Here is a 450453-nt window from a genome sequence, read left to right as displayed (position 1 = left end):
CGTTCAGATAGGGTTCGATGGCGGCGAAACTGTCCCAGCCGCCGACAGCCATCACGACGCGCGGGTTCATTTGCTGGTCGACCAGGAGGCGCTGGGCGAACCGACGGCGGAGATCGTGCGTGCTCACCTTCTCGAAGTCCTCGTCACCAGTCTCCCGAGCTGCCCGTTGGGCAGTCCGGCGGATCACGGCGCGGACACCTGGTTGGGACAGATCGATAAAGGGGTCTTTCGGAGCGATGTTGCGCTCGTTCTGGAACCGTTGAAGGTCGCGCTCGACGCTGTCGGGGAGGTAGGCGTCGCGTGGCTTTCCACCCTTCCCGCTGGTGTCCTTGCCGGCTTCGACGCGGAGGCGGTACTGGCCGCTCTCGGTTTGCTTCACGTCGACGGGGCGGACCTGGGGCATCTCGAAGGCGCGGAGGCCGACGAACGCGCCCAGCTGGATGACGAGGTCGTCGCGCTGACTGTTGGTGGCGCGTCGGAGGTCTTCGATCTCGCTGTCGGTGAGCCAGACCTTGTGTTCGTTCCCGTCTGTCGCTTCGATTCGCATACCGATTCCTTGAGGAACCGTTACTAAAGCATCTGCGGACGGCGTGATCGGGGCGAAGGCACACCGGGTTTCGAGTGAAAAACGCGGAGTCTGTTACGACTTGTTTTACAAGTCGTTACTACACGTTATCGGCCAAGACTTACCGAAGCAGTCGTCGGATTAGGTAGAATGGTGACCGCGAGATTTGTATCAGTTCCGGTCAGTGTTCTAAGGTGCGTGCTGAATACAGAGGGTGTATGCAGCAGAACCACTGGTGGTTTTACCACTCTGAGTACTATATTCATGGGGCGGTCCCACAGATTTTGATGCCTATTTTCACAGAGTCTCTCGGTTCGTGACTGCCAGTTGAATTCCAGAGCCACCTCGATGATATCGCACCCAAGCGATAGTCGTGAGGATACCGAGAAGAATAGCGCCCACACCGAGGAGACCAGCCTCGGGGCCAAACGCACCGCCGGTCATGACGTCTGGGCCATGCTGCTCGATTGCGAGGATGCTCGTCGTCGTCGAGCCACTGATGGGGAATCCGTAGAGGTTCCCCTCGAAGAAGTTCCACGCGACGTGGACACCGATCGGGAGCGCGAGTTCCCCAGTCAAGGCGTACCCGAGCCCGAGGAACACACCCGCGAGCGCAATCGACGCCGTACTGATAGCCGTCGCGTTCGGTGCCGTAGCATGTGCGAACGCAAAGACACCGCTCGTCAGTAGTATCCCCACCACCACGGCCCCGCGGGCGTCGACTGGCCCGACCTGGAACCCCTCGGCGAAGTTCGTCAGCAGGAAACCTCGGTGAAGGAGTTCTTCGATCACGGATCCGATGAGGTAGGACCCCACCGAGAGCAGGAACCAGTACGGAAACGTCCAGTGGGGGACGCCACCGACGACGAAAACGCCGCGTATTGTGACCCAGCCGAGTGCCAACTGGACCACGAAGATGGCCGTCATCAACGCGCCTCCCAGGACGAACCCGAACGTGAGGTCGGCCCACCACGCGCGATTGACGCGGAAACCGAAATCGCGGAACCGCCGGCGATCCACGTACCGACCGGCCAGGTAGATGGCCACAGGCGTGGAGATGGCGCCGACTACAAGGTCGATCGCGGTCACGGCGATACTGCCAACCGGAGTCCCTCGGAGTTCAAAGAAGGGTGACCGGCCGGTAACGACCGTTCCCAGGAGGCCGGACATCATGATTCCGAGGAGCCACCAGAGGGCGAGTCCGGCGAAGATTCGGAGCGGCATCCGGGGTCGGTCTTCGACGTCGTTCCAGATCAGCCCTCGAGGCTGTGTCTCCGGACGCAGCAGCCACCGCACGTTCACGGCGACTCACACCGTTGCGATGGGACGACGTGCCTGATGCCGTTCTGGTTGGTCAGCCGGAGTTCGAACACCAGCGAGGGACAAGCCGCCAGATTCGACCACCGAGTAGCCTGCTTCCAGGCGGGAAGGCCCTCCCGATCGTCTTCGACTGCGACCTGGTAGGTGTCATCGGGATACCCTGCACTGGTGAACGTCCGCGCGATACCAGGTTCGATAGCCTCGCCAGCGAGCGATTCGACGACGTCACCAGCCTGGTTCGTGACGGTCACTGCGATAGTGTGCGTGACCTCGTCCACGTTGGTGACGATCACCGTGAGGTCGCCGATGCCGTCCTCCGAGCCGACGCAGCCAGCCAGCGCCACGAGCGTCCCGGCAGCCGTGGTTCCAGCCACAGTATTGAGAAAGCCCCGTCGGTTCATCGCGCCTCTCTAGTCTCCGACCGTTCTATTTGTATGGTCACCTGTGAGGTCGTGCTCTTCCAAGTCACATCCTGGATGGAGCGGGAGCGGCTCAACTGTGAATATCGCTTTAGCTTCGACATGTTCGGTTACTTCCCTCCAGCCGAGGTGACTCCTGTTTTCTGTGGGCGCGTAAAGGACGCAGTGCCATACAGCGCGAGGATGATGACGGCAAATGTGACGTTCACCCCAGCGAGAACGTATGCCGAGAGTGGATTCCCCGTCACGCTCGGGTGTAGCGCGATGAACGGTCCGAGCGTATTGAACAGTCCGTGGAAGAGCGTGACTGCGAGCACACTCCCCCCGGTGTTGTTGAACAGCCAAGTGTAGACGAACGCCGTTGCGACGATCGACAGTCCCCAGAGCGGGAGTGGGAACCCACTATTGGCGTCCCCAGGAACGAACTGGAGCGGAATGTGCCAGGCGAACCAGCACACGCCAAGAACGAAACTCGCGATAGCCGCGCCGAACCGCGTCTGTAAGAGGGGAAGGAGATAGCCACGCCAACCGAGTTCTTCGCCCATCGAGAGGAAGAGTGTCACCAGCAGTGCAATCGGTACGATGGCGAGACCGAGTGGTCCATCAAGTTGTGCTAGTGCTGGTGCAGGCTTAAGGGCTCCTCCGAGAGAGAGATACGCTGCGTAGCTCAGACCAAGCATGACTGGTGCGAGCCCCAGTACGACGGTCCACCAACGGAGCCCGAACCGCCACGTAATGAGTGGACGGAACGCGGTCCGAAGACCGCCGATACCGTTATCATAGACGTGCAACACGATCGCGACCACTGCAGGCGTGAAAATCGCGAGTGCCGATAGTCCCGGAGGCACTGCCACCCCGATCCACCCGTGGGCCGAGGCGATAACGGGAATGTAGATGGCCAACGAGAGCACGAGCGTCAACCCAACGAACCAGCCAGCTCGCACAAGCGCGTCGGGCTCAGAGAGGTCCGACACGATCCGACTGTCTCTTGAAATCAGTTGCATTTTCTGATCACCCCCCGAGAGCGGCGAGAATCGCCGGTCGCTGGCAATCGTCAGTTCGGGGCTGCATATCCGGCTGATTGTAGGTTGAAGTCGACATGGTAAACACCGCGACGAAGCACGACGCTTCGGTTTAGCTTGCGTCTGTTTACGGGAGCATGACGCTTGGAGATGCAGGCCGTATCAATCCGCGTTTTAAATACTTCTCCAGCCAGCTAGCGCCACGAGAGACCTGGAAGCCGTAGCTCCAGCCACGGCGCCGAGGAACCGTCGGCGATTCAGGGCTATATCCTGTTCCCAGTGGGCTGAGTGGGTGTATCGGCCTGCATCTCATCGTCAGCGACTCTGACGTTGCGATCCGTCCAGAGGAGCCACGTCCCGAGGATGGCGACCCCGAGGACGACGGCGACATTGACGGGAACGAACACCGCCATCGCCTCGGGGGTGAGGAACGCCGGAAAGGAGTTCTGGAGGAAGTGCCACCCGACCAGGGGCCACAGCGTCCCCAGTCTGAACGCGACCGCCGCGAGCCCGATACCAGAGACGGCACTCAACACGCTGACGAGTAACACTTCACTCAGAGGCACGCCAACTGCGAGCAGCGAGAGGTGGGAGGCGCCGAAGAGGACACTGGCCGCGAGCGCCGCGGGAATCCGCCCCCGCGACTCGAAACTCCGGAGGACGACACCACGGTACAGGAGTTCCTCCGAGACGGCCGCCCCGAGGGCGAACCCGACGACGACGAGCACGACGACGCCGGCCGTCGAGAGGGTCTGTCCATCGAGGATCGTAAACTCTGGGACCGCGAATGGCGCCGGGGTGAGCGCGAGGGTTACTCCCAGCGGGACGACCAACAGTGCGGCCAGCACGAGCAGATACCGGCGGCCGCCCGATGCTATCGGTGCGGTCAGCCGGACCTTCCGCCACCAGCCCAGCCAGGAAACCAGGCCGACGACGAGCGCGACGAACACCCAGTTGAGGACGACCCGGATACCGATGACCGAGAGGTCTGGGGCGAGTGTCTCGACTATAGGGCGAGCGACCACGCCGAACACCAGCATCGCCGCAAGAATACTGACGTACAATTGTACCGGACGGGATTGGAGATACCGCAGTTGCATCCCCGATCACGCTCCGAGAACGGCGACCAGTGCTAAGCTGACGCTGATTGCGTTGAACAGGCTGTGGATCACGATGACCACGACGAGGTTTTGGGTACGCTCGTAGATCGCACCGAGGATGACCGACCCGACGGCGATGCTCAGAAGGGCGAAGAAGACGCCCAGCGAGAGTAGATCCGATCCGCCGATCAAGTAGCTCGGAACGTGTCCCAGCGCGAAGCCGACTGAAACGATGGCGATGGCCGGCACTGCTCCCATCTGTTCGCGGAGGCGACCCTGGACGATACCTCGGAAAAAGTACTCCTCGACGGGGCCGACGATGAACAGCACACCGAAGAGTGCAAATCCGTACACCAACACCGGTCGTTCGGCGGCCGCAGCGGTGATAAAGTTCGTTGGCGGTATCGCGTCGAGCAACTGCATCCCGACCGCGATCAGAATTGCGGCGACAAACGAAACGACGACACCCGCGACGATCCAGCCACCCTCGCGCACCGTCGGGAGCCATCGAGGCACGTGGACAGTGACCGGTCGGACGCGGTTGTACGCGACGCCAATCAGGCCGATGGCTATGGTTGCGAGGAGGCCACCGCCGATGTAGGTGACCGCGAGGTCGCCACCGTACCCGAACTGTGCCTGCACGAGCTTGAAGCCCTCGACGATTGCCAGTGGGGGAATGGCTGCGGCAAATAGCAGCCCGAGAGCGACGAGAAGCGCCCGCCGCGGGCTATCGGCAGTTCGGGGCTGTACATCCGGCTGGTTGTAAGTTGAAGTCGACATAGTGAACACCGCGACGAAGCACGATTATTTGCACTTATATACGGGAGGACGACTCCTGAAGACGCAGGCCGTATCAGTACGACTTTTAAATACTCCTGCTCGATTCAGTTACGATCCTCACCTAACACGAGAGAGTCGCCAGTCTGGTAGAAAATCCGTCGTCGGTCAGCGCCCGGACGAGCAAATCGCGGCGACAAAAAATCACCGTCCTCAATGGTGGTCACGAGGCGGCCCGCGAACATGCGGGCGAAGTTCCGATTCGGAGTCCTGTCTTCGTAGTCTGTCGGGACATGGTTTGGGCGGTGGGATCAGAGGTCGGCGGCGGCAAAGCGCCGGTATCCAAGTGCCAGCGGAACGACGAGCCAGAGTACGAGGATTACGATGCTGGCCCAGCCCGTGAGGTAGAACGGGACCGGACCGTCCAGCATCCCGCCGAGGCTCAGGGCTGCCGTCGTGCCGTCACCGAGGAACCACCCGAGGGCGTTCTGGTAGGCAGCCGACGGTGTGACGACGTTGAGGAAGGCATACCATCCCGGGACTGTCGTGACCCCGCCGAAAGAGAACCCGTTCACGACGAACATGACCGCCGGCGCGAGGAGGTCGCCGAGGAATTCGAGCAGGACGAACACGCCGACGCCAAACGCCATCGCCCGTCCACCGCTCCCGGTCGTCGCGGAGACGGCGACCATGATGCCCACGTACACGAGGGCAAACAGGAGCGTGACCACAGCGAAGACCGCGTAGTCGACCGGCGAGAACGACTGGAACAACACGAGGATCACCGCTAGCGTGACGGCGAGGCCGACGAGAATGGCGACCGCGAGTACCGCGGTACGTCCGAGGAGTTTTCCGAGAACCACGTCCGCGCGGCTGTGGGGAAAGCCAAGCAGGAGCTTGCTCGAGCCGCGGTCACGCTCACCGGCGATCGCTCCCGCTCCGATGACGATGGCCGCGATGGAGACGAACAGCGTCATCGCGGCCAGCAGTAGCGTCAGATAGCCCAGCGTACTCACTGCTCCGATATCTCGGCTGAGTTCCGGGACGGTGGCGTAGATGACGGCCATCCCTGCCGACAGGAGGACGAATGCACCAGTGATGGCCCAGAGCGCCTTCGAGAGTCGAGCATCCTGGAAGTCTTTTCGAGCAACGACGGCCCAGCTCATGCGCGCACCTCCTCGCCGCCAGCCGAGGGAGTCGCGGACTCGGGCTCCTTGCTTTCACTGCCAGTAGCCGTGTCGTCGTCCGTCGTGTAGGCCGCGAACATCTCCTCGAGGGAGATCTCCTCGAGTTCGAAGTCGGTGACAGTCCCCCCAGCCGCCTCGACAGCGTACATGACGGCCGTCTTCGTCTCTGGCGCGCACGTCACGATCAGTTGCGTCTCGCTGGCAGCGTGGACGTCGGTCACTCCCGGGAGGGCAGTGACCGCGTCTAGCACGTCGTCTGTCACCGACTCGACGGTGAGGACTAGTCGGGCATCGGCCCCGACCGCATCTCGCAGCGCATCGATCGTGTCGACGGCGACCAGTTCGCCGTTCCGGAGGATGCCGACGCGGTCACAGACGGCTTCGACCTGTTCGAGGATGTGCGAGGAGAAGAACACCGTCGCCCCGCGGTCACGCTCCGCCCGAATGATATCGCGCATCTCGCGAGCGCCATTCGGGTCGAGTCCCGTCGACGGCTCGTCGAGGATGAGAACTTCCGGAGAGCCAGCGAGCGCCATCGCGAGGACGAGCCGCTGTTTCATCCCTTTTGAGAAGCCCCCGGCCTTCCGGTCGGCCGCGTCGCCGATACCGACCCGATCCAGCAGTTCGGCTGGATCGTCGTCACTGCCCTTCGAAGCGATTGCGAACTCGAGATGCTGTCGGGCCGTCAGACGGTCGTAGAGGTGGTACCCGTCAGGGAGCACTCCGACCGCTTGCCGGACCGCCAGTGAATCCTCCTGTGCATCGTAGCCGAGGACGGTCGCCGTCCCTGCCGTCGGGCGAACGAAGTCGAGGAGAATGTCGATCGTCGTGGACTTCCCGGCGCCGTTCGGGCCGAGGAAGCCAAAGATCTCTCCCCTTCGAACCGTCAGAGAGACGGTATTGAGGGCAGTGACGTCACCGTACTGCTTGCTCAGTCCGGTTAGTTCGATGGCTATCCCATCAGAAAGCGGGTCTGTGGACGGATCAAGCTGACTCATACGACTTCTGTACGAGCGATTCCAACAAGGGTTCGCTCGCCGTATCAGTCCGTGTTTTAAGTACTCGCCCGTCAGTGACGATCGATCTTTGTCCGGAGGGTCACGATCGGATCAACACCTCCCGCCGGAACAGGACGACGAACACAGCGATCAGAGCGAGACCGACAACCGCCCCGAGAATCCCTTCGCCAGTGACGAGGAGGACCTCGCCAGCGATGAAACCCGGCTCGTTCGCGTAGATGCTTCCCAGAACCCACGGATTGAGGATATTCCAGACGAGGTGGAGAATCGCAACGGGCAGGACACTTCCGTTCGAGAGGAAGTAACAGTACGCGAACGGGAACGAGACGGCGAACACGGCGACGGCCTGGACGACAGCAACAGTCAAGGGGTCACCGACACCAGTGACTGCGGCCGCCCGGTAGAGGAATGCGGAGTGAAATAGCGCCCAGACGACACCCACGGCCGCCGTAGCACCCGCTCGGCCCCACTTTTCGGTCAGTGCCGGGAGTAGGTATCCCCGCCAGCCCAACTCCTCGCCGTACATTCTGACGAGCTGCTCGAACAGGACAATCGCCAGGACGGCGAACCCGAACTGTTCGATCACCATGACCACGAAGTTCTGCGGGCCCGGCTGGTAGACGCCGAGGCCACTCGCAAGGGCGATGGTACCGACGGTGCCGATAAACAGAACCGGGTAGAGGAACGCGAATCCGAGCGACGGGGTGGTCGCACCGCGAATCGAGGACACGATCGTTCCCACGATGGATTGACCCTGGATCCGGCGGAGGGCGAGAACGACGACAGCGGGCGTGAGCATCAGTACGGTCGTCGTGTAACCAGGAATCGAATCGGTGACGATCAGTAGCGATATCGACCAGCCAACGACTAATGTGATCACCACGAATGCGCCGAGATACACGTCCGGCGGCAGCTCGAATTTGGGGGCAGCCCGTTCAATGGCCATCCGGGGCCCTCCAGCCAGTCCCAGTATCACGTCGCGCGAATTCTACTGCCCCAGCGTGGAGTACAGGTCGTGAATCGAATTGACTCATAGACGTCTGATACGGGTCAAATTTCCAAGATTGTACTCGCCGTATCTATCCGTGTTTTATATACTCCTCTACCCGGCCCTATTCGACTAGTACAGACTTGGACCGGGGCTATTTTTCGGGAGCGACGCTCCCGTCGTGGCCAACGTCGATATTAGATTCGGCGTACACGTCTTCAACGCGGCGGTCGTCACGTATCGCAGCGCTCTCTTCGTCAGTTCGGCCTCGAAGGGTTGGAACGAGTAGGCTGGGATGTATGCGGAGATGTCCCTCGACGACGTAGACGTACGCAATGACGCCGACGAGTCCGACAAAGCCTGCAACCACACCCAAAATTCCGGCTTCGAAACCAAAGGACCCGCCAGTCCAGCTGGTCGGTCCCGTCACTTCGAGGGCGAGAATGTGGGCCGGAAGTTCGATGCCACTCACGGGCTGGCCGAACAGGACTCCCATCGCGATGTTCCAACTGGTGTGGAACCCGATCGCAAGCCCGAGTCGACCAGTCAACACGTAGCTCGCTGCGACCGTAATCGCAATAACGGCAATCACGACCACGGAGACGAGTGAGGCGCCAGCGTTCGCCAGGTGAACGATACCGAACACGACGCTGGAGATGATGACGGCAGCGATGACAGCCGGAGCCGTCCCGTATCTCGCAAACCCTTCGGCAACGTTCTTCAAAATGAATCCACGAGCCACGAGTTCTTCGTAGAAGCCGACGACTGTAAAGAGGACCAGCGCACCGACTAGTCCGAGAATGAGCCCTTCGGATCCAGCGACAACTGTATCGGTCACGACAACCCAACCGGCGGATAGCGCGACGCCGACTGCGACAGTTTGCGCCATGAGAGCTAACCCGGCACCAACCACGAGATCTCGCCCCCATACCGTTCGGTCTCGGAACCCGTAATCAGAGAACGGTCGCCGATCGACGTAGCGAGCAACTATCACGATACCAATGAGGGTCCCGAGACCGAGTCCGAGTGTGGTAAGGACTGGTAGCCGAACGAGAGTGGTTGCACGAATGCAACCGCTATCAGATCCATAACGATCGTTCCGATGACGGCGAATGTCGCAATCACGAAGAACCCGACAAGGAGTCGGATCAACGCTCGTGGCCGCCGCTCGTCACTGTTCCACATGAGGCTTCGAAAGTCCATACATTATGAGTATTCTGGGGAGAAAGAATGGTTCTGTCTTATCTATCCGGTCTTTATATAGCCCGATGTAATCCACACGCTGCAGAAGGGAGGTTAGTTCTACAGTCACTCAACGACCCACGGGCGTGAGCGTACCGGTACGGTACGGTCGTGTACTGTCGAAGCCGAAATCCAACGTCCCGACGACGTATTCCTCGGCACCTGCAAACTGTTGCTCCGGGCACGCGTGTCGGTTGGAAGACGAGTGCCAAGGCGTTGGCTCAATTGGCTGGGGAACTGTCCTGCTCCACTGGCATAGACATACGTAGCGTATCTCCGATGAGTGTGTTCTGGGCCCGTCGAAGCCGATCTGAGAGTGACTGGGGCGTGATGTCAAGTTCTTCAGCCACGGCTTCCATCGACGTCTGCCTCGGGAGGTCGAAGTAGCCCATCTGCCAGGCAGTCACCAGCGCGTCCTGTTGTTTCGGGGTGAGCCCGAACTGACTCCCCGTCTGGGAGTAGGTCATCTCGTGGAGACGCACGAGATCGAACGCGAAGCCGTGGTCGCGGAGATGACTCGCGAACTCGCCGATCTGTGTGCGGCCATCGAACCTGACGCGGAGGACCCACCCGTTCACGTCACCTCTGGCCTTCAGGATCGACGTTCCTTCACTCGTGTACTCCCGGGCGAGAGATTCGACGTGGTCTGCCCATCTCCCGCGGTACATCGTGCCAGTCTCGCCGTCTAGAATCTGCTGGAGTGTCTTGATCGACTCATCTGAACTGGCTGCGGCTTCGAAGGCCGCGTTCGGCACGCCAGAAACGATGAAGTACGGGGCCAAGGCGTTCATATCCGAGGCGACGACTCGGTCGATCTGGACGACGGTCTCCGGTTCGGCCTCGAACGTCTCGGAGAGCGCGAGGGCTCTTGGAGGGACATGGAACTCTCCGAAGATGCTCATAAAGTTGAATTTCTGATGTGAACCACAAAGTTGTTTGGGAGTGAGAAAAAGTGGAATGACGATTCGGTGAAGACGGAGCCCAAATATCGACTCTCAGTCTCGTGTCTCGGGGCTCCACAGCCAGCCAGAAAATCCCGGATACGGTCCGTCACACGATTCTGTCCGGTAGTCGAAAGGAAGTGCCGTTCGCCAGCCAGTGTGAGACACGGCACGAGCGATGGCAGCGTCTGTTCGGCCTTCGGGCGAATGCAACTCGCGGAGAGGAACGGATCCCGGTCGCCTAAGACAACCAGGGTCGGCGTGTCGAATCCAGCTAATGCCCCCAGGTCATCTGGGCCGGGAAAGGCAGCCTGAAGGTCCCCTGCCCGGAGCGCTTGACCGATATGCGCCCTGTATGCAGCACGACTGCTGAAATCTACTCGGATACTGTCAGAAGCGATGTGCGAGATATAGAGGATGAGTCCAGCAAGCGAGCCTCGTTTCTTTCAGGCTTAACTCAACGAACCAACTGTTCAGTTTGTCTGCATATTGTCCATTAAACATATCTGTCGACTCGTTAAAAAGAGCATATGAGCATTCTGTGGCAAGTCGGATACGTCATAGCTGTAGTCCTTGGTCTTGCCTACGTTATCCTTCCGAAGAGAGTTCACACGTTTGGATTTGAGTTCCTTCGGCGTTCATCATCTGACCAATCTGAAGAGTCCGGCACCCCTATCTGGCTTTATCGCGGATTGGGTGTGCTATTTTTATTCATCGGCGTAACAGGATTCCTCTAAGAGGAAGGTCACCTTTACTGACCGAACTGAACTGCATCGAGCGGACCGATAAATCGTGCAAGACTCGCGCGCTGTATTCAGCAGAACATCAACAACCTCTCAGCAACTGAGAGATTAATCTGGGCCAACCCCTCCGTTTCTACTGGTTCACCTGGAGTCTGCGGTGGCGGAGGCTGGGGCGGTGTGTATTTTTGGCCAGATGTCCCCTTAGGGACACGGCCTAAGGGGTGCTGCCCGCTGGGCTGGCACGGAACCCGGCCGGACCAGCGACCGACGCCGTCGCTGGCCGGTCAGTGAGTCCACCAGAAACAGGGGTTGCGGGCCTCGCCCGCAGGATTACTTATAAAGAACCAGACTGAAGAACAGTGTTGCCACTCGGCTGTCGGGCGTCAGTGGAGGGTCCTGACCGGCCGCTGCTGCCGCGCGCCGTCGATCGTGACCTCGAGGACTGCGTCCAGGAGCGTCGCCGGATCGCGCCCGTCCTTTCGCCACGCCTGGAGCATCTCGACGATGACGTCCTCGACGAGCGGCGAGCTCGTGGACTTGAGCGTCGAGAGGGCGGTATCGATGCGGACGACCGGCCGCTCACCTTCGCGCTCCGGCGCCTCGAACTCGGCGCCGTACTTCGCGAGCCACAGGTCGAACGCCGACGAGGCGGATTGTCGAACCTCCAGGTCCAGAACGCGAGCCGCACGCTCGCCGGCCGAATCGATTGTGGACTCGACGGAGTCGACAAGGGCTCGCATCTCCTGCCTGAGTTTCTCGCTCACGAACTGGACGTGGCCGTTGTCACTCTCAAGCACCTCGGGGATGCGCTGGAGAGCTCGGTACACGGTCGAGAGCGATGTGCCGGTCGCCTCGGCGAGTCGATCGGCGTCCATCCCACCATCGGTTGCGAGCGTCTCCGCGATCGCCTCGTCGGCGGGCGTCATGTCTCGCAGGCAGGTCAGCAGCAGATGCTCTTGGTCGGCCTCGAGCAGGGGAGCGGGTCGGCGTGCAGTGGGACTGTCTCCTCTGCTGCACTCGCGTCGAAGTGGTCGTCGGCGACGTACGTCGTCCCACCGGGCTCGGTCGGGATACCTGCCCAAGAGAGGACCGAGAGCAGCCTTTCGTCGAGTTCGCGAACGGCATCATGGAGGTCGGCCCAGTCGACCGAACCGCCATCAGTCCGCCCACCGACGAACTTCGCACCGACCTTCGGGTGGTAAAGCGGGTCGTCGGGCTCGAAGTGGTCGGGGTGCTCAGGCAGATAGCTCTTCAGCTGCCCGCCGAGACAGTGATGCGAGACCAGCTCCCTCGCACTGGTCGTGCCGTGCCGGACGACGACGTGATGCCCGCGTTCCTCCTCGTTGTCCCACTTGTGCATACCCTTCGTGCCGGAGATATCGGACAGCATCATGGCGAGGCGGTCGATCACACCACCGGTCCCGATGAGTCTCTCGTTCATCGACCGGGTGATGCGGACGTAGCGCTCGAGGGCAGTGATGCGACCATCGAACGGCGCGTCGAAGTAGCCGTGATACATCCCGACACCAGCGTCATCTGCCAGTTCGAACACGGCTCGAGCGAGGAACTGAGGAACCTCGTCGAGTCGCATGTTCGACGGCTGGCAGTGAATTGCGAGACCCTCGTCGGGATCGGTGTGATCGAACGCGGTCGTCGTCGGCTCGCCGTCCGAATCGAGCATATTCGGGTACCGCGGCGAGATGTTGTAGTTGACCTTCCGGCGGTCACGCCCCTGGACGTTGATATCGAATTCGTAGAGCCGATCGCCACCGACGTCATCAGACGGTCGCGGCGTGAATCCAGATGGGGAGTAGTTGAATCGGATCGTGACCGACTCACCGTTGATCTCAGTCTCGAGTTCGTGGTAGCCATCGAACTCATTGATGAGGAGATTCGATAGCGCCCAGTACGGGTCGAGCCCGTCGTAGTCGACAAACTCGCTCTCGCCGGCATCGGTCGGAGCGTAGTACAGCCAGCACTCGGCTTCGTGGTTCTGAGGCGCGACTTGCGTCACGCGTCCTCACCCCCGTCGGTCGCGAATGCGCCGAGCGTCGCGGGTTCGGTCGCCGGACTCGTCTCGCTGGTGTCGACGCCGCCGGACTCATGCGAGTCGACCAGTCGCGCAGCCGCCGTCTCGTCGCGTTCGCGAAGGTCGGCGGGCGAGACACCCTCCTCCGAGTCGCAACAGTCACAAGGACGTCGTGGGCCGTCCGGGAGCCGGTCAGGACGCTCGCCGTGCAGCGTCAACCACTCCTCGCGCTGGTCGAGGCGCTGCATGATCGGGCCGCGCGGCTGGTCGATGTCGATGTGGGCCTCATCCTCGGCCCGGTCGTTCGCGATCTTTCGCTCGACGCCCTTCCAGATACGCACACGCTCGAGAGAGTCCATTCCGTCGATGAGCGACCAGACCAGGTCCTTTCGGGCCGAATCCCGAAGGAAATCCCAGTCGAGCCACCGAGCCGGATCTTCGCCGAGGCGTTCCTGGGCGTTCGGACAGTGCAGCCGCTCGCGGCGGTCGCTGGACTGATGCGTCGACGGCATCAGTCATCAGCACCCCGTACGAGCCGCACCGCGAAGCGGACCTGAGACGGCAGGTCAGTGGCATCCAGGACGGTCACCAAGCTGGTGTTCTTCCGGACGAGCACGGTTCGCGTGTGCTCGTGGTAGCGAACCTCGTCGCCCTCGAGGCCGTGGCCGCGAAGGCGGACGGCATGGGCCCAGGCATCGACCGGGTCCATGACGGGGTCGTCCGAGCGCTGGAGCCAGCGGCGACTGTCGACGTGGTCGGTGACGTGGAGGTCACTCGACACGCTCTTCACCCCCACAGGAAGCCAGGAATTTGAGGACTGCTTGGAGGTCTCGCTGCAAGGCGACTTTCTGAGACTGACGTTGACCAGTCCGTATTTTTATAATACTTCGGTGATAGTTATTCTCGTGACACCCAGCCAGGTGGTTTGTGAGTGCGGGAACTGCTACGTGATGCTTTCCAGTAGCAACAACCGCAGGGAAATGACGTGCCCTGATTGTGGGATTAGTGGGACGATAGATACCGGAGAAACACGATGACTTGACTGGCAATCCAGTTGCAATGCCAACCATCTATCGCTCACCTCCGTCGGCACGAGCGAGCGAATCACTGTTCGCCTGTGCCCGGACTCGATTCGCCTGCCGGGGCTGTCGTTCACAGAAGAACCGCCAGATGAGCAGCCACTGTCGGGTGCACTCGTGACACATCCCCCAGCGCGAGCCATCGGCGAAACGGGTCATCGTCGCCCGACAGACCGTCCCGCAGGACTCGCAGACATCGCCGCGGGCGACCATCAGGCCACCTCCTGGCCGACGTCGAGTTGGTCACGCTCTGAGACGTAACCACCACCCTTCGGGAGATCGTCTGGGCGCTGGGGGCACCCAGTTAGATGACCGTACTCGAGGTTACTCGTGGGCGACCTGGTGCAGCGAGCGTTGCAGTACTCACAGCGGAACTCGCCGTCGCCGTCAGTGGACAGGTCGCCGGCTCTGTTCAGGTTCGTCAGCGAGGTCGTCACGCCTCACCACCTCGATCGACGACGGTCCGCCCCTCAGCGTCTGTCCGCACCTTGTAATCTGCCTCGAGGCCAGCTGCCTCTCGCTGGCGCGTCGCCGGCGACGTGCATGACGGGCAGCCGTGAAGGACGCCATCGTTGCCCGAGCGGACGCGGTGGTACTCCGCGGAGACGTGCGCGCCGCAGTTCTCGCACTGCGGGCTCATGGCCGGCACCTCCCGTCGTCGAGCGCTGGGCAGCGCTGGTCGTTCTGGTTGATCGGAAACCCACAGAATTCACAGATGAGTGGGGTTGATTCCGACTCAGAAAGGTCGGTAATCAAGCCGACCACCTCCCACTTAAACGAGGGGGTTTAGTCCACTCTATTTCTGAAAGGAATTTGGATTCAGCGGCTCTGTACGTCTGATAATTTCCATCCGGGTAGAATTGAAGTGGGACCGCCGAGATTCGAACTCAGGTCCGACGCACCCCATGCGCCGAGGATACCGCTACCCCACGGTCCCGCACTCGGGAGGAGGGTGGTCCTCGACTTATGGGTGTCGTTTCTCCGACGCTGCGGGGACACGTTCCACGCGGGGGAGGGTAACCTCGAACGTCGACCCGCGGGGCACGTTGTCGGAGAGTTCGACGCCGCCGCCGTAGCGCTCGACGAGGGTTCGAACGATGTAGAGGCCGAAGCCAGTCCCGTCGCTGGCGGGCCCCTTCTCGCCCCGGCCGAAGACGATGTCTTTCTTGTCGTCGGGGATGCCCGGGCCGTTGTCGGAGACCGTCGCCGTGACCGACTCGTCATCCGTCGCGACGCTGATTGTCACCTCGGGAGTGTCGGTGTCGTTGTGCCTGATGGCGTTGGTGACCAGGTTCTCGAACACCTCCTCGAGCATCGTGTCGGCGTCGACGACGACGTCGGGAAGCGGCTCGGGCAGCGAGACCTCGGCCTCGGGGAAGGAGACCCTGGCCGACTGAGTGACCGTTCCGAGCAATCGGTCGAGTTCGACCTGTTCGAGCTGGTGCCCGCTCTGCATGGTCGTGTTGAGCCGGTTCACCCGACTCACGAGGTCGGCGATGTTCTCGCCACGGTCACCGATGGCGTCGACGTGCTCGCGGTCGGTGTCAGAGACGCGTTCGGACAGCAGCTCGGCCCGTGCGAGGATGACGTGGACGCCGTTGAGGACGTTGTGCCGGAGCACCTGATTCAGGAACGAGAGGGTCTCTTGCTGGTGTTCGATTCCCTGTTCGTACATCACCCGGTCGGTGACGTCCCGGAGCGCCGAGAGATGGTGGCCGGGGTAGATGTCGCTCGTCGCCGCGAACTCGACGATACGCTTGGTGCCGTTGGGGCGGACGAGCGGGAACTGTCCGCGACCCCGTTTATCCTGACGGAAGTCCGACCACTCGCGGTCGAAGTCGAAGTCCGAGGCGGCGAAATCCTGTATCGACATCCCGATGAGTTCGGACCGCTCGACGCCGAAGAGGGCCGCAGCGGCGGGGTTGGCGTCGACGTACGTCCCGGTGTCGTCGGCGACGACGAGCGCGTCGTGGGTCCCCTCGAAGACGGCCTGGAACTTGGCGATGTTCTGCTCGAGGTGGGCCGCCTTCCGCATCCCCTGTGACTCGAAGTACCCGACCAGCAGGCCGCCGACGGCACCGGCGATGCCGATGTTCGAGACGATGAAGGGGCCTTCGGCTATCCTGTAGTCGAGCAGCGAGAGGTGAGCGACGATGCCGGCGCCGACGAGCGCGCCGACGGCCGTGCCCACGACCACCCATCGGGAGATGCGGTCGATGTTCTTTGCCGGGTAGTCGAGCGCGTAGAGCCACGGCCCCGCGGCTACGAGGACGCCGACGAACGCCGCCGGAACGACGATTCCGACCGTCGTTGCCAGCAGCCCCTGTGGATGCCGGAGCTGATGGACGACGAGGACGGTCAACAAGACGAGCCCGAGCAGACTGACCCGTGCGGCCATCGCCCGCCTCCGGTCACCCGCGTGTGTGCCACCCATTCACAATTCTGGCCACACTTTGCCGGCAGGCGCTATATGAGCATCGGTGACAGACTTACACCAATACTCGTTCGAGTGATACCACGACGCCGGACTCCGCGTCGGGGTCCCCCACGAGCGTCCCCAGGCAGACCGCCGCCTCGTCCGGGGTGTAACAGGCGACCAGCGCGTCCGTGTCGGCTGCCTGGCCGCCGACTTCGGCGGCTTCGACGTCGAGGACGCCCGGGGCGTACACCGGCGCCCCGTTCGCGACTTCGCGGGCGGCGCTCGGTGCGATGGTCACGCGGGGAAGGTGGATCAGCGCGCGCTCTGCCGGGTGCACCACCTCGCGGAGCGGCACGTCGTCGCCCTCGTCGGCGAACGCCAGGGCGTCGACCAGGTCGTGCATCGTCACGAGGTCGCTGTCGTCGAAGGTCCCTGTCGCCGTCCGCCGGAGGTCGCCCATGTGTGCGCCGGTCCCCAGCGCCAGGCCGATGTCGTGACACAGTTTGCGGATATAGGTGCCCGACTCGCAGCGAACCCGCAGCAGCGCCCGCCGCTCGCTGCGTTCCAAGACGTCCAGCGCGTGGATCCGGCGGCTCCGCAGTTGTCGCTTGACCGCGCTCTTGCGGGGCGGTTTCTGGTATATCTCGGTCTCGAACTCGGCCACGACGCGGTCGAAGTCCGACGGTGCGGTCTCGTGGAGCTCGAGGACGGCGACGTACTCCTTGTCAGCGTCGTCGAAGATTCGGGCCATCCGGGCGGCGTCGCCGAGCAGCATCGGGAGACAGCCCGTGACCTTCGGGTCGAGCGTCCCGCCGTGGGCGACCCGCTCCTGGTCGGTGGCGTCCCGGACCCAGCCGGCGACCTGGTGGGCGGAGGGACCGGGCGGCTTGTCGAGGTTGACGACGCCGAAGGAGAGCAGGTCGTCGGGCGAGCGGTCGTCCGGTGGGCCACGGAGGGACATCGGTTCAGAACTCGTAGCGGATGTTCTCGATGGGTGCCTTCCCCTCGTCTCCGCCGGGGCTGTATGATTCGACAGCGTGGAGGGTGACGCTGAGGACGCCCTGGGGGTCCCAGCGGGCCGTGTTCACCGAGAGGTCGTAGATAGAGAGGTCGTCGAAGTCGATGTCGTAGTAGTCGCTGTAGCGCTGGGCCTCGCTCTTGCCGCGTTCGCGGGTCTCCGTGCGGGCCTGCTCGAAGGGCTTGTTCTCGCGGGTGGCGATGCGGTCGGCGCGGACGTCCAGTGGCGCGGTGAGCCAGAGCTTCATGTCGGCGTACTCGCCGGCCATCCAGCCAGCGAGGCGGGACTCGAGCACCAGGTCGTCACGTTCCCTGGCGATGTTCCGCAGGCGCTGGTCCAGGTCCCGGTCGATCTGGTCGTCCTCCTCGGCGGCCTTGTTCAGTTCCAGGGGCGTCATCCCCCGGTCCTCGGCCAGCGAGCGGAAGATGTCCCCGCCGCTGACGTGGTCGTAGTCCAGCGCGTCGGCCAGGCTCCTCGCGAGCGTGCTCTTGCCGCTGCCGGCCGGGCCGGAGACGGTGATCAACATATCGGAGTTCGCGTGACCCGCATAAAAGAGGCTGTCTGTTCCTACCCGGTCGGGGTGGTCTTGACGTTGAGCGCCTTCCGGATGATCTGGGTGAAGGAGAGCGAGCACAGGAAGTACCAGACAATCCAGGCCTGCATCGGGCCGATGACGCCGGCCTGCCACGTGCTGACCTCACCGACGATGGGCAGGACCGCGACCGGTTGCTGGAGGCCAGAGAGCCCCGGACCGAACACCATCCAGTAGATCCACAGGAAGATGGGGATGTTGATGAGCATGATCCAGACCATCGGGCGGAACTGCTTTTTGAACATACCCATCTGGTCGGACATGAGCTCCATCTGCTCTTTCTCGAGCTCGTCGAGGGTGTCCTGGTCGTCGCGCTCCTTCGCTTTCTTGCGGCGCTCCTTGAGGTCCTCCATCTTCGCCTGGTGGTCGCCCATGCCGGACATGTCCATCAGGTTGTCCTGGAGGAGGGTGGAGTTCGCCCCGGTGATGACCGCCAGGACCAGGATGACGAGATAGAACGGGAGGATGTTCGCCAGCGGGCCCAGCGCGATGTCCAGCACGCCGCCGATGGCGTCCCGGACGGAGTTGATCGAGTACCCGGCAAAGAGGCCGATCGTCGCCAGCCCGGCCAGCTTGTCCCACTTGGACCAGCCCCCGTCGTCGTCTTCGTCTTCGCTGGGTTCCGCATCGGACTCCGAGAGTGCCTCGCGGACACCCTCGGGGTCCTCGATGACGAACCCCTCGCCGTCGGCGTCGACGAGCAGTCCCGACTCGATGAGTCGGCCCCACTCGCCGCTCGTGAGGTCGTCGCTGACGTCGGCCCAGGTGACTGTGCCGCTTTCATCTGCGACCGAGAGCGCCGTCTCGAGCGCATCGGTCATGGCCTCGCCGTCGTCGGCGAGCCGTTCTACCTTCGGCGCGGTGCTTGCCATTACGGTGTATTGAGCGACGACGGCTTATGAAGGTTTTACTGTTCGCTCGACGGCGGAATCAGGCCGTCTCCGCTTCGATAGCGTCCCGAATATCTCCCCAGACGCCGTCTGGGGCCTGTTCGCCGTCGATAGCGACGAAGCCCGCGTGGCCCTCGTAGTGGTCGATGACCGGTGCGGTGTTCTCGTCGAAGACGTCCAGGCGGTTGCGCACGGACGCCTCGTTGTCGTCGTCGCGCTGGATGAGGTCGCCGCCACACTCGTCACAGACGCCCGCCTCCTCGGGCGGGCTGAACTCGACGTGGAAGTTCGCGCCACAGTCGTCACAGACGCGGCGGCCGGTGAGCCGGTCGACCAGCTCCTCGCGGGAGACGTCGAGCGAGAGGACCACGTCCAGGTCGGTCATGCCCTCCAGTTCCTCTGCCTGCTCTATGTTCCGCGGGTAGCCGTCCAGCACGAAGCCGTCGGCCGAGTTCAGCGCCTCGTCGACGATGGCGTTGACAACGGCGTCCGGGACGAGGTCGCCCGCCTCCATGTACTCGCGGGGCGTGTCGTACTCCGTGTCCATGTCGCTGATGTCCATGTCCTTGTTCGCACGGAGCGCGTCGCCGGTCGTGACGTGCTCGACGCCGTACTCCTCAGCGATGTTCGCGCTCTGTGTCCCCTTGCCGGCCCCCGGCGGGCCCAGAATCAGGATTCGCGGATTCGACATAGTCGGCGGTTCTCGGGCGCCCGTTAAATGGTTGTCCAAACCGTGCTGTGGGCCGGGTCACGTTTGGGTTGCGGCCAGATTTTGTTCAGTCAAAAAGAATATCCGTGCTGTCTACAACTCTACGTGTGATGGGGTCCTCGCTGCTTCGACAGATGCTGGCGTTCGTCAACGGGTCCGAGGAGGAGACCGACGGCGCCGACGACGTCCCGGAACCGACAACGACTATCCTACGGACGTGTCCCGACTGTGAGAAGACGTTCATCGTCGAAGAGCGGGACGTCTGTCCCGACTGCGATACGGCGATGGACATCACGCCGAGCGAGCGCGACCTGGGCTTCTGGTAGCGCGCCCGCTCAGAAGATTTCCGCGCCGGGGCCGATGCGTGTCTGGTAGACGCGTGCGTCGACGCCGCGGTCGCCGAAGGCGTCGAGCATCGCGCTCGCGATGGGGCGCTGGGCGTCGTCGTGACACGCCGCGATGACTGCCGGCCCCGCGCCCGAGATGGTGACGCCGGTCGCGCCCGCCGCGAGCGCGGCCTCACGGACCTGCTCGTAGCCGTCGATGAGCTTCGCGCGGGCCGGGGTCACCACGCTGTCGTGCATCCCCCGGCCGACGAGCTCCGGGTCGTCGCGGTGCATCCCGGTCGTCAGCGTCGCCGCGTTCCCCACGGTCTCGACCAGTTGCTCGACGCGGGCGTGTTCGGGCACGACGCGCCGGGCGTCCCGCGTCGAGACGACGATGTCCGGCAGACAGGCCACCAGCGGGATGTCGGCGTCGACGTGCGTGACGCCCTCGGGCGTCGCGACGGTGAACCCGCCCATGATGGAGGGCGCGACGTTGTCGTCGTGGGCGTCGCCCGAGACGACGGCCTCGCCCTTCGCGGCGATGGGGACGAGTTCCTCGCGGGTGTGTCCGCGGTCGTACAGTTCGTTGAGACCGACGGCGGCCGCGGCGGCACTGGCGGCCGACGACCCGAGGCCCGAGGCCGGCCGGACGCCCTTGTCGATCTGGATGTGTGCGGGCGCCTCGAGCGCCTCCGCGACGGCCCCGACGGTGTTCTTCTCGGGGTCCTCCGGGATGAACTGGCTCCCCGCGCCCGTCACGTCGATAGTCGTCCGGTCTGCCTTCGTGAGGCGGACGACGTCCGCCGGCCGCTCCAGCGCGACGCCGAAGACGTCGAAGCCACTCCCGAGGTTCGCGCTGGTCGCAGGCGCCCGGACGGTCAGCATGCCTGCGAATTTTCCCAGTGAAGCCAAAAAGGTAGCGAACCGTCGAAGCGAGTCGTCGGCCCGGAAAGCACAAGGTAAATCCCCCGACGGGCGGTACGCCGTGGTATGATTGGCGTCGTCGGCGGCGGCATCGCCGGCCTCTCGGCGGCCTACCGGCTCCAGCAACACGGGCACGAGGTCCGCGTCTTCGAGGCCGGCGAGGACCTGGGCGGGCTGGCGGCCGTCTACGAGACGGCCGGTGACCCCGTCGAGAAGTTCTACCACCACCTCTCGAAATCAGAGGAGACCATCGTCGAACTGGCCGACGAGCTGGGCCTGGGCGGGGACGTCGAGTGGCGCGTCGGCGAGAACGCCTACTACGTCGACGGCGTCGTCCACCCGATGGACACCCCCTGGGAGATTCTGGCCTATCCGCATCTCTCGCTGTACGACACGTTCCGGCTGGGGATGCTCGTCCTCGACGTCGACGTGCGCGGTGGGGTCCCCTCCTTCGACAGCTACGAGCGCCTCGAGGACTACGAGGACGTACCCATCGAGGCGTTCGTCGTCGAGCACACCACGCGGCGGGTCTACGACAACTTCTTCGAACCGCTGCTCGACGCGAAGTTCGGCGACCGGAAGGACGACGTGAGCGCCGCCTGGCTGCTCGGCCGCGTGAAGTTCCGCGGCGAGCGCGACGTCCTGAACGGCGAGATTCTGGGCTACCTCGACGGCGGTTTCGGTCGCCTGCTCGACGCCTTGGTCGACGCTGTCGGGCGCGAGCACGTCGAGACGGGGACGCGGGTCACCGACCTCTCACTTGCGGACGGGCGAGTGACCGGCCTGACCGCCGCGGGGCCCGACGGGGCGACGACCCACGACGTCGACGGCGTCGTCGTCGCGGCGATGCCGAACGTTCTAGAGGACCTGACGGGCTATCCCTGTGACATCGACTTCCAGGGGACGGTGTGTTCGGTAGTCAGTATGGACGAGTCGCTGCTCGACACCTACTGGCTCAACATCGCCGACGAGGCACCATTCGGCGCGCTCATCGAGCACACGAACTTCGTCCCGCCCGAGCGCTACGGCGGCGAGCACCTGCTGTACGTCGCCCGCTACGTCCAGGACCCCTCGGAGGACGTCTGGCAGCAGGACGACGACGAAGTCCGCGAGACGTGGCTCTCGGGCATCGAGGACCTCTTCCCCGACTTCGACCGCGACGCTGTCAACTGGGTCCGGACGGCACGGAACCCCCGGACGGCCCCGGTGTACGAACGTGGGTACCTCGACATGGTGGTCCCCTACGACCTGCGTGACGAGGTGGCCGAGGGCGTCTACTACGCCGGGATGGCCTCCCGGGCCCAGTACCCCGAGCGGAGCCTCAACGGCGGTATCGTCGCGGGCTACGAGTGTGCCGACCGCATCGCCGAGCGAGCCTCCACGGACCGTGTCGCGGAGCAAGCGACCGGACCGCGCGAGTAGCGTCGAACTCCCACATTCTTTGTGCTGGCAGCCCACGTATCGCCAGATGCGTCGCCGGCCGTTCCTCGCCGTGGCCGCGGGTCTGTTCGCCGGGTGCGGGAGCATCGGGTCCCCAGCCAGCGAGCGCGACGGCGCGACGGTGACCCCGGCGCCGGTCCCGACCGACGAAGCGACGCCGGACGTCGGCCGGCAGCGCTTCGCCGACGAAGGCTGTCTCACCTTCGACCACCGGACCCACCGGACGGTCTGTTCACACACCCAGCCCCCCGACGCGAGTCTCCGGCTCACGCCGGACCGCGCGGTCGCGGCACTCGCCGGCGACCGGCTGGCCGAGCCGGTCCGGTTCACCCTCCAGTGGAGCGCGACGGGGTCGCTCTCGGTGTTCGCCGACAGCTGGTATCTCCTGCGGAAGACGGACGACGGGTGGGACAGCGTCGCGACGGCCACCGGGCAGACCCCGGGTCACCAGCTCCAACCCGGCGAGCGGTACTACTGGCTCCTGGATACGGTCGATCGTGCCACGAACGACCGAACGGAGCCTGTCGTCACAGACCTCGTTCCGGGGCGGTACGCGCTGGGCGTCCAGACGGTCGGGGCAGCCTCGGCCACCTACTCCGAGTGCCTCGCGCTGTTCGACGTCGTGGCGAGCGGCTGAACGCGGCGTCGGACCCATACCCCTGGAGTGCGTGGGCTGTCGTATGCGACGACGGGCCCTGCTCGCCTCGGTCGGTGCGACGCTCGGAGCGCTGGCCGGGTGTCCCGGTCGAACGACGCCCGAGCGTGCGCCCCCAGTCACGCCTGCACCGGTCCCCACGGACGACGACAGGGTGACACCACCGACGGCCTCGCCGACGCCCGCGCCGGTCTTCCAGTTCCCCTCGTCGCTCGGCTGTCCGTTGCTCCCCCGAGGAGCCGATGCGTACGTCTGCTCGCCGCGGGCCTACCCCGGCGATGTCGGCCTGTTCCCCGACCGGAGCCCCTTCGTGCTCGGGCCCGTCCGACGGCCCGACGACGCGCTCTCCTTCACGCTCAGGAACCGCTCGGCGACGCCCTTCGAGACGCGAACGGGCCGGTGGCTACTCGCCCGGAACGACGCCGACGGGTGGAACGTTCTCCTGGCGGGGCGGAGCGACACGAGACTGACGATCGGCGCCGACGAGGCGGTCACCTGGACGCTCGGCCTCGGTACGGAGGAGGGGACGCCACGACGGACGGTGACCGAAGAGGACGGGACCCGCGAGCAAGCCGGGACGGGTAGCGAGGCGGTGAACGGGACCGGTGGCGGCGCGGTCGACGGGACGGACGGCGACACCGCGAACGGGACCAGTGCCGACACCGCGACCGCGACCCCTGCTGGGCGGTCCGTCCGGCGTGCCGTCACCTTCGATACCGTGGAGGGGCGCTACTCGTTCGGCGTCCACGGTTTCCACGAGCGGGGGCGCCTCGTCGCGTTACAGGCTCCCTTCGTGCTGGACGTCCGTGGTGCAGAACGCTCCCGGTGACCCGGTCGGGACTCAGTCGCCGCGTGCGCTCTCGACGTCGTCGTCGACGACCGGCGACTCCGTGACGCTGACGTCCTCGGGCTCCTCGCCGCCGCCGACGACGACCTCCCCGTCCTCCGTCTCGACGTAGACGTCGTCGGCGAATCCGCCCTCGGCGTGCGGGTGCTCGGGGTCGTCGAGCTTCTCGGGCGTCGAGGGGGCCTCGGTGACGCCGTCGGCCGGCGCGAACGAGCCGAGCGGGGCGTCGATGGTGATGTCGTGGGTCTCGAAGAAGTCCGCGTAGCGCTCGAAGTGTGTCGCCAGTTCGTCCGTGGGAATCTCCATCATCTCCGTCCAGCCGTGGTTGTAGAAGTCGAAGTTGGCCTGGAGGTGGGTTATCTCGCGGGCCTCGGCCTCCGAGTAGTCGGCCTGGAGCGCCGCGACGTAGGTGTCCATCGTCGCGTCGAAGAAGTCGTCCAGGTGCTCGCGCCGCTCTTCCCGGCGGTCTTCGTCGGCCTTCCCGAGGAATATCTTGGTGTGGAGTTTCACGAGCCCGTAGTTGGCGACCGACCGGATGCCGGGGGTGGTCAGCGCCTTCTTGCTCGCCCAGTGGCGCGGGTTCTGGTGGAGCTTCATCTCGGACCGGTCAAGGGACTAGGTGGTCTTGAAATCCCCGACTCTCGACGCTGTCGGCCGCTGGCGGCCCACTATCGCAAACAATACACAGATAGCAATCCACATTAGGCCCTATCCACTACCGTCGTGCATGAGCACGTCGCACGTGATAATCGGAGATGGCATCGCGGGAGCGTCCGCGGCCGAGACAATCCGGGAGAAAGACCCGGATGCGTCGGTGACCGTCCTCACCGACGAGGGCGAGGCGCTGTACAACCGCATCCTCATCAAGGAGTTCGCGAAGGGCAAGCTCCCCGAGGCCCCCATCTCCATCCACGACCCCGAGTGGTACACCGACCGCGACATCGACCTGGAGCTCAACACGCACGTCACCGACATCGACGTCGACGCTCACGAGGTCAACACGCACACGGGCGACACCTACGAGTACGACAAGCTCCTCGTCGCCACCGGCGGCACGCCCGCCCAGCTCCCCGTCGAGAACTCCGACGCCGACGGCCTCCACCACTTCTGGACCTTCCAGGACGCCCGCGGTATCGCCGAGCACGCCGCCGACGCCGACCAGGGAATCATCGTCGGGGCCGGCCTGCTCGGCATCGACCTCGCGGCGGTCTGTGCCGCCCAGGGCATCGACGCGAAGTACCTGATGCGTGGCAACCGCTGGTGGCGCTACGCGCTCTCGGAGGACGGCGCCGAGATCATCCACGACGCCCTGCGCGAGAACGGCGTCGAACCGGTGTTCGACTCGGGCGTCGACCACTTCGAGGTCGACGACGACGGCCACGTCACCGGCGCGGTCGACCCCAACGGCGAGCAGTACGACGGCGAGTGGGCCGGCGTCGCCATCGGCCTCGACTTCAACACGGAGTTCCTGGCCGGGACCGACATCGAGCTCGACGACGGCGTCGTCGTCGACGAGTACATGCAGACCGGCGCCGAGGACGTCTACGCGGCCGGCGACATCACGCAGTTCTACGACACCATCCTGAACTCCCGCGCCCAGAACGGGGCCTGGGGGTCGGCGAAGGAGCAGGGCTCGGTCGCCGGCCAGAACATGGTCGCCGACGACGAGGCGAAGGAGTTCCGCTGGGTCTCCTCGTACTCGATTACGCACTTCGACTTCCCCTTCCTCTCCTTTGGCCACCCCGCCCGGGGCGACGACGAGGCCCAGCGCAAGTACTCCGACAGCGAGTGGCGCCGACTCGCCTTCGAGAACGGCCAGCTCATCGGCGGCGTCCTCATCGGCGACCTCTCCCAGCAGTCGAAGTTCAAGAAGCTCATCCGCGAGGAGCGCCTCGTGGCCGAGAAGAAGGAGATGCTCCTGGAGAAGGATGTCGACCTCGAGGCCGTGAAGGAAGCCGCGCCCGCGACCGCGGAGTAACCGCCCGGACCGTCGCCACTGTTTTTCCCCTCCCGCCCGTAGCTCACGTATGCTCCGTTCGCTCCTCGAACGCCTGCGGGGTCGCCGTCCCGACGAGGGCGACGATCCGGACGCCGACGACGAAGACGACGGCGGCTTCGTTCGGTCCGTTCTCGACGCCTCGGTCCTGACCGGCCACGGCGGCGGCAATCCAGAGGCAGAGCGGGAACTGGCCGCCGTCCAGCGGGAGGCGGCGATGCTCGAGCGAGAAGACCGCGACCGCGACTGACACGCACCCGAGAACGACGCCCTTTTTTCTACCGGTCCCGCTCTCCGTCATATGGACGGCGGCAGCGGCGACATGACCCTCGCGTTCGACTTAGACGCCCTCAAGCAGCTGGCCTATCCCGACAGCGTGTTCACCGACGCGCGCCAGTGGTCCGAGTACGTCGGCGTCATCTCCGAACAGCCCACCTACGTGGTGACGAACTTCACGCGCAAACACCGCATCCGTCAGGACTTCTTCTCGGGCCCGCGGGGCCGCGAGGAGAGTCTGACCAACGTCAAAGAGCAGTTCGACACCGACCGACACGTGTTCGTCGGCACCGACGACGAGGACGCCGACCTCGCGGCGGCCGTCGACTGGGAGTTCCTGTCCGTCACCGACGCGGCCGAGGCCGCTGGATGGGAACTGGGCGAACCCGAGGCGCCCGCGGCGACGGACAACGAAGACGAACAGCGCGACGACTGGCCCTGACCGTCGCGGAACGGTTCAGCCAGATTTATCTCGGTGACCTGCGGCAACTGGGGTATGGCTCTCCGAGTCGGCGCCGCGCTCGCGGACGGCCTTGACGCCCTCCTGAGCGAGCGGGGCGCACTCGTTCTCGCCGCGTTCCTCGTCTACAGTCTCCTCAACACTGTCCTGCTACAGTCGGCGTCGACCGCTATCGATCGGTCGCTCGCGACCGTGGTTCCCGACGCGGCACAGACGCCACAGTCCGTGGCCGGGCAGTCACCGCTCGCGCTCGACGTGTCGCTCGGCGTCGTCCTCGCGTTGCTCCTCGTCATGTTCGCAGTCGGCGAGGCTCTCAGAATCCTCGCCATCCGGACGTTCGCGAGCGACTCCGACGCACTGCTCGGAGCCGAGGTCACCGCCGACCTGGGGCCGACGGTGGTAACGGGGGTGGCCGCCGCAGTACTGACGACGGTCGCCATCGCGCTCGGGTCGCTGCTCTTTGTCGTCCCCGGCCTCGTCCTCTCGCTGCTCTTTTTCTTCGTCCGGCAGGAGGTCGCGCTGAACGACAGCGGCGTCATGGAGGCGGTTCGCGGGAGCATCGATCTGGTCTTCGAGAACGCCGTCCCGATACTCGCGCTCGCCGTGGTCCTGTTCGTCCTGGGGGTGGTCGTGACGCTCCCGCTGCAGGTCGTTGGGATTCCATGGCCGCCGGTCTTCACCACGCTGGTGACGACGGCGTTCTCGCAGGTCGTGACCGTCTTCGGTATCGCCGTCGTGACGAGCGCCTACCAGCGGGTCGCGTCGGGGCGTAGCGTCGCCGTCACCAGGTCAATCGAGGAGACGTTCTGACCCGCGCCGGACGGTATCGCGGCCTTTAACCACGCGACGGCCCAACCCTCGCCAATGGCAGAACCGCGCGTGCCCGGCGGCCGCGAGTCCGAACTCGAACTGCCGTGTGGCGAGGTCATCGACACCCACGACGACCTCCACATGGGTATCCGCGAGTTCGACTGCGACTGTGGGGGGACCCACGCCGTCGTGCTGGACGCCCATCCGCTGGCCCGTTTCGTCCCCGAGTTCTTAGAGGACGTGCTCACGGAGACCATCGAACCGGCCGACGACCACGAGCAGTTCACGATGGCCCACCTGATGGGCGTCGTCATCGAGGAGTTCCCCGACCAGGTCGCCGTGGCCGACGCGGCCGAGGACGGCGCCGTGGGCTTCGCGCTGGCCTGGGTGACCGACTTCGACTCCAGGCGACTCCACGAGGTCGTCGTCGAGCTCCTGGTCGAACTGATGGAACACGCCGTCAGCCACGCCGAGGACGACGCGGTGATGAGCGAGTTCGAGAAGCAGATGCTCCAGTTCGACGTCGCGGCGTTCGTCGACCAGTACCGCCGCGAGCGGAACTTCGACGACCGCCACGACACCGCCGTCTGACCGCCGACGGTTTCAGACGCTTGTCATATTCGTATGACACGGCGTAGCAGGTCGCCGTCTGGTGATTTGGCCGAAACCGCCGTACGACGGTTGTCTGACGGTGTTATATGGTGGATGAGGTCCTGAACACGTGTATGGCCATACGTCACGGCGAGTTCGAGCGCATCCGGTCAGTGCTCGAAGACGCCGACGCGGATGAGCCCATGACCGCCCGGGAGATCCTCGAAGTGCTCGCGGAACACGACGTGGAGTTCGACAGCGCACACCGGGTGGCGACCGTCCTCGGTCGCCGGGCACAGACCGACGAGGTGGAGGTCATCCAGGGGCAACCCTATCGCTACCGGTTCACCGACACCTGATCGGGTGGCAGGACCGGGTGTGAGTGGCACCCGTGTGACGGAGCCACATTACGATATTCGAAATCGGGCTTCGAGACTCGTATCATTTCGCCGGGCTTATTACGATGTGTAGACTCCGGTCGGGTAATGACAGCCGAGGAAGACCGCACAATCCTGCTCATCGGCAGTGGCCCCATCAAGATCGGACAGGCAGCCGAGTTCGACTACTCCGGTGCGCAGGCCTGCCGGGCGCTCCAGGAGGAAGGCGCTCGCGTCGTCCTGGTGAACTCGAACCCGGCGACCATCATGACAGACCCGGAGATGGCCGACAAGGTGTACCTCGAACCCATCAACACCGAGGCCATCAGCGAAATCATCCGCAAGGAACAGCCCGACGGCGTCATCGCCGGCCTGGGCGGCCAGACCGGCCTCAACGTCACCGCCGAACTCGCCGAGGAGGGCGTCTTAGAGGAACACGACGTCGAGGTGATGGGCACGCCGCTCGACACCATCTACGCGACGGAGGACCGCGACCTGTTCCGCCAGCGCATGGAGTCCATCGGCGAGCCCGTCCCCGCGTCGACGACCATCTCGCTCGACGAGGGCGAGTCGGTCACGGACTTCGACGAGGACGCGTTCCGCCAGCGCGTCGAGGACGCCGTCGACGAGGTCGGCGGCCTCCCCGTCATCGCCCGGACGACCTACACGCTCGGTGGCTCCGGGTCGGGCGTCGTCCACGAGTTCGAGAAGCTCGTCGACCGCGTGCGCAAGGGGCTTCGCCTCTCGCGTAACAGCGAGGTCCTCATCACCGAATCAATCGAGGGCTGGGTCGAACTCGAGTACGAGGTGATGCGCGACGCCGACGACTCGTGTATCATCATCTGCAACATGGAGAACATCGACCCGATGGGCATCCACACCGGGGAGTCGACGGTCGTCACGCCCTCGCAGGTCATCCCCGACGAGGCCCACCAGGAGATGCGCAACTCCGCGCTGAAGGTCATCCGCGAGCTCGGCATCCAGGGCGGCTGTAACATCCAGCACGCCTGGCGCGACGACGGCACGCCCGGCGGCGAGTACCGCGTCGTCGAGGTCAACCCCCGCGTCTCCCGCTCCTCGGCGCTGGCCTCGAAGGCGACCGGCTACCCCATCGCCCGCGTGACCGCGAAGGTCGCGATGGGCAAGCGCCTCCACGAGATCGAGAACGAGATTACCGGCGAGACCACCGCCGCGTTCGAGCCGGCCATCGACTACGTCGTCACGAAGGTCCCGCGCTGGCCCAAGGACAAGTTCCGCGACGTCGACTTCGAGCTCACGACGGCGATGAAGTCGACGGGCGAGGCGATGGCCATCGGGCGGACCTTCCCCGAGAGCCTGCTGAAGGCGCTCCGCTCCTCCGAGTACGGCCCAGCCGTCGACTGGAACGAGGTCGACGACGACGAACTCGAGACGGAGTATCTCGTCAAGCCGACGCCGGACCGTCCGTACGCTATCTTCGAGGCGTTCGCCCGCGGCTACACCGTCGAGGAGGTCGTCGAACTCACCGACATCGAGGAGTGGTACATCGAGCGGTTCGAGCAAGTCGCCGACGCCGCCGAGGCCGCACAGCACGGCGACTTCGAGACGGCCGCGCAGGCCGGCTTCACCGACCAGGAGATAACCGCGCTCGCGGGCGGCGAGTTCAACGACACGCACGCCTCCTGGCTCCCCGCCGTCGACGGTTCCGACGACGAGGCCGTCGAGGCAGCGACTGACGGCGCCGGGGTGACCGTCGACGCAGTCGAGACGGACACCACCGACCGCGACTTCAAACTGGTCGACACCTGCGCCGGCGAGTTCAGGGCGACGACGCCGTACTACTACTCGACGCGCGACCCGGTCTCGGGTATCGACCGTGACGAGCTGATGGTCGACCGCGACCTGGAGAGCGTCGTCGTCGTCGGCGGCGGCCCCATCCGCATCGGGCAAGGCGTCGAGTTCGACTACTGTTCCGTTCACGCGGTGCAGGCACTGGAGGAGGTCGGCATCGACGCCCACGTCGTCAACAACAACCCCGAGACGGTGTCGACGGACTACGACACCTCCGACGGGCTGTTCTTCGAACCCGTCACCGCCGAGGAGGTCGCCGACGTCATCGAGGCGACGGAGGCCGACGGCGTGATGGTCCAGTTCGGCGGCCAGACGTCCGTCGACATCGGTCACCCGTTAGAGCAGGAACTCCAGCGTCGCGGCCTCGACTGTGCAGTCATGGGGACCTCCGTCGACGCGATGGACCTCGCCGAAGACCGCGACCGCTTCAACAAGCTGATGGACGAGCTCGGCATCGCCCAGGCCGAGGGTGGCACCGCCACCTCCGAGGATGAAGCGCTCGAACTCGCTCACGACATCGGCTACCCGGTGCTCGTCCGCCCCTCCTACGTGCTGGGCGGTCGCGCGATGGACGTCGTCTACAACGACGACGACCTGCAGACCTACATCGAGGAAGCCGTCCGCGTCTCGCCGGACAAGCCCATCCTCGTCGACGAGTTCCTGGCCGACGCCGTGGAACTGGACGTCGACGCAGTGGCCGACGAGGACGACGTCCTCATCGGCGGCGTGATGGAGCACGTCGAGACGGCCGGGGTCCACTCCGGCGACTCGGCCTGCATGATTCCGCCACGTTCACAGGAGATCAAGGACGTCATGCCGCGCATCCGCGAGGTCACCGAGGACATCGCCGACGCGCTGGACACGGTCGGCCTGCTGAACGTCCAGCTGGCGGTGCGCGACGGCGAGGTGTACGTCCTCGAAGCGAACCCGCGCTCCTCACGGACCGTCCCGTTCATCTCGAAGACCACCGGCGTCCCGATTGCGAAACTCGCAGCGAAGGTGATGGCCGGTGCGACCCTCGAAGAGCTGGACGTCGAGGAGCAGATTCCCGAACAGGTCTCGGTCAAGGAGGTCGTGCTCCCGTTCGACCGTCTGCCGGGCTCCGACCCGCGTCTCGGGCCGGAGATGAAGTCGACTGGTGAGGTCATGGGCACCGCCGGCTCCTTCGGCAAGGCCTACCAGAAAGCACAGATGTGCGTCGGCAAACCCATCCCACTCGACGGGACGGCGCTGGTCGACCTCCCCGTGCTGGGCTACGAGGAGCACTTCGAGGTCCAGGACCTCGAGGACTACGCGGACGTCGACGCCGTCGTCGACGCCATCGAGAACGACGAGATCGACCTCGTCGCCTCGCGCAACCGCGACGTGCTCGAGGCCTGCGTCGAGAACACGGTGACGTACTTCTCGACCATCGAGAGCGCCGAGGCCGCGCTGGAGGCCATCAACTCCAACGACCAGCCCCTCGCGGTCCAGGCCATCAGCGAGCGCCCGAAGACCACCCGTCAGTGGGGCGCCGACTGAGAGCGGCTCCCGTCGCGGCCGCGGACTGCCCACGGCGAGAAATACCAGAAGACCTTTTGTATTCAAGTCCTCCGTTGTAAACCAATCATTGCCAGGGGTCCAACTCGGCACGCTGGCCGTCGGAAGCGGGATGGTCGCGGGCGTGGGGGCGCTCGGCCTCGCCGGCTACCTCTATCGCCACCGCAGTAGCCCTGGTGTTCGCTGGTTCCTGCTGTCGTTTCTCGGTGTTGCACTCTGGTGTCTCGCCTACAGCTCGGGACTGCTCGTTTTCGACCGCTCCCTGCGCGTCCACCTAGAGGCGCTGTGGCTCGTCGGGTCCGTGTGGACCGGACCGCTGTTCCTCCTGTTCGCGCTGCGGTACACCGGCCGAGCCGTGACCGCCGAGACCTGGCAGCCGGCGGTACTGCTCTCGGTCCCCGCGGCCGCCAGTGAGCTCCTGTTGACCCACCCGTACCACGACCTGCTCTGGGCGAACGCTCGGGTCGTTCCGACGTGGGGGCTGGCCGGCCTGGCCTACGAACCGACGGCCGTGCTGTACGTCCCGATGGTCTTCGGACTGGTCGCTGCCGGCGTCGGCGTCCTCCTGCTCGTCGAGACAGTCGTGAACTACGGCCGCCTCTACCAGAGCGAGGCGACCGCCGTCGCGCTCAGCACGGTCCCGCCGTCGGTCGGGTTCGTCGCCTGGCTCCTCGGCCTCGGTCCGGTCCCCTAGCTCAACCTCGCCCCGGCACTGTTCGTGTTCCACGTCGTCCTCGACGCCTACGCGTTCGTCGGGAGCAACATGTTCGTGACGAGTCCGACGACGAAGCGTGCGGCCGAGCGCTCCGTCATCGACGACATCGGGAACCCGGTCATCGTCCTCGACACCACGGACCGCGTCGTGAGCATCAACACCGCCGCCGCAGACGCATTCGAGCTCGACCCCGACTCGGGACTGTGGGTGCCCCTGGCCGACCTCTTCGAGGACGACATCGATACCGACGCCGACCGCCAGCACGTCACGGTCACCGTCGACGGCCGCGACCGGGAGTTCGTCGTGGTCGTCTCCGCGCTGACCGACCCGGCCGACGTCACTGTCGGCCGCACGCTTGTGTTCAACGACGTCACCCGGGAACGCGAACGCGAGCAGCGCCTGGACGTCCTCAACCGCGTCATCCGACACAACCTCCGCAACGAGATGACCGTCATCCAGGGCCACGCGGAGGTCATCGCCGACCGGAGCGACGACGAGCAGATCACGTCGTCGGCGGCGTCGGTTCTGGACAGCGGCGACCGCCTGCTCGCCACCGGTGAGAAGGCCCGGGAGTTCGAACGCCTGCGGGAGCGGGAGGTCCGTGTGGACCGGGTCGACATCACCCGACTGCTCACCCGGCTCGTCGAGGACTTCGAGGTGGAGCACCCCGACGCGACCATCGACCTCGACGTACCGACCGACCCGGTCACCGTCGAGACGGACGACCGCATCCTCTCACTCGTCGTCTCCGGCCTGCTCGAGAACGCGCTCGTTCACGCCGACCCGGAGCCACACGTGCGCGTCTCGCTGAGCGCCGTGACCGACGGGTCGGCGACCGGCGAAATCAGGATCAGGGACGACGGCCCGGGTATCTCGGCCTCGGAACTCCAGCCGATTCTCAACGGCCGTGAGACCGCACTGGAGCACGGCACCGGTATCGGGCTCTGGATCGTCAGCTGGGGGCTGTCGATACTGGGCGGGGACATCGAGCTGACCTCCGACGACGAGGGGACCGAAGCGCGGGTACGACTGTGACCGGCCACCGGGGCCCTCGAATCGCCCTCGGTTCGCGCTCGGTCCCCCCGTCGGTGCCTTCGTAGTCCTCGGCTAGTCCGGGGAGCGCCAGGGCCAAACAATTACCCGGCGTACCGGCGTAGCCCGAGTATGAAGTTCGCAGTGTTCGGTGCCGGTGGCATCGGCGGCTATCTGGGGGCCCGCCTCGCCGACGCGGGCCACGAGGTCCACCTGATTGCGCGCGGCGACCACCTGTCGGCGCTCAAGGTCGACGGCCTGCGACTCGAGAGCGGTCTCGGCGACACTACAGTGGATTGCCCAGCGACCGACGACCCCGCCGACGTTGGAGTCTGTGACTACGTCCTCGTCTGCGTGAAGGCTCAGGACACCCGCGAGGCCGCGACGCAGCTCGACCCGTTGCTTGGCGCGGACACCGCCGTCGTCTCCCTGCAGAACGGCGTCGACAACGAGCAGTGGCTCGCCGAGGCGATCGGCGAATCACACGTCGTCGGCGGCGTCTCGTACATCTTCTCGACTATCGGCTCGCCCGGCGTCATCGAGCACACCGGCGGCCCGGCCCGGTTCGTCTACGGCGAACTCGACGGCGCACGGACCGACCGAATCCAGGCGCTGGACACGGCCCTCGGCGAGTGCGAGGGGGTCGACGCCGTCCTCGCTGACGACATCACCGTCGAGCTGTGGCGCAAGTTCGCGTTCATCTGCGCACACTCCGGGATGACGGCCGCAACTCGCCTCCCCCTGGGAGACATCCGCGAGACAGATGCTTCGTGGACGATGTACCGTCGCATCGTCGAAGAGGTCTGTGCGGTCGCGCGCGCCGAGGGCGTCGACCTGCCCGAGGCAACCACAGAGGAGTGGATGAGATTCGCCCAGGACCTGGATTCGGACGCCTACTCGTCGCTGCACTACGACCTGACTCACGAGAAGCCCCTGGAACTCGAAGCGCTCAACGCGGCAGTGGTCGACCACGCCGAGGCGGTCGACGTCGAGGTGCCGATGAACGAGGCCGTCACCGCAGTACTCGCTCCGTGGGCCGAGCGCTTCGACGACGGCTGACGGTTCCGCTCGCCCGTGGTCGAGGCGACCGTCAGCCGCTGTCGACGTCGCTGCTGGACCCTACGAAGCCGAACACTGATTTAAGACGTTTACAATTACTCCCGATTTGGAACTATATCCTCGCTTTAGCGGCGGTTTTTCTGATAATCATCGTACACAAGCGACGAAAAACGTTCCATCTCCGAAATAATGATGATGGCGGAGCGAGTTCCAGCGGCATGGACCGTGTCACGGACGGACGCACTATCGGGTTCGAGGGACGATGACCGACCGACGGGTCGTCGATAGGGCGTTCACGCTGGCCGAGATGGCGCCGCATCGCTCGGTGACGATGGACCTTCTCGCCGGGCGGGAGGGGCGGTTCTCCGAATCGCCGCCGCTGAACGAACCGCCGATTACGTACCTCGAACAGACCGAGGCGCCGGCCTACATTCTGACGAACCGCAAGCGAGGTATCGGGCTCGGAACCAAGCGAAATACGGTGTCGCCCGACGGCGAGTACCACACGCTCGTTCTCGTTACGGGTCGGCGCACGCTCTGTCTCGTCGGACAGGACTCGGGCGACGAGGTGATCGAGGTGCCACACGACACGGTCGCCGCGACCGAGTACAAGACCGGCCTCCGCGCGAACCGGCTGGTCCTCCGGACGCCGCGAAAGGAGTACCACTGCTGGGTCCACCGCAAGACGGACGCGACGCTCCTCGACCAGACGACGTCGTTCATCGAAGCCCGACAGCAGGACACGCCCCGAACCAACGACGGGGACGACGGTGCCAGCCGCGTGATGTATCGCGGGAATCCCGTGGCGACGGCTGCGAGTGCGGACAGCGACGCGACGGACGACGACGAAGCGACGGACGGGGCCGCAGACGAAGAGTTCACGGTGATGTACCGGGGGAATCCGGTCGACAAGTCCGACTGACCGCTGGGTCACCCGTCGGTCGCATCACTCGCTGCTCGCGGGTCGCTTTGCTCCCCGCTCGCGACCGCCGAGGCCTCTCACTACGTTCGAGTCCTCGCTATTCCTCCACGGCTCGTTTCACTCGCAGTTCCGGTTCGAGGACCCCCGGTCGCTTCGCTCCCTCGGCTCCTCGCTACTGCCCTGTCATCCCGAGCACGTCGTCGAAGAAGCCCAGCGAGTCGTGCGGGCCGGGATGTGCCTCGGGGTGGTACTGACGCGTGATGATGTTCAGGTCGTCGTTCTCCAGCCCCTCGGGCGTGTCGTCGTTGACGTTGACCTGCGTCACGTCGAGTTTGTCGCCGGGGTCGGCGACGGTGTAGCCGTGGTTCTGGGTCGTCATCACGACCTTGTTCGAGCGGAGGTCGCGCACCGGCTGGTTGACGCCGCGGTGGCCGAATTCCATCTTCTCGGTCTGGCCACCCAGCGCGTTCGCGACGACCTGCTGGCCCAGACAGATGCCGGCCAGCGGAACCTCGCCGACGTACTTCTCGACGAGCTCGCCGGCTTCCTCGAAGTTCTTCGGGTCGCCGGGGCCGTTCGAGACGAACAGGAGGTCGGGGTCGATGGCCTCGACGTCGGCCTCGGTCGCGTCGTGGGGGAGGACGTGGACGACGGCGTCGCGCTCGACCAGCGACTCGATGATAGAGCCCTTCGCGCCGCAGTCGACGAGCGCGACGGTCGCGCCGTCGCCGTCCTCGTTCTTGACTTCGACGTCCTGCACGGAGACCTGCGCGCCGATCTCGGTGTGGTCGGACATGTGCTTGCACTCGCGCAGTTCCGCGAGCGCGTCTTCAGGGGTCGCGTCCGGACCGGCCGCGATACCACACTTCATCGCCCCCTCGTCGCGAATCTCGGTGACGATGTCGCGCGTGTCGAGATGGTCGACGGCGGGGACGCCCTCGCTCTCGAGCCACTCGGCGACGTCGTCCGTGAACTCGCGTGCGACCGCGCCGCGCGGGTGGACGCGGTCGGACTCGAAGCGTTCCTCTCGGACGCCGTAGTTCCCGATGAGCGGGTACGAGAACGTGAGGATCTGCTCCTCGTAGGAGGGGTCGGTCAGACTCTCCTCGTAGCCGGTGTAGGCGGTCGTGAACACCACTTCGCCGCGGGCCGTCCCTGGCGAGCGAGCACGGGCCTCGATGACGCGCTCACCCTCCAGTGCTACGTATGCGTCAGCCATTACGAGAAGCGTATACTATGTTGACTCATAAGGGTTGCTTTCGAAGTCGAGTTACGAATTTCGTAATCCTCAAGTCGGGGGGCTGGGTAGGTTCCAATCTCGATGGACGACCTCGATAGCCAGATACTCTCGATACTCCGCCGGGACGCCCGAACCCCCTACACGGAGATCGCCGACGAGGTGGGGACCTCGGAGGGGACCGTGCGCAACCGCGTCGAGAGTCTCGTCGACGACGGCGTCATCGAACGGTTCACCGTGGCGACGAGCACGGGCAACGTCAAGGCGATGATAGAGGTCGGCGTCGACGTCGACGTCGACACGGCTGCCGTCACCGACCACATCGCCGAGTGGCCCGCCGTCGACTTCGTCTGGCAGGTCTCGGGCGAGCAGGACATCGTCGTCGTCGTCGACGCCGCCGACACGGGCGCGGTCAACGACCTCATCACGCAGGCGCGGGAGCTGGAGGAGGTCGTGAGTACGAAGACGAGGCTCATTCTGGACGAGCGAGTCGGCTGAGCGGCAGCGAAGCGACTCGCGGATTCGGGGATTGAGATAATCTTAGACGAGTGCGTCGGACGACTGCGGCGGCACTGCCGCCCAGCCGTTATCGCAACTTCCAGAGCAGCGACCGGAGCTTGTAGGTCAGCGACCCCGTCTGGTAGCCGTTCCACCCGCTCATCCCGCCACGGAGCGTCGCCGCGTCGTACCCGTGCTCGTCGAGCAGTGCCGTCGCTCGTTTCGCGACGACGCCCATCTTACACACGACGACGACGTCCCTGTCGGCCGGGACCTCGTCCAGGCGCTCACGGAGTGCCGCTTCGTCCCCACGTCGCAGGTCGCCGTAGACCGGAATATTGTGGCTCCCCTCGATCGCTCGCTCGCTGAAGGCCGTCGACGGTCTGATGTCGAGGACGAACGGCTCCTCCCCCGACGACGGCCCGAGCCGGCGCTCCAGTTCGTCTGGATGGACGAAGCTCATTGGTCGAATATTGGCTTCGAAGAACAAAACTGCGGTGTTTCGTGTGCACGTGCCACCAGTACGTTGCCGAGTCAGGGTCGTGGTTAATTGATGGACTCGGGGCTTTCTGGCTGTGTACTCCCGACAACTCACACCTAAACACTGTCGAGCCAAAGGGCCGAAAATATATACCCACAGTACTGAACATCGAGTATGACCGTCCGCTTTCGGCGACTGCTGGCGGCGACGACGGCGCTGACGTTCGCGCTCATCCTGCTGGGCGTCTACACCGGCGCCGTCGGTGCTGGACTGACCTGCGCGGGTCGGTGGCCGTTCTGTGACGGGTGGCTCGGCCTCTTTCCCGCCAACTGGATGAGCTTCATCGAGTGGTTCCACCGATTCGTGGCGATGATCACCGGCTTCCTCATCCTCGGGTCGACTGTCGGGGCCTGGCGCGGGTCGTACTCCAAGCGGGTGAAGTACGCCACGGGCATCGCACTGGCCGTCCTGCCGGTCCAGGTGCTGCTCGGTGCGAACACCATCTTCAACTTCGGCGCGGTCGCACAGGTCCTGCACCACGCCGCGGCACTGACGATTCTGACGGCCCTCGTCGCCGGGACGGCCTGGGCCTACACCGACACGGGGACCGACGCCGAGAGCGTCCGGACCGAGACGAGCGCGCCCGCCAGCGCCGACGACTGAGGCGCGGTCGCCAATTCGGCCAGGTTCGTAACACATATTCGGGCCCTCGCCATCATTGGGAGTATGTCAGAGTCCAACCTTTCACGTAGGAAGTACCTCGCCTCCGTCGGCGGGACGGCAGTAGCGCTCTCTGTCGCTGGCTGTTCCGGCGGCGGTGGGGGTAGTTCACAGACCATCACGGCCGGTACCGCACCCGGCTTCCCGCCGTTCGAGATGAAGGAGGGCGGCGAACTCGTCGGCTTCGACATCGACCTGCTGGAGGCCGTGGTCAACGAGACGGACTACGAGTTCGAGGGCTGGGAGGAGTTCGAGTTCGACTCGCTCATCCCCGCGCTCACGAACAACAACATCGACGTCATCGCCGCCGGGATGACCATCAACGACGAGCGCGACCAGACCATCGACTTCAGCGACCCGTACTACTCCTCCGACCAGGCCATCGTCGTCCGGGCGGACGGCGACTTCTCGCCCGGCGCGCTCGGGGACCTGAGCGACCGACCCATCGGTGCCCAGAAGGGGACGACCGGCGAGGGCGTCGTCCAGGACGAGCTCGTCGGCGACGTGATTACCGAGAACCAGTACAACGCGTACGACAACTACGTGCTGGCCATCCAGGACTTAGAGAACGGCAACGTCGACGCCGTCGTCATCGACGTCCCGGTCGCCGAGACGTTCGCCGCCAACCGCCCCGTCGAGGTGGCGTTCACCTACGAGACCGGCGAACAGTTCGGCTTCGGCGTCCGCACGGACGACGACGCCCGTCAGTCCGCCCTCAACGACGGGCTGGCGGCGGTCCGCGAGAGCGGGACGTACCAGGAACTGACCGGCGAGTGGTTCGGCCAGTAACGCCATGCTCCAGGCTGGTGACTGGGCGTTCGTCTTCGGGAACTTCGACTACCTGCTTGCAGGTGCGGGCATCACCGTCGGCCTGACCCTGACCAGTCTGTTGCTTGGCTTCCTCGCTGGATTCCCGGCGGGAGCGCTCGAAGTGTACGGCGATGGCATCTTAGAGCGGGTGGTCAGCACGAGTGGCGTTATCCTTCGCGGGACGCCTATTGTCGTCATCATGCTCGTCCTCTTCTTCGTCGTCTCAATCTCGCAGTCGGCGTTCGTCACGGCCACGGTCGGGCTGGGCCTCCGGAGCGCGGCCTACCAGTCACAGATCTTCCGCGGCGCGCTCCAGAGCGTCGACGAGGGGCAGATGGAGGCGGCCCGGTCGGTGGGTCTGAGCCGGTTCGAGTCCATCCGCTACGTCGTCGTCCCACAGGCGCTTCGCCGGAGCATGCCGGGTTTTCAAAACGAGTTCACCATCGTCCTGAAAGACACCAGCATCGCGTTCGCCATCGGCCTCGCCGAGCTGCTGACCCGGGGGAACGACCTGTTCACTCAGAGCGGTCGGTCGACGGCCGTCCTGGAGGTGTTCCTGACCATCAGCGCCATCTACTTCGTGCTGACCTTCGCCACGAACCGCGGGCTGGACCGGCTGTCGGACTACTACGCGATTCCCTCCGGTGATTCCGCATGACACTGCTACGAGTCGAGGACGTCTACAAGTCCTACGGCGACGAGGAGGTACTGAAAGGCGTCAGCTTCGGGATGGACCAGGGGGACGTCGACGTCCTTATGGGCCCCAGCGGCAGCGGGAAGTCGACGATGCTGCGCTGTATCAACCGGCTGACCGAGATCGACAGCGGCGACATCTGGCTCGACGACCGGCCGGTGTACGGCCCCGAGACGGACGTCAACGAGCTCCGGCAGGACGTCGGGATGGTGTTCCAGGACTTCAACCTCTTTGCCCACCTCACGGCCGCCGAGAACATCACGCTCGGGCTGAAACGGGTGCTCGGCGTCCCGAAGGCCGAAGCCGAGGCGCGGGCGATGGAACATCTAGAACAGGTCGGCCTCGCCGCGCAAGCGGAATCGTACCCGGCCGAGCTCTCCGGCGGGCAACAGCAGCGCGTCGGCATCGCTCGCGCGCTCGCGATGGAACCCAAACTGATGCTGTTCGACGAACCGACCAGCGCGCTGGACCCGGAACTCGTCGGCGAGGTGGTCGCGGTGATGCGTGACCTCGCCGAACGGGGGATGACGATGCTCGTCGTCAGCCACGAGATGGGCTTCGCCCGCTCGGCCGCCGACGACATCCACTTCCTCGACAACGGCACCGTCGTCGAGTCCGGGCCGCCGGAACAGCTGTTCGAGAACCCCGAACACGACCGGACCGAGGCGTTCCTCACCGGACTACAGGCAGAACACGACCGATGAGCACCGACGAGCCGTCTGTCGCCGACGAGGTCCGGACGACCGTCACCGTCGACACCGACCAGCCGTGGGCTCTCATCGGTATTGCGGCGTTCTGGGGCTGGCTCGTCGCACGCTGGGTCAACGACTTCTTCCTCCCCGAGCGCCTGGCCGTGCCCAGAGACCAGTCGTTCTTCCCCGTCGCACCGTTCGAGGCCATCAGGGAGTCGCTGCTCTCGACGGCCGCGTCGCTGGGGCTGCTGGGCGCGCCCCTCGAGTTCGCCGCCGGCCTCGTCTCCTTCGTCGTCGGGTCGATTCCGTCGCTGCCGGCGCTCGCCCGTGGCGCGTGGCTCACTATCGTCCTCACCGTCGGCGGTATCGCGCTCGGCTTCGTCCTCGCGGTGCCGCTGTCGGTGGCCCGGGTCTACGGCGGCCGGGGCCTCCGCTGGCTCTCGCTTTCCTACACCGAGCTCATCCGCGGGACGCCGCTGCTCGCGCAGCTGTTCGTACTCTACTTCGGGCTGCCGCTGACCCAGATCATCCGGGAGGTGCCCGGCGTCGGCGTCGGCTACGTCCCGGGGACGGCCGCCTGGGTGGCCATCATCGGCTTCACGCTCAACAGCGCCGCCTACCAGGCCGAGTACATCCGCTCGGCGCTGGAGTCGGTCGACGTCGGCCAGCTGACCGCCGCGCGGGCCATCGGGCTCTCGAAGGTCGACGGCATCCGCTACGTTGTCCTCCCGCAGGGCCTTCGCTACGCCATCCCCGGCTGGTCGAACGAGCTGGTCTACCTCATCAAGTACTCCTCGCTCGCGGCGTTCATCACGGTCCGCGAGCTGTTCTTCCAGGCCGAATCCATCGCCAACGACACGTTCCGCTACACCGAGCTGTACATCCTCGCAGCGCTGTTCTACCTGGCGCTGGTCATCTCCGCGTCCGTCCTGATGAACGGGGTGGAGACGCGGACCGCGCTCCCCGGGCTCGGCGGGAAGCGACAGGCCTGAGACGGGGCGCCGCGGTCACATGAAATCGGAGAGGCCGGACTGCTGGTCGTCGTCCTCGGCTTTCGCTTCTTTCGACGGCTCCTCGTCTGTGGCGTCCGCGTCCTCGCTGTCCTCTCCGATCAGCGTCGCCTGCTGGTCGCCCGTCGACTCGCTGCCTTCGGGTTCGTCGGCCGCGCTGTCGTCCTCGTCCGGTCCCGTCGCGCTCGCGCCCTCGAACGCGCCGCCGGAGTGTTCGACGGCCGCGTCCGCCGTTCGTGCCTCGGCGTCCTCGACGATGGACTGGACCTTGTTGGTGTCCTTGCCCGACCCGGTGACGTAGGCGACGTGGTCTGCGTCCAGGTCGTATGCGGCGGCCATCGCCACCGTCAGCTCGCGGTTCCGGCAGTGGTGCGTCATCGTCGAGAGGAAGGGCATAATCTCGCGACGCGCGGTTCGCATCGAGACGCCGTCGACGACGGCGATCTGCTGAGCGATGTAATCGCGGGTGTTCCGCGCCCCCTTCGAGCGCCCGAGCTTCGACCAGTAACTCGGCGGGCCGTAGCGGGTCCAGCCACCCTTGGTCCCATCGCGGGCGGCGGCGACGCCGGCCGTCATCGCGTCGCCCGCGTAACGCCAGAACGAGTAGTTCTGCGTCTCGCGGACCCGCCCGAGCCACTGGTCGGCGTTCGAGAGGGCGGCGTAGGCGCGGGCGAGTTCGGCCCCCTCGTAGTCCTTGGGCATGTTGTCCTCGATCCAGTTGATGAGGTCGTCAGGTGTCTCGTCGACGTCGTAACTGGCCTTCAGCGCCGTCTCTGCGTCGGCCTCTTTCAGTACGACGTCGAGGTACTCGAAGATGCCCTCGGTCGTGTCGCGCTCGCCGGTCACCACGTCCTCGACGGTGAGCCGCTCGGTCGTCTCTGCCAGCGCCTGGAGGTCCTTGACCGCGCCCCGGAGGTCGCCGGCGTTCTGGTCGGCGATTTTCTGCAGCGCGTCGGATTGGTACTCGATGTCCTCCTTCCGGCAGATATCCCTGAGGACGGGGACGATAGAGCGCGGCGAGACGTCGCGGAACTCGATGTCGCGGCAGGCGTTCCGGAGGCCGTTGGACATGTCGTAGAACTCGTTGGCGATGAGCACCATCGGCTGGCTGGCCTCCTTGACCAGTGCCGTCACGGCACGCGCCCCGCCGCGGTCGGCGTTGCCGTGGATGTTGTCGGCCTCGTCCATGATGACCAGGCGCCGTCCTTTCCCCCCGCCGGTGAGCGTCCCGGACTTCGCCGCCTCGCCGGCGACCCGCTCGATGACGTCCTTCGTCCGCGAGTCGCTCGCGTTGAGCTCGATTGTCGGCCAGCCCAGGTCCGACGCCAGCGCGTGGGCGGCAGAGGTCTTACCCACACCCGGCGAGCCGTGGAGGATGACCGCCTTCCGGTGGTCGTCCCACGTCCGGGCCCACTCCTCGAAGGCGTCCCGGGCCTTGTCGTTGCCCCGGACCTCCGAGAGGGTTGTCGGGCGGTACTTCTCCGTCCAGTCGGTCATTGGCGTGGGTTGGTCGGGGGTGCGTTTAGGGGTTGTGGAGGGACACGCCACGAGCGCGGTCGCGGGTTCAGCAGTCGGTCGGCCAGAAGGCACTTTCCACCGGAGCGACTCGACGGACTTGCCAATGAACGATACACGCCGTCGCCTCGCAGCCGGCGCTGTCGCCGGCCTCGTGGCGTTCGTCCTCGCGTACGTGTTCGTCTACGCCCTCACCATCTCGACCGTCCAGGAATCGCTGTTGACCGGGCTCGTGGAGGCCTTCGGCGACGAGAACGCGGCCTGGAAGGTCGTCGGCTGGATATTCTTCAACGCACAGTTCGTCACGACGACGGTCACCGTCGACGTGCCGCTGCTGGGCGGTACCGAGGCGGTGAACTTCATCACCGAGTCCGATTCGCTGTCGGCGGTGCTGTACGTGATCCCACCGGCGCTCCTGACCGCGGCGGGACTGGCCATCGCGCGCCTGAGCGGTGTGACCGACGTCGGCGACGCGCTCAGAGCCGGTCCTGCCGTCGCGCTGGGCTATCTCCCGGCCACCGTGATTGGCGCGCTCCTGTTCACCGTCAGCGTCGGCCAGAACAGCGGCGGGTCGCCGACGCTCCTGACGGCCGTTGTGCTGGCCGGTCTCGTCTACCCGCTGGTGTTCGGTAGCCTCGGTGCAGTCGTCGGGGCCGCGCTGGTCGAGTGACTGACGGGCGACCGTTTTTGTACCAGGACGGGACCAGCGCGTCGTGTGCCCGACAGAGCGCGACTAGAGAGCAGCCAGCGGGCGACGACGGCCGTCGTCGGCGTCGTCCTCCTCACCGGACTCACGGTTGCACTCGTCGCGGTGGTCGCCGGGGCTGTGGGCGGCATCGACACAGGACGGCTCACCCCTACTCCGTCGGTCGCTCACTCGACGGCGACGTTCGAGACCGGCCCCTCAGTCGGATGTGGGGAGAACGTGGTCCGGGTGACACACGAGGGCGGTGACCCCATCGAACCCGAGACCCTCGCTATCGTCGTCAGCCTACCGGCCAGGGATGCGAGCGCACGAATCCGTGGGTTGCCAGTGGCCGGCACGCAGTTGGCCGACGAGAACGTCGTGGACGACGACCACAACGCCGTCTACGACAACTGCGTCGGTGGCGTCGTCGCGGACGGGGGCCGACGCTGGAGCGCCGGCACGGCCGTCGCCATCCAGCTGAACGCCGGCGGCGGGACGATACGTCCGGGTGACTCCATCGAGGTGACCATCGTCCACGAACCGACCGGGAGCGTCGTCGTCAGAGAGACGATAACGGCGGCCTGAACGCCCGAACGACTCGCGTTCCGATACGCTTTAGTCCCAGTCTGCCAACCCTGTGACTCAATGGTCCGGGGAACACGAGCCCAGCTCGCCGAGAAGATGGCCGGTGAGGTCGCGCTGAGCGACGACCCCGGCGCGACGCTCAGGAAGTGGCGCACGGACTTCGAGGTGCCACAGACGGAACTGGCCGACCACATCGGGGTCTCACCGTCGGTCATCTCCGACTACGAGAGCGGCCGGCGCGACAACCCCGGCATCGGCATCGTCCGGCGGCTGATCGACGGACTCCTCGACGTCGACGAACAGCGGGGCGGGGAACACATCCGCCAGCACGCGCGCGTCCTCTCGGCCGGGTTCGACAGCGATGTCGTCCACGACCTGCGGGAGTACTCGGCCAACGTCGGCGTCGACCGGGTGTACGAGGCCATCGGGGCCGAGGAGCTCACCCGTGGGGGGCAGGATTCGGTCGCGGGCCACACCGTCATCAACTCCATCGCGGCCATCACCCGACTCTCCTCCGACGAGTTCTACCAGCTCTACGGCCAGTCGACCAACCGGGCGCTCGTGTTCACGAACGTCACCCGGGGCGAGTCACCGCTGGTCGCCCTCCGGGTCGTCTCGCCGACGCCCAACGCGGTCATCCTGCACGGACTCGACAGCGACTCGGTGTGGGAACACGCCGAGGACCTCGCCCGCATCGACGACTTCTCGCTTGCGGTCACGAACGTGGACCTCGACGAGCTGCTCGCCGGCTTGCGGTCGCTCCCCTGAGTCTCCTGACGCGGACGGGGTCTGGACCCGTCTCCTGTGTATTCTCCGTGCCGTTGCCTCGCAAAACTCGGCGACGAACGACACGCCGCGGCGTTACTCGACGTAGCGGTACTTGCGCTCGCCCATGCGGCCCCACCCGTCGAAGACGAACTCCTGTTCGGGCGCGGTGAACTCCTCGGCGTCGGACTCCTGGTCGTGGTTGTGGACGTCGTGAACCTGCTCGTACTCCGCGAACGTGAGCTCGTGGCGGTTCCGAATCTGTTCGTCGATGTTCAGCTGGGCGATCTCCGCCTCCCAGCCGGGGACCACGCGCTCGGCGTGGACTTCGGCCTGTGCGCCCGACCCGTAGGAGGCCACCAGGAGCTGCTGGCCGGCTAACTCACGGCCGTGTTCGCGGGCGTGTTTCAGTCCCGAGGCGCGCGCGAGGTGGACCGACCCGGTGTACCAGTTGCCCACGTGCCGGGCGATGTCGAGCGTCGGTTCGATGGTGTCGGCGTACCAGTCCTGATAGCGCTCGGTCTCGGTCAGCGCGTCGGTGTACTCCTTGATGGCGGCGTGCCACTCGTCGTCGGTCTCGAAGTCCTCGGGCATCGGCTGGTGGCCGATCTCCTCGGCGAGCAGGTCCTCGACGTCCGTCCCGCGGACGATGTGGCGGTAGCCCAGCGCCGCGGCCTTCCGGACCATCCCCGGGAACGGCGTGTGGAACGGTACCAGCGGGTAGTCCTCGGGGTGGATGTCGCCGGCCACCGATGCGTAGTCGTCGAGCGCCTCGCGCATCCGCGCCAGGTAGACGTTCACCGAGCGCTTCCCGTCGACGGAGGGGAACTGCTGGTTTGGTTTGAGGAAATCCGTCTCGTCGGCGCTCCCGAAGCCCTGCTCGGCCGAGAGCTCGACGAGGCTCGGCTCCTCGCTGACGAGCATCGCCACGGCACCGGCTCCCTGGGTCGCCTCGCCTGGGTCGTCCCGAGCATAGAGCGCCGTATCGGTGGCGATGACGATGGCCGACCGACCCCGGTTGCGCCCGGCGCGAATCCAGTTGTAGGCGTCGTCGAGGCTCTGGGTGCCGGAGATACAAGCGAACTTCCGCTCGCCCTTGTTGGCGTGGTGGAAGTCGCCGTCGTACACCTGCTCGAGACAGCCGGCGATGTACGTCGAGACGGGCTTGGAGTTGTCGAAGGCGCTCTCTGTGGCCACGTCGATGCGCCCGATGTCCTGGGGCGAGAGACCCTTGCGCTCCATCAGGCGATGGGCGGCGTTGGCCCCCATCGTCACGATGTCCTCGTAGACGTCCGGGAACGAGGAGGCGTGCAGCCCCAGCCCCTTCGTGTACTTCCCCGGGTCGTCGCCCTGTGCCGGGGCGAACGTCTCCGCGAGGTCGAGTTTGAGTTTTCCTGTTCGGATTTCTATCGCGTCGATGCCGACTGCAGTCATGTCTGGAGAGTGCGCATGTGCCTACAAGAGACTGTCGACCAGCGTTTCGACGATTGTGGAATTCGACCGTTATGCTCGGCAGTCGAGTGCTCGCCTATCCACCTATCAGGAGCATGTGAACCCACCACCACTCTCGCTCCTGGTCTGTCCCTTGTCAGTAATCGTCGCGGTACAGGTGAGGGTATTGCCGACTGTATCTTCGATCTCTACGGTTACTGATATATCGGACTGGGTATTACCGAACGTCAGGGATGGCGTGTTCGCATACGGCGAGCTCCCACCAGCATTCTGTGTATCGCTAACAGTTTCGATGTCGCTGTTCGAAGCCGTCGTGGTGACAGTACTGATACCGCTTTCATCGGTGAATTCGTAATCGAAGTCGAGTCCATTGACGTTCTGACTCGAACCCATACCAGTACCAGTGCTCTCCACGGTCAGACTCGAGACGGACGGCGGGGACGATTCGCTGTCTTCGATGGTGACCGTCACCGTCGCGCTCGCAGTGTTCTCGTTACCGTCAGTTCCGGTCACAGTGATGGTGTGGTCACCAGCGTCCCACCCGGTTGTGTCGATACCCGTGTCGCTCACTGATTCGGTCGGCTGGTCAAACTCGCCGTCGTCAGCGGTGAACGTCCCACTGTTTCCTTGCCCATCGCTCCAGGACGTACCGGTGATATCCGTCCCACCGTTCCCGACGTCATCCAGTGTCGCGGTGAGGTCGAAGTTGGTTCCCGCTGTGACGGTCGACGGGCTTGCAGTGGGACCGGAACTGAACGCGGGTGCCGTGCCGTCACCACCACCCGAGCCAGATGTCACGTCCACCGTCATCGAGACGTCCTGTGGCGTCGTCGCGTCGAAATCGCTGTCGATACCGACGTAGCTGAACCGGATTTCCTGGTCGCCCGTCGTCCCGGTTGCCTCGTAGACGAACGTCACTTGGCCGTCCTCGTCGGGTGTCTGTGTCGTCGACTGAAGCGAACCGCTACCGGCCACCTCGGCGGTCACCTGCATCGTGGTCGCGTTGTCCGGCGGATTGTTGAACCGGTCACGGACTTCGAGCGTCAGTGCGATGCTCTCACCCTGCGAAACCGGCCGTCCGTCCCCCGAGATGTCGGTCAGGTACGCCGTGTCCTCGTCGGTGACACCCGTTCCGACACCCACCTTGGTCAACTGCACCTGGTAGGACTGGCTGTCGTCGAGTTCGACCGTCACGAGGGAGAGCCCGTTCACGCTTCCGGCCGGACGGACGTCGGTGACGCTGGACTGCGTGTTTTCGAGAAACGTCCAGTAGTCCGCCGAGCGAGTCGAAGCGAACGTAATCGTTATGGGCGAGCCGTCGTCGTCGAGCGTTACCGTCTGTGTCGAGCTACTCTCCGCCCGAACGTCGACGGTTGCACTCCGTGTGGAGGTCTCCGAGAGCGTGCCGTTGAGCAACACGAGCGAGATCTCGGTCCCGTCGATGAACGTCTGATTGGCGAGCGTGAGGTCGCCGCTGGGAAAGCGGTTGTACAGAACCGTGTTCTCGTACACTGTATCCGGGGGACTCGTGTAGAGGTTGTACGAGGGGGTGTATCTGACCACGCCGGTGTTGTACGTCTGGTCCTCGTCCCAGAAATCGCCCGTCTCGCCGGAGGCCTGCGCGTTCGCTATCCGCAGATTGACTGCCGGCTCGGTCGTGCCGACAGTCCGTAACGACCCGGACGGTGGGCCGGGATTGCGCGCGATCACTCTGGAGGGGTAGCGCGTACCAAGCTGTACCGAGACAGCCTGTGACCCCCTAATTCCGCCGACCGAGACGACAGCGTTTCGGAGGTCCTGCATCTGTGACTGGACCTCCTGATTGTGCGAGAACTCTATGCCCCGATTCTGGTCGGGGACAACGAACGCCTGGTAGGTCGAAAAGGAGATTATCAGCACGCCAAAGAGCAGGACTGCGCCTATCTGAATCGCCTGCCCACGCTCGTCACCCACCAGCGACATGCTCTCGCCTTACAGAGTCGGCGGTAAAAATGTAGCTGCCCCAGTATCAGTCGTTACTCGTCGTCTTCCTCGACGACTTCCGGGTCCGAGAGCGCCGTCTGGAGGCTGTCGAGTCCGTTGACCCACTCGGAGACGAGGCCGTACTCGATGTCCTCGGCGACGTCGATCGCGAGTTCGTCGCCGTCGATGATGCGGGTGCCGGCCTGGACGCAGTAGCCCAGCGCGGCGTCGAGGTCCTCTTCGGCCTCGGCGTCGGCGGCGGCCTCGACGTACTCGGCGACGCTCGCGTCGTCGGCGACGCCTTCGGCGACGTACTCCTCGGCGGCGTAGAAGACACAGACGAGCGACGTCTGGACGCCGTCGATGAGCATCAGTTTCTCCTCGTCGTCGATGTTGATCTCCGAGAGCACGACCTCGCGGACACCGGCCAGCTCGCCGAGGGTCGTCTCTTCGTCTATCGTCCCGTCCTCGTAGTCAGTGAGTATCTTCGCGACGGCGATGGCTGTGTCGTCCTGGAGGTTCAACAGGAGTCGCGCCGAGTCCTCGTCCTCGGGGTCGACGTCCTCCTCGTCGATACGGTCAATCCAGTTCTGCCAGCGTTCGTCGGTGTAATACTCCCCCGGCGGAGTGCTCATACCTCCCCGTACGTCCGACCGGGGATAGTAGTTTCGACAGTGGTATGGAGTTGGTTGACAGGCCTCGTGTGGGGCGATTCTGGCGTTGTCGTCCAGGCGTCTGCGGTCGCCACACACCGGGTCGGGGGTTTATGCTGCCGAAGTGTGTAATGGTTTATCATGGCACAGCGGCAGTCCACGTACAGTCGGGACCGCCCCGCCGGTCCCGCACGGCTCGGCGCGGCCGCCCAACGAGCCGGGCTGCTCGTCGTCGTCGTGAGCCTGCCGCTCGTCGTCGGGACCGCAGCCAGCCTGTTCGCGTCTGCGGGCGCGCCACTGGCCGGTGTCGAAGCGGCCACCGCGGCCGTCACCGCCGCACCGACGCTCGGGACCGACCACGCGACCCTCTTCCACCTCGGAACGCTCGCGCTGCTCGCGGGGTGCTGGGTAGTCGGATTCGGACTCGTTCTCGACGGGCTGTTCGATTAATCGTCGCCACCGTCTCCGTCGCCGTCCGCGACCACACGTTCTCCCTCGGTCGTGACCCGTGCATCGAACCCGTCCTCGCGACCGGAGAGCGTGCGCTGCGGGAAGGGAATCTCGATACCCTCGCTGTCGAACGCCGTCTTGATCTCGCGAACGACGGCCGAGATGGCGCGCCACTTCCGGGGCGGCGTCGGGTGGTCGATCCAGAACCGGAGCTCCATCACGACGGCGGAGTCGCCGAAGTTCTTGAGGACGACGTGCGGGGGCGGCGAGTCGATGACGTGTTTCACGTCGGTCATCGCCGACCGGGCGACGTCTTGTGCCCACTCGATGTCCGTCTCGTAGTCGACGCCGACGTCCAGCGTCAGGCGCAAGAGCCCCTTCTGGCTCCGGTTGGTGATGGCCTGGTCCGCGACGCGGTCGTTCGGGATGACGACGAACTCGCCGTCGAAGTTCTCGACGCGCGTGTTGAAGATGGTGATGTCGGTGACGATGCCCTCGTTGTCGCCGATCTCGACCCAGTCACCGATGGTGAAGGGGCGGGAGAACATCAGGACGAAGCCGGCGATGAGCGCTCCGAGGGTCTGCCGGGCGGCCATCCCGACGACGATGCCGAGGAAGCCAGCCCCGACGAGCAGGCCGCTGAGGTTGACGCCCCACAGGGTCAACGCGCTGGCCAGGACCGTGACGACGATGACGACCTGCCCGACCCGGAGGATGATCTCCTCTTGATGTTGGGTGATGCGGTCGGACCCATCGCCGAGGCGCGCGACGGTCTTCTTCAGCTGTTCGGAGGCCGCGAAGCCGAGGACGACGAGGAACAGCGAGAGCCCGCCCTTGAACAGGTCCGGGACCGCCGAGAGGAAGAAGTCCGTGAGCGTCACGGCCCACTCGAAGAGGCCCCAGACGACCAGCATCCCGAGGCCGGCGACCGCCAGGACGCTCAGTTGCGCGAGCCGGAGGAGCAAGCCGGAGAACGACGTCGGGACGTACTCGCCGATGGCGTCGGCCGTCTCGGCGACGTGCCCGGTCATGTAGCGGGAGCTGACGAGCCGCTGGACCTGTCGCACCGCCAGGGGCAAGAAGAGCAGCGCGACGATGGCCGTCACGAGGAGGAGGCCGACGGTGACGACGAGCCGACCCTCGGTCGTCGTCAGCCGCTCCAGCAGGTCGAGGGCCTGCTGGGTGAGTCTGGCCACCTGTGACTGCTGCATGTTCTGTCGCTAGGGGTCACTCGTCTTGTGTGTTGTCTTCTCGGGAGACAGGTCGGGCATCGGCCGTTCGGTCCCGTCGCCAGTCAGTCGAAGGTCCGGTTCGCGAACCGCTCGCGAAGCTCGGGTTCCGGGACGGGACAGGCGTCTTTCTTGCCGAAGACGCGGTAGCGGTTCTCGGCGACGAGGTCGTACACGCTATCGCTGATTCCGGTCGGGACGGCCGACAGGGGAGTCAGGAGGGGCCAGGGACCGTCCAGACGGCGACAGACGCGCAACACGGCCGTCGACTTCGTGTACACCTCGCCGTCCTCGACGAGGACCACCGAGTCGAAGTCCTCGGTCTTGAGGTTGTGTCGCCGCGACAGCTCCTGGCCGACGTCGGACTGCAGCGGGGCGAACAGGAATTCGCCGGCCGCGTCGAACTGCACGACGAAGCGGACGAATCCGTTACAGAGGTTGCAGACGCCGTCGAACAGCAGAATCGGCTGGTCGAGCTCGTCCACGATGGTCGCCGCGTCCCGGTCTGACTCTGACGGCGTCGCCATGGCGCTCAGACGCCGCGGCCCTGCATCTTCTCTTCTTCGGGCAGGTCGACGTTGGCGTCGCCCTTCATGCCCTTGCCGACGTTCTTGCTGATCTCTGTCAGGGCCTCGGCGTCGTCCCAGTTGTTGACGGCCTCGACGATGGCGGTGCCCATCGCCTCGGGGTCCTCGGCACCGAAGATGCCCGAACCGACGAAGATGCCGTCACAGCCGTGGTGCATCATCAGCGCGGCGTCGGCCGGCGTCGCGATGCCGCCGGCGGCGAAGTTGACGACGGGCAGTCGGCCCATGTCGGCCGTCTCGTGGACGAGTTCGGCAGGTGCCTCGTGCTCGCGGGCCCACTTCTCGCGTTCCTCGTAGTTCATCCCCTCGAGCTTGCGGATGGCGCCCTTGATGTTGCGCTGGTGGTGGACGGCCTGGTTGACGTCGCCCGTGCCGGCCTCGCCCTTCGTCCGAATCATCGCTGCGCCCTCGTCGATGCGGCGCAGGGCCTCCTGGAGGTTCCGGGCGCCACAGACGAACGGGGCGGTGAACTCCCGCTTGTCGATGTGGTAGCGGTCGTCCGCCGGCGTCAGGACCTCGCTCTCGTCGAGCATGTCGGCGCCGGCGGCCTCCAGAATCTCGGCCTCCTTCACGTGGCCGATTCGGGCCTTGCCCATCACCGGGATGGAGACCTCGTCGATGACCGCCTGGAGCGAGGCCGGGTCGGCCATCCGGGCGACGCCGCCGCGCTTGCGGATGTCGGCCGGGACGGCCTCGAGGTTCATCACCGCGACGGCGCCGACGTCCTCGGCGATGCGGGCCTGCTCGGCGGTGACGACGTCCATGATGACGCCGCCCTTCTGCATCTTCGCGAAGCCGCGTTTGACCAGTTCGGTGCCGCGGCGGAGCTCCTCTAGATCGGTTGCTTCAGCCATTGCCTGCGGCTTAGGACTGGATTTACTTAACCCGTGTCCTTGCCGGATTCGCGCCGACCGCTACCGTTTTTATCGCCCCTCCCCACGGCACGGGTATGGCTACCGAAGAGGGCGTGGGCAGCCGTATCGAGGGCGTGGTCGCCCGCTTTTTCGACGCCCCGCTGCCCGACCCACAGGGGTTGCCCCGCTACGTCGCGCCGCTGCCGGAGTGGCTGGAGAACGTCGGCCTGCGACTGGCCTGGCCCATCGCCATCGTCAATCTCCTGGGGACGCTCTTCGGGTTCTGGTACTACGCCGGCCGACCGTTCGACCTCGCGGCACCGCTGGTCGAGGGGCAGCTGGGTGCCGCCCCAGTGGCGGCCTATCCCCTGATTCCGGACTCGCCGGTGGCGACGATGTTCATCGGGCTCTCCTTCGCCGCCTGGAAGCTCGGCCGGGACGCCGAGTGGATGCACACGCTCGCCTTCTTCGGCTGTATCAAGCTCGGCCTCTGGACGCCGTTCGTCCAGCTGGTCGTCAACGGTCCCGGGGGCATCGCCGCGTGGCTCTACTGGTTTCTCATCCTCTCGCACATGGCGATGGCCGTCGAGGCGTTCATCATCCACCGCTACGCCCGCTTCAGCGTGCCTGCGGTCGCCGTCGCCGTCTTCTGGTACGGGTTCAACGATGTCGTGGATTACTTCGTCCCGGTGCTGGGCGGTCCCCACCACACCTGGCTCCGCGGCGAACCCCTGATTGCGGCCGGCCAGTTCGACCACACCGTGCTGGCGCACGACCTGGCCGCCGGGTGGGCCGTCGTCCTTACGATTCTGGCGACCTTCTTCGCGCTGGCGACGCGTATCGAGAAGGTGAAGCGTCGGTCCGACGGGGCCTGAACGGACCGAATCGTCTCCTAGCTAGGGCTCACCGGTCGTCGACGGTTATCGTCAGCCCGGCCTCGCGGAGCCGCTCGACCAGCGGCATCCCGATGCCCGACGCGGGCGTCAGCACGCCACCGTCCAGCGGCGAGTCGACGTCGCCGTTCGCCAGACACCGGGCGGCTTCGCCCACCAGCACCCCGCTGGTGCCGTAGGCGTCCTGGTCGGACGAGATACGTCCCTCGACGGTGAACACGTCGCCCCCCTCGGCCGCTGCGCCGGTTCCCCGGAGACGGACCTCGAAGCCGCCATCCTCGATGGCCTGCCTGCTCGGCCCCTCTCCCGGGTCCGGGAGGACGTACCGGTCTAGTCGCTGCCGGAGCGGGTCGACCGACATGACCTGGTCGACCAGCGCCAGTCCGCCGGTGACAGCGCCGGCAAGGGCTGCGCCGATTGGTCCCCCGCCGGTCGCCATGCTCTCGTGGTACGCGAAACTCCGGCCGTAGGGGTACCCGCGGAGGGCGTTCGAGCGGTGGACCACCTTCTCGTTGACTTCGGCCATGAAGAAGGGCGCCGTCCACGTACCGGCCTCGTGGTCGTACTGCGGGAGAGACCCACGGACGGCTGCGCTGCCGTCCGGGTGGCCCTCCGGAACGAGCGCGTGGGGGTCGTCGAGCGCCCGCGCGAGGGCTGGGTCGTCTTCCAGCGCCTCGTAGAGCCCCACCATCGAAGTCGCTGTCCCGCCGCTGAATCCGCCCCCGTCCAGCGAGACGTTGGCTCGTACGGTCGAACACGGCGCGCCGAACGTCTCCATCGCGTGGGTCTGGACGAGGAGCGTCCCGAGGTCGCTGGGGACGGAGTCGAACCCGCAGGCGTGGACGATGCGGACCCCCTCGTCTGTGGCCCGCTCGTGGTAGCTCTCGACGGTCTCGCGCATCCACTGGAGTTCGCCGGTGAGGTCGCAGTAGTCGGTCCCCGCGTCCAGACACGCCTCGACCATCGGCGTACCGTAGTCGGCGTAGGGGCCGACGGCCGCGCAGACGACGTCGGTCTGGTCGGCGATGGCGTCCAGGCTCTCGCGGTCTGTGGCGTCGCCGGTGATGTACTCCATCTCCGCGAGCGCCGGGTCGACATCGGCGAGGTCCTCACGCAGGGCCTCGAGCTTCGCGGGTGTCCGGCCGGCGATTGTCCACTCGAGGTCCGGTCCGGCGGCCGCCGCGAGGTGCTCGGCGGTGAGTCGACCGGTGAACCCTGTCGCGCCCCAGACGACCACGTCGTACGGAGAATCAGCTCCTGGCATCGAGAATCGTGTCCGAGTGAAGGGGCCAGCGACAGTTAACGTTGGTCCGACAGCGGTCGTGGAGCGCTCAACGTGTGGCCGCCGGTGAGCGGTCGGTCCCGCCGCTATCGAACGACGACGACGGCGCTCTCGGTCTCGGTCATCTCGCCGTCACCGGAGTAGGTCCGGGACTCCTCGACGGCGAACATCTCCGCGTCGAGTTCGAACTCGCCGCCGGCGACGACGAGTGTGTCGCCGTCGATGTCGTAGTCGCCCGACTCGATGGCGGCGTCGATGTCGCCCACCGAACTCCCGAACTCGGGACCGACGATGGAGTAGTCGAGGTCGATATCGCTGACCTCGGTGGTGATGTCCGGGGCGTCCTCGAAGACGTCGAGCGTCGCGACGTGCATCGCCTCAGCGATGGCCTGCTCGAAGCCCGCGACGTGGCCGTACACCTCGACGTGCTCGAGGTCGGCGTTCAGCGGCAGGCCGTTCTCGGTCTTGTAGCGACGGAGTGCAGAGACGACCTCCATCGCCGTCTCGCCGGCGTCCAGGTCGGCCTCGTAACCGCCGGGCGTGGGCCAGTCGGTCGTGTGGACCGAGTTGTCCTCAGCATAGATTTGTTCCCACAGTTCCTCGGTGACGTGCGGGAGGAACGGAGCGAAGAGCTTGAGGAAGGTCCGGTGGGCGTGGACCAGCGTGTACTCAGTCGAAGTGTCGCCGCCATCGGAGAGGCGCTGTTTGGCGATTTCGAGGTAGTCGTCGCAGTAGGTGTTCCAGAAGAACGACCGCAGTTCGTTGCGGGCCTTCGAGAACGCGTAGTCCTCGAACTTCGCGGTGACGGAGTCGATGGTCTCGTCGAGCTCCGCCAGCAGCCAGCGGTCGACCGCCGAGAGGTCGTCCGGTTCGGCCGGCACCTCGGCGGGCGTCAGCTGGTCGACCAGCCGCGAGGCGTTCCAGAGCTTCTGGAGGAGGCGCTCGCCGGCTTCGAGGTCGCCCTCCTTGTACGGGAAGTCGTCGCCGATGGAGGTGCCGGCGGCCCAGTAGCGAGCAGCGTCGACCGGGAACTCTTCGAGGACTTCGCTGGGCGGAATGACGTTGCCCTTGGACTTGGACATCGCCTCGCGGTTCTCGTCTAAGACCATCCCGTTTATCATCACGTTCTCGAAGGGGACCTGGTCGGTGTGCTCGTAGCACTTGACGACGGTGTGGAACAGCCAGAAGGAGATGATGTCGTGACCCTGCGGGCGCAGGTCGAACGGGTAGAGTTCCGGCATCGACATCTCGAACGCCTCGGTGTCCGCATTGTAGTCCCATCCGGCGTTGACCAGCGGCGTCAGCGACGAGGTGGCCCAGGTGTCGAAGACGTCCTCCTCGGGCGTGAACGCGCTGTGGCCACACTCGGAGCAGGCGTCGACCGGTGGGTCGTCCGAGAGGGGGTCGGCGGGCAGTTGCTCGGGTTCCGCGAGGACGGGGTCGCCACAGTCCTCGCAGTACCAGACCGGAATCGGGATGCCCGAATCGCGCTGGCGGGAGATACACCAGTCCCACTCCAGGCCCTCGATCCAGTGCTGGTACCGGGAGTACATCTTCTCGGGGAACCACTCCATCTCGCGGCCCGCTTCGAGGTACTCCTCCTTCTTGTCGAGCAGTTTGATGTACCACTGCTCGGTGACGAGGTACTCGACCTCGACGCCGCAGCGCTCGTGGACCTGCACGGTGTGTTCGTGGTCACGCGATTCGAGCAGGTAGCCCTCGACGTCCAGGTCCTCGATGATGGCCGCGCGGGCCTGCGTCGTGCTCATGCCCTCGTAGTCGCCGGCCAGGTCGGTCATCGTCGCCGACTCGTCGATGGCCAGGCGGAGGTCCAGGTCGTGGGCCTGGTACCACTCGATGTCGTTCTGGTCGCCGAAGGTACAGCACATGACGATGCCGCTGCCGGTCTCCATGTCGACGCGCTCGTCGGCGATGATGGGGACTTCCTGGCCGAACAGGGGGACCTTCGCCGTGCCGCCGACGAGGTGCTCGTTGTCCTCGTCGTCGGGATGGACGAACACCGAGACACACGCCGGCAGGAGTTCGGGCCGCGTCGTCGAGATGGTGAACGTCTCGTCCTCGACCGGTCCGTCGCCGTCCGCCAGCAGGTCGAACGCGATGTCGTTGAACTTGGTGTGCTTGTCCTCGTCCTCCTGTTCGACCTGCGAGATGGCCGTCTCGCAGTCGGGACACCAGATGGTCGGCGCGCGCTGGCGGTACTCCCGGCCCTGCTCGTAGAGGTCGAGGAAAGAGAGCTGGGAGATGCGCTGGACGCGCGGCTCGATGGTCTTGTAGGTGTTGTCCCAGTCGACCGAGATGGCCAGCGACTGGACGTCCTGCGTGAACTCGTCCTCGTAGGTGGCACAGACCTCGCGGCACTTCTCCTGGAACTCCCGGCGTGGGTAGTCCTGGTGGCGGATGTCGAGTTCGCGCTCGGTCAACCGCTCCGAGGCGATGCCGTTGTCGTCGTAGCCGAAGGGGAAGTAGACGGTGTCGTCGGCCATCCGGTGGTAGCGGGCCACGAAGTCCTGCAGGGTGAACTGGTAGAGGTGGCCCATGTGGAGGTTGCCCGACACCGTGGGCGGTGGCGTGTCGATGGTGAAGCGGGTGTCGGCGTCCCCGTCGTAGGCGTACGTGTCGGCGTTGACCCAGTGGTCCTGCCACTTGGGTTCGACCTCGCGGGGGTCGTACTCCCCGTCGAGGCCCTGCTGGTCGGCGGTCGATTCCTCGGTCGGTGGGTCCTGTGTGTCACTCATGTCTGATGGCTGTGTGTGGTCGAAAACGGTGCGGGCGTCGAGCGGGTGGTGTTAGTGGGGCGAGGGGGCCCCTACTACGGGTACGAGAACGGGCGGCGTGGATGCTCGACGCGTCATCTACCTCTATATGAACCAACCGGGGGCTAAACGACTTCGGTTTCTAGGTGGAGTAGTCTGTGCGACAACCACCACTGACTCAGGAACTGCCAACAGCCAGAAAGCCCCGGCAGGCTACGCTCCCGCGCCTCGCTGCGCGCTTCCCTCGCTCACTGCGTTCGCTCGGTCCAGTGCTTGCGTCGTCGGGGTTCGCGTAGCCTGCCGCCCCTTTCAGTCCCGACCCATTGATCAACCGTCCGGGCGGGACTGAAAGGGGCCGACCGCTCGATGAGCGAGACGACGTAAGGACCGCAGGGAGCGAAGCGACCGAGGACCGCAGCGAGTCGCAGCCATCGAGCGGGAGGGGGCTTTCTGGCTGTCAGCAGTGAGCAATCACGTGTTGAAGACAGTAAAACGAACAGATGCTAGAGCAGGTCGTGGTCGCGGTCCTCCGCCGAATGCGCGCGGACCCACAGCTCCCCAATCCTCGAGAGGCGCGTCCGGTAGGACTTCCCGTGTTCCTCCTGTTCGATGTAGCCCTTGCCGCCGGGGCCCAGCCGGTCGACGTTGTAGATGACCTTCGAGCGGAAAGAGTCGGTGTACTCCTCGCCCAGGTCGCGGGCGAGTTGCTGGGCGAGCTCGGAGACCGACTCGAACTCGTCGTGTTCGCCCAGGGTGAAGAGGATGACCTCCTCGAACGGTTTGACGTTCGAGAAGGAGGCGACCGGGAGTTCGACGATGTGTGACCCGTCTATCTCCTTCGCGCCGATGGTCGTCCCGCGCTCGTCGAACTCCGCGAGGAGGTCCCGGGCGGTTTCGAGGCGGTCGGTGGCGCGGTCCGAGACGTCGCTGTCGCCGGACTCCTGGAGGTCTTCCAGCAGGTCGATTTGCTTGTGCAGTTCCTCTGCGAGCTCGGTCTCCAGGTACTTCTCCGGGACGGTGTAGTAGGTGTGGATGCGGTCGCGGTCGCCCTCGCGTTCGACCATGATGGAGTGGGCGGCCGTCGCGAACGCGAAGGAGACCGTGCGGGGCATCGCCGAGACGTTGACCCAGACCTCGCTGCCGGCGTCGAGCTCCGCGTTGATGAGCTCGAACGCCTGCTCGAAGGCGTCGTCGTAGTCGTAGACGTCGCCGATGACGAACCGTTCGGTCTCTGCGCCCAGCAGGTTCTGGAAGTCCTGCTCCAGTTTCTCCGCGAGGTTGCGCGAGTACTCGACGTTGGCCTCGGACCCGACCGCGCCCTCGAGCAGGATGACGCGGTCGACGCCGAGTCGCTCGCGGACCAGCGGCGCGATGAGCCGGTCGTAGTCGAACCCGACCGGCACGATGTGGGTCTGCATACGCGGTATGGTCGCCCAGCAGGGATAAAAACCACCAGATTCGGGAGCGGGACCGCGCGCGAGACTGTGCGAAGCATTGACAATAGCGGGGCGGGTACGGTCAGGGGACGATGCCACCCATCGACGAACTGACCATTCTCGTCCCGGTCGACATCTCGGTGGCCGACCCACCGGGACTCGACATCATCGACCACCTCGAACCGCTGGAGGTCGTCCTGCTCGGGTACTTTCCGGTGCCCGACCAGGCAGAGCCCGCGCTCATCAAAGACGAGTACGAGGACGAGGCCGAGTCGCGGCTGGTCGCCATCGCGGAGGGACGACCCGACCTGACGGAGGTCCTCGTCTTCACGCACGACCGTGAGGCGACCATCGACCGGGTGGCAGACCAGTACGGCTGTGACGCCGTGCTGGCACCGGGTGCGGTGACGGACATCGGCCGCGTCCTGGTGCCGATTCGCGGCGACGTGAACCTCGACCGCATCATCTCGGTCACCGCACGCCTGATCGAAGCCAGCGACGCGACGGTGACGCTCTTCCACTCGGTCTCGGCGGACGCCGACGAGAGCTACGGCGAGTTCCTCCTGCGGGGCGCGACCGAGCGACTGGAGGAGTTCGGCATCGACGAGGACCGGGTCGACTGGGAGCTCTCGGAGGGCGGCAATCCGTCCCAGGAGATAATCGACCTGGGCAACGAGTTCGACATCGTCGTCCTCGGCGAGTCCGAACCCTCGCTCGTCGACCGCATCATCGGCGACGTCCTTTCCCGCATCGTCGACGACCTCGAGAGCCCGGCACTCATCGTGAGGGACACCGAATGAACGCGGCCGGGGTCGACCCGCGAGGCCGCCGATGAGCGTCGACGGGGGCGAGCTCGAACGGACACTGGGCTTCTTCGAGGCGATGACGCTCGGCGGCGGGACGATGATCGGTGCGGGCATCTTCATCCTCCCGGGCATCGCCGCCCGGAACGCCGGGCCAGCGAGTTCCATCTCCTACGCCATCGCCGGCTTCGTCGCCCTGCTCGCGGCGCTCTCGCTCTCGGAACTCGCCACCGGGATGCCCATCGCCGGCGGGAGCTACCACTACGTCAACCGGGCGCTCGGGAGCCTCTTCGGGAGCGTCGTCGGCTGGGGGATGTGGAGCGGGCTGATGTTCGCGAGCGCGTTCTACATGGTCGGGTTCGGCCAGTACGTCGTCGAGCCCGTCCCCTTCCTCGACGGTCGTGGGTACATCATCCTCCTGGGACTGACCGGCCTCGCCTTGCTCACCGGGGTCAACTACTACGGGACCGAGGAGTCGAGTTCGCTCCAGAACGTGATGATAAGCGCCGAGACGCTGGTCATCATCGTGTTCGTCGTCCTCGGCGTCTTCTTCATCGTCCCCACGAACCTCGAGCCGTTCGCGCCATCCGGGGCCGAGGGCGTGATGGCGACGACCGGCATCGTCTTCATCTCCTTCCTGGGCTTCGAGATTATCGCGACGGTGGCCGGCGAGATAAAGAACCCGAGCAAGATTATCCCGCTGTCGATGATTCTCTCGGTCGTCCTGGTGACTATCCTCTACGTGCTCGTGATGCTCGTCAGTACCGGCGTCATCCCCTACGACCGGCTGGGTGACTCGCCCATCCCCGTCGCCGACGTCGCGACGTCGTACATGGGCCCCATCGGCGCGGTGTCCATCGTCTTCGCGGCCATCATCGCCGCCATCTCGAGTTCGAACTCGTCGGTGCTCGCGGCCTCCCGCGTCATCTACGCGATGGGGCGGGACGGCGTCGCCTCGGAGTGGCTGAACGTCAGCCACCCGCGGTTCTACACGCCCCACCGGGCGATTCTCACCACCAGCGCGCTCACGGCGGCGCTCATCCTCGTCGGCCTGCGCGTCGACGCTATCGTCTCGTTGCTGGCCGAGGCGGCGAGTTTCAGCTTCCTGGTCGCCTACTCGCTGGTCCACGTCTCGCTCGTCGTCTTCCGTCGGGCCGACCCGGACGAGTACGACCCCTCGTTCAGCCTCCCGTCCCCGCTGTATCCGGCGGTCCCGATACTGGGTGTCGTCCTCTCGGTCGTCGTCGTCTCGCAGATGGCCCCGGTCATCGTCACTATCGGGACGGGTATCATCGTCGTCGGTGTCGTGTGGTACGCAGTCTACGCGAGAAGCCGAGTCGTGGGCGAGGGCCTCCTCCGCGAGGCGCTCCGTGGCCCACCGACCGAGGTCTACCGGGTGGTCGTGCCGGTCGCGAACCCGGAGACACAACACGGGTTGCTGCGGCTGGCTGCGGCCAGTGCGCGAGCCAACGCGGACGCCGGCGAGCCTGAACTCGTCGCGGTCAACGTCGTCCACGTCGAACACGAGTCGCCCCTCCAGAACGTCGAGGCCGAGCGGGCCGACCACCAGCGCGAGTTGCTCGAGAACGCACAGGCCTTCGCCGACGAGATGGACGTCACCCTCCGGACGCGGGCGCTCAACGCATCGGACGCTGGTGCGGCACTCCTCGACGTCATCGAGGAAGAGGCCGCCGACGAGGTCCTGCTGGGGTGGCGCGCCGAGGCGAGTCAGGACGGCGGCGTGGCGAGTCCGACGGTCGCGACGGTCCTCGAGAACGCGCCCTGTGACGTCGCACTCGTGGCCCTCCGCGGCGGGGTCGGAACCCCGGTCGGCCTCGTCACCCCCGGGCGGGACGCCACGAGCGTCGCCCGACGGGTCGCCGAGTTCGCGACCGTCGACGGCACCGTGCCGACCCTCCTCGCCGTCGTTCCCGCCGACGGCGACGAGGCAGTGGCTCGCAGGCGCGCGGCCGACCGGCTCGCCGAGGCCGCAGCGGCCGCCGGACTCGACCCGGACGAGTACAACACCGAGGTGGTCGTCGACGACGACGTCGAGGCTGGGATTCGGGCAGCGCTCGGCGAGTATCAGACCGTCTGCGTGAGCCGCTCGGCGGCGTCCGAGTCCAGCGACAACCCCGTCGCACACGTGGTCGCAGCGCTCACGGGGACCTCGAAGAACGTGGCCCTGGTCCGTGGCTCGGGGCGGCCGACGCCCCAGAGCGTAGACTGACGCCCGACCCGACGCCGGCTCACTCGCAGGTGTCGTGGACGATGTCGCCCTGGGCGTTGGGCCCGCGCCGCTGACCGGGGACGATGGGCTCGCCACAGAAAGCGCAGGTCAGCTGCCCTCGCTGCGGGGCCGTCTCGGTGGTCCCGCCGACCGCGACGTTCACGCGCTCCGCGTCCTCGGCGTCCGCAGTGGCGTCCGTGTCGGCAACTAGGTCGCTCCGGTCCTCGATGTCGATGTCCGCGACGCCGCCGGTCGTGTCGATACCTAGCTGTTCGTTTGCCGGGCAGTACTTCGTCGTGGCGGTGAACCCGGCGACGAGCGCGCCGACGGCGACGAGGAGGCCGCGTTTTCGCTTCCCGTTTCGGAACGCACGAATCGCGGCGATAGTGAGGACGCCCGCGAGCACGGCGCGGGTGCGACGGTCGTTCCCACCGACGTTCTCAGAGAGTTCCATACACTCCCGTAGGGCGCGAACGGACTTGTATATTCACCTCCCGGCGAGGTCAGATAGCTACGCGTCGAACGGGTCCTCGAACCCATTGCGGATGTAGTACCGGACGAAGTTGCCGTACGTGCGGTCGGCCGGGTGGTCGGCGACCTGCTCGTACTGGACCGTCCCCTCCTCGTCGAGGACGTAGGTGGCGGCGATGCCGGTGAGGCCGTGGCTCGTCTGCTCGGTGCCGCTGTAGCGCTCGGCCACCTCGCCGTCGGGGTCGGCCAGCAGCTGGATGTCCAGGTCGAACCGGTCGCGCATCTCGGTGACCTTCGAGAGCCGGTCGGTGACGACCGGGAGGATGTCGACGTCCTCGTTGAACCAGAGGTCGTACGAGACCTCGCTGAACGTCTGGAGCTGTTCGGCACAGAAGCTGCACCAGTGACCGCGGTTGATGAGGACGATGGTCGGGCCGTCGCCGAGGTGGTCGGCGAGCGAGACGTCGTCGCCGGCGGTGCTCTCGAGTGTGAACTCGGGTGCGTCGGTCTGTTCGAGACTCATACTGGTCCCTGGGATGGGGCGGTAATAACTGGGTGGTGGTACGTGTGTAACCGCACGCACAACCGCGGCAGACGGCGTCTCGGCGGCGGGCAGTCAGTCGGCCTCGACGCCCTCGACCACGTACGCCGAGCGGTTCTCGTCGGGGGCCGCGTTGGTGACGAGCGAGACGCCGACCGTCAGGACCAGCCCGAGCAGGATGCCGACGACGCCGGGCGTCCAGCCCATGTAGGTGCCCGGAAGCGCCACCGTGAGGCCGAGGAGGCCGGCGACGGTCTCGACGACGGGGAAGACGTGGAGCACGTAGAACACCTGCGTGCCCACGACGCCGGCGTACATCCCGTAGCGGGTCGTCCCGCTCCAGTACAGCGCCAGCGCGACGGGGACGGTGAGCTGGGCGAACCCGCTGAAGGCGGTGTCACCGATCTGGACCAGGGTCCCCGGCGAGTAGAGGCTCGCGACGAACGAGAGCGTCGCGAAGACGACGACGCCCACGCGGGCGACGAGCGCCTCGCGTCGGTCCTCGTCGGCGGTGCCGCGCTCGGAGCCGAAGACGCGCTTCAGCGGCCGGTAGACGTCGCGGGTCAGGTACGACGACCCGGACAGCAGCATCGAGTCGCTGGAGGACATCATCGCGGCCATCGCGCCGGCGATGACCAGCGCGGCGAACCACGTCGGAGCGAACTCGCCGAGCAGCACGGGAACGACGTTGCTCCCCTGGGGGACCTCGATACCGAGGCCGACCGCCCACGCACCAAGCATGAACGCGGGGACGAAGAGGAGGAGGACGAGCACGGGCCACAGCGCGAAGGTCCGCTTGAGGACTTTCTTCGACCCGGCCGCGAAGAACCGCTGGTTTATCTGGGGGAACATCGTCACGCCGAAAGCGATGCTCACCGCGCTGGAGATGATGAACTGCGGGGTGTAGAGCCCGCCGCCCAGCGCGAGGAACTCGCCGTTGGCCGCCCCCATCTGCTCGGTGGCGAGGCCGGCCCCGCCGATGTCGGTGAGCAACCAGGCGACGGCGAGCCACACGAGCGAGAGCATGAACAGGCCCTGAATGGTGTCGGTCCAGGCGACCCCGCGCATCCCGGAGATCGCGACGTAGGCGATCATAAAGAGGGTGATACCGCCGGCGCCGACCCAGAACGGCACCGCGCCGTTGGTCAGCCCGACGATGGCCTGGCCGGCGCCCTTCTGCTGAAGCATCACGTACGGGAACAGCCAGACGAGGCTCACGCCGGCCACGAGCACCCGCAGCGGCGTCGAGCCGAAGCGGTCGCCCAGCATCTCGCCCAGCGTCACGTAGCCGTGGCGCTTGCCGACCAGCCACTGCTTGTAGCCGATGACGTACCAGAGGACGGCGAAGATGATGCCGTCCATCAGGCCCATCACCAGAATCCACTCGGGCCCGGCGGCGAAGGCGAGGTTCGGGCCACCGAAGAACGTGAAGGCCGACAGGAGCGTCGCGAAGGTGGTAAACAGCAGGACGACCGTCCCCAGGGTTCGGCTCGCGAGGTAGTAGTCCTCGGCGCTGCGGTCGGTCAGGCGGTAGGCGACGACGCCCACCGCGAGCGCGACGAGCATGTACGCGCCGACGATACCCAGCTGGAGGGCGGTGTCGCCCATTCCCAGCTGGAGGGCAGCGTCGACCATCTCAGTGCACCTCCTCGACGCCGAGGCCCCAGTCGGTTCGCGCGAAGACGGCGAAGACGATACTCGCGAGCACCATCCAGCCGATATGCCACCAGAGCCACACCGGCAGGCCGAACGCGACGGTCGCGTCACGCCACATGAACCACGGCACGGCGAGTGCCATCAACAGGAGTGCAACGACGGTCCAACCGGCGGTCCGCACGGGTCTCATATTGGGATTGTCTAAACAGTCCGGATATATAGCAGTAACGATTCTTCACCTGGGAACCGTGAAGGAGAATTTTCTTCAATACGCCCGTGTGCCAGAATTCCCTCTCGTTCGAGCGTGCGGCTGGCCACACCCCGGAGACGGGACGTCCGGCGGCAGGTCGAGTGGGGTGGGACCGCGTCGACGACGGGTCGCTCAGTTCTTGTCGAGTGCGCAAGGTTATTTTGGCGTCACCATCTACGTTCGTGCAGTGATAGCGGTCCGTCGAGACGCTGTGCGGTGGCGGGCCGGTTTCGGAGTCTCACGATGAACGATACAACCAAATATCTGATACACGCGAACATCACCGCCGCCGGCGTCGTGGAACGAAACGACGTCGTCGGCGCCGTGTTCGGCCAGACCGAGGGATTGTTGGGCGAAGAGATGGACCTGCGGACGCTGCAGGACTCGAAGAAAGTCGGGCGCATCGACGTCGAAATCGAGTCGGAGGGGGGTCGGACCTTCGGGGAGATAACCATCGCGAGCGGGCTCGACCGGGTCGAGACGGCCACGCTCGCGGCGGCCTTAGAGACCATCGAGCAGGTCGGGCCCTGCCGCGCGGAGATCGAGGTCGCGAACATCGAGGACGTCCGGAGCGCGAAGCGCCGGGAGGTCGTCGAACGGGCGACGGAGATTCTGGCGGAGTTCGAGGCCGAGTCGATGGGCATCGAGGACGTCGTCGAGACGGTCCGGCAGAAGGCCCGCGTCGCCGACATCAGCGAGTACGAAGGGCTGCCCGCGGGGCCGCGTGTGGCCGACTCGGATGCTATCGTCGTCGTCGAGGGACGCGCCGACGTCCTGCAGCTCCTGAAGTACGGCGTGAAGAACGCCATCGCCGTCGAGGGGACCGACATCCCCGAGAGCGTCGCGGACCTGACCGGCCAACGCACCGTGACGGCGTTCCTCGACGGCGACCGCGGCGGTGACCTCATCCTCAAGGAGCTGAGTCAGGTCGGCGACGTGGACTTCGTCGCCATCGCGCCCCGGGACCGCTCCGTCGAGGACCTGTCGCGCGGCGAGGTGATGACCGCACTGCGCGACAAGGTCCCATTCGAGACGGTTCAGGCGGCCGAATCGCCCGCCCACGCGCTCGCTGACCAGGCGAAGGCCGCGCGGACCGACGGCGCGACGACCGTCGAGAGCAGTCCAAGTCCCGAGACCGAGACGGCGGAGGCGGCCGCGCTGGCCGGCGGCGAGGGCGGTACGGAGACGGCAGTCACCGAGGCCGACCCCGAGACGGACACCGAGGAAGTGACAGCGCCGACGACGCTGTCCGACCACGTCGAGGCGGTCATCGGGGGGGACAGCGGCACGGTGCGCCTGCTGGACGACGACGGCGAGGTCATCGCCGACGGGCCCGCCTCGGACGCCCTCTCGCTGGTCGAGGAGAGCGAACAGCGCCCGCGGACAATCGTTCTCGACGGCGAGTGCACGCAGAAGGTCGTCGACGTCGCCGCACAGCGCGGCGTCGAAGTCGTGGTCGCCGCGAGCGACGGCGAGTACGTGAAACAGCCCACGTCCGTCCAGGTCCGTATCGCCGGCTGACTCAGAGGTCGAGCGCGAGCAACACGCCGGCCCCGTCGTCGTAGTGGTCCGGCAGGTCGCTGATTTTCTCGAACCCGAAGCCGCCGTAGAACGACCGGACCCGCTCGTCGTCGGCCCGGGCGGTGAGCCGGAGTGTCTCGAACCCCGCGTCGCGGAGTCGCTCCAGCAGCGCGCCGAGGAGGGTACTCCCGTACCCACGGCCCTGGAACGAGGGGTCGACCGCGAGCTCAGCGAGGTAGGCCATCGGGTGGTCGGGGACGACCAGCGCGTATCCGACCGGGACGCCGTCGGTAATCACCAGTAGCGTCGGCGGCCCCTCGACGGCCACGTCGAGCAGCCCCGGCCAGGGCTCGTCGAGCGCGGCCGTCTGGATGTGTCTGAGTCGGGCGCGGTCCCCGTCGGTCGCTTCGCGAATCATACGAGGCCGAGGGCGAGGACGATACCGACGCCGGTGAGTGCGGCCGCGAGCGTCGCCAGCATGTTGACGGCCTGGTTCCCCACGAGGCCGCCCTCGACGGTGGCGCCCAGGATGCTGTCGACGAACATCCCCACCAGGCCGCAGGCGAGCACGACCGTTGCGCCGACCGACCCGACCTCGTCGAGCAAGAGCGCGCCGATGCCGGCGATGATGGCCGCGCCGACGAGTCCCGCGAGGACGCCCTGCCAGGTGACCCCGCCGTCCGTGCCGGGATCGACCGGCCGGAGGGTGGTGATGAGCCGCGGGTTGTCGTAGAGGCCACCGAACTCGCTGGAGAAGGTGTCGGTCATCGCCGCCGACACCGCCCCCGCGAACGCGTAGAGGAACAGGGCCGGGTCGACGGTGAGGTGGCTGGGGCTCGCGGCCGCCGCGAGCACCGCGAAGAGCGCGACGATGGAGTTCGCGAGCACGTTCCCGCTGCCGCGGGCCCCTTCGTTCTCCTCGGCGATACCCCGGTCCTGTTTCTCCTCGTAGCGGTACTTCGTCGAGAGCCCGCCCAGACCGAAGAAGGCGATGAGCATGGCGAACCAGCCGAAGCCGCCCAGGACGATGGTCAGGAGCGACAGCAGGACGCCCGTGAGCATCCCCGGGAGCGACGCCGTGTCCAGCGCGTAGGAGATGTAGCCGAGCGCGGCGGTCACGGCGAGCGCGACGCCGATGCGGACCGGGGCGACTGTCGGGTCGAGTTCGAAGAAGAGCCAGGAGAGCAGTCCCACCGAGAGCAAGACGAGCGGATAGTCGCGCTCGAACAGCACCGCACGGAGCAGGGCGGCCACGAGCGCACCGGTCGCCGCGAGGAAGACGACCTGCGAGAGCTGGGCGGTCCCGGCCTGGAGCTGTGTCGCGACGACGTAGCCACCGCTCCCGGCCGCCGAACCGAGGACGACGAACCCCGCAGTGGCGACGACGCCGTCGCTGCCGTAGTAGTACGAGAGTCGCTGACCGAGGTTGCCGTAGGCGACGATGAGCACCGTCCCGACGAACACGGGGACCGGCAGGCCGAACTGGACGGCGAGCAGCGCGAGACCGGCGACGGCCAGCGCGAACGCCGCCAACCCGTAGAGCTTGCCGTCCTGGTAGTCGCCCGGCAGCGCGAACAGCTCGAAGAACGGCGAGTCCTGGTCGACGGCGGTCAACGAGAGCAGTGCGACGAGGACGAACGGCCCCGTCGCGGCGACAGTCGCGAGTGCGGGCGACCGAAGGTCGGTCGCGAACGGGACGACGAACGCTAGCGTCGCGATGACTGCGAAGGCCCCCGCTCGTCGGACTGTCGATGTCACGTCCCACCGGTATCCCCGAGAGGCACTTACCCTTTCCGAACTGCGCGGCGGCCACTGTCAGCCCGGTCCCAGTCGCCGCGGACGCTCCCGTGCGTTTATTGACGCCGGTCTCGCAGTAGCCGCCGTGGGCCTGTACGAACGGTACCTCGCGGTCCGTCTCCGTCGGAGCGACGCGACCCTCCCCGAGACGGTCGCGCTGGTCATCACGGAGCGCGACCTCCTCACCGAGGGCGCGTATGCGACCCTCGAACAGTTCTTCGAATGGGCGGTCCAGTATGGGGCCGAGACAGTCGTCGTCTACGTGAGCGTCCTCGACGAGGAGGTCGTCTCGACGCTCCGCCGCGAACTCGACGGCCTCAGGGCCCCGCGGCCCGTCGCCGTCCGGGGGCCGGGCGACGAGGCCGCCGCAGACGCGCCGGTCCAGATATCTATCGGCCTCGGCGGACAGGCCGAGTTCGCGACGGCGGTGGGGAAACTGGTCGCGGACGTCGATGCGGGCACTCTGGCCCCCGAGGACATCGACGAGGCGGCCGTCGAGGAGCACCTCGTGTTCCCGACGGCGCCGGACCTCGTCGTCAAGACCGGCGCCGAGCGGCTCTCCGACTTCATGATATGGCAGTCGGTGTACTCGGAGCTGTACTTCACCGACGTGAACTGGCAGAACTTCCGCAAGCGCGACTATCTGCGGGCGCTGCGGGACTACCAGGAGCGCCAGCGGCGGTTCGGGCGCTGAGTACGCGGCGGTCGTGTCGTTCGAGCGAACGTGCCTTCAGTCGGCCGTCTCGGCGTCTTCGTCGAAGTCCACGTCGCCGCGCTCGCCGCTCGGCAGTGCGTCGCGGAACCGGGCGAGGATTCGTCGGGCGTCCGGGACGTCACTGTGCTCCAACGCGCGGACGAGCGCCAGCGCGCGGCGGGCGCGCGTCGTCCGCCAGGACTGTTCCCGGTTCTCGTAGGTCCGGATGGCCCGCAGGAAGTCGATCTTCCGGAACTCGGGCCAGTAGGGCGTACAGAAGAACGTCGCCGCCTCGTTGCCGTTGGCGTGCCACGGGAGGAAGTTCGAGGTGCGCTCGTCGCCGCCCGTACGCACGATGAGGTCCACGTCGCTGGTCGGCCCCTCGTAGAGGTACTCCTCGACGACGTCCGCGTCGACGGCCTCGGGGTCCAGGTCGCCGGCTTCGACGGCGCGAGCCACGTCACGGGCGGCCCCCAGGAGTTCCGCGCGGCCGCCGTACGCCAGCGCGACGTTGAGGTTGAGGCGGTCGTACTCCGCCGTCCGGCTCTCGGCGTAGTCGATGGCGTCCTGTACCCGTTCGGGGAGCAGCTCCGTCTCGCCGATGGCGCGGATACGGACGCCCGCGTCGTGGATGCGGTCGGAGTCGGCGAACTCCCGCAGCCGCGACTCCACCAGGTCGAAGATGTGTTCGCGCTCGTCCTCGGGACGGTTGAAGTTCTCCGTCGAGAAGGCGTACAGCGTCACCTCCTCGATGCCCAGCTCGTCACACCAGTTCAGCAGCGCCTCGGTCGTCTCGGCCCCCTGTCGGTGGCCCTCGGTCGTGTCCGCACCGCGTTCGCGGGCGTACCGCCGGTTGCCGTCCTGGATGACGGCGACGTGACTGGGCGTCCCGGACAGCTCCCAGCGAAGCAATCGCTCGTAGAGCGCGTATCCCACCTCGCGGACCCGCGTTCCCATTGTCCGAAGTATATCAACGAGCCGATAAGGATTTTGTGGCTTCCGTCCGCCACAGTTTTCACGGTGTGAACGCCGAAAAATGGCCACATAATTTTAATACTCCGACGTCGTACAGGTAGCTGCAATGGCGACCGGCACGGTAGACTTCTTCAACGACACGGGCGGCTACGGCTTTATCGACTCAGAAGACTCCGACGAGGACGTCTTCTTCCACATGGAAGACGTCGGCGGACCTGACCTCGAAGAGGGCCAGGAAGTCGAGTTCGACATCGAGCAGGCCGACAAGGGCCCACGCGCAAAGAACCTCAAACGACTGTAAGGGAGCGACCCGCTTCCGACGGCGTGTCGCTGTCCCGACGTGGCCCGTGACACGCTCGACCCATCCATCCGCGAGCCGCAGGCACGGATTTCGAAGTGCATTAGAGCGCCCGCGGCCGAGCGTTTGGTATGACCGACGCGGACGCGCTCGACGACGACCTGTACCGCCGGACCAAGCAGTTGCTCGAACCCGGCGAGATACAGCTCAACGGGGCCATCGTCCACACGGAGTACGACGGGAGCGACGAGATCGAGATGATGGAGGCTACCATCGAGGTCGGCGAGATTATCGCCGCGGGCGCCGGCCTCGACCCGACGGACACGTTCGTCTACTCGGGCAGCGACGACCCGGAGTTCGCGTCGAACCAGCACCAGGGCCTGACGCTTGACGGCGAGGAGTTCGTCTGGGAGTGCCAGCAGCTGCTCCGCGAGGGGTCGTTCGACCTCGTCTTCTACTACGAGGCCAGCGGGGACCACGAGGGCATTCTGGCGGACATCGAGGCCGCCGGCTACGCGGTCACCGGCGTCGAGGGCGAGTAACGCAACGCCGCGCGCCGTCCGCCCCGGGTCGTGACAGCAGGTGTCATCTCGTCCCGCGTCGCTTATACCCACAGAAACCCGAGAACGGCGTATGAGTGAGGACCTCGGAACCGTGGACCGAGCCATCCTGAACGCGTTCCAGGGCGGGTTTCCGGTCGTCGAACGGCCCTTCGAACCGGCGGCGGCCGCGCTGCGCGAGGCGGGCGTCGACATCGACGCCGACGAGCTGCTCGAACGGGTCCAGCGGCTGGACGAGGCCGGCGTGCTGAGCCGCTTCGGTGCGCTCATCAACGCCGAGGCCATCGGCGGGACCGCGACGCTCGTCGCGACCCACGCCCCCGAGGACCGCTACGACGAGCACGTCGAACTGGTCAACGCCCACCCGGAGGTCGCCCACAACTACGAGCGCGAGCACCCGCACCTGAACATGTGGTTCGTGCTCTCGGTGGCCGACGAGGACCGGGTCGACGAAGTGCTGACGGAAATAGAAGCCGAGACCGGCGAACGGACGTACAACCTCCCGAAACAACAGGAGTTCCACGTCGGCGCGAAGTTCCCCGTCGAGGGGCCACAGACCCAGGCTACCGACGTCTCGGACGCTGGGCCGGACGTGACACCGACCGACCGCCGGTCGCTGACACCCGAGGAACTAGACCTCGTCCTGGAGATTCAGGGCGGTCTCCCGATAACGGCGACGCCCTTCGCCGACGTGGCTGTCGCCATCGGTGCCGACACCGAGTGGGTCGTCGAGACCATCAAGCGGTTCAACGCGGAGGGGAAGGTGCGGCGCGTCGGCGTCATCCCGAACCACTACGCGCTGGGGTACAGCGAGAACGGGATGACCGTCTGGAACGTCCCCGACGACGTCGTCGACGAGGTTGGCCCCGCCATCGCCGAGTTCGACTTCGTCACGCACTGCTACGAGCGCCCGCGCCACGAGGGGGTCTGGCCGTACAACTTCTTCGCGATGACACACGGCCGCAGCGAGGCGGAGAGCGACGAGCGCATCCAGCAGGTCCACGCCCGGATGAGCGACTACTGGGACGTCGGGGACGACGACTGGGATACGCTGTTCTCGACGCGCATCCTGAAGAAGACGGGTATCCGCTTAGACGAGCGCGCCGAGGCGAACGTCGAGCGCCGGTGAGGACCGAGCGTTTATATCCGATGACACACCAAAAATCGACGATGGAACGGACGCCGGGAGAGGTGCCCGGATGATACCGCTGTTGCACGATTTCGAGGGCGAGACGGTGCTCGTCCTCGGCGGGGGCCCGGTCGGGGCGCGGAAGGCCCGCCGGTTCGCGGCCGAGGCCGACGTCGTCGTCGTGAGTCCCGACTTCGGCGACCGCGACTTCGGCGACGCCGAACTGGTCCGGGACGCCCCGGACGCCGAGGCCGTCGCGGCGTACGTCGAGCGACTCGACCCCGCGCTCGTGGTCGCCGCGACGGACGACGAGGCCCTGAACGACGCCGCGGCGACGGCGGCGCGAGCCCACGGTGCGCTGGTCAACCGGGCCGACGACCACGGCGAGCAGGACTTCGGGACCGTCGTCGTCCCGGCGACGGTGCGCGACGACCCCGTGACCCTGGCGATAGCGACGGGCGGCACCGCGCCGGCCCTCTCGAAGTACCTCCGCGAGCGGTTCGAGGCGGACTTTGCCGGCGTCGGGGAGATGGCGCGACTGGTCGGTAACCTGCGCGAGGAACTCCAGGACGGGGGCGTGCCCCCCGGTGAGCGCCGCGAGGCCGTCAGGGCTGTCGTCAGGTCAGGCGACGTTTGGAAGGCTTTAGATAGGGGCAGGTCCAAGGCCAGACAAGTAGTGGACGACGAAATTGTGGACGTCCCCGGTGATCTGTCGTGAAACACGAGACTGGTGTCATCGTCGGCGCGAGCGTCTCCCACGGGAACGCGAGCGTCGACCAGCTGGAGGCCGCCGCGACCGATAGCCAGCGGCACACCGTCGAGTCGCTGCTCTCGCAGCCCGGCGTCGACGAGGCCATCGCCCTCCAGACGTGTAACCGGACGGAGGCCTACGTGGTCGCGTCCAGCCACGAGGTCGGCCTCGACGCTCTGGAGACAGTCACGTACGCCGTCGACGACGACGCGCTGGTCGAGATGGACCACGAGGCGAGCCTCAGACACCTCCTCCGGGTGGCGGCGGGCCTCGAGTCCATCGTCCTCGGCGAGGACCAGATTCTCGGCCAGCTGCGCGACGCCTACGAGGACGCCCGGGCCGTCGGCGGCATCGGGTCGGTCCTCGAAGACGGCGTCACCAAGGCCATCCACGTCGGCGAGCGCGCTCGCACGGAGACCGAAATCAACGAGGGCGTCGTCTCGCTGGCCTCCGCCGCCGTCAGACTCGTCGAGGCGGAACAGCCGCTCGACGGCAAGACGGCGCTGGTCGTGGGCGCGGGCGAGATGGGGCGACTCGCGGCGAAGGCGCTCTCGGAGCGCGTCGACCGCGTCATCGTCGCCAACCGGACGGTCCCACACGCCGAGCACATCGCCGAGACCATCGAGACGGACGCGAGCGCCGTCGCAATCGGTGCCGCCGAAGCCGCGCTCGCGGAAGCCAGCGTCGTCGTTACGGCGACCGGGAGCCCGGACCACGTCTTCGACGCCGAGTCCTTCGCCGGGACGGGCGAGACGTACGTCGTCGACCTCGCCCAGCCGCGGGACGTGCCCGCGGACGCGGCCGACGTCCCGTCGGTGACGGTGTACGACCTCGACGCGCTGGAGTCGGTGACCGCGGAGACCCGCCAGCAGCGACAGCGGGCCGCCGCGGAGGTCGAACAGCTGGTCGACGAGGAGTTCGACCACCTGCTGACCCAGTACAAGCGCAAGCGCGCCGACCGGGTCATCTCGACGATGTACGAGAGCGCGGAGCAGGTCAAGGCCGCCGAGCTCAACACGGCGCTGTCGGCCGCGGAGTTCGACGAGGACCAGCAGGAAGTGCTCGAGTCGATGGCCGACGCCATCGTCTCGCAACTGCTGGCCGCGCCGACCCGGAGCCTCCGGGACGCCGCCGAGGCGGACGACTGGTCGACCATCCACACGGCGCTGGAACTGTTCGACCCCGAGTTCGGACCGGAGGACGTGGCGGCCCTGACGGCGGCGGACGGGACCGCCGTCGAGGACGTCCCGGCCGAGATGCGCGACCAGATGCCACCGGCGGTGCTCGACCAGCTCACCGACGACTGACATGGTCAGTACGGTCCCGGTCGTCGTCGGGGTTGGTCTCGTCGTCGTCGCCACGAGCGGCCTCCTGGACGTGAGAAACTACACCGAGCAGCAGCGTCGGGACCACCGCCGTCGGGTGCAGGCGTTCACCTACGCGAGCCTCGCGGTGGTTGCGCTCGGCCTCGCCGCGCTCTGGTACGGCCTCCGGGACGCCTCGGTGCCGACCTGGCTGTTCGTCGCCATCAACGGCACCGTCCTCGCGACCATCGGCGCGAAGTGGCGGCTCAGGAAGGCGCTCTCGGACGACGGGTGAGCCGACCGCGTGTCGCGGTGGGACAGCCGTAGCGACGCGGTCGAAGTGGCAGGACCGACCGGTCCGACACAACTGTTTTGCGGCTGGCAACCGACTGAGAGAACATGGCTGACGTACTTCCCGACGCCGAGATTGCAGACCGGATGCCCGACGGCTGGGCGCGCGAGGAGAACGAAATCGTCCGCGCGTTCGACTTCGACGGCTATCTGGACGCGTCCGGGTTCCTGAGCGCCGCGGCGGGCCTCGCGGAGGACGCCTGGCACCACCCCGAGATGACCATCACTTGGGGCGAGGTTGAGGTCCGACTCACCACCCACGACGCCGGCGGCATCACCGAGAAGGACATCGACCTGGCCGAGCGCCTGAACGGCATCTACGACTGAGATGCCGCCGACGGACGGGACGGGGACGCCGCCGGACCCCCGAGACGCGCCCGCCAGATACGTGTTCAAACTCACGTTCCGACTCCGGCCGTCGACGCCGGACCTCGCGGCCGACCCGGACGCCTTCGAGACGACCCTGTACCGCAGCGCGGACCCGCCGGGCGAGGACGGGTGGCTCTTCTTCCGGGACAACTGCTGGCGCGGGAACCTCGCCGACGAGGCCCACTTCCGCCGGCTCGCCACGGAGGCGCTCGACGTCGACGTCGAAGCGGCGTCGTTCCGGGAGCTGCAGACGACTGAGTCCTATCTGGAGGCACTCAAAACAGCCATCGCAGCGGACCTAGACCTGTTCAACGCCGACAGCGTTACCGAGGTCCTCTCGAAGTATCTCGGGAGCTCGATTCGGGTCGAATCACCTGAGTGAAGCCACGCGGGGGCGGCCACACTTTGTAAGCCATTCTCTACCACGATAGTGGGGGCAGAAAGATTTTATCAGGCTCGCGCCTAGAACCACAGTCCCCTGATGACCGACCAGTACGACTTCTGGCTGTTCGATCTCGACGGCACGCTCGTCGACATCGAACCCTGGTACCCCCGGCGCGTCCTGACGCGAGTCGGCGACCGACTCGGCGTCGGCTTCAGCGACCGGGAGGTGGAGCGGCTCTGGTACGGCTTCGGTGGCGCGCGAGACGACGTACTCGCCGCCGAGCGTATCGACCCCGAGCGGTTCTGGGCGGTCTTCCACGAGGAGGAGAACCCGCTGGCACGCGCCGAAGCGACCTACCTCTACGACGACGCCGAACGGTTCCTCACCGAGCGCGACGAACCGGTCGGGCTGGTGACCCACTGCCAGACGTACCTCACCGAGCCCGTGCTCGACCACCTGAACATCGGTGACTGGTTCGAGACGGTCGTCTGCTGTGACGAGGATATCGGCTGGAAACCGGACCCGACCCCCGTTCAGCTGGCGATGCGGAACATGGGGGTCGCCCACAACGGACACAGCGGCGTCCTGGCGGGTGACAACCCGGCCGACATCGGCGCGGCCTGGAACGCCGGCCTCGACGGGGTCCACGTCCAGCGACGGTCCGACGAGACGGACGGCTACTGCGTGATGGGCGACCACCGGGTCGAGTCGCTGCTCGACCTGCGCTAGGGCAGGTAGTCCCAGTCTTCGACGGTCACGGACTCGCCAGCGTCGCGTCCCTCGTGGCCCGGCGGCACCGTGACCCAGCCGTCGGCCCGGCTCGCCGTCTCGAGGTCCGTCCCCCGGAGCGGTGTCGCCTCGTCGCCGGCGACGGAGACCGGCGCGAACGTCCGCACCGAGGCCTCCGCCTCGAGTGGCTCGGTCAGCGTCGCCGTTTGCGTGGGGTGGGGGGCGAGCGGGCACCCGGCGAAGCTCTTGAGCAACGGCCTGAGCAGTTGCACGGCCGCGACGCGAGCCCCGACGGCCGACTCCGGCAGGAGGAGCACCGGTCGGTCCTCGACGACGGCTAGTCCCGTGTCGCCGCCGGGGTCGATGGCGATACCGTCGCCGGAGACCTCGCCGAGTTCGGCGACGACCGAGCGGAGCGTATCGCCCGGTTCGGTCCCCGTCACGACGACGAGGTCGCGTGTCAGGTCCCGCTGGACGGCCATCCGGAGCGCGGGCGCGTCGTCGGCCACGGCGTTCCGGTAGGTCACCTTGCCGCCCCAGCGGTCGACGTACTGCGCGAGCGTGAATCCGGCCGTCTCGACGCCGCCGTCGCCGCCCGCCTCGGGGGCAGCGAACTCATCACCCGTCGGGACGATGCCGACCTGGGGGCGCTGTCGGACGAGCAGGTCTCCGACGCCGGCGGCCTTCAGGAGGCCGACGTCGCCCGGTCTGACCTGTCTCCCGGTCTCGAACACCGCGTCGTCGGGCCCGATGCCGGCTCCAGGGACCGGTGCGTTCGCCGTCGCGTCCGCGGCGAGTACGCGGCCCACGGCGACGGAAAGCGGAACCCGGTCGGTCCGGTCGACCGGCATCGCGTAGCCCCCGAGGTTCCGGCGGGCGGTCTCGAGCGAGAGCGGTCCCCCGTCGGCGGACGGTGGCGTAGTCATACCCACACCTCGGCCCGATGGGCCAAAAACGCCGCGCCTGCGACTCGCAGCGCGGGTGCGACCAGGATTTATCTCCCGTCGGCGTCCTCGTGGGAGCATGGTCCTCCCGCAGTTGCTCACGCTCGTCTTCGCCGGCGTCGGCCTCTATCTCCTCGGCACCGGCCTCAGGCAGCTCCGACCGGTCTATCATATCTTGCGGAACGACCCGACCCCGGTCCGCTCGCTGTCCGGCCACTCCGGCCCCGTCGAGATTCAGGGGACGGCCGTTGCCGGAGACGACGGGACCGTTACCGCGCCGTTCACCGGGAGCGAGTGTCTGGCCTACACGTACGAGGTCGAGGAGCTGCGCTCCTCGGGGAAGAACTCCCACTGGGAGACCCTCGACTCGGGGCAGGCCGGTGTGGACTTCGTCGTCGACGACGGCACCGACCGTGTCCGGGTCGACCCGACCGGCGCGGACGTCCACTTCGAGGCCCACAGCGTCACCGTCGCGCCGGGGACGGAGCTGCCCGACAGGCTGGCGCGATACGTCGAGTCGACGGACAGCGTCGAGGCACAGGACCGGACGGTGAACCTGCTCGTGACGGAACTACACGTCGGCAACAAACAGCGCTTCATCGAGCGGCGCCTCGACGTCGGCGAGCAGGTCTACGTCTACGGCGAGGCCCGTCGCGGGCCCGCGCCGGAGTGGGGGAGCAACCTCGTCGACGCCGTCGTCGGTGCGGGCGACGCGACGCCGGCCTTCGTAATCTCCGATACGAGCGAGCGAGGGACGGCCTGGCGAATCGCCCGTGAGAGCCTGGTCCGGCTCGTCCTCGGGGCCGTCTTCACGGCGGTCGTGCTAGTGTTTCTCTTACCGGTGTTCGGCTGAAAGATTCCGATGTGGGCCTCGTGGCCTGGTCACATGGCACACGGCGTCGACCGCCGGGTTTAACGCATCGCCCCCCTAAAGACCGGGTATGTCAGCGCTGCGAGATGCGTTACGGGACCTCCCTGATGCCGTGTTTGCGGACGTGCTCGAATCCGAAGAGGCGTACCTGTTCGTCCTCGACCTGCCGGGCGTCGACGCGGGGACGCTCGACATCAGCGTCGAAGGCGGCCGGCTCATCATCGAGGGGCAGCGCACCAAGGACGTCCCCCGCGAGTTCCGCTTCGTCCGCGAGGACCGGTCGGTGTTCCTCGACGTGGAGCTCCCGCTCCCGCCGGACGCCACTGGCCGCGGAGCCGAGGGGTCCGTCGAACACGGCGTCCTCGAACTCCACCTCCCGAAGGCCTCGGCTGCACCGAGCACGACGATACCCATCGACGAGGCCTGATTTCGGGGTGCCCTGTTGGTGAACTATCGCGCCTACTGGCGGTTCTTCGTCGTCGCCCGCCAGTTTCTCCCGCTATTGCTCGCGTACGCCCGTGACCGGAAGCGGTTCCTCCTGTTCGGGTCGTCCCGTAAGGTCACGCCCGACCAGCGCCGCGCCCGCGCCCAGGCGCTGCTGGACTCGATGCTCACGCTGGGGCCGACGTTCATCAAGCTCGGGCAGCTGCTCTCGACGCGTCCGGACATCCTCCCCCCGGAGTACGTCGAGGAGTTCTCGGCGCTCCAGGACCGGGTCCCGCCCGCCGAGTGGGCACAGGCGAAGACCGTCCTCGAGGAAGACCTCGGGCCACTCGAGGAGCGCTTCGACGAGTTCGAGACGGAGGCCATCAGCGGGGCGTCGCTCGGCCAGGTCTACCGCGCCGAAGTCGACGGCGAACCGGTCGCGGTGAAGATTCGCCGACCGGGCATCGAGGACTTAGTCGAGGCCGACCTCCGGGTCATCCGCTGGTCGCTCCCGCTCATCATGTACTTCGTCGGGGACGCGCGGTCGTTCTCGCTGGAGACGCTGGCCGACGAGTTCTCGAAGACGATTCGCGAGGAGATGGACTACGAGCGCGAGGCACGCATGCTCACCGAAATCCGGGGGAACTTCCTCGAGAACGATCGCATCCGCATCCCCACAGTGCGGGAGTCACACTCGACGCGGCGGGTCCTGACGATGGAGTACCTCCCCGGGACGAAGATAAACGACATCGACGACCTGGACGACCGCGGCATCGACCGGACCGAGCTCGCAGAGACGCTCCAGCGGGCCTACCTTCAGATGATAATCGACGACGGCGTCTTCCACGCCGACCCGCACCCGGGGAACCTCGCGGTCCAGGCCGACGGGACACTCGTCTTCTACGACTTCGGGATGTCGGGCCGCGTCGACCCGTTCGTCCAGGACAAGATCGTCGACTTCTACGCGGCGGTGGCCGACCAGGACATCGACGGCATCCTCGATGCGCTCATCGAGATGGGGACGCTCAGCCCGGAGGCCGACCGCCAGGTGATGGGCGACGTGATGGAACTGGCCATCGCCGACGCCCGCGGGGAGGACATCGAGCAGTACCGTGTCCAACAGATCGTCCAGCAGGTCGAGGACACTATCTACGAGTTCCCGTTGCGCCTGCCGTCGAACCTGGCGCTCGTCCTCCGCGTCGCGACGGTCGTCGAGGGCGTCTGCGTGACGCTCGACCCCGACTTCGACTTCATCTCCGTGGCGACGAGTTACCTCCAGTCCCAGGGGTTCATCGCCGCCGGCGCCCGGACGTTCATCGAGGACCGTGCCCAGGAGGTCCAGGACGCCACGCGGTCGGCGGTCCGCATCCCGCCGAAGCTCGAGTCGGTGCTCGACCGCGTCGAGCGCAAGGACCTGGTCGTCCGGGCCGACATCGAGGACTCCGACAGACTGTTAGCGCGGATGACCAAGCGGCTCATCCTCGGGATGTTGCTCGCGAGTACGCTGTTCTCGACGGCGTTCCTCTACGCGGAGTCGACGCAGCTCGTCGCCGCCATCGCCGGCGGCGTCGTACTGGTCCTCCTCGCGGGCCTGTGGTGGTCGTTCCGGACCAAGTCGGGCGTCCGGGCGAAGCCGCAGTTCACCCGCCAGAGCATGCGCGAACGCGAGATGGAGAGTTCGAGCGGGCTGGGGCCCTCCTTCGACGACGAGGGGAGCGACGGGCCCTGAGTCAGTCGAGACCACCCGGACTGGCGCCTTGCGCCATTCCAAACCGTTTATACCGGCACAGGAGCAATCCGGCCGTATGGCAAAAGAGCAGACCGAGGTCCGCGAACTCGACGAAGGCAGTTACGTGATGATCGAGGCCACGCCGTGTAAGATCGACTCCTACAGCACGGCAAAGCCCGGCAAGCACGGCAGCGCGAAGGCCCGAATCGACGCTCGCGGCGTCTTCGACAAGAAGAAGCGCTCGCTCTCCCAGCCGGTCGACGCGAAGGTCTGGGTCCCCATCATCACCCGGAAGCAGGGCCAGGTCGTCTCGACGGACGGCGACGACGCCCAGGTGATGGACTTAGACACCTACGAGACGTTCACGATGCGCCAGCCCGACGACGTCAACCTCGAGCCGGACGACGAGATCGAGTACCTCGAGTACGAGGACCAGCGCCTCATCACGCGCTCGTAAGATGTTCCCCGGCGCGGGCGCCGACCGAGAGGCCGCCGACTACGCCCTCGTGGGCGCCCCGCTCGACGCCTCGACCTCGTTTCGTCCCGGTGCGCGGTTCGGTCCCCGTCGCGTCCGCCAGTTCGCCACGGGATTCGACGACTACGACCACCACACCGACCAGCACTTCACGGCGCTCTCCGTCTACGACCACGGCGACGTCGGCCCGACGGCCGACACCGCCGAGTACCTCACCTTCTTGGAGAGCACCGTCGCCGAGTTCGACCGCGAGGGCGCCACGCCGCTCCTCGTCGGGGGCGAACACACCGTCTCGATAGCCGCCGTCCGCGCGCTCGACCCGGACGTGTTCGTCTGTCTCGACGCCCACCTCGACCTGCGCGAGTCGTACGCCGGCGACGAGTACTCGCACGCGACGGTGACCCACCATGCGCTGGACGTGGCAGACCGCGCCGTCGTGCTGGGTGCACGGACTGGGTCCGAAGTCGAGTGGGACCGGGCCGCCGAAGCGGACGTCACCGTCGTCCCGCCCGAGGACGTGGCCGACTGGATGCCCGACTTCGATGGTGAGCGGGCGTACCTCTCTGTGGACGTCGACGCGGCCGACCCCGGGTTCGCACCCGGAACTGGGACTCCCGAACCGTTCGGCCTCGAACCCCGGGAGATGCGTGACACCGTTCGGGCGGTGGCACCCTACGCCGTCGGTTTCGATGTCGTGGAGGTCAACGACCGCGACGACGGCCAGGCGGCGACGCTGGCCGCGAAACTCCTCCGGGCGTTCGTCTTCTCGCACGCGACGGAGTGAGTTCGGGGTCCTGACTCTGCCCCGACCTGGGGGCGAGAACTCCCGAGGTTTCCCCAGGCCCCGTTTTATTAGGAGCGACACGATAGGTGGTCTATGGACCGCCTCTCGTCGTGCTACTTCTGTGGCGTCGCCCATGACGAATCGCTGTCGGAGTACCCGGTCGTGCCCAAACAGCTGCACCCGAGCGAGGACACCCAGCGGACGGCGGTCCTCTGTTCGACCTGCCGGCGGAAGCTCGCCACCGTCGTCGAGACGGTGGTCGCCGCTGCAGAGGCGTCCGGGACCGAGGATGACGGGCCCGTGACCGATGCCGAGGCGGTGACTGAGACGGCGGACGACCAGAGCGACGTCGTCGACGAGTCGGGACTGGACGCGGGGCCCGACCCGATGGACATCAGCGACGCGAACGAGACGGTGGCCGAGGACTATCCCGAGATGGACCTGCCGGGCGAGGAGGCGGCGGCTGACGAGACTGCCGAGTCTGCGGCGGAAGAGCGTAGCTCACCCGAGAGCCCGACCGAAGCCGCGGCGGCCGACGCCGGCGAGGATGACGTCGATGCCAGCGAGCCGGACGACGCGACCGGCGAGGGAGCCGACGAGTCAGACGAGCAGGGCGCGCTCACCAGACTGGAGTACAGCAAGGTGATGCGACTGCTCCAGAACCGGGAGTTCCCGGTCGACCGGGGCGAGATCCGCGACGTGGCGGTCAACGCCTACGACATCGACCCAGAGCAGTTCGACGCCATCACCGACCTGGCCGTCGAGCGCGACCTCATCGGCGAGGAGGACGGGCAGTTCGTCAGCCCCGAGTGAGAAAGGCACATCTACGGGGCCAAAGAAGGGTGAGGTATGGACGCAGGTGACATCGCGAGCCGACTCGACGACCGACTCGACGTCCCGGCCTACGCGGACCTCGACGCCAGTCCGAACGGCCTCCAGGTCGGGCCGGCGAGCCAGCCGGTGGAGACGATCGCCGTCGCCGTCGACGCTGCCGTCGAGACCATCGAACAGGCCGACGAAGCCGGTGCGGACCTGCTGGTGGCACACCACGGCCTCGTCTGGGGGAGCATCGAGCGAGTCACCGGCCGGAACTTCGAGCGCATCGCGCCGCTCGTCGACGGCGACACGGCGCTCTACGTCGCGCACCTCCCGCTCGACGGGCACCAGGAACTGGGGAACGCCGCTGGCCTCGGTGACCTGCTGGGGCTCGTCGACCGAGAGCCGTTCGGGCAGGTCGGACCGGAGTACATCGGGCAGCGGGGCCAGTTCGACGACCCCCGTGCGCTCACAGACATCGCGGCGACGCTCGAAGAGATCCTGGATACCGGCGGACAGGACGTCCAGACGCTCGATTTCGGTCCCGAAACCGTCGAGGACGTCGCCATCGTCACCGGCAGCGGTGTCGACTGGCTGGACGAGGCCGTCGACGCCGGCGCGGACCTCCTCGTGACCGGTGAGGGGAAACAGCAGGTGTACCATGAGGCCCGCGAGGCGGGTATCAACGTGGCGCTCGCTGGCCACTACGCGACGGAGACGCTCGGTGTGCGCTCGCTGCAGCGGCTCCTCGAAGATTGGGGTCTCGAGACGACGTTCGTCGACTGCCCGACAGGGCTTTAGTCCGCGCGAGCGAGGAGTCGCCCGTGAGCGAGTCGCCGGCCTACGCCGCCGTCGAGAGCCACGAGGACCTCGTCGCGTGGTCGCGGGCCTACTGCCGCGACGTCCGCCGCGGGTGGGGCGTCGACGTCCGGTTCGACCTCGTCGACTGGGCGGTCTCGACCCGGGCGAAGCGCCGTGCGGCCGCGGTCAAGCGCCCCAAACTCCCCGACGCGACGGTCGGCGAGCCCTACGACTGGGCGTCGGTCGAGGGGGCCGAGGGCCGCCCACTTCCGTGCACGGTGTCCCTGACGTGGGCCGCTTTCGAGTCCTTCGACCGCGACGAGTGGGCGGCCACGCTGCGCCACGAGCTCGTCCACGTCGAGCAGTACCAGCGCGACGGGACGACGGACCACGGGGCGGCGTTCCGCGAGCGGGCGGCCGACTTGGAGACCGAGGTCCACTGTCCGGCCTTCTCGGACCCGAAGTACGTCCTCACCTGCGAGTCGTGTGGCGACCTGGTCGCGCGGCGCTACCGGGACTGCAAACTCGTCGCGCAGCGCGAACGCTACCGGTCTGACTGCTGTGGCGCGGCGCTGGACCTCTCCTGAGGCGTCAGCCGCGTTCGAACGGGTCGAGCCGTCGGAGTCGCCGGAGCGCACGGACGCCCCAGGTGGCAGCGGCCGCGGCGACGTCGTTCGGGAGGGCGTCGACCGGCACGAGCGGATGGACCCGTTGCGTCGTCACCGTCTGGGCGTGCGTGTACTTCTCGATGCCGTGGCGCGCGTGCCGCCGGCCGATGCCGGAGTCGCCCACGCCGCCCATCGGCGCGTCCGTCGACGCCCACATCGAGAGGTAGGCGTCGTTGACCGAGACCGACCCGGCCTCGATGCGCCGCGCCACCGCCTCACCGCGCGCTCTGTCGTCGGTCCAGACGCTGGCGTGGAGGCCGTAGTCGGTGGCGTTGGCCCGCTCGACGGCCGCGTCGGGGTCGTCGAAGGGGGCGATAGTGACGACCGGCCCGAACGTCTCCTCGCGAGCGACGCTGGCGTCGTCGGGGACGTCGGTGAGCACCGTCGGCTCGTAGCACAGCGGTCCCACGTCCGCACGGCGTCGGCCGCCGGTGTGGACGGTGGCGCCGCGCTCGCGGGCGTCCGCGACATGGGTTTCGACCGTCTCCAGCTGGTGCTCGGCGATGAGCGACCCCACGTCGTAGTCGAACGAGAGGTCCGCCCCGAGGGCGAGCGACTCGGTCGCGTCGACGAACCGCGTCAGGAACTCGTCGTAAACAGACCGCTCCACGAAGATCCGCTCGAAGGCGATACAGAGCTGCCCGGCGTTGGCGAAACTCCCGTGGACCAGGCCCCGCACCGCGTCGCCGAGGTCGGCGTCCGCGAAGACGAGCGCCGGGTTCTTCCCGCCGAGTTCGAGCGAGGTGTCCACGAGGTGCTCGCCGGCCGTCGCGGCGACCGCCCGCCCCGTCGCCGTGCTCCCAGTGAACGTGAGGAAGTCGACCGAGGCGACCAGGCGCTCGCCGACGGTGTCGCCGTAGCCGGTGACGACCTGGACCAGGCCCTCGGGGACGCCGGCCTCCTCGAGCAGTTCGACGGCCCGGAGCGCACAGAACGGCGTCGCCTCGGCCGGTTTGAGCACCGCCGCGTTGCCCGCCAGGAGCGCGGGGAGCATGTCGGAGATGGCGAGCGTCAGCGGGTAGTTCCAGGGCTCGATGAGCCCGACCACGCCGACGGGGTCGTAGTGTTCGACCGCCTTGGTGAGCAGCGGGACGCCCGCGCTCTTCCGGGTCGGCGCGAGGTGGGTCGGCCCCGTTCGCGCGTAGTAGTCGGCCGTGAGGACGACGTCGAGGACCTCGACGTGGGCGTCGAATCTGGACTTGCCGGCCTCCAGCTGGACGATGTCGAGGAGCTCCGAGCGGTTCGCCAGGACGCTGTCGGCGAACCGCTGGAGAACCGCGGCGCGGTCCTCGATGGGGCGGTCGGCCCACGACGCCTGTACGTCCCTCGCGTTCGCGACGGCCTCATCGACGTCGGCCGGCTGGCAGGCCGGAACGGCCCCAAGAGTGTCCTTTGTGAACGGCGTCCGGACCCACAGCGGGTCGCGGTCGCCGACGGTCGTGACGCTCCCCGCGAGGCGGTCGCCGATCGCGTCGGGGAACGTCGACGAGACGTTCGGCGCGCTCATTGTCGGGTCCAAGGGAGCGGGCATGAATGGTCTTTCGCCGCGAGGGACCGGCTTCGGACCGCTGTCACAGCGCTCCGCCCAGTCCAGTAACCGAAACCACGGCGTTCAAGCACACGGGCCGACCACGGACGGACAATGAGCGATCACGAGGACCGCGAGACGTTCAGTCACGACCCCATCGGGCACGCCGAGGCCCGCGCCGGGATGACCGTCGGCGAACTGGCCGAGAGCTACGGCGAGGCCGGTATCGGCGCGAACGACCTCCACGAGGCCGTCGACGTCTACAGCGAGATACTTTCTGACGACGTGACGACGTTCTTCGGTCTGGCTGGCGCGATGGTGCCGACGGGGATGCGCGCCATCGTCAGCGAGCTCATCCGCGACGGCCACATCGACGTCTTGGTGACGACGGGCGCGAACCTGACCCACGACACCATCGAGGCCATCGGTGGGAAGCACCACCACGGCGAGGTCACTCCAGAAGGCCGGACCGAGCGCGAACACGACGAGACGCTGCGCGACGAGGGCGTCGACCGCATCTACAACGTCTACCTGCCACAGGAGCACTTCGCGCTGTTCGAGAACCACCTCCGCGACGAGGTGTTCTCGGCCCTCGAATCGGAGGGAACGGTCTCCATCCAGCGGATGACCGAGGCGATGGGGCGAGCCAACAGCGAGGTCAACGACCGCGAGGACGTCGCCGAGGACGCCGGCGTGCTGGCAGCGGCCTACGAACACGACGTCCCGGTCTACTGCCCGGCGTTCCAGGACTCGGTGCTGGGACTCCAGGCCTGGATGTACTCCCAGACCAGCGAGTTCACCGTCGACGCGCTGGCCGACATGACTGACATCACCGACATCGCTTACGAGGCCGACAGCGCGGGCGCGATGCTCGTCGGCGGCGGCGTCCCGAAGAACTACGTCCTCCAGACGATGCTGGTGTCGCCGGACGCCTACGACTACGCCGTCCAGCTGACGATGGACCCCTCGAACACCGGCGGGCTCTCTGGCGCGACGCTGGAGGAGGCCCGCTCGTGGGGGAAACTGGAGAAAGACGCCCGGAACGTCTCGGTGTACGCCGACGCGACCATCACCCTCCCGCTGGTCGTCGCCGCCGCCCGCGAACGGGTCGGGGAGTAGATCGACCGGCAGACTGCAACGGCCCACTCCGGTCCGTGTGTTTGCTACGCATACCCGCTCTCGCTCCGTTTGACAACGTTTTAGCCGCCGATTCCGCTCTAGACGCGCAATGAGCTACAAGATCGGACTCGTCGGCAAGCCCTCCGTCGGCAAGTCCACCTTCTTCAACGCCGCGACGATGAACGACGTGCCGGAGGGGGCCTACCCCTTCACGACCATCGACCCCTCGATGGGCGAGGCGTACGTCCGCGTCGACTGTGCCGCCCCGGAGTTCGAACACGCCTGTACCCCAAACCACGGCTACTGCGCCGAGGGCGTCCGCTTCGTCCCGACGAAACTCGTCGACGTCGCAGGCCTGGTCCCCGGGGCCCACGAAGGCAAAGGCCTGGGTAACCAGTTCCTGACCGACCTCAACGAGGCCGACGTGCTCGTCCACGTCGTCGACTTCACAGGGGAGACGAACCTGGAAGGCGAGCCAACTGAAGGCCACGACCCCCGCGACGACATCGACTTCCTCGAAGAAGAACTGGACATGTGGTACCTCGACATCTTAGAGAAGGGTATCGAGCGCTACCACTCGGGCTACCACGGCGAGGAGAAAGCCATCGAGGACGACCTCGCGGAACAGATGTCCGCGTTCAAGATCACCGAGGACGAGATAAAGCAGGTCGTCCTCGCGCTGGACCTCGAACTCGACCCCGACACGTGGGACGAGGCCGACCGCGAGGCGCTGGCCCGCGAGATCCGTATCCGGACCAAGCCGATGCTCGTCGCGGCCAACAAGATGGACACCCCGGCCGCGCAGACGAACTGGGCCGAGATAACCGAGGACCCCGAGTACGAGCACCTGACGTTCGTCCCGGTCTCGGCCCACGCCGAGAAGGCGCTGAAGAACGGCGACGAGCAGGGGGTGCTCGACTACCGCCCCGGCGACGACGACTTCGCGGTGACGGCCGACCTCCCAGAGGAGAAGGCCGAGGGACTGGAGCAGATTCGCGAGTTCGTCGGCGAGTTCGGCGGCACCGGCGTCCAGCAGGCCCTCGAGACGGCGCTGTTCGAGGAACTCGAGGCTATCGCCGTCTTCCCCGGCGCCCGCAAACCACAGGACGACGGCACCTTCCTGCAGGACTGTTTCGTCCTTCCCGACGGGTCGACCGCCGAGGACTTCGCGTACTTCCTGCACTCCGACATCGGCGACGGGTTCCTGCACGCGCACAACGTCCGGTCGGGTCGACAGGTGGGTGCCGATACGGAACTGGACCACTGCGACGTCATCGAGATCACGACGACGAACTGACGGCCGGCGGGTCGCTCAGTCGTCGACCGACGGGAGCGCCCGGCCGGCGAGGATGACGACGAGGCCGCCGACGGCGAGGAGCGCCAGGCCCGGGACGAACGACGCCGTCAGGTCGCGAAACGTGCCGATGAGCAGCGGGCCCAGGAACCCGCCGACCTCGCCGACGGCGAAGACGAGCGCGACGGCGGTCCCCGTACGAGCGCTCCCGATGCCGTCGAGCTCCGGCGGGATGACGCGCACGAGCGGGGCGAGCCCACCGACACCGAGGCCGGTCGCGACGACGCCTGCGGTCAGCACGGCACCGATACCGGTGAGGGCCACCGTGGCGACGCCGGTGGCGATGGCGACGCCACAGACGCCGATAGCCACGCGGAGATGCCCCACGCGGTCCGTGACCGCGGGGACGAGCAGGACGCCCGCGGCGTTCGCCGCGACCAGGAGGCCGGTCGCGCGACCCGCACGCCCGGGTGCGGCGCCACGACTCTCCAGGACGGTCGGCAACCAGCCCTGCATCCCGTGGAGGACGAGCAGGTACATCGTCCCGATGGCGACGACGAGCAACAGGTCCCGGTGCCGGACGATGGCCGACAGGTCCCGGCGCATCGAGTCGAGACTGAACTCGGACGCGCTCGCGGCCCGACCCGCGGCGGGTCGGAGCAGCGCCCCAACGCCCAGCACGACTGCGTAGCCCAGTGCGAACAGGCCCGTGTAGTAGAACAGCGGTCGCCAGCCGCCGAGTACCGGGCCGAGGATGGGGCGCCCGACGGCGAACGCGCCGGCGGTGCCGGCGGACGCTCCCAGCAGGTACACCGACGAGGGGAATCCGGTCCGCCCACTCGGGAACAGGTTCGAGACGAGCTTGGGGAGCCCGAAGGTGATGCCGGTCCCGCCGATGCCGAGGACGAACGTGAACGCGAGCAGTGACGGATAGCCCGTCGCGGCGCTCCGGCCGACCTGTGCGACGCCGACGAGGCCGACGCTGACCGCCAGGCTGTTGAACGGGCCGAAGCGGTCGACGACGACGCCCGAGAACAGCGCGATGGGGATGTACGTCAGCGGCACGGCCCCGGCGAGCAACCCCGCCTGCGACCCGGTCAACCCGAACTCCTCGATGAGCAAGGAGAGGTACGCCGGCAGCGAGAACCAGGAGAACATCAGGCAGGTGTAGCTCACCGTTCCGGCGAGCAGCAGGGCGTAGGTCAGCGGCGTGACGGACTGGTCGTCGCCCATTAGTAGCCACACCCCACGCCGGACATAAGCGTCTATCTGTTCGACTGCCGGCCGTCAGATATCCACCGGACAGCCGTTGATCTCGCCGCCGCGCATCCCCTCGGCGAGCCAGTAGACCGACAGCGTCAGGACGACCAGCGCCAGGAGGGCGAACTCGAGGCCGTCCAGCGGGAGGAAGAGCAGCGAGGTCGTGACGCCCAGCAGCGACAGTAGCCCCAGCAGGACCGCCGAGCCACAGGCCGCACAGCCGGCGCCGAGCGTCCCGAGGACCAGTCCGGCCGCCCCGGCACCGCCCTGCCGGAGGTTCAGCCCGTGCTCCCGGAAGTGGTACACCGCCAGTGCGACGTCGACGCCCGAGAGGAGGGCGACGACCAGCAGCAGGACGCCCTGCGACCAGTGGAACGAGGTCCCGACGAACGGGTACAGCTCGGTCAGCACGACCAGGCGGCTGGCGAGGGGCAGCGACCCTCCGACGACGAGGTCCAGGACGAGCGTGACGTTCAGCGAGACGACGAACACGGTCAGCGCGACGACGGCCGCGAGGGCCGCCACGACGGCGTACGTCGGCAGCGTCAGGACGAGCCGCGCCGTCCGGGCCATCAGCCGCCAGTCGGCACGCCGGGTCGGCAGCCGGACCGACCGCCGAACGGCGCCCATCACTCCGCCTCCCCGAGTGCCTCCGCGATGACGTCGTAGCTGACGCTCCCGTTGACCTTCGTCACGAAGTTGCCATCCCGGAAGAGCAACACGACGGGCGTCGTCTGCCCGAGGCCGGCGTCCTCGGCGGCCTGGATGTCGGCCTGAACCTGCTCCTCGTAGGTCCGGTTCTCGGCGTCAGCGGCAATCTGGCCTCCGTCGAGGCCCGTTTCGCTGTCCAGGTACTCGGCGGTCAGACGCAACACGTTGTCCTGATTGAACTGCCCGCGCCTCGCGAAGTAGTGCTCCAGCAGCGACCAGAACGCGTCCTCGTCGCGGTCGAACGTCGCCTCCAGCGCGTAGGTGGCCGGCTCGCCCCACGGGAAGATGACCGGGTAGGTCCGGACGACGTACGCGCCCAGCCCCGGGTCGACGAGGGCCGACCGCATCTCGGGCACCGTGTTCTCGTGGAACGCTGCACAGCGCTCACAGGACGGGTCCTCGAACGTGAGGACGACGTGGCCGCCCAGGTCGCCCTGCCGCGGCTGGGCCTCGAGGTCCGTCGCTGCCGGGTGGTCCTCGATGGACTCGCCCGTCGACTCGTTGCCGCCACAGCCCGCGAGTCCGGCGACGGCACTCGCGCCCGCGAGTCCCAGGAACCGTCGTCGCTTCATAGTCGTCCGGAGGGTCCCCGGCCGTTTATCGTTTGTTCCCCTGTGCGCGAGTGATAACCGTCTTGCCGGAGGGGCGTCTACCCTGGTCTGGCCGATGACGACGCTTCGGGGCCGAGTCCGGGTGACTCCCGGACGGTGACGAGCCCTATGAGTGCCGAGGCCGCCACTTTTGAGGGGAGACGGCGTCTCTAAGGGCATCTATAGTAACAATTGAGACGGTTTACACACCGACCGCACTGCTGTCGTGCGGTCGGATGTGCACTGACTTTCAATGGCTACTATAGTCGTGGCCACAGTAGACAGCTGCCCCGGTCAGATCTACGCCAAGCAGGCAGACACGGATTTAAGAACGCTGCCGAGCAATGATACGCCATGGCCGCCGAAATCTCCGACCGGGTTCGAGAAATCGCCGAAGCTCGTGGGCTTCCGGAGTCCGAGGTGTTCGAGCAAGCCCTCGAACGCGGTCTCGAAGACCTGTGGGAGGACCTCGTACTCGCACAGTACCTTGACGGGGAACTTGACCGCGAGGAAGCGATAGAGCGCGTCGGTCGGACGAAAGTCGAGCGAGTGGACCGAGAGCGCGAGGTCGTCGAGGAAGACGTCGACTGGGGCCTGAACGCGTGACGCTTGTGGCTGTCTCGGACGCGGGACCGCTCATTCACCTCGCCGAAATCGATTCGCTCGAACTGCTCGAGGCGTTCGACACACTTCTGGTTCCAGAGACGGTTTACAAGGAGATCGACGCCGGTGGTGTTCCGGACGGGTTGGCCGACCTCTCGTACGAACTCGTCGAAGCCGATGACAGTCGAGCCGGAGCTGAGAAACTGGACGCCGGAGAACGCGCCGCGATTGCGGTCGCTATCGAACGGGGCGTCGTTCTCCTAACGGACGACCTCGCTGCCCGGCAGGCAGCGTCCGATGTGGGCGTCGAAGTACACGGTTCCATCGGCGTCATCGCGCTGGGTCACGGTCGCGGATTGCTCAACAGGGACGAGGCGACATCGCGTATGCGAACACTCCAGCGTGAGACGAGTCTTTTCGTGACCGAGGCGGTCGTCGAGTGCGGTATCCAGATGCTGGACGAACAGTAACGGCACGAGCGGGCTCTATAGCCGCGCTAATCACAGTCTCTATGGGTAGATTGTCGGTTGTGAGTGCCGAGGCCAGCTTTCTCTCCATACATTTGCGAGGAGAAGTGAACGAATGTCGGAGAATCGCGTCTGCTACCCGCTGAGAGAGGACAGACGAAAGTGGCTACTCGACTGGAAGCCGCTCAGCTGTGTCTGACCGGAGGGGTGAGACTGTATAAAAACATATGTTTCGAAAATAGCCAAAACACTCCATTTGTAATCCCTTATTGGGAAAAGTTGTGTGAGGATATAAGGTATATTGGGGGTTATACGCAGAAGATTTTTATTGCGGCGGCTATCCCGAACACACGTGACTGTGACAACTGTTATCATGCACGATTCGAGCGGGTGTCGCGACGGCAGCCAGCGCCGGGCGGCTCGGCCGACCTGACGGGTCCTTTACCGTGTCCGACACCACGCAACCCATTCGGCGGAGCATCGAGGTCGAGTACTGGGTGGTCGACGAGCGGGGCGAACTGGTCGAGCCGGGTGAACTGGCATCGGCGTCGGCCGGCGCCGAACGGGAGTTCGTCCGCCCGCTGCTCGAGATAAAGACGACGCCCTGCGAGACGACGGCTCAACTGCGCGAGGAGCTGTTCGACCGGCTCGAAGCGGTGCTCGACATGGCCGAGGCGTCGGGCAAGCGGCTCGTCCCGCTGGCGACGCCGCTGGCCGGTGCGGACGTCGACGAGATACCCAGCGACCGAACGCGCATCCAGAACGAGGTGATCGGCGACGAGTTCAGGCACGTCCGTCACTGCGCCGGGACACATATCCACGTCGAACAGCAGCCCGGCCACGAGGTCGACCAGCTGAACGCCTTCGTCGCGCTCGACCCGGCCCTGGCGCTGCTCAACTCCTCGCCGTACTACCGGGGGGAACGGCTGGCAGCGGGCGCACGCTCGATGCTGTACCGCCGGGAAGCGTACGACAGCATGCCCCACCAGGGACGGCTCTGGTCGTACATCGACGACGAGCGGGAGTGGACGCGCCGCCTGGAGCGTCGCTACGAGGAGTTCGTCACGGCGACGCTGGACGCGGGCGTCGACCGGGCGACCCTGGAGGCGAACTTCGGCCCGGAGAGCGCCGTCTGGACGCCGGTGCAGTTCCGCGAGCGGTTCGATACCGTCGAGTGGCGCTCCGCGGACGCGGCGCTGCCGGACCAGGTTGTCCGGCTGGCCGACCGGCTGGCCGAGGTGACCGCCAGCGTCCGTGACGGCACGGTGCGCATCGAGGGCGAGACCGGCCACCGGACCGACGAGGGGATGGTCCTCCCGTCGTTCGACGCCGTCCTCGAGTACGGCGACGCCGCCATCCGGGAGGGCCTCGACGACGGCGTCCGTGGCTACCTCGAACGGATGGGGTTCGACGTCGCGGCGTACGACCCGCTCACCGCCCACGTCGACAGCGGCGAGACTATCACGGCCGAGGCGGCCCGGGACCGGCGCCTGGAGTACGCCGAGGTGCTCGAACAGGCGGTCCGCAACCGTCGTTCCATCAATGCCGACTGACGGTGTCGGGCAGTCCCCCCTTCGCTCGCCGGGCCCCGCTAGCGTGGTAAACCGTCTTCCGTCCGCAACCCGGACCGTCTGCTCATGAGACCGCTTCGCATCGCGTTGCTGAACGCCGCCCACGAGCGGGTCGACACCCGCGAGAACTTCCAGCGGGAACTCGACGCCGACCTCGTCGAGTTCCACGCGCCGTCGGGCGACCTGCCCGAGGACCTCCGCTGGGACGCGTTCGTCGTAACCGGGTCCGCCGCGTCGGTCTACTGGGACCGGGAGTGGATCGGCCGCCTGAAGACCTGGGTCGGCGATGCCGTCGAGGCTGGCCTGCCGGCGCTCGGCGTCTGCTACGGCCACCAGCTGCTCGCGGACGTCATGGGTGGGCGCGTCGAGTCAATGGACGAGTACGAGATCGGCTACCGGACCGTCCGACAGGACGGCGACAACCGGCTGCTCGCTGGCGTCGACCGCGAGTTCACGGTCTTTACCACCCACTCCGACCGCGTCGTCGAAGCACCGCCCGGCGCGACCGTCTTCGCCCGCAACGACTACGGGATCCACGGGTTCCGGGCCGGCCGTGCCTTCGCCGTCCAGTTCCACCCCGAGTACGACACGGCGACCGCCCGGTCGGTCACCGAGAACAAGGACCTCCCCGACGAGCGTATCGAGCGGGTGCTCGACGGCATCGACGCCGAGACCTACGAGGCCGCCTGCGAGGCCAAGCGGCTGTTCGGGAACTTCCTCGACTTCGTTCGCGACGTCCAGCGAACGCGCGCCAGCGTCGACTGACGACCGGTCGAGCGGGATAGCAGAGCGCCCCCAGTCGGCGATTGTACGCCTCAGGGCACGTACCAGATACCGCGCTCTTCGTCCAGCACGGACCCGACGACGACGTGCGGGAGCGCGACGATGCTGATGAATATGCTCCAGAACGCCACCGCACCGGGCAGCAGACCGACGCCCGCAAGCGGGTTCGGGACGGCCCAGTAGACGGCCGCCAGCACGCCGAACGTCGCCAGCGCACCGGCGATGAGCACCCCCCAGGCCCGCAGGGCCACGGTCGAGGCGTCGGCCCCGCCGAGCAGGTCCCAGTCGCCGTCGCCGACGGGGTCGGCGTCGACGGCCTGCGTCCGGGCGACCTGCCGCGCGGAGTACCAGCACGGGAAGTACAGGCCCACCGCCACGAGGACGGGCACGGCGGCGAAGAATCCGGCCAGGAGCGTCGACTCCCCGGCGTCGACGAGCCAGGAGCGGCCGCCGCCGCGGACGTACCCAAGCGCAACGTGGACCACCAGCGCCCCGCCGTAGCCGACGCCAGCGAGCAGGCGCGTGGTCTCGAAGTACTGGGTGTACGGCGCCAGCGCCCCCGGCTCGACCAGCCCCACCATCAGCGCGCTGAACGTGTGGAACGTCCCTGGCCAGAAGACGATGGGGACGAGCATGACTGCCCCGCCCCGGACCGTCGCCGCGAGGTACCGCTGGGGCCGGGTGCGGAGGTGGTCGGTCCCGCTCGTGGCTTCCAGGACCTTCAGGTCGCCGAGGCCACCCTTGGCCATCGCGACGACCAGCGCCAGCGCCAGGCCGGCGACGGGCGCGACCAGCAACAGCCCTACGAACGCCGCGATGGCGCCCAGATACAGACCGACGTACCGCCAGCGGAAGGTCGGCCGGCGCCGGCGGAGGTTCTCGAAGTGCTCGTACCCCCCGTGGGGGAGGTTCAGCGCCACCATCCCGACCAGGTAGACGACCATCTGGGCGCGCAGGGGGACTGTGATGCCGGCGGCCCGGGCCACGAGGAACCCGGCCGCGAGGGCTACGAGGGCCGCCCGCGAGAGTATCAGCGACGGATGTGCGTCCGCGCGTCGGTGCCATCGGTCGAGGAACCCCTGAGTGAGCGCGCTCATCAGCCGTGGGCTATGGACACACGCCTCATAAACGCCCCTCCGAATCCCGGACACTGAAAACGCGGGTTACCCTCTCATGACCCCGGTCCTGACAGCACGCGTATGGCGAACGGGCTCTCCGCGGACCGGACGGTGACCGTCGTCGGGGGTGGCTTCGGCGGCCTCTCGGCGGCCGTGTACCTCGCACGGGCCGGCGCCGACGTGACCCTGCTCGAACAGCACGACCGGGTGGGCGGCCACGCGGGCGTCCTCGAACGCGACGACTTTCGCTTCGACACGGGTCCGTCCTGGTATCTGATGCCGGACGTCTTCGAGCGCTTCTTCTCGCACTTCGACCACGACCCCGGCGACTACTACGAGCTGGAGCGACTGGACCCGCAGTACCGGGTCCACTGGAAGGACGGCGACTCGGTGACCATCCGGCCGGACCGGCGACAGGTCGGCGAGGTGTTCGAGTCCTACGAAGACGGCGCCGAGGCGGCGCTCGACCGGTACCTCGCGGCCGCCGAGCGCAACTACCAGCTGGCGATGGACCGCGTGGTCTACGAGGGCCGCGAGCGACTGGTCGACTACGTCGACACCGACCTCCTGCCGCTTGCGCCCCGCCTGCGCCTGTTCGGGAACATGGACGACTACGTCTCACGATACGTCGACCACCCGAAGCTCCGTCAGCTGCTGGAGTACACGCTGGTGTTCCTGGGCGGGTCGCCGCACAACACCCCGGCGCTGTACAGCATCATGAGCCACGTCGACCTGGACCTGAACGTCTTCTACCCGACGGGGGGTATCGCCGGTGTCGCCGACGCACTCGCGACGCTCTGCCGGGAGCAGGGCGTGACCATCGAGACCGACGTCACGGTCGAACACATCGACGGCTCGGCCGGCGAGTTCACGCTCTCGACCGACGCCGGCGAGCGGGCGACCGACCTCGTGGTCAGCAACGCCAACCCCGCCTACACCGAACGTGAGCTGCTTGACCCGGCGGCCCGCGACCACGACCCCGGATACTGGGACGGGCAGACCTACGCACCCTCCGCGTTCATGCTCTACCTCGGCGTCGAGGGGGACTTAGACTCCCTTGCGCACCACACGCTGGTGCTCCCGACGGACTGGGACGCACACTTCGAGTCTATCTTCGAGACGACGCGCTGGCCCGACGACCCGGCGTACTACCTCTCGGTCACGTCGAAGACCGACGACACCGTCGCGCCCGACGGCCATCACGCCGTCGTCGTCCTCGTTCCCATCGCGCCCGGCCTTGACGACGGTCCGGACGTGCGGGCGCGCTTCCGCGAGAAGGTCCTCGACGACCTCGCGGCCCACGCCGGCGTCGACCTGCGCGACCGCATCGTCGTCGAGGAGTCGGCCTGCGTCAGCGAGTTCGCGGAGCGCTACAGCGACCCCGACGGGACCGCCCTCGGGCTGGCCCACACCCTCTTCCAGACTGGCCCGCTCCGGCCGGGCCACCGCGCGGGCCTGGACGGCCTCTACTACACCGGCGCGTACACCACCCCGGGCATCGGGATGCCGATGTGTCTCATCAGCGGCGAGCACACCGCCGGCGCCGTCCTCGAGGACTACCCGGGCCTCGTCGCGGGTCCCGCCGTCCTCCCCGGCCACTGACCGGACGGGCCCGCGGGCAGGCGGGGTCACGGGGGGACTGTTAACTGCCGCCCGGCCGAATCGACGGTGTGGCACAGCGACTCATCATCGACACGGACACCGCCGCCGACGACGCACAGGCCATCCTGCTGGCCGCACTCGCCCAACCCGTCGACGTCGAGGCACTGACCGTCGTCGCCGGCAACGTCGAGTTCGAGTACCAGGTCGAGAACGCGAAGTACGCGCTCGAGCTCGCCGGCTCCGAGGGCGTCCCGGTGTACGAAGGCGCCCGCCGGCCGCTACTCAAGGAGTTCGACCACGTCGACCACGTCCACGGCGCGGGTGGGCTGGGCGGCGACCTCTTCCCGGACACCGGTATCCCGTCGGCCGACGGCCACGCCGTCGACGCTATCGTCGATGTCGCCCGCGAGTCGCCCGGTGAGGTGAGCCTCGCCTGTCTCGGCCCGTTGACGAACGTCGCACTGGCACTCCGCCGTGAACCCGACCTGAACGACCTCCTGGACGAGGTCTGGGTGATGGGCGGCGCGGTGAACACGCTCGGCAACGAGACGCCGGCCGCGGAGTTCAACTTCTGGGTCGACCCCGACGCCGCGAAGGTCGCACTCGATGAACTGGACGTGACGCTGGTCGACTGGGGCGTGACGGTCCGCGACGGGGCGCTCGCCGGCGAGACGGTCGACGAACTCGCCGATGCCGAGACGCCCTACGCCGACTTCTTCGCGACGGTCACCGACCACGCACGTGAGTTCTCGAAGGAGCGCCGCGGCGTCGACAGCGTCACCGTCCCGGATGCGCTCGCCGTGGCGTGTCTGCTCGACCCCGACATCGTCACGGAATCCGGGACCTACTTCGTCGACGTCGACGAGCGCGAGGGACTGACCCGGGGGTACAGCCTCGTGGACGAGCACGGCGTCACCGACGGCGAGCCGCGAACGCGTGTGGTCGAATCCATCGACGGGGCGGCGTTCGAGCGGATGCTCCGCGACATGCTGCATCACGGCGACCCGATGCGGTCGCTGTCTGAGTCCCCTCAGTAGTCGAGTTGCCCCGGCCCGACGCCGAGCTGTTCGAGCAGCTCGAGCCGGTCGTAGGCGTTCCACCGCTCGTCGATTCGCCCGTCGACGACGTGGTAGACGACGGTTCCGTCGACCTCGACCTGCTCGCGGGTGGGCTCGATGCCCCAGAAGGTACCGACGTGGGTGCCGGTGACGGTGTACCGGACCGAGACGTAGTCGCCGTCACAGATGACGAGTTCGGTCGACCCCGCGAAGTCGGGCATGCCCGAGAGGAGGTCACGGACGTAGTCCTTGTAGGCCGGCCGACCCTCGATGGTCCGTCCCGGCTCGTGGTCGACGAAATCGATCGTAAAGTAGTCGTCGATAGCATCCGGGCCGCCGTCAGGACCCCAGACTGCGTCGAACACGTTCCTGACCAGCGCCTCGTTGACCGTCGGATATTGACTTTGTGAAACCATACCTCCTCCCGTCCGAACGTACAGCTGACCGGAGCATAAGCGCTGTGATGAACCGTGATGTTTATGCCCTGAACTGTCCGGGTCGGAGCGCGGAAAACGGGTATCTCAGGCCGTCGGGTTCTCGGGGACGACCCCGAGCTGCTGCATCATGCCCAGCCGGTCGTACTCGTGCCAGCACGCGGCGACCTTGCCGTCCTCGGCGACGACGGAGTCGATCGAGCCTTCGAGGTCGGGCATCGCACGCCGGAGCTCGGCTTCGAACTCCCGATACGCCGCACAGCCCTCGATGGTCTGTCCGGGTTCGTGGCTGACGAAATCCTCGGTACAATACGCCTCGACCGCGTCGGGGCTGTTCGCCGAGCGGCCGGATGTGGTACCGGCCGTCGGTTCGGGCGAGCCACTTCCGGTCCGCCATGGTGCCCAGCGACCGTCCAAGCGTGATCCGTGAGACGCCCGTTCGGTCCACGAGGTCACCACGGGTCTGTGGCGCCTCTCGGAGCGCCTCGAGGATCTGGATGCGGTGCGGCGAGCGCACGAGGAACGAGGCCTCCTCGAGGGTGTCCGTCCCGTCCATGAGAGACGTACGCACGGATGCGGCATCGGCGTTCTCACCACCGCTTTCGCGTCCGACCGGAATCCGAAGGACCACAGAAGTACCGCACGGATGTGACGAATCGGACAGCGAACCGGCGTATCGCGGCCGAAGAAAAACAAATATTCAGATAGAGTCCTGTTTCACAGACGTTCGTCTGAGAAAAACCCGGTTCTCGAAACAATGTCGGAACCCTTATCCGTACGACCGGACTCGTACTATATGTAATGGCAAACGGTAAGGTTGATTTCTTCAACGACACAGGCGGCTACGGTTTCATCGCGACTGAGGACTCTGACGACGACGTGTTCTTCCACATGGAAGACGTTGGCGGCGAGGACCTAGCAGAAGGCACCGACATCGAATTCGACATCGAGCAGGCCCCGAAGGGCCCGCGCGCGAAGAACGTCGTTCGACAGTAACTCCGGGATTTCACTGTCGCCTCGCGGCGACACCTATCTCTCGACAACTTCTTTCAGACCACTCCACCGAGCGTAGCGGCGGGACCCGAGCGGCGAACAGTCTGACCGCCAGCCGTGTTTATAGTGTCGGGCGACCAAGCTGTTCGCATGGATTTCGTGAAGTATCTCGACGAGGTCGAACCGGTCACGATGTTCCTGGTCGGGCTCGTGCTGTTCGTGATTCCGGAACCGGCGACGTCCGCGCTCGGACTCGGACTGATGGCGCTTGGCGGAGCGTGGTGGTTCTACGAGTGGAACCGCTGACCGGCTACCAGTCGAACGCCTCGTGGATTGCCCGGCCCTCCTCGTTCAGCACCGGGCCGACGACCTCCGTGGTCCCCTCGAGGATGTCGCCGGAGCGCACCGGCGCGCCCTGGTCCGTGAACGCGCCGATCTCGTCGCCGCCGACGCTGTAGACGACCCGTCCCAGCCCCGCGTGACGGATGCCGCCGGCACACATCGGGCACGGTTCCGTGCTCGTGTACAACACGGTCTCGGCGCGCTCATCGGGCGTGCATTCGCGGAGTGCCTGTGCCGCCAGCGTCAGTTCCGGGTGGGCCCGCACGTCGTCGTCGGTGAGAACCCGATTCGACGCTTCCATCACGATTTCGTCGTCACGGACGAGCACAGACCCGAAGGGGCGGTCGCCACGCTCGACGGCCGTCCGAGCGAGGGCGAACGCGCGACGCATGTGGGATTCGTGGCCGAATCCCTCGAACGCGCTATCCATACCGCGGGGAAGAGCCGAGCCCAAGTATACTCTGGGGCTGAACGTGACCGGAGGCGCTCAGCAGCGCTCGAGGGTGCCCTTGGCCCCAGGCGGTAACTCGGCCAGTTCGTACAGCTTCCCGTCCTTCCGGAAGGCGAGTACCAGCGCGTCGACGTCGTCGCCTTCGTCGACGCAGAGATACACGTAGTCGGGTGCGGTGGCCTGATCCATGGTGGAGTTGCGTCGGGAATGATGTTAGTTAGATATCGTTTACTCCCATCGCCGGGCCGCCCGTGTGGCCCCGCTCAAAGCGAGACGGTGGCGAGGTCGGCTTCCAGGTCCTCGACGTGGTCGTTGTACGCCGCCACGAAATCGTGGAACCGGGGTGCGTACTCCCGGATGTCTGCCGCCGCGGGCTGGTCGTACTGGGAGATGAGATACACGCCGTTCGACCCGCCGGCCCGGAGGTACGAGACGCCGTCGCGGTCCCACTTCAGCTCCCACCGGGTCCCGTCGACCCTGGTGGTGAACGTCCCGTAGTCGCCGCCTTCGTAGCGGTGCAGCTGGCCGGCGATGTGGTCACAGACCTCCCGCACGCGGTCCAGCACCCGGTCGCGCTCGGCGACGACGCCGTCGGTCGACGTGACCGCGGGGAACTCCGTCGGGACGTCGTCGAGGACCCCCTCAAGCGAGCGGACGTACTCGTTGAACCCCGTCACGAAGGCGTCGTAGTCCGTGAGTGCGTCGGCAAGCGCCGCCGGCTCCGCTGGTTGCTTCGTCGAGACGACGTACGTCTCCGCGCCGCGGTTCGGGTCGAACCGGAGGTACTCCAGGTCGCCGGCCTCGTACTTCACCGTCCACTCGCCCCGGTCGGTCTCGACGGTCTTCTGGCCGTAGTCACCGCCTTCCAGCCGCGCGAGTTCGTAGGCCAGGCGGCCGGCGTGGTCGCGGACCGCGGCCAGGACGTCGTCGCGGTGCTCGGCGATGTCGGTGGTCTCCGTCGGGTCGACTGGTGGCCACTCGGTCACGACTCCCCGGAGCACCGCGACGGGCATAATCCATCCGGTGTCGGCCTCGACGACTCACCAGTCGTCGAGCAGCGCGTCGTCCCCGTGACGGTCGCGGAGCGCCTCGAAGTACTCCTGCTGGGCGTCGACGTTCGGCGTCGACTCGGCGTAGACGTCGGCGAAGAGGTCGGTCGGGTCTGGCGCGTACTCCTCGGCGCGGTCGACGATAGCAGAGAGCGTGTCCGCTATCTCCGCGTCCATCGCGTCGAGCCGGTCGTCGTCCAGCAGGCCACGGTCCCGAAGGAACGCTTCGAACCTGGTGAGCGGGTCACGCTCGCGCCACCGTTCGACCTCGTCCTCGTCGCGATAGACGTCCGGGTCGTCGGCAGTCGTGTGTGCGCCGAAGCGGTACTGGACGGCTTCGAGGAGTACTGGACGCGGTGTCCCGTCCGGCGGGTCGACCGCCCGCTCGCGGGCGGCCTTCGTGACGACGTAGGTCGCGAGCGGGTCCATTCCGTCGACCTGGACGCCGTCGAAGCCGTAGGCGGCGGCCTTCTGGGCGATGGTCTCGCTCGCCGTCTGACGCTCGCGGGGTACCGAGATGGCCCACTGGTTGTTGTTGCAGACGAACAGCGTCGGCGTGTCGAACACCCCGGCGAAGTTCATCGCCTCGTGGAAGTCGCCCTCGCTGGTCGCGCCGTCGCCGAAGTGGACGACGCCGACCCGGTCGTCGCCCTTCCGTTTTGCCGCCCAGGACCACCCGACTGCGTGGGGGATGTGCCCGCCGATGGAGATGTTCAGCGGGAAGACGTTGATGTCCGCGAGCGCGGCGTTGCCCGCCTCGTGGCCCATCCAGTAGAGCACGTACTCCCAGGGGAGGCCCCGGGCGACGAGCGCCCCGTGTTCGCGGTACTGGAAGAACAGCGTGTCGTCGTCGGCCAGCGCGTACGTCGACCCTATCTGTGACCCCTCCTGCCCGGCGAGCGAGGCGTACGTACCGAGTCGACCCTGGCGCTGGAGGCTGATCATCCGCTCGTCGAAGCGCCGGGCGAAGCGCATGTCCCGGAGCATCCCCACCAGCGTCTCGTCGGCCAGGTCGGGGACGAGGTCGGGTGCCGTGACCTGTCCCTCCGCGTCGAGGACCTGCACGCGGTCGTCCGGCGCCCTGTCGAGCACGTCGTCTGTCATCGGATGACGTGACACTGGACCGGACGCCTCAAAAAGGTGTGTCTGGGTGCGAGCCCGTTCGCTCACTCGAGCCAGTCGAGGATCGTCTGCCGGCCGGCTCGCTGGTCGTCGGGCATCACTTCGAGGACGACCAGGCCGTCGTACTGCCGCTCTAACAGGTCGACCGTCGTCTCGAGGTCGATGTCCCCTCGGCCGATGGTGAGCCCGTCTGTCGTTCGGGTCCCGTCGGTCAGGTGAGCGACCGATATCCGGTCGCCGTAGGTCGTCAACAGATGCTCCAGTGACTCCAGATAGGCAGCTTCGGCCGCGTAGAGGTGTGCTGTGTCGAGGACGAGCTCGTAGTCGCGGTCGAACAACTGGCGCTCCAGATGGAAGACGCTCGCGCCGGGGTTATTCTCGTAGCCGTACGGGGCCTCGAAGCCGTAGCTGTCGAGCAGCTGGGTGTGGGTGTGCAGTGCGTACTGGCTGTGGACGACCAGGTAGGCGTCGAGCCGGCAGGCCAGGTCGTCGGCGCGGCGGAACGTCTCGCCGTCCTCGGGCACCGCGTGGGGCGTATGGACCGAAGCGGCGTCGACCGCCGACCGTGCGACGGTCACAGCGGTCGCCTCGATGTCGTCGAGGTCGGCGGGGGTCAGATACAGCTCGACCCGGTCGAATCCACGGGCCGCTGCCGCTTCGAGCGAATCGGCGTCCGGCGGGCACTTGCCGATGAGGTCCATGTGCGTGCTCACTGCGCACGGGAGGGGTGTAAACCTCTGGGCCTCCCCTCGACCACGGGATTCTTTGCCGTCGCTCCCCTGGCTACGCCGATGACAGACGGGGCAGGTGGGGACGGTGAGCCGCTGTTCACGCCGCGGCTCGAACGACGGATGACGCGAGCGCACGCCGTCCTCTGGACGGTCATCGTCCTCGCAACGGTGGCCGACATCCTGCTGACGATGACGGGACTCGCCAACGGGTTCCGGGAGGGGAACGCCGTCGTCGCAGCGTCGCTGTCGACCCTCGGGCTGGGCGGGCTCTTCCTCGTGAAGTTCGCGGCGATGGTGTGGCTGGTGGCCGGGTGGACGCTGCTCTCGGACCGGAACGCGTCGATATTCCTCGCGCTGTTCGCCGTCGTGACCCTCGCCGTCGTCGCCAACAACGTCCTCGTGTTGACCGGCGTGACACTCCCCTGGTGAGGCGGCGCCGCGTAACGGTTCGTTTATGTACCACCGAGTGAAATCACCGAGTAATGAAACGCCGGACCTTCCTGACGGCGGCGGGTGCGACGGTCGCGACGACCGTCGCCGGTTGCAGTGGCATCGCGGGAGAATCCGAGCCGGACGACGAGCGGACGCTCGTGGTCGGGACCTACAGCGCGTTCATCGACGCGCCCTCGACGAGCCCCGGCGCCTGGCTCAAAGAGCAGTTCGAGTCCGAGTTCGACGCGCGCCTGATCTGGCAGACGCCCGAGAACGAGGTGAACCACTACATCGAACGCAAGAACGCCGGCGTCGACACCGAGACGGACGTCTACGTCGGACTGAACGTCGACGACCTGGTGCGCATCGACGACCAGCTCGACGACGGGCTGTTCGCCGAGGCCGGCGACGTCGAGGGTGCCGACAGCGTCAAGTCACAGCTGTCGTTCGACCCCGATAACCGGGCCGTGCCCTTCGACACGGGCTACGTGAGTCTCGTCTACGACGGCACCTCGATGACAGCCCCCGAGACGTTCGAGGGACTGCTCGCCGAGGACGTCGCCGGCGACCTCATCGCGCAGAACCCCGCGAGTTCGGCGACCGGGCGGGCGTTCCTGCTCCACACCGTCGCGGCGTTCGGTCCCGACGGCTACCTGGATTATTGGGCGGACCTGCAGGCGAACGACGTGCGCGTGCTCGGGTCGTGGAGCGACGCCTACAGCGCGTGGTCGGCCGGCGAGGCCCCGATGGTCGTCTCCTACTCCACCGACCAGGTGTTCGCCGATCGGAACGACGCCAATCTGGAGAAACACCAGATCCGCTTCCTCAACGACCAGGGCTACGCCAACCCCGAGGGGATGGCCGTCTTCGCGGACGCCAACGAACCCGAGCTGGCCCGCGAGTTCATGTCGTTCCTGCTGCGCCCCGAGGTGCAGGGCGAGATCGCCGTGCGGAACGTCGCCTTCCCGGCGACCACTGACGCGGCACTGCCCGAGGACTACGCCGAGCTCGCGAAGGAACCGCCGGAACCGGTGACGTTTACCTACGACGAACTCCAGGGGTCGGTCAGTGGCTGGATCGAAGCCTGGGAACGACAGTTCGCCGAGAACTGAACGCGTGGCCCGCAGCACCGAGACGGGCGCGTCGGACGGTCGGGCGCACGACGAGCGACGGCACCGCTGGCGCGCGCTACTCCGTGGGACACTCGACCGCCGTGCCCTGCCGGTCCTCGCGACCGGGACGGTCCTCGTGTTGCTCGGCATCTTCTACTACCCGGTGGCGACGGTGTTCGTCGAGAGCGTCGTGGTCGACGGTCGGGTGACACTGTCGGTGTTCTGGGCCGTCCTCTCGGACCCGTTCTACTTCGGCGAGCCCGCGCGGTTGCTCACGGGCACCCCGCCCACAGCCGTCCTCGACAGCGTGCTCTCCGGCGACCCGCGACTGGGCGTCGTCGGCTTCACGGCCTACCAGGCGGCGCTCTCCTCGGTCGCGAGCGTCGCCCTCGGCCTCCCCGCCGCGTACCTGCTGGCCCGTTACGAGTTCCCCGGCCGACGGACGCTGCGCTCGCTGACCATCCTTCCCTTCGTCCTCCCCTCCATCATGGTCGCGGTGGGCTTCGTCGCGACGTTCGGTCGGAACGGGACGCTGAACACCGTGCTCGGCGCGGTCGGGCTCGGCCAGGTCGACCTGCTGTTCACCCTCGAAGCAGTCATTATCGCCCACGCGTTCTACAACGCGCCGCTGGTCGCGCGGGTGACGACGGCCGCCTGGGAGTCCGTCGACGCGAGCGCCGTCGAGACGGCCCGCAGCCTGGGGGCGTCGCCGACCCGGGCCTTCCGTGACGTGGTCGCTCCGCAGCTGTACCCCTCGGTGGTGCTGGGTGCGGTCCTGACCTTCGTGTTCACGTTCGGGACCTTCCCAATCGTCCTCGCGCTCGGCGGGTTCGAACTCGCCACCGTCGAGGTGTTCGTCTACCGCCTGGTCCGGGACCTGGAGTACGCCGAGGCGGCCGCGCTGGCGCTGGTCGAACTGGCCATCTCGCTGTCGCTGCTGTACGGCTACCTCCGCTACGAGGCGCGCCACAGCATCTCGTCGGACGGGATTCGCCCGCTGCCGCGCCGCCCCATCGTCCCGCCGTCGCTGTCGCTCCGCGAACTCCTCCCCCGTGCGGGACTGGCGGCGTACAGCGTGGTCGCGCTGGCGGTGTTCGTCGCGCCCATCGCGAGCATGGTGTACGCGAGCCTCACCGGACCGAACGGCGCGACGCTGGCCCACTACGAGTTCCTCCTCGAACGGCAGGCATCGGGGGCCTCGTTCCAGGTCCAGCCCTGGGACGCGGTCAGGAACTCGCTGCTGTTCGCGGCCGCGGCCCTGGCGGTTGCGCTCCCGATGGGCGTCGTCGTCGCCGTTCTCACGACCCGCCGCTACCGTGGGCGGAAAGTCCTCGACGTCGTGGCGATGGCCCCCCTGGCGGTGTCGGGCATCATCGTCGGCCTGGGGCTCCTGCGTGGTCTGGTCTTCGGGGTCGAAGTGGGCGGGACGCGACTCGCCGTCGGCGGCGCACTGGCTATCGTCGCCGCCCACGCCGTCGCGGGCTACCCCTTCGTCGTTCGCACCGTCGCGCCCGGCCTGGAGGGGCTGGACCGCTCGCTGGTCGAGTCCGCGCGGGCGCTCGGGGCCTCGCGGGCTCGGGTGCTCGCTGACATCGAGCTCCCACTGGTCTGGCCGGCCGTCGTCGCCGGTGCGGCCTTCGCCGTCGCCATCTCCATCGGCGAGTTCTCGGCGACCATCGTGCTGGCCTCGGGCACCAGCCAGTTCACCATGCCCATCGCCATCGAGCGGTTCATCGGCCGCCGGCTCGGGCCCGCGACGGCGATGGGCGTCGTTCTGCTGGTGGTCACCAGCGCGAGTTTCCTCGTCATCGACCGGCTGGGGGGTGAGACGGATGCCCTCTGAGGACGACGCGCCCGCAGTCGAACTCGACGGCGTCACCAGGCGGTACGGCGAGACGACGGCCGTCGACGACGTCTCGCTGGCCGTCGAGGAGGGCGAGTTCTTCACCCTCGTCGGGCCCTCTGGCTGTGGCAAGACGACGACGCTCCGGCTGCTCGCGGGGTTCGAAGCACCGACGGCGGGGACGGTGCGCTTCGGCGGCGAGAGCGTCGCCGGCGTCCCCCCGGAGGACCGCGACGTCGGTGTCGTCTTCCAGAGCTACGCCCTGTTCCCGCACATGACCGTCGGCGAGAACGTCGCCTACGGCCTCAACTTCGCCGACCCGCCTGGCCGGGTCAGCACGGCGCAGCGCGTCGCCGACCTGCTGGACCTGGTCGACCTCGCCGGGATGACCGACCGGGACCCAGAGACGCTCTCCGGCGGCCAGCAGCAGCGCGTCGCCATCGCGCGGGCGCTCGCGCCCGGTCCGGACGTGCTCCTCCTCGACGAGCCGATGAGCGCGCTCGACGCGAAACTACGCGAGCGGCTCCGGGTCCAGGTGCGGGAGATTCAGGCGGAACTTGGCATCACCACGGTCTACGTCACTCACGACCAGGAGGAGGCGCTGGCCATCTCCGACCGGGTAGCGGTGATGCGCGCCGGCGCGCCCGAACAGGTCGGGTCGCCGCGGACCATCTACCGCGAGCCAGCCACCGAGTTCGTCGCCGAGTTCGTCGGCGACAACAACGTGTTCACGGGGGAGGTCCGAGCGGTGCGCGACGGCATCGCGTCGGTCGCCGTCGGCGGCGAACGTCTCTCGGTCGCCGTGGCTGACACCGTCTCCCCGGGTGACCGCTGTACGTTCTGCGTGCGCCCGGAGACGCTGACGCTCGGCGGTGGCGAGAACACGCTCACCGGCACGGTCCGGAGCGCGGAGTTCCTGGGCGACGTGACACGGGTCCACCTCGGCTGGGGAGACAGGGAGATACTCGTTCGGACGGCCACACAGCCGTCGGGGGAGATACGCGTCGGGTTCGAGCCGGGCGACGCACACGTCTTGCAGGGGTAAACGCCGTCCGTGGACGGCTCCGTCCGGGGCTATCGAACGCTGGTCGCGTCGGACTCGGAAACGATGAAGGCGTCCCCGCCGTCGAGGGTGACGTCGTAGCCCTCGTACTCGAAGTAGAGCTGCGTTCCGTCGTTCCTCGCGACGCTGTTCAGCGCGTCGGCCGGAACGGACTCTTCGAGCGGTTCGAGTTCGCTCACGTTCACACCGGCGACGTCGGCGACAGTTCTGACGATGGAGACGGCGGGCGGCACTCCGTCGTCGTTCAGCGACTTTCGCACCCCGCGTTTCGGGGACTGATTCATGTGGAGATGTGTGAACTATATTGTAATAAATATTGTCATCACTTCGAATCACAGACTAGATACCTGAACCGTCGTGAAGTGGCTATCTGAGGTCTCTGGGCCCAATTTCCGTCGTGATACCCGAATAGCGTCTGGTAACCAACTGAACAGTGTTCGGAGGCCAGCACGGCGCGGGTGGCGGCGACAGGGAATTAAAGACCGGTGCGCACGTCGACCCGGACGTCCGTGTCTCCGACGCGCCGAACCGTTCTCGCGACAGGCCTCGCCGGCCTCGGCGGATGCCTGGGTACCGCCAGCGAGTCGCAGGCCGACTGTCCGCTCTCGGTCGACACGACAGCACGCCATCGGCTCGGCTTCGTCGGCGACGTGATGCTGGGTCGCGGCGTAGACGCACGGTGGGACGACCGCGTCCCGACCGGGGTGTGGGGTGACGTGACCGAGCGGTTGCGGGCCCTCGACGGCCTCTTTCTGAACCTCGAGTGCTGTGTCTCGGCCCGTGGTCAGCGCCATCCTGGACGGGGCTACTACTTCCGCGCCGGGCCAGCGTGGGCCGTCCCGGCGCTGACCGGCGTCGGGACCAGCTGGGCCGGGCTCGCGAACAACCACCTCCTCGACTTCGGTCCCGTCGCGCTGGCGGATACCCTCGACCACCTCGCCGACGGGGAGATACCGACCGCCGGCGCGGGCCCGACCCGGCAGGCCGCTTTCGAGCCGGCGCTCGTCACGGTCGGCGACCTCGAGGTCGCCGTCGTCGCGCTCACCGACCAGGCGCCGCTCTACGCCGCCCGCGCCAACAGTCCCGGGGCCGCCTACGTCCCCCTGGACCCCGACAACCCGCTGACCCGCCAGTGGGTCGGCGGCGCACTGGAGCGGGCCCGCGAGACCGACCCGGACCTGGTGGTCGCCTCGCTGCACTGGGGACCGAACTGGGACGTCGACCCGTCGGCGACCCAGCAGGCGTTCGCCCACTGGCTGGTCGACCACGGCGTCGACGTCGTCCACGGCCACAGCGCCCACGTCATCCAGGGCGTCGAGGTGTATCGGGGCCGCCCCATCGTCTACGACGCCGGCGACTTCGTCGACGACTACCTCGTGAAGCCGGACCTGCACAACGACCGGAGTCTCCTGTTCGAGCTGGTCGTCGACGACGGGACGCTGCGCGTGCTGGAACTGGTTCCAGTCGAGATCGTCGACTCGAGCGTGACCCTGGCCGACGACGAGGCAGCGGCGTGGCTCCGCGACCGGATGCGGCAGATCTCGGCGCCGTTCGACTCGACGTTCACCCGCGCGGGCGCCGGCCTCAGACTCGCGCTCTCTTGTTGAGGCCGGTGGGTGCGACTATCACGGAACCCATTTAGGGTCCACCCTCCTTCTTCCTCTATGAACTACGACGACGCGCTCGACAGAGCATACGACGTACTGCCGGACCAACCGCGGGAGAGCGGCGAACGGCTCAAGATTCCCGACCCGGAGGGACAGACGGACGGGGCCTTCACACGTCTGACGAACCTCGGGGCCATCGCCGACGCGCTCTCGCGTGACCCCCAGCACCTCCACCGCAGCATCCAGCGCGAGTTCGGGACCAACGGCCAGTTCGACGGGCGTGAGGCCCGCTACAACGGGTCGTTCGACACGTCGGACTTCCAGGCGGCCGTCGACGCCTACGTCGCCGAGTACGTCACCTGCTCGGAGTGTGGCCTCCCCGACACGGTCCTCAAGACCGAGGACGGCGTGGACATGCTCCGCTGTCAGGCCTGTGGGGCCTTCCGTCCGGTCTCGAAGGGCGCGAGCAAGACCCAACAGCAGGACCGACCCACCCTCGAAGAGGGCGAGACCTACGAGGTCAAGATCACCGGCACCGGCCGCGAGGGCGACGGCGTCGCCGAGAAGGGCAAGTACACCATCTTCGTCTCCGGCGCCCAGGAGGGCCAGGTCGTCAACGCCTACATCGAGAGCATCAGCGGCACGCTGGCGTTCGGTCGCGTCCAGTAACGAAGCCCGGATTCCCCGCGGCTCGCCACCAGACACTTATTCGATCCGTCCACAGCACGACCAATGACTAGCGACAGCGGTGTGGGTCTGACAGTCGTCGCAGTCCTGGCGCTCGGGTATGGCGTCGTGAACACCGCGTCGGGTGTCCTCGCGCTCCTCTCTGCTGTCGGCGTGGCTTCCCTCGTCCTCGCCTTCGCACAGGCGGCGCTTGGCGTTTTGCTGGTTCCCGCCGGAGTCGGCGTCGCCCTCCGAGCGCCGTGGGGTCGGCGCCTCGGAATCGTCGCGTTGGGCGGCCTCGCCGTCGTCCAACTGCTCCCGCTGCTCTCCGGAGCGACGTTCGCGGTGCCACTGGCCGGTATCCTGCTCTCGGCGACCTGCGCGCTGTATCTGCTGCTCGCGGGCGAGGCGTTCGGGACCGATGACGGACGCGTGCTCACCGAAGAGACGAACCCACACGAGTTCGTTCGGTGAGCATGCAGTGTTTCGCTTAGCAGCTGTCGCTTCAGAGAGTCAGAAAGCCCCGGCTGGCTGTTTGCACTCGTTTTCTTGACTAAACACCACCGTGAGCGCCGGCGAAAGGGTTAACTCGCTTCCGAGTATCAATAAGTTTACATATTTTCCCGGAGTTAATACGGCTGATGCCCGAGATTACCGTATCAGACGGCCTGTACCGCCAACTCCAAGCGGCCTCGATGGGGAAATCCCAAGAGGAGACGCTGTGGGCCATGGTGTACCAGTTCAACCGCCGCAACAGCCCGAGCGAGTAGGCGTCACGTCGCAGTTCTCTCTCCGAGCGTCGCCGAGTGGACCGATTTCTGAGCGGAGCCGAACCCGCAGAGTGGGGACCCGGTTCGCGAGTCGTCGGCGGTCGCTGGTCCGAAGTTCGTCGCAAAGCGGCGGAACGTAGCCAGGTCCTACGGTTCGACCGCCTCGATAACCGCCGGGGAGTCGTTGCTGGGGCTGTTGACCGCCGTCGACACCGGATAGGTCCGCATCGGGCCGTCGTAGGGGTCGAGCAGGGCAGCCGCGTCCTCGGTCGAGCCGTGCAGCCACGTGGCCTCCTCGTCGGGAGCGAGTACGACAGCCATCCGGTGGTGGAGGTCGGCGACCGTCTCGTTTGGCTCGGTGGTGACGATAGTGAACGTCTCGACGACGTCGTCTTCTCCCCCACCGCTACCGCTCGACCCGAACTCGCCCAGGCCGGTCTGGCGCTGTGGGGGGTCCCACCGTTCGTAGAGGCCGGCCATCGCGAAGACGGCATCGTCGGGGAGACAGACCCGGTAGGGCTGTTTCTCGCCGTCGTCTCGCGGCGTCCACTCGTAGAACCCGTCGGCGGGAACGAGACAGCGACGCGATTCGTAGGCGTCGGCGAACGAGCGCTTGCGCGACAGTGTCTCGGCGCGGGCGTTGATGTAGCCGTGGTCCGAGCGGTCGTCGGCCCACGAGGGGACCAGTCCCCACTCCATCCGCTGGATGGTGTCGTCGGCATCGCTGGCGACGACCGGGAGCGACTGGCTCGGTGCGGCGTTGTACCGGGGCTCGAACTCGAAGTCGAACGTCGCGCCGAACCGCTCCTTGATGTCGGCGGGCGGGGCGAACAGACTGTAACGACCACACATACCACGAGTGAGAGCGTCGAAGAGCAAAAACCCACCCCGCACCAACAGTTTTGCGCGTCCGGTGTGATCCCCCGATATGGAGACCCGCACACTAGGTGCGACCGGACACGAGAGCACCGTGCTGACGTTCGGCACAATCGCCCTCAAGTGGCTGGAACAAGAGGGCGCGAACCAGATGGTCGAACACGTGCTGGACTACGGTGTCAACCACTTCGACGTGGCGCCGATGTACGGCGACGCCGAGCTGAAGCTCGGCCCGAAGCTCCGCCAGTACCGCGAGGACATCTTCCTCGGGTGTAAGACCCAGGAGCGCGGCTACGAAGGAGCCCGGCGGAAACTCGCCCTGTCGCTGAACCGGATGGGCATCGAGACGATCGACCTCTACCAGGTCCACGGCCTCGAGTACGAACACGAACTCGACGAGATAACCGCCGACGACGGTGCGCTGTCGGCCTTCCGCGAGGCGAAGGACGAGGGTCTGGTCGACCACCTGGGGCTGACGAGCCACGGCGACCCGGCCCTCATCAAGGCCGCCATCGAGCGTATCGACGACCTGGAGACGGTGATGTTCCCGCTGAACCCGGTCGTCGCCGCGAAGGACGACGCAGAACACGACTACGAGGGCGTCCTGGAACTGGCCGAGGAGCACGACGTCGGCACGCTCGGTATCAAGGCGTTCGCGAAGGGGTCCTGGCCGCCTGCGTCGGAGCGCTACGAGGAGGACCGCCCGTTCGCGAACTGGTACGAACCCGTCTCACGACCCGACGAGATACGCGAGCGCTTCGACTTCGCGGCTGCGCAGGGGCTGACGACCGTCGTCTCGTCCGGCGACCCGAAGCTGGTCTCCATGATGCTGGACGCCGCCGACCGCTACGACGGGATGGACGAGGCGACCCAGCGGTCCGTCGTCGAGGCGGCCCGGCACGACGACAGCCCGGTCCCCGAGCAGCTCCACCACTGAACGTGGGCTGGGAGGACCCAGGGACGGGCGTCCCCGAGACGGTCAGAACCGCGCTGGCCGACCAGCCGGTGGCAGGACGAACCTGTCTGGAGGCGGGCGCCGGCGTCGGGAACACGACGGCCGGCCTCCTCGAAGCGGGCGCCCGGCGGGTCTACGCCGTCACCGACGACGCCGACCACGCGGCGACCGTTCGCGAGCGCTGCGGGGACGACGACCGCCTCGTCGTCCTCAGGGGCGACCTGAGACAGACGCCCCTTGCGACCGATTCTGTGGACCTCGTCACGGCCCACGCGCTGTGTACCGTCCTCGACCCGCCGGCACTCGCCGACGTTGTCGGGGAACTCACTCGTGTCGCCGCACCCGACTGCCACCTCGTCGTGGACGACTACGCCCCGCTGCCGGTCGACGCCGCGATGCGCCGATTGGTCGCCGTCGTGAACGCCGCGAGCGAACTCGCCGACGGTCGACCGGCCCTCTCGTTCTACCCGTCGACGCTCCTCCGCCGTCTCTTCGAGGGACACGGCTGGCGCTTCGACCGGGAGACGACACTGCTCGACCCGGTTCCGTGGACGGCGAAGCATCTGCGGGCGCATCTGGTCCTGGTCAAGCAGTCGACGGAGCGACTGCCGCCCGACCTCGGGGACCCGCTCGAACAGCGCGCCGACCGCCTCGTCGACGAGGTGGCGGCCACGTCGGTCGGGACGATGTACAGCCTCGCGTTCCACCAGGGGACGTGAGAGCGGGCCGCTGACGGCCGTCGGACCCCAGGACTGCCCGCGAGTTTAAATCGCATGGCGACCAAGCGTGGCACAGAGCGCCATGACGTCGGAGCCGTCGTTCTCGATTCCACGCCGCCCGGAGCGGCGCTTCCCCCACGGCAGCGGCGTCGAGTACGAGGGCGGGACGACGTTCGAACTCGTCCCCGACAGCGAGCGGACCACGCCCGACCTCGTGTCCGTCGTTGTCGACATCCTCACAGACGGCCCCTACCGCTACGGCGACTTCCACGACCTGCCCATGCCCCTGTGGCTGGTCCGCGACGAGGGGACGGCGGACGTCTTCCGCGTCTCGGTGCGGGACGGGACCGTCAGACTGCATGTGCTTCCCACGACGGAATCAGACGGCCTCAGGCGGTTCTACGACCGGCTCCGGGCCGCCGACGAGACGCTCTCGTGGGCCGTCGACCGGTCGGTACAGGACGCGTGACGGCAGTCGCGACGTCCCGTTGCGGCCCCAAACCGTCTTACCCGGCGGTCGCCTCGCTGTACGTATGACCGTCTCACGCGAGGTCGAGCTCGAGGGACACATCATCGACTCGGGAATGATGGGGGCCTGTTTCGGCATCATCATGGACCTCGGCGGGTCGTTCACCGTCGAGGCGTTCGACATCGGCCGGCACAAAGACGAGGAGTCCTACGCCCGCCTGCTCGTCGAAGCCGACGACGAGGCGGCGCTCCAGACTATCGTCCACGAACTCCACCAGAACGGGGCCAATCCGGCGGACCCGAAGGACGTCAGCCTCCAGCCGGCGCCGGCCGACCAGGTCGTCCCCGAGGGGTTCTACTCGACGACCAACCACCCGACGTTCGTCCGCTACGAGGGCGAGTGGCTCGACGTCGAGCACATGGAGATGGACTGTGCGGTGGTCGTCGAGGACGGGCCCGACGGACCGCGAGCGTACACGAAGGTCCTCAACGCCGTCGAGGAAGGCGACCGCATCGTCACCGGCGACACGGGCATCAAGGTCGAGCCGCCGTCGCGACCACGCGACACTGGCGGCGCGTTCGGGTTCATGCGGGGCGGTGTCTCCTCTGAGCGCCCGTCGGAGACGACCATCGAGAACATCGCGACGGCCATCCGTGAGACCAAGCGGGAGGGCGGGACGGTACTGGCCGTCTGTGGCCCCGCGGTCATCCACACGGGCGCCCGGGAGGACCTGGCGCGTCTGGTCCGGGAGGGGTACGTCGACATGCTCTCGGCCGGCAACGGCTTCGCCGTCCACGACATCGAGCGCGACCTCTACGGCACCTCGCTGGGCATGGACACCGAGAGCCTCGACCACCCCCGCCACGGCCACAAGCACCATATCTACGCCATCAGCGAGGTCATCCGCGAGGGCTCCATCGCAGCCGCTGTCGAGGCGGGCACCGTCGAATCAGGTGTGATGTACGAGTGCGTGGTCAACGACCGTCCGTTCGTCCTCGCGGGGTCGATTCGCGACGACGGCCCGTTGCCTGACACCATCACCGACGCCGTCGAGGCCCAGAACGCCATCCGCGAGCAGGCCCACGAGGCCGACATGGTCCTGATGCTCTCGACGCTGTTGCACTCCGTCGCGGTGGGGAACTGCCTGCCCTCGACGACGCGGGTCGTCTGCGTCGACATCAACCCCGCGACGGTGACGCAACTGCTCGACCGCGGGTCGGCACAGGCGGTGGGGATGGTCACCGACGTCGGCACGTTCGTTCCGATGCTGGCGGACAAACTCATCGAGGGCGCGCCTGGGACGTAGCATCGGCCGACGACGACACGCTCGACGCGCGATTCGGCGGCCGACACGACGCCGAAAACGGTGGTGGGTATCCGGGAGATTAAGAGGGTGGGCCGTCTCCGTCCAGCTATGACCCGGAACATCCTCTCGGAGGACCTCGCCGATAGCATTGTCACGACGGCCCGGACGGCCACTGGCGACTCGCTACGCTCGGTGACGTACTTCACCCGGGCGAACTTCGAGCAGCTGTATCTGCGGGAGGACCTCGAACGCGACGCCGACCTGAACGAGTTCGTCGGCCACGAGTGGCAGGGCTACAAGCAGACCAAGAACGCCTACCAGGACTCCGAACTCGGGGAGTACAAGTTCACAGTGCGCGCGTTCGAGAACGGGTATCTGCTGCGGGTGACCACAGAGCGCCAGGGCGTGCTCATCACCACGGATGGACTCTCGATGAGTTCCTACGAGGAGATCGCCGAGGCTATCGAGCGCCTCCTGCGCGAGAAGTCCGGCAAGGAGTAATCACAGCAGACTCAGCGCCCAGTTGACGCCGTTGAGCGCGACCAGTAGGCCGCCCTCGAGTCGCGAGAGCGTCTCGTCGGTGTAGAACAGCACCGTCACCAGCACCACTATCCCGAGTAGCCACGCCGTCGACTCGACGGCGACGGGGCCGACCGAGAGCGGCGTGACCAGCGCCGCCAGCCCCAGCACGCCCAGGATGTTGAACAGCGAACTGCCGACGAGATTGCCGGCCGAGAGTCCCATCCGGCCCTGTCTGGCCGCCGCTAACGAGGTGGCGAACTCCGGGAGCGACGTCCCGGTGGCGACGACGGTGATGCCGATGACCCACTGGGAGACGCCGACGGCCTGGGCGATGTCCACCGCCGAGAGCACGAGGAGGTGGCCGCCACCGACGACCAGGGCCAGGCCGCCGACGAGCCGGCCCGCGTCCAGCCATCCGAACGAGTCGTCGACCGCCGCCGTGACCCGGTCGCTACCCAATCGCACTAGGACGACGAGGTAGCCCACGAGCAGGACGAAGAGCAGCGCGCCCTCGAGGCGACCCAGACGACCGTCGAGGACGAGCCCCAGTAGGAGCGCCGTCGAGACGACGAGTAAGAGCCCGTCGCGGCGGACGAGCGTCTGGGACGTCGCCAGCGCCTGGACCAGCGCGACGCCACCGAGGATGAACCCGAGGTTGATGACGTTCGACCCGACGACGTTCGCGACGGAGATGTCGGGCTGCCCGGAGAACGCGGCGTCGAGCGTCACCGCGAACTCGGGCGCGGAGGTCCCGAAGGCGACGACGGTGAGGCCGATGACCAGCCCCGGGATCCCGAGCCGTTTCGCGACCCGTGAGGCACCGGTGACGAACTGGTCGGCACCGAACCACAGCGCCACGATGGCCACGCCGACGAACAGGACGTCGAACAGGACCATCTCAGTAGCACTCCGGTGCGTGGACGAAGGGGAAGGGAGTCCGATAGGACGACACGTGGGGTGCTACCCCCAGCAGTCCCCTAACTGTTGTGCCCCACCAGAGTTATGCTCCGCCCACCGAATCCACGGACATGACACTCGACCCGGTCCACGTCGACGGCATCGCGCAGCTGGCCGGCCAGGTCGGCAAGACCGTCGAGACGAGCGACCAGGGGGCAGTCGCCGAAGACGTCTGGGAGCACTTCTTGGACCCACTGTGGCAGGACGGGACGAAGATTCTGGCACCGCTCGACGAGCAGCGGCGCCGGAGAGTCACCATCGAGGACGTCGCACTGGAGTCCCCACCGTTCCCCACCCAACACGGCCTGGACTCGGGGACCATCAACCCGACGACGTTCAAGAACGGCCTCGTCCTGGACGTGGCACAGGCCGCGATGAGCGCCGTCCCCTCGGACGTCGACCTGCACCGGGGCCGGACCATCATCATGGCAGTCCACACGAACGACTCGACGGTGCAGTTCGACGGCGACTGGCGGGCCGACGACCGGGGGTTCGCCCGCCGGCGCGTGCTGGAGGTCCCCCAGGTCGACCGGTACGAACAGCGGGTCGTCCACGCGCTGGCGCTCTACCTGGCCGAGAGCAGACACGCCTTGAGCAACGCCGACATGGTCGAGGACCTGTTCGTCCTCGACGGGCCGATATACCCAACCGGGCTCCTGCGCTGGGCCGAGCGCGACTCGGAACTCGCGGACCTGTTGGCCGAGGACGACCGCCCGAAAACCGTCGTAGGAAACTACATCGAGCTCGTCGAGCGGTTCGTCGAACGAGACGTCCCGCTGGTCGGATTCGTCAAGAACTCGGCATCGAAGGCTCTCACGCGAGCCGTACGACGAAAGACTACGGCCCCCTGGGTGAACGATACGGCGTTTTTCCGTCGTGTGTTGGAACGCCGGGGCGAGGACGGCAGCCTGGCCCGCGACTGTCTGACCTTCACCAACTGGTTCGTCTCGCGGGGCGGGACGGACGGCGTGATGGCTGCCGGTGGCGACGCACTGGGGCTGGAGCGGTCGCTGGACTCCGAGGCATACGAGGTGACGTTCTTCGTCCTCTACGACCCCCGTACCGACCTCGTGTTCCGGGTCGAGGCACCTTACGCGTTCACGAGGGACGCCGAGCGCCGGGAACGACTGACCCGGCAGGTGCTCCACGACGTGGCGGCGGAGCGGGGTCCGCCGCTTGCCGTGGCGAAGGCCGACGAACTGGCCCGAATCGACCGTCAGGGGAGCGAGGAGCTCACGCGGCGTATCGAGCGCGAGTTCGACACCGACCGGGAGAAGGAGTACGACGACGAGCGGTGGGGTGCAGTCTCCGAGGCGTTCTGACTCAGTGGGCTTCCTCTGCCTGGAGGACGGTTATCTCGACGTCCTCGGCGGCGACGCCGACGCGAGCGAACTGCGTTCTGACGTGTTCTTTGGCCGCGTCGATGGCCGCTTCGCGAGTCTCGAACCCACGGGGCATCGGCGATTCGAAGGCGACTCTGAGTTCGCGGTCGCCGATTTGCTGAGTGCTCCCGCCGCTCTCGACCTCGTAGAAGGCGTCGCAGACCCAGACGTAGGGCGCCCCTTCGTCGGGCGCACCCTTGAACGACGGGGGCTCCTCGCCCGGTTCGAACAACGTTCCGGTGAGGCCCGTCCCACCGGCGTTTCCTCGGATGAGCAACATACCACGGAGTAGACGCTCCAGCAGCAAAAGGCTCCCTCCGAAACCGTTTTGACCGTTCGAGTCGTGCGCCACGAGACCACACCACACGAACGGGGCTCAACGGGTACTACGGCGTGCAGTCGACGACGACCGGGAAGTGGTCGGACGCGTAGTGCTCGTCGTCCCGGTCGGTGCAGACGGCGTGCGACGAGACGTCGACCCCTTCGGTCACGAAGACGTGGTCGATACCCATGTCCGGGAGGAGGTCGTGGAAGTCAGACCGGCTCGTCGTCGGCCCGTGTCGATAGTTCGCGAGGCCGCGGGTGTCGAAGAGGTGCCGCCCGTCGGGGAGGACGTGGTCGACGGCGTACTCGTGGGCCGGGTCGCCGACGACGCAGTTGAAGTCGCCCATCACCATCCCCGGGGCGTCGCCGACGACGTCGTCGAACCGGTCGAGGACGAGCTCGATGCCCTCCCGGCGGGCCCGCTCGCCCTTGTGGTCGAGGTGGGTGTTCAGGACGACCACCTGGTCGCCCGCGTGTCGGTCCTGAAGCCGGGCGTGGGTCGCGACTCGGGGGTAGCGGGCGTCCCAGCCGACGCTGCCGGGCGTCTCGGGCGTCTCCGAGAGCCAGAACGTCTCGGTCGCGGCGCACTCGAACCGGTCGGTCCGGAAGCCGACCGCCGTGTGCTCGCCGCCCGCGGCGACGGTGTCACGCGGGTCACCGACCCAGTCGTAGGCCGGCAGCAACTTCTCCAGCTCGCGCATCTGGTGGGCCATCGCCTCCTGGATGCCGACGACGTCCGGCTCGTGATACCGGACGGTACTGGCGACGAGACGCCGCCGGTGGGACCAGCTGTCCCGGCCGTCGGAGGCCGCGTCGTAGCGCACGTTGAACGTCATCACCCGCAACCCGTCCATACAGGGCGGTCGGCACCCAGGTGGGTAAGGTTTCACTTCCGCTCCGGTGGGGAAAGGCGTTTGTCGCTCGCCGCCGTCCGGCCGGATATGTCCGACCTCGGGGATTTCACCGAATTCAGCGCCGACGCCGACGGAGACAGTGGGGACGACCCGACCGAACGCGCCGACGCCGGCGAGGAATCCACCACCACACCGACAGGCGAGGCGGCCGACGACACCTTCGAGCAGATGGACGCGGAGCCGGCGGCCCCCGACACCGGCCTGGGCGTCCTCTCTGCAGCCAACGGCCTGCGCATCAGTGAGGAGGCCGACGAGACATGTCTGCGTGCCTACGTCACCGCCGCGAACCGCTCGGCGGTCCGCATCGGCAAGTACCTCCTGGTCCCGTATCCGGGGGGCGAACGCCTCTTCTGTCGCATCACCGCCCTCGAGTACGCCCAGGAGTTCCGGGCCGACGACGCGACGGAGATCCACGCCCGCCGGGCGATGCGCGAGCAGGGCATCGACGAACAGGACTTCAAGTTCATGGCCGAGCTCGACCCCGTCGCGGTCCTGTACAGCGACGACGGGGAACTCAAGCGCCGGATGACCGACCGCGTCCCCAAGCCCGAGACGGTCATCCGGGAGGCCACCGACAAGACCGAGATCAAGACCGGCCTGAAGATACCCGAAGACGGCGTCTTCCTCGGCCACCTCTCGGTCGGCGGCGAGAAGGTCCGCACCGCCGCCGAACCGCCGACCATCGATTACCGCCTGAAAGACGACTACGAGGCCGGCGACCCGCTCGTGTTCCGCCACACGCTCGTCGCCGGCGGGACGGGGTCGGGCAAGACCCACAGCTCGAAGAACGTCCTCCGCCAGTACCTGGGCCGGACCTACGGGATGGGCGACGGCCGCACGCCCGAGCTCGCCGTCGTCCAGTTCGACCCGCAGGACGAGTACGCCCAGATGCACGACGACAACCCCGCGATGACCGACGAGTTCGCCCGCCGGTGTGCGCGCGAGGGCATCTCCCACGGGGGCTACGACGACACCATCGCGTTCGTCCCGAAGGTCGCCGGCGCGGAGTACAGTGCCAGCCACCACCACGCCGAGCAGGTGGAGTTCACCATCCCCTTCTCGCTGGTCTACGAGAACCCGTGGCTCATCGCCGGGTCGAGCCTCAACGACAACCAGTACGGCGCGCTGCTCAACACCTTACTCCCGCGATTCAAGCGCCAGTACGGCTCGAACGGGACCTACAGCGAGTTCAAGACCTTCCTCTCGGACCCGGCGATGAAAGAGGAGCTCGACGAGGCCGGCGACGTCCACGAGGCCACCTTCGACGCCATCAAGCGCCGCGTCCAGGGGTTCGACGCCGTCTTCGACCAGGACGCCCGGCCCATCACCGACCAGGTGCCCCAGCTGGTCCGTGATGGCGGCCTCACGGTCATCCCGACGTACCACATCACCGACTCCCGGACGGCGTCGACCATCGTGCTCGCGGTGTCGAGCCTGCTCATCGACCAGAAGCTCTCGAACGACCCGACCTACGATCGCATCAAGGAGACTCCACTGGTGCTCGGGATGGACGAGGCCCACAACTTCCTCACCGACGCCGACAGCGTCCAGGCCCGGAAGGTCATCGGGAAGTTCACCGAGGCCGCGAAACAGGGGCGCAAGGAGCGCCTGGGGCTCTACCTCATCACGCAGGACCCACAGGACATCGCCGACCCGGTGTTCAAGCAGATAAACACCAAGATGGTCCTCAACCTCGGGGACGAGGACGCCATCTCGGCGGTGAACATCCCCAGCAACCTGGAGTCGAAGGTCCCCTACATGGAGAAAGGGCAACGCGTGGTCTACTCGCCGGACAACTCAGAACCCGTCGAGCTCATCGGGCTCTCGACCTGTGTCACCCGCCACGGCCGGGACTGACGGTCACTGCAGTGCGTCGAGGAGTCGGTCGCGGAACGCCGTCGCGCTGGTGAACCGGTCCCGCGGCTCGGGGTCCATCGCGCGCAACAGCACGTCGTCGACGGCCGCAGGGGCGTCCCGAACCCGGCTTGGCCGCGAGAGGTCGCCCTGCCGGATGGCGTCGGCGAGGTCGACCTGGTCCTCGAAGGGGTCCCGGTCGACCAGCAGCCGGTACGTGAGCGCGCCCAGCTGGTAGGTTCCGGTCGTCGGCGTCGTCTCGCCGTCCAGCTGCTCGGGGGCCGTGTACGGCGTGACCCGGCGCTCGTCGAGCGCATCGGCCACCGCCCGCCGCAGCCCCCAGCCCGACAGCGTGGCGCGTGTCGCCTCGCCTCGCGTCTCGAGGCGGACGGTCTCCGGCCGGATGCCCCGGCGCGGGACGTCGTAGCGGGTCGCGATGTCGAGCGCCGACGCGACGTCACAGACGGTACGGAGACGCTCCCGGACCGACAGCCCGTCGACGTGCTCCGCCAGCGGCCCGTCACCGATGGGATAGGCGACCCACGGGGCCGGACCGATACCGACGTCGTGGACCGTCGTGACGTGGGCCGCGTCGGCCACCTCCTCCCACTTGGTGACCACGGACATGAACGCGGTCATCACCGACCGGTCGCTGGTGAACGCCGGCGATAGCGTGGCGATCTCTACAGGGTCGTCGTCCGCACCGGTCGCCCGGTAGCGGTGGACCGGCCCCGACGTCTCGACCTCGGTGATGGCGGTCAGGTCCGAGACGGCCGCGTCGAGTACCTGTGCCGGCGTCGACTGGCGGTCAGGGACCGGGGCGTCGTCGTCGGCAGCGTCGTCGGTCGCCGCTGGCGTCTCGGTGTCAACCGATGGCACCGTCCGGCCCGGTGTGGTGGGCGGGTCCTCGACGAACCGATGGTCGACGACCTGCTGGCGCTCGTCGTTCGGTGCGAACACGTCCAGGTGCTTGAAGTGGTAGTCGTGCTGGACCGACCGTGCCAGCGAGCAGGCGCGCTGCTTCTCCGGGGCCGTCTCGAAGAGGACGTAGCCCGAGGCCGGGACGACGGCCCACGCCGCGAGCAGGTCGTCGTATCGGACTTCGAGTCGCTCGAACAGCGGGTTCCAGTAGACGTTGCCCAGCCGGTCGGTCGAATCCCAGTGGAGCACGCACGGGTGGCCGTCCTCGTCCATCGTGGCCCTGGCCGTCCGCATCGCGCCGATTCGAGCCTCGTGGGTCGAGAGGAGCGTCGTCTCGCCCTCGCTCTCGCCGTAGACACAGAGCACCCACTCGTCGCCATCCTCCAGGAGTTCCAGCGGTCGCTTGCGCTCTAAGGCGTTCCCCGGCTCGCGGCCGACCGGGCTCCCACCACTCGTCTCTGTCCGCATCGGGTCCCCACCCGCCATAATCCTGAGAGAGAATTGTCACGGCGTTTGAAATAGGTTCCGTACATACGGAGACTGTCATATTCGTCCCCAGTTCCGTCCGCGGGCCCGGACCGGCGACAGTCGCTCTTTGTTACACGACTCCCCCCGAGCACGGCCGGACGGCTCCGACCCTCACTGGCTGTTCTGCGGGCCAGTGATCTCTGGCTCCCTGAGTCAATACCGGCTAAACTAAACACTGCCACCGGGGCCGGGCGAACATTCAAGCCCCACGGGGTGTCCACCTACACCATGAGCAAGCGGATACTGGTGCCAGTCGACGGGTCGGACCAGGCGGCCGACGCCCTGGCCTACGTTCTCGAGGAGTTCGCAGACGCCACAGTCGTACTGCTCCACGTCATCAACCCGGCCGAGGCCGGCTACAGTGCACAGGCGTCGGTGCCCTCCTTCTCGGAGGAGTGGTACGAGGACCAGAAAGAGAGCGCAAAGGCGCTGTTCGACGAGTTCGAGGAAGACGCCTACGAGGCGGGCGTCACGGACGTCGAGCGCGTCCTCGAAGTGGGCCGACCGACCCAGACCATCGTCGACTACGCCGCGGAACACGACATCGACCAGATCGTGATGGGGAGCCACGGCCGGTCGGGTGTCTCGCGCATCCTGCTCGGGAGCGTCGCGGAACTCGTCGTCCGGCGTGCGACGGTCCCGGTGACCGTCGTCAGGTAGGGCTACGCGTGCCGGATGATGTGGACGTCGTACTGTGGGTCCTCGGAGACCGGTGCGCCGACGCTGGTCACCGGCGTCGAGACGCGGCCGGCGTTCTCGCTGCCGATGAAGATGATAGAGGCGTCCTCCTCGTTGGCGACCGTCCGGATGGTCCGGACCACGTCGGTGGTGTTCGACGCCATCGAGCTCACGTCGTCCGGAATCTCGTAGCGGAACCGGGCATCGGGGGCGATGTCGGCAGCCTGCTCCGCCAGCTTCTCGGCGATCTTCTCGATGTTGAACGTCTCTTCGGGGTCGAGCCAATCGCGGTCGAGGGCGTTTTCGACGGAGTCCGGGATGACGCTCAGTACGACGACTTCCTCGCCGCGGTACTCGCTGAACTCCGCCGCGCGTTCGAGGGCCGTCTTCGAGAGGGACGACCCGTCGAAGGGGACAAGCAGAACCATACGAACGCCTGTTCGGGTAGTCAGATAAGTGTTGACGAAACGGTCGTGGCGGCCTCAGAAGATGTTGGCCTGCTGGTAGACGGAGATGCCGTCCATCGTTATCTCGTAGGGCTTCGTCTCCCGCGAGTGGTTGGCGTTCCGTATCTTCTGAATCTCGACGGCCAGTCGCGTCTCCTGGGTCGACCCGCGGACGTACTGGAGGATGAACACGGCGTCGGTGAGGTACTCGATGATGCCGTGTCGCGAGGCGTAGGGGTTGTCCTCGCTGGCCTCGGAGGTGAGCATCGTCGTGACCCCGGCGGCTTTCAGCGAGCGCGTGAAGTCGAACACCTCGGTCCGGCGCTTGGCCGGTTGGTCGTACATCATCTCGAGTAAGGACACCGAGTCGAGCACCAGCCGGTCGGCGTCGAAGTCCTCGATGAGCTCGGGGAGCTCGTTGCGGATGTTGTCGAGGCTGTTCGCCATCTCCACCGGGTCGAGGTCGATGACCGCCAGCTTGTCCGCTTCCTCGTACTCGTGGAACCCCCACCCGCGGTCCGCGGCGGTGTCCATGATGCTCCGGTAGGACTGCTCGAGCGTGATGAAGATGCACGTCTCCCCAATCTCCAGCCCGTGGTGGAGGAACTGGAGGCCGAACGTCGTCTTCCCCGTCCCGGCCGACCCGATGGCGACGATGAGGTGGCGCTCGGGAATCCCGCCCTGAATCATCCCGTCGAGCCCCTCGATACCGACGTCGATTCGGGGGATGTCCGAGTCGAAGTCCTCGTCCTGGAAGCCGTCGTCGCCCCCGCCGGCCGAACCGAACTCGCTCGCGAAGTCGTCGTCGAACAGGCTGCCGTCACCGCCAGTATCGGTGTCGGGCTCGGCGTCTGCGAACGGGCCATCGTCGCCAGTGTCGTCGAACGGACTCTCACCGCCGGTATCCTCGAACGGACTCTCGTCAGCGGTGTCGTCGAACGGACTCTCGTCAGCGGTGTCGTCGAACGGACTGTCTCCACCGGCGTCGCCGAACGGACTCTCGCCGTCCGATCCCCCCTCGAAGGGGTTCGTCTCGTCGGCGTCGTCCGCGCCGTCGAACGGCCCGCTGTCGGTGCTGCCGCCCGACGTGTCGTCGTCCGAGGACGCCGCTGACCGGTCCTGAGACTCGTCGTCGTCCTCTCTGAATGCGCGCTCGAACCAGTCGTCGTCGGAGTCCTCCTCGCTCATCCGCCCGACCACCGGCCACGCCAGCGACCCATAGCAACGAGTTCACGTCCCGACCAACATAAGCCCGTCGTAGAGGGTTTATAACTGGCGAGACGGAACGGTGATGTAATGAGTGTCGGTATCGTCGCCCAGCGCGACAACGACAGAGCGGTGTCGCTCGCCGCGACACTGGCAGAGCGCCTCGGCGAGGCGTCAGCGTCGGTCGTCGTCGACGAGACGACCGGCGAGGCCCTCCGCGAACACGACGAGCGGCCGTCCGTGGCGACCGCCCCCGTGGCGTCGATGGACACCTGTGACCTGGTGGTGAGCATCGGCGGCGACGGGACCTTTCTCTTCGCGGCGCGCGGCGCCGGGTCGACGCCGCTGATGGGCGTGAACCTGGGCGAGGTGGGCTTCCTCAACGCCATCGCGCCGGAGGAGGCGGTCGAGACGGTGGTCGCCGAGGTCGAGCACATCCAGAAGACCGGGAGTGCCCGAACCCGAGCGATGCCGCGCCTGCGCGCCAGCGGCCCGGACTGGGACTTATCGCCCGCGCTCAACGAGGTGGTGGTCCAGGCGGGTCACCGCGGGAACGGCGGCGGCGCGACGTTCGAAATAACTGTCGACGGCTCGCGATACAACTGGGGTCACGCCGACGGGGTCCTGGTCTCGACGCCCACCGGGTCGACCGCGTACAACCTCAGCGAGGGCGGGCCGCTGGTCCACCCCGACGTCGCCGCCCTCGTCGTGACGGAGATGGCCGGTGAGGCGTCGATGCCGCCGCTGATCGTCGGCTCGGACAGCGACGTGAGCGTCAGCGTCAGCGACGCGGACCGCGCCGTGGTCGTCAGTGACGGCCGCATCAGGAAGGAGATAACACCGCCAGAACGGGTCACGCTCTCACGCGGGAGCGAACCGGTCAGGCTGGCCGGGCCGCCGCTCGACTTCTTCACCGCGCTCAACAAACTGGGCTAGCGCCGGCCGACGGCGAACAGCACCGGCGCGAGGACGAGCAACACGAGGCCGAACAGCTTGTACTGGAAGGAGGACGCGAGGATGCTCCCGGCGTTCGGCTCCATCGCCGACGCGGGCGTCAACAGCAGAATCACGCCGATAGCGATGGTGTGCAGGCCCAGCGTCCGGAGCGAGCGCGTCGGCAGGATGCCGACGGCACCGAGCACGAACCCGAGCAGGAGGAAATCACCGATGGTAAATCTCAGCAGAAAGCTGTCGATGACCTGGAGCGGTAGCGCGAGCATTCTTTGGTCAGAATTCACCCTGACGCAATCTTTAAAGTTCCGTTACGCGCCTACCGTGGCGGGTGCACAGAGCCACCGCCGAGGTGGGAGCGGCCAGCAAGTGCCCCAATCGGCGAACTGTTATATACGCACGTAGTGATAGACGCAAGCGTGTCAGAGCCAGCAAGTGACGCGACGGTGCTCGTAGCGGACGACGAGAAGGACGTCGCCGACGTGTACGCACTGCGTCTTCGAAGCGAGTACCAGACGGAGACGGCCTACGGTGGGGCCGAAGCCCTCGAGAAGGTCGGTGACGGCGTCGACGTCATCCTGCTCGACCGGCGGATGCCGGACATCTCGGGCGACGAGGTGCTCGCGGAGATCCGCGACCGCGACCTCGACACGCGCGTCATCATGATCACGGCGGTCGACCCGGACTTCGATATCCTCGACATGCCGTTCGACGACTACCTCTGCAAGCCCATCGACAAGGACGACCTCGTCGCCGCCATCGACCAGCAACTGGCCGCTCGCCGGTACGACGACCGCCTGGCGGAGTATCTCGAAGTGACCTCCAAACTGGCGCTGCTCGAGGCCGAGAAGACGGCCCAGTCGCTCGACGAGCACGAGGACATCGCCTCGCTCAAAGAGCGCGCCGAGACGCTGAAACGGGAGATGGACGACGCGCTCTCGGAGTTCCGGGACATGGACGCCGCGTTCAAGGAAATCGACCGCCACCCGAACTGACGCACCGACACGACCGGGGACTGCACCACCCGGGACCGCTTCTCGTCCGCAGCACCGTCACGAATCCGCTTCGCTCGCCGTATCCATCGACAGTTTAGACGCTTCCTGACAGACCGCTCTCCGGGCCGGAACCGGCGAGTCGCGAGACTCGGCTCTGGGCGCGACGTGCAAATCGTGCGTTCCATCGCGACAACAGCGAAAACTCGAGAGAACCCTCGATAAAACGTATAACGCCGTCTAAAAACGTCTCGGTGAACCGTGAAACGAGTAATGAACCACCTGACCGCACGAAAAAGAACCCAAACAGCGCGAATTATCCGGAACGGTCTGCTGCTTATATTGGGGTATGGGGCGTACTGAGTGCCGAGGAGGATACCAATGTCAAGCGCCACGCCCTTCGAATCACCCACTGAACCGGTCCCCACCGAGAACCTGTCGCTCCGCTCGCTCGTCCACTCCGTCGCACTGCGCCCGCTGCGGTTCGTCGGCTTCTGGACAGGCGTCCTCGCGCCGCTCGCGTATCCGCTGCTCCTCTACGGCGGACTCGACGCGCAGTCGCTGTTCGTCCTCCTCGGCGTCGTCGTCCTCAACATCGCCGGCCTCCTCCTGGGCCGGGGGTACAGTCGACACGCCTGACGCCTCCGCCCGACGGCCCTTCTCGGTTTTCGGCTCGGCCGGTCACGCACGCCGGTCGACCATGACTTCGCGTTCGATGTACTGCTCGAAAGCATCGGTGAGCGACGGGCCCGGGTCGTCCGTCCGGGTCACCTTCTGGAAGTTGATGCCCTGCGCGATGGTCAGGAGTAGCTTCGCGGTCTGGTCGGGGTCCTCGTCGGCGAACACACCCTGCTCGATGCCGGTCGCCAGGATCTCGGCGAGCTGTGACGTGAACTGCTCGTCCATCTCGGTGAACTTCGCGCGGAAGTTCGGGTCCCGAATCGCCTGCGCACGCAGCTCCAGGAACGCCGAGCGCACTTCGACGGCCTCCGGAACCTCGGCCATCACCGGGTGGTTGCCCAGCAACAGGGCGACGTAGGTCCGGAGGTCTTCGACGGGGTCGCCAGTGGACTCGAGTTGGAAAATTTCGTGGAACTCCCGGAGCATGAACTCGACGAACGACAACAGCAGGTCCTCCTTGCCGTCGAAGTGGTGATAGAACGTCGACTTGCTGAGGTCGGTCTGGTCGGCGATGCGCTGGATGGAGAGCCCGGCGTAGCCGTGTTCCTGCAGCGCACAGAACGTGGCGTACATGATCGCCTCGTTCGAGTCGACCGGTTCGCCGGTGAAAGGGGACCCGTCTCTCATCCCGAACGAATATTCGGTCGGGGTGTAAAAGTTCTTTCCGATTCCCCCGCCGTATCGCGTCCGGTGGGCTAGCCAAGCTGCCTGACCGTCGGCGGGTCGAACCACAACGTTGATACTTGAACCGAACGTTCGTTCGATAGAAATGGTTGAACGGTTGTTCGCGCCTCGCAACCGACGAGGAGTGTCGGCGTGGTCGCCCTGGACCCCCCTACTGAGGACTGAGGCATCGACGAGAGCTGTACCGATTGACGGAGTGTGTGTATGAGGACACGAACGGTCGCCCTGACGCTGACCGTGGCAGCGCTGGTCGTCCTCTCCGGGACGGCGTTAGCTGCCGTCACAGGGAGCCCCGACATCGACGCGACGCTGGTCGACAACACCGTCGCACCCGGTGAGGAGACGACCCTCGACGTCGTCCTGGTCAACAGCGGGACTGTCAACTCCGGGTCGACCAACGACAACCTGAACAACGAAGTGACGACCGCCCGTGGGTTGACGGTCAACATGAACACCGGGGGTGCGCCCATCACGGTCCAGACGAACAAGCAGGCTATCGGCACGTTCCCCGAGGGGACGACCGAAGTGCCGTTCGACATCTCGGTCGACGACGATGCCAAGCCGGGCACCTACACCATCCCGGTCCGTCTGGAGTACGAGTACACGGACTTCATCTCAGAGGAAGACGGCGGCCGTGACGAACAGAGCACCACGGAGACCATCGACGTCAGGCTCAAGATTTCCGAGCAGGCGACGTTCGACGTCGTCAGCGTCGACTCCAACGCCCGCGTCGACTCGACCGGTGCGGTCGCCGTGACCGTCGAGAACACCGGGAAGGAGGCCGCCACCGACGCGTCGGTGACGCTGACCTCGCGGAGCCAGGATATCACGGTCGGTGGCGCCGAGACCGGCTCGCGGTTCGTCGAATCGTGGGACACGGGCGAACAGCGCACGTTCCGCTACCGCGTCGGCGCGGCCAATGACGCCGAACCCGACGCCTACGAGTTCGGCCTGGCAGTCGAGTTCGACGACGAGGAGGGCGTGCGACAGACCTCGCCCGAGTCGTCTGTCGGCATCACCGTCGACCGGGCCCAGGCGTTCACCGTCACGGACATCCAGAGCGACGCGCCCATCGGGTCGAGTGGCACCTACGAGGTGACGTTCCGTAACGAGGGACCGGTCGTGGCGAACCTCGCCACGGTGAACATCGTCTCCGAGAGCAGCGACGTCTCCTTCGGCCGGTCGTCTTCGGCCAACCAGTTCATCGGGACCTGGGAACCCGGCGAAGAGCGAACGGTCAGCGTCGAGGCCAACGTCAGTAGCGACGCCAGAGAGACCGTCTACGCCCTCTCGGCGACTATCGGCTACCAGGACAGCGAGGGTGACTCGGCCGCCAGCGACCCGATTCCGCTCGGGCTGCAGCCGGCACCCGAACAGGCCTTCGAGCTCAGCGACGTCGACGCCTCGCTCCAGGCCGGTACCGACGGCCGCATCCGGGGCACGCTGACGAACGTCGGCGACCGCCCCGTCCAGAACGTCGTGTTGCACTGGGAGAGCGACCACAGCAACCTCTCCCCACAGGAGACCCAGTACGCCGTGGGTGACCTCGACCCCGGCGAGTCCGCGACCGTCGAGTTCGGCGTGGACGTCTCGGATAACGCCGACGCCGGTCCCCGGCAGTTCGACTTCAGCACGTCCTACCGCGCGCCGGACGGCGAGCGTGAACAGGGCGACACCATCGAGCTCCGCGCGGCCGTCGAGTCCAGCACTGACGAGTTCGACGTCGACGTGGGTAACACGACAGTCGGGGCCGGTCAGTCGACCACCATCGAACTGACCATCACCAACACCCGCAACGAGCGCCTGACCGACATCTCGGCGAAGCTGTTCGCCGACTCGCCAATCTCGGTGTCCGACGACGAGGCGTTCGTCCAAGGCCTCGACCCCGGCCAGTCCGCGACCATCAGGTTCGGTATCAGCGCCAGCGGCGGGGCGATGGCCAAGTCCTACCCCGTCTCGCTGGACTTCCAGTACGAGGAACCCGACGGTGATACGCCCATCTCCGACACCTACCGCGTCCCCATCGAGGTGACCGAGCGCGACGGTGGCGGCGGGCTCCCGCTCGGGACCATCGCGGTTGTCGGACTGGTCGCAGTGGTGGCCATCGGCGGGTACGTCAGGTTCAGATAAGATGGATTACCAGCGGTACATCGACTGGGCGGACGACCGAATCGTCAACGATTCGCGGAAGGTCGTCCTCACCTTCCTCGTCGTGACGGTCCTGTTCGGCGCGGGCCTCGGCGCCGTCTCGACGGAAGCCGGGACCTCGCAGTTCACGACCGGTCTCCCGGCCGAGGAGGCGTTCGAACGCGTCAACACGGAGTTCTCGCCCGCGTTCTCACCCGACACCGGTGCCACCCAGCTCATCCAGGAGGGGAACAACGTCCTCGCGAAGGACCACGTACTGCGGATGCTGGAAGCCCAGCACCGCCTCGAACAGCACCAGGACCTCCGGGTGACGTCGACGTCGAGCGCCGCGGGCATCGTCGCCCGGCAGCTCGACCCGTCGGCGACGACGACCGAAGCCCAGATTCGAGCCGTCGAGTCGGCGACCGAGCGCGAGATAGACGCCGCCGTCCGCGAGGCCGCCGACACCAACCCGCAGTTCACCTCGCTCGTGAGCAACGACTTCAACCGCGGGTCGGCGTCCGCCTCGGCGACCATCGGGCTGGTGACCCACGAGATACCAGCCGGCATCTCAAGCGGGTCCGGCCAGGGCGGATCGAGCCCGCTGACGAGCATCCAGCGCCAGGCCGAGTTCACGGTGTCGTCGGTCGACCAGGGGACCGTCAGGGTCTTCGGGTCGGGCATCATCGCCGAGGAGTTCTCGAACGTCGTCGGCGACTCGCTCATCCTCACGGTGCCGGCCGCCGTCCTGTTCATCCTCATCTTCCTCTCGCTCGCCTACCGCGACCTGGCCGACATGGCGCTGGGCCTGCTGTCGCTGTTCATGACCATCGTCTGGACGTTCGGGTTCATGGGGCTGGCCGGCATCGCCTTCTCGCAGATGCTCATCGCCGTCCCGCCGCTGTTGCTTGCGGTGGGTATCGACTTCGGCATCCACGCGGTCAACCGGTACCGCGAAGAACGGGAGGAGGGGGCCGACATCGCTCAGTCGATGCGCATCACGACCGACCAGCTGCTGGTCGCCTTCTTCATCGTCACCGGAACGACGGTCATCGGCTTCCTCGCGAACGTCACAAGCGACCTCCCGCCGATCCAGGACTTCGGCTACGTGGCCGCCATCGGCATCATGTTCACCTTCTTCATCTTCGGGGTGTTCCTGCCCGCCGCGAAGGTCGAGCTCGACCGGCTGCGCGAACGGTACCCGATACCGACCTTCAGCCAGTCGGCGCTCGGTTCCAACGAGTCGTCGGCGCTCGGCGGAGTCCTCCGTGGCGGGGTCGTCATCGCCGACCGGGCACCGGTGCTGTTCCTGCTCGGCATCGTCGTCGTCTCGGCCGGGGCAGGCGCCTACGCGACCGGCGTCTCGACGTCGTTCAGCCAGGAGGACTTCCTGCCGCCCGAGGAGAACCCCGAGTTCATCGACTCGCTACCGGAGCCGTTCCGACCCAACGACTACACCGTCACGGGGAACCTGAACTTCCTCGAGGACAAGTTCGCGACGACACAGGACAGCCAGGCGACTGTCTACGTCCAGGGGCCGATGAAGAAGGACTACGCCCTCGAACAGCTGTATCGCGCGGGCGACGACCCGCCCGACTCCTTCGTCCGCGAGGACGGGCGCGCCTCGGCGACGTCCATCGTCACCGTCATCCAGGACCAGGCGGCGCGTGACCCTGAGTTCCGCGCGCTCGTCGAGGCCAACGACCGGAACGACAACGGCGTCCCCGACGACAACCTCGGCGAGATATACGCCTATCTGCTGGACTCGCCGGCCCGGGGCCAGACGCTCAACTACCTCAACGACGACTTCCGGAGCGCCCGCGTCGTCTACACCGTCGAGTCCGACGCGACCGACGCGGAGGTGGCCGCCGATGCCCGTGAGGTGGCCGAGGACTTCCGCTACGAGGCGACCGCTACCGGCTCTATCGTCGTGTTCCAGGCCGTCTCCGACGTCATCTTCGAGTCGGCCATCCAGTCGCTGGCAATCGCCCTGGCCGGCGCGTCGGTGTTCCTCGTGTTCATCTACTGGGTGCTCGAGGGCCAGCCCTCGCTGGGCATCGCCAACATCGTGCCCGTCATCGTCACCGTCGCGCTGCTCGCGGGGACGATGCGACTGCTCGAGATTCCGTTCAACGCGCTGACGGCGACGATGCTCGCCATCACCATCGGACTGGGCGTCGACTACTCCGTCCACGTCACCCACCGCTTTGCCGACGAGCGACACGACAAGGACCTGGTGACGGCGCTCGACCGCACCGTCCGGGGGACCGGGGGCGCGTTGCTGGGCAGCATGCTCACCACCGTCTTCGGCATCGGCGTGCTCGCGTTGGCGGTGTTCCCGGCCATCGGCCAGTTCGGCATCCTCACCGCGACCTCCGTCGCCTACGCGTTCCTCACGTCGCTGCTGGTGCTCCCCTCCGTGCTTGTGGTCCGCGACCGCATCCTCAAACGCCGCGGGCTGGTCGGGTCGCTGCTCGACGCCGATCGCCCACAGGGACCGCGGCCCGTCGAGAGCAACGACGACTGAGGCGGTCCGCGGCGACTCGCGATTCGGGGATACGCACGCACTGAAGCCTTTATCCCGGCGCACCACTTTGCCCCGGACATGACTCACGTCGTTATCATCGGTGCCTACGGGAGTGCCGGTGCCGCAGTCGCCGGTGACCTCGTCGACGAGGACGGTATCGAACTCACGCTCATCGACAACGGCGACCCGGGCGGTGGCCTCTGCATCCTCGAAGGGTGTATGCCCTCGAAGGAAGTTCTCTCCGCGGCAGCCCACCGCTTCCAGGCGCGTCACGACCACCGCCTGACGGGCGACCCGCCCGACGTCGACCTGGAGGCCGTCGTCGAGCAGAAGGACGACCACACGCTCGGGTGGGCCGGCCACCGCAGGGACTCCATCCACTCGATGGCCGAGCGCGAGGACGTCGAGTTCGTCCACGACACCGCGACGTTCGTCGACGACCACACCGTCCGGGCCGGCGGCGAGGAGTACGACGCCGACTACGTCGTTATCGCCACCGGGTCGTCGGTCGACGTCCCGGACATCCCGGGCATCGAGGATGTCGGCTTCATGACCAGCGCGGACATGCTCGACGCGACCGAGCTCCCCGACTCGGGCATCGTGATGGGCTTTGGCTACATCGGGATGGAGATGGCCCCGTACCTCGCCGAGGCCGGCGGGATGGAACTGACTGTCATCGAACACGACGAGCGCCCCATCGACGAGGCCGACCCCGCGTTCGGCGACGAGGCGCGGCGAATCTACGAGGACAACTGGGACATCGAGATTCCGACCAACTGCTACGAGTGCGGGCTGGAGGAGACCGACGACGGCAGCGTGCGCCTGCACGTCGAGTTCGAGGACGGGAGCGAGACGACCTACGAGGCCGACCAGCTGTTCTGTTTCACCGGCCGCCGGCCCACGGTCGAGGGCCTCGGCCTGGAGAACACCTCGATATCGGTCGAGGGTGACTGGGTGCGAGACACCATGCAGACGGAGGACGCTGACCACGTCTACGCCGTCGGCGACGTCAACGGCAAGGAGCCCATCCTCCACGTCGCGAAGGAACAGGGCTTCACCGCTGCCGAGAACATCGTCCGACAGGAAGCGGGCGGCGACCCTCAGCCCTACGAGAACGTCCACCACCACGTCATCTTCTCCGGACTGGGCGTCTACCCCTTCGCTCGCGTCGGCCACACGGAGGCGTCGGCCGACGCGGCGGGCTACGACGTGGTCGCGGCGACCCGCCAGGCCAGCGACGACGGCGTGTTCAAGTCGAAGGACGTCCCAGAAGGCCTCTCGAAGCTCGTCGTCGACGCCGCCGACGGGACCGTGCTCGGCTGGCAGGGCCTGCACTACCACGCCGACTCGTTCGCGAAGATGCTCCAGATAGTCGTCGAGAACGGGATGGACGTCCGGGACATCCCCGACCGGGCGTACCACCCGACGCTGCCGGAGAACTTCGACGGGCTGGTGCGGGACTGCGTCGCGCAGTTCGAACCCTAGTCAGCGGACCGCGACCCCACTCACTTCCAGCCGTACCCCGCCGGACGCGCTCTCCGTGATTCTGAATTCACCGCCGTGGGCATCGACGATCTCGTCGATGATGCTGAGGCCGAACCCGGTACCCGTCTCGCTGGTCGTGTAGCCGCTCTCTACGACCTGCTCGCGCTCGTCGGCCGGGATGCCGGGGCCGTCGTCGGCGACGTAGAACCCGTCGTGCTCCGCGAGCGGGCCGACTCGGACCCGCACGTCGGGTCGCCCGTGCTCGACGCTGTTCCGGAAGCAGTTCTCGAACAGCTGTTGCAGTCGGTCGCTGTCGCCCTCGATGGTGGCGATATCGTCGTCGACGGACACCCTTCCCGCGTCGCTCCCGGCCATCTCCCAGGCGGCCGTCACGACCGTCCCGACGTCGACGCGGGTCGCATCGACGACGTGGTCGCCGGAGCGAGCCAGCACGAGGAGGTCGTCGATGAGCGTCTCCATCCGTTCGAGCGCTCCCTCGATGGCTTCGAGGTGCACCGAGTCGCCGTCGTACTCCTCGCTGGCCAGCTCGAGGCGGCCGACCGCGAGGTTCAGCGGGTTGCGCAGGTCGTGGGAGACGAGGCTCGCGAAGTCGTCCAGTCGGTTTCGCTCGCGGGTCAACTCCGCCTCGCGCCGCTGGCGCTCGCGCTCGTAGCTGACCCAGTTGCCCATGAGTTCGACCAGCGTCACGTCCCAGTCAGAGAACGGCTCCGTGCGAGCGTCGCGGTCGTAGAAGCAGAACGTCCCGGTCACCGACCCGTCGACGTAGACGGGCGTCCCGAGATAGCAGGCGATGCCCTGCTCGGTGAACCCGCCTCGCTCGGTGAGGTCGGGGGCCTCCGTGGCGATGTCTGCCAGGACGAGCGTCTCCTCGGTGACGATAGCTCGCTCGCAGTTGGTCGACTCCAGTGGGACGACGTCCCCCGGTTCCGTGTCGCCATCCGGGTCGTAGACGACGTCGAAGATGTAGTCGTCCCCCTCGACAGACGAGAGCGCCGCACAGTCCGTCCCGAGGACGTCCCGCCCGACCTGGAGCATGTGTTCGACCTTCTGTTCGAACGACGTCTCCTTCTCCGAGACGACCCGGTACATCTCCTCGAGCACGCGCTCGCGCTCGGCCATCGCTGCCTCCCGTTCGTGGCGGCCGGTGACGTCGTGGAGGTACACCGAGAGGCCGGAGGGCGACGGATAGGCCCGGACCTCGAACCACGTCGCCATCGGTTCGTAGTGGGCTTCGAACGACCGCGGTGTCTGGTCGGCCATCGCCTGCCTGTACTCCGCTTCGAACTGTGTCCCGACGGCGTCGGGGACGACCGTCCAGATGTTCGCCCCCAGCAGTTCGTCCACAGACCGGTCCCCGTCCGCTGCGCGGTTGATAACATCGCGGCCGCGCTCGTTGAGGTAGGTGAACCGCCAGTCCTCGTCGAGCGCGAAGAACGCGTCGGTCATCCGGTCGAGAACCCCCCGGCGCTCTGTCCGTGTCGAGACGGCGTCGACGACGCGTGTGACGAGTTCGGCCGTCTGCTCCGGGAGTGGTGCTTTCGGGAGGTAGTCGGTCGCGCCTGCCCCGAGTGCTTCGCTGGCGAGTGCTTCGCTCCCTCCGTCGGTGAACAGCACGAACGGGAGGTCAAGCCACCGACCCCTGACCGTCCGCAGGAGGTCGACACCGGAGCGGTCGGGGAGCGTGTCTTCGCTGACGATACAGTCTACTGCCGTCGATTCGAGCGTTTCGAGCGCCGCCGTGGCTGACGAGCCCTCGACGACGGTCACGTCCGCATTCGACTCCAGGAACACCGTCCGGATGCGGGACCGGACGTCCGCGTCGGCATCGACGACCAGGACTCGGAAGCCGTCCAGTTCGGCCTCGGTCTCCTGTGCGACGCGCTCGTCGACGGCGTCATCCATTGACTGTAATAACAAGTTAGCATATAAAGAGCTGACGCGTGAGGGGCTCAGCGTGGGGCCCGCTCGGCCAACACCGGCATGGCCTCGATGCGCTCGTCGGAGAGCGCGGTCCAGTCGACGCCCGTGGGACGGTCGTACGGCGTCGCCGTCTCGATGCGGCGGTCGGGCGTCACTATCAGGTCCATCGGGACGTCGTGGGCGTCCACCGGCACGTCGTCTGTCGTGACCGCACCTTCGGGCCCGCCGACGACCTGGCGCTCGTGGACTGTCGTCGCGACGGTCGTCTGCTCGTCGACGAGGTCCAGTTCCCGGAGCACGGCGAACTCGAGGTCGCTGTACCCTTCGCCTTTGCCGACGCGTGCGCCGGCCTCTGTGACCGCGACCGATCCCGAGACGACGAGGTCGACCGTGTCGACCGCCGCCGGCCCGACCTGCCTGGCGTGGTCGGCGACGTGCGAGACGGTCGGCGCGGCATCGAGGTCGGTCAGTCGCTCGGGGTCGAGTTCGTAGAAGCACTCCGCGTCACGGAGCCTGGGGACGGCCATGTAGAGGGTCTTGTCGGCCCGGAGCGCCGCACGACGGACCGGAAGCTGCGGCGCGTCCGGGTTGGCCTTCACCGTCTCGGCTGCCCGCCAGGCGTCGGTGTCGGCGAGTCGGGCCCCCGCGTCGTCGGCCCCGGCGAAGTTCGGGATGCGGCCGTGGGGCGGGAACGGGAACCGGGCCTCGCCAGACGCCTCCAGCGCGTCCCACACCCGTTCGCGAATCGCCTGCTTGTCCATCGATACCGGGCTGTTCGGTCCGGAGCCTCTTCAGCGGGATGGTGCCGGCGTGACGAGCACGCGCTCAGGGCCGGCGCAGTGCCAGCACCGAGGCCGCGAGCGCCGCGACGAGCGCAGCCAGCGACGTGAAGCCGGGCCCGCTCTGCCCGGCCGTGGTCGTCGGCTCCGTCGTCGGTTCGGGGGGCGCCGGCGTCACTTCTTCCGTCCGTGTCGCCGTCTGCGTCTCGGTGGCGACCGCCACGTCCGACCGCGAGACGTATCTGTCCGGGTCGTACTGCTCGGGGTAGAGCTGACGCGTCAGGTTGTGCGTGGCGAACACCACGCTCCGGGGGGCCGGCTGGTTGAGCCACCGGCGTTCGACGACGACCGTACTGTTCGTCTCGCCGGCCGTCGTGCTCGCGTATGGCTCCTGGGTCACGAACCCTTCGTCGCCGGCCGCCAGGACGAGCACCTCGGGGTCGAGCTGGAGGAGGACCTCGTCGCTCAGTTGCGGATAGCCCGTGAGGTTGCGCGCGGCGACGTTGTCCGCGCCCGCGAGGTCGAACAGGTCGTTGATGAACGTCGCGCCCCCGACGACGTAGCCGCTGCCGAGCGGGTAGAGGACTCGCTTCCGGTCTTCGATGTCGGCGGTCTGTCCGCGGACCGCCTCGACGTTCGCGTCCATCCACGCGTTGGCCTCCGTGGCGCCGTCGCAGTTGCCGGTGATGCGACCGATGGTATCGGTCTTCGAGCGGACGTCGGCGACAGTCGCCGAGGACCGCAGGTGATACACCGTCAGCCCGACCTCACGGAGCGCCTCGACGTCGCCCGCGCTCGCGTTGGGTGCGACGACGAGGTCCGGGTTCGCCCCGACGACCGTCTCGACGCTCACGCCGAACCCTGCAGAGACGTTGGTCCGGCTGTCTGCGCCCGCCAGATACGAAGCGTACTGGGTGAGCCCGACGACCTGGTCGCGGCCACCGATCTCCCACATCGTCTGGGCGGCCGAGGGGTTCGTGGTGACGATACGCTCGGGCCGTTCCTGGATAGTGACCTCGGTCCCCGTCGCGTCGGTCATCGTCACCGGGAACGAGCAGTGCTCGCTCGTCGCGGCCGTCGACGCGCCTGCAGCGGGCGCGACACCGACCAGCGACGTCACGAGAAGCAATCCGACCAGTAGCGTCGCGGACCGTCTCATCACCTACACCGCAGCCCAGGAACAATAAATATTTATCTACTCCAAGTGGCGTTTCAATAATGCGACCCAGCGGACGCCTGCTCACCTGGTCGGCCGGCCTCTTCACCCTGTTGAGTGCCGTCGTCACGGTGAGCGCGGGCATCGGGCCGGTGTGGATTCCGCCGGCTACCGTCGGGAAGGTGCTCCTGAACGCGCTCGTCGTCCCGACGGGCGTCGGCCTCACCGGTGGCACCCCACAGCTGGTCACGGAGTCGCTGTTCTCGTACCCCGTCGAAGACGTCCAGCGCCAGATTGTCATGCAGGTCCGGTTACCGCGCATCCTGCTCGGCGCCGTCGTCGGCTTCTCGCTGGCGGCGGCGGGCACCATCATGCAGGGCATCTTCCGGAACCCGATGGCCGACCCCTCCATCATCGGCGTCTCCTCCGGGGCGGCGGTCGGGGCCGTCGGGTTCATCGTCGCGCCCTTCGCCGTCCCGTTCGGCCTCGGACTTCGCGGCGCGGCGTTCGTCGGCGCCATCGTCGCCGCCTTCGCCGTCTACCTCATCGCGACCCAGAACGGCGAGACGCCGGTCGCGACGCTGCTGCTGGCCGGCGTGGCCGTCCAGACGTTCCTCGGGGCCGTCGTCTCCTTCCTCCTGCTCCAGGCCGGCGAGAGCATCCGCCGGGCCCTGTTCTGGCTGATGGGCCACCTCAAGAGCGCGACGTGGTTCGACGTCTCGACGAGCCTCCTGCTCGTCGCCGTTCCGTTCGTCGTCTTGCTGGTCTACACGCGGGACCTCAACGTGATGCTGCTCGGCGAGGAGGACGCACAGGGCCTGGGCATCGAAGTCGAGCGGACGAAACGCGTCCTGCTGGCCGTCTCGGCGGTCATCACGGCCGCCGGCGTCGCCGTCGCCGGCATCATCGGGTTCGTCGGCCTCATCGTCCCACACGTGATGCGGCTGCTCGTCGGCCCCGACCATCGGATTCTCCTGCCGACCGCTGCCCTCGCCGGGGCGTCGTTCCTCGTCGCCACGGACACGCTCGCACGCTCCGGCACCGCGGAGGTGCCGGTCGGTATCGTCACGGCCGCACTCGGTGCCCCCTTCTTCCTCTACTTGCTGCGCCAGCGGGAGGTGCACGAGCTGTGACCGGCGAGTCCCCGATGCTCGACGTGCGGAACCTGTCGGTGTCCTTCGGCGACGTGCAGGTCCTCTCGGACGTCGACTTCAGCGTCGAGCGCGGGACGCTCGTCGGCCTCGTCGGGCCGAACGGGGCCGGCAAGACGACGACGCTGCGGACGCTTCGGGCGACGCTGCCCCCCGAGGACGGACGGGTCCGCGTCGCGGGGAACCCGCTGTCCGACCGCTCGGCGAAGGCGGTGAGTCGCCTCGTCGCGAGCACGCCCCAGGCGACGACGCTCTCCTTCGACTTCACCGTCGAGAAGGTCGTCGAGATGGGGCGGACGCCCCACCTGAGCCGGTTCGAACGCCCGGGCCAGGCGGACCGCGACGCCGTCGAGGCGGCGATGGCGCGGACCGACGTGACCCAGTTCGCCGAGCGGCAGTTCACTTCGCTCTCCGGCGGTGAGCGCCAGCGGGTTCTGCTGGCTCGCGCGCTGGCCCAGGAGACGCCTGTCCTCCTGCTCGACGAACCGACGGCGAGTCTCGACATCAACCACGCCGTCCGGACGCTCGAGCTCGTCCGGGACCTCGTGGCAGACGGCAAGACGGTCGTCGCGGTCATCCACGACCTCAACCTCGCCGCCCGGTACTGCGACGAACTGCTCTTGCTCGCCGACGGGGGTGTCAGGGCCGCCGGCGACCCCGCTTCGGTCCTCACGACCGAGACGCTCGGTGACGCCTTCGACGCGGAGACGCTCGTGACGACGCAACCAGGCACCGACGCGCCGCTGGTCACGCCGCTCGCCGAGCGCGACCCGACGGACGTCCGGGTCCACGTCGTCGGGACCGGACGACAGGCGGCCGCGACCGTCGCCAAACTGGTCGCAGCGGGCTTCTCGGTGACTGTCGGCGTCGTCCCGGCCGGCGACGCAGCGGCCGAACGCGCCCGTGAACTCGACTGCGACGTCGTGACGGTCCCGCCGTTCGCCGGTGTCGATGCTGGAGCACGCGACCGGGCGACGGAGCTGTCGAGGACCGCAGACGCAGGGGTCATCGCCGGCGACGTCGGCGACGCCAACCAGTCCGTCGTCGAGGCCGCCCCGCGGCTCGTCGCCGTCGAGGGAGACGGCGTCCCGTCCGTCGAGTCGGCGCGGACGACCGTCGCCGCCGTCGAGGCCCTGCCGACCGTCGTCACCGACGTGGTCGGCCGGTCCGGGGGTCGTCTCGTCCCCCGTATCCAGCGCGAACGATAGCTCGGCGACGCGCCGTGCTACCCACCCGCGTCCCACGTAGTTACCAATCTAGTAAGGTAGTCCCTGTAGTTCCGTTGCGAACCACGGTGTGAATATGTCCAACGACACCATCCCCGAACCGCTCGACCTCGACCAGTACCGCGAGAACACGAAGCAGCTCGTCGAGTCCATAGACCGGACCGCCGGACTCATGACGGAGCTGTCCGACAACGTGACCCGGCTCGAAGACAGCGTCGCGACGTTCAACGAGAGCGAGACGGCGCTGCGCGACGCCCGTGACGAGATGGCGGCGACCGACTCGACGCCCGCGACGACAGGTCAGGCTGCGGACTGATTCCGGTCGTGTCCTGTGGGGCAGTCCTTTCTGCGATAGACCGTGCGCCGCGCCCCCTCGTGACAGTGGCACAAGAGCCGGTCGGAGGGGAAAAGCGATACCCGTCCCCGCCATAGCACGCCCGTGGACGACACCATCGCCTGGCTCCGGGAGCGGCCCTACTACGAGGGGCAGATTGTCGACCGCCGGACGGTCCCCGGTCGTGCCGCCGAGTTCGCCGACCTCGACGTCGACTCGCGACTCGCCAGCGTCCTCGACGCGGAAGGCATCACCGACTGTTACGCCCACCAGACGGCCGCCGTCGAAGCCGTCCGACGGGGAGAGAACGTCGTCCTCGCGACGGAGACGGCCAGTGGCAAGAGTCTGGCCTACACGATTCCAGCCTTCGAGCGGGCGCTCGACCGCCGGGCGACAGCGCTCTACGTCGCGCCGCAGGTCGCGCTCATCAACGACCAGACGGAGACGCTCTCCGAACTCGCACAGGGACTCGGGTTCGCCTCGGGCGTCTCGGTCGCCCAGTACACCGGCCGCCAGTCCAAATCGGAGAAGGAGGCCATCCGCGAGCGCCAGCCCACCGTCCTGCTGACGACGCCGGACATGCTCCACTACGGCATCCTGCCCCACGCCCACCGGCTGTGGGACTGGTTCTTCCAGCGCTTAGAGACCGTCGTCGTCGACGAGGTCCACGGCTACCGGGGTATCTTCGGCAGCCACGTCGCGCTCGTGATGCGCCGACTCCAGCGCATCGCCGAGCGGTTCGACGCCGACCCCGAGTGGGTCTGTTGCTCGGCGACCATCGGCAACCCCGTCGAGCACGCCGCCGGCGTCACCGGTCAGCGGGAGGCGTCGTTCGCGCTCGTCGACGAGGACACGAGCGCCAGCGGGCCGCGCCACTGGCTGCTGTGGAACCCACCTGAATACGAAGGGGGAGACGGCTGGGGCAGCGGCCGCCGGAAGTCCAGCCACGTCGAGACGAAGCAGCTGTTCGTGGACCTCGTCGAACGGGGTCTCCAGACCGTCGTCTTCGCCGGGTCGCGCCAGACCGCCGAGCGCTACGCGGGCGACAGCGCCGACGAACTGCGCAGCCGGGGCCGCCACGACCTCGCGGACGGCGTCGGCGCCTATCAGGCTGCGCTCACCGACGAGCGCCGCCGCGACCTCGAATCGCGCCTCCAGTCGGGCGACCTCCGTGGCGTGTGGTCGACCAGCGCGCTGGAACTGGGCGTCGACGTCGGCGGTCTCGACGCCGTGCTCATCGATGGCTATCCCGGCACGCGGATGCGCGCCTTCCAGCAGGCCGGCCGAGCGGGCCGTGGCACCGATCCCGCTCTCGTCGTACTCGTCGGCGGCGAGGACCAGCTCGACCAGTACGTCCTTCGCAACCCCGACGCGCTGTTCGAGACGGGCGCCGAGCGGGCCGTCACGAACCCCGAGAACGACCAGCTGCTCCCCGACCACGTGCTGGCGGCGGCCAGCGAGAACTGGCTCTCGCCCGACGACGACCGCCACTTCGGCGAGACGTTCCCCGACGTGGTCGCGGACCTCGAATCGGCCGGCAAACTCGACCGGCGGACGACCGACCAGGGCATCCGCTGGCTCTCGAACGGCCGGCCCCACCACGACATGAGCCTCCGGACGGTCGACGACCGCGAGGTGAAACTGGTCGCGAAGGGCGACGTCATCGCGCGCCTGCCCTTCGAGGACGCCCTGCGCGACGCCCACCCTGGCGCAGTCTACCACCACCAGGGCCGGCGTTACGAGGTGACCGACCTGGACCTATCGGCTGGCGTCGCCGACCTGTCTCGGACCTGGGCGGACTACTACACGCGCGTGCTCCACGACAAGACCATCACCGTCGAGACTGATCTCGACGAGCGACCGCTCCCGGCCCGCGAGGAGGTCCCGGTGCGCTTCGCGTCGGTGACGATGCGCAAGCAGATTACGGGCTACGAGCGCCGTGACGGCTCCTCGGGCGAGGTGCTGGGCCAGCGGACGCTCGACCTCCCCGAGACGACCCTGGAGACGAAGGCGCTGTACTACACTGTACCTGAAGACCTCGAAGGCCCGATTCGGCGGGGTGAGTACGAGCGGGCCGGTCCGGCTGAGACTGCCACCGACGGCGGCCTCGCGGGGGACTTCCCCGGGTCGATTCACGCCGCCGAACACGCGATGATATCGATGTTCCCCTTCGAGTACCTCTGTGACCGGAGCGACATCGGGGGCCTCTCGACGCCGCTGCATCCCCACACCGGCGAACCGACCATCTTCATCTATGACGGCTACCCCGGCGGCATCGGGCTGACACGGGCCGCGTACCACGAGGTGGCCGGGTTGATGGACACGACCCTGTCGATGCTCCGCTCGTGTGACTGCGCCGACGGCTGTCCGGCCTGCGTGCAGTCGCCCCACTGCGGGAACGCGAACGACCCGCTGGACAAGTATGGCGCGATACACCTCCTCGAGGGGCTGACTGGCGGCAGGTGAGTCACTCGGGCACGTCAGCCACCGGGTCGTGGACGGCCAGGTCGCCCGAGAGCGCGTGCTGGCTCGTCTCACTCAGGTCGATACCCTCCTTTCGACAGGCTTCGTGGACCCCGCGGATGAACGCCGACCGGACGGCCGGGACCCGGTTGCGCCGGTTGTTCGGCACCCAGACCCGGCCGATGACGACGACCGCGGTGGCCGCGAGGTCCTCTACCGCCACCATCGGCTTGGGGTCCTCGGTGACGTGGTCCAGGTCGCGGGCGACGTTTCTGACGATGGCCTCCAGGTCGTCCAGGTCGGTGTCGTAGCCGACGCCGAACTCGTAGGAGACGCCGATGGGGCCGGTCGAGGTCTCGTTGATGACCGCGCTGGTCGCCAGGTCGGTGTTCGGGACGATGATGCGCTCGTTGTCTGGCGTCCGTACCCGCGTGACCCGGAGGTCGATGTCGACGACGACGCCCCGATTGCCGTTCCACTGGATGGTGTCGCCGACGTTGACGTCCGGGTCGGTGACGATGAAGGCTCCGGAGACGAAGTTGCCCAACACGTCCTGTGCGGCGAGACCGACGGCGATGGTCACGCCGGCGGCCACGAGCGTCGATCCCGCGAGCGTCCCCTGGAACCCCGCGAGACTGGCCGCGACCACGACGGTGAGGACGACGACCAGGAGATGTGAGGAACTCACGAGGGCACTCTCGAGCGTCCGGTCGATGTTCGACCGCCCCAGCGTCCAGCGGACGGTCGGGACGACGACGAGCCGGCCGACGGCGTAGATGAGGGCCGCGGCGATGAGGAACTCCGCGCCGTCTTCGGCGAGTTGCCCGTAGGTCGAGGCGAGGTCACCCGAGAACGGGTCCGGAATCTGCATGGCGCTTCTTCAAACCGGGGCTACATGAATGTCAGGCGGCACGTCCCGACCGAGAACCGCGAAGCGACGCGAATCACACGACGGTACGTCGTCTGTCGAACTATCGACCGTCGTTTGACGCAAGGAGGGCATTTTTATTCGGTGGGTGTCACCTCCTGCTATGGGACTAGACGAAGACGCTCTCGACTATCACAGCCAGGACCCACCCGGCAAGATTGAGATTGCGACGACGAAACCGACCAACACACAGCGCGACCTCTCCCTGGCGTACTCGCCGGGCGTCGCCGCTCCCTGTTCGGAGATCGCGAAGAACACCGAAGACGCCTACACCTACACCGCGAAGGGGAACCTCGTGGCCGTCGTCTCGAACGGCAGCGCGGTCCTCGGCCTCGGCGACATCGGCCCCGAGGCGTCCAAGCCGGTGATGGAGGGCAAGGGCGTCCTGTTCAAGCGGTTCGCGGACATCGACGTCTTCGACATCGAACTCGACGCCGACGACGCCGACGGGATGGTCGATGCGGTGAAGGCGATCGAACCGACCTTCGGCGGCATCAACCTGGAGGACATCGCCGCCCCCGACTGCTTCGAGGTCGAACAGCGGCTCAGCGACGAACTCGATATCCCCGTCTTCCACGACGACCAGCACGGGACGGCCATCATCTCCGGGGCGGCGCTCATAAACGCCGCCGACATCGCCGGGAAGGACCTGGAGGACCTGAAGATCGTCTTCTCCGGGGCCGGCGCGTCGGCCATCGCGACCGCCCGCTTCTACGTCTCGCTCGGTGCCCAGAAGTCGAACATCATCATGTGTGACTCCACGGGCATCATCACCGAGGAACGGCAGCGCACCGAGGACCTGAACCGGTTCAAGGAGGAGTTCGCCCGGGACATCCCCGAGGGCGACCTCGCGGACGCACTGGAGGGCGCCGACGTGTTCGTCGGCCTCTCCATCGGCGGCATCGTCTCCCAGGAGATGGTCCAGTCGATGGCCAGCGACCCCATCGTCTTCGCGATGGCGAACCCCGACCCCGAGATCAGCTACGAGGACGCCAAGGCCGCCCGCGACGACTCGGTCATCATGGCGACGGGGCGCTCCGACTACCCGAACCAGGTCAACAACGTCCTCGGGTTCCCCTTCCTCTTCCGGGGCGCACTCGACGTCCGCGCGACCGAGATCAACGAGGACATGAAGGTCGCCGCTGCGGAGGCGCTCGCGACGCTCGCCCGGCAGGACGTCCCCGACGCCGTCGTGAAGGCCTACGGCGACACGCCGATGCAGTACGGGCCGGACTACATCATCCCGAAACCGCTCGACCAGCGCGTCCTCTTCGAAGTGACGCCGGCCGTCGCCCAGGCGGCCGTCGACTCCGGTGCGGCGCGAAAAGAGATCGACCTCGCGTCCTACGCCGAGCAACTGGAGGCCCGCCTCGGGAAGTCCCGCGAGATGATGCGGGTCGTCCTCAACAAGGCCAAGAGCGACCCCAAGCGGGTGGTCCTGGCGGAGGGCCACGACGAGAAGATGATTCGGGCCGCCTACCAGCTCGTCGACCAGGGTATCGCCGACCCCGTCCTGCTGGGCGACGCCGACCAAATTGAGGCCACGCGGCGTCGGTTCGGCCTCGAGTTCGAGCCCACCGTCGTCGACCCGGAGACGGCGGACGTCGAGGCGTACGCGGACCGACTGTACGAACTTCGACAGCGGAAGGGCATCACTCGCCGCGAGGCGGACGAACTGATCCGGAACGGGAACTACCTGGGGAGCGTGATGGTCGAGATGGGCGACGCCGACGCGATGCTGACCGGGCTCACCCACCACTACCCGTCGGCCCTGCGGCCGCCCCTCCAGGTCATCGGGACGGCCGAGGACGCTGACTACGCGGCCGGCGTCTACATGCTGACGTTCAAGAACCGGGTCATCTTCTGTGCGGACACGACGGTGAACCAGGACCCGAGCGCGGAGATTCTGGCCGAAGTGACGCGCCACACCGCCGACCTGGCTCGCCGGTTCAACGTCGAGCCGCGAGCGGCAATGCTCTCGTACTCGAACTTCGGCAGCGTCGACAACCCCGGAACCCGGAAACCCCGGCGGGCCGTCGACCGACTCCGAAACGACTCCCGTGTCGACTTCCCCGTCGACGGCGAGATGCAGGCCGACACGGCCGTCGTCGAGGATATCCTCACCGGCACCTACGAGTTCTCGGACCTCGACGACCCCGCGAACGTGCTCGTCTTCCCGAACCTCGAAGCGGGGAACATCGGCTACAAACTGCTCCAGCGACTCGGCGGCGCCGAGGCCACGGGTCCGATGCTCGTCGGGATGGACAAGCCGGTCCACGTCCTCCAGCGCGGCGACGAGGTCAAGGACATCGTGAACCTCGCCGGCGTGGCTGTCGTGGACGCACAGCAGGAGTAAGGCCGCCCTCGGAACCGGTCTTCGGACCACCGACGCCCCGATTACGTAGACCGCCGACCGCCAGTCGGCGGATTGAGGAAGAGCGCGTCGACGACACAGAGTACCCCGACGATGGCGCCACCGGTCAGCGCCGTCGGTAGCGGGACGTCGAACAGTCCTGACACGGCCACCGGCAGGACGAACGCGACCGGGATGAGCGCGAGGACGAGGTCGTATCTGCTCACCGACGCAAACGGGGACGGCTGTCCGCGATACTCGGTTCCGCGGTCGTATCGTCTGTCACCGGTACGCATCGGTCCACCTCCCGAACTCTGCTAGGGGTCGATTCGTTCTAAATTTTTCTCTCGTGACCACGAGGGAACCTTCCACGACTCTCCATCGAGTTGTTTCAGACTATTTCGATAACTTATCGACCGGATTATCGCTCACGGGCGGCTATCCTCCTCACTGGTACTGTGCCACGTACGCGTCTCGTGAATCGACGATAGCAGAACAGCGTGCCCGTCGAACGTCAGTGGCGAGGGTCCCCCAGCGGGGGGTCGCCGACGGCCGGCAACCGGGCGGTCAGTCTGAGGCGCCGCGTTCGGCCCTGGACGGAGGCGGGACCTGCTCGTCGGTGGCTCGCAGCCCAGGGCGGACACAGCGGTCCGCCTCGCCGTTGACGTGGGCGTACTGTTCGGGGGCGTTCGCGAGCGGGTGTGCCGGGTTCCGGTCGCCGGAGATGCGTGCGGCCCGAATCTCCCGGAACCCGTTGATACGCGCCTGGATGCCACGCCAGTGGAGTCCGGTCCCTCGCGGGACCGACACCGTGTGCGGCGGGTCGTACGCGGACCCGTGTGTCGCCAGGACCTCGGCGTTGACGTTCGCCGCGAGCTGGTCGTGGTCGATGAGCAGTCCGACCCGAGCGTCCGGCGGCGCACGCGCCGCGAGGACGTCGAGTCCGAGGTGGAGCGCGCGGTACTCCGCGACGTTGTTGTCCGGGGCGGTGTCGGGTACCGACAACCGGACGACGCGCTCTCCGTCTATCGTTTCGACGACGACACCGAGGCCCCCGGAGACGTCCTCCGTGCCTGTTGTCGAGACGCTCCCGTGCGGTCTGAACGACCCGTCGGTCGCGATGTAGAAGTCTCGGTGATGGCTGCGCGGCGGGTGCGCAATGTGAGGGGTGGGTGATTCGTCGAACAGGTCTCGAAGTGACGGCCGGCCGTATGCGGCCATACGGCTACTTACTCCACCGACATTATAAATATTCCCCGAGCGGGGGTCAGTTCCCGCGGTGGGCGTGACCGACCAGCAGCGCGACGGCATTACAGGCGACCAGGGCGACGAACGCCGTCCGCGTCGACGCTGACCCCAGTCCCGAGAGGAGGAGCGGGACGTAGAGGAAAGGGAGGGCGATGGCTGTCCAGAAGGCGATGCCACGGATGGGTACCAGGAGGGACTCGCTCGAGGCCGGGACCGACCGGTCGAGCAGGGCGAACAGCTCGTTTGCTGAGGAACTCGACATGAGGGCTCACTCAGGTGTTGCAGTGGGATTATCTTATAACGGTGTGAGAGTTCGATACGTTTCGCCTCGTTTCACGTTCGCGGAGTGGGGAACACGACCTTTCATCACCGATAGAGGCACGTCGAGACGTTTTACGAAGGTGTCTCAGGCGGTAATCTCGCTCCCACAGTCCACACGCTTGCCCCGTTCAGGGCCCGAGTATCGCGACCTCGACCTCGTGGCCGACCGCCGGAAGCTCGACGCTGTCGACCACGTGCTCGGACACGGCGTCGCGCCACTCGGCGACACGTTTCTCGTGGTAGGTGCGGTGGCGCTCGACGCTGTAGGACTCGTCTGCGTGCTGGCGCAGTTCGTCTTCGGTCACGTCCGGGTCCGGGTACGGCGGCGCCGACTCGCGGAGCAGCGCCTCGGGCTGGACGTGGAGCGTCCCGTCGTCGTCGGCACCCTCGTCGACCACGTGCAGGCGTGCTCGCATCCGCCCGCTGTACGGTGGCGTCGCCCGGAGGACGACTCGTTTCGTCTCGCGCTCGTTCGCCTCGACCGCCGCGACGAGGTCCTCGGCGTGAATCGCGAGCGCGCGAATCGCTGCGGGGTCCGTCATGGGTTGCCAGTACGGGCCCGGGGTACCAAAACTACGCGCTTCGCGCTACATCCGGTCGGTGTAATCCCACGAGTGGAGTCGGTCCGGCGAAATCGTGATGGCGACCTCCCGACGGTCCGGCGCGAGCAGTCGCTCGGCCAGCGGCGACTCGGTGTCGTCGAGGTAGCGTTCGATGAGCCCGCACAGTACCGTCTTCTCCCCGTCCACCGCGATACTCGCGGTCCCGTTACCCCTGACACCGCGGTACGGCGGCTCGTTCGTCGACACCTCGAAGGAGACGCGTGTGTCGGCCTCCAGGTACTGGACGACGTCCGCGTCTGCCGACGTCGCACACACGAAGCCGTCGTCGGTGTAGCGGTACCACAGCGACAACATCCACAGGTCTCCGGTCGGTCGCCGACAGCCGAGCCGGAGCGGCACGGTGGTCTCCTGGAGGAACGCCGTCACCGCCTCGGACGTCCACGGACCCGTAACGGTAACCATTATGCGTTCATTACGGACCGCCGCCACGTTAACCCCCGTGTTACCCCTGTTCGCCGTCTCCCGCTGACGGCTCTCGCTCACCGATACTCCCACCCGATAACCGGGACCGTAGTTCGATACGGTCCGCCGTGTGGTTTTCACCTCCGGGAGACGTTGGGTGCGTGTCCGCGCGCTGCCTGCCGACGGCGGTGGCCTGGGACCGAACAGTTGGTGTCCGTCCCGCCGCGGTCACTCCGCCACACTCGGGTCTTCTTGCCTCGTGCCGGCCTCCGTCGCGGGTCCGACGACCGTCTCACTGGGAATCTCCACCCGCTCCGTCGGCGCGCGGGTGAGCAGTCGCTGGAGGAGTGTCTCCTCCCGAGGGTCGGGCTTGTCGAGCACCTCGTACTCGACGAGCACACGCCCGTCGTCGGTCGGGTTGACGCGGACGTAGTTGAGTTCCGAAGTCGGGGATCCGGTTGTTCGGGTCCTCCTGCATGCCGTGTTCGACGTGGAGGACGTGCTTACCGACCGGTCGCTCGATAGAGACCGTCTGCTCTAAGGTCACGTTGTACTTCGCGAGCAGGTCGACGTACTCGTCGTAGGCCGCGAGTTCGTAGTCGTGGTTGCCGGGGATGAGCGTGACGGGGGCCCGCTCACCTGTCGACCGCAACTGTGCGAACAGCTCCGGGTACCGTTCCACCAGCGCGTCGAACTTCGCCGGGCCCTCGACTTCGGTGAACTCCCAGAGACCGAACGCGTCGCCGTTGATGATGAGCTCAGCGTCCTCGTCGCTCGCCTCCAGGTCGCCGAGCAACGCGAGCAGTTCGTCGAGACAGTCCACCTGTCCGAGCTGCTCATCGCCGCCGATGTGGAGGTCGCTGATGAGGTAGTACGTCGTCGCCATCTACGACCCACCGCCCGGGGGTGACTCGTCCTGTGCCACCGCCGTGATGGACGGCGCGGAGTCTGCCTGGCTGGTCTCGACCGACTCGGTGGACGTGGATTCTTCGGGCCGGGCGTCCTCCGCTGTAGACCCTGGATTCGCGAGCCATGGCGCGACGACTCGGCTGAACTCGAAGACCACCACGAGAATCGCCGGAGCCAGGAAGATCCCATACCAGCCAAACAGTATCGGGCCGATGGTGTACGCGAGCATGACGGCGCCGATGTGCAGCGTCCGGCCGCTGACGTACGGCCGGAGCAACTGGTCCGGGATGTAATCTACGACCACGAACGAGACGAGGAAGAAGACGACCGGAAACCAGACCGCGGTCGGGTCGAGGACCAGCGCTCGCACGAGCAGATAGCCGCCGATGGGCCACGTCACGAGTTTGATGCCGATGACCGGGACGAGACTCGCGGCGCCGACCAGGAGCCCCGCGAGTGCGGGTTCGGGGATTCTGACCGTCGCCGGGGCCATGGTGTTGAGAAGGAGGTACGTGAAGACGGCCAGGAACCCCGTGAGGAGCGCGTTCAGGATGTTGCCGAAGAAGACATTCTTGAGGTCGCGGTCGACGGCGACGAGGTAGTCTTCGACGACTCCGTCGGGAGTCAGGAAGGTCCCTCGTGCCCAGCCGGCGATGCGGTAGTCGTCTCTGAGCAGGTAGAACGTGATGATGAGTACGATGAACGCATGCAGGCCGATGGTGAACAGTTCGACGACGACTGCGCTCAGCAACGAGAACGAGCCAGCGAGCACCGATTCGAGTTCCATCTGGGTGAGCAGCAGCGGGTCGGCGATGACCGCCTCCACCGTCCGGGTGACGTCGGCCCCGATGGCCGTCAGATCACCGTACGGCTGGATGAGGCCCGCGACCTGGTCGCCGATGTCGCTATCGACGACGTTCGAGAGCGACCGGACCGCGACGTAGAGCGTCCACCCGATGAGGACGAGGACCGGCAAGGCGACCGTCACCAGCGCGACAGCCACTGCGAGGGTCCGCGACTCGATCCGGTCGTTGATGCGGGCGAAGACGGGACGGGTGACGTAGTAGGCGAACACACCGACGATGAGGGTGCCCACGTACCGCCACGCGACGTAGGCGACGGTGAGGGACAGCACGATAGCGGCCAGCCAGAGCACGATGCGGTCGCGGCGGACCGGTTGGCCGAGCAGGCCACCTGCGAGCACCTCGGCGGGACTCGACGGTGTCTGGCTGTCGCCCGGGTCGTCCCCGGTCTCCTGGCTGCCCGTGGTCGGTGCTGTTGCACTCTCGTCGTGGTCGCCACTCGACGCGTCGGGCGCATCATCCGCTGAATTGTTATCTTCCATCGTTGTCGGAAAACGGGTCGTGTCGCCGCACGTTACCCGGTCTCAGGCTCGCCAGTAGACATCTCTTCTATGCTCGGGGCCACGGGCTCCCGATCGCTAAGGGCGACAGCAATCAGCGTAATACCGGTACTCAGGAGGTTGATTCCGAAGAGGAGGCCGACGGCCCACACGGCGGTGCTGGGAAAGCCAACCCAGAGGAGCCCCGCCAGGACGAACGAGAGCACGCCGCTCCCGACGAACCAGGCCCACTGCGACTCCGGCCGGAGGCGCAGGCCCATGACGGCCTCGACGGCCCCTTCCATGGCAAAGTAGACGACCAGGAGCAGCGTCAGGGTCACCAGGCCGAGAACGGGATTGGTCAGCGTCACGATGCCGGTCCCCGCATAGAGCACCGCCAGGACGACCTGCCACAGCGAGCCGGTCCAGCCCGCAGCTCTGAACGCGTGGGCGATGTGGCCGAGTCCGCCGATGACGAGGAGCGTCCCGAGCAGGAGCGAGAGCCGGATGCCCGTGACGAAGGGTGCGAGTATCGCCACGAGACCGAGAACGGAGATGAGCACCCCCGCGCCCGCGAGGAGGCGCCAGTTCACGCGCTGGGCGTCCACCGCTGTTGACTGTTGCTGTATGTCAATACTCATTAGTTTTCGAGCAGTTCTTTTCATTGGCGAGATGATAGTTGTACTCGTGACACAACTGTATCATGTCCTCGACCTACTCGCCAGCTGCTCCCGGTTCTGTACAGACATAGTCACGTTGCCGATTCGCTGGGTGACCTACAACGATTCGCCATCACGGACCGACGGAACGGTTTGCGGGCTGCTACCGCAGATATAGTAACAAAGTGTAGAGAAATTGACTTGGCAAGGTAGCTCTCGCTTTCTATCACTCAGCCATCTAGTTGTGGAGAGGCCCTATGACGCAAAACGTAACTCCTGACTGGATATTTGGCACCGGGTGAACGAACGCGGTACTCTGGCTGCTCCTCACGGCGCCGCTCCTCCTCGTCAGAATCGGGAGCCTGCTCGCGGGCCGCCCGTTCGAAGCGATGCTCGCGAACGTGACAGTGCCGACACGGAACGTCCGGTTTCGTCGGGTACTCGGTGGCACCAGCACCGGACGGCCGGCGCGGTGCTGGCGCATCTCCCACCGGCCGAAGGCCACGAGCGTGGCCAGACCCACCCAGAGACACCATCTCGCGGGCGAGAGACCGAGTGGCTGGAACAGCATGCCGGGGAGTACGAAGGGGCGAAGCAGCCGAACCCAGCCGTATTGCCCGGCGAGTAAGGACCCGACGATTCCGAGGACTGAGAGGAGCATCCCGCCCACGTCCAGCGAGAGCGACTCGCTGCGGGACGGGGTTGGCAGATACCGAATCGTTAGATAGGCGACAATTACGACGAGGACGAACTCGCCGAGGAAGCCCCATGCCGTCGGTGGTGAGCGTCTCGCCGATCATGGGTCCGACGGCGACGCCGACAGCCGTCACGCCACTGAGCGCCCCGAAGGCCTTCGCGCGGTCGCACCCCGTGTCGTTCTCGACGATTATCGAGTAGGTTATCCGGAGCAACAGTGCAGTCGCTCACTGTCGCGAGTGAGATCGATTTCCAGGGAGGGCTCCGAACCACGGTCAGACTTCGTCTGACCTGCTCCACGCTCACTGGCGTTCGCGTGGACCCTACCGGGTTCTCCGCCTCCCGCGGCATTTTCGTGGCTGTCGCTCACACGAAGTTCGCGACGGATTGAAAATGCCCGGGGAGGGCTCCGAACCCTCGATCTCCGCATGGCCCAGGTCCGGGGTGTGACGAGCACCCCACGGGTCATGTCGGGTAGGTACCGCATGAGTCGTAAGACCCTATGAGTGCGGCGCTATGTCCAGCTAAGCCACCCGGGCGCGGGTGCAATCTGTCGTTGGCCGCTTTCCGTCTTGAAGGTTCTCATCTGCCTGCAGGCTGTGGCCCTCTCACACGGACACCGTCACCCGAGTGACCACCTGACCCCCGGATTTAAGCCATCGGGCAGAAATTTCCCCCCATGGACATTCCAGACCTCGTCCGACAGGAGCTCGGGGACGAGGCTGTCCGGGCCGGCGTGAAACTCGGGGACGAGGACGTCGTCTGTTTCACCCCGACCCGGACGCTCGTCTACCGTGGCGAGGGGTTGCTCAGCGACGAGAAGGTCTCGGCGTACCCGCTCGACTTCGAACGCCTCGCGGTCTCCGAGGGCCGGCGCAAGACAAAGTTCACGCTGTTCTACGTGGACGAGAAGCGCGAACTCACCGTGCCGCTCAACCGTGGTGAGGCGGTGCTCGAACGGGTGCTCGAGGGCAAACTCCAGACGTCGGGGGTCCTCGAGGCCGAGGAGAGCGTCACCGGCGTCTTCCGCTTCAGCGAACTCACCCTCGTTGTCACCGAACGACAGCTGCTCAAGCACATCGGGAACGCCACCTGGGACGCCGACTTCGAACAGTTCCACTTCGACGATATCACCAGCCTGCAGTTCGAGGAGGGGAGCGTCGCGACGGCCATCGTCGTCGCCTTCGGCGACCGACCGGAGCGGATCAAGGCGCCGAACGAACAGGCCCGCGCCGTTCGGAAGGCCCTCGAGGACTCCGTGTTCGCGTACCACGACGTCTCGTCGCTCGACGAACTCGCCGAGAAGGTCGGTCCCGACGAGGACGAGGACGCCGACGGGGCCGGCGGGCTGGGCCTGGAGAGCGGTATCGACCCGCTGGTCAGTTCGGACGATGAAGCCGACGCGGACGAGTCAGACGAAGTCGCCGTGTCGTCTCGCCCGTCAGGTGGTAGCGCGACCGAGTCCCAGGGGCCCGCGGCGGCGTCAGCGACGACAGAGACCTCGCCGGCCCGGTCGACGGACGACTCGGACGGCGACCACGACATCGCGGCCCTCGAGTCACAGGTCGCGGAACTGACCGAGGCGGTCGAGCGGCAGGGCGAGCAGATCCAGCAACAGGAGCAGACCATCAAGCAGCTCATCAAGGAACTCCGACAGGGCCGCTGACGCCCGGTCACTCCTCGTCGCGGCCGAGTACCTTCCTAATACAGGTCGAGCCGAAGGCACCCAGCTCGCCGCCGTCGAACTGCACGAAGTGGCCCGTCGAGATGTCGGCCCCGCAGCGCCGGCAGGTGAACGAGCCCTCGCGGACCACGACGTCGGCGTCGAAGTTCACGTAGGTCCCGCCCGAGCGTGGTCGGACCAGGCCGTCCTCGCGGTCGATGACGCCCCGCATCACGGCGGTGTCGAGAATCTCGCGCTGGAGCTGCGGGTTGGCCGTCACCGTCTCGATGCGGTCGATGGCGTCGGCGACCGACAGTTCGGCGTGTTCGAGATGGGCGAGCAGCTCCACCCCGAGTTCGACGGGGTCCCGGTCGGCGTCAGGCACGCCCACACCTTCACAGGCCGCCGGATTAACGCTTACCACAAGAGGTTTGTCGCTGTACCCCAGTCTCGGAGGTAGATGGACCGCCTCGCGAAACGGCAGGTCGTCGGCTCGGCGGCGCTGGTCGCGTTCGTCGCTGCCGCGACGGCGATTCTCTCCCCGGCGCGAGTCGTCGCGGAGGTCATGCACCTCGCCGACCACCCGGTGTATCTCGCGGGCGTCATCGTCTTCCTCTATCTCGTCCGGCCGCTGTTCGCGTGGCCGACGATGCCGCTCTCGGCGTTCGTCGGCTTCGTCCTCGGCTTCGAGTACGGGTTCCCGGTCGCGCTGATGGGCGCGCTCGTCACCTGCCTCATCCCCTACCGGTTCGCGCGCCGGGCGGGCGAGCAGGGCGGGATGTTCGGCTGGCTCGGTGACTCCGGTCGACAGATAATCGAGGTGACTGGCGAGACCCGCGGTGTCCTCGCCGCACGCCTCTCGCCGGTCCCGGCCGACCCAGTTTCTTACGGGGCCGGCTTCGCAGGGGTCTCGACGCGGCCGTTCGTGGTCGGGACCTTCGTGGGCGAGATTCCGTGGGTCCTCGTCGAGGTACTCGCCGGGGCTTCGATGCGCTCGCTGTCGCTGTCGGGGCTCTCTATCGACGCCCTCCCGCAGCTGGTCGCGCTCTTCGGGGCGATGGCCGTTCTGGTCATGGCCGGGCCGGCCTACCGACACGTCACTGGTCGTCCGGAGTCGTCCTGATCTCGAACCTCGCGCCACCGCCGGCGCTCGTTTCCACGTCGATAGCCCAGCCGTGTGCGTCGACGATATCCGAGACGATGGCGAGCCCGAAGCCCGTTCCGTCGGGGTTCGTCGTGTAGCCACGCTCGAAGACCTGGGCGCGCTCGTCGTCGGGGATTCCCGGGCCGTCGTCCGCGACGTAGAACCCGGTCGTCGCGCCATCACTCCCCTCGATGGTCCCTACCTGCACCGTGACCCTGTCACCGCCGTGCTCGATCGCGTTGAAAAACAGGTTCTCGAACACCTCGCCCAGCCGTGGCGCATCGGCGTCGACGATCGCGGTCGAGTGACACTGCAGCGTCGCCGCCGGCGCGTCGACGTTCCGCCACGCGTCCCGGGCGGCCTTTTCGATGTCGACCGGGACGGTCTCGCTGACGAGTTCCCCTTTCCGGGCGAGCGTCAGCAACTCGTCGATGAGGACCTCCATCCGGCTCGCGCCCTCGGCAGCGGTCTCGAGGTGGCTCAGGTCCTCGGTCGACCGGGCGAGGTCGATGCGCCCCTGGACCACGTTGAGCGGACTCCGCAGGTCGTGGCTGACGACCGACGCGAACTCCGCGAGTCGCCGCTCCCGCTCCTGTCGCTCGGTGATGTCGCGGACGACACCAGCAGAGCCGGTGAACTCGCCGTCTGACTGGGGGAGCAACGCGATGTGGTTCTCGCTGTGGACGTGGTCCCCGCGCTGTGTCACCACGTCCATCTCCAGTGTCGCGTGGTCGGCGCCGCCGTCCAGCAGGTCCCGGATGACCGCCTCACCGGCGCTGACGTCCTCGTCGGTCATGATGCGCCCGATGTGGCGGCCCACGAGCTCGTCGTGCTCGTAGCCCGTCATCTGACAGAGGGCCTCGTTGACGTAGGTGAACCGGCCGTCCGCGTCGAGCGCGTACACCGGGTCACCGACGGCCTCGACGATGGTCTCGTAGCGTTCGAGCTCCGTCTCGCGGGCCTTCCGGTCGCTGATGTCCCGGAGGACGCCGACGGAGCCCACGACCCGGCCCTCGTCGTCGAACAACGGCGTGACCTTGTTCTCGTTCACCGTCACCGTCCCCTCGGCGTCAACGGTGCGCATCTCGAAGCGGCTCCAGGTTCGTTCCTCTGCGGCCGCCAGACGCAGTAGCTGGTCGGCGGCGGTCCGGATGTCCGCCTCTGGCACGAACTCCCGCGCGTCGGCACCGACGATGTCGCGCTTCTCGTAGCCGAGGTGTGACGCCATCGCGTCGTTCGCGGCCTGGACGGTCCCGTCCCTGTCGAGGATGTACATCGCGTCGCCGACGTTCTCGACCAGCGTCTCGTACTGTTCGAGTTTGCGACGGGTCGCAGCCAGCGCCTCGTTCGCCCGTCGCTCGCCGACCACGCGCCGGATTCGATTGGCGAGGACGACGAACTGGTCGGTTCCGCTCTCCTTTGCCAGGAACTCGGTGACGCCGGCGGCGAGCGCGTCGCTCGCGACGCCCCGCTCCTCGGTGAAGAGGACGAAGGGGACGTCGGGCGACTCGGACCGGACGGCATCGAACAGCTCGAGACTCGGGTAGCCGGGCACGTCGTAGTCGCTGACCACGCAGTCGTACGATTCACGCGCCAGCCGGTCGAGCGCAGCGGCCGGGTCTGACTCCGTGGAGACCCTGATGTCGTCGGCCGTCCGCTGGAGGTGGGTCGCGACGAGCGCCCCGAAGTCTGGGTCGCCGTCGACGTGGAGTACACGGATGTCGCCCGTCTCGCCGCTCATTGGTTCAACTAGCGCCACCCGAGGTTATAAACCCGCCACTACCGCTCAGTAGAACGTGTCAGCGCAATCGTAGACCACGCCGTGTTCGGGGCAGACGTACTTGCAGTGGCGGTGGTACATCGGCCGGTCGCACATCGGACAGGGCCGACCGCCCGCGTCGTCGCTCATTGTCGGATTCTCGGACCGGCGGGGCTTCGCTCTTGTGGACTGTCGTCTACAGAGTGGGGTCGAACTGGGAGCAAACCATATTCGCACGGAGCCCTTTGATACACTATGGCAAACGACGTCCTCGAGACGCCCGTCGGACGGCTGCTCGTCAGCGTCGCGGCGGGTGTCGCGGGACTCGCGGGTTCCTACGCCGTTACGGGCTACGCACCGACGTTCGTCGCCTCGCCCGTCGAACGGGCCCTCGCTCGCTCGATGCCGGGCATCGTCGTCTCCTACGCCATCACGTACCTGGGGAGCCTCGGCCAGCGGCTCAACCTCGTGGCGGCGCTCGTCATCGTCGTCGCGTTCATCGCGCTCGCCGCCCGCGCGTCGCTGCTCACCGGGGCCGCGACGAACAACCGCCTCGTCCCCCTCGTCGGGACCGCCGTCCTCACGTGGCTCGTCGCGTTCGTCCTGACGAACGAACCCGTCCTCTCGGCCGGACCGGCGGTCGCGGCGGCGGCTATCGTCGGTCTCGCACAGCTGCTCGACGGGGCGAGCGACCGGCTCACGCCAGTCTCGGAGACGCGGCGCCGCGTGCTCACGACCATCGGCGCCGCGCTCGGCGTGAGCGCACTCGGCTACGCGCTCGGGAACCGTCGGCCGGCCACGGCCTTCGGGGCCGATGCGCCGACGCTCGAGGCCCCGGGTGCCGACCTCACCGACGTCCAGCGGCAACTCGCGACCGCCGATACCAGCTCGTTCCGGATCGACGGGCTCGAACCGCTCGTCAGCGACCGGTTCTACGAGGTCGACATCAACTCCATCAACCCCACCATCGACGCCGAGGAGTGGTCGCTCAGCATCACCGGCGCGGTCGAACAGGAGGTCACGCTCGACTACGACGACATCCTCGAGATGGACGCCGAGAACCGCTTCTCGACGCTGCGCTGCGTCGGCGAGGCGCTGAACGGCTGGAAGATGGACAACGCCCTGTGGACTGGCGTCCCGGTCGACCCGCTGCTGGAGCAAGCCGGCGTCCGGAGCGACTGCGAGTGCGTGATGCTCCGGGCCGACGACGGCTACTTCGAGGAGTTCCCGCTCCCGGCGCTGCGTGGCGGCCTGCTCGCCTACGGGATGAACGGGGCCGTCCTCCCACGGGGCCACGGCTACCCCGTCCGCGCGCTCGTGCCCGGGCACTGGGGCGAGGTCAACGTCAAGTGGCTCACCGAAATCGAACTCCTCGAGCGGGAGGCCGACGGCTACTGGGAGAATCGCGGGTGGCACGGCACCGGGCCGGTCAAGCCCATCGCGAAGCTCCACTACGACGCGGAGCTCGGGAACGGCCGTCGCCGCCTCGCTGGCCACGCCTACGCCGGCCTCCGGGGCGTCTCCCGCGTCGAGGTCTCGACCGACGACGGCGAGACCTGGGCCGAGGCGACGCTGTCGGACCCGCTGCCGGGCGAGGACGTCTGGCGCCAGTGGCAGTACACCTACGAGCGACCGGGACGCCCCCACACGGTCGTCGTCCGCATGGTCGACGGCGACGGAACGGTCCAGACCGACGAGCCCGCCAATCCCTTCCCCAGTGGCCCCTCTGGCTGGGTCTCGAAGCGGTTCTCGGGATAGAAACGCCCTGCTACCGCCGACGTACGGTCTTTCTACTCCGAGCTACTCCGTGAATAACGACATGGTTAGCCCGCAGAGTGGTCGGTCGAAAAGGCATGGACCAGACCGACCGCACCCACAGCGCCGCGCCGCCGGCCCGCCGACGGAGGGCCCGATGAGTCACGAGGAGTTCTTCGACCGGCAGGAGCCCGACCCGGACCCGCTCCCAGACGACGTCGAGATTACGGAGTTCGGCGGCATTCGGGTCGCGTACGTCCCTGGCGAGGGAGAGTCGTGGATCAGCGGTTGGGTGGACGTGCCGCGATAGAAACGCCGACGGCGAAAACGAAACGTAGACTCCGTATGTCACACAGGCCGCGTCACAGTGAGTACTGTGACTGTGTCCTGGGACGACCGCGCGACGGCGTGCGGTCGATACCGGACTGACTCACAGGCGTCACTATCAGCACTCGGACCAGCCACAGGACTCGCAGGTCTTGCAGCCTTCCGAGTAGTACAGCGACAGCGAGCCACAGTCCGGACACTCGGGGCTCTCGCCCGCGTCGATGAGCGCCTGCTGGTCACTGTCGGCAGCCGACCCACCGGCTTCGGCCTCCGGGCCGGTGTCGGACTGCGTCTGGCGCGCACCGGCGTCGACCGCCGTCGGGCCGCCGTCGGTGTGCGTCGAGGGCTCGGCTTCGGCGCGCCCCTCCTCTTCTTCGGCGGTCTCTTCGAGCGTGGTCTGTTGCGGGTAGGCCTTGTCGACCTCGCCGTCGAGGTAGCGACGCAGGGCCGTGCCGATGGCGTCTGGGATGGACTGGATCTGCTCGCCCTTGTCCCAGGCGACCTTCGGCGACCGGATACCCTGCAGCTCGTCGGCGATCTCTTCGGGGTCCACGCCCGAGCGCAGCGCCGTCGAGATGGTCTTGGCCAGCGCTTCGGTGAACGAAGCGGTGAAGCCGCCGGAGTTGCCGATGTTGGCGAACAGCTCGAACGGCCGCTCGGCCGACGGGTCCTCGTTGATGTTGACGTACAGTTTCCCGTAGCCGGTGTCGATGCGCTGGGTGACGCCGTGGAGGACGTCCGGGCGGGACTGCTTCTTGGCGAACTCCGTCTGCTCGCCGTCGGCGACGCTCAGGATGTCGTCGACGGACTCTGCGAGGGCGGCCTGGACGGCCTCGTCCTCGAGGAAGCCCTCGATGCCGCCGAACATCTCTTCGATCTGGGCGACGATCTCGTCGGCGTCCATGTCGGCGAACTCGGCGTTCTGGGCCCGCGTGGTCAGCACCTGCTTCGAGCGGGTGCCGTCGCGGTAGTAGGTGACGCCCTTCCCGCCGTGGTCGTAGATGTACTCGAACACTTCGGCGGCGTCCTCGATGGTCGAGTCGTTCGGGGCGTTGACCGTCTTGGAGATGGCGGAGTCGACGCCCTCCTGGCAGGCGACCTGGACGCCCGCGTGGTCGCGGGCCGAGAGGTCGCCGGTGGTGACGAACAGTTCGCCCAGCGCGTCGGGCACCGTCGAGAGGCCGGCGACGCCGTCGAACCGGTTCTCGGCCATCTGCTCCTGGGCCTCCTGCTTGACGGCCTCGACGTCGACGCCGTTCTCCTCCAGGGCCCGCAGGAAGTAGTCGTCGAATTCGACGAGCATCTCGTCGCCCTGGACGTCGTCGGAGACGTTCTTGTAGTAGGCGACGTTGTAGATTGGCTCACAGCCGCCGGTGGTGTTGCCGATCATCGACGTCGTGCCGGTCGGGGCGATGGTCGTCGTGTTGTGGTTGCGGATGGGGTAGCCGTCGGCCCAGTCGTCGGCGTCCTCGCCGGTCTGTTTCTCGAACCACTCGCGGTACTCCGTGGGGTTCGCGTACTTGGAGTTGTCCCACTCCTCGAAGACGCCACGGTCCTCGGCGAGTTCGTGACTGGCGGCCTTCGAGCCGTGGTTGATGTGGCGCATCAGCTGCCGGGCGACCTCGTTGGCCTCGGGCGAACCGTACTCGACGCCCAGCTGGATGTACAGTTGCGCGAGGCCCATGATGCCCAGGCCGATTTTGCGCATCTCTCGAACCTTTTTCTCGATCTTCTCGACCGGGAAGTCCGACATCGTGACGACGTTCTCCAGGAACCGGGTACCCAGTTCGATGCGCGTATCGAACTCGTCCCAGTCCATCGCGTCGTCGAGGAACGCGTCGATGGCGGCCTCCGTGGAGTCGTACTCGTCGGCGTGGTCCTCGGCCCAGACGCGGTAGTCCGGGGCGTCCTGGGCGGCGAGCGTCGAGAGGTTGATGTGCCCGAGGTTGCAGGCCTCGTACTCCTCTAAGGGCTGTTCGCCACAGGGGTTCGTCGCGAGAATCCGGTGGTCGGGGTGTTTCTCGACGTCGAAGGAGTGCTGTTTGTTGACGCGTTCGAGGTAGATGACGCCCGGTTCGCCGTTCTCGTGGGCGCCCTGGACGATGCGCTCCCAGAGTTTCTCGGCGGGGATCGAGAGCACCTCGCCGGCCTCGACGTACTCGCCGAGGTCGAACATCTCGTAGAGTTCGACGGTCTCGGGGGTGGCGACGTGTGGCTCCTCGGTCCGGGGGTTGGTGAAGGTGAAGTCCTCGCCGTTCTGCAGCGCCTCCATGAAGCCGTCGGTGATGCCCACCGAGATGTTGAAGTTCGAGAGGTGGCCCTCGACGGCGTTCCGGAGGTGCTTGGGGACCTTCCCCTCGTCGTCGATGAGTTCGCGGGCCTCCTCCAGGGCTTCGGCGAAGGAGTTGTGCGTGAAGTCGTCCGGGTCGTTCAGGCGCAGGGTCTCGGCCAGCGAGACGTCCTTGTTCTTGGCGTGGATGAACTGGATGACGTCCGGATGGGAGACGCGCATGACGCCCATCTGTGCACCGCGCCGGGCGCCGCCCTGGGCGATGGTCTCGCACATCTGGTCGTAGGTCCGCATGAACGTGATCGGGCCGCTGGCGATGCCCCCGGTCGACCCGACGGGGTCGCCGTACGGGCGGAGGCGCCAGAACGCGTAGCCCATGCCGCCGCCGGACTGGAAGACCTGTGCGGCCTCCTTGGCGGTCTGGTGGATGTCGTCGATGTCGTCGTCGGGCGAGTCGACGAAACACGCCGAGAGCTGCTGGAGCTCGTCGCCGGCGTTCATCAGCGTCGGCGAGTTGGGCATGAACGAGAGCTGCTCCATCTGCTCCTGGAAGGCGTCGGCTGTCTCCTCGACGTGGGTCCGAATCTCGCCGGGGAGTTCGGGCACGATGGTGTCGTACGCGAACTTGTTGACGTTGTACACGGAGAGCGATGTCTCGGCGTCGTCTTCCGTGCTCGTCCCCGTGCCGAACACCTCGGCGGCGAGCTCGTCGCGCCGCGGGTGGCCGGGCTTGAGCTGGGCCGGCGTGACCGTGATCTCGACGTCCTGTTTCTCGGCCTCGAAGACGGCCTCGGCGAGCGCGATGTTCTTCGCGACCCGCTCGAACAGCGCTTCGGGGCTCTCGACGAGGTCGCCGTTGGCGTCCTTGCGGAGGTAGCGAGCCGGGAGGATGTTGTTGTATGCGTTCCCGGTCAGGCGCTCTTCGAGCGTGTCCCCGTCGGTTCGTTTGATCGGGAGCGTGAGTTCGTCGGCGGAGAGGTCCGCGTTACTCATCTCGCTGTCCTCCCACCCACAGCGCCCCGCTGTCGGTCGATCCCTCGTGTGAATGCTGGCCGAATCCCTGTCATTTCTGGCGGCAGATACGTATTCATGGATGGCGTATAACCCTGTTGAACTGCAAATTCCTGGTTCGTCGTAGGGTACCCGGAGTGGTAACTACGATGGTTGTCTGTCGGTGCCCCTGCTGCGTCGCGCGAACGGACTCGCGTACGAACAATAGGAACGACGGCACGTTATTAATGCTGTGTAGACCGCAGTGAAAGTGAAATCGGGCCCGACAGAACCACCGGACGAGGTTCGAATATCCAGTAGAAATCAGAGGGGGTTTTCGGGTGGAGGTAACCCGGAACGCGTCCCCTTCCTGTTCCAGGGCCGATGTATGTCTGACGCGCCCCCGTCTTGCGGTTTTCGGGTTCAGCGTCCCGGTCGAAGCCGGCCTGTGCGTGCGCTGGCCCGCAGACCCGTTCCGGGTGCCGACGCCCGCCGACTGGCCACGAAGTACTTGTGTCACGGATGCGTCAGGCCACGTATGATTCCCTTACTCCAACTCGGGTCGTTCGCCTCTCCGCCGGCCCTGCTGGTCGGACTGGTCGCGCTGGCCGTGGTCCTGCTCGTCGGTCGCGTCGTGATGAAGGTGGCCTGGCGACTGGTCGTCCTCGCGATCCTCGCCGTGGCGGCGCTGTGGGTGCTCGGGATCTTCGGGTTCCAGATACTCTAGACGTCCGCGAGGAAGTTCCGGATGACGTCGTGCCCCACGGAGGTGAGGACCGATTCGGGGTGGAACTGGACCGCCTCGATGGGGTACTCGCGGTGACGGACACCCATCACCAGGTCTGTCTCGTCGTCGTGATCGCTGCTGGCCGCGGCGTTGGCCGGCGTCGTCGCGCTCACCTCGAAGACGTCCGGGACGTCGAGCGCGACCAGCGAGTGGTAGCGCCCGCCCTGGAACCCCTGTTCGAGGCCGCGGAAGACGCCCTTCCCGTCGTGGGTGATGGGGAACGCCTTCCCGTGGATGGGTTCCGGCGCGCGCCCGATGGTACCGCCGTAGGCGTAGACGGCCGCCTCGAGGCCGAGACAGACGCCGAGCGTCGGTATCTCGGTACTGCGCTCGGTCAGGACGTCCATCGTCACGCCGACGTCGCGCTCGTTTTTCGGGTGACCTGGCCCCGGCGAGATGACGATGGCGTCGGGGTCGTAGGCGTCGATGTCCTCGAGCGACGCGGTGTTCCGGACGACCTCGGTCTCGGCGTACTCGGAGACGTACTCGACGAGGTTGTAGGTGAAGGAGTCGAAGTTGTCGACGAACAGCACCCGGAGGTCCTCGCTTGCGACGTCGTCGGTCGTGGCGACGGAGGCGGAACTCATCGCTGGCCCTCCACACTAGCGTCTCCCTGAGTCTCCGGCGTCTCCTCGATTCGTTCGAGCGCCGTGAGCACGCCGTCCATCTTCTGCTCGGTCTCGACGTACTCGCTCTCCGGGTCGGAGTCGGCGACGATGCCGGCGCCGGCCTGCACCGTGATCCGGTCGCCGGAGTCGTCCCCGTCGGTCGCGCCGTCCTCGATGGTCGCCGAACGGATGACGATGGCGAGATCGGTGTCGCCGGCCCAGTCGAAGTAGCCGACCCCGCCGCCGTAGGGGCCGCGCGGCGAGCGTTCGAGTTCGTCGATTATCTCCATCGCCCGGATCTTCGGCGCGCCCGAGAGCGTCCCGGCGGGGAACGCCGCGCGTGCCGCGTCGAAGGCGTCACAGTCGGCGGCGAGCTGGCCCGTGACGGTGGATTCGATGTGCTGGACGTGGCTGTACTTCAGGACGTTCATGAACTCCTCGACGCGGACGGACCCGGCCTCTGAGACCCGGCGGACGTCGTTCCGTGCCAGGTCGACGAGCATCGTGTGTTCGGCCCGTTCCTTCCCGTCGGCGAGCATCTCGCCGGCCAGCCGTCGGTCCTCGACGGGCGAGTTCCCGCGCGGGCACGTGCCGGCGATGGGGTTCGAGACGACGTGGTCGCCGGCCACCGACACCAGCGTCTCGGGGCTGGCGCCGATGATAGTCAGGTCGTCGTAGCCAAGCAAGTACATGTACGGCGAGGGGTTCACCTCGCGGAGCGCCTCGTAGAACCCCAGCGGGTCGACCTCGCCGTACAGTTCGCGGGTCCGCGAGATGACGCCCTGGTAGATGTCCCCCGAGAGGACGTACTCCTTGGCGCGCTCGACGGCGTCCTCGTACTCGTCTTGCGGGCCCGCGACCTCGTCGGTCCGGGTGAAGCCGCCGGTCGACAGCGGGTCGAGGTCGGCGAGCACTGCTTCGACGCGCTCGGCCTCGACGACTAGTTCGTCGTAGCGCTCGCCGGCGTCCTCGTCCGCTCGGACGACGGGCGTGAACACCAGTTCGACCGAGTCTTCCGCGTGGTCGAAGCGGACCGTCGCCGTGGTGAGGACGAACTGCGCGTCGGGGAACCGCGAGTCGGGCCGGTCGAGTCCGACTTCGTCCAGCCAGAGGTCGTAGACGGCGTCGTACGAGAGGAACCCGACGAGGCCGCCTTCGAGGTGCTGGCGGTTCATCTCGGGGAAACCGCGCAACCCGACGTCGGGCATCGCCGACCGCAGGTCGTCGACGACGTCGCCGCCGTCGGTCGTCACCAGGTCGGCGTACCGGTCGTCGAACACCTCGACGTCGCTCTCCTCGCCGTGGACGGTGACGACTGCTCGCGGGTCGTACCCCACGAAGGAGAACCGCGCGTGGCGGTCGTCTGTCTCCGGGGCGAACGCGCCGTCGGGGTCGCTGGAGGCGACCTTCTCGGCGCTCTCCAAGAGGAACGTGTAGTCGCTCGCGTCCACGTCGCCGGTCCCCCCGGCCAGCGCGGCGTACGCGGCGAGCGGTTCGACGTCGACGTCGAGTTGGGCGGCCGCGCGCACGACGACCGGCCGGTCGGCCTCGGCGAACTCGGCGAACTCCTCGCGGGAGACGTCGAGGCTCACGCCGACACCTCCCGGTCGGCCGCGGCGACGTTCGAGACGAACGCCTCGATGGCGCCGTGGTCTTTCCGACCACCTGACTGCTCGACACCCGAGGCTGCGTCGACGGCGAACGGCCGCACCGTCTCGATGGCGTCACCGACGTTCTCGGGGGTGAGCCCGCCGGCCAGAATCACTGGCACGGAGAGCGACTCGACGACCTCGCGCGTGCGCTCCCAGTCGTGGGTCTCGCCCGTCCCGCCCGCGCCCGCGGCGTCCACCGAGTCGACGAGCAGGGCGTCGGCGTGGTCGGCATAGTCCTCGATATCGTCGCTCTCGGCGTCGACGACGGCGACGATAGACTGCGTGATTCGTCGGTCGAGCGCCCCTAGCTCGGCGGGTGTCAGCCCGTCGTGGACCTGCACGGCGTCGGGTTCGACCGTCTCGACGCGCTTGACGGCCTCCTGGACCGTCCGTGGCATCGTCACCAGCACACCCGTGACCAGCGGTGGGACACCCGCGACGAGGCTCCTGGCCGTTGCTTCGTCGACTTCGCGGGGCGTGTCGACGGGGACGCCGTGGACGACGCCGACGGCGTCGGCTCCGCTCGCGACGACGGCGTCGCGGTCGGGTTCGTTCGTCACGCCACAGAGCTTGACGCGCGTCATTCACCCACCAGGTCGTCGAGTTTGGCCGAAGCCGCCCCGGAGTCGATGGCCTCGCGGGCCAGCTCGACCCCCTCGGCGTGGGTCTCGGCGACGCCGGCGACGTAGATGGCCGCGCCGGCGTTCGCGAGGATGATGTCTCGTTTCGCCCCGGTGACCTCGCCCGAGACGATACCACGGAGGTCGGCCGCGTTCTCCTCCGGGCTCCCGCCGGCGATGTCCTCGATGGCCGCCGACTCGAGGCCGATGTCCTCGGGCGGGAGTGAATATTCCTCGATGTGTTCGCCCCGGACTTCGGCGACGGTCGTCGCACCGTGGATGGCGATCTCGTCGAGTCCTGCGCCGTGGACGACCATCGCGTGCTCGACGTTCAGTCGCGCCAGCGCCTCGGCGACCATCGGGACGAGGTCGGGGTCGTAGACGCCCAGCACCTGCGCGTTCGCGCCGGCGGGGTTCGTCAGCGGCCCGAGGATGTTGAAGACGGTCCGCATTCCGAGTTCCTGGCGCGGGCCGATGACGGCCTTCATCGCCGGGTGGAACACCGGCGCGAGCATGAAGCCGATGCCGTCGCGCTCGATGGCCTCTTCGACCGACGGCGGTTCGGCCTCGACGTTCACGCCGGCGACTTCGAGTACGTCGGCGCTCCCCGACGACGAGGACACCGAGTAGTTCCCGTGCTTGGCGATGGGGACGCCCGCGCCGGCGGCGACGATGGCGCTCGTCGTCGAGACGTTGATGGTGTCGTAGTCGTCGCCACCGGTCCCGCAGGTGTCGACGAGCGTCTCGCGCTGGGGCGAGATGGTCCGGGCGGCGTCGCGCATCCCCTGCGCGAACCCGGCTATCTCGGCCTCCGTCTCGCCTTTCGCCCGGAGCGCGGCCAGCAGCGCCCCGATCTGGGCTTCCGTCGCTTCTTCGAAGACGAGCCGTGCGACCTCGCGTGCCTCGTCCTGTGTCAGGTCCTCGCCGTCCGTGACGCGTTCGATGTACTCCTGCATTGTATCCACCAATGAACTCTTTCGTGTTGTGATGTACAAATCCGTACACTCACTTAACGCTGTCGGGCTGGCCGAGCCTCACCGCGGGTGTGGGCCGAATCAACAGACGCCGTGCGGGTCCGGAATTCGAAACCTTCAATTACACCCCCCGGTAACTGAAGAATGCACTCAGCAGTGAGGGTTCGTGGTCTAGGTCGGTTATGACACCTCCTTGACATGGAGGAGGCCGGCGGTTCAAATCCGCCCGAACCCACTCTTTCTGTCACGAACAACCCGTGAGCGACGAACGTGTCCGTGAGAGCGATTTGAACCAGGGAACGAGAGGTGAGCGAGCGGTGCGAGCGAACGGGAGTGACCGTGGTTCACAATCCGCCCGAACCCACTTCTGACGGCGCAACCGACGAGCGTAGCGAATCGATAGCGACAGCTGCGTGAGTGCGTACGTTCCGGGAGTCCTGCGGAGAACATCGCGAGCGCTCGATAGCAGAAACAGGCTGCGGCCGCCGCGGTCACGGACGCGTGGTGATGGGCGACCGCAGGCCCGAGTCACCGACGCGCGATACAGAAGTCCGGCCTCAGTGGTTCTCCTTGTAGAGGTTGACCAGTTCCTGCATCGACTCCTTGGCGTCGCCGAACAGCATCGAGGTCTTGTCGTCGGCGAACAGCGGGTTGGGGATGCCCGAGAAGCCGGGGCTGAGGCTGCGCTTGTTGACGATGACCGTCCGCGCCTCGGAGACGTTGAGCACGGGCATGCCCGCGATAGGGCTGGAGTCGTCGGTGTTGGCCTTCGGGTTGACGACGTCGTTGGCGCCGGTGACGATGACCACGTCCGTCTGGGAGAAGGTCGGGTTCACCTCTTCCAGTTCGCGCATCTTCTCGTAGGGGACGTCGGCCTCCGCCAGCAGGACGTTCATGTGGCCCGGCATCCGGCCGGCGACCGGGTGGATACCGAACTCCACGTCGACGTTGTTCTCGTCGAGCAGTTCCGCCAGTTCGGCGGCGGCGTGCTGTGCCTGCGCGACGGCCATCCCGTAGCCGGGGACGATGACGACCCGCTGGGCGGTGTCGAGCAGCATCTCGACTTCCTCGGGGGAGGTCTCGGTGATGTTCCCCTCGTAGGTCGCGTCCATCTCCTCGGAGGACGTCTCCTCGCCGAACCCGCCGAAGAGGACGTTCGCCAGCGACCGGTTCATCGATTCGCACATGATGACCGTCAGAATCAGGCCGGAGGCCCCGACGAGCGTCCCGGCGATGATGAGGACGGTGTTGCTCAGGACGAACCCGGTGGCCGCGGCCGCCAGCCCGGAGTAGGAGTTCAGCAGCGCGATGACCACGGGCATGTCCGCGCCCCCGATGGGCAGTACCAGGAGCACGCCCAGAATCGACGCAGCGGCGAACAGCAGCCAGTACGACGGCACCCACTGGGTCTCGAGCAGCATGGCGGCGAAGTCCGGCCGGACCACGATGTGGACGCCGAAGGCGACGGCGACCAGGAGGAAGACGACCTTGGCGGCCTGGTCACCGGTGAAGCGTATCTCGGAGGTGTCGAGCACGCCGTGGAGTTTGCCGGCGGCCACGAGGCTCCCCCACAGGGTCACGGCGCCGATGATGCCCGAGACGGCCCCGGCGGCGGTGACGTCGACCGAGACGGCGGCGATCGTCCGCGCGGTATCGAACTGGTCGACCAGCTCGGCGCCGGCGACCAGCGCCGAGGCCCCGCCGCCGAAGCCGTTGAACAGGCCGACGAGCTGGGGCATCTCCGTCCGCTCGACCGACACCGCAAGTCCCGTGCCGACGGCGCCGCCCACGACCAGGCCGGCCAGGAGCACTATCGGCGAGAGGATGTCGAGCCAGAGGACCGTGACGCCGACCGCCAGCAACATCCCACCCGAGGAGATCATGTTGCCACGCATCCCAGTCCGGGGGTGGGTCATGTCTCGAAGTCCCTGGATGAACAGGACCGCCGCGGCGAGATACGAGAGCGGGAGCACCCACTCCGGGAGGAACGAGACCACGTCAGTCCCCCCTCACGAAGTCCCGCAGCATGAAGTGACTCACGAGGTAGCCGCCGACGACGTTGATGGTCGCCATGACGACCGCGAGAAAGCCAAGTGCCGTCGCGAGCGTCGTCGACCCGGCCCCTGCCACCGCGACCGAGCCGATGAGGGTGATACCCGAGATGGCGTTGGCGCCGGACATCAGCGGCGTGTGGAGGTTCGTCGGAATCTTCGTGATTATCTCGTAGCCGACGAACGCCGCCAGCACGAACAGCGTGAGGTTCTGGATGAACGTCACGGCGACACCTCCTCGGGGCGGGCGGCGTCGCTGGCCCCGCTCCGACGCTGGCTCCTGCATCGCTCAGTCATCGGTCTCGCCCCCGTCGGGTTCGTCGTCGTTCGATTCGTCGCGCTCTGGTTCGCTTTCGTCTTCGTCTTCATCTTCGGCCTCAGCTTCGTCTCCGTCGTCTCTGTGTGGGTTTCGTACGGTTCCATCGTGGGTGAGTAGCGTCGAGTCGACGATCTCGTCGTCCGTGTCGATGGCGAGTTCGCCGTCCTCGAGCAGGTTCTCCAGGAAGTCCTGAACGTTGTTCGCGTAGAGCTCGCTGGCCGTGTGGGGCACCCGCGCGGCCAGGTTGGTCGGTCCGAATATCGTCACGCCCTCGCGGGTGACTGTCTCGCCCGGTTCGGTGAGTTCGCAGTTGCCGCCCGTCGGCGCCGAGACGTCGACGATGACCGAGCCGGGGTCCATCTCCTTGACCATGTCTTCGGTCACGAGCTCCGGTGCCGGCGCGCCCGGAATCGCCGCCGTCGTGATGACGACGTCGGACTCGCCGACGACCCGGGTGAGCTGCTTTCGCTGCTGTCGGTAGAACTCCTCGTCCATCTCCCGCGCGTAGCCCTCGTCGTCGCCCGACCCCTCGGTCTCCAGGTCGAGTTCGACGAACTCGGCCCCGAGGCTCTGGACCTGTTCTCTGACCTCCAGCCGGATGTCGTATCCCTTGACGTTCGCCCCCAGCCGGTCGGCCGTCGCGATGGCCTGCAGGCCCGCAACGCCGGCCCCGATGACGAACACGTCGGCCGGCTGGACCGTGCCAGCGGCGGTCATCATCAGGGGGAACAGCTTCGGCGACGCCTCGGCGCCGATAATCACCGACTTGTAACCCCCGATGTTGCCCATCGACGTCACCGCGTCCATGCTCTGAGCGCGGCTGATGCGGGGGATGAGTTCGAGCGAGAACGCCGAGATGTCGCGCTCCGCCAGCGGCTCCAGTTCCTCGTCGACGTCGTAGGGCCCGAGCAGCCCGACGACGACCTGTCCGTCGCTGTACGGGTCGGTCGGGACGTCCTCGGCGGCGCCCAGTCCACGGACCTGCAGGATGACGTCCGCTCGCTCGAAGACCTCGTTTCGGTCGGCAACGACCTCGCAGCCGGCCGACCGGTATTCGTCGTCGGTCCAGTCGGCACCGGCGCCGGCGCCGGCCGCGATCAGCACCTCGTGGCCGTCGTCGACGAGCTCCTCGGCGACGGGGGGAATCAACGCGACCCGCGTCTCGTCCGCGACGGTCTCAGTCGGTACCCCGACAATCATCGTTCACGAATCCCACCTGAGCGCTGTAAACTGGCCGTACAGGTCCGCTGTACGCGCTCGATCCACATTCTGTTACTGTGCATGTGCATGTCTGTTATGCCACTCTGTTTCATGGGTTAAATATCCTTACATCGAAGCATTACTGATTAAAATGGTAAATCGCTGCCTCTGCTGCCGTATCCCCTAAACCTATTTCAGTAGTTTCTTAGACCGGCCAACGAACCGACACCTATGGACGAGACAGTTCACTCGATGCAGCCGTTCGATCAGTTCGTCCTGCTGTCCGTGGTCGAACTGACAGCGGCGGATGCGACGCCGGCCCATTCCTTCGACGTCGCAGAGACTGCCAAGGACCACCTCGACGACATCGACCGGGACCCGTTCGGTGGCGTCCAGCGCCAGGAGGTCATCTCGGCACTGCAGACGCTCGCCGACGCTGGCCTGCTCGAGAAGTCGAAAGCCGAATCGCCCATCGGCAAGGGTCGACCGGGCTACGAACTGGCGGTCGACGCCGAGACCGTCCTCGACGAGCTAACGGGCGTCGAGGGACTCGGGTCCTACGCCGAGACGCTGCGGACGAGCGCGTAACTCACGGTCGCTGTCACGCTACCCGTCGTCGTCACTGGCCGCCCCGCCGTGCAGCGTCTCGTGGAGACCGACGACCAGCGCCGGAACGACGACCATGAAGATGTGCTCCTCGATGGGGATTCCCAGGAGATCGACGCCGGTCCGCAAGACGATGTCGAACACGCCGACCTTGAGCGTGTACCAGTCCCAGACGTAGGCGACGGGGTAGAGCACGACGATGGTCTTCGCGGCCCGCCTGAGAGCGCCAGCCCGCCACAGCAACGCGAATGCGACACTTCCCCAGAGCACCTCGGTGACGAGGTACGTGTAGGGACCGAAGACGCCGATATCGGGGAGCATACGTCGACGAGGTGGGCCACCATCTAAAGGCTAATCCGCTTCCCGTCCCCCAGGAATCGAACCAACCTTGATAACCCTTCACAGCGAAGGTCCGTCTGTGAAGTACTATGGATATTGCTGATATCGCTACGAGAGAGTTTGTCGAAGTCGACGCGGGCAAACGACTTGGGAAGGTCCGGTCTATCTTCGAGCGCGAGAACCCGAAAGGGATCATCGTCACTAAGGACGGCGCATACGCCGGCGTCATCACGCAGAAGCAGCTCGTCCAGTCTCACGTCGAGGACAACGCGAAGGCGGGCGCGATGACCAGCTCCGCGCCCAAGGTCGCACGCACCGACGACGTCCGTGAGGTCGCTCGCGTACTCGTCGAGGGCGGCACGAAGATCGCGCCCGTCTTCGAGGGCGACGAGCTCTGGGGCATCGTCACGGAGGACGATATCCTGGCGGCCGTCCTCGAGAACCTCGACGCGCTCACCGTGGACCAGATCTACACCGACGACGTCGTGACGGTCGCCGAGGACACCAACGTCGGTCAGGTCATCAATCTCCTCCGCGAGCACGGCATCTCTCGCCTCCCCGTGCTCGACGAGCAGGACGGGCTGACCGGGATGGTCACCCGGCACGACGTCGTCGACGTCGTCGTCCGTGACATGAACAAGGCGACCACCGGCGACCGCTCCGGCGAGATTCAGCGCATCCTCGACATCCCCGTCTACGACGTGATGAGCAGCCCCGTCGAGACGGTGACGCTCGACGCCTCCGTCCGCGACGCAGTGGCCCGGATGCTCGAGAACGACTTCGCCGGGCTGGTCGTGACGCCCAAGGACGACGACACCGCGGTCGAGGGCATCCTCACCAAGACCGACGTGCTCCGGGCGCTGACGTTCACCGAGGAGGACCACATGGACGTCCAGATCACCAATATCAAGCTCCTCGACACCATCTCCCGGGCCGACCTCCGCAGCGACATCGGCGAGGTGGCCGACAAGTACCAGGCCATGCAGGTCCAGCACGCCCACGTCCGGTTCCACGAACACAAAGAGAAACTCCGTGGCACCCCGCTCATCCAGTGCCAGATTCGCCTCCGGACCAACAAGGGCCAGGCCGCCGGTTCCGGCGAGGGCTACGGGGCCGAGATGGCGTTCAACGTCGCGCTGGACAAACTCGAACGGAACGTCCTCGAACTGAAAGGCGTCCAGGCCGACGAGGAGTACCGTGGCCAGGTGCTCCGGAAGCTCGGCGAACTCTAGAAACCACTTTTTGCTGCGTCGGGTTCGCGCTTCGCGCGAACCGCTCTCTGCTCACGGGCGCTGCGCACCCGTTCGCATGGTCGGCGGGACCTTCGGTCCCGCTCGACTTGCAAAAACCTGGGGAAAAAGGCGGGACCTCGCTTCGCTCGGTCCCGTAAAACGGCGGCTTCGCCGCCGTATGCTCGTTTCTGTAGACCTGCCTTTCCCCGGGTCGCGCGACGGAGCGCGCTCCCGGCCCAGAACGGAAATTCGCTTTCTCACGGTTGCATGCGGACGTCGAGCGAAGCGAGGCGGTTCACCGGAATCTCGGCCGTGGCCGAGATTCCGGCCTTTTCCCCAGGTTTTTGCAAGCGGGGTCGCCCCTGGCGACCCCCGAAGTAAAAGTGGGTGCCGTGCTACTGGAACCCGATGCGGCCGCTGCCGCCAGCCTGGCGCTTCGGGCTGGAGCCGCCCTTGAACTCCTCTTCCATCTGCTCGTAGTACTCCCGGATGTCGTCGTTGATGGTCGGACGGACGCTGTCCATCGCCTGGCGGAAGTGGCGCATCTCGACGACGTCGGCGTCGTCGGACTCACGCAGTGCCTCGATGGCGGCCTCGCGAGCGATGGACTCGAGGTCGGAGCCGACGAACCCGTCGCTGATCTCGGCCAGTTCCCGCAGGCTGACGTCGGGCGACAGCGGCGTGTCGTCCGTGTGGATCTTGAGGATCTGCTCGCGACCCTCGGTGCTGGGTTCGCCGATCATCACCAGTCGGTCGAAGCGGCCCGAGCGGATGAGCGCCGGGTCGATCATGTCCGGGCGGTTGGTCGCGCCGATGACCATCACGTCTTCCATCTCCTCGAGGCCGTCAAGTTCCGTCAGGAGCTGGTTGACGACGCGCTCGGAGACGTTCGACCCGACCTCGCCGCCACGGCCCGGCGCGAGCGAGTCGAGTTCGTCGAAGAAGATGACCGTCGGCGAGACCTGCCGGGCCTTCCGGAAGGTCTGGCGGATGGCCTTCTCGCTCTCGCCGACCCACTTGCTGAGCAGTTGCGGGCCACGCACCGAGATGAAGTTCGCGTCCGTCTCGTTGGCGACGGCTTTCGCCATCAGGGTCTTCCCCGTGCCGGGTGGACCGTAGAGCAGGACGCCCGAGGGCGGGGTCACACCCATCCGCTCGAACTTCTCGGGTGAGTTCATCGGCCACTCGACGGCCTCCTGGACCTGCTCTTTGGCCTCGTTGAGGCCGCCGACGCTGTCCCAGGACACCTTCGGGAGTTCGACCAGCACCTCCCGCATCGCGCTCGGCGAGACCTCGTTGAGCGCGCCCTTGAAGTCGTCGCGCTTGATGATCATCCGGTCGATGAGGCTCGGCGGGATGTCCTCCTGGTCTAAGTCGATCTCGGGGAGGTACCGGCGCAGCGCCTTCATCGCGGCCTCTTTGGTCAGGCTCTCGATGTCGGCGCCCACGAAGCCGTGCGTGTCGGTCGCCAGCTTCGAGAGCGTGACGTCGTCCGACAGCGGCATCCCGCGGGTGTGTATCTGGAGGATCTCCTCGCGCCCCACCTCGTCCGGGACGCCGATCTCGATCTCGCGGTCGAACCGGCCCGGGCGACGCAGTGCCGGGTCGACGCTGTCGACGCGGTTGGTCGCGGCGATGACGATGACCTGGCCCCGCGATTCGAGGCCGTCCATCATCGTCAGCAGCTGGGCGACGACGCGGCGTTCGACCTCGCCCGTGACGTCCTCGCGCTTGGGGGCGATGGAGTCCAGTTCGTCGATGAAGATGATGGAGGGCGCCTCTTCGCTGGCGTCTTCGAATATCTCGCGCAGCTGCTGTTCGGACTCGCCGTAGTACTTCGAGATGATCTCCGGCCCTGCGATAGAGAAGAAGCTGGCAGAGGTCTCGTTGGCGACGGCTTTCGCGAGCAGGGTCTTACCGGTGCCGGGCGGACCGTGCAGGAGGACCCCCTGGGGCGGCTCGATGCCCAGTTTCTTGAATATCTGGGGGTGTTTCATCGGCAGTTCGACCATCTCTCGCACCCGCTGAATCTCGCTCTGGAGGCCGCCGATGTCCTCGTAGGTGATGCCGCCGCCGGTCTTCTCGAAGCCCGAGATGGGCTCCTCGCGGAGCTCCACCTCGGTGTCCTCGGTGATGAGACAGACGCCTTCCGGATCGGTCTCCACGGCGATGAGCGGGATGGCTTGGCCGGGCGAGCGCATGAACGGGTGGTTCGTCGAGGACATCACGGGGACGATGTCGCGCTCGACGACCGGCCGCTTCAGAATCTGCCGTTTGACCATGCCAGCGGCGTCAGAGCCGAACTGGACGCTCGCTTCTTCGGGCGGTGCGAGCACCAGCTTGTCTGCTTTCTCGGCTTCTGCCTTGCGGATGGTGACGCGCTCGCCGATGCCCACGTCGGCGTTTTGGCGCGTGAAGCCGTCTATTCTGACCGTGTCGGTGTTCCAATCCTGTCGGTCGGCCCGCCAGACCTTCGCGGCCGTCGTGTCGCTGCCCTCGATCTCGATGATGTCACCCGGGGAGAGCTTGAGATGCAACAACGTATCGGGGTCCAGACGGGCGATGCCGCGACCCGAGTCGTTCGGGTACGCCTTCGCCACTTCTAGTTGCACTTCGTTCATAGTAGACTGGGTTACAGTACAGTCGGGTATCCCGGGAGATATGCTTTATGCTACCGGCGGTCAGCAGGGGTGGCGACGGATATATACGTGTCGTGGTATCACGTCACAGTCTGGCCCCACTGCGTAGCCCTCAGGCTCGACTCCCGTCACCCGCTCGGGTAGCCAACAGACCCTGCCGGCATCGCCGTGTTTGATAAGGGTGGCACCGATACGCCGGGTATGGTATTTCTCGTTCCGTTCGACGGCTCGCCACAGGCGGAAGCGGCGCTCGACCGCGCAGTCGCCTACGGTGCAGCGATGGACACCGACGTCGTCGCCGTCAGCCTGGTCCCGACCGGCTCCGACTACGCACAGCGTCGCCGCCGGGTCGACCCGACAGAGGACTTCGCGGCCGAGACGGCGGCCAGCGACCTCCGTCGGAAGATCGAGGAGGCGACCGACGACGCGGAACTCCGCTACGAGGACTTCAGCGCGTACTCGGCCTCCGAGCTGTCAGAGACCATCCAGCAGGTCGCCCGCGACGTCGACGCCGAAGTCGTCTTCCTCGGCAGCAACGACAGCGAGGACGTCGTCATTCCGAGGACCGACGCGGGCGACGTCTTCGACGTCCACATCGTCCGCCAGGGCTGACCGCCCGGCAAAGCGCGCCGACAGAGTGGGTTTTTCCCCACCGGGGTCGTCACGTCGCGTATGCGAACACTCGCCTTTGACGGCCGGATGGGTGCCGCCGGCGATATGATTCTCGGGGCACTTCTCGCGGCCGGCGCCGACCGTTCCGTCCTCGACCCCGTCGAGGACGCCCTCGACGTCACCTACGAGGTCTCGACGGTCGACCGGAGCGGCATCAGTGCGACCCGCGTCGAGGTACTACTGACCGGCGACCAGGACGAGGAGTCGGACCACGAGCACGAACACACGCATGACCACGGGCATTCCCATGACCACAGCCACGAGCACGCTCACGACCACGACCATCATCCGGCCGAGGGCCACGGCCCCGCTCGGACGTATCCCGAGGTCATCGACATCGTCGAGGACATGGACCTCCCGGACGCAGTCGAGGCGGACGCGCTCGCCATCTTCGAGCTTCTCGGCCGGGCCGAAGCCGCCGTCCACGGCACCGACCTGAAGGAGACGCACTTCCACGAGGTCGGTGCCGACGACGCCATCGCTGACGTCGTCGGTGCTGCGCTCTTGCTCGCAGACCTCGACGTCGAACAGGTCGTCACGACGCCGCTCTCGGCCGGCGGCGGCACCATCGAGATGAGCCACGGGACCTATCCGGTGCCGACGCCCGCCGTGGTCGAAATCGCCGAACGGGCCGACTGGTCGCTCGCCGGCGGCCCCGTCGAGACCGAACTGCTGACGCCGACCGGGGCGGCCATCCTGGTACACGTCGCCAAGGGGGTCGAGACGCTCCCCCCGCTCGACCTCGACGCCTCGGGCTACGGGGCCGGCGGCCGGTCGGTCCCGAACCGGCCGAACGTTTTGCGCGCGATGGTCGGCCAGACGAGCGGCCGCCTCCGACGCGACGACATCACGGTCCTGGAGACGAACGTCGACGACGTCTCGCCGGAGGTGCTCGGTGACCTCCAGCGCTCGCTGAGTGCCGTGGGTGCGCGCGACGTCACAATCGTGCCGACGACGATGAAGAAGTCCCGGCCGGGCCACCTGGTGAAGGTAGTCTGCAAGCCAGAGCGGGCCCAGCCGGTCGCCCGTCGGCTGGCTGAGGAGACCGGGACCCTGGGCATCAGGGAGCACGGCGCGGGCCACCGCTGGGTCGCCGACCGCGAGTTCGAGACGGTCGCGCTGTCTATCGACGGCGAGCGCCACGAGGTGCAGGTGAAGATCGCTTCCGACGAGACGGGCGCGGTGTACGACGTCAGCGCCGAGTACGACGACGCGGCGGCCGTCGCCGAGGCGACCGGCCTGACGATTCGCGACGTGATGCGCCGGGCCGAACGGACCGTCCAGTCCTAGCTCTCTTCGCCTTGCCCTTCGCGGGCGTCGCTGTCCTGCTCGTTCGGCTCTGCCTCGGCCTCTTCGCCCCTGTGCTCGGCCAGGGCCTCCGCGATGGTGAGGTCACCCACGGCGACCCGCCTTGCGAGCAGTTCGTCGATAGCCCGGTTGGTCTCGCTCGCCTCGCGCGAGCGGTCCTTGATGCGCTGGAGTTCGCCGGCCGTCGGTTCGATGGTCCGACTCGCTATCTCTTCGCCCTCCTGTCGGGCGATGTTCACCGCCGCCAGCACGTCGCCCATGCCGCGGGCGCCGGCTCCGAGATACGGGGTCGTCCCGGACTCGTCGACCAGTTCGACCGGAACGTCCTCCAGGTCGTCGATGATGCGCGCGCCGACCAGGCGAGCACCGTCGCCGACGCGGACCAGCGGGTCCGTGGCGTCCTCGACTTCCGCTCGCACGACGTCACCGGCCTGTGCCGCTGGGACCTGGAACGCGGCGACGACCATCTCGCCGTGGAGGACGGCGATACCGGGCCGCTCGCCGGGGTCGATGCCGACTACGGTCCGTCCATCGGTTCCACGCAGCGTCGCCACGGCCGACTCGACCGCGCCCCGGGGGTCGTCCGGGTCGGCCTCGACGACTGGGATGCCGTCGGGAACCTCGACGGACTCGTCGGCCGCGACGACGGCGACCTCGACGCGCTCGGGCCACTCGTCGCCCGGTTCGATGGTGGTGAAGGTGACGCCGCGGTCCCGCAGCTCGTTGACCACGCCGTGGTACACCTCGAAGTCCTCCGTGGCGACGACGATCACTGTCGCCCCTTGGTGAGAGGGGAACTTACGCCTTGCTGGACCCTGGTGCGCCGGTCCCGGAGCCCGGCGACGGGTGCGTTCGAGCCGTCACCTGGTCAACTGTTTTGTCGCTCTCGGGCGAAGGGTCGGTGATGGTTCCCGCTATCCGGTCGGGCGGCGAGCACGGCACCGACCCGCTGCTCGGCCTCGTCGTCGGCCTCTACGTCGCTCTGCTCGTGACCCCGGCCGTCGTCCTGGCCGTCGAACGAGCGTTCGCTCCCGGCGCCGGCGCGCTGTACGGGACCGTCCTCGTCACGCTCACCGCGGTGACGGGAGTCGGCTGGTGGGTCGTCGGTCGCCGTCGGGCCGCGCTCGTACGCGTCGGTGGGTCTCCAGGGAAGTGGGTCGCCGCCGTGGCGCCGGTCGGTCTCGTCGTGCTCGGGTTCGCCTCGCTCGCTCGCACCGGTGCGCTCGGCGTACTCGCCCTGTTTTTCGGCACGTTTGCGGCAATCGCTGGGGCCGCGCTCGCGGTCATGACCCGGACCCGGCACACCGACGCGGTCACCGACGGGCTCGACGAACTGGCCGAGTGGTCGGCGGGATGGCCGGCGTCGGCGCGCCGGCCACTGACGGTCGTCGCCGGGGTCGCCGTCCTCTGTGCGGTCGTGCTGTTCCTCGCCGGCCTCGTCACCGGGGCCGACGGCCTCCGGACGGTCGGCCACCTCCTCTTCCCGTTCGGCATCGTGGTCCTGGCAGTCGGTCAGGAACGGACGTACGTGGCGACCGACGCGGGCCTCGAACAGCGCCTCCCGGTCGCGCGCCGCCTCTACCGCTGGACGACCTTCACGTCCTGGTCGCGGACCGCTGACGCCATCGTCCTCCACAGGCGTCGCCGGGTCGACCTCCGGTTCGCCGTCGAGGACCTCGCGGACCCCGACGCGGTGGAGGCGGTCTGTTCCCGGCATCTCTCCGCGCGCTCTCCGCGAGCGGAGTGAGGTATCCCGTCCGCGCGACAGCAGCGGCCCCGTCCCGCGCTCTTCACTGTGACAGCAGGTACCCGCTCGCTGTAAGCAACGCCGCTCCGACGACGATCGGCGCGACGACGAACAGCGGGTGCCACGGCGCGCATCCGTCACACTGGCCAGCGCTCACCCGAGCGGCGATACTGAAATGAAGATAACTCCCGTATCCCGCGAGCGCGAGGCCCGGGGGGAGCAGGAGGCCGCCCAAAAGGTCGCGCTTCGTCAGCACTCGCTCGGTCACTGCTGGCGCCCGTACCATGCCAGGAACCTCGAGGGCCAGCACAAAGGTTCTCAGGGACGCTCAAACGCCGTTTACAGCGACCTGAAGGGATTCAGTATTCCCGCCTGCACACTCGACCACCGATGGGCTCCGGACGGCTCCTCCTCGCAGTAGTACTCGTGGCGGCGGTGGTACTCGGTAGCGTCGGCACCGTGACTAGTGCTCAGCAACGTGCCCTGAACGCCGAGGACGCACACGTCACCAGCCACCTCGAACGCGCTCCCTGTCTCGACGACTGGGGAACCCGTGAAGGGGCGGTCACGGAGCGAGCATCCATCACTGGGCTCGCCCCGCTCGGGGTCCGCGTGAGCGTCACGCTGCCGTACGCCTACCGGGTCGACGTCGACGGCGAGACGGTCTTCGCCGACACGAGTTCGGACGCGGTGTACGCGGTAACGGCGCTGGGCACCCGTCGGGTCGGCGGCGACGAGATAGCCCCCTGCTAAAGCGTCTCCGAGTTACGACCCTCCTGCCACGACGAGTGCGGCGTCGTCTCGCCACACCTGGACACCGCGCCAGACGACGCCACCGACCAGCGAGAGTATCCCGACGGCGGTGATGGCAAGCCACGTGAGTACCATCGCGCCAGGGTTCGAGAAGACGAGGCCGAACGCGACGAGCGGTCCCACCGCGCTCAGGAACGCTGCCAGTCCAGCGAGCAGGAAGAGTCCGCGCTGGGGACGGGTGAACCTGAGCCCGTAGCCACCAAGGGGCGGAATCGCCAGGCCAAGCGACAACACCAGGAAGCCGACCCACGCGACGATGTAGAGGAAGAAGACCGCGAGGCCGCCGACGAACCCGTCGCTGCCCGCCGGCGGTGGGTCCATGGTGGCGATCCCGACCAGCGCGACCAGGAGCAGTGCCAGGCCGAGCGTCGCGACCGGGAGCTGGAGGGTGCCGAGCGCCGACCGAACGTCCATGGTATAGACATCCGCCACGACGCCGAAGAGGGTTGGTAAGGCTACAAACACGGTCGAAGCCTCCGCCGACGGCCAGGTGCGAGCGTTTTTATCGGAACCTGCGTAACTCCCTACTGTGAGCGAGTACGTCTCGACCGGGTGTGGGCCCATCGACGACCTCCTGGGTGGGGGGCTGGAACGCGGCGCGGTCACGCAGGTGTACGGCCCGCCGGCGGCCGGCAAGACCAACCTCGGGCTTTCGGCGGCCCTCGACGTCGCTGCGGGGGGCGACGCCGCCCTCTATATCGACACCGAGGGCCTCTCGGCCGACCGGTTGCGCCAGGTCGCGGCCGGTCGCGCTGCCGGGACCGGCCAGACCGTCGACGACCTCGCGGGGCGGCTCATCGTCTCTGAGGTGCTCGACTACGACGAGCAGGCAGAAGCTGTCCAGGATGCCGCAGAGTTCGCCGCCGAGGTCGAGCTCGTCGTGCTGGACAGCGCGACCGGGTTCTACCGCCTGCGCCGGACCGACGATGACGGCGGCGAGACGCTCCGGGACGTCGCCCGGCAGATTACCCACCTCCTCTCGCTGGCCCGCAAACACGACATCGCGGTGCTGTTCACCAACCAGGTGTTCACCGATCCCGACAGCGACCGCTCGACGGCGCTGGGCGGGCACACGCTGAACCACTGGTCGGGAGCCATCATCCGACTGGACCGGTATCGCGGCGGCAACCGCCGCGCGACGCTGGAGAAACACCGCGCGAAGCCCGCCGGCGACACGGCCCAGTTCAGCATCACCGACGAGGGACTCGTCAGTGCGGACGGCCCCGACGCGCCACGATAACGGCGTCGCGACGCCAGTGGAAAACGGCGGCGCTCGCAGCGAGCGCGAGGAGCGGAGAAGCAGTGCTATGTGGTCAGTAGATGAGATCCGCGTCGTTCTCGACCATGTATAGCGTGCGCGCGGCGATGTTGACCGCGTGGTCGCCGACGCGCTCGATGTCCCGGATGGTCAACAACAACCGCGAGACGTCGGCCATCATCTGTTCGATCTCTGCTTCGCTCGACTCCGCGTCTATCTCGCGCTCGATGAGGTCGCGGACGACCGCCTCGGAGGCGGCCTCACAGCGCTCGTCGATTTCGTCGTCCATCTCGGCGATGGCGTAGCAGCGATCGGCGTCCTGTTCGGCGTAGGCCTGCATCGCTTCTTCGATCATCTCGACGACGCCGTCGGCGATGGCCTGGATGTCCACCTCGGGGAAGACGTCCTGTTCCGCCTCCAGCGAGTACTCGCCGAGGTTCGTCGCCAGGTCGGCGATGCGTTCGAGGTCGGTGATGACCTTGAACGAGGCGGCGATGAGCCGGAGGTCCGAGGCGACCGGTTGCTGCAGCGCGAGCAGGTCGATGCAGTCCTGTTCGAGCTCCAGATACAGCTGGTTGACCTCGTCGTCGCCCTCGATGACGTCCCAGGCGATCTCCTCGTCTTTCGATTCGAGGGCACTGAGCCCCATCTGCAACCGTTCGAGGACGATTTCCGACATGTAGAGGACGTCCTCGCGGAGCGATTCGAGCATCTCCTGATACGATTCTCGTGCCATTGGTGCCGAATCTATCCCTTTCGGATAAGTGCCTTTCCTTTGTCTCAATATCCCCACATAGCGCACAGTCGACGAGAGCCGAGACGGCGAACGGTTCCCGCCGTCGTCACGGGCCCGTACCCCGACTCGTCTCTGCCAGTTTTAAGGGGGTCCGCGGGGCACAGTGGGCTATACTCGCCTGCACGCTGTGACACGCGCCCGCACGGCACTCAACACCTCGACAATGAACCAGCCTGGTCGGCCCACCTGAGATGTCTGAACGCGTGACTACCGTCGTCGACTGGCGGACGAGCGTCGCGCTCACCGGAACCGTCGTGAAGTTCCTCGCCGTGGCGATGCTCGTGCCGCTCGTCGTCGCGCTCGCCTACGGGGAGGACGTCGGCGCGTTTGGTATCGCCATCGTCGTCACGGTCCTCTCTGGCATCGGGCTGGAGCAACTCGAGACGGGGGGCGACCTGCGCTCGCGCGAGGCGCTACTGTTCGTTGCCATCACGTGGTTCGCCGTCGCCGTCGTCGGTGCGGTTCCGTACATCCTCGCCGGGATGGGGACGGACTCGACGCTCGCCGACCCGACGAACGCACTGTTCGAGTCGATGTCGGGCTTCACCACGACGGGCGCGACGGTGATGGGGAACATCGGCGTCGAACACCACTCACACGCCCTGCTGCTGTGGCGCCAGCTCACCCAGTGGCTCGGCGGGATGGGGATCATCGTCCTGATGGTCGCCATCCTGCCGGAACTGTCGGTCAACGGCGCCCAGCTCGTCAGCGAGGAGGCCCCGGGCCCGCAACTGGAGAAGCTGACGCCACAGATCGCCGAGACGGCCCGCATCCTCTGGAAGGCGTACTTCGTGTTCACGGCCGCGCTCGCCGTCTTGCTGTACGGCCTCCACCTCGCCGGCCTCGCCCCGGACATGAACCTGTACAACGCTGTCGCTCACGCCTTCTCGACACTGCCGACGGGCGGGTTCTCCACGAAGGCCGACAGCATCGCCGCGTTCTCCGCGGCGGTCCAGTGGGTCATCATCCCCTTCGTCGTCGTCGCCGGGACCAACTTCGCGCTGTTCTGGCACCTGTTCGACGGGGAGTTCCGGCGCCCTTTCAGGGACCCGGAGTTCAGGCTGTACGCCGGCGCGACAGCCGTACTGACGGCCGTCGTCGCGGGACTGCTGTTCACTGGGGCGGCCCCGGCGCTCGCCCTCGGCGGGACCACCGCGGGCGTCCCGGAGAACGCGCTCCGACAGGCGGCGTTCCAGGTCACGTCGCTGCTGAACTCGACCGGCTACGCCAGCAGTGACTTCGCCCAGTGGGCGCCCCACGGCCAACTGGTCCTCCTGTTTACGATGTTCATCGGCGGCTCCGCCGGGTCGACCGGGGGCGGTATCAAGGTGGTCCGCTGGCTCATCGTCATGAAGGTGCTCCGCCGCGAGCTGTTCCACACCGCCCACCCCGAGGCCGTCCAGCCAATCCGCCTCGGTCGGCACGTCGTCGACGAGGAAGCCATCCGCGGCGTGACCGGCTTCACCCTCCTCTATCTCGTCCTGTTCGGCCTGGGCGCCCTGTTCATCTCGCTCGACGCCACCCGCGTCGGCATCACGCTGACGCCGCTGGAGGCCATCGGCGCGAGTCTGGCCGCCATCGGCAACATCGGGCCGGCCTTCGGTCGCCTCGGGCCCTTCGGCTCGTACCTGCTGCTGCCGGACACGACGAAGTTCGTGATGATTCTGCTGATGTGGGCCGGGCGACTGGAGATAATCACGGTGCTGGCCATCTTCACCGGCGCGTTCTGGCGCCGGTAGGCGTCACAGCGCCGCGCTGGCCTCGTCGAGGACGTCGGTATCGATGAACACGACGACGTGGTCGCCCTCGTGGACGACGGTGTCACCACGGGGGATGACGAGGTTGCCGTCACGTGTGATGGCGCCGATGACGACCCCCGCCGGCAGGTCGGCGACGGCCTCCTGGATTGTCCGGTCCGCGAGGACGCTGTCCGCGTCGACCTCTATCTCCAGTACCTCCGCTCGGTCGGACTCGATGATGGCGACGTTCTCGGCGCCGTGTTCGTGGGTGAACCGCGTTATCTCCTCGGCGGTCACCTCCCGGGGGTTGATGGCGACGTCGATGCCGACGGCCTCGAACAGCTGGACGTACTCGCCGGCGTCGACCACGGCGACAGCCCGGTCGGCGCCCAGGCGTTTCGCCAGCAGCGCAGCGAGCAGGTTCTTCTCGTCGCTATCCAGCGTCGCGACCACGGCGTCGACGGCCTCGATGTGCTCGCGCTCGAGGAATTCCCGGTCTGTCGCGTCGCTCTCGAGGACGGTGGTCCCCGGGAGTTCCTCCGCCAGCTCGCGGGCCCGTTCGGGATCGCGTTCGATGAGCCGCGGGCGGAGGCCCCGCTCCTGGAGCATCCGGGCGGTGTGGAAGCCGATGTCGCTGCCTCCCACCACCAAGACGTCCCGCGCGCTGTCGATGTCGGGCGCCACTTCGTGGGCGAATGTGTGGACGCTCTCACGGCTTCCGATGACGACCACCTTGGTCCCCGCTTCGAGGACCGTGTCCCCGCGCGGGATGATGACGTCGTCGTCGGTCAGGATAGCGGCGAAGGTCAACGACTCGTAGCGGTCGGCCTCGGCGACGGTCTGGTCGGCGACCGGGCTGGCCGCACCGATTTCGAACTCCGCCATCTGGACGACGCCGTCGGCGAACGTCTCGACGTCGCTGGCCGCCGGCAGGCCGATGACCCGCGTGATGGTCTCGGCGGTCATCAGGTTCGTCGCGACCATGTAGTCGACGCCGAAGGCGCCCTTCGAGTGCGACCACGTCTTGAGGAACTTCGCGTTCTTCACCCGCGAGATGGTGAAGGCGTCCGCGACGGTCTTGGCCGTCCCGCAGGTGACGATGTTCGTCTCGTCGTCGTCGGTGCTGGCGATGACCATGTCGGCCGTCTCGATACCGGCCTCGTGGAGCGTCTCCAGTTCGGCGCCGTCGCCCTGCACGCCCAGGACGTCGACCTCGTAGACCAGGCTCTCGACGCGTTCGCCGTCGATGTCGATGACGGCCACGTCGTGGCTATCCGCGAGGCTCTCGGCGATGGTCGACCCGACTTCGCCGGCCCCGACGACTATGACGTACATCGGCGCGCCACCTCGTCGTTCATGTCCACTTCGTTGCGGCGGCCGAGTGAAGTCGGTTTCCATCGGGGCAACCGGTCAGATTCCCGGAGTTTATTAGCGACGCGCCCGGGGAGGTGGGTATGTACCAGTCGCTTACGGCCGTCCGCACACTCGGGACGCCCATCCGGAGGTCACACCATGGCTGACCTGTTAGAGCGTGTCCTCCTGCCCGTCGCGAGCGAGGAGGACGCGGTCACGTCGGCGCGGGCGCTCGCTGCCCAGGCGTACGGCGAGGTCGTCCTCGTCAACGTCGTCGAGAAGGCCGGCGGCGCGATGGACAAGGCCGGCGTCGAACAGCGCGAACTCGCGGCCGAGGAGATGTTCGAGGCCGCGCGCGTCGTCCTCGGTGACGTCGACAGCGAGATATACTACGGGACGGACGTCGTCGACACGATATTCGAGGCGGCCGACGACATCGACGCGTCAGCCATCGTCGTGACCCCGCGTGGCGGGAACCGCTTCATCCGCCTCGTCACCGGCGACGTCGCGCTCGGACTGGTCACTGAGAACGACCGGCCCGTCGTGGTCCTGCCAGACACGGAGCACGCGTCGGACGGCGATGAGGAAGCGGGTACCGACGATGGGTGACGAGGAACTCGCGAAGGACCTCGGCCCGCTCGCCGCGCTGACCATCGGCGTCGGGACGATGATCGGCGCGGGCATCTTCGTCCTGCCGGGCGAGGCCATCCTCAACGCCGGGTCGCTCGCGGCCGTCGCGTTCGTCCTCGGCGGCGTCATCGCCATGTTCACGGCGCTGTCGGCCAGCGAACTCGGGACGGCGATGCCGAAGTCCGGCGGCGCGTACTACTACGTCAACCACGCGCTCGGGCCGCTCTTTGGCTCGGTCGCCGGGTGGGCAAACTGGCTCGGGCTGGCCTTCGCCAGCGCCTTCTACATGGTCGGGTTCGGCCGCTACATCGCACGTATCTTCGGTATCAGCGGGACGCTCGCGCTCGGGCCGGTGTCGTTCTCAATCGTCAAAATCGCCGCGCTCGTCGGCGCGGCGCTGTTCATCGTCGTCAACTACGTCGGCGCGAAGGAGACCGGGCGCCTGCAGAACGTCATCGTCGTCCTGCTGGTCGCCATCCTGGCGGTGTTCACGCTGCTCGGGACGCTCCGGGCCCAGCCGGGGAACCTCCCGGACCCCAGCAGCGTCGTCGCGACGCTGGAGACGACGGGCCTCATCTTCGTCTCCTACCTCGGCTTCGTCCAGATTACGAGCGTCGCCGAGGAGATCAAGGAGCCGGGGAAGAACCTCCCGCGGGCGGTCATCGGCAGCGTCGTCATCGTGACGGTCATCTACGCGCTGGTGCTCGTCATCATGAGCGCGGCCGTCCCGCAGGGCTTCATCGCCGACGTCATCACGAGCGGGCAGGAGAACCCCATCGCCGTCGTCGAGGTCGGTCAGTACCTCCAGGGTGCGCTGATGGGCGGCGCGCTGCTGTTCGGCGGCCTGCTCGCGACCGCGTCGAGCGCGAACGCCTCCATCCTGGCGTCCTCGCGCATCAACTTCGCGATGGGGCGTGACCGCATCGTCACGCCGGCGCTCAACGAGATTCACCCCCGCTTCGGGACGCCGTACCGCGCCATCGGCATCACCGGCGGGCTCATCCTGCTGTTCATCGTCATCGGCGACCTGACGCTGCTCTCGGGCGCCGCGTCCGGCCTCCACCTGGTTATCTACGGCCTGCTGAACTTCGCGCTCATCGTGATGCGCTACGTCGCGCCCGAGGAGTACGAACCGGAGTTCATCGTCCCGCTGTTCCCGCTGCTCCCCATCCTTGGTGCGATACTCTCCTTCGCTCTGCTCGCCTTCGTCGCCAGCGACGCCCTGTTGCTCACCTTCGGCATCAGCGCGGCAGCCGTTGTCTGGTACGTGCTCTACGCCCGCACCCGGACGGAGAAACAGGGTATCCTCTCGCAGTACGTCCTCTCGCGGGCCGACGACCTCCCCGACGTGGCGGTCAACACCGCTGCACAGGTCCAACCCGACGGCGGCGAGTACCGTGTGATGGTCCCGCTCGCCAACCCCGCCCACGAGAAGGACCTCATCACGCTCGCCAGTGCGGTCGCGAAACAGCGCGGGGGGACCGTGGTCGCGTCCCACATCATCACCGTCCCGGACCAGACGGCCCTGGCCAGCGCGGCCGAACGCGCCGACGAGATCGACGCGTCCTCGGCGCAGCTCCTCGAGACGGCCCGGGAGGACGCGGAGACGTTCGGCGTCGACGTCGAGACCCACACCATCCTCTCACATCGCTCCTTCGAGGAGATATTCGACGCCGCCAAGACCCACGACGCCGACCTCGTCGTGATGGGCTGGGGCCCCAACTCCCACGGGTCCCCCGGCCGCGCGGAGTCGGCGATGGACGAACTCACCCAGAGCGTCCCGTGTGACTTCCTCGTGTTGCGCGACCGCGGGTTCGACCCGTCGCGCATCCTCCTGCCGACCGCCGGCGGGCCGGACTCTGACCTCTCGGCCGGCATCGCGCGGATGCTCCAGACAGAGTACGACTCGGAGGTGACGCTCCTCAACGTCGCCGACGACGAGGACGATGCCCGCGAGTTCCTCGAATCGTGGGCGGCCGACCACGAGCTGACCGACGTGACGCTGCGGCCCGAGACGGGCGACGTCGAGACGGCCATCGAGCGCGCCGCCGAGGACGCGACCATGCTCATCATCGGTGCGACCGAGGAGGGGCTGTTGCGCCGGCTCGTCTCCGGCTCGCTCGTCCTCGACGTGGTCGACGACGTGGAGTGCTCGGTGCTGCTGGCCGAGAAACACCGCTCGCGCAGCCTGCTCGAACGGCTGTTCGGGTGAGCCGGCAGTCCCCGCTCCCCGCTTCGCCGTGCGCTGCCACCGGCGTCCCCGCTTTCCCATCGACTACCTTCGCGTGCTAAGTGCTGACGAACCTTTACGTCCCCCACGCCGCTAGTGGCCCCATGGGTATCGTCGACAGAGCAACGCCGGCGACCGTTGCCTCGTATATCGTCGTCATCACCGCCGCCATCGTCGTCGTCGCCACCGTCGCCCCGTTCGTCCTGAGCGCCGTCCAGGTCTCCGGGCCCGACCAGAAACAGGTCGCGGTCATCACGCTCCGCGGGTCGACGGACGACGGCAACGTCAACGCTGTGCGAGACTCGCTCCGGGAGGCGAGACAGAACGAATCAATCGCCGCCGTGGTCCTCCGTATCGACAGCTCCGGCGGCCCCGTGGATTCGAGCGAGGAGTTCTACCTCGCGGTCAACCGGACCGCCCGCGAGATGCCGGTCGTCGCCTACGTCCAGGGCGTCGCGGCCTCCGGCGGGTACTACGGCATCGTGCCGGCCGACGAGATAATCGTCAAGCCCAGCTCGACCGTCGGTAGCGTCGGCGTCATCGTCTCGGCCCCGCTGAGCGCAATCGAGGGCGCCGAGCAACAGGGCGAGACGTTCGTCCGGTCCGGGCCGGATAAGGCACAGGTGAGCCGTGACCAGATCCGCTCCGACATCGAGACGCTCCAGAGCGCCTTCGTCGGGACGGTGATGCGCCACCGGGGCGAGGACCTCTCGGTCCCACAGGAGGAGGTCGAGAACGCCGACGTGTATCTCGGTGCCACCGCCGTCGAGAACGGGTTCGCCGACCGTATCGGCGACAGCGGCACCGCCATCCAGCGCGCCGCGAGCCTCTCCGACGAGATTCAGGGCGACAACTACGGCGTCACCTACGACGATGCCGGCGCTGACGTGACGGTCATCGTCCTCCAGAACAAGGTCGAGCGCGTCGAGGGCGACTTCGTCTACGTCAACCGGACAGGAAAGGCAGAGAGCGAGTTCGTCCAGCCAGTGAAGTACTGGGCCGTCTGGGGCGTCCCGCGTGCCCAGACGAACGGCACGGAGGTGGTGACCGATGGCTGAGGGCCGTCTCGTGACCCTGATCGCGACGTTCATCGCCGTCGTCGTCGTCCTGCTCGCCGCCGTCGCGCTCATCGGGTTCCTCGGGTCCGGCGTGGTCGATACCGGCTCCGGCGACGCCGTCGAGGGTCAGTCGCCGTCGCACTACCAGCCCGACGCGCTCTCGGACCCCCAGGACCCCGAGGACGGCGAGATAACGGTCGAGACGGACGCCGAACCCAAGTCCATCCTCGTCGACACCCGCCACAGCAACGGGTTCTCCGAGGAGGACCTCGAACCGGTCGGCGACGCGCTGTTCGAGGCCGGCCACGAGCTCAACTTCTCGAAGGGGAAGGGCGGTGACCGGTACGACACCACGCTCGAGCGCCACGACGCCCTCCTGGTCATCAACCCGCGGGGCGCGTTCAAGCCGGCCGAACGCGAGGCCGTGAAGGACTTCATGGACGACGGCGGACGCGTGGTGGTCCTCGCCGAACCGACGCAGGCCAGCGTCGGCGGTGGCCTCTTCTCGTCGGTCCGCCAGGTGTCCTTCGGCCCGGAGGAGCTCGCGCGCGCCTACGGCTTCCGCGTCGGCTCCGAGCCGCTGTACAACATCGACGACGACGCCAACGACAACAACTTCAAGAGCATCTACGCGTCGCCACCGGGGAGTGGGGCCCTGCTCCGGGGTGTCGACACGGTCACGTTCGACACGGCCGGCCAGGTCATCGTCCGGAACCCTGGCGAGACGAAGACGCTCCTGACCGCGGCCGAGGGCACGCGGACGCTGGAGACCCGCCGTGAAGGGGCCTACGTCACGGCCGCCCGCAACGGCAGCATGGTGTTCGTCGCCGACTCGGACTTCATCGGCGCCAACGAGGTGTACGACGCCGACAACGAGGTGTTCGTCGGGAACCTGCTCGAGTTCCTCGTCGGCGGCCAGTCGACCTCGGGCGGGTCGGCCGATATGCCTGCTGAGGAGCCGACGAATGAGACTGCGGACAACGAGACGACGGACGACGGGACGACCGACAACGAGACGCCGGTGTCGGAGACACCGACGCCCAGCTGAACCGCCGTTCGCGCTGGTGCGGCGGCGCTGCGCAGTCTGTCTCGTTCCCGGCGTTCTCTCAGTGCGTCTCGCCTGGAGTCGGTATCGTGACCGAGACGACGGTCCCACCCGACGCCCGCTCCTCGAACGCCAGGTCGCCGCCCGAGTGCCGGACGACTAGGTACACCAGCCAGAGTCCCAGTCCGCGTCCGTGGTACACCGCCGACTCGGCGTCGGCGTCCCTGAGGACCTCGACCTCCATCTCCGGGATTCCGGGGCCGTCGTCGACGACGTCTACGCGGACGGCGTCGCCCTCGGTCTCGACCACGAGTTCGACCGTCGGCGTGGCCGCGTCGTTGTGCTCGATGGCGTTCCGGACGAGCTCCTCGAGTGCGAGCGTGAGCTCCGGAATCGCGGTCACGTCCACTGACTCCGGGCCTGACACCGAGACGTCCGCGTCGGGGTACTCCTCGGTCAACTCGGCGACCATCGACTGGAGCAAGTCCATCAGTTCGAACCGCGTCGAAGCCGGTTCCGCCCGGAGGACCTTGATGATCTGTCGCTCTTTCTCGACGTTTCCGAGGAGCGCGACGCTCGTCTGCTCGATGGTGTCGGCGTAGTCCGTCACTGGCGGGTGGCTGTTGTCCTGTATCAACTCCGCCTGCCCCATGATGACGTTCATCTTGTTCCGGATGTTGTGTCGCAGGTATCTATCGAGCAACTGGAGCTGTCGCTGTCGCTCGACGAGCGGGGTGACGTCCTGCTGGAACCCGATGAAGTTCACCACGGTCCCGTCGTCGTCGCGGACCGGTGCGACCTCGAGCCGGTTCCAGTACTGCGACCCGTCGGCGCGGTAGTTCCGGATGGTGACCGAGACCGGCTCCTCGGCGTCGATGGCCCGGCGGAGTTTCGCGACGGTCGCCTCGTCGGTGTCTTCGCCCTGCAGGAACCGACAGTTGCGTCCGAGTGCCTCCTCGCGAGAATAGCCCGTCTGGTTCACGAACCCCTCGTTGACGTAGGTCATCGGATTGTCAGCCTGGGACGGGTCACACAGCACGATTCCGATGGGGGCTTCCTCGACGGCGTTCGTCATCCGCTGGAGCTCCATCTCCCGCTCCTTCCGGTCGGTGACGTCTTGTATCGACCCGCGCAGACGAACGACTTTGCCGTTTTCGTACTGTGGTTCGACGACCGTTCGGACCCAGCGAGGGGGGCCGACCCCATCGCCGACCCGGAGCTCGAGGTCGAACGGTTCCCCCTGTTCCATGGCGCGTTCGAACGCGGTCTGCAGCACCTGGCGGTCCTCTGGCGCGAACTGCTCGAAGGTTGTCGCGAGCGTCGGCGTGACGGCACTGGGGACGTCCAGGATGTGGTACACCTTCCGCGTCCAGTCGAACTCCGCCGTCTGGAGGCTGTACTCCCACGCGCCGACGTCCGCGAGGTCCTGAGATTTCTTGAACAGGTCGACCTGCTGCTCCAGCGTCTTCGCCTGGATGTGCCGCAACGTGATATCTTCGAGAACCACGACGGCGTAGATGATGTCGCCCGACTCGTTTCGAATCGGGGCCACGTTCGCAGAGGCCCAGATGTCGTCGCGGTCGGCCCGCTCGAGGACGAACTCGTAGCCGTACACCGACTCACCGGTCTCGAAGACCGTCGTCAAGGGGCGCTCCGCCGGTGGAATCTCGGTCCCATCGGCCCGTACTGCCGTCCAGTCGCTGCTGTCGTACCGCTGCCCGACGAGTGCCGTGGGTTCGACGTTGAGCAGCGTTCCTGCACGTTCGTTCGCCCGGACGACCGTCCGGTTGGGTTCGACGACGAGCTTCGCGAGCGGACTCGACTCGAAGATCAACTCCGTCAACTGCTGTTCTTCGCTCAGTTCGCGTGAGAACTCCCGCATCCGGAGCAGGTTCTCGACGCGAACGCTGAGCTCCGCCTTCGACATCGGGACGCTGTATATCGAATCGACGTACTTCGACAGCGTTTCTTCCAACGCCTCCGGGGAGTTCGGGACCTCGCTCTCCGTGAGCAACGCGACGGGCGCGAACACCGGCGACTGCTCGCTGTGCCACGTGGCGAACCGCTCTGCTGACCGTTCCAGCGCGGACTCCCCGATGATACAGAGGTCCGTCCCGTCGGGCACCGCGCCCGAGAACTCGAACACGTCGTACTCGGTGAACAGTTTGCTGAGCAGTTCCCTGTCCTTGTCCCGCTCTACGTCGAGTCCGATCCGGACTGTCGTTCGGGGATGGTTCAGGGACATCTGTTGGACGTATTCTCCGTGTCGTCACCGTCCCCCCGGGCTCCCGATCCCGAACCGGCAGCACCCGGTCCGCGGTCGTAAACGAGCTGTTCGCCCGGCTGGAATCTGTCGTCTGTTTCGACACATCGCGTTCGCAGCAACCGCTCTGAACCACTGTGGTGCTCGCTCGGCCCGTCGCTCGCGGTTCCTCGCCGGTTCGCACGATTTCTGGGACCCGATCTGGCCCCTTCGAAGCCACTGCCCGCCGTCTCGCTATCTAGCACGCCGTTATCGAGGCCCTGTTCGAGCCACGGTAATCCAGATGGTACGTCTTCGGAACGAGACGACCCCATAACAACTGTTAGCGGGTTGAATTAGTTAAACTACCGGCCGGATACTCTCTACTACCGGTGCACTGATGTACTCTCTCGAAGACCCTCTTTGCGCTCGTTTCAACCGAATTAGCAGCCTCGTCGTCGGTTGGTGCGTGACTGAGTGACGTTTATCTCGACAACAATCCTCTAACTTACTAGAGTGGTAACTGGAAAACTGAATCTCTACCGGATGTGTAGGCCGATTTTTGATACTCGCTTCGATAGGTTGCTCGGCTAGGTGCATGTAGAATCGTTCCCGATGGCCGATCAAGTGGGCGTTGCCTCGTGGCACCTCCCATTCAACGACTGTGTGGACCTGGGCACAGATGAATCGCTGTTTGCCCTGGGGTCCTACACGGGGCCCCTGAATCGATTTGCGAATTAGGCATCTCTTCGGAAGTTAGCGCTCCGAACGGTCACAACTGGACTAGAACGGGCCGTCCGCGAAAATAGGGGGGAGGGGAATTCTGCGCTTGATTACCCGAACATCTGGCGCATCATAGTCATAATGTGATAATACTCTGAACATAGACCTAAGAATTGCTGGTATTGGCGAACTCTTGAAACCTGTTATGAGACCAGTCTGTGGCGCGTAACAATAAACCGTATGTTGAGAGCGACAGAGCCGATAACTCCGAATTATTACGGCACGGCAGTGGCCGTGTCGTCAGCCTCTGGATCGAACGGGAGGTTGATGACGAGTTTGTCGAACCAGACGACCGGGCGCTTACTTTGACCGTCTTCCTCGAAGAAGATGATATGCCTTGTTTTGCCACTGATTGACGGCAGCTTCAGACCCTCTCACAGAAAGATTCCGTCAGACTAACCGGGAAATGGACGCCGTCTGACGATATGGCATCGCTCAGACGGCTCGCACGGATGTGTCGAAATCTTGCCAAACAGCACGTTGACGATCCGGACGTACCCGCCGCGCCGGACGGCGCGGACGGGTACGCCAAGTGGGTACAGATCGCGTTAATTTTGTACCGTGTTGAACTGGGGAAGAGTCTCCGCGAGACGGGAGATTACCTCAACGAGATGCCCGGTGTTCTTGCTGTATTCGATCTCGACGAGGCACCCCACTACAGCTCGCTCTGCCGATGGGAACAAGAGTACCGGATACGTGAACTCCCTAGCGATCAAGGACGTTCACTACACGACGCAGAAGGCGTGGGACGGCCACATCGGGATACAGGTCTTACGCCGGAATGCGGAAGACCTGCGTGTGTTGTCTGCTGACGCGAACTACTCGTGGAGCGACCTCCGCGAGGAGTGTCGCTCCAACTCAACGCGACCGTTGATCAAGCACAGGGAGCAGACACCGTTGTAGAAGGCTCACAACGCCCGACTGAACGATGACTACAACCAGCGCTGGATGCGTGAAACCGGCTTCTCGCCGCTGAAGGAAGACGAAGGCGAGAAGCTCCGCTCCCGGAGCTGGCACGAAAGTGTATCGTCCATAACCTGACGCAGGCGGCGAGTTAGGGCTCGCCGCCTGCTCCCCTTCTCCGGACGTATCCGGGAGAGGCATCGCCGTCGTCCGAAACAATGGAGCAAGATGATATAGTTTTGACCCTTCAGCAGACACCGTGAGTGGCGGCTACTGCATCTTCTGAGTTCAAAAACTCGCCTCTGGCGCTGTGAAACTGTAGAAAATTGACCCTATCCCGACGCTGTCTTGCGTTCAACAAGGCATTCGGTGTTCTACGTTAGGAGAAGACAGTGGTCTTTGAGAAGGTGTTCAACGGATACAAGTCCCAGATATACTCAGAGATAGAGAATTGACACACTCCTGACACCCAAATGGCCTCTGCTGCTGCCGATACGCTAATAATCATCAAACAACTGGCTTCGGTATTCGTCGATAATCTGCCGCTCCTCCACTGAGGGGATGCTCGAGACGAAATACGCTATTAAGAACACAAGCAGGGCAAGGAGATAGACCGAGAGAATCAGTCCGAACCCGCCGAACACTGAACTAAGGGCAGTATATGATATACCAATAATAGGTAAGTATATGAAATATGTTAGCAAATTATCTATCGTAAGTGGGGTGATTCGATAGTCCCTGTACAACTGAATTGAGACTAACGAATTTCCGATGGCGTACGACACCGCTGTCGCAACCGCTGCCCCCACGATCCCTATTCGGGGGATGAGCCAGATATTGAGGCCGACATTAATCACGGCGTTCACCACCGTACTGAATAGGAAGAAATCGGATTGGCCGAGCATCTTCAGGGTCCCGCCATTAATACCGAGGCCGACGTGGAAAAAGAACCCGAGCGCCAGTATCACTAATGCTGTTGAGCCAGTGCTGTATTCGGTTCCAAATATAAAACGCAGGAAGATTTCGGGTTCGATTACCAGCAGAATCAATCCAGGTAATGTCAGGATGACGATCCATCTGGCGACGATCGCGTATATCTTGGGTATCTCCTGCACTTTATCGCTCGCTTGCAGGTCCGATATAACTGGTGTGAAAATCACGCCCATAATAGTTGGCGCAATAAATACGAGCCTGCCTAATGGATATGCCGCACCGTAGATACCCACTTGATCAGAGGTAAGGAACGCGCCAATCAGAATCGTGTCCAACGAACTGTTAATGAATGACATACTATTGGCGAAAAGCAGCGGAACCGAAAACCGCAACAGGTTCCTGTACTCAACATCGGACGCGTTGGGAATCCCGAAGACAAGATATACGTAGGACGCACCGAGGAGGGTCATAAATGCATACCCGCCAACATATGCCCACCCGATACCAATCGTTCCGAACCCAAGAACGATTGCACCACCAATAAACAGGACCCGTGAGACCGGAAAAGAAATGTTCTCGATGAGGTTTTTCGACCTCGCGTCTTTCATACCCCGGGCAATCGAGGCACCAAGCTGACCGAGAACAGCTAACGGTACGCCGACGGCAACTATCTTCAGAAGGGGTGCCATCTGGGGGTCGTTAAAAATACGCATGGCCAGAACATCGGAAAACAAAAACAAGAGTACGGCAAACACGGCACTGGCGACGCCAGTCAGACGGACTGACGCGGTAACGACCCTGAGCTGATCGCTCTTATTATCGTGTCGTGAAAGATATCGAACCACACCGGTTCGGAGCCCTAACGTTCCGACGACCGTAACCATACTCAGCAACGAAATCGCCAAGATAACCTGCCCATATCGACTTGGATCGAAGAATCGAGCAATCAGGACTTTCTCACTGAGCCCAGCAAGCCGCATTATGATAATTCCAAGGAAAGAGACTACTGCCCCCGTCAGAATATCGCGCAGCGGGGCCCTGATAGATCCAACCGTGGCGTCAAGTTTGTCAGGCATAATGGCTGAGAACTATGATAACGGTCACTGTTCTCTTCGCATAACCACTCTTACTTCAGGTAGTTTGAGGGTTAGCAGTACCAACGGGAGGAGAAGGATGAGTAGGTATTTAATCCTGTTGATAGGTGCGAGGAAGCCCTGAATCAAACTCCGGCCTAACAGGCCCGAAGACACTGCAAACAACACCACGGTCAGTGGTGTCTTCTGGATTCGAACGAACGCAATAAACACGGTTTGTAATAGAACACCCCAAATGAAGAGGCCAACTAGACTGAGGCCACCGAAGGAGAGATACAGTTTGCCAATAATTGTAGGCGGGAGAAATCCGCCATCCCCAGCAAACACCGTATCATACAATTTCCCGCCGAATGATTGGCTGTGTCCGTATCCGGGCAAGACTGAAACAAATCGATCCAGAACGAATTCTACACCGAAGTAGCTGTAGGTTCTCGGGAATGCAGTGAAAATGTAATTCACACCCGTTGCCTGCGACAAGAAAATACGATTTCGAAGGTGTTTCGCGCTCGCAATGAGCATACTTTCGAACGCACCGGGTCGCGGATTCCGAATAAGCGATATTCCAAGAAAGAACGGAATGACAACCAGTGCACTCACTAACAATATGCGCGTCATCTCGGAGTATTTCCTGAATTGCAAATAGGAGATCAGACAAATAGTCCAGATTCCAAAGTCAAGTACTGGAAATCGCCGAGACGTCAGTATCATAAACACCAAGGTAGCTCCGAGGGCGATGATTCCGGCACGCCAGATGAGCGATTCTTGCTGTGCGTACCCATAGACCAGCGTGAGAAGAGTGATAAACGGCAAGTAGAGCGTTATGCCGACCATCGGCCAGGAGTGAGCGGCAGCCCAAGCTTGGAATGAGATAGTAGACAGTAGCGGTGACCCGGAACGTAGATACACGACTGCGATCCACAGTATCAGTACACCGGCTATCGCCAGAACCCCTTTATGTACATTGCGGTTCATATAGGGCTCCGGTTTTTTGCTCGCATATTTCTTGGTCTCTTTGAATGATTCAAATTCCAATAGGTGATTTGGAATGACTGTCCCGAGTGCGAACGCGAAAATCGCGCCGCCCAGAATGAGGGGATGGCTCTCTACAGGAACCGCATACGATAATGTGACACCGTAGTGGATGAGAATAGTCCCAACATATATAAAAACGACAAACAATCCATAGAAGATCCCGGTGGGGGAAACGAAGCCAAAGAATCCACTGGAACTCAAGATCATCAGTCCGGAACCGATGACAAAGAGTATTCCAAGTACTAATTCCAGGGACGGTAGCATCTATTACTGGGCAAGGAATCAAGTGGCTGTAAACGTTGTCGTTTTTGATGCTATGAATCAGAGATACTTGCGAATCCTCAAGTAGCGTCGCAATAGATACCGTCGTATGACTGAGCGGATCGCGTTGATAGGGCTAGACGGCGCGACTTGGGATCTTCTCCGCGGCTGGCTTGAGGACGACACCCTCCCGAATCTCAAGCGTGTCTATGAGGACGGCTTCTCCGGAACGCTTAAAAGTACGATTCCGGCGAATACCAGCCCTGCTGTTCAGAGCCTCTACACTGGGTGTGACCCGGCGACACTGGGCTTGTTCGGATTCCAGAAACCGGATGGTACGACCATCTCACTGCAGGACGTGACCGTCCCGAAACTCTGGACGGTCCTAGGCGAGCACGACCGAGCGTCCTGCATCGTGAACGTCCGGACCACGTTCCCTCCCGACCCGGTCAACGGCGTCATGTTGAGTGGGGACCCGATGCCGGGAGAAGACTCCGACTACGCCTACCCGCCGGAGCTCAAACAGGAGGTTGCCGGCTTCCGCTGTCAGGAGAAGGACGACCGGATGCACAAGGACCTGGTCCCTCCTTATGAGCACAACGAAGAGGTGTTGCAACACGCCAAAGATATCTTTACCCATCGGTTCGGAACATTCCGAGAACTGGCAGCCGATGGTGACTACGACTTCCTGATGTACTGGATCGGCGAGACGGACTTCCTCCAGCACCGGCTCTGGAACAACACCGACGACCTCACAACATTCTACGAGGTACTCGACGAGAAGCTCGGCGAGTTCCTCGCGGAGTTCGACGGCACGGTCATCTTCCTGAGCGACCACGGGTTCGAAGGTCCTCCCACAACGGTCTTCTACCTTAATGAATGGCTCCGGCGGGAAGGCTATCTCACTGTCCCAGGCGGTCGCGTGGGAGCCCGACTGCTCGGCATCGGCCAAAACTTCGCGAAGCAGTATATAAACAAGGACCTGCTGATGCGGGTCCTGTACTTCCGCCAACAACGGATGGGTGATTCCGCCACCGATACCGACGCCGACGACCACACTCTCGGCATCAATAAGCCCCACCTCCAGATACCCGGCATTAGTTCACGGTCAACCGCACAGCTCGCGACGAATTGTGGTATCGAGATCCGTCCAGATGAGGACCAACGGTCCGTTGCAGATGACATCAAATCTAAACTCGTATCGCTCACCGACGACCAGGGGACCCCCGTTATGAAAGAAGTCTTCCACCGAAGTGAAATCTACGACGAGGGGCCGTACTTCGACGATATTCCGGACCTGTTGTTCCAAGCATCGGAGCATGTGACTGTCAATACGGAGTTATCGAGTACCGTCTTTGAGACGATTCCGTCCGGCAACCGGTCGGGACGTGGTCGTCACGTCTATGCACGCAACGGCGTGATATTTGGGTCGGGGCCAGCCGTTAAATCCGCACGGGGGATCGAGGCGGACATTACGGACGTAACGCCGACAATCCTCCACCTGTTCGGGCTCCCCGTTGCCGAGACGATGACCGGGTCCGTCATCACGGAAATTTGTCCGGACAATGGCGCGAACGTGCAATCGGACAGCTATATCAGCGAATCCGGAATGACACGGATCGACGAGGGGGAACAGGAAGAGATGGAAGAGTGGCTTGAGGACATGGGCTACATCTGAGCCCGCCGCGTGATGGTCGAGTCGTTACACCTCGGGATATTCAACGCGAACACGCTGTACCGCGAGGACAGTGGCTACACGACTGACGGCAGCGTGGTGAAGCTCTACCAACGGTGGGAGACCTATTTCGAGAATGTAGACCTCTGTTCACCGGTCGTCACGGGCAAGGGAAGCGGGAGTGTCGATGTCGGGTCGGCATTCCATATCGTCTCACTCACCCAGTGGCGGAACCCTTGGACGCTTCGGACACTCGAACTACCCATACTACTCCGTGACATCTGGCGGGCGTTCGACGATCGCCATCAGGAGTGGGATTTCGTCTTGATTCCGACGACAAACATTTTTGGGCAGGCCGTGTATGCAGTGGCCTCGGTGTTCGATGTTCCCGTGGTCGTGTACCTCCGTGGAAACGTGACCAACGAGGTCCTCGGTGGGCACGAAGGCGTCGCCAGAGTGGTCGCAACTTTGTGGATCCAGTACCTGGACTACGCAGTGAATCACATCGTTCGGGATAGTGCGGTACTCACTGCCGGCGACGAATTGAAACGGGAGTACGAAGCGCTGGCCGGGCGTATCGAGTCGATAGTCCCCTCTCTCGTCAATCGCGACGACATCGTTACCCCGGATACACGGATCTATCCGGATAATGACGACCCGATCAGATTACTCTATCTCGGTCGCCTCATTGAGTACAAACGCGTACAGGATGTGCTGGCGGCGATGGCCAAACTCCGCTCCCGTCCACGTGCGTACGAGTTAGAAATCGTCGGTGACGGGCCCTACCGGGAGGCACTTGAACGGACGGCCGATGACCTTGGTATCGCGGAGGACGTGACGTTCACGGGATACGTGAGCCACGAGAACGTGTACGATGCGTATGACCGCGCTGACATCTTCGTACTCCCGTCGAGCAGTGAAGGCTCTCCCAAGACCGTCCCCGAGGCGCTCGCTCGGGGCTGTCCGATCGTGGCGAGTGCGGTTGGGAATCTTCCGTCACTACTCGCCAACGAGACCGGAATCACCTACAACCCAGGAGATGTCGACGCATTGGTTGATGCACTAGACCGGCTAGGCACTGACGAGGAGTATTGGAAGACGTTAGTCAGACGTAGCGTGGCACGGGCGAGTCAGTTCAGAGCTGAAACGCATGTACAGGCGATCGAACACGTGCTCTCGGACACGTACCCCGAACTGGGCGATTTCTGAGAGGCGACGTGACCGTCACGTAATGTGACTGGACAGACTTCCCGAGAGCGGTGTTCTCAACAGATATTTATCTGGGTGGGGAACAAGGAAAAGTGAATGGAGCCAATCGACGTTGCCATCACTTTCGACATCGAGCGCGACACGTCGATCGAAGCCGTGATGCCGAAGATTATCCGGCTCTTCGAACGATACGACGCTGTCGGGACGTGGTTCCTGAAACACGACTATACCGACCAGTTCACCGAATACACTGGCGCCGTCGTCGAGGACTTCCCAGATATCGCTCGTGCCCTCGCCGATGTGGGGGAGATCGGGACGCACATTCACTTCCGTGACGTCGATGGAACCTTCTCGATGGCACCAAATCTGCAGCGAGACCTCCTCGAGCAGGCCACCGAATCCCTCCGCAGTCGGGGGTACGACGCCACGTCGTTCCGGGGTGGAAACCTGTGTGCAGATGCAACGACACTGGATATTCTTGAGGATCTGGACTATGCGGTCGATAGTTCCGTGCTCCCGGGCCACTACCGTGAACTTCCGGATGGCGTCGTGGTTGATCATCGTGGCGAAGTTGGCAATCGACCGTATAGGCCGGCTCGAGAGTCCCATACGACCCACGGCGACCGGGCCCTGCTGGAGGTTCCCGTCTCCGGTCTCTCCCCGCTTGACTCGATTTCAGTCGATCGGTCCCTCACAGGCGTATACAACCGGGCCGCCGACCACCGACCGCTGGACCGGTTGCTCCCCCCGATGTACCACCTCTGGGGGCGGATGAGCCGCGCACCCATTGTCCTGCTGTTCCATGATCACGAGTTCGGGACTGATGATGGGAGCCTTGTCGTACTTGAGCGATTCCTTCACTCGGTCGCTACATCCCCGTGGTTCCAGTTCGCTACGGTCGGTGATATCGCGGCCGGCCGGCGGTCTAGGAGCCAGTAATTGTCTATGCTGGCGCATCCTCGGAGAACTTCTGCTTAGTTAATAGCAATAATCTTGAAACTCCGACCGAGGAGAATGTCTTCAGAGTCGACACCGGTCTCCGCTCGAACTGTGTCAGTGACCTCGGCGTCCTCCCAGATGAATAGGTCGCGGTTCTCCGTCGGGAGGGTCAGATCCGCGTCGTACTTGACCAAGTGGTTGCTCCGGTCGGAGAGGTAGATGTGCACTTCATCGAACAGGGACGCGAACGTCTCAAAGATGGCCTCGTAGTCGTCCGGCCCAAATAAGCCGAGTTCCGCAGGATCCCAATCACGGAGGTGTGCCCACGGCCGGGGTACGCTGTCCTCGAAGGCAGGATGGGTACAATTGGGGGTATTGTAGCCGTGCAGCGACACCTCGTTCCGGAAATTCATGTTCACGTACCCATCCGAGGATACGACCCGGGCAATCTCTTCGATTATCTCCTCGTAGTTGTTGATGAGGTGGAATGCACCGTTTGAGTAGAAGGCATCGAACGAGTCGGCATCGTACGGAAATTGTTTCCCATCGTACGTGTCCGGCCGTGTGTATTCCGGGGTCGGCTCCTCGTAGGCGAACCAGTCAAGATATCGATAGTAAACCTTCGCACTCAAGTAGCGGAACAGCCCTCTGGGGACACCTGCATCCGTGACCTGCTTGGCGAGTGGGTCTGTGTAGAAGACATCGATGATATCAAGACCAGTGGCAGTATTGGCCCGACCGTCGAGAAGTGCGACAGTGGGATAGTGATAGCCACAGCCAAAGTCCAGCACACGACAGTCCGAGAGGTCGGCACCGCCGATTGCTTTATGTTCAGCTATGTATTTCCGATAGACTGAAAAGTAATCGTGATAAGCTGTGTAGCTCTGCCGTCCGATATTGTGTAGTGCTCGTTTAGTAGTTCCAATAGTATCGTTCATATCTGGATTCGTGGAAGACACGTCGCTTCGTTTAATCGCTTCAGCGGATAGACTCTAGTATCTCACTTCAGTTGTTCGGTTACTGATTTCGGTAGGGTGGGCTCTCTTAATCGCTTACCGTTAAGAGATTGTTGATGAAGTCATAGTGCGGTTTTGAGGGTGATTTTGAGTGCTTCGTCGTCGTGTTTGCGGCGAACGCGCTGGCATAATTGAAGTCCTCTTAGATACGGCGTGAGCTTGTCTTTGGAGACGCCTCTCGCATATGCTGACGTAAAAGTCGTCACCAGCGTATTCGCCTTCGCCGTGGATGAGTACTCCCGGTCGAAGGCATCGTCCTCATCGAGTGGGTCGTAGGCTCGAAAGCCGTCAGTGTAGACCGTTAGCGGCTCCTGTTGGCGGTTGCTAAGCAGGAGTCGAATCGTCAATTTGTCGGAGGTTTTTGCCGAGTGAATGTACGTCTCTCCAGTACCACGATCGGCGAGGATGAACACCGGCAGCTTGTCCTTGTGGTACGTTCCACGTCCACGCTTAGATAGGCCACGCGAGCACGATCGATCGTCGCGCTCGCGGCCTTTTTTTCTGAAGACACTTACAGTTCGTCGATCTCCACCGGGCCGTCGAGCTGTGATCGAGGCGCGTCCAGCGCTTCCTGCGGTCGCTGGACGCGCCGATAGACCGTTTTGTAGGTGACGGCGATTTCAGTGTCCAGTTGCCGAATACTGGCGTTCAGCCGGATGTGAGTGTAGACTGTGAGATACCGCTTCCTGAGCGGTATCGTCGAGTACCCGAAGACCGTGTCAGTCTTACCTTTGAACGTCTGGCCGCAATCCTTACACATATACCGTTGATAGAGCCGATTGCTGCCGTACCGAATCGGTGATTCGGCATAGCGGCGGGGGAAATAGACGCCGTCACCCCAGCGAATCTGTGCCAGCAGATTTGCGGACCGACGCTCCGAGGAACGTCTTCAATAGGAACATCGTTCGTCGGGTGGCGCGGCCGCGCTAACTTTGCCCGCTTTGAACTCCACCTACGCCTGAGAACTCACCGACAATCCTCTACACAAGAGCGTTCCTTTTTATTTTTGTAGACTCCACTCGTTTCGCGCTCCTCGGTTTGGTTCTGGAAATCTTCGGCAAATACAAGAGGCGTACGATTGGTTCGCCCCCATGCGTCTTTAGCTAAGCCTCACCCCTCGGTTGTGTAGCGTTAGCGAGCGTCTCCTGTAGTATCGGTCGGTGGCTGTGGATTTTCTGTGCATCTTCGATAAGGCGCTCCAACAGCGGCGGTGGCGAGTAGCCGAGGTAGTCACCCAGATCGTCGAGGATGAGCTGGGCGTGCGACCGGAAGGTCGCCGCCCAGCGCCCTGGTGGAAAGACAGCGTCATCATCGGCGCACTCTGTGACCAGCGACAGCAACTCACGGCTCACTAACAGCGACAACAGCGCTGCATACACCAGGATCTTCACAACGTGCTCTTTCGTTGTGTCGAACTCATCCAATCCGTACTGCGTCTTGAGCTCCCGAAACAACCGCTCGACAGCCCACCGACACTGATAGATCGTCGCTAAATCTTCCGGGAGAAACTCCTCACGCGGGAGATTCGTGATGTAGAGATGGTAGTCGTCGGCGTCCTCATCGCGGACGCCGACGACACGAAACCGCTTGGTGTCCAGCGACCGCGTTCCGTTGTACGGCCCGCGCTTGAATTCAGCCTCGACTTCTACATCGATGTACTTGCGATAGATATCGTCAACGACATCGTGGATCTTCTCGCCTTCTAAGGGAATGGCGTCGTACCACGCCATTCCCGTAACTCATCCGTTACAACCGGATTTGCGTCGGGTTTCAGCCGACTCACGAAGTAGCCATCGTTCTCGTCGATCAACGCGAACCGCTGGTACTTGAAGTACGCCTGGTCGAACAGTACCAGCCGCTGTTCGAGCCACGAGCCAGTGTTAAACTCCGTGCTGTCGTGGGCTTTCTCGTCGGTGATGCTGAACCGTTCCAGCATCTGTTCGGTTGGGTTATGGAGCAGGTGGAGCCGTGCTCCAGCCTGCTCCTCGTTGCGCGCTTCGAACTCATCAGAGAGGAACTGATGCAGGCGCAACACCGTCCCATCAGCAATCATCACGTCCCTGAATCGGTCGAACTCATCAGTTACCGTGTGTGGGACAGCGACCTCGTCGAGGCCGTACTCGACGAGGTCGCGGAGATACTCGGCCAACGACGGCGTCAATCGCTGGTAGTAGCCACCGGGAGACAGTGATTCGTCGGCTGTGGAGTTGTAGCTCCGTCGGAACGCTGCGAGCGTTCGGCTCTCGCCGGTGGCGAAGCCGAACGCAAACGACCACACGAGAGGCGGGATCTGGGCTTTCCTCTCGTTCGATCACGCCGACAGCCTCGGCGTGATCTTCCAGAACAGCAGAGGGAAAGAGGGTAGTGAGCCGACGTTCAATCTGATCTGAGGAGGGAGTGTTGGACACACTCGATCCCTCCTCAATCCTCTCGAAAAGATGCCTCGATAAGCCGCTACTGTCAGGCGGTTCTTCGCTTAGCTAAAGACGCATGGGTTCGCCCCATCCCGATTCAGCTGTCTGGCGGACTTTTATGACTTCAGCTCTGGGGATCCGACTTGCAGAGCGCTCTTGAAAGGATTTCCAGCAGTCGCTGTCTGTTCGCTTCAAAAGTCAATTGTGTCGCGGTTTTCTGCCCCTCCGTCGCGAGATGAAATCGAAGGTTAGCGTCCTCCCTTACCGTTTCGATGGTGTCCATAAGGACATCCACGTTTCTCGGGTCAACCAGCATACCATTTCGACCATGGTCGATCAGTTCAGGGAGTCCACCCACCGCCGTCGTGACGACTGGTAAGCCACGGGCCATCGCCTCCGCGACGACTCGAGGAAGCCCCTCCGTTTGTGAGGGCAACACAAAGATATCCGCGTCATCGAAGTATGCCCACAGGTCCGGGCCCTTCGGGACGAACCCGTGGAATGTTACCGCGTCGGTGATACCCAACTGGGCTGCTAACTGCTTGAGCTGGGTAGCACTCGGCCCGGACCCGACAACGTGGAGGTGGACTGTATCGTCTCTCGTATCGAGTCGCTGGAAGCCACGCAACAAGTCGTCTATTGCCTTCTCCTCGGAGAGCCGGCCAACGTAGAGCAGGTCTGTGGCATGATCGGAGACGGTTGGTTCATCAACAAGCAACTCCTCGGGGACGAGCGGTGTGATGACGTGGGCGCTGTCGGCGTCGTAGCCGTACCCCCCGATGGCGTCCGAGAGGTCACCGATCGTAAGTAACACGACATCATCGTTAAACGACATCTGCCCGAAGAGTTGGTCGTACGCTTTGATTGGCGTCCCGATCAGCAGACTACGCAGTAGTGCTCCATCGGTTCTAGCCGCGACCGTCTTGCGTTTGTCTCCTCGCATGAGCAGGAAATGGGGTTTCCCGTAGACGTAGTAGGAGATCGGCACAGTAATCGCGCCAAGTGTACTCGGTGCGACCGTTCCGATGATGTCGGCCTGACGAACCGGCTCGGACCGGACGATATGCAGGAGACGTGGCACCACACGATGGATCGATCGGAGCAGGTCGGTCGGGCCATGGTAGAACGGAAGATGGATGATGCGCACGTTCGCAGGTAGATCGAGCGTCGTTCTCCCGGTACCCTCCCCAACGGGCAAGCAGATGTGGAGTTCCTTGAAGATGCTGCTGGCCTTGAAGAGGAAATCGATAAGATTCGTGTAGTCCGAACTGTACTGGTCGGTCGCTGGGTCGTACTTGATTTGCTGATTCACGAACAAGACTGCCCGACACTCCGCGAGTGGCTTCACAAGCATCACGTGGCAACCTCATTATATCGGTTCTTTTCCTCAAGGAACGGGATAGCGCCAAGATTGCCGAGCATCGGTGAACGTCGTCGGCATCGGGGTGGAGCTCGGGCCCGCTGGTACCTCGTTTCCGCTGGGATTCCTGCGAACTCGTTCGTTATGAGGTAACACACTGACATTTTGTTTGGCTCACCGGTCCTTCGTCTCGTCCGACGAGACATCCGTCTCGTGGCCGACACTCACTGTGCTCGTCTCCGGGATGCCGACGGACGGCTCCGTGCGGAACAGCGTTTCGTAGACGTAAGCACGAATGGCGTTCGGCACGAAGCGAATTGGCACTCGGAATGCGACGTTACGAAGTGCCTGCAACGGCGAGATGAAGCCGAGCGCTACAAACTCTCGCTGGAGGCGTAGTTCTTCACGCGCATATTCCCAGCCGGCACGGCGCTCGTACATCTTCTCGCCCGTTCGTGCCTTGACCAAGACTTCGGGGATATTGGCAAACCGGGCGCCGTTGACGAGCATCCGAACCCAGAGGCCGTAGTCTTCCATGCGGTCGACGTCCCGATAGTTTCCGATATCAAGGGCCGCAGTCCGTTTGAATATCACCGTACTCTGGGAAACGGGCGAGCGGGTCTTCGCTAGGTCACGAATCTCCTCGTGATCCGTCGGAAGGGTACGCACACCGAGCTTCTCGCCATTCTCGGGGTCGAATTCAAGTAGCTGCGCTCCGACTACGTCAACCTCGGGATTGTTCTGCAGGTAGGTTTCCTGCCGCTCTAACCGTGTGGGGACACAGAGGTCGTCAGCGTCCATCATCGCCACGACGTCACCCTGGCAGCGTTCCACCCCGACTTTTCGTGCGAGGGCTCGTCCTTGGTTCTCTGCCAGTGGGACGTGCCGCACGAACGAATACTTAGACTCGAAGTTATCGATGATTGTTTGGTTGGTTTCCGGTACTGGCCCATCACGGACGATGACTAGTTCGTCGGGAACCCGTGTCTGGGAGACGATGCTTTCGATAGCTTCCCGCAGTGCATCCGGGTCATCACCACCGTACGTTGGTAGAACCACCGAGATATTGACCATCGCAGGTTGCCAGTCGATTTCCCGAGCAGGTGTATAAAACCGCGGATTTGTTTCCCCTGAGTCCGCCGGTGGTTTGCGGCGAACGTCTTGCTGCATATCGGACAATCCTCAAACGGCCATCGGTGTGTCCACTGCACTTATGGTCGGCGATAGGGATGTGTTGGGTGATGACTACTCCACAGACGGTGCTTCTTCGCCACCGAGAGTCGCGGTTCGACCGGGAGGTGGTCGGCCGCTGGCTTGCCGCGACGACCGATCTAGTCGGCGAGATTGTTATTGAATCGGACTGGACACGACAGGTGAACACCCTGAAACACGAGTTGCGGCGATCTGGAATTACTGGCCTCCTTGATGCTATCGCGTATCGGCTGTACTATCGTGCTGCTCTTAAAGACAAGGAAATGCCGAAGATTGACGCCCTCATCTCGGACGCGCAAGCGGAATATCCAGATTTTTCGGTACCGGAGTACAGCGTTGTAGACCCAAATAACGAAGAAACGGCGAACATCCTCCGAAATTTGACTCCAGATCTGATGCTTGCCCGGTGCAAGGTGTTACTCTCTAAATCGGTCTACACGATTCCTAACTACGGAACATTCGTCATTCATCCAGGAATCTGCCCAGAGTACCGCAACCAACACGGCTGCTTCTGGGCGCTTGCCAACGGCGAGGACGACAAGGTGGGATTCTCCCTCATCCGCATTAACGATGGTATCGATACGGGTGAGATCTTCGCTCAAGACGGGACCACTTTCAATCCTGTGGACGACGAACACGTCTACATCCAGCTGAAGGTGGTTGCGGACAACCTTCCCTCGCTCACGCCTGTGATTACCGCGGTTGCTGATGGAGAGGCGGAGCCGATTCCAGCAGACGACCGACAAGGAGCCCTATGGGGGATGCCAAAGCTGAGCGCGTGGCTGACTTGGAAGCGCCGTGTCCAACGGTTCGGTATCAATGCGTACAACTCAACACATGATTCGTGATCTCCTCGGCTCGCCCACCAGCGGCCTGGCGCTGTTGTATCATGATATCGTCCCACAAGAAGAGGCAGACACTTCCGGATTCGTCACGGATGGCTCGTGGCGATATAAACTCGCTCCCGAGATGTTCGACCGCCATCTCTCGGCCATTGCTGACTCGGCGTTCGAACCGGCATTAATCACTGACAATCCCCCAAACCGCCCTGTGTACCTCACGTTTGACGATGGAGGACGGACGGCGATGGAGGCGGCCCGTCAATTGGAGGCGTACGGGTATCGGGGCCATTTTTTTATAGTGATTGATCGGGTCGGAGAGGACGGCTTCCTGGACTGGAATCAGATTTATGACCTCGACCAGCGAGGTCACTGTATCGGTAGTCACACTATGACTCACGCCAATCTGCTCAAGGCGAATACACAGAGATGTCAGCAGGAACTAACGGAGTCAAAGGCTGCTATCGCGGCAGAACTCGGACAATGTCAGTCAATTTCCATTCCACTGGGGGCATACAATGAAGAGGTATTCAAGACTGTAAGTGAAGCGGGCTACAAGTATATATTCACTTCAGAACCTGTTCGGATTCCACGGAACCACCTGAACCACCGATTGGGGCGTTGGAACATCTGGTACGACACAGGCCCTGATGAACTTGTAGCAATCCTCAAGGCGTCGCCACCGATCGTTCTTCAAACTGCCATCCGCTGGTACGGTGTCAAATATATCAAACGGCTGCTCGGTTATGATCGGTTCATTCAGATCCGCGATGTGATTGGATGTTAATAATTCATATTTCATGGCACTGTCTAGTTGAGCGAGTTTGAGAAACGAGGAGGCCGTAGCGAGAAGTGCTCATGCAACTCGCAGACCTCCTCAGAGAGATGTTAGACGAGGACAGCCAAGACATTTGGGAGAACGAGCGCACTCCGACACCCGTCCGGCGGTTTGGGGTGCGTCTCCATACGGCGGGGCTGTTGATTAGGGAGACGGTGGCAATCTTAGACCTGCTGGGTGTCGACCGTTCTCACGGTGCGGTCTGGAACTGGGTGCATACGCTGTCTGAAGCCCAGAGCGACCCGCCGACGGCGGAGCCGTCGCGGGTCGCGGTCGACGAGAAACAAATCGAAGTTGACGGCGAAAAGAAGTGGCTGTACGCCGCCGTTGACGTCGATTCGAGGTTGTTGCTATGGGTCGATGTGTTCAGCCGCCGCGGGACTGACCCCGCGGCGGCGTTCCTGCATCGGCTCACGCAGAAACACGATGTCGCCGAGACAGAGTTTCTCGTCGATGCTGCAGGGTATCTGACTGCCCTCGCTCGTCACGATTTGAGCGGTCGGCTTGAGTACCGAATCCGGAACCACATCGAAAAATGGTTCCAGACCGTGACCATGCGAATCGACCGCTTTCATTCCTTCTGGAGGGGCAGTTAATCCAGCGCGAAACAGTTGTTACGACGCTTCAGACACCACTACAACCACGAACGACCGAACCAAGCGCTCGACGGACGAACGCCAGCTGAGGAGGTTCAGAACTAGACAGTGCCAGCAATCGTATAATTATTATCATTTGAATTTCCCTCCAATTAATTATAGACCTTATTCTCTACGCATTCCCATGACCAGACAGTCGGGGGATTTAATTGCGCTTCCCATTTGATGTTCGTTATGAATGGATTCCTTCGTATCAATTGGCAGCGGATTCTCGTCGCCCTCCCAGCTATACTATTCTTTCCGTTATTGAATACGCTCATACCAATGCACTTTCACAAATCGCGAGAAATCGCCGGGTATTTTCAGTCGCTGGCTTTCTCACGGATGCCGATTCGCTCGTTTTTCATTCTCACGCCATCAGAGAGCTATTCGGCACTACATTTGCACAGCACCCTTGCGTCTCCACTAGTCGCACTCGGCTACCACGAGGGCGGCCGATTGATTAGTCTCCTGTCTATACTTGCCGCATCCATCGTGATTTTCAAATTCGTTTCGTATCTCACAGACTATCGAGCAGGCCTATTAGCTGCCGGATTCTTCTGGCTATTTCCCCTTAGCCACCGTTTCGCGTACGCGTACCTCCCCGAATCGCTGAGTATCCTTCTGACCACCGCCGCCCTGTTCTTAGCGTACGCCGACGCAGAGCAAGAACGGGAACTGTATTTCTACGGCTCGATCATCCTCCTATTGCTGGCGATCACCAATCATCTATGGGAAGCCGTTATTCTGGCGCCGATCGGAGCCATCTACTGGGCCACCCAGAAACGACGCAAATTTGCCACTTTTGCCGCCATCGGCGTCACCTGGACTGGGGTGGTCCACCTCTTGACGAAGTTACAACCCTCAAATACCTCTCAGCTGACCAACTTCGGAACGCAGACCAACGGCGCTCTCTTCCTCCAAATTAATTGGTGGCTCACGTATCTCCCGTCCAACAACTGGTATCTGAGTGACAGTCTGACCACTTTTCAGATATTTATGAACGTCGTCCTGCCACTCACAGTGGCCAGCACCATTGGGTGGGGAATCTACTATCTGCGTTCGAAATCGAATCGGGCGCTGATGCTCAGCGCGTGGCATTTCAGCGGCATCGTCATCCCGCTCGCGCTTGTCGGTGGTTACCATTTAGAGTATTTCATGTGGGGGACACTCGCCCCACTAGCCGTCAGTTCTGGTCTCGTTCTGCACAAGGTTCTGGACACAGCGCTTGAATCGAGTTACGCCGATACGAAAACGGTAGTTCTCGTCTACTTACTGCTCGTATCAGCATCCGGAGCGCAAGTCTGGCACAACGAATACGGCCCGCTGGATGACGAAACGCCGCCCCAGGCATCTCTCGATGGTGTTGCCGAATACGAGGGGTACGCTGCGGGACGGCAGATGGCTGGCCATCAGATGACACCCGAAGACATCACGTTCGTGGGGTACGAATTCATCGACGGTTCATACAATAACTATGCCCACGATCACGGGCGAGTAGTAGTATATTCGGACCTACTGTTGAAAGAACGGTCGCGCGTCGCTACTGACAGGGGGCCGACCTACGTCAACGAGACCTCAATGGTGGATGACTGCGTATTCTTGGTTGAGCGGGTCAACGACGAGTTGTTCGTTCGTCGCTGCAACTGACAACCCAGCCCTGAGACTCAGGTGGTAATTGCTATTCATCGCTTCTATTGTAGACCAATATCGGATTTACTTCATTGGGCCGTGGTGAATCGCCAGACGTAGCTTGATTTCACTGTTTTTGAGATTGCCTGATGTTGTGAACCGTACACATCAGAAAGAGTTCACGAAATTCACCGTACCAAGTTCGCGCACGCACGGCGACGCCGAGCGTGCGCTTGATCGTCGAGAAGGCGGTTTCACACATCGCTCGTTGGCGGTATCCCATCGATCCGCGCGTTGTGCGCGTGATCGATGGGCCGGAACTCACGATGTTTGATCAGCGGCCTCACGCTCTCTTCACGGAGTTTTTCGCGCAACTCCATCAGTCGTAGCCTTTGTCGGCGACGAGGCTTGCGAGGTCGTCCGCGTTGCGGCGGGCGACCTGACAGCCGAGCTGTGTGTCGTGGCGTTTCTCGGTCGTACAGTGAACGTCCAGAATGGCTTGACTTTCTGTGCCGACGAGAGCTGTCGCTTTGAGCGTCTGAACCCGGTAATCCGTCCGACGACAGTAGTGCTTGCTAGCGTTTTCTCGGTCGAAGAACGTCGCGTCGATGGCGGCGTGACCGGATGGCTCGTGCTCCTGCGCCGAAAGGTGCAGCAGCACTCGCCAGAGCGCTGTCTTGATTCTATCAAACCACTTGACTAGCGTGGAGTGGTCAGGGAGATCGGCCTTAACGCGGCCGATCTTCCTGAGAATTTGTGGCATCTCGCTTAGCAAATCAAGTGTTTCCCGGTAGGATTTCTCCAGGTGAACCCGCAGACAGTGCAGCGACACCACCGCATACTCGGCGAAGCCGCCACCCCCTTCGGGGGCGGCGACTTCGTCTCGCTCACCAACAGCATTTTTAGCTAACTGGACGACTTTGCTCGTGAAGCGGGAAATTTTCGACATAAAACATCGGCGATTTTCCGCTTCATTCCACTAGTTCTAACGGTAGAAACCAGCGCAGTCCAGTGATTCACCAGAGCCAATTGAAGTAATTCCACGGTTGAGGTCGAGTCACCCGGGGACCATGCGTCGGATTTTTGTCTCCGGGAGAGAGCATACGCTTAATGAACCGAGAGTGGGAGTGTGGGATCGTTGATGAGACCGTCAGTCGCCTGATTGCGATGTTGCTGGCCGGCGTCATCGCGTTCATCTCGATATACAGGTACGTCGTGTTCCGGTTTTCAGGTCGGGAGTTTGTCCATGACGCACAAGTGTGGGCGCAGATCGGGGACGATGTGCTCGCGGGGATGGCTCTCTACGCCCAAGTCCCCGATAATAAGCCACCACTCTGGGAGGCCGTAGTCATCGTCGCCGCCGCGACGCCTGTCCCCTTCCTGGTGATGCTCGCTGTGGTCGGGGTGGGAGGCGCTGCCCTGGTATGGAACACGCACAGACTCGTCAAGGCGGAACTGCGTCCGGCAGCAACGGTCGTCGCCAGCTTCTCGCTTGCCCTTGGTATTGTGTGGATGACGAACGGCTTCATTAACAACAAGATAGTCGCACTGGCCCTGCTGACCGCGGGGCTCACTGCTAATCGTCCTTCTCGGAGCGGGCTGCTCTACGGACTGGGGTTCCTGATAGCCCAGCATCTACTTCTGGCAGCGCCGGCAGTAGCTTGGTGGGAGTGGCGCCGGCACGACTACCGCGCCGTCGTGACAATCGGGGGACTTGCACTGGGCACAGCGATTGCGGGGTACGTGATCGTCGGTCTGATTTGGGGGCTTAGCGCGTCAGTTGCGGCGGTCCGACAGACCATGTTCGCGACGCCAGCGTACGCTGTGGCGGAGTCGCAATTTCAGACCAGCGGCTCACTGCTGAAGGCTCCAGGGCGGTACGTACAGCTGTTGAACGAGCGGATCAGCGTCTATACGTTCCAACTTGTATTCGCGACAATCGGCGCGGCACATCTGCTATCGGCCCGCCGGGCGTCCCCTGCAGTCGGCTGGTTAGGGGTAGCCCTGACAACCACGCTGGGGAGCGCACTACTGGTACGGGTGTACCGGCACTACTGGCTGTTAATTCTCCCGGGTCTCGCGATTCTGGCTGGGCTCGGTGCAGAGTGGTTACTCCCCAAATACGGGACTGATGAATAATCACTAGCGATGTCATCTGCTATACACGGCACAATCACGAGAATCGCACGCCGGAGGGGAGTGATTGCCGTCGCGCTGTTCATCTTCGTATTGGTTGGTATCTATAGCGAGTACTGGCTGGCAATCGTCGCGAACAACTGGCCGCCCGGTCACGATTTCAGTCTCTACTACGATGCGTATCACGATGCGGTCAATGGGCAGAACCCGTACGAATCACCGGCGATAGGCCAGAGCTTCATCTACCATCCGTTCGCGTTGATACTGGTTGCGGGAGTCGCCTTGATGCCCTCAACGCCAGCTCTTATTTTCTGGAGCGTTGGCAGTGCCGCGGCGTGGGCCATGACGGTTGGACTCTCACTGCGTATCGTCGCACCGGATATGGATTCCAGCCGACTTGCGCTGAGTTGCATCCTGAGCCTCAGCTTTGGCCCGTTCCTCGAGACGATACACATCGGTCAGATAAACACATTTGCGGCCTTGGCGCTGGTGGTGACACTTTTTTTGGTTCTGCACGAACGGCCGTATCTCGCTGGTGCCTCGCTCGGAATTGCCGTGACGATGAAGACCTCCCCACTGCTGGTGATCGGTTATTTTCTCGTCATCCGCCGCTGGCGAGTCGTCACAAGTGCAATCGCCACCCTCGCGGTAACAACCGCCATCTCCATGCTTGTCTTCTTTCCGTCAATCATCGTCCAATTTGTCCAGCGACTCGGAGAGATCGGAGGAATCGGCGTTCATGTCAGTGTGTGGAATCAGAGTCTCCCGTCCATCCTAGGCTACCTCGATGCCGCAATCGGAACATCCCTCCAAGCTACACCCGAGTTTCAAACTGGGGCGCCCCTTCTACAGAAATCTATTGTCGTTGTCCCACTCCTCGCTATCGGCATCCAACGCCTCAGCAGAGGTCAGGAATCACGAGCGACTCTTGTCGTCACGTTCTCGACATTCGTCGTTGGGATGGCCATCTTCTCCCCTATCATCTGGTACCACCACAGCGTATTCTTCGCACTCCCACTACTGCTCCTGTTGGCCTCTGACCGAGGAATCGAACCCTTAGTTGGGATCGTAGCCCTTGCCGGGATTCAATTGTCCAGACCGCTTGAACACGCGATGATGATCATATTCGGAAACCACGTGGGAATCTCAGTACTGGTAGCGCAGTATCTTCTATTCCTCTATTTGATTAGGAATGTGGAGAAGGTCAGCACTACGGCAGTGAACTCAGCGTCTTAGTGAGCGCGTTGACGCCCCAAACGAGCGTGCCGGTGTTGACCTATGCGTAGCAGTCGGAGTCCGAGATATATTCCCTGGATGTCCTGATGGGCTGGCACGGCGTCGTAAAAGACCTCTTTCCGGAGTTCGCACGTGATTCTCAGCTCCGCAACATCGTTGGCGAGCCGGACCGCGATGATATGGTCACCAGCGAAGACAGCCACACAACTGCTGCTGTCTTCGACGGCGCCAGGAGTGATGCCCTGCGCGTCCTCCATCTCCCTGTCTGGCAGACAAATCCGCTGCTGGAATGGCCTCAGGTCGTAGACGTGGATATGGCTCCCCAACCGTCGGTCAAGATCGTGCGTACTCCCGAAGCCGACGAGTGTGCCGTCCTCGTGGGCGCTATATTAGATACTCCAGCAATTGTCTAAGTCGGAAGCCATCCGGGCGGGGGCGCTCCAGAACCTGACTTGACGGTCTTCGGAGCGCAGCGGTAGCTCGAAGACAGCGACTAATCCGGTGTCGTCTCGCCCACTGGCTTCTCTGAGTCTCCCATCTGTGTCTCAATACTTGTGTGTATCCGGCGTACGTGTTTGTCGTGACGGGCCGCAACCTCGTCCGCCGGGAGGCATTCGGCATCGGTATTCTTTACTCTGTCTCGTTCATATTCGAGAGTGATGCCGGCTTGGCGAAGAGGAACGCTCCAGATAATACCTGTCGTTGGTCTTGTTTTCGTTATCGGTGCCCACTGGTGGTACTCACCAACTGATTTCTTTGAGCACCTCGACAATTCCGGGTGGCTCCTTGTTGCCAGTGGTGTGAGCGTCTTCTATCTGGTTCGCCCGTTTGTCCTCTGGCCACTCAGTATTGCATCAGTATTCCTTGGGTATCTTGTGGGCTCCCCTTATGGGGTACCGCTTGTGTTACTCGGCACTTGGATGACGTGTGTGCCACCATTCCTGCTCGCAGACTATTTCAGCGAGAGAAACAGCTATATTGCTCGTCTCTCAAATGCGGGTGAGACAGTCGTGACTAGGACGGGTGAGCTTCGCGGGATGATCGCCGCCCGGTTGTCTCCGGCACCTGCGGATGGCATCTCTATCGGCGCGGGACTCGCCGGAGTCTCCGGATGGGCGTTTACGCTCGGTACACTGATTGGTGAGTTACCTTGGGCAATACTCTATGTCAATATTGGACAGTCACTCCGAAGTTTTTCTTCAGGGATGGCACAACCAATCAAGCTTGAGTTCCTGCTGCTCGTCAGTATTTGTACGGTTCTCCTGGTAGCTCGACCGCTTTACCAATTGATGACTGAGAGGCTGACCAAGAGCTAGTCCGTGGACTGGGTGGTCCCGACATGACCAGTCACAAACCGATAGATGACGAATACACACGTGCCGAGTATCGCACCATACCAGAGGGTGCCAACCCGGATAATCACCGTCGCACTCACAGCGATTGTCTGGGTGTAGCCCAAAACGACGAGCATCCCGACCATACTGGCTTCGGTGGCGCCCAAACCACCAGGAAGGAGACTGGCCGCCCCAACTACTGATCCCAAACCAAACACGAACAAAGCGGTGAGGAGTGTCGCCTGCGAACTAAACCCGCTCAATACCACCCACAGAGCGACTCCTTCCAAGCCCCACGCAATTAGGCTGATGATGAACGCGATACTGAGCGGTCGCAACTGAAACAGTGTGTACGTGTTTTCATAGAACGCCTCCAACTCGGTCGCATATGAGCTGACGACTGGAACCTTCTCTACCCATCCCAACACACGGAGACAAAATGACTGCCACTGAAGGACACTAATCCCGACCAGGAAGAGCAAGATCATACCAATAAGTACAATTGATGACCGCTGGTAAATCAAGAGACCAAGCAACGCGAACGCAGATAGAGCGATTAGATCAGTAACACGTTCACCTCCGACGACAGACACAGTCTGGCTAACTGGAACCCCATCAAGATCACGGAGGAACCACGCTTTCCATACCTCCCCAGCCTTGCCGGGGGTCACGATCATCATTAGACCACTAAAGAACACAATCAGACTCGTTTTCGGGGGAATGTCGATTCCCAAGTGACGGAAATAATAGTCCCATTTGAGAAACCGAATGCCGTAACTGAGCGTGACAAGGACAAACACAACAGCGATCCGCCATCGCTCAACCGCAAGCAGTGCCGACACGACCTTTGAACTATCCCCGATAATGAACAGCCCGAAGAATACGGCAACCGTTAGGAGCGCGGTTACCCAGAGACCGTGGCGGCGAACGGCGCGGTTAATCGTTGTGAGTACGCTCATCAGAGATTCACCGTCTTGAGCAAGTCGTTCAGTTTTGTCGCAGTATGGCCCGACAAGTAACCGCCTCGTCCCGCTGTTTGGGTTGATCGGGACTGGATCGCTTCCGGAAGGGGTTGGTCACATACTGTTGTAGACCGGCCGACTTCCATCGGGAAGTGTGCATCACTACCTCCCGTGATTGCCAAGTCGTGCTGGTTTGCGAACTCTCGGGCCCGGCGATTAAATCGCGGAAACAAACAGCGTGAGTTTTGGGTTTCAACGGCGTCAACTTGTGACGCAATCGTGTCAAGATCTGTCTCGTAGTATTCCCGGAAGCGATCGAATGGATGGGAGAGGATAGCGAGTCCATTCTGGTTATGGATTTTCTCAATAACGGTGAGCGGGTCGGACTGCGGTGGTTCCTCCTCAACGAATAATGCAAGGAGATGCCCCTGTGTCGTCGTTACCTCAACGCCAGGTATCACCGTGAGGTTGGGGGGCGCACAGTCGGCGACTTCGTCGTATCCCGCGAGCGTATCGTGGTTCGTAATGGCGATCCCATCCAGGGCCGCTTCAGTAGCCGCCTCTACAACATCGGCAGGTGCGGCGCGAGAACAGGGTGAGGCATCGGTATGCACCTGTAAGTCGTACTGTTTCACCGTATCACCTCGATAGCGATCTCAGGGACGTTGTACAGGATAGCGATAGCAACCACACCCCAGAGAATGAGGTTCACGACTGACGGCCGATCAGTGAACAGGTACTCTGGTTGACCGGCGATGTTGGTCGTATGGACGAGATGGTGGTAGCGAAACACGCCGAAGAACGCGAACGGAAGTGTCGCCAGCATCGCAGGACTCGTGCGAGAAAACGAGTATAGGGAGTACGCCATTAGTAACGTTGCCATTGTCATCACGAGAAGCTGATCCATATTCTGTTTCGAGTACTTGCCCAGCACATCGCGGGAGTCCTCAGGATTGGGTGAGACTTCCAGTTCGTTGCGTCGTTTTCCAAGCGCGAGAACTAACGCCAGAAGGAACGTAGTGACGATCAACCACGGGCTTAGGACGACATCGATAGCGATAACGCCCGCAATAGCGCGTAAAACGAATCCGATTGCGACGATGAGGACGTCGACGAATACGACATGTTTCAGGTAGAGCGAATAGAGCGCATTTTGACTGAGGTAGGCGAGCAACACCGCAAGGAACAGCGGGCCCAAACTATACGCGGCACTGAGGCCCACAAGCGCTAAGAAAGCACCGAAGACAACAGCAACCGGGACTGGAGTTTGGCCGCTCGCAATCGGCCTATGTTGTTTTTCAGGATGATTACGGTCCTCTTCGAGATCGTTGATGTCATTGAAGATATACGTAGTACCGCTGACAGAAGTAAATGCGACGACACCAAACAGGAGACTGATCCAAGCCTCAGCGTTGAGCAAATTCTTCGAGAAGATGATACCTAGAAACATCACGCTCTGCTTGTACCATTGCCAGGGTCGGATTTCCCGAAGCAGGCCGGTAGTTATCGAGACTGGATTAGCTGTCTGAGATGATTCGGCCATTCGTTCGCCTAATCGTGTGATTAACAGGAAAATAAAGATACTGTTACCCAGACTATCGGATATTCGATGCAACGATCATCATTTATTACGCTGGATATGCTAATTTCGGCTCTATTATATTCCTTCTAAACTGACACCGGGAGACGTCTCTACTGCCCGGTCGTGACCGACACCATAGAATCCGCTACAATACGAAACCGTACGACTGCAAGAGGGTTCAACAGAGCCTTATTTTTGGTTCGTATATCAGAGTAGAAATCGGTCAAGAGATGCGTGTAGACTGTGACTGTTGACACAAGCTCCCAGTACGTATTAACGGTGCAACAGGAGTGCGGCAAGTATGCCTCGATGAGATAGCTGAGCAGGCGTTTGTCTCGTCAGATATCCCTGCTCTCAAAAAGAGTGGCCTGCTTCACAGAAACACGTGACGGTTTTTGGAGATAATGTATAAGATTCGTCCGGTCACCGCGATCAATCTGTGCGATCACGAAATGATTGAGGTCGGATCCAACTCTGAAAGAGCATATATACCCAGAGTAGCAGAGGTGGCTTTGTTGAAGGAGCGACCCCGACAAGCGGAATATCGATGAGCCCAGCGATAACAGGTCGTTTGGAAATGCATTCGATGAGTATCACTCCCTGAGAGGACCGGTGTTTTCACCGGATCTCCAATTCAGATATCTTTGGGCCATACGGTGTAGTAAGGGAATGAAAAATATGAAGCCAGTACACTGATTTGTCCGATATAATGAGTGCAGCACAAACGGATCGACCTCAGGATAGACAGTATGATTCTGTACTGGTCACGGGTGGTACTGGTTTTTTAGGACTTCATACGTGCCAATATCTTTCAGATAACGGCTGGGACGTAACGGCACTTGATCTCAAACCGTTCAATAAAGAAGATGATACAAAAGGAATCAAGTACGTTGAAGGCGATGTTCGTGATGAAGAGAGGGTTTCTCAGGCAATTGTGGATGCTGACGCAGACGTAATCGTCCACAGTGCGGCGGCACTTCCATTATGGGATGACGACGATATCTGGGACGTAACGGTTGAAGGAACCCGGTCTGTCTTGTGGGCCGCCAAGGAACAAGATATCGAACGAGTTGTATACATTTCCTCTACGGCGGTCTATGGCACACACGATACGCACCCCATCACAGAGGATTCCCCGTTAGATGGGGTCGGGCCATACGGAGATGCCAAAATCGAGGCGGAAAAGATCTGCGAGGATTTTCGTCGGATGGGGATGTGTGTGCCGATTCTCCGCCCGAAAACATTTATAGGGCCACAACGGCTTGGCGTGTTCCAAGTTTTATTCGATTGGATTGAGAGTGGGGCCAATATCCCGATGGTTGGGTGGGGAAACAACAAGTACCAATTACTCCACGTTCACGATCTTGTTCGAGCAATCGATCTGATGTTTCTACTGGACGAAAGCGAGGTAAATGACACGTTTAATGTTGGGGCAACAGAGTATAATACCATGAAAGAGGACTTCCAAGCACCGATTGATGTAGCTGGCACGGGCAAGCGAGTAGTCGGCACGCCAGCAGCCCTAAGCAGATTTGCGCTCCGAGTGTTGAACCAACTCAACTTGTCACCGCTGTATCCGTGGGTTTACGAGACGGCTCACGAAGACTCGTATGTTTCTGTCGAGAAGCTCTGTGACCTCGGCTGGGAGCCAGAATACTCTAATCAGGAGGCGTTGGTAGACACTTATGAGTGGTATTTAGAGAACTACGAAGAGAGTGATGAGACGACCGGAAAAGATCATCGTGTGGCGTGGGATCAAGGTGCACTCACACTAGTAAAGAAGATGTTTAAGTTATTCTAAAATACGTCTGAATTTACAAAAATAACCTCATTAATAACAGATCATCCTTATCGATACGGCTCGAACTTGTACTCTCAAGTACCCAATCGTTGTTGGTATTGTTCTTGACTGCCTCGTGGACGAGCGCGCTAATGATAACAAGGGAGCTTGCCTCGATCGTTGTGATAACTAAATAAGAACAACCAACGCTTGATGCGCCAGGTATTTGATAGAGTTGTAGAATAATTATAGAACGAGAATCGGCCTTCAATCTGATTCTTTTAGGCCAATTCATTGGCCGTAACAATACCGTTATCAAAGTAATTGACGACCGTCACGTCGTCAGTGGCTGCGTCAATATTGTTGAGGGTGGCAGCTGTCTCGTCCCAGTTAACGTTGACCGGCAGGTTCAGTAGGGGGAGTAATTTCTCGATGACATTTTCACCAAGCGTGGCTTGGACAGAGTGGTACGAACGGTTATCATCTTGGCTGGGACACTTTGCGCCGTCGACAGCGACGGCGTCAGCGTCTGTGTCGCAGACTAGTTGAGAAGAAACTGCTTGAGTTTGCTGCCGTGTTCTCTAGCGCGGCGGTTAATGGTACTCGGCAGCGGTATTGGGACGAAGCTGTCGCGTGATCAGCGGTATCACGATAGCTAAGTAAAATATCGAGATCGACCTTTTGACTGAACTGTTCTGTTGATAGTGCTTTACCCGTCGAAGTGAGAGAATCTTCGACGAACCGGAAATAGCTGAGTTCGTCGTGGTCAGCACCGGTATCTTCGACGTAGTGACGGTGAGCTTGTGCCCTCCGCCGATCTTGACGGCTGTATGAGTATCGCTACAATCCGCGAAACCTGACGATCCGAAAGATATCGAGTACAGGGTCGAAGACCGCATCGAGGAACATAGTCGGGACGTTCAGTTGAAGCAATCATCTTGAACGAGACGTACAACCACCGGACAGGAGTCGAACGAACCAACGATGCGGTCAAGGACTGCGGCCTCGGGCACGTCCGCGCCTGAGGCCGCGTCCACGCACGAATAGAAGTGTTCGCCGCGTTTTGCCTACGGCTCGTCGTTGCCATCACCAACTACGAGAGAGGAAACGCTCCTTGACAGGAGAAGCTATGAGATGAATTCTATGACACGCTCGAAGAGCTAATTTGGGACACGACCACCTGTAGATCTGCTTCCTTACCTTCGAGCCCTAAGTATCGCCGCATCTGAACTGGTAGCGTCGCTCGACCTAACTCGTCGATGCTAATGATTCCCTGTGCAGTTGTTCCATTGTACCGTACCTCGATTTGCGCACGATCTTGCTCGATATCCAGCACCCGCCGTACGTCACGGGGTATTACAATTCGCCCATCTTTGTTGATATGAACGATAGTTTTCGACTCGGTTGGGATTTCACCTCCTGTCTGGGAGGAACTGTGCGATGTCACGCATAGCATTCTGTGGTTCATCGGTATAACTGTGAGCCAGCGAAATGTTTCTGGAACAAAAAATCAGCTAGAAGTGCCAGTTTCGGAATTATCCATATTTTAAAATAGCGAAAATAAATAATGCTTTGAACCCAATAGTGCCAAAATTACCGGATAGAGACGGTCTTGCCGATTTCCGATCTAAGTTATTTATTCAGTTCCGACCCGTTTTCGACGGAGCCCCAATTCCTCAAAGATAGATGGAAGGGATATGCCGAACGTACGGCTTCCGCACGCGCTCATCGTACTCTGCGATCAGGTCGTCGTAGTGAGCGAGCATATCCTCGGCGTCACCACGCAGATAACTCAGGAGGTCATCGGTTATCTTGCCTCGCAGTTTCCGATTGCTCCAGTGCCGGAAGTTATGGGGCGTGAACGGATCATCCCCTGACCGCCAGGACTCGGGTGCTAGTTCTGCAAACGCGATGCCCACCGACGACGGTGACAGCGGCTGCCCCCAGTTGTCACCGAGGGAAACGAACAGTGTCTGTGGGTCCGACAGCGACGCTTCGGTCGTCGGCCGTACCGCGAGCCACCGAATGAGCGCGGCTTTGAGTTCCGAGTCGATGGGGATCCGGGTGCTCGATCTCCGCTTGTTTCCCTCTCTATCGGATGGGATGTATATCGAATCCGGTGAATTGGCGACCGTCGAACAATACGTGATGTCGAGGTCATCGTAGAGCTGGTAGATGTCCGGGTCGTCGATATGGACTTCTGACAGACGGATGTTCGTCGCCTCGCCGTTTCGGACGAGGAGCTTGAGCAACGTGAGGAAGAACGCGTGCCAGAGGGGATCTCTGATCGACATGAAGAACTTCGACATGTCGGTTATGTCGATTTCCCGACCGTGTTTGTTGCTGTCCCTGACCTCCTGTGAGTCTGGGAGCCCGGCCTCGGGTCGTTTCCAGATACTGCCGTTAAGAGTCTCCACCACCTCGAACATGTTTTTGGTCGTGATGATACGAGAACGATACGTCGCGGCCGAGTAGTGAGATTCGGCCCACCTGGTGTATCTGATCGCATGTCTGTCGTTGAGATCATCGACAGGCGGTGTGTTGCCATGGTTGACGAGCCACTCGAAGAAGTCCGTGACTCGAACCAGATACGTTTGCACCGTCCCGGATTGCTTGCCCGTGTCGTTCTTGTACGTCTCGAACTCCCTGATCAGGTCGACATACTCCTGCGGGAGGGTGTCGAGTCGCTCTCTGTTGAACCCGGTCATTCGTCATCACTGTCGATGACGAGTCCGTCGTACACGCTCATGGTCACCTGCCCGGTATCGATCATCCCTTGAAGTTCCGCACGGACGTCGTCGGCGACGTCCTCCAACACGGCCTCAACGACGTCGTCCGTATCCCGCGCATCGCCTCGTATCGCTTCCTTGATCTCCGATCGATACGATCGCTTGTCGTCATCGTACGAATCACCGAACGAGGGTGGATCGATTTTCGAGACGCCGGCACTGACTGCACACCGCACAAACTTCGACCGAGTCATGCCGAGTTCGTTCTTCCAGTCCTCCCACTTGTCGAGTTCTTCGGGTGGGGCAGTGATACTCTTGACTCGGTCAACGCCCGCCGAGATTCTGATTCGGTTGTCGCGACCCATGGCTACCAATCCTTTCCCATTTTGTAAAAGTCCTTGCCACGTCTCGACGAATCTAATTATATTATTTCTGATTTTGTGTATTCTCTGGACCTCTCTCAAAACAAAAAGAAGAGAATCAAGATACGTGAGGATCTAATATATATGTAACTTCGAAAAAGACGTACATATGCCTAAAGAAACCACTAAATATTGTTCCGAAGAGTTCCGGAAGACTCCGCAAAAATCCGCTACTACCCACATTTCGGAGGGTTAGATACGCGCGGAGAAACACAATTGGGAAGTAGATTATCCTCTCAAAAGACAGTCTCCAATTCCACGATAACACGGGCAAGCGGAGATCTCTCGGCATATAGCCTGGTTCCAGCCACGGTGACGGCTCGTCAGGAGAACCCGGGATGTGAACTGGGAAACCAGTACGGGGAAACCGCCAGTTCCCCTTGCTCATCGTAAGCACATTTCGACGTAGTCTGAGTAGATATACAAACCTACTTTATAATCAACCAGCAAACACCAGTGGCCGCAAAACGGCCCCCGGTGCTGCAACACCGGGAACCAACGCTGCCAGTATGACAGCATCAGAGCCTAACCGGTCACGGAGTGATAACTCTGTCCGTCACCCCCGCTGCGGGGATGGTGGACACCTCACGCTTCGTGTCCCACGACCCAGTCGAACCGAGCGGCAGACGACCTCCCTCCGAACCAACAGTGGAGGCTGTAATTCTGGGGGGTCAAACTATGCCTGATGACCACCCGAGCTGGTGGGCTCCGCTCGGCGAGTTCGTCGCGGCCGGTGCTCGTCACGAAGAGGTCAGCACGGTCTGCTCGCTATTGAGGAACCGACGGCGTCAGCTCGTCGTTCTCTATATGCTCACACGCGAGCAGGACGAGTGGACTACGATGTCGGAAGTGGCCCGGTGGGTGACCGCAGTCACCCAGGGATACAGCATCGAAGAAGCGACCGGAGATGACTACCGGAACGTCCGTGAATCACTCCGCAACACGCACCTGAGCGCACTCGCGGATGCGGGAGTCATCAAGTACGATGCACAGCAGACGCGGGTCGCACCCGGTGAGCGGTTGGACGACGTCGCAGGTGTGTTCTTGCACCTGTTACTGCTCACCGGCTCCTGAGTACCTCTATCGGATTTACCGAGTTTATCAGCCAGTAGAGCCGCAATATTCTGGCCAGGAAGAAACGACAAATGGATAATTACGATTGCGGCAAATCCTCGGAGCCAGTGATGATGCTCGGGTTTCTTTTGTAACTTTATGAAGCTCTCGACAGTGTTCGTTGACTGCCCACGTCTCTTCGGGGAAGCCGCAATAGTACTGCTATTGCGCCGAAGATGTCCGAGGCGGTGAGGTCAAAGCAGTCCGTAACCGTCTACGCGTCGAGGCCGCGTACTTCGACCATCGTGTGGATGTGGCTCACCGTGATTCGTCAATTCCGAATGCGGGGCTCGTCGTGAATCACCAACTCGCCATCAGAAACGACGGCGCTCGTCTGCCTCAACATAGAATAGAATATCATTGCAGTGGCCTTCGGCCTTCCCTGTACAGGCAGTCCGACGCGATGCGTTGCGGGATACAGACGAGAGGTCTAACACCGACGGTCGAGTGTCACTTGTGAAGCCACTCGTACCACTCACCGAGATCAACGAGTTGGTTTTCGACTCCGTCTATACCATATTGAGTGAATACCTCGTCGACGGTTCGAGCAAGTCCTTCCGGGTCGGTGTCTGGTAGATTCTGCTCATGGTAGAGAAAGATGCCCGCGTGGTCGTACTTGTGATGTAGTGGTTCGAAATCCTTTGCATTGTTGGTCACAAGGATGGTCCCAGACTCACCACACCACGCCACCAGTTCGTCGTCATTTGTGTGTTCTCCAAACCGGTCTTTCGCCTGTTCGACATCGTGGCCGCGCTCACGGAGCAGTCGCTCGAAGACTCTACCGACGTGCTCGTCAAGGAGAATCTGAGCGCCCGTCACCTCACGGTCTCTTTCGGTTTGAGTGACGAATCCTGCACTCTTTCGAACGCTGCCTCGTTCTCCGCTTCGAACTCTTGCATCTCGTCGATGTGGGCGTAGTAGTAGGAGAGGGACTCGTACACGTCCGCAAGAGAGACATCCAGCTGATCCGCGACGTGAGCGGGAGATTGTCCGTTATCAATCACCCGTGCGGCGACGTGGCGAACGCCGATACGCGTGCCGTCGATTCGTGGTTCGCCACCGAGCACATCGTCATCATGGGCGATACTCATATGACTTAGTAGACACTCTCGTCGGTTATATCTTTCTGGCGGTCGATTTCACTATGCTCGATGTCTGTAGTTCTGCGGTTTGATTCGAACGAGTAGGAAGATTATCTTTCGCGGGAGTCGCGTTTCCGGAGACGTGATGTTAGGGCGTTTCTGGGAATCCTGTCCCAGATATTGATTGATGATCACGAAACTGCTGTCTTAACGTTCATCTGACATCCGATACTCGTTGAACCCTTGGAGTTCAACCCGTTTCGTTTCTGACTATCCACCCCTCCGAGCTTGTTAAATATATCATCAACGGGTCATTGCATCCGGTCATCGATGTGTTTCCACGTACGTACAGAGCAGGCTTCTGCTACCGGTTCGACTTACCCATCTGCAATCGCCTATTGTTGTTGTGTCCACACATCATTCGCCTACCTGTGACAGAGCAGAGTCGCGATACAGACCGACACAATAGAACAACGACGAGCCATTTGAAATCCGACAAGTCAGAGCTGGACGAGGAGACTCCGGTGGAACTGAGAACCGAATCGTTGAATGACGGCACAGATTCTGGAAGGCCGGAACTGACAGTTACTGGCCGCGTCGTCAGTTGGCTCCAGCGAAAAGAAAGTGGTGCGATATGGGTTGGTGACGTGTTCCCGCCTGGAGAGTACACACTCGTTGACCACACAGACATTGACCGGCATCCGACCCAACTGTACGAGAAAGGGGTTGAGGGGATTCACGCAGGGTGGTTACACGCGTCAGAAAATATGTCCCTCACCTACTCCATCCCTGAATCAGCAGGTGTCTATCTCATCGTTACGCCAACTTCCGAATAATGCCACTGGAAATTGCGGTCGATTGCCCTTACTGCGGCATCAAAGTCCGGTGGGTGTACGATCAGGAGGAAGAGCGTGTCCACCGGAACATGATGGGCTGTCCGGGCGCTCAGTGTACCTGGACGTATATCCTCAGTGTCAACGAGATCACCACCGAACGAGCGGAAGAGATCAAAAGCGAACAGTCACCCGGCATCGGCGACTGAGACACCGGTCGTACCTTCCAGAACCTGAACAGTCACCAGAGCCCGTGAAGACGGTTCGCGTCTCGGAGTAGCCGTCCCACCATCGGAGACGGTTTCCATGTACTGGAAATCGTCATAATCCGAGGCGAAAATGGACGTGTCGGGGTTCGACTCCCCGGACGGGCACTCAGCGAGAATGCTACGGGCGGTGTGGTCGTTTTCGAGACGGCGCATCGTAAACACGTGGAGTACTGTGTTAAGGACATCACCCTGGAGTATAGACAGAGTGGATATGATTTCACAGATACCGTTCGGCTGACCGTATGTCGAGTTTCGGTGGATTCGATAGGAGCCACCCGCGCCGCCAGGCTTATTCATACACACTCAATACACACAATTATGGAGCGAAAGAACGTCACAATTCGAGAAGACCAATCCAAGTGGGTTGATGAAACAGGGATCAATCTCTCTCAACTCGTTCAGGAAGCAATCGATGACCGAATGCAACCGACTGAAACGGAGCTTGCAGAGGCGTATCAAGACAATGCTGCCCAGGCAGCCGAGACGAATACCGAGTGGAGTGCCGTCTCAACTGAAGCGAATAAGCAACTTGGCGACCACCCGGACCACGAATGAGAGTCCGGAGAGGGGATATTGTCAGCGTCGATCTCGGTGGACCGGGCGATGATGACACCAGAGGTGGAGAGATTTACAAAACCCGTCCTGCAGTTGTTGTTCAGAACGATGTCGGAAACACACACTCAGCTACGACGATAATCGCGCCGATCTCGGGCGGACATACGAACTACCCGTTTCACGTCAATCTTCCGGGGTCGATGGACGAACTCAGCAAGGACTCGCACGTCCAGCTGGACCAGATCCGCACGGTCGATATCGAAGAGCGGATCGTAGAGAAGTACGGCACGGTTTCTCCGTCTCAGATCGAAGAGATTGAAGACGCTATTCGCGTTTCGTTGGGACTATAGCCTACGATACACGTCGTCGAACTCTCGTTCACGGCGTATGAGTTCCACGACGCCGTATTCGAGGATGTCGCGCCCCATCGCTGTCGGCCGATCGTACGTGTAGAAGTCTTGGCTGTCAGCGGTCCGTCGCTGGCGCTTGTCGACCAGTCCGACATCGACCAGTTCGTCGAGGTGGTAGTGGAAATTGTGGGATTCGACGTCGACCGCAGCCTTGAGATCGGCAGCACTCAATTCGTCGTTGACGACGAGCGTTCGCAGGATCCGAAACCGCGTCGGGTGACCGATTGCCTGTTGCATAGCGAGATACTCTTCGAGCGTCAGCCCGCTATCCTCGGGAAGCGGTGGCTCCGGCTGGCGAACTTCCTCTGTTGGATGGCGATCGGTATCGGACATCTGAGAGTGTCTCAGGTCATCGGTTGGGACGCCGCGTACTTAGTCATCCAGCGGTGCCGCTGACTGCTGTCGGCTCTGCGCGCAGTTCTGCACCCATATTCAGAACGAGGAGCTCTATGGCTCGCTCGACCGTCTATACTGAAGTGCCCGTAACCGTCCAAGAAGGCTGATTGAGAGGGGAGAGCCAGATCTGCTGTGAGAGTCACCCGATAGACGGCGCGACGCTTCGAGACGAGCGTCTTGAGTGGAATCATACTTTTGTCGGTGGCGCGAACGCCCCACCCGTGCCAGCAGACATTCGAAGCACTGTGTCTCAGGCTGATCTCTCTTGACGAGCAGTGAAGTCGGACGTGTCGGCGTCGATGGGAAACGTAATCGAGAGGTCGATTGCCTCGGTTCCATCGCGGAGAATCGGGCGTTTGCTATTGCCTTCTGTAGTGAATTCGATGACACCGAGTTCTTCGAGCTCCTCGAGATTCCGGTGAACCTCTTTGTAATCGCGGTCGACAAGTCGGGCCGTCTCACGGATACTTTCGGGGCGTTCACTGGCGACGATATCCAGAAGCTGGAGATTCAACCGACGCATGAGTCGTTCGACGTCGGCAAGATCATCGAGGTTAAGGATAAACGCTGCCTCTTGTTCATCGAACTCTTCGCCAGCCTCTGCCCGACGGAGTCGTTCGCGGGCGGCTCGCTGGTTATTCTCGCACTGTCCGTACGTGATTTTGAGTGTGTTCGTGGTCATGGAAGGTCCTGGATTTCGTTCAAGAATCGGTCACGGAGTTCTCTCATTCCGCGGAACTCGATTTCTTCGATGCCGTCGGATGTGTGGCGTTCGTGGCGCCCGGGGGTCTGGTTCTCGTTGTCGTACCGGAGAATGGTGCCCTGGCCATCGAGAAAGCCGTAATGTAGGGCGTATCGGTATCCGATTGGATACTGGGGATCATCAGTTCGTATATTTTTCGTCGGATGACCGTCTCACCTGTTCTGTCTTCGGTGTTCTCGATGACCTCGAACGTCATCCCTTGTTCTATGGTCTGTGGCCCATCAACAAGGGTTTATGGGGTATTGCCCATCAAAGACTGAGGACCACCTTACAATTCTGTGAGCCGTTCGTCAATTCACTAGTTGCCCGTTCCCGTCGCGTCTCTATACGCCTGTCGCGCTTCGCCCCAGTCTGGATTGACGTAATCGAGCGTTGTGTCCATACTCGCGTGGCCCGCCATCATCCGCACGAAGTTCAGGTCCATATCCGTCTTGTTCGCAAGGTGTGTAATTCGGCTGTGTCTGAGTCTGTGAGCGGTGTACAACCACTGTGCGACAGTTCCATCGGAATCCCGTACCAGCGGCTCCTGAATACCGGCGTCGTGTGCGGCTTCTTTGACGATGCGTGAGAGGTATGAAGAGCTGAGCTGATTCCCCTTGTCTCCGATGAACAGGTACGGCGACTCGTTCTTCGGGTCTTTCTCGGCGCGTTTGTCGATCCAGCGCTGCATGAGGTAGTCCAGATTCCCCTCGTAGAAGACGTGGCGGTGGTAGAGCTTCGGGTGGTCGTCAATGTTGAGCTTCGCACTCCGGACTCTGATGTCCCTGTCATCGAAATCGACGTTGTCGAGACGGACCCGGGACATCTCGTCGGAACGTAGCGCTGTCTGCCAGAAGAGCCGACAGACGAGTTCGTTTCGTATCTTCGAGAAGTCGGTCGCTCCGGGCGGATGGTCGAACAGGGGCTTCAGTTCCTCGTAGTCGGGGGCGATGATGTCCTCCCGACCTTCCCGATGCAGGATTCGCGTGTATGCGGCGTTGTTGCTGATGTCGTATTGATTGGGGAGCGTAATCTCGGCCGTGGGATTCTCGATGTCGTTCGGTCTGTCGGGGTCGGTCGAGATCCAGTGGTAGAACTTACTGACGGAGGCGAACCGGTTCGAGATCGTCGTCTCGGCGAGGCCGTCACCGACCATCGCGTGGACGAACGCGTCCACAGTGTCCTCGTCGGCGTCCAGCGGGTCGTAGCCTTCTTCCGCACACCAGTGCAGCCAAGCTTCGGCCCCCTTCTTCCGACGCGTGACGGTCGTGTCCTTGTCCACGAAGTCCGTGAGCCAGCCTGCGTAGTCATCGAACAGTTGCTTGTATTCCTCGAGTTCGCGTTTCGACCCGAATTTGCCGTCGTCCTGACGTTCCATCAGAAGTCACCCTCCTTGTCCGGTTCGGGAACTTTCGAGCCCTCGACGAATTCGAGGGCTTCGTCCACGTTGTCGACCTCGGACGATTCTTCCAGTGTCGCACGGAGGTCCATCTCGTCGGGAACGCTGCTTTCGGCGGTCGGATCGACTTCGTACCAGCGACGCGTCCCCTCGTCGATGACGCTTTCGACGTTCACCGTCGGCTGTCGCTCCAGGTAGATGAGCGCGCGTCGAACTGTCGAACTCGATTCGTCGATGTGGGCGCTGATGTCCTGAGCGGTACCAGTGAGCTTCGGGCGTTCGTGGGCTTCGAGCTTGATCTTGTACAGGGGGGTCAACGAGATGAGGTGTTCCTCGTCCTCGACGACCGGCAATACATCGTGGCAGCGATGGGCGATACGGAGGAGTTCCTGCTCGTCAATTTCCTCTGGCTCTGCGTCGCCAAGTGTCGCGTCGTCGAGTTGCGTCTCGACCGCCTCCAGTCGTTCGTGGATGGTGTCGAGCGACTCTGTGAGTTCGTCGGGGACCGACTGCTCGTCGTCCTCGTGGTCTCTGAGTACCCACTTTCCTTTGATCGTATTATCGACGGCAGTCTTGATAAGGTCAGTCATCGTCGAATGCCGGGATTCCTCGACGTATTCGAGCCACTCTCGCTTGTGTTCGGGCTCGATACGGATGCGGATGTGGGGAGAGGGTTCGTCGTCGTTCGAAGAACCGGAGGCCATACATCCCTGTTCAGGGAGGGGCCTGAAAGAATTACCGGGGGTAGAGAAGTGTGTTTACAGGGTGAACACACTCAGCCAAACATCTGGCGCATCATCGGATGCATCTCCATGAGCTGTTCTTCGGCGATCTCCTCGTACAGCTTGTACGTGATGGAGACCGTCAGCAGCAGGCCGGTTCCGGAGACGCCGCCGATGGTGCCCATCATGTTCGCGAGCACCGCGAGCAAGCCGACGAGCGCGCCGCCGATGATGGTCACCTGCGGGATGTAGCGTTCGAGGACCTTCTCGATGACACCGACGTTCTGCCGGAAGCCGGGAATCTGCATCCCGGAGTTGTGAATCTGCTGGGCCGTCGCCTCGGGGCCCATGTCAGTCGTCTCCACCCAGAAGACGGCGAAGATGGCGCCGCCGATGAGCATGAAGGTCAGGTCGACCCCAATGCGGACGAGAATCTGCCAGACGGGTTGACTCGCCGATTCGAGCCACCACATCCACTGCTGGGGGCTCTGGATGGGGGCCAGGAAGTAGAACAACCCACCGGTGGGTTGGCCGTTCGAGTAGGTCCCCAGCCAGGCCGGCATGCTGGCCAGCTGGGCGTCCAGGATGCGCCCCAGGAACTGGATGTTGGCCTGGAGCGCGCGGACGAGGATCATCGGCAGGACGCTGGCGTAGATGAGCTTCACGGGGAAGCGGCCACGCGCGCCCTTGACCCGGGCGTTCGAGAGGGGAATCTCGACGCGGACGGACTCGGCGTAGACGACCACCCCGAAGATGAGGACGGTCGTGATGAGCGCGAGGATGCGTCCCTGGCCGAGGATGATGGTCTGGAGCCCCTCCAGTGCGAGCACCGGGCCGGTGGACTGCTGGCCGGTGATGAAGAGGTACCAGGTGTGGATGATGCCGCTCTGGCCGCCGATGACGGGCGTCGTCACCAGCCCACCGAGCAGGCGCTGGCTCACGCCGGCGACGATGAACAGCCCGATACCGGAGCCGACGCCCCACTTGGAGATGACCTCGTCCATGAAGAGGATGAGGACACCACCGACGAATATCTGGGCGAAGATGAGCCACTGGACGCCGGCGGTGCCGATGCCCAGTGACTGGGCGACGGCGGGGTCCGCCGGCAGGAAGCTACCGGCGAAGACCATCGGCAGGCCGGTCAGACAGATCATCACCACCACGAGCAGCTTCTGTAAGCCCTGGTAGAGCACCTGGTCACGCGGGTCGTTCTGCGTGTCCAGGCCGAGCAGGTCGGCCCCACCGAGCAGCTGCAACACGATGGAGGCAGTGACGATCGGCCCGATACCCAGTTGCATGATGCTCCCCTGTCCGGACGCGAGAATCGACGCGAAGCGGCCGAAGATGGCCTGGCTCTGGTCGATGTCGAGCCCGAACAGCTGCACGTTCGTCAGGAAGAAGTACAGCAGGAGTACGCCCCCGGTCCACGTCAGCTTGCGCTTGAACGGGATGTGTTTCTCCGGGCGACGGACTGCTGGCATCCGGACGAGCAGTGGTTCGGCGGTGTCCTTCCAAGTCATGGGTCGTTAGTCCTGGTCTTCTGCGTCGGTTTCGTCCTCTTCGGCGGCGGCCTGGCGCTCCTGGCCCCGCGCTGTCAGCTCGGTACTGCCGCCAGCCGCTTCAATTTTCTCCGTCGCCTGCTCGGAGAAGTCGTCGGCGACCAGCGTGAGTTCGTTGCGAACCTGGCCGGACCCGAGGACCTTCACGACGTCGACTTCGCGGCCGTCGTCGACCACGTCGCGGGCGTCGATGCGGTAGCCGTCGCCGTCTTCTTCGGCGACGCCGTCGGCGGCCAGCAGCGCCGCGTCCTCGTCGAGCTCGCGGACGTCGACCGTCGCGACCTCTTCCTGGACCTTCTGCGGGCGCTTGAAGCCGCTCTTGCCGAGCGGCTCGTAGTTGTGCATCTCGTGCTTGTCGCGGCCGGCGGCCCCGCGGCCACCGCGGTGACCGGCACCGCGACGGTTCTTGTGCGAGCCGCCGCCGTGCGTGCGGGACCCGCGCTGCCGTCGTTTCTTACTCGTCATTATCGCATCGCCTCCAGGAGGTCGTCGATGCCCTCGGAGTCGTGGCGTCCGAGTTCACCGCCTTCCTTGACCGGGTGCTTGATGCCGTCGTGGCCGCCACGCGGCGGGTGCAGACGGAGCGTCGGGGAGAGTCCCTGCTCCTGCAGGGTCGTCTCCTCGGAGATGAGCGCCCACGCCAGACCGGCGATGTCGTCGTAGTCGGTGTTCTCGGCGACCCACTCGTCGTCGACGTCGGCGTCACCCTCGGCGGGTTCGGCGCGCGTCTCCAGGAGCAGTTCGAGCGTCTCCTGGCTGGGCTCGCCGAAGGCCACGTAGTCGTTGACCTTCGTCACCATGCCGTTGTACGTGTCCGTGTCGGGGACGAGCGTCGCGTGGTTGACGTGGTGGACGTTGAGCATCTTCAGCGTGTCGTGGATGTCCGTATCCATGTTGACGTCGCCACGGAGCTGGACGAGCGCGTGCATCACTCGATCACCTCTCGCTTCTCGAAGGTCCGTTCGGGCACACGGGCTTCGGCCGTGTTCTGCAAGGCGTTGAACGTCGCCTTCGCGAAGTTGACCGTCGTGCGGGTGTTGCCCGACGAGCGGGTCCAGATGTCTTCGATGCCGGCGAGCTCGAGCACCTTGCGGACGGTCTCCCCGCCCGCCAGGCCCAGGCCGCGCGGGGCGGGCTGGAGCTCGACCTCGACGCTCCCGGCCTTGCCCTTGGTGCGCAGCGCGACCGTGTGCGGACGGCCACAGCCACACTCCCAGGACCCACAGCCACGAGAGACGTTGATGATGTTCAGTTTGGCGATGTTGATCGCCTTCTGGATGGCCCCGCCGACCTGGTCGTCACGCCCCTCGGCATAGCCGACCAGTCCGTTGCGGTTGCCGACTGCGACGACACAGCGGAACTTCACCCGCCGGCCGGAGTCGGTCATCCGCTGGACCATGTTGATATCCAGCACTTCGTCTTCCAGGTCGGGAACGAGCTGGTCGACGATTTCCGATTCTTTCAGTGGGAGTCCCGAGTTGAGCGCCTCCTGCATGGAGTCGATCTCGCCCTCGACAACTTGCTTGCCGAGGCGTGTCCGGGGTTCCCAGCCGTTGTTACCACTCATAGTTCGATGTCACCTTCCAGTAGTGTCTCCCGCACTTCGTCGAAGTGTTCCGGGAGGTCTGCCGCGTCGAAGTCCCCACTGTACAGCGGTTCGTCCAGCTGCTCGTCGTACTCGGCGATGTGGACACCGCGCGTGCGCTGCCAGTCTGCGAGTACGTCGTCGTTGTGGGGGATGTCCAGGCCGGCGTCGATTGCGCCTTCCTGTATTGCGAAAACTTTGCTTCCGGGGGTCGGGGAGTTGAGGCCGATGTCGAGCACCGCTTCCTCGACGCCCGCATCCAGTGCGCGCAGACCTGCGAGCAGTCCGGTCAGGTACGCCGAGGGCATGTTGCCCGTCGGCGCTTCCCAGCCGTACTCCGCGAGGTCGCTCGACTGTGCGGACGCGAGGGTTCGGTCGCCGTCTGGCCCGAGAGTCACCAGCTGCGCCCTGACGTGCTTGTTACTCTTTCGAGCAACGAGGCGGGGCTTGCCGGATTTCAGCAGGCGCAACCGCTGATGGTAATCGGTTCGGGCCTCGCGGCGTCGCCGCATCGGCACCTTGTATCGTGGTCCTGTCGCCATTATTCGTCACCGTAGTTTGCTTCGATGTATCGTTCGAGGTCCGCCACGCTGTCGAACTCGCCACCGCCAGCCATGTCGTAGAGCTTGCGGTACTCGGTCTTCGAGAGCGTGCCGTCGTCGCGCAGCTCGCGCAGCGTCGTCCGCTGGGCGCGGATGCGCGACGTCCAGTCTTCCTTCTCGTTTCGCCGGGCCCCGGCCTTCCCTTTGCGGGTGCCGGCTCCCTTCTGGTGGCCGTAGGAACGCTTCTGCTGGCGTTCGCGTGCGCGGCCACGGGAGTTGCCCTTCTTGTCTTTCGCCGTGATGGCGCCTTCGTCGACCAGTTCGCGGATGTCTTCGCGAGTGATCGCGTCGGCGATGTCGCCCTGTCGCTCGGGGTCGAACCAGAGGCGGTTCTTCCCGACGTCGAGGACGTCCGCTGCGAGTCGCTTCTGTGCTTTGAGGTTCGTCATCACTCACTCACCTCCACTTCGACGTAGGTTGGGTTGAGGACGCGGATGCCCGCTGCCTCCGCCTCCTCCTCGATTCGCTCGCGCTTGCGAGCGCCGACCTTCGAGGCGATGCGGACGGCCTCGACGTCGCCGTCGACGCCGTCCAGGTCGTCCACGTTGTGGACGCGGACTTCCTCGAAGCCCGAGGGGTGCTTGCCGCGCACGCCCTTCGGCGAGCGGAAGCCCGCCTCGACGGTGTCGCCCTTGCCCTTGATGCCGCGGCGCTGCTTCGAGAGCTGCCCGCGGGGGCGGCGCCACGATGTCGAGACGCGCTTCTTCTTGTGGTGGTCCTGCCGGTTGAACTTCGGCTTCCCGACGCGGTGGCGCTGTGCCAGCAGTCGGGCCTCCTCGTCGTCCAGGCCCGGCGTCTTGTCGGCGAGCCCGCGGGGCTGGAGCTCCGTCTCCACGTCCTCGGCCGGCTCGTCGTCCTCGGTCTCGTCTTCGACGTCGGCCTCGGCCTCCTCGGCGACCTCGAGGCCACCGACGTCGGCCTTGATTCGGGCCGCGAGGGCGTTACCGACGCCCTCGGCCTCGGCCAGCTCGGACTGCTCTGCGCGGCGCACGTCTTCGACCGTCTCGAAGCCGGCCTCGCGCAGCGCGTTGGCCTTCGCGTCGCCGACGCCGCTGATGTCGGTGAGTTCCTCGAACTCGTCGTTGGATTCGTCGTCTGCCATCAGGCGTCACCTCGCGACGGTTTCTGGGTGATGTACACCCCGTCCTGGAACACCCGGACGTCCTTGTCGTTGACGCGGGTGAGCTGTTCGATGTCCGCGGCGGTCTGGCCGACGGCCTCGATGTCCGAGCCCGTCAGGGTGAGTTCCTCGCCGTCGATCTGGACCTCGGTGTCCCCGTGGATGGTAGTCCGACGGGCGGCGCGCTCGCCGAGGAAGTTCTCGATGACGACTTCGTCACCTTCGACGTTGACCTGCATGGGGAAGTGAGAGTAGAAGACTTCCATCTCGTACTCCCAGCCCTCGGTCACGCCGTGGAACATGTTCTCGATGTGGCTCTCGAAGGTACCCATCGTCGACATCGTCTTCGCGTCGTCCTCTTCGGACTCGATGACGACGGTGTCGCCGTCGACGGAGACGTCGATGTCGGGGTACCAGAGCCGACGTGTGACTGTGCCGTTGGGACCGTCGACGGTGACGTCGAGGTGGTCCATCTCGGCGGACACGTCCTCCGGAATCTGCAGTTCTACTCGTGGCATTGTTAGTACACGTACGCGATGACTTGGCCACCGACGCCTTCCTCACGAGCCTCGTAGTGGCTCATGATGCCGTGGCTGGTCGTGACGACGAGGGTCCCGTAGTCACGGGCGGGGAGGAATCGCTTCTCCCACTTCTCGAACTCGTCGGCCCCTGCTGAGTAGCGGGGCTTGACCGGGCCACACTCGTTGATGGCACCTTTCAGTTCGACCTCGAACTCGCCGGCTTTGCCGTCGTCGACGAAGGTGAACCCGTCGATGTACCCGCGGTCGTAGAAGACCTCGAGGACGGAGCCGATTTCGTTCGAGGCGGGCGATACAGTCTGCTCCAGATGCCCGACGCTCTCGGCGTTGTTGATGGCCGACAGCGCGTTGGCGAATGGGTCGTTTCCTGTCATGGTTAGCTGTACTTCTTGAAGCCCATTCCCCGCGAGATCTCGCGGAAGCACTGGCGACACAGCCAGATGTCGTACTTGCCGACGAGTCCCTGCTGGCGCCCGCAGCGCTGGCAGGACTCGAGCTGGCCGGTCCGTTCTGCCTCTGTGTCGGCGTCGGGCTCGTCCTGTGTTTCACTTTCGCTCATTCGCTCACCTCCACGTCGAAGGTCGACTCGACGAACGCGACGGCGTCGTCGGGGTTGAGTCGATGGTTCGAGGGAATCGACCGGGACGCCTTGTCTCGCTTGGCGACGCGGTAGCCGGGGCGGACGAGGTTGACGGTGACGTCCAGCCCGTAGATTCCGATGCTCGGGTCGTACTCCTGGCTCGGGAACTCAGTGTGTTCCTCGACGCCGAAGCTGAAGTTGCCGGTGTCGTCGAACTGCGTCGACTTGAGGTCGGCGAGCGGCAGCGCAGTCTCGAGGAACGAAGCGGCGGTCGCGTCACGCAGTGTGACCTTCGCGCCGATGGGGTCGCCCTCGCGGATGTCGAACTCGCCGACGGTCCGCTTTGCCTTCGTTCGGACGGGCGTCTGGCCGGTAATCTGGCCGAGGATGTCCTCGGCGTTGGCCAGGTCGCGGCCACCGTGGCCGATGCCCATGTGGACGACGACCTTCTCGATGCGCGGTTCGCGCATCTCGTGGAAGTCGGCGCCAGATCCCGTTTCACTACTCATCGTCATCACCCTCGTTCGCGGCTTCGCCGCTCACGGTTTCCGATTCGTCGTCCGAATCGCCTGTGAAGTTCTCGTCGATGACGACGACGTACTCCTCGATGGTCTCGAAGCCCTCGCCGTCGTCCTGGGCGACCAGGACGTTGTTCTGTGCGGAGCCGGGCGTGACCTGAATCTCGTCGACCGTACCGATTTCGCCGGCGTGGGTGCCGTCGACGGCCGTGACGAGCGCGCCCTCCTCGTAGACGAAGTGGGCGACGATGTCGCCGGACTCGTTGTCGACGACGATGGAGTCGCCGCCGGAGTAGGTCTGGTCGTCCTCGACGACGAGCGTCGACCCGTCGTGGAGTCCGAGCTGGACCTCGCCGTCGGCGACGTGGGTCTTGCTGACGATCTTCCCGAGACGGGACTCGGCGGCGTCGGCCTCGATGGCCGTCAGCGCCAGTCGACCGCCCTCGCCGGGGAAGACCCGGTAGTACTCCTCGCGCTCGGTGAAGGCCAGGATGTCGAACATCCCGACGGGGCGTTCCTCGTCGGAGACGGCCTTCCCGTTGATGCGGACGTTGTCCTCGTTGAGCGCGTAGCGCGCTTCCTTGCGGTTGTCGGCGTAGCCGAGCACGTCCCGCAGGACGATGAGCAGGGGAACCCCCGACTCACCGTGCGGGCCGGCGCCGGCCTTGACCGTGAACGTGGCTGTCTTGCGCTCTACGGGCCAACTGTTTGGCACCGAGAGGCGTTTCTGGTGGTTGCTCATGCGGAATCATCCTCCGATTCGAGACGCACGACTCGCTTCGAGTCCTCGGTGTCGAGGTCCGTCACGCGGACGTTGGAGGTGTCCAGCGGCCGGGGGACCTCTTCGCCATCCGTCTTCTCGAGGGTCACGCCCTCGACGTGGATGACGGCTTTCTTGAGGTCGACGTTGATGACTTCGCCATCTTCGCCGGCGTAGTCACCGCGAAGCACTTCCACCGTGTCACCGGCGTTGACGCGGACGTTGCGCTGGTCGTACTCCTCGCGGAGCTCGTCCGAGAGCGTCGCCCGCACCTGCTTGTGCTTCTCGTGCAGCGAGGCGCGTCGTTGACTCGTTCGCTGTTTGTGTGGTTGCTCACTCATGGTTCTATACGATCATCGTCGCGGCGGACGCGACACTCCCGAATCGCTCTGCGACTTCCCGAGCGATGGGCCCCTTGAGTTCGGTCCCGCGGGGGTCCTCGTTCTCGTCGACGATGACGGCCGCGTTGTCTTCGAACTTGACGCGGGTGCCGTCGGGTCGGCGGATGGGCTTTCGCTGGCGGACGACGACGGCCTCGAGCACCTGGCGACGCATCTCGGGCGTCCCCTTGGTGACCGACACCGTGATCTTGTCGCCCAGGCCGGCCTTCGGGTGCCGATTCTTCGTCCCCGAGTAGCCGTGGACGGAGATGACCTTGAGCTCGCGTGCGCCCGTGTTGTCGGCACACGTGATGAGCGAGCCCTTCGCGAGGCCCTGCGTGACGTCTGCGCCGAGCGCTTCCATCACGCATCACCGTCCTGTTCGTCCGCGACCACGCCGACGACGACGTGGCTCTTCGTCTTCGAGAGCGGTCGACACTCTGCTACTGTGACCGTGTCGCCGACTTCGAGTTCGAGGCATTCGGGTGCGTGGGCCGGAATCCGGCTACGCCGCTTCATGTAGCGGTCGTATTTGGGCACCTTCACGTCGTACTCTCGCTCGACGACGACGGTCTTCTGCATATCGGTGGAGACGACCTCGCCGTCCAGTGTCTGTCCTCGCACGGAGAGCTCTCCGTGGAAGGGACAGTTCTGGTCGGCACAGGTCTCCTCCGGTTCCTGTACGTTCAGTCCTAGCGCCATTGTGAATCTCCTGTGTTCTCTGTGCGTCGAGCGGGACGGGCGACGAGTCGCTCGCCATCCACTCGGACGGTTTCGCCCGAGTCGAGGTCGAACGCGAACGTCGCGCTGTCCTTCGGCACGCGCCACACCCGGTCGGCTCCTTCGATTGCCAGCGTCCGGGTCGTCTCGCTGACGACGCGGCCGGCGAGCCCGACGACGTCCGGGTTGGACGCCGCGACGACCTCGACGTCGAGGCCGACGAGTTCGTGTCGGGGGAGCGTCTCGGGTGTCAGTGGCATTATTCGTCCTCCTGCAGGTCGCCTTCTTCCCGCTGAATCGTCTTGATGCGGGCGACGGCTCGTCGCAGCTCGCTGATGCGGCCCGGGTTGTCCGGGGCGCCACCCGCCGCCTGCACGGCGCGGGCGTTCAGCAGTTCCGTCTTGAGGTCCTCGAGCTCCGCCTCTCGCTCGGCGGGGGTCATGTCGCGGACCTCCTGGACGTGGAGGACGGTCATTCGTCGTCATCCTCCTCGTCGTCTGCGGACTCCTCGTCCGCGTCGTCCATCTCGTCCATCAGTTCCTCGGCTTCGGCCTCGACGTCCTCGTCGAGTTCCTCGTCGACGGCGTCTTCGAGCTCGTCGACGTCGACGTCTTCCACGTCGTCGTCGGTCGGGACTTCGACCTCTTCCTCGACGATCTCCTCGTCGAGGACCTCCTCGGCGTCGACGTCGTCGGCCGGCTCCGCTGCCGTCTCGTCGACGGCTTCGGGGGCCTCGGCGTCGGCTTCCTCGGGTTCGCCTTCGAGGAGTTCCTCGACGGATTCGCCCTCGGTGTCGGCGACGTAGTCCTCGACATCGGCGTCCTCGTAGATTTCGAAGTCGTCGGGAAGCTCCGCGTTGGGCGGGATGATCTTGACCCGGACACCGATGGTGCCCAGCTTCATCACCGCGACGCCGACGCCGCTGTCGACGATCTCCTCGGCGGGTTCGCCGTTGTGTTTGATGTAGCCGCGGTTGAACTTCTCGACGCGGGAGCGGGCGCCCGTGACCTTCCCGGAGAGGACGATCTCGGCACCCAGCGCGCCGGACTCCATGATGCGGTCGATGGTGGTGTGTCCGGCCTTGCGGAAGTACCAGCCACGCTCTAGGGCGTTGGCCAGTCGGTCCGCGACGATGCGGGCGTTGAGGTCCGGCTCGTCCACTTCCTGGACGTCGATCTGGGGGTCGTCGAGGTCGAACCGCTCCTCGAGTTCCGTCGTGATCTTCCGGATGTTCTTCCCGCCCTTGCCGATGACCATCCCTGGCTTCTCGGCTTTGAGGACGATCTGCGTGCCCATCGGCGTCTTGGCGACGTCCATGCCGCCGTAGCCGGCGCGACCGAGTTCGTCTGCGAAGAACTCGTCGATCTGGGTCCGCTGGAGCCCGTCCTCGATGAACTGGAGTTCGTCGGCCATTATTCCTCGACCTCCTCCAGGACGAGTTCGACGTCGACCAGCGGCGTGTTCCAGGGGGAAGCCCGGCCCATCGCGCGCGGTTTGCGACCCTGCTGTTCGCCGACCTTGTGGGCGGCGACGTGCATGATCTCCATGGATTCACCGTCGAATCCCTGGTGGTCGGCGTTGCCGACGGCGTTCTCGAGCAGGTCGATGAAGGCCTCGCTGGCCTTCTGCGGGAAGCGTCCGGCGTCCCATCCGTCGACCTTGCTCTTGTGACCGACGCCCGAGTTGTGCTGCTTGAACGCGACCGGCTGGTCGCCCTCGATGACTGCCTCGAGGAACTCGACGGCGTCGCTCGCCGTCTTGCCCTTGATCTCCCGGGCGATGGCCTTGCTGTGCTTGTGGCTCATCTGCCGTTCCCGAAGCATCGCTTTCGCGGTGGTCTCCGGGTCGGCGTCGACTGAGTAGCTGATTCCCATGATTACTTGAGCGGTACGAACTTCGAGGAGCGGGTCGCCCCGATACCGGCCTGACCGTGTTCGACCGAGGTGCGGGTGAGCTGGAACTCACCGAGGTAGTGGCCGAGCATCTCCGGCTCGACCTTGACGCGCTCGAAGTCCTGGCCGTTGTGGACGGCGAAGGTCAGCCCGACCATCACCGGGACCACCGGCATGTCGCGCAGGTGCGTCCGGATGGGGTCGTTGGCCGTCGCCTCCTCTTCGGCGTCGCGTGCCCTCTCCAGGAGCTTGTGTTTCTCCTCGGTCAGGCCGCGTGTGATACTTCGCCGCTGGCGTGCGGGGAGCAGTTCCGCGACTTCGTCGAGCTCCATCGCCTGCAGCTCGTCGAGCGTGTGGCCGCGGAAGGAGAACTCTCCTTCGTGGCCGATTTGATACTCTGAACTCATTCGTTACCACCTCGGCCGGTTCGCTTCGAGGCGATGTCCCCGACCTTGCGACCCGGCGGTGTGTTGCGCGAGACGGACTTTGGCTTGCCGGGGTGCTGTCGGCCGCCGCCACCGAACGGGTGGTCGACGGCGTTCATCGCGACACCACGGACGCGAGGCCACTTCGTCCCGCGGGCTTTCATCTTGTGGTGCTTGTTGCCGGCCTTGACGAACGGCTTGTCCGTCCGACCGCCACCGGCGACGACGCCGATGGTGGCGCGGCACTGCGGGTCGAGGCGCTTCATCTCCCCGGAGGGGAGCTTGACGACCGCGACGTTGCGGTCGTGGGTGAGCAGCGTGGCGTTGACGCCCGACGCGCGGGCGAACTTGCCGCCGTCACCGGGACTGCCTTCGACGTTACAGACCGGGACACCCTCGGGGATCTCCGCGAGTGGGAGCGTGTTCCCCGGGGCTATCTCGGCGCTGACGCCGACCTGCAGTTCGTCGCCCACGCCGACGCCTTCCGGCGCCAGCACAAGTCGACGGTCGCCGTCTTCGAACTCGACGGCGGCGACCGGAGCCGACCGGGCCGGGTCGTGTTCGATGTCGACCACGGTGCCGGAGATGACGTCTCCGTCTTCGACCTTGCGGTGCTCCAGGTTCGCCTTGTAGCGGTGCGACGGCGCTCGGAACGTCGAGGAGCCGCGACCGCGTCGTTGTCCTTGGATTCGTCGTCCCATTCTTAGAACACCCCGATTCTGGAGGCGACCTCTTGGGCGTCGTCGTCCGCGGAGAGGCGGACGACGGCCTTTTTGAGGCCTTTCATCGTGTTCTGCGTGTTCACACCGTCGACCGTGACCTCGTACTGCTCCTCGACGGCGTCGGCGACGTCGGCCTTGGTGGCCCCGTCGGCGACGACGAACTGGAGCTTGTTCTGGAAGTCCATGTCGTTCATGGCCTTCTCCGTGACGTACGGGTACTTGATGACGTCGACGCTCATCGGTCGGCCACCTCCACGGCGGCGGACTTCGTGAACACGGTGAGTCGACCGGGCTGGCCGCCGGGGGCGAGGTCTTCCGTGTTGACCTCGCGCGCGGTGGCGACGTCGACACCGGCGAGGTTGCGGGCGGCCCGCGACGGCTCCTCGCTGGTGACGAACAGAATCGAGGAGGGGCGGCGGTACTTGCGTCCGCGTGCCTTCCCCTGTCCGGCCTTGATCTTCGTCTCGTCGGCGCGCTCGATGTCCGCGTGGACGCCGAGCGCTTCGAGGACGTCGACGACCTCCTGGGTCTTCACGAGGTCCTCGAAGTCGTCGGAGACGACGACGGGGACGTCCTCGCGGTCGAACTCGTGGCCGCGTTCGGCGACGAGGTCGGCGTCCGTCGTGGCGGCGAGCGCCGAGCGGACGGCGAGTTTGCGTTCCTTGTCGTTGATGTCCTTCGAGCGGTCCTTCTCGGCTTTCGGCGGGTGGGCGCGTCGCCCTTTCACCGTCTGCGGGACGCGGCGGCCACGGCCGTTCTGCTTTGGCACGTGGGCCTGTCCGCGACCGCTACCGAACGACTCGGCCGGCGTGCGGAGGCCAGCGTACTCGTCGGCGCCGTAGTCCTGTTTGCGGTTTGCCTGGGCGGCGGTGACTGCCTTGGCGATGAGGTCACCTCGGACCGGTGTCTCGAAGACGTCCGGAAGGGTGATCTCGCCGTCGGCCTCGCCGTCCAGGTCGTAGATAGTTGCCTGCATGGGTTATCCCTGGTTCGACTCCGTAGAGACGTAGCGCACCTCGGGGTCGAGGCGCGGCTGGTCGTTCGGACGCACGGCGGGCCGGAAGCGCACGAGGCGCTTGTCCGGGCCGGGCACCGAGCCCTTCACGAGCGTGTACGGGCCGTCGACCTCGCCGTAGTTGATGAAGCCACCGTCGACGGTGGCCTCGTCGCCCTCGGCGATGTCGATGAGGCGCTTGTTCAGCTCGGTGCGCTGGTGGTAGCCGGTCTGCCCCTGCTGGGGGACCGTCGAGCGCACGCGGGATGGGTTCCACGGGCCGAGGTTGCCGATGCGTCGGCGCCAGCCCTGGCGGGCGTGCTTGCCCTTCCGCTTCTGGACGCCCCAGCGCTTGACGGGACCCTGCGTCCCTTTGCCCTTGGTGACGCCCGCGACGTCGGCGTACTCGCCGGCGCGGAAGACGTCGTTCATCGAGTGCTCGCCGCCTTCCGCGACGAGTTCGAGGGCGTGGTCGAGGCGGTCCTCGACGGACCCACCGCCGACGCGAGTCTCCATCACGTCGGGCTTCTTCTTCGGGACGCTCGGGACGGCGTCGGGGACAGTGTGCGTGATGAGGCGCACGTCTCCGAGATTGCCGGCCGCGAGTGCGTCGCGGATCTGTTCCTCTGCAGCGTCCGGGTCGTGGTCCTCCGGCAGGTTCAGGGTCCGGTCGAGGTCCGTGTGGAACTCGTCGGTCCAAACCTCCGTCAGCGGACGCTTACCGTACGGCGTGTCTTCGTACGCACGCAGGGCGACGGCGCGCATCGGCGGCGTCTCGACGACCGTCACGGGGACGGTCTCCTCCATCCCTTCGCGGGGGGAGTTGGGTTCGTCGTTGACGAGGACGACGTGTGTCATCCCCGCCTTGTAGCCGGCGAAGCCCTGGACGCCCGGCTGGCCGTCATCAGAGGGCCAGCTGTTGAAGCGAGGCGTCTCGCTCGTCGAGCGCTTGCGCGGGCCGAAGCCCAGCGAGCCTTTGCGTGGTCTGCTTGGTTGTGGCATTCGTTTACTCCGTGAGGGTTAGACAGGCGAGGGAGGCGAACATCGCTTCTTCAGTTCGCACGACCTCGCTGCCCTGGTTCGGAACCGTATTCAGCCAGAGGTCGAACCCTGCGGGCTCGTCTCCTGTCTGGTCTCCCCGAACGGCGTCCGGGTCCACGTCGAGTATCGCCGGCAACCCGCGCTCGGGTGCGCCGAAAGCGACTGTCATGCCGCCCTCGGAGTCGCGCCGTTCGGCCACCTGGCCGAGACGGTGCGTCGACACTGGCTCACCGTACCGCGATGACGCGATGGTGAGTCCGGCGTCGTCACGCGAGAGTGCCGCATCGAGGTCCGCGGCGTCCACGTCGTACCCGGGAACGGGTGCGTCGACGAGTTTCGCCCGGACCGGCCGTCGCGAAGAGACCCTGACGGTCACGCGCTCCCCCTCGCCCGCGTCCATACCGTCTGGAACGGGGAGGGAGATCGGGTGTTGCATGCCGCAATTGACCCGAACGCGCCCATCAGCTCCGACCTCGGTCACGATTCCCTGTCTTAACGACCCCGAACCCTCGGATCCGGAGCCGGTCTGTGAACGCACGCGGAGCGGCGGCAGGACACCGACGTACTCTAACTCGTCCCGCTTATCCCACATCTCCTTTCGGAGGTGCGGGGGCGTCGCGGCGTACCGAAGTACGGTTTCGACGAACCCGTCTTCCCACTTCCCCCGCCCGTCTGGGTCGGGGAACACTGTCAGCCGGTCGGCCCGGAAGACGGTGGCCGCGCGGGCCACGTATCCGAGCTTGCGAGTTGCCTCGCGTCGGTCCTCGGCTTCCCGTGTGAGGGAAGACGGCACGAGTACGCTGGTCGTCATGCCGTGACGCTTCCACGTCGCGCCACTAGACTGTGCCGATACGTCTCCTTCCCGGGCTTAAAAAGACCCCGCTTCACGCGCGCGGTGCGACGCGTTCACATGGGTCGTCAGGGTCCCCTGCGCGTGAATCGCTCTCACGGCGTTTGCCGCTTCCGAAACGGTGGGTCCTGGTCCCGTCCCGCACGGCCGTCGACCGCTCACAACCGGTGTGAATGCCCTCGTGTCCCACGATTTTCCCCGGAAAACGGAAGGCTTTTTACTATCACCCCCGCCAGATTTGATTGCAACAGGGCGCTGGTACCGAGCGGGCGCAGTGCGGCCGCGAGGGTCAGGGCGAACGAAGTGAGCGCTGGTAGTGTAGTTGGTATCACGTGACCTTGCCATGGTCACAACCTGGGTTCAAATCCCAGCCAGCGCATTTCTGTCGAACGCTACTTCCCGAGCGACCGCTGTGCGTGTCGCTCGGTTCGCGTGAGACTGTCTGCGTACTGGATTAGAACCCTATCAGTCGCAGCGTCCGCAGCGAACGGAGTGAGCGAGGACGACCGTCTGAGTCCGGTTCAAATCCCAGCCAGCGCATTTCTCTACATTCAACTTGCGAGCGACGCGTTTCATCGCGTCGCGTCCCGGAGGTTGTGAAATCGCACTGGATTCGAATCACGGACATCCGAGCGACGCGAGGATTTGCACCGGGTTCAAATTCCAACCGGCACACGTCTGTCGAACGCTCCATTCCGAGCGAACGCTGCGCGTGTCGCTCGGTAGTCGTCCAAGAGCGCTCCGTCGGGCGGACAGTATAAATTGTCGCTCGACCTATACTATCGACAGATGGTCCTCGCAATCGGTCACTTCGCACTGGGCGCGACGCTGACGACGGTCCTCGTCGTCCTCCTGGGGTCCCGCGTCCCGTTCCCACGGACGGTCGTTCTCCTCGGCGGGGGCTTCGCGCTGCTGCCGGACCTCCAGCAGATAGATCCACTCGCCGGCCCCACGCTGGCCGCCTTCCACAACTCCGCGGTCGCCGACCTGTTCTGGTTCCACCGCACGCTCGACGTCCTGGATCCGGGGGACTCCGCCCTCGTCGCCGGCGCGCTGGTCGCGGTGTTCGTCCTCGTGACCGCCGTCTCGGAGCTCTGGGACTACCACCTCCCGGCCACCGTCACCGACGTCGGCGACGGCATCCAGGGCACCGACGACTGAGTGACTAGGGTGCGTGCGTGCGAGTCGATGAGTGACCACGGAACACCACTTTTGCCGTTCGGGCCGGTAGCCAGCACATGGCCTGTATCGGATTTCTCTCCGTAGCACCGGTCGTCGAAGAGAGTATGGCACCCTACGTCGCCGACGCCGTCGACGCGCTGGACGCGTTCGACGTCGAGTACGAGACGACGCCGATGGGGACGATAATCGAGGCACAGGACAGCGAGGAGCTGTTCGCGGCCGCCCACGCCGCCCACGAGGCGGTGGGTGCACGGTCGGACCGCGTCGAGACGTTCCTGAAGGTCGACGACAAGCGGAACGTCGACCAGCGCGCCAGCGAGAAAGTCGAGGCCGTGGAGGCGGAACTGGGTCGCGAGGCCCGGAGCGGCGGCGACTGACTCCCGAGAAGCGAAGTTGTTTATCCGTCGCTCCCGACCCGGGCGACATGGACAGTCTCAATCGCATGGCCACGGAGCTGGTCGACGAGGCCATCGACTTCGCGGACGAACTCACCATCGACGTCCACGCGCTGGACGGCGACGCGGCCGTCCTCGACTTCGGTGTCGAGGTGCCCGGCGCCGTCGAGGCCGGGATGTTGCTCGCCGAGATACAGACCGCCGGGCTGGCGACGATCCAGACGACCATGGATAGTGTCGACGGCGCGCCGCTGACACACCTCGAGCTGTCGACGGACCACCCCGCCCTCGCGCTGCTGTGTTCACAGAAAGGGGGCTGGGAGCTCAGCACCGGCGACTTCGAGGGGCTGGGGAGCGGGCCCGCCCGGGCACTGGTCGCCGAGGAGGACGTCTATCAGCGTATCGGCTATCGGGAGTCGGCGGACTTCGCCGTGCTCGCAATCGAGACGGACCAGTTGCCCGACGAGACCGTCGCCGCGCAGGTCGCCGAACGCACCGGCGTCCCGGAGACGGGTGTCTTCCTCGCCGTGTTCTCGACGGCGAGCGTCACCGGGAGCGTCGTGGCGGCCGCCCGGGCCGCCGAACTCGCGGTCTTCCGCCTCTCGGAACTGGGCTTCGACCCCGCCGCCGTGCTCTCGGCGAACGCCCGCGCGCCGGTCGCACCGGTGGCCGGCGACGAGGCGACGGCGATGGCCCGGACCACCGACGCGCTGGCCTACGGCGCCGAGGTCCACTTGACCGTCGACGAGTCGTTCGACCGGTTCGACGAGGTGGCCTCCGTCGCGGCGACCGAGTACGGCGTTCCGCTCGAAGCGGTCTTCGAGGACGCCGAGTGGGCGTTCGAGGACCTCCCGGTGGAGCTGTTCGCGCCCGCGCAGGTGACCATCGACGTCGTCGGCGGTGACACCCACGTTGTCGGCGAGACGAGCGAGGACGTGCTGGCCGAGAGCTTCGGCCTCTAATCGTGCGCTACAAGGTGGCTCCGGCGCCCCGGTCGCTCGATGCACTCGCCGAAGTTCGAGCGGCGATTCCGCTGGTCCCCGAACCGGAAGCCGATTGCTGTCGGGCCATCCAGCGCGCTACCGACTGTGCGACCCGCGACGAAGCGAGAACCGTTCTCACCTTCCTGCAGGCACTCGGCCTCGTCGGCGAGTCGGAGCGTGGCTACCACCGGACCCAGCGACCGCTCGACCGGGGAGCGGCCGCCGAGGCGTTCCGCAGGAACGTCTTCCTCGTCGACGAGCTCCTCGTGGCACTCGAAGCGGAATCACGGGACACAGACGAGGCGTTCGCGGCGATTCGCGAGGAGATTCCGCGCTGGGAGCGCAACCGCCACGCCGACTGGACGGCTGTCTGGCGGGACACCGTCTCGAATCTACTGGCGTGGGGCGTGGTGTTCGGACTCCTGACCGACGGCGACGGCTACGCGCTCGCCGCTCAGTAGGCGATTCCGACCCGCTCGCCGACGTGGTCGTTACTGACCAGCTCCCGGTAGACGAACGTCGCGATGTCGCCGACCGATATCGACTGGCCGCCGTCCGGAAGGTAGTCCGTCGCCGTCCGGTAGTGGTTGGTCACCTGCCCGTCGGGCATCAGGGGGGGACAGACCAGCGTCCAGGCGAGCGACGACGACCGGACCGCCTCGAACGCGCGGTAGTGAGCGTTGGCGAGCGCGCGCATCGTGTCGGGGAACTCCTGGGTCTCGAGGCGGAGGCGGGCCGGCGTGGCCTGGAGGATGCCGTCCGCACCGACGGCGACCAGCCGCTCGACGGACGCGGCCTCCATCGCCTCGACGATGTTCACCATCCCCGCTTCGAGGACCGGCACGCAGTCGTCGTTGTCGGGTCCGAGCGCGCTGCAGACGGCGTCGTGGCCCGGCACTGCGTCACCGACCGCGTCCACGTCGCGGACGTCGCCGACGACTGTCGGGACGTCAGGTGGGACCTCTTCGGCATCCCGGACGAACGCGGTCACGTCGTGCCCCTCCGACCTGGCCTGCTGGAGGACGCGGCTGCCGACCCGGCCGCTCGCGCCGAAGAGGAGAATGTGCATAGGTGTTGTTCGAGCTGAAGGACCGGACGATAAAATAGCGGATACCTAACGAGGGTGCTCATCCACCGGAGCGACGTCGGTGACGGTGCCGACGCCCTTCGAGCGCCCCTCCCGGAACACGAACTTCTGGCCCGCTTCGACGAGGTACGACCGGAACTTGAATCGAACGCGCGTGCGCCCGGCGTCGCCGGGGAGCAACTGGCCGCCCTCGGGGGTGAAGACGGCGGCCTCGCTCACTGTCTCGAGGTGGACGACCGGCTCGTACCCCTCGCCGATACGTGTCGGGTGGTTCAGGACCATGACCTCGGCCTCGAACTCGCGGACCGGTGTCGGGTCGGCGTCGCGCGGCAGCAGGGCCATCCCGCGCTCGATGTCGGCCTCGCGGACGCCCTTGAGCGCGATACCGACGATGCGTCCCGCCTTGGCCTCGTCGACGCGGTGGTAGTGCATCTCGATGGAGCGGACCTCAACCTCGCGGAAGGCACCGTCCTGCATCGGCCCCAAGAGGAGTTCGTCGCCGGCCTGGACCTCGCCGGACTTGATGGTGCCCGACGCCACCGCGCCGACGCCCTGGACGTTGTACGTCCGGTCGACGTACATCCGGAACTCGCCGTCTTCCCCGGCGGTCTTCGGGAGCGACTCGAACATCGCGTCGAGGTCGGCGAAGCCCTGCTGGGTGACGGCGCTCGTCTTCAGCACGGGGACGACCGTCTCTGAGATCTCCTCGATGGCCGTCTCGACGCCGTGGCGCTCGACGCGGAGCGGGGTCTTGTCCACCTCGCGCAGCGCGCTCTCGACCTCACGTTCGACCTCTTCGACCCGTTCGTCGTCGACGAGGTCGACCTTCGTGAGCGCGACGATGGTCGGAAGGTCCGTCGCCAGCAGGATGCCCAGGTGCTCGCGTGTCGTCGCAGTCACCCCGTCGTCGACGGCGACGGTCAGCAGGCCGTAGTCGAGTTTCTGGCCGACCAGGCCGCGGATGGTCGTTCGGAGCCACGGTTCGTGACCGACCGTGTCGACGAACGACACCAGCCGGTCTGACTCCTCGACTACGCGCGCGCGGTCGGTCTTCCGATGCGGGTTGTCCATCCTGACCGGACCGTCGTCGTCGAAGCCGTAGACGCCGTACGAGAGGTCCGCCGACAGCCCGCGCTCGACCTCGTGGGGCTGGACGTCGAGGAAACTCCGGGTGTCGCCTTGGCCGTCGTCGGCCGCCCCGGTCACCAGCGACCCGACGAGTGTGGACTTGCCGTGGTCGACGTGGCCCGCCGTTCCGACGACGATGTGGTCGTCGTCCGTGAGGACGGACCCCTCGGTGATGATGGCGACGCCGACGATACCACGTGGCTTCGCTTCGTCTTCGGTCGCGTCGTGGTCCCCGACCCCGTCGACGCCCCAGGTCTGGACCTCCTCGATGTGTGCACCGGCCTCGTCGGCCAGCAGACTCAGGACGTCCATCGACTCGGAGAACTCGGCCGGCGAGATGCCGGCGATACCGCCGTTGTCGGTGACACCGATCACGTATGTGGCCTCCCCGTCCCCCGAGAGGACGCGGTGGCGCAGCTGGGCCGCGAGGGACTCGAGTCGCCCGTCGGACAGATGCAGGTTCTCGGTGAGCCGTTCTTTGAACTCGACGCTACCGCCCTCCTGTTCCCCGCGTTCCAGCGCGCGGTTCAGGACGGCCCGGTCGGGGCTCATGTCCCCCCGTAACGGAGGACGAGATAAAAGCCTTCCCCGGTATTGGGGCCGCTATTGCCTACTGAGCCGGGTGCGTGACTCACCCTCTCACCCTCCGGACCGTACGACTATTTATCAGTCATGACGGGCCCACTCCGCCCTGTGCACTGAACGGCCACGCGGGGCATAGCGGGAGCGCGACGCCACCCCGCGTGGACGGCCGTGGCGTCGCCTGTTAGCCCCGGTACGGAGCCACGGCTTCGAGGAACCCGTCGGCGTACGATGCGTCGGTCACGCGGTCGGCCCGGGACAGGGCCATCTCGTCGGCGTTGGCGACGGCGACGGACTCGCCGGCGACGTCGAACAGTTCCGCGTCGTTCTCTGAGTCGCCGACCGCGATGAACTCCGCCGGCGTGCGGTCGAGCTCAGAACAGATTGTCTCCAGCCCCCGTCCCTTGTCCACGCTCGGGTCGACGACGTGGTAGGCGAAGCCGGTGTCGAGCACTCGCAGTCCCCGTTCGGTCGCGATTCGCTCGAGTGGGGCCAGCGGCTGGTCGATGTTCACGACGACCTCCGTCTCTCGCCAGCGGTTCGCCAGGTCAATGCGACCAAAACCCAGGTCGTGTCCCGCCTCGCGGTACTCGTCGGCGACACGGATAGCGGCCTCCTTGTCGCCCTCCAGACGCAGCGTGTCGGTCGCCTCGACGAACACCACCCCGCCGTTCTCGGCGACCACTGCCCGTTCGATGCCCAGGAACTCACAGAGGGCGATGGGAAACGGCATGGCCTTCCCGGTCGCGATGACGACGCGGTCCGGCCACTCCCGGAGGACTGGGAAGACCCGCGGGTCGATGGCGCGGTGTCTGTCGGTCAGCGTTCCGTCGATGTCGACGACGAGCGGCGGGACGTCGCTGTCGGCTTCCATACGCCCCCTTGCGAGTCCGGTGGTTTCCCGGTTGCGGTCAGTCGTCGGTCAGCCGCTCGTAGGCCGCCTTCACCCGCTTGAACTCGGTCTCGCTCCCGGTCTCGGTGTCAGGGTGGACCTCCTTGACCTTCTCCCGGTAGGCCTGCTTGACCGCCCGCTGGTCGGCGCTCGGGTCGAGGTCGAGTCGCTGGTAGGCCTCGGCGGTCGACGGGCCACGTGACCGCTGGACGCGCTGGCGCTGCTGGCCTGTGCGGCTCCGCCGTCGCTGCCGTCGCTGCCGGCGGTTCCCACCTCGCTCCCCCGCTGCCCGCTGGCCGTCGCGCGGCGGTCGCCAGTCGTCTCGCGGGCCCGCCCCGAACCCACCGCGAGCCGTCCGCCGGGTTCCCGTGGCCGCCTGGCGCTCGACGCGCTCGTAGACGCTCGCGGCCATCTTCCCGCTCAGATGGTAGTACATGAAGTACGTCGAGGCCGCGAACATCGCCGCGAGAAAGAGCACCGCCGGGTTCGCGAACAACCCGACGGCTGTGAGGGCCACCGTCATGACGGCGAACACCGCTGCGATACCCGTGATGAGCCGCTCGTACTGCACGAACAGTCCTTCGGTCCAGAGAACCGTAAGCGTCTCGCCTGTCGTCGAGCCAAGCGTTCAAGACGCTTGCCGTGCTATCGTTTCACATGAGTGTCTCGGGACTCTGTGCGGTCTGCAACCACTCGGACGTCGAGCACACCTGCGACCGGTGTGGGAGTCTGGTCTGTGACAAGCACTGGGACGCGGAGACCGGGTTCTGCGTAGAGTGTGCGAGCGAGGTCTGTCCGCCGGCACGCGGGGAGACATCCGACTCGGAGGACCGCCCCGACGGCGTCGACACCTACCGGTTCTGACTAGCGGAACTGGTTGAGTCGTCGTTTGAGCTGTTTCGCCGACTGGCCGGCGGCGTCGAAGAAGTCCCCGTGGGCGTCCTCGCCAGCGAAGATGATACCCCGCGAAGAGTTGACCAGCCCGACACCGTCTGCCAGCCCATGTTCGACGGCCGCCTCGGCGTCGCCGCCCTGGGCGCCGACGCCGGGGACGAGGAACGGGATGTCCGGGACGAGTTCGCGGATGGATTCGAGCTCGTCGGGGTTCGTCGCCCCGACGACGAGCCCGACGTTACCGTTGTCGTTCCAGAGGTCGGCGAGGTGGACGACGCGCTCGTACAGTGGCTCGCCGGATGCCAGTTCGAGGTCCTGCAGGTCCGCACCGCCTGGGTTGGAGGTCCGACCGAGCACGAACACGCCCTTGTCGGCGCGCTGGAGGAAGGGTTCGAGCGAGTCGCGACCGAGAAACGGGTTGACCGTGATGGCGTCGGCCGCGGGCCCAGCGTCGTCGTCGAGAATCCGGGCGTACTGCCGGGCGGTGTTGCCGATATCGCCGCGTTTGGCGTCGAGCAGGACCGGGACGTCCTTCCCGTGGGCGTACGCGATGGTCTCCTGGAGCGCCCGCCAGCCGTCGGCGTCCTCGTAGAACGCGGCGTTGGGCTTGTAGCAGGCGGCGTGTTCGTGGGTCGCATCGATGATACGGCGGTTGAACTGCCAGCGCGGGAGGTCGGCGTCCCGGACGGTCTCGGGGAGGCGGTCGGGGTCCGGGTCGAGCCCCACGGAGACGACGCTATCCGCCGCGGTGATGCGGTCCGCGAGCCGGTCGAAGAAGTGCATGGATATCGCCGCGAGTGGCAGGGACACAAGCGTTTCCTTCTCAACCCGCCGATATCATGGATGATAATTGGGCCAGCGGGTATTAATCATCTCCTCGAAAATTTGGGCTATGGACCGTTCTCTGAACGTCGGACCAGTGGCCGAGACGCTCCCGAATCTCGGGCGGATGCTGGATGACTCGAGACTACGCCCCCTGGGGCTCGCCGGTGGCATGACCCTGCTGGGGGTCGGCGCCTTGCTCTCACTCGTCCCGCCGGGCGCGCCGGGCGCGTTCTGGGCGAACGCCGTCGCGGCGACGCTCGTCTTCCTCGGCGTCCCGCTGTTCTGCCTCGGCCTCGCGGCCCCCGAGCCATCGAACCCGTACTTCCAGTTCGGGGTGAACCTCTCGCCCCACCAGCGCCAGGCCGTCGCGACCGGTGGCGTGGCTATCACGCTCGCCCCGCTCGTGGTCATCGCTGGCATCCCCTTCGGCGTCTCGCTACCGGTCATCGTGACCGCCGCGGCCTTCGCGTTCGTCGGCGCGGCGCTCGTGCTCACCGGGTTCATCGCCTGGACGGCGGAAGTTATCGCGGAACCGAACTCGGCCTACAGTAACAATTGACACGGTTTACACACCGACCGCACTGCTGTCGTGCGGTCGGGTGTGCACTGAGGTTCACTGACTACTATCGTTCTCCAGCATCGCGACGAGCTCGTCGACGAGTCGCTTCACCGAGGCGCCGCTGTGGGCGACCAGCACCGTCCCTTCGGCTGTCGACTCGACGGTGACGTCGTCCCGTTCGACCGCCACCGACGGGGTCGCGGGCAGCGTCAGTCTCGCCGTCTCGGGTGTGACGTGGACGGTCCCGATTCGCTCGCCATCGAACTCGACAGCGTAGGCGAACGCCCCCTCGTCGGTGGGTGCCACGTCTCGGTCCGCATCGGTCACTTGCACGGCGGCCAGCGGGCCTCCTTCGAGCCCGGTCAGTTCCGAGGCGAGCAGTTGGCCGATTCGCTTCCCGTCGGTGATGTGGTCCTCGACCATCTACAGCCCCTCCCGCGCGTCGGCCGCGACGTCGCTGACGTCGACGCCCTCACTGCGAGCGTAGACGACGGCGGCAGCCTCCAGCGTCACTCCGAGCTCGGACTGGAGGCTGTTTATCTCGGCGACCGCCGTCTGTTTCTCGACGCCGGTCTCAAGCACCGTATCGAGGACGCGCTCGAACGTCGACCGCGACTGGAGGATGTCCTCGCCCGGCGCGAACCCGTCCGGGATTTCGACGCTCCCCGGCTCGAAGACGGCCACGAGCTCGTCGCCGTCCTGTTCGACGAGGCCCTCGCTGGCGGCGATGTCGACGAGGGTCTTGGCCTGGTCCGGCGAGAACCAGCCCCGGTCCAGCGAGAGCGCGACGACGAACTCGCTTTCGGCCATGCGTTCCGTGCCGCGCTGGCGGAAGGGCGCGGCCACGGCCGTCTTGAGACTCATCGTTCTGGGTGGTGCGTGCGCCGAGGGTAACGATTACGATTGCGCGGCGGCCGACAGTTCGGCATCGAACGGTTCAAGTAGCCGCTGGGACATTCCTCGGGTATGAAAGACCAGGGACGCTCCCCTCGCAAGCGGACAGGCGGTCGGCGCCGGCCGAACCACAAGAAGAAGAAACACGAGCTCGGCACGGAGTCCACCGAGACGCAGGTGGGCGACCAGAAGCTGAAGGTCGTCGACTCCCGCGGCAACACCAGCAAGGTGCGTGCCGTCACGACCGACGTCGCGAGCGTCGCGGACGGCGCCGAGACGGTCGAGGCGACCATCGAGAACGTCGTCGAGAACCCCTCGAACCCCAACTACGCCCGCCGGAACATCATCACGAAGGGCGCGCTCGTCGAGACCTCCGAGGGCACCGCCCGCGTCACCTCCCGTCCCGGTCAGGACGGGCAGGTCAACGCCGTCCTCGAAGAGGAGTAAGGCGGAACCGAGTCGGTTTTCTCGCTCCCCACCACCTCCCGTAGCGACGGCGCCGGTCCAGCGACAGGGTCCCTACGCAGCAGTGGCCTCCGGAGAACTGAGCGAACTATATTCCTACGGACGGATATATAGCGAACATATAAACTGCCTAAGTGTGGTCGGTCGTATGAACTGATACATACTCCGCCACGGGAGCGGTGACCGATACACATGAACGCTGGACCGACACTCAACCCGACGCTCGATGCCGCACACCGACGAATCGACCGCACCCAGTGGGACAACATCTACGTCGTCGGGGACGTTCACGGCTGCCGTGGCACCCTCGAACAACTCCTCGAGACGCTCGACCCGAGCGAGAGCGAACTGGTGGTCTTCGTCGGTGACCTGGTCCGGAAGGGGCCCGACAGCAAGGGGGTCGTCGACATCGTCCGCGACCGACCGAACCTCGTGAGCGTCCGCGGCAACAACGAACAGAAGCTGATCGACGGCCGCAAGTCTATCGACGCGCTGACCGACGCCGACCTCGAGTTCATCGAGTCGATGCCCGCGGTCATCTCGTGGGACGGCGCCATGGTCGCCCACGGCGGCGTCGACCACCGGAAACCCGTCGTCGAACACTCGCTGACGGAGCTGCTGAACATGCGCTCGCTCGTCCCGGACGGGAGCTACGACCGCCCCTACTGGTTCGAGGCACGCCGCGAGGGTCCCCGTATCTACTTCGGTCACACGGTCCTTGCAGCGCCCCACGTCACCGACTGGGCCGTCGGGCTCGACACTGGCTGCGTCTACGGCGGTCAGTTGACTGCCTACGACACCAATGGGGAGAAACTGATAACTGTCGACCCGCCGAAAACATATCAAGAGCGGTCGTCGGACAGCATCGTCCAGCCCCAGTCCGTCCCGCTGCCATAGGCGCATGAACAACGAGGAGCCGCGAAGCATCGAGCCCTACGACCCGGGAGACGTCTCGCTCGACGACCCGTCGCTGTACCTGAACCGTGAGCTGAGCGAGCTCGCCTATCAGCGCCGCGTCCTCCACGAGACACTTGACGAGCGGAACCCCCTACTCGAGCGTGTCCGCTTTCTCTCCATCGTCACGCGAAACCTAGACGAGTTCGTGATGAAGCGAATCGGCGGCCTGAAACAGCAGATAGAGGCCGGCGTGACCGAGCAGACGCCGGACGGCCGGACGCCGGTCGAGCAGTTCGAGGAGGTCCACGAGACGCTTGCACCGATGCTCGAGCGACAGACCGAGTGTTACGAGGAGACGATACGGCCGGCACTTGCCGACGAGGGCATCTATGTCCACGAGTACGACGACTTCACTGCCGAGGAGCGGTCCCGGATGCGGGCGTACTTCCAGGAGTCGGTGTTGCCGACTCTGACCCCGCTCTCCTTCGATCCAGCACACCCCTTCCCGTTCATCTCGAACCGGTCGCTGTCGCTTGCGGTGTTGACTCGTCGGGACGACGCCGAGGACCCGACGTTCACGCGCATCAAGATTCCGCCGAACCGGCCGCGGTTGGTCCAGATCGGTGACGACCAGCGATACGTCCTGATTGAGGAGGTCATCCGGGAGAACCTCGACCTGTTGTTGCCGAACGTCGAGATACTCGACACGGCACTGTTCCGGCTCACCCGAAACGCCGAGGTCAGGCGCAACGAGGAGGTCGCAGAGGACCTCATCGACATGATAGAGGAGGTGCTCGAACAGCGCCGTTTCGCGACGGTCGTGCGGATGGAGATCGAGTCCGACGCACATCCGCGCATCCGCAAGACGCTCCAGCGCCAGCTCGAGCTCGAAGACCGCGAGATATACCCGCTCAGTGGGCCCCTCGACTACCGCGAGTTCATGTCGCTGACCGACCTGGACCGCCCGGACCTGAAACTCGACCCCTGGACGCCACAGCCCCACCCTCGACTCCGGACACCGGAGGCCGACCCGTTCGGAGACGACGGAGCGAACGCCGACGACGGGAGCGTCTTCGACGACATCGACGAGGACGATATCCTCCTCCATCACCCGTATCACGACTTCGGGCAGACCGTCCAGCGGTTCCTCTCGGAAGCGGCCGAGGACCCGGACGTGCTAGCCGTGAAGGCTGCTATCTATCGGACCGCCAGCGACTCGCAAGTCATCCAGTCGCTCATCGACGCCGCCGAGAACGGCAAGCAGGTGGCGGTGATGGTGGAACTGAAGGCGCGCTTCGACGAGCAGAACAACCTCGAGTGGGTCCGGCGACTCGAGGAGAACGGCATCCACGTGGCCTACGGGACTATCGGACTGAAGACCCACACGAAGACGGCGCTGGTCGTCCGGGAAGAGGACGACGGCGTCAACCTCTATTCCCACGTGGGAACCGGAAACTATCACTCCGAGACGGCGAAGGGCTACGTCGACCTGGGCCTGCTGACCGAGGACCGCGACATCGGCCAGGACCTGGTGACGCTGTTCAACTCCTTTACCGGACCTGGGATGGACGAGCGGTTCCGTAAGCTGCTCATCGCCCCAGTGACGATGCGAAAGCAGTTCACCCAGTTCATCCGCCGGGAAGCAAACCATGCCCTCGAAGGAAGGGATGCACGTATCGTGGCGAAGGTCAACGGACTCGAGGACCCCGCTATCGTCGAAGAACTCTATCGCGCCTCGATGGCCGGGGTCGACATCGACCTCATCGTCCGGGACATCTGCCGGCTCAGACCGGGCCTCGACGACGTCAGCGAGAACATCGAGGTGCACTCGCTGGTCGGCCGATTCCTCGAGCACTCCCGCATCTTCTACTTCGAGAACGGCGCGAGGGCGGCGTCGTCGCAGGCAGACGGCGACGTCGTCGACGGTGGCGGCCCCGAGTACTACATCGGGAGTGCGGACTGGATGACCCGGAACCTGGACAGCCGCGTCGAGGCCGTCACGCCCGTCGAGGACCCGGACATCCGTCGGCAGCTGAAGTTCAACCTCGAACTCATCCTCGCGGACAACCGCAAGCGCTGGCGGATGCGAAGCGACGGTCGGTACGACCAACAGACCCCCGACGACGACGAACCGGTCGTCAACACACAGGAGATACTGATGCGCGAAGCGATGAAGGCCGGCCGCCACGAGGAGGTGTCGACCGGCGTCCTGGCCGACTATCCGGTTGACGGCGACCTGCTCGTGGACGCGACCGAGAGCGGTGTGAAAGACTCGGCAGACGGAACCGACGTTGTTGCCGACCCGACGCCGAACGGCGGCCTCGCTCCCGAGAACACGCTCGACCGGCACGCCGATCACTGGTACGTCCCGGACAGCGAGACCTACGAGTACGCGGTAGAGACGCCCGACGGCGACCGGAAGTATCTGAAGACGAGGGACGGGGCCGCATCGGCATTGGAACGGTTCTACGACTGAGTACGACCCACGGATTCAGGGTCGCGGCGCGGCTTTCTGCAGTGCGCTCTCGGCGATGTTGCCCCCGTAGTCTGCCGTGCGGGACAGCGAGTCGACGACCAGGCCGAGCAACTGGGCGCTCTGCGGGTCGAACTCCCGGATTTCGGTGTCGACCTCGCGAGCCGTGTCGTCGACGGCGCGTATCTCACCGCGGGCCTCGTTGGCCAGTTCGACCGCCTCCTCGGAGTCGTCGGTCAGGAGCGCGTCCATCGCCTTCTCCGGGACGGCCGTCGCCTCGTCTTTCAGGCGCTCGAGGAGCGCCGCGGTCTCGCCGGATATCTCCCCGACGTCCAGCGCGAGGTTGGCGATCTTCGTCGCGTGGTCGGCGATGCGTTCGAGCTGTCTGGCGCTCGACTGGTAGTCGAACACCGTCTCGCGCGGGAACCCGATCTCGTTGGCTGCGGTGGGGTTCCGGAGGACCGTCCGGAAGACCCGTGAGACCATATACCAGAGGCGGTCGACGTCCTCGTCGCGGTGGATGACATCCTCGGCGAGGTCGTCGTCGTCCTCGACGAGCGCCTCGACGGCGTCCGCGAGCATCGTCAGCGAGACCAGTCGCATCCGGGTGATTGCGTTGTGGACCGACAGCTCCGAGGAGTCGAGCAGGTCCTGGAGCACGATGTGGTCGGCCGTCTCCTCGATGACCTCGAGCCCGACCAGCCCCTGTGTGGCGTCACGGACGGTGCGGCGCTGTTCGGCCGTGATTCGGGGCGCCTCCAGCCGAATCACGTCGAACCCGCTCACGTACATGGTCATCACCGCTCGCTTGAGCTCGTGTGGTTCGGTCATCGCGCTCACGTCGAGCGTCCCCTCGACCCGGTCATCCTCGCGGCGCGGGGACAGCAACAGGAGGTCCTCCTCGTCGTGGAACTCGACGACGCTGCCCGCACTGACTCCGTTCTCGGTCGCCCACTCCTTGGGTAGCGAGACTGTGTACGTCGACCCGCCCGTGACCTGGACCTTGCGTGTCTCCATGTATCTCACTATCATCCCCCACCGACTATAAATCTGGCTGAGAATATATATGAAACGCAGCGTCGCGGCAGTGGCCGTCTTCTGTGGGCGCAACCGAAACGCCGATTGGCGGGGCACAGTTCGGACTGAGTACTGGCGCTTCGCTATAGCGATATCCGTGTAATTCACCACAGTACTCTGGTTTTACGAGATCTTTGTCTGCTTGACCTTCCGGTGTGAACTCATATAGCAGTACCCATGGTACCGTTCCACAGTCATCACAAAATATATCTATATAGATTGGTCACGACGGCCCGTTCTCAGTACCGCGGCCGTCAGGGTCGGTCCAGGGCCGCTTCCGTGTCGATACCGTAGACGTCCTTCGGTGTCTGGACGTGTGCGGTCCGGACGGCGTCGTCGTGTCCCGCTTCGAGCAGCCACCGGACGCGCCGGGGGACTGTCTTCGGCCCGAGCACCGCGCCGGGTCGCTCGGGGTCGTCGATGTAGTCGGTCTCCATCAGGAACGGGTCACCCGCCTCCACAGCGAGTTCGAGTTCGTCCTTGTCGGCCAGGACGGACTTGGTCGGTCCCTGGAGGCGGCCGCCGGAGTAGTGTTTCACCACCTGTCGGCGGTCCATCCCTGCGGCTTCGGCCCACCGAGCGACCGCTTCGAAGTCCTCCCCGCCTTCGGTATGCAACTGGACGGCACAGTCGTGTTCGGCGCCGAGTTCGAACCCGTATCGCATCACCTCGTTCGACGCCGCCCAGACGGCGTCGTCGACGTCGTAGTGCGGTCGCCCCGTCTTCAGCGCCAGTGCCGTCCCGTCGGCGACGTACTCGGCGGCGACGTCCAGCCCGGCCTGCATGATGTCGCGGGCCCCTTCGGGGGGTGTACCCGTCGTCGACGAGCTTTCGAGACGAGCGCCGGATGGACGCCGAGCACTGGCCACGCCCGGCCGTCCAGGTAGTCGGTCGCGTCGCGGGTGACCTCGACGGTGAGGTCGAACCCCTCGCGGAACGTCGCCTCGTCCGTCGCTGTTTCGACGAGCATCCACGAGGGCTTGTTCAAGACGAGCAGGTGTGTGCCCCCCTGGTCGGCGAACTCCGCGACGGCCTCGACCCCGCGCCCGTTGACCGGGTCCAGATGCAGGTGGTTGTCAAGCACCGGCGTGTCGTCGATGTCCATGTCTGGCGCAGCGTCCGCCACGGCAAAAGCAGTTCCCGTTCCGCTATTCGACGTCGCCTCGAAGCGAGAGCGCGTCGTGGGCGGCGTTCTGCAGCGCGTCGGACCGCCCGTGCTCGCCCGGCGCGAGCGCGACCGTCGTGACGCCCTCGCGGGCGGCGACCTCGAGGACCGGCTTGAAATCAGTGTCTCGAGAGGCGACGACGAGGACGTCGATGCGGTCCGCAACGACCGCTTCCGTCGCGTCCACGGCCAGCCGAACGTCGACGTCCCCGCTCGTCGTCACCACTTCGAACCCCCTGGCCTCGGCCGCCTGGATGAGCCCCGGCGAGGCGTTCTCGTCGACGTAGAGCCGTGTCGCCGCGAGTGGTCCGTACGACTCGCCGATCTGGCGGATGTCGTCTAGGTCCACGTCGAACTCGCTGCGGAAGACGTTGGGGCCGTCGACGAACACGCCCACCCGGTCGGGCTCGTCTCGCTCCCCGGAGAACCGCCGGAACAGGTCCATGGCTACCTCTCGCCGGTGGTCCGGTTTATCGCTGGCGCTTCGGCCCGGGGAGCCGGAGTCTACCCGTCGCCCCGGGATAAATCACTATACGCGATACGAAACTCGCACCGTGGACGCAGAGACGGCCTCGGGATTCGTTTGTTCCGGGGCGTGACTGGTGGGCATGCTACACCTGGCCGCTCGGGAACCTCGCTTACGGCGACGCGTCTCCGCGTTCGTCGGTACCGTGGCGACGGTGCTCCAGGGTCTGACTGTCGTAGCTGGGGTGGTCGCTCGCGGCGACTCCTCCGGCACGATGTGGCCGGCAGACGATTTCGGAGATCAGCGACGAATCCGACACTCGTCAGTTGCCCCGATATCACTCGGCCCGTTTCGCGAGTGGATTCCCGGTCGCTCTCTGCGCGCCGTGCACTGGCTGATTGACTTCACTACTGGTCTGAGAATCTGCAACTCGCTGGCTTCGCGGGTCGAACCACCAGTCTCGATACCTGCACGCTCCGTCGAGAGCCCTTGCTCTCGCGCCCCGAAGCCGATTTGCTATCGCAGTATTCGGTTTATCAGTCGGGCCGCGTTCGTGTCGGGAAGCAAACGGTAAGGTAATTCGCGTCCTCTCTGCCCGTATGACACTCCGAACGTCCCCGCTCGCGGGCCGTCACGAGGACGCCGGCGCTCGGTTCACTGACTTCGGTGGCTGGGAGATGCCCGTGGAGTTCGCGTCGATCCGCGAGGAGCACGCCGCGGTCCGCTCGGCGGTCGGGAAGTTCGACGTCTCGCACATGGGACAGGTCACTGTGTCGGGTCCGGACGCGACGAAACTCACCCAGCGGCTGACGACCAACGACGTCACCGCGCTCGACCCCGGCGAGGCCCAGTACTCGACGATAACTGACGAGGACGGCGTAATCCTCGACGATACGGTCGTCTACCGGCTCCCCGACGGCGAGCGCGAGGACTACCTGTTCGTCCCGAACGCCGGCCACGATACCGAGATGACCGACCGATGGGAGACACACCGCGAGGCGTGGGGGCTGACGGCGACGGTAACCGACCGAACCGACGAGTACGCGATGCTGGCCGTCCAGGGGCCCGAATCGAAGGACCGCCTCGGTGACCTGACCGACGTCCGCCTGAGTCGGCTCTCTCGGTTCGACATCGCTCAGGGGACCGTCGCCGGCGTCGAGGCGCTCGTCGCCTGGACCGGGTACACCGGTGAGCAGGGATTCGAAATTCTCTGTCCGTGGGCCGATGCCGAGACGGTGTGGGCGGCCCTGGAGTGCCAGCCCTGCGGGCTCGGAGCGCGCGACACGCTCAGACTGGAGATGGGCTTTCTCCTCTCGGGACAGGACTTCCACCCGACCGAGAACCCACGGACCCCGTACGAGGCCGGCATCGGCTGGACCGTTAAACTCGACACCGAGTTCGTCGGCCGGGACGCGCTGGAGGCAGCCCACGAGGAGGGCGTCGAGGAGAAACTCGTCGGTCTGGAGCTCGTCGAACGCGGGGTCCCGCGACGCGGCTACGACGTCACCACGCCAGATGGTGAGCACCTGGGGACGGTCACCAGCGGGACGATGAGTCCGACGCTGGATACCCCCATCGCGCTCGCGTACCTGCCGGTAGCGTACGTGGAGCCCGGGCGGTCCGTTCGGGTGGTCGTCCGTGGTGAACCGAAGAAGACTCGTACCAGGCCGTCGCAGTTTCTCGACAGATGAGCTTCGACGTTCCCGAAGACTGCCGGTACAGGGAGTCTCACGAGTGGATTCGCACCGAGGACGGCACCGCCCGCGTCGGTATCACTGACTTCGCCCAGGACGAACTGGGCGACGTCGTCTTCGTCGAACTGCCGGCCGAGGGCGACGAACTGGGTACCGGCGACGAGTTCGGCGTCGTCGAGTCGATCAAGGCCGTCTCCGACCTCTACGCGCCCGTCGCCGGGACGGTCACCGCGGTCAACGAGACGCTGCGCGACGAACCCGAACACATCAACGAGGACCCCTTCGGCGACGGGTGGCTCCTCGAGATGGAGCTGGCCGACGAGTCCGAACTCGACGACCTCCTCTCGGCAGCGGACTACCGCGACCAGGTCGAGTAACGACCGCCCGGATGACTACGCTAATGTACCTGACACCGTTAGCCGGAGGTATGCCAACCGCGCGGGAGGGTGGTCGCCGCGATGAGTGACAGCGGCCCGCCCACGACCGGCAGTCCCTACGTACCGCACTCGCCCAGCGAGACGGCGGCGATGCTGGACGCCATCGGCGTCCCGGACGTCGAATCGTTGTTCGACGTCCCCGAGTCCGTGGCCTTCGAGGACGACCTCGACATCGAGGCCCGCAGCGAACGCGAGGTCAGAACCGAAATCGAGGCGCTGCTCGCCCGCAACGACGACCTCACCGAGTTCCTGGGCCGCGGCCACTACGGGCACTACGTACCGTCTGTGGTCGACGACCTTTCACGGCGCTCGGAGTTCCTGACCTCCTACACGCAGTACCAGCCGGAGGTCGCACAGGGGTTCCTCCAGGCCCTCTTCGAGTACCAGTCGCTCCTCGTGGAGCTGACCGGACTGGACGTCGCCAACTGCTCGATGTACGACGACGCGACGGCGCTGGGCGAGGCCGCGACCCTCTCGCAGCGGGTCCGCTCGGTGTCCGGCGACCGCATCCTGGTCCCCGCACACCTCCGTGATGGGAAACGCGGCGTCCTCGAGAACTACGTCGACGGCCCCGGCTGTACGGTCGAGTCCTACCCGATGGACGACGGCTGTGTCGACGTCGACGCGCTCGCGGCGGCGATGGACGAGGACGTCGCGATGGTCTACGCCGAGACCCCGACCGTCCGCGGCGTCGTCGAGGAGCGGGCCGACGCCGTCGGCGAACTCACCGACGACCACGACGCACTGTTCTGTCTGGGGACCGACCCCGTCGCGATGGCGTTGCTCGAACGCCCCGTGGACGTCGGCGCGGACGTGGTGGTCGGCGATGCGGCCACGCTCGGCACCGGGACGGCCTACGGCTTCGGCCTCGGCCTGTTCGCCACGCGCGAGGAGTACCTCAGGCAGGTCCCCGGCCGTCTCGTCGGCGCCAGCGAGGACGCCAGTGGCCGACGGGCCTACACGCTCACGCTCCAGACTCGCGAACAGCACATCCGCAAGGAGCGGGCCACCTCGAACATCTGTACCAACCAGGCGTGGGTCGCGCTCCGGGCGGCGATGCACGCCGCGTGGCTCGGCCCCGACGGCCTGGTCGACCTCGCGGAGTCGTGTGTCACCCGCGCCCGGGGACTCGCGGCGAAACTCGACGAGGTGGTCGGTCTCCAGGCGCCGGTCCACGACCGCCACCACTTCCGGGAGTTCGTCGCCCACACCGACCAGCCCGCGCGGGTGGTCGCCGAAGACCTGACCGACGAGGGCTATGCGGTCCACAAGGTCGGGGAGCACCTGATCCAGATCTGTGCGACCGCCCAGCGGTCCGGGGCCGAGGACGCGTTTCTCGAGGCCATAGAGGAGGTGGCCTGATGGAGTACGACCAGGCCCGCTGGACGGACGGCGACCGGTACGAACCGCTGCTCTCGGAGAAGTCGACCAGCGAGGTCGCCGTCGGTGACGGGCCGCTGCCCGAGGACCTGACGCGGGACACGCTGGAACTTCCCGACGTCTCCGAGCCGGAGCTCGCCCGCCACTACACCCGCCTGTCGCAGATGAACTACGGGGTCGAGAGCGGTCCCTTCCCGCTTGGCTCCTGCACGATGAAGTACAACCCGTCGTTCACCGAGGACGTCGCGGCGCTGCCCGGGGCGGCCGTCCACCCCGACCGCGGGGTCGCGACGGTCCAGGGGACACTCGAGCTGTGCCACCGCCTGCAGGACTACCTCGGCCGCATCGGTGGGATGGACGCGGTCACGCTCCAGCCCCCGGCCGGCGCCGCCGGCGAGTTCACCGGCATCCAGATAGCGAAGGCCTACCACGAGCACAACGGCGAGAACCGCTCGTCGGTCGTCATCCCCGACTCGGCCCACGGGACGAACTTCGCGACGGCGGCGATGGCTGGGTACGACGTGGTCGAACTTCCCAGTGGCGACGACGGTCGGGTCGATATCGACGCGCTCGAAGCGGCCGTCGACGGGGACACCGCCGCGCTGATGCTCACGAACCCGAACACGCTCGGCCTCTTCGAGCGTGACATCGAGGAGATCGCCGATATCGTCCACGATGCCGGCGGTCTGCTGTACTACGACGGGGCGAACCTCAACGCCCTGCTCGGCCGCGCCCGCCCGGGCGACATGGGCTTCGACGTGATGCACTACAACGTCCACAAGACGTTCGCGACGCCCCACGGCGGGGGTGGTCCGGGCGCCGGACCGGTCGGCGTCACCGAGGAACTGGCTCCGTTCCTGCCGAGCCCGCACGTGCGCCGGGAGACCGGGGCCGAGGGTGAGACGGGCGCCGGCAACAGCGGGTACGAGTACTACGACCCCGCCCACTCCATCGGGAAGGTCCACGGCTACTACGGCAACTGGCCGGTCCTCGTGAAGGCCTTCGCGTACGTCGCGCGCCTGGGCGACTCGGGACTCCGGGACACGAGCGCCAAGGCGGTGTTGAACGCCAACTACCTCGCCGAACAGATTCCCTACGACGTGCCGTTCGGCCCCTTCCACCACGAGTTCGTCGCCAGCGCGGGCGACCAGGACGCCGCCGACGTCGCGAAGGGGATGCTCGACCACGGCGTCCACCCGCCGACGACGAAGTGGCCCGAAACAGTCGACGAGGCGCTGATGACCGAACCGACCGAGTCCGAGAGCAAGCGCTCGCTCGACCACCTCGCGGCCGCGTTCGAGGCCGTCGCGGGCGAGACCGACGGAACGCTCGCCGACGCACCGACCCGGTCGACCGCGCGACGCATCGACCAGGCGACGGCCGCCCGGTCGCCGCGGCTCTGCTGGCAGGCGCTCAAGGACTGACCGGTTTCGAGATCTGATAGTGACACCGTTCGATATATAGCCGGGAAGCGTTCAGGTTGTACAACGGATCCAATGACGGGGTCGCGACTCTTGCTGCACGTTCGTGGCGACGACGACGGACCTGTCGAGCCAGACGGGACAACCGTCCGGACGGCGAGGACCGAAGCAGAAGCGGTGGCTGTTCTCACCGAAATCGAGCCCGACGTGGTCGTCTGCGAACACGACCTCGACGGGGACGCCACGGGCCTCGACGTCCTCGCGGCGATTCGCGACCAGGACCCCAATTTGCCGGTCGTCCTCTGTACCGACGACCCCGACGGTCAGGTCGCCGCGAAAGCGACGCAGCTCGGCGTCACCGAGTACGTCCCTCGAAGCGAGGTGTCCCTCGACGCGCGCCTGGCGGCGTTGAACGGCCACGGAACGACGACCGACCGGTCGAACATGGCCGTCGACCTTCCGCCGTCGTTCGACGCGCTCGCGGGGAGCATCTCGGACGCCATCGTGACCATCGACGCGGAGAGCCGAATCGTCTACGCCAACGACCGCCTCGCGGACCTGATCGGCCACCAGTCGGACGACCTCGTGGGCAACGACTTCACTGCCCTGATGCCCGGGGAGTACCAGCAACAGCACCTGGACGGGGTGGCCCGATACCTGCGGCAGGGCGAGCGGTCGTTCGAGTGGACCGCGCTGGAGTTCCCCCTGCTGACCGACGACGGTGAGGAGCTGACCGTCTCGGTCTCCTTCGGCGACTTCGAGATCGACGGCGAGTGGTACTGTACGGGTATCGTCCGGGACATCTCCGAGCGCAAGGAGCGAGAAGAGGAGCTCGCGGCGCTCAATCGCCGTCTCGAGCTCGCCCTCGACGGCACCGAGACGGGCGTCTACGAGTGGAACGTCGAGACCGGCGAGGTCGTCTGGGACGAGGCGACCGCCGCCCTCTTCGGGACGACGCCGGAGGAATTCGGCGGGACCGTCGACGCCTTCCGAGAGTACGTCCACACTGACGACAAGTCGTCGCTCGATGCGGCCTTCGAGCGGGCACTGGAGACGGACGACCAGTTCGAAGCCGAGTTCCGGGTGACAGTCGGCGGGACGACGAGGTGGATATACACGAACGGCGTCGTCGAGAAGCGCTCTGACAGGTCACCGCGACTCGTGGCCATCGCCACCGACGTCACCGACCAGAAGGAACGCGAACTCGAACTCGAGCGGACCAACGAATCGCTCCACCGGTTGACCGAACTGGCTGCGGCCGACGCCCAGCCCGAGGACGCCACCGTCGAGCGGGTCCTCGAACTCGGCGCGGACCGCCTGGGGCTCGCGCTTGGCTACCTGAGTCGTATCGACGGGACCGACTACGAGGTTGTCTCCGTCGTGGGCGACCACGACGTCGTCCAGGAGGGTGTCGAGACGGACCTGGCGAACACCTACTGTCGACGCATCGTCGACAGTGAGTCGCAGCAGTTCGGCGTCCGCGACGCCGCAGCAGAGGGCTGGGAAGACGACATGGCCTACCAGATATCCGGCATCGCCTGCTACCTGGGTGGCAAAGTGGTGGTCGACGGCGAACTGTACGGGACGCTCTGTTTCGCCGACGACGAGCCGCGGGACGAGCCGTTCACGGAGGCCGAACAGACCTACATCGAACTGCTGGCCGGCTGGGTGAGCCGCGAACTCGAACGCCGCCAGCGCGAGGCCGACCTCGAACGCTACGAGGACGTCATCGAAGCGGTGGACGACGGCGTCTACGCGCTCGACGAGACGGGCCACTTCCAGCTGGTCAACGACGCGATGACCGACCTCACCGGCTACGAGGAGTCCGCGCTGCTCGGCGCGCACACGAGCGCCATCAAGTCGGACAAGGTGGTCGAGCGGGCCGAGTCCATCGTCCAGGAGATGATATTCGGCGACCGAGAAGACGAGGAGACCTTCGACCTGGAGATACAGCGTGCCGACGGGACCTCGTTCCCCGCCGAGGACCACATGACGCTGCTGTGGGACGACGACGGTGAGTGGTTCGAGGGCACCGCGGGCATCATCCGCGACATCACCGAACGGAAGGAGCGGGAGCTCGAGCTGCGCGAGGCCCACCGCCGCATCGAGCAGATCCTCGAACGCATCGGCGACGCCTTCTTCGCCGTCGACGACACCTGGGAGATAACGTACTGGAACACCCGGGCCGAGGAAGTGCTGGGCGAGGCCGCCGACGAGGCGCTCGGCGAGAACCTCTGGTCGATGTTCCCGGACGCTGTCGGCTCGCAGTTCCACGACGCGTACCACCGCGCGATGGACACCCAGGAGATGGTCACGTTCGAGGAGTACTATCCGCCGGTAGAGCGGTGGTTCCGGGTGAGCGCCTACCCGTCGGAGGGCGGCCTCTCGGTGTACTTCCACGACATCACCGACCAGAAAGAGTACGACCGGAAGCTCTCCGGGCTGCTCGACACCTCCCGCTCGCTGATGGACGCACGGACGTCCGAAGCCGTCGCGGAGACGGTCATCGAGGCGGCAAGCGAGCACCTCGGCTTCGACTTGTCGCTCGTCCGCCTCTACGACGAAGACGAGGAGACGCTGGTCCCGACCGCGGCGACCGCCGACCTCCCACAACGGCCCGTCTACGGCGCCGACGAGGCTTACCCCGGCGAGGCGTTCCAGCGCGGCGAGACGGTCCGGGTCGATGACTTCGAGGCCCACTCAGACGACTACGACAACCGCATCGCTCGCGCCGCGATGTACATCCCGCTCGGCGGGCACGGGATTATCAGCATCGCCTCACCCGAACCGGGCGCGTTCGACGACGCCGACGTCTCGGTCGCCGAGATCCTCGCTTCGAACGCGGCAGCGGCACTGGACCGTGTCGAGCGCGAACAGCACCTCCTGGAGTACGAGACGGTCGTCGAGAACGTCCGTGACATGGTGTACGTCCTCGACGAGGTGGGCCAGTTCCAGCTCGTGACCGAGCCGCTCGCGACGTGGCTCGGGTTCGAACGCGAGGAGCTGCTCGACGAACACCCCCGGGCCGTGCTCGACACCGATTCGCTGTCGGTCTTCGAGGACCAGATTGCGGCGCTCCGGTCCTCGGACAGCGACGAGACGCTCCAGGTCGAGACGACCCTCAAGACCGCCGACGGCGCGGAGCGCCCGGCCGAGGTGGAGATCTCCATCCTCGACGACGACATCTTCAACGGGACGGTCGGCGTCGTCCGTGACCTGACCGACCTCCGGGAGGCCCAGGCGGAGCTGGAAGACGAGCGGGACCGGTTCTCGTATCTCTTCGACAACCTCCCGGACGCGGTCGTCGAGGCGGAACTGAGCAACGGCGAGCCGGTAGTGAAGTCGGTCAACCCCGCCTTCACCGAGGTGTTCGGGTTCGATGCGGAGGCCGTCGTCGACGAACCGCTGAACGATCTCGTCCTCCCGCTGACCGACGAGGCGCGGGCGGAGGCGACCCGCATCGACGCGAAGGCCGCCAGGGGCGAGACGGTCAAGACCGAGGTCCGCCGCCAGACCGACCGGGGTATCCGCGACTTCCTCTACCGGGGCGTGCCCTACAACCGAGACGACGAGCAGGTCTGGGGCTTCGGTATCTACTCCGACATCACCGAGCAGCGTGACCGCGAGAGGCGCCTGGAGGTGCTCAACCGCGTCCTGCGTCACAACCTCCGGAACGACCTCACTGTCGTCCTCGGACTGGCCGACGAGTTGAGTTCGCGAATCGACGACGGGCGACTGCTCGACCTGCTCGACCGTCTCCAGCGGAAGGCCAGCGAGGTGGCCGAACTCAGTGACCGGGCCCGCCAGATCGAGCAGTCGGCCCGGCGTGAGGAGGCCGGACGGCACCCGGTCGACGTGCCGGCGGTCGTCGAAGACATCGTCGACGCCACCCGGCCCGGGTCCGACGGCGAGATGGTCACGGCGATTCCCGACACCTCGGCCGAGGCTGCCGACGGCCGCTTCCGCCGGATTCTCGACGAGTTGCTCGACAACGCGATCACACACGCCGGGGAGTCCCCGACGGTGAAGGTCGACGTCACCGTCGACGACGAGACGGTCTCTGTCACCGTGGCCGACGACGGCCCGGGGCTCCCCGAACACGAGCTCGCTGTCGTGACTGGTCAGGAGCCGATTACGCAACTGAGCCACGGGAGCGGCCTCGGGCTGTGGCTGGTCATCTGGGTGACGGAGTCCTACGGCGGGACGGTGACGTTCGACGACTCGGACGCTGGCGGCGCCGAGATAACGATGACGGTGCCCCGGACGGACGTCTAGACCGCGGCTTCGATGTGCTCGGCCAGGGTGGCGTACTGCTCGGTCCCGGTGCCCTTCTGGACGAACTCCGTCACGCCGGCCGCCGCTGCGTCCGGCTCCACGTCCGCGGCCTCGCGGGCGCTGAAGAGGAAGAACGGCGTCGAGTCGCCGTCGTCGCGAATCGCCCGACACAGCTCCAAGCCGTCCATCCGCGGCATCGTGTAGTCACTCACGATAGCGTCGTATCCGCCGGTTCGTACGTCCTCGAGCGCGGCTTCCGGGTCCGTCTGGGTGGTGACCGCGAGGTCGCCTTCCCGCTCGAGGAACGTCGACACGACTTCGAGGACGTCCGGGTCCTCGTCGACCAGCAACACCTCGATGCTCATTAGAATTCATTCAGTCACACAGCTGTAAAAACGCTCGGTTATTCCATCTCCGACAGCGAGACGAGCGCCGACCGGTCGGTGGAGAGCCAGGTCGAGAGGCGCGCGTCGCCGGCGAGTCCGGGCGGGTACACCGTACACCGGTCGGGGCGGTCGCCGTACTCGACGACGCTCAGTGCCAGGTCCAGGTCGGACCGTTCGCCAGCGGTGCACAACTCGGGGACACCCGGGATGTCGGCGCTCATGCTCGTTTGAGCGACGGAGACGGACCGATAAAACGACTGCTAAGAGCGCTCCGTACTGCTATTGAGACCTATGCGACTTGGCTCGTGTCGACCTCGTCGTCGATGCGGACGAAGCCGTAGTCGCACTCGGGGCAGTGCCACTTGACCTTCTGGCCGAGGTGCATCGTCGTGCTGGCGACCTTCCAGAAGTCGCGGTACTCCTCGCAGACGGGGCAGTAGTGCTCGAGTTCCAGGCTCATGCGACAGCGTAGCGGGTCCGACTAATTGAAACTCCCGGTTCGGGGTCCCCCGAGCGAAGGACGCAAGCCGCGTCGCCCCCTCCTGTCGCTATGGACCCGACGGACGCGAGCACCGACACGCGCTCACCGCCGGCAATCGACGCCGAGGCGCTCCCGCCGAGCGAGACGGCGACCGCGACGTTCGGCATGGGCTGTTTCTGGGGCCCGGACGCGCGCTTCGGCGCGATGCCGGGCGTCGTCCGCACGCGGGTCGGCTACGCCGGCGGGACCGACCCGTCGCCGACCTACTACTCGCTGGGCGACCACACCGAAGTCGTCCAGGTCGAGTACGACCCCGCCGAACTGACGTACGACGACCTGCTCTCGGTGTTCTGGGCGAACCACGCTCCCTTCGCCGCCCCGCACAAGCGCCAGTACCGCGCCGTCGTGCTCGCTCACGACGAGGAGCAGCGGACGGCGGCTCGGCGGACGCGAGCCGACCTGGCCGGGCGGACGGGCAAGTACGTCGAGACGGCTATCGAGGACTACGCGGGGTTCACGATGGCCGAGGACTACCACCAGAAGTACGAACTCCGCTCGACGCCGGTCGTCGCGGACGAACTCGAGTCGATGCTCGGCGACGCCTTCGTCGACTCGACGGTGACCGCCCGGCTCAACGGGTTCGTGGCCGGCCACGGTGACGACGACCAGCGCCGCAGTCTGCTGGCCGACCTCGACCTCCCGCCCACGGTGCTCTCGGAGGTCCACCGCCGGCTCTGAGTCCATTGGTTCCGTTCCGGGCACGTCTATAAGACCGTGGCACCCCCAGACCCGGGTATGACCATCTACACCGGTCGCGGCGACCAGGGACAGACGGACCTGCGGACGATGGACCGCGTCTCGAAAGACTCCCGGCGCATCGAGGCCTACGGCACCGTCGACGAGGTGAACGCGCTGGTCGGCGTCGTCCGGCCGACCGGCTACGACGACATCGACGACCACCTGCGGGACGTCCAGAACCACCTCCACATCGTCCAGGCGGACTTCGCGAACCCCTCACCCGAAGAGGGCGACCCGCAACTCGCCGAGGAGCACGTCAAAGAGATAGAGGCTATCATCGACGAGGCTGACGAGGAACTGGACCCGCTGGAGTCCTTCATCCTCCCCTCGGGGTCGGCACCGGGCGCGAAACTCCACCACGCCAGGGCCGTCTGTCGCCGGGCCGAGCGCCGAGCGGTGTCGCTCGCGGCCGAGGAGGCCGGGGTCAACGAGACGGCCATCGTCTACCTCAACCGCCTCTCGGACGCCCTGTTCACGCTCGCCCGCCTCGTCAACAAGCGCGAGGGGGTCCGCGAGGAGAGCCCGACGTACTGACCCCGCCGTCGAGATATCTCTGCCGGCCGACGGACTCGTTCGCCCCCACGCTCTTGTGTGAGGAGCGTATGTCTCACGGTACGGATGACTGCGACCTTCGAACTCTACCGGGACAAGGCCGACGACTGGCGCTGGCGACTCCGTCACTCCAACGGGAACGTCATCGCCGACGGCGGCGAAGGGTACGCGAGCAAGGCCAAGGCCAAGCAGGGCATCGAGAGCGTCAAGTCCAACGCCCCCGAGGCGGCCATCGAAGAGGCCTGAGACGGGGCGGCGTCACGCCTGCCCGTCGGCGGTTCGCAATAGCAAAGTGGGCGGCCCTGAAGGGTGAGGTATGAAAGCGACCGCGAAGGCCCACCCGATCCAGGGACTCGTGAAGTACCACGGGATGCGCGACGAGGAGCTGCGCCTCCCGTACCACGACAGCATCTCGGTCTGTACGGCCCCGAGTCACTCGAAGACGACCGCCGAGTTCGACCCGGACCGCGAGGCGGACGTCTACGTCATCGACGGCGAGACTGTCGAGGGACGCGGCGCCGAGCGCATCGACGCGGTCGTCGACCACGTCCGCGACCTCGCCGGTATCGACCACGGCGTCCGCTTCGAGTCGGCCAACAACTTCCCGACGAACATCGGCTTCGGGTCGTCGTCGTCGGGCTTCGCCGCCGCGGCGATGGCGCTCGTCGAGGCCGCCGGGCTGGAGATGACGCGCCCGGAGATTTCGACGGTCGCTCGCCGCGGGTCGTCCTCCGCGGCCCGTGCCGTCACCGGCGCGTTCTCGCACCTCCGGACGGGGATGAACGACAAGGACTGCCGGAGCGAGCGCATCGAGACCGACCTGGAAGACGACCTGCGCATCGTCGCCGGGATGGTCCCGTCGTACAAGGAGACCGAAGCGGCCCACGAGGAGGCCGCCGACAGCCACATGTTCGAGGCGCGGATGGCCCACATGCACGGCCAGATCTCGGACATGCGCGACGCCCTGTACGACGCCGACTTCGAGCGGGCGTTCGAGCTCGCCGAACACGACTCGCTGTCGCTGGCGGCGACGACGATGACCGGCCCGGCCGGGTGGGTGTACTGGCAGCCCCGCACCATCGAGATATTCAACGCCGTCCGCGAACTGCGCGACGAAGGGGTCCCCGTCTACTTCTCCGTCGACACCGGCGCGAGTGTCTACGTCAACACCACCGACGCGTACGTCGACCGCGTCGAGGGGGCGGTCGCGGACTGCGGTGTCGATACCCGAATCTGGGAGGTCGGCGGCCCGGCCCACGTCCTCGAGAAGTCCGAAGCGCTGTTCTGAGACCGGCCGGCGCGGTCAGCCCGGTTCCATATTCTGACGCTCGCAGTGCCACAGGATTATACGCGCTCGGCACGAACCGCCGACCATGCGCGTCGCCGTCCTCGGTGCCGGATACGCCGGCCTGACACTCGCTCGCAGACTCGAACGGACACTCCCAGCGACCGCCGACCTCGTCGTCGTCGACGAGTCCACGGACCACCTCGTCCAGCACGAGCTCCACCGCGTGGTCCGCCGGCCGTCGCTGGCCGACGACATCACCGTCGACCTGGGCGAGGTGCTGGACTGTGACGTCCGCCAGGCCACCGTGACGAGCGTCGACGCCGACGACGGCGTCGCGACGCTCGAGACGGCCGACGGCGAGGAGGCACTCACCTACGAGGTGGGCGCGGTCTGTCTCGGGGCCGAGACGGCCTTTTTCGACGTTCCGGGCCTTCGCGCCCACGCGACACCGCTGAAACGCCTCGACCACGCCGAGCAGATTCGCGAGGAATTCCTCGCGCTCCAAGACGGTGACCGCGTGGTCGTCGGCGGCGCGGGACTCTCGGGTGTCCAGGTAGCCGGCGAGCTGGTCGCACTGGCCCGCGAGGAGTCGATGGACGTCGAGGTTCGGTTGCTGGAACAGGAATCGGAGGTCGCACCCACCTTCGGCGAGTCGTTCCGGCGGGCGGTCCGGGACGCGCTGGTCGGCGAGGGCGTCACCGTCAGCACCGGTGCGCGCGTCACGGGCGTCGACGCCGACGTGGTCCGCCTGGACGACGACGCCGAGGTGGCGTACGACCAGCTGGTCTGGACCGGGGGCATCACGGGCTCCGAGGCGATGGCCGGCGACCGACCCACCGTCAGAGCCGACCTGCGACTGGGCGAGCGGACGTTCGCCGTCGGTGACGCGGCGCAGGTCGTCGACAGCAACGGAGAACCGGTCCCGGCGAGCGCCTCGGCGGCGATCCGGGAGGCTCGCGTCGCCGGACAGAACGTCGTCGCTCTCGCCGAGCACCTGGGGAACGAGACCGGTGGCTTCGAACCACGGCTCGCGAAGTACCGCTTCGACGTGCCGGGGTGGCTGGTCTCCGTGGGCGACGACGCCGTCGCGCAGGTCGGCCCCACGGTGGTCACCGGTCGCCCGGCGATGGCCCTGAAGACCACCGTCGGCGCCGGCTACCTGGGGACTGTCGGTGCCGTCCAGAACGCGACCGACCTCGTCCGCGAGGAACTGGGCGTCTCGCTCGACGACGCGGACCTCCCCGACGCGGTTCCCGACGACATCGTCGACGTCTCTGAGTCGGAGGAGTAGCTGACCGTTTACACTCCGTCGTCAGAGAGCGGCCGTGACTGACCTGCTTCGAGCCCCGGTGGTCGTTCAGTCGTCCTCTGCGGTCGCCGCCGCCAGCGCGTCGTCCGGTTCGACCCAGATGACGAACTGGTCGCGGTCCTCCCTGTCGACGACGCCGTTGATGTAGTCCGCGTCGACCGGGGGGCTGTTGACCTCCGACTCGGCGACCGGCGAGACCTGCCGGACCTCGTCGACGATCCAGCCGACGGCGCCCTGCTCTTCGAACATCTCCGGGTCGAAGACGACGACGAGGTTCTGGTCGCCCTCGTCGTCGATGTCCATCATCGACTTGGGGTCGAGAATCGTCGTAATCTGGCCCCGGAGGTCGACGACACCCTCGACGTAGGCGTCGGTGTTGGGCACCCGCGTCACGTCGTCGCGCTTGACGATCTCCTCGACGTACTCGATGTCGAGGCAGTAGTACTCCTCACCCAGGGCGAACTCCAGGACGCGGACGAGTTCCTCGGACTGCGTCGACTCGTCGTCCGTGGCCGCGGCGCTCGCCGCTCCCTCCGTCTCCGTGGCGTCGCTCGCCGCCATGGCCGCTTCGACGGCCTGTTGGTCCGGGAGCTCGACGCCGGCGGGACGCTGAGCGGGCGTGTCTGTCGGCTGCTCCGCCTGCTGGAGGGTCTCGGTAGTTTGGGCCGTCGTATCGGTGGGTCCGCCGGTCACTTCCGCAGCGGACTGTGCGGCCCGCTGGGCCGCCGCCATCGCGTCGGACGTCCCGTCGCCGGTCACCGACTCCTCGGGTTCAGGTGCCGGCTCCGCTCCGCCTGCCGCTGACTCGTCGGTCGGACCGTCCGCACCGTTCTGCTGGTCGCCGGTCGGTGCCGTCTCGCCAGGAGCCGACGCGGCCGCACCGCGCTGCTCGCCGTCAGTCGACGCATCGTCGGCCGCCGCGCCGTCGGTCTCCGCCCGGTTCCCCTCGCGCATCTTGCGGATGCGCTCTGCTCTGTCCATGCGGTCGTCGTCACTCATGCTGTCACCTCGGTGTATCCGAACTGCTCGTCGAAGGCGTCCGCGATGTCCGCGAAGACGCTGGCCATATCACAGTGCTCCTCGACCGCGAACACGGAGTTCCCGGCGGTGTAGGCCCGCTGGAGCGCCACGCGCTTGCGGACTTGCCAGACGGGACTGTCCGGGAACGCCAGGTCGAACCACTCGAGCATCATCTCGTCTTCCGAGGTGGTCTCGATGCGGTTCGCGACAACGCCGACCGTCTCGACGCTGATGCCGGTCTGGCGCTCCAGTGCGGCCATCTGGTCCATCAGCAGTTCGATGGCCCGCTCGGAGGTCGCCTCCGCCAGCGCCGGGACGAGGATGTGCCGGGCGGCGAACACGCCCGTATCCGTGAGTTTCCCGTAGAACGGCGGCGAGTCGATTATCACGTAGTCGTAGCCAGACTCGACGGTCGAGAGCGCCCGGTCGAGCGTGTCGAGCGCGTGGGTCCCCTCGACGGTGGCCGGTGTGACGTTGAACCCGAACGACGCCAGCGCCGCCGGGTCGACGTCACGGTCCTCCGAGCGGGCGCGGGCGACGAGGTCCGCTATCGTCAGCTCGTGTTCGGCCTGGAGCATGTCGATGCTCGACGGGACGACGTCCATCTCCTCGTGTTCGACCACGAGGCTCCCCAGGAGGGTGGGGTCGCGGGTCAGCGCGTCGAACAGCGTCGGCGGCTCGGCGTCGTACGCCTCGACCAGCCCCAGCCCCTCCGTCGCGTTCCCCTGGGGGTCGAGGTCGACGAAGAGGACGTCGTGGCCCCGGTCGTTCAGCGCGCCGGCTACGTTGATCGCGACCGTCGTCTTCCCGGTCCCGCCCTTCGCGTTGGTCACGCAGATTCGGGCCGGACCGGCGTCGTGGTGCCGACTCATCGTCCAACTAGGCGATTCTCGGCCCTCACCCAATATAAAAACACGCCCCCGATTATCATCCGCGTAACTCGGTGCGGGCGAACGGATACCGGCGAATCACCGCGTTGAGCCCGTCAGACGGCAGTCAGACGGTGTGCAAGGTTTATGACGGAGCAGGCGGAATACTGCTGTCACATGACGATAAACCCGCGCGACTACGACCTAGACGAGTTGCGCAAGATGGCCCGACAGCGCGACGACCGGGACAACGGGCTGGCTGACGACGACGACGTCCCGGACCCATCGAACCTCGATATCGGCCTCGACGGGGCCGAAGAGGACATGCTCGCGGGGAGCTCCTTCCGCGCCGGGCTGTATCGCGAACTGCTCCCCTTCCTCGGCGGCGAACCGGAGGAGAAACCGTACCTCGCGGCGCTCCCGGAGAACTACGCCGCCGAGTTCGTCGTCTTCGAGTGGCTCGAGTTCCTGTTGATGCACTCGGGCTACCAGGGGGCCGACGAGGCGCTCGACTACTACGCCGACATCGACTGGCTCACCGAGGAGGTCCAGTCGGACCTGTCGGATTACCTGCTCGGTATCGACGAGTCGGCGACCAACGACGGCAACGAGCTGAGCGTCGACGACCACATGCTGAGTCTGGTCTACATCGCCAAGCTGACCGCGATGGACTGACGCGGCCGGAGACTGCGGGTTTATCACTGCTGATTCTTGACGTGAGGTTATATACCGACCCGGCGTCAAGACGCCACCGTACATGAGTGACGACGACGCTGACGGGACGGACGATGCCAGCGGGGTGGTGCCGATCGGGGTCAAACTCGGCAGCACGCGGACGGTCATCGCGCTCCCGGACGACCACGGTACCGACCAGCGAATTATCAAGACGCTGACGTGCATGGCGACCTACGAGGACGCCCTCACCGGCGAGGAGAAGATCCTCTACGGCGAGGAGGCCGCCCGGGAGTACCCCGACCGCGTCCAGTACATGCTCCGGTCCGGACTCCCCGAGGACGCCGAGCGGGCCGAGATGACCGAGACGTTCTTCGAGGCGCTCATCGAGGAGAACGACCTCCCGGCCGACAGCGGGGTCGTCTACGCGATTCCGACCATCGACAACCCGACCGGGCTGGAGAACCTCCGGTCGGTCATCGAGGGGTCCTCCATCGGCCTGGAACTCGTCGAGAGCTACCCCGAGTCGCTGTGTGGCTCGATTCCGGCCTTCGGGGACGACCTGGAGGCCATCGACGAGATATTCGTGGCCGTGAACATGGGCTCGACGAACCTCGAAGCGTCGGCCTATCGGCGCGGCGAGCAGCTCTCGCCGTTCACGACCGGTGCCGTCACGGGCAACGAGGTCGACCGGATGATCGCCAACTACGTCGAGGAGGAGACCCAGGGCCGGGTGAACATCGACACCCAGACCGCCCGCGAGTACAAGGAGGAACACGCCGACTTCGTCGACTTCGAACCGTTCACGGACATCATCCAGCAACCCGGCGGCGGCTCACACGAGTTCACCATCGAGCGGTCGGTGATGGACGCCGTCGACGAGTACTTGGACGACGTGGTCGACGAACTCGCGAACACGTTCCTGCCGGAACTCGCGAACGACTACATGAAAGTGTACAAGCTGGCGCTCGACCGCCCCGTCGTCCTCACGGGCGGGATGGCCTGTATCCCCGGTATCGTCGACGAGTTCGAGGAACGCCTCAGCGAGGAGCTCAACCGCGACGTTGAGGCGACGGCGGCCGACCAGCCGGACGTGGCACCGACCATCGGCGCACAGCGCATCGCGACCCGGCTGGTCGAGAACAGCTAGACGTCGCTCCAGCACTCCAGCCAGCGGTCGATGCGCGGCCGGAGTCCGCATTGCTCGAGGCCCGGCGTCTCCGAGAGCGTCCTGAACACCTCTGTGTCGATTCGCGCGACGGCGTTGTCGCTCGCTTTGCCGTTCGCTCGGTCGCCCCCAGCGGCGTCGGTCGACCGTTCGAACTTCGGCGGGTCCAGTCGTATCCGGGGCATGAGTTTCGATACTGAAACCTGATAGGTAAAGGTCAGTCAGACGAGCGTCTGTCCCGCGACAGACACCTCGCTCCTGCCGTCGCGGGTCTCGGGGTGGACGACCCGGTCTCTCGCTCGTGATATGGACGTAATCAGTCGTCGGTTAATATTACGACAGAGATTTCAGAATCAATACGTGAGAATCATAGTACCCGACGTAGTAGGATTTCACAATGGGTCAAATTATCAATTTAGATAATTTAGGTGGGTCGTACCCCGACGTGCTCACCAGCACCGGACAGGGTGGGTTCCTGTCCACGGGGTATCTCCGGGAGAAGCCCGCCGTGTCGGCGATCGAGGCCGACGAGACGCCGCAGTACGTCATCACGAACTCGAAGAACGGGGTCACGGTGGAATCCGACGGCACGACCGAACACATCCGGCCCGGAAGCGGTTATCAGACCATCGCCGTCTTGACCGACAGACGGGTCGTGGTCCTGGTGGGTGGCACCGACTCCGACGGCGGGGACAGGCAGTTCGCGGTTCCGTTCGCCGAGATCGAGACGGTCGACAGCGACTCAAGTCTCAGACACGGGCGACTCACCTTCTACCGCGCCGGCGGAACCCGATGGTACATCCACTGTGAACGCGACGGACTGGAGGCCGTGACACGCTACCTCGACGACGCGGCACAGAAGTGGATACACGTCGAGAACACGCTCGACGACGTCAAGCGGGAGCTGGTGCAGGCAAACGAGTTGCGGAACAACGGGTCGAACGATGCCGCACTGACCGCGGCGAAGCGAGCGAGTACGCTCCTGGAGCGGGCCAGTTCGACGGCCAGCGAGTTCAACGTCGACCGAGAGGGGGACGCGATGGCCTGCCGGGTCGAGGTGGTCCGTGAGCGCTGTCTGCGGACGCTCTCCGCGATTCGCCTCGGTCGCGCCCGGAACGCCAGAGACGAGGGTGAGGCCCGCTGGCGGGCCGACGAGTACGAGGCGGCCTACGACGCCTACGAACGCGCTCGCGACGAGTACCGGGCCGTCCTCTCGCTCGACCGGCACCTGGCCGACATCGACGAGATACTCGCCGAGCGCAACCGCCTCGACACGCTCATCGAACAGCTCGAACAGTCCCCGCTCCGGAAGGCCGTCGCCGCGGACAACGAGGCCGCCGCCGCCGACAAGTCGGACCAGGCGGCCGAGCACTGGGCCGAAGCGCTCGACCACTACCGGACCGCGCTGCAGGTCGATTGGGGCGCAGACGAACGGCGCTTCGCCGGTGCGCCTTCGAAGATTCGAGAGCGACTGCGCGTCGTCGCCGAGAACCTCACGGCCGCCCGCCGGGACGTCGCCAGCGACGCGATGAGCGCCGGCGACTGGTTCGCCGACGCCGAACAGTACGAGGCGGCCCTCGAGGAGTACGCGGACGCCCGCGAGAAGTACGAGGCGGCATTGACGACGGCCCGCGACTGCTACCCCGACGCAGTCACACACCTGGAGACCGAACTCGAAGCGCTCGACCAGCGCGTCGAACGGACCGAGGCGGCGCTGGCGGGTGAGGACGTTCCCGACCGCATCGAGTCCGACCTCGAACCCGAGTACGACGTCGAGGCGACCATCGGGGCGGCCGAGCCGGACGAGGCCGAGGACGACGCGTCGACGGTGACCGAAGCGGAGATGACTGACCCGGACGAGAAAAGCGACATCGAGGCGGCGATAGACGCCGTCGAGTCCGGCGACGCCCCGGAACCGACCGGCGAACGCGACGACGAACACTCAATCGCCGCCCACCTCCGGTCGCTCGACCGGTCGGCGTTCGTCGAGACGGTGACGGACGTCCTCGAAGGGTCGGGCTGGGGGGTGGCCGAGGCCGAGCCAGCAGCATACGACCTGCTGGCCGAGCGGTCGGACCCGACGCACGAGGCGATGGCCGTGGTCGTCGATCACCGGCCCGACGACCGCCTCGTCGAGGCCGACCCCATCGAGACCTGTGTCGACGTCCGCGGCGAGCGGTCGGAACTCGACGCGGTGATGTTCGCCACATCCGGCCGTATCGGGGGGGACGTCTCCAGAACCGCGAGCGAAGCGGACGTGCGGCTGATGGACGACGAGTGTCTCTCTGCAATCATCGAAGCTCGCGGCCTCGACGTCGCTGCCGCCCCTCGACAGGTCGTCGAAGAGTAGCACGGAGCGCGTGTTTTCGCCCACTGACGGGACGGTAGGAGCTCCATGTTTATAAGGCAGGATAATCTATAATAAATTGTAATGACACACTGTCCGCACTGCGGGACGAGAATGACATACAACGACGAGACGACCAAGCTGACCGAGCTCGTCTGCCCGACGTGCCACGAGACGATAATCGACTGGAAGCCCGCCGCTCGACACGCGCGCGTCTCGTAGGGTGTGGGACTGATTCTTCGACGCTGAGTGACCACCGAGTAGCGGACACCGACGACAGAGAACCGCCAGGCGTGCCTCAGGACCGACTGTCCACGCCGGGCGTGTCCGCGAACCCGCAGTCCTCACAGGCGCGCGTCTCCCGGTCGCCCAGCGAGTAGACGGCGATGTGGCCGCCACACCGCGGGCAGTTGTTCGGGCCGGGGTCCGGGTGACTCGCGCGCTCGACGATGGCGTCGAACGTCGGCGAGTGGTTCCCGGCGGCGACGACCTGCGCGTGGACGTCCGACAGCGAGTCGTCGACGGCGGTCCCCCAGATGAGGTGGGCGTCGTCGGGCACCGACGCCTGGATGCCGTCGACGGCCTCGACGGCCGAACTCACCGTCAGCTGGCTCCCGGCGACCAGGTTGACCAGGACGGCGGTGTAGTCTCCGATGTCGACGGCCGGTGCGCTGAGCGCTTCTTCGACGGCGCTGACGGCCGTCTCGGCCATGTCTTCTGTCTCCGGCGTGGCGCCCGTCGTGATTGCGGCCACCCGGCCGCTCCCGAGGACGGTGCCGATGTCGGCCAGGTCGAGGTTGATGACGCCCGGCCGCGAGAGTATCTCGTGGCAGGTCGTCACCACCTGGCGGATCCCGTGAGCGTGGTGGTCGGGCTCGACGACGACCATCGCGTCGACCGACCCGCGGAGCCACTGGGCGGCCCGTGCCGTCGTCGGGTCCAGACTGTCGCCCGACGCCGGCGCTGCGACCACCGCGAGCGTCAGGCCGTCCCGTCTCGCCAGTCGGTCGCGCCACGCCGGCGGGATGGTCTCCGTGAGGTCCGTCACGAACATCGTCACCGCCGCGTGGGCCGCCTCGCGGTCGCCGTTGGTCGCGGGCGCCGGCATCGAGTCGCTGGCCGTGATTCCCGGTATCGCCCCCAGCGACGCTGTCACCGAGCGCACGCCACCGTGGCCGACGACGACGAGCGGGTGGGTCGGCGTCGTCGCTGGCCAGTCGTCGTTCATAGGTGGTCCGTCGTATCCAAACCCTGACTCCGGAGCGATAAAGGTGTATTGCGCATCGAAACGAACAGTCAGCACAGAAAGCACGACGCGGTGACACGGCGCGCCGCTGCCTTCTGAATTATGGCGGCGACCGCCGGTCGTGCTTCTCGCCCAGTTCGCTCACTCGTCGGCGGGGTCTTCGCCGGTGGAGACGCCTTCGGGCGCGCTGATGTCGAGCGGCCGAATCCACTCGTACCAGATGAAGACGACACCGAGGCCGTACCCCAGTACCCAGACGGCGCTCCCGACGAGCGGATAGCCCAGCGCGCCGAGGAACCCGTTTGCGAGCCCCGGGACGACGATGACGGCGGCGACGGTCAGGCCGAGGACGAGTGGGCTGGTGTCGCTCATTCGCTCAGCCTCCTGTGCGTTGCGGGCATGTCCATCGCTTGGGACTACGTCGATTTAGGGATGCTGTTTCGGGTCCGGTCGGCCCATAGCCAACCCTTTTTTAGTACAGTGACCCTTACCGCGGATGTCGGGAATGTCTCAGAACCAAACAGACCGGTCGTCACAGGAAGACATCGATTGGTGTTACGACGCTGTGCACCGGGTCTCGCGAACGTTTAGTCTGACAGTCGCGGAACTCGACGAGCCGATGGCCCGGGACATCTGTGTCGGCTATCTCCTCTGTCGCGTCGCGGATACGATCGAAGACGCCGGGCACGTCCCGCCGGGTGCCCAGGCCGAGTTGCTACGGACGTACAGTCGCGTCCTCGACCCGAGTTCGGACACGACGGTCCGGACCTTCCGCTCGAAGGTCGACGAGTGGCTCCCGGCGACGCGCTCTGCGGACTGGGAAGTCGTCGACGAGGCGCCCCGCATCGTCCGGGTGTTCCGCCAGCTCGAGGGAGACTCGACGGATATCATCCGCGGCCCGGTCCGCGAGCTCGTCGACGGGATGGCGATGTTCGTCGACCGCTACGCCGACGACGGTGGGCTCCGCATCAAGACCTTAGAGGAGCTCGAGGAGTACTGCTGGTACGCCGCGGGCACCGTCGGCACGCTCGTCACCGGTCTGCTCACGCACGCCGCCAGCGACGACCAGGCGGCGCGGATGGAGGAGAACGCCCGCGCCTTCGCCCTCCTGCTCCAGCTCGTCAACGTCGCGAAGGACGCCGCGACCGACATGGAGGAAGAGAACAACGTCTACCTCCCGCTCGAACTGCTCGACGACCAGGGACTGGACCACAGCGACGTGGGGAAGGGCGGCAACGTCGACTCGCTCGTCCCCGTCATCGAGGCCGTCACGGGACGCGCCGAGCAGTACCTGGACGGCGCGCAGGCGTGGCTCGAGGCGATGCCCATCTCCCGCGGGAACACGCTCTCGGCGTGGGCCATCCCCTTCCTGCTGGCCGTCGGGACAATCCGCGAACTGCGGACCCGGCCGGCCGATGTCATCCGCGAGGGCAACGTCAAGATAACCCGCGAGGAGGTCCACGCCGTCTGCCAGCAGTTCGACGGCGACGCGGACCCGGTGCTCGGCGACCTCCGGCGTCGAATCCGGCGACGCCCTCTCCACGAGTACTGACCGACCGGTTCCACGACATTCCCTTTCTCCGCCGCCCCGACCACGCGGAATACTGAACCGTCTCCCGGCCCTACACTGCTGTGAATGCCGGACACACTCGAACTCCCGAACGGCGACGTCGTGGCCCCCGACGACGTCTTCCTCTACAACGACTACCCCTACCGACTCGTCTGGCTCGACGACGAGACGTACGCGTTCGAACTCGCCCCGCTCTACTGGGGTGACAGCGGGATGAACGTCCCCTTCCACGACCGCGAGGCCCTCGTCGACCAGTGGGACACGGACTCCGAGGGGTTGCTCTCGCCGGACGGCTGGGACCGGTGGCTGGACCACGCCCAATCCGACCCCCGCTTCGACGACGGTGAAGTGCGGGCGCTCGCGGAGGAACTCCCGGGCGTCGACCCGCGACCCGACGAAACGACCGACGGCCCGCTCGCGCGCATCCGCTCGCTGCTCGACCGCTGAGTCTGGGAGGGGGATTCTTGAGGGCTGCCCCGCAACGACCCCTATGGCAACGACGGCGAGCCTGACCGAACCGCAGGTCCTGGCCCGGACCAAGCGGGACCTCTTTCCGGCAACTGAGGAGCGCGGCTACGTCGTCGCCGACACCCAGTTCGCGCAGGAACGGTGGCTCGAGGAGTACCCGATTCCCGCCGAGACGCGGGACGCGCTGGCCCCGTTCAATCACGTCCGGGTCGGGTCGGGCTACCCGGACCTCGTCGGCGTCGGCCAGCTCGACAGTGACCTGCTCGCCGTGGACCGCCTCGGAGACGACCCGCCGCTCGTCGCCGTCGAGGCCAAGGGTCACACGAGCGGTGGTGGGGTCGACGTCGAACGCGGGGTGGTGCAGGCACACGACCGCCTCGACGAAGCGAACGTCGCCTACGTCGCCGCGCCGACCGGTGCGATATCCCAGTCGGCCCGGACGCTGGCACGAGAGCTCAACGTCGGTGTCCTCGGCGTTAGCGTCGACGATTCCCTTCGCGTGCTCGAACGACCGCGGGTCGTCGGGGCGCGGACCGCCGACGAGGCGTCGGCGCTTCGGTTTCAGGCCAGTGCCCAGGGCGTCACCGACCGGAGTTTCGGCCTGAATCACCCGAAGAACTACCTGGCGGTCCCGCTCGCGGTGGCCCACCGGGACGAGACACGGTCACTCGTCACCGACCGGGTCGTCGGGGCCGTCGACGCCGCCGTCGCCGGGGCTGTCTTTCTCGGCTTGGTCGAGGACGACCGACCGACGACCCGGCTCACCCCCCTGGGCAGGGAGGTCGTTCGCTTCGGGCGCAGAACGAACGGGTCGGTCGACGCGGCACTGGACCTGTTCGCCCAGTGGTCGGGGTCGCAGGCTCGGTTCATCGATGTCGCACCGACCTGGGGTGAGCTGACCCGGCGCGTCGTCTTCGCGTACCCGGCCACGCGGTTGCTCGTCGAAGAACTCCAGCAGTGCCACGACGACGGCTTCCTGGACCCCTCGCTGGTCGAGTTCGTCGAGTGGCTCCACCTCCAGCATCCGACGTTCACCGTCGAGCTGTTCGTCCGTGGCACGGATCGGGTTCGCGAACGGGTGCTGACGGCCGAGGGCGACCTCCGGCCCGACGCGCTCGTTGACGGCGAGGTCTATCACTCGCCGACGGTCTTCCAGCTGAAGGCGATACTGTACCACGCTGGTATCCTCACCGAGCGGGGCGCAGAGCCCACGAGACTGGACCCGACGACAGACGTGTGGGCTCTACGCGAACCGGTCTCACCGCAGGACTGACTTCGGCTGTACCACCGTTCGGCCGGCACGCGACGGGACGTGTCGGTCGCGCGTCGACTTCGGGGAATCAATTATACCGGTCGGCGTCGTGTGACCGCACGATGCCGGAGATAACTCTCACCGAGTCGCAGCACGAGCAGCTCGAGGCGGTTCGGGCGGACGTCGAAGACGCGTTCGTCGAAACGTACGGGCACGCTCGTCTCGAGGACGCTGTCGACTACCTGCTCGATACGTACACGCCGCCGAACGAGCGCGATTCCGTCATGGTGGCCGACGGCTACGAGCGCATCGCGACGGCGGAGTATCCCGAACTCCAGCACATCGCCGCCGACGTGCCCGACATCCCCGGGAGCGGTATCGACGCAGACGAGATGCGGGGGAAACTGCTCTCGGAACTGGGGCCGACGGAACTCGCCGCGCGCCTGGCCGATGGCGCGGACGAGGACGCGGTGGACGGCGAGGGGCCGGCCGCCGAAGAAGCGGACGGGGATGGCGATGCCGCCGACGCGGAGTCCGAGAGCACTGGCGACGACGAGAAGCCGGCCGCCGACGAGTCGACGGCAGATGCAGACGCGGACAGCGACGACCCCGAGCCGTCAGCTTCGAGCGACGACGGCGAATCGAACTCGGTCGCCGACGCGGGGAACGCCCTCTCGATGGCGAACAAACTGCTGCGCGAACACGACGACAAGTGGCGACGGACCGACAGCGGCGAGGAGCCCTACGAGGTGGACCTGCCGGACGGGACCACCGAGGGGGTCCGGACGAAAGACGACGTCCGCCAGTACCTCTTCAAGAACTACTGAACGCGGCTGCCCTCACGCCGGTTCGTCGGCGTCCACCGGCGTCCGCTCGTCGCCGTCCAACTGCGTGATGAGCCGAGCAGCGAGCCGCGGGCCGATGCCGTCGACGGCCTCCAGGTCTCCGGGGGACGCCGTCGACAGCGCGGCGACCGAATCGTAGCCGCCCCGCCGCAGTCGCTCGGCCACGGCCGGCCCGACGCCCTCCAGGTCGGTGAGGTGGCGGACCATCGCCGTCTCCGACGCGTCCCGGTCCTCATCGACACCGAATCGCGCGTAGAACCGTTCGAAGGCGTCCTGCCAGGACTCGTGTGGCTTCGGCTCGGACTTGTGGTCGACCGGGACCCCGATGAACCCGCACTTCGGGCAGCTGATAGCGGCGGCTCCGTCGAGCTCGTACCGTTCGACGGGCTCCCCGCAGCGCTCACATCGCACGAGTAGGGTATGGACGGGGATACCCTTAATTCATATGCCGGACACGAGCGCGTCATCGCCTGTGGCCACGACCGGTTCGAGAGCATCGAGAACGCATTTGGTAGTGAATCTCTAGCAATATACTTAGCCTAATCCAGTGTATCTAGCCAGCTGATACGTATGGCAACTACTACCGACCAGGGAGCAGTCTCCGACGCCGGATTCGGCTCCCTGACGACCACGCAGAAGGTGCGCCTCGTGCTGTTCAGTCTCGCCGTGCTCGCACTCGCAGGCCTCAACGTCGCACTGACGCCGCCGGAGGTGCTCGGGGCGGCCATCGTCGGCTGGTTCGACCCCTTCGGCGTCCACCAGATTCACGACATGACTATCTCGCCGCTGCTCGTGTTCGGCCTCGTCGTGCCGGCGTTGCTCTTGCTGTACCACCCGCGCGAGCGGGTCAACACCATCCTGGCACCGGTCGTGGCCATGGTTAGCGTCGCCGTCCTGGCGTTCGTGGCCGACTCGCCGCTCCTGACTGGCTTCGCCGTCTCGTCGGTGCTGGCGCTCGCCGCGCTGGCGTTGCACCCCGCCGGCCGGTCGCTGTTCCGCTTCGACCGCGCCGAGCGCGTCGACCGCCGGGTCGCCGCGCTGTACGTCGTCGGCGCGGTTCCACTGCTCGTGTACGCGGGCCTGGAACTGTTGAAGCAACTCGGCCCCGCCGACCCTGCGGGCCACGTTCTGTTCGTCCACTTCGGCGCGATGGCGATATCGGGACTTCTCATCGTCCTGATGGGTGGGCTGGCGGTCTTCCGCAAGCGCGACTGGCGCTACCCGACCTGGCTGGCCGGCCTGCTGGCCGGCTTCATCGGCGTCCTCTCCATCGCGTACCCGACCTTCGCGTCGAGCGTCGGTACCATCGGTGGGGCGCTCCTGTTCATCTGGGCCCTCGCCTTCGTGGCGGGCGTCGAGTACACGCGCCGCAGCGCCGAGAGCGACCGACGCGAGACCGAGCGACAGCGCCCCGCTGGCTCGGCCTGACGGATTCGACTGATTCCCGTTTTTCGTAGCCGTTCCAGTGAACTGTTAAGAGAGTCGCTGACGATGGTAGTCGCAATGCTCCGCTCCGCGTCGTCGACCGGGCGACGCTCCCAACTGTGGCACGCGATGCGAGGCCTCCACAAGCCCCAGCCGCGGGCAGACGGCGGACCGTGCGACCCTGACGTACTCGCACTCGTCGAGACGCCGTACACCGGCATGGCCGACACCCACCGCCGGCTCGCGTCGCTCCACCGGCTGTTCGAGTCACGGGCGGACCGCCGAGCCGTGTTCCTTGCTATCTACACGGAGATGACCGGTGCCGTCGCCGAGGGACTCGACGACGGGACCTTCGTCGATTCTGAATGGGTGGCCGAGTACCTCGTCACCTTCGCGAACCTGTACCGAGAGGCCGTCGCCGACTACGAGGCAGGTCGCCACGAGTCGCTCGCGCCGCCCTGGCAGCTCGCGTTCGAGGCCGCAGAACGCGGGGACTCGCTCGTGGTCCAGGACGCCATGCTGGGCGTGAACGCGCACATCAACTACGACCTCGCGCTCACGCTCGAGCGGGTCGGCGTCGGACCGAACCGTCGGGAGAAGTACGCGGACCACCACGCCGTCACCGACGTCATCCGCTCGCTGGTCGACGAGGCCCAGGCGTCTATGGCCGAGCGCGAGGCCGACGGTATCGCCCGCCTCGACCGCTCACTGGGGCGGGCCGACGAGTGGCTGACCGTGCTGGCCATCGACGAGTGTCGCGACAGCGCCTGGCGGACCGCCGTCGCCCTCCACTCGCGGTTCCCGCCCCGCCGCTGGCTGGCCCAGTGGCTGAACGCTGCGACGTCGACCGGTGTTGCACGCCTCCTGTTCGCCTCGCGGACCAGTGACCGACTCCACGACACGGTCGCCGGGTTCGAAGGCTCGGACGGCGGGTGAGCCAGGGGAACCGTTTTGATGCCAGTTTGATTACAATCTAGGGACTGCGTTGACTCGCGACCTGCCGGCCGGCACAGGTCGCCCAGCGCCCAACGGGAGAACGCTATCATGGCAACCGACTCTGGCCCACCGACGGACGAATCGGCCTACGACTACCGAAGCGACGACGTCGCCCGACCCGGGCTCGTCGCTGACCTCGAGGCGGTCGTCGAGGGCGAGGTGCGGTTCGACGAGTACTCCCGGCAGCTCTACGCGACGGACGCGAGCATCTACGAGGTGCTGCCCATCGGCGTCGTGTTCCCGCGTTCGACCGAGGACGTCGCGGCCGTCGTCTCGTACTGTGCCGACCGCGAGATACCGGTGCTCCCACGCGGGGGCGGGACGAGTCTCGCGGGCCAGACGGTCAACGAGGCGGTCGTCCTCGACCTCAGCCGACACATGGACGCGCTCGTCGAGACTCGACCGGGCGAGCGACGGGCCCGCGCCCAGGTCGGTATCACGCTCGGCGACCTGAACGCCGCACTCGCGGCCGACGGCCTGAAGTTCGCGCCGGACCCAGCCTGGGGGGACAAGAGCGTCCTCGGTGGGGCCATCGGCAACAACTCCACGGGCGCGCATTCCCTGAAGTACGGTAAGACCGACGCCTACGTCGAGGAGTGCGAGGTGGTGCTCGCCGACGGCACGGTCACCACGTTCGGCGAGGTCACGCGCGAGCAACTCCGGGCCAGGGCCGACCCCGAGGGCGACTTGGAAGCGCGCATCTACGCCGAACTCGACCGCATCCTCGAGGAAGAACAGGAGGAAATCGAGGCTCGTTATCCCGACCTCAAGCGGAACGTCTCGGGGTACAACCTCGACTGGGTCGTCCAGGAACTTCGGGAGGACGTCGTCGTCAACCTCGCGTCGCTGCTGGCCGGCAGCGAGGGGACTCTCGCCGTCGTCACCGAAGCCGAGGTGTCGCTCGAACCAATCCCCGAGACGAAGTCGATGGCGCTGCTGGCCTACGACGACCTCATCGAGGCGATGGCCGACGTCTCGGACATCCTCGAACACGACCCCGCGGCGGTCGAGATTCTGGACGACGTGCTCGTCGACATGGCGAGCGAAACGGCCGAGTTCGCAGACGTCGTCGAGATGCTCCCCGAGGGGACCACCGCGGTCCTGCTCGTGGAGTTCTACGCCGAGGACGACGCCGAGGGGAAGCAGAAGGTGGCGGACCTGCTGGCCGACCGCACCGACGGCCTCGCCACCGAGGCCGAGCCGACGGACGGCGGGATCGCCCTGGAGGCCCCGGTTCGGGCCTTCGCCGCGCTGGAGGCCCACGACGAGGCCGAACGAGAGCGGTTCTGGAAGCTCCGCAAGTCCGGCCTCCCTATCCTCCTCTCGCGGACGACCGACGCGAAACACGTCGCGTTCATCGAGGACACCGCCATCCCGCCCGAGCGGCTGCCGGAGTACGTCGCGGATTTCCAGGCGCTGCTCGACCAACACGACACCTTCGCCTCGTTCTACGCCCACGCCGGACCGGGCGTGCTCCACATCCGGCCGCTGGTCAACACCAAGACCGTCGAGGGCGTCGAACAGATGGAGACAATCGCCGACGAAGTCACCGACTTGGTGGTGAAGTACGGCGGGAGCGTCTCCGGCGAACACGGCGACGGGCGCGCCCGGACCCAGTGGAACAAGAAACTCTACGGCGAGGACCTCTGGCAGACGTTCCGCGACCTCAAATCGGCGTTCGACCCCGACTGGCTGCTCAATCCCGGCCAGGTCTGTGGCGACGTCGACATGACCGAGAACCTCCGGTTCGACCCCGACTACGAGTTCGACGCTGGCTTCGAGGAGACGCTCGAGTGGGACAACGACAACGGGATGCAGGGGATGGTCGAGCTCTGTCACGGCTGTGGCGGCTGTCGGGGGCCACAGGAGACCACCGGCGGCGTGATGTGTCCGACCTACCGCGCGGCCGACGAGGAGATAACCGCGACTCGCGGCCGGGCGAACATGCTCCGGCAGGCGATGAGCGGCGACCTGCCCGACGACCCGACCGACGAGGAGTTCATGTCCGAGGTGCTCGACCTCTGTATCGGCTGCAAGGGGTGTGCGAAAGACTGCCCGAGCGAGGTGGACATGGCGAAGCTCAAAGCCGAAGTCACCCACGCCTACCACCAGGAACACGGGTCGAGCCTCCGGGACAAGCTGTTCGCGAACGTCGACACGCTGGCGAGCCTGGGGAGTACGTTCGCGCCGCTGTCGAACGTCGCCTCGAAGGTGCCCGGCGCCCGGACCGTCCTGGAGAAGACGGTCGGTATCGCCAGCGACCGCACGCTCCCGACCTTCGAGCGCGCGACGCTGCAGGACTGGTTCGACGACCGGGAGCCACGGGTCAGCGAGACCGAGGCGGACCGGAAGGCCGTCCTCTTCCCCGATACGTACACCAACTACAGCCACCCCGAGATCGGCCGCGCGGCGGTCCGGGTGCTCGAAGCGGCGGGCGTCCACGTGCGACTGTCCGACCGGACCGACAGCGGCCGGCCCGCACACTCGAAGGGGTTCCTCGATAAGTCCCGTGCGGCCGCCGAGGCGAACGTCGAGGCGCTGACGCCGGCCGTCGACAACGGCTGGGACGTCGTCCTCGTCGAACCCTCGGACGCCGTGATGTTCCAGCTCGACTACCTGGACCTGCTGTCGGGCGAGGCCGTCGAGACACTCGCGGCCAACAGCTACGGGCTCTGTGAGTACCTCGACCGCTTCGACCTGGACCGCAACGTCGACTGGGCCGCCCCCGGCGAGGCACTGACCTACCACGGCCACTGCCACCAGAAGGCGACGAAGAAGGACCACCACGCCGTCGGCGTGCTCCGCCGGGCGGGCTACGAGGTGGACCCCCTGGACTCGGGCTGCTGTGGCATGGCCGGGAGCTTCGGCTACGAGGCCGAGCACTTCTCGATGAGCAAGGCTATCGGCTCCATCCTCTTCGACCAGGTCGCGGACAGCGACGGCGAGCAGGTCGTCGCGCCCGGAGCGTCCTGTCGCACGCAGCTGGGTGACCGCGAGCGCGCCACCGACGAACCGCCTCACCCGGCCGAGATGCTCGCGGCAGCGCTCCCCTAGTGGTCCGCGAGGAACCGTCAACAACTCGTGAAGCAGCCCGGACAGAGCGAGCGGTTCCGGACGACGTTCGAATCCAAAGCACTCGGCCAAACAGACTTTCGAATCGAACGCGGTACTGCCGTGACGCTTTTGCTTTGTGGCCTCGAACAGGGAGTCATGCGCGACCTCGACGAGACAGACCTCGAGATTCTCCAGCTGCTGCTCTCGAACGCCCGCCGCCCGTACAGCGACATCGCCGACGTCGTGGGGCTTTCGGCCCCGGCCGTCTCGGACCGGGTCGACCGGCTGGAGGAAGTCGGTGTCATCCAGCGGTTCACACTCGACGTGGACCGGTCCCAGCTCCGGACGGGGATTCCGGTACTCGTCTCGCTCGACGTCGGGGGTGACGCCCAGTCGGTCGCCTCGGTTCGAACGACGCTGCTGGACGCTGGGGCCGTCGAGCACGTCTTCACCACTGCGGAGGCCGACCTCGTGGTGTTCGCGCGGGTGCCGGACAACGATATCGCAAGTTGGCTCGCGGACGCTGTCACCGAGGACGTGGTGGACGAATTCGAGGTGACGCTGCTCGCCGGGGCCGACTGGTCGCCCGACCTGGGCGGGACGGACTTCGCGCTCACCTGTGCCCAGTGTGGCAATACCGTCGATAGCGAGGGGACCGCCGCGCGCATCGACGGCGACCTCTACCAGTTCTGCTGCCCGTCATGTGAGGCACGTTTCGAGGAGAAGTACGAGCAGCTCCGGCAGGAGGCGGACTGACAGGCGGCGTCACTTTCGATTCGAAAGTTCGGAGGCTCGATTACTTTACAGTCAAAAGGGAAACAGGATTGAATACGGAGACCGTATACCTACCCAATGAGCCACCGTCGAAGCCAGGTCGAGATAGGGGGGATGAGCTGTGCGAACTGCTCGCAGACCGTCGCCGAGGCCCTGGAGTCGCTCGACGGCGTCTCGGCGGCGAGCATCAACTACGCCACCGACGAGGGAAGCGTCGAGTACGACCCGGAGCGCGTCTCGCTCGGCGAGCTGCTCGAGGCCATCGAGGACGCCGGCTACACGGCGATGACGGACTCGGTCACCATCGGCATCACCGACATGTCGTGTGCGAATTGCTCGCAGACAGTCGAGCGCGCGCTCGCGGAGACGCCCGGCGTCGTCGAGGCGACGGCGAACTTCGCCACCGACGAAGCCCAGGTGACGTACAACCCCGCCGACGCGACGCTGTCCGACCTCTACGACGCTATCGAGTCGGCCGGCTACGCGCCGGTCCGCGAGGACGACGCCGACGAGTCGGCGGACGAACGGCGTGAGGCGGCCCGTACGGGCGAGATTCGACGCCAGCGCAGGCTGACGCTGTTCGGTGCCGCCTTGGCTGCCCCGCTCCTCTTCTTCCTCGTCGAGCGACTGCTGCTCGGCGGGGACGTCCTCCCGGCCACGGTGTTCGGCGTCGAATTCGGCTGGGTCGAGTTCCTGCTCGCGACGCCGGTCCAGCTCGTGTTGGGGTACCCATTCTACAGGAATTCCTACAAAGCCCTCGTGAAGAACCGCACGGCGAACATGGACGTCCTCATCGCGCTGGGATCGTCGACGGCCTACCTCTACTCGGTCGTCGTGCTACTGGGCCTGCTCGCCAGCGAGGGGCTGTACTTCGATACGGCGGCGCTCATCCTCGTGTTCATCACGCTGGGCAACTACCTGGAGGCCCGCTCGAAGGGCCAGGCCAGCGAGGCGCTCCGGAAACTGCTGGAGATGGAGGCCGACACCGCCACCCTGGTCGACGAGGACGGGACCGAGCGAGAGGTCGCCATCGAGGACGTCGAAGTGGGCGACCACATGAAGGTCCGGCCCGGCGAGCAGATTCCGACCGACGGCGTCGTAGTCGACGGCCAGAGCGCCGTCGACGAGTCGATGGTCACCGGCGAGTCCGTCCCCGTCGAGAAGGGCGAGGGCGACGAGGTGGTCGGGTCGACCATCAACGAGAACGGCGTGCTCGTCGTCGAGGCGACGAAGGTCGGGAAGGACACCGCGCTCCAGCAGATCGTCCAGACCGTCAAGGAGGCCCAGTCGCGCCAGCCCGAGATTCAGAACCTCGCCGACCGCATCTCGGCGTACTTCGTGCCTGCGGTCATCGTGAACGCCCTTGTGTGGGGTACCGTCTGGTACCTCTTCCCGGGCGCGCTCGCGGGGTTCGTCGGTGCCCTCCCGCTGTGGGGCCTGGTCGGCGGCGGGCCGGCCGCGCTCTCGGCGTTCGAGTTCGCCGTCGTCGTCTTCGCCTCCGCGGTGCTCATCGCCTGTCCCTGTGCGCTGGGGCTGGCGACGCCGGCGGCGACGATGGTCGGCACCACCATCGGCGCGCAGAACGGCGTGCTGTTCAAGGGCGGTGACGTCCTCGAGCGCGCGAAGGACGTCGACACCGTCGTCTTCGACAAGACCGGGACGCTCACCGAGGGTGAGATGCGTCTCACCGACGTCGTCGCCCTCGGCGAGACGGGGACGCTCCGCTCTGACGGTGGCGAGTACGTCACCGAGAGCGACCGCTCGGCCGGTGACGACGCGCTCGACGAGGCGGCAGTCCTCCGACTCGCGGCCAGCGCCGAGCGGGGGAGCGAACACCCCCTGGCGAAGGCCATCGTCGAGGGCGCGCGGGAACGGGATATCGACGTCCCCGACGCCGACGAGTTCGAGAACGTCCCCGGCCACGGGGTCCGTGCCATCGTTGAGGACGGTGCGGTGCTCGTCGGCAACCGCAAGCTCCTGCGGGACAACGACGTCGACGCCGACGCTGCCGCGGAGACGATGGAACGCCTCGAGAGCGAGGGGAAGACGGCGATGCTCGTCGCCTACGAGGGCTCGCTGGTCGGCGTGGTCGCCAACGCCGATACGGTCAAGGAGAGCGCCGCTGGGGCGGTCTCAGAACTCCGCGAGCGGGGCACCGACGTGATGATGATAACCGGCGACAACGAGCGCACCGCCCGCGCCGTCGCCGAACAGGTCGGCATCGACCCCGACCTGGTCCGGGCCGAGGTCCTCCCCGAGGACAAGTCCGACGCCGTCGAAGCCATCCAGGCCGAGGGCCGCAAGGCCATGATGGTCGGTGACGGTGTCAACGACGCGCCGGCGCTCGTCGTCGCATACGTCGGCTGTGCCATCGGGTCGGGTACCGACGTCGCCATCGAAGCGGCAGACGTGACGCTGATGCGCGACGACCCGCTGGACGTGGTGAAGGCCATCCGCATCAGCGAGGGGACGCTCGCGAAAATCAAGCAGAACCTGTTCTGGGCGCTCGGCTACAACACGGCGATGATTCCCCTGGCCTCGCTCGGCCTGCTCCAGCCGGTGCTGGCAGCCGGGGCGATGGCGTTCTCGTCGGTCTCCGTCCTCACGAACAGCCTGCTGTTCCGGCGGTACGAACCCGACCACGACTACGAACTGCTCGGCCGGCTCCGCTGACCACCCGCCGTTCTTGGCCGCCCGATTCGGCTTTCCGTTGCCCGCGAACCTCCCGTTTGGACTCGCTCGTGCCCTGTCGTCACCGGAACCGGCTTCGACACCGGCCTGTCAGACACGCCGGTGGCGACACGGTCGGCGTTGCCGTCCCAGCTCCAACTCAGCGCGTCGACGGGTGTGACTCGATTCGGCTCTTGGAGCTCGTAATCAGCCGACACTATCTTTTTACACTCGTTTAGGTAGAATATATGGATATTGAAAAAACAAACGCACTATTCAAGTCGTAAATTTGTTAAAAATCCCACGAATTGTCACAATATGACTCGAAACAAATGTAAAACTCCGAAATAGAAAACTCGATTTGCCGGTTATAGTGACGGACCGATACGGCTGATGGCGAACTTCGTGAGACCGTGGCGCTCCGTCGCGGTCAGCTCCCCGTCGGCGACGGCGGCGAGGCGTTCGAGCACGTCATCCGCGTCGGCCGTCCGGGCATCGATGTCGATGTCCGTCGCCAGCGCTGACGCCGTCTCCGCGTCGCCGGTCACCTTGAGGACGGGGACGACCGGATGCCCGGTCGGAATCCCGTCGGCGGTGACGTGGACGACGAGCGACGCACCGGCGGCCGCGAGCGCCGTCGTCGCCTCCTCGAACCGCGACGGCGCGTCCACGACTGTCAGCCCCCGCGGTGCCGTCGCCCGCTCACCGTTCTGGATGACCTCCTCGGCGGGGGCATCGCCCCAGGCGGCGGTGAGCGACTCAAGCGAGAGGTCGGCAGACCGGTGGACGACGTTCCGCACGTTGCCCGGCTGGCGAGCACTCCGATTGGCGACCGCTCTGAGCGCGTCGGCGGCCGCCTCGTTCGCGGCGCGGTCACCGACGGTCGCCTCGTGGGCCGCCAGTCGCTCCGTCCCGGCGACGACGACGCGGCCGCCCGCCTCCAGCAGGGACGCGACCACGTCGCCGACGAGGGGGTCCGCGACCGTCCGCGTCGAGTCTTCGACGTCGGAGCTGACGACGCCGATGGTGAGGTCGGCCAGCGAAGCTCGGGTCCGGTCAGCGGTCTCGGCCGTGCTTGCAAGCTCCGCGACCGCGTCGGTACCCTCCTCGATACAGGCGTCCGACCCGCCGGCGTCCTGTATCGCCGTCTCGCGTACGGGGCGGTCCTGTTCGGCGATACGAGCCGCGAGTTCGCCGCTCTGCAGGTGCTCACAGCCCAGGCCGACGACCGTGGTCCCGGCGATGTTCGGGTTCTGTGAGAGGTTCACCATCGTCCGTTCGGTCTGTTCGTGGTCGGACCCGATCTGGGCACAGCCGTGGTCGTGGGGGACGCTGACCGCGCTCTCGGCCGAGTCGGCGATGCGGTCGGCCACGATGTGCGAGCAGATGACCGAGGGCATGACGAGCACGTTGTTCCGGACGCCGACGGTGCCGTCGTCGCGCCGGTACCCCTCGAAGGTTCGCTCTGACGGGTCCACCTCGCCCTGGTCGGGCACGGACGACATCAGGCCACCTCCTCCTCGGTGTCGGCGATGTCGCCGCGGCCACGGTTGCTCTCACAGTTGTGCGTGTGGACCCACTCGCCCGGCGCGATGCGCTCGGTCGCTCGACCGATGACCTCGCCGTACTTCAGTACCTCCTCCCCAGCAGTCAGTTCGACGAGCGCGATCTTGTGACCGAACGGGACCGACTCCGCCACCTCGATGTCGGCCCCGTCGTACGGAATCGTCATTCCAGCGTCGATGTCGTCGATAGCCGTGACGACGTTGTCGTCGTGGCTCATGTGGAGGCCGACGCCGCCGAGCACTTCGCCTCTCATGCGTTCTCCCGTAGTTGCGCCAGTTCGTTTGGCTGCAGCTCGTTGATGGCGAACTCCTCGAGCCGCCGGAGTTCGGCGGCGGTTCGCGTCCCGTTCGCGACGTCGAGCAGCAGGTCGTACACCCGGTCGCCGGCCGCTTCTATCGACTCGCCTTCGAGGATCGTGCTCACGTCGATGTCCATGTTCGAGCCGAGGCGCTCGCCGGTCTTCGGGTTCCCCGTCACCTTGATGACCGGTGCGATGGGGTTGCCCGTCGTCGAGCCACGCCCCGTGGTGAAGGCCACGACCTGTGCGCCGCCGGCCACCTTGCCCACGACGCTCTCGACGTCGTAGCCGGGCGTGTCCATCAGGACGAGGCCGCCGCCGACGGGGAGCCGGTCGGCGTAGTCGACGAGACCACGGACCGGCGAGGTGCCACCCTTGACGATGGCGCCCAGACTCTTCTCTTCGATTGTCGTCAGGCCGCCCTCCTGGTTGCCCGGGCTGGGCTGGGCACCCCGGAGGTCGACGCCCATCAGCTGGGCGGCCGACTCGCGGAAGTCGACCCGTTCGAGCAGGCGTTCGCGCAGGTCCTCGTCCTCGCAGCGGTCCGCGAGGATGTGCTCTGCACCGATGAACTCGGGCGTCTCCGAGAAGCAGGCCGTCCCGCCGTCCTCGACGAGGCGGTCACAGGCCGCGCCGACTGCGGGGTTGGACGCGATACCGCTGGTCGCGTCCGAACCGCCACACTCGACGCCGAAGACGAGTTCGCTCGCGTCCTGTTCGGTCCGCTCCAGACCCGCGATGTCGGCCCAGAGGCGCTCTGCGATGTCGACGCCCGCTTCGACGGCCGCCGACGTGCCCCCGCGTTCGCGGATGCTGAGGGTCTCCACCGACCGGTCCGCCGCAGCGATAGCGTCGGCGATGGCGTCGGCGTCCGTCGACTCGGTCCCCAGGCCGACGACGAGCGCGGCCCCGACGTTGGGGTTCGTGCCGATACCGGACAGCGTCCGCTCGATCTGTGCTCGTGCCTGGTCGGGCGGGTCCGTCCCCATCTGGTGGGGCGTAGCGTGGACGTTCTCTCCCGCGCTGTCGGCGATAGCGTCCGCGACCGCCGACGCTGCGACCGATACCGGTACCACAGCGACGTAGTTCCGGACACCCGCTGGCCCGCTTGGCCGGTCGAACCCCGCGAAGGTTTCCATGTCGGGTGGAACTCTATCGGTGTAAAAAAGGATTGTCTTCGGGGAACGGACGGAGGGCCGGAAGGTCAGCAGTCGGGCACGGCAGCCATCGATACTGCCACTCAGTTCGGGGCGAGCAGCTGGATGGGGTGGCGTGACTCCACGCGAAGCAGCGAGTCGAGCTGCTCGATACAGGAGGTGCCGCTCGCGACGACGGTACGCTCGCCGGCCACCGGTTCGAACTGGTCTGCCAGGTCCGAACCCACGTCCATGCTGACGTCGTAGTACTCCGTCTTGTACCCGAAACTCCCCGCCATCCCGCAACACTCGACGTCGGAGGTGACGACGTCGTACCCTAGCTCGTCGAGGACCGCCTCGGTGTAGGACTCGACGCCGAGCGTCCGCTGCTGGCAGTGGCTGTGGTAGGCGACGCCCTCGCCGGTGGGGCCCTGTAACGCACTGCTGTCGGCTCCGTTCTGGAGGCAGCCGTAGACGAACTCGAACACGTCGTAGCTGTTGGCGGCGAGGCGGTCATAGGCCGACTCGTCGAGGAGGTTCTCGTACTCCCGCTGGAACATGGCGTAGTCGCTCGGTTCGACGACCACGACGTCGTCGCCCTCCTCGACGTACCCCCCGAGCGTGTCGGCGACCGTCTCGGCCTTCGACCGCGCCGTCGAGACCAGCCCCTGGGAGAGCGGCGCGCGACCGGACCCGCACACCGCCGGGACGGTCACCGAACAGCCGAGCGCTTCGAGGACGCGGACGGCGGCCCTCCCTCGCTCCGTCTGGACGTAGTTCGTGTACACGTCGGGGTAGAGGACGACGCGGCGCTCTGGGTCCGTGACCTGTGCCGGCCGGTCACGGGCCCACTCCACCAGGGTGGCCCGCTCGAATGTCGGCAGGTCGCGGCGCGCGTCGACGCCCACCAACCGCTCCATCGCCGCCCGCGCGATTCCTGTCCCCGCGATGGCGTTCGAAAGCGGCGCAGTGGCGCTCCCGAGTTTCGCTACTGTCTCGAAGTTCCCGAAGAACCGCTTCTGTAACGGTGTCCCGGCCGGTTCCGCGTCCGGAACGAGGCCGTCGACGAGCACGTCGCTGTACGAGGGCGCTTCGCTGTGGTTGCGCCGGTCCCTGACGACGGTGTTTATCCACGGGATGTCTATCTTGACCGGACAGGCGTTGACGCAACTCGAACACCCCGTACAGAGGTCGTTGAACTCGCCGGCGACGTCGAGCCCTTCGATGCCGGCCTCCCACCCGGTCGCGATGCCGCCCGTGTACGTCTCGCCGCCGAACTCGTGTCCGCCGACGTGCTGGAAGTTCGCACAAGAGTTGGCACACGCGCCACAGCGGATGCAGTACAGCGTCTCGCGCAGGTCCTCGTCGTCGCGCATCGCCATGCGGCCGTTGTCGATAAGTACCAGATGGAAGGCCCGCTCCCCGTCGGCGTCGCTCATCGTCGGGTCGTCGTCGCTGCGGAAGTCGACGGCCGGGGTCTCGACGGGCGGCGTCAGCATCGAGAGGTACTGCGTGATGTCCTGCCCATTCGACGCCCGGGAGAGAATCTCGACGAACGGATGCAGCTCGTCGATGGAGGGCACTATCTTCTCGATACCGGCGACGGCGACGTGGGTGTCGGGAATCGACGCACACTTGCGGGCGTTGCCCTCGTTGGTGACCAGCACGATAGAGCCGCTCTCGGCCAGCACGAAGTTCGCGCCTGTGATACCGACGTCGGCCGCGTCGATTCGCTCGCCGAGGTAGTCGCGGGCGAACCGCGTGAGTCTCTCAGCCGTGTCGAGGGGTTCCTCGGGGTCGAACTCAGCCTCGAAGAGCTCGGTTATCTCCTCGCGGGAGATGTGCAACGCCGGCCCGACGATGTGGGAGGGTTTCTCCTTCGCCAGTTGGATGACGAACTCACCGAGGTCCGTCTCCCAGACGTCGACGTCCGCGGCTTCGAGCGCGTCGTTGAGGTGTATCTCCTCGGTGGTCATCGACTTTGACTTCACGACGCTGTCGGCGCCCTTCTCGTCGAGGAGACCCTCGATGTGCTGGTTCGCGTCGGCGGCGTCCTCGGCGACGTAGACCGACCCGCCGTTCGCCTCGACGGCTTGACGGGTCTGCTCGATGAGGTCCGGCAGGCGTTCGATGGCGGCTTCCTTAATCTCTCTCGCCTGGGTGCGGTACGCCTCGTAGTCCTCGACGCGCGCGACGGCCTCGTAGCGCTGCTTGTTGAACAGCTGCGTATTCTCGCGTAGCTCGTTGTGTTCGGTGCCACCCAGTCCGTTCGACCCCTCCGCTCTGGTGTGTTCGTGTTCACTCATGCGGCTCGATGATGATGACGTGTTCCGTCGCCGGTCCGTGTGCGCCCCGGACGAGTGCGCCCATGTCCCCCGTCGCACTGGGGCCCGTCGCGAACACGAACGATTGGCGTCCCCGTTCGAACTGCTCGCTCAGCCACCCGAAGGCCGCCGTGAGGTCGGGTTCGACGTCCGACGCGCGGACGACCGCGACGTGGCGCTCGGGATACAGCGAGATCAGCTCGTCGCCGCCGGCCGTCGACTCGACCGCGACGGTTCCGAGTTCAGCGATGCCGAGCGGACTCCCGGTCACCCCGCAGGCCGCCTCCTGGAGGGTCGACCGGGGCGGGTCGAGGGTCACGCTCGTCTCCGCGAGCGAGACGTCGTCGAAGGGTAGCGGCGCACCGACCGCCGGTGTCTCGATGGCTGCCTCCAGGGCGTCCGCGAACTCGTCCGGCGTGACGGTCGTCGACGTCGCGTCGACCGCCGCCAGCGACCGTTCGAACGCCGCCACGCTCCCGGTTGTCATGCCTGGACACTGGGAAGAGGGGGAGTTAAATCTTGCAGTCCGAACACCCCCACCCTGGTACGTTTCGGAGTCGCTGATTGGGAGCACGAACCGCTGCCCGAATACACGCTCTTGCGTGGATGGGTGATTCCCGGGTGTTCGAGACCGTCCGTGGCGCAGAAACTGTTAATGCACGCCCGGAGGTAGCACCGGTGTGACTCCCGCCACCCACGCATCGGTCGCGCCGAGTCGGGTCAAACCCGGAGGGGGCTGTCGATGACGCCGGACGACGTCGATATCCTCGTCCTCCGGAGTGGTCCCCACGGGATGCCGAGCGAGGACTACGCCCGCGAACTCTCCCAACGGCTTCCGGACGCCAACGTGTTCCACGCGGCGACGCCGGAAGCGGAGCGAGCGGCCATCAAGTTCGCCCGTGTCGTGACCAGCACCCGTATCTCGACGGCCCTCCTCGACCAGGCCGACAACCTGGAACTGTTCGCCGGGGCCGCCGCGGGCTACGACCACCTCCCGCTCGACACCTTCCGCGAGATGGGCGTCACCGTGACCAACGCCTCCGGCGTCCACGGCCCCAACATCGCCGAACAGGTCCTGGGCTTCGTGCTCATGTTCACCCGCCGTCTCGACGAGGCCGTTCGGCGGTCCCAGCGCGGGGAGTGGCGACACTTCCAGGCCCACGAGCTCGCCGGGAGTACCGTCACCGTCGTCGGCCTCGGTGCCATCGGGACGGCCGTCGTCGAGCGTCTTCAGGGGTTCGACGTCGAGACCGTCGGCGTCCGGTACACCCCCGAGAAGGGCGGGCCGACGGACGAGGTCGTCGGGTTCGAACCGGCTGCGTTCAACCGTGCGCTCGCACGGACCGACTACCTCGTCCTGGCCTGCCCGCTGACCGAGACGACCAGGGGGCTCCTCGGTGATGCCGAGTTCGACACGCTCCCGCCGGACGCCGTGGTCGTGAACGTGGGTCGCGGCGGCCTCGTCGACACGCCGGCGCTCGTCAGCGCCGTCCAGGGCAACCGAATCCGTGGGGCGGCACTCGACGTGACCGACCCTGAACCGCTGCCCGCCGACCACGCGCTCTGGGACTACGAGAACGTCCTCGTCACGCCACACAACGCCGGGCACTCCCCCAAGTACTACGAGCGACTCGCCGACATCGTCGCCGGGAACGTCCGACGACTCGACGACGGCGAAGCCGTCGGCGACCTGGAGAACGTCGTCCTCGACCCGACGGAGTGACCGGAGGTCGCGACTCGGCCGGTCCTTGGATGCAGACGTTCGACGTCGACGGGACTCTAGCGTTCACCTGAGTAGAACGCGCTACGCAGTCGATAGTCTACGAGGGCTGCGTCGTTCGGTCGGTTCGGGCCTCCTCGGTACAGACCCGGAGCGCTCTGGGCAAACAGATTCGTGGTTCCGGTTTCAGTAGAGTCGAACGGTGGTTCACATCGACGGTTCAGCAGTGCACAGATATCGTGTATTCTGGACAAAGCGGCCTTCTGTGGGCTCTCTGGATACTCGACTCGCATCCCGGAATCGACATCCGTCGAGATGATAACACAGGTACGACTGTTATCTACCGCCGCTCTCGACGGACTCGACCGTCCTCGCCGTTCCGTATCGTCGGACAGCAGCGAGTCCGGGTGGACTCGAACCGAGCGAAACCGGACAGGACTGCAGAACAGTACCGTGGCCGTACCCTGCCGCCGGTCAGACCATCGTCGTCGGGTTGGTCAGGCGACCGATACCCTCGATGGTGATGTCGACCTGGTCGTCGGGCGACAGGGTGAACCCTTCCTCGGGGACCAGCGAGGTACCGGTCAGGAGTACCGCCGACTCGGGGACCGCGTTGTGCCGGGTGAGATACGAGACCAGCTCCTCGCAGGTCCGGACCATCTCGCCGGTCGAGGTCTCCCCCTCGTAGCGGACCTCGTCGCCGTCCGAGATGGTCATCGACATCGTGAGGTCGTGGGGGTCACTGACCGACTCCGCGGAGACGACACACGGGCCGAGCGAGCAGCACCGGTCGTAGACCTTCGCCTGCGGGAGATAGAGCGGGTTCTCGCCCTCGATAGACCGACTGCTCATGTCGTTGCCGATGGTGTAGCCGACGATGTCGCCCCGGTGGAGGACGATGCCCAGCTCCGGTTCGGGGACGTTCCAGTCCGAATCTTCCCTGATGCCAACCGCCTCACCCGGCCCGACCACGCGGTTGGGTGTCGCCTTGAAGAATATCTCCGGTCGGTCTGCGTCGTAGACGTGGAGGTACATCTCCGGCATCCCGCTTTCGGCTTCGCGGGCCTGTTCGCTGATCTCGTAGGTGACGCCAGCCGCCCACACCTCGTCTGCGCCGACGGGCACGTCGACGGACTCGTCGGCGGGGACGTCCACGACATCTGCGTCGTCCAAGAGCCCCCGTGCGACGTCGTCAACCGTCGACCCGGCGACGTCCGCGACGTGTGCGAGGTCCGCGAAGTCCGTCACGGCGGGCTTGGCAGATGTGATGTCGTATCCGGTCTCGTCGTCGAATGCGACCAGGTGTAGACGCCCGTCTACAGTGGTGCGATAGTAGCGCATGTACTACCGCGTGGACCGCCCGGGGACTTGGCGTTTCCGGTGGGTGTGAGCCCCACTCGTATGGGCGCAATCCTGGGAGACGGCAACACTGCCGCCGTCGTCCAATCCTGTCGATGTTCCGGTGGCAGCAGTCCCAACGGTGTTCGAGCCGAATGCTGGACGAGCATCTTCAGGAATGCGAAAGCGCCCCTGTCTTCCGCTCGTCTTGGCGGTGCGAATCACCTGTAGAAGGTCGATATCCCGAATACACTACTCTATTGGGCACGGTCAGTATCGGTCTCCTCGGATAGAGTACTGTTCTCTCTTGTCCCGACTCAAGTTTCTATCTACGGTTTCGAAAACTCACATAATACAACTCGAACCGGTGCACGACCTGTCTTTTGCTGTGGGACCGACTGTAATCACTTCGCTCTCCTCGTGGTCAAGGGCTTCGACCGCGGATTCGACGTCTGGACTCGGGTTACAACAGCGTCTGTGTCATTTCGGCCGTTCAGTCGTCTGCACTCGCCTGGAGTGGGTCTGTCGCTTCGTCCGGTGCGTGTCCGTTCGCATCGAGCCACGCTTCGGCGTCGAGTGCGGCCATACTTCCCGTCCCCGCGGCGCTGATTGCCTGTTGATACTGCGTGTCCATCACGTCGCCGGCTGCGAAGACGCCTTCGACCGCAGTCGCCGTCGTCGCCCAGCGTTCGCCAGCGGCCACCGGTTGGACGTATCCCTCCTCGTCGAGTTCGACGGGCGTGCCGTCGAGGAATCTCGTGTTCGGTTCGTGACCGACGGCGTAGAACACGCCGCCGACGTCGACGTCCGACACCGTCACGTCTGCATCGGCCCCGTACTTCTCCGTGGGATAGCCGTCCGGGTGTGAGACGAGCGTCGCCCCGGTCACACCCTGTTCCTCTGACCCGTCGATAGCCAGCAGTTCAGTGTTCCACGCGAAGTCGATGGCCTCGTGGTCTCGGGCGCGCTGGACCATGATATCCGAGGCGCGGAGTTCCTCGCGGCGATGGACGACGGTCACGGCGTCGGCGAACTTCGCGAGGAAGAGCGCCTCCTCCATCGCGCTGTCGCCGCCGCCGACCACGAGCACGTCGTCGCCGCGGTGGAACGCGCCGTCACAGGTCGCACACGTCGAGAGACCGTGCCCCATCAGTTCGGCCTCGTTGTCGGCACCGACCCAGCGGGCGCTCGCGCCCGTGGCGACGACGAGCGCCCTGGTTCGGACCACGTCGCCTGCTGCGAGCTCCAGCGCTATCGGCTGTTCGTCGACACTCGCCGCCTCGATACGGCCGTGGCGGAACTCCGCGCCGAATCGTCTGGCCTGCTCTTTGCCGCGTTCGACGAGCGCCATCCCGCCGATACCGTCGGGGAAGCCCAGGTAGTTCTCGACGTCGGTCGTCAGCGTGAGCTGGCCGCCCGGCTGGTCCCCCTCGAGAACGAGCGGGTCGAGGTCGGCGCGGGCCGCGTAGACGGCCGCCGAGAGTCCGGCGACGCCCGAACCGGCGATGACGAGTGTGTGTACGTCCCCGCGCATCTACTGTGTGTACTCCCCGAGCACCGACCGTAACTGATCTTCCGACTTGAGACCGACGAGCTCTTCGGCCGGTTCGCCGTCGGCAAACAGGACGAGCGTCGGTACGCCGCGGACGCCGTACGCTGCCGCCAGCGACTGGTTGGCGTCAACGTCGACCTTCACCACGGCGGCCTCGGTCTCGGCCGCGAGCGTCTCCACGACCGGTTCGAGCATCTGACACGGCCCACACCAGTCCGCGTAGAAGTCGGCGAGGACGACGCTGTGGGTGTCCACCGCGTCGTCGAGTTCGGCCTCGCCGCCGACGTGAATCGGTTCGTCCGGCGTCGCAGCACCAGCATCAGACTGAGTATTCGTTGCCATCACTGCCAGCTAGCAGGCCACGACAGTTAATAGTTTTGGTAGAAATGTACAATATTATAACGACAGTCGGATACGGTTGGTCCAGAATCCCGAGCAGAGGACCGAGTCCGGTTCCGGAACCACGCCCCGATATCGTTGTTGGTTTTCAGTAGGCGGGCTGTTCCGAATCGAGAAAACTCCGTAGCGGGCCGAAATACGCAGTCTACAGATAATCGCTTCCTGGACTGCTCTCTCTTGTCCACTCTCGATCGAGGTGGGGACTGTTATCTAAGTCGTGTGGCCCTGCCGTCACCTCAGCAGAGCGTATCTGATAGTATTGTATAAATATCGCAAGACTATAGTGGGCTGGGGTCGTACTACCGGGCAATGACTCGTCCTGACCAGCTGGCGGTCGGTGAATCGATGACGCCGGGTGAACTCCGTGCGGACATCCCCGCGCTCCAGTCGGGCGTGTATCTGAACTACGGGGCGCACGGGCCAAGCCCACGGTACGTCGTCTCGGCCGCCGAGGCGTTTCTCGAAACACACGAGTTCGAGGCCCCGGTGAGTGATGACCCGTACGACCGGGCGTTCGGGGCCTTCGAGCGGACACGGACCGAGGTTGCGGGCTTGATCAACGCCGAGCCCGACGAAATCGCATTGACCGAGAGTACCACGGCGGGCATCAACGCCGTGGCCGACGGGCTGGACCTGCCGGACGACGCCGTCGTGGTCCGTACCGACCTCGAACACCCGGCCGGAACGCTCCCGTGGCAGCGGCTCGAGCGGGAGAGCGCAGACGTCAGAGTCGTCCAGACCGAGCAGGGGCGAGTCGACCTCGACGCGTTCCAGGCGGCCGTGGCCGGCGCCGACGTCGCCTGCTTTAGCGCGGTCACGTGGACGCACGGGACCAGGCTCCCAGTCGCCGAACTGGTCGACATCGCTCGGGACGCCGGCGCGTTCACGCTCGTCGACGCCGTACAGGTCCCGGGACAGATGCCGATGGACGTCGAGTCGTGGGGAGCCGATGCGGTGGCCGCCGCCGGCCACAAGTGGTTGCTCGGACTCTGGGGCGGCGGGTTCCTCTACGTCGACGGCGACGCTGCGTCGGACCTCGAACCCCGAACGGTCGGCTACCGGAGCGTCGAGACGCCGACGGCCGACCCGTTCACGTTCAAGCCGGGTGCCCGTCGGTTCGAGGTCGGGTCGGCCAACCCGGCTGCCCACGTCGCGCTCGGCGAGGCAATCGGGGCACTCTCCGAGGTGGGTATCGAGCGACTCGAATCGCGAATCGAACGACTAGCGACGCGGTTCGTCGAACAGATTCCGCCGGACCGACTGCTCAGCCCCGCATCACCGGAGTCCGGTCTGGTGGCCATCGACGTCGACGACCCGGAGGCGACCGTCGAACGGCTCCGGACCGAGGGCATCGTCGTGCGGGCCTTGCCGTCCCCGAACGCAGTGCGAGCGTCTATCCACGCCGTCAACACCGGCGACGAGGTCGACCGTCTCGCGGCGGCACTCTCACGGGAGTTCTGAAGACTCCGGCGCGTGGCCGGTGAAAGACGGGTCTCCGATCCCAGTTGGCAGGTATTTGTCCACGCGCTCTCATAGGTCTCCTATGGAGCTCCAGGTGTACGGGCCACTGCGCAGTGCAACAGGTGAGAAGCGGGTCGAACTGCAGGTCGACGCCGAGACGGTCGGCGACCTCGTCGACGCGTTCGTGACCGAGTACCCACGGACGGCGTCACAACTTCTCGACGAGGAGGGTGCGATCCGCCCGAGCGTCCGTATCATGGTCGACGGCGAGCGAGCGACGCTCGACCGTCCGGTCGCGGACGACCAGGCAGTGAAGGTCTTTCCCGCGATGCGGGGCGGCTGAGACGCTGCGGAATCAGAGACCGTAGTGCGAGCGGACCGTCTCCGAGAGGCCGACCTCGTCGAGGAGGTCCATCGGCGCGAGCATCGTCAGCTGGACGACGCCGGGGAGGCGGGCGATCTCCACCCCACCGGTGAACGTACAGCGCGAGCGGACCTCGCCTTCGGAGATTCCCAGCAGCGAACTGGCGCGGTCGAACGCGTTCTCGGTCGCGTCGTTGATGGTCGCCCCCGACCCGATGAACTGGATGGGCGCGGCGTCGTGGACCGTCTCGACGCCGTACTCGGCGCCCAGCTGGTCACCGGCCTCGCGTTCGGCGTCGGAGTACGGCTTCGCGATGTGTGGGAGGTCTGCTTCATTCGGCAGGAGCAGCGGGCCGTCGAGGTCGAGTCCCTTGATGACCTCGACCTCGAGTTCCGTCTTCCCGCTGACGTCCGTCGTGTGCAGCGACAGCTCGCCGTCGCCCTGGTTCGCGTGGAGGTCACCGACGTACAGGCCAGCGCCGTCGACGCGGACCGGACAGACGAGCGTCGCACCGGCGCGCACCTCGTTCGAGTCCATGTGCCCGTCGGTCCGGGCCTCGAGTGCGGCTTCGTCCGGGAGCCCCCAGTCGTGTTCCGCGCCGATGAGGAACTGCCCGAAGTCGCCGGCGTTGTGCGAGTCCGGCAACTCGACCGCCGGCGTCGTCCCGATGTTGCCGATGAACGGTCGGAGTCGCCCGATCGTGCCGGGCATCTCGTCCGGCTCGTAGAGGAGAATCGGGTGCTGGCGGGAGTTCTCCGGGAGCGCCATCGCCTCGTCGGCCCGCTCCGCGAGGTCGTGGGCGCCCTCGGCACCGACGGTGATGCCGACCGTCCGGTCGTCGTCGAAGACGACGGTGTAGCCGTACTCGAAGCCGAACGACGACGCGTTCGCCCCGCACTCGGCACACCGGATGGACTCCTCGCCGGTCCCCTCGACGACGGTCTCGGGCCACGGTGTGTCACACTCCGGGCACCGGTGGTCGACGAACGGGTCGTCGCCGAACGCGCCCTCGCGTTCGGCCATGCTGCCGGTACTGGTCGCGACGCTGGTCACCTCGACGTCCTTGATTCGGACGACGAGTGCGTCCCCCGGCTCGGCGTTCTCGACGTATATCGGCTGCGTCACCTCGTGACCGCCGCGGAAGGAGGGGGTAATCATCGGTCCCCAGCACCCCGCTGGCGTGTGTGTCTCGACCGTCCCGCCGTCGGCGACTGTCCCCGCCCACTCCTGGTCCGGCCCGACGAGGCCAAGCGTGAACTCGTCGACCTCGAGCGTCTCGTGGATATGTTCGGACATTCGTTATGTATTCCAGGAGAACAGTAATAGGTGTTGTGTCGCCCCTTCTTCGTCCACTCCTCGTCCCACGGTTCCGGGCGGATTCCGCGGCGCATCTCGTGGACGGCTCGTCCGAGAGCGAGCCAGACAGAACGACGAATATCCGTGTTCGATTCGAGCGAGTCGCTGCCCTAGCTCTCTATCGGTTGCCTGTGCTCGGTTTCGTCGGCGTACTTCCGCTCGAACTCCTGGATGAGCTGTCCCATCTTGGCGTACCAGTCGTTGAGCAGGCGCTGCATCTGTTCGGCTATCTTCGAGGGGTCTGTCGGCCTGTAGACGTGACAGTAGCCGCCGTGTTCGTAGTTGAGCTGTTCTTTCTGGATGAACCCCGACTGGCGGAGTCGCTGGACCGACCGGTAGGCCGTCGAGCGCTCGCGGTCGACCGCCTCGGCGATCTCGTCGACAGTGAGCGGGTCCGATGCGTCGACGAGCGCCTGGAAACACGCTCTGTCGAGCTGCTTGAGGCCGTGGAAGCACTCCAGCAGCCCCTCACACACCATCTCCTGCTCTACCTGTTCGCACATCGAATCTGGCATCGCTGCCAGACGATAGCGGCTCCGTCGATAAAATTGTTGTGTATGGTTTATTCAATATCGAACAACACCAAGAATCACCAGGATGGCCCAGTGTGACTCGACTCGGAACGCTGCATGGGATGGTCTACCCACATAGCAATCGGGGTTGCCGACTTCGACCACAGCGTGACCGTCTCGCTCGCTGACAGCCTGCGCACGTCGAACCCGGCGGTCGCGGTTCTCCGGTTCCGAGGCGCACTGATACCGGGATAAACCACCGTGGTTCTACGCCCCAACTCTTATTCCTATTCACTGCCTGGCACAGTGCAATGGATATCGAGGCGCTCTCTAAGGTACCAACCGGGACTCCCGGGTTGGACGACGTGCTGCACGGTGGGGTCCCAGAGGGGCAGACGACTATCGTCACCGGGGGGGCTGGAACGGGGAAGACCATCCTCGCGTTGCAGTTCCTTGCCGCGGGCGAACACAGCCTGTACGTCGGCTTCGAAGAGCGGGAACGGGAGCTCCGCCGCAACGCCGACGCGCTGGGCATCGACCTCTCGAACGTGACTATCCGGGACCTCAGCCCGGGCGGCGACGTGTTCTTCACCGACGACTCCTACACCGTGTTCCCCAGCGAGGAGGTCGACGGTGAGGAACTCATCGACCAGATCGCGACGGAACTCGAGGAGAACGACATCGACCGACTCGTCATCGACCCGCTCTCGGAGCTCCATTCGCTGCTCCCCGACGACTTCCAGTTCCGCCGGAAGATCACCTCGCTGTTCAACGCACTCACCGACCGTGACGTCACGACCGTCTGCACCGCGAAACCGGCCGAGACCCCCTCAGAGGACGACCTCCAGTTCCTCGGGACGAGCGTCATCGAGCTCCAGCGCACGACCGACCGCCGAACGCTCGAGGTGACGAAGTACCGCGGGTCCGGGTTCGAAAACGGCGTTCACACGTACCGGATTCACTCGGACACTGGCGGTCGGGTCTATCCCAAGCTGGTCCCGGGCGACCACCAGCAGGAACACGACCGGTCACAGCTGCCCTCAGACGTCGTCGGGCTCGACGAGTTGCTCCACGGCGGCATCGCGCGTGGCTCCGTCACCGTCATCTCGGGGCCCTCCGGCGTCGGGAAGACCACGACCGGCTCGCAGTTCCTGCAGGCCGCCGCCAGCCGTGGCGAGCGGTCGCTCCTGTATCTCTTCGAGGAACTCCGCGACGACTACCTCCATCGCTCGTCGAAACTCGGGATGAACGTCGAGTCGCTCGCAGACGCAGGCGACCTCGAGGTCGAAGCGGTCGAAGCGCTCACCCAGAGTCCCGACGAGTTCGCCACCCACGTCAGAGAAGCCGTCGAGGAGCGCGACGTCGAGTTCGTCATGCTCGACGGTATCGTGGGCTACCGCCAGGGACTGCGTGGCGACGAGTCGCCCGACGCGCTGGCTCGAGAGCTCCACGCCCTCTGTCGCTACCTCAAGCGGATGGGCGTGACCGTCGTACTCATCGAGGAGGTCCAGTACGTTACCGGCGAGTTCTCGCCGACGGCCCACGACATCAGCTACCTCGCGGACAACATCATCTTCCTGCGGTACCTCGAGACTGACGGCGAGCTGCGGAAAGCGATCGGCGTCCTGAAGAACCGATACGGCGACTTCGAGAACTCGCTTCGGACGCTCTCCATCGAATCAGACGCCGGGATACGAGTCGGTGACCCCATCTCTGGCTACCACGGCCTCCTGACAGGTATCGCGGAGCCTACCGACCGGCCGGAGCGGGACGACACGTCGTACTGACAGATGGACCAACACGCCGGACGTACGGGCGCTCGAATCGGCCTCGACATCGAGCGGGACCGGAACCGGGAGCTGCTGACCGAGCAGTTCTCCGCTCACGAGGTGGTCGAGTTCTCGGGGACCGTCCCCGAGCAGGTGGACCTCTGTGTCATCGACGAACCCGCGCTGGAACGGTCCACTGAGCGATTTGGCAGATGGCGCTCCGAAGAGTCGCCGGTGTTCGCACCCGTCGCGTTGCTCTCGGAGACGGACGCGACGAACCCGTGGCGCGAGTTCGACGGGGAGCTGTCGCGGTACGTCGATTCGGTCCTCTGGATTCCGATGCCGAAGGCCCAGCTCACGGCACGGCTCGGGAATCTGTTGCAGATGCGTGAGTTCTCTCGGGAACTGGACGAAGAACAGCAGCTGACGAACCTCATATTCGAGTCGAGCCCGCTTGCGAAACTCGTCCTCGAACCCGACGGGACTGTCGTCCGGGCGAACACTCGCGCCGGCGAGCTGTTCGACCAGGACCCATCGGACCTCGTCGGGCAGCGGTACGACAGCAGCGACTGGACGCCCGTTCGGGAGGACGGGACGGTGATTCCACTGGCCGACCGCCCGTTCGAACGGGTCTTGGAGACCGGCCAGCCGGTTTTAGGGGACAAACACCTCCTCGCACGCCCCGACCGTGACGACATCTGGGTGTCGGTGAACATGGCGCCCATCAGGAACAAATCGGGGCGTGTCGAGTACGTCGTCGCGGCGATAGAGGACGTCACCGTCCAGGAGACCCAGGCGAGGGAACTGGAACGACAGGTCGACCTGTTCGAGAAGGCACAGGACATCGCGAAGGTCGGGGCGTGGGAGTACGACTTCCGGACCGACGAGCTGTACGTGACCGACGAGGTCTACCGCATCTACGGGTTCTCGGCCGACGAGACCATCACGCCCGAACGGACCCTCGAAGCGTTCCGTCCCGCGGACCGCGGAACCTTCGAGGAACAGTTCCAACGAGCGATAGCGGAGAACGAACGCTGTGACCTCGAGATGCGGATGACCACCCAGCACGGGGGGCACAGGTGGGTCCGGGTCCGTGGCGAACCACAGTGCGACGACGGTGACGTCGCCCGCGTCCGGGGGACGATACAGGACATCACCGAGCGCAAGCAGCGGGAGGTGGAGCTCCAGCAGATGAAGAACGCGGTCGACAGGGCACCCATCGGAATCATCCTGGCCGACGCGACGCAGCCGGACAACCCGCTCACCTACGTCAACGACGGGTTCGTCGCACAGACAGGGTACCGCCGCGAGGAGGCCCTCGGACGCAACTGCCGGTTCCTACAGGGCGACGGGACCGACGAACAGACGGTGGCGCAGCTCCGCCGGAAAATCGACGCCGAGGAACCGGTTTCAGTCACTATCCGGAACTATCGGGCCAACGGGTCGGGCTACTGGAACCGTGTCGAAATCGCACCGGTTCGGGACGAGGACGGGACTGTCGTCGAATACATCGGTTTCCAGCAGGACGTGACCGACCTGGTCCAGCGCCAACAGCAACTCCAGACCCTCGACCGGTATCTCCGCCACAACATGCGGAACAAGATGACCGTCGTCAACGGCCAGGCCGAGCTCATCAGACACGAAGGGGAGTCTCCCATCACGGAGTACGCCGAGACCATCGAGGAGACGGGCGAGAAACTCCTCGCGAACGTGGAGACGGAGCGGAAGATAACGGACCTGTTGCGGATGGAGCCCGAGCCGACAGCGGTCGAGCTGATGCCCTCGCTCCGGTCGATTGCGGACTCCTACGGACAGGAGTACCCCGAGTCGACGGTCTCGCTGTCGGGACCGGACTCCGTGGCCGTGCGCGCGGTTCCGGACCTGCCGGCCGCGTTCGACGAGCTCGTGGGGAACGCCGTCGACCACCACGAGAGTGCGACGCCGAACGTCGATATCACGGTCGAACGCGGCGAGTCGACTGTCTCCGTGACTATCATGGACGACGGGCCCCCTATCCCGGAGGCGGAACTGGACGTGCTCCTCGACCCGGACGCGTCGACCCAGATAAAGCACGCGCAAGGGTTGGGTCTGTGGTACGTCTACCTGCTCGTGAACCACTCGGATGGCCGGATACAGTTCGAGGAGCGCCCCGCCGGTGGGAACGCGATAACCGTCGAGCTGCCTGCCGCCGCCGACGCCCCGTAGCGCCCGCCCGATCGGTGGTTCTGGCCCTGTGGCGTCAGAACGAGGACAGCGAGCTCTGCGTGCTGTCATCGTCCCCGTCGTCCTCGTTTCCGGACCCTGGAGCCGACGAATCGCGCTCAGACGAGGACTCGTCCGAGCGACCGCGCTGTGAGAGCGACGCCCGCCGGGCCACCTCCGGCTCGGAGAGTGCGGCGAGTGCAGCATCTTGCACGGCGTCTATCTTGTTCAGTATCGCCTGTCGCGCCCGCTCGTAGTCGACGACCGGGTACGGGTAGTCGTCGCCGATAGAGACGCCACACTCGGCCTGCACGTGCAGCGGCGTCTTCTCTGGTTGCGCCAGGTGTGCCACCGGCAGCGCGTCCAGCTCCGGGACCCACCGCGTGATGAACTCCCCGTCCGGGTCGTTGTCCCGAACCTGTTTCCGCGGGTTGTAGATACGCATCATGTTCGTCCCGACGACGCCCGCCTGGGTCTGGAACTGCGTGTAATTGATCGCCGGGTCGGCGTCGACGAGGTGGTAGTAGAACCAGTCCGCACCGACCCGCCACGGTTGCTGCAGCAGGTCACAGAGGACGGACGCACACATCGCCCGCATCCGGAAGTTCAACCACCCGGTCTCCTGCAGACAGCGCATCGAGGCGTCGATCATCGGATAGCCCGTCTCGCCGCGCTTCCAGGCCTTCACCAGCGCCGGGTCGTGCGTGTCCGCGTGGAACCCCTCCAGCACCGGGTTCACCGCCGTGTCCATCCAGCCAGCCCAGTATTCGAGTTTCTGGTTGTAGTGGCGGTTCCAGTACAGGCGCGACCGGAACATCTCCGTCCCACGGCCGTCGACGGCGTGCTCGTCGACGTACTGGTAGACCTGGCGGACGGAGAGACAGCCGAACCTGAGATACGCCGAGAGCCGACTGGCGCCGGTCGCCGCGTCGGACGGTGCCGAGATACTCCCGGGATACTCGTCTATGTGCCGGGTGAAATGCTTCAGGCGTCTCCGTGCGGCCGTGGTGCCGCCACGGGGGGCGTCGGTCTTCTGCGGGGTGACGTCGTAGGCCGTCTCGACGGCGTCGACACTGACCGATGTTGCGGTGTGCTGGAGCGTGACGGCGTCCTCGTTCCACGTCTCCTGGTCGGCGGTGAACCACGCTTCGACCTGGTCGCTCCAGTTCGCTCTGGTGTCGTCGGCGCCTCGCACCAGCCCGTCGGCGTCGACGAAGGTCACATCACAGCGTTCGGCCGCCGCGTCGTCGCGGTCGCGTCCGTACCGCCCGGCCGGGTCGGCGGTCGCGACGACGTCCCACCCACTGTCGACGAACGCTTCCAGTATCGTCAGGGGGTCGCCGTGAGCGAGGGTGAGTCGGCTGCCACGGCTCTCGTACTGGTCTTGCAGGTCCGCGAGGCACTGGTGGAGGAAGCGTTTGCGAGCGTCGCAGGCCAGGGCGTCGTCGCCGTAGAACTGCGGGTCGAAGACGAACGCGGGCTGGACGGTGTCGTACTCCCGTGTGGCGTACGTCAGGGCGGGGTGGTCGGTCGTTCGGAGATGGCGGCGATGCCAGACGATGCACCCGGGTCCGTCTGCTGGCGGCGCGGGGGCCTCGGGCGCAGTCTCTGGACGCGGTGACTCTCCCATCTACTGGCTCCGTAGGCCCGAAGCGGCATAACGAACGGGCCTCTGCGACTGGTTGTGAACTAACCTTGCCAAGGTCGGGGCGGATTCTCACCGAAGCGAGACTCACTGCGTTCGTCTCGCAGGGTTCGAACCCACCGGACCATCTCGATTTCACAGACGACCCGCTCCGCTCGTCGTTGCGAGAAGTCAGAAATGGGTTGGGGCGGATTCGAACCGCCGGCCAGCGTTCCGGTCGATTTCGCGGTTCTCGACGACGGCGGTAAACCGCCCCGCCGTCGTCTGCGCTTCCACCCGCGGGTCCCGCCTGGCTTCCGTTGCGTCTTCGACGGACGGGTCCGGGCGGGCGTTCCGCCGGTGGGTGAAGGGGCCTTAGTAACCCGAATAGACCACGTGAGAGATGCATCCTCCCCTATCCGAAGCGTCGCTGGTCGGGCACGCCGGGCACGAATCGCAACCATGTCCGTCACTATCGCAGAAACGATTGAATCGTACCTGACCGAACGCTCGTCAGAGCTCTCCGACTCAAGCGTCCAAAACCACCGGTACCAGCTCAAGCAGTTTCGTGAGTGGTGCCAAGGGACCGGCGAAATTGACAAGATAGGGGAACTCGACCCTATCGACTTGTCGCGGTTTCGGCGCTACCGTAGCTCAGATCTGAACAGCAACACGATGTACAATCAGCTGTCGGTTGTGAGACTGATGCTGCGGTTCGCGCACCGCATGGGATGGGTCGAAGAATCGGTCCCAGACAGTATCGTCCTCCCAAAGAGAGATGGGAAGTCACGCGACCGAAGCATCGATCCGGACCGCGTCGGTGCTCTCCTTGATGAACTCGAAAAGTACCGATACGCGTCGCTCGATCACGTCATTATGTCGATGCTTTGGACTACCGGAATGCGGATTGGGACGCTACGCGGACTCGATGTGAAAGACGTCCATCTCGACGAACGATGGGTGAACATCTCGCATCGCCCCGAGGGCGACACTCCACTGAAGAATCTAGAAGACTCCGAACGCGAAATCAACCTGCACGGGTGGGTATGCGAAGTCCTGCGGGCGTGGATCGACGACCGGCGGCCAGTAAGCACCGGAGAACATGGCCGCGATCCACTACTCTCCACCGGGAACGGCCGGATAGGTCGATCAACTATTCGCCGACGTGTCTACAAACTTACTGATTGCGGAGGAATCGAACCAGGATGCAACTGTGGTGTGGAACGCGCGTCGATGTGTTCTGAGACGGTGTCACCGCACGATATCCGACGGTCTTCGATATCGGCGTGGTTAGATCGTGGGAACGACAAATCCCTCGTGTCAGGTCGATGTGACGTATCTCCCTCAACTATCGATGAACACTACGATGTCCGGTCAGAAGCAGACAAGCGAGAATTGCGGAGGGACGCGTTCGACATGTGAGCTGACGCTACCTCGTCACCAAGTCTATCGATTGAATTGGTTTTCCACCATTCCCGTCGCGTATTTTGAGGGGATACTCGTACGTCTGCCCGGCCACGTACTCTTCAAAGTACACTAACAGTACAATCGAAAATCGATAGACAGACACATCATCTGCCCTGAGGATCTTCTTCTCAGGATCATACATTTGCTCAGCGCATGGAATATCCCGGAGTTCAACGCGAATATCGTCTGGGACATCGAACTGAATAGTGAATGAGTCCAGTCGTTCAGAGACTACGACACCGCCACGGATCTCACATTCACCTGACCGAAGTATAGCTTCCCCTCGACTTTCAGCAACCTTATCGGGTTCTTTTTCTCCATCAACAGCAGCAATCGGCGTCAGATCAATTTGAATCCCAAACGGGCGATACGCTAGGTAGTACCCGACAGCAGGGGCAATGTACATCCCGGCTGCAGATATTGCGACGGGTGTGGAACTGAGGACAGACGATGCAATCCAGAGAACGGTGCCAAGAATTCCGCTCCCCCACGCGAGTATCGACGATTTGTACTCAGACAGAAACGGCCGGAATTCCGCGCGTAGATGAGCGATACTGAGAAAGTCCCTTGGCATAGTCGGTGAAGCTAATCAGACTCTGCAATCACGTCGCGCTCAAAGAGTTGAACAAGATACTCAGTAGCCTCTGGGACATCGCTATGGACGGATAGCGTCCCATCGGTGTATCGTGTGAGGACTTGCTCTCCTTCGTAGGAGAACACGACAGTAGCCGATTCTATCGGGTACTGTTCAATTTCAAGTCCGGTTTCGTGAAGTTCAGATCTCAGCTCTTCGAACGAAACTTCGGTCCCCTGATCTCCAATCAAGGAAATCTCGATGATCTTGTCGGCGTTGTGCAGGAAATCCCAGAGGCGCTCACGGTGCACAGTCAATGAACGATAGATTTTCACGTCGTCCGAGGAGAGGGCGTTGAGCTTCTCTATCACAGATTCGACAGAAGGAAGGTCAACTTCCGTATCCAGAATGAATAGGTTCGATTGGTCACGGAATTCGAACTCAAGTTCTATGTCTCGACCACCTCCCCACATAGCATCCTCAGAGTAATCAATGAACCCGCTGTACACTGACTGCCCGTCGAACGGGTATTCATCGCAGAGTCCACTAACTGTCCGCTCATTTACCTCAGACAGGCCGAACCCGTTGGTCGAGAGGTCGGACAGTTTACGGAACCGCTGTCCGTTGCCAGGAATTCGCGTCCGACGGAGACTACTTGATCCCATGCATTACCTCGCCCAGTTAGCCATACGAGCGGGACGATTGCGAACCCATTTATGGCGATACTTTGGTTTCATTGGAACTCTGCGATTCCAGCTTGCCGTTGTTTGTACTCCTTCCGATTACCCTTCTGCCGATATTGTTTGATGACGTCATCGACGGGGAACGTGATTTCTGCTCCTTGCCGTTCGCATTCTTCGTATAGGTTTTTGAAGAATTCAACTGGCGGGTACTTGTCTTCCGGGGGGAGGGACTGCCAATGGTCGTACACGGTGAGTAGTTCCCTCAAAAAGCTGACTGACAAGGCCATACGTTCTAGATGACTGGACCCGTCGATATCCTGCTCAGCCTTGATATGGATTCTTCCGCCGGTTTCGATTCGAGCAGCGACGAACTTGCCGTGCATCCCGAAAATCCCTTCAACAAATGCCATTTCTTTCCCGCGGAGAATTCCCATCAGGATCGTCGTGGCCTTTGCGATATCCGTGGAGTCGTCCACTCGGTTACTCCTGCCGAAACGATCCTCTTCCCCCTCAATCCGGGCGTTACTGAGAAGTTTCGCGGAGAGTTCGTCACCGAGTTGTTCGCCGTTCTTGTACTGTGAGAGGATCCACAGCAAGAAATCCGAGGCGAATCCGATTTCGCGCGTTCGGATATAATCACCGAGTTTCGACTCGATAAGGCTGCCTGCCTGCCGCGCTTCGGTCTTGTTGCCTTTGATGAACAGATAGTTCGGAGAGTCCCAGTAGACGTCCACACTGTCCGTTGTTCGAACATGGCGGTACTCGGTCCCATTGCCGTTACTCGTTGCTACTTCGCGTTCGTTCCACTGTTCGTATCGATACCGGATTCCGTAGATGTCTTCGGTTTCCGTTTTGATTTGGCGGCTGATGTCCGGTGATTCTGCGACTCGGTCAGCAAAATCCAGCATATGGTAGCCGCTGCCGGGTTCATCGTTGGTACCACGGGAGAAATCCTTGAGACCAGTTTCAACGGTCCTTTCTAAGTCGAAATCAGGGTCGAGAATCTCGGTTGCGTATAACCCATTGAACACTAACCGGCCGTCGTAAGTATACGAGCCATTAGACCGCGGGGTACTCATTACATGCAGGTTGTACTTGGCATCTGTAAATAACTACTCCGCAGAATGAAAGTGGATTTCACCATACTGGAGAACCTACTTGATGTTGGGGACATGTGGCAATCGTTCTTGGATGGCGACCAGAATCCCATCACGAATATCAGTCGGATTCACCGCTACCACCTCGTAGACGTCCTCGTCGTACTCCAGTAGGCGAAGGAGGTAGTGCGTACGAGGATAGCATTTCCGCTCTTCCCCCTCAGTACCACGGAACAAAATGTGAAACGGTTTCCCAGTACCGTCAGGGTTTCTGTCTACGTTGTACTCGAATTCAACTGCTCTGACTGAATAACCTAATTCAAAGAGGTCCTTGTGTTCCAAGAAAAACTCGTAACTCCATGCGTCGATCACACCGGAGATGACGAGGAACCAATCCACCGGAACACAGTGGTAAAACCGCTCAATTCCGGAGTGAGTAGGTTCGGTTTCGATTGGCTCTGTGTAGTGATGCTCTGTGGTGAGAGGAGCAATTGTATTTCGAGGTCCCATAAAGCAAGTGGACTCACACAATGTAAATAACGGTGAGACTCTCAATTCACCGTACAACAGACCCACATCTGGGTGCGACGGTTCGCAGGAAGGTATACCACACCTCCAAAGAACGGAATCTGTACGCCAGCCAGCGCTCAAGATTGCTTGTCCAAGGTTAGGTGGCGTCGTCGTAGTGTTGCTGTAGAAGTTCGCCGAATTCTGCCGCATCGCGTAAAGCTGCCTCTCCATCAGAATCCACTTGGCGGTCAATTACCTCACTCACATCACCGGCCGCTTCCATCTCGGCAGCTGCTTCTTCAAGAGCAGCTTCAGCCTCGTCAAAAACCGAGTCTACGAAGCCCTCCGCATTTTTCTTGGACTCCGGCTTGTTCTCGTCTTGGTATACCCTCGACCAACTTCGATTATTTGGAAGATATTCAATCGAAACAATGGTGCTTTCAGTGACAAAGATCGCACCCACAACTAACGATCTACGCCGGTCTTTGTCCGGGTCCGTTACGGCATTGACCGGGACAACGGCAACGAACTTCCCGCTGGTGTGAAGCGCATAGAGTTCATCGTCAGTCAGGGGGCGAGAGGGAAGGCTGGAAACTAACGCCATACTCAGCAATCTCATTACCAAGTTATCGGATTTGTGGTTCTTGTGAATCGTCGGAATGTCCAGTCAGGAGACTTAGTGCGTGTTGCTAACTGGCGAAGGGTTTGGCAGGTTCCCGTAGCAACCGAGTTTATTTTACACTCTGTCGGTATGATAGCCTATGGACTGCCCAAGTTGTGGAACAGAAATGAGGGGCGAAATTGCGGAAGTGAACGATCCCAAACCCGGTGAAGGAAAGAAGAGAGTAGTCAACCGAGAGTGCCCGAAATGCGGGTCAAGAATTGAACGGAGATACACGACACTTGCTGAGGCAAAGAGACGATTATACGATTAAGTCTCGTACGGAAACGCCGCCAGTACCTTCCATCGATCAATCAGTAGTTTATCTTGCAAGGGCACAATCCAGTGTCCTATGGGCCACCAATTTGAGACAGCAAGGTTCCACGTGCTAACTGGACCAGATTCACTCTTTGATCGAGTGAGAACGGTACTTGATGAACCGACTAAACTTCGTATTGATCCCGATCACGTTCAACAGAGAGCCGAAGAGCGTTCAGCTCCACTGGACCAACTGAAACAATTCGATCCTGACACGTGGGAGTTGAAGACTGCAGAGGTTAGAACAGACAAAGGCCTGTTTGTGAATGCGGCATGGGCCTGTCAAGTAGAGGGGCGTGATTGGTGGGTAGTAATAGGATATAACGATACGGCAGTGACGGTGATTGAGACTGACAAAGAAGGACTCGGACCAAACATCGTCACTGAAGGTGAACTGTACGACTACGTTGATGAAGTAAACACGAAAAAGAACGAGGCTTAGACGTAATTTGAGCCAGTTTAATGCGAGATTTTTCCCGTCCCTGTCCCAGCGCTATCGGTGCGAAAAGAGATCCTGATCTACGCACGATGAGTAGGTAGTGGGGGTGAGCACGCTACCGTGCTACATTGAAGATAGTGATAGGACTCGCATACAACCCCCCAGTGGACCGGACAGGCCAGAATAGATATCCGAACAACCTATTATCCCATACACAGATTAGGTGCAGCAGTTCGTCGTCAACACTGTCCGATCTCCACCCGTCGATCAGCATCCATCAGTATCGCCAGAGCCACTTTCGGATTCGAGTTTCAGAGTTCGCTCTAGGCACTCCTCAGTAACATCTGAGATTCGGCTGAAGTGGTCGAGAACTTCCCGAGTTTCAGACACATCCAAGTCTCGTCCATGCGGCCCAAGAGACCGTTTTGTGGGAACGTAACCGAACTCGCTCAGAGGGATACCATGCTCAAACGGATACATCTTCATTTCGCCAATCACGCTAACCCGATCTTCAGTCCGCCATTCGTGATCATCGTGTCGGATGTATCCGACAATGAGATTTTCAGATGCATTTCCGCCTCCATGGTTCGGATACGATGCCAAGAATAAGTACTCTTCATCGCCTTCAACCACTTTCTTAACAGCACTCTGATAGCATTTCGCCCAGTAGTTTTCTGCACCGATTATTTTCCCGTCATTCAATTCCCGTTCCAGTCCATATTCTATGTAGGGCTCGTTTGCCGGGTCCTTTTTCTGATTTGCTTTCACGTCCCTCACCGGCAATTCTGATTTGCCCTCATGAATGAACTTCATTACCCGCCCAGTCGGTTCATCAACCGTAGACCCAGTCACAGGCCAAAACTATCTGTCGAGGGATAATAATTTATTGTAACAATATGACTTTACCTTGTGACTGTTGCACTCATTGGCGTCGGGGCGGACCAGACTAACTCCAGCCCGTATCCACAAGTATACCAAGACGGAAGCTTCGAGTACGTTCCTATCCCTGAGGCATACGAATCTTCAGAATGCGGTACTTTTGGTACTATTAGCCGCAAACCCGATGAGGGCCATTTACGCCAAGTCAGTGCCTCGGAAGATACACTATCTGATGTACTGGACGAGATAATGCCACGAGAGGGAGAAGGAGATACCGTAAAGGGTGCCGAACTTGAGTCCTATCCAATCCATTGGGACCCGAACTTTTCCGAACTCACCTACGGGGAGGTGAAGACAGCAAATAAAAACCAGATCAAACAGCTAGATCAGGGAGATGTTTTGGCATTTTACACTGGGTTGACGTCTCCTGGTTCGGGGACGCCTCACAGACATATCATCGGCTACTTCACAGTAAACAGAGTAACGGATTTCCGACCGCTTCTCGGCGAATCTCCTCCTACAGATCATAATGATCGGGTCGTTGTTTCGGAACTCCCCCCAGATGCGCGTGAGACCGTTGAGTCAAAATTGAGCAATCATCCGGATAATGCGCACGTCAAACGCTATCAGGAAAGTGGCACCATCCACCCACAACTGTTAATTGTAGATGGCGAATCCCCAGGGAGACTGCTCAATAAGGCATATCGGATTAGTCAAACTGCCCCAGGAGGGCACGCATTCACTGAAGATGCCGAAGAGCGACTGATGGTCACATCAACGGCATCACATCGAGAAACTGGATTTTTGGGAGGATTCAAAAAGAGCCACCGGTTAGAGATTTCAGGGAGAGACTTTATCGAGATAATCTCAGGGTGAACCAACAATCATAGAGAGTCGAGAGACTATCCGAGGTAGATTGACGTCCGCCACCGTGCTGTGTTTCCAGCACCGTTACTGAACCTATCAAAGTCCAGTACATCAACAAAGATAGAAGATTAGAACTCTTTCAGAGTGGTCTGTCCACCGCCTATTGTGGAGGAAGATCCTATGTTGTTTGCCTCGACTACACTGCTATTCTCCGCGGTATACTGTACGAGTGAATGCTGGTTCTTGTTCCACTCGCTCTTGGCATCTCCCTCGTCTGTATCAACAAGGAACAATTTAATCCACGGATCAAGCCGGCGGGGATGTGGCACTATGTACTGAGGATGGCCCGTTGTTGAAGATTCAAACAGCTCCACAGCCATGGGGTGTGACTTCGGGATCTGGACTGTCAGTAAGTCCGGTTCATCCGGAGCCATACGCCACACCGTTGAGGAGACGTCTACCAGCTCCGCGCGTGGCACCTCAACAAACTCACCCGGGTACTCATTCGGGTCTTTGACGCCAACGCCGATGACCTGTATATCTAAGTCCAACCTGTCTTGGAGTTGCTCAATATTCCGAGCAACCACCGACCGACCTGATGCGAACATTTCGACTATGAATAGATCTGCTTCTGGACGAGCAGCGAACGCCTCTGCTGTCTTGCGCGATCCAGATGCATATTTTTCGATGTTATCGAATACACTGTTGTGACGCTTTGTCCGGTACGTCATCTGTTTCGTCCGCTTTTTTGTTGCCGTCGCTTCGACCCACTCCTCACCAGTTCGCTCAACGAGTGACCGCGATTTTAGTTGTTTAAGTGTACTTAGGCTGATCGGCGTGTCACGGAGCATCCACGAGCTGCTATCTGGTGTCGGTAGACCCGTTAGGCGATGCCAGTTCGCTCGAACCCAACGTCCTGTTCCACGCGTCACGCTGATTCACCCCTGTCGAACGCCGTGATGTTCTCAGATACCGTGTCGACAGACTCCCTCGCTGGCGGTGAAGTGAACTGTCCAAGGGCCCCTCCAGACAGTTCGTCCGGTTCAGGAGAACTGTACACGGCATTTTGTTGGACCGTGTCAGCGCCCTCAACAATAAGCGACCACATTGACCCGTCTAACTCACAACCCTGAGACAACGATGGCCCGAGATCCGTTAGGTGCGAGGTCGTTTTCCCGGTAATAGACCGATATAGATCCGCACCGTACGGACCTTCACCTTTCCGGCAGTCAACTACTCCCTGGTCCCGGAGCTTCTTCAGCGTCTTCAGCACGTGACGCTTCGACACATCCAGATCTGCCGCGATTTGCTTTGCTGACAGCCAGTCGTCAGACTGTAACGACTCCACAATTCGAACTTGCTTCCGTGTCGCTATCCACTCCACACCGCCGACTTGTACATCTGCGAACCCCGTCGGTGTCGCATCCGTTCGGACGTATACGACGGCCCGGTCGTCCGGATCGTCCGCATTTCGAGCATATCGGCCTGCGGCTTGAGCGACTTCATTTTCCCGGACGGATGCGAGAATCGCGCCAGCAGTAGCGGCATCTGGCCCAGTAAACCCACGTCCACGAGCACGCCGGTGACCGGTCTCATCGCACTCTTCACAACCCTTTCCGCTGCACCCCGCACACTCTGTCTGCTCCGGTTCAGCGTCGCATTCATACTCGCATAATACTGTGAGCACGAACCCGTCGCCTGGGTCCATGCAACCGTTTACGAAGCCGACATCCTCATCTCCGAAGTCATTCCGTGATCTGACTTCACCGTAGTGCATCGTCTCGGGATTGAGCACACCGTTTTCCGAAAGAAGCGATGCTAACTTTCGCTCAACTTGGGTCGTCGTAATCGCAGTTTCTAATCCTTCATCGACAAGGTCATCAAGCAAAACGTCCAGTTTCTCTTCCCCGAGCCATTCTCTGGCTTTATCGCCAGATAGGGGTCGAGTCGCGTCACCGACCTGCACTGCAAAGAGGCCACGCTCGAAGAGCCGCCAGAACCGTCGTTCGTCTGTATCGAGTATCTCTGCGCGTTCAATGTGTTCAACACTATTCAGTCTCCAGAGTGGCATCGCCGGATGTGCATCAAGGCCCACGACACTTCGCGCACCGCTCAGATCCGGCGTCTGCCGAATCGTTTTCACACGATTGTCATTGTCGATGACCAGAGACACTCGAACTCGCGCACCCTCGTCATCCATTCTGGGGAGAGAATGTACCGTCGTTCCGTGGCGAAGGCTATTCCTGTCTATCTCGCCGCTGAACGCGTCGAGAATGCACTCAATCACCGCACGACTCAGTACGTGCGCCCTTGGTTCCTCGATGTACCAGTCAAGCGGCGGAGACCGCTCCTCAATAGCCTCCTCAAGCTCGAAGTACTGGTCTCGTAGAGCCCCATACAGCTCACCGAATTCCTCATCCCCGTGCGAGCGAGCGAGTGTCACGAATGCCTCCCAATTCGTGACCGGCGCATCAATGGCTTGGAGATACGCAGTCACGGCGTTCTGAATCTGATCCATCGAAAGCCCACCCTCACGGTCACCATCACCAACGCGTAACGAGTAGTCTGGAAGCTCGTCGATCACGATGTTAGTATCCCGCGTCATCGACGGCACGAACAGCATCGGGTGTGTTGCGTGTACGACGTCGTACCTAACTCTCCGCTCGTCAGCGCTATCCATCCCAGAAACCCCACCACATCCCCCAAAACCATTATTGTCGTTCCCGGGATTGTACCACGGGACGTCTCGCCATTGGGTCTTTGAGGGACACTCAGAATCACCGGGTGAACACGGGAGTTCTCGACCCTGGTCGTTGTTCTCTGCGAGGATCGTATGTGCGACGCTAAGTGGGATCCCTTTCCCGTCACACTGCCGGTCGATCCACTCCGATGCGCGCTCACCGTTAATTGACAGCTCGTCATCGAACTCTCCAGCAGCGACCGGGCACGCCTCCTTCCGTCCAAGAACTTTTTTGGCATCTATCCCGGCCTTCTTCGAACTGTGGTAGGCTTCATCACGAGCCTCCCTCGTAGCATGTACGTGGACAACTGGTGCGCCACCCGTGATACTTCGATGCCTGAGCCATGGAAACGTGGCGACAGTGTAACTTTTCCCGAGGGCAGTCGGTGCGTCAACGACCTTATCGTCCTGTTGGGCGATAGTTTTCACAACAGCGTCTTCTAACCAATCACGGGCCTCCTGTGTCGACGGCCAGTTAAATCCATGTTTCTTTGCGAACTCGCGCGCCTCCTTCCACGACAGGTTCTGGATCCGGGTCAGGGGAATAGTCGAAACGTTCTCTCCACCGACCGGGTGCCCGTGCTCCACATCATACTCTTCCTCAATAACGTCGAGTGTGTCCTGATACGAATCGTATGGGAGCTTCCACCCAGCCTCAATCAATGTCTCATCGCACACGCCATGCTTGACAGCGATGTGCTTCAGAGCCGCGGCTGGGCACTTATCATCAGGGGCGATGTATCCCTGTTCCTTTGCGTGCCGCCACGCTACCCAGACTTCCTCATCAGTAAGTTGGCCACCAGGACGACCTGCGGAACGTATACCCTCTTCGCAGAGAATGAACGAGAGCGCGTTGTACGCGGTCTTGTGCTTGTGGTCGTACGCAGCCTTTCCGTATTTACCCTCGTAAATTTTGAAATAGCCCTCACTATCCCCATGATGACCGAGCGGGTTATTTCCGCGATCACCAACGGCCCACCCGGTCACATCAGTAATATCTAAGTCCCACAGTGCGGACTGTTCCCCGTCACTTTCCAGGCTTGGCGAATCGCCGTTCTGCTCTTGCTGTCCTACCTGTTCGAGGGTCGGTTTCACAGGTTTCGAAGCCGGATGTTGCGATGGGGGCTTCGCACTTCGGAGAATTGCAGTTAAATCCCCTTGCCACCGGGTGAGAAAATCATCGAGATCGACTTTATCCAACCCCGGGCGCGGAAGTTCCCCGACTTGTGTCTCAATTCCATCTTCACACAGCCGCAACGCGGTTTTTACCGCACCTTTCACACCTGACCCGAACTGTTCGGTGTGGATGTCGCTCATGGTGTTCGATGGCTCAGCAACACTGGACCCCGGACGTTCGGCGTCTTGTACGACAAACGCGCGAGTCACCCCATATTCCGAGAGAACCGATGCTAACCGCTCCATGTCGTTATTGCTGAATTGAGTTGTTACCGGTGAGATGCACGGATGTCCGCGCTGATGAGCGGTAATTGCGTCAGCAATTCCCTCTGTGATCAGTACCGACTTATCGGATGATGATTCGACAGTATCGCCTTCAAAGACCTCTGTTTCTTCCGAATCCAGTGTTATGGAGTCTAGCCCATAGATCGGTTCTTCGACAACAACCTCATCGCTTGTCGTTGGGATTTTGTGGTACTTCGAAGGAGTGTCATCATTACCGGACCTTCCAGCCCAGTCTTTCGGATGTGCGGGATCAGTAGCCCGACTAATCGCAAACGTGAGCGTCCCTTCCTTGTCCGTGTACGGCAGCACGTATCGGCCGTTCCATATCGCTTGCAGGCTACCGTATTTGTTCTCGGTAATCAGCCCAGTCGCTAAGATCTCATCACGGCTGTACCCCTCCATCAGTAGCTTGTCAGCGAGTTCACCTACGTGGTTTGGTGGGGCGTACCCGAGCTTCTTTTCGTCTATTGTTTTATCAGTCCATCTGCGAGCTTCATTGTAGTACTCTCGTGGGGAGTCATATTCACAGTCGTCTATTGGCAGCGGCTCATCTACCTTTCTATGATACCAGTCAAGTATCTCATTGAGACACTGGACGACAGCCTCCTCGGGAATATCCGACTGATCTTCTTCACCAATATTGCTCCCCTCACCATCTGCACCCGGTACGTATAGCCGGGGATACGTTTCGCTATCGTCCTCCACAATGTCACCAGCGTCAATCGCCGCGTCAATGGCACTCTCGGCCTCCTTCGGCGAGAGTGGATAGAAGTCGCTCACCTTCTGAACTGCTTCTCCAGTTGTGAGGCCATGTACCGCACTCCAATTCGTTACCGAAGCACCATCGCCATCACCGTCACTGGGCATAATCCGCACCCCCATCAGAGAAGCGACGAATCAAAAACGTCGTACCAGAGCACGGTGGGTACTCCTTCGCAGTCTCGACTGTGTACTTATCAGCTGCTTGCCTTCGCTTCAGTTGCTGCTGATCGACTGAGCTGTCGTTTTTAAGGTTGTGTGTATGTACCTTCATGTGTCGGGAGCGAGCTTGGTTTGATTGGCCGCCCTCCCGACCGTTTTCCATACGCAGACTCAGGTAAATCCTTGAGCCCGATTAGAGTCGCGGTCGGCAGTGCGTAGCCGGTCCTAACAACCACGCACTTATAAATTTCCGGTGTGTTCCGATACAGTCGCAATCGCATACCAATTCAGCGTACCACGAGATGTCGTTGAAATTTATAATGCTCCAAGGAGAACCCGGTCATAATGTCGAACCGAAATGCGCTTACAACCCCAACCGACCTGAAAATCCTGAACATTCTCGCTACAGGGCGACGACACAACCCACGGACAATCGCCGCAAAACTCGACCGCGACCAAGACTACATGGGTACGAGGATCAGGTTTCTCCGCGACCTGGGCTACCTCAAATACGCTGTCATCGATAAGTCCGGTATCTTCGAAATCACCCAGCGAGGATTAGTCGCCGCATGGCACACTGACCGATACGTCCGCAACCACCACGACACCTTCCACGAATTAACGCTCACATCTTGGAATCACCAACCAGACAATGAATTTCTCCCCGATCTCGCGTGGGTGTCCACTGAAGAGAAATACGGGTTCATAGCGCTAAATGAACAAGACGTAGTCGTTCCATCCGAACTTGCTGACGACCCCCAAGGCCTCCCGTACGATCCGGAAGAACAAGGCTTCCGACCCGAATTCATCGGCAACATCCTCTACCGAATGTATTGGCATGGATTCGCTGATCGAGTTGGTGGAATCGAAGCGTACAGGATCACAGACCGCGGCGAACTCGTCTATGAGCTCGTAACAGGGCAAAGCGACACAGACTCTGTCGAGCTGACCGAGCATATCCGAGATACGTATAGTGACGACGAGAATCAACGACTGGAGCAGCTCATCCGAGCACACGAAACTATAGAGATAGACCCACAACACGGCGGTTAGCTGTCGTTTAAATATCTTCTTTGGATTTCCAGAATTATGAGCCAGCCTCGGTCGCATACGACTCAACAGATTCGCGGACGCGACGACCTCACCGGAACCATCGCAATCGACATAGAAACGATCAACCTCGTCCCAGAACCCGACATCGACTTCGCGGATCCAACACACTGGACATTATTCTGCATACCTCTCGGGTACAGGTCGCCGGAGGGGGACGTAGAAACAGATGTGCTGTTCCGCCGCGGGCCATCACTATGCGACGAACGCGAATTACTCGACCGATTCATAGAGTGGATCAGAGAACGCCGTCCCGCCCGCCTCATCACGTACAACGGCGAATTCTACGACATCCCGGTAATTCGGCACCGTGCCGAACGTACTACTGAAGAATGTCGTGGTCACCATACTACGCACGATGATCTGCAACTCATTCTTGACGTGGTCAATCATCATGACCTCTTCACAGAAGTAAAGCGACAAGCTGGATTCAACGTCAAACTGGAGTCCGCACTACAATACCACGATATTGAGACCGTTGAAACTCGGCTTGACGGTAACGTAATTGACGGGAGCGATATGCCCAATCTCGGCCTCCGAATCCTTGACGGTGAAGCCACGTTGGAGGAAATCGAAGCGGTCCGTGAATACGCCGAGTCGGACGTACAGCCACTTTTCCAACTGGAGACGGCTGTACAGGAACACGAGTAAGCTCGCTATCATTGGCACATCCCACATAGATTTTGACAATAGAGGCTTACTGTATACCGAAGATGAGCAATACGATATGCGTGCGAGCGCTCGTTTTGCCCAAAAACGGTCAGTTATTGGGTTTTATATGAGCACCGAATGTTCTCAGGGGTAACATCGTATTTTCTGGATACATGGCATCGTGTACATATTCATTTGACTCGCAGGACTGGCAGGAGGAGCACGGGGTAGATATCATTGATCACTGGACGTGGAACTGTCCCCACGAGCAATACGGAGAAAATACTGAGCGATGTATATTCCACATGTCGAGCGGCGGGCGAGATACTGCAGGGGTTAGTGAAGAGGAGTTTCGAGAACGGTTTATCGAGGATATCCTCCGGGGTGAAGAAAATGAATTGCATGGAGCGGCTCTTGATGATTTGCCACTGGATTTTCTTTCACTCCGGAACACAGCAGACCAGCCGATTAACTTGCGGGCAAACGAATTTCAACAACTCTCATTTGCGAACTCTCAGATACGAAACGCCATACTGCTAGACTACAGTACGTTTACTGATATTGACGTCTCCCATGCCGTGTTTGACCACGCATTAGGCCTGCAACGCGTCACTGTTGACGGCACATTTTCGGCAGTGATGTCGGATTTGGACAGAATATACGGGGAAGGGCTGACAGTTGCCGAGATCGACTTTACAGAAGCCGAGATCAACCGTGCTGGATTCCACGAAGCACATATCGATGTCTTCCGCTGTCCCAACGCCCATCTCTCCGTGATTTTGACCGAGGCGACCTTTTATGAGGAATTTTCCGTTGATAATGCGACGTTTGGGACAGTAGTTGATGGTCAAGAAGCTACGTTCGAGTGTTCTTGTACCATCAGTGAGGCAGAGTTCGGGGACAAGCTCCTTCTGGAAGATTCAACGTTTGACGACGGTCTCGAAATCGAAGACTCGGTACTCCAAGGTGTAGGGCTTGCGCATGCAGATGTGACCGGCGACCTGCGGATTTCAGGCTGTGCAATGGACACACTGGTTCTAGATGCCGCAACTATTGACGAGGAACTGTGGGTTCAAGGAACGTTCGAGGAAGCACTCCGCGCTTCTAAGACAACCTGCGGGAAGGCATGGTTCAGCGATGTCACAACGGACAAAGTGGATATATTTGATATCGATGTCGATCAACTCGTCATCTCAGCAGATTACGTGGATGAACTCCATATCAAGTCCTGCGATCTCCCGTCGCTCCACATTAGCGAAGGCGAATATGGATCAATCGGGTTCACCGATTCTGTCATTAGAGATTTCGCCACCACCGGCTGTGAGATTCATTCACTGAACCTCGTTGAGGCCAAAATTAATGGCGATCATCAACAGAACGATATCGGGGACACGAGGTTTAGAGACACCGACATACACGATATTAGCTGGCGAGGAAGTTCCGTAGACAAGGACGCCGAAATCAAGTTTATTGGGGGGTCCCTTGAGGAGGGCGAGCTTCACCAACCAGACAATGGCAGGGTCCGATTTGTCTTCTATCAAACTACCGTTGGAAACATTCACTTCCACAATACCAACGGCGACGATCTACAGCAGGCATATTTTGTTGCTCCCGACTTCGACAATTTCCCGTTCGACGACTACACAGCCGAACTCGCTCCCAATTGGCGATTGAATGTCAACCCAGAATTTGAAGCCACAGAGTTTGAACCCGGCCAACTGGAAGCATACCAGACGTACCAATCAGCACGAGCCAGTGCAGGAGCTTCCAACCAAGAAGATGCCTGTGCCGGGTTTTACAAACGTGAAATGCAGTATCGAGGCGATATTCTTAGAGACAGATGGAGTGAGAACCGGCACTGGGACTCCTTGTTCAAATGGCTCGAACTACGGTTACTGGACTGGATTTGCGGCTATGGAGAAGACCCTGGCCGGCCGATTCTGATTGCGACTGGAACCATCAGCGTATTCGCCCTGATTTACACGGGGATGCTCTGCGGCACTGGGACAACAGCTGGCAACTTCCTCACTGGAATTACGCTAAGCTTGCAAGCATTTGCGACACTGGTATTCGGTCCGAGTCAAACGTTTTCTGGATTGCTCGGTCGCTTCCTGACAAGTCTTGAGGGAGTGATTGCAACGCTTCTGATTCCCTTCCTCGTGTTCTCTCTCACGAAGTCAATTGATTAGGTTTTAGAAAAAGGTCGCCAGCTGTGGAGAAGTTCGGTGCTGCTCCATCAATCACCTCAGGTGTACTACCGCAAGTTACTACGCCTATTCGTAGGAATGTGGAATATGCTGATTGATGCGTTCGTACGGATATTCGGGCCGAATCTCCCAGTGTTCGGGTTACTGGTCGTCGGAATTACCGTCGAGAAATACTACGTTAGTCGAGTTACCGTATTCACGAACGTGTTAGCACTTAATGTGTCGTTTCTGAGCCTAGAGGAGGCTCCAAGACTCCTTGTATGGTACGGTGACATTGGACTGCTGCTCGGCACGTACGGCATGGCTGCGTATCTTCTCAGTATGAAGACGTGGCGGTTATACAACGTGCCTGCGTTCACGATGTACGCGTCGCTACCGGTAGCGGCCGTGGTTCTGGCGGCCCCCAGTGACTGGTGGATTGCGCTGCTCGTTGCCGGAGTCGTGAACTTTGTTGGAGGGATGTTGTTAGAGTCAGAGGGGGTTGCGATGGCGCACTGGAGGCCTCGCCATGGGGAAGTGAGTCGGTTTATCCGGACGAAAACGATGGAATTCGTCGATCCTTACGGAGTTCACCAGAAAGTTGATCTTGAAATCGGATTCGAACCGTGATACGCGGGGATTGGTCGTGACAGGCCCATGGAATCGTATCCGGTCGATCTTTTCTAGAACGTCCAAACTGCGCGCACCAGTGCCGTCTGACAAGTTCAGTTGCTTCGGATTCCCCGGAAGTAGCTAACCATCCACCCTGGGAGAGACAGAATTGCGAGGAACGTAAGTACTGCTCGTAGGCCGAACAGGCCAAACACATCCCCGATGAGAGGGTCGAAAATGTAGGAAAAGGTGAGTAGCGTTCCTGTATCCATCCCCGCGATTAGTACTGTGATCCCGCTCAGTTGGAGTATATCAAGATTGTTCGCGTACCCCAGCTCCAGTCCCAACAGGCCGACTGCGACAAGTATCCAGAGGAGAGACGCTCCTCCGCCGCTGCTAATCAGGTCCGCTTTCCGGCTACTAAACATAGACTTCCCCCACTTGACAGTCTGGAAAAGGTCACGTCCAAGCCCCATACTATTCCTTGCAGAAACTTCGAGGGCATTATTAAAAACAGTTCCCCAGACGGCGATGCTCTCGAATATGATTATCTGAGTGGTGACCCCGCTATCCAAAGACGCCCATTGCAAGGAGAATTTGGATTAGAGCGAATACGATCAGAATGACAGACGTCCCGACCATAGCGAGTTGCATCCGTTTCGGACGCCGAATAGACGCATTATAATCTGACTCATCCCACACAGAGAAACTGTACGCTGGGTCCGCTGAATTCCGTCTGCCCGCATTCAATTCCCAACGGTGTGAATCGTTGGTCCCGGAAGCTCCAGAGGCGACTCCGAGTACACCGTGCCCTTCGTATGCAAGTACTTTCCCACCGACAGTCACCGTCGTTTCTTCACCGTGGTCTAACGGACCAAATTCAACCTCTCCGGAGTGCACGACTTGCATCGGATTCGTTTCGATGGTCCATAGAAGCGCACTACCCTCTGAGAATTCGTATTCCGCGTCGTTGTTCCGTAAGTGGATGTTGAATTCCGGTTCGTCGCTCGTGAAATACACAGGGTCAGGTTCTTCGACGGGTTCAACCTTGATCTCTAACCCGTCGAAAATGGTGATCGTCTGTGTAGCTGGCATCCTATCACAGTCTTACTGTGGGCTTTCAAGTGGTTTGTCAAAATCCCTTCCCAATCTCACTGTTTCATAGACTGGGGTGGGGTGTTTCGTACATCTGGGGGTACGGAACACTGTCCGACCCTATCTGTCCCTTATAGGGAAATAACACTCAGTGCATCATACAATAGCACATGAGCGAATCCTTCGAATTCACCACCAAATTGTGGCAAAGAAGTCAGAACAGTTACGCTTCTACGATCCCACGAGAGGTGCTCGCAATCACGAACGCCCCCACAGGTGACGATGCCGTCGTGAAATGGACAATCAGCACCGACCCCGACTCCGGTACGGACGCCGAAGTCGAATTCACCGTCGAAACAGAAAAGGGTGAAAATGACGGCTAAAGCCCTCACATGGATTCGGAAGTCGAAGGGAACCGAGTCGGACATTGGACTTGAGCAACAGCGGGAAAGCGTGCAAGCTGTCGCTGAGGAGCTTGCAGGCACCGTTGAAACGTTGGACTTGGGGGTACAAACAGGATTCAGCACACTCACACGGGACGAGGATGCTAAGCAACTACTCGACGAGCGCGAAGACGTACAAGCCGCTGTCGAAGATCTCCGGAACGGTGGGTTTGACCTCATAGTTGCGTACGACGACCGTCGCGTCGCTCGTGATGAGTACTTCTCCGTGATTGAACACGCATGCGTTCAGGGTGACGTGGAGATGGTGTTCGTGAGCGATGACGTTGAGGAGAACTCCTTAGCATTCGACCTCCAGCGGCGAATTGAACGCAAAACGAAAGAAGAAGAGATTAAGAAATCGAAGGCAGCAATACGTGAGCGGCGTGAGAACGGATGTTACCAGGGAACTGTCCCGTTCGGCCTCACGTTCGCCGCGGACAAGTGCCACTTGGAGCGTCACGATCACGAGTGGGACATCGTCGAAGAGGTGATCGAACGGAGAGAGAACGGGGAATCGGTTCGTGCCGTTATGGACACGACCGGAGTGCCGGCTACGACGGTGTCACGGATTGCGAACCGCGGGGTCGAGTGGTACGAGGAGAAACTCCAGGAGTACGGCGTTTGATTGCTGCACACCCGGGCACCGTTCAAGTGGACGGTGCGATCTATGAGGCGAGTGTCAAGCCCCATCGAGTTTGAATGACACTGGAAACAGGGTGTGGGAGACGGGGGGTGTCCAGAATTCTAGTCGGGGGGAGAACACACCGGGTGTCGAGTGAAAATCTGCTGCCGGGTGGGTGTGAGTGCGTACTGACGTCCGTTCTCGTGTACGTGTGACTGTACGTGCTTATGTACACGAGTAAGCGGGTTCCCAGAAGGGATCAGTTCGCGTCGCATCCGTCAGTTAGTACCCACGGTTCCGCAGGTGCGCTTCTACGTTCGCTTCGCTTTCACGGACTTCCGCCTGAATTTCCCGTTGCTCTTCTAGGTACGCCTCCCAGTTGTCGGGTGCCCACGGATCGTCTTCGCAGGGGATTTCGCATGTCCGAGTCCGCATCGGTCCGCTGAGCGGATCGTCAGCGTTCCAGTCTGGGTTCGCTTCTTTGTGATCGTACGTGACGAGCTCACCTTCCAGCCGTCCGTCGTACTCGTCGCCGCACACTGGGCAGCCGAAGTCGTCGCGGGAGAACACGTCCGTAACCGGTCCTGTGACAAACTTTCCGGCTTCGACGTCCCACACGGCGAACACCAGATCCTCAGCACGTGAGCGTGAGCGGGCGGCGTCAGCGGCCGCGTGGTAGAACCGGTGCCGGCTGACGCCGCTGCCTTCTTCCGGGTTCGGTACGACACGGTCGTCGCTGCATTTCACGACGTACCGGACGGGAAGTTCTTGGAACGCGTATTCGCGGTCAGTGTCGTCTATGTCTCGTGTCATAGGTCGAGTGCCGACTTGCGTCGGGTGAGACTCCGTCCAGGGGTCGAACCTGGCATGGGCACCAAGCACGAAGCGTGCCGAATAACAGCGTCTCGGTCAGTACTGTGGGTGATCGTTCCCGTTGGCGTGTTGCGTCGCAGCTTCCCACGAACTGAACCGTTCACCGCACGAGCACCGGGCTTCGTACTCGGTGACGTCGTCGCGCAGCACGTAGACTTCCGAGTCGGTCGTCGCTATTGGCGCTTCGGTGGGTCTCTCTACGAGGTGCGTGCCGGTCGGGTGCAGTTCGTACGGGGTGTGTCCCTTGATTGATTCCATATGGTCGATCAGGTCTTGCCGCGTCATGTTCCGGGTCATGGGGCGAGTCTACCGGCCGTGTGCCGGTTGAGGAGCCCGGGGAGGAGTCGAACCTCCCGTGCGCGACCGCGCCGGGGTCAAACGTCGAACATCGCTGCACGGCTGTCATTACATACCGTCCACGATTGCGCGTGGGTCGCGGCCGTCTGTGCAGCTAAGGATCCAGTACGCTCGCTCCGCGTCGCTGAGGATTGTACAGACGGCTTCGTGGTAGTCGTACGCGTTGATTGCGGTTCGGACAGCGTCGATGAGGTCGTCGTCGGGGTTGCCGAGGTACTCATTAGGTGTGAAACTGAGAGTGTGCTCGTCAACCAGTGACGACAGGCCGTAGCTGTTCGGATTGACGTGGTGCTCGACGTGCTCGCGGACTTCGTCTGTCTGGTCCGGGACACACCCACGCGTTACGTCGTATTTTGCGACCAAGCGCTCCAGTTCCGGATGCTTGATCTCGACGTACGCGAAGACTCGCTCGTGGTATTCGCGGTCTTCAACAGTGTCGATTTTGACGATTTCCGTGGTGATATCGCTCGTGTGGATGCTGCTTGCTGCGTCGCGTGCTTTGTCAAGTGGGTGCACCATTACATCCACACGTTTGGAGAGATTACGTATAAAGAACAGATAAAACAACATTCCAACAAACAGTATCTTACAACGAATGAGGATCAACAGAACCGCAGAGTCGAGTCGGACATTTCTCTCATATAGGGTGAAATCTGTGGCGTGTGGTGAACCGGAATCACGAACGACCACGTACTAGGATCTAATACGTGGCTGTTCGTGATCACAGAGATACGTTGAAGGCTCTGTTGAAATCCTTCAGAACAGACATTGAGAGGAGTCGCTCTTCCCACCGGATTTCATCGATCAGATGCGAAACTGGCTTCTCAGCAAATCGCAAGACGTGAAGAGGGTTTCAACAGAGCCACGTTGAACGAAGTTCTGCGCTGTCGACACGTTCAACGATATGAATGACACTGGAAACAGGGTGTGGGGGGACGGGGGGTGTCCAGAATTCTTGTCGTTAGTCTACCCCTCGATTACACCCCAGGTGTCGAATGTAAATACGCCGTCAACGAGCACCACACGCTGTTTCCGGGAGATTCCGCTCGACAGAATCCGACATCCCGTCACTCAGACAGATCCCGATTGAGAGTGTGCACATTAGATCAACAGATGAGGTTGTCGACAAGGAGAATTCTACTTGCGATATGGTCGTACTCTCAGTACGCCCTCCCTGCTGGCCATCGATCAGTCTCCCAAGCCTGCGTCGTGTACCCAGTGGGTCGATTACGGTAATCCGTGAAAAGCAGCGGCGCGTCCTCTGTCACTCGTTAGATGGTACGAGGCGCTGCATTTCCCCTTTCCCGGACCAGCCACCATCCTCGTCTACGTCAACCTCAACAACCAGCAGCCATACACGGTCGAACGCATCAAGTACGTCCCGAGTGACACGGTACCGGACACGCGTCACTTTTGGTTCCCTAAGCTCGCGGATACGTTCCCGGCACCACGACTTGACGCCGCGAACTCCTGCATGAGCGTATTTTTCGTCCATGAACGACTTCTTCTCTGGTCGCTCGTATCTCGGCCGATGGATAGTCGTTGTACCGTCCTTGGTGGTGATGAGGAAAAGCCGCTCAACGTGCCGCTCTCCGTTTGGAGCATTGATTGAGTTCCGGTCAACCGTGATCCATTGGTTGATCGTTCGGTCTCCACCCCGACGTGCATACCACGTCCGGACACGCCCGTTCGACCGTTCTTCGATGAGTGTGTACGCTTCCCCGCCAGCATGCTTGAGGAGTGTCAGACTGTCGCAGTCGAACGCAGGCTGCACCGAGATGGTTTCTGTGTGCTGCATAGTTACGTCCCGTCCGGGAGTCGAACCCGGTGGTAGCACCGAACACGGAACCAAAGTAGACCTTCGCTGTACGGCACTTATTCCTCGGTAACGTCCACTACAGTACCGTCATCAGTCATTAGCTGCTGAATTATTCCTTTGATGTACTCTGCATCCCTGAACACGTCACGAAGCACGGAACGAGCGAGTGAAATCTCTCCGGAGATCTTGAGATACGATGCATACCCCGGGTTACGGTCACCCGCGCGGGGATCGATATGAGCACCGTCGATTGGGTTGCATTGGGTGAAGAGTTGAATATTCTCCTCCTGCACACTGACCCACGAGTGTTCCAGGCTGTGTCCGTTGATCCGGATGCCATCGTACCGAAGCCCATGTTTTTCGAGGAGACTACGAAACGTATCTGCATCTCCAAAATCGGTCAAGTCGAGTTCGCAGGTAGCGTGCATTGGTTCACGGGTTACGGCTCGACCTGCACGATAAATGTCGATTCCTAAATTTGGGAATCCCTTCGTCAGCCCGGTGGTCGCACATAATTGTGGTCGTATTGTGCTCCATTACATCTAACCGCAAGATCTACTAAGTTATAAAGAACAGATAGAAAACTTATACACATGCTATCGTAGCTGTAGATTCCGAGACTTGGTAAATCTATGAGCGGTGGAGAGAAACAGAGTAGGGCTATTAGCTGAGGTGATTATGTTACCACCCCGTACCGGAGAGTGCGGAAGCCAGCGGCGACTGAGTTGCATCCAGATCGAAAGCTCCGTTGACTCGTATCTGCTAAATTTATCACTTTTCTTAGGAGGGTAAATCCCTCACCCCCTCATACACACAACCACTTTGGTATGACAACACCCATTGAGAACTGGTGTCGAAAAGGGCGATTCGTATGGTAAACCGCTGAGATCCTCCGAAATCTAAGGAATCTTGAAATCCATCGTCAATACTCTGAAAGTTTGGTTTCTAACAGCGATTTCCGACACTCGACTAATGTGAATTTCACATGGACTGTTCTTTTTCACGTGCTTTTCTGCACACCCTGTGCCTTTTTCGCCATAACTTTCCTTCTTCCCGAGGTTACCCCGCCCCCATTTTCCAACTCATTAAGAGACTGAGAGATACACATACAAACACAGTAGAATGGCAACGGAACCAACCCTCACTGACTTCGGGGTCACTATTGACGACACGAACAACACGAAAAACAACCCCACCCCAGCAATCGCTATCTACTCTAAGGGTAACCAGCCGTACGCAGGTGCCTATGAAGCATACACTTATGCCCGTGACAAACTCGACCGTACCGACTTTGGCACCGACGACGAGATCCAAGCTGGCATAGGCAGCAGTGATCCCGGCCAGCTTACAGTCAACGCCGGTGTATGGAGTGACACGGACAGTTCGTACCCTGAATACCTCCACCAAGTAATCGATACCGTTACCAGGAACGAAGTTCCGCACGTAATCGCACCGCACCTATCCGCATTCGGCGACAGCTACCGAGATATACACGAAGTTGTGAAAACACTCGCTAATGCGGAAGTCACAACTCACGTGGTTCGTGAAGAACTCATCATCGAACCTGGGGACGGTGAGCTTAACGCTCTCCGAGCGGTTGCAGAGTCCGAGCGCCGAGACGCGCTCAATGCCGCTGAGCGTCGTCTCCAGACCCAAGAGACCGGAGAGTGGATCGGGCGACCACCTATCGGATTCACCGTCGAGGATGGGGTACTAGTGCCGGCTGATGGATACGATGAGCTCGTTGCAGCGTTGGAACAGGTGGATAAGAACCCTGAAAAGACAGTGTACTGGGCCTCGAAGGTGACCAGCCACAGCCGTGACTCACTCCGGAGAGCACTGAACAAGCCGGATCGCCGGGAGCTGTACGGTCTTGATGGTCTCGATACCGAATAGGTTCGGTTGTCTTAGCCCTTCGTACTTGATAGGGGCTGGAATCCACAATGGGGGGTCACCGCGTGAATTCGGAGCCACATGCGATCTTTCGTTCGAGTATGGATATGCTGTCGTAGTATCTCCAACGGCCAGTAACTTGATCTCTCGCCAGCCTCTGCGTCACCGATATCTCATGGATTCCATATGAGGAATGGAAGTGAGAACAGGTTAAGTCATGATACGAAGGGGTCCCTACTGTTCGGGTCGAAATTGAACACAAGCTTCTCAGTAACATCCCCTGAGGCACGCTTCATTCGATGGCGGCTGTCTCGTTCTCTAATCGGATGATCTGTGAATGCTTCAGGAACCGTTTTACACGAAAGTATCCAGTCGTTCTCGACTCCGTGTAGAGTCTCGATGAAGCGCTCGTGATCAAATTGCCCGGTGTACTGATTCTCTGTATCTACGTAAGGCGGGTCGACATAGAATAACACATCAACAGAAGAATCGTCGTAAATCTCGAAGATCTCTTGATAGTCATTTCGTTCAATAGTCACTTGATGGAACCGCTCCGCAAGGGTTTGAATCTGGCTTCTCGCGTTGTCAAAGGTTCGTGCTGGTGACCGACGTGAACGAGTCTTGAATCCGTTCGCTGTCGACGAGACGCCCGCATACTGCATATACCGTAGAGAGAAGAAACGCCCTGCGCGCTCAACAGGATCGTTCGGTCGAACACCCTCGTAGAACGCTTCAACCCACTCCTCGTACTGGGATCGACTGTAAGGAACCGACTGGAGCCAAACTGCTAGGTCATCCGGGCGGTTCCGGACAATTCGGAAGAACTGCGTGAGATCTTCGTTAATATCGTTATAGATCTCGTATTTCGACCGAGGCTTGTTGATGAGCACACCTGCTGACCCACCAAACACCTCGACATACGTATCATGAGTGGGGATATAGCTGATAACCCAATCCGCGAGACTCCCTTTGCTACCTGGATAGGGAATTGTGCTCGAAGGAGTGATTCGACGGGGAGAATATCCCTCCGGATCTACTTCTGGATCTGTCTCTACAGGGAAAAATCGACGCGGCGCTCTTCCAGTGCCCCCCTCACTCCGGAGAAACCCCATTGTTTCCATTGCACCCAACGTGTCCCGGACAGTTCGCTTAGAGGGAGCCTCACCTTCGATAGCGTCTCGGATTTTGGTGGCTGTGAACGTCCGTTGAAACTCCATCACCCGAAGCGTTGCTGCCCATATCTTATCGCGCTGTGTGACCACTTTATCGGAAGATATATTCTGACAAGATAGGTTCTTTCGAATTACGCTATGGTGAAATTCCCACCCGGTTAGTCTAGGTAAAGACTATACTGGTGGACCAAACATGTCTTGCTATCGCTAATGACTCGGAAGCAAATCGGTCGCAACACAGGAAACTCAGGCCGGATTAACGTTTCCGGGTCTGAGCTAGAAGAACTCGGTGTAGAAATCGGCGACGCGGTAGATGTTGACGTTGTCGACGCGAAGGAAATCGCACACGCTATCATCGACAGCAAAGACTCCGAAGAGTTCCTCATCGTCACCCCCGCTTAACTATGCAAACGGCACTCACCTATCGCACGAACCGCGACCTGTTCTCCAACTACTACCTCGACGAGCACCTCCCCGAGACGGAAGAGTGGGACGAGGTCACCGACGAGGAACTCGAAGAGGCCTACGACGACATTATGGACCTCTGGGAGCGCGAGAAGGACACAGCTCCTAAGCGGAACGAGTCTCAGCTCGAAGAGAAGTTCATCCGGCCGATGTTTCGGAAGCTGGGTATTCCCTTTGAGGTTGAGGAAAGCACGAGCCGCACCCAACGGCGACCAGACTACGGGTTCTTCGAAACAGAAGAAGCTGCCCGTGACGCTTTCCAGCGACGGGATGAGGGTCTTGACTTCTACAAGAATTCTGTCGCCGTCGCGGACGCAAAGCGGTGGGGCCGTCCTCTAGACACCCGTGGAAGCGGTGAACACGAACGGGACTTCGAGAACCCAAGTTACCAGATCCACGTCTACCTCCAAGAGACGCCCGCACGCTGGGCCGTCCTAACGGACGGTAAAAAGTGGAGGCTCTATTATGGTCCGACCAGTCACCGCCTCGACTCCTATTACGAGGTGGACCTGCCGACAATTCTGGAGAGCGGTGACCTTGAGGACTTCAAATACTTCTACCTCTTCTTCCGCCACGAGGCATTCCTCGAAGACTCCGGCGGCGATTGCTTCCTCGACGATGTCTACGGCGAATCCAACGTCTTCGCTCAGGAGTTAGGAGAGGATCTGCAGGACAACATCTACGAGGCGATTAAGATCCTCTCGGAGGGGTTCCTCCAATATCCAGACAACGATCTCGATGAGGGTGATCTCGATAGGGTTCACGACAGTTCACTCATCTATCTGTACCGGCTCATATTCGTCCTATACGCCGAAGCCGAAGGTCGTGAACTGCTGGACACGAGCAACGAAATCTACGAGCAGTCCTACAGCCTAAACTCCCTCAAGCAGGAGATCGCCGAAGAACTCGATAGCGGTGACCCGAAGTACCGTGACTGGCAGGATAATCTCCAGTCGCGGCTGGACGAGCTCTTCACCCTCATCGACAAGGGCAGCAAGTCCCGCGGTATCCCCGAAGAAGACCTGTACATACCGGCGTACAACGGCGGCCTGTTCCGTACTGACCCGGACGAAGACGACAGCCCGGAGGCGAAGTTCCTCGCCAATCACGATGTCGGTGACGCCTACCTAGCCAAGGTCGTCGAACTCCTCACCCGGAGCAAGAACAGCAACGGTGGCGGGAAGATTTTCGTCGATTACTCCTCGCTCGACGTTCGCCATCTCGGAAGCATCTACGAAGGACTGCTGGAGTACCAGCTCAACGTCGCTGACGAACCGCTAGCACTGGACGACGGTGAGTACGTGAGTGCCGAAGAGGGCGACGACGTGGTCGTCCAAGAGGGAGAAGTCCACCTGACGACCGGTAGTGGTGAGCGAAAGGCAACTGGTTCCTACTACACGCCTGAGTACGTCGTCGAATACATCGTCGAGAATACCCTGGAACCGTTGGTTAGCGACATCCGGACCGATCTAGCTGGTCGAAGCGCGCGTGGTGACGACCGTGGCTTCGCAGAGGAGTTCGCCGAGCGCATCTTCGATCTGAAGATTCTCGACCCGGCAATGGGGAGCGGTCACTTCCTTACGAGCGCCATCGACTATTTGGCCCGCGAGATTATTGACGCCCAAGAGAAGCAGGCCGCTCAGCAAGGTATCGAGACGGTTGACGAAGCGCACGACATCAACTGGGCGCGTCGACAGGTCGCCCAGCGCTGTATCTACGGTGTGGACCTGAACCCGCTCGCTGTCGAGTTGGCGAAGGTTTCTCTGTGGCTGCGGACGCTCGCTGCTGAACAGCCGCTTGCGTTCCTCGACCATCACCTGAAGACCGGGAACTCACTTGTTGGGAGTGATATTGAAGAGATTGACGAACTTGAGTCAGAGAGCGGTGGTGACGGCCAGAATGCATCTCTCGCGGATTTCGGCGTGGCTCGGAAAGGGACGATTGAGCAGCTGATGCGGATTTATGAGGACTTCATCGCTATTGAAAACCAAGAACTCGCAGACGTCAAGGAGATGGAGTCCAAGTATGACGAGTTCGAGCGGAACAAGCTCCGGCGGCGGCTTGAAGCGATGGCGAATGTTCGAACTGCCCGGGACTTTGGCTTGAACGATCTTCCACAGGATGTCTTTGAAGAGATGGCTGCAGCATTAGAGGATGACGTAAAGTGGGGGGAAGAAATCGCCTCTGAAGATTGGTTTAACAATGCTCAAAGGTGGGCAGAGGACGAGAAATACTTCCACTGGAAGTTAGAATTCCCCGAGGTTTTCTACACTACTGATGGGGAGTCAAAAGCTCAGGAAGGATTTGATGCAGTGATTGGCAATCCACCGTACATCATATTCAAGATGCTCACTGATGACATTCGTGACTACTATCGCTCTACTTTCGACACCTTTGAGATGAAAGGTGACATCTATGTCCTGTTTATGGAGCTAGCTTCTAATCTCCTCCATGAGAACGGATTTACTGGGTACATCATTCAAAACAAGTTTACTAAGGCCAAATATGGATCGTCACTTCGGAACCATCTCTCTTCGGAGGAGACGATTCGTGAGATAATTGATTTCCATGACTCACCGGTGTTTGATATCACGGCTTACCCGATGATTCTACTCAGGCAGAAAGTACCGCCGAGTGAAAATCACAAATTCCTGTGGAGAGATATTCGGGAGTCAAATCAGAAGCAAATTGAGACAGAACTATCTGACGGTGAATCGGGGTGGGAGATTACGCAATCAGACCTAGGTTCAGATGTTTGGCACCCATTCGTATCTGATGATGTTGTTTCTGCTGACACAGTCCCTATTGAAGAGTTTGCAGATCAAATTGGACAGGGAGCGATTCCTGGAAATACCGATGTCTACATCGTAGACGATGAAACCGTTGAAGAATACGATCTTGAGCGCGAATACATCGAACAAGTTCTCAGAGGCGGGGATGTGAATCAGTTTGTCATAGAGGCACCTGAGAATTTGTCTCAGCTAATATATCCGTACGATGTAGTTGATGGTGAACCAGAGCTGGCAACACCAGAACAGATTCCAAACATTATTTCTTACCTTGAGAAGTTCAAATCTGACTTAGTTGAGCGGAAGAACTACGGTGAGAGATTAGTCGATCAGGGATACGAGTGGTACGAACTCCGGTATGAATCACCGGGCATGGTCAACGAGAAGATCGTTTTCCCGGATATCTCTCCTGAAAACCGTTTTGCCTATGATCAGAATGGTGAATTCGCGTGCCTTGACACGGTCTACTATATTGTTCGTGGTGAATCTCTCACCTCATATGATAGCCGATATCTAACTGCGATCCTCAACAGTGCACTGCTGGATTATCTCTTTGACCGCATGTCCCCGAAGGTCCGGGGTGGCTATCGACGATACAAAACACAGTACGTTGAGAGCCTGCCGGTTCCTGCAGTCGATTTCACCGACCGTCGTCAGATTGACGAGGGTGTTGACGAGTTGGTCGGGTCTGTTTGTGAAGGTGTCATTACCGGGAATTTGGCGGCTGGAGAGGCCTTAGCAGAACTCTATTCCTCGGGGGAGCACAAGGTAGTCCTTCATGACGCTCTGTGTTCGATATCTGATTCAATTTCGGACATTAAGCAGCAGAGACGGAGTTACAATCTCGAACTTATGGACTATCTAGGTTCGTATAAGGAGGGTGATGAGCTTAAGAAGTTTACAGGGTACCAACCTGCATCAGGTGTCTCGGAAACCCCCCTTTCCGAGACTACTGAAACAAAAGAAAATCTCAGAGTCGGTGATGTACGTATCTCGAAAAAAGATCATAAGGTCGTAGTTGAGGCTTCTGCACGATATAAGCCAGAAGACAAGGAGGAATTTGAAACTGATCGGTGGGGGTATACGGAAACAGAATACTACCCTGTGATGGACTTTGTCGGCGTTAGTGAAATTGAAGCAGCGCTGCTGATAGAATTCGTAGAATACGCGACTGAGGAAGGAGATGGATTCGCCGGCTTCCGAGACTCTGCGACCAAGCGGAATTCCTTACTGGACCGGTTAGAGGCTATCGCACTCCCTGAAATTACAGACATCGACTCAAAATTAGAAACCTATCTGAAAAAGAAACAGGAAGTTAGTGAACTTGATGAGAAGTGTAATCGCCTCTATGACTTTCTTAACCGGGTTGTCTATGAATTGTATGAGCTTGATGAAGACAAGATTAGTATGGTCGAAAGCACTCGGTGAAGGCCGATCAAAATAGATGACGAACTTCGAGGTTGGCGACCACGTCAAGTTCGCCGGTGGGCAGGGCGAGGTTACGAAGATCGAATATCGCCCGAATGGAGGCCAACTCCTCCACGTCTACACTACAGAGGGTCAACTCCGCAAACTCCCGAGTGGCCTGCCCCACATCGAGCGGATCGACTCCATCGTTGACCGTCTCGCAGCCCGGCAAATCGATTCGCCCATTCACCACGATCTCCGGGAACGTGCAACCCGCCTTGACCTTGCGTACAGATACGACCGCTTCCTGTCGCTGACGAACAATCGCATCGAGATTGAGCCGTATCAGGTCCAGGCTGCCTACGAGATCCTGAACTCGTACGACCATCGCTACCTCATCGGCGACGAGGTCGGGCTCGGGAAGACCATTGAAGCTGGTATCGTCATTGAGGAGCTCATCGCCCGCGGTCGTGCCGAGCGGGTGCTCATCGTCGCGCCAGCGCCGCTCACCGTGCAGTGGCAAGAGGAGATGCGCGAGAAGTTCGACCGCAACTTCGTCATCTATGACCGTGAGACTGTCGAGACTCACCGTCGGTCCCACCCGAACCAGAACGTTTGGGAACAAGAAGACCTCATCATCACGTCTATCGACTTCGCCAAGCAGACGAACGACAATCCTGAGTCAGATAGAGTGTCAGTCCGCGATGCACTCGATAATCTCGACGTAGAGTGGGATATTGCCGTGTTCGACGAGGCTCACCACCTCACCGCCCGACGCGGGAGCGACGATTCCATTGAACGCACCCAGCGCTACACCGTCGGGGAAGCGGTGGCCGATAACTCCGATGCGCTCCTCCTACTCACTGGGACACCGCACAAGGGGAAGTCCGATCAGTTCTATTTCTTGGTGAGCTTGCTCGACCCGTATCGCTTCAGCCACGAGTCACAGATCCATCCGGACGGACTCGATGACCTGATGATCCGCCGGCTGAAGGACGATATGTACGAGACCGACGGGACACGCATGTTCCCCGAGAAGAATATTGAGGCGCTTGGCGTCGATATGTCGCCGGCTGAGCGGAAGCTCTACGACGACGTCACTGAGTACATCCGTGAGTACTACAACCTCGCTCAGCAGGAAGAGAACAAGGCTGCGGGGTTCACGATGGTCATCTACCAGAAGCGCCTCGTATCGAGCATCTACGCCATCCAGAAGTCCTTAGAGAACCGGATGCGAGCCATCCAGAACGATGCTGTCGCCGAGGACCTGCCTGATGACGTCCAGGAACTCATCCCCCGGTACAGCACTGAACCGGAAACGCTGACCGACGCCGAACGTGAGCGTGTCGAGGAAGCGCTGGAGACGGTCACAGTCACGCTGAATCGCTCACAGATCCAGGAAGAACTCGACCGCGTCAAGCAGCTCTGGCGACAAGCCAAGAGCATCGAGACGGACTCGAAGGCACAACTCCTGAAGCAGTTTGTCGACAGAATCCTGACTGAGGACCCCGACGAGAAGATCCTCATCTTCACCGAGTACACTGACACGCTGGAGTACCTCCGCGACCAGGTGTTCGCGGACCATGACATCGCGCAGGTATACGGTGACTTGGATCAGGACCGACGGCGACAAGAGATGGCGGACTTTGAGAACGAGAAAAATATAATGATTGCGACAGACGCCGCTCAGGAGGGTCTCAACCTTCAGTTCGCGCATATTATGGCCAATTTCGACCTCCCGTGGTCGCCTACTAGAATCGATCAGCGAATGGGACGACTACACCGGTACGGGCAGGAGCGAACTGTCGAGATTCGCAACCTCTTCTTCAAGAACACGCGGGAGAGCGAGATTCTGAATCTCTTGGTCGAGAAGACAGACCAGATCGAGTCCGACCTCGGGATGCGTTCTGACGTCTTGGGCCGCATTCTGGAGGACGTCAATCTCGACGACACTATCATGGCCGCAATAGCCGAAAACCGTCCTACTGACCAAGTTGTCGCCGACATTGACGAGACCATCGAAGAACGGAGGAATGCGCTGGAGACCGTCGAGAACGAATTCCTCATCCGAGACCGATTCGACCTCTCTGACGAAGACGAGGAGATTCTCGATGTCATTGAGCGAAGCCAACACGGCGACGTCAGCGAGGACGACATCGAGGTTCTCGTCCGCGAGTTCTTCGATGAGTTCGGCGGCGACATTCGGGGTGTCCGTCCGGGTCCGGCCCGTGCTGGCGGAGACGTGTTTCAGCTTGACGTTCCTGATGTCCTCTCCGGAAATCAGGTTGCCGGGCGATATGACCAGGCGACGTTCACTCGGCAGGTAGCGATGGAGGAAGACGACGTTGAGTTCATCGCTTTGGACCATCCACTCGTCCAGTCGCTTATCGAGTTTTGCTTAGATTCGAACCGTATCGGAGGTCAGGTTGCTGTGAAGATTGCAGCTGATGATACACCCACTCCCGGCATCCTATTCACGTACCGTCTGGGATACGTTTCTGGGGCAGGAGAGGCAGTCACCGAGAAACTAGTACCGCTCTACGTAACGTCTGAAAGCGACGTGAGCGCGGAGAAGCCGGAGTTTGTGGATACGATCCCTCCGGAGGAAGTCGTGTCGACACCGGTTCTCGACCGACTCGCGTCGATGGCAAAAGATCTGCACAGTGTCGCGGAGATGGAGGCGTGGAAGCAAGTCGAATCGTTTGCCGACGAAGCACGTGAGGAACGGGAACGAGAAGTGGAGATTAAGCGCCAACACGCAGAACAACACTTCAAAGAGGAAATCAGCGAGTGGGAGGGGCGTCTTGAAGAGTATCAACGGCAGGACAAGCAGGCGAAAGATATGTCGGCACCAATTGGGAACGCGAAACGCCAGCTTGAGTCGCTTCGCCGTGAGCGCGATGAGGAATTGTCTCGACTGGAAGAGGAAAAGCACGTCACGCCAGAAGAGCCACAGTTGGTAACCGCATCTCTCGTTCTCAGCAACCCCCCGGGTGAGAGATGACTGTCGAGATTGCGAATATCGTTGGCTCCGGTGATCTTGGAGTGGAGTTGGATCTTGAAGCCCTAGAAGGTGACCTGTCCACACCACACTTGGAGTACGACCCGTCGAATTACCATGGCCTCTACATTCGCCTCGAAGAAGGTGGACCACTCATCACCGTGTATCGGAGCGGGAAGTACATCATCAGTGGTTGTCCCAGTGAGGCGGTACTGCGCACAACAAACGATGGATTCCTGAGAACACTGACGGATTTGGGTGTCATCGAAGAAGCTGCAGAAACTGGGTTCACTGTCCAGAACGTAGTCTGTACTGCAACGCTTGGTGAGATGGTCTCTCTGAATGCCCTCTCTATCGGGTTGGGATTGGAAGTGACCGAGTATGAACCGGAGCAGTTCCCAGGTATGGTTTACCGTCCTGAGGGCATCGGTGCTGTAATGCTCGTCTTCGCTAATGGGAAACTAGTTATCACAGGTGCAAAGAACGTTGAGACAGCTGAATCAGCGTATGACCATCTTCAGTCGAGAGTGCAGCAATTAGTGTAGCTGCTTCCTCAACCGAGTTGATGCACTCAGTTGAAGGTGCTGATAATCTGGTCTTGAAGCATCTCTTCGCGTCGTGCGATGAACTCCGGGAAGTTCTCCAGTTCGTATAGCCTTTCGTCAGTTGGGATGTGGTGCCGGTCGTAGTACTGATCGCTCCGCGTCGAAATCCACTCGTCGAACGCTCGGTCGCCCTTTGACTGATTCTCCTCAATTAACTGGAGATTCGCAACGTGATCCCGCAGCGACGCATACCGCTCTGCTTTGCTTGGTTCGAAGCCATAGTTCTCGATGAGGTTGTCCTTCTCTAGAAGACTGCGCGGGAAGATGTGGTCCACTTCGTGTGAATCGTCGAGAGCTGGGTCGGGATAATACAGGACTGATAGAAGCAGGTAGATCTTCGTACTATTGTAGTCGGTTTCCTCGAACAGATCTTCTATGATCTCTCGATTAAACCCAACTGCTTTCCCACGAGTTCGAATTTCACGCTGGATCCGCTCCAGTGGAAATTCACTGTCTTCAGCATCCTTGATAGCATCACGAGCGTCCTCAATTATCTGATCAGGTCGAGAATTGAAATTGCTATTGAGGAGCGCCGAACAGAGCCATTCGAGAATACGTGGTCGAACCTGCACACCCAACTGGGAGTCTGTCGTCAAAGACGGGGTTCCGTTGTGGTAAAAGTAGAAGACTAGCGGAATGAGCGCATTTCGACTCGTCAAGCTCCGACCGGTGATCCCGAAATCACTGATTAGTTCGATGGTAGATTCAATCGCGTCTTGGACGACACCGTCCGCCCAGATCTCCTTCATTAAAGCCAAATTCTCATGTGTGAACGTTCGGATCTGGTATTCCGCGGAGAGATTGGAGACGACGAGGAGTGATTTCAGAACGAAATCGCTACCGAAGTCGTACCCTTCGTCCACATAGGTTTGGTTGAGGTTCCCGACGAATGTGTTGATCTCTTCTTTCGCATCAATGGGATTCTCGTCGTCTGAGGCCCAGTAGGAGGTGGCAATCGAGAGTAGAATCTCGGATTTACTGAGTTGTGTGCCTCCTTCGTTCGCTCGGACGAAGATGTCCAGGATGCGCTCGTTATCCTGATTCCCTTCTTCGTAGAAGTTCACGATGTCTCGGGCGTGAACGGCATTGTATAGCGTTGTGAGATTCTTGAGAATGTAGTGCTCTTCTGCGTCGGAAATCCCTTCTATCTCGTCGGCAATTTCGTTCGCCCTCGTCATCGCTTTCTCCAGTGTATCGATTTCTAAGATATCACCAACACGGAACCAGTAGTTCTCACTGGACTGAGTTGGGTCTGGTTCCTTGAATCTGAAGTCGTATCGGAGCTTCAGATGGTCCTCTGTCTGGTTGTTAGGATTCGAGAGCAAGTTGAGGTACAATTGTTTCCGAGTCCATGCGTCAGGGTTTTTCCGCTGTCGGTATTTTTGCTTCTCGACGTACGTCCCTTGCAGGCCAATATAGAATGAAGAGAGACGCTGCTGACCGTCTACGACAAGCGAGATGGAGTCTGGAATTTGCTCGTATTCTGGAACCTTCGGGTTCCGGTGATGGACGTTGTCGAACTCGTCCGGGTATATGCTATCCTCGATGTGGTTCCGAACAAAGTAGTACTTAATCTGATTATCAGCGAAGTCCCCATTAATATTCCAGAAGATGAAGGACCCGATTGGGTACTCGCGGAGGACGGAGTCGAATAACTGAACAATCTGTTCTGTATCCCATACGAACTCTCGCTGAATTGCCGGGAGAAAGACAGAATCGTTGATATCTGGTAGAACCTGCTTGATCGTGCGAGACTGGTAACCCATAGCAGTCGGTTACTTCACCTCGTGCATTAGTAGTTTATATTGATAGTAGAACGGATCCAACCACCGTTTTGTGCGATTTCAGGTGCTCACACTCTGACCAGAAATCCAAGCGACTACTTAGGGACCTCAACTAATCAGCATATGCGCGGGACGCCACCCAAAGTGGCCACGTGCTGGAACACGTGACCGCGCTGCCCTGAATCAAAGAGACAGCATGAGACAGAACGAGTCCCTCCGAGAAGTATCTCTCGGAAAAACCCCAGCAGATCTACCGTTAGCTGAGCTACCCTGCGTCAAACTGACCGACCAGCAACTCCAAGACGCGAGAGGAATTGCATATCGCCGGAGCAGGTCGTACGAGTCCATCGATGGTGGACAAGTACACGGTGAGCAATCTTACCGAGATGCTCATCTTACGGGAGTTGTTGGTGAATTAGCGGTCGCACAGCTTTACGATGGTCGAATTGATCGAGACGTGTATGAACACGGTGACGAGGGGCACGACCTGATCTTCGGTCGGACGACCTTCGATGTCAAAACGACCAAGACGACCGCGCTCTCTCGCCCGGACCTAATTGTTCCTGTGGACCCGACGCCCATTGCAGATTATTACTTCCTCACACACTGGGTTGAGGAGCATCGCGTCCGGGTCATTGGATATGCCTCCCGGGGAACCGTTCTTGACCGTGAGCCGCGCCGATTTCCAGGTGAGACGCTTAATTACGTAGTTCCGCCGACAGAGTTGCAGACTCCAGGTGAATACAACCCCCCGCAATGCGTTGAAGACATTCTATTTTTCGAGGGAGAAGTAGTATGAACCAGAACCAAGACACGGGATTCACTGAAACCGCTACTGCGCTCGCACTTGTGGGCGTTACTAGCTCTGTGATCTTTTTTGCAACCAATCAGGGTGCAGCTATGCTTGTTGACCAATTCAGTCAGCCCATTCTTGGTAGGTCGCTTTGGCCGATCTCTGCCATATTGGTGATCGTCCTCGTCGCAACAACTGTAGTGGCCGTATTGGCTGCCACTCTTGGTATGCTTGAAACTGTAGCCTCTCCTCGTTTACTCAACCGAACTGGTTACTCGCTAATAGGGCTCGGTGGGCTTGTAGGAACTACTGGTGCTGCTGGCGCTGGAATTCTCAACTGTTTCGTGTCGACACGAGTAATTCCGGGATTCCATCCACACACTACTCCTGAATTTGCTGCGTTGACAGTCACTGTCGCAGCATTCGGAAGCTTGTCTTGGTGGTTCTGGAAGCCTCGAAGCAAGACGGCTCTTTCCACGCCACAGGTATCGGCGAGCAAGCCGCCTGCACCGGAAGTCGTGGCTGATCGCCGCGTTAAGCGCTCTAGTGAAAATCCTTCTGAGCCACCAATGCCAACACCACCGGAACGCTTCACCGCCCGTGACGAGTGTCCCGAACCCACTCTGACCGAGACCAGATCAGACTCAACCTCAGTAGATTTCGATAGTCTGGAATACGACTGGACAACCAACACTGGAGTTTCGATGGATGATGTCGGTGGTATGACCGAGCTCAAAGAGGAGTTGAAAACCGATATTGTGCTGCCGTTGACGTCGGGGAGAGAGAAAGCTGACAAATTGGGTATTCCGCTCCCAAATATCGTGTTCCACGGACCGCCTGGGACTGGAAAGACGTTTATGGCGAAGGCACTTGCTACAGAACTCGGACTACCATTTGCTCACTTGAGTGGGGCCGACGTCCAAAGTAAGTGGATAAACGAGAGTGCGGAGAAGATAAACACGCTCTTCGACGAAGCCAAAGCGCTAGCGAAGAAGGAGGGTGGAGCGATAGTGTTCCTCGACGAGCTGGATGCTGTACTGAAGCAGCGAAGCGGAGCTGGACAAAGCCATGAAGAAGATAACAAAGTTGTCGCAGAATTCCTCAACCACCTTCAGGAGACTTCTGAACACTATATCCTGTTTATTGGAGCAACGAATCGACTGGAGGCGCTGGACGATGCAGGAGTTCGCTCAGGTCGTATCGACAAGAAGGTTCAGATCGGCAAGCCGGATCAAGCTGCCCGAAAAGCGGTTCTCCGAGCACAATTGAGGAACCGGCCGAACCAACTCACAGACGACCACATCGAGCGAATAGCAGCTCTTACAGACGGGCTGGTTGCCTCGGATATTGAGTCGATAGTCGTTGATGCCGCTCGAAAGAGCGCATTTGGACGAGAGGATGACGAAATCGTGTGGGACGATATCGCCGGAGCGCTCGAACAGTATACATAACGAATGGCCTCTGAATCACCGTTTGACGACGAGCTGGGTCAGTCGCCAGAGGAATGTTGGAAGACAATACAGGTCCTCAGATCCGGTGATGATGTCCTGATCAATCACCGTGAGCAACCGCTAACAGTCCGTAACGTAGTCCAGCGCGACGATGGAGAAACCGTACAGCGAATCACCCTGTCGGGTAACGGGACGGAATATACGATTACCGCAGCCAAGGAACCAAACACTCCGTTCATTACTTGCCCATCGTCCCCCCACAGTCGCCCTGTTCAGAAGATCTCCGCGGCAGGCTCAACGATTCTCTCGACGGTCCACGTAGTAGATCTCTGGCCTCACATTGAAGCGCACACAAGCTGTGTCGAAACAGAAGCAGAAGCCGCGTCAAGTTATGAAATAGATTTAACCCAGATTCTTGGTGAGTGCCCCATCTGTGAGTCGATGGTCGTGGCTGACCGGACTAGAGCTATTTGCAGAGGATGTAACCAGTGGATTTGGCTTGACCAGTGGGAAGAATGTAATCTGCCTGTGTGATTTTTAAATACTCGATGACAAGACACTGCTAATGCCGAATGATCCAACGATCCCAATAGGAGATATAAGACAGGAAAATCCCGGTAGCGACCGACAAGGTGCATTCAAACGAGGATGGACAGCTGCTGTGAAAGACCTCAATGAAAGCGACGCTTCTTCAAAATACTCGGAAGGGCCCCCACCAGAGGAATTGACGTGGGATAATCTCGGGTATCGCCTCGGTAGTTTGTTCGGAGAGACAGAGGATGATCTACGTCAAGACCTCTTTGAGTGGTGTGAAAGGAAGCAGCGACGAGAGAGTGATTCTTGAGTCTGTCTCTGAAATCACCATAGAAGTGGGCTGGCCAAGATTTGAACTTGGGACCTGTTCCGTGTGAAGGAACCGTCATAACCGAACTAGACCACCAGCCCTGCATACACCCTTGCTCGCGTCACTGCTTAAACAGACTGGTTGTTCTCGATCCCCCAATTGATAAGTTTCCTTCAACCGTTTTGGGAGACGTGCCTACGGTCCGACACAGCAGCGCTCACTCACTGCACGAATGCAGATCGGTGCGATGCCTGCCGGGCGGGATTTCGCGGCGTAGAGCCTCCGGTACCGGAGATAGCGCACCTTCAAAAACGTGTCAATTAGTAGTGGGTCGGGGCGGATTCGAACCGCCGACTTCCTCCGTGTGAAGGAGGTATCATAACCGGACTAGATCACCAACCCGCGACACCAGAAGGTATCGGAGGGGATACCTTAAGAATTGCTTTCCGACTACGCTTCCTGCTGTTCGGTGCCGCGGTAGTCTTCGATCTTCTCGCGAGCGTCCTCGATGGCTTTCGCAGCCTCACCTTCGGCTTTGCCCTGGAGCTCTTTCAGGTCGGCTTTGATCTGGTCCAGGCGGTTGGGTTCGGGTTCCTCCTCGTTGCCAGTCAGTTCGCGGAACCGCTGCTCGATGGGTTCCAGTTCGGTCTTGACCCCTTTCGTCGCTGTCTCGCCGGCGCGCTTGAGGTAGTACCGTGCGTCTTCGAAGTGCCTGTTCATATTTGACCTTACGCCGAGGACGAATATATCCTTTGTGGCAGTCCCGAACCTGCTGGGAAGAACGCATGTCCGGCCGCGGTACCAACTGTTTTGCCGGGAGCGCGGGAAGGGGGCTGTATGTTCACACGGGTGTCGATACCGACGCCGTTCCAGGTCGGCGCGGTCAACGCGTACGTTGCGGGTCGGACCGTCGTCGACCCGGGCCCGGACAGCGAAGAGGCGTGGGCACGGTTGCTCGAGGCCCTCGAGGCCCGCGAACTCGCGCCAAGCGACGTCGAACAGGTGCTGGTGACACACCCGCACCCGGACCACTTCGGACTGGCGGCGCGGCTGCGTTCGAACGGGGCGCGCGTCCTCGCGAGCAGTACTGCGGCCGACATCATGGTCGACTTCGCGGCTCGACTCCACTACGAACAGGAGTACTTCGCGGACTTCTTCGAACGGTGTGGTATCTCCCGCGAGACGGCGGTGGCGGTCACGCAACTGCCCGAGGCGTTCCTGCCGTACGCCCAGAGCGTCGCGACGGACCGCGAGCTCGCGGCCGGCGACGTCGTCACCGTGGCCGACGAACGACTCACCGTCGACGAGGTCACTGGCCACGCCGCCGGCGAGATTATCTTCAGTTTCGACGACGACGGCGACGACACTGGTATCGTCGGCGACAACGTTCTGGCCGACATCACGCCCAACCCGTTCCTCCTGCCACCAGTCGACCGCGGCGGCCAGCGACCCCGCGTGCTCCCGGCGTTCAATGACTCGCTACGGTGGCTCCGCGAGCAGGGCCACGACCGGTTTCTCACCGGGCACCGAGAGCCCGTCGAGTCGCCACGTGACCGCATCGACGAGATTCTCGCCGCCCACGAGAGCCGGACAGACGAAGTGGCGGACATCGTCGACGAAGGAGCCACGACGCCGGCAGCGGTGATGACCGACCTGTTCGGCGACCTCCCGGCCACGGAGTACTTCTCGGGGATGAGCGAGGCTGTCGGACATCTGGATGTACTGGAAGCACGGGGCCGCGTCGAGCGACGCGAGACGGGTGGCGTGGTCGTCTACGAACGGGCCTGAGGAACGACGGACCGCGACTCTCGAAATGTGGTGTCGCGTCTACAGCAGCGTGGCGGCGCGGAAGGCCACGCTGGAGACGTAGTCGAAGCCAGGCACCAGCAGCACCGTCGCGACGGCGGCCGCGACGATGGCGGTGTACAGCCCGGTCGGGTACGACTCGACGCGGTCCTCGCCGGTCGGCTCCTCGATCCACATCGCCTTGACGACCCGCGAGTAGTAGAACAAGGAGAGCGCGCTGTTGATGACGAGGGCGGCCGCGAGTGACCACGCGCCGACGTTCATCGTCGCCGAGAACAGGTAGAACTTCGAGAAGAACCCGCCGCCGATGGGCAGGCCGGCCAGGCTGAAGAGGAAGACCGTCATCGCCGCGCAGGCCAGCGGTGCCTCGCGGCCGAGGCCGTTGTAGTCCTCGAAGCGACGGCCGACGCCCCAGTACTCGGCCAGCGCGATGAACAGGAACGCGCCCGTGTTCATGAAGCCGTAGACGAGCAGGTGGGCCATCCCGGCCGAGAGACTGAACGCCAGCCCCTCACCCGAGGAGGATAGCGCCGCCAGCCCGATGAGGACGTAGCCGGCGTGCCCGACGCTGGAGTAAGCCAGCATCCGCTTGACCGACTCCTGGGTGGCCGCGGCGAAGTTCCCGATGAACATCGTCGCGATTGCCAGCACCTGGAAGGCGACGACCCAGTTCAGGGCCCCGCCGTCGGCGATGAGCGTCTGGATGGGGAACGCGGTCGCGAAGACGCGGAACGCCAGCACGAAGCCGGCGGCCTTCGACGCCGAGGAGAGGAACGCCGAGATGGGCGCGGGTGCACCCTCGTACGCCTCCGGCGCCCAGAAGTGGAACGGCACGGCGGCGGTCTTGAACGCGACGCCGCCGATGACCAGCAGGATGCCGACGCCGAGGATGGACATCGGCACGCTGGGTTCCCCAGCTTGTGCCTGCACCGACCCGTCGACGACGGTCTGCAGGACGCCGCTCTCGATGGCCGTCGCCACGGCGTCGAACCGGAGGACGCCGGTCGCGGCGTACACGAGCGAGATGCCGTAGGCGAAGACGGCCGAGGAGACCGCGCCGATGAGGAAGTACTTCAGCGCCGCCTCGACGCTGCCCTTGTTCTTCTTCAGGAACGCGACGAGCGCGTAGGAGGGCAGCGAGACGAGCTCGAGGGCGACGAACGCCGAGGCGAGCGAATTCGTCGCCGAGAGCACCGACATCCCGGTCGCGGCGAGCAACACCAGCGAGTAGTACTCGGCCTGGTAGCTGTGTTCGCGCACGTAGTCGTAGCTCGCCAGGGTCACCAGTGCGGTGACGCTCCCGACGATGACCATGAAGAACAGCGCGAGCTGGTCGACGACCAGCTGGCCGTTGAACAGCACCGGCGTGCCCTGGCCGCCCTGACTTGCGGGAATGCCCGTGCCGCCGACGACGAACCAGACGGCAAAGGCCAGCGAGGTCAGCGAGCCGACGACGGAGACGCCTGCGAGCAGGCCCGTGTTGGTCGTGTCGGGGTCGATGCTGTCGACCAGCAGGAGGACGAGCGCGGTCACGGCGAGCGCCAGCGGTGGCGCCAACGACGTCCACGCTGGCAGACTCGACATCTGCAGTGCCGCCATCTGTGTCACCATCTATGCACCACCTCCGAGGTCTATCACCGGGAGAATCGAGTTCTGAATCATCTCGTAGGAGAGGTCGGGGTTGACGCCGAGCACGATGACCAGCAGCAGGAGGACTGCCAGCGGTGCGACGTCGTGGAACGCTGCTTCGGACACCGTGTAGTCCGTCTCTAAGTCGAACGCACCGAAGAGGGTGCGCTGCATGGCCCACAGCAGGTAGCCCGCGACGATGACGATGCCGAACATCGCCGCCGCTGTGAGCACCGGCGCGGCACTGCCGAGCGTCGCGGCGTCGAACGCGCCCTGGAAGATGAGGAACTCGGCGGCGAAGCCGGCCATGAGCGGCAGGCCCATGTAGCCGAAGGCGGCCGAGACGAAGATGCCGACCGTCCATGGCATCTTGTCCGCGAGGCCGGACATGTCCCCGACCATCCGCGTGTGGGTCACGTTGTAGATAACGCCGACGGACATGAACATCAGCCCCGAGATGAGGCCGTGGGCGATCATCTGGAAGGTCGCCCCGCCCATGCCGTGGGGGGTAAAGGCGACCAGCCCGAGGATGACGTAGCCCATCGAGGAGATGGAGGAGTACGCGACGATGCGTTTCAGGTCACGCTGGGCCAGCGCCAGCGTCGCGCCGTAGATGACGCTGACGACGCCGACGATGGCAAGCGGGACGGCGAGTTGCTGGGCCGTCTCCGGCAGCATCGTGAAGTTGAACCGCAGCAGGGCGTACGTCCCCATTTTCAGGAGGACGCCGGCCAGCATCACCGACACCGGTGTCGGCGCCTCGACGTGGGCGTCCGGGAGCCAGGTGTGGAACGGGAAGACTGGCACCTTCACCGCGAAGCCGAAGAACATCAGGACGAACGAGATCGTCGCCAGGCCGAACCCGGCGATGGTCGGCAGGCCCGACGCGTTGCGGAACGCCTCGGCCATCGCCGGCAGGGCCAGCGACGTGAGGTCCGTCGAGAACACGAGCGCGAACAGGCCCGCGAACATGACCAGCGAGGCCACGTTCGTGTAGACGAAGAACTTGATGGCGGCGTACTTGCGCCGCGGGCCGCCCCAGACGCCGATGAGGAAGTACATCGGGATGAGCACGCCCTCCCAGAAGACGAACCAGAGGAAGAAGTCGAGCGCGGTAAAGACGCCGATGAGGCTCGTCTCCATGAACAGCATCAGCCCGTAGAACTGGGACTGGCGGTCGTCGATTGGCGTCCACGCGGAGACGATGGCCAGCGTCGTCAGGATGGTCGTCAGCGCGAGCAGCGGCATGCTGACGCCGTCGAGGCCGACGTAGTACGAGATGCTCAGGCCACCGAAGTCGATCCACGGAATCTGCTGGCCGAAGGCGACGTCGCCCGGCTGGAGCAGTGCGTTGCCGGTACCCTCGAACTGCGTCAGGTACGCCCAGTACATGTAGACGCTCAGCAGCGCCGGGACGGCACTGATGGCGGCCGCGAGCTTGCCGGCGTACCGGTCGGGCGAGAGCATGACGACGGCCGCGCCCAGCAGCGTCACCGCGAGGAGGACGGCGACCAGCATTCAGAACCACCCCCCGATGATACCGAAGGCCGCAAGGAGCAAGACCAGCCCCAGCGTCAGCAGCATCGCGTAGTTACTGACGACGCCCGACTGGATGCGCCGGACGCGCTGGCCGCTGAACAGGCTCACGCTGGAGACGCCGTTGACGACGCCGTCGACGACGCCCTGGTCGAACTTGTCCATCACGCGGGCCAGCGGGTAGGTGAACCCGGTGGCGAGCCATACCTGGTACTCGTCTTGATAGTAGTTGTGCATGAATAGCGTCTTCAGACTGCCCAGCTTGTCGGTGTGCTCCTCGGGGTCCGGGCCGCGATACAGCGCGGTCGCGAACCCGGCACCGGCGACGGCGAGCGCCAGGGAGACCGCCGCCGATGCGAGCAGCGTGCCGATGGCACCGAGCGGTTCGCCGGCGGCGACGCCGGCGACGTCGTGCAGCAGTTCGCCGTAGTGGGCCGAGTCGGTCGCGAGCAGCGCCGGCCACCCGCCCTCTTCGGGCCCTTCGAGCCACGCGTGCAGGAAGTCGATGTGCGCGCCGGTCAGCTCCGCGACGGGCTTCATGTTGATGAACCCGACCGTCGCGGCGAGCACGCCGAGCACGGCCAGTGGCCCCTTGACGTTCCAGCGAACGCCGTGGGGGTCACGCGCCGTCTCGGTGCGCGGCTCGCCGTGGAAGGTGAGGAACACCATCCGGAAGGTGTAGAAGCCGGTGAAGAAGACGGCCAGGAGCCCCATCGCGTACGCGATGATGTACGAGGTGGCGAGGCCGCCCTCGCTCCCGAGGCCGTGGATGAGCGCCTCGTAGAGCACCTCGTCTTTCGACCAGAAGCCGGCGAAGGGCAGGATGCCGGCGAGCGCCAGCGACCCGGAGAGGAAGGCGTAGTAGGTCACCGGCATCTTGTCTTTCAGACCGCCCATGTCCCACATGTTCTCGTTGTGGTGCATGGCGATGATGACCGACCCCGCGCCGAGGAACAGCAGCGCCTTGAACACGGCGTGGGTCGTCAGGTGGAAGACCGCGGCGATGTAGCCACCGGAGCCCAGCGCGAGCATCATGTAGCCGTACTGGGAGATGGTGGAGTACGCCAGCACCTGCTTGATCTCCTGTTTGACCAGGCCCATCGTGGCGGCGAACAGCGCCGTGAACCCACCGACGAGCGCGATGACCGCGAGCGCGGTCGGCGAGAGGGCGTAGAACCCGTACATCCGCGCGACGAGGTAGACGCCGGCCGCGACCATCGTCGCTGCGTGGATGAGCGCGGAGACCGGCGTCGGGCCCTCCATCGCGTCGGGGAGCCAAGTGTGCAGCGGGAACTGCGCGGACTTGCCGATGACGCCGCCGAGCACGAGCAGTCCCAGGACGGTGAACCAGGCCTGGGGTGCCATGCCGACGGTGTCGAGCATCGCGATGCCCTCGGTGGCCCCCTCGGTGATCGCGGCTTCCGCCAGCATCGGGAAGCTCGCGGCCGAGACCTCGCCGCCCCGCGTGATGGGGGCAAAGAGGCCCGTGCCGAAGGTGGCGACGATGCCGACGACGCCGATGAGGAAGAAGTAGTCACCGAAGCGGGTGACCAGGAACGCCTTCTTCGCGGCGCTCGGCGGGCCGTCCTCGCGGAACCAGAACCCGATGAGCAGGTAGGAACACAGGCCCACCAGCTCGAAGAACATGAACGCCATCAGGAGGTTGTTGGCGACGACGAACCCGAGCATGCTCGCCGTGAACAGGCCCAGCCCGGCGTAGTAGCGCGGGAGGCCGGTCTCGCCCTCGTCGTTCATGTACCCGAGCGAGAAGATGTGGACGAGGAAGGCGATGAGCGTGACGATGAGCAGCATGAGCGCGGAGAGCGGGTCGAGCAGGAGTCCGAAGCGCAGTGTCACCGACTCGATGCCGGCGACCCACGTGTAGACGAACTCGTTGTACACGCCGCCGCCGGCGACGGTGAGTGCGACCCAGATGGAGAGCAGGAGCGACCCGCCGGTCGCGGCGATGCCGGCCAGCGCGCCGCCTTTCGGCATGCGGTCGCCGAGGAACAGCGCGACGAGGAACGATACGAACGGCAACAGGACGATCGCGGGTGCGTATGTGAATGCAGACATCTGTTACCACCTCATCGTCGTCGGAACGGTGACGTCCACGTCACTGAAGTTGCGGTACAGGACCAGGACGATGCCGATGCCGACCGCGACCTCGGCGGCCGCCAGCGCCATCGTAAAGAGGGTGAACACCTGGCCGGTGAGGTTCCCGTGCTGGATGGAGAACGCGACGAAGTTGATGTTCGCCGCGTTGAGCATCAGCTCGACGGACATCAGGTAGATGAGCGCGTTCTTGCGCGTGAGGATACCGAAGAGGCCGATGCAGAACACAGCCGCGGAGAGCAGGAGGTACGACTGGACGGGAATCACCGCTCGTCACCTCCGTCCGCCGCGACGGCGTGGTCCTCGCTCTCGTTGGCATGGATCGAGACGTTCTCGCCGCTCTCCTCGCGCTTCGCGAGCATCAGCGCACCGTCGAGTGCCGCGTCCAGCGCGATGGCGATGACGATGAACGCGACCAGGAACCCTTCGGCGGGCACCGCGGTCTCGCCTTCGCCCATCAACACACTCGGCGCGATGTCGAACATCGCCGCCCCCAGACTCGTGGTAATCGCCGCTCCCTCGCCGAATCCGAGGGGGTCCGGGAACGACGCGGTGAGGAACACCGCAGCGAACACGACGAACAGCGCGATTGCAGCCAAGCCCGGGAGGAAACTCCCCTCGTTCGTGAGTTCGGGTTTGGTAGTCATGGTGCCACCTCTATCACCGACTCGTCCTCGCGGGTCAACATCACGGCGAAACTGATGAGTATGAGGACGCCGCCGATGTACACCAGAATTTGCATCGTCGCCACGAATGCTGCCTGGTTCATGACGTAGAACACGGCGACGCTGAGCAGTGACACGCCCAGTAACAACGCCGAGTGCCAGACGTCGCGTACGAGCACGACGCCGGCCGCGCTGCTCACGGTAACGAGAGCGAACAGCACGAACGCGATTGTTTCGTACAGTGCCATCTTGTATGGTTCTCTTGCCGGCGGCCCTTTGAAGATTCCTCTTTTCGTTCGCGGTCCACGCACAGATTGCCGCTTTCTGGCCGCGATACTGTGGCCGATTCAGGCCGCCGCTGCTCCACCACGCGTATCGACACCGTCTGTCTCGCTGTCGGCACGCGCCGAACTCGAAGATAGACTTTTCTCAGCGCCGGTCGTTCTGATTCACATACATGTCACGGGAGGACTACTGTGACCGGCACACCTGGGCATCGGTGGGCGTGGTCGCTAGGCACGACGGCGTCGGCCGCATCTGGGAGTGCGAGAACTGTCCGGTCTGGACCACAGAGACGTTCGACCGCGCCCACGAACAGGCGTGGGACGACACCTGGCTGGCCGAGCGCTGAGATGGCGGTCTCCGGCGCGTTACTGACGCAGGTGTCCGTCGGCGCCGTCGCGCTCTACGCGCTGGTGAACGCAGCGGGCCGCGCTATCGACCGCCTCCTGGCCCTCGCGGAGCACTACGACGTCGACGAGGTCCTCGTGGGGATGACCGTCCTCGCCTTGGGGACGAGCCTCCCGGAACTGAGCGCCCATCTCGTCGCCTCGGTTGGCATCGTCTCCGGCGTGCTCGACTACGAGGTGACGTCCGCCGTCGTCCTCGGCGGGAACATGGGGTCCTCGACGGTCCAGCAGTTCCTGCTCGTCGGTGTCCTCCTCATCGCCTACGGCCACCTGCCGCTCTCCCGGTCGTTCGTCCGGGAGAGCTACCTGCCGATGCTGGGCGCGCTCGGCGTGACGCTCCTTCTCGCTCTCGACGGGACGGTCAGCCGCCCCGACGGTCTGCTGTTGCTCGCGCTCTACACCACCTACGTTATCGTGCGGGTCACGCGCCGCAAACAACCGGCCGCCCTCCGGGAGCGTCCGAGCACGGACCCCCGGCGGGACGCGCTCGTCGCTGCGGGACTCCTGGTGGTGGTGTTGCTCTCGGCGTCGCTGCTGCTCTCGGTCGTCGAAACCGTCGTCGACCTGCTCGCCCTGGGCGGCTCGATGGTCGGCGTCGTGACCATCGGGGTCGCCGCTGCACTCCCGGAGCTGACGACGGTGATGGAGTCCGTCCGCCGGCGCGCCCCGAACGTCGCCCTCGGGACGCTCGTGGGGAGCAACATCGTCAACCCGCTCGTCGGCATCGGTGCCGGCGGGGTCGTCTCGACGTACTTCGTCCCCTCTGCGGTCGTTCTCTGGGACCTCCCGGTCAAACTGACGGGCGGCGTGGGACTGCTCCTCTGGGTGACGTACGTCCGTGACGGGACACTCACGCGCACCGACGGCGCCTATCTCCTGGGGCTGTACTTCGTCTTCCTGACCGGGCGTCTCCTCCTGTTCCCCGGCCAGTAGCGACGCGCTCTTGGCTCAGGACTCCGCCGTCGAACAGCGCCCGCTGTACTCGAGGAGGCCGTCCGCGAGCAGGATCACGCGCAGTTCGAACCGTCTGCAGTCCTCCGGCGACCACTCGAGGGTCTGGGTGTCGGCGTCCGTCGAGATAGTGACGGTGTAGGGCCCGTCGGTTAGTCCGCTCGCGAAGAAGCTCGGCGCGTCGTCCTGGTCCGGCGGGAACTCCGATTCGAGCTCGTCGACGACGTCGCCATTGGCGTCGACCAGTTCCAGCCTGAGCATGTAACTCTGGGACGCTCTGGTCTCGAACGTGACGTCTATCTCCCCGGCCACCGGGGGCTCGCTCTCGCCACCACCACACCCGCTGAGGCCGGTCACCGCCATCGCGACCCCGCCGAGATACGCTCGCCGATGCATGCCGGGTAGTGCAGGGGGTGCGACATAAGTCCGGCCCTTCCGGCGGTCTCCGTGGAGCGACACACCGGCTGCTCGCACCCCCGGAAAGAGAAAAAACGCCTTCGCACGCAGCCGTCGTTACTGATAGTCGACTTCGCCGTCGCCTTCGCCGATCCAGGCGCCCCGGTCCGGTTCGCGGGACTCCAGTGGGTCGATGTCCTTGTACCACGGCACGTTCTTGAGCTGCTCTTTGTTGTAGGCGAACTCGTCTTTCGTGTCCGCGGTGAACTCGAAGTTCTGGGTCAGCAGGATGGCGTCGGTCGGACAGACCTCCTCGCACAGGCGACAGTAGATACACTGGCCGATGTGGAGGTTGTACTCCTCGCCGTTGCGTTGGTCGTCCATCACGATCTGGATGGTGTCGTTCGGACAGACGTTCTCGCACTGCCGACACCAGATACACCGCTCCTGGCTCCACTTGTGGACGCCGCGGAAGCGGGGGCTGACCTCGGGGGCGACTTCGGGGTACTCGACCGTGAACGTCTCCCCGTCGAGGGCGTGTTTCATCGTCGTCGCCATCGATTTCAGGATTCCTATCATTGCTTGTCACCTCCAGCAGCCGGCTCGCCGACACGCATCAGGCGATCACCCCGACGATGACCGCGGTCAGCATGAGGTTCGCCAGCGAGAGCACGAGCATCCCCTTCCAGCCGATCTCGATGAGCTGGTCGATGCGCACGCGGGGGACCGCCGAGCGGGCCCACTGCGTGAACAGGAAGACGCCCCAGATCTTGATCATGAACCACACGATACCGGGCAGGACGGGACCGGCCGGGCCACCGAGGAAGATGGTGGCGATGATGGCTCCGCCCAGGAAGATGTGGATGAACTCGCCCAGGTAGACCAGGACGAAGTACACCGAGGAGTACTCGGTCTGGTACCCGGCGACAATCTCCGTCGGCGCCTCCGGGATGTCGAACGGGTTGCGCCCGACCTCCGCGAGGTTCGCGATCATGAAGAGGACGAACGCGAACGGGTTGACGAAGGCGTACCACGACGGGATGGGCCCGATGAGCGTCTGGCTCTGGGCCGCGACGATTTCGCTCATCTGGAGCGAGCCGGCGAAGATGACGACCGAGGCTCCGGTGAGGATGAGCGGAATCTCGTAGGCGAGGTTCTGTGCGACCGCGCGAAGTCCGCCGAGGAACGAGTACTTGTTGTTCGACGCGTAGCCGGCCATCACGAGGCCGACAGAGGCCATCGACGCCGTCGCGAAGACGTACGCCAGGCCGACCTCGGGGTCGGCCAGTTGGATGCCGTTGCCCATCGGGATGACGGCGAAGCCCAGCAGCGCGGTGCTAGCGATGACCAGCGGCGCGAGGTCCCACGCCGGGCGGTCGACGCCCTCGGGGACGATGAGCTCCTTCGAGAGCAGGCGGACGGCGTCGGCCACGATGATGAGCAGGCCGAACGGTCCGATGCGGTTGACTGCGATGCGGTCCGTGAACGCCGCGGTGATCTTCCGTTTGGCCCACGGCCCGGCCAGCGCGGTGTTGGTCATCATCAGCGACCCGATGAACGCCGCGCCGATGAGGCTCATGACGATCATCACGAGCGTGTTGTTCGGGTCGAGACCCAGCAGGTTCGCCAGGGCCTCGGGGAGTGGGGCCGATTCCTGCAGCATCAGCGGTCCACCTCCCCGAGCACGATGTCGAGGCTACCCAGCGAGGCGACCATGTCCGGGACGTACTCGCCCTGGGACATCTCGGGCAGCGTCTGGAGGTTCGAGAAGCACGGGCTCCGGATCTTGAACCGGGCCGGCTTGTCCGTCCCGTCCGAGCGGATGTAGATGCCGAGTTCGCCCTTCGCACCCTCGACGGCGCGGTAGATCTCCCGGTCCGGGTCCGGACGCAGCGTCCGGGGGACGTTGGCCTGAATCTCGCGGTCGTCCTCGGGCCACTGTTCGAGCAGGTCGACACACTGCTCGATGATGCGGGCGGACTCCTCGACCTCGCGCATGCGGACGAGCACGCGCGAGAAGTTGTCGCCGCCCTGCTCGGTGACGACGTCCCAGTCGAGCTCGTCGTAGTAGCCGTACGGGTCGTCACGTCGGAGGTCGTAGTCGACGCCCGACCCACGTGCCACGGGGCCGGTCGCGCCGTACTGCTTTGCCATCTCGGGCGTGAGGACACCGGTGTCGACACACCGCATCTGGAAGATCTCGTTCCCCGTGATGAGGTCGTGGTACTCCTCGAGCTTGTGGGGCAGTTCGTCGAGGAAGTCGCGGGTCTTCTCGAAGAACTCCTCGCGCGGTTCCGGGAGGTCCCACGCGACGCCGCCCAGGCGCAGGTAGTTGAACATCAGGCGCTGGCCGGTGAGGTCTTCGAGGATGTTCTGGACGACCTCGCGGTCGCGGAACGCGTACTGGAAGATGGCGGTGAAGTCGCCGAAAACGTCCAGCGCGAACGTCCCGAGCGCGAGCATGTGCGCGGCGATGCGACACAGCTCGGCGGACATCGTCCGGATGACCTGCGCGTACTCCGGGACCTCGATGTCGGCGAGGTCCTCGGCCGCTCGCGCGTAGGCCCACTCGTTGAGGATACCGGCCGAGACGTAGTCCCACCGGTCGGGGTAGGGCATGATCTGGTGGCGGTAGGTGCCCTGCTGGCACATCTGCTCCTCACACCGGTGGAGGTAGCCGATGTCCGGTTCGATGTCGGCGATCTGCTCGCCGTCCAGCGTCGTCTTCACGTGGAGGACGCCGTGGGTCGCCGGGTGGTGCGGACCGATGTTGACGAACATCGTGTCCGAGTCGTCGTCGCTGCGGTGGTCGCCCTGCAGCGGGTTGGCGTTCTCCCGGAGCGTGACGATCTGTGGCTGGTCCTGGTTGTAGTCCTGCGAGAGCGGGTGGCCCTGCCAGGTCTCGGGCAGGAGGATGCGTCGCAGGTCGGGGTGGTCGTCGTAGTTGATGCCGACGAGGTCGTAGGCCTCGCGCTCGTGCCAGTCGGCCGTGTCGAAGACGCGGGCCGCCGACTCGCTGGTCGGGTCGTCTTTCGTCGTCGGGACGACGACCGACAGCTCCTGGGTGGGGTCGTCGTACTTCCGCAGGTGGTAGATAGATTCGTAGCGGTCGTCGTACTCCTGTGCCGTGACGCAGGCACAGTGGTCGAAGCCCGCTTCGGTCTTCAGCGTCGAGAGGACCTCCTGTACCTCGTCAGGTCGGATGACGAACCCCTCGGCGTTGACGTGGGTCTCGCGACCGATGACGTGGCCACCGAGCAAGTCGGCGAGCGCGTCGTAGTCGAGGCCCTCGTCCGTGACGCCGATTTCGTCGTCTGTCTCTGGTACTTTCTCTATACTCATTGTTATGGCGAGTCGTTCCAGTTGTACCGCATGACGAGGTCGTCCTCGTCGATGTCGCTGGCGAGTTTCTCGACGAGCTCGTCTCGCTCCAGGTCACCGAACTGTTCGAGTTCGTACGGCTTGACCGTCACCGGCGAGGATTCGCCGTTGGCGATGCGTTCCTGCAACTTGGCGATACCGTAGACGAGCGCTTCGGGTCGGGGCGGGCAGCCGGGGACGTGGATGTCGACCGGGATGACCTCCTCGGCGCCCTTGATGACGTTGTACCCCTCCTGGAACGGGCCGCCGGAGATGGTGCACGACCCCATCGAGACGACGAACTTCGGCTCGGGCATCTGGTCGTAGACCCGCTTCATCCGCGGGGCGAACTTCGAGACGATGGTCCCCGGGACGATGATGACGTCGGCCTGGCGCGGGGAGGCGCGCGGAACCCCCGCACCGAACCGGTCTAAGTCGTGCTTGATGGCGTAGGTGTGGATCATCTCGATGCTGCAACAGGCGATACCGAACTGCAGCATGAACATCGAGGACCCCCGCACCCAGTTCATGAACTTGTCGAACTTCGTCAGGATGAACGGGGTGGAGCCGAACGCCTCTCGAAGCGTCGAGTTGAAGCGGTCGTCGACGCCTTCGCCCATGCGGGCTTCCTGGGTCGATACGTCCTCTACGGCCGGTGGTGTCTGGTCACTACTCATATGTGTCTGCTCCCTTCGTGGCACGCGGACTGCGCACCCAGCGGACTGCGCCGTTGCGCCACGCCCAGCCGAGTCCGACGACGAGCACGCCGATGAACACGACCATCGGCAGCAGTACCGCCATCATCCCGACGGACGGCTCCGTGACGGCGTCGCGGTAGATGACCGTCCACGGGAAGATGAGCACGGTCTCGATGTCGAAGATGACGAACAGCAGCGCGACCATGTAGTACTGGATGTTGAACCGGATCTGTCGGCTACTGCCCGTCGGCACCTCACCGGACTCGTAGGTGGCACGTTTGCCTTGTTCGGGCACGCTCGGTCGCAGGATGCTCGACACCACCATCATGCTGATGGGGATGGCGAGTCCCACTACCGCCAGCGCGCCGATGGCGATCCATGGATTACTCATTCGGGAAACTCCTATCGTGCGTCGATTAGAAGTACTGGCATATAAGGGTTGATAACCATTCCGGCGGCCTGTTTTCGGGTGTTTCGGATTGCCGGTTTCTCGCCGTTCGAGTCGGCTACTGCGGTGCGTCTACGACTCGTCCCAGTACTCGGCCTTGAACCCGGGTGTGCCGAGCTCGTGGAGGGCACGCGAGACATCGCCGACCTCCTCCTGCAGGCCCTGGTGATAGTCGACGAGTCGGTCGCGCAGTTCGTCGTGCTCGCGCGAGAGAATCTGGGCCGCCGTCAGCGCCGCGTTGAACGACTTGCCGGCATCGACGGCGGTGATGGGGGCGCCCTGAGGCATTCCGATGACCGAATCGACGGACTTCTCCTGGACCGGGACGCCGATGACCGGCAGCGGGTAGGCGATGCTCGCGGTCATGTTCGGCAGGTCGGCGGACTTGCCGCCCGCGCCAGCGATGATGACGTCGAGGCCCCGTGCCTCGGCGGTCTCCGCGTAAGCGTACATGAGGTCCGGCGTCCGGTGAGCCGAGACGACGAACGTCTCGAACGTGAACCGGCTGTCGGGGGCGTCGGTGTAGTCGGTCTGTTCTTCGAAACCCAGTTCCTCGGCGAGTGCGGCGTACGCTCCGGGACGCTTGCCTTTCCCGCCGGCCATCGTCGGCAGGTCGGAATCGGACCCCATCACGATGCCCACGTCGGGCGTCGCCTCGTCGGGCCGGTCCATCGCGGCTTCCTCGTGGAGCTGGTCGATGAGCGACTGGACGCTGTCTGCAGTCATACGAGGCCGTCGGCCGGGCGGGCACCTAAGGGTACCTCTCTTCGACGGCATTGCGCGAGCGAGAAGCGGTCGCTATGTCCGGCGAGGGAACGAACGGGTGTGAGTGGACCGCCGGGAAAGGAAAACGCTCTTGGCCCGTACCGACACACCTGCGTACATGAGCAACGGGGACGACGAGACCGACGCCGACGCTGACGGGGAGGCGGCGGCCGCCGACGAGGGGGCCGACGTCACCGCCGAGGAACTCGAGACACGACTGGACGACATCGCCGAGGCGCTCGAATCCGCCGAGACCGAGGCGGACCTCGACACCATCGAGTCGTCGCTCGGGGACGTCGAGAGCGACCTCGAGGCCGCCGACCTGCCCGAGCCGGACGAGGACGACGAGGACGCCGAGGACCCACGCGAGGAACTCGAGTCTCGCCTCTCGGACCTGCAGGACGACCTCGAGGCCCAGCGCGGCCCCTACGCCGAGGACGTCGTCGACATCGTCGAGACGGCACAGGGGACGGTCACCGACAGCGAGTGGATCGAGAGCGGCGAAGTCGACGCCCACGACGCCGTCGACGCCTTCCTGGCCGCGAGCGAAGAACACGTCGACCACGGTGCGGACGCCGGCGACGACCTGGACGCCGCCGCCGACGCGCTGGGGACCGCCGCCGAGGCAATCGACGCCGCCGGTCTGGACGCAGACGAGGACAGCGAGACCATCAGCGGGCTGCTCGAAGCCGCCGAGACGCTCGAAGACGGCCTCGAGGCCGCCGAGGTGTGGGACGATCTGACCGTCCGAGAGCAGCTCGACGCCAAGGGGTTCTACGACATCCTGACCAACGAGAACCGGAAGGACTTCCCGCCCGAGTGGAACGCCGCGAAGCTCCACGCCCAGGAAGGGAACCTCGACATCGTCCTCTTCGCCCTGGAGAAGGTCGGCTCCGAGTTCATGGAGGAGAACATCGTCGAGATATTCTACCACCTCGGGAGCGACGCCGAACCCGCTTTCGACGTCATGCACCAGCGCGCACAGAAGCGCAACAAACAGGAGATCGGCGTCCTCGGGAAGATCGGCGACGACCGCGCCACCGAGACGCTCCACGACTTCATCGACGGGGATGGCGACGTCGCTCTCCAGAAGGTGACCCTGCGCGCGCTGGGTGCCATCGGCAGTCCCGACTCCGTCCAGCCGGTCGCCAACCGCCTCGACGCCGAGAACACCGAGATTCGCTCGGTCGCCGCCCGCTCGCTCGGACTGCTCGGCGACACCCGTGCCATCGCCCCGCTCGCTGACATCCTCGAGGGCGACGACAGCGACGAGGTCCGCGCATCGGCCGCCTGGGCGCTCCGTCAGATCGGTACCCAGGACGCACTCGACGAAGCGGCTCAGTACACCGACGACCGCGCGTACCTGGTCCAGTCGGAAGCCGAGAAGGCCGCCGACGCCTGAGACCGGTCCGTACCTTTTTGTGCGAACGGGCGACCAGACCCCCCGATGCGGTCGCTCCTCACCGTCGCCCTCGTCGTCTCGCTGCTCGCCGTGAGCCCCGTCGCCGCCGGGAACTCGCCAACTCCGAACGCCACAGCGACGCCCGCGAGTCAGCAGCCTGGCCCTCCGACCATCTACGCCGTCTATCCGGACCCGGTCGCCGGTGGTGACCGCGGCGAGTTCGTCGTCCTCGACGTCCCGCCCGGAACGGAACTCGGCCGCTACGCGCTCGGCGACGGCCATTCGACGGTCGAACTCCCGAACGGCACGACCGAGAGCCGGGTCGCCGTCACGACCGACCCGCGCCTGGTCCGTAATCTGACCGACACGCCCGTTCGCGGAGTGAACGGGTCGCTGGAACTTGCGAACGGTGGTGACCAGGTCTCGCTCCGTCGGGGCAACACCACGTTGCAGACGGTTCGCTATGCGGAGACCACGGAGGGCGAGCTAGGCGTCGTGAATGGGTCGACGCTCCACTGGCAGCCGTTGGGGGCGACCGACCGCCCAGTCGTGACCGGCGGGCCGGCCGACGTCCGTGCGTTCACCCTCCCCGATGCACCCGCGGCGCCGCTGCGCGCGATACGGCGGGCTGACGAGCGGGTCTTCCTCGCCGGCTACACGCTCACGTCCGCGCGGGTGGCCGACGCGCTGCTGGCCGCCCAGCGTCGTGGTGCCGACGTCAGAGTCCTCCTCGAAGGCGACCCGGTCGGTAGCCGGACCACAGCTGAGGCACAGACGCTCGACAGGCTGAGCGAGGCTGGCGTCGAGGTCCGACTCGTCGCCGGTCCGCACGCCCGCTATCGATACCACCACGCCAAGTACGCCATCGCCGACGACCGGGCTGTGGTCCTCACGGAGAACTGGAAACCAGCCGGCACAGGTGGCAACAGCAGTCGTGGCTGGGGCGTCGAAACGGGCCAACCGCGCATCGTCGACAGTCTCGCCGAGACGTTCCGGGCCGACGCCGGCTGGCGGGACGCCGTTCGGTGGTCGACCCACCGTGCGGGCCGCCGCTTCGAGCGGGGCGAGCCCGCGACCGAGTCCTATCCGCGGCGGTTCGACCCCGAGAGGGTGCCGGTGAACCGGACGGCCCTGCTCGTGACGCCGGACAACGCCCAGCGCGACCTCGTCGCGACGCTCGACGGAGCGACGACCTCGGTCGACGTCGTCCAACCCACGGTCGGTGGCTGGGACGAACCCCTACTGCGCGCGCTTCGTCGTGCTGCAAGCCGAGGCGTCCGGGTTCGACTGTTGTTGAGCAGCGCGTGGTACGTCCGCGAGGAGAACCAGCGGACGGTCACCAGGTTCGAGGAGTGGGCGAAGCGGGCCGACGCCCCGCTCGAGGCTCGACTGGCCGACCCCGGCGGTCGCTACGGCAAGATCCACGCCAAGGGGGCCGTCGTCGACGGCGACCAGGTCATCCTGGGGAGCCTCAACTGGAACGAACAGGCCGCGACGAGCAACCGAGAGGTGGTCTTGCGGCTCGACGGCCGGGCCGCAGGCGACTACTACGGTCGCGTCTTCGACGCCGACTGGCGCGGCGGTCGGCCGACGCTCCCGGTCGGACCCGCCGCAGCCGTCCTCGGTGTCCTCGCGGTCGGTGGACTGGCCGCTCGACGCGTCGAGTTCGAGGGGGAGAATGCGTAACTCGCCGGACTGCGCTCAGACCTCTTCGGGGAGCGCCGTCGAGCTGCCGAGGTCCTCGTCGATCTCCGCGTCGGCCATCTTCTCGACGAGCGCGTCGATGACGGGGTCGCGCATCCCCGAGACGAACTTGATGGACCCGACGACCAGGTGGCCGCCGCCGGAGACGCCGCCGCCGTCGACCTCCTCGGTGAGTTCGGTGACCATCCGCGGGATGTCCAGTCGGACGCCGTCGCTCCGGAGGACGGCGAAGTCGGGGCCGTAGCCGATGGTGATGACCGGGTCACCCGTCTCGGCGACCTTCCGGTCGTGGACCTCGCCGGTGGTCTTCCCCGGCGCAGGGTAGGTGAATCGGTGCGCGTGGTTCTCGACGTCTATACGGTAGAGGTGCGCGCCGTTGTCGAGGCGCTCGTGTTCGACGTGGGACATCGCGGCGTCCAGCTGGTCCTCGACGTCGCGCTCGGCCCGGGTCGCGAGGAACTCGACGACCTCCGCGTGGCGCTCGCGGTCGTCGCAGTCGACGTTCAGCACGTCGGTGATGAGCTGCTCGCCCGAGCTGTATCGGAGCCAGTGGGTGGCGTAGTCGAGCGCCTCGCCGATGTCGCGGAGGTCGCCCTCCGTGTATCCCTGTTCGCGCGCGAGGTCGACGTAGTCGGGCATCGCCTCGCCTTCCGAGCGGTCCGAGAGGCCGGCGACGGCGGGGACGTGGCGCAGGTCGTCGGTCAGGTCGGGGTCGATCATCCGGGCGAGCTCGACACACAGCATGCCCGTCGTGATGCGGTAGTCCTCGTCGTGGAGGTAGGGGTTGACGTGGTGTTCGAGGAACGGCTCGACCGCCCCCGGGTCCGGGTGGTGGTGGTCGACGACGACCACCGGGATGTCGTAGTGGCGGAGGTTGCGGTAGGCCGGCGTGTCCTCCTCGGTCGACCCGTTGTCGAGCATCAGCACCATCGGAAGCTTCTGGCCGTGGCGGGTGCGGTCCTCCAGCGCGAAGTTCAGGTCCCGTGTGACGTCCTCCATCTCGTAGTACGGGGCCTTGCTCGGCAGGCGCTTGAGGAGGTGCTCGGGCGCGCTCTCGTCGGTGTAGTGGGCCGCGATGAACCGCTCGAGGGCGACCTGGAGCGGGACGCTGGCACAGAGGCCGTCGCCGTCGGCGTGGTGGCGCATCCGGATGGGGCGCCCCTCCAGTACCGTCCGGCGGAGCTCGGTCGCGACCTCGCGGAGGTCGTCCCAGAGCTTCTCGAAGGCGGGCCAGTCGACCAGCGGCTCGATATCGGCGGGCTGGGCAGCCGCTTCGAGCGCCTCGTCGAGGTCGGCCAGCACCGCGTCGGCGTCGGCACCCTCGAGGACCGACAGCGAGTCGAGTTCGATCTGGACGCCGCCGTCGCGCTCCTCGGCACGGCCTGAGACGCGGACGACGTCGTCGATTTCGACGTCCGGGTGGGCGCGGACGCCGGCCTCCTCGAAGACGGCACAGGGGACCACGCCGGAGGTGTCCCGGACCTGGAAGATGGTCGGCCCGCCGGTCTGTTTGATCTGGACGACCTGCCCCTCGACGACGACCGTCTCACCGGTCGCGTCGGCGAGGTCGGCGACGACGCGCGCGTCGCCGTGGGCGACGTGTCGCTCCTCGTAGTCGGCGACCTGGACCTCCTCGAAGGAGAGGTCGCCGTCCGGACGAATCTCTCCGAGTTCGACGACGAGGTCGTCGCCGACCTCGTAGGTACCCACGAGGTTCGAGTCGTGGACCAGGCCGGACACGTCCTCCGAAAGGTCGACGAAGACGCCGTATTCGACGGTCCCGTTGACCGTCGCGTGGTACAGCGCTCCTTCCTCGAGGTCGTCGACAGTACACTCTGCAGCGAGATCGTAGACGACGGGTCCCCCGTCGGGAACCGCGGCACCGTCTCCGGTGCCAGTTGGCGAAGACATTTGCAGTTCCTTCGGCGCTCCCCGGTTTGTACTCTTCGAAATCCCTGGGCGCGAGACACAACGCTTAGAACCGACCGGACCCGAGCGCCACGCATGGGGTTGTTTCGCTCGGGCGGCATCCTCGGCATCGCCGAGCCGGCGCTCGACTTCGCACTCGCCGCATCGGAAGACGCCCACCCGAACGAGTACATGGGCCTGCTGCGGGGCGCAGACGCGAGCGAGGTGGGTCTCGACGAGGACGGCACCGTCCTGACCGAGGTGCTGGTCATCCCGGGCACCGAATCGAACCCGGTCAGTGCGACGGTCAAGACGAGCATGGTCCCGAACGACATGCGGGCCGCGGGCTCGGTCCACTCGCACCCGAACGGTGTCCTCCGACCGAGCGACGCCGACCTGGCGACGTTCGGCCGCGGCGACGTCCACATCATCGTCGGGTACCCGTACGGCCCCGACGACTGGCAGGCCTTCGACAACGAGGGGGAGCCCGTCGACCTGCCGGTCCTCGACGTCGACCCGCCCGAAGAGACCTTCTTCGACTTCGACCAGACCGACATCGACCGCGAGCTCCGAGAGGAGGAGTTCGACTCGTGACCCGCGTCGTCGCGCAGGGGACGTTCGACATCCTGCACCCGGGGCACGTCCACTACCTGGAGGACGCCGCCGCGATGGGTGACGAGCTGCACGTCATCGTCGCGCGCTCGGTCAACGTCACCCACAAGGAGCCACCGGTCGTGCCCGACGGCCAGCGCCGGGAGATGGTCGCCGCGCTGAAGCCCGTCGACGAGGCGCACCTGGGTGACGCCGACGACATCTTCGTCCCCATCGAGCGAATCGACCCGGACGTCATCGCGCTTGGGTACGACCAGCACCACGACGAGTCGACCCTCCAGGCGGCCCTTGGCGACCGCGGCCTCGACTGCGAGATTCGCCGAGCGACGCCGCTGGAACGCGACGACGAGCTGCTCTCGACCGGGCGCATCATCGACCGGATTCTGCGACAGCGGGACTAGCCGACGGCCATCCGCATCACTCGTGTTGATTCAGACGACGAGCCAGCGGCCGGGCCGGCGAGTTCAGCCGGGGCTCGACGGGTAGACGACGTGGGAGAACTGACGGCGACGACCCCTCAGATGAGGTCCGCGTCGGCCAGCCTGTCGACGGCTTCCTGGAGTCGGTCCTTGCTGTTGGCATACGAGATACGCGCGTAGCCGGGCGTCCCGAAGGCGCTGCCCGGGACGGTGGCGACCTGGGCTTCGGAGATGGCCGCGTCGCACCACTCGGTGTCGTCCCCGTCGGGCGCGACGTGGGGCATCATGTAGAACGCGCCCTGCGGTTCGGGCACCTCGACGCCGTGGTCCTCGAAGAGGCCCATCAGGAACTCGCGGCGCTCGGCGAAGGCCTCTCGCATCTCCTCGACGGCCTCGTCGGTGTTGGTGATGGCCTCGACGCCGGCGTGCTGGACGAAGTTCACGGCACAGGAGACGGAGTGGGAGTGAATCTTCCCGGCCTGCGAGACCAGCTCTTCGGGGCCGGCGAAGTAGCCCAGCCGCCACCCGGTCATCGAGTAGGCCTTCGAGAAGCCGTTGAGCGTGACCGTTCGGTCTTCCATGCCCTCGAGCGTGCCCAGCGAGACGGCCTCGACGCCGTCGTAGGTAATCTCCTTGTATATCTCGTCGGAGATGACGGTGATATCGTGCTCGACGGCGATGTCGCGGAGGCCCTCCAGCGCCTCGCGGGAGTACACCGCGCCGTGGGGGTTGCCCGGCGAGTTGACGACGAGCAGTTCCGTCTCGTCGGAGACTGCCTGGGCGAGGTCGTCGAGTGCCCCCTCCAGTTGGAAGTCGTGAGCGGCGGTGTCGACGCGGGTGAGCGTGCCGCCGGCGAGCTTCGCCATCGCCTCGTAGGAGACCCACGCCGGGTCCAGCAGGACGACCTCGTCGCCGTCGTCGATGATGGTCTGGAATATCTCGTAGAGGGCCTGCTTGCCACCCGGCGTGACGATGAGGTTCTCCGGGCCGTACTGCGTGAGGCCGTCGTCGTGGAGCTTCTCGGCGATGGCCTCCTTGAGCTCGGGGATGCCGTTCGAGGAGGTGTAGCCGGTGTGGCCGGCGTCGAGCGCGGCCTTGGCGGCGTCCTTGATGTTCTCGGGCGTGTCGAAGTCGGGTTCGCCCACGGAGAGGTCGACGACGTCCTTGCCCTCGGCCTCCAGTTCGGCTGCCTTGTTGCTGATCGCGAGCGTCGCGCTCGGCTCTACACGTTCGACGCGGGAAGCGAAGTCCATAGTCATGGTAGTTGTGTCGCGAGTTCGATGGCGCTCGTGACGGCCGTCCCCCCTTTGTGGGTCCTGGCCTCGGCCTCGTCCCGGCTCATCCCCGGACCGATGATGCCCAGCGTGACGGGGGTGTCCCGCTCGAGCGAGACGTCTGTCAGGGCTCGTGCGGCGGCGTCGGTGATGACTTTGTCGTGGTCGGTGTCGCCTTCGATGACGACGCCGAGGACGGCGACGGCGTCGACCGCGTCGCGACGGGCCAGTCGGTCCGCCGCGAGCGGCGTGTCGTACGCTCCGGGGACCGTAACCGTCTCGACGATGTCGGCGTCGTGGTCGGCTGCGGCCGCGCGGGCCGACGCGGTCATCTCCTCGATGACGGCGCCGTGTTTGTCGTACTGGGCGACGACCAGTCCGAGCTGCACCATGTGTGAGTGGGTGGCTGTCGGCACTAAAGAACTACCGTTCCGCGGTGAGAACCAGAAGGATTCTAATCCCTGACTCGTTTCACCCTGGTATGGTCGGGTCTCGCGACGTACTGTCGGCCCTGCGCGAGCGTCGGGTCCGCTTCCGGACCTGGCTCGCCGAAGACGAGTACGCCCTCGTGAAGCTCGTCGTCGGCATCTCGGTGCTCGCCCTCCTCCTGCGGCTCCCGTTCCTGGGCGCTCGCCCCGCTCACTTCGACGAGGGCCGCGTGGCTTACTGGGCATTACACTATGGCGAGACCGGCTCCTTCGCCTACCGTCGAATCATCCACGGCCCGTTCATCCAGCACGTCGACCGCTACGTCTTCGCCGTGCTCGGGCCGAGCGACTTCACGATGCGACTGCCCGTCGCCGTCGTGGGCAGCCTGCTGCCGCTGACAGCGCTGCTCTTTCGCGACCATCTCCGCCAGACCGAGACGGTGGCGATGGCGCTCCTGCTCGCGGTCAACCCCGTTCTCCTCTTCTACTCGCGGTTCATGCGCAGCGACGTCCTCGTCGCGGCGTTCATGTTCGCCGCCTTCGGCCTGCTGGTCCGGTTCTACGACACGCGACGGCCACGGTACCTCTACGCCGTCGCCTTCTTCATGGCGCTCGGGTTCGCCTCGAAGGAGAACGCTATCGTCTACGTCCTCACGTGGTTCGGCGCGCTCGGCCTCCTGCTGGCGAAGGTGTTCGTCCTCCCGAACGGCTACCGCGAGGCGGGCGACTTCCTCCGAGACGGCCCCTCGATGGGCGCCATCAAGCACCGCGTCGTCGGTCGGTTCTACGGTGCGATACACACCCTGGTCGCCCCGGTCCGGTCGTTCCGCGAGCGCCACGACAGCCCGGCGACCGTGCTGGGGGCCTACGCCGGGCACGTCGCGCTCGCGGTCCTCCTGTTCGGACTCGTCTCCCTGTTCTTCTACGCCCCGCGCGGGGCCGGACTCGAAGGCATCAGGCACCCACCGGCACCGCCCAGCGAGGGCTCGGTCGGCCTCTGGCAGGGCGTCTTCGAGCCCCGCCTGTTCCCCCAGATGGTCGAGGCCACCCTCGACCGCGTGGTCGACCAGTACGGCGAGTGGTTCGAACCGGCGTCCGAGAAGACGCCGGACGCGTACCGCAGCCACCTCGGCACCTCGCTGAAGGCGCTCGGATACGCCTCCGCGCCGCTCCTCACCTTCTCGGTGTTCGGCTACGCGCTCGACCGCCTGGGTATCGTCCGCCCGCGCCATCTCGTCCCCTTCGTCGCCTACGGTGGGTTCGTCTCCATCGTCGGCTACCCCGCCGGGACCGACATCGGCGCGCCCTGGATCGTCGTTCACACCGTCGTCCCGCTCGCGCTCCCGGCCGGCGTCGGCCTCGCGGCCGTGTTCCGGTGGGGCGGACAGTCCCTGGAGATGGACGACGTCGTCGGCGTCGCGATAACCGGACTCATCGTCGTCCTGGTGACCGCGCTTGTCGCCAACGTCGCAGTGACGAACGTCTACACGAACGGCGACACCGACGAGAACCCGCTGGTGCAGTTCGCCCAGCCCGAGGAGTCGACCCGCGCGGCCCTCGAGACGATGGACCGCGTCGCGACGGCGAACGCGAACGGACCGGACGTCGTGATGTACCACGGCGAGAAGGGCGACGCCTACGACGGGGGTGAAGCGTTCGTCGAGCAGAACCGCTCTTCGTGGGACGGCGCGTACTGGAACCTCGAACCCACCTGTCTGCAGTGGCACAACACGCTCCCGCTCCCGTGGTACTTCGCGGCCGACGACGTCTCGGCGGTCTGTGAGAACAGCCCGACGGCACTGGGTGTCGCAGCCATGACCGAGCGGCCGCCGATGATAATCACGCAGGACTTCGACTCGACGGTCCCCCGCGAGCGGCTGCGTGACAACGGGTACACCGGAGAGACCTACCGGCTGCGGACCAGCGGCTACAAGAACGTTTTCACCGTCTGGGTCCACGAGTCCTACCGCTGAGCGTCGGGGCAGAAATCAACGTTTAAGCGCGCTGCCCCGAAAGCGCGCGATATGACACTCACCTCGCCAGGACCGACCGTCGGCGTGGTCGGCGGTGGCCAGCTCGGACGCATGATGGGGGAGGCTGCGGCCCCCCTGGGACTCGAACTGGTCGTCGCCGACCCGACGCCGGACTGTCCGGCCGCACCCGTCGTCCGCGACCAGCTGGTCGGGGGGTTCGAGGACCGCGAGACGTTCCGCGAACTGGCCGAGCGCTCGGACTACCTCACCTTCGAGATCGAACTGGCCGACCCGGACGTACTGGAGGCCGTCGCCGCGGAGACGGGCACACCGGTCCACCCCAAGCCTGCGACGCTGCGCACCATCCAGGACAAGCTCGTCCAGAAGCGCCGACTCAGCGACGCGGGCGTTCCGGTCCCGGAGTTCCGTGTCGTCGATACCGCTGCCGACCTCCGGGAGGCCTGCGACGACCTTGGTTACCCCGCGATGCTCAAGGCCCGCACGGGCGGCTACGACGGCCGTGGGAACGTCCCGGTCTCGGGCCCAGACGACGTCGAGGCGGCTATCGAGGACATCGCCGGCCCGGCGATGGTCGAAGAGATGGTCGACTTCGAGCGTGAACTCGCCGTGATGGGTTGTCGCGGTGACGGCGAACGCGACACCTACCCAGTCACCGAGACCATCCACGAGGCGGAGATTCTCCGGGAGTCGGTCGCCCCGGCGCGTGCCGAGGAGTCCGTCCGCGAGCGCGCACGGGATGTCGCTCTCGACGTGCTCGACGTGATGGAGGGCCGCGGCGTCTTCGGCATCGAGCTGTTCCAGACGAGCGACGACGAGATTCTGCTGAACGAGATCGCCCCACGTCCGCACAACTCCGGGCACTGGACTATCGAGGGGTGTCACACCTCGCAGTTCGAGCAGCATCTTCGGGCCGTCGCGGGCCTCCCGCTCGGGTCGACCGAACTCCGGTCGCCGACGGTCTCGACGAACATCCTGGGCGACGTCGACGAGCGGCAGGCCGCGGAACTCCACGGCGAGCGAGACGTGCTCGCGACGCCGCGGGCACACCTCCACTGGTACGGCAAGCGCGAGGTCTACGAACTGCGGAAGATGGGCCACGTCACGGTCACTGGCCCGGACGACGTGGACCGCGACGACTTGCTGGCGGACTCGAGGGCGCTGCGCGGCGGCCTCACATTCCGGGACTGACCGGGAGCGGCGGCTCAGGGTCGTTCGAACCCGCAAAAGATTCACCGTACTCCACCGTTCAGGCCGAGGGCTGTGGCATCGTCTTCTCTTCGGCCATGTCGAGGAACCTGTTCTCGGGTTCACCTTGCACGCCCGCTGCTCTCATGACTCCCGGAAGATCCTCGGATTCCATGAACTCACGAGCGCCGTCTTCACTTTCGAATTCAGCGATCAACGTCAGATCGTCCGGGTTCTCACTGTCGCGGAAGAGCCGGTAGTTCTGCTGGCCGTGTTCGACGCGGCTGTCGTCGCCGTCGTCGAAGTACGGTTTCCACGCGCCGTAGTCGGCCACTTCGTGTCGAACTCTCACATAGGCCATGAATCTCTCACTAATAATAATTAACTATTTTCGCGCTTACAAACACACGTCGCCAGGGACTCACATCGGGCAGGTTCACCGACAGCACGTGTCGCAGTGAACCGAGTTGCCTTTGGTCGTCTGGCACGGACCCACGGCTATGGAGCGACGGGCCTTCCTCCGGGCGGTCGGACCGGCGGCCGTGGCCGGCCTCGCCGGGTGTATCGGCGGAAGCAGCGGTACCCAGGAGTACGACGTCGGGATGTCGGCACGGGCGTACCGACCCCCGCAGGTCGAGATCGAACCCGGAACGACCCTCACGTGGCTGAACACGAGCAAGCAGGGCCACACGGTCACGGCCTACGAGGGACAGCTCCCCGAGGGCGCCGAGTTCTTCGCCTCGGGCGACTTCGCCTCGGAACAGGACGCCCGGGAGGCCTGGGGCAACAGCAACCGCGGGACGCTGTTCGAGGGCCAGTCGTACGAACACACCTTCGAGGTCGAAGGGGAGTACCCGTACTTCTGTATCCCCCACGAGCGCGGCGGGATGGTCGGCACCGTCGTCGTGACGTCGGAGTAGCGCCCGAGAATCATACGCTGCCGACAGACTCCCGTCTCGCTCGACGCTGTACGTGTCGCGTACGTGCAGAAAAAGTGACGGTCGGCCGAATCAGGCCTCTTCGACGTCGACGTCCTCTTCGTCGACGTCGACCGAGACCTCTTCTTCGGCGGCGACTTCCTCGGGTCGCGCTTCGAGGGTGGTCTTCTGGATCTCGACGCGTCGGAGCGGGTAGATGTCCTTGGCCTCGCTGTAGATAGCCGAGGAGAGTCGCCCCTCGACGACGCTGTCGACGACCTCTTCGAAGGTGCGGTCCTTCGCCGTCTCGCGGACGAGGTCGATCATCGTCCGGCGGATGGCCTTCTCCTGCGAGGCGTCGGCCTTCTTCGTCGTGACGGCGACGGGCTGAATCTGGACGCGGTAGTCGTCCGTGGTCAGCACGGTGACGAAGGCTTCGATCTTCGAGGAGCCGCGGCGGACGAGCGAGCGCAGGTAGTCCCGCGTCAGCTCGTGCTTGACGAACTCCGTGTACGCGGAGTCGCTCGCCACCTCGTTGATTTTGAAGGTCAGCTTCGTGTTGTTCTCGCTGGCGTCGTTGTTCAGTTCGCCCAGCGTGGTTTCGATGGTGCGTCCGAGCACCTGGTCCGGTTCGTCTGCGGGTGTACGGCCGAGCTCTGCCCGGTCGAACTGCTCGGGGGCGAGCACGGTGTACCACCGCTTTTGCTGTTTGCGCTTGGAGACGCTTCGTTCACTCATGGTTGGATTCTTTCGTGTCGTTCGTAAGCTGTGCTGCGACTCGGAGGTTGACGACGTAGTCGTCGACGGTCGACTGCAGGCCGCTCGTGGTGTCGCGCTCGACGGTGGTCACGACGGCGTCGTCGTTGACGTGCGTGTCCATCTCGTCGGTGTTGTCCGGTTCGAGTGCGGCCGCGATACGCTCGGCGGCGGCCGGCGACCCGTGTGTCGTGCGGAGCTCGGCGCGTCTCATAGGGCCTCCCTGAACGCTTCGATGAGGTCGGCCGTCGAGACGTCGAACTGTGCGCGCACACCGGCACCGGCGGCGACGGTCTGTCCCCCGACGGCGTCGGTCGCGGCCCGCATCGCCGCGGCCACGTCCCGGCCGTCGGTCGCTCGGACCGCCGCCTCGCCGTCCGTGACGACGAGCGTCACCGGTTCCAGCGAACGGAAGTCCGCGACGAGCCTGGCGACGGTGCCGACGGGCATCGCGTCGCCACGGGCGACGAACAGGCCATCGTAGCGGCCGGTCGTCGCGTCCGAGATAGCCCCGTGAGCACGTCGGGCGTGGGTCCGCCACGCGTCGAGCGCGTCCTCGCGGACGCTGTCGTGGCCAAGCGCCAGCGCGATGCCGACACCGGGCCGCTCTCTGGCGACAGCGTCGAGCACGTCGGCGTAGCCGCCGACCGTCTCGAACGGGCCGCCGACGTAGGGGCGAAGCGCCCGCTGGACCGCTGTCGCGGCCCGCGTGGACGCCGTCTCGCTGCCCGTAACGTCGAGCGCGACCAGCGACGCGACGCGCCGGTGGTCGTCTGCTGTCAGCTCGGCCGGCAGGTCGAGGTCGGCGAGCGTCGCCCGTGCACGGTCGGCGTCGCCGGAGAACGGTCCCGACAACAGCGTCGAATGGGCCAGTCCGTCGGCGAGGTCAGCGACCGGCACGGCGACGCCGGGGCGTCGGTCGAGGCCAGCGCGTTCGGCGGCTTCGGCCACTGTACCGTCGACATCGCCCGTGGCGATGGTGCCGGCGAGTGCGAGCGTCGGCGACGTCGTCGCGTCGAGCTCGCGAGCCGTCTCGAAGGCCGTCGCGGCGACCCGGTCGGTGAGCGTGACGTCCGCAGTCGGTCCTGCGTGACCGAGCGCGACGGTGAGGTCTGCGTCGGTGGTCCGGTCGGGGTCGGCGAAGGGGCCGACGACGCTCGCCTGGAACGGCGTGCCGTCGTCGTCGAGCGCCCGCGCCAGGACGCCAGTCGCCGCCAGCGTCTCGCCACGCGCGTCGCTAACGAGGCGAACGAAGGTGGCCTCGCGCAGCGACGCGGCGAGGTCACTGGCGGTGTGGGCTGGCGCGCTGTCCCGACCGGTCGCCGACATCAGTCGAGGAGCTCGACCGCTTTGTCGTAGCTGTAGGTGAAGTCCTCGTCGACGCCGTCACCGCGGTAGTAGTCGACGAGCCGGCGGATCTTCGACTGCGTGTTCTGGAGCGCACGCTTGTTCTGGTGGTCGCCGGGGTTCTCGTCCATGTGCTCACGGAGGCGCACGGCGCGCTCCATGAGGTTGCGGAGGTCCTCGGGGAGTTCGGGCTCGGCCTCGTTCGCCTCGAGAATCTCGGTGACCTTCTTGCCGGTCGCGAGCTTGACGTTCGGGACGGGCGTGCCCTGAACGCCCTCGTCGCGCAGCTGCAGGCCGATCTCGCTCGGCGAGTGACCCTGTTCGGCGAGTTCGACGACGCGCGCCTCGATGGCGTCCTCGTCGACGTCGCTCCACTCCGGAGGTTCGTCTGCGACGGGCTTGTCCGAGTCGGACGAGCCACGTCGGCGTGTATGCATTCGTGCCATAGTTCTGGTTGGAACGGCACAGACCGCTCGTCGCTACCCGGTAGCGAGGCGTATTGGCATCGGCTGATGCCGAACACGGCCGCAATCCCGAGCCGTGGAAGCCCACGGCGTGTCAGATTTGCGGTCGTGCTGTTCCCACTGGCTCGTCGTCGCTGACCCGACTAAACGGTTTCTATCTCGCGAGAGGGCAGCAGACATTTATAATGGACTCGTGTATCACCCCGGCATGCAGCGCCGTGACTTCCTCCGGACGACTGGCCTGGTCGCAAGCGGTGGCGCGCTCGCCGGCTGTCCGGGACGGAACCGGGAGACCGGGCTCCTCGTGGCGCGACTCAGTGACCAGTCGGGCGTCATCGGCGACTTCGAGTCCTGCGTGGTCACGATACGCGAACTCCGCGTCCTTTCCGCAGCCGACGCCACCGAGACGGAGGACCACGAGGGCGCGGAGCTGCTCTTCTCGGTCGACGAGGTCTCGGTCGACCTCGTCGAGATCGCCGGCGAGGGGTCGGCGTTCGCCCTCGAGCAGGAACTGATGCCGGGGGCGTACGTCTACCTGAAACTCGTGGTCGCGAACGTCGACGCGACGCTCACCGACGGCCGCGAGGCGGTGGTCGAGACGCCGGACAACGGCCCGCTGAAGTTCCCCGTCCCGTTCGAGATTCGGTCGGGCCAGGGGACCACGCTCACTGCCGACGTCGCCCCGGTCCAGCGGGGCGCCCCGACCAGTTACCTGCTCCGGCCGATGCCGTCGAACACCACGGTCTCGTACGACTGAGCACGAGTGTCTCGTTATCGGATGACTCCGGTTCCCGCCTGCCGAATATCGACTTTGATAGCTCGGCCGAGCTGTTTAATAGGAACGCACATGGAAGCTAACTGAACAATGGGGGCCCGTGGGTACGGACCGGGAGCGCGCGGCCAGAGCGCGCCGCTGGGGCTGTTGCTCGTGTTTGCCGTCATGATTATCGGGACGACCGCGGTCGTCGCGCTCGGGGCGGGTGCTATCGACTCGACGCAGACGCAACTCGACGCCGAGCGTATCGAGAACACGATGACGCAGTTCGACTCCGAGACGTCACTCGTCGCGCTCGGTCAGTCCGGCGTCCAGCAGGTCGAACTCTCTGCCACCGTGTCGAGCGGCTACACCGTCGACGGGTCGGCGGGGTGGATGAACCTCTCCTACGAGAACCGGTCGACGGGCGTCCAGACGACGATATACAACGAGTCGATGGGCGTGGTCACGTACGAGGGACGGGACGGCAGCCGAATCGCCTATCAGGGCGGCGGGGTCTGGCGACGCGACCCCACCGGGTCCTCGTCGGTGATGGTCTCGCCGCCGGAGTTCCACTACCGGAACGCGACCCTGACGCTCCCGCTGGTGACCGTCAGCGGCGATGGGGTGCTGAACGAACGCGCCGCCGTCACACGGAACAGCTCGCGCGTGTTCTACCCGAACCAGTCCATCAACAGCGCGTTCCGCAACCCTCTGCAGAACGGCGAGGTCACGGTCACCGTCCAGAGCGACTACTACCGCGCCTGGGGAACGTACTTCGAGGAGCGGACCGAGGGCGAAGTGAGCTACGACCACCCGAAGAACCGGGTGACGCTGCGTCTGGTCTCCCCCATCGAGAAACGGAAGATAACCTCGGCGACGGCGAGTCTCTCGGCTAGCGGGTCGTTCGTCATCCAGGGGTCGTCAATCAGTGCCTGTGGCGGGTCACCGACGCCCTACACTGACAGCTACGACTCCAGCGGGACGAACGACGACTACTGCACGCAGAAGTCCAACGGCGCGACCGGCACCAACGGCGACGTGGTCTACGGCGACGACGTCGACATCAGCAGTGGGGCGGGAAGCGACGAAATCCTGGGGAACGTCACTGCCGGCGGGAGTGTCATCGTCGGTAACGGCGGCGGGAAGCCCTACGTCCACGGAAACATCAGCTACACGGACAACTGCACCCCTTCGGAGAGCGACTGTGCCAGCCGCATCACGGACCCGAACGGTAACGTCGAGCAGATAAACGGGGTCCAGACCGTCTCCTCGATAAACGGACTCGTCCGGGATACGGTCGACGACGCGGCGTCGGACAACGACAACGGTGCGACGGTGAACGTCAGCTCGAACCAGCTGGACTTCGATGCGGCCGGCCCGTCCGACACCGTCGAACTGTACGCCGGCACTTACTACCTGACGAACATCGACTTCTCCGGCGGGGACGAGCTCATCCTCAACACCACTGACGGCGACGTCACGCTCGTCGTCAAGGAGAACGTCGAACTCCCCGACGACGCGACCGTCGACGTGGTCGACGACGGCACGGCGAGCGTCTACGTCGAGGGGACTGGCGGCAACGCGAACCAGCTGATGATGGGCAAGAAATCCGAGATAACGAACGACGGAGACGACGCCCCGCAGTTCCGCCTGTACGGCCAGGACAACTTCACGGCGGCCATCGGGGACGGGAGCGGCGGGAACCCGGCACGGTTCGTCGGGGTCATCTACGCCCCACCGGGCGCCAGCGGGTCCGGGAGCGTGACGCTGAACGGCGGCATCGTCTACGGCGGTGTCCTCACCGGCACGACGACGATACCGACCAGTGGCAGCGGCGCCATCCACTACGACGACGCGCTCCAGGAAAGCGCCGTCATCTCTCGCTCGGACAAGATCGTCAAGGTGACCTACATCCACGCCTCGGTCAGCGAAGTCAACGTCACGTCCGGGTGAGATGGGACGGCTTCTCGCCCGTCCGAGGATATCGGTATTGATATTTGGGGCCGTTTCTACACCCTATTTATATACTAAACCCGGTATCTAGCCGACATTTACCCCCGTGACTTATCAGCAGTGATTCCAAAGGTACAGTGATGCTTCGGTCCCTGGGTCAGGGTGGAACGCAGCGAGCGCAATCTGCGCCACTCGGACTGTTGCTCGTCTTCAGCATGGTCATCGTCGGGTCGACGCTCGTCGTCGGCCTGGGCGCGACGGCGCTCACCGACACCGAGGCGGGGCTGGACGTCTCGCGGTCCGAGAAGGTGATGACACAGCTGGACTCGGAGGCGGCGATGGTCGCGCTGGGGTCCTCGAACGGTCGGCAGGTGTCGCTCTCGCAGGTCCAGGGCGCTCGCTACCGCGTCGACGACGGCGCCGGTCGGATGGAGATAACCATCACGAACACCTCGGCGGACCCCGCGACGACGACCACGCTGCTCGACGTCGACCTCGGCGCGGTTGTCTACGAGAACGAGGACCGCCAGGTCGCCTACCAGGGCGGCGGCGTCTGGAAGAAGTCCCGGGACGGCACCGTGATGATCTCGCCGCCGGAGTTCTACTACCGGGACGCGACGCTCACGCTGCCGCTGATAACCGTCAGTGGCGACACGACGCTCTCCGGACGGGCCTCGCTGACCCCTGACGAGACGACCCAGGTATACCCCGACGCCGGTGCCGACCGGACCAACCCCCTCGAGACCGGCGTCGTCAACGTCACCGTCACCAGCGAGTACTACCGCGCCTGGGGCCGGTACTTCGAGGAACGGACCGACGGGTCGGCGATGTACGACCACGAGAACCAGCGGGTGACGACGACCCTTACAGTGCCGACTGGCCCGCGTGAGGTGACGAGCGCAGTCGCCGCAACGGCCGCCGGCGGCGAGATTCGCCTCTCGGGCAACGGTGGCGACCCCGCCCGGACAGACAGCTACGACTCCTCCGTGGGGACGGGCGCGTACGCCGACACCAGGGGCGCGTTCGGCACCGTCACCACTGCGGGCGACGTCGTCGTCACGGGCAACAGCGAGGTCAACGGGTCGATTCGCTCCGGCGACCGCGTCGAGGTCAAGGGGAGCGGGTGGGTCAACGGCAGCGTCGAGTACACCTCGAGCAAGAAGATCAAGGGCACCGTCGAGGGGAGCGTCTCCCAGATTGGCGGCGTCGACGGCGCTGCGCCCATCGATGGCTACGTCCAGCAGCAGGTCGACAACGCGAGCGCCGAGAACGACAACGGTGACACGGGCGCTATCACGGGCAACACGCTCGCCAGCGGGGACCGGACGCTCACCGAGGGCGTCTACTACCTCGAGAGGGTCCGGCTGGACGGCGATACGTTGACGCTCGATACCGGAACTGGCGACATTACGCTCGCGGTCCGGGACTACGTCCACGTCGAGAACGACGGCCGCATCGAGGTGGTCGGCGACGGACAGGTCCGCGTGTTCGTCCAGGGCGAGGCAACCAGCCCCTCCGGTGCGCACTTCTCGATTCCCAACTCCGGCGGTGTCGTCGACGTCGCGGACAACCAGAACGCCTCACAGTTCTGGCTCTACGGTAAATCCGGTTTCAAAGCCGACCTCGACGGGTCGGGTTCCTCGACCATCCGCTACGAGGGCGTCATCTACGCCCCTGCCGGTATCGCTGGGTCGAGCGACGTCTACATCGGCAAGGCGCACCTCTACGGCGGCATCGTCGCTGGAAGTGTCGAACTGGACAACGGCGGCACGGTCCACTACGACCAGGCGCTGCTGGGTCAGCGCGCGATTCCCCCTCAGACCAACATCATCAGGCTGACGTACCTCCACATCTCCGAGAACGAGCTCAACGTCACGAACGGATGAGCGCTATCGCTCGGTGGGTTCTGCCAGGTCTTACTGGTCGATGGCGACGCCGATGTCGTGATAGACGACGTAGGCCCGGTCGAGCGTCCCCGGACTGTCGTGATCGCACTCGATCTCCTGTGGCCCGACGTTCGAACAGGTGAAGCCGTTCGACTCGAAGTAGTCGGACCAGAGCGTCGACCGGGGGGACCGAACCGTCACCTCGAACCTGGTAATGCCGCCGGTCGTGTTGGTGTAGACGACGTCCGCCGCCCGGTGGTCGGTCCGGACCAGTACCGTCGACCCACCGAGACTCTGGACCTGTGGCGAGTTGAGACCGATTATCGAGAACAGGACCCGGTCGTCGTTGACGGCCAGTGGTGGCTCGCGTACGACGATTCCGCTGTCGCGATTGGTCCGGAAGACGGCCCCGGCCTCGTAGACGAGTTCCCGGTCCTGGTTCCCACTGTAGACCAGCGGCCGTACCTCCCACGACTGTGTGAAGGTCGACGCGCTTCCGTCCTCGATCTCGACGCTCATCGTGACGTTGTCCTCCGTGGCCAGCTGTGCCTGCGCGAGACTGATCTCGGTCGCCCTGCTCGGCGCGCCCTGGCGATGGAGGTCCGCGAGGTTGTCCGCGAACACGTCGAACGCACGCTCCGCGTTCTCAAGTTGCTCTGCGTCACGCGCGTCCTGGAGGCTGCCCAGCCCGCTCACCGACACGATCGCGACCGAGGTCACGACCAGCGCGAACACCAGCGTGAAGCTCAGCACTTCGCTGACGGCACGGTCACGCATCGCGAATCACCAGGGCCCCGCCGTCGTAGGCAATCTGGATGGTCCCGCCGTCGGCCGTGGACGACTGGAGCGACGTTTCGGTAACCACACCGACGGTGACGGATATCTCCGGGTTCGACGAAGCCAGTACGACCTGTTCGTTCGACTGGTCCAGCGTCATCTGGTACGTACTCCCCGTCACCCGGTCGGGATACGTCTTGTTCAGCCGGACGGTCAGACTCCCGCTGCTGTCCGCCGCCACCACTAGACGGTCGGCACGGGCCAGGTCGGCCCCGATCTGCTGCCCGATGACGGTCAGCTCCTCCCGGACGACCTGCTCGCGGCGGTCCTCGACGAAGCCGCTGCCGGCGATAATCAGTCCCGTAACGAGCAGCGACGCGATAGAGAGGGTCAGCACGTATCCCAGCGCCGTCGAGACGGCACGGTCGTCCTGCTTACGCATCTGGCTCACCCGGGGCGACCCGAATCCTGGTGTCGTACTGGACCTCGGACGTCTCGTATGTGAACTGTACGCTCAGACTGTAGATCGCGTCAGTGGCGTACGGCGAGAGCCCCACGGTGGTGTTGAGGTTCGGCGTCGGATTGGTGCCCGTCGATCGGGTCACGAGCGAGTAGTTTCCGACCACCTCACCGCCGTTCTCGTAGGTGATGTTGTAGCGCTCGTCACCGACGCCGTGGGCGAACCGCCCGTCGAAGAAGCCGTCCACGTCGGTCAAACCCTGTCGGAGCGCATCACACGGTTCGCCGGCCACGGTCCCCCCGGTCACGTCGACGTGGACGTAGGGGTGTTCGGCCTGGTGGGTACAGCTCTCGCTCCCGCTCGGTGTAGTGACTTCCACGATGACGTCCTCACCGGCGTCGACGTCCCCGTCGGAGGCGCTGTAGAGGCGCATCTCCCAGGTCGGTTCCCCCCTGGTCCCGTTGGCCGTGACGACGAACGCGTCACCCGAATCCGGTAGGGTCGAGACGTTCATCTTGAAGGCGCGCGTCGCGTTGTGCTGGTCCGAGTCTCGCTCGAGGCGCGTGACGACCTGCCACTCTCCGTCGCCGGACAGGTCATTGTCCTCGAAGGTCCGTCCGCCGCTCTCGTTTTGCACGATGCGAGACCCGTACACCGGCGACCCCGGTACCAGCCTCACCTCCACCAGTGCGCCGCCGGTGACGTGCTGGAGCTCCAGCTGGTCGGTTGTCTCCCCGATACCGGCTTTCACCCCGTTCTCGAGCGTCGTCGTGGTCGACGTGTTGTGGACGTTCGCAGCGAAGATGGCCTCGCCGACGCTCGCCTCGGCCATCGCCCGGACCTCCAGCGCGTCGTCGCTCCCGCCTGTCTCACCGCGACTGGCGAGGTTCTCGGTGAAGATGGCGGAGTTGACGATGAGCGCCAGCGCGACGAACGTCACCGCCAGCGCGAAAGCGGCGATGAGGATTATCTGGCCGCGGTCCGCGCGCCTCAGATTCGCCACGCGACCACCTCCACGCGGACGGTGTTGAAGATATTCTGTCCGGTGTCCGGAACCGGGTACGTGATGTTGGGGTCATGCAGTGTCGTGCCGTTCCGCGTCTCGTTGGCGTTGTACAGGTGGTCGTCGTCGACGAGCGTCACTGTGTGGCTCGCGGAGACGGCGTTGTCGCTCGGGACGCCGCTGTAGACGTAGCGTTGCGTGATGCTCTCACCACCGCTGTTCTGGAAGGTGAAGTAGACGTTGTACGCGATGCCGCGCTGGTCGAACGAGCGATTGAGCATGTCGCCGAAGGTGTTGTTCGGCGGCCCGTTCGTGTAGTAGCCCAGGTTGGAGTTGGTCCCGTGGTAGCGCTGTGTGGTATTGTTCCAGTAGAGCACCGCGGGCTTGAGCGCGCCCGTCTCTGCCGCGGCCGCGAGCACACCGCTCCCGGTCGCCTGCTGCTGGTTCTCGATGTGCTGACTCGACGTACTCGCCGACAGCGGCGTCACGGCCGTCATCTGGAGGGCGAAGACGAGGCTCGCGAGCATCAACAGGCCGGCGACGACTGCCTCCAGCGTATGTGCCTGCCCTCGCATCTTACCACATCTCCACGTAGACGGTGACGTCCTTCCCGTTCAGCGACGCGACGCGCAGCGCGGTCACGGTCGCGTCGTTCGCGTCCGGCGGGGCGTCGCCTCTGGTGAACGGGACGTCGGGGTCACCGTCGCTGGTGCCACACGTCCCGTGCGAGATACCGACGAGAACGTTGTCGTCCTCGTCCCAACAGAGGATGTCCTCGTCGCCACTGTTCGGTGCCGTTCCCCGGATGGTGACGTTCAGGTTCTGCCGCGCCGGGTCGAGGCCCATCGCTGCCTCGACAGATGTCCCGGCAGTCCAGTCGCCACCGCACTTCTCGGCCGGCGACTGGTTATCGAAGAAGAGAATCGTACACTGCGAATCGAGAACAAACGGCTCTTCCGGCGTTCCGAGCGCGCCTTTAGTGAGATGGTCTGCAACCCGATTCGACGAGACTGTATCTCCCTGTCCGCCGGACGTAAACGGCGCTAAGAGACCCGGAACGAACAGGAAGACGAAGATGAGCACCGCGAGGAAGAGGCTCATCCCGATGGCGAAATCGAGCGTCGTCTGTCCGCGGTCCGCTCCCGACGACGTCGGGCGTCGCTGGTGACTGCGTGCCACGCGTTTGCCGTCCCGTTGCACATCCATGATAATTGACCCGATTTGACCCTCGTGACTGCGTCTGACAGCTGGTCGTACCGGACGCTCTTAGCCATTGTGCCGCAATTATCAAAATGTGATGGACGGGACCGTCTCTCACCTCCCTCCTGCTTCGATGCCTTTAAGAAAGGCCACCGGATACTGGTGAATGCGACCGAGGGCTCGTAGATCAGGGGTAGATCACTCCCTTGGCATGGGAGAGGCCCCGGGTTCAAATCCCGGCGAGTCCACTTGAAAATAACCGCCGTGACGGGGGAACCCAAAACGGCGTTTTCCACACTCTCAAACGCTTAGCGAAGAGTTTGGGTTTTTCGACGGGTCCCTCAGAAAACCGAGATGACCAGCTGGACAAGCGCGGGTCCCGCCGTCGGGCGATTTCTGAGAGAGAAATCTGCCGATTCTGTGGCGACTTCGCAGACAAGCATCAGCGCTGCCCAGCACTCGACGACGGGAGGTGTCGGCCGTGAGCCCGCAGTGCAACAACTGCGGCGCCCACGTCTCGTCCGAGTATCACCGCGTTCGCTCGGGCAATGACGGCATCCTCCACGGGTGTCCGTCCTGCACGTCACCGGCCACGCGCCAGCGCGAAGCAGCCGGCGTCGAGGCCGACTACAAGGTGCGGACCGACGCTGATGGCCGGACCGTCATCGAGCGGGGTGGTGAAGCGTGACGATATCGCTGGAGAACCGGAACAGAGGTGCGCCACTCTCGATCGAAAGCGACCGCCTGCTCCGCTGTCCCGAGTGTCACGCCCGCTGTACCATCGGGACCGACGGCCAGACCGAATACGGCCATCTGACCGGGTGTCCCCGTCGCCCCGCGGACTTCCCGAAAGGCGGTGGCTACGTCCAGCATCGTGACCACATCGACGTCAGTCCGGAGGTGGCCTGATGGTCGCCCGCGACGACGTCTGCGAGTCCTGTGGCGTGACCTGTCGAGCGACGATGACGCGTTTCGCTGACGGTTCGTGCTGGAGGCCGTGCAACGAGTGTACCCGGCAGTGGCTGCTGATCTGGCGGTACTGGTGTGAGCGTCAGCCCCAGCAGGCCAATCGTGTGCGGGCGGCAGCAAATGTCGACAAACTCGCTCGTCCAGACGGGGTGAGCAGTAGATGCTCGGGGGTAGCAATGGTCTCTCTTTTAGTTTATCTCGTTGTTCCGGAAGAGATTGCACCCTTGAATCCACATTCAGGGCACTCCAGGACGTCGCTGTCATTCTTACTGGAGACCATCACAAAGGCGTTCCCACATTCGCAAACCACCTGACTGGGCGTCACGTTCGTGAGTATCAGGATTGTATTATAAAAACCCGGACTAGTCTTCTTAATTCTCGAAAACTCTCTGTTGGACTGGTCAGACGACCAGAAATCACAGATACAGTACTCTGGGGAGGTGAGGCCGGTGTCGAGTGACCTCCACGTCACGGACCACGTCGACAGTCGCCGCTGGCTCCAGCGCTCGGACGACCCGGTCATGGACCCGGTCGATGCCTGGGCTCACGGCGTCCGACTCCGCGGCCACGGCCTCGAGGGCGACGAAGTCCGCTACCACGAGCACACGCGCACCGTCCTCGTCCGGAAGAACACCAGTCTCGTGACCGTCCTCAACGCTACGGACCTACCGTCTCAGGTCCGTTACGCAGTGCGGCTCGTCCGGGAGGGCACCGATGAGTAGTGGCCGCATCGCCCGTGCGAAGGCGATCGGGCACAGTGTCGAAGACCTCGTCATCGAGCAGTTCGACGCCCTCGATGCCGTCTTCGACGAGAACGCTCATCACGATGCCGTCACCCACGATCTCCTCTCGCCCCAGCTGGTCGACGTCGCGGCCCCGGTCGTCTGGGCCGGGATTCCACTGGTCGAGACCGACACGCGTGTCGAGATCAAGGCCGCGAAGCGCTGGACCAAAGACGGTGACAGTCGGCTTCGTGGTCGGTGGCTGCTCAAAGGTCGCGACGACGGACAACATGCCGCGATACTGGATGCGGCCGGCGTCTACGCTCTTGCCATCTACGACGAGACGCCAGCCGCCGAGCGCGTCCTGGTCGCCGTCGCGATAATCCCCGCGTCGCTGCTCGACGAGCACCTCCGCGGTCGGTGGTGGTCGGTGGACCGGCGCGAGGGGACCTTCGCGCGGTTGGGCTGGCCCCACGTGATCGACGCGGACACCCTCGGAGGTGCTGATGACTGATGCCGTCGACGCACCAGTCCAGCGACCGTCGCGAGCGGCTGCACTGTCCGAAGCCTCGCGAGGAGATCAGGGAGGACCCGGCCCGCTGGCTCGACTGGGACTTCCTCCAGGACTCGGCCCGCAAGGACCTCGTCTGGTCGCTGATCGACGGGATGGACTCGCTCCAGCGCGTCCGGATCTGGAAGGCCGTCGAGCGCAAACTCGCCAGTGATCGGTACGACTCGACGGTCGGTATCGACGAGCCCCGCGGGCCGATCATGCAGCGCCTGGACCAGCGCGAGGAGTGGCTTAGCCTCCATGGCGAGCGGCCGGATCGGCTGCCGCACGGTCCACGGCGCCAGTGTGACTGTTGCAACGATGAGGCCGGTGTCTCCCCCGCTGACCTTCGCGAACGCGACGAGGAGACCGCTGAGCGGCTCGTCGCCGCCCACGAATCCGGCGGCGTCGACACGAACGAGACGAGTCCGACGACGGAGGCTGCGACGCTCGGCGAGTACGCGACCGGCGGAGGTGAGGACACGTGACGCAGGTGGCACCGCATACCCACGAGGCGAATGCGTACCTGAACTACGCCCCGAAGGGTGACGACTACGACGGCCTCGACCCCTACTGGGCCATCTCGAATCTGTACATCAACGAGTTCGACGGCTGGCGAAAACTCAAGGACGTCGAGATCGAGGGCGAGCGCTGGGACATCCGTATCAACCGTTCGACGTGCGGCATCGCCGCTCGGCCGAGCGATTCCGTTGACGGCGCCCTGTACGAGTTCGACATTACGATGCGCGGCCCCGGTCGGACGAAGGTCTCCTTCAATCTCTCACCGCGCTACGAGTCGATGCGAAATCCCGACGGCGACTCCATCTCGATGGCCTGGGACCACCTCGAACACGACGAAGGAATCGCTGTCTACGTCCAGGCGTCGAACGTCAATCCCGACCGCTTCCCCAGTCTGCTTGCTCGCTCAATCTTCGAACTGGCCGACAGCGCCGACGTCGGACTGTACCACGGTTATTTCGATGCACCAGCCAGCGGCCGCCTGACCGACCTGGAACGCTACGTCCGCATCCTCCGGTCGATGAGTGAGAAACTCGTCGGTGCCGGCGGCCTGCTCGACCGTATCTCGATGCGCCTATCCGACGCGAAGGGGACGAAGGGCCGCTATCGGTTCGACAACGAGGAGATCAAGGGCCACCACCACACCATCAAGCACCAGTCGACGGCGGCTCGCGAGTTGATCAGTCATCACTCACTGGGTGGCCAGGAGAAGGTCTACCTCCCTGAACACCCCGAGAAGTTCGAATCAGACGATGCGCTCTACCACCCGAAGTTCGGCGTGAAGTACGCTAAGAAGCAAAACAAGAATGGCGCTGTCGACTGGGACCAACGACACGACGTGATTCAGGAACTCGACGAGCGGCTACTCTCGATTCTCTCCTGGGCCGGCATCCCAACTGAAGCCGGCGGGACGACCTACGTGGTCGACGACCACTTCGACGCAGCGCCCGCAGAGGAGTCGGTTGCGATTCATGCTGACCCACTGCCGAAACTTGAAGCCAACCAGGAGCATCTCCTGATGACGTGTCTGCGCGACATGACGCCGGCCGGCCAGGAGATCGCCGAGGTCGTCGCGACCGACGGCGGTCAGCATGTCGAGGACGTCGCTGACGCGACTGATACGTCGCTCTCAACCGTGTATCGCGTGCTGCAGCGGATGGACGGCGTTCTCGAATCGGACAACGGCCACGTCCAGTTCGTAAGTGAAGCACTGCGCAAGGAAGTCCGCGGAATCGTCCAGTCCGTCGAACACGCTATCGAGTCTGCTGCCGACCGCGCGGCTGAACTCGTGAGCATGGACCTTCGGCAGTCAGCCAGCAGTGCATTCGATAAGTGGATGGCGAGGTACGGCGCCGATATCGACTGGCCAGAGCACGATGGAGGCCAGGTTCGCGTTCGTCTCGACACGCTGCTCTCGACGATGAACGACGACCGACCATCGCCCGAGCAGGCGATCGCCGAGATGTACGAGGCCTGGGAAACTGACGGCCGCCATCCGAAGGCACTCGACGGCGGGCTCCTGGAGGCCGACACGTATCTCAGTGGTAGGACGTCGTTCCGTGTGACCCCACCGTAACGCCCGGCAGGTGAGTGGCAACACTGGTTCTCGGTAGGGTTCTTTAAGTACCGTTGTGCGTCCGTGAGACGTACCCCTGGTTTCGGATGGAGTGTTTTCAGAACGTGTCTTTTGTCTTAGTGGTTATCTTGCCGATTCTCGTTCCCGGTCAGTGGGACGCACCGCCTTGGGGGTGTCTCTAAGGAGACATTGGGCCAAAAATACACACAGCCCCGCTCTGCAGCCGCAGATTCCAGGTGAAGCACTCGAAACGAAGGGGTTTGCCCTGTCTAAACTCTCATTTACTGAAAGATTGTTGAGGCTGTGGTGAATACAGCGCGCATATCTCGCATGGAATCTTTGCCAGAAAGTGGTGGCTTAAGTCGGGCAGTACAGAGTATTGAGAGGACATATTGACCGGAACCCCTTCTCTGAATCTGAACGAATTACGTTCTGAATTGGGGACGCAGAGTGATCGCTTATCGAGTTGCTCACCGGTTTTCCGACAGCGGGGTGCTATCACTCTCCTTGAACCGGATCCATGTTGTTTTTATTTCTTTGTCGGTCGGGTCTACCGGGCAGAGGATATACGTGGAGACCGGGGCTTGTTCATCAAGCAGAATGATATTCAGTTCGGGCCCTTCAGGGCGTTCACAGTGGTCAGTCATATTAAGATGGGGTGATTTCGAGGAAAGCAGCATCCGTGGGGACGTTTGATGGTCGCTGCACACCCTATATACTACACTGTCCTGCATAAGCCAATCTACCAGGTGAGTGTGGTATTCTCAGCCATATACGGGTAAACGTTACATACCTGACCGATTTTACCCAATTCCTCGGACTCAACACCAAAATTGTGCTCTCCAGATTCATGGACTGGTCGATGAGGTGACTACCAACATACATAGTTGTACTAATCATTTTTAGTTGTCAATTCTACCACCGTGTATGGGTAATGAACAGAGTTTCCACTATGAGCCAGCTGAGGGCGAAGAGCTAAGCACAGCTGTCGTAACAGCGGTAGCAGAGGCTCACGAAGAGGATGCGATTGAACAAAAATGGCTTATCAGTGAAGATATTGACACAGATGCGCTCGACCGGCTTTTCCAAAACCACCAGCTGAAGATGACACTTCAGTTTGAAGCCGATACGACCACTGTTACTATCATTGCCGACGAAATGGGCTATCCAGTCATCACAGTCGAATCACACCGCTAAGTCAACGTAACTCACGGCTGGTTCAACGGGACACTCCTGAATAGATTCAACCCTATTGCTGAACTCAACCTCTATATCTCGCACGAAGCTCCTGACAGCATCTGAGTAGGTATCCGCGAGCGTGGTGAATACAACGCGCGTATCTCGCAGAGAGCTGGTTCAGACCGAACTCCGTTCATTGTCGATCCCGGGCACAGGCAATGGATCTGGAACAGGAACCGCGTGCACAAATTTGATGACTATTTATAATCTAATTTATATGCTTAAAGAACGTTTGTAGTTTAGATATGGATAGCAACTCGAACGAGACGAGAAGCCGTACCGAGCAGAGCCCCTCCGAGTGGGGAATCACGAGGCGAACGATGCTCGCTGCCGGCGGAGCGGCCGTACTCGGTGGGCTCGCGGGGTGTTCCGCCGTCGACGGACTCATCGACCGCGGTGCCCAGCAGCTGGTCGGGACGACGGCCTCCGCCCCGGCGGCGTTCTACCCCGGGCAAGCGCCGTCGAATCAGGACCCTGACAGCGACGGTGACGGGCTGGAGTTCTCTGTCGCTGGTACTACCGAGGTTCGGGCGGTGCCGGCCACGGTCCGGGCTGACTCCCGTGAGATCGACCTCGAAGGCTGGTCAACGAGCGGGCAACAGCAGGCGCAAGCAATATGCTGTGGGGCCATTGCGGGCAAACCACGACCACCGACTCAGAGTGCCGGCAACGATACGGATACTGAGACCGCGGATGACGACGCTCTCAGGGAGTATCTGGAGGACGAGCCGACTATCGGAGAGCGGTTCGTCGTCTGTCTGCCCGACGCGAAGCTTCCGGGTGACCGTGGCTCGCTGGCCGAGCAACTCACACTGGATCGGGTGCTCGCGTACTTCGCCCCCTCACGCGAACCGGACGGTGTCCGCGCACCGTTCCACGACCAGTACGGGAGCCAGGGAATCGAGTACGACGACGACGGCTGTATTCGGACCGCCGGCTCCGTGTCGCTCCACGAGGACATCGCCTGTCAGAACATCCTCTCGGCGGAACTGGACACCTACCGCACCGCAGGCCGGGGCATCGTCGGCCACGGAATGGAGGGGGGCGCTGTCGTCAGTGGTGCGCCGATATCGGCTGGCATCATTGGAACACGCGTCTTCCTCACGACCGACGGCACAGGCGAAATCATCCTCGGCGAGGACAGAGATATGGTGATGCCGGGCGACAACGTCGAATACGACAACGGCGGATCAGGCTCGCAGACGCTGGTCTGTCCCGTGGCCGTGACGCCGGTGGATGCACCGACGGCGTTGCCCGGGCTGTTCTACGTCCGGCGGGTCATCCACGACGATCAGATCATCTTGGCCGGCGGGTGGATACTCGACGAGGGCGCACTCTTCGAGGAGTCGGTGACGCTCCTGTTCGACGAGGGTCCGACCGAGGTCGCGAGCGTCACCCCGGATGATATCGAGAGCGACGAGTACGGGGACCGTATCGTCGAGCAGTTCGCCCGCGACCGGAGCCGATTGGGCTCGTTGGTCGGTAGCACTCTGGTAGAGAGCACCGAGATGAATAAAGCAGAACTGATCGAGCAGATGGCATCGCAAGCATTCCAGACCGACGAGGGGCGGAAAGGACTCAACGCCGTGAACGTGAAAGTCCTCGGTGAACAGGGGGACGACGACGATGACGACGACGGCAGCGATGACATCCGGCTGAGCGCGACGGCGCTGGACGCTCCGCTCGTCCATCTGGCCGGGGCCCAAGAACTATCGGAGGAAGAAAAGCTCGAAGCGGCGGGCAGTGGCGAGGAAGTCGATATCTTGGGCATGGGAGCCGAAAAATTATGAATTTCGGATGGCACGTTGGGAGTCAGTTCCATTCCGATACTATGCTGCATATACGCTCTGTATCTCGCACGCCGGTACTGACAGATACGGGATACACTCTCGATCGGTGGGAGTGATTACTGACTCGACGCTCGTGGTGAGACGATTCTCGAAACCGCCGGAAGGCGGCCCGGTTTAATCGATTCTTTCACGCAGTGTCATCGTATCCCGGCGGGTCCATAATCTTCCCATTCGGTACAGAATCGACAGAGTGTGAGCCAACTTATCCTATCTCGCCCTTGTCGACGTCCGGTGTGAGTGAGACCGAAGCGGCTCGCTCGGCTCGCACGAACCCCAGCGAGTCTACTGCCGCTCACAGCTCGAGGGCGACGGAAACCGTGCGTTCGATACGGGGCGTGAATCCTGGCAGTCGCGGCGTCGACGTAGTGAACGGCACTCGGAGAGACGGACACTGTCTCGAGTAGCACTCGTGTACGGAAATCGAAACGGGGGAATCGTAAGCGAATCATACTCTCTGTAATATCATCGTTACAATATATCTGTGTCATCGACCACGAACGATGGAGCGAAATACATCGGACTCGGACGATGGAACCAGTCTCAACCGACGAAAGGTCCTGAAGACGGCCGTTGCGACGACGGCCGGCCTCGGACTCGCCAGTGGCACTGCGGCGGCGAACACCTCGTTCCAGGTCAACTTCTGTGGGTGTAGTCAGATCTGTGTCAGTTTGGACACAGACGACTCGACCCAGTGGTTTACTGTCCTCATTGCTCAGGAAAGTGACGAAGATGGGTGGGAGCTCTCTGTCGTGCGAAAACAGGGAGATTTCTGCTATGAGGTGGATGATGGAAAGATCATCGCGGGCACCCCGACCAAGGAGGCGAACCCCTGGTCAAACGATGCCTGTTACGTCTGTAACCCGACAGAATGTGCGTCGAAAGCGCTGGCTGCCTGGGAAGCCAAGGCTGAAGAGAAGGGAAAGCCGGGGAGCCAATGCCGAATCCGGGAGTTCGGGACGGGGTTCAAGTACGATTCAACTGAACCAGGTACGGAAAATTGTAAAAACCGCGATCCGTTCGACGTGGTACAGGGTAGGTGTGGCGAGCCAGGGAAGACACCTCCGGACCAGCCGGGACCCCAAGGCCCCCCTGGACCCCAGGGCCCGCCAGACCACGCGAACGGTAAGTAAGCGGGGGTCAGGAACGAGACTAGGGACGGCCACGGCAACTGAATTCACCTGGTTATTCGAGGTGTCTCGGCGACAACGCCAACCATCGCTGATTTGCCCAAGCGCACTCTGCGGTGAACCGCTCTAACAGTGGCTGTAAGCTCATGCTTTTCGCGGGAATTCGTGCTGGCCGTCACGAGGCTGAGTCCGTCGCGTGCCGGAAGGCCCGGCGTCGTTCACCCGACGGCGATCCAGACGGCCAGTGCGATTGTCGAGAGGATGACGACGAACTTCACGCCCGCGATGAGCTTCACCTCGCGGATGTAGCCCGCGATGAACGACGACAGGATGGCCTGCAGGGTCACCGCGTGGAAGAACAGCATCGACAGCATGTTCGTGTCGACGTTGCCACCGAACCCGGCGCCACCGCCGACGCCGCCGGCCCCGCTCGAACCCGAGGCCTGCGCCGAGAGCCCGGCCATCACGTCGAGGAACTGCGTCTTCAGCAGCGCCATCACGCCAAGCAGCGTCAGGTAGGTCATGATGATGATGACCGTCTGCATGCGCGTCCGGGACTTCCGGTCGCGCTCGATGTCGTCCTGGTTCTCGGCGGCCTGTGCGGCCGTCGACAGCACGTTCTGAATCTGGCTGGACGCCTCCTGGGCCTCCGCGATGAGTTTCACCGTCCGGGCCAGTCGCGGGACGTGGTACTTGTTGTTGAACTCCCGGAGCGCGTTCTTCAGGCTGGTCCCGTAGTTGACCTTCGCGTGCATCGTCTCGAACTCCTCGGAGAGCTTCCCGGCAGACGTCTCGGAGACGACCTTGATCGATTCGAGCAGCGTCATCCCGGTGTCGTTGGCCGACGCCAGCTTCCGGAGGTTCTCCGAGAGGTTGCCGACGATGGCCTTCCGCGAGCGCTGGTTCCACTCGTAGAAGACGGCCAGCGGCAGGAGGTTGATGTACAGCGGCACGTACACCCAGGCAAACGTCCCCAGGACCGGGTTCGCGATCATCCCGTCTATCGACAGCGGCGCCCAGCCGAGGACGACCGTGGCCGCAACCGCGACGATGGAGATGGGGACGGTGAGGCCCAGGACCAGCAGGGGGTGGTCGCGGAAGAACAGGTGGGGCTTCAGCAGTATCTGTGTGAGCTCGTAGGTCCCCTCGCGGTTCTTGATGCGGTCGAAGACGCCGTGGGTGCCGGTGTACTGCTCGACGAGACCGAGGTTGAAGACGCCGATACCCTCGTCGACGACGACATCCTCCTCGCGGGCGTTCGGCCGCAGATAGCCGTCGCCGACGGCGTCCTGAGTGACCGTCGAGACGAGCACCAGGAAGGCGATACCGGTCAAGGGGATCAGGCCGTACACCGTCCCGTAGATGAGCGTCGTCTGGGCGTTGCCCATCATCGACATGATGACGAGGATGATGATGAGCAAGAGCGGGAACAGGGAGAGCGTCATGTACATCTCGCCGAACAGCTCCAGTGTCTCCAGCATCTTCTCCTGTTCCTGCCGGGCGGTTCGCATGTGTTTCTCCTTCTGGTCTTCCAGGAACGAGGTCATGTCTCCCCCGGAGTTGATGATAGAGAGCATGTCGGTCAGGAACTGGGAAAGCTGGTCGGAGGGGGTTTCGAGCGCCTGGTTGCGCACGGCCGTCCGGTAGTCAGTATCGAAGTATTCGGTCTCCAAGACGATGGACTGGAACTCCTTTGCGGCCTCGCCGTACGTGTCGTCTGCTTGCCCCATCGCGTGGAGAATCTCCAGCTGGTTCAGCCCGCCCACAGAAAGGGCGTACATGAACGAGATGGAGTCCGACAGCAGGACGTTTATCTCCCGTTTTCGCGCCCCGGCCCGGAAGTACGGAATCGAAACGAGCGAGCCGAAGCCGACGGCGAAGCCGATGGCGCCGAAGACGATGCCGGTGAAGAGGACGATTATCGGGAGTTTCAGCGTGTCGATGAGCGCCGACGTCGAGTCGGAGACGGGAATCCCGATGAAGGTGAACTCCGAGGGGTTCGGAATCAGGATGTTGACGAGCAGGTAGCCAAGCAGCGTCCCGACGAGCCAGAGCGCGAGGCCAGCGATGACGCCGACGGCCAGCGCCCGCGCCAGGAACATCTCGACGTTGTCCGCCATCCGTGCCTGGGCGAGTTTCTTCTCGACGCTCTTGACGAAGTCGCCCTCCTCGTCGAACAGCCGCTGGTAGGCGGGGTAGAAGGTGTCACCCAGAGCGCCGCCGCTGGCGAGCTCCTGCTGGCTCTTCGTCTTGAGGCTCATCCGTCCCCGTCCTCCCCGGCCTTCGGGACGAACTCGCCGAACCCGATGGTGTCCTCGGCCTGCGGCTCCGTCTCCTGTTGCCCGTCCATCAGGGCAGAGACGATGTCGGGCGTGTCACGGCTCCGGTAGTTGTCGAACAGCGAGGACGCGTCGTCGAGGACGGCCTTCGTCTCCTCGACCATCTCCGACGGGGCGTCCGGCCGCGGCACCATCTCCTCTTTCGCCGGGTCGATGTCGATCTTGACCGACTCCATCTCCCGGAGGTCTTCGAGCGAGTTCTGCAGCTGGTCGTTCGCGATCAGCGTCAGTATCGTGTCGGGGTCGTTGATGTACGCCTGGACGGTGGCCGCAACCTCTGTGTAGGTGTTGAGTCCCTGCTCGATGAGGTACGCGAGGACGATCTTGCGTTTGAAGATCTCCGTGTCGAGCTTCTCCTGGGTCCACCCACGGTCGAACTTGATCTCCTCTAAGGTGTTGGAGTTGCCCATCTGGACGTACTCGTCGCGCTGGGCGCGCCACTCGTAGACGTCCCGGACGTTGATCTCGTCGTTCTCGGCGGAGTACTCGTTGATCTCGGTCAGGGACTTGTTCCGGCGGACCTTGTTGCCGTCGACGCGGGTCTGGGTCTGGATAGAGACCAGGTCGAGCGCGGTAAACAGCGTCTTCGAGACGTTGATGGGTTCGGTCGTGAAGCGCTTGATGACTTCGCCGACCGAGTCGGCGTGGAACGTGGTGTAGGTGGTGTGCCCGGTCGACATGACCTGGAAGAGGGTCCGTCCCTCCTCACCACGGATTTCGCCCATCACGATGTAGTCGGGCCGCTGTCGGAGCGCGGCTTCCAGCAGGTCGAACTCGTCGACGTCGCCCCGGTCGTCCTCGCCGAAGGAGGGGCGGGTGACGCTGGCGACCCAGTTGCGCTGGGGCAGCTCCACCTCGCGCGTGTCCTCGATGGAGACGATCTTCGAGTTCGACGGGATGAACAGCGAGACGGCGTTCAGGCTGGTCGTCTTCCCGGACGCCGTGCCCCCGGCGAAGATGAGGCTCTTGTTGTTCTCGATACAGAGCCAGAGGAACGCCATCTCGTCCAGCGAGAACGTGTTCCAGTTGATGAGGTCGATTGGGGTGAACGGGACGTCCTTGAACTGCCGGATGGTGTAGTTGGTCCCGTGGTCCGACACTTCGCGCCCCAGCGTCAGCTGGGCACGCGACCCGTCGGGCAGCGTCGCGTCGACCTGTGGTTGCCGTTTCGAGATACCCTTGCCCGACCGTTGTGCCAGTTTGACGACGAAGTCGTCCAGTTCGCCCTCCCCGTGTTCGACGTTCGAGATGATCTGCTCGTAGTCGGTGTGGTAGACGAATACCCGGGAGTTGTAGCCGTCACACGAGATGTCCTCGACGTTGATGTCGTGTTTGATGCCGTCGATGCGGGCGTAGCCGATGAAGTCCCGCTTGAGCATGTAGAGGAGTTTCTCGACCTGGTACTCGTTGAGCGTCTTCGGGTCGTCCTCCAGGATGGCGGGCTCGGGACGCACCGAGATGCCGTCGAGTGGTCCCCCGTCTTCCGTTTCCGTGTCTTCTATCCCCAGCAGGCTCTTGACCTGTCCCATGAAGCTCTCGTCGCTGTCGGCGGTCCCGACCGACCCGTGGTAGAGGTCGTACCGCGAGAGCAGCTGCTCGGCTTCGCGCTGGATGACGTCGGCCCGGTCCGTCTCCGACCCTTTGACGATGACGTCGTCCTCGGAGTACTTGATGGCCGTCTTGAGCTTCCCCGAGAGGAATGACATCAGGTCCGCTTCGATGGGGTTCCGGTGGGGTTCGATGACGTAGTACTTCTTCTCGTTTTCCTTGCGAGAGTGGAAGATGACGACGCAGGCAAAGGGCTTGTTGACCCAGTACCGTTCGAGCTCTTTGAAGTGTGACTTCTTCGACTGGGGCACCGCCTTCTCGAGGTCGTAGCGGTTGACGACCGTCGTGTAGCCCTCCTGTGTCGAGAAGAACTCGTCTTCGTCGAGCTCCGGGCTGACGTCGACCGTGTTTCGGTCGACAACCGCATGGAGCTCGCTGGCGAGGTCCTCGCCGTACGAGAGCACGCCCTCCGTCTCCTCGGCGTCGAACTGGAGGTACTCGGACTCGTCGAAGGGGACGACGCGCCCGTCCTCGCCGCTCGGCCGTGTGCCGTTTTCGTAGTAGTACTCCTGTTTGAAGTGTTCCCAGGAATACTGGCCTTTGACGACGGGTGTCGTACTCGGGTCGATGTACGATTCGAACACGCCATCGAGTGTCTTGGCCGCGCTGGCGGCGTCGTCGAGGCGCTGTGGCAGTTTGGTCGGTTCGAAGCCCAGGTACTCGCTCCGGTCGAACCGTCCGCCGGTGTGTTCCTCTCGGCGGAGGTCGTCCCAGGTGTACTCGCCGACTACGGGGGAGCGCTCCCCCGGTCCGGTTCCGATTTGGTCTGCCGCTCCCTCCTCAGATTGGTCAATAGCCATTGTCTTTCATTTCCGGTGACCCGTAGAGAAATCGACTGTCAGTGACCCGACCCACTGTAGTCCAAGTGGTGTGACATGATTCGGCACGGTTGACTGGTCTTTTCGCCGATTGCTACTCAAACTTACGGGGCCGTTATTACATTTGATAATCCAGCACCCTCGTTCCCCGGTACATCACCCGAGGAACGACTCCATTCGCGCCATGGCCTCCTTGAGGTCCGGTAGGCCGGTGGCGTAGGAGACCCGCAGGTGACCGTCGCCGCCCTCGCCGAACGCGGTCCCCGGGACGACGGCGACGCCCTCGGACTGCAACAGCGCCTCGGCGAACTCGTCGGCGTCGTCCCACGGACACTCCGGGAACGCGTAGAACGCGCCGGCGGCCTCGAAACACTCGATGCCCATGTCCGCAAAGCGCGAGAGGACGTACTTGCGGCGGCGGTCGTACTGGGCCGTCATCTCCTGGACCTCGTCCCAGCAGGTGTCCAGCGCCTCGATGGCGGCGTACTGGGCCGTCGTCGGCGCCGAGAGCATCGTGTACTGGTGGACGCGGTTCATCGCCTCGATGGCCTCCGGCGGCGCCATCGCGTAGCCGAGTCGGAACCCCGTCATCGCGAAGGCCTTCGAGAAGCCGTTGAAGACGACGGTCCGCTCGCGCATCCCCGGCAGCGTCGCGATGGACGTGTGTTCGTGTTCGTAGGTGAGGTCGGCGTAGATTTCGTCGGCGAACACCACGAGGTCGTGCTCGCGGCAGAACGCCGCCACCTCGGCGAGCTCGTCGCCGGTCATCGTCGCACCGGTCGGGTTGTTCGGGTAGCAGTAGACAAGCGCGTCGGCCTCGGCCGCCCCCGACGACTCGAGCACCTCGCGGGTCAGCTTGAACTCGTCTTCGGCCCGGGTCGGGACGTCGACGACCTCCGCGCCGGCGAAGGTAGCGTCCGGAACGTACGAGACGTAACAGGGCTGGACTACGGCGATGGCGTCGCCGGGGTCGAGCAGCGACCGGAAGGCGAGGTCCAGTCCCTCACTGGCGCCCGCAGTGACGAGGATCTCCTCGTCGGGGTCGTACTGGAGCGCGTGCTTGTCCGCCTCGAACCGGGCGATGCGCTCGCGCAGTTCACGCTTCCCGCGGTTGGCGGTGTAGGACGTCTGGCCCCGCTCCAGCGAGGCGATGGCCGCCTCGCGGGCGGCCCACGGCGCCGAGAAGTCCGGCTCGCCGACCCCGAGCGAGATGATGTCGTCCATCTCCTCGGCCAGCTCGAAGAAGCGGCGGATTCCCGACGGTGGGACCTGGTCGACCCGCTCGGCTGGTTCGAACGTCATGGCGAGACGGAGAGTCTATCGTCGTCGTCGTGGTCGCCGAACTCCATCCCCTGTTCCTTGTAGGACTCCATGATGTAGTGGGTCACCGTCTGGGTGATCTCGGGGATGGGCGCGATCTTGTCGCTGATGAAGTGCGAGACCTCGCGCATCGAATCGCCCTCCACCTCCAGGTCGAAGTCGTAGTCGCCGCTGACGAGCCGCAGCGAGGTGACCTCAGGGAACTTCGCGATGCGCTCTGCGATGTCGCCGTAGTTGGTCTCGCGGTCCAGCGCGACGTTGAGCTCCACTGTCGCCCGGACGCGCTCCTCGTCGGTCTCGACGGCGTTCCAGTCGACGACAGCCTGGTACCCACAGACGATGCCTGCCTCCTCGAACTCCTCGATAGCCGCCGCTACCTCCTCGACGGAGAAGTCCGTCTGGCGGGCGATGTCCTCGGTGGTGTAGCGGGCGTTCTCCCGAAGCAGGTCCAGAATCTCTCGTCGACTGCTCATACTCAGGAGGCGGACGGTCGCAGACAAAAACCTTGCTCCCCGCGGGCTCTCGTGGCGCCGTGTCTGACCTCTGTCACCGACGGTCCCGACCCCCCTCACAGTGAAGCCCAGAGATTTATTGCGTCCAACTCCCTGGTGACGGATAATGTACGACGAAGTCGGGCAGTCGCCGGACCCAGAAACCGGCTGGGGCCACGTCGCCGAACACGAGGAAGCGCCGTCCGTCATCGACACCGTGCTCCGGCTCGATGCCGGGACGGAGTACACGAAGACCGAACTGAGCGACGCCGCCGGCGTTCCGCTGAAGACCCTGTATCTCGACGGGACCCTGGAGCATCTGGTCACGATGGGCTTTCTCACGAAACGGGACGTCGACGGAGCGGAGACGACGTACCGCGTCGACGCGGAGAGCGACGTCTACGCGGCGGCGTCTGCGTTCGATGCCGCCATCGCCGAGCGTCTCGACGGGGCCGAGTGACGGCCCTCGGACCGCCCTCGGCGGCCTGAATCAGGACGCTCTTTTACCGGGGCCGTAGAGCACTGGGTACAGTGGTCTCGGACTCACAATCCCGCCTCGTCGTCGGCCTCGTCGGCGGGTCCCACGTCGTCAACCACGCCTACTTCATGCTCCTGCCGCCCATCTTCGGCCCGCTCAGGAGCGACCTGGGGGTGACGGACGCACAGCTCGGTATCGCGCTCGGTACCGTCGGTGTGGTCGTCACCGCGTTCCAGCTCCCGCTGGGCTCGGTCTCCGACTCGCGCGGCCGGAAGCCCGTGCTCGCGCTCTCTCTCATCTTCGGTGCGCTCGGGGCGCTCCTGACGGCGGCGGCGCAGTCGTACGTGTGGCTCCTGGCGGCGAGCGTCGTCACCGGTATCGGCATCGCCGGCCACCACCCTGCCCACTACCCGCTCATCGGTTCGGCGACGACGCCGGCGACGCGCGGCCGGGCCTACAGCGTCCACGGGTTCTTCGGCGTCGTCGGCTTCGCGGCGCCGCCCGCCATCGTCGCGCTGTTCGCGACGCTCGGCCTCGGCTGGCGGCTGGCCATCGGGACCGTCGCGGTCCTCGGCGGGCTCTACGGGGTGGTGGCGCTGCTGACGTTCGACCGGTACGTCGACGACGACATCACCGCCCCGACCAGAGTGGTGTCGACGGACGCGTCCCTCGCCCAGCGCGCACGGAGCGAACTCCGCTCGGTGCTCTCCTCGCCGGCCATCCTCTCGCTCACCGTGCTGTGGTTCGTCACCTCGATGGCCGCGTGGGGTATCAAGCAGTACACCGCGAGCCTGCTCACGGACGTGTACCGGATTCCCGACCCGACGGCGAACTTCACGGTCTCGGCCATGCTCGTCACGGGGGCGGTGGTCATCTTCGGCGGCGGGTGGTTCACCGACCGATTCTCGCCGGCCCCGGTGCTCCTGGTCGGGTACGCGGCGCTCGTCGTCGTGGCGGCCGGTCTGGGACTCGGACTTCTCCCGACGCTCGGCGCGCTCGGCCTGGTGATGGTCCTCAGCGCGACCGTCGACGGGAGCCGTCCGGCCCGGGCCTCGCTCGCCGACGCGCTCTCGACCGAAGACTCGGCCGGCAAGAACTTCGCCCTGCTCACCGTGGGCATCTCCGGCGGCGCGGCAGTCGCGCCACCGGTGCTCGCGGCCGTCGTCGAACGAGCCGGCGTCGAGGCGGCGTTCCTGGTCCTCGCGGGCATGGGCGCGGTGGCCATCGCACTGACGGCCGTCGTCCTCGCCGTCGCGGGTGAGCTACCGACGACCGGGCGAGCAGCGAGCGAGTGACCGATTGCGAGGGCCGCCCGGAATCTTTTGTGCGCCCCCATCCTAACGAACGTATGGTCTCACTCGATTCCGACTCCGACGTGTTGCAGCACGGCGACGCGGCCCCGTCGTTCGAACTCGCCGGCGCCGACGGCGGGATGCACTCGCTCGACGACTTCACGGACCACGAGGCGCTGCTCGTGGTGTTCACCTGCAACCACTGTCCGTACGCGAAGGCGAAGATTCCAGAGTTGAACCGCCTCGCGAAGCAGTTCCCGAAACTCGCTGTCGTAGGTATCAACCCGAACGACCCGGAGCAGTACCCCGACGACTCCTTCGAGATGATGCAGGAGGTGGTCGCCGAGGGGACCGTCAAGTACGACGCCTACCTCTTCGACTCCGACCAGTCGGTCGCAGCGGCCTACGGGGCTCGCTGCACCCCGGACCCCTATCTGTTCCGCAACGTCGACGGCACCTTCGAGCTGGCCTACCACGGTCGCCTCGACGACGCGACCAACCCCGACGACGAGCCGACGGAGCGGGAGATGGCGGCCCACGTCGAGACGGTGCTCGACGGCGAGGACGTCACCGCCGAGGAACGCCCGTCTCGTGGCTGTTCAATCAAGTGGAAGCCCGGGAACGAACCGGACTACTGGGACGCCTGAAGAGAGCGCTGGGCGACTGCCTTTTTCAGCGTCGTCGCCGAACCGGTCGGTATGAACCGAGCACAGGTCTTCGGCGCCGAGCGCCCCGTCGTCGGGATGGTCCACCTGCCGGCGCTGCCTGGCGCGCCACAGCACGCGCGTTCCCGTGACGAGATTCGAGCCCGGGCGACCGACGACGCGACGGCACTCGAAGCCGGCGGCGTCGACGCGCTTATCGTCGAGAACTTCGGCGATGCGCCGTTCTACCCGGACAGTGTGCCGCCCCACGTCGTCGCAGAGATGACCGCCGTCACGACAGCCGTCCGTGAGGCCGTCGACGTGCCCGTCGGCGTCAACGTCCTCCGGAACGACGCCGACGCTGCGCTCTCCGTCGCCGCTGCGACGGGTAGTCGGTTCGTCCGTGTCAACGTCCACACCGGCGCTCGCCTCACCGACCAGGGTGTCGTCGAGGGACAGGCCCACGAGACGCTCCGCTTGCGCGAGCGAATCGACGCCGACGTCGCGATACTGGCGGACGTGGCCGTCAAACACTCCGCGCCGCTGGCCGACTCGCCGCTCGACCAGCAGGTCGCCGACGCTATCGAACGCGAGCTGGCCGACGGGCTCGTGGTCTCCGGACCGGGGACCGGGGAGTCGGCCGACGAGTCCGACCTCGCCACCGTCGTCGAGGCACGAGACGAGGTCGACCCATCGGTCCCCGTCTTCGTCGGCAGCGGCGTCACGGCCGAGTCTGTCGACGAACTGCTCGCACTGGCCGATGGCGTTATCGTCGGCACGGCGCTGAAGCGCGACGGCCTGACGACGAACCCCGTGACACGGTCGCGCGTGGAGACGCTGGTCGAGCGAGCGGGGTCCGCGCGGTGACGGGACCGTCACCAAACCGTTTTGCCCACCCCACCCGAGAACCGTGACGTGAGTCGTCCACTCGGATATCTCTCGCTCCTCCTGGCTGGCCTCTCGACCCTCGGTATCGTCGCCGTCCAGCGCCTCGGGATTACCGGCTCCCTCGACGGGTTCGCGCTCTCCTTCCTCCTCGTGAAGCTGCTGTCGGCGCTCGCCGTCGGGTTCGCGACCTACGGTTGTTATCGTCTCGTCAACAACGCCGTCCAGCGGTACACGCCCGACAAGCGCCGGAAGCAGGACGCGCGGAACGTCCTCCGACTCGCCTTCGGCCTCGTCGGGACGTTCGCCGCGCTCGGCATCCTCACCCAGCAGTGGCTCGGGCTGCTGTTCTCGCTCGGAGTGGTCGGGTTCGCGGTCACGTTTGCCCTCCAGCAACCGCTCTTCTCGCTGCTGGGCTGGGTCTACATCATGGTCAAGCGACCCTACCAGGCCGGCGACCGGGTCGCCATCGAGTCCTCGAAGGGCGACGTCGTCGAGGTGTCGTTCCTGGTGACGACGCTGTGGGAAATAAACGGCGAACTCGTCTCCTCGAACCAGCCCTCGGGACGGACCATCACACTCCCCAACAGCGTGGTCCTCTCCTCGCACGTCAAGAACTACACCCAGGAGGAGTTTCCGTTCGTCTGGAACGAGCTCTCGGTGCAGGTCGCCTACGAGACCGACTTCGAGTTCGCCAAGGAGACGATGCGGGCCGTGGCGGACGACTACCTGGGCGACGAGATGGCGGACCGTATCGGCCGCTACCGACGTAACCTGGACGCGACACCCGTCGAACTCGAAGTGCAAGACCGTCCGACGGTCAACGTCGTGCAGGGGGAGTCCTGGGTGGAGTTCAGGCTCCGGTACCTCGTCCACCCACGGCGCGGTCAGCGGGTGAAAAACGAACTGTACCGCCGTGTCATCCAGGCGTTCAACGAGTCCCCGGACCGAGTCAGTTTCCCGCTCGGCCGCAACCGCTGACGGCCGCCGGGTTTACGACCGACCCGACCGCAGGGTCGACATGGACGAGACACCGCTCCCCGAGGTCACCGAACAGTTCGCTCGGGCGCTCACGCCCGCCCGGGACGACGTCATCGCGGAGATGGACGAGAAGGCCGACCGCGAGGGGTTCCCGACGGTCGGTCCCGCGGTCGGTGGGTGGCTCCGGCTGCTGGCGCGGATGGTCGACGCCGAGCGCGTCTTCGAGTTCGGCTCCGGCTTCGGCTACTCCGCCTACTGGATGGCGCCAGCGTTGCCGGCCGACGGCCAAATCGTGCTCACCGAAATCGACGCCGACGAACTCGACGAGGCGCGAGCGTTCCTCGACCGGGGTGGGTACGCGGACCGCGCCGTCTTCGAACACGGGGACGCCGTCGAGACAGTCGAGCACTACGACGGGCCGTTCGACGTCGTCCTCGTGGACAACGAGAAGGACCGCTACGTCGAGGCGTTCGAGGCGGTCCGGGAGAAGGTGCCCGTCGGCGGCGTCGTGGTCGCGGACAACACCATCGAGGCCGGACCGCTTGACTTCGACGACGTCCGTGCGCTGCTCGCGGGCGAGTCTGTCGATGCGAACGCCACGAGTCAGGGTGTCGCGGACTACCTCGAGACGGTTCGGTCCGACCCCGCGTTCGAGACGGGGCTGCTCCCGCTGGGCGAGGGTGTCGCCGTGAGTCTGCGTATCGATTGAACCCGATTCTCGCCTGCGAAAATGTGGGTGTATCGCTTATGTACGAGGGCGCAGAACCTCCGGCAAGGCGCCCCTGCTCATGAGTTTGAAGATAGATATCCGGAAGCTCGGACTGTTCAACAGGATGGCGAAGGAGGGCGGAAACACGGTCGCCAGCCACCTGAGCCAGATGACGGGGATGGAGACGCAGATGGAGATCACGAAGATCAACTTCATCGACCTTCCGGACATCAAGACCCACATCGGCGACGAGAAACAGATCGGCATCAGCATCGAGATGGTCGAGAAGCCCCACGGTTACATCCTCTTCCTGTTCAGCGCGCGGAGCGCGAAGGACCTCGCGGCCGGGATGATCGGCGATATGGGCGAGACCGACCCCAGCGCGACCGGCTTCACCGACATGGAGCGGTCGGCCATCCAGGAGATTGGCAACATCATGACCTCCGGGTTCATCGACGGCTGGGCGAACGTCCTGAACACGACAATCGACATCTCGACGCCGAACTTCACGTTCGGGCCGGGAAGCGGGATGGTCGACCAGCTCGTGGGCGACCGCGACAGCGAGATGGCGCTGATGTTCGATTCGCGGGTCCAGGCGCTCGACTCGGACATCAACGTGACCGTCTACACGTTCCCCGAGCTCGAGGAACTGGTCGAGCTGATGCAGGAAATCGACGTCTAGCCCCGGGCACTCCCACGCCCCTCGGTCACACGGACCGTGGTTTCTTGTAACTCGTCTACATGTAGCACGGTATGCCAGGAGGCTCACCCCAGACGCTGGGACCGTTCCTGTGGCGCGCGGCGAACCTGTATCCCGACACGGAGATCGTCTCCCGAACGCACGAGGGGATGGTCAGGTACGACTACGCCACGTACGCCGACCGGACGGCGCAGTTGGCCAACGCGCTCGACGCGGCGGGCTACGGTGACGGCGACCGGCTGGCGACGTTCTGCTGGAACCACCATCGGCACTTCGAGACGTACTTCGGCGTCCCCGGCATCGGCGCGCAGTTGCACACTATCAACCCGCTCCTGCCCGACGAGCACATCCAGTACATCGTCGAGAACGCCGCCGACAGGACCATCTTCGTCGACGAGTCGTTCCTGCCGAAACTGGAGGGCGCGGTGGCCGACGACCCCGACCCGTTCTCGACGGTCGACCGCTACGTCGTGATGGGCGAGTCGATGCCGGAGACGGACCTCGAGGCCGTCGCCTACGACTCGTTCCTCGAGGGCCACGACACCGAGTACGACTGGCCCGAACTCGACGAGGACCAGCCCGCCGGCCTCTGTTACACCTCGGGAACGACAGGCCGTCCGAAGGGTGTCGAGTACACCCAGCAGATGCTCTGGGCGCATACGATGGCGATTCAGCAACCCCAGGGCATCCCGCTGGACGACGACGACGTGATGATGCCCGTCGTCCCGATGTTCCACGTCAACGCCTGGGGCCTCCCGTTCTCGGCGACGGCCGGCGGGGCCAAGCACGTCTACCCCGGCCCCCAGCCGAGTCCCGAGGACCTCGCGACACTCATCGAGGAGGAGGGCGTCACCGTGACGGCGGGCGTCCCGACGGTTTGGCTCGGACTGATGGAACATGTCAAGGAGCACGACACCGACCTCTCCTCGCTGGACCGCCTCGTCGTCGGCGGGAGCGCGGCGCCCGAGGCGATGATTCGCTTCTTCGACGACCACGACGTCGAACTCGTCCACGCCTGGGGGATGACAGAGACGGCCCCCGTCGGCTCGGTCGCACACCTGAAAGGCAACTTGGAGGACGCGGACTACGACACACAGGTCGAAAAGCGGAGCAAGCAGGGTCTCATCACGCCCGGCTTGGAGTTCCGCGTCGTCGGCGACGACGGCGAGGCGGTGGCCTGGGACGGCGAGGCGTTCGGCGAACTGCTGGTCCGCGGGCCGTGGGTCACGCGGGAGTACTTCGCCCGGCCCGACGCGACCGAAGCCGAGTTCGAGGACGGCTACCTGAAGACCGGCGACGTGGTGACCGTCGATGAGGACGGCTACATCAAGATCGTCGACCGCGCGAAAGACGTCATCAAGAGCGGCGGCGAGTGGATCTCCTCGGTGGAACTGGAGAACGAACTGATGGCCCACGACGACGTGACGGAGGCCGCCGTCATCGGCGTCCCCCACGAGCGCTGGCAGGAACGCCCCCTCGCGCTCGTGGTCCCGACCGAGGGGACAGACACCGACGCCCTGGCCGACGACCTCCGCGAGCACGTGCTCGACTCGTACCCAAAGTGGTGGGTGCCGGACAACTTCGTGACTATCGACGAGATGCCGAAGACGGCGACCGGGAAGTTCAGCAAGAAGACGCTGCGAGAGGAGTACGGCGACGCCTCGCTGGTCGAGGGCCGGGTCCCGGAGGACGCCGCGCCGGAGTGAGTTACTGGACGCCCGCGACGAGGCCGCGCATCTCCTCGCGGTACGCCGACGGCGTCAGGTCGAGGTCCACGTCGACGGAGACGGTGATGCCCTCGCTCAGGTCGTCTTCGACGCTCGTCGCGAAGCTCTCGGCGGGATAGGCCCCACCGGAGACGAGCACGAAGTCGCCGTGGTGCCAGACCGCCAGCAGCGCCGACACCTCGATGTCCGCCGACGGAATCGCGACACCCGCCTCGTCAGTCACGGGGAACTCGATACCCTCGAAGGGGAAGACGGCGGCCATCTCGACCGTCTCTGCGGTCTCGCCGGTGTCGACGGCGACCCTCCCCTCGCCGGTTTTCTCGATGTCGGTCAGTCCCTGGTCGCGCATCTGCCCTTCGAACTGGTCGCGACTGTTCGCCTTCACCTGGTCGACGATTTCTCCCTGGCCGACGCCAGCCGGGAGGTTGTCGAGGTTGGGGCTGAAGTCAACCCGCGTGGCGAAGAACACGGACAGCGCGGCCTCGACCTGGCCGAGCGTCCAGTCGGCGACTCGCGTCTGCAGGGCCTGGTCGACGTACTGGAGCGTGTGTGAGACCGCTTCGAGGGTCACCGGGCCATAGTCGCGTTCCAGGACGGTCCCGGACGATTCATTCGTCTGTGCCCACCCGCCCTCGTCGAGGCGCTGCTGGGGCACTTCCGGGGGTGGCCTCTCTGCTGCGGCGAGGAACGAACAGCCACTGAGCGCGGCGGCACCGACACCCGCGCCCGCGGCGAGGTAATCGCGGCGATTCATTCCACTCGCTTACCGTTGGTGGAGAAAAGCGTGCTGGCCGATTATCAGCGTATTCACAGAAACAACTTCGGCGGGGTTTTCCCGAGTTTCACGAGTTATTTGGTGGCACAGTCCGTGAACAGTTCCATGGAACTACTCTCGACACACCCGGTTCCGGAACACGCCCACGACGTCAAGCAGGCGGCGCGCGAGTTCGCCGCGGAACACATCGAACCGAACGCCGCCGACTACTACGAGTCGGGAGAGTATCCGGTCGACATCCTCGAAGCCGGGATGGACGCCGGCCTGGTCGCCCAGGACATCGGCGAGGAGTGGGGCGGCAAGGGGTTCGACCTGCACCAGATTCTCGCCATCGCCGAGGAGTTCTACCGCGCCGACGCTGGCATCGCGCTCACGCTACAACTGGCAAGTTTCGGGGCCGAAATCGTCGAGGACCACGGCGACGAGTCGCAAAAAGAGGAGTTCCTCCGCCCGGTCGCCGAGAACGAGCAGATTACCGGCCTGGCCGTCTCGGAACCCCAGACCGGCAGCGACATGGCTGGGATGGACACCACCGCCGAGAAAGACGGCGACGAGTGGGTCCTCAACGGCGAGAAGTACTGGATCGGTAACGGCGTCGAGGCCGACTGGGTGACGGTGTACGCGAAGACCGGAGACGACCCGAACAACCGCTACGGCAACTACTCGATGTTCATCGTCCCCACCGACACCGACGGATACGACGCCGAGCACATCCCGGAGAAAATGGGCTTTCGCGCGTCGAAGCAGGCCCACATCGTCTTCGACGACTGCCGGATTCCCGAGGACCACCTCGTCGGTGTCGAGGGCGCGGGCTTCTACATGCTCGCGGAGTTCTTCAACCACGGTCGGGTCATCGTCGGCGGGCACGGCCTGGGCCTGGCGGCGGCCGCCATCGAGGAAGCCTGGGAGTTCGTGCACGACCGAGAGGCGTTCGGGCGGACCGTCGACGAGTTCCAGGCCGTCCAGCACAAGCTCGCCGACATGCACCTCGAACTGCAGTCCGCGCGGACGCTCACCTGGCACGCCGCCGACCGCGTCGCCAACCAGGAGGACGCCGGCTACTGGGCGGCGCTGGCGAAGACCCGGGCGACAGAGGCCGCGACCGACTGTGCCGAGAAGGGGATGCAGCTCCACGGCGGCCGGTCTGTCCTGACGGAGAACCGCATCTCGCGGGTGTACCGCGACGTCCGCATCCCAGTCATCTACGAGGGCGCCAACGACATCCAGCGGAACCTCATCTACCGGCAGGCCCCGCAGTAATCACAACGCTGACACTGCGTCGCACTAGCAGTCCCTACCTGTTTGGCCCACTCCTTATCTGTGGCTGACACCTACACAGCGTATGGACGATATCTCGGTCACCTTCCTGGACCGCGGCACGGTCACCGCAGACATGAACTTCGTCGTCGACGGCCACGCCGTCGCGACCGCGTCGAACCGCTCGCCCGAACACGAGTACGCCGAGTTCGTGGTCTGGAACCTCGTCGTCGAGACGCCAGAGATGACCATTCTCTGGGACACCGGCTCGCACCCGGACGCCGGCGACGGCTACTGGCCGGCCCCGCTGTACGAGGCCTTCGCCCACGTCGACGCCGACCAGCACGCCCTCTCGGACGACCTCGGAGCCGCGGGGTACTCGATAGCCGACATCGACGCCGTCGTGATGAGCCACCTCCACCTCGACCACGCGGGCGGGCTCTACAACTTCGCCGGGACGGACGTGCCAATCTACGTCCACCGCGAGGAACTGCCCTTCGCGTACCTGAGCGCCAAGACCGACGAGGGGTCTATCGCCTACCTCGCCAGCGACTTCGACCACGACCTGAACTGGCAGGTGGTCCACGGCGACCGGTACCACCTCACCGACGGCGTGGAGCTGCTCCACCTGCCGGGCCACACGCCGGGACTGCTGGGTGCGCTCATCGACCGCCCGGACCGCCCGCTGCTCGTCGCCGGCGACGAGGCCTACGTCGAGGCCAACTACGCCGGCCAGCCGATGGCGACGAGTCTCCTGTGGAACAACGGGTCGTGGAAAGCGAGTCTCGAACGGTGTCGCGACATCGAGCGCGAGACGGGTGCCGACGTGCTGCTGGGTCACGACCGCTCGGTGTTCGAGGAACTGGCGTAAGCCCGGGTTACTGGTCGTCGAGTTCGAGCGTCAGCGTCTCTCCGTCCGCTGTCTGTACGAGCCACCGGTTCGGAGCACGGTCGAGCACCCGCCAGAGCCCGAACTGGAGGTGCAACTCGAGTTCGAGGCCGTTGACGCGCTGCCCGGTCTCTGCGATACGGAACGCTCGACCGCTGGCGTCAGCCCCGGCGTCGCTCACTGCTCGACGAACCCGTAGGTCGACTCCAGGTGGCGCAGGATGTAGTCCACCGTCGTCGGGTCGTACGTCCAGAACCCGTAGAACGCCCTCGGCTCTCGCTCCTCGGCCAACAAGGCGCTCTTCTGTTCGTCATCGCCGCCGCCGTCGAAGACGACGAACCAGGACTCCGCGATCTCGCTCGACCGCTCGAGGTGGAGCGTGAACCGGTCCTGGTCCGGCGGGTCGGTGTCCGGATAGGCGTAGGCGTGGACGTCGACGTCCGTCTCACCCAGCCGCGTGTAGAGGTCGAGTTCCCCCTTCAGCGTGGACGTGGTCTGAAAGCCCGCGTGCAGGGCCCCCGTCCCGACGCGCCAGGCCCGGTCCTCTATCTCCCGGGACGCCGCCACCAGGCGGTCGATGGACCACGAGGTGAACATCGTCTCGTCGAGGTGGTCGAGGAGCGACCGGTACGGGTTGTCACTGCCGTCAGTCGAATCCATCGACGAGAGTTCGTCGCGAAAGGAGGCGAGACTGGTCGCGGTGACGACCTCCCCGTCGTCGCTCAGTGTGACGAACTCGTCGGGCCGCCCGCTCTCGGTCCGTTCTGTCTCGACGCGGATGTTCCGGTCGGCGAACTGCGCTCGCAACTCGTCGCTGGCGGCCGCGCCGGCGTTGTAGACGGTAAGCGTCTGCTCGTGGGCCTCGACGCCGGCGATGAGTTCGGAGAGCGACATCGACGGTAGTGATAGGGAGCGTATCTGGTTATGCCTTCCGCCGACCCGTCCGTCGTCACAGATACCTACGTGCGAACTAACTCCTATATTCCACTCCAAACACACCGAATCTGACATGGATTCAATCGCCGAAATCGGCCAACTCAGGGGCGTCAAACGAAAGATAACGATTAATAAACGTCGACTCAGTGGAAAATCTTTAGTCACGGCCCTACAATTGCCTGAGTACGGCACCACAGCTGGGGCCGACATCTAACCATGACAGACAACGAACTAATCTGGCGCATCGCAGGCGGTTCCGGGGACGGAATCGACTCGACGAGCCAGAACTTCGCGAAGGCCCTGATGCGCTCGGGACTTCACGTGTTCACACATCGCCACTACCCATCGCGGATCCGGGGTGGCCATACGTACGTGGAGGTACGGGCAAAGGACGAACCGGTACAGTCACGCGGCGACGGCTACAACTTCCTGCTCGCCCTGGGCGACTCGTTCGCACGGAACCCCCAGGAAGAGGCCTACTACGGGAAGGAAGAGCTCAAACCGCTGTACGAGAACTTCGACGAACTCCGCGAGGGCGGCGTCCTGCTGTACGACCAGGGCCTCCTCGACGAGGAAGACGTCGACGAGGTCGGCCTCGAGGAGGCCGCCGCGGAGAACGGCTGGGAAGTCGTTCCGATGGACCTCCGTGGCATCGCAAAGGAACACGGACGGGAGATCATGCGGAACACCGCGGGTATCGGTGCGACCGCCGCCATCCTCGACATCGACACGGCGCCGTTCGAGAACCTCATCGAGCAGAACATGGACGGCGACATGCAGGAGGCGAACCTCAACGTCCTGCACGACGCCTACGAGGCGGCCGCGGAACTCGACGTCGACCACGACATCGAAATGCCCGAGAACACCCACGACGAGGAGCAGGTCATCCTCTCGGGGTCCAACGCCATCTCCTACGGTGCGCTCGACGAGGGCTGTCGGTTCATCTCCGGCTATCCGATGACCCCGTGGACCGACGTCTTCACCATCATGTCACAGCACCTGTCGAACTTCGGCGGCATCTCCGAGCAGGTCGAGGACGAAATCGCGGCGGCTGCGCTCGCACTCGGTGCGTCCCACGCCGGCGTCAAGGCCATGTCCGGGTCGTCCGGCGGTGGCTTCGCGCTGATGTCGGAACCGCTCGGCCTCGCCGAGATGACCGAGACGCCGATCGTGCTGCTAGAGGCCATGCGCGCCGGTCCGTCGACCGGGATGCCGACCAAACCCGAACAGGCCGACCTCGAACACGTCCTGTACACGTCCCAAGGTGACTCCGCACGGATCGTGTTCGCCCCAGCGAACATCCGCGAGTGTTACACGCAGACGCGCTCCGCGTTCCGTATCGCCTACGACTACCAGATTCCGACCATCGTCATCTACGACCAGAAGATACAGGGCGAGCTCCGGAACCTGCCCGCGAGCCACTTCGACGAGGAGCCGAACGCCGACCCCGGTTCGGTCCTCACCGAGGAAGAGATCGAGGAGGCGGCTCACCACTCCTCCGGGAAGTTCAAGCGGTTCCTGCACGAGCCGGAGGACGGCTCGAACGTCAGTCCGCGCTCGATCCCCGGGCAGAAGAACGGTCGGTTCCTCGCGACCGGCAACGAGCACAACGAGGAGGGCCACATCAGCGAGGACCCCCAGAACCGCATCGCGCAGATGAACCGTCGGCTCGGGAAGCTCGACGACATCCGCGCGGACTTAGACGAGACCGCGGGCCACCAGACCTACTACGGCCCCGACGAGGCCGACTACGGCATCCTCGTCTGGGGGAGCCAGCAGGACACGGCCTTCGAGGCCGTCGACCGGCTCAACGAGAACGGGCACTCCGTGAAGGCCCTGGGCGTCTCGGACATGATGCCCTACCCCGTCGAGCAGGTCAGCGAGTTCCTCGAATCCGTCGACGAGGCGCTCGTCGTCGAGATGAACGCCACGGCGCAGTTCCGCGGCCTCACGCAGAAGGAGATCGGCAAGTACGGCGACAAGATGTCGAGCCTCCTGAAGTACAACGGCAACCCCTTCGAACCCGCCGAGATCGTCGACGGGTTCGAGTCCAGCATCAACGGCGAGGACCTCGCCGCGACCAACTTGAAGTACCTCCCCGCAGCGGGTGACTAACCATGAGTGCATTCAGTGCAATCGGAGACGACCGCGAGATAGACCGAGACGAGTTTACACCCGGCATCGAACCACAGGCGACGTGGTGTCCGGGCTGTGGTGACTTCGGCGTCCTCAAGGCGCTGAAACAGGCCATGCCCGAGGTGGGCAAGAACCCCGACGAGGTCGCCCTGTTTACGGGCATCGGCTGTTCGGGCAAGCTCAACAGCTACTTCAACAGCTACGGGTTCCACACCATCCACGGCCGCTCGCTGCCCGTCGCCCGGGCCGCGAAACTGGCTAACCCGAACCTCGAGGTCATCGCCGCCGGCGGTGACGGTGACGGCTACGGCATCGGTGGAAACCACCTCATCCACACGGCCCGGGAGAACCACGACATGACGTACATCGTGTTCAACAACGAGATCTTCGGGCTCACGAAGGGGCAGACCTCGCCGACATCGCCGAAGGGCCACAAGTCGAAGACCCAGCCCCACGGCTCGGCGAAGTCGCCGATTCGACCGCTGTCGCAGTCGCTGAACGCCGGTGCGACGTACATCGCTCGCACCGCCGCCGTGAACCCGAACCAGGCCAAGGAGATCATCGCCGAGGCCATCGAACACGACGGCTTCGCGCACATCGACTTCCTCACGCAGTGTCCGACCTGGAACAAAGACGCGAAACACTACGTCCCGTACACGGACATCCAGCAGTCCGACGAGTACGAACACGACATCAACGACCGCCAGGAGGCGGCCGAGATGATGTTCCAGACCGAGGACAAGCTCTACGAGGGCGAGGTCCTCACCGGTCGCTACTACGTCGACGACCAGAATCCGTCCTACGGCGACGAGAAGCGCTCCACGGGCGAGATGCCCGAGGAGCCGCTGGCCGAACGGTACTTCGACGAGGACGCCGAGTGGGAGCGGACCTACGACGAACTGCTCCACCACCACAAGTAACTCGTCGGCCCCCGTTCGGGGGACCGTTCGACGGGTTTCGGCTTCGGAAGATATTTTTTCACCCACTGAAAATAAAGGTGCATGAGCACCGAGTCGACGGAGCGTCGAATCCTGTCTGTTCTGGAGGAAGACGCACAGGCGTCCTACGCGGAGATCGCAGACAGAGCCGACGTTTCGAAGCCGACGGTGCGAAAGTACATCAAGAAACTCGAGGAAGAGGGGGTTATCGTCGGCTATTCGGCCGACGTGGACCCGAAGAAGCTCGCCGGCCAGTCCATCGCTCTCGTCGGCATGGACGTCGCGAGCGAACGGTACGTCGAGGCGACGCGCCAGCTGAAAGACATCGACGCGGTCGAAGCGCTGTACACGTCCAGTGGTGACCACATGTTGATGGCCGAGGTGCGCGCGCCCGACGGCGGGTCACTGGCCGACGTCATCGAAGACGAGATACTCGCGCTCGACGGCGTGACCGCCGCACACCCCTCGTTCCTCCAGGAACGACTGAAGTGAAGGGTTTTTAGCCGCTCCGGGAAGACTCACTGGTATGCCTTCTCGGTTGGTGCTCGGTGCCGGTCCGACCGCGCTGTCGCTCCTCGATAGCCTGAGCGACGGGCGCGGCGACCTCGCTGTCGTCACGGACGACAGCCACCGGGCCGATGCGCTCCGCGACGACGGCATCGGCGTGACCGAGGCCGACCAGACGGACGCCGACGAGCTCGTGGCGCTGAACGTCTCGCCGGACACCGTCATCGTCACCGCCGAGGACCCCGCGACCAACGTGCGGGCCGCACGGACGGCCAACGCGCTCTTTCCCGACGCGTTCCTGCTGGTGTACACCGGGAAGGGCGCGACGGCGGACCAGCGCGAGTCGTTCGAGCGCCTCGCCGACCGGGTCGTCGACCCGGACCGGGTGCTCACCAGGTGGTTCAAGGACGCCATCGGCGAGGACGGGACGCGCGTCCGCCAGCTGCAGCGCATCCTCCGGGACGTCGACGGTGAGCTCGCCGTCGTCACACACGACAATCCCGACCCGGACGCCATCGCCAGTGCCGTCGCGCTGGCCGAGCTGGCCGAACGAGCGGGCTGTTCGGCCACGGTCTGCTACTACGGCGCTATCTCCCACCAGGAGAACCGCGCGTTCGTCAACCTCCTGGAGTACGACCTCGAGAACCTGGACCCCGACGACCCCGACGCCCTCGACCGGTTCGACGGGTTCGCGCTGGTCGACCACTCGCGACCGGGCGTCAACGACCAGCTGCCCGAGGACCTCGCCATCGACATCGTCATCGACCACCACCCGCCGCGAGTCCCAATAGAGGGCCGGTTCGTCGACCTCCGGAGCGGCGTCGGCGCGACGAGCACGCTTCTGGTCGACTACTTCCGCCGGTTCGACGTCGACATCCCGGGCCCAATCGCGACGGGACTCCTCTTTGGTATCCGGGTCGACACGCGGGACTTCCGCCGGGAGGTCTCCCCGGAGGACTTCCTGGCCGCCGCGCACCTGGTCGAGCGGGCCGACATGGGCGTCCTCCAGCGAATCGAAGACCCGAGCGTGACCTCCGAGACGCTCTCTGTCGTCGGGCGCGCCATCTCGAACCGGGAACAGGAGGGGTCCGTGCTGCTGAGCTGCGTCGGTCGGGTCACCGACCGGGACGCACTCGCCCAGGCCGCAGACCGGCTGCTCGACCTGGAGGGCGTCCACGCGACGATGGTGTACGGCGTCATGGAGGGCACGATATACGCGTCGGCCCGCGCCCGCGGTGCGGACATCGACCTCGGCGAAGCGCTCAGAGACGCATTCGGGCAGATCGGCTCCGCGGGCGGCCACGCGGACATGGCGGGCGCACAGATAACGCTGGGCGTCCTCGAGTCGGTCGACGACAAGGAGGAGTCGCTCCACGAAATCGTCCGGGCGGTGGTCAACAACCGTTTCCTCGACGCCGTCGAGACGCGGTCGAACCGGCTGCTGGGCGTCTACGACCCCTCGGAGTACACGTTCGAGTCGTTCGCGGACTCGACGCTCGACCCGGACCTCTTCGGCCAGTCGACAGACGAGGGAGACGACGACGAGGAAGCGAGCGCGGCTGCCGAGGCGGATACCGACCCGACGTAGGGGAGTCTTTTTTGTCGTCGGCAGCCAACCCGAAGACGATGGACGACTCCGGCCGCCCGACCGTCGGGGAGTACATGACACGCGACGTAGCCACCGTCGAGCTCGACGACACGGTGGCCGAGGTGGCCGAACGCATCTCGAACAACGAGGAGTTCAGTGGCTTTCCGGTCACCGACGGCCGCCGCGTCGATGGTTTCGTCAGCTCGCGCGACCTGTTGCTGGCCGAGGACCACGAACCGATGTTCCGGGTGATGACCGAGGATATCCTGGTCGCCCACCCGGAGATGGCCGTCCAGGACGCCGCTCGGGTCATCCTCCGGTCGGGCATCCAGAAGCTCCCGGTCGTCGACGACGCGGGCAACCTGGTTGGCATCATCTCGAACGCCGACGTCATCCGCTCACAGATCGAACGCGCGACGCCGGACAAGGTGGACAAACTGGGTCGAACCCTGGAGAACATCCACGGCACGGAGGTCCACGAGGAACGGCGAGAGGTGGCGCTGGCCGACCTGACACCGACACAGACGACGGTCTACGCCGACGAACTGGAGGGGCGCGTCTACGAACTCGAACGGAAGCTCGCCGAACCGCTCGTCGTCATCGACAACGGCGGCGACCTGCTGCTGGCCGACGGTCACCACCGCGTGAAGGCCGCCGAACGACTCGAAATCGATACCATGGAGGCCTACGTCATCGTGCTCGACCCGCCGGTCGAGCTCGGGATGGCCCAGACAGCCGCCGAGTCGGACCTGGAGTCCATCGCGGACATCGACGTCGTCGACTACGCCCACCACCCGCTGATCGAGACGACGAAGCGACTACAGGAGTAATCGCGGGCCGGTTCTGTCCAGGCGTCGCGAGCCGCCCGAACGTTCATGCGATTTGGTGACGAACACCGTGGTATGTACGACGAGGCGGACCTCCGGAAGATTCGCGAGTCCAAGGACGCCTGGGAACACGACACGCTGGAGCCGACACTCGACGCACATGGCGAGCGCCACGACCGCTTCGCCACCGTCTCGAACCACGAGGTCGACCGGCTCTATACGCCCTTGGACGTCGCCGACATCGACTACGACGACGACCTGGGGTTCCCCGGCGAGGAACCGTACACTCGCGGCGTCTACCCGACGATGTACCGCGGACGAACGTGGACGATGCGGCAGTTCGCCGGCTTCGGGACTGCAGAGGAGACCAACGAACGGTTCCACTACCTCACCGACGAGGGCCAGACCGGCCTCTCGACGGCCTTCGACATGCCGACGCTGATGGGGCTCGACTCGGACGACCCGATGGCCGACGGCGAGGTCGGCAAGGAGGGCGTGGCGGTCGATACGCTCGCCGACATGGAGATTCTCTTCGACGGCATCGACCTGAGAGAGGTGTCGACCTCCTTTACCATCAACCCGAGCGCGCCCGTCGTCTACGCGATGTACATCGCGCTGGCCGACCAGCAGGGCGTCGCGCGCGACGAGGTTCGCGGGACCCTCCAGAACGACATGTTCAAGGAGTTCATCGCACAGAAGGAGTGGGTCATCCCCCCGGAGCCGTCGCTGAAACTCGTCACGGACGTCATCGAGTACGCCAGCGAGGAGACGCCGAACTTCAAGCCCGTCTCGGTGTCGGGCTACCACATCCGTGAGGCGGGGTCGACGGCCGTCCAAGAGCTCGCTTTCACGCTGGCCGACGGCTTCGCCTACGTCGAGGACTGCCTCCATCGCGGGCTCGATATCGATGACTTCGCGCCACAACTCTCCTTCTTCTTCAACTCCCACAACGATATCTTCGAGGAGGTGGCGAAGTTCCGGGCCGCTCGGCGCATCTACGCCCGGCTGATGGACGAGTGGTACGGCGCGGCCCACCCCCAGAGCAAGCAGCTGAAGTTCCACACCCAGACGGCCGGGCAGTCACTGACGGCCCAGCAACCGCTCAACAACGTGGTCCGGGTGACCATCCAGGCGCTCGCGGGCGTGCTGGGCGGGACTCAGAGCCTCCACACGAACTCCTTCGACGAGGCGCTCGCGCTCCCCTCGGAGGAGGCGGTCCGGGTCGCCCTGCGGACCCAGCAGATTATCGCTGAGGAGTCTGGCGCGGCCGACATCGTCGACCCGCTCGGGGGGAGCTTCGCCGTCGAGGCGCTGACCGACGACATCGAGGACCAGGCGATGGCGTACCTCGAACACATCAAGGAGGAGCTGGGCGACGGCTCGGTCCGCGATGGCGTCCTCGAAGGCATCGAACAGGGGTACTTCCAGCGCGAGATTCAGGATTCCGCATACGAGTACCAGGAACGCGTCGAGCGCGACGAGGAGGTCGTCGTCGGTGTCAACGCGTACACCGTCGCGGAGGACCCGGAACCGGAGCTGCTGCGGGTCGACGAGTCCGTCCAACAGCGACAGCTCGACAGACTCGAACGGGTGAAGGCAGAGCGCGACGATTCGGCGGTCGAAACGGACCTCGATGCGCTCGCGGAGCGCATCGAGAACGGGGAGAACGTCGTCCCGGCCATCGTCGACGCGGTGAAAGACTACGCGACGATGGGCGAGATAATGGCCGTCTTCGAGTCCGCGTACGGTTCGTACACGGAGACGGCCGGCGCGGTCTGAGGCCAAACTGTCTGGTACGGCTCGCGTTGTTCGAACGAGCCGGTGGCCCGCGCCTAACTGTCGGCTGTGTCGCTGTAGCGCCGCGAGACGTAGACGACGAGTCCGAGCAGGAGGCCGAGTCCGAACCCGACCGTCGTCACGCCGTAGATGGCGACGCCGAACGGGGTCGGTGGGAGCGGGATGACACCGAAGAGCATCGGCTCTAAGTTCTCGGGACGGATGGTGCCGAGAACGTAGCCCATCACGCCCGCCAGTGCGACGATGATGAGGTACAGCTGGACGACGACTCTGTCGCCGGATTTCGCGGCGACTGCTTCGCTCATACCCACTGTTGGGCGGCGAGACGATTAGCCTTTTTCACTTCCGCCACGTAGAGGCGGTATGTCTCAGAAGGAGCTGTTGTTCATCGTGCTCTCCGGCATCGCCGTGATGATGTTCGTGACTGCAATCGTCCTCGTCGCCGGCGCTGCCTGACGACCGCGGGTGTCAACGGGCCGGTCTCGTCGATATCTGCCGTCTCGCCGTCGAGAATGGGTGTCCGCTTCTCCGCAGCCCGGTCTGGCCACTCTGCAGTTTTGGATTGAATAATCAGCGACAGCGTCCGTAGAACGTCAGAGAGGCCGAGGGTCAGTCGTCCGATTCGGCCCGCTCGCCGCCGTCGGTTAGCACCGACTGCTCTTCTTCGCCGCCGTCGGTGACGGCCGTCTCAAGTTTACGGTCGAACCACTCGAACTCACGGTCGAGCAGTCCGTCGTCCTCGAGGTTCCACGGGTCGCCGTCCTCGACGACGGGGCCCTCGAGCCACGACTGGACGATGTTCCAGACGAAGATGAGCTGGCCGACGAAGAGGATGACCGCGCCGACGGAGGCCAGCAGGTGGAAGGTCTCGACCTGTGCCAGCGGCGCGATAGCGCCGTCGAACTGGTAGGTGGCGTACCGTCGGGGCATGCCCAGGTATCCCAGCGCGAGCATCGCGAAGAACGTCACGTTGGTGCCGACCATCGAGAGCCAGAAGTGGGCCTTGCCGAGGGTCCGCTGGTACATCCGACCCGTGAAGATGGGGAACCAGTAGTAGATGCCGGCGAAGGCGGCGAAGCCGATGGCGCCCATCACGATGTAGTGGAAGTGACCGACGACGTAGTACGTGTCGTGGAGGATGAGGTCCACGGGCACCGCTGCGAGGAACACGCCGGTGACGCCGCCGATGATGAAGTTCGAGACGAAGCCGATACAGAACAGCATCGGCGAGGTCAGGCGCAGGCGGCCGTTCCACATCGTCGTGATCCAGTTGAACGTCTTGACGGCGCTCGGTATCGCGATAGCCAATGAGACAGCCATGAAGGAGGCTCGGAGCCGCGGGTCCATGCCCGTCGAGAACATGTGGTGGGCCCAGACGCCGAAGGAGAGGACGCCGATGGCCAGCGTCGAGTAGACGACGAACTTGAAGCCGAACAGTTTCCGACCCGAGAACTTCGGCAGGATGAGGCTGACCAGTCCCATCGGCGGCAGGACCAGGATGTACACCTCGGGGTGGCCGAAGAACCAGAACAGGTGTTGCCAGAGCAGTGGGCCGCCACCCTCGACGGCGAAGAACGTCGTCGCGAGGTTGCGGTCGAGCAGCAGCATGACGATGGCGCTGCCCAGTAGCGGGAACGCGAACAGGATGAGCGCCGACTGCGTGAGGATGGTCCACGAGAAGATGTCGAGGCTGGCCCAGCTCACCTCGTCGTCACGCTCGGTGAAGACGGTGGCGATGAAGTTGATGGCCCCCATTGTGGCCGCGACACCGGAGAGGTGCAGGCCAAGGAGCATGAAGTCGACGCCGGGGTTCGCCTGCTCGACCGACAGCGGCGTGTACATCGTCCAGGCCGTCTGTGCCGGTTCGATCATGTTGTCCGTGACCGGCGCGAGGAAGAACCCGGCCCAGATGAGCAGCGCAGCGGGCGGGAGCAGCCAGAACGCGATGGCGTTGATACGTGGGAACGCCATGTCGTCGGCCCCGATGAGCAGCGGGATGAAGTAGTTCGCGAACGCCGCGATGATGGGCGTCCCGAACAGGAACAGCATCGTGATGCCGTGGCTCGTCAGGATTGAGTTGTAGGCGTTCGGGCCGAGGATGGCGCCGGCGGGCGTCACCAGCTGGATGCGGATGAGCATCGCCATGATGCCCCCGACGGCGAGCGCGATGACCGCGTAGACCCCGTAGAGTAGGCCGATGTCCTTGTGGTCGACGGTCGTCAGCCAGCGAACGATACCTGCGGGTTTCTCTCGATGCACGACGGTCTCACCCGTGGCGGACCCGCCACCCGCCAGTGGCGTGTACGACCGCCAATCCTCGATACGTGTGAGAAGCGCGGCGATACCGACGAGGAGGACGGCCATCAACCCCGTCAGCAATAGATCTCCTGCTGCCATGGGTACCCGTCAGGACTAGACGATAATGAAAGGGTCGGTTCGACGGTGCCGTCGGTCGGTCAGCGCTCGTAACTCAGGCGTCGTCGGATTGCTCGAGTGCCGGGTCGGACTCGTCGTCGACACGCGGTGGTTCGTCGGTCGATTCCTCGAGTGCAGGGTCGTCCTCGGCCGGCTCGTCCAGCGCAGCGGCGGCCTCTGCCTTCTCGGCGTTCTCGATGGCCCGCCCGGCGTAGTAGGTCAGCACGCCCAGCAGGAGGAACATCGCGACCATCAGCGCGAACTGCATGCCGGTAAACACCGGGTCGACGCCGAACGCCGGCACGACGGCGAACGCGGCGATGAAAAAGAGGATGATACCCAGCGGGATGAAGTTGACAGTGAGGTCGAGCAGGGTGTCCTTCTCGAATCCGAACAGTGCCATGGATAACCCGAGATTAGCACAGGGCGGTAAATAGACTGTTGGTTTCGCTCAGGTGACCGTCGGTCGTCACTGCCGACCCGGCCCCCGACACTTCGACTACCCGTACTGGGGACTCACAACGTCACGGAAGCCTTACGTGGGGAGAGACGCCGCGAGTAAGAGACGAGAGCGGGACACGGTCCAGTGGACCGACTCCCGACCGGAACGGGACCTTCTCGTTGCCCGAACAGAGCCTCGACTCTGGTCTACGTGTCGCCCTCAGTCGGTTCTTCGGTTGGTTCCTCGGTTGGTTCCTCAGTCGGTTCTTCGGTTGGTTCCTCGGTTGGTTCCTCAGTCGGTTCTTCGGTTGGTTCCTCGGTTGGTTCCTCAGTCGGTTCTTCGGTTGGTTCCTCGGTTGGTTCCTCAGTCGGTTCTTCGGTTGGTTCCTCGGTTGGTTCCTCAGTCGGTTCTTCGGTTGGTTCCTCGGTTGGTTCCTCAGTCGGTTCCTCGGTTGGTTCCTCAGTCGGTGGGCCCTCTGCCGGTGTCTCGACGGTGATGAGTGCCGACTGTCCGAAGTCACGGCTGAAGACGCTGTGGATGTACGTGCCCGGACTGACGCCGCTCGCATCGACCTGGAACTCGACCGTCGAATTGCTCTCAGCGTCGATGGAGACGTCCCGCGCCTCGACGAGACCACCCTGGAACCGGAACTCGACGGGCTGTCTGCTGACGAACGCGTTGGGATTGGTGATGGTCGCGTTCACCGTAAACTCGCTACCGACTTCGACAGAATCGGGGGCCGAGAGTGTCGACACCTCGAAGGACTGTACTTCGTCGACGACCTGAATCTGTGCTGGCGAACCGTCCGACCGGCTGTACACCCCGTGGAAGTACGAACCGGTTTCGACTTCCGACGTCTCGAGGGTGTACGAGACGGTCGTCGAGTTCTGGGCCGCGAGTTCGACCTGGTCGCGGACCACCACGGTGCCGTCGAACCTGAAGACGACTTCCTGCGTGTCTGCCACGTCGTTCGGGTTCGTTATCGTCGCATTGACGGTCACCGAATCACCCTGTTCGACGGACGGCGGTGCCGAGAGGTTCGAGACGGTGTACGACTCACCCTCCGTGAGTTCCTCGGGTTCGACAGTGACGTTGGCCGCGTCAGTGACTGGTGACCCGTCTTCGGTCACGTACGGACCGTCCGCCGCGCCGTCCGCCTCGACGAAGTCGTACGTTTCGTTGGCGTTCGTGTCCAGATGCGGCATCGCGATCAGCGTGTCATCTTCGGTTATCTCGCTTCGATCGTACTCAGCGCCCGGGACGTCGAACAGCGTGATTTCGACGTCCTCGTGCTCGCCGGGTTCGAGATACTCACTCACCCCGATGACGCTCCCGACCACGTTGCCCTCTAACAGGCTACTGTCGTGTATCGCGACGAACCCGCCTTCGGAGACGTTGACCGAGTCGACGGTGACTGTCGTCCCCGCCGTCGTCTGGTCGGAGAACGAGACCGTTGTGACGCCGATATTCCCGGCGTTCCCGGCGTTCCCGACCTGTTGCAACGCCGCTCCGGCGAAGCCTATGGCGATTGAAGACGATACGAGCATCAACAGCACCAGTGAGAGTGCTGTGAGTTTTCTGGTATGAGTGTGCATCCCTCGCAACCGAAGTGTTACGATGGTTAATAATGTGACAACCCTTCATCGGGCAGTGTGATAGTTAGGATGAATTACCAATAGTAGTATATAGTTACTCCGTTGGATGCCACGTCGATCTGCCAATCGGCGGCGAGGATAATCAAACGATAGACATACTTGGGGGACGAATCGTGTCCTTCGAACCGGAGACAGTCTTCAGGTGAGACCCGATAACTGTGGACTCAAGGTCCATGCCGCTCCGATTGTGGTTAGTACTTCGAGATTACTCGAACCTGAGGGTACGAAGTGGGTATCCATTACTAGAACAACCGAACCACGAGTTGTTCGAGCAGGTTGGGTGTGAGTCATGAAACAATATATCATAAAGCCGACAGCGTGCCGGATTCGGTATCACGGTCTTACCTGTGGATATGTGGCTGCTACCCGCTCAGCGCATAATTACTCTCTACCAAGCGTGTAAAATTCCTCGTTCGGACGCATATCCGCGAGGTGAGCCATCCGGTTCGAGAGGTTGAAAAACGCGGTGACGGCACCGATGTCCCACACCGCTTCCCGGGAGAACCCGTGTGACTCCAGCGTCTCGATGTCTTCTTCGGTCACTTTCTCGGGCGACTCGGTGAGCTCGACGGCGAAGTCGAGCATGGCTGCGTGGGCCTCGCTGACGTCCGCAGTCCGGTGGTTCGTCGCCAGCTGTTCTGCGAGCAAGGGGGCGTCGGCGTAGATTCTGGTCAGTGCTCCGTGGGCCACGACACAGTAGAGACAGTCGTTGACGCCGCTGACCGCGACGATTATCATCTCGACCTCCTCGCGCTCCAGGGCGCCGTCCTCGACGAGCGCGTCGTAGTAGGCGAAGAAGGCCCGGAACTGCGAGGGTCGGTAGGACATCGCCGAGAAGACGTTCGGGGTGAATCCGGCGTCTTCCGTCTCACGGTCGATACGCTCGCGCACGTCCGCGGGAAGGTCGGTTTCGTCGGGGACGGGAAACCGCGTCATCGCTGGCTCTGTCATACCGGACGAAGGAGCGCCCGGACCGTGAGACTGTCGGCGTCTCAGACGGCCGACTTCTCGAGCAGGGACCCGACGCCGCCCATCGCGGTCATCACGACGCCCGCGACGGCGACGGCGACCATCCGCGAGAGCAGGATGTTGTCGTCGATGTTCGCCAGGTAGTACTCGCTGGTCGGAATCTGCCAGAGGGAGATGAGCGCGGCGATCAGAGCGAGCACCGCGCCGACGCCGACGAGCGTCGGCCACGGACGGCTGGCGTAGCCCGATTCCGTGAGGATGCCGGCGACGCTGCCACCGAAGAGGATGAGGCCGAAGACGGCCACCGGAAACAGGCCGACGAAGACGCCGACCTCCGACAGTGCGAGGCCGAGTGCGACGAACACCGGCCACGGACTCGCGGTCCGATACTGGTCGCTCAACCCCGGTTGCTCTTCCATATCCCTATTTACGGGTCGGGCGACATATGCCCATCGGACTCGCCGTACCACCCCGTTCGGGCACAAACTATTTGTCCACGATGGGGCTTCGTTCTGGTAATGACCACGCGCACGGACGAACGGGTCGGCGACTGGGAGTCGGTCCCGTTCGCGGGCGGGTACGAGGGGCTCCACGAACTCGCTACGGACGAGTTCTCGGGGGCCGTCGTCGCCGGTCCGACCCGACTGTTCATGCTCAACGGGACCGTCGTCGGCGTTCTCGATGGCGATATCGAGGACTTCGAGGACGCCGCCGGCACCGCCCGCGAGGCACCGCACGAAGCGCTCCCCCTGCTCGCGGTGATGCAGGACCGGGCCGACGAGGTCCGGGCGAAGTACTACACGGAAGAGACGGCCATCGACGAGGTCGACCGGACGCTCGCCGACGGGAAGTTCACCGGCTTCATCGAACTCTCCGAGAACGTCCTCTCGGGCGACTACTACGTCGTCTACCACCAGGGCCGCTCGATGAGCGTCGCGTGGGTGGGCACGACCGACACGCTCATCACTGACGACGAGGCGTTCGATCAGGCCAACGACGAGGTGGGCATCTACGAGGTCAAGCCGGTCGAGATAACGCCGATAGAGATTCCGGAACCCGAGAACACAGGTGGAGCGGACGCAGCCGCAGTCGCAACCGAGGATTCCGCGTCAGCTGGCGCCGACGACGAGCCCGCTGGAACGCCCGAAACAGACGACCCAGACAGTTCGCCCGCGGACAGTTCAACAGCGAGCGGGAGCGACGATACCGATGACGAGCCGACGAACGTCCGGGAACGCGGCGGGAACACGCCAGCGGCCGGTGGGCCACCCGGGTCGAAGGCTGCTGGGTCGAGTCAGGGGACCCCGGTGCGGGCAGGCGAGGACACGCAGGCGGACCCGGCGGCCGAGCAAGACACAGAGCCAGCACAGCCGGAGTCCGAACCGACCCAGTCCCGCTCCGAAGCGACGCAGACGGAGTCCGAACCGACACCGGCTCGTTCCGAAGCGACGCAGACGGAGTCCGAACCGGCCGACCAGGACGCTGACCCGGCAATTGAGCAGCGATATACCAAACCGGCGATCGACGGGTCGAGTACACGGGCGGCGTCGAGTGGCGAGGCGAGCCAGGGACCGGCGACAGATGACCGGTCTGACACGTCTCCGAATGGCCGAGACCAGCAGCGAACCCGGACACAGCCCCCGTCTTCGAGTCAGTCCGAGGCGAGCAGTGAGGGCGCGAGCGCCGCCACTGCGGCGGACCTCGAGACCCGCTCGATCCCGTCGCTGGACCCGGAGCAGTCGGCGTCGTCGACTGACCAGTCGGCGGCGGCATCCACCGAGTCGGACTCCTCGCCGGACACTGGGCCTCGACGTGACAGACCCCGTTCGGGTCAGTCCAGGCCGACCGAGACGCGTCCCAGCCAGTCCCAACCTTCGGGGTCGGCGACGCATCCGGCGTCCCCGCAGTCGTCCGAGAGCAGTGGCCCGGACCAGGAGCGCGTCGCCACACTCGAGTCGGACCTGGCGGACCGCGAGGAGGAGATTAGCCGCCTCGAAGGCGAAGTCGAGCGACTCGAGACGACGGCCGAGGATCTCCGGTCCGAACGCGACCAGCTGCAGTCGGACCTGGACGCAGCGCGCACGGAGGTCGAGCGTTTAGAGGACCAGCTTGAGGAGGCACAGGGAGCGGTCACGGGCGCTGGCACCCGACTGACCGAGAGCGAGGCCATCAGCAAGACCAACCTGTTCGTCCGCTACCACTCGAAAGGCGAGGCGACACTGGCGAAGGCCCACGACGGCGAGGTCGGCCGCGAGGCGGTCGAGGAGAATCTCAGGCTGGAGTACCACACCCAGTTCGAGGTCGAGGACGCTGCCGTCGACGGCCAACCCTTCGAAGCGTTCCTCCACGGGACGATGCAGTACCGCTTCGTCGACTGGCTCATCCGGCATCTCCTCTACGAGATAGCCAACACCGGCCACGCCAGCGGGATGCAGGACCTCTTCGACGCGATCCCGCGCATCGACCGCGCAGAACTCAACGGCCAGGTGTCGGTCACCTACGTCGAAGACGGCGAGGAACACCGCTCACAGGAGCGCTTCGACGTGGTCGTCCGCGACCGGATGGGGAACCCCCTCATCGTCGCGAACATGAACGACTCGCGCGACCCCGCCACGGAAAAGCAGATGACGACGCTCGTCCGCGACGGCGAGCGCGTCGGCAACGCGTCGGAGACGCTCGCGGCGGCGTTCCTCGTCACCAGCAGCTTCTTCGAACCGGGGGCGCTGGAGACCGCCGAGGAGGCGACCTCCAGTGGCCTGTTCAGCCGCGACAAACGCGAGAGCTACGTCAACCTCTCGCGGAAGGACGGCTACCACCTCTGTCTGCTCGAAGCGAGAAACCAGGAGTTCCACCTGGCGGTGCCCGAACTGTAGCGAGACGAAAACAGCCCTCTTATCCTTCGATCTCGGCGGCGTCCTCGATTTTCATTCCCTCGAGCTTCTGGATGATCTCGTCGATCTTCTCGTCTAGGTCGTCGACGAACTCACCCGTCTGCTCGGTGGTGATCGCACCCTGGCTGGAGGGCTCGATGAGGTTCTCCTCCTCGAGCACGCGCAGCGAGTAGCGAACCTTGTGGTGAGGGTATCCAGTCTCGTTGGACATCTTGACGATTCCGATAGGCTCATTCTCAATCACCATGCGGAGCACCTGCAGGTGTCGCTCCAGCATGTCTACTTCCTTCTCAAGCCTGTCTATCATGGCAATTGTTAACTTGTGTTTGCGGGGTTTAAAAGTTACCCTCATATACCCGCCTTTGCCGGTTGTTTCCTACGGATAGTGACGTGATAAACCCATCGCAACAGTTCCCATGGGAACTGCTGACAGCCAGTGTCGGCGACCGAACGGGACGTTCGGACCGTAATCTGTTTACCACGGTGGGCGGAATGGTCGTGCGATGACCGTAACCATCGTCGGCTCACAGCTCGGCGACGAGGGGAAGGGCGGCATCGTCGACCTGTACGGCGACGACGCGGACGTCGTGGCCCGTTACCAGGGCGGCGACAACGCCGGCCACACCGTCGTTCACGAGGGCGAGACGTACAAACTCTCGCTCGTGCCCAGCGGAGCCATCCGCGGCAAGGTCGGCGTGCTCGGAAACGGGTGCGTCGTCAACCCGCGAACGCTGTTCGACGAGATCGACACGCTGCAGCAACGTGGCCTCGACCCGGACGTTCGGATCGCCGAACGCGCACACGTCATCCTCCCGTACCACCGCGTGCTCGACGGTATCGAGGAGGAGGTCAAGAGCGAAGACGACCAGGAGGTCGGCACCACCGGTCGCGGTATCGGCCCGACCTACGAGGACAAGGCCGGTCGCCGCGGCGTCCGCGTGGGCGACCTGCTTGCCCCCGATGTCCTCCGGGAGCGACTCGAGTACGCCGTCCCCCAGAAACGCGCGCTGGTCGAGGACGTCTACGGCGTCGACGTCGACGACCTGGAGGACCCCGACGCCTTCGACGTTGACGCGCTCTACGAGGAGTTCCGCGAGTTCGGCCGCCGCTTCGAGGAGGGCAACATGACGGTCAACGCCGGCGCCTTCCTCTCCGAGGCGATGGCCGACGGGCAGAACGTGATGATCGAGGGTGCCCAGGGCACCATCATCGACATCGACCACGGCAACTACCCCTACGTCACCTCCTCGAACCCCACGGCCGGTGGCGCCGCCACCGGGACCGGACTGAGTCCGGGCGTCGTCGGAAGCGGCGACGTCGTCGGCATTGTCAAGGCGTACCTCACGCGCGTGGGGAGCGGCCCCCTGCCGACCGAACTCGGCGGCGTCGTCGGCGACACCCCCGGCTACGAGGGCGACGAGGAGGGACCCGACGAGGAGCTGGCCCACTACATCCGCGAGGAAGGCGGCGAGTACGGCACCGTCACCGGTCGCCCGCGCCGGGTCGGCTGGCTCGACATGCCGATGTTGCGCCACGCGACTCGCGTCTCCGGGTTCGACGGGCTGGCCATCAACCACCTCGACGTGCTTGGTGGGCTCGACGAGGTGAACGTCGGTCACACCTACACGCTCGACGGCGAGGAACTCGAGACGATGCCCGCGACCACCGAACAGTGGGGGCGCTGTGAGGCCAACCACCGCAGCTTCGACGGCTGGGACGACGTCGACTGGGGCGCCGTCGCGAGCGAGGGCTACGACGCGCTGCCCGAGAACGCGCAGACCTACGTCGAGTACATCGAGGACGAACTCGACACGCCGGCCTACGCCATCGGCGTCGGCCCGGGCCGCGGCGAGACTATCGTCCGCGACCACCCCTTCTGAGCGGGTCTGGGCGCGCGGGTTTCCGGGAGAGCGGCAGACTTTTGCGCCCGCCAGCCCAGCCCTGACGTATGAAAGAGGACCTGATGGACATCATCTGCTGTCCGCTGGACAAACACGACCTCGAGCTCACCGTCGAGGAGCGCGAGGACGAAGAGATACTCACCGGCGAGCTCGTCTGTACCGAGTGTGGCGAGGCGTTCCCGATCGAGGATGGCATCCCCAACCTCCTCCCGCCCGACATGCGCGACGAAGCGCCCGCCTGAACCTTTTTTATCCGTCGCGCCGGAGTCTCCGATGTGACAGACGCCCTACCCGTGCACGTCAACCGGCAGGCGCTCCACGACCTGGAGGTCCCGACGGCGTTCGAGGCGACCGGGAGTTTCGACGTCCGGCTCGTCAACCACGGCGAATCGCTCCACGTCCACCTCCACATCGACGACGCGCTCTCAGGGGTGGCGACGCTGGAGGCGTCGAACCACTACGTCAACGCCGAGACCGAGCGCCGAGTCCGAATCGAGGTCGACGACGACGCCGACCTGCCGGTCCGGGGGTCGCTGAAGGTGGTCACGGGATACGGGGCTCAGACCCGGTACATCGACGTCGAACTCCAGGAACCGGGCCCGTCAGAGGGGCCGGTGCTGGTCGACGAGTCCCTCTCGAAACCCAGGCCGAAGTCCGACGAGGGGACGGGGTCGCTGCTCCCGGAGGACCAGTCGGTCCCCGTCCTCGCACTCGGGGGGGTGGCGCTGGTCTTCGCCGTCCTCGCCGTCACCGTCTTCGACAACGTCGGCCTCATGCTCGGGTCGCTGGCCGTCGTCGGTGCCGCGCTGCTCGCGCTGTACGTCCGCGGGTCCGAGTAGACGTCACTCGTCGTCCCTGTCGGTCGGGACGCCGCTCAGGTTGCCGTCCTCGTCGAACCGTTTCGCACGGAGGAACCGCGCCCGGTAGCGGTTCGCGCCCTCGTAGATGTCGGCCTCCCGGATGTCTGCGGCCCGACCGTCGGCGACGGCGTCGACGATACCTTCCAGCTGCTCTTTCTCGCTGGGTGTGAGCTCGAACTCGTAGGTCTGTTCGTCCTCGCTCTCGAGTTTCGTCCACTGCCGGGCGGCCGCGACGACCACCGAGCAGGGCTCCCGACACGGGAAGGTGCCGTCGCCGCCGTCGACGTCGAGAGGCGTCTCGTCGTCGTACTGCCACTCACGGCGTTTGAGACACTGGGAGTCCGCACAGCAGGCCTCGGCGACCCAGTTGACGTGTTCGTACCCCTCGCCTCGGTCCCAGGTCTTGACGACGCCGTAGATGCCGGTCTGACGCTCGACGGTCTCGTGCCAGTGGGTGACGTCGAGCTCGCCCTCGCGCTCGCGGTGCCAGTTGGTGACCGCGGCGGGGTAGAACGTCTCGACGGTCTCGACCAGTTCTGTCGCGGCGAGCCCGCCGAAGCGCCAGCCGGTCCGGAGCGTCGGGGCCGACTTCAGCGGGCGGTATCGTCCCCGGTCGTCGTGCTTCGCGATGTCGCGTGCCGCTCGTGGGTCCTCGTGGCCGGTCAGGGCGTCGGCCGCCTTGCGCGTGTCGTCGACGTGGCGGACGTGGTAGCGCCGTTCGCCCCCGTCGCCGACCGTCGCGGTGACCTGTAGCTGGCCCCACTCCGAGACGATACCGTCGGCCAGGCCCTCGAGGCGCGTCTCGAGGGGTGTCTCCTCGGCGTCCTCGAGCCAGCGGAGGAAGGCCCAGCGGTCGGCCTTCTGTGGCGCGTCGGCGTGCCAGAAGTACCAGTTCCGGACGTACGCCGAGTCGGCGGCCACGGCGCGCAGGTCCTCCTCGCTCAACGAGCCATGGGCCTCCTCGGGCGTCTCGAACGCGTAGCGGTCCCCCTCGCGCTCGACGGCGAGGTCGTCGAAGGCGATGCCGTCCGGCGCGGTCGTCACCAGCGCGTCCACGTGGTCGCCGTGCATACCGGGAGACAGGGCTCGCGCGAAAAAAACTAGCCGGTCTCACCTGACGTCCAGGCCCAGGCTCAGTCGCCCGCGGCCGGATTCGCGCCGCTAGTCCGCTCGCGTACCTGTTCGATGGCCGCCGCAACGTCGGCACCGGCGTCTGCGGCCCGTTCGAGGACGACGTCGGCCATCAGCGGTTCGGTGCCCACCGCGCCCGCGTACCAGATGTCGTGACCGTCGACGGTCGTCGGGACGTCGTAGCCGAGGCGGTAGTCGTCGGTGAGACCCATGTCCTCGGGGATGTCCTCCTGCGTGTGGAAGCCGTCAGCGACGAACAGGGGGACGACGACGATGTCGTCGCTCCCGAAGTACTCAGTGACGTTGTCGACCTCGGGGTCCTCGTCCATGAACAGGGCCTGCACCTCGTCGAAGCGGCCTCGCTCGCGGATGCGGCCGGCGTGGTACTCGATGGCCTTCGCGGAGTTCTCGTTGCGCTCGGTGCCGTGGCCGACCACGGCGAGCCCGAACCCCTCGCCCACGCCGGGGTCGCCGGTGACCGACTCGGCGCGCTGGACGATGACGTCGCTCATCGCGTCGTGGGTCCCCGCCGGGCCGCAGTAGTGGACCGTCTGCCCGGTGTCCTCGGCGGTGAGCGTCGCGTGCGTGGCGCTCGTCCCGTCGGAGTCCCACAGGTCGGGCTCCCAGTCCTCCAGGCGGAACTCCCGGGGGATGACCTGCTCGGTGAAGTAGCCCTCCGAGATGAACAGGGGGACCAGGTACACCTCGTCGGCGTCGACGGTCCGCAGGGCCTCGCGGAACGACGGTTCCTCCTTCCAGAACGACTCGCGGACCTCCGCGAACGCGCCTGTCGCGCGGATGGTGTCCGCGTGGGTGTAGGTCGGCGTGCTCGACTCGGCGTTCAGATGCGAGCCGTGGGCAGCGATGACGAGCGCGGGTGCCATTGGCGGGGGTTGGGACGAAGCCGTCTTAGGGCCTTCGTTGGCGTGTCCCCGATGCCGAGGCCGATAGGACCGTTTTTCAGGGCCGCGCGCGACGGCTCGCACATGTCACTCGCGAGCGAAACGCGCGACGCCGTCCGGGCGCGCCCCTTCCTCTACGACGCGCTCCGGGCGGGCGTCGTCAACTACACCGCCGCCGCCAGGGAACTCGACGTCGACGGCGAAGTCGACGCCGTCGCGACGGCGCTGCGACGGTTCGCCGAGGAGCTGGCCGAGTACGACCCGCCCGAGGCCGACGCGCGGGTGTCGATGGAGAGCGGGCTCGGTCCGACTGACGGCGACGACCCCCTGCTCGTCGTCGGTGACACGCGCCTCGGACGTGGTGAGGGGGCGTTGACCGCGGTCGTCGCTACGGGGACCGTCTCGGGGCGGGCGCTGGCGGACGTGCTCGGCCGACTCGCGGCCGCAGGCATCGACGTCGAAGCGGCGGCGGTCGGGGGCGAGACGCTCGCCGTCGTCGTCGAGCGGCGCGACGGCCCGGACGCCCTCCGAATCGTCGAGGCCGCTGTGGGCCGCTAGACAGCCGGAAACCCCGAAGTCCTGCCGAGCGGCCTTCCGACGGCTTAAAGCGGCCGGGGACAGTCCCCCCAGGTGATGACGATTCGCGTGACGAACACGCTGACCGGCGAGACAGAGCCGTTCGAGCCGCGCGACCCCGACTCGGTGCTGCTGTACTACTGCGGCCTGACCACGTCCGACCCGCCCCATCTGGGCCACGCCCGCGGGTGGGTCCACGTCGACGTGATGTGTCGCTGGCTCGAGTGGCTGGGCTACGACGTGCGTCACGTCGAGAACTTCACCGACGTCAACGAGAAGATCGTCGCCCGCGTCGGCGAGGACGGCGACAGCGAGGCCGACGTCGCCCGCCACTACGTCCAGCAGGTCATCGACGACATGCGCTCGCTGAACCTCGACCGGGCCGAAGTCTACCCGCGGGTCTCCGAGCACGTTCCCGAAATCATCAGCCTGGTCGAGCGCCTCGTCGAGTCTGGCCACGCCTACGAGGCCAACGGGTCGGTGTACTTCGACGTGCGGAGCTTCGAGGACTACGGCAAGCTGTCGAACCAGACCGTCGACGACATCGAGTCGCAGGGCGAGGCCGCCACGTCGGAGAAGCGCCACCCGGCCGACTTCGCCCTCTGGAAGGCCGGCGGCGTCGCCCCAGAGGACATCGAGGAGCACCAGCACGCCGAGGCCGCACCGCCCGAGGAAGCTTGCGAGACGGCCCAGACCTGGGACTCGCCGTGGGGCGAGGGGCGGCCGGGCTGGCACATCGAGTGCTCGGCGATGTCGATGACCCACTTAGACGAGTCCATCGACATCCACGTCGGCGGCCAGGACCTCGTCTTCCCTCACCACGAGAACGAGGTGGCCCAGAGCGAGGCCGCGACCGGGAAGCAGTTCGCGAAGTACTGGCTCCACGTCCGCTTGCTCGAGACCAAAGGCGAGAAGATGTCCTCCTCGCTCGGGAACTTCTTCACCGTCAGCGACGCCGTCGAGGAGTTCGGACCGGACGTCCTGCGGACCTTCCTGCTCTCGACGAGCTACAGCAACAGCGCCGTCTATAGCGAGGAGACCATCGCCGAGGCCCAGGAGCGCTGGGACCGCCTCCAGCGAGGGTACGAACGAGCCGTCGAGGCCTGCGACGACGTCGATGCCTACGCGACAGTCGCCGACGACTCGCTGCGGGCCGCCGTCGACGAGGCCCGCGAGGACTTCGAGGCGGCGATGAACGACGACTTCAACACCCGCGAGGCCACGACGGCGCTGCTCGACCTGACCGCCGCGGTCAACACGCACGTCGACGCGAACGAAGCCTTCGACTACCGGGGTCTCCGGCGCGCCGTCGAGACCTTCGAGGCGTTCGGCCGCGGGATACTCGGCCTCTCGCTTGGCGAGCCACAGGAGAGCGACGTCTCCGTCGCCGGGGACCTCGTCGAGCTCGTCCTCGAAGTCCGGGAACAGGAGCGCGAGGCCGGCAACTACGAGCGGGCCGACGACTTGCGCGACGAACTCGAAGCGCTGGGCGTCGAGGTGCAGGATACGGACGACGGGCCGACGTATCGGCTCTGAGTGACGCCGCGCTCCGTCGTCTCACGGTCGTGCCCGGTTCGTTGCAGCGACATTCGACACGCTCGGTGCCGGCCCGGTACGACGCGGAGCCGATGGATGCTATCACGCGACAGCACGAGTATATATACTCGTTTGGCGTAGTTCTCATCGTTATGAAATACGTACCAAATAGCTCTCAATCTATCCGACTTCTGATTGCGACCGTCGTCGTCGTCTCGGTCGCGTCGTTCGGCGTCGGACCGGCTCTCGCGCAATCCGACCAGCCAGGGTGGGCCGACGAGATGTTCGGTGATTTCGAGGGGTTCGTCTCGACGTACAACGAGAACGTCGACGCGAGCGACCTCGGTATCGCGGCCGACCAGCTGAAAAACGAGCGCGTGAATCTCATCGTCACCGACGGGGATGGCACGCAGGGTACCGCGTCGTTCCGGATGAACGCGCAACTCCAGATTCAGGAACTGGAACAGGGGACTCGTGACGACGCGACGCTGCAGATGACGACCGACCGGGCGACCATCGACCGGATCCTCGGATCGAACAACCCCACGAACGCGTTCCAGAACGCGCTCACGGACGGTGACATCCGAATCGACGGCATCGGACTCATCAACTCGGTGAAGTGGGCTGTCATCAACGTGCTGGCGAGCCTGTTCTGATAGCCGTTCGTCGACAGTCTCCCCAGAACCACTCTCTTACTGTTGCGCGAGCAGGGACTCGGGGTATCGATATCGAGGCTCGACCGACGTAAACGGCCCTGTGGACCGGTTATAATCCGAGGCTTCGGTTGCTCCGAGGACCTCTCGCCTTCGTCCCGTCGACGACAGGCAGTTCATACTTATGGGCCAATTTGACGTCAATATACGACAATGAACCTGTTCCACGCGAACTCGCGGCTAGTCCGTATCGTCCTGGCACTCGGGCTCCTGCTCGTCGTGGCTTCGCTGTCCTCGACTGGCGTCGTCGTCTAATCGCCGCGGCTCGACGTGTGGCGAGTACCGGTGACGAACAGGGTCGAAGCAGGGACGCCGATACCTCCTGAACCGCGATTCCCGCGGGCTGATCCGGTCCCCTTGGGCCGGCGGCCCGACACGTATCGTTTTTACACTCCGGGACATCTGTCGGGACACCATGCGAACCGGACTCCTCACTGCGCTGATCGCCCTCCTCGTCGTCTCGTCCGGGTGTGTCGGTCTCATCACCGGGGAAACCGTCGCCTTCGAGGCCGAGCCCGCGTCGGTCGACGACGCGGCGCTCGAGACGACCGGCTACGACGAGGCCCGCGACGAGGCACAGACGCTGACCCGGAACGTGTCCGTCGTCGGGCAGGAACGGACGGTCAGAATCACGAACCACGTCGCCGAGTACAACCGGTCCGTCGACCTCGGGCCGCTCGGCGAGCTCGAGTTCGCCCGCCTCATCCTCCTCTCGACGCCGGGTGCGACCGTCGCAGGCCAGTCACTCAACCCGCTCGCGAGCCAGTCCAACCGCCAGCTCGTGGAGCGGCTGATTCAGCGCACCGAGCGTGTCAGCGACGTCCAGGCCGAGGGCAACCGGACCGTCCAGATACTCGGCGAGGATCGCACTGTCAGCGAGTTCACCGGCACATCGGACGTCCAGGGCCAGGAGATAGACATCCGCCTGCACGTGGCCAGTTTCGAACACGAAGGTGACGTGGTCGTCGCTGTCGCCGTCCACCCCGAGCGTATCGACGAACGGGACCGGGTCGACACGCTCCTCGGCGCCATCCAGCACCCGAGTTCCTGACGCCGCCGGGGCGTACCGTTTTCTGCCCGGCCGGTGAGTGAAGGGTATGCAAACGGCAGCAATCACTGGGGCGCTGCTCACTGCGGCCGGACTCGGCGGGTACGTCGTCGGAGTCCTCGTGCCGTACCCGGGCCGGTCGCTCTCGCTGACAGCACTCATGTTCGGGTTGGCGCTGGTGACCATCGGTCTCGCGGCGGGGGGTGTCGAGCCGTGATATCGGCCGTGGTCTACGCTGACGGCGAGGCAGTCCAGTACGACGACCTCGCGGCGGCACGGCGTGCCGTGGGCACGACCTGGGTACACGCGACGTCGGTCACGAACGAGGAACTCCGGGCTATCCAGACCGCCTTCGACATCCACCACCTCACCATCGAGGACGTCCAGAACCACACGCGAGCCAAGACCGAGGAGTTCAGCGAACACACGTTCGTGCTCCTCAAGATAGCGAGCCTCACCACCGGCGAGACGACGTTCGAGAAGGAAGTCAAGACGACCCCCGTGGGCATCTTCATCGGCGACGACTGGGTGGTGACTGTCTCGCCAGGGGCAGCGACGCCGGTTCAGCGGGTCCTCGACGCCGTCTCGCGCGGTGACGAGCGACTGCTCCAGCGCGGCGCCGACTTCACCGCCTACCGCGTCCTCGACGTCGTCGTCGAGAGCTACTTCGACCTGCTCGACGAGCTCGAGACCGACATCGAGGAGATCGAGGACGAGGTGACCGTCTCGACGGACCGCCAGACCCTAGAGAAGATAAACGACGTCCGGCGCGACCTGCTGTCCTTCCGCAAGCAGGCCTGGCCGGCCCGGGAGGCCGTCGGGACGCTCGCGCGGGGCGACCCCGAACAGATACGGCCGGAGACGGAGAAGTACTTCCGCGACACCTACGACCACCTGGTGCAGATCGTGGACCTGACCGAGACCTACCGCGACCTGGTGTCGGGCGCCCGGGACATCTACCTGAACACGCTCTCGCAGTCGACCAACGAGGTGATGAAGGTCCTGACCGTCGTCGCGACGATATTCATCCCGCTGACCTTCGTCGCCGGTATCTACGGGATGAACTTCTCGGGGGGTCCCTACAACATGCCGGAACTCGGCTGGGCCCTCGGCTACCCGGCGACGATGGTCGGGATGGCGCTCATCGCCGTCGTCATGCTCGTCCACTTCCGCCGACGGGGGTACCTATAGCGCGAGCGGGACGAGCAACACCCCCATCAGCGTCGCCCGTCGCGTCCCGAAGGACGGCGGGATGTGGCCGACGACCGTCGCGGCCCCGAACGCGCCGACACCCACGAATCCGGCGAACACCCACGAGAGGACACAGAGGGCCGCGAGTACCGACAGTGACAGCCTGGCGGGGTCCAGTCGGCCGACCGTCCGCAGATACCGGTCGCCGAGGACTGGTACCAGGAGCGCGCCCGCTCCGGCAGCGAGTACCACGGCCGTCACCAACGACGGTACCACGAGGGGGACGTTCGCGCGCTCCATCGCGACGAGGACGCCGGTCCGTGGCTCCCCGAGCGCGACGAGGGCGAACAGCGCGAACACCGCTGTCGCCGTGTTCACCCCGCTGGTCGTGACGACGAACGCTCGCGGCCCGCCGTCGGCGGTCAGACCCAGCGCCAGCGTCGCCGCGACGGCGCTGGAGATTCCGGGGAGATAGCCCACGACAGCGCCACACAGCGTCCCGACGGTGACGAGCAGACCGACCGTCCGGCGTGGCGTCGCAACTGTCGTGCCGGTCTGTGCTGGAACGCCGTCACCCTCGATGGCTGCGAGCAACACCGGTGCGCCGAACAGGCCAGCGAACAGCGCGACGAGGATGTCCACGACGGGGAGCACGGACGAGACGCTGGCGTCGAGGAACAGGAGCCCGAGCCCCCCGCTGGCCGCGAGCGAACAGCAGGCGCCGACCATCGCTCGCGCGTCGCGTTCGGTCGCCACGAGCAGCGCCGCGATACTGGCAAGGACCACTGCGAGATGGGACTCGATGTGTGGGTAGAGTTCGACCATGGCCGCCGTGACTGGGAGCGCGAGCGGTGCCGCCAGGACGACCGCGCCGGCGCTCCCTATTGCCGAGAGCCGAAGGGCCTCGCGGCCCCGTCCCTCGACGACGAGCTGGTGACCAGGTAGCGCGCCGGCGGCCATCGCCGGGTCGGGGACGCCCAGCGAAAGCGCCGGGACGATATCGAGGAACGTGTGGACGACCCCGGCAGCCAGCATCGCCGCCCCGACGTAGCGCCGTGGCCCCGGCACCGCGCCGGCTGTCGCCGCAAGCAGGAGCGCGAACGTGTTCGCGTGCAGGCCGGGGACGAGGCCGCTGACGGTGCCGAGACAGATGCCCCCGGCTACCGCTACGAGCAGCACGGCCGTCGCGGCGGGGTCGGCGGTGAGTCTGACCGGGAGCATACCCGGTCCTGGCCCCCTTTCGGTACTTGAAGGTCAGCACGCCCACGTCGACGCGGCGGCAACGGCCGCCATCCCACGAGTGCGCTCTAGACGCGTCGCTGGCCAGTATGTCTCGAAAGAAAGGTCGTCGTCTGAGGTCGACGGCTTAGCCGAAGAGTTCGCCGAGTCCCTCGCCGCTGGACTCGTCTTCCTCGTCGTCGTCGTCGTCTTCGTCGTCGGCCGCTTCCTCTTCTTCGGCCTCGTCGTCGGCCTCGTCAGCGTCCTCGTCGTCGGCCTCCGCGGCCCCACCGCTCGCGGCGACGGGTGCGGCGGCGGCCTGTTCGACGGCCTCGCTGATGTCGACGTCCTCGAGCGCGGCGACGAGCGCCTTGACTCGGGACTCCTCGACGTCGACGCCCGCGGCGTCGAGCACGTCGGTGAGGTTGTCTTCGTTGATTTCTTCGCCCGATTCGTTCAGGATGAGTGCAGCGTATACGTATTCCATTGTTCTGAAGTGTGGTTGTGGTTAGAACATCGCCCCGAGCGCGTCGCCAGCGTCCTCGTCGTCATCGTCGTCGTCCTCGGCCGCCTCGGCCTCGGCGTCGTCGCTGGCGTCCTCGTCTGCGGTGTCCTCGTCGTCTTCGTCAGCCGATTCCTCTGTTGTCGCCTCGGCGACCTCCACGTCCTGGAGCTCGTCGGGCAGCGCCTCCGTGTCCTCGATCTGGGCCGCGAGCGCGCGCAGCTGCGCGTCGGCCTTGCTGATGAGGTCGGGGACGACCTCGGGGTCCTCGATGGCGGCCTGGAGCGCGAGGCTCTTGGCCTCGCCGCTGGCCGTCTGGAGCATCGTCGGGACCGTCTGGGCCGTCGGGTACCCGGCGTTGACCGAGAGGTTGAACGCCCGACTGGCCGCGGCCTGGATGTCCGCCTCGTACTCGTCGATGTCCAGTTCGAGTTCCTCGGGTTCGAACAGCACGCCGTCCGCGAAGACGCCGCGGAGGTCGAGGCCGACCTCCTTCGGTTCGATGCCGAGCTCGCTGAGGACGTTCGCGAGGTCCTGTGAGACCTCCTCGCCCGCGTCGAGCACGGTCGAGTCCGAGAGGACCTGGATGGACCCCTCCTGGATGCGTGCGTCAGCACCGACGCTCTGGAGTTCGCCGACGAACGGACCCGGGTCGACGCCGGTGTCGCCCTCGGGAATCACGATCTCGTTCGAGGCTATCTCGCCGGCGCCGATGGGGGCCGGCGTCTTCGAGGCCTCGAGTTCCTGGAACAGCGAGAACGGGTTGTTGTTCGTCCCGATGAGGCCGACCTGGCCCTCGACGAACTGCGTGAGTTCCTCGACGCCCTCGTCGACTTCGTCGAGCGCGCGTCGGAGCAGCGTGTTCCGGGAGACGCGCAGTTCCGCGGTGCCGTACAGGTCACGGCGCATGTCCTGGAGCTGCCGGGACGGGATGCCCGCGATGTTGACGACGCCGACGCTCTCGTAGGACTCGATGGTCTCGACGAGCGCGTCGACCTCTTCCTGTTTCCACTGCGGGATGGTCTCTGTCTTACGTTCGCTCTCGGCGCTCATGTCAGGCCACCTCCACGGCGGGGCCCATCGTCGTCTTCACGAAGACGCTGTCGATGTTGAGCGGCCCCTTCTCGAGGTCTGCGTGCAGCCGGCGGATGATGACGTCGATGTTGTCGGCGATGTCCTCGGCGGACATGTCCTCGGCGCCCACGCGGGTGTGGAACGTCCGACGCTCACCACTGCGCAGCTGCACGGTGTTTTTCATTCGGTTGACGACCTCGACGACGTCGTCGTCGGGGTCGAGCGGTTCCGGCATCTTGCCGCGCGGACCGAGGACGGTCCCGAGGTAGCGACCGATGTCCTGCATCATGTTCGTCTCGGCGATGAAGAAGTCGGTCTCGTTTGCGAGCTCCTTGGCGGCGTCGTCGTCGCCCCCGAGCTCCTCGAGTTCGTCCTGGCTGAGTACATCGTCTGCGGCATCCTCGGCACGGAGGGCGGTCTCGCCCTCGGCGAAGACCACGATGGTGGTCTCCTGGCCGGTGCCGGCAGGTAGGACGACGGACTCGTCGACACGGTTCGACGGGTCGTTTAGATCTAAGTCGCGCAGGTTGACTGCGAGGTCGACCGTCTCGCGGAAGTTCCGCTCAGGTGCGTCCTCGAGTGCGCGAGAGACTGCGTTCTCTATTTCCTGGTCTGCCATTGTTCACCTCCGTAGTGCGCCAAACGGCTTCTACGGGTCAGTGAAACAGGCGGTTGCCTGTCTCGTCCGTGTGGAGGCCGATGCGACACTTAAAAGCGTCGAACCACCCCGCAGCGGATGCGCCCCACTCACACACGTCAATCCGGTGCTCTCGGAGACGATGACAGTCTCTACTGGGTCGCGAAAACAGCGAGAATCGCAGTCGGCGGGGCAGCCTGCTTATGCTTCGGCCGCTTCGCCGAAGATGTCGTCGTACTCGCCGCCGTCGATGCGCTCTTTGAACTCTCGGGGGTCGTTGCCCTCGATGGTGACGCCCAGCGAGGCGCAGGTCCCGACGACTTCCTTCGCGGCGTTCTTCAGATCGTAGGCCAGCAGGTCGGGGTGCTTCTGCTCTGCGATCTGGATGACCTGGTCGACGCTGAGGTCGGCGACGAAGTTCTCCTGGGGTTCGCCGCTGCCGGTCTCGAAGCCGGCTTCGTCTTTGATGAGCTCGGCCGTCGGCGGGACACCGACCTCGATGGAGAACGACCCGTCGTCGTCGTACTCGACGGTGACGGGGACTTCGGTGCCGTCGAACGCTGCGGTCTGGTCGTTGATCTCCTGGACGACTGCCTGCACGTCCACGGGTGTCGGCCCCAGTTCGGGACCGAGCGGCGGGCCGGGGTTGGCCTGGCCGCCGGGGACGAGCACTTCGATAGTTCCAGCCATGTCTCAGCAATTCCGTTCGGCGGTTTAAAGGATTGCGTTTCACCGACGGCCGCGTGAGGTCGACACACGGCCGTACCGACCGGCGCGGGCCCGTTACGCGAAGGTGATGCCGTTCATCGCGAGGAAGTCGCCGGCGGCCTTGATCTCCACCGGTGACCCGATGATACGCACCTGTCCGCCTTCGGCCCGCACCATGACGGTGAAGCGCCGCTCGAGTTCGTCCCGGATGCCGTCGAGCGCACCGGCTGGCAGGAGAATCTGTGTGCTGTCGCGAAAGCGCTCGACATCTGCCATGATTGTCACTGACGGACGATAGCCTAAAGACGTGTCGACTTACAGACGACTGGCAAGAATTACCACGCCGACAGAACGGCCCTCGGTGAGGGAAGAAAGCCTTATCCAACGTGCGTGGCCGACATACACGTAATGGGGCTCGAAGACGAGATACAGGAACTCGAGGAGGAGATCAGCAGTACGCCCTACAACAAGTCGACGGAGGCCCACATCGGCCGGCTGAAGTCGAAGCTCGCAGAGAAGAAAGAGAAGCTCGAACAGCAGTCCTCATCGGGCGGTGGCGGCGGCTACGGCGTCGAGAAACATGGCGACGCTACCGTCGCCCTCGTCGGGTTCCCCAGCGTCGGCAAGTCCACGCTGCTGAACGCCCTGACCAACGCGGAGTCTGAGACGGGCGCCTACGAGTTCACGACGCTGGACGTCTACCCGGGAATGCTCAAGCACAAAGGCGCGAACATCCAGATTCTCGACGTCCCCGGGCTCATCGAAGGTGCGGCCGGCGGTCGGGGTGGGGGCAAGGAGGTCCTCTCGGTCGTCCGGACCGCCGACCTCATCGTGTTCATGGTCTCCGTCTTCGACATCGACCAGTACGACCGGCTGAGCGAGGAACTGTACAAGAACAAGATCCGCCTCGACATCGAGCCCCCGCGCGTCTCCGTCCGCAAGAAGGCCAAGGACGGCCTGAGCATCAACAGCTCCGTCGACCTCGACCTGGACGAGGAGACCGTCAAGGCGGTCCTGCGCGAGCACGGCTACGTCAACGCCGACGTCACCATCGGCGAGCAGATGGACTTGGACCGGCTCATCGACGGCGTCATGGACAACCGCGTCTACCTCCCCTCCGTCGTCGTCGTCAACAAGGCCGACCTCATCGAGGAGAACTACCTGCCGACGGTGAAGGGGGAACTCCGAGAACGGGATATCGACCCTGAAGAGGCCATCTTCATCAGCGCCGAGAAGGAGAAAGGGCTCGACGGCCTGACCGAGCGCATCTGGGACGAGCTCGGCCTCATCCGTATCTACATGGACAAACCGGGTCGCGGCGTCGACTACGAGGAGCCCCTCATCCTCCGCGAGGGCGACACCGTCGACGACGCCTGTGAGAAACTGGGCGGGAGCTTCGACGAGCGCTTCCGCTTCGCCCGCGTCACCGGGCCAAGTGCCAAACACGACGAACAACAGGTCGGGCGGGGCCACGAACTGGCTGACGAGGACGTCCTGCGCATCGTCGCCCGGCGGTAATCCGTAGCATAGTACTTCTCCGCATGCACGAGCGGCACCCGCGTGCGGATGCGTGCGACTCTTTGCTATCAATTCCTACCAACTCCTATGGAGTACGGTCCACGCCGCCGACTGGTCGCCGTCGTCGCCGCCGGCCTCGTTCCCTGGACGGTCCTGCTCATCGGGGACGAACTCACACTCGTGTTCTCCTTCGGCCTGTTCAACACCAACCCGCCGACGGTGGTCTCGGTGTACGACTTCTTCTTCCGGTTCACCGAGGGCCTCCCCCGGTTCATCGAGGCCTGGGGGACCGGGGTCTTGCTGTATCTCGTTGCGCTCGCGAGTGCCGTCGCAGGCGTCGTCTGGCGTGAGGACGTCCGAATCACGGCCTTCGCGCTCGCAGCCGCTGGTCTCTCACAGATTACCGTCTTCCTCGGGTTCAACCGCCGAATCGGCTACATTGGATTTCCCCTGGGCACAATCGTCATGCTTGCTGTGGTCTGGTGGTACTACTGGCCGTCGGTGCGCGAGACTGGGATTATTGACGTTGGCTCCGATGCGGAGTGATTCGCTGGATCTATTGCCACACCCAATGTGGGACTGAGTGCTTCTCGAGTCGCTTTCCACGTGTTCTCGAACAGCCAGAAAGCCCGGCCCCTTTCAGTCCTTCCCGGAAGTGGATGAACAGCCGAAATGGGTGGGACTGAAAGGGGCGTTATCGGCGCTTCGCGTCCGATGACAGCCGGGGCTTTCTGGGTATCAGCATCGATGATTGTCGTTTCGCTTACGCCCTCACTGAATCTTAGGACGGTAGCCTTTTCGCGCGCCCGTCCCACGGGCCATCTATGCTGCCGCTCGACCACACGATGATGCGCGTCGAAGACCTGGAGGCGTCGCTGGACTGGTACCAGACGTATCTCGACTACGAGGAGAAGAGCCGCTGGGAGGCCGACACGTTCACCAACGTCTTCCTCGGACCCGAGGACGTCCACGACGAGGGCGCGCTGCTCGAACTGACGTACAACCACGATGGGCGCTCGTACACGCACGGGGACGCGTGGGGACACATCGCCGTCCGCTGTGAGGACGTCTACGACGCCTACGAGGAACTCATGGACGCCGGCGCCGAGGACTACCGCGACCCGGACTCCTGTGGCGGCTCCTATGCGTTCGTCAAGGACCCCGACGGCCACGAAATCGAGATCGTCGAGCGCGACTACGGCGCGAAGTGGTCGCTCGACCACACGATGCTCCGCGTCGAGGACGCCGACGAGGCCATCGGCTGGTACACCCGGAAACTCGACTACGAGATGTTCCGCCGCTCCGAGCACTCCTCGTTCGCGCTGTACTTCCTCAGGCCTCGCGATGCCGCCGACGAGGCGATGTCCGTCGAGCTGACGTACAACTACGACGGCCGCTCGTACGAGCTGGGCGACGCCTGGGGCCACGTCGCGGTCAGTACCGACGACCTCCATGAGACGTGGGACGACCTGCTGACCCGCGACGCCGAGGACTACCGCGACCCGGAGAGCTGCGACGACCAGTACGCGTTCACCAAGGACCCCGACGGCCACGAGGTCGAAATCGTCCCCAACTGACCACGCTGTTCTTCTTGTATTTATAACACGTACGCCGGCCGTCAGACGAAGGTATGACACACGGCTGAAAAGAACTGTCACGGTCCTAAACGAGCCGTAGATTCAGTCTAGACGCCTTCTACGGCCTTGTGGCTGTATGTCATCCCGCATGCCTGACCACAAAACATTTATAACACCCGCCTAAGGTTTGCAGTGTACCCCTACCCATGGTGCTAGATGCGACTACACTGGTTCGGTCTACGCGTGGTCGCGGTGACTGCGCTCTGGCCACGTGGAAAGCAGCTGGCGCCGCCCGATAGCAAT

General features: G+C 64.3%; 453 protein-coding genes, 7 tRNA genes and 15 pseudogenes (1 of these 475 cut by a window edge). 229 read left to right on the top strand and 246 right to left on the bottom strand.

The genetic code is table 11. The annotated features are described in order from the left end of the window. The 11 genes from P1L41_RS16445 to P1L41_RS16395 form a co-directional block, all read right to left on the bottom strand. A protein-coding gene (locus P1L41_RS16445) for a site-specific integrase (RefSeq protein ID WP_276296803.1) crosses the window boundary here: on the bottom strand, positions 1 to 547 show its 5' portion. The gene continues 50 nt to the left of window position 1, outside the view; 547 of the gene's 597 nt are visible here — the first part of the coding sequence; it begins with the start codon at positions 545 to 547; its stop codon lies off the left edge, out of view. A gap of 315 nt (positions 548 to 862) precedes the next feature. Next, positions 863 to 1789 carry a CPBP family intramembrane glutamic endopeptidase gene (locus P1L41_RS16440; protein ID WP_276296802.1) on the bottom strand — a complete coding sequence of 309 codons (927 nt, stop codon included), beginning with the start codon at positions 1787 to 1789 and terminating at the stop codon, positions 863 to 865. Between the two features lie 74 nt (positions 1790 to 1863). Continuing rightward, on the bottom strand, positions 1864 to 2259 hold the full coding sequence (locus P1L41_RS16435; protein WP_276296801.1) for a hypothetical protein: 396 nt from the start codon (positions 2257 to 2259) through the stop codon (positions 1864 to 1866). A 155-nt stretch (positions 2260 to 2414) separates the two neighbouring features. After that, on the bottom strand, positions 2415 to 3308 hold the full coding sequence (locus tag P1L41_RS16430; RefSeq protein WP_276296800.1) for a CPBP family intramembrane glutamic endopeptidase: 894 nt from the start codon (positions 3306 to 3308) through the stop codon (positions 2415 to 2417). 281 nt (positions 3309 to 3589) lie between these two features. Then, positions 3590 to 4390 carry a CPBP family intramembrane glutamic endopeptidase gene (locus P1L41_RS16425; protein ID WP_276296799.1) on the bottom strand — a complete coding sequence of 267 codons (801 nt, stop codon included), beginning with the start codon at positions 4388 to 4390 and terminating at the stop codon, positions 3590 to 3592. 42 nt (positions 4391 to 4432) lie between these two features. Beyond that, positions 4433 to 5206, bottom strand: coding sequence for a CPBP family intramembrane glutamic endopeptidase (locus P1L41_RS16420; protein WP_276296798.1), 774 nt, complete (start codon positions 5204 to 5206; stop codon positions 4433 to 4435). Between the two features lie 308 nt (positions 5207 to 5514). Further along, positions 5515 to 6369 carry an ABC transporter permease subunit gene (locus P1L41_RS16415; RefSeq protein WP_276296797.1) on the bottom strand — a complete coding sequence of 285 codons (855 nt, stop codon included), beginning with the start codon at positions 6367 to 6369 and terminating at the stop codon, positions 5515 to 5517. Further along, positions 6366 to 7388, bottom strand: coding sequence for an ABC transporter ATP-binding protein (locus tag P1L41_RS16410; protein ID WP_276296796.1), 1023 nt, complete (start codon positions 7386 to 7388; stop codon positions 6366 to 6368). Before P1L41_RS16410 ends, P1L41_RS16415 begins: the two co-directional genes overlap by 4 nt. 100 nt (positions 7389 to 7488) lie before the next feature. After that, the gene (locus P1L41_RS16405) at positions 7489 to 8355 is read right to left on the bottom strand and encodes a CPBP family intramembrane glutamic endopeptidase (RefSeq protein WP_276296795.1); all 867 of its coding nucleotides are present in this window, start codon (positions 8353 to 8355) and stop codon (positions 7489 to 7491) included. A gap of 196 nt (positions 8356 to 8551) precedes the next feature. Continuing rightward, positions 8552 to 9286 (bottom strand): CPBP family intramembrane glutamic endopeptidase, encoded by a 735-nt coding sequence (locus P1L41_RS16400; protein WP_276296794.1) that lies wholly within the window; start codon positions 9284 to 9286, stop codon positions 8552 to 8554. 574 nt (positions 9287 to 9860) lie between these two features. Further along, positions 9861 to 10541, bottom strand: a complete 681-nt coding sequence (locus P1L41_RS16395; RefSeq protein ID WP_276296793.1) for a helix-turn-helix domain-containing protein — start codon at positions 10539 to 10541, stop codon at positions 9861 to 9863. A 569-nt stretch (positions 10542 to 11110) separates the two neighbouring features. Here P1L41_RS16395 and P1L41_RS18760 point away from each other — a divergent pair. Further along, positions 11111 to 11317 carry a DUF6199 family natural product biosynthesis protein gene (locus P1L41_RS18760; protein WP_465260859.1) on the top strand — a complete coding sequence of 69 codons (207 nt, stop codon included), beginning with the start codon at positions 11111 to 11113 and terminating at the stop codon, positions 11315 to 11317. Positions 11318 to 11706: 389 nt separating this feature from the next. On the opposite strand, the gene P1L41_RS16390 is transcribed toward P1L41_RS18760, so the two are convergent. From P1L41_RS16390 to P1L41_RS16330, 13 genes are all read right to left on the bottom strand, one after another. Then, entirely contained in the window at positions 11707 to 12249 is a 543-nt protein-coding gene (locus P1L41_RS16390; RefSeq protein WP_276296792.1) for a hypothetical protein, read from the bottom strand. Between the two features lie 14 nt (positions 12250 to 12263). Continuing rightward, positions 12264 to 13337, bottom strand: a complete 1074-nt coding sequence (locus tag P1L41_RS16385; protein ID WP_276296791.1) for a DUF7845 domain-containing protein — start codon at positions 13335 to 13337, stop codon at positions 12264 to 12266. After that, positions 13334 to 13864 (bottom strand): hypothetical protein, encoded by a 531-nt coding sequence (locus tag P1L41_RS16380; protein ID WP_276296790.1) that lies wholly within the window; start codon positions 13862 to 13864, stop codon positions 13334 to 13336. The genes P1L41_RS16385 and P1L41_RS16380 overlap by 4 nt, the downstream gene beginning before the upstream one ends. Next, the gene (locus P1L41_RS16375; protein ID WP_276296789.1) at positions 13864 to 14133 is read right to left on the bottom strand and encodes a hypothetical protein; all 270 of its coding nucleotides are present in this window, start codon (positions 14131 to 14133) and stop codon (positions 13864 to 13866) included. Before P1L41_RS16375 ends, P1L41_RS16380 begins: the two co-directional genes overlap by 1 nt. A gap of 289 nt (positions 14134 to 14422) precedes the next feature. Next, complete coding sequence (locus tag P1L41_RS16370) at positions 14423 to 14644, bottom strand: hypothetical protein (RefSeq protein ID WP_276296788.1); 222 nt, start codon at positions 14642 to 14644, stop codon at positions 14423 to 14425. Further along, entirely contained in the window at positions 14644 to 14868 is a 225-nt protein-coding gene (locus P1L41_RS16365; protein WP_276296787.1) for a hypothetical protein, read from the bottom strand. The genes P1L41_RS16370 and P1L41_RS16365 overlap by 1 nt, the downstream gene beginning before the upstream one ends. After that, on the bottom strand, positions 14865 to 15071 hold the full coding sequence (locus tag P1L41_RS16360) for a DUF7563 family protein (RefSeq protein ID WP_276296786.1): 207 nt from the start codon (positions 15069 to 15071) through the stop codon (positions 14865 to 14867). Before P1L41_RS16360 ends, P1L41_RS16365 begins: the two co-directional genes overlap by 4 nt. A 226-nt stretch (positions 15072 to 15297) precedes the next feature. Further along, positions 15298 to 15368 (bottom strand) — tRNA-Pro (locus P1L41_RS16355). A 27-nt stretch (positions 15369 to 15395) separates the two neighbouring features. Further along, a complete protein-coding gene (locus P1L41_RS16350) occupies positions 15396 to 16829 on the bottom strand; it encodes an ATP-binding protein (RefSeq protein WP_276296785.1) in 1434 nt (477 codons plus the stop codon). A 91-nt stretch (positions 16830 to 16920) separates the two neighbouring features. Beyond that, positions 16921 to 17811 carry an RNA-guided pseudouridylation complex pseudouridine synthase subunit Cbf5 gene (locus P1L41_RS16345; protein ID WP_276296784.1) on the bottom strand — a complete coding sequence of 297 codons (891 nt, stop codon included), beginning with the start codon at positions 17809 to 17811 and terminating at the stop codon, positions 16921 to 16923. A gap of 4 nt (positions 17812 to 17815) precedes the next feature. Continuing rightward, on the bottom strand, positions 17816 to 18394 hold the full coding sequence (gene cmk, locus P1L41_RS16340; RefSeq protein ID WP_276296783.1) for a (d)CMP kinase: 579 nt from the start codon (positions 18392 to 18394) through the stop codon (positions 17816 to 17818). Between the two features lie 41 nt (positions 18395 to 18435). Beyond that, on the bottom strand, positions 18436 to 19332 hold the full coding sequence (locus P1L41_RS16335; RefSeq protein ID WP_276296782.1) for a DUF106 domain-containing protein: 897 nt from the start codon (positions 19330 to 19332) through the stop codon (positions 18436 to 18438). Positions 19333 to 19390: 58 nt separating this feature from the next. Next, positions 19391 to 20041 (bottom strand): adenylate kinase, encoded by a 651-nt coding sequence (locus tag P1L41_RS16330; protein WP_276296781.1) that lies wholly within the window; start codon positions 20039 to 20041, stop codon positions 19391 to 19393. A 128-nt stretch (positions 20042 to 20169) separates the two neighbouring features. Between P1L41_RS16330 and P1L41_RS16325 the strand changes: the two genes are divergently transcribed. After that, positions 20170 to 20385, top strand: a complete 216-nt coding sequence (locus P1L41_RS16325; protein WP_276296780.1) for a hypothetical protein — start codon at positions 20170 to 20172, stop codon at positions 20383 to 20385. Positions 20386 to 20394: 9 nt separating this feature from the next. Here P1L41_RS16325 and P1L41_RS16320 read toward each other — a convergent pair whose 3' ends face one another. Next, positions 20395 to 21270, bottom strand: coding sequence for a homoserine kinase (locus tag P1L41_RS16320; protein WP_276296779.1), 876 nt, complete (start codon positions 21268 to 21270; stop codon positions 20395 to 20397). Between the two features lie 105 nt (positions 21271 to 21375). On the opposite strand from P1L41_RS16320, the gene P1L41_RS16315 reads away from it, so the two are divergent. The 3 genes from P1L41_RS16315 to P1L41_RS16305 are packed head-to-tail and all read left to right on the top strand — an operon-like array spanning position 21376 to position 24233. Next, complete coding sequence (locus tag P1L41_RS16315) at positions 21376 to 22731, top strand: NAD(P)/FAD-dependent oxidoreductase (RefSeq protein ID WP_276296778.1); 1356 nt, start codon at positions 21376 to 21378, stop codon at positions 22729 to 22731. A 46-nt stretch (positions 22732 to 22777) separates the two neighbouring features. Then, complete coding sequence (locus tag P1L41_RS16310) at positions 22778 to 23386, top strand: hypothetical protein (protein WP_276296777.1); 609 nt, start codon at positions 22778 to 22780, stop codon at positions 23384 to 23386. A gap of 43 nt (positions 23387 to 23429) precedes the next feature. Next, positions 23430 to 24233, top strand: a complete 804-nt coding sequence (locus tag P1L41_RS16305) for a hypothetical protein (RefSeq protein ID WP_276296776.1) — start codon at positions 23430 to 23432, stop codon at positions 24231 to 24233. Between the two features lie 12 nt (positions 24234 to 24245). Here the strand turns inward: P1L41_RS16305 and P1L41_RS16300 are convergent, their stop codons facing one another. Further along, a complete protein-coding gene (locus P1L41_RS16300) occupies positions 24246 to 24848 on the bottom strand; it encodes a DUF6149 family protein (protein ID WP_276296775.1) in 603 nt (200 codons plus the stop codon). Positions 24849 to 24978: 130 nt separating this feature from the next. On the opposite strand from P1L41_RS16300, the gene P1L41_RS16295 reads away from it, so the two are divergent. From P1L41_RS16295 to P1L41_RS16245, 11 genes are all read left to right on the top strand, one after another. Then, positions 24979 to 26229, top strand: a complete 1251-nt coding sequence (locus P1L41_RS16295) for an NAD(P)/FAD-dependent oxidoreductase (RefSeq protein WP_276296774.1) — start codon at positions 24979 to 24981, stop codon at positions 26227 to 26229. Positions 26230 to 26278: 49 nt separating this feature from the next. Then, the gene (locus P1L41_RS16290; protein ID WP_276296773.1) at positions 26279 to 26497 is read left to right on the top strand and encodes a hypothetical protein; all 219 of its coding nucleotides are present in this window, start codon (positions 26279 to 26281) and stop codon (positions 26495 to 26497) included. Positions 26498 to 26548: 51 nt separating this feature from the next. Further along, positions 26549 to 26965, top strand: a complete 417-nt coding sequence (locus P1L41_RS16285) for a DUF7124 domain-containing protein (protein ID WP_276296772.1) — start codon at positions 26549 to 26551, stop codon at positions 26963 to 26965. Positions 26966 to 27019: 54 nt separating this feature from the next. Further along, positions 27020 to 27793, top strand: a complete 774-nt coding sequence (locus P1L41_RS16280) for a DUF7847 domain-containing protein (protein ID WP_276296771.1) — start codon at positions 27020 to 27022, stop codon at positions 27791 to 27793. Between the two features lie 54 nt (positions 27794 to 27847). Beyond that, the gene (locus tag P1L41_RS16275) at positions 27848 to 28384 is read left to right on the top strand and encodes a DUF5815 family protein (protein ID WP_276296770.1); all 537 of its coding nucleotides are present in this window, start codon (positions 27848 to 27850) and stop codon (positions 28382 to 28384) included. A 134-nt stretch (positions 28385 to 28518) separates the two neighbouring features. Next, positions 28519 to 28743, top strand: coding sequence for a hypothetical protein (locus P1L41_RS16270; protein ID WP_276296769.1), 225 nt, complete (start codon positions 28519 to 28521; stop codon positions 28741 to 28743). 126 nt (positions 28744 to 28869) lie between these two features. Next, complete coding sequence (carB, locus tag P1L41_RS16265) at positions 28870 to 32112, top strand: carbamoyl-phosphate synthase large subunit (protein ID WP_276296768.1); 3243 nt, start codon at positions 28870 to 28872, stop codon at positions 32110 to 32112. Positions 32113 to 32200: 88 nt separating this feature from the next. Continuing rightward, positions 32201 to 32824: a histidine kinase N-terminal 7TM domain-containing protein gene (locus P1L41_RS16260; protein ID WP_276296767.1), complete on the top strand. Its 624-nt coding sequence runs from the start codon at positions 32201 to 32203 to the stop codon at positions 32822 to 32824. A 24-nt stretch (positions 32825 to 32848) separates the two neighbouring features. Then, complete coding sequence (locus P1L41_RS16255; protein ID WP_276296766.1) at positions 32849 to 33880, top strand: ATP-binding protein; 1032 nt, start codon at positions 32849 to 32851, stop codon at positions 33878 to 33880. A 129-nt stretch (positions 33881 to 34009) separates the two neighbouring features. Beyond that, positions 34010 to 34936 (top strand): ketopantoate reductase family protein, encoded by a 927-nt coding sequence (locus tag P1L41_RS16250; RefSeq protein WP_276296765.1) that lies wholly within the window; start codon positions 34010 to 34012, stop codon positions 34934 to 34936. A 262-nt stretch (positions 34937 to 35198) separates the two neighbouring features. Continuing rightward, the gene (locus P1L41_RS16245; protein WP_276296764.1) at positions 35199 to 35858 is read left to right on the top strand and encodes a hypothetical protein; all 660 of its coding nucleotides are present in this window, start codon (positions 35199 to 35201) and stop codon (positions 35856 to 35858) included. Positions 35859 to 36030: 172 nt separating this feature from the next. On the opposite strand, the gene carA is transcribed toward P1L41_RS16245, so the two are convergent. Then, positions 36031 to 37077: a glutamine-hydrolyzing carbamoyl-phosphate synthase small subunit gene (gene carA / locus P1L41_RS16240; RefSeq protein ID WP_276296763.1), complete on the bottom strand. Its 1047-nt coding sequence runs from the start codon at positions 37075 to 37077 to the stop codon at positions 36031 to 36033. Positions 37078 to 37179: 102 nt separating this feature from the next. Between carA and P1L41_RS16235 the strand changes: the two genes are divergently transcribed. Then, on the top strand, positions 37180 to 37593 hold the full coding sequence (locus tag P1L41_RS16235) for an Lrp/AsnC family transcriptional regulator (protein ID WP_276296762.1): 414 nt from the start codon (positions 37180 to 37182) through the stop codon (positions 37591 to 37593). A gap of 88 nt (positions 37594 to 37681) precedes the next feature. Here the strand turns inward: P1L41_RS16235 and P1L41_RS16230 are convergent, their stop codons facing one another. Beyond that, positions 37682 to 38056, bottom strand: a complete 375-nt coding sequence (locus P1L41_RS16230; RefSeq protein ID WP_276296761.1) for a rhodanese-like domain-containing protein — start codon at positions 38054 to 38056, stop codon at positions 37682 to 37684. 192 nt (positions 38057 to 38248) lie between these two features. Here P1L41_RS16230 and P1L41_RS16225 point away from each other — a divergent pair, with 192 nt between their 5' ends. The 5 genes from P1L41_RS16225 to P1L41_RS16205 all read left to right on the top strand — a co-directional run bounded on the left by P1L41_RS16225 (position 38249) and on the right by P1L41_RS16205 (position 41982). Then, positions 38249 to 38737, top strand: coding sequence for a COX15/CtaA family protein (locus P1L41_RS16225; RefSeq protein ID WP_276296760.1), 489 nt, complete (start codon positions 38249 to 38251; stop codon positions 38735 to 38737). A 63-nt stretch (positions 38738 to 38800) separates the two neighbouring features. After that, positions 38801 to 39583: a basic amino acid ABC transporter substrate-binding protein gene (locus tag P1L41_RS16220; protein WP_276296759.1), complete on the top strand. Its 783-nt coding sequence runs from the start codon at positions 38801 to 38803 to the stop codon at positions 39581 to 39583. A 4-nt stretch (positions 39584 to 39587) separates the two neighbouring features. Then, positions 39588 to 40262 (top strand): amino acid ABC transporter permease, encoded by a 675-nt coding sequence (locus P1L41_RS16215; RefSeq protein ID WP_276296758.1) that lies wholly within the window; start codon positions 39588 to 39590, stop codon positions 40260 to 40262. Next, positions 40259 to 41002, top strand: coding sequence for an amino acid ABC transporter ATP-binding protein (locus P1L41_RS16210; protein ID WP_276296757.1), 744 nt, complete (start codon positions 40259 to 40261; stop codon positions 41000 to 41002). Before P1L41_RS16215 ends, P1L41_RS16210 begins: the two co-directional genes overlap by 4 nt. Further along, positions 40999 to 41982 carry an amino acid ABC transporter permease gene (locus P1L41_RS16205; protein ID WP_276296756.1) on the top strand — a complete coding sequence of 328 codons (984 nt, stop codon included), beginning with the start codon at positions 40999 to 41001 and terminating at the stop codon, positions 41980 to 41982. The genes P1L41_RS16210 and P1L41_RS16205 overlap by 4 nt, the downstream gene beginning before the upstream one ends. 15 nt (positions 41983 to 41997) lie before the next feature. Here P1L41_RS16205 and P1L41_RS16200 read toward each other — a convergent pair whose 3' ends face one another. Next, positions 41998 to 43497, bottom strand: coding sequence for a replication factor C large subunit (locus P1L41_RS16200; RefSeq protein ID WP_276296755.1), 1500 nt, complete (start codon positions 43495 to 43497; stop codon positions 41998 to 42000). A gap of 124 nt (positions 43498 to 43621) precedes the next feature. On the opposite strand from P1L41_RS16200, the gene P1L41_RS16195 reads away from it, so the two are divergent. Genes P1L41_RS16195 through P1L41_RS16185 form a run of 3 tightly spaced genes read left to right on the top strand, consistent with a single transcriptional unit; the run spans position 43622 to position 45556 of the window. Continuing rightward, positions 43622 to 44185, top strand: a complete 564-nt coding sequence (locus P1L41_RS16195) for a DUF7978 family protein (protein ID WP_276296754.1) — start codon at positions 43622 to 43624, stop codon at positions 44183 to 44185. A gap of 45 nt (positions 44186 to 44230) precedes the next feature. After that, on the top strand, positions 44231 to 44788 hold the full coding sequence (locus P1L41_RS16190; protein WP_276296753.1) for a type IV pilin domain-containing protein: 558 nt from the start codon (positions 44231 to 44233) through the stop codon (positions 44786 to 44788). Between the two features lie 60 nt (positions 44789 to 44848). Further along, positions 44849 to 45556 carry a helix-turn-helix domain-containing protein gene (locus P1L41_RS16185; RefSeq protein ID WP_276296752.1) on the top strand — a complete coding sequence of 236 codons (708 nt, stop codon included), beginning with the start codon at positions 44849 to 44851 and terminating at the stop codon, positions 45554 to 45556. 93 nt (positions 45557 to 45649) lie between these two features. On the opposite strand, the gene hmgB is transcribed toward P1L41_RS16185, so the two are convergent. From hmgB to P1L41_RS16170, 3 genes are all read right to left on the bottom strand, one after another. Beyond that, on the bottom strand, positions 45650 to 46987 hold the full coding sequence (gene hmgB, locus P1L41_RS16180) for a hydroxymethylglutaryl-CoA synthase (RefSeq protein WP_276296751.1): 1338 nt from the start codon (positions 46985 to 46987) through the stop codon (positions 45650 to 45652). Positions 46988 to 47092: 105 nt separating this feature from the next. Then, a complete protein-coding gene (locus P1L41_RS16175; RefSeq protein WP_276296750.1) occupies positions 47093 to 48967 on the bottom strand; it encodes a hypothetical protein in 1875 nt (624 codons plus the stop codon). A gap of 53 nt (positions 48968 to 49020) precedes the next feature. Continuing rightward, positions 49021 to 49602, bottom strand: coding sequence for a DUF2150 family protein (locus tag P1L41_RS16170; RefSeq protein ID WP_276296749.1), 582 nt, complete (start codon positions 49600 to 49602; stop codon positions 49021 to 49023). 159 nt (positions 49603 to 49761) lie between these two features. Here P1L41_RS16170 and P1L41_RS16165 point away from each other — a divergent pair, with 159 nt between their 5' ends. Next, positions 49762 to 50070, top strand: a complete 309-nt coding sequence (locus P1L41_RS16165; RefSeq protein WP_276296748.1) for a hypothetical protein — start codon at positions 49762 to 49764, stop codon at positions 50068 to 50070. Here the strand turns inward: P1L41_RS16165 and P1L41_RS16160 are convergent. The 3 genes from P1L41_RS16160 to pdxS all read right to left on the bottom strand — a co-directional run bounded on the left by P1L41_RS16160 (position 50067) and on the right by pdxS (position 52740). Beyond that, on the bottom strand, positions 50067 to 51281 hold the full coding sequence (locus P1L41_RS16160; RefSeq protein WP_276296747.1) for a mechanosensitive ion channel family protein: 1215 nt from the start codon (positions 51279 to 51281) through the stop codon (positions 50067 to 50069). The two genes, P1L41_RS16165 and P1L41_RS16160, sit on opposite strands and share 4 nt — an antisense overlap. 83 nt (positions 51282 to 51364) lie before the next feature. Then, positions 51365 to 51826 carry a thiol-disulfide oxidoreductase DCC family protein gene (locus tag P1L41_RS16155; protein WP_276296746.1) on the bottom strand — a complete coding sequence of 154 codons (462 nt, stop codon included), beginning with the start codon at positions 51824 to 51826 and terminating at the stop codon, positions 51365 to 51367. A gap of 5 nt (positions 51827 to 51831) precedes the next feature. Beyond that, positions 51832 to 52740 carry a pyridoxal 5'-phosphate synthase lyase subunit PdxS gene (gene pdxS / locus P1L41_RS16150; RefSeq protein WP_276296745.1) on the bottom strand — a complete coding sequence of 303 codons (909 nt, stop codon included), beginning with the start codon at positions 52738 to 52740 and terminating at the stop codon, positions 51832 to 51834. A 95-nt stretch (positions 52741 to 52835) separates the two neighbouring features. On the opposite strand from pdxS, the gene P1L41_RS16145 reads away from it, so the two are divergent. Further along, positions 52836 to 53615, top strand: a complete 780-nt coding sequence (locus P1L41_RS16145; RefSeq protein WP_276296744.1) for a DUF1405 domain-containing protein — start codon at positions 52836 to 52838, stop codon at positions 53613 to 53615. A gap of 28 nt (positions 53616 to 53643) precedes the next feature. On the opposite strand, the gene P1L41_RS16140 is transcribed toward P1L41_RS16145, so the two are convergent. From P1L41_RS16140 to P1L41_RS16130, 3 genes are all read right to left on the bottom strand, one after another. Then, complete coding sequence (locus tag P1L41_RS16140; RefSeq protein WP_276296743.1) at positions 53644 to 54897, bottom strand: saccharopine dehydrogenase family protein; 1254 nt, start codon at positions 54895 to 54897, stop codon at positions 53644 to 53646. A gap of 104 nt (positions 54898 to 55001) precedes the next feature. Continuing rightward, positions 55002 to 57671: a valine--tRNA ligase gene (locus tag P1L41_RS16135; protein WP_276296742.1), complete on the bottom strand. Its 2670-nt coding sequence runs from the start codon at positions 57669 to 57671 to the stop codon at positions 55002 to 55004. A gap of 521 nt (positions 57672 to 58192) precedes the next feature. Next, positions 58193 to 59107: an HFX_2341 family transcriptional regulator gene (locus P1L41_RS16130; RefSeq protein ID WP_276296741.1), complete on the bottom strand. Its 915-nt coding sequence runs from the start codon at positions 59105 to 59107 to the stop codon at positions 58193 to 58195. Positions 59108 to 59217: 110 nt separating this feature from the next. Between P1L41_RS16130 and P1L41_RS16125 the strand changes: the two genes are divergently transcribed. Both P1L41_RS16125 and P1L41_RS16120 read left to right on the top strand, forming a co-directional pair. Continuing rightward, on the top strand, positions 59218 to 59925 hold the full coding sequence (locus P1L41_RS16125; protein ID WP_276296740.1) for a universal stress protein: 708 nt from the start codon (positions 59218 to 59220) through the stop codon (positions 59923 to 59925). 31 nt (positions 59926 to 59956) lie between these two features. Continuing rightward, entirely contained in the window at positions 59957 to 62158 is a 2202-nt protein-coding gene (locus P1L41_RS16120; protein WP_276296739.1) for an amino acid permease, read from the top strand. Between the two features lie 19 nt (positions 62159 to 62177). On the opposite strand, the gene P1L41_RS16115 is transcribed toward P1L41_RS16120, so the two are convergent. From P1L41_RS16115 to P1L41_RS16100, 4 genes are all read right to left on the bottom strand, one after another. Then, positions 62178 to 62612: a YgaP family membrane protein gene (locus tag P1L41_RS16115; RefSeq protein WP_276296738.1), complete on the bottom strand. Its 435-nt coding sequence runs from the start codon at positions 62610 to 62612 to the stop codon at positions 62178 to 62180. A 57-nt stretch (positions 62613 to 62669) separates the two neighbouring features. Beyond that, positions 62670 to 63152 (bottom strand): peroxiredoxin family protein, encoded by a 483-nt coding sequence (locus tag P1L41_RS16110; protein WP_276296737.1) that lies wholly within the window; start codon positions 63150 to 63152, stop codon positions 62670 to 62672. A gap of 93 nt (positions 63153 to 63245) precedes the next feature. Then, the gene (locus tag P1L41_RS16105; RefSeq protein WP_276298476.1) at positions 63246 to 64778 is read right to left on the bottom strand and encodes a sodium:solute symporter family protein; all 1533 of its coding nucleotides are present in this window, start codon (positions 64776 to 64778) and stop codon (positions 63246 to 63248) included. 28 nt (positions 64779 to 64806) lie between these two features. Continuing rightward, complete coding sequence (locus P1L41_RS16100) at positions 64807 to 65016, bottom strand: DUF3311 domain-containing protein (RefSeq protein ID WP_276296736.1); 210 nt, start codon at positions 65014 to 65016, stop codon at positions 64807 to 64809. Between the two features lie 303 nt (positions 65017 to 65319). Here P1L41_RS16100 and dnaG point away from each other — a divergent pair, with 303 nt between their 5' ends. Further along, positions 65320 to 66597: a DNA primase DnaG gene (dnaG, locus tag P1L41_RS16095; RefSeq protein WP_276296735.1), complete on the top strand. Its 1278-nt coding sequence runs from the start codon at positions 65320 to 65322 to the stop codon at positions 66595 to 66597. Between the two features lies 1 nt (position 66598). Here dnaG and P1L41_RS16090 read toward each other — a convergent pair whose 3' ends face one another. Continuing rightward, positions 66599 to 67015 (bottom strand): GNAT family N-acetyltransferase, encoded by a 417-nt coding sequence (locus tag P1L41_RS16090; RefSeq protein ID WP_276296734.1) that lies wholly within the window; start codon positions 67013 to 67015, stop codon positions 66599 to 66601. Next, positions 67012 to 68355, bottom strand: a complete 1344-nt coding sequence (locus tag P1L41_RS16085) for a DUF92 domain-containing protein (protein ID WP_276296733.1) — start codon at positions 68353 to 68355, stop codon at positions 67012 to 67014. The genes P1L41_RS16090 and P1L41_RS16085 overlap by 4 nt, the downstream gene beginning before the upstream one ends. A 124-nt stretch (positions 68356 to 68479) precedes the next feature. Here P1L41_RS16085 and P1L41_RS16080 point away from each other — a divergent pair, with 124 nt between their 5' ends. Then, on the top strand, positions 68480 to 69088 hold the full coding sequence (locus P1L41_RS16080) for an undecaprenyl diphosphate synthase family protein (protein ID WP_276296732.1): 609 nt from the start codon (positions 68480 to 68482) through the stop codon (positions 69086 to 69088). A gap of 36 nt (positions 69089 to 69124) precedes the next feature. Here the strand turns inward: P1L41_RS16080 and uppS are convergent, their stop codons facing one another. Then, positions 69125 to 70045, bottom strand: coding sequence for a polyprenyl diphosphate synthase (uppS, locus tag P1L41_RS16075; RefSeq protein ID WP_276296731.1), 921 nt, complete (start codon positions 70043 to 70045; stop codon positions 69125 to 69127). A gap of 124 nt (positions 70046 to 70169) precedes the next feature. On the opposite strand from uppS, the gene P1L41_RS16070 reads away from it, so the two are divergent. From P1L41_RS16070 to P1L41_RS16030, 9 genes are all read left to right on the top strand, one after another. After that, the gene (locus P1L41_RS16070) at positions 70170 to 70364 is read left to right on the top strand and encodes a cold-shock protein (protein WP_276296730.1); all 195 of its coding nucleotides are present in this window, start codon (positions 70170 to 70172) and stop codon (positions 70362 to 70364) included. A 128-nt stretch (positions 70365 to 70492) separates the two neighbouring features. Continuing rightward, positions 70493 to 70903, top strand: a complete 411-nt coding sequence (locus P1L41_RS16065) for a DUF5778 family protein (protein ID WP_276296729.1) — start codon at positions 70493 to 70495, stop codon at positions 70901 to 70903. A 91-nt stretch (positions 70904 to 70994) separates the two neighbouring features. Continuing rightward, a complete protein-coding gene (gene ahbB, locus P1L41_RS16060; RefSeq protein ID WP_276296728.1) occupies positions 70995 to 72050 on the top strand; it encodes a siroheme decarboxylase subunit beta in 1056 nt (351 codons plus the stop codon). A gap of 70 nt (positions 72051 to 72120) precedes the next feature. Then, positions 72121 to 72768 (top strand): precorrin-2 dehydrogenase/sirohydrochlorin ferrochelatase family protein, encoded by a 648-nt coding sequence (locus P1L41_RS16055; RefSeq protein ID WP_276296727.1) that lies wholly within the window; start codon positions 72121 to 72123, stop codon positions 72766 to 72768. Continuing rightward, entirely contained in the window at positions 72765 to 74108 is a 1344-nt protein-coding gene (gene hemA / locus P1L41_RS16050; RefSeq protein ID WP_276296726.1) for a glutamyl-tRNA reductase, read from the top strand. Before P1L41_RS16055 ends, hemA begins: the two co-directional genes overlap by 4 nt. A gap of 1 nt (position 74109) precedes the next feature. Continuing rightward, entirely contained in the window at positions 74110 to 74400 is a 291-nt protein-coding gene (locus P1L41_RS16045; RefSeq protein ID WP_276296725.1) for a hypothetical protein, read from the top strand. Positions 74401 to 74504: 104 nt separating this feature from the next. Continuing rightward, entirely contained in the window at positions 74505 to 74783 is a 279-nt protein-coding gene (locus P1L41_RS16040; RefSeq protein ID WP_276296724.1) for a 4a-hydroxytetrahydrobiopterin dehydratase, read from the top strand. A 1-nt stretch (position 74784) separates the two neighbouring features. Continuing rightward, on the top strand, positions 74785 to 75207 hold the full coding sequence (gene lwrS / locus P1L41_RS16035) for an LWR-salt protein (protein ID WP_276296723.1): 423 nt from the start codon (positions 74785 to 74787) through the stop codon (positions 75205 to 75207). A gap of 99 nt (positions 75208 to 75306) precedes the next feature. Continuing rightward, positions 75307 to 75939: an HAD family hydrolase gene (locus tag P1L41_RS16030; protein WP_276296722.1), complete on the top strand. Its 633-nt coding sequence runs from the start codon at positions 75307 to 75309 to the stop codon at positions 75937 to 75939. On the opposite strand, the gene P1L41_RS16025 is transcribed toward P1L41_RS16030, so the two are convergent. After that, positions 75936 to 76865, bottom strand: a complete 930-nt coding sequence (locus P1L41_RS16025; RefSeq protein WP_276296721.1) for a molybdopterin-binding protein — start codon at positions 76863 to 76865, stop codon at positions 75936 to 75938. The genes P1L41_RS16030 and P1L41_RS16025 overlap by 4 nt on opposite strands. Positions 76866 to 76962: 97 nt before the next feature. On the opposite strand from P1L41_RS16025, the gene P1L41_RS16020 reads away from it, so the two are divergent. The 8 genes from P1L41_RS16020 (at position 76963) to P1L41_RS15985 (ending at position 83372) form a co-directional block, all read left to right on the top strand. Further along, entirely contained in the window at positions 76963 to 77736 is a 774-nt protein-coding gene (locus P1L41_RS16020) for a GIDE domain-containing protein (RefSeq protein ID WP_276296720.1), read from the top strand. Positions 77737 to 77824: 88 nt separating this feature from the next. Then, complete coding sequence (locus P1L41_RS16015) at positions 77825 to 78181, top strand: Hsp20/alpha crystallin family protein (protein WP_276296719.1); 357 nt, start codon at positions 77825 to 77827, stop codon at positions 78179 to 78181. A gap of 18 nt (positions 78182 to 78199) precedes the next feature. Further along, entirely contained in the window at positions 78200 to 79909 is a 1710-nt protein-coding gene (locus P1L41_RS16010; RefSeq protein ID WP_276298475.1) for an ABC1 kinase family protein, read from the top strand. Positions 79910 to 79985: 76 nt separating this feature from the next. Continuing rightward, positions 79986 to 80366 (top strand): translation initiation factor IF-5A, encoded by a 381-nt coding sequence (locus P1L41_RS16005; RefSeq protein WP_276296718.1) that lies wholly within the window; start codon positions 79986 to 79988, stop codon positions 80364 to 80366. Between the two features lies 1 nt (position 80367). After that, positions 80368 to 81168 carry an agmatinase gene (speB, locus tag P1L41_RS16000; RefSeq protein ID WP_276296717.1) on the top strand — a complete coding sequence of 267 codons (801 nt, stop codon included), beginning with the start codon at positions 80368 to 80370 and terminating at the stop codon, positions 81166 to 81168. Between the two features lie 93 nt (positions 81169 to 81261). Continuing rightward, positions 81262 to 81981 carry a hypothetical protein gene (locus P1L41_RS15995; protein WP_276296716.1) on the top strand — a complete coding sequence of 240 codons (720 nt, stop codon included), beginning with the start codon at positions 81262 to 81264 and terminating at the stop codon, positions 81979 to 81981. A 36-nt stretch (positions 81982 to 82017) separates the two neighbouring features. Next, positions 82018 to 82785: a Nif3-like dinuclear metal center hexameric protein gene (locus tag P1L41_RS15990; protein WP_276296715.1), complete on the top strand. Its 768-nt coding sequence runs from the start codon at positions 82018 to 82020 to the stop codon at positions 82783 to 82785. A 23-nt stretch (positions 82786 to 82808) separates the two neighbouring features. After that, complete coding sequence (locus tag P1L41_RS15985; RefSeq protein ID WP_276296714.1) at positions 82809 to 83372, top strand: SprT family zinc-dependent metalloprotease; 564 nt, start codon at positions 82809 to 82811, stop codon at positions 83370 to 83372. A 4-nt stretch (positions 83373 to 83376) separates the two neighbouring features. Here the strand turns inward: P1L41_RS15985 and P1L41_RS15980 are convergent, their stop codons facing one another. Further along, positions 83377 to 84960, bottom strand: coding sequence for a succinic semialdehyde dehydrogenase (locus P1L41_RS15980; protein WP_276296713.1), 1584 nt, complete (start codon positions 84958 to 84960; stop codon positions 83377 to 83379). 135 nt (positions 84961 to 85095) lie between these two features. Here P1L41_RS15980 and P1L41_RS15975 point away from each other — a divergent pair, with 135 nt between their 5' ends. Then, positions 85096 to 86100 (top strand): deoxyhypusine synthase, encoded by a 1005-nt coding sequence (locus P1L41_RS15975; protein ID WP_276296712.1) that lies wholly within the window; start codon positions 85096 to 85098, stop codon positions 86098 to 86100. A gap of 109 nt (positions 86101 to 86209) precedes the next feature. Then, a complete protein-coding gene (locus P1L41_RS15970) occupies positions 86210 to 87397 on the top strand; it encodes a redox-regulated ATPase YchF (protein ID WP_276296711.1) in 1188 nt (395 codons plus the stop codon). Positions 87398 to 87412: 15 nt separating this feature from the next. On the opposite strand, the gene P1L41_RS15965 is transcribed toward P1L41_RS15970, so the two are convergent. Genes P1L41_RS15965 through P1L41_RS15955 form a run of 3 tightly spaced genes read right to left on the bottom strand, consistent with a single transcriptional unit; the run spans position 87413 to position 89937 of the window. Continuing rightward, a complete protein-coding gene (locus tag P1L41_RS15965) occupies positions 87413 to 88627 on the bottom strand; it encodes an MFS transporter (protein WP_276296710.1) in 1215 nt (404 codons plus the stop codon). 54 nt (positions 88628 to 88681) lie between these two features. Next, positions 88682 to 89284 (bottom strand): hypothetical protein, encoded by a 603-nt coding sequence (locus P1L41_RS15960; RefSeq protein WP_276296709.1) that lies wholly within the window; start codon positions 89282 to 89284, stop codon positions 88682 to 88684. Further along, positions 89284 to 89937 (bottom strand): DsbA family protein, encoded by a 654-nt coding sequence (locus tag P1L41_RS15955; RefSeq protein ID WP_276296708.1) that lies wholly within the window; start codon positions 89935 to 89937, stop codon positions 89284 to 89286. The genes P1L41_RS15960 and P1L41_RS15955 overlap by 1 nt, the downstream gene beginning before the upstream one ends. A 372-nt stretch (positions 89938 to 90309) precedes the next feature. Here P1L41_RS15955 and P1L41_RS15950 point away from each other — a divergent pair, with 372 nt between their 5' ends. The 4 genes from P1L41_RS15950 to P1L41_RS15935 all read left to right on the top strand — a co-directional run bounded on the left by P1L41_RS15950 (position 90310) and on the right by P1L41_RS15935 (position 93361). Then, entirely contained in the window at positions 90310 to 90561 is a 252-nt protein-coding gene (locus P1L41_RS15950) for a hypothetical protein (protein ID WP_276296707.1), read from the top strand. Next, a complete protein-coding gene (locus P1L41_RS15945; RefSeq protein WP_276296706.1) occupies positions 90558 to 91028 on the top strand; it encodes a PIN domain-containing protein in 471 nt (156 codons plus the stop codon). Before P1L41_RS15950 ends, P1L41_RS15945 begins: the two co-directional genes overlap by 4 nt. Before the next feature lie 443 nt (positions 91029 to 91471). Further along, positions 91472 to 92578, top strand: a complete 1107-nt coding sequence (locus tag P1L41_RS15940) for a glutamate-cysteine ligase family protein (RefSeq protein ID WP_276296705.1) — start codon at positions 91472 to 91474, stop codon at positions 92576 to 92578. A gap of 84 nt (positions 92579 to 92662) precedes the next feature. Continuing rightward, on the top strand, positions 92663 to 93361 hold the full coding sequence (locus tag P1L41_RS15935; RefSeq protein ID WP_276296704.1) for a type 1 glutamine amidotransferase: 699 nt from the start codon (positions 92663 to 92665) through the stop codon (positions 93359 to 93361). A gap of 50 nt (positions 93362 to 93411) precedes the next feature. On the opposite strand, the gene P1L41_RS15930 is transcribed toward P1L41_RS15935, so the two are convergent. Continuing rightward, positions 93412 to 94476 carry a Brp/Blh family beta-carotene 15,15'-dioxygenase gene (locus P1L41_RS15930; protein WP_276296703.1) on the bottom strand — a complete coding sequence of 355 codons (1065 nt, stop codon included), beginning with the start codon at positions 94474 to 94476 and terminating at the stop codon, positions 93412 to 93414. A gap of 102 nt (positions 94477 to 94578) precedes the next feature. On the opposite strand from P1L41_RS15930, the gene P1L41_RS15925 reads away from it, so the two are divergent. Together P1L41_RS15925 and P1L41_RS15920 are read left to right on the top strand one after the other, a co-directional pair. Further along, positions 94579 to 96099, top strand: a complete 1521-nt coding sequence (locus P1L41_RS15925) for a phytoene desaturase family protein (RefSeq protein ID WP_276296702.1) — start codon at positions 94579 to 94581, stop codon at positions 96097 to 96099. Positions 96100 to 96167: 68 nt separating this feature from the next. Then, complete coding sequence (locus P1L41_RS15920; RefSeq protein WP_276296701.1) at positions 96168 to 97136, top strand: nucleoside hydrolase; 969 nt, start codon at positions 96168 to 96170, stop codon at positions 97134 to 97136. Here the strand turns inward: P1L41_RS15920 and P1L41_RS15915 are convergent. From P1L41_RS15915 to P1L41_RS18755, 3 genes and pseudogenes are all read right to left on the bottom strand, one after another. After that, the gene (locus tag P1L41_RS15915) at positions 97130 to 97573 is read right to left on the bottom strand and encodes an ester cyclase (RefSeq protein ID WP_276296700.1); all 444 of its coding nucleotides are present in this window, start codon (positions 97571 to 97573) and stop codon (positions 97130 to 97132) included. The two genes, P1L41_RS15920 and P1L41_RS15915, sit on opposite strands and share 7 nt — an antisense overlap. 105 nt (positions 97574 to 97678) lie before the next feature. Then, a complete protein-coding gene (locus P1L41_RS15910) occupies positions 97679 to 98047 on the bottom strand; it encodes an ester cyclase (RefSeq protein ID WP_465260858.1) in 369 nt (122 codons plus the stop codon). Next, a pseudogene (locus P1L41_RS18755) lies at positions 97986 to 98147 on the bottom strand (ArsR family transcriptional regulator); the annotation flags it as partial. The pseudogene P1L41_RS18755 and the gene P1L41_RS15910, both read right to left, overlap by 62 nt. Before the next feature lie 245 nt (positions 98148 to 98392). Between P1L41_RS18755 and P1L41_RS15905 the strand changes: the two are divergent. Together P1L41_RS15905 and P1L41_RS15900 are read left to right on the top strand one after the other, a co-directional pair. Then, positions 98393 to 98587, top strand: a complete 195-nt coding sequence (locus tag P1L41_RS15905; protein ID WP_276296698.1) for a cold-shock protein — start codon at positions 98393 to 98395, stop codon at positions 98585 to 98587. Between the two features lie 147 nt (positions 98588 to 98734). Then, complete coding sequence (locus tag P1L41_RS15900; protein ID WP_276296697.1) at positions 98735 to 98890, top strand: hypothetical protein; 156 nt, start codon at positions 98735 to 98737, stop codon at positions 98888 to 98890. 4 nt (positions 98891 to 98894) lie between these two features. On the opposite strand, the gene P1L41_RS15895 is transcribed toward P1L41_RS15900, so the two are convergent. The 5 genes from P1L41_RS15895 to P1L41_RS15875 form a co-directional block, all read right to left on the bottom strand. After that, positions 98895 to 99356, bottom strand: coding sequence for a nucleoside deaminase (locus P1L41_RS15895; protein WP_276296696.1), 462 nt, complete (start codon positions 99354 to 99356; stop codon positions 98895 to 98897). Positions 99357 to 99413: 57 nt separating this feature from the next. Beyond that, positions 99414 to 99566: a hypothetical protein gene (locus P1L41_RS15890; RefSeq protein ID WP_276296695.1), complete on the bottom strand. Its 153-nt coding sequence runs from the start codon at positions 99564 to 99566 to the stop codon at positions 99414 to 99416. Positions 99567 to 99640: 74 nt separating this feature from the next. Continuing rightward, a complete protein-coding gene (locus P1L41_RS15885) occupies positions 99641 to 100363 on the bottom strand; it encodes a profilin-fold protein (RefSeq protein ID WP_379789085.1) in 723 nt (240 codons plus the stop codon). Positions 100364 to 100417: 54 nt separating this feature from the next. Then, positions 100418 to 101530, bottom strand: a complete 1113-nt coding sequence (gene pdhA, locus P1L41_RS15880; RefSeq protein WP_276296693.1) for a pyruvate dehydrogenase (acetyl-transferring) E1 component subunit alpha — start codon at positions 101528 to 101530, stop codon at positions 100418 to 100420. A gap of 62 nt (positions 101531 to 101592) precedes the next feature. After that, entirely contained in the window at positions 101593 to 102249 is a 657-nt protein-coding gene (locus P1L41_RS15875; RefSeq protein ID WP_276296692.1) for a sugar phosphate isomerase/epimerase family protein, read from the bottom strand. Between the two features lie 150 nt (positions 102250 to 102399). Between P1L41_RS15875 and P1L41_RS15870 the strand changes: the two genes are divergently transcribed. The 4 genes from P1L41_RS15870 to P1L41_RS15855 are packed head-to-tail and all read left to right on the top strand — an operon-like array spanning position 102400 to position 106711. Continuing rightward, positions 102400 to 102708 carry a DUF5658 family protein gene (locus P1L41_RS15870; protein WP_379789173.1) on the top strand — a complete coding sequence of 103 codons (309 nt, stop codon included), beginning with the start codon at positions 102400 to 102402 and terminating at the stop codon, positions 102706 to 102708. A 53-nt stretch (positions 102709 to 102761) separates the two neighbouring features. Next, positions 102762 to 103823, top strand: a complete 1062-nt coding sequence (locus P1L41_RS15865; protein ID WP_276296690.1) for a thiamine ABC transporter substrate-binding protein — start codon at positions 102762 to 102764, stop codon at positions 103821 to 103823. A 4-nt stretch (positions 103824 to 103827) separates the two neighbouring features. Next, positions 103828 to 105666 (top strand): ABC transporter permease, encoded by a 1839-nt coding sequence (locus P1L41_RS15860; RefSeq protein ID WP_379789082.1) that lies wholly within the window; start codon positions 103828 to 103830, stop codon positions 105664 to 105666. Beyond that, on the top strand, positions 105656 to 106711 hold the full coding sequence (locus P1L41_RS15855; protein ID WP_276296689.1) for an ABC transporter ATP-binding protein: 1056 nt from the start codon (positions 105656 to 105658) through the stop codon (positions 106709 to 106711). Before P1L41_RS15860 ends, P1L41_RS15855 begins: the two co-directional genes overlap by 11 nt. A gap of 29 nt (positions 106712 to 106740) precedes the next feature. Here P1L41_RS15855 and P1L41_RS15850 read toward each other — a convergent pair whose 3' ends face one another. After that, positions 106741 to 107013 carry a HalOD1 output domain-containing protein gene (locus tag P1L41_RS15850; RefSeq protein WP_276296688.1) on the bottom strand — a complete coding sequence of 91 codons (273 nt, stop codon included), beginning with the start codon at positions 107011 to 107013 and terminating at the stop codon, positions 106741 to 106743. A 225-nt stretch (positions 107014 to 107238) separates the two neighbouring features. On the opposite strand from P1L41_RS15850, the gene P1L41_RS15845 reads away from it, so the two are divergent. The 4 genes from P1L41_RS15845 to P1L41_RS15830 all read left to right on the top strand — a co-directional run bounded on the left by P1L41_RS15845 (position 107239) and on the right by P1L41_RS15830 (position 109772). Next, complete coding sequence (locus tag P1L41_RS15845; protein ID WP_276296687.1) at positions 107239 to 108336, top strand: CapA family protein; 1098 nt, start codon at positions 107239 to 107241, stop codon at positions 108334 to 108336. Between the two features lie 57 nt (positions 108337 to 108393). Next, complete coding sequence (locus P1L41_RS15840; protein WP_276296686.1) at positions 108394 to 109005, top strand: translation initiation factor IF-2 subunit beta; 612 nt, start codon at positions 108394 to 108396, stop codon at positions 109003 to 109005. Positions 109006 to 109068: 63 nt separating this feature from the next. Next, complete coding sequence (locus P1L41_RS15835; RefSeq protein ID WP_276296685.1) at positions 109069 to 109476, top strand: hypothetical protein; 408 nt, start codon at positions 109069 to 109071, stop codon at positions 109474 to 109476. A 167-nt stretch (positions 109477 to 109643) separates the two neighbouring features. Next, positions 109644 to 109772, top strand: coding sequence for a hypothetical protein (locus P1L41_RS15830; RefSeq protein ID WP_276296684.1), 129 nt, complete (start codon positions 109644 to 109646; stop codon positions 109770 to 109772). Positions 109773 to 109919: 147 nt separating this feature from the next. Here P1L41_RS15830 and P1L41_RS15825 read toward each other — a convergent pair whose 3' ends face one another. Continuing rightward, the gene (locus P1L41_RS15825) at positions 109920 to 110624 is read right to left on the bottom strand and encodes an SOS response-associated peptidase (protein ID WP_276296683.1); all 705 of its coding nucleotides are present in this window, start codon (positions 110622 to 110624) and stop codon (positions 109920 to 109922) included. Positions 110625 to 110700: 76 nt separating this feature from the next. On the opposite strand from P1L41_RS15825, the gene P1L41_RS15820 reads away from it, so the two are divergent. From P1L41_RS15820 to P1L41_RS15800, 5 genes are all read left to right on the top strand, one after another. Beyond that, a complete protein-coding gene (locus tag P1L41_RS15820) occupies positions 110701 to 111585 on the top strand; it encodes an aldo/keto reductase (protein ID WP_276296682.1) in 885 nt (294 codons plus the stop codon). Between the two features lie 2 nt (positions 111586 to 111587). After that, complete coding sequence (locus tag P1L41_RS15815; protein WP_276296681.1) at positions 111588 to 112322, top strand: class I SAM-dependent methyltransferase; 735 nt, start codon at positions 111588 to 111590, stop codon at positions 112320 to 112322. An 82-nt stretch (positions 112323 to 112404) separates the two neighbouring features. Continuing rightward, a complete protein-coding gene (locus tag P1L41_RS15810; RefSeq protein ID WP_276296680.1) occupies positions 112405 to 112791 on the top strand; it encodes a hypothetical protein in 387 nt (128 codons plus the stop codon). A 64-nt stretch (positions 112792 to 112855) separates the two neighbouring features. Next, positions 112856 to 114097 carry an ornithine cyclodeaminase, nickel-pincer nucleotide-dependent gene (locus P1L41_RS15805; protein WP_276296679.1) on the top strand — a complete coding sequence of 414 codons (1242 nt, stop codon included), beginning with the start codon at positions 112856 to 112858 and terminating at the stop codon, positions 114095 to 114097. A gap of 108 nt (positions 114098 to 114205) precedes the next feature. Then, a complete protein-coding gene (locus tag P1L41_RS15800) occupies positions 114206 to 114598 on the top strand; it encodes a DUF7522 family protein (RefSeq protein WP_276296678.1) in 393 nt (130 codons plus the stop codon). On the opposite strand, the gene P1L41_RS15795 is transcribed toward P1L41_RS15800, so the two are convergent. After that, positions 114599 to 115516: a calcium/sodium antiporter gene (locus P1L41_RS15795; protein WP_276296677.1), complete on the bottom strand. Its 918-nt coding sequence runs from the start codon at positions 115514 to 115516 to the stop codon at positions 114599 to 114601. It abuts the gene before it with no gap. Between the two features lie 131 nt (positions 115517 to 115647). On the opposite strand from P1L41_RS15795, the gene P1L41_RS15790 reads away from it, so the two are divergent. Further along, the gene (locus P1L41_RS15790; RefSeq protein WP_276296676.1) at positions 115648 to 116898 is read left to right on the top strand and encodes a DNA double-strand break repair nuclease NurA; all 1251 of its coding nucleotides are present in this window, start codon (positions 115648 to 115650) and stop codon (positions 116896 to 116898) included. Between the two features lies 1 nt (position 116899). On the opposite strand, the gene P1L41_RS15785 is transcribed toward P1L41_RS15790, so the two are convergent. Together P1L41_RS15785 and P1L41_RS15780 are read right to left on the bottom strand one after the other, a co-directional pair. Continuing rightward, entirely contained in the window at positions 116900 to 117238 is a 339-nt protein-coding gene (locus P1L41_RS15785; RefSeq protein WP_276296675.1) for a DUF7113 family protein, read from the bottom strand. 106 nt (positions 117239 to 117344) lie between these two features. Continuing rightward, positions 117345 to 118136, bottom strand: a complete 792-nt coding sequence (locus P1L41_RS15780; RefSeq protein ID WP_276296674.1) for an endonuclease/exonuclease/phosphatase family protein — start codon at positions 118134 to 118136, stop codon at positions 117345 to 117347. An 87-nt stretch (positions 118137 to 118223) separates the two neighbouring features. Between P1L41_RS15780 and P1L41_RS15775 the strand changes: the two genes are divergently transcribed. Further along, positions 118224 to 120053, top strand: a complete 1830-nt coding sequence (locus tag P1L41_RS15775; RefSeq protein ID WP_276296673.1) for an ATP-binding protein — start codon at positions 118224 to 118226, stop codon at positions 120051 to 120053. A 3-nt stretch (positions 120054 to 120056) separates the two neighbouring features. On the opposite strand, the gene P1L41_RS15770 is transcribed toward P1L41_RS15775, so the two are convergent. Then, entirely contained in the window at positions 120057 to 121457 is a 1401-nt protein-coding gene (locus P1L41_RS15770) for a protein kinase family protein (protein WP_276296672.1), read from the bottom strand. A gap of 270 nt (positions 121458 to 121727) precedes the next feature. Here P1L41_RS15770 and P1L41_RS15765 point away from each other — a divergent pair, with 270 nt between their 5' ends. Continuing rightward, the gene (locus tag P1L41_RS15765; RefSeq protein ID WP_276296671.1) at positions 121728 to 122159 is read left to right on the top strand and encodes a universal stress protein; all 432 of its coding nucleotides are present in this window, start codon (positions 121728 to 121730) and stop codon (positions 122157 to 122159) included. A 2-nt stretch (positions 122160 to 122161) separates the two neighbouring features. Here the strand turns inward: P1L41_RS15765 and P1L41_RS15760 are convergent, their stop codons facing one another. Together P1L41_RS15760 and P1L41_RS15755 are read right to left on the bottom strand one after the other, a co-directional pair. After that, complete coding sequence (locus tag P1L41_RS15760; protein WP_276296670.1) at positions 122162 to 122605, bottom strand: universal stress protein; 444 nt, start codon at positions 122603 to 122605, stop codon at positions 122162 to 122164. Positions 122606 to 122659: 54 nt separating this feature from the next. Next, positions 122660 to 123811, bottom strand: coding sequence for a KaiC domain-containing protein (locus tag P1L41_RS15755; RefSeq protein WP_276296669.1), 1152 nt, complete (start codon positions 123809 to 123811; stop codon positions 122660 to 122662). Positions 123812 to 123919: 108 nt separating this feature from the next. Here P1L41_RS15755 and P1L41_RS15750 point away from each other — a divergent pair, with 108 nt between their 5' ends. Then, positions 123920 to 124765, top strand: a complete 846-nt coding sequence (locus P1L41_RS15750) for an NAD(+)/NADH kinase (RefSeq protein WP_276296668.1) — start codon at positions 123920 to 123922, stop codon at positions 124763 to 124765. On the opposite strand, the gene P1L41_RS15745 is transcribed toward P1L41_RS15750, so the two are convergent. After that, entirely contained in the window at positions 124762 to 125049 is a 288-nt protein-coding gene (locus tag P1L41_RS15745; RefSeq protein WP_276296667.1) for a DUF8006 family protein, read from the bottom strand. The genes P1L41_RS15750 and P1L41_RS15745 overlap by 4 nt on opposite strands. Before the next feature lie 150 nt (positions 125050 to 125199). Between P1L41_RS15745 and P1L41_RS15740 the strand changes: the two genes are divergently transcribed. Beyond that, on the top strand, positions 125200 to 125775 hold the full coding sequence (locus P1L41_RS15740; protein WP_276296666.1) for a response regulator: 576 nt from the start codon (positions 125200 to 125202) through the stop codon (positions 125773 to 125775). 378 nt (positions 125776 to 126153) lie between these two features. Continuing rightward, entirely contained in the window at positions 126154 to 126411 is a 258-nt protein-coding gene (locus tag P1L41_RS15735; RefSeq protein WP_276296665.1) for a DUF8028 family protein, read from the top strand. A gap of 42 nt (positions 126412 to 126453) precedes the next feature. Here P1L41_RS15735 and P1L41_RS15730 read toward each other — a convergent pair whose 3' ends face one another. Beyond that, positions 126454 to 127080, bottom strand: a complete 627-nt coding sequence (locus P1L41_RS15730) for a TetR/AcrR family transcriptional regulator (RefSeq protein WP_276296664.1) — start codon at positions 127078 to 127080, stop codon at positions 126454 to 126456. Positions 127081 to 127341: 261 nt separating this feature from the next. On the opposite strand from P1L41_RS15730, the gene P1L41_RS15725 reads away from it, so the two are divergent. From P1L41_RS15725 to P1L41_RS15715, 3 genes are all read left to right on the top strand, one after another. Continuing rightward, positions 127342 to 129267 (top strand): COG1361 S-layer family protein, encoded by a 1926-nt coding sequence (locus tag P1L41_RS15725; protein WP_276296663.1) that lies wholly within the window; start codon positions 127342 to 127344, stop codon positions 129265 to 129267. A 1-nt stretch (position 129268) separates the two neighbouring features. Continuing rightward, positions 129269 to 131791 (top strand): efflux RND transporter permease subunit, encoded by a 2523-nt coding sequence (locus tag P1L41_RS15720; RefSeq protein WP_276296662.1) that lies wholly within the window; start codon positions 129269 to 129271, stop codon positions 131789 to 131791. A 78-nt stretch (positions 131792 to 131869) separates the two neighbouring features. After that, on the top strand, positions 131870 to 133276 hold the full coding sequence (locus tag P1L41_RS15715) for a dihydrolipoyl dehydrogenase family protein (protein WP_276296661.1): 1407 nt from the start codon (positions 131870 to 131872) through the stop codon (positions 133274 to 133276). Here P1L41_RS15715 and P1L41_RS15710 read toward each other — a convergent pair whose 3' ends face one another. From P1L41_RS15710 to P1L41_RS15700, 3 genes are all read right to left on the bottom strand, one after another. Beyond that, complete coding sequence (locus tag P1L41_RS15710; RefSeq protein ID WP_276296660.1) at positions 133277 to 135199, bottom strand: hybrid sensor histidine kinase/response regulator; 1923 nt, start codon at positions 135197 to 135199, stop codon at positions 133277 to 133279. Between the two features lie 47 nt (positions 135200 to 135246). Then, entirely contained in the window at positions 135247 to 135978 is a 732-nt protein-coding gene (locus tag P1L41_RS15705; protein ID WP_276296659.1) for a 5-formyltetrahydrofolate cyclo-ligase, read from the bottom strand. Positions 135979 to 136042: 64 nt separating this feature from the next. Then, positions 136043 to 137155 (bottom strand): PGF-CTERM-anchored ABC transporter substrate-binding protein, encoded by a 1113-nt coding sequence (locus P1L41_RS15700; protein ID WP_276296658.1) that lies wholly within the window; start codon positions 137153 to 137155, stop codon positions 136043 to 136045. 59 nt (positions 137156 to 137214) lie between these two features. Here P1L41_RS15700 and btuC point away from each other — a divergent pair, with 59 nt between their 5' ends. The 4 genes from btuC to P1L41_RS15680 all read left to right on the top strand — a co-directional run bounded on the left by btuC (position 137215) and on the right by P1L41_RS15680 (position 142329). Next, complete coding sequence (gene btuC / locus P1L41_RS15695) at positions 137215 to 138285, top strand: vitamin B12 ABC transporter permease BtuC (RefSeq protein ID WP_276296657.1); 1071 nt, start codon at positions 137215 to 137217, stop codon at positions 138283 to 138285. A 14-nt stretch (positions 138286 to 138299) separates the two neighbouring features. Next, on the top strand, positions 138300 to 139511 hold the full coding sequence (locus P1L41_RS15690) for a heme ABC transporter ATP-binding protein (RefSeq protein ID WP_379789171.1): 1212 nt from the start codon (positions 138300 to 138302) through the stop codon (positions 139509 to 139511). Between the two features lie 94 nt (positions 139512 to 139605). Next, positions 139606 to 139845 (top strand): hypothetical protein, encoded by a 240-nt coding sequence (locus tag P1L41_RS15685; protein ID WP_276296655.1) that lies wholly within the window; start codon positions 139606 to 139608, stop codon positions 139843 to 139845. A gap of 123 nt (positions 139846 to 139968) precedes the next feature. Further along, positions 139969 to 142329 carry a DEAD/DEAH box helicase gene (locus tag P1L41_RS15680; protein WP_276296654.1) on the top strand — a complete coding sequence of 787 codons (2361 nt, stop codon included), beginning with the start codon at positions 139969 to 139971 and terminating at the stop codon, positions 142327 to 142329. A 1-nt stretch (position 142330) separates the two neighbouring features. On the opposite strand, the gene P1L41_RS15675 is transcribed toward P1L41_RS15680, so the two are convergent. Continuing rightward, positions 142331 to 143197, bottom strand: coding sequence for a mechanosensitive ion channel family protein (locus P1L41_RS15675; protein WP_276296653.1), 867 nt, complete (start codon positions 143195 to 143197; stop codon positions 142331 to 142333). A 160-nt stretch (positions 143198 to 143357) separates the two neighbouring features. Between P1L41_RS15675 and P1L41_RS15670 the strand changes: the two genes are divergently transcribed. Further along, positions 143358 to 145610: an NADP-dependent malic enzyme gene (locus P1L41_RS15670; protein ID WP_276296652.1), complete on the top strand. Its 2253-nt coding sequence runs from the start codon at positions 143358 to 143360 to the stop codon at positions 145608 to 145610. A gap of 41 nt (positions 145611 to 145651) precedes the next feature. Here the strand turns inward: P1L41_RS15670 and P1L41_RS15665 are convergent, their stop codons facing one another. From P1L41_RS15665 to P1L41_RS15630, 8 genes and pseudogenes are all read right to left on the bottom strand, one after another. Beyond that, entirely contained in the window at positions 145652 to 145903 is a 252-nt protein-coding gene (locus tag P1L41_RS15665; RefSeq protein WP_276296651.1) for a DUF8015 family protein, read from the bottom strand. Between the two features lie 271 nt (positions 145904 to 146174). Continuing rightward, positions 146175 to 146828 (bottom strand): ribonuclease H family protein, encoded by a 654-nt coding sequence (locus P1L41_RS15660; protein WP_276296650.1) that lies wholly within the window; start codon positions 146826 to 146828, stop codon positions 146175 to 146177. Between the two features lie 46 nt (positions 146829 to 146874). Then, a complete protein-coding gene (locus tag P1L41_RS15655) occupies positions 146875 to 147117 on the bottom strand; it encodes a DUF8028 family protein (protein WP_276296649.1) in 243 nt (80 codons plus the stop codon). A gap of 187 nt (positions 147118 to 147304) precedes the next feature. Then, a complete protein-coding gene (locus P1L41_RS15650; RefSeq protein ID WP_276296648.1) occupies positions 147305 to 147718 on the bottom strand; it encodes a DUF8009 family protein in 414 nt (137 codons plus the stop codon). A 45-nt stretch (positions 147719 to 147763) separates the two neighbouring features. Beyond that, positions 147764 to 148201 carry a pyridoxamine 5'-phosphate oxidase family protein gene (locus P1L41_RS15645; RefSeq protein WP_276296647.1) on the bottom strand — a complete coding sequence of 146 codons (438 nt, stop codon included), beginning with the start codon at positions 148199 to 148201 and terminating at the stop codon, positions 147764 to 147766. 439 nt (positions 148202 to 148640) lie between these two features. Continuing rightward, positions 148641 to 149087: pseudogene (locus P1L41_RS15640) on the bottom strand (metallophosphoesterase family protein); the annotation flags it as partial. Then, positions 149088 to 150455 carry an AI-2E family transporter gene (locus P1L41_RS15635; RefSeq protein ID WP_276296646.1) on the bottom strand — a complete coding sequence of 456 codons (1368 nt, stop codon included), beginning with the start codon at positions 150453 to 150455 and terminating at the stop codon, positions 149088 to 149090. Positions 150456 to 150487: 32 nt separating this feature from the next. Continuing rightward, positions 150488 to 151093 (bottom strand): HdeD family acid-resistance protein, encoded by a 606-nt coding sequence (locus tag P1L41_RS15630; RefSeq protein WP_276296645.1) that lies wholly within the window; start codon positions 151091 to 151093, stop codon positions 150488 to 150490. Between the two features lie 786 nt (positions 151094 to 151879). Between P1L41_RS15630 and P1L41_RS15625 the strand changes: the two genes are divergently transcribed. Next, positions 151880 to 152008 (top strand): hypothetical protein, encoded by a 129-nt coding sequence (locus P1L41_RS15625; RefSeq protein WP_276296644.1) that lies wholly within the window; start codon positions 151880 to 151882, stop codon positions 152006 to 152008. Between the two features lie 193 nt (positions 152009 to 152201). On the opposite strand, the gene P1L41_RS15620 is transcribed toward P1L41_RS15625, so the two are convergent. Continuing rightward, positions 152202 to 152346: transfer RNA gene (locus tag P1L41_RS15620), tRNA-Met, on the bottom strand. Positions 152347 to 152486: 140 nt separating this feature from the next. Between P1L41_RS15620 and P1L41_RS15615 the strand changes: the two genes are divergently transcribed. Continuing rightward, positions 152487 to 153473 (top strand): DUF7115 domain-containing protein, encoded by a 987-nt coding sequence (locus P1L41_RS15615; RefSeq protein WP_276296643.1) that lies wholly within the window; start codon positions 152487 to 152489, stop codon positions 153471 to 153473. Between the two features lie 7 nt (positions 153474 to 153480). On the opposite strand, the gene P1L41_RS15610 is transcribed toward P1L41_RS15615, so the two are convergent. Further along, the gene (locus P1L41_RS15610; protein ID WP_276296642.1) at positions 153481 to 153855 is read right to left on the bottom strand and encodes a DUF5830 family protein; all 375 of its coding nucleotides are present in this window, start codon (positions 153853 to 153855) and stop codon (positions 153481 to 153483) included. Between the two features lie 75 nt (positions 153856 to 153930). On the opposite strand from P1L41_RS15610, the gene P1L41_RS15605 reads away from it, so the two are divergent. Then, entirely contained in the window at positions 153931 to 154593 is a 663-nt protein-coding gene (locus P1L41_RS15605; RefSeq protein ID WP_276296641.1) for a TVP38/TMEM64 family protein, read from the top strand. On the opposite strand, the gene P1L41_RS15600 is transcribed toward P1L41_RS15605, so the two are convergent. Further along, a complete protein-coding gene (locus P1L41_RS15600; protein WP_276296640.1) occupies positions 154568 to 156355 on the bottom strand; it encodes a PAS domain S-box protein in 1788 nt (595 codons plus the stop codon). The genes P1L41_RS15605 and P1L41_RS15600 overlap by 26 nt on opposite strands. A gap of 45 nt (positions 156356 to 156400) precedes the next feature. After that, on the bottom strand, positions 156401 to 156523 hold the full coding sequence (locus tag P1L41_RS15595; protein WP_276296639.1) for an HVO_2523 family zinc finger protein: 123 nt from the start codon (positions 156521 to 156523) through the stop codon (positions 156401 to 156403). A gap of 105 nt (positions 156524 to 156628) precedes the next feature. Between P1L41_RS15595 and P1L41_RS15590 the strand changes: the two genes are divergently transcribed. Both P1L41_RS15590 and P1L41_RS15585 read left to right on the top strand, forming a co-directional pair. Continuing rightward, positions 156629 to 158131: a molybdopterin-dependent oxidoreductase gene (locus tag P1L41_RS15590; RefSeq protein ID WP_276296638.1), complete on the top strand. Its 1503-nt coding sequence runs from the start codon at positions 156629 to 156631 to the stop codon at positions 158129 to 158131. Positions 158132 to 158285: 154 nt separating this feature from the next. Further along, positions 158286 to 158438, top strand: a complete 153-nt coding sequence (locus P1L41_RS15585; RefSeq protein ID WP_276296637.1) for a hypothetical protein — start codon at positions 158286 to 158288, stop codon at positions 158436 to 158438. Between the two features lie 135 nt (positions 158439 to 158573). Here the strand turns inward: P1L41_RS15585 and P1L41_RS15580 are convergent, their stop codons facing one another. Beyond that, the gene (locus tag P1L41_RS15580) at positions 158574 to 161738 is read right to left on the bottom strand and encodes an adenosylcobalamin-dependent ribonucleoside-diphosphate reductase (protein ID WP_276296636.1); all 3165 of its coding nucleotides are present in this window, start codon (positions 161736 to 161738) and stop codon (positions 158574 to 158576) included. Between the two features lie 535 nt (positions 161739 to 162273). On the opposite strand from P1L41_RS15580, the gene P1L41_RS15575 reads away from it, so the two are divergent. Then, on the top strand, positions 162274 to 162462 hold the full coding sequence (locus P1L41_RS15575; RefSeq protein WP_276296635.1) for a DUF8029 family protein: 189 nt from the start codon (positions 162274 to 162276) through the stop codon (positions 162460 to 162462). Here the strand turns inward: P1L41_RS15575 and trpG are convergent. Genes trpG through trpD form a run of 4 tightly spaced genes read right to left on the bottom strand, consistent with a single transcriptional unit; the run spans position 162459 to position 166358 of the window. Beyond that, the gene (trpG, locus tag P1L41_RS15570) at positions 162459 to 163109 is read right to left on the bottom strand and encodes an anthranilate synthase component II (protein ID WP_276296634.1); all 651 of its coding nucleotides are present in this window, start codon (positions 163107 to 163109) and stop codon (positions 162459 to 162461) included. The genes P1L41_RS15575 and trpG overlap by 4 nt on opposite strands. Continuing rightward, entirely contained in the window at positions 163106 to 164722 is a 1617-nt protein-coding gene (gene trpE, locus P1L41_RS15565) for an anthranilate synthase component I (protein ID WP_276296633.1), read from the bottom strand. Before trpE ends, trpG begins: the two co-directional genes overlap by 4 nt. Further along, entirely contained in the window at positions 164719 to 165366 is a 648-nt protein-coding gene (locus P1L41_RS15560; RefSeq protein WP_276296632.1) for a phosphoribosylanthranilate isomerase, read from the bottom strand. The genes trpE and P1L41_RS15560 overlap by 4 nt, the downstream gene beginning before the upstream one ends. Further along, on the bottom strand, positions 165363 to 166358 hold the full coding sequence (gene trpD / locus P1L41_RS15555) for an anthranilate phosphoribosyltransferase (RefSeq protein ID WP_276296631.1): 996 nt from the start codon (positions 166356 to 166358) through the stop codon (positions 165363 to 165365). The genes P1L41_RS15560 and trpD overlap by 4 nt, the downstream gene beginning before the upstream one ends. A 178-nt stretch (positions 166359 to 166536) precedes the next feature. Here trpD and P1L41_RS15550 point away from each other — a divergent pair. After that, positions 166537 to 166611: transfer RNA gene (locus P1L41_RS15550), tRNA-Val, on the top strand. A 322-nt stretch (positions 166612 to 166933) separates the two neighbouring features. Here P1L41_RS15550 and P1L41_RS15545 read toward each other — a convergent pair. Genes P1L41_RS15545 through P1L41_RS15535 form a run of 3 tightly spaced genes read right to left on the bottom strand, consistent with a single transcriptional unit; the run spans position 166934 to position 169946 of the window. Continuing rightward, positions 166934 to 168373: an NAD(P)(+) transhydrogenase (Re/Si-specific) subunit beta gene (locus P1L41_RS15545; protein WP_276296630.1), complete on the bottom strand. Its 1440-nt coding sequence runs from the start codon at positions 168371 to 168373 to the stop codon at positions 166934 to 166936. Position 168374: 1 nt separating this feature from the next. Continuing rightward, on the bottom strand, positions 168375 to 168713 hold the full coding sequence (locus P1L41_RS15540) for an NAD(P) transhydrogenase subunit alpha part 2 (protein WP_276296629.1): 339 nt from the start codon (positions 168711 to 168713) through the stop codon (positions 168375 to 168377). Positions 168714 to 168716: 3 nt separating this feature from the next. Next, positions 168717 to 169946: a Re/Si-specific NAD(P)(+) transhydrogenase subunit alpha gene (locus P1L41_RS15535; RefSeq protein WP_276296628.1), complete on the bottom strand. Its 1230-nt coding sequence runs from the start codon at positions 169944 to 169946 to the stop codon at positions 168717 to 168719. 231 nt (positions 169947 to 170177) lie between these two features. Between P1L41_RS15535 and P1L41_RS15530 the strand changes: the two genes are divergently transcribed. Further along, a complete protein-coding gene (locus tag P1L41_RS15530; RefSeq protein ID WP_276296627.1) occupies positions 170178 to 170534 on the top strand; it encodes a hypothetical protein in 357 nt (118 codons plus the stop codon). Positions 170535 to 170552: 18 nt separating this feature from the next. On the opposite strand, the gene P1L41_RS15525 is transcribed toward P1L41_RS15530, so the two are convergent. After that, positions 170553 to 170873, bottom strand: coding sequence for a lycopene cyclase domain-containing protein (locus tag P1L41_RS15525; protein WP_276296626.1), 321 nt, complete (start codon positions 170871 to 170873; stop codon positions 170553 to 170555). Between the two features lie 107 nt (positions 170874 to 170980). Between P1L41_RS15525 and P1L41_RS15520 the strand changes: the two genes are divergently transcribed. After that, complete coding sequence (locus P1L41_RS15520) at positions 170981 to 172123, top strand: CBS domain-containing protein (RefSeq protein ID WP_276296625.1); 1143 nt, start codon at positions 170981 to 170983, stop codon at positions 172121 to 172123. A gap of 395 nt (positions 172124 to 172518) precedes the next feature. Here the strand turns inward: P1L41_RS15520 and P1L41_RS15515 are convergent, their stop codons facing one another. After that, a complete protein-coding gene (locus tag P1L41_RS15515; RefSeq protein WP_276296624.1) occupies positions 172519 to 174744 on the bottom strand; it encodes a CDC48 family AAA ATPase in 2226 nt (741 codons plus the stop codon). Positions 174745 to 174963: 219 nt separating this feature from the next. Between P1L41_RS15515 and P1L41_RS15510 the strand changes: the two genes are divergently transcribed. After that, the gene (locus tag P1L41_RS15510) at positions 174964 to 175374 is read left to right on the top strand and encodes a universal stress protein (protein ID WP_276296623.1); all 411 of its coding nucleotides are present in this window, start codon (positions 174964 to 174966) and stop codon (positions 175372 to 175374) included. Between the two features lie 60 nt (positions 175375 to 175434). Then, positions 175435 to 176724, top strand: coding sequence for a nickel pincer cofactor biosynthesis protein LarC (larC, locus tag P1L41_RS15505; protein WP_276296622.1), 1290 nt, complete (start codon positions 175435 to 175437; stop codon positions 176722 to 176724). On the opposite strand, the gene P1L41_RS15500 is transcribed toward larC, so the two are convergent. Next, on the bottom strand, positions 176721 to 177515 hold the full coding sequence (locus P1L41_RS15500) for a hypothetical protein (protein WP_276296621.1): 795 nt from the start codon (positions 177513 to 177515) through the stop codon (positions 176721 to 176723). The two genes, larC and P1L41_RS15500, sit on opposite strands and share 4 nt — an antisense overlap. A 131-nt stretch (positions 177516 to 177646) precedes the next feature. On the opposite strand from P1L41_RS15500, the gene P1L41_RS15495 reads away from it, so the two are divergent. Further along, positions 177647 to 178489: a hypothetical protein gene (locus tag P1L41_RS15495; protein ID WP_276296620.1), complete on the top strand. Its 843-nt coding sequence runs from the start codon at positions 177647 to 177649 to the stop codon at positions 178487 to 178489. A gap of 43 nt (positions 178490 to 178532) precedes the next feature. Here the strand turns inward: P1L41_RS15495 and P1L41_RS15490 are convergent, their stop codons facing one another. After that, complete coding sequence (locus P1L41_RS15490; RefSeq protein WP_276296619.1) at positions 178533 to 178775, bottom strand: hypothetical protein; 243 nt, start codon at positions 178773 to 178775, stop codon at positions 178533 to 178535. A gap of 104 nt (positions 178776 to 178879) precedes the next feature. Here P1L41_RS15490 and P1L41_RS15485 point away from each other — a divergent pair, with 104 nt between their 5' ends. After that, a complete protein-coding gene (locus tag P1L41_RS15485) occupies positions 178880 to 179242 on the top strand; it encodes a hypothetical protein (RefSeq protein WP_276296618.1) in 363 nt (120 codons plus the stop codon). A gap of 12 nt (positions 179243 to 179254) precedes the next feature. On the opposite strand, the gene P1L41_RS15480 is transcribed toward P1L41_RS15485, so the two are convergent. Next, positions 179255 to 179716, bottom strand: a complete 462-nt coding sequence (locus P1L41_RS15480) for a hypothetical protein (protein ID WP_276296617.1) — start codon at positions 179714 to 179716, stop codon at positions 179255 to 179257. A 115-nt stretch (positions 179717 to 179831) separates the two neighbouring features. Here P1L41_RS15480 and radB point away from each other — a divergent pair, with 115 nt between their 5' ends. Next, positions 179832 to 180542, top strand: a complete 711-nt coding sequence (gene radB, locus P1L41_RS15475; protein WP_276296616.1) for a DNA repair and recombination protein RadB — start codon at positions 179832 to 179834, stop codon at positions 180540 to 180542. Positions 180543 to 180615: 73 nt separating this feature from the next. Here the strand turns inward: radB and phoU are convergent, their stop codons facing one another. Beyond that, on the bottom strand, positions 180616 to 181296 hold the full coding sequence (gene phoU / locus P1L41_RS15470) for a phosphate signaling complex protein PhoU (RefSeq protein WP_276296615.1): 681 nt from the start codon (positions 181294 to 181296) through the stop codon (positions 180616 to 180618). A 251-nt stretch (positions 181297 to 181547) separates the two neighbouring features. Here phoU and P1L41_RS15465 point away from each other — a divergent pair, with 251 nt between their 5' ends. Next, positions 181548 to 183095: a TrkH family potassium uptake protein gene (locus tag P1L41_RS15465; RefSeq protein ID WP_379789061.1), complete on the top strand. Its 1548-nt coding sequence runs from the start codon at positions 181548 to 181550 to the stop codon at positions 183093 to 183095. A gap of 3 nt (positions 183096 to 183098) precedes the next feature. Here the strand turns inward: P1L41_RS15465 and trkA are convergent, their stop codons facing one another. Continuing rightward, positions 183099 to 184430: a Trk system potassium transporter TrkA gene (gene trkA, locus P1L41_RS15460; RefSeq protein WP_276296614.1), complete on the bottom strand. Its 1332-nt coding sequence runs from the start codon at positions 184428 to 184430 to the stop codon at positions 183099 to 183101. A 177-nt stretch (positions 184431 to 184607) separates the two neighbouring features. Between trkA and P1L41_RS15455 the strand changes: the two genes are divergently transcribed. The 4 genes from P1L41_RS15455 to P1L41_RS15440 all read left to right on the top strand — a co-directional run bounded on the left by P1L41_RS15455 (position 184608) and on the right by P1L41_RS15440 (position 189414). Next, a complete protein-coding gene (locus P1L41_RS15455; RefSeq protein WP_276296613.1) occupies positions 184608 to 185057 on the top strand; it encodes a universal stress protein in 450 nt (149 codons plus the stop codon). Next, on the top strand, positions 185050 to 187290 hold the full coding sequence (locus P1L41_RS15450; RefSeq protein ID WP_276298472.1) for an amino acid permease: 2241 nt from the start codon (positions 185050 to 185052) through the stop codon (positions 187288 to 187290). Before P1L41_RS15455 ends, P1L41_RS15450 begins: the two co-directional genes overlap by 8 nt. A gap of 122 nt (positions 187291 to 187412) precedes the next feature. Next, positions 187413 to 188366: a S49 family peptidase gene (locus P1L41_RS15445; RefSeq protein WP_276296612.1), complete on the top strand. Its 954-nt coding sequence runs from the start codon at positions 187413 to 187415 to the stop codon at positions 188364 to 188366. Further along, complete coding sequence (locus P1L41_RS15440) at positions 188359 to 189414, top strand: DUF4350 domain-containing protein (protein WP_276296611.1); 1056 nt, start codon at positions 188359 to 188361, stop codon at positions 189412 to 189414. Before P1L41_RS15445 ends, P1L41_RS15440 begins: the two co-directional genes overlap by 8 nt. A gap of 58 nt (positions 189415 to 189472) precedes the next feature. Here the strand turns inward: P1L41_RS15440 and P1L41_RS15435 are convergent, their stop codons facing one another. Further along, positions 189473 to 191656, bottom strand: a complete 2184-nt coding sequence (locus tag P1L41_RS15435; RefSeq protein ID WP_276296610.1) for a PAS domain-containing protein — start codon at positions 191654 to 191656, stop codon at positions 189473 to 189475. A gap of 995 nt (positions 191657 to 192651) precedes the next feature. Next, a pseudogene (locus P1L41_RS18750) lies at positions 192652 to 192768 on the bottom strand (HVO_A0114 family putative DNA-binding protein); the annotation flags it as partial. A gap of 93 nt (positions 192769 to 192861) precedes the next feature. Between P1L41_RS18750 and P1L41_RS15430 the strand changes: the two are divergent. Further along, positions 192862 to 193494 (top strand): annotated as a pseudogene (locus tag P1L41_RS15430) (transposase). Between the two features lie 342 nt (positions 193495 to 193836). Here the strand turns inward: P1L41_RS15430 and P1L41_RS15425 are convergent. Continuing rightward, the gene (locus P1L41_RS15425) at positions 193837 to 195348 is read right to left on the bottom strand and encodes a flippase (protein WP_276296609.1); all 1512 of its coding nucleotides are present in this window, start codon (positions 195346 to 195348) and stop codon (positions 193837 to 193839) included. A 24-nt stretch (positions 195349 to 195372) separates the two neighbouring features. Beyond that, the gene (locus P1L41_RS15420) at positions 195373 to 196662 is read right to left on the bottom strand and encodes a hypothetical protein (RefSeq protein WP_276296608.1); all 1290 of its coding nucleotides are present in this window, start codon (positions 196660 to 196662) and stop codon (positions 195373 to 195375) included. 106 nt (positions 196663 to 196768) lie between these two features. Between P1L41_RS15420 and P1L41_RS15415 the strand changes: the two genes are divergently transcribed. The 3 genes from P1L41_RS15415 to P1L41_RS15405 all read left to right on the top strand — a co-directional run bounded on the left by P1L41_RS15415 (position 196769) and on the right by P1L41_RS15405 (position 200482). Further along, positions 196769 to 198337, top strand: coding sequence for an alkaline phosphatase family protein (locus P1L41_RS15415; RefSeq protein ID WP_276296607.1), 1569 nt, complete (start codon positions 196769 to 196771; stop codon positions 198335 to 198337). A 12-nt stretch (positions 198338 to 198349) separates the two neighbouring features. Next, a complete protein-coding gene (locus P1L41_RS15410) occupies positions 198350 to 199543 on the top strand; it encodes a glycosyltransferase family 4 protein (RefSeq protein ID WP_276296606.1) in 1194 nt (397 codons plus the stop codon). Positions 199544 to 199639: 96 nt separating this feature from the next. Then, positions 199640 to 200482: a polysaccharide deacetylase family protein gene (locus P1L41_RS15405; protein ID WP_276296605.1), complete on the top strand. Its 843-nt coding sequence runs from the start codon at positions 199640 to 199642 to the stop codon at positions 200480 to 200482. A 35-nt stretch (positions 200483 to 200517) separates the two neighbouring features. On the opposite strand, the gene P1L41_RS15400 is transcribed toward P1L41_RS15405, so the two are convergent. The 5 genes and pseudogenes from P1L41_RS15400 to P1L41_RS15380 all read right to left on the bottom strand — a co-directional run bounded on the left by P1L41_RS15400 (position 200518) and on the right by P1L41_RS15380 (position 206442). Further along, the gene (locus P1L41_RS15400) at positions 200518 to 201420 is read right to left on the bottom strand and encodes a methyltransferase domain-containing protein (protein ID WP_276296604.1); all 903 of its coding nucleotides are present in this window, start codon (positions 201418 to 201420) and stop codon (positions 200518 to 200520) included. 140 nt (positions 201421 to 201560) lie between these two features. After that, positions 201561 to 202400 (bottom strand): annotated as a pseudogene (locus P1L41_RS15395) (IS1595 family transposase). A 201-nt stretch (positions 202401 to 202601) separates the two neighbouring features. Then, positions 202602 to 203906: pseudogene (locus P1L41_RS15390) on the bottom strand (IS4 family transposase). 130 nt (positions 203907 to 204036) lie between these two features. Then, on the bottom strand, positions 204037 to 205266 hold the full coding sequence (locus P1L41_RS15385) for a glycosyltransferase (protein ID WP_276298471.1): 1230 nt from the start codon (positions 205264 to 205266) through the stop codon (positions 204037 to 204039). 180 nt (positions 205267 to 205446) lie between these two features. Continuing rightward, positions 205447 to 206442 carry a glycosyltransferase gene (locus P1L41_RS15380; protein ID WP_080504339.1) on the bottom strand — a complete coding sequence of 332 codons (996 nt, stop codon included), beginning with the start codon at positions 206440 to 206442 and terminating at the stop codon, positions 205447 to 205449. Between the two features lie 71 nt (positions 206443 to 206513). Here P1L41_RS15380 and P1L41_RS15375 point away from each other — a divergent pair, with 71 nt between their 5' ends. The 4 genes and pseudogenes from P1L41_RS15375 to P1L41_RS15360 all read left to right on the top strand — a co-directional run bounded on the left by P1L41_RS15375 (position 206514) and on the right by P1L41_RS15360 (position 210446). After that, positions 206514 to 207332: a formyltransferase family protein gene (locus P1L41_RS15375; RefSeq protein ID WP_008312995.1), complete on the top strand. Its 819-nt coding sequence runs from the start codon at positions 206514 to 206516 to the stop codon at positions 207330 to 207332. Further along, positions 207322 to 208110, top strand: coding sequence for a polysaccharide deacetylase family protein (locus P1L41_RS15370; RefSeq protein WP_276296603.1), 789 nt, complete (start codon positions 207322 to 207324; stop codon positions 208108 to 208110). Before P1L41_RS15375 ends, P1L41_RS15370 begins: the two co-directional genes overlap by 11 nt. A 71-nt stretch (positions 208111 to 208181) precedes the next feature. Then, positions 208182 to 208862: pseudogene (locus tag P1L41_RS15365) on the top strand (IS6 family transposase). Positions 208863 to 209081: 219 nt separating this feature from the next. Continuing rightward, positions 209082 to 210446, top strand: a complete 1365-nt coding sequence (locus P1L41_RS15360) for an ArnT family glycosyltransferase (protein WP_276296602.1) — start codon at positions 209082 to 209084, stop codon at positions 210444 to 210446. Positions 210447 to 210555: 109 nt separating this feature from the next. Here P1L41_RS15360 and P1L41_RS15355 read toward each other — a convergent pair. Next, a pseudogene (locus P1L41_RS15355) lies at positions 210556 to 211377 on the bottom strand (IS5 family transposase). 161 nt (positions 211378 to 211538) lie between these two features. On the opposite strand from P1L41_RS15355, the gene P1L41_RS15350 reads away from it, so the two are divergent. The 4 genes from P1L41_RS15350 (at position 211539) to P1L41_RS15335 (ending at position 215116) form a co-directional block, all read left to right on the top strand. Continuing rightward, a complete protein-coding gene (locus P1L41_RS15350) occupies positions 211539 to 212567 on the top strand; it encodes a hypothetical protein (protein ID WP_276296601.1) in 1029 nt (342 codons plus the stop codon). A 9-nt stretch (positions 212568 to 212576) separates the two neighbouring features. After that, complete coding sequence (locus P1L41_RS15345; RefSeq protein WP_276296600.1) at positions 212577 to 213800, top strand: glycosyltransferase family 87 protein; 1224 nt, start codon at positions 212577 to 212579, stop codon at positions 213798 to 213800. A gap of 86 nt (positions 213801 to 213886) precedes the next feature. Further along, positions 213887 to 214213, top strand: a complete 327-nt coding sequence (locus P1L41_RS15340) for a hypothetical protein (protein WP_276296599.1) — start codon at positions 213887 to 213889, stop codon at positions 214211 to 214213. A 246-nt stretch (positions 214214 to 214459) separates the two neighbouring features. Continuing rightward, on the top strand, positions 214460 to 215116 hold the full coding sequence (locus P1L41_RS15335) for a TVP38/TMEM64 family protein (protein ID WP_276296598.1): 657 nt from the start codon (positions 214460 to 214462) through the stop codon (positions 215114 to 215116). Here P1L41_RS15335 and P1L41_RS15330 read toward each other — a convergent pair. The 3 genes from P1L41_RS15330 to P1L41_RS15320 are packed head-to-tail and all read right to left on the bottom strand — an operon-like array spanning position 215113 to position 217639. Further along, positions 215113 to 216093: a lysylphosphatidylglycerol synthase transmembrane domain-containing protein gene (locus P1L41_RS15330; RefSeq protein WP_276296597.1), complete on the bottom strand. Its 981-nt coding sequence runs from the start codon at positions 216091 to 216093 to the stop codon at positions 215113 to 215115. The two genes, P1L41_RS15335 and P1L41_RS15330, sit on opposite strands and share 4 nt — an antisense overlap. Beyond that, positions 216093 to 216731 carry a PHP domain-containing protein gene (locus P1L41_RS15325; RefSeq protein ID WP_008312967.1) on the bottom strand — a complete coding sequence of 213 codons (639 nt, stop codon included), beginning with the start codon at positions 216729 to 216731 and terminating at the stop codon, positions 216093 to 216095. The genes P1L41_RS15330 and P1L41_RS15325 overlap by 1 nt, the downstream gene beginning before the upstream one ends. Then, the gene (locus P1L41_RS15320; protein ID WP_276296596.1) at positions 216728 to 217639 is read right to left on the bottom strand and encodes a UbiA prenyltransferase family protein; all 912 of its coding nucleotides are present in this window, start codon (positions 217637 to 217639) and stop codon (positions 216728 to 216730) included. The genes P1L41_RS15325 and P1L41_RS15320 overlap by 4 nt, the downstream gene beginning before the upstream one ends. A 748-nt stretch (positions 217640 to 218387) precedes the next feature. On the opposite strand from P1L41_RS15320, the gene P1L41_RS15315 reads away from it, so the two are divergent. Next, positions 218388 to 219479, top strand: a complete 1092-nt coding sequence (locus P1L41_RS15315; RefSeq protein ID WP_276296595.1) for an NAD-dependent epimerase/dehydratase family protein — start codon at positions 218388 to 218390, stop codon at positions 219477 to 219479. A gap of 275 nt (positions 219480 to 219754) precedes the next feature. Here P1L41_RS15315 and P1L41_RS15310 read toward each other — a convergent pair. After that, a pseudogene (locus P1L41_RS15310) lies at positions 219755 to 220300 on the bottom strand (ISH6 family transposase); the annotation flags it as partial. Between P1L41_RS15310 and P1L41_RS15305 the strand changes: the two are divergent. Continuing rightward, a pseudogene (locus P1L41_RS15305) lies at positions 220300 to 220576 on the top strand (transposase); the annotation flags it as partial. The pseudogenes P1L41_RS15310 and P1L41_RS15305 overlap by 1 nt on opposite strands. A gap of 558 nt (positions 220577 to 221134) precedes the next feature. Here the strand turns inward: P1L41_RS15305 and P1L41_RS15300 are convergent. Both P1L41_RS15300 and P1L41_RS15295 read right to left on the bottom strand, forming a co-directional pair. Continuing rightward, positions 221135 to 222166, bottom strand: coding sequence for a tyrosine-type recombinase/integrase (locus P1L41_RS15300; RefSeq protein WP_276296594.1), 1032 nt, complete (start codon positions 222164 to 222166; stop codon positions 221135 to 221137). Further along, on the bottom strand, positions 222163 to 222552 hold the full coding sequence (locus P1L41_RS15295; RefSeq protein WP_276296593.1) for a hypothetical protein: 390 nt from the start codon (positions 222550 to 222552) through the stop codon (positions 222163 to 222165). The genes P1L41_RS15300 and P1L41_RS15295 overlap by 4 nt, the downstream gene beginning before the upstream one ends. A gap of 735 nt (positions 222553 to 223287) precedes the next feature. Here P1L41_RS15295 and P1L41_RS15290 point away from each other — a divergent pair. Continuing rightward, entirely contained in the window at positions 223288 to 223683 is a 396-nt protein-coding gene (locus tag P1L41_RS15290) for a DUF7344 domain-containing protein (protein ID WP_276296592.1), read from the top strand. A gap of 489 nt (positions 223684 to 224172) precedes the next feature. Here P1L41_RS15290 and P1L41_RS15285 read toward each other — a convergent pair whose 3' ends face one another. Next, the gene (locus tag P1L41_RS15285) at positions 224173 to 224541 is read right to left on the bottom strand and encodes a DUF5615 family PIN-like protein (protein ID WP_276296591.1); all 369 of its coding nucleotides are present in this window, start codon (positions 224539 to 224541) and stop codon (positions 224173 to 224175) included. Then, positions 224538 to 224813, bottom strand: coding sequence for a DUF433 domain-containing protein (locus tag P1L41_RS15280; RefSeq protein ID WP_276296590.1), 276 nt, complete (start codon positions 224811 to 224813; stop codon positions 224538 to 224540). The genes P1L41_RS15285 and P1L41_RS15280 overlap by 4 nt, the downstream gene beginning before the upstream one ends. A gap of 476 nt (positions 224814 to 225289) precedes the next feature. On the opposite strand from P1L41_RS15280, the gene P1L41_RS15275 reads away from it, so the two are divergent. From P1L41_RS15275 to P1L41_RS15260, 4 genes are all read left to right on the top strand, one after another. Further along, positions 225290 to 225640 (top strand): hypothetical protein, encoded by a 351-nt coding sequence (locus P1L41_RS15275; RefSeq protein ID WP_276296589.1) that lies wholly within the window; start codon positions 225290 to 225292, stop codon positions 225638 to 225640. Continuing rightward, positions 225640 to 225846 carry a hypothetical protein gene (locus P1L41_RS15270; protein WP_276296588.1) on the top strand — a complete coding sequence of 69 codons (207 nt, stop codon included), beginning with the start codon at positions 225640 to 225642 and terminating at the stop codon, positions 225844 to 225846. Before P1L41_RS15275 ends, P1L41_RS15270 begins: the two co-directional genes overlap by 1 nt. A gap of 378 nt (positions 225847 to 226224) precedes the next feature. Then, positions 226225 to 226461, top strand: coding sequence for a hypothetical protein (locus P1L41_RS15265; protein ID WP_276296587.1), 237 nt, complete (start codon positions 226225 to 226227; stop codon positions 226459 to 226461). Beyond that, entirely contained in the window at positions 226458 to 226811 is a 354-nt protein-coding gene (locus P1L41_RS15260) for a type II toxin-antitoxin system PemK/MazF family toxin (RefSeq protein ID WP_276296586.1), read from the top strand. Before P1L41_RS15265 ends, P1L41_RS15260 begins: the two co-directional genes overlap by 4 nt. On the opposite strand, the gene P1L41_RS15255 is transcribed toward P1L41_RS15260, so the two are convergent. Further along, positions 226806 to 227204, bottom strand: a complete 399-nt coding sequence (locus tag P1L41_RS15255) for a winged helix-turn-helix domain-containing protein (RefSeq protein ID WP_276296585.1) — start codon at positions 227202 to 227204, stop codon at positions 226806 to 226808. The two genes, P1L41_RS15260 and P1L41_RS15255, sit on opposite strands and share 6 nt — an antisense overlap. A gap of 61 nt (positions 227205 to 227265) precedes the next feature. Here P1L41_RS15255 and P1L41_RS18745 point away from each other — a divergent pair. Further along, positions 227266 to 227346 (top strand): annotated as a pseudogene (locus P1L41_RS18745) (DUF7509 family protein); the annotation flags it as partial. Between the two features lie 171 nt (positions 227347 to 227517). Here the strand turns inward: P1L41_RS18745 and P1L41_RS15250 are convergent. The 29 genes and pseudogenes from P1L41_RS15250 to P1L41_RS15110 form a co-directional block, all read right to left on the bottom strand. Further along, positions 227518 to 227949, bottom strand: a complete 432-nt coding sequence (locus tag P1L41_RS15250; RefSeq protein WP_276296584.1) for an HVO_A0114 family putative DNA-binding protein — start codon at positions 227947 to 227949, stop codon at positions 227518 to 227520. Further along, a pseudogene (locus tag P1L41_RS15245) lies at positions 227946 to 228226 on the bottom strand (toxin-antitoxin system TumE family protein). The gene P1L41_RS15250 and the pseudogene P1L41_RS15245 overlap by 4 nt, the downstream one beginning before the upstream one ends. A gap of 102 nt (positions 228227 to 228328) precedes the next feature. Continuing rightward, positions 228329 to 229387: a tyrosine-type recombinase/integrase gene (locus tag P1L41_RS15240; protein ID WP_276296583.1), complete on the bottom strand. Its 1059-nt coding sequence runs from the start codon at positions 229385 to 229387 to the stop codon at positions 228329 to 228331. Next, complete coding sequence (locus tag P1L41_RS15235) at positions 229387 to 230112, bottom strand: hypothetical protein (RefSeq protein ID WP_276296582.1); 726 nt, start codon at positions 230110 to 230112, stop codon at positions 229387 to 229389. Before P1L41_RS15235 ends, P1L41_RS15240 begins: the two co-directional genes overlap by 1 nt. A gap of 71 nt (positions 230113 to 230183) precedes the next feature. Then, positions 230184 to 231650: a preprotein translocase subunit SecY gene (secY, locus tag P1L41_RS15230; protein ID WP_276296581.1), complete on the bottom strand. Its 1467-nt coding sequence runs from the start codon at positions 231648 to 231650 to the stop codon at positions 230184 to 230186. 6 nt (positions 231651 to 231656) lie between these two features. Beyond that, a complete protein-coding gene (locus tag P1L41_RS15225) occupies positions 231657 to 232154 on the bottom strand; it encodes an uL15m family ribosomal protein (RefSeq protein ID WP_276296580.1) in 498 nt (165 codons plus the stop codon). Beyond that, a complete protein-coding gene (gene rpmD, locus P1L41_RS15220) occupies positions 232154 to 232618 on the bottom strand; it encodes a 50S ribosomal protein L30 (protein WP_276296579.1) in 465 nt (154 codons plus the stop codon). Before rpmD ends, P1L41_RS15225 begins: the two co-directional genes overlap by 1 nt. Continuing rightward, positions 232618 to 233256: a 30S ribosomal protein S5 gene (locus tag P1L41_RS15215; RefSeq protein WP_276296578.1), complete on the bottom strand. Its 639-nt coding sequence runs from the start codon at positions 233254 to 233256 to the stop codon at positions 232618 to 232620. Before P1L41_RS15215 ends, rpmD begins: the two co-directional genes overlap by 1 nt. Next, positions 233253 to 233816: a 50S ribosomal protein L18 gene (locus P1L41_RS15210; RefSeq protein ID WP_276296577.1), complete on the bottom strand. Its 564-nt coding sequence runs from the start codon at positions 233814 to 233816 to the stop codon at positions 233253 to 233255. Before P1L41_RS15210 ends, P1L41_RS15215 begins: the two co-directional genes overlap by 4 nt. Then, complete coding sequence (locus tag P1L41_RS15205) at positions 233816 to 234265, bottom strand: 50S ribosomal protein L19e (RefSeq protein WP_276296576.1); 450 nt, start codon at positions 234263 to 234265, stop codon at positions 233816 to 233818. The genes P1L41_RS15210 and P1L41_RS15205 overlap by 1 nt, the downstream gene beginning before the upstream one ends. Further along, positions 234265 to 234978, bottom strand: a complete 714-nt coding sequence (locus tag P1L41_RS15200) for a 50S ribosomal protein L32e (protein ID WP_276296575.1) — start codon at positions 234976 to 234978, stop codon at positions 234265 to 234267. The genes P1L41_RS15205 and P1L41_RS15200 overlap by 1 nt, the downstream gene beginning before the upstream one ends. Then, on the bottom strand, positions 234978 to 235514 hold the full coding sequence (locus tag P1L41_RS15195; protein ID WP_276296574.1) for a 50S ribosomal protein L6: 537 nt from the start codon (positions 235512 to 235514) through the stop codon (positions 234978 to 234980). Before P1L41_RS15195 ends, P1L41_RS15200 begins: the two co-directional genes overlap by 1 nt. Positions 235515 to 235516: 2 nt before the next feature. After that, entirely contained in the window at positions 235517 to 235909 is a 393-nt protein-coding gene (locus tag P1L41_RS15190; RefSeq protein ID WP_276296573.1) for a 30S ribosomal protein S8, read from the bottom strand. Between the two features lie 2 nt (positions 235910 to 235911). Further along, positions 235912 to 236094, bottom strand: a complete 183-nt coding sequence (locus P1L41_RS15185) for a 30S ribosomal protein S14 (RefSeq protein WP_276296572.1) — start codon at positions 236092 to 236094, stop codon at positions 235912 to 235914. Next, entirely contained in the window at positions 236091 to 236624 is a 534-nt protein-coding gene (locus P1L41_RS15180) for a 50S ribosomal protein L5 (protein WP_276296571.1), read from the bottom strand. Before P1L41_RS15180 ends, P1L41_RS15185 begins: the two co-directional genes overlap by 4 nt. Next, positions 236617 to 237375, bottom strand: coding sequence for a 30S ribosomal protein S4e (locus P1L41_RS15175; RefSeq protein WP_276296570.1), 759 nt, complete (start codon positions 237373 to 237375; stop codon positions 236617 to 236619). The genes P1L41_RS15180 and P1L41_RS15175 overlap by 8 nt, the downstream gene beginning before the upstream one ends. Next, the gene (rplX, locus tag P1L41_RS15170) at positions 237372 to 237734 is read right to left on the bottom strand and encodes a 50S ribosomal protein L24 (RefSeq protein WP_276296569.1); all 363 of its coding nucleotides are present in this window, start codon (positions 237732 to 237734) and stop codon (positions 237372 to 237374) included. The genes P1L41_RS15175 and rplX overlap by 4 nt, the downstream gene beginning before the upstream one ends. Positions 237735 to 237738: 4 nt before the next feature. Continuing rightward, a complete protein-coding gene (locus P1L41_RS15165) occupies positions 237739 to 238137 on the bottom strand; it encodes a 50S ribosomal protein L14 (RefSeq protein ID WP_276296568.1) in 399 nt (132 codons plus the stop codon). Further along, on the bottom strand, positions 238137 to 238475 hold the full coding sequence (locus P1L41_RS15160) for a 30S ribosomal protein S17 (protein WP_276296567.1): 339 nt from the start codon (positions 238473 to 238475) through the stop codon (positions 238137 to 238139). The genes P1L41_RS15165 and P1L41_RS15160 overlap by 1 nt, the downstream gene beginning before the upstream one ends. Next, the gene (locus P1L41_RS15155) at positions 238466 to 238753 is read right to left on the bottom strand and encodes a ribonuclease P protein component 1 (protein ID WP_276296566.1); all 288 of its coding nucleotides are present in this window, start codon (positions 238751 to 238753) and stop codon (positions 238466 to 238468) included. Before P1L41_RS15155 ends, P1L41_RS15160 begins: the two co-directional genes overlap by 10 nt. After that, complete coding sequence (gene rpmC / locus P1L41_RS15150; protein ID WP_276278047.1) at positions 238753 to 238968, bottom strand: 50S ribosomal protein L29; 216 nt, start codon at positions 238966 to 238968, stop codon at positions 238753 to 238755. Before rpmC ends, P1L41_RS15155 begins: the two co-directional genes overlap by 1 nt. Continuing rightward, entirely contained in the window at positions 238965 to 239906 is a 942-nt protein-coding gene (locus tag P1L41_RS15145; protein ID WP_276296565.1) for a 30S ribosomal protein S3, read from the bottom strand. The genes rpmC and P1L41_RS15145 overlap by 4 nt, the downstream gene beginning before the upstream one ends. Beyond that, complete coding sequence (locus P1L41_RS15140) at positions 239906 to 240367, bottom strand: 50S ribosomal protein L22 (protein ID WP_276296564.1); 462 nt, start codon at positions 240365 to 240367, stop codon at positions 239906 to 239908. Before P1L41_RS15140 ends, P1L41_RS15145 begins: the two co-directional genes overlap by 1 nt. A 2-nt stretch (positions 240368 to 240369) precedes the next feature. Then, entirely contained in the window at positions 240370 to 240792 is a 423-nt protein-coding gene (locus P1L41_RS15135) for a 30S ribosomal protein S19 (RefSeq protein ID WP_276296563.1), read from the bottom strand. After that, positions 240789 to 241511: a 50S ribosomal protein L2 gene (locus P1L41_RS15130; RefSeq protein ID WP_276296562.1), complete on the bottom strand. Its 723-nt coding sequence runs from the start codon at positions 241509 to 241511 to the stop codon at positions 240789 to 240791. Before P1L41_RS15130 ends, P1L41_RS15135 begins: the two co-directional genes overlap by 4 nt. A gap of 2 nt (positions 241512 to 241513) precedes the next feature. Continuing rightward, a complete protein-coding gene (locus P1L41_RS15125; RefSeq protein ID WP_276296561.1) occupies positions 241514 to 241771 on the bottom strand; it encodes a 50S ribosomal protein L23 in 258 nt (85 codons plus the stop codon). Beyond that, positions 241768 to 242508, bottom strand: a complete 741-nt coding sequence (gene rpl4p, locus P1L41_RS15120; protein WP_276296560.1) for a 50S ribosomal protein L4 — start codon at positions 242506 to 242508, stop codon at positions 241768 to 241770. The genes P1L41_RS15125 and rpl4p overlap by 4 nt, the downstream gene beginning before the upstream one ends. Before the next feature lie 3 nt (positions 242509 to 242511). Next, the gene (gene rpl3p, locus P1L41_RS15115; protein ID WP_276296559.1) at positions 242512 to 243528 is read right to left on the bottom strand and encodes a 50S ribosomal protein L3; all 1017 of its coding nucleotides are present in this window, start codon (positions 243526 to 243528) and stop codon (positions 242512 to 242514) included. Positions 243529 to 243532: 4 nt separating this feature from the next. Next, positions 243533 to 244378: an RNA methyltransferase gene (locus P1L41_RS15110; protein WP_276296558.1), complete on the bottom strand. Its 846-nt coding sequence runs from the start codon at positions 244376 to 244378 to the stop codon at positions 243533 to 243535. 346 nt (positions 244379 to 244724) lie between these two features. Here P1L41_RS15110 and P1L41_RS15105 point away from each other — a divergent pair. The 5 genes from P1L41_RS15105 (at position 244725) to P1L41_RS15085 (ending at position 247438) form a co-directional block, all read left to right on the top strand. Further along, positions 244725 to 244796: transfer RNA gene (locus P1L41_RS15105), tRNA-Gly, on the top strand. 410 nt (positions 244797 to 245206) lie between these two features. Continuing rightward, the gene (locus tag P1L41_RS15100) at positions 245207 to 245578 is read left to right on the top strand and encodes a hypothetical protein (protein ID WP_276296557.1); all 372 of its coding nucleotides are present in this window, start codon (positions 245207 to 245209) and stop codon (positions 245576 to 245578) included. A gap of 77 nt (positions 245579 to 245655) precedes the next feature. Continuing rightward, positions 245656 to 245976 (top strand): MTH1187 family thiamine-binding protein, encoded by a 321-nt coding sequence (locus tag P1L41_RS15095; protein WP_276296556.1) that lies wholly within the window; start codon positions 245656 to 245658, stop codon positions 245974 to 245976. A 47-nt stretch (positions 245977 to 246023) separates the two neighbouring features. After that, positions 246024 to 246956 carry a methenyltetrahydromethanopterin cyclohydrolase gene (gene mch, locus P1L41_RS15090; protein WP_276296555.1) on the top strand — a complete coding sequence of 311 codons (933 nt, stop codon included), beginning with the start codon at positions 246024 to 246026 and terminating at the stop codon, positions 246954 to 246956. 14 nt (positions 246957 to 246970) lie between these two features. After that, positions 246971 to 247438 (top strand): double winged helix-containing putative transcriptional regulator, encoded by a 468-nt coding sequence (locus tag P1L41_RS15085; protein ID WP_336399416.1) that lies wholly within the window; start codon positions 246971 to 246973, stop codon positions 247436 to 247438. Here the strand turns inward: P1L41_RS15085 and P1L41_RS15080 are convergent. The 4 genes from P1L41_RS15080 to P1L41_RS15065 all read right to left on the bottom strand — a co-directional run bounded on the left by P1L41_RS15080 (position 247432) and on the right by P1L41_RS15065 (position 251237). Continuing rightward, positions 247432 to 248046: an NAD(P)-dependent oxidoreductase gene (locus P1L41_RS15080; protein ID WP_276296553.1), complete on the bottom strand. Its 615-nt coding sequence runs from the start codon at positions 248044 to 248046 to the stop codon at positions 247432 to 247434. The two genes, P1L41_RS15085 and P1L41_RS15080, sit on opposite strands and share 7 nt — an antisense overlap. 45 nt (positions 248047 to 248091) lie before the next feature. Further along, on the bottom strand, positions 248092 to 249744 hold the full coding sequence (locus P1L41_RS15075; protein WP_276296552.1) for a GTPBP1 family GTP-binding protein: 1653 nt from the start codon (positions 249742 to 249744) through the stop codon (positions 248092 to 248094). A gap of 214 nt (positions 249745 to 249958) precedes the next feature. Beyond that, positions 249959 to 250648 (bottom strand): phosphoglycolate phosphatase, encoded by a 690-nt coding sequence (locus tag P1L41_RS15070; protein WP_276296551.1) that lies wholly within the window; start codon positions 250646 to 250648, stop codon positions 249959 to 249961. 37 nt (positions 250649 to 250685) lie between these two features. Continuing rightward, the gene (locus tag P1L41_RS15065) at positions 250686 to 251237 is read right to left on the bottom strand and encodes a J domain-containing protein (RefSeq protein WP_276296550.1); all 552 of its coding nucleotides are present in this window, start codon (positions 251235 to 251237) and stop codon (positions 250686 to 250688) included. An 86-nt stretch (positions 251238 to 251323) separates the two neighbouring features. Between P1L41_RS15065 and P1L41_RS15060 the strand changes: the two genes are divergently transcribed. Continuing rightward, positions 251324 to 251530, top strand: a complete 207-nt coding sequence (locus P1L41_RS15060) for a hypothetical protein (RefSeq protein WP_276296549.1) — start codon at positions 251324 to 251326, stop codon at positions 251528 to 251530. On the opposite strand, the gene pyrF is transcribed toward P1L41_RS15060, so the two are convergent. Further along, positions 251531 to 252343, bottom strand: a complete 813-nt coding sequence (gene pyrF, locus P1L41_RS15055) for an orotidine-5'-phosphate decarboxylase (RefSeq protein ID WP_276296548.1) — start codon at positions 252341 to 252343, stop codon at positions 251531 to 251533. Positions 252344 to 252452: 109 nt separating this feature from the next. On the opposite strand from pyrF, the gene P1L41_RS15050 reads away from it, so the two are divergent. Then, on the top strand, positions 252453 to 252944 hold the full coding sequence (locus P1L41_RS15050) for a hypothetical protein (protein WP_276296547.1): 492 nt from the start codon (positions 252453 to 252455) through the stop codon (positions 252942 to 252944). Between the two features lie 54 nt (positions 252945 to 252998). On the opposite strand, the gene P1L41_RS15045 is transcribed toward P1L41_RS15050, so the two are convergent. Together P1L41_RS15045 and P1L41_RS15040 are read right to left on the bottom strand one after the other, a co-directional pair. Next, complete coding sequence (locus P1L41_RS15045) at positions 252999 to 253367, bottom strand: DUF7993 family protein (protein WP_276296546.1); 369 nt, start codon at positions 253365 to 253367, stop codon at positions 252999 to 253001. Next, complete coding sequence (locus P1L41_RS15040; RefSeq protein ID WP_276296545.1) at positions 253368 to 253808, bottom strand: DUF2240 family protein; 441 nt, start codon at positions 253806 to 253808, stop codon at positions 253368 to 253370. A 102-nt stretch (positions 253809 to 253910) separates the two neighbouring features. Here P1L41_RS15040 and P1L41_RS15035 point away from each other — a divergent pair, with 102 nt between their 5' ends. The 3 genes from P1L41_RS15035 to ppk1 all read left to right on the top strand — a co-directional run bounded on the left by P1L41_RS15035 (position 253911) and on the right by ppk1 (position 257676). Next, entirely contained in the window at positions 253911 to 254285 is a 375-nt protein-coding gene (locus P1L41_RS15035; RefSeq protein WP_276296544.1) for a 30S ribosomal protein S8e, read from the top strand. A gap of 210 nt (positions 254286 to 254495) precedes the next feature. Then, a complete protein-coding gene (locus P1L41_RS15030) occupies positions 254496 to 255200 on the top strand; it encodes a metallophosphoesterase family protein (RefSeq protein WP_276296543.1) in 705 nt (234 codons plus the stop codon). Between the two features lie 4 nt (positions 255201 to 255204). Next, positions 255205 to 257676, top strand: a complete 2472-nt coding sequence (gene ppk1, locus P1L41_RS15025) for a polyphosphate kinase 1 (RefSeq protein WP_276296542.1) — start codon at positions 255205 to 255207, stop codon at positions 257674 to 257676. A gap of 15 nt (positions 257677 to 257691) precedes the next feature. Here ppk1 and P1L41_RS15020 read toward each other — a convergent pair whose 3' ends face one another. The 3 genes and pseudogenes from P1L41_RS15020 to P1L41_RS15010 form a co-directional block, all read right to left on the bottom strand. Then, positions 257692 to 258690: a phosphate uptake regulator PhoU gene (locus P1L41_RS15020; protein WP_276296541.1), complete on the bottom strand. Its 999-nt coding sequence runs from the start codon at positions 258688 to 258690 to the stop codon at positions 257692 to 257694. A 314-nt stretch (positions 258691 to 259004) separates the two neighbouring features. Further along, positions 259005 to 259855, bottom strand: a pseudogene (locus P1L41_RS18650) (TatD family hydrolase). Positions 259856 to 259898: 43 nt separating this feature from the next. After that, positions 259899 to 260360: an NYN domain-containing protein gene (locus P1L41_RS15010; protein WP_276296540.1), complete on the bottom strand. Its 462-nt coding sequence runs from the start codon at positions 260358 to 260360 to the stop codon at positions 259899 to 259901. Positions 260361 to 260980: 620 nt separating this feature from the next. Between P1L41_RS15010 and gcvT the strand changes: the two genes are divergently transcribed. The 5 genes from gcvT to P1L41_RS14985 all read left to right on the top strand — a co-directional run bounded on the left by gcvT (position 260981) and on the right by P1L41_RS14985 (position 269588). Next, positions 260981 to 262072, top strand: coding sequence for a glycine cleavage system aminomethyltransferase GcvT (gene gcvT / locus P1L41_RS15005; RefSeq protein WP_276296539.1), 1092 nt, complete (start codon positions 260981 to 260983; stop codon positions 262070 to 262072). Further along, a complete protein-coding gene (gene gcvH / locus P1L41_RS15000) occupies positions 262069 to 262452 on the top strand; it encodes a glycine cleavage system protein GcvH (RefSeq protein ID WP_276296538.1) in 384 nt (127 codons plus the stop codon). Before gcvT ends, gcvH begins: the two co-directional genes overlap by 4 nt. Positions 262453 to 262533: 81 nt before the next feature. Continuing rightward, positions 262534 to 263874 (top strand): aminomethyl-transferring glycine dehydrogenase subunit GcvPA, encoded by a 1341-nt coding sequence (gene gcvPA / locus P1L41_RS14995; protein WP_276296537.1) that lies wholly within the window; start codon positions 262534 to 262536, stop codon positions 263872 to 263874. After that, positions 263874 to 265316 carry an aminomethyl-transferring glycine dehydrogenase subunit GcvPB gene (gene gcvPB, locus P1L41_RS14990; protein WP_276296536.1) on the top strand — a complete coding sequence of 481 codons (1443 nt, stop codon included), beginning with the start codon at positions 263874 to 263876 and terminating at the stop codon, positions 265314 to 265316. The genes gcvPA and gcvPB overlap by 1 nt, the downstream gene beginning before the upstream one ends. A gap of 72 nt (positions 265317 to 265388) precedes the next feature. Continuing rightward, positions 265389 to 269588: a PAS domain S-box protein gene (locus P1L41_RS14985; RefSeq protein WP_276296535.1), complete on the top strand. Its 4200-nt coding sequence runs from the start codon at positions 265389 to 265391 to the stop codon at positions 269586 to 269588. Here P1L41_RS14985 and P1L41_RS14980 read toward each other — a convergent pair. The 3 genes from P1L41_RS14980 to P1L41_RS14970 all read right to left on the bottom strand — a co-directional run bounded on the left by P1L41_RS14980 (position 269585) and on the right by P1L41_RS14970 (position 270434). Then, positions 269585 to 269953, bottom strand: coding sequence for a response regulator (locus P1L41_RS14980; protein WP_276296534.1), 369 nt, complete (start codon positions 269951 to 269953; stop codon positions 269585 to 269587). The two genes, P1L41_RS14985 and P1L41_RS14980, sit on opposite strands and share 4 nt — an antisense overlap. A gap of 38 nt (positions 269954 to 269991) precedes the next feature. Further along, positions 269992 to 270195, bottom strand: a complete 204-nt coding sequence (locus P1L41_RS14975; RefSeq protein ID WP_276296533.1) for a DUF7511 domain-containing protein — start codon at positions 270193 to 270195, stop codon at positions 269992 to 269994. 68 nt (positions 270196 to 270263) lie between these two features. Beyond that, on the bottom strand, positions 270264 to 270434 hold the full coding sequence (locus P1L41_RS14970; protein WP_276296532.1) for a DUF7838 family putative zinc beta-ribbon protein: 171 nt from the start codon (positions 270432 to 270434) through the stop codon (positions 270264 to 270266). 90 nt (positions 270435 to 270524) lie between these two features. On the opposite strand from P1L41_RS14970, the gene msrA reads away from it, so the two are divergent. The 5 genes and pseudogenes from msrA to P1L41_RS14945 all read left to right on the top strand — a co-directional run bounded on the left by msrA (position 270525) and on the right by P1L41_RS14945 (position 274384). After that, positions 270525 to 271193, top strand: coding sequence for a peptide-methionine (S)-S-oxide reductase MsrA (gene msrA, locus P1L41_RS14965; protein WP_276296531.1), 669 nt, complete (start codon positions 270525 to 270527; stop codon positions 271191 to 271193). 57 nt (positions 271194 to 271250) lie between these two features. Continuing rightward, complete coding sequence (locus P1L41_RS14960; RefSeq protein ID WP_276296530.1) at positions 271251 to 271787, top strand: cob(I)yrinic acid a,c-diamide adenosyltransferase; 537 nt, start codon at positions 271251 to 271253, stop codon at positions 271785 to 271787. Positions 271788 to 271877: 90 nt separating this feature from the next. Then, positions 271878 to 272051 (top strand): annotated as a pseudogene (locus P1L41_RS14955) (HVO_2922 family protein); the annotation flags it as partial. 70 nt (positions 272052 to 272121) lie between these two features. Further along, entirely contained in the window at positions 272122 to 273093 is a 972-nt protein-coding gene (gene mvaD / locus P1L41_RS14950; protein ID WP_276296529.1) for a phosphomevalonate decarboxylase MvaD, read from the top strand. 85 nt (positions 273094 to 273178) lie between these two features. Next, a complete protein-coding gene (locus tag P1L41_RS14945; RefSeq protein ID WP_276296528.1) occupies positions 273179 to 274384 on the top strand; it encodes an NAD(P)/FAD-dependent oxidoreductase in 1206 nt (401 codons plus the stop codon). A gap of 66 nt (positions 274385 to 274450) precedes the next feature. Here P1L41_RS14945 and P1L41_RS14940 read toward each other — a convergent pair whose 3' ends face one another. Continuing rightward, positions 274451 to 275401 (bottom strand): chemotaxis protein CheW, encoded by a 951-nt coding sequence (locus P1L41_RS14940; protein ID WP_276296527.1) that lies wholly within the window; start codon positions 275399 to 275401, stop codon positions 274451 to 274453. Further along, the gene (locus P1L41_RS14935) at positions 275398 to 276294 is read right to left on the bottom strand and encodes a ParA family protein (protein ID WP_276296526.1); all 897 of its coding nucleotides are present in this window, start codon (positions 276292 to 276294) and stop codon (positions 275398 to 275400) included. Before P1L41_RS14935 ends, P1L41_RS14940 begins: the two co-directional genes overlap by 4 nt. Before the next feature lie 174 nt (positions 276295 to 276468). Between P1L41_RS14935 and P1L41_RS14930 the strand changes: the two genes are divergently transcribed. Further along, positions 276469 to 276966 carry a FlaD/FlaE family flagellar protein gene (locus P1L41_RS14930; RefSeq protein WP_276296525.1) on the top strand — a complete coding sequence of 166 codons (498 nt, stop codon included), beginning with the start codon at positions 276469 to 276471 and terminating at the stop codon, positions 276964 to 276966. 82 nt (positions 276967 to 277048) lie between these two features. Continuing rightward, on the top strand, positions 277049 to 278113 hold the full coding sequence (locus P1L41_RS14925; protein ID WP_276296524.1) for an actin-like salactin: 1065 nt from the start codon (positions 277049 to 277051) through the stop codon (positions 278111 to 278113). Here the strand turns inward: P1L41_RS14925 and P1L41_RS14920 are convergent. Further along, a complete protein-coding gene (locus P1L41_RS14920; RefSeq protein WP_276296523.1) occupies positions 278110 to 278316 on the bottom strand; it encodes a hypothetical protein in 207 nt (68 codons plus the stop codon). The two genes, P1L41_RS14925 and P1L41_RS14920, sit on opposite strands and share 4 nt — an antisense overlap. Before the next feature lie 212 nt (positions 278317 to 278528). On the opposite strand from P1L41_RS14920, the gene P1L41_RS14915 reads away from it, so the two are divergent. After that, positions 278529 to 280481, top strand: a complete 1953-nt coding sequence (locus P1L41_RS14915; RefSeq protein ID WP_276296522.1) for a hypothetical protein — start codon at positions 278529 to 278531, stop codon at positions 280479 to 280481. Between the two features lie 295 nt (positions 280482 to 280776). Here the strand turns inward: P1L41_RS14915 and P1L41_RS14910 are convergent, their stop codons facing one another. Further along, the gene (locus P1L41_RS14910; RefSeq protein WP_276296521.1) at positions 280777 to 281706 is read right to left on the bottom strand and encodes an FtsZ/tubulin family protein; all 930 of its coding nucleotides are present in this window, start codon (positions 281704 to 281706) and stop codon (positions 280777 to 280779) included. Between the two features lie 159 nt (positions 281707 to 281865). After that, the gene (locus tag P1L41_RS14905) at positions 281866 to 282096 is read right to left on the bottom strand and encodes a DUF7996 family protein (protein ID WP_276296520.1); all 231 of its coding nucleotides are present in this window, start codon (positions 282094 to 282096) and stop codon (positions 281866 to 281868) included. Positions 282097 to 282229: 133 nt separating this feature from the next. Between P1L41_RS14905 and P1L41_RS14900 the strand changes: the two genes are divergently transcribed. From P1L41_RS14900 to P1L41_RS14885, 4 genes are all read left to right on the top strand, one after another. Then, positions 282230 to 283276 (top strand): phytoene/squalene synthase family protein, encoded by a 1047-nt coding sequence (locus P1L41_RS14900; protein WP_336399955.1) that lies wholly within the window; start codon positions 282230 to 282232, stop codon positions 283274 to 283276. 84 nt (positions 283277 to 283360) lie between these two features. Further along, on the top strand, positions 283361 to 283741 hold the full coding sequence (locus tag P1L41_RS14895; protein WP_276296518.1) for a hypothetical protein: 381 nt from the start codon (positions 283361 to 283363) through the stop codon (positions 283739 to 283741). A 43-nt stretch (positions 283742 to 283784) separates the two neighbouring features. Beyond that, positions 283785 to 285035: a hypothetical protein gene (locus P1L41_RS14890; RefSeq protein WP_276296517.1), complete on the top strand. Its 1251-nt coding sequence runs from the start codon at positions 283785 to 283787 to the stop codon at positions 285033 to 285035. 101 nt (positions 285036 to 285136) lie between these two features. Next, positions 285137 to 285841 carry a hypothetical protein gene (locus P1L41_RS14885; RefSeq protein ID WP_276296516.1) on the top strand — a complete coding sequence of 235 codons (705 nt, stop codon included), beginning with the start codon at positions 285137 to 285139 and terminating at the stop codon, positions 285839 to 285841. 12 nt (positions 285842 to 285853) lie between these two features. On the opposite strand, the gene P1L41_RS14880 is transcribed toward P1L41_RS14885, so the two are convergent. Further along, a complete protein-coding gene (locus tag P1L41_RS14880) occupies positions 285854 to 286270 on the bottom strand; it encodes a TFIIB-type zinc ribbon-containing protein (protein ID WP_276296515.1) in 417 nt (138 codons plus the stop codon). Between the two features lie 159 nt (positions 286271 to 286429). Between P1L41_RS14880 and P1L41_RS14875 the strand changes: the two genes are divergently transcribed. The 5 genes from P1L41_RS14875 (at position 286430) to P1L41_RS14855 (ending at position 294781) form a co-directional block, all read left to right on the top strand. Next, the gene (locus P1L41_RS14875; protein WP_276296514.1) at positions 286430 to 287287 is read left to right on the top strand and encodes a hypothetical protein; all 858 of its coding nucleotides are present in this window, start codon (positions 286430 to 286432) and stop codon (positions 287285 to 287287) included. 75 nt (positions 287288 to 287362) lie between these two features. Then, on the top strand, positions 287363 to 288220 hold the full coding sequence (locus P1L41_RS14870; RefSeq protein WP_276296513.1) for a DUF5995 family protein: 858 nt from the start codon (positions 287363 to 287365) through the stop codon (positions 288218 to 288220). A 108-nt stretch (positions 288221 to 288328) separates the two neighbouring features. Continuing rightward, entirely contained in the window at positions 288329 to 291334 is a 3006-nt protein-coding gene (locus P1L41_RS14865) for an FAD-binding and (Fe-S)-binding domain-containing protein (protein WP_276296512.1), read from the top strand. Positions 291335 to 291490: 156 nt separating this feature from the next. After that, positions 291491 to 292090 carry an AsnC family transcriptional regulator gene (locus P1L41_RS14860; protein WP_276296511.1) on the top strand — a complete coding sequence of 200 codons (600 nt, stop codon included), beginning with the start codon at positions 291491 to 291493 and terminating at the stop codon, positions 292088 to 292090. A gap of 96 nt (positions 292091 to 292186) precedes the next feature. Further along, entirely contained in the window at positions 292187 to 294781 is a 2595-nt protein-coding gene (locus P1L41_RS14855) for a heavy metal translocating P-type ATPase (protein ID WP_276296510.1), read from the top strand. 365 nt (positions 294782 to 295146) lie between these two features. Here P1L41_RS14855 and P1L41_RS14850 read toward each other — a convergent pair whose 3' ends face one another. From P1L41_RS14850 to P1L41_RS14830, 5 genes are all read right to left on the bottom strand, one after another. Further along, positions 295147 to 296283 (bottom strand): UxaA family hydrolase, encoded by a 1137-nt coding sequence (locus P1L41_RS14850; protein WP_276296509.1) that lies wholly within the window; start codon positions 296281 to 296283, stop codon positions 295147 to 295149. After that, entirely contained in the window at positions 296283 to 296597 is a 315-nt protein-coding gene (locus tag P1L41_RS14845; protein ID WP_276296508.1) for a UxaA family hydrolase, read from the bottom strand. Before P1L41_RS14845 ends, P1L41_RS14850 begins: the two co-directional genes overlap by 1 nt. Further along, complete coding sequence (locus P1L41_RS14840; protein WP_276296507.1) at positions 296594 to 297781, bottom strand: UxaA family hydrolase; 1188 nt, start codon at positions 297779 to 297781, stop codon at positions 296594 to 296596. The genes P1L41_RS14845 and P1L41_RS14840 overlap by 4 nt, the downstream gene beginning before the upstream one ends. 101 nt (positions 297782 to 297882) lie before the next feature. After that, on the bottom strand, positions 297883 to 300084 hold the full coding sequence (locus P1L41_RS14835) for an LUD domain-containing protein (RefSeq protein ID WP_276296506.1): 2202 nt from the start codon (positions 300082 to 300084) through the stop codon (positions 297883 to 297885). Then, the gene (locus tag P1L41_RS14830) at positions 300077 to 300589 is read right to left on the bottom strand and encodes an LUD domain-containing protein (protein ID WP_276296505.1); all 513 of its coding nucleotides are present in this window, start codon (positions 300587 to 300589) and stop codon (positions 300077 to 300079) included. The genes P1L41_RS14835 and P1L41_RS14830 overlap by 8 nt, the downstream gene beginning before the upstream one ends. 255 nt (positions 300590 to 300844) lie before the next feature. Between P1L41_RS14830 and P1L41_RS14825 the strand changes: the two genes are divergently transcribed. After that, the gene (locus P1L41_RS14825) at positions 300845 to 301825 is read left to right on the top strand and encodes a D-2-hydroxyacid dehydrogenase (protein WP_276296504.1); all 981 of its coding nucleotides are present in this window, start codon (positions 300845 to 300847) and stop codon (positions 301823 to 301825) included. Between the two features lie 471 nt (positions 301826 to 302296). On the opposite strand, the gene P1L41_RS14820 is transcribed toward P1L41_RS14825, so the two are convergent. The 3 genes from P1L41_RS14820 to trxA form a co-directional block, all read right to left on the bottom strand. Next, positions 302297 to 303163, bottom strand: coding sequence for a fumarylacetoacetate hydrolase family protein (locus P1L41_RS14820; RefSeq protein ID WP_276296503.1), 867 nt, complete (start codon positions 303161 to 303163; stop codon positions 302297 to 302299). A 490-nt stretch (positions 303164 to 303653) separates the two neighbouring features. Beyond that, positions 303654 to 304694, bottom strand: coding sequence for an NAD(P)/FAD-dependent oxidoreductase (locus tag P1L41_RS14815; protein ID WP_276296502.1), 1041 nt, complete (start codon positions 304692 to 304694; stop codon positions 303654 to 303656). Beyond that, a complete protein-coding gene (trxA, locus tag P1L41_RS14810) occupies positions 304695 to 305054 on the bottom strand; it encodes a thioredoxin (RefSeq protein ID WP_276296501.1) in 360 nt (119 codons plus the stop codon). Positions 305055 to 305456: 402 nt separating this feature from the next. Between trxA and P1L41_RS14805 the strand changes: the two genes are divergently transcribed. Beyond that, complete coding sequence (locus P1L41_RS14805; RefSeq protein WP_276298469.1) at positions 305457 to 306572, top strand: aminotransferase class V-fold PLP-dependent enzyme; 1116 nt, start codon at positions 305457 to 305459, stop codon at positions 306570 to 306572. A gap of 82 nt (positions 306573 to 306654) precedes the next feature. Then, positions 306655 to 306915, top strand: a complete 261-nt coding sequence (locus P1L41_RS14800) for a ubiquitin-like small modifier protein 1 (RefSeq protein WP_276296500.1) — start codon at positions 306655 to 306657, stop codon at positions 306913 to 306915. Between the two features lie 12 nt (positions 306916 to 306927). Here P1L41_RS14800 and P1L41_RS14795 read toward each other — a convergent pair whose 3' ends face one another. Then, positions 306928 to 308232: an acetamidase/formamidase family protein gene (locus tag P1L41_RS14795; RefSeq protein ID WP_276296499.1), complete on the bottom strand. Its 1305-nt coding sequence runs from the start codon at positions 308230 to 308232 to the stop codon at positions 306928 to 306930. A 170-nt stretch (positions 308233 to 308402) separates the two neighbouring features. Next, a complete protein-coding gene (locus P1L41_RS14790; protein ID WP_276296498.1) occupies positions 308403 to 308807 on the bottom strand; it encodes a helix-turn-helix domain-containing protein in 405 nt (134 codons plus the stop codon). A gap of 308 nt (positions 308808 to 309115) precedes the next feature. Between P1L41_RS14790 and P1L41_RS14785 the strand changes: the two genes are divergently transcribed. Both P1L41_RS14785 and P1L41_RS14780 read left to right on the top strand, forming a co-directional pair. Continuing rightward, a complete protein-coding gene (locus P1L41_RS14785) occupies positions 309116 to 310591 on the top strand; it encodes an ATPase domain-containing protein (protein ID WP_276296497.1) in 1476 nt (491 codons plus the stop codon). Between the two features lie 3 nt (positions 310592 to 310594). Then, positions 310595 to 312778 carry a PAS domain S-box protein gene (locus tag P1L41_RS14780; RefSeq protein WP_276296496.1) on the top strand — a complete coding sequence of 728 codons (2184 nt, stop codon included), beginning with the start codon at positions 310595 to 310597 and terminating at the stop codon, positions 312776 to 312778. A gap of 34 nt (positions 312779 to 312812) precedes the next feature. Here P1L41_RS14780 and P1L41_RS14775 read toward each other — a convergent pair whose 3' ends face one another. Further along, the gene (locus P1L41_RS14775; protein WP_276296495.1) at positions 312813 to 314405 is read right to left on the bottom strand and encodes an FAD-binding domain-containing protein; all 1593 of its coding nucleotides are present in this window, start codon (positions 314403 to 314405) and stop codon (positions 312813 to 312815) included. 456 nt (positions 314406 to 314861) lie between these two features. Between P1L41_RS14775 and P1L41_RS14770 the strand changes: the two genes are divergently transcribed. Next, on the top strand, positions 314862 to 315821 hold the full coding sequence (locus P1L41_RS14770; protein WP_276296494.1) for a tyrosine-type recombinase/integrase: 960 nt from the start codon (positions 314862 to 314864) through the stop codon (positions 315819 to 315821). Positions 315822 to 315828: 7 nt separating this feature from the next. Here P1L41_RS14770 and P1L41_RS14765 read toward each other — a convergent pair whose 3' ends face one another. The 5 genes from P1L41_RS14765 to P1L41_RS14745 all read right to left on the bottom strand — a co-directional run bounded on the left by P1L41_RS14765 (position 315829) and on the right by P1L41_RS14745 (position 319334). After that, positions 315829 to 316440: a hypothetical protein gene (locus P1L41_RS14765; RefSeq protein ID WP_276296493.1), complete on the bottom strand. Its 612-nt coding sequence runs from the start codon at positions 316438 to 316440 to the stop codon at positions 315829 to 315831. Between the two features lie 11 nt (positions 316441 to 316451). After that, positions 316452 to 317105, bottom strand: coding sequence for a hypothetical protein (locus P1L41_RS14760; RefSeq protein WP_276296492.1), 654 nt, complete (start codon positions 317103 to 317105; stop codon positions 316452 to 316454). 68 nt (positions 317106 to 317173) lie between these two features. Next, positions 317174 to 318202 carry a hypothetical protein gene (locus P1L41_RS14755; RefSeq protein WP_276296491.1) on the bottom strand — a complete coding sequence of 343 codons (1029 nt, stop codon included), beginning with the start codon at positions 318200 to 318202 and terminating at the stop codon, positions 317174 to 317176. 75 nt (positions 318203 to 318277) lie between these two features. After that, complete coding sequence (locus P1L41_RS14750; RefSeq protein WP_276296490.1) at positions 318278 to 318730, bottom strand: hypothetical protein; 453 nt, start codon at positions 318728 to 318730, stop codon at positions 318278 to 318280. Positions 318731 to 318887: 157 nt separating this feature from the next. Beyond that, a complete protein-coding gene (locus tag P1L41_RS14745) occupies positions 318888 to 319334 on the bottom strand; it encodes a DUF7964 domain-containing protein (RefSeq protein WP_276296489.1) in 447 nt (148 codons plus the stop codon). A 409-nt stretch (positions 319335 to 319743) separates the two neighbouring features. Here P1L41_RS14745 and P1L41_RS14740 point away from each other — a divergent pair, with 409 nt between their 5' ends. Continuing rightward, positions 319744 to 320151, top strand: a complete 408-nt coding sequence (locus tag P1L41_RS14740) for a hypothetical protein (RefSeq protein WP_276296488.1) — start codon at positions 319744 to 319746, stop codon at positions 320149 to 320151. 264 nt (positions 320152 to 320415) lie between these two features. On the opposite strand, the gene P1L41_RS14735 is transcribed toward P1L41_RS14740, so the two are convergent. Next, positions 320416 to 320961: a hypothetical protein gene (locus P1L41_RS14735; RefSeq protein WP_276296487.1), complete on the bottom strand. Its 546-nt coding sequence runs from the start codon at positions 320959 to 320961 to the stop codon at positions 320416 to 320418. Positions 320962 to 321057: 96 nt separating this feature from the next. On the opposite strand from P1L41_RS14735, the gene P1L41_RS14730 reads away from it, so the two are divergent. Next, a complete protein-coding gene (locus P1L41_RS14730; RefSeq protein ID WP_276296486.1) occupies positions 321058 to 321903 on the top strand; it encodes an Nmad3 family putative nucleotide modification protein in 846 nt (281 codons plus the stop codon). A 119-nt stretch (positions 321904 to 322022) separates the two neighbouring features. Here P1L41_RS14730 and P1L41_RS14725 read toward each other — a convergent pair whose 3' ends face one another. Beyond that, entirely contained in the window at positions 322023 to 322625 is a 603-nt protein-coding gene (locus P1L41_RS14725) for a hypothetical protein (protein WP_276296485.1), read from the bottom strand. A gap of 197 nt (positions 322626 to 322822) precedes the next feature. Then, the gene (locus P1L41_RS14720; RefSeq protein WP_276296484.1) at positions 322823 to 326875 is read right to left on the bottom strand and encodes a hypothetical protein; all 4053 of its coding nucleotides are present in this window, start codon (positions 326873 to 326875) and stop codon (positions 322823 to 322825) included. A 486-nt stretch (positions 326876 to 327361) separates the two neighbouring features. On the opposite strand from P1L41_RS14720, the gene P1L41_RS14715 reads away from it, so the two are divergent. The 4 genes from P1L41_RS14715 (at position 327362) to P1L41_RS14700 (ending at position 331593) form a co-directional block, all read left to right on the top strand. Beyond that, entirely contained in the window at positions 327362 to 328069 is a 708-nt protein-coding gene (locus tag P1L41_RS14715; RefSeq protein WP_276296483.1) for a hypothetical protein, read from the top strand. A gap of 36 nt (positions 328070 to 328105) precedes the next feature. Continuing rightward, positions 328106 to 328777 carry a 3'-5' exonuclease gene (locus P1L41_RS14710; RefSeq protein ID WP_276296482.1) on the top strand — a complete coding sequence of 224 codons (672 nt, stop codon included), beginning with the start codon at positions 328106 to 328108 and terminating at the stop codon, positions 328775 to 328777. A 173-nt stretch (positions 328778 to 328950) separates the two neighbouring features. Further along, positions 328951 to 330966, top strand: coding sequence for a hypothetical protein (locus P1L41_RS14705; RefSeq protein ID WP_276296481.1), 2016 nt, complete (start codon positions 328951 to 328953; stop codon positions 330964 to 330966). Between the two features lie 105 nt (positions 330967 to 331071). Next, the gene (locus tag P1L41_RS14700) at positions 331072 to 331593 is read left to right on the top strand and encodes a hypothetical protein (RefSeq protein WP_276296480.1); all 522 of its coding nucleotides are present in this window, start codon (positions 331072 to 331074) and stop codon (positions 331591 to 331593) included. A gap of 95 nt (positions 331594 to 331688) precedes the next feature. Here P1L41_RS14700 and P1L41_RS14695 read toward each other — a convergent pair whose 3' ends face one another. Then, positions 331689 to 332150, bottom strand: a complete 462-nt coding sequence (locus tag P1L41_RS14695) for a hypothetical protein (RefSeq protein WP_276296479.1) — start codon at positions 332148 to 332150, stop codon at positions 331689 to 331691. After that, complete coding sequence (locus P1L41_RS14690) at positions 332143 to 332670, bottom strand: hypothetical protein (protein ID WP_276296478.1); 528 nt, start codon at positions 332668 to 332670, stop codon at positions 332143 to 332145. Before P1L41_RS14690 ends, P1L41_RS14695 begins: the two co-directional genes overlap by 8 nt. Before the next feature lie 170 nt (positions 332671 to 332840). On the opposite strand from P1L41_RS14690, the gene P1L41_RS14685 reads away from it, so the two are divergent. Both P1L41_RS14685 and P1L41_RS14680 read left to right on the top strand, forming a co-directional pair. Then, positions 332841 to 333053: a hypothetical protein gene (locus P1L41_RS14685; RefSeq protein WP_276296477.1), complete on the top strand. Its 213-nt coding sequence runs from the start codon at positions 332841 to 332843 to the stop codon at positions 333051 to 333053. Next, a complete protein-coding gene (locus P1L41_RS14680; protein WP_276296476.1) occupies positions 333043 to 333738 on the top strand; it encodes a serine integrase family protein in 696 nt (231 codons plus the stop codon). Before P1L41_RS14685 ends, P1L41_RS14680 begins: the two co-directional genes overlap by 11 nt. Positions 333739 to 334017: 279 nt before the next feature. On the opposite strand, the gene P1L41_RS14675 is transcribed toward P1L41_RS14680, so the two are convergent. The 5 genes from P1L41_RS14675 to P1L41_RS14655 form a co-directional block, all read right to left on the bottom strand. After that, positions 334018 to 334548: a hypothetical protein gene (locus P1L41_RS14675; RefSeq protein WP_276296475.1), complete on the bottom strand. Its 531-nt coding sequence runs from the start codon at positions 334546 to 334548 to the stop codon at positions 334018 to 334020. A gap of 96 nt (positions 334549 to 334644) precedes the next feature. Next, positions 334645 to 334905: a hypothetical protein gene (locus P1L41_RS14670; protein WP_276296474.1), complete on the bottom strand. Its 261-nt coding sequence runs from the start codon at positions 334903 to 334905 to the stop codon at positions 334645 to 334647. Positions 334906 to 335013: 108 nt separating this feature from the next. Next, entirely contained in the window at positions 335014 to 335484 is a 471-nt protein-coding gene (locus tag P1L41_RS14665) for a hypothetical protein (protein ID WP_276296473.1), read from the bottom strand. A 745-nt stretch (positions 335485 to 336229) separates the two neighbouring features. Beyond that, entirely contained in the window at positions 336230 to 336763 is a 534-nt protein-coding gene (locus P1L41_RS14660) for a hypothetical protein (protein WP_276296472.1), read from the bottom strand. 77 nt (positions 336764 to 336840) lie between these two features. After that, on the bottom strand, positions 336841 to 337212 hold the full coding sequence (locus P1L41_RS14655; RefSeq protein WP_276296471.1) for a hypothetical protein: 372 nt from the start codon (positions 337210 to 337212) through the stop codon (positions 336841 to 336843). 694 nt (positions 337213 to 337906) lie between these two features. On the opposite strand from P1L41_RS14655, the gene P1L41_RS14650 reads away from it, so the two are divergent. Further along, positions 337907 to 338680, top strand: coding sequence for a serine integrase family protein (locus tag P1L41_RS14650; RefSeq protein WP_276296470.1), 774 nt, complete (start codon positions 337907 to 337909; stop codon positions 338678 to 338680). A gap of 212 nt (positions 338681 to 338892) precedes the next feature. On the opposite strand, the gene P1L41_RS14645 is transcribed toward P1L41_RS14650, so the two are convergent. Beyond that, on the bottom strand, positions 338893 to 339789 hold the full coding sequence (locus tag P1L41_RS14645) for a DNA adenine methylase (RefSeq protein ID WP_276298468.1): 897 nt from the start codon (positions 339787 to 339789) through the stop codon (positions 338893 to 338895). Positions 339790 to 340059: 270 nt separating this feature from the next. Between P1L41_RS14645 and P1L41_RS14640 the strand changes: the two genes are divergently transcribed. The 4 genes from P1L41_RS14640 to P1L41_RS14625 are packed head-to-tail and all read left to right on the top strand — an operon-like array spanning position 340060 to position 348056. After that, positions 340060 to 340251: a hypothetical protein gene (locus tag P1L41_RS14640; protein ID WP_276296469.1), complete on the top strand. Its 192-nt coding sequence runs from the start codon at positions 340060 to 340062 to the stop codon at positions 340249 to 340251. Positions 340252 to 340253: 2 nt separating this feature from the next. Further along, on the top strand, positions 340254 to 344531 hold the full coding sequence (locus tag P1L41_RS14635; RefSeq protein WP_276296468.1) for an Eco57I restriction-modification methylase domain-containing protein: 4278 nt from the start codon (positions 340254 to 340256) through the stop codon (positions 344529 to 344531). A 16-nt stretch (positions 344532 to 344547) separates the two neighbouring features. Continuing rightward, positions 344548 to 347514 (top strand): helicase-related protein, encoded by a 2967-nt coding sequence (locus P1L41_RS14630; protein ID WP_276296467.1) that lies wholly within the window; start codon positions 344548 to 344550, stop codon positions 347512 to 347514. Beyond that, entirely contained in the window at positions 347511 to 348056 is a 546-nt protein-coding gene (locus tag P1L41_RS14625; protein WP_276296466.1) for a TATA-box-binding protein, read from the top strand. Before P1L41_RS14630 ends, P1L41_RS14625 begins: the two co-directional genes overlap by 4 nt. Before the next feature lie 26 nt (positions 348057 to 348082). On the opposite strand, the gene P1L41_RS14620 is transcribed toward P1L41_RS14625, so the two are convergent. Continuing rightward, entirely contained in the window at positions 348083 to 349882 is a 1800-nt protein-coding gene (locus P1L41_RS14620; protein ID WP_276296465.1) for a DUF262 domain-containing protein, read from the bottom strand. 214 nt (positions 349883 to 350096) lie between these two features. Between P1L41_RS14620 and P1L41_RS14615 the strand changes: the two genes are divergently transcribed. Together P1L41_RS14615 and P1L41_RS14610 are read left to right on the top strand one after the other, a co-directional pair. Further along, entirely contained in the window at positions 350097 to 350699 is a 603-nt protein-coding gene (locus tag P1L41_RS14615) for a hypothetical protein (RefSeq protein WP_276296464.1), read from the top strand. Beyond that, positions 350696 to 352144 carry an ATP-binding protein gene (locus P1L41_RS14610; RefSeq protein ID WP_276296463.1) on the top strand — a complete coding sequence of 483 codons (1449 nt, stop codon included), beginning with the start codon at positions 350696 to 350698 and terminating at the stop codon, positions 352142 to 352144. Before P1L41_RS14615 ends, P1L41_RS14610 begins: the two co-directional genes overlap by 4 nt. 870 nt (positions 352145 to 353014) lie before the next feature. Here P1L41_RS14610 and P1L41_RS14605 read toward each other — a convergent pair. The 3 genes from P1L41_RS14605 to P1L41_RS14595 form a co-directional block, all read right to left on the bottom strand. Then, positions 353015 to 353089 (bottom strand) — tRNA-Val (locus P1L41_RS14605). A gap of 226 nt (positions 353090 to 353315) precedes the next feature. Beyond that, a tRNA-Val gene (locus tag P1L41_RS14600) sits at positions 353316 to 353390 on the bottom strand. A 48-nt stretch (positions 353391 to 353438) separates the two neighbouring features. After that, positions 353439 to 353708 (bottom strand): DUF7553 family protein, encoded by a 270-nt coding sequence (locus tag P1L41_RS14595; RefSeq protein WP_276296462.1) that lies wholly within the window; start codon positions 353706 to 353708, stop codon positions 353439 to 353441. A gap of 117 nt (positions 353709 to 353825) precedes the next feature. Here P1L41_RS14595 and P1L41_RS14590 point away from each other — a divergent pair, with 117 nt between their 5' ends. Further along, positions 353826 to 354776 (top strand): MBL fold metallo-hydrolase, encoded by a 951-nt coding sequence (locus P1L41_RS14590; protein WP_276296461.1) that lies wholly within the window; start codon positions 353826 to 353828, stop codon positions 354774 to 354776. Positions 354777 to 354815: 39 nt separating this feature from the next. Here the strand turns inward: P1L41_RS14590 and P1L41_RS14585 are convergent, their stop codons facing one another. Genes P1L41_RS14585 through P1L41_RS14560 form a run of 6 tightly spaced genes read right to left on the bottom strand, consistent with a single transcriptional unit; the run spans position 354816 to position 360987 of the window. Then, on the bottom strand, positions 354816 to 356378 hold the full coding sequence (locus P1L41_RS14585; protein WP_276298467.1) for an NADH-quinone oxidoreductase subunit N: 1563 nt from the start codon (positions 356376 to 356378) through the stop codon (positions 354816 to 354818). 27 nt (positions 356379 to 356405) lie between these two features. Next, on the bottom strand, positions 356406 to 357941 hold the full coding sequence (locus tag P1L41_RS14580) for a complex I subunit 4 family protein (RefSeq protein ID WP_276296460.1): 1536 nt from the start codon (positions 357939 to 357941) through the stop codon (positions 356406 to 356408). Beyond that, a complete protein-coding gene (nuoL, locus tag P1L41_RS14575; protein ID WP_276296459.1) occupies positions 357942 to 360035 on the bottom strand; it encodes an NADH-quinone oxidoreductase subunit L in 2094 nt (697 codons plus the stop codon). 3 nt (positions 360036 to 360038) lie between these two features. Then, positions 360039 to 360341, bottom strand: coding sequence for an NADH-quinone oxidoreductase subunit NuoK (gene nuoK, locus P1L41_RS14570; RefSeq protein WP_276296458.1), 303 nt, complete (start codon positions 360339 to 360341; stop codon positions 360039 to 360041). Further along, positions 360338 to 360721 (bottom strand): proton-conducting membrane transporter, encoded by a 384-nt coding sequence (locus P1L41_RS14565; RefSeq protein WP_276296457.1) that lies wholly within the window; start codon positions 360719 to 360721, stop codon positions 360338 to 360340. Before P1L41_RS14565 ends, nuoK begins: the two co-directional genes overlap by 4 nt. Continuing rightward, positions 360718 to 360987 carry an NADH-quinone oxidoreductase subunit J gene (locus P1L41_RS14560; protein ID WP_276296456.1) on the bottom strand — a complete coding sequence of 90 codons (270 nt, stop codon included), beginning with the start codon at positions 360985 to 360987 and terminating at the stop codon, positions 360718 to 360720. Before P1L41_RS14560 ends, P1L41_RS14565 begins: the two co-directional genes overlap by 4 nt. Positions 360988 to 361196: 209 nt before the next feature. On the opposite strand from P1L41_RS14560, the gene P1L41_RS14555 reads away from it, so the two are divergent. Continuing rightward, positions 361197 to 361370 carry a hypothetical protein gene (locus P1L41_RS14555; RefSeq protein WP_276296455.1) on the top strand — a complete coding sequence of 58 codons (174 nt, stop codon included), beginning with the start codon at positions 361197 to 361199 and terminating at the stop codon, positions 361368 to 361370. A gap of 1 nt (position 361371) precedes the next feature. Further along, positions 361372 to 362361, top strand: coding sequence for a sodium:calcium antiporter (locus tag P1L41_RS14550; RefSeq protein WP_276296454.1), 990 nt, complete (start codon positions 361372 to 361374; stop codon positions 362359 to 362361). 15 nt (positions 362362 to 362376) lie between these two features. Here P1L41_RS14550 and P1L41_RS14545 read toward each other — a convergent pair whose 3' ends face one another. From P1L41_RS14545 to purE, 7 genes are all read right to left on the bottom strand, one after another. Beyond that, entirely contained in the window at positions 362377 to 362775 is a 399-nt protein-coding gene (locus P1L41_RS14545; protein ID WP_276296453.1) for a hypothetical protein, read from the bottom strand. A gap of 117 nt (positions 362776 to 362892) precedes the next feature. After that, positions 362893 to 363354: a NuoI/complex I 23 kDa subunit family protein gene (locus P1L41_RS14540; protein ID WP_276296452.1), complete on the bottom strand. Its 462-nt coding sequence runs from the start codon at positions 363352 to 363354 to the stop codon at positions 362893 to 362895. Between the two features lie 37 nt (positions 363355 to 363391). Continuing rightward, the gene (locus P1L41_RS14535; RefSeq protein WP_276296451.1) at positions 363392 to 364438 is read right to left on the bottom strand and encodes a complex I subunit 1/NuoH family protein; all 1047 of its coding nucleotides are present in this window, start codon (positions 364436 to 364438) and stop codon (positions 363392 to 363394) included. Further along, positions 364438 to 366117, bottom strand: a complete 1680-nt coding sequence (locus tag P1L41_RS14530) for an NADH-quinone oxidoreductase subunit D (RefSeq protein ID WP_276296450.1) — start codon at positions 366115 to 366117, stop codon at positions 364438 to 364440. Before P1L41_RS14530 ends, P1L41_RS14535 begins: the two co-directional genes overlap by 1 nt. 2 nt (positions 366118 to 366119) lie before the next feature. Next, positions 366120 to 366812, bottom strand: a complete 693-nt coding sequence (locus tag P1L41_RS14525) for an NADH-quinone oxidoreductase subunit B (protein ID WP_276296449.1) — start codon at positions 366810 to 366812, stop codon at positions 366120 to 366122. Beyond that, entirely contained in the window at positions 366805 to 367224 is a 420-nt protein-coding gene (locus P1L41_RS14520; protein WP_276296448.1) for an NADH-quinone oxidoreductase subunit A, read from the bottom strand. Before P1L41_RS14520 ends, P1L41_RS14525 begins: the two co-directional genes overlap by 8 nt. A gap of 129 nt (positions 367225 to 367353) precedes the next feature. After that, the gene (gene purE, locus P1L41_RS14515) at positions 367354 to 368007 is read right to left on the bottom strand and encodes a 5-(carboxyamino)imidazole ribonucleotide mutase (RefSeq protein ID WP_276296447.1); all 654 of its coding nucleotides are present in this window, start codon (positions 368005 to 368007) and stop codon (positions 367354 to 367356) included. A gap of 157 nt (positions 368008 to 368164) precedes the next feature. Here purE and P1L41_RS14510 point away from each other — a divergent pair, with 157 nt between their 5' ends. Both P1L41_RS14510 and P1L41_RS14505 read left to right on the top strand, forming a co-directional pair. Beyond that, a complete protein-coding gene (locus P1L41_RS14510) occupies positions 368165 to 369448 on the top strand; it encodes a HEAT repeat domain-containing protein (protein ID WP_276296446.1) in 1284 nt (427 codons plus the stop codon). Between the two features lie 45 nt (positions 369449 to 369493). Beyond that, complete coding sequence (locus tag P1L41_RS14505; RefSeq protein ID WP_276296445.1) at positions 369494 to 371134, top strand: phospholipase D-like domain-containing protein; 1641 nt, start codon at positions 369494 to 369496, stop codon at positions 371132 to 371134. Between the two features lie 15 nt (positions 371135 to 371149). On the opposite strand, the gene P1L41_RS14500 is transcribed toward P1L41_RS14505, so the two are convergent. Continuing rightward, positions 371150 to 373063 (bottom strand): Hef-associated nuclease, encoded by a 1914-nt coding sequence (locus tag P1L41_RS14500; protein ID WP_276296444.1) that lies wholly within the window; start codon positions 373061 to 373063, stop codon positions 371150 to 371152. 93 nt (positions 373064 to 373156) lie between these two features. Between P1L41_RS14500 and P1L41_RS14495 the strand changes: the two genes are divergently transcribed. Continuing rightward, the gene (locus P1L41_RS14495; protein ID WP_276296443.1) at positions 373157 to 373654 is read left to right on the top strand and encodes a Mov34/MPN/PAD-1 family protein; all 498 of its coding nucleotides are present in this window, start codon (positions 373157 to 373159) and stop codon (positions 373652 to 373654) included. Next, positions 373651 to 374073, top strand: a complete 423-nt coding sequence (locus P1L41_RS14490) for an FAD synthase family protein (protein WP_276296442.1) — start codon at positions 373651 to 373653, stop codon at positions 374071 to 374073. Before P1L41_RS14495 ends, P1L41_RS14490 begins: the two co-directional genes overlap by 4 nt. Positions 374074 to 374189: 116 nt before the next feature. Here the strand turns inward: P1L41_RS14490 and P1L41_RS14485 are convergent, their stop codons facing one another. Both P1L41_RS14485 and ribH read right to left on the bottom strand, forming a co-directional pair. Continuing rightward, a complete protein-coding gene (locus P1L41_RS14485; protein WP_276296441.1) occupies positions 374190 to 375350 on the bottom strand; it encodes a pyridoxal phosphate-dependent aminotransferase in 1161 nt (386 codons plus the stop codon). Next, positions 375347 to 375757: a 6,7-dimethyl-8-ribityllumazine synthase gene (gene ribH, locus P1L41_RS14480; protein ID WP_276296440.1), complete on the bottom strand. Its 411-nt coding sequence runs from the start codon at positions 375755 to 375757 to the stop codon at positions 375347 to 375349. The genes P1L41_RS14485 and ribH overlap by 4 nt, the downstream gene beginning before the upstream one ends. A gap of 89 nt (positions 375758 to 375846) precedes the next feature. Between ribH and P1L41_RS14475 the strand changes: the two genes are divergently transcribed. After that, positions 375847 to 377766, top strand: a complete 1920-nt coding sequence (locus P1L41_RS14475; protein WP_276296439.1) for a flippase activity-associated protein Agl23 — start codon at positions 375847 to 375849, stop codon at positions 377764 to 377766. Positions 377767 to 377817: 51 nt separating this feature from the next. Beyond that, a complete protein-coding gene (locus P1L41_RS14470; protein WP_276296438.1) occupies positions 377818 to 378975 on the top strand; it encodes a 5-(carboxyamino)imidazole ribonucleotide synthase in 1158 nt (385 codons plus the stop codon). Between the two features lie 58 nt (positions 378976 to 379033). Here P1L41_RS14470 and P1L41_RS14465 read toward each other — a convergent pair whose 3' ends face one another. Then, positions 379034 to 379306 (bottom strand): hypothetical protein, encoded by a 273-nt coding sequence (locus tag P1L41_RS14465; RefSeq protein ID WP_276296437.1) that lies wholly within the window; start codon positions 379304 to 379306, stop codon positions 379034 to 379036. Positions 379307 to 379472: 166 nt separating this feature from the next. Here P1L41_RS14465 and P1L41_RS14460 point away from each other — a divergent pair, with 166 nt between their 5' ends. After that, the gene (locus P1L41_RS14460; RefSeq protein WP_276296436.1) at positions 379473 to 379892 is read left to right on the top strand and encodes a plastocyanin/azurin family copper-binding protein; all 420 of its coding nucleotides are present in this window, start codon (positions 379473 to 379475) and stop codon (positions 379890 to 379892) included. Between the two features lie 90 nt (positions 379893 to 379982). Here the strand turns inward: P1L41_RS14460 and P1L41_RS14455 are convergent, their stop codons facing one another. The 4 genes from P1L41_RS14455 to P1L41_RS14440 are packed head-to-tail and all read right to left on the bottom strand — an operon-like array spanning position 379983 to position 382438. Further along, a complete protein-coding gene (locus P1L41_RS14455) occupies positions 379983 to 380627 on the bottom strand; it encodes a 30S ribosomal protein S3ae (protein WP_276296435.1) in 645 nt (214 codons plus the stop codon). Beyond that, entirely contained in the window at positions 380620 to 380859 is a 240-nt protein-coding gene (locus P1L41_RS14450; protein ID WP_276296434.1) for a KEOPS complex subunit Pcc1, read from the bottom strand. The genes P1L41_RS14455 and P1L41_RS14450 overlap by 8 nt, the downstream gene beginning before the upstream one ends. After that, on the bottom strand, positions 380856 to 381974 hold the full coding sequence (locus P1L41_RS14445; protein ID WP_276296433.1) for a hypothetical protein: 1119 nt from the start codon (positions 381972 to 381974) through the stop codon (positions 380856 to 380858). Before P1L41_RS14445 ends, P1L41_RS14450 begins: the two co-directional genes overlap by 4 nt. Further along, entirely contained in the window at positions 381974 to 382438 is a 465-nt protein-coding gene (locus tag P1L41_RS14440) for a 30S ribosomal protein S15 (protein ID WP_276296432.1), read from the bottom strand. Before P1L41_RS14440 ends, P1L41_RS14445 begins: the two co-directional genes overlap by 1 nt. Positions 382439 to 382664: 226 nt before the next feature. On the opposite strand from P1L41_RS14440, the gene P1L41_RS14435 reads away from it, so the two are divergent. The 3 genes from P1L41_RS14435 to P1L41_RS14425 all read left to right on the top strand — a co-directional run bounded on the left by P1L41_RS14435 (position 382665) and on the right by P1L41_RS14425 (position 387052). Next, positions 382665 to 383213 (top strand): DUF4382 domain-containing protein, encoded by a 549-nt coding sequence (locus P1L41_RS14435; RefSeq protein WP_276296431.1) that lies wholly within the window; start codon positions 382665 to 382667, stop codon positions 383211 to 383213. Between the two features lie 108 nt (positions 383214 to 383321). Continuing rightward, positions 383322 to 385166 carry a DUF7289 family protein gene (locus tag P1L41_RS14430; RefSeq protein ID WP_276296430.1) on the top strand — a complete coding sequence of 615 codons (1845 nt, stop codon included), beginning with the start codon at positions 383322 to 383324 and terminating at the stop codon, positions 385164 to 385166. Between the two features lie 140 nt (positions 385167 to 385306). Next, entirely contained in the window at positions 385307 to 387052 is a 1746-nt protein-coding gene (locus P1L41_RS14425) for a DUF7289 family protein (RefSeq protein WP_276296429.1), read from the top strand. Between the two features lie 30 nt (positions 387053 to 387082). On the opposite strand, the gene P1L41_RS14420 is transcribed toward P1L41_RS14425, so the two are convergent. Genes P1L41_RS14420 through P1L41_RS14400 form a run of 5 tightly spaced genes read right to left on the bottom strand, consistent with a single transcriptional unit; the run spans position 387083 to position 390471 of the window. Continuing rightward, a complete protein-coding gene (locus P1L41_RS14420) occupies positions 387083 to 387829 on the bottom strand; it encodes a DUF7289 family protein (RefSeq protein ID WP_276296428.1) in 747 nt (248 codons plus the stop codon). Next, positions 387822 to 388271 (bottom strand): DUF7266 family protein, encoded by a 450-nt coding sequence (locus P1L41_RS14415; RefSeq protein ID WP_276296427.1) that lies wholly within the window; start codon positions 388269 to 388271, stop codon positions 387822 to 387824. Before P1L41_RS14415 ends, P1L41_RS14420 begins: the two co-directional genes overlap by 8 nt. Further along, positions 388264 to 389292, bottom strand: a complete 1029-nt coding sequence (locus P1L41_RS14410) for a DUF7261 family protein (protein ID WP_276296426.1) — start codon at positions 389290 to 389292, stop codon at positions 388264 to 388266. Before P1L41_RS14410 ends, P1L41_RS14415 begins: the two co-directional genes overlap by 8 nt. Next, complete coding sequence (locus P1L41_RS14405; RefSeq protein ID WP_276296425.1) at positions 389280 to 389867, bottom strand: DUF7288 family protein; 588 nt, start codon at positions 389865 to 389867, stop codon at positions 389280 to 389282. Before P1L41_RS14405 ends, P1L41_RS14410 begins: the two co-directional genes overlap by 13 nt. 1 nt (position 389868) lies before the next feature. Continuing rightward, positions 389869 to 390471: a DUF7287 family protein gene (locus tag P1L41_RS14400; protein ID WP_276296424.1), complete on the bottom strand. Its 603-nt coding sequence runs from the start codon at positions 390469 to 390471 to the stop codon at positions 389869 to 389871. Positions 390472 to 390668: 197 nt separating this feature from the next. Between P1L41_RS14400 and P1L41_RS14395 the strand changes: the two genes are divergently transcribed. The 10 genes from P1L41_RS14395 to P1L41_RS14350 all read left to right on the top strand — a co-directional run bounded on the left by P1L41_RS14395 (position 390669) and on the right by P1L41_RS14350 (position 399047). Beyond that, a tRNA-Ala gene (locus tag P1L41_RS14395) sits at positions 390669 to 390740 on the top strand. A 233-nt stretch (positions 390741 to 390973) separates the two neighbouring features. After that, positions 390974 to 391180, top strand: coding sequence for a DUF7563 family protein (locus tag P1L41_RS14390; protein WP_276296423.1), 207 nt, complete (start codon positions 390974 to 390976; stop codon positions 391178 to 391180). Beyond that, positions 391177 to 391401, top strand: coding sequence for a hypothetical protein (locus P1L41_RS14385; protein WP_276296422.1), 225 nt, complete (start codon positions 391177 to 391179; stop codon positions 391399 to 391401). The genes P1L41_RS14390 and P1L41_RS14385 overlap by 4 nt, the downstream gene beginning before the upstream one ends. 509 nt (positions 391402 to 391910) lie before the next feature. Further along, complete coding sequence (locus tag P1L41_RS14380; protein WP_276296421.1) at positions 391911 to 392183, top strand: hypothetical protein; 273 nt, start codon at positions 391911 to 391913, stop codon at positions 392181 to 392183. Continuing rightward, on the top strand, positions 392176 to 392697 hold the full coding sequence (locus tag P1L41_RS14375; RefSeq protein ID WP_276296420.1) for a PD-(D/E)XK family putative nuclease: 522 nt from the start codon (positions 392176 to 392178) through the stop codon (positions 392695 to 392697). The genes P1L41_RS14380 and P1L41_RS14375 overlap by 8 nt, the downstream gene beginning before the upstream one ends. Then, a complete protein-coding gene (locus P1L41_RS14370; RefSeq protein WP_276296419.1) occupies positions 392697 to 393221 on the top strand; it encodes a hypothetical protein in 525 nt (174 codons plus the stop codon). Before P1L41_RS14375 ends, P1L41_RS14370 begins: the two co-directional genes overlap by 1 nt. Continuing rightward, complete coding sequence (locus P1L41_RS14365) at positions 393218 to 394828, top strand: DUF7845 domain-containing protein (protein WP_276296418.1); 1611 nt, start codon at positions 393218 to 393220, stop codon at positions 394826 to 394828. The genes P1L41_RS14370 and P1L41_RS14365 overlap by 4 nt, the downstream gene beginning before the upstream one ends. A 927-nt stretch (positions 394829 to 395755) precedes the next feature. Then, complete coding sequence (locus P1L41_RS14360) at positions 395756 to 396025, top strand: HalOD1 output domain-containing protein (RefSeq protein ID WP_276296417.1); 270 nt, start codon at positions 395756 to 395758, stop codon at positions 396023 to 396025. A 287-nt stretch (positions 396026 to 396312) separates the two neighbouring features. Then, a complete protein-coding gene (locus P1L41_RS14355; protein ID WP_276296416.1) occupies positions 396313 to 397857 on the top strand; it encodes a hypothetical protein in 1545 nt (514 codons plus the stop codon). A 560-nt stretch (positions 397858 to 398417) separates the two neighbouring features. Beyond that, positions 398418 to 399047 carry a hypothetical protein gene (locus P1L41_RS14350; RefSeq protein ID WP_276296415.1) on the top strand — a complete coding sequence of 210 codons (630 nt, stop codon included), beginning with the start codon at positions 398418 to 398420 and terminating at the stop codon, positions 399045 to 399047. Between the two features lie 215 nt (positions 399048 to 399262). On the opposite strand, the gene P1L41_RS14345 is transcribed toward P1L41_RS14350, so the two are convergent. From P1L41_RS14345 to P1L41_RS14330, 4 genes are all read right to left on the bottom strand, one after another. Continuing rightward, a complete protein-coding gene (locus P1L41_RS14345) occupies positions 399263 to 401305 on the bottom strand; it encodes a type II secretion system F family protein (protein ID WP_276296414.1) in 2043 nt (680 codons plus the stop codon). Next, on the bottom strand, positions 401302 to 403791 hold the full coding sequence (locus tag P1L41_RS14340; protein ID WP_276296413.1) for a type II/IV secretion system ATPase subunit: 2490 nt from the start codon (positions 403789 to 403791) through the stop codon (positions 401302 to 401304). Before P1L41_RS14340 ends, P1L41_RS14345 begins: the two co-directional genes overlap by 4 nt. 174 nt (positions 403792 to 403965) lie before the next feature. Further along, the gene (locus P1L41_RS14335; RefSeq protein ID WP_276296412.1) at positions 403966 to 405111 is read right to left on the bottom strand and encodes a pyridoxal phosphate-dependent aminotransferase; all 1146 of its coding nucleotides are present in this window, start codon (positions 405109 to 405111) and stop codon (positions 403966 to 403968) included. After that, a complete protein-coding gene (locus tag P1L41_RS14330; RefSeq protein WP_276296411.1) occupies positions 405108 to 405602 on the bottom strand; it encodes an Lrp/AsnC family transcriptional regulator in 495 nt (164 codons plus the stop codon). The genes P1L41_RS14335 and P1L41_RS14330 overlap by 4 nt, the downstream gene beginning before the upstream one ends. Before the next feature lie 145 nt (positions 405603 to 405747). Here P1L41_RS14330 and P1L41_RS14325 point away from each other — a divergent pair, with 145 nt between their 5' ends. From P1L41_RS14325 to P1L41_RS14290, 8 genes are all read left to right on the top strand, one after another. Further along, on the top strand, positions 405748 to 406080 hold the full coding sequence (locus P1L41_RS14325; protein WP_276296410.1) for a hypothetical protein: 333 nt from the start codon (positions 405748 to 405750) through the stop codon (positions 406078 to 406080). Positions 406081 to 406151: 71 nt separating this feature from the next. Then, positions 406152 to 407393 (top strand): MFS transporter, encoded by a 1242-nt coding sequence (locus tag P1L41_RS14320; protein ID WP_276296409.1) that lies wholly within the window; start codon positions 406152 to 406154, stop codon positions 407391 to 407393. Between the two features lie 53 nt (positions 407394 to 407446). Beyond that, positions 407447 to 408037 (top strand): thioredoxin family protein, encoded by a 591-nt coding sequence (locus P1L41_RS14315; protein WP_276296408.1) that lies wholly within the window; start codon positions 407447 to 407449, stop codon positions 408035 to 408037. A gap of 51 nt (positions 408038 to 408088) precedes the next feature. Beyond that, positions 408089 to 408901: a BtpA family protein gene (locus P1L41_RS14310; protein WP_276296407.1), complete on the top strand. Its 813-nt coding sequence runs from the start codon at positions 408089 to 408091 to the stop codon at positions 408899 to 408901. 48 nt (positions 408902 to 408949) lie between these two features. Next, positions 408950 to 409900: a mechanosensitive ion channel family protein gene (locus P1L41_RS14305; protein WP_276296406.1), complete on the top strand. Its 951-nt coding sequence runs from the start codon at positions 408950 to 408952 to the stop codon at positions 409898 to 409900. Positions 409901 to 409940: 40 nt separating this feature from the next. Then, a complete protein-coding gene (locus P1L41_RS14300; RefSeq protein ID WP_276296405.1) occupies positions 409941 to 410609 on the top strand; it encodes an O-methyltransferase in 669 nt (222 codons plus the stop codon). A 79-nt stretch (positions 410610 to 410688) separates the two neighbouring features. Then, entirely contained in the window at positions 410689 to 411291 is a 603-nt protein-coding gene (locus tag P1L41_RS14295; RefSeq protein WP_276296404.1) for a chemotaxis protein CheC, read from the top strand. Positions 411292 to 411362: 71 nt separating this feature from the next. Further along, complete coding sequence (locus P1L41_RS14290) at positions 411363 to 413015, top strand: long-chain fatty acid--CoA ligase (RefSeq protein WP_276296403.1); 1653 nt, start codon at positions 411363 to 411365, stop codon at positions 413013 to 413015. Between the two features lies 1 nt (position 413016). Here P1L41_RS14290 and P1L41_RS14285 read toward each other — a convergent pair whose 3' ends face one another. After that, complete coding sequence (locus P1L41_RS14285; RefSeq protein ID WP_276296402.1) at positions 413017 to 413790, bottom strand: DUF6517 family protein; 774 nt, start codon at positions 413788 to 413790, stop codon at positions 413017 to 413019. Positions 413791 to 413916: 126 nt separating this feature from the next. Between P1L41_RS14285 and P1L41_RS14280 the strand changes: the two genes are divergently transcribed. Both P1L41_RS14280 and P1L41_RS14275 read left to right on the top strand, forming a co-directional pair. Beyond that, positions 413917 to 415071: an acyl-CoA dehydrogenase family protein gene (locus tag P1L41_RS14280; RefSeq protein ID WP_276296401.1), complete on the top strand. Its 1155-nt coding sequence runs from the start codon at positions 413917 to 413919 to the stop codon at positions 415069 to 415071. Between the two features lie 82 nt (positions 415072 to 415153). Continuing rightward, the gene (locus P1L41_RS14275) at positions 415154 to 415939 is read left to right on the top strand and encodes an N-acyl homoserine lactonase family protein (RefSeq protein ID WP_276296400.1); all 786 of its coding nucleotides are present in this window, start codon (positions 415154 to 415156) and stop codon (positions 415937 to 415939) included. A gap of 7 nt (positions 415940 to 415946) precedes the next feature. Here P1L41_RS14275 and P1L41_RS14270 read toward each other — a convergent pair whose 3' ends face one another. Both P1L41_RS14270 and P1L41_RS14265 read right to left on the bottom strand, forming a co-directional pair. Further along, positions 415947 to 416138: a hypothetical protein gene (locus tag P1L41_RS14270; RefSeq protein WP_276296399.1), complete on the bottom strand. Its 192-nt coding sequence runs from the start codon at positions 416136 to 416138 to the stop codon at positions 415947 to 415949. Further along, a complete protein-coding gene (locus tag P1L41_RS14265; protein ID WP_276296398.1) occupies positions 416135 to 416851 on the bottom strand; it encodes a DICT sensory domain-containing protein in 717 nt (238 codons plus the stop codon). Before P1L41_RS14265 ends, P1L41_RS14270 begins: the two co-directional genes overlap by 4 nt. Before the next feature lie 258 nt (positions 416852 to 417109). Here P1L41_RS14265 and P1L41_RS14260 point away from each other — a divergent pair, with 258 nt between their 5' ends. The 6 genes from P1L41_RS14260 (at position 417110) to P1L41_RS14235 (ending at position 424668) form a co-directional block, all read left to right on the top strand. Continuing rightward, positions 417110 to 419008 carry a 2-oxoacid:acceptor oxidoreductase subunit alpha gene (locus tag P1L41_RS14260; RefSeq protein WP_276296397.1) on the top strand — a complete coding sequence of 633 codons (1899 nt, stop codon included), beginning with the start codon at positions 417110 to 417112 and terminating at the stop codon, positions 419006 to 419008. A 2-nt stretch (positions 419009 to 419010) separates the two neighbouring features. After that, complete coding sequence (locus tag P1L41_RS14255; protein WP_276296396.1) at positions 419011 to 419949, top strand: thiamine pyrophosphate-dependent enzyme; 939 nt, start codon at positions 419011 to 419013, stop codon at positions 419947 to 419949. An 81-nt stretch (positions 419950 to 420030) separates the two neighbouring features. Next, positions 420031 to 420459: an HTH-type transcriptional regulator LrpA1 gene (gene lrpA1, locus P1L41_RS14250; protein ID WP_276296395.1), complete on the top strand. Its 429-nt coding sequence runs from the start codon at positions 420031 to 420033 to the stop codon at positions 420457 to 420459. A 34-nt stretch (positions 420460 to 420493) separates the two neighbouring features. After that, positions 420494 to 422062, top strand: a complete 1569-nt coding sequence (locus P1L41_RS14245; RefSeq protein WP_276296394.1) for a DHH family phosphoesterase — start codon at positions 420494 to 420496, stop codon at positions 422060 to 422062. 38 nt (positions 422063 to 422100) lie between these two features. Continuing rightward, a complete protein-coding gene (locus tag P1L41_RS14240; RefSeq protein WP_276296393.1) occupies positions 422101 to 422892 on the top strand; it encodes a CBS domain-containing protein in 792 nt (263 codons plus the stop codon). A gap of 72 nt (positions 422893 to 422964) precedes the next feature. Further along, entirely contained in the window at positions 422965 to 424668 is a 1704-nt protein-coding gene (locus P1L41_RS14235; RefSeq protein ID WP_276296392.1) for an acyl-CoA mutase large subunit family protein, read from the top strand. 53 nt (positions 424669 to 424721) lie between these two features. Here the strand turns inward: P1L41_RS14235 and P1L41_RS14230 are convergent, their stop codons facing one another. The 6 genes and pseudogenes from P1L41_RS14230 to P1L41_RS14205 all read right to left on the bottom strand — a co-directional run bounded on the left by P1L41_RS14230 (position 424722) and on the right by P1L41_RS14205 (position 430586). After that, positions 424722 to 424991, bottom strand: a complete 270-nt coding sequence (locus P1L41_RS14230; protein WP_276296391.1) for a DUF7520 family protein — start codon at positions 424989 to 424991, stop codon at positions 424722 to 424724. A gap of 304 nt (positions 424992 to 425295) precedes the next feature. Next, on the bottom strand, positions 425296 to 427083 hold the full coding sequence (gene ctaD / locus P1L41_RS14225; RefSeq protein ID WP_276296390.1) for a cytochrome c oxidase subunit I: 1788 nt from the start codon (positions 427081 to 427083) through the stop codon (positions 425296 to 425298). A 199-nt stretch (positions 427084 to 427282) separates the two neighbouring features. Continuing rightward, positions 427283 to 427504, bottom strand: a pseudogene (locus tag P1L41_RS18510) (DUF6684 family protein); the annotation flags it as partial. Positions 427505 to 427749: 245 nt separating this feature from the next. After that, positions 427750 to 429138, bottom strand: coding sequence for a DUF7282 domain-containing protein (locus tag P1L41_RS14215; RefSeq protein WP_276296388.1), 1389 nt, complete (start codon positions 429136 to 429138; stop codon positions 427750 to 427752). 441 nt (positions 429139 to 429579) lie between these two features. Continuing rightward, complete coding sequence (locus tag P1L41_RS14210; protein WP_276296387.1) at positions 429580 to 430149, bottom strand: peroxidase-related enzyme; 570 nt, start codon at positions 430147 to 430149, stop codon at positions 429580 to 429582. A 41-nt stretch (positions 430150 to 430190) separates the two neighbouring features. After that, complete coding sequence (locus P1L41_RS14205; RefSeq protein ID WP_276296386.1) at positions 430191 to 430586, bottom strand: DUF7541 family protein; 396 nt, start codon at positions 430584 to 430586, stop codon at positions 430191 to 430193. A gap of 99 nt (positions 430587 to 430685) precedes the next feature. On the opposite strand from P1L41_RS14205, the gene P1L41_RS14200 reads away from it, so the two are divergent. Next, a complete protein-coding gene (locus P1L41_RS14200) occupies positions 430686 to 433040 on the top strand; it encodes a DUF7527 domain-containing protein (RefSeq protein WP_276296385.1) in 2355 nt (784 codons plus the stop codon). A gap of 19 nt (positions 433041 to 433059) precedes the next feature. Here P1L41_RS14200 and P1L41_RS14195 read toward each other — a convergent pair whose 3' ends face one another. Next, the gene (locus P1L41_RS14195; RefSeq protein ID WP_276296384.1) at positions 433060 to 433365 is read right to left on the bottom strand and encodes a hypothetical protein; all 306 of its coding nucleotides are present in this window, start codon (positions 433363 to 433365) and stop codon (positions 433060 to 433062) included. Positions 433366 to 433561: 196 nt separating this feature from the next. On the opposite strand from P1L41_RS14195, the gene P1L41_RS14190 reads away from it, so the two are divergent. From P1L41_RS14190 to P1L41_RS14180, 3 genes are all read left to right on the top strand, one after another. Continuing rightward, positions 433562 to 434938, top strand: a complete 1377-nt coding sequence (locus P1L41_RS14190) for an adenylosuccinate synthase (protein WP_276296383.1) — start codon at positions 433562 to 433564, stop codon at positions 434936 to 434938. A 68-nt stretch (positions 434939 to 435006) separates the two neighbouring features. Beyond that, positions 435007 to 435201, top strand: a complete 195-nt coding sequence (locus P1L41_RS14185; RefSeq protein WP_276296382.1) for a methytransferase partner Trm112 — start codon at positions 435007 to 435009, stop codon at positions 435199 to 435201. A gap of 33 nt (positions 435202 to 435234) precedes the next feature. Next, a complete protein-coding gene (locus tag P1L41_RS14180; protein ID WP_276296381.1) occupies positions 435235 to 435798 on the top strand; it encodes a DUF7524 family protein in 564 nt (187 codons plus the stop codon). Between the two features lie 3 nt (positions 435799 to 435801). Here the strand turns inward: P1L41_RS14180 and P1L41_RS14175 are convergent, their stop codons facing one another. Next, a complete protein-coding gene (locus P1L41_RS14175) occupies positions 435802 to 436890 on the bottom strand; it encodes a DR2241 family protein (protein WP_276296380.1) in 1089 nt (362 codons plus the stop codon). A 62-nt stretch (positions 436891 to 436952) separates the two neighbouring features. Beyond that, positions 436953 to 437834 (bottom strand): CbiX/SirB N-terminal domain-containing protein, encoded by an 882-nt coding sequence (locus tag P1L41_RS14170; protein WP_276296379.1) that lies wholly within the window; start codon positions 437832 to 437834, stop codon positions 436953 to 436955. 102 nt (positions 437835 to 437936) lie between these two features. On the opposite strand from P1L41_RS14170, the gene P1L41_RS14165 reads away from it, so the two are divergent. From P1L41_RS14165 to corA, 6 genes are all read left to right on the top strand, one after another. After that, positions 437937 to 438410, top strand: coding sequence for a DUF7523 family protein (locus P1L41_RS14165; RefSeq protein ID WP_276296378.1), 474 nt, complete (start codon positions 437937 to 437939; stop codon positions 438408 to 438410). 75 nt (positions 438411 to 438485) lie between these two features. Continuing rightward, positions 438486 to 439964 carry a cysteine--tRNA ligase gene (gene cysS / locus P1L41_RS14160; protein WP_276296377.1) on the top strand — a complete coding sequence of 493 codons (1479 nt, stop codon included), beginning with the start codon at positions 438486 to 438488 and terminating at the stop codon, positions 439962 to 439964. A gap of 152 nt (positions 439965 to 440116) precedes the next feature. After that, positions 440117 to 440620 (top strand): hypothetical protein, encoded by a 504-nt coding sequence (locus P1L41_RS14155; protein ID WP_276296376.1) that lies wholly within the window; start codon positions 440117 to 440119, stop codon positions 440618 to 440620. Between the two features lie 472 nt (positions 440621 to 441092). Then, positions 441093 to 441728: a DUF6517 family protein gene (locus P1L41_RS14150; protein ID WP_276296375.1), complete on the top strand. Its 636-nt coding sequence runs from the start codon at positions 441093 to 441095 to the stop codon at positions 441726 to 441728. A gap of 46 nt (positions 441729 to 441774) precedes the next feature. Further along, complete coding sequence (locus P1L41_RS14145; RefSeq protein ID WP_276296374.1) at positions 441775 to 441942, top strand: hypothetical protein; 168 nt, start codon at positions 441775 to 441777, stop codon at positions 441940 to 441942. Further along, complete coding sequence (gene corA / locus P1L41_RS14140; RefSeq protein ID WP_276296373.1) at positions 441939 to 442916, top strand: magnesium/cobalt transporter CorA; 978 nt, start codon at positions 441939 to 441941, stop codon at positions 442914 to 442916. The genes P1L41_RS14145 and corA overlap by 4 nt, the downstream gene beginning before the upstream one ends. Here corA and P1L41_RS14135 read toward each other — a convergent pair. From P1L41_RS14135 to P1L41_RS14110, 6 genes are all read right to left on the bottom strand, one after another. Beyond that, positions 442911 to 444137 carry a tripartite tricarboxylate transporter permease gene (locus P1L41_RS14135; protein WP_276296372.1) on the bottom strand — a complete coding sequence of 409 codons (1227 nt, stop codon included), beginning with the start codon at positions 444135 to 444137 and terminating at the stop codon, positions 442911 to 442913. The genes corA and P1L41_RS14135 overlap by 6 nt on opposite strands. Positions 444138 to 444282: 145 nt before the next feature. After that, on the bottom strand, positions 444283 to 444621 hold the full coding sequence (gene rpl12p, locus P1L41_RS14130) for a 50S ribosomal protein P1 (protein WP_276296371.1): 339 nt from the start codon (positions 444619 to 444621) through the stop codon (positions 444283 to 444285). Positions 444622 to 444642: 21 nt separating this feature from the next. After that, complete coding sequence (locus tag P1L41_RS14125) at positions 444643 to 445689, bottom strand: 50S ribosomal protein L10 (protein ID WP_276296370.1); 1047 nt, start codon at positions 445687 to 445689, stop codon at positions 444643 to 444645. Position 445690: 1 nt separating this feature from the next. After that, positions 445691 to 446329 carry a 50S ribosomal protein L1 gene (locus P1L41_RS14120; RefSeq protein ID WP_276296369.1) on the bottom strand — a complete coding sequence of 213 codons (639 nt, stop codon included), beginning with the start codon at positions 446327 to 446329 and terminating at the stop codon, positions 445691 to 445693. Positions 446330 to 446548: 219 nt separating this feature from the next. Further along, positions 446549 to 447037, bottom strand: coding sequence for a 50S ribosomal protein L11 (locus tag P1L41_RS14115; RefSeq protein ID WP_276296368.1), 489 nt, complete (start codon positions 447035 to 447037; stop codon positions 446549 to 446551). Between the two features lie 93 nt (positions 447038 to 447130). Continuing rightward, entirely contained in the window at positions 447131 to 447331 is a 201-nt protein-coding gene (locus P1L41_RS14110) for a VNG_1110C family protein (protein WP_276296367.1), read from the bottom strand. Between the two features lie 132 nt (positions 447332 to 447463). Here P1L41_RS14110 and P1L41_RS14105 point away from each other — a divergent pair, with 132 nt between their 5' ends. From P1L41_RS14105 to P1L41_RS14095, 3 genes are all read left to right on the top strand, one after another. Continuing rightward, positions 447464 to 448573: an OBG GTPase family GTP-binding protein gene (locus P1L41_RS14105; protein ID WP_276296366.1), complete on the top strand. Its 1110-nt coding sequence runs from the start codon at positions 447464 to 447466 to the stop codon at positions 448571 to 448573. Positions 448574 to 448660: 87 nt separating this feature from the next. After that, positions 448661 to 449119, top strand: a complete 459-nt coding sequence (locus tag P1L41_RS14100) for a TIGR04206 family protein (protein WP_276296365.1) — start codon at positions 448661 to 448663, stop codon at positions 449117 to 449119. A 278-nt stretch (positions 449120 to 449397) separates the two neighbouring features. Next, on the top strand, positions 449398 to 450150 hold the full coding sequence (locus P1L41_RS14095) for a VOC family protein (RefSeq protein WP_276296364.1): 753 nt from the start codon (positions 449398 to 449400) through the stop codon (positions 450148 to 450150). The last annotated feature ends 303 nt before the right edge of the window (positions 450151 to 450453 follow it).

Origin of the sequence: Haloarcula ordinaria, from assembly GCF_029338275.1 — an archaeon.
GTDB lineage: Archaea > Halobacteriota > Halobacteria > Halobacteriales > Haloarculaceae > Haloarcula > Haloarcula ordinaria.
The sequence above is the reverse complement of the archived record's forward strand: the minus strand, read 5'-3'. Positions and strand labels throughout refer to the sequence as shown.

Coding starts and splice junctions, on each gene's coding strand:
- P1L41_RS16440 (WP_276296802.1), bottom strand. CDS start 1,789: ATGCCGCTCCGAATCTTCGCCGGACTCGCCCTCTGGTGGCTCCTCGGA.
- P1L41_RS16430 (WP_276296800.1), bottom strand. CDS start 3,308: ATGCAACTGATTTCAAGAGACAGTCGGATCGTGTCGGACCTCTCTGAG.
- P1L41_RS16420 (WP_276296798.1), bottom strand. CDS start 5,206: ATGTCGACTTCAACTTACAACCAGCCGGATGTACAGCCCCGAACTGCC.
- P1L41_RS16415 (WP_276296797.1), bottom strand. CDS start 6,369: ATGAGCTGGGCCGTCGTTGCTCGAAAAGACTTCCAGGATGCTCGACTC.
- P1L41_RS16410 (WP_276296796.1), bottom strand. CDS start 7,388: ATGAGTCAGCTTGATCCGTCCACAGACCCGCTTTCTGATGGGATAGCC.
- P1L41_RS16405 (WP_276296795.1), bottom strand. CDS start 8,355: ATGGCCATTGAACGGGCTGCCCCCAAATTCGAGCTGCCGCCGGACGTG.
- P1L41_RS16400 (WP_276296794.1), bottom strand. CDS start 9,286: ATGGCGCAAACTGTCGCAGTCGGCGTCGCGCTATCCGCCGGTTGGGTT.
- P1L41_RS16395 (WP_276296793.1), bottom strand. CDS start 10,541: ATGAGCATCTTCGGAGAGTTCCATGTCCCTCCAAGAGCCCTCGCGCTC.
- P1L41_RS18760 (WP_465260859.1), top strand. CDS start 11,111: ATGAGCATTCTGTGGCAAGTCGGATACGTCATAGCTGTAGTCCTTGGT.
- P1L41_RS16390 (WP_276296792.1), bottom strand. CDS start 12,249: ATGACGCCCGCCGACGAGGCGATCGCGGAGACGCTCGCAACCGATGGT.
- P1L41_RS16380 (WP_276296790.1), bottom strand. CDS start 13,864: ATGCCGTCGACGCATCAGTCCAGCGACCGCCGCGAGCGGCTGCACTGT.
- P1L41_RS16370 (WP_276296788.1), bottom strand. CDS start 14,644: ATGGTCGCCCGCGGCGATGTCTGCGAGTCCTGCGGGACGGTCTGTCGG.
- P1L41_RS16360 (WP_276296786.1), bottom strand. CDS start 15,071: ATGAGCCCGCAGTGCGAGAACTGCGGCGCGCACGTCTCCGCGGAGTAC.
- P1L41_RS16350 (WP_276296785.1), bottom strand. CDS start 16,829: ATGGCCGCACGGGTCAGTCTGCTCGGGCTCGTCTTGTTGACCGTCCTC.
- P1L41_RS16345 (WP_276296784.1), bottom strand. CDS start 17,811: ATGTCCCTCCGTGGCCCACCGGACGACCGCTCGCCCGACGACCTGCTC.
- cmk (WP_276296783.1), bottom strand. CDS start 18,394: ATGTTGATCACCGTCTCCGGCCCGGCCGGCAGCGGCAAGAGCACGCTC.
- P1L41_RS16335 (WP_276296782.1), bottom strand. CDS start 19,332: ATGGCAAGCACCGCGCCGAAGGTAGAACGGCTCGCCGACGACGGCGAG.
- P1L41_RS16330 (WP_276296781.1), bottom strand. CDS start 20,041: ATGTCGAATCCGCGAATCCTGATTCTGGGCCCGCCGGGGGCCGGCAAG.
- P1L41_RS16325 (WP_276296780.1), top strand. CDS start 20,170: ATGGGGTCCTCGCTGCTTCGACAGATGCTGGCGTTCGTCAACGGGTCC.
- P1L41_RS16320 (WP_276296779.1), bottom strand. CDS start 21,270: ATGCTGACCGTCCGGGCGCCTGCGACCAGCGCGAACCTCGGGAGTGGC.
- P1L41_RS16315 (WP_276296778.1), top strand. CDS start 21,376: ATGATTGGCGTCGTCGGCGGCGGCATCGCCGGCCTCTCGGCGGCCTAC.
- P1L41_RS16310 (WP_276296777.1), top strand. CDS start 22,778: ATGCGTCGCCGGCCGTTCCTCGCCGTGGCCGCGGGTCTGTTCGCCGGG.
- P1L41_RS16305 (WP_276296776.1), top strand. CDS start 23,430: ATGCGACGACGGGCCCTGCTCGCCTCGGTCGGTGCGACGCTCGGAGCG.
- P1L41_RS16300 (WP_276296775.1), bottom strand. CDS start 24,848: ATGAAGCTCCACCAGAACCCGCGCCACTGGGCGAGCAAGAAGGCGCTG.
- P1L41_RS16295 (WP_276296774.1), top strand. CDS start 24,979: ATGAGCACGTCGCACGTGATAATCGGAGATGGCATCGCGGGAGCGTCC.
- P1L41_RS16290 (WP_276296773.1), top strand. CDS start 26,279: ATGCTCCGTTCGCTCCTCGAACGCCTGCGGGGTCGCCGTCCCGACGAG.
- P1L41_RS16285 (WP_276296772.1), top strand. CDS start 26,549: ATGGACGGCGGCAGCGGCGACATGACCCTCGCGTTCGACTTAGACGCC.
- P1L41_RS16280 (WP_276296771.1), top strand. CDS start 27,020: ATGGCTCTCCGAGTCGGCGCCGCGCTCGCGGACGGCCTTGACGCCCTC.
- P1L41_RS16275 (WP_276296770.1), top strand. CDS start 27,848: ATGGCAGAACCGCGCGTGCCCGGCGGCCGCGAGTCCGAACTCGAACTG.
- P1L41_RS16270 (WP_276296769.1), top strand. CDS start 28,519: ATGGCCATACGTCACGGCGAGTTCGAGCGCATCCGGTCAGTGCTCGAA.
- carB (WP_276296768.1), top strand. CDS start 28,870: ATGACAGCCGAGGAAGACCGCACAATCCTGCTCATCGGCAGTGGCCCC.
- P1L41_RS16250 (WP_276296765.1), top strand. CDS start 34,010: ATGAAGTTCGCAGTGTTCGGTGCCGGTGGCATCGGCGGCTATCTGGGG.
- P1L41_RS16245 (WP_276296764.1), top strand. CDS start 35,199: ATGACCGACCGACGGGTCGTCGATAGGGCGTTCACGCTGGCCGAGATG.
- carA (WP_276296763.1), bottom strand. CDS start 37,077: ATGGCTGACGCATACGTAGCACTGGAGGGTGAGCGCGTCATCGAGGCC.
- P1L41_RS16235 (WP_276296762.1), top strand. CDS start 37,180: ATGGACGACCTCGATAGCCAGATACTCTCGATACTCCGCCGGGACGCC.
- P1L41_RS16230 (WP_276296761.1), bottom strand. CDS start 38,056: ATGAGCTTCGTCCATCCAGACGAACTGGAGCGCCGGCTCGGGCCGTCG.
- P1L41_RS16225 (WP_276296760.1), top strand. CDS start 38,249: ATGACCGTCCGCTTTCGGCGACTGCTGGCGGCGACGACGGCGCTGACG.
- P1L41_RS16220 (WP_276296759.1), top strand. CDS start 38,801: ATGTCAGAGTCCAACCTTTCACGTAGGAAGTACCTCGCCTCCGTCGGC.
- P1L41_RS16215 (WP_276296758.1), top strand. CDS start 39,588: ATGCTCCAGGCTGGTGACTGGGCGTTCGTCTTCGGGAACTTCGACTAC.
- P1L41_RS16210 (WP_276296757.1), top strand. CDS start 40,259: ATGACACTGCTACGAGTCGAGGACGTCTACAAGTCCTACGGCGACGAG.
- P1L41_RS16205 (WP_276296756.1), top strand. CDS start 40,999: ATGAGCACCGACGAGCCGTCTGTCGCCGACGAGGTCCGGACGACCGTC.
- P1L41_RS16200 (WP_276296755.1), bottom strand. CDS start 43,497: ATGACCGACTGGACGGAGAAGTACCGCCCGACAACCCTCTCGGAGGTC.
- P1L41_RS16195 (WP_276296754.1), top strand. CDS start 43,622: ATGAACGATACACGCCGTCGCCTCGCAGCCGGCGCTGTCGCCGGCCTC.
- P1L41_RS16185 (WP_276296752.1), top strand. CDS start 44,849: ATGGTCCGGGGAACACGAGCCCAGCTCGCCGAGAAGATGGCCGGTGAG.
- hmgB (WP_276296751.1), bottom strand. CDS start 46,987: ATGACTGCAGTCGGCATCGACGCGATAGAAATCCGAACAGGAAAACTC.
- P1L41_RS16175 (WP_276296750.1), bottom strand. CDS start 48,967: ATGTCGCTGGTGGGTGACGAGCGTGGGCAGGCGATTCAGATAGGCGCA.
- P1L41_RS16170 (WP_276296749.1), bottom strand. CDS start 49,602: ATGAGCACTCCGCCGGGGGAGTATTACACCGACGAACGCTGGCAGAAC.
- P1L41_RS16165 (WP_276296748.1), top strand. CDS start 49,762: ATGGCACAGCGGCAGTCCACGTACAGTCGGGACCGCCCCGCCGGTCCC.
- P1L41_RS16160 (WP_276296747.1), bottom strand. CDS start 51,281: ATGCAGCAGTCACAGGTGGCCAGACTCACCCAGCAGGCCCTCGACCTG.
- P1L41_RS16155 (WP_276296746.1), bottom strand. CDS start 51,826: ATGGCGACGCCGTCAGAGTCAGACCGGGACGCGGCGACCATCGTGGAC.
- pdxS (WP_276296745.1), bottom strand. CDS start 52,740: ATGGCTGAAGCAACCGATCTAGAGGAGCTCCGCCGCGGCACCGAACTG.
- P1L41_RS16145 (WP_276296744.1), top strand. CDS start 52,836: ATGGCTACCGAAGAGGGCGTGGGCAGCCGTATCGAGGGCGTGGTCGCC.
- P1L41_RS16140 (WP_276296743.1), bottom strand. CDS start 54,897: ATGCCAGGAGCTGATTCTCCGTACGACGTGGTCGTCTGGGGCGCGACA.
- P1L41_RS16135 (WP_276296742.1), bottom strand. CDS start 57,671: ATGAGTGACACACAGGACCCACCGACCGAGGAATCGACCGCCGACCAG.
- P1L41_RS16130 (WP_276296741.1), bottom strand. CDS start 59,107: ATGCAGACCCACATCGTGCCGGTCGGGTTCGACTACGACCGGCTCATC.
- P1L41_RS16125 (WP_276296740.1), top strand. CDS start 59,218: ATGCCACCCATCGACGAACTGACCATTCTCGTCCCGGTCGACATCTCG.
- P1L41_RS16120 (WP_276296739.1), top strand. CDS start 59,957: ATGAGCGTCGACGGGGGCGAGCTCGAACGGACACTGGGCTTCTTCGAG.
- P1L41_RS16115 (WP_276296738.1), bottom strand. CDS start 62,612: ATGGAACTCTCTGAGAACGTCGGTGGGAACGACCGTCGCACCCGCGCC.
- P1L41_RS16110 (WP_276296737.1), bottom strand. CDS start 63,152: ATGAGTCTCGAACAGACCGACGCACCCGAGTTCACACTCGAGAGCACC.
- P1L41_RS16105 (WP_276298476.1), bottom strand. CDS start 64,778: ATGGGCGACACCGCCCTCCAGCTGGGTATCGTCGGCGCGTACATGCTC.
- P1L41_RS16100 (WP_276296736.1), bottom strand. CDS start 65,016: ATGAGACCCGTGCGGACCGCCGGTTGGACCGTCGTTGCACTCCTGTTG.
- dnaG (WP_276296735.1), top strand. CDS start 65,320: ATGAACGATACAACCAAATATCTGATACACGCGAACATCACCGCCGCC.
- P1L41_RS16090 (WP_276296734.1), bottom strand. CDS start 67,015: ATGATTCGCGAAGCGACCGACGGGGACCGCGCCCGACTCAGACACATC.
- uppS (WP_276296731.1), bottom strand. CDS start 70,045: ATGGGAACGCGGGTCCGCGAGGTGGGATACGCGCTCTACGAGCGATTG.
- P1L41_RS16070 (WP_276296730.1), top strand. CDS start 70,170: ATGGCGACCGGCACGGTAGACTTCTTCAACGACACGGGCGGCTACGGC.
- P1L41_RS16065 (WP_276296729.1), top strand. CDS start 70,493: ATGACCGACGCGGACGCGCTCGACGACGACCTGTACCGCCGGACCAAG.
- ahbB (WP_276296728.1), top strand. CDS start 70,995: ATGAGTGAGGACCTCGGAACCGTGGACCGAGCCATCCTGAACGCGTTC.
- P1L41_RS16055 (WP_276296727.1), top strand. CDS start 72,121: ATGATACCGCTGTTGCACGATTTCGAGGGCGAGACGGTGCTCGTCCTC.
- P1L41_RS16045 (WP_276296725.1), top strand. CDS start 74,110: ATGGTCAGTACGGTCCCGGTCGTCGTCGGGGTTGGTCTCGTCGTCGTC.
- P1L41_RS16040 (WP_276296724.1), top strand. CDS start 74,505: ATGGCTGACGTACTTCCCGACGCCGAGATTGCAGACCGGATGCCCGAC.
- lwrS (WP_276296723.1), top strand. CDS start 74,785: ATGCCGCCGACGGACGGGACGGGGACGCCGCCGGACCCCCGAGACGCG.
- P1L41_RS16030 (WP_276296722.1), top strand. CDS start 75,307: ATGACCGACCAGTACGACTTCTGGCTGTTCGATCTCGACGGCACGCTC.
- P1L41_RS16025 (WP_276296721.1), bottom strand. CDS start 76,865: ATGACTACGCCACCGTCCGCCGACGGGGGACCGCTCTCGCTCGAGACC.
- P1L41_RS16020 (WP_276296720.1), top strand. CDS start 76,963: ATGGTCCTCCCGCAGTTGCTCACGCTCGTCTTCGCCGGCGTCGGCCTC.
- P1L41_RS16015 (WP_276296719.1), top strand. CDS start 77,825: ATGTCAGCGCTGCGAGATGCGTTACGGGACCTCCCTGATGCCGTGTTT.
- P1L41_RS16005 (WP_276296718.1), top strand. CDS start 79,986: ATGGCAAAAGAGCAGACCGAGGTCCGCGAACTCGACGAAGGCAGTTAC.
- speB (WP_276296717.1), top strand. CDS start 80,368: ATGTTCCCCGGCGCGGGCGCCGACCGAGAGGCCGCCGACTACGCCCTC.
- P1L41_RS15995 (WP_276296716.1), top strand. CDS start 81,262: ATGGACCGCCTCTCGTCGTGCTACTTCTGTGGCGTCGCCCATGACGAA.
- P1L41_RS15990 (WP_276296715.1), top strand. CDS start 82,018: ATGGACGCAGGTGACATCGCGAGCCGACTCGACGACCGACTCGACGTC.
- P1L41_RS15980 (WP_276296713.1), bottom strand. CDS start 84,960: ATGAGCGCGCCGAACGTCTCGTCGACGTTCCCCGACGCGATCGGCGAC.
- P1L41_RS15975 (WP_276296712.1), top strand. CDS start 85,096: ATGAGCGATCACGAGGACCGCGAGACGTTCAGTCACGACCCCATCGGG.
- P1L41_RS15970 (WP_276296711.1), top strand. CDS start 86,210: ATGAGCTACAAGATCGGACTCGTCGGCAAGCCCTCCGTCGGCAAGTCC.
- P1L41_RS15965 (WP_276296710.1), bottom strand. CDS start 88,627: ATGGGCGACGACCAGTCCGTCACGCCGCTGACCTACGCCCTGCTGCTC.
- P1L41_RS15960 (WP_276296709.1), bottom strand. CDS start 89,284: ATGGGCGCCGTTCGGCGGTCGGTCCGGCTGCCGACCCGGCGTGCCGAC.
- P1L41_RS15955 (WP_276296708.1), bottom strand. CDS start 89,937: ATGAAGCGACGACGGTTCCTGGGACTCGCGGGCGCGAGTGCCGTCGCC.
- P1L41_RS15950 (WP_276296707.1), top strand. CDS start 90,310: ATGGCCGCCGAAATCTCCGACCGGGTTCGAGAAATCGCCGAAGCTCGT.
- P1L41_RS15935 (WP_276296704.1), top strand. CDS start 92,663: ATGAGACCGCTTCGCATCGCGTTGCTGAACGCCGCCCACGAGCGGGTC.
- P1L41_RS15930 (WP_276296703.1), bottom strand. CDS start 94,476: ATGAGCGCGCTCACTCAGGGGTTCCTCGACCGATGGCACCGACGCGCG.
- P1L41_RS15925 (WP_276296702.1), top strand. CDS start 94,579: ATGGCGAACGGGCTCTCCGCGGACCGGACGGTGACCGTCGTCGGGGGT.
- P1L41_RS15915 (WP_276296700.1), bottom strand. CDS start 97,573: ATGGTTTCACAAAGTCAATATCCGACGGTCAACGAGGCGCTGGTCAGG.
- P1L41_RS15905 (WP_276296698.1), top strand. CDS start 98,393: ATGGCAAACGGTAAGGTTGATTTCTTCAACGACACAGGCGGCTACGGT.
- P1L41_RS15900 (WP_276296697.1), top strand. CDS start 98,735: ATGGATTTCGTGAAGTATCTCGACGAGGTCGAACCGGTCACGATGTTC.
- P1L41_RS15895 (WP_276296696.1), bottom strand. CDS start 99,356: ATGGATAGCGCGTTCGAGGGATTCGGCCACGAATCCCACATGCGTCGC.
- P1L41_RS15890 (WP_276296695.1), bottom strand. CDS start 99,566: ATGGATCAGGCCACCGCACCCGACTACGTGTATCTCTGCGTCGACGAA.
- pdhA (WP_276296693.1), bottom strand. CDS start 101,530: ATGACAGACGACGTGCTCGACAGGGCGCCGGACGACCGCGTGCAGGTC.
- P1L41_RS15875 (WP_276296692.1), bottom strand. CDS start 102,249: ATGGACCTCATCGGCAAGTGCCCGCCGGACGCCGATTCGCTCGAAGCG.
- P1L41_RS15870 (WP_379789173.1), top strand. CDS start 102,400: ATGACGCGAGCGCACGCCGTCCTCTGGACGGTCATCGTCCTCGCAACG.
- P1L41_RS15865 (WP_276296690.1), top strand. CDS start 102,762: ATGAAACGCCGGACCTTCCTGACGGCGGCGGGTGCGACGGTCGCGACG.
- P1L41_RS15855 (WP_276296689.1), top strand. CDS start 105,656: ATGCCCTCTGAGGACGACGCGCCCGCAGTCGAACTCGACGGCGTCACC.
- P1L41_RS15850 (WP_276296688.1), bottom strand. CDS start 107,013: ATGAATCAGTCCCCGAAACGCGGGGTGCGAAAGTCGCTGAACGACGAC.
- P1L41_RS15840 (WP_276296686.1), top strand. CDS start 108,394: ATGAACTACGACGACGCGCTCGACAGAGCATACGACGTACTGCCGGAC.
- P1L41_RS15835 (WP_276296685.1), top strand. CDS start 109,069: ATGACTAGCGACAGCGGTGTGGGTCTGACAGTCGTCGCAGTCCTGGCG.
- P1L41_RS15830 (WP_276296684.1), top strand. CDS start 109,644: ATGCCCGAGATTACCGTATCAGACGGCCTGTACCGCCAACTCCAAGCG.
- P1L41_RS15825 (WP_276296683.1), bottom strand. CDS start 110,624: ATGTGTGGTCGTTACAGTCTGTTCGCCCCGCCCGCCGACATCAAGGAG.
- P1L41_RS15820 (WP_276296682.1), top strand. CDS start 110,701: ATGGAGACCCGCACACTAGGTGCGACCGGACACGAGAGCACCGTGCTG.
- P1L41_RS15810 (WP_276296680.1), top strand. CDS start 112,405: ATGACGTCGGAGCCGTCGTTCTCGATTCCACGCCGCCCGGAGCGGCGC.
- P1L41_RS15805 (WP_276296679.1), top strand. CDS start 112,856: ATGACCGTCTCACGCGAGGTCGAGCTCGAGGGACACATCATCGACTCG.
- P1L41_RS15800 (WP_276296678.1), top strand. CDS start 114,206: ATGACCCGGAACATCCTCTCGGAGGACCTCGCCGATAGCATTGTCACG.
- P1L41_RS15795 (WP_276296677.1), bottom strand. CDS start 115,516: ATGGTCCTGTTCGACGTCCTGTTCGTCGGCGTGGCCATCGTGGCGCTG.
- P1L41_RS15790 (WP_276296676.1), top strand. CDS start 115,648: ATGACACTCGACCCGGTCCACGTCGACGGCATCGCGCAGCTGGCCGGC.
- P1L41_RS15785 (WP_276296675.1), bottom strand. CDS start 117,238: ATGTTGCTCATCCGAGGAAACGCCGGTGGGACGGGCCTCACCGGAACG.
- P1L41_RS15780 (WP_276296674.1), bottom strand. CDS start 118,136: ATGGACGGGTTGCGGGTGATGACGTTCAACGTGCGCTACGACGCGGCC.
- P1L41_RS15775 (WP_276296673.1), top strand. CDS start 118,224: ATGTCCGACCTCGGGGATTTCACCGAATTCAGCGCCGACGCCGACGGA.
- P1L41_RS15770 (WP_276296672.1), bottom strand. CDS start 121,457: ATGGCGGGTGGGGACCCGATGCGGACAGAGACGAGTGGTGGGAGCCCG.
- P1L41_RS15765 (WP_276296671.1), top strand. CDS start 121,728: ATGAGCAAGCGGATACTGGTGCCAGTCGACGGGTCGGACCAGGCGGCC.
- P1L41_RS15760 (WP_276296670.1), bottom strand. CDS start 122,605: ATGGTTCTGCTTGTCCCCTTCGACGGGTCGTCCCTCTCGAAGACGGCC.
- P1L41_RS15755 (WP_276296669.1), bottom strand. CDS start 123,811: ATGAGCGAGGAGGACTCCGACGACGACTGGTTCGAGCGCGCATTCAGA.
- P1L41_RS15750 (WP_276296668.1), top strand. CDS start 123,920: ATGAGTGTCGGTATCGTCGCCCAGCGCGACAACGACAGAGCGGTGTCG.
- P1L41_RS15745 (WP_276296667.1), bottom strand. CDS start 125,049: ATGCTCGCGCTACCGCTCCAGGTCATCGACAGCTTTCTGCTGAGATTT.
- P1L41_RS15735 (WP_276296665.1), top strand. CDS start 126,154: ATGTCAAGCGCCACGCCCTTCGAATCACCCACTGAACCGGTCCCCACC.
- P1L41_RS15730 (WP_276296664.1), bottom strand. CDS start 127,080: ATGAGAGACGGGTCCCCTTTCACCGGCGAACCGGTCGACTCGAACGAG.
- P1L41_RS15725 (WP_276296663.1), top strand. CDS start 127,342: ATGAGGACACGAACGGTCGCCCTGACGCTGACCGTGGCAGCGCTGGTC.
- P1L41_RS15720 (WP_276296662.1), top strand. CDS start 129,269: ATGGATTACCAGCGGTACATCGACTGGGCGGACGACCGAATCGTCAAC.
- P1L41_RS15715 (WP_276296661.1), top strand. CDS start 131,870: ATGACTCACGTCGTTATCATCGGTGCCTACGGGAGTGCCGGTGCCGCA.
- P1L41_RS15710 (WP_276296660.1), bottom strand. CDS start 135,199: ATGGATGACGCCGTCGACGAGCGCGTCGCACAGGAGACCGAGGCCGAA.
- P1L41_RS15705 (WP_276296659.1), bottom strand. CDS start 135,978: ATGGACAAGCAGGCGATTCGCGAACGGGTGTGGGACGCGCTGGAGGCG.
- P1L41_RS15700 (WP_276296658.1), bottom strand. CDS start 137,155: ATGAGACGGTCCGCGACGCTACTGGTCGGATTGCTTCTCGTGACGTCG.
- btuC (WP_276296657.1), top strand. CDS start 137,215: ATGCGACCCAGCGGACGCCTGCTCACCTGGTCGGCCGGCCTCTTCACC.
- P1L41_RS15690 (WP_379789171.1), top strand. CDS start 138,300: ATGCTCGACGTGCGGAACCTGTCGGTGTCCTTCGGCGACGTGCAGGTC.
- P1L41_RS15685 (WP_276296655.1), top strand. CDS start 139,606: ATGTCCAACGACACCATCCCCGAACCGCTCGACCTCGACCAGTACCGC.
- P1L41_RS15675 (WP_276296653.1), bottom strand. CDS start 143,197: ATGCAGATTCCGGACCCGTTCTCGGGTGACCTCGCCTCGACCTACGGG.
- P1L41_RS15670 (WP_276296652.1), top strand. CDS start 143,358: ATGGGACTAGACGAAGACGCTCTCGACTATCACAGCCAGGACCCACCC.
- P1L41_RS15665 (WP_276296651.1), bottom strand. CDS start 145,903: ATGCGTACCGGTGACAGACGATACGACCGCGGAACCGAGTATCGCGGA.
- P1L41_RS15660 (WP_276296650.1), bottom strand. CDS start 146,828: ATGGCCGCATACGGCCGGCCGTCACTTCGAGACCTGTTCGACGAATCA.
- P1L41_RS15655 (WP_276296649.1), bottom strand. CDS start 147,117: ATGTCGAGTTCCTCAGCAAACGAGCTGTTCGCCCTGCTCGACCGGTCG.
- P1L41_RS15650 (WP_276296648.1), bottom strand. CDS start 147,718: ATGACGGACCCCGCAGCGATTCGCGCGCTCGCGATTCACGCCGAGGAC.
- P1L41_RS15645 (WP_276296647.1), bottom strand. CDS start 148,201: ATGGTTACCGTTACGGGTCCGTGGACGTCCGAGGCGGTGACGGCGTTC.
- P1L41_RS15635 (WP_276296646.1), bottom strand. CDS start 150,455: ATGGAAGATAACAATTCAGCGGATGATGCGCCCGACGCGTCGAGTGGC.
- P1L41_RS15630 (WP_276296645.1), bottom strand. CDS start 151,093: ATGAGTATTGACATACAGCAACAGTCAACAGCGGTGGACGCCCAGCGC.
- P1L41_RS15625 (WP_276296644.1), top strand. CDS start 151,880: ATGCCGTCGGTGGTGAGCGTCTCGCCGATCATGGGTCCGACGGCGACG.
- P1L41_RS15615 (WP_276296643.1), top strand. CDS start 152,487: ATGGACATTCCAGACCTCGTCCGACAGGAGCTCGGGGACGAGGCTGTC.
- P1L41_RS15605 (WP_276296641.1), top strand. CDS start 153,931: ATGGACCGCCTCGCGAAACGGCAGGTCGTCGGCTCGGCGGCGCTGGTC.
- P1L41_RS15600 (WP_276296640.1), bottom strand. CDS start 156,355: ATGAGCGGCGAGACGGGCGACATCCGTGTACTCCACGTCGACGGCGAC.
- P1L41_RS15595 (WP_276296639.1), bottom strand. CDS start 156,523: ATGAGCGACGACGCGGGCGGTCGGCCCTGTCCGATGTGCGACCGGCCG.
- P1L41_RS15590 (WP_276296638.1), top strand. CDS start 156,629: ATGGCAAACGACGTCCTCGAGACGCCCGTCGGACGGCTGCTCGTCAGC.
- P1L41_RS15585 (WP_276296637.1), top strand. CDS start 158,286: ATGAGTCACGAGGAGTTCTTCGACCGGCAGGAGCCCGACCCGGACCCG.
- P1L41_RS15580 (WP_276296636.1), bottom strand. CDS start 161,738: ATGAGTAACGCGGACCTCTCCGCCGACGAACTCACGCTCCCGATCAAA.
- P1L41_RS15575 (WP_276296635.1), top strand. CDS start 162,274: ATGATTCCCTTACTCCAACTCGGGTCGTTCGCCTCTCCGCCGGCCCTG.
- trpG (WP_276296634.1), bottom strand. CDS start 163,109: ATGAGTTCCGCCTCCGTCGCCACGACCGACGACGTCGCAAGCGAGGAC.
- P1L41_RS15560 (WP_276296632.1), bottom strand. CDS start 165,366: ATGACGCGCGTCAAGCTCTGTGGCGTGACGAACGAACCCGACCGCGAC.
- trpD (WP_276296631.1), bottom strand. CDS start 166,358: ATGCAGGAGTACATCGAACGCGTCACGGACGGCGAGGACCTGACACAG.
- P1L41_RS15540 (WP_276296629.1), bottom strand. CDS start 168,713: ATGCAGGAGCCAGCGTCGGAGCGGGGCCAGCGACGCCGCCCGCCCCGA.
- P1L41_RS15535 (WP_276296628.1), bottom strand. CDS start 169,946: ATGATTGTCGGGGTACCGACTGAGACCGTCGCGGACGAGACGCGGGTC.
- P1L41_RS15530 (WP_276296627.1), top strand. CDS start 170,178: ATGGACGAGACAGTTCACTCGATGCAGCCGTTCGATCAGTTCGTCCTG.
- P1L41_RS15525 (WP_276296626.1), bottom strand. CDS start 170,873: ATGCTCCCCGATATCGGCGTCTTCGGTCCCTACACGTACCTCGTCACC.
- P1L41_RS15520 (WP_276296625.1), top strand. CDS start 170,981: ATGGATATTGCTGATATCGCTACGAGAGAGTTTGTCGAAGTCGACGCG.
- P1L41_RS15515 (WP_276296624.1), bottom strand. CDS start 174,744: ATGAACGAAGTGCAACTAGAAGTGGCGAAGGCGTACCCGAACGACTCG.
- P1L41_RS15510 (WP_276296623.1), top strand. CDS start 174,964: ATGGTATTTCTCGTTCCGTTCGACGGCTCGCCACAGGCGGAAGCGGCG.
- larC (WP_276296622.1), top strand. CDS start 175,435: ATGCGAACACTCGCCTTTGACGGCCGGATGGGTGCCGCCGGCGATATG.
- P1L41_RS15495 (WP_276296620.1), top strand. CDS start 177,647: ATGGTTCCCGCTATCCGGTCGGGCGGCGAGCACGGCACCGACCCGCTG.
- P1L41_RS15490 (WP_276296619.1), bottom strand. CDS start 178,775: ATGGTACGGGCGCCAGCAGTGACCGAGCGAGTGCTGACGAAGCGCGAC.
- P1L41_RS15485 (WP_276296618.1), top strand. CDS start 178,880: ATGGGCTCCGGACGGCTCCTCCTCGCAGTAGTACTCGTGGCGGCGGTG.
- P1L41_RS15480 (WP_276296617.1), bottom strand. CDS start 179,716: ATGGACGTTCGGTCGGCGCTCGGCACCCTCCAGCTCCCGGTCGCGACG.
- phoU (WP_276296615.1), bottom strand. CDS start 181,296: ATGGCACGAGAATCGTATCAGGAGATGCTCGAATCGCTCCGCGAGGAC.
- P1L41_RS15465 (WP_379789061.1), top strand. CDS start 181,548: ATGTCTGAACGCGTGACTACCGTCGTCGACTGGCGGACGAGCGTCGCG.
- trkA (WP_276296614.1), bottom strand. CDS start 184,430: ATGTACGTCATAGTCGTCGGGGCCGGCGAAGTCGGGTCGACCATCGCC.
- P1L41_RS15455 (WP_276296613.1), top strand. CDS start 184,608: ATGGCTGACCTGTTAGAGCGTGTCCTCCTGCCCGTCGCGAGCGAGGAG.
- P1L41_RS15450 (WP_276298472.1), top strand. CDS start 185,050: ATGGGTGACGAGGAACTCGCGAAGGACCTCGGCCCGCTCGCCGCGCTG.
- P1L41_RS15445 (WP_276296612.1), top strand. CDS start 187,413: ATGGGTATCGTCGACAGAGCAACGCCGGCGACCGTTGCCTCGTATATC.
- P1L41_RS15440 (WP_276296611.1), top strand. CDS start 188,359: ATGGCTGAGGGCCGTCTCGTGACCCTGATCGCGACGTTCATCGCCGTC.
- P1L41_RS15435 (WP_276296610.1), bottom strand. CDS start 191,656: ATGTCCCTGAACCATCCCCGAACGACAGTCCGGATCGGACTCGACGTA.
- P1L41_RS15425 (WP_276296609.1), bottom strand. CDS start 195,348: ATGCCTGACAAACTTGACGCCACGGTTGGATCTATCAGGGCCCCGCTG.
- P1L41_RS15420 (WP_276296608.1), bottom strand. CDS start 196,662: ATGCTACCGTCCCTGGAATTAGTACTTGGAATACTCTTTGTCATCGGT.
- P1L41_RS15415 (WP_276296607.1), top strand. CDS start 196,769: ATGACTGAGCGGATCGCGTTGATAGGGCTAGACGGCGCGACTTGGGAT.
- P1L41_RS15410 (WP_276296606.1), top strand. CDS start 198,350: ATGGTCGAGTCGTTACACCTCGGGATATTCAACGCGAACACGCTGTAC.
- P1L41_RS15405 (WP_276296605.1), top strand. CDS start 199,640: ATGGAGCCAATCGACGTTGCCATCACTTTCGACATCGAGCGCGACACG.
- P1L41_RS15400 (WP_276296604.1), bottom strand. CDS start 201,420: ATGAACGATACTATTGGAACTACTAAACGAGCACTACACAATATCGGA.
- P1L41_RS15385 (WP_276298471.1), bottom strand. CDS start 205,266: ATGCTTGTGAAGCCACTCGCGGAGTGTCGGGCAGTCTTGTTCGTGAAT.
- P1L41_RS15380 (WP_080504339.1), bottom strand. CDS start 206,442: ATGCAGCAAGACGTTCGCCGCAAACCACCGGCGGACTCAGGGGAAACA.
- P1L41_RS15375 (WP_008312995.1), top strand. CDS start 206,514: ATGACTACTCCACAGACGGTGCTTCTTCGCCACCGAGAGTCGCGGTTC.
- P1L41_RS15370 (WP_276296603.1), top strand. CDS start 207,322: ATGATTCGTGATCTCCTCGGCTCGCCCACCAGCGGCCTGGCGCTGTTG.
- P1L41_RS15360 (WP_276296602.1), top strand. CDS start 209,082: ATGCACTTTCACAAATCGCGAGAAATCGCCGGGTATTTTCAGTCGCTG.
- P1L41_RS15350 (WP_276296601.1), top strand. CDS start 211,539: ATGAACCGAGAGTGGGAGTGTGGGATCGTTGATGAGACCGTCAGTCGC.
- P1L41_RS15345 (WP_276296600.1), top strand. CDS start 212,577: ATGTCATCTGCTATACACGGCACAATCACGAGAATCGCACGCCGGAGG.
- P1L41_RS15340 (WP_276296599.1), top strand. CDS start 213,887: ATGGGCTGGCACGGCGTCGTAAAAGACCTCTTTCCGGAGTTCGCACGT.
- P1L41_RS15335 (WP_276296598.1), top strand. CDS start 214,460: ATGCCGGCTTGGCGAAGAGGAACGCTCCAGATAATACCTGTCGTTGGT.
- P1L41_RS15330 (WP_276296597.1), bottom strand. CDS start 216,093: ATGAGCGTACTCACAACGATTAACCGCGCCGTTCGCCGCCACGGTCTC.
- P1L41_RS15320 (WP_276296596.1), bottom strand. CDS start 217,639: ATGGCCGAATCATCTCAGACAGCTAATCCAGTCTCGATAACTACCGGC.
- P1L41_RS15315 (WP_276296595.1), top strand. CDS start 218,388: ATGAGTGCAGCACAAACGGATCGACCTCAGGATAGACAGTATGATTCT.
- P1L41_RS15300 (WP_276296594.1), bottom strand. CDS start 222,166: ATGACCGGGTTCAACAGAGAGCGACTCGACACCCTCCCGCAGGAGTAT.
- P1L41_RS15295 (WP_276296593.1), bottom strand. CDS start 222,552: ATGGGTCGCGACAACCGAATCAGAATCTCGGCGGGCGTTGACCGAGTC.
- P1L41_RS15290 (WP_276296592.1), top strand. CDS start 223,288: ATGCCTGATGACCACCCGAGCTGGTGGGCTCCGCTCGGCGAGTTCGTC.
- P1L41_RS15280 (WP_276296590.1), bottom strand. CDS start 224,813: ATGAGTATCGCCCATGATGACGATGTGCTCGGTGGCGAACCACGAATC.
- P1L41_RS15270 (WP_276296588.1), top strand. CDS start 225,640: ATGCCACTGGAAATTGCGGTCGATTGCCCTTACTGCGGCATCAAAGTC.
- P1L41_RS15265 (WP_276296587.1), top strand. CDS start 226,225: ATGGAGCGAAAGAACGTCACAATTCGAGAAGACCAATCCAAGTGGGTT.
- P1L41_RS15260 (WP_276296586.1), top strand. CDS start 226,458: ATGAGAGTCCGGAGAGGGGATATTGTCAGCGTCGATCTCGGTGGACCG.
- P1L41_RS15255 (WP_276296585.1), bottom strand. CDS start 227,204: ATGTCCGATACCGATCGCCATCCAACAGAGGAAGTTCGCCAGCCGGAG.
- P1L41_RS15250 (WP_276296584.1), bottom strand. CDS start 227,949: ATGACCACGAACACACTCAAAATCACGTACGGACAGTGCGAGAATAAC.
- P1L41_RS15240 (WP_276296583.1), bottom strand. CDS start 229,387: ATGGAACGTCAGGACGACGGCAAATTCGGGTCGAAACGCGAACTCGAG.
- P1L41_RS15235 (WP_276296582.1), bottom strand. CDS start 230,112: ATGGCCTCCGGTTCTTCGAACGACGACGAACCCTCTCCCCACATCCGC.
- secY (WP_276296581.1), bottom strand. CDS start 231,650: ATGACTTGGAAGGACACCGCCGAACCACTGCTCGTCCGGATGCCAGCA.
- P1L41_RS15225 (WP_276296580.1), bottom strand. CDS start 232,154: ATGACGAGTAAGAAACGACGGCAGCGCGGGTCCCGCACGCACGGCGGC.
- rpmD (WP_276296579.1), bottom strand. CDS start 232,618: ATGCACGCGCTCGTCCAGCTCCGTGGCGACGTCAACATGGATACGGAC.
- P1L41_RS15215 (WP_276296578.1), bottom strand. CDS start 233,256: ATGAGTGGTAACAACGGCTGGGAACCCCGGACACGCCTCGGCAAGCAA.
- P1L41_RS15210 (WP_276296577.1), bottom strand. CDS start 233,816: ATGGCGACAGGACCACGATACAAGGTGCCGATGCGGCGACGCCGCGAG.
- P1L41_RS15205 (WP_276296576.1), bottom strand. CDS start 234,265: ATGACGAACCTCAAAGCACAGAAGCGACTCGCAGCGGACGTCCTCGAC.
- P1L41_RS15200 (WP_276296575.1), bottom strand. CDS start 234,978: ATGGCAGACGACGAATCCAACGACGAGTTCGAGGAACTCACCGACATC.
- P1L41_RS15195 (WP_276296574.1), bottom strand. CDS start 235,514: ATGCCACGAGTAGAACTGCAGATTCCGGAGGACGTGTCCGCCGAGATG.
- P1L41_RS15190 (WP_276296573.1), bottom strand. CDS start 235,909: ATGACAGGAAACGACCCATTCGCCAACGCGCTGTCGGCCATCAACAAC.
- P1L41_RS15185 (WP_276296572.1), bottom strand. CDS start 236,094: ATGAGCGAAAGTGAAACACAGGACGAGCCCGACGCCGACACAGAGGCA.
- P1L41_RS15180 (WP_276296571.1), bottom strand. CDS start 236,624: ATGAGTAGTGAAACGGGATCTGGCGCCGACTTCCACGAGATGCGCGAA.
- P1L41_RS15175 (WP_276296570.1), bottom strand. CDS start 237,375: ATGAGCAACCACCAGAAACGCCTCTCGGTGCCAAACAGTTGGCCCGTA.
- rplX (WP_276296569.1), bottom strand. CDS start 237,734: ATGAGTGAGCAACCACACAAACAGCGAACGAGTCAACGACGCGCCTCG.
- P1L41_RS15165 (WP_276296568.1), bottom strand. CDS start 238,137: ATGGAAGCGCTCGGCGCAGACGTCACGCAGGGCCTCGCGAAGGGCTCG.
- P1L41_RS15160 (WP_276296567.1), bottom strand. CDS start 238,475: ATGGCGCTAGGACTGAACGTACAGGAACCGGAGGAGACCTGTGCCGAC.
- P1L41_RS15155 (WP_276296566.1), bottom strand. CDS start 238,753: ATGCCACTGACACCCGAGACGCTCCCCCGACACGAACTCGTCGGCCTC.
- rpmC (WP_276278047.1), bottom strand. CDS start 238,968: ATGACCGTCCTCCACGTCCAGGAGGTCCGCGACATGACCCCCGCCGAG.
- P1L41_RS15145 (WP_276296565.1), bottom strand. CDS start 239,906: ATGGCCGACGAACTCCAGTTCATCGAGGACGGGCTCCAGCGGACCCAG.
- P1L41_RS15140 (WP_276296564.1), bottom strand. CDS start 240,367: ATGGGAATCAGCTACTCAGTCGACGCCGACCCGGAGACCACCGCGAAA.
- P1L41_RS15135 (WP_276296563.1), bottom strand. CDS start 240,792: ATGAGTTCAGAGTATCAAATCGGCCACGAAGGAGAGTTCTCCTTCCGC.
- P1L41_RS15130 (WP_276296562.1), bottom strand. CDS start 241,511: ATGGGACGACGAATCCAAGGACAACGACGCGGTCGCGGCTCCTCGACG.
- P1L41_RS15125 (WP_276296561.1), bottom strand. CDS start 241,771: ATGAGCGTCGACGTCATCAAGTACCCGTACGTCACGGAGAAGGCCATG.
- rpl4p (WP_276296560.1), bottom strand. CDS start 242,508: ATGCAGGCAACTATCTACGACCTGGACGGCGAGGCCGACGGCGAGATC.
- rpl3p (WP_276296559.1), bottom strand. CDS start 243,528: ATGCCACAACCAAGCAGACCACGCAAAGGCTCGCTGGGCTTCGGCCCG.
- P1L41_RS15110 (WP_276296558.1), bottom strand. CDS start 244,378: ATGACGACCAGCGTACTCGTGCCGTCTTCCCTCACACGGGAAGCCGAG.
- P1L41_RS15100 (WP_276296557.1), top strand. CDS start 245,207: ATGGTCCTCGCAATCGGTCACTTCGCACTGGGCGCGACGCTGACGACG.
- P1L41_RS15095 (WP_276296556.1), top strand. CDS start 245,656: ATGGCCTGTATCGGATTTCTCTCCGTAGCACCGGTCGTCGAAGAGAGT.
- mch (WP_276296555.1), top strand. CDS start 246,024: ATGGACAGTCTCAATCGCATGGCCACGGAGCTGGTCGACGAGGCCATC.
- P1L41_RS15080 (WP_276296553.1), bottom strand. CDS start 248,046: ATGCACATTCTCCTCTTCGGCGCGAGCGGCCGGGTCGGCAGCCGCGTC.
- P1L41_RS15075 (WP_276296552.1), bottom strand. CDS start 249,744: ATGAGCCCCGACCGGGCCGTCCTGAACCGCGCGCTGGAACGCGGGGAA.
- P1L41_RS15070 (WP_276296551.1), bottom strand. CDS start 250,648: ATGGAAGCCGACAGCGACGTCCCGCCGCTCGTCGTCGACATCGACGGA.
- P1L41_RS15060 (WP_276296549.1), top strand. CDS start 251,324: ATGAGTGTCTCGGGACTCTGTGCGGTCTGCAACCACTCGGACGTCGAG.
- pyrF (WP_276296548.1), bottom strand. CDS start 252,343: ATGCACTTCTTCGACCGGCTCGCGGACCGCATCACCGCGGCGGATAGC.
- P1L41_RS15050 (WP_276296547.1), top strand. CDS start 252,453: ATGGACCGTTCTCTGAACGTCGGACCAGTGGCCGAGACGCTCCCGAAT.
- P1L41_RS15045 (WP_276296546.1), bottom strand. CDS start 253,367: ATGGTCGAGGACCACATCACCGACGGGAAGCGAATCGGCCAACTGCTC.
- P1L41_RS15040 (WP_276296545.1), bottom strand. CDS start 253,808: ATGAGTCTCAAGACGGCCGTGGCCGCGCCCTTCCGCCAGCGCGGCACG.
- P1L41_RS15035 (WP_276296544.1), top strand. CDS start 253,911: ATGAAAGACCAGGGACGCTCCCCTCGCAAGCGGACAGGCGGTCGGCGC.
- P1L41_RS15030 (WP_276296543.1), top strand. CDS start 254,496: ATGAACGCTGGACCGACACTCAACCCGACGCTCGATGCCGCACACCGA.
- ppk1 (WP_276296542.1), top strand. CDS start 255,205: ATGAACAACGAGGAGCCGCGAAGCATCGAGCCCTACGACCCGGGAGAC.
- P1L41_RS15020 (WP_276296541.1), bottom strand. CDS start 258,690: ATGGAGACACGCAAGGTCCAGGTCACGGGCGGGTCGACGTACACAGTC.
- P1L41_RS15010 (WP_276296540.1), bottom strand. CDS start 260,360: ATGGACCTGTTCCGGCGGTTCTCCGGGGAGCGAGACGAGCCCGACCGG.
- gcvT (WP_276296539.1), top strand. CDS start 260,981: ATGACACTCCGAACGTCCCCGCTCGCGGGCCGTCACGAGGACGCCGGC.
- gcvH (WP_276296538.1), top strand. CDS start 262,069: ATGAGCTTCGACGTTCCCGAAGACTGCCGGTACAGGGAGTCTCACGAG.
- gcvPA (WP_276296537.1), top strand. CDS start 262,534: ATGAGTGACAGCGGCCCGCCCACGACCGGCAGTCCCTACGTACCGCAC.
- gcvPB (WP_276296536.1), top strand. CDS start 263,874: ATGGAGTACGACCAGGCCCGCTGGACGGACGGCGACCGGTACGAACCG.
- P1L41_RS14985 (WP_276296535.1), top strand. CDS start 265,389: ATGACGGGGTCGCGACTCTTGCTGCACGTTCGTGGCGACGACGACGGA.
- P1L41_RS14980 (WP_276296534.1), bottom strand. CDS start 269,953: ATGAGCATCGAGGTGTTGCTGGTCGACGAGGACCCGGACGTCCTCGAA.
- P1L41_RS14975 (WP_276296533.1), bottom strand. CDS start 270,195: ATGAGCGCCGACATCCCGGGTGTCCCCGAGTTGTGCACCGCTGGCGAA.
- P1L41_RS14970 (WP_276296532.1), bottom strand. CDS start 270,434: ATGAGCCTGGAACTCGAGCACTACTGCCCCGTCTGCGAGGAGTACCGC.
- msrA (WP_276296531.1), top strand. CDS start 270,525: ATGGACCCGACGGACGCGAGCACCGACACGCGCTCACCGCCGGCAATC.
- P1L41_RS14960 (WP_276296530.1), top strand. CDS start 271,251: ATGACCATCTACACCGGTCGCGGCGACCAGGGACAGACGGACCTGCGG.
- mvaD (WP_276296529.1), top strand. CDS start 272,122: ATGAAAGCGACCGCGAAGGCCCACCCGATCCAGGGACTCGTGAAGTAC.
- P1L41_RS14945 (WP_276296528.1), top strand. CDS start 273,179: ATGCGCGTCGCCGTCCTCGGTGCCGGATACGCCGGCCTGACACTCGCT.
- P1L41_RS14940 (WP_276296527.1), bottom strand. CDS start 275,401: ATGAGTGACGACGACCGCATGGACAGAGCAGAGCGCATCCGCAAGATG.
- P1L41_RS14935 (WP_276296526.1), bottom strand. CDS start 276,294: ATGAGTCGGCACCACGACGCCGGTCCGGCCCGAATCTGCGTGACCAAC.
- P1L41_RS14930 (WP_276296525.1), top strand. CDS start 276,469: ATGACGATAAACCCGCGCGACTACGACCTAGACGAGTTGCGCAAGATG.
- P1L41_RS14925 (WP_276296524.1), top strand. CDS start 277,049: ATGAGTGACGACGACGCTGACGGGACGGACGATGCCAGCGGGGTGGTG.
- P1L41_RS14920 (WP_276296523.1), bottom strand. CDS start 278,316: ATGCCCCGGATACGACTGGACCCGCCGAAGTTCGAACGGTCGACCGAC.
- P1L41_RS14915 (WP_276296522.1), top strand. CDS start 278,529: ATGGGTCAAATTATCAATTTAGATAATTTAGGTGGGTCGTACCCCGAC.
- P1L41_RS14910 (WP_276296521.1), bottom strand. CDS start 281,706: ATGAACGACGACTGGCCAGCGACGACGCCGACCCACCCGCTCGTCGTC.
- P1L41_RS14905 (WP_276296520.1), bottom strand. CDS start 282,096: ATGAGCGACACCAGCCCACTCGTCCTCGGCCTGACCGTCGCCGCCGTC.
- P1L41_RS14900 (WP_336399955.1), top strand. CDS start 282,230: ATGTCTCAGAACCAAACAGACCGGTCGTCACAGGAAGACATCGATTGG.
- P1L41_RS14895 (WP_276296518.1), top strand. CDS start 283,361: ATGCCGGACACACTCGAACTCCCGAACGGCGACGTCGTGGCCCCCGAC.
- P1L41_RS14890 (WP_276296517.1), top strand. CDS start 283,785: ATGGCAACGACGGCGAGCCTGACCGAACCGCAGGTCCTGGCCCGGACC.
- P1L41_RS14885 (WP_276296516.1), top strand. CDS start 285,137: ATGCCGGAGATAACTCTCACCGAGTCGCAGCACGAGCAGCTCGAGGCG.
- P1L41_RS14875 (WP_276296514.1), top strand. CDS start 286,430: ATGGCAACTACTACCGACCAGGGAGCAGTCTCCGACGCCGGATTCGGC.
- P1L41_RS14870 (WP_276296513.1), top strand. CDS start 287,363: ATGCTCCGCTCCGCGTCGTCGACCGGGCGACGCTCCCAACTGTGGCAC.
- P1L41_RS14865 (WP_276296512.1), top strand. CDS start 288,329: ATGGCAACCGACTCTGGCCCACCGACGGACGAATCGGCCTACGACTAC.
- P1L41_RS14860 (WP_276296511.1), top strand. CDS start 291,491: ATGCGCGACCTCGACGAGACAGACCTCGAGATTCTCCAGCTGCTGCTC.
- P1L41_RS14855 (WP_276296510.1), top strand. CDS start 292,187: ATGAGCCACCGTCGAAGCCAGGTCGAGATAGGGGGGATGAGCTGTGCG.
- P1L41_RS14850 (WP_276296509.1), bottom strand. CDS start 296,283: ATGTCGTCCGTGCCCGACCAGGGCGAGGTGGACCCGTCAGAGCGAACC.
- P1L41_RS14845 (WP_276296508.1), bottom strand. CDS start 296,597: ATGAGAGGCGAAGTGCTCGGCGGCGTCGGCCTCCACATGAGCCACGAC.
- P1L41_RS14840 (WP_276296507.1), bottom strand. CDS start 297,781: ATGGAAACCTTCGCGGGGTTCGACCGGCCAAGCGGGCCAGCGGGTGTC.
- P1L41_RS14835 (WP_276296506.1), bottom strand. CDS start 300,084: ATGAGTGAACACGAACACACCAGAGCGGAGGGGTCGAACGGACTGGGT.
- P1L41_RS14830 (WP_276296505.1), bottom strand. CDS start 300,589: ATGACAACCGGGAGCGTGGCGGCGTTCGAACGGTCGCTGGCGGCGGTC.
- P1L41_RS14825 (WP_276296504.1), top strand. CDS start 300,845: ATGACGCCGGACGACGTCGATATCCTCGTCCTCCGGAGTGGTCCCCAC.
- P1L41_RS14820 (WP_276296503.1), bottom strand. CDS start 303,163: ATGCGCTACTATCGCACCACTGTAGACGGGCGTCTACACCTGGTCGCA.
- P1L41_RS14815 (WP_276296502.1), bottom strand. CDS start 304,694: ATGCGCGGGGACGTACACACACTCGTCATCGCCGGTTCGGGCGTCGCC.
- trxA (WP_276296501.1), bottom strand. CDS start 305,054: ATGGCAACGAATACTCAGTCTGATGCTGGTGCTGCGACGCCGGACGAA.
- P1L41_RS14805 (WP_276298469.1), top strand. CDS start 305,457: ATGACGCCGGGTGAACTCCGTGCGGACATCCCCGCGCTCCAGTCGGGC.
- P1L41_RS14800 (WP_276296500.1), top strand. CDS start 306,655: ATGGAGCTCCAGGTGTACGGGCCACTGCGCAGTGCAACAGGTGAGAAG.
- P1L41_RS14795 (WP_276296499.1), bottom strand. CDS start 308,232: ATGTCCGAACATATCCACGAGACGCTCGAGGTCGACGAGTTCACGCTT.
- P1L41_RS14790 (WP_276296498.1), bottom strand. CDS start 308,807: ATGCCAGATTCGATGTGCGAACAGGTAGAGCAGGAGATGGTGTGTGAG.
- P1L41_RS14785 (WP_276296497.1), top strand. CDS start 309,116: ATGGATATCGAGGCGCTCTCTAAGGTACCAACCGGGACTCCCGGGTTG.
- P1L41_RS14780 (WP_276296496.1), top strand. CDS start 310,595: ATGGACCAACACGCCGGACGTACGGGCGCTCGAATCGGCCTCGACATC.
- P1L41_RS14775 (WP_276296495.1), bottom strand. CDS start 314,405: ATGGGAGAGTCACCGCGTCCAGAGACTGCGCCCGAGGCCCCCGCGCCG.
- P1L41_RS14770 (WP_276296494.1), top strand. CDS start 314,862: ATGTCCGTCACTATCGCAGAAACGATTGAATCGTACCTGACCGAACGC.
- P1L41_RS14765 (WP_276296493.1), bottom strand. CDS start 316,440: ATGCCAAGGGACTTTCTCAGTATCGCTCATCTACGCGCGGAATTCCGG.
- P1L41_RS14760 (WP_276296492.1), bottom strand. CDS start 317,105: ATGGGATCAAGTAGTCTCCGTCGGACGCGAATTCCTGGCAACGGACAG.
- P1L41_RS14755 (WP_276296491.1), bottom strand. CDS start 318,202: ATGAGTACCCCGCGGTCTAATGGCTCGTATACTTACGACGGCCGGTTA.
- P1L41_RS14750 (WP_276296490.1), bottom strand. CDS start 318,730: ATGGGACCTCGAAATACAATTGCTCCTCTCACCACAGAGCATCACTAC.
- P1L41_RS14745 (WP_276296489.1), bottom strand. CDS start 319,334: ATGGCGTTAGTTTCCAGCCTTCCCTCTCGCCCCCTGACTGACGATGAA.
- P1L41_RS14740 (WP_276296488.1), top strand. CDS start 319,744: ATGGGCCACCAATTTGAGACAGCAAGGTTCCACGTGCTAACTGGACCA.
- P1L41_RS14735 (WP_276296487.1), bottom strand. CDS start 320,961: ATGAAGTTCATTCATGAGGGCAAATCAGAATTGCCGGTGAGGGACGTG.
- P1L41_RS14725 (WP_276296485.1), bottom strand. CDS start 322,625: ATGACGTACCGGACAAAGCGTCACAACAGTGTATTCGATAACATCGAA.
- P1L41_RS14715 (WP_276296483.1), top strand. CDS start 327,362: ATGTCGAACCGAAATGCGCTTACAACCCCAACCGACCTGAAAATCCTG.
- P1L41_RS14710 (WP_276296482.1), top strand. CDS start 328,106: ATGAGCCAGCCTCGGTCGCATACGACTCAACAGATTCGCGGACGCGAC.
- P1L41_RS14705 (WP_276296481.1), top strand. CDS start 328,951: ATGGCATCGTGTACATATTCATTTGACTCGCAGGACTGGCAGGAGGAG.
- P1L41_RS14700 (WP_276296480.1), top strand. CDS start 331,072: ATGCTGATTGATGCGTTCGTACGGATATTCGGGCCGAATCTCCCAGTG.
- P1L41_RS14690 (WP_276296478.1), bottom strand. CDS start 332,670: ATGCCAGCTACACAGACGATCACCATTTTCGACGGGTTAGAGATCAAG.
- P1L41_RS14685 (WP_276296477.1), top strand. CDS start 332,841: ATGAGCGAATCCTTCGAATTCACCACCAAATTGTGGCAAAGAAGTCAG.
- P1L41_RS14680 (WP_276296476.1), top strand. CDS start 333,043: ATGACGGCTAAAGCCCTCACATGGATTCGGAAGTCGAAGGGAACCGAG.
- P1L41_RS14675 (WP_276296475.1), bottom strand. CDS start 334,548: ATGACACGAGACATAGACGACACTGACCGCGAATACGCGTTCCAAGAA.
- P1L41_RS14670 (WP_276296474.1), bottom strand. CDS start 334,905: ATGACCCGGAACATGACGCGGCAAGACCTGATCGACCATATGGAATCA.
- P1L41_RS14665 (WP_276296473.1), bottom strand. CDS start 335,484: ATGGTGCACCCACTTGACAAAGCACGCGACGCAGCAAGCAGCATCCAC.
- P1L41_RS14660 (WP_276296472.1), bottom strand. CDS start 336,763: ATGCAGCACACAGAAACCATCTCGGTGCAGCCTGCGTTCGACTGCGAC.
- P1L41_RS14655 (WP_276296471.1), bottom strand. CDS start 337,212: ATGCACGCTACCTGCGAACTCGACTTGACCGATTTTGGAGATGCAGAT.
- P1L41_RS14650 (WP_276296470.1), top strand. CDS start 337,907: ATGGCAACGGAACCAACCCTCACTGACTTCGGGGTCACTATTGACGAC.
- P1L41_RS14645 (WP_276298468.1), bottom strand. CDS start 339,789: ATGGGGTTTCTCCGGAGTGAGGGGGGCACTGGAAGAGCGCCGCGTCGA.
- P1L41_RS14640 (WP_276296469.1), top strand. CDS start 340,060: ATGACTCGGAAGCAAATCGGTCGCAACACAGGAAACTCAGGCCGGATT.
- P1L41_RS14635 (WP_276296468.1), top strand. CDS start 340,254: ATGCAAACGGCACTCACCTATCGCACGAACCGCGACCTGTTCTCCAAC.
- P1L41_RS14630 (WP_276296467.1), top strand. CDS start 344,548: ATGACGAACTTCGAGGTTGGCGACCACGTCAAGTTCGCCGGTGGGCAG.
- P1L41_RS14625 (WP_276296466.1), top strand. CDS start 347,511: ATGACTGTCGAGATTGCGAATATCGTTGGCTCCGGTGATCTTGGAGTG.
- P1L41_RS14620 (WP_276296465.1), bottom strand. CDS start 349,882: ATGGGTTACCAGTCTCGCACGATCAAGCAGGTTCTACCAGATATCAAC.
- P1L41_RS14615 (WP_276296464.1), top strand. CDS start 350,097: ATGAGACAGAACGAGTCCCTCCGAGAAGTATCTCTCGGAAAAACCCCA.
- P1L41_RS14610 (WP_276296463.1), top strand. CDS start 350,696: ATGAACCAGAACCAAGACACGGGATTCACTGAAACCGCTACTGCGCTC.
- P1L41_RS14595 (WP_276296462.1), bottom strand. CDS start 353,708: ATGAACAGGCACTTCGAAGACGCACGGTACTACCTCAAGCGCGCCGGC.
- P1L41_RS14590 (WP_276296461.1), top strand. CDS start 353,826: ATGTTCACACGGGTGTCGATACCGACGCCGTTCCAGGTCGGCGCGGTC.
- P1L41_RS14585 (WP_276298467.1), bottom strand. CDS start 356,378: ATGTCGAGTCTGCCAGCGTGGACGTCGTTGGCGCCACCGCTGGCGCTC.
- P1L41_RS14580 (WP_276296460.1), bottom strand. CDS start 357,941: ATGCTGGTCGCCGTCCTCCTCGCGGTGACGCTGCTGGGCGCGGCCGTC.
- nuoL (WP_276296459.1), bottom strand. CDS start 360,035: ATGTCTGCATTCACATACGCACCCGCGATCGTCCTGTTGCCGTTCGTA.
- P1L41_RS14565 (WP_276296457.1), bottom strand. CDS start 360,721: ATGACTACCAAACCCGAACTCACGAACGAGGGGAGTTTCCTCCCGGGC.
- P1L41_RS14560 (WP_276296456.1), bottom strand. CDS start 360,987: ATGGCACTGTACGAAACAATCGCGTTCGTGCTGTTCGCTCTCGTTACC.
- P1L41_RS14555 (WP_276296455.1), top strand. CDS start 361,197: ATGTCACGGGAGGACTACTGTGACCGGCACACCTGGGCATCGGTGGGC.
- P1L41_RS14550 (WP_276296454.1), top strand. CDS start 361,372: ATGGCGGTCTCCGGCGCGTTACTGACGCAGGTGTCCGTCGGCGCCGTC.
- P1L41_RS14545 (WP_276296453.1), bottom strand. CDS start 362,775: ATGCATCGGCGAGCGTATCTCGGCGGGGTCGCGATGGCGGTGACCGGC.
- P1L41_RS14540 (WP_276296452.1), bottom strand. CDS start 363,354: ATGATAGGAATCCTGAAATCGATGGCGACGACGATGAAACACGCCCTC.
- P1L41_RS14535 (WP_276296451.1), bottom strand. CDS start 364,438: ATGCTGCAGGAATCGGCCCCACTCCCCGAGGCCCTGGCGAACCTGCTG.
- P1L41_RS14530 (WP_276296450.1), bottom strand. CDS start 366,117: ATGAGTATAGAGAAAGTACCAGAGACAGACGACGAAATCGGCGTCACG.
- P1L41_RS14525 (WP_276296449.1), bottom strand. CDS start 366,812: ATGAGTAGTGACCAGACACCACCGGCCGTAGAGGACGTATCGACCCAG.
- P1L41_RS14520 (WP_276296448.1), bottom strand. CDS start 367,224: ATGAGTAATCCATGGATCGCCATCGGCGCGCTGGCGGTAGTGGGACTC.
- purE (WP_276296447.1), bottom strand. CDS start 368,007: ATGACTGCAGACAGCGTCCAGTCGCTCATCGACCAGCTCCACGAGGAA.
- P1L41_RS14510 (WP_276296446.1), top strand. CDS start 368,165: ATGAGCAACGGGGACGACGAGACCGACGCCGACGCTGACGGGGAGGCG.
- P1L41_RS14505 (WP_276296445.1), top strand. CDS start 369,494: ATGCGGTCGCTCCTCACCGTCGCCCTCGTCGTCTCGCTGCTCGCCGTG.
- P1L41_RS14500 (WP_276296444.1), bottom strand. CDS start 373,063: ATGTCTTCGCCAACTGGCACCGGAGACGGTGCCGCGGTTCCCGACGGG.
- P1L41_RS14495 (WP_276296443.1), top strand. CDS start 373,157: ATGGGGTTGTTTCGCTCGGGCGGCATCCTCGGCATCGCCGAGCCGGCG.
- P1L41_RS14485 (WP_276296441.1), bottom strand. CDS start 375,350: ATGACTATGGACTTCGCTTCCCGCGTCGAACGTGTAGAGCCGAGCGCG.
- ribH (WP_276296440.1), bottom strand. CDS start 375,757: ATGGTGCAGCTCGGACTGGTCGTCGCCCAGTACGACAAACACGGCGCC.
- P1L41_RS14475 (WP_276296439.1), top strand. CDS start 375,847: ATGGTCGGGTCTCGCGACGTACTGTCGGCCCTGCGCGAGCGTCGGGTC.
- P1L41_RS14470 (WP_276296438.1), top strand. CDS start 377,818: ATGACACTCACCTCGCCAGGACCGACCGTCGGCGTGGTCGGCGGTGGC.
- P1L41_RS14460 (WP_276296436.1), top strand. CDS start 379,473: ATGGAGCGACGGGCCTTCCTCCGGGCGGTCGGACCGGCGGCCGTGGCC.
- P1L41_RS14455 (WP_276296435.1), bottom strand. CDS start 380,627: ATGAGTGAACGAAGCGTCTCCAAGCGCAAACAGCAAAAGCGGTGGTAC.
- P1L41_RS14450 (WP_276296434.1), bottom strand. CDS start 380,859: ATGAGACGCGCCGAGCTCCGCACGACACACGGGTCGCCGGCCGCCGCC.
- P1L41_RS14445 (WP_276296433.1), bottom strand. CDS start 381,974: ATGTCGGCGACCGGTCGGGACAGCGCGCCAGCCCACACCGCCAGTGAC.
- P1L41_RS14440 (WP_276296432.1), bottom strand. CDS start 382,438: ATGGCACGAATGCATACACGCCGACGTGGCTCGTCCGACTCGGACAAG.
- P1L41_RS14435 (WP_276296431.1), top strand. CDS start 382,665: ATGCAGCGCCGTGACTTCCTCCGGACGACTGGCCTGGTCGCAAGCGGT.
- P1L41_RS14430 (WP_276296430.1), top strand. CDS start 383,322: ATGGGGGCCCGTGGGTACGGACCGGGAGCGCGCGGCCAGAGCGCGCCG.
- P1L41_RS14425 (WP_276296429.1), top strand. CDS start 385,307: ATGCTTCGGTCCCTGGGTCAGGGTGGAACGCAGCGAGCGCAATCTGCG.
- P1L41_RS14420 (WP_276296428.1), bottom strand. CDS start 387,829: ATGCGTGACCGTGCCGTCAGCGAAGTGCTGAGCTTCACGCTGGTGTTC.
- P1L41_RS14415 (WP_276296427.1), bottom strand. CDS start 388,271: ATGCGTAAGCAGGACGACCGTGCCGTCTCGACGGCGCTGGGATACGTG.
- P1L41_RS14405 (WP_276296425.1), bottom strand. CDS start 389,867: ATGCGAGGGCAGGCACATACGCTGGAGGCAGTCGTCGCCGGCCTGTTG.
- P1L41_RS14375 (WP_276296420.1), top strand. CDS start 392,176: ATGAGTAGTGGCCGCATCGCCCGTGCGAAGGCGATCGGGCACAGTGTC.
- P1L41_RS14370 (WP_276296419.1), top strand. CDS start 392,697: ATGCCGTCGACGCACCAGTCCAGCGACCGTCGCGAGCGGCTGCACTGT.
- P1L41_RS14360 (WP_276296417.1), top strand. CDS start 395,756: ATGGGTAATGAACAGAGTTTCCACTATGAGCCAGCTGAGGGCGAAGAG.
- P1L41_RS14355 (WP_276296416.1), top strand. CDS start 396,313: ATGGATAGCAACTCGAACGAGACGAGAAGCCGTACCGAGCAGAGCCCC.
- P1L41_RS14350 (WP_276296415.1), top strand. CDS start 398,418: ATGGAGCGAAATACATCGGACTCGGACGATGGAACCAGTCTCAACCGA.
- P1L41_RS14345 (WP_276296414.1), bottom strand. CDS start 401,305: ATGAGCCTCAAGACGAAGAGCCAGCAGGAGCTCGCCAGCGGCGGCGCT.
- P1L41_RS14340 (WP_276296413.1), bottom strand. CDS start 403,791: ATGGCTATTGACCAATCTGAGGAGGGAGCGGCAGACCAAATCGGAACC.
- P1L41_RS14335 (WP_276296412.1), bottom strand. CDS start 405,111: ATGACGTTCGAACCAGCCGAGCGGGTCGACCAGGTCCCACCGTCGGGA.
- P1L41_RS14330 (WP_276296411.1), bottom strand. CDS start 405,602: ATGAGCAGTCGACGAGAGATTCTGGACCTGCTTCGGGAGAACGCCCGC.
- P1L41_RS14325 (WP_276296410.1), top strand. CDS start 405,748: ATGTACGACGAAGTCGGGCAGTCGCCGGACCCAGAAACCGGCTGGGGC.
- P1L41_RS14315 (WP_276296408.1), top strand. CDS start 407,447: ATGGTCTCACTCGATTCCGACTCCGACGTGTTGCAGCACGGCGACGCG.
- P1L41_RS14310 (WP_276296407.1), top strand. CDS start 408,089: ATGAACCGAGCACAGGTCTTCGGCGCCGAGCGCCCCGTCGTCGGGATG.
- P1L41_RS14300 (WP_276296405.1), top strand. CDS start 409,941: ATGGACGAGACACCGCTCCCCGAGGTCACCGAACAGTTCGCTCGGGCG.
- P1L41_RS14295 (WP_276296404.1), top strand. CDS start 410,689: ATGAGTTTGAAGATAGATATCCGGAAGCTCGGACTGTTCAACAGGATG.
- P1L41_RS14290 (WP_276296403.1), top strand. CDS start 411,363: ATGCCAGGAGGCTCACCCCAGACGCTGGGACCGTTCCTGTGGCGCGCG.
- P1L41_RS14285 (WP_276296402.1), bottom strand. CDS start 413,790: ATGAATCGCCGCGATTACCTCGCCGCGGGCGCGGGTGTCGGTGCCGCC.
- P1L41_RS14280 (WP_276296401.1), top strand. CDS start 413,917: ATGGAACTACTCTCGACACACCCGGTTCCGGAACACGCCCACGACGTC.
- P1L41_RS14275 (WP_276296400.1), top strand. CDS start 415,154: ATGGACGATATCTCGGTCACCTTCCTGGACCGCGGCACGGTCACCGCA.
- P1L41_RS14265 (WP_276296398.1), bottom strand. CDS start 416,851: ATGTCGCTCTCCGAACTCATCGCCGGCGTCGAGGCCCACGAGCAGACG.
- P1L41_RS14260 (WP_276296397.1), top strand. CDS start 417,110: ATGACAGACAACGAACTAATCTGGCGCATCGCAGGCGGTTCCGGGGAC.
- P1L41_RS14255 (WP_276296396.1), top strand. CDS start 419,011: ATGAGTGCATTCAGTGCAATCGGAGACGACCGCGAGATAGACCGAGAC.
- lrpA1 (WP_276296395.1), top strand. CDS start 420,031: ATGAGCACCGAGTCGACGGAGCGTCGAATCCTGTCTGTTCTGGAGGAA.
- P1L41_RS14245 (WP_276296394.1), top strand. CDS start 420,494: ATGCCTTCTCGGTTGGTGCTCGGTGCCGGTCCGACCGCGCTGTCGCTC.
- P1L41_RS14240 (WP_276296393.1), top strand. CDS start 422,101: ATGGACGACTCCGGCCGCCCGACCGTCGGGGAGTACATGACACGCGAC.
- P1L41_RS14235 (WP_276296392.1), top strand. CDS start 422,965: ATGTACGACGAGGCGGACCTCCGGAAGATTCGCGAGTCCAAGGACGCC.
- P1L41_RS14230 (WP_276296391.1), bottom strand. CDS start 424,991: ATGAGCGAAGCAGTCGCCGCGAAATCCGGCGACAGAGTCGTCGTCCAG.
- ctaD (WP_276296390.1), bottom strand. CDS start 427,083: ATGGCAGCAGGAGATCTATTGCTGACGGGGTTGATGGCCGTCCTCCTC.
- P1L41_RS14215 (WP_276296388.1), bottom strand. CDS start 429,138: ATGCACACTCATACCAGAAAACTCACAGCACTCTCACTGGTGCTGTTG.
- P1L41_RS14210 (WP_276296387.1), bottom strand. CDS start 430,149: ATGACAGAGCCAGCGATGACGCGGTTTCCCGTCCCCGACGAAACCGAC.
- P1L41_RS14205 (WP_276296386.1), bottom strand. CDS start 430,586: ATGGAAGAGCAACCGGGGTTGAGCGACCAGTATCGGACCGCGAGTCCG.
- P1L41_RS14200 (WP_276296385.1), top strand. CDS start 430,686: ATGACCACGCGCACGGACGAACGGGTCGGCGACTGGGAGTCGGTCCCG.
- P1L41_RS14195 (WP_276296384.1), bottom strand. CDS start 433,365: ATGATAGACAGGCTTGAGAAGGAAGTAGACATGCTGGAGCGACACCTG.
- P1L41_RS14190 (WP_276296383.1), top strand. CDS start 433,562: ATGACCGTAACCATCGTCGGCTCACAGCTCGGCGACGAGGGGAAGGGC.
- P1L41_RS14185 (WP_276296382.1), top strand. CDS start 435,007: ATGAAAGAGGACCTGATGGACATCATCTGCTGTCCGCTGGACAAACAC.
- P1L41_RS14175 (WP_276296380.1), bottom strand. CDS start 436,890: ATGCACGGCGACCACGTGGACGCGCTGGTGACGACCGCGCCGGACGGC.
- P1L41_RS14170 (WP_276296379.1), bottom strand. CDS start 437,834: ATGGCACCCGCGCTCGTCATCGCTGCCCACGGCTCGCATCTGAACGCC.
- P1L41_RS14165 (WP_276296378.1), top strand. CDS start 437,937: ATGTCACTCGCGAGCGAAACGCGCGACGCCGTCCGGGCGCGCCCCTTC.
- cysS (WP_276296377.1), top strand. CDS start 438,486: ATGACGATTCGCGTGACGAACACGCTGACCGGCGAGACAGAGCCGTTC.
- P1L41_RS14155 (WP_276296376.1), top strand. CDS start 440,117: ATGAAATACGTACCAAATAGCTCTCAATCTATCCGACTTCTGATTGCG.
- P1L41_RS14150 (WP_276296375.1), top strand. CDS start 441,093: ATGCGAACCGGACTCCTCACTGCGCTGATCGCCCTCCTCGTCGTCTCG.
- P1L41_RS14145 (WP_276296374.1), top strand. CDS start 441,775: ATGCAAACGGCAGCAATCACTGGGGCGCTGCTCACTGCGGCCGGACTC.
- P1L41_RS14135 (WP_276296372.1), bottom strand. CDS start 444,137: ATGCTCCCGGTCAGACTCACCGCCGACCCCGCCGCGACGGCCGTGCTG.
- rpl12p (WP_276296371.1), bottom strand. CDS start 444,621: ATGGAATACGTATACGCTGCACTCATCCTGAACGAATCGGGCGAAGAA.
- P1L41_RS14125 (WP_276296370.1), bottom strand. CDS start 445,689: ATGAGCGCCGAGAGCGAACGTAAGACAGAGACCATCCCGCAGTGGAAA.
- P1L41_RS14120 (WP_276296369.1), bottom strand. CDS start 446,329: ATGGCAGACCAGGAAATAGAGAACGCAGTCTCTCGCGCACTCGAGGAC.
- P1L41_RS14115 (WP_276296368.1), bottom strand. CDS start 447,037: ATGGCTGGAACTATCGAAGTGCTCGTCCCCGGCGGCCAGGCCAACCCC.
- P1L41_RS14110 (WP_276296367.1), bottom strand. CDS start 447,331: ATGGCAGATGTCGAGCGCTTTCGCGACAGCACACAGATTCTCCTGCCA.
- P1L41_RS14105 (WP_276296366.1), top strand. CDS start 447,464: ATGGGGCTCGAAGACGAGATACAGGAACTCGAGGAGGAGATCAGCAGT.
- P1L41_RS14100 (WP_276296365.1), top strand. CDS start 448,661: ATGGAGTACGGTCCACGCCGCCGACTGGTCGCCGTCGTCGCCGCCGGC.
- P1L41_RS14095 (WP_276296364.1), top strand. CDS start 449,398: ATGCTGCCGCTCGACCACACGATGATGCGCGTCGAAGACCTGGAGGCG.